Raw genomic sequence first — 455,769 nt, 5'->3', positions numbered from 1 at the left:
AGATTGCTTTGGCCTGCCAGCCCGACAACAGCGCCCAGCCGGCGTCTTTTGAAACAAGAGCGCGGTGTTTTTCCGCCTGCTGGATATGCTCCAGGCCTTTGCGGGCCAATTGGCGCAGCCCCTCTGGGGTGCCATCCAGCAGCGGGATACGGCTGTGGCTCACCAGCTCGGGAATGGCCCTGAACCAGTTGGCGATCCCTACCCCATAGGCATATTTGCGCACCACGGCTTCGTCCGCCGGACCAAGGGAAGCCGCAGCCATCCACATCAGCCCACCAGAAGTGGCGTCAATATAGCGGTCAAAACCCGCCTCATCTTCAAAGGGATCTTTGTATATATCCCACCGGCGGGCCTCGGCCATGGGCTCAATATGTGTGGCCAGATCCGCGCGCAGTAACCTGCCCAGAGGGGTGGCAACATGGTGGCGTCGGACCGCACCGCCCTGGGCGATCTCAGCGCCAATATCACGCCACCATTGCACCCGCATCTCGGCGATCATGCTTTCCTGACTGGCCCAGGGGGCCCGCGCCAGTTCAAGATTAAACGCGTAAAGCGCAAACAGCAGCGGCCGCGCCGCAACCGGGGCCGCCATGGTCGCCAGAAACCGGTCTGGGTCGCCCTGCTGGACCAGCTCAGCACAGCTGGAGAGGTCTTCGTCAAAATGCATCCAAATACCCCCGAATTGCCGCCAAAGCTTGTGGCGCATCAACCAGATCTAGATGACCTGTATCTTCCAGGATCTGATAGGCTCCCTTGTCTGTTTCCGCCTCCATCAATGGGCGATAAGCCTCAGCGACAAAGGCCTCATCCTGCGCGCCAGCGAGCAGAAGAAACTCCGGTAGCGACCTGATATCACTCAGATAGTCAGATCTCGGCGCGTAGGATTGATTAAGCCGGTAACTGTAAGAGGTTGTTGCCAGATGCCCCAGTGGCCCCTGCAGAACCTCCGCTGGCATATTGAACTGAATGACCGGCAGGTGGTTCCAGGCCTTGATGCCAACCGCATTGAGCATCGACAGGCCGATGATGCGCCGCAACAAGGGCTGCGCCCAGCCGCCGGAATTGGCACGCATGGTGGGGGCGCTATGATGCAGAAAGGGCGCCAACAGCACCGCGCCATCCAGCAGATCCCCCTGTGCACCGCCAGCAAAGCGCACCACCAGACCGCCACCTGAGGAATGGCCGATCAGAACAACCTTTTGATCCGCTCCACCCCTAGCCGTAATCAGATCCGCCAGATCATCCTCCAACTGGCCGATATAGTCGACATCTCCCCGCCTGCCGGGCTGCGCTCCGTGACCTCGAAGATCCGGCACCAGGACGGTTCCTGCGAGCTGCGGTGCCAGATGTGAAAACTGCAACCCATTCCAGCCAGAGCCGTGCACCAGGACAACCAGTGGCCCATCCCCATTGGAATAGGACCTTACCTGAAGCCCGTAACCATCTCTCATATATATGGTTTCTGGATCGGTAGAGGGAGCCTGCTCAGCCTGAGGTTTGTCCTGCAGCAGGCTTGTGAAATCCAGGGTCGGCGCTGCAGGCTCAATGGGTGTAACAGGCTGTGACAGGATCAGGCCAAGCGGGATAAGCGCGGTGATCCCAGCTGAGATCGCGATAAACTTTAGCGCCTGGGGGATCACTTGAGCGCTCCGCTGTCCCGCATCAGTTTCCACCGCATGGCATCCAGCAAAGCCTCAAAAGAGGCGTCTATTATATTGGCGCTGACGCCAACAGTGGACCAACGACGCCCCTGCCCATCTTCGCTGTCGATGATAACACGGGTCACAGCCTCGGTACCTCCCTGGGTGATCCGCACTTTGAAATCCACCAGATGCATATCGTTGATAATCGCCGAATACCGCCCCAGATCCTTGGCCAGCGCCTTTGCCAGTGCATTCACCGGCCCCCGGTCACTGCCGGTTTCATCCATCGACTCGCTGACAGAGAGACGCTTTTCACCATCAACCTTGACCACCACAACAGCCTCCGAGAGGCTAATCATGCGATTATATTTGTTCTTGCGACGCTCCACGGTGACTTTGTAGCGCTTGACCTCAAAGAAATCGGTGCTCTGCCCCAGTTCTTCCCGGGCCAGCAGCTCAAACGACGCCTGCGCCGTATCATAGGAATAACCCTCGGCCTCACGCTCTTTGATGCGCTCAAGAATACGCGCCAGGGCCGGGTCGCCCTTGGCAACCTCCAGCCCGGCATCCATCAGGCGTTTGCGCAGGTTGGACTGGCCGGCCTGGTTTGACATCGGTATGATCCGCGCATTGCCGACCAACTCAGGGGCGATATGCTCATAGGTGGTTGGATCTTTGAGGATCGCGCTGGCGTGTAACCCAGCCTTATGAGCAAAGGCCGAGGCACCGACATAGGGCGCCTGTTTTGTAGGCACCCGGTTCAGGATATCGTCCAACATTCGGCTGAGCTTGGTCAATCCGGTAAGCGCCTCTTGGCTGACGCCAATGTCGAACTGATCGGCATAGGGTTGTTTCAGCAGCAGGGTCGGGATCAAGGTGGTCAGATTGGCATTGCCACAGCGCTCCCCCAACCCGTTCAGGGTGCCCTGCACCTGGCGTGCCCCGGCCTCAATCGCGGCCAGAGAACAGGCCACGGCATTTTCGGTATCATTATGGGTGTGAATGCCAAGACTTGCGCCCGGAATGCCTGCCGCTATGACCTCGGCCACGATACGGCGCACTTCACTGGGCATGGCGCCGCCATTGGTGTCACATAACACCACCCAACGCGCCCCTGCATCCAGCGCCGCGCGGCATGCCGCCAGCGCGTATTCAGGATTGGCCTTGTAGCCATCAAAGAAATGCTCAGCATCATATAGCGGCTCGCGCCCCTGGCTCACCAAATGCGCCACAGAGGCCCGGATATTTTCCAGGTTTTCCTCCAGGCTAATGCCAAGCGCTGCCGTCACATGGTAATCATGCGACTTGCCAACCAGGCAAACCGCCGAGGTGCCGGCATTCATCACCGCTGCCAACACATCGTCATTCTCTGCTGAGCGCCCTGCCCGTTTGGTCATGCCAAAGGCGGTCATGGTGGCGCGGGTCTTGGGCGCTTCGTCAAAAAACGCACTGTCGGTGGGGTTGGCACCGGGCCAGCCGCCCTCGATGTAATCAATCCCCAGATCATCCAGCGCCTGCGTGATCTGCTTCTTTTCGGCAGTGGAGAATTGCACCCCCTGGGTCTGCTGGCCATCGCGCAGGGTGGTGTCGTAAAGATAGAGCCGTTCGCGCTGCATCACAGCCCCTCCAGTTTGGCCGCGTCAAATCCCGGCCCGGGCACCAGTTCAACACCGGCCTTGCTCATCCGCACTTCCAACCCTGCCGCGACAAATGCAGCCTTCAACCGGTCGACCTGCGAGAAGTCCTTGCTCTGCATGGCGGCTTCCCGTGCCTCCAGCAACTGCGCCGCATAGGCCGACAGATCGAAATCGGGCGTCTCTGCCCATTCCCCGAGCGCGTCACTCAAAAGTCCCATCAACCGCGCCGATGCCAACAATCCAGGCCCATCGCCAGCGGCGGCCTGTTTGTGCATCTCGGCAATGGCCCCGGGGGTGTTGAGATCATCAGCCAGTGCGTCCAGGACTGCGGCAGCAGCGTTGGCGGCGGGCTCGATGCCCGCTGTCAGCGCACGCCACTTGCGCAGCGTTGCCTCCGCTTCTTTTGCCTTTTTCTCAGTCCAGTCCATTGGTTTCCGGTAATGGGTCTGCAAAAACACAAACCGTATCACCTCGCCGGGAATGCCCTGGACCAGCAAGTCATGCACAGTAAAGAAGTTGCCCAGGGATTTGGACATCTTCTTGCCCTCGACCTGCAGCATCTCATTGTGCAGCCAGTAGCGGGCAAAACTGTCATCGCCATTGGCGCAGCAGCTTTGGGCTATTTCGTTCTCATGGTGGGGAAACATCAGATCATTGCCGCCGCCGTGAATATCAAACGTCGCCCCCAGCAGTTCCTGGGCCATGGCGGAGCACTCAATATGCCAGCCCGGACGGCCACGCCCCCAGGGACTGTCCCACCCCGGCAGCTCATCCGTGGAGGGCTTCCACAGGACAAAATCCATCGGGTTCTTCTTATAGGGCGCCACTTCGACGCGGGCGCCGGCAATCATGTCATCGACTGACCGCCCCGACAGGGCACCATAGTGCTGCTTCCAGCTGTCCACGGCAAAAAGCACATGGCCCTCAGCCGCGTAGGCATGGCCCTTGGCGATCAGATCCTCGATCATTGCAACCATCTGGCCAATATACTGCGTCGCCCGTGGCATGTGGTCCGGTTCCAGGGCGCCCAGCTTGCCCATGTCGTTCAGATACCAGCCGATGGTCTCTTCGGTGCGCTCCGCGACCAGCTGTTCCAGGGTTCCGGGCGCGCCTGCCTCTTTGCGCGCCAGAGCGGTGGCGTTGATCTTGTCATCGACATCAGTGAAGTTGCGCACGTAAGTGACATGCGTTGCGCCATAAACCTGCCGCAGCAACCGATAGAGCACATCAAACACCACCACAGGCCGTGCATTGCCCAGATGCGCCCGGTCATAGACCGTGGGCCCGCAGAGATACATCCGCACATTGTTCGCATCGATCGGGGTAAACTCCGACTTTTTGCGGGTTTTGGTATTGTGCAGTTTAATCACGGTGTTCGAGGTCATCATGACAGCTCCTTGGACGGACACGGATGGGCTAGGCGCGCAGCGCGGGCATAGCAACTTGTCAAGGTGAAGAAAACGACAGAAACCAGCCCGCTGAGGAAATCAGCAGGAAATGCAGCAAATAATCAGGGTGCAGGTTTTGGTCATGCCAAACCTCCTAGCATGTCTTATTTGCTCCGCCAAGGGTGAAGTCTAGGGGCGTGGCCCTAGAAACGAAACGCCGCGCCGATAGAAATCCGGCTGGGAGATTGGCCTTGATGTGCTGCCGCCCCTAACGGCGCGTGATGCAGGTATTCACCGGTCAACTGCAGCGCACGGTTCAGGGAGACCCGAACGCCAATGCCCAAAGTGTTGGTCTCTTCCTGGCCGCTGACTGCCTGCTCTCGCTGGCGACCCAAAGAAATATAGCCAAGGCTGTGGCCAAAATCATATCCAGCCCGCAGGCTCACCTGCTCTGTCCTGGCTGTGGCGCCAAATCCAGACAGCAAAGAGCCGTTGCCGCGACTGTAGGTTCCACCCAGCACAAGTTGCCCATAGTCCCTGTCAGCGGAAAACTCCAAGCTGTCATCAGGCTGGTCAAAACTTTCGTCTGTTGCGCCGATTTGTTCGTGTTGAGGTGAGAAAAAGTTGGGAGAGTTCCAATCCCCGGACATCGCCGGAACGGCCACAGCCGAAAACGTGCCCACAGCGAGCAGTAGTCCGATTTTTGTCCAGTTTATCTGCGCAGCGGGCATGATTTCTTGCCTGTTCTAGCGCCATTCACAGCGCGGTATGTCCTGAGCCTCCATTTTCGGAGAAATACCTTAACGAGCTGTTCCATTTTTTCAGGGAAAGGGCTCGAAACTGAAAGAAAATCTGCGCCCTCAGCAAGAGGCGGCTGAGGGAAAAGTACATTGTTGAAAAACCGCTGAAATGGCCCTGGAGCCATCGCCTCATCGCAACGGTCGCGCGTGAAAAAGAGGTCGCATTTTTCACACAAGTCGCAAACAGGTTAGAATCGATCCTAAAAACCGCCAAGGCTGTACGGGGGAACAGGAGGAATTCTTTATGCGAGCCGAACGCTGTGTCGTTAGTCTGGTCTGGCGCACGATTGGTGCCACCAGAGGCCTGGCCGCCCGCGGGCGCCCTGGCGGGGTGTTGTCTTCATCTCTTTGAAACACCTTAGCTTTTCCTGCATCAAGGAACCTCACCATGACCAATCAAACTGCCAGCCCGCCCCCTGCCGCCGTGCGTAGCGGGGGCCGCGCCGCACGTCGAACCGCCCGTGCCAGCGCCCTGCCCGATCATCTGCGTCCCATTCGCCCCGGCATGGAGGGCGGCACGTTCAAGCCGCTCACCCAGGAGGGAATGGAAAAAATTCACCGGGCTGCGCTGGATGCGCTGGAACGTATCGGGCTGGCAGATGCCCCACCCAGTGGTATCGGCCACCTGACACAGGCGGGCTGCATCCTGGGCGAGGATGGCCGCATCCGCTTTCCCCGCGCCCTGGTAGAGGACATGCTGGCCAAGGCCAACCGCTCCGTTACCCTGTTCAGTCGGGACGGAAAACATGATCTTGAGCTGTCAGGGAACCGCGTACATTACGGCACGGCCGGCGCTGCGGTTCATTTGGTCGATGTCCAGGGACGCCACTACCGCGATTCAACGGTTCAGGATCTGCACGATGCTTCCCGGATCTGTGATAAGCTAGATAATATCCATTTTGTTCAACGCCCTATGGTCTGCCGCGACATCGCGGACAATATGGAGATGGACCTGAATTCGATCTACGCCACCACATCTGGCACCACCAAACATATCGGCACCTCCTTTTCAGAACCGGGATTTGTTGCCCCGGCAATGGAGATGCTGCACCTCTTGGCAGGTGGAGAGGAGAAATGGCGCACCCGTCCCTTTGTCTCCAACTCCAACTGCTTTGTGGTGCCGCCGATGAAATTTGCCACCGAAAGCTGCCAAGTGATGGAGGAGTGCATCAAACATGGCATGCCCGTGCTGCTGCTCTCTGCCGGAATGGCTGGGGCCACGGCACCTTCAACCATCGCAGGTGCCATCACCCAGGCGGTGGCAGAATGCCTTGCGGGGTTGGTCTATGTGAATGCGGTGAAACCCGGTGCCCCGGCGATTTTTGGCACCTGGCCCTTTGGCCTGGATCTGCGCACCGGTGCCATGACCGGCGGATCCGGTGAACAGGCGCTGCTGACAGCGGGTTGCGCACAGATGCACAAATTCTACGACCTGCCAGGCGGTGCGGCTGCCGGCATCGCAGATTCCAAACTGCCCGACATGCAGGCTGGATGGGAGCAAATGTGTTCCAATGTCATGGCCGGGCTCTCGGGCCTCAACATGGTCTATGAGGCCGCCGGCATGCATGCCTCCCTATTGGGGTTTTGCCATGAATCCCTGATCTTGGGCGACGACCTTATCGGCCAGGCGCTGCGCTGTGTGCGCGGGATTGAGGTCACAGATGAGACTCTGGCGCTGGATCAGATGGCAGAGGTTTGTCTGAATGGCCCGGGGCACTATCTGGGCACCAGCCAGACCCTGGGGCGCATGCAGGCGGATTATGTGTATCCGGCGCTAGGGGATCGAACCTCGCCAAAGGAATGGGTTGAGCTGGGCAAACCGGACCTGCTGCACAAGGCCACAGCCCGTAAGGAGCAAATCCTGTCAGAACGATCAGCCGCCCGGTTTGATCCGGTGCTGGACGCAGAGATACGCGCCCGGTTCAACATTCACCTGGACACGTGAGCCAAAAACAGCACAGGCGAGGATCCCTCCTCGCCTGTCCCAAATCAACCTGTCCCAAATCAACGTGTACCAAATCAGCCTGTGCCAAATTTGCTTGCGCGTCTTACTTGCTCTTAAGCGAACAACTCATGTGCCAGTTCTAGCGCCTCGATCAAAGTATCGACCTCTGCCTTGGTATTATAGGCGCCAAAGGAAGCGCGACAGGTGGCGGTGACGCCCAGATGATCCATCAAGGGGCCAGCGCAGTGATGACCGGCCCGCACCGCGACGCCCTTTTTGTCTAGAATGGTGGAGATGTCATGGGCATGGGCAGCGCCCTCCATAGTAAAGCTGAAAATCGCTGCTTTGCCAGCGGCTTGCCCCTGGATATTGATCCAGTTCAATCCCTGCAACCGGGCCATGGCATAGTCACGCACCTCGGCTTCATGGGCGGCGATATTCTCCATCCCCAGATCCATCATGTAATTCAGCGCCACACCCAAGCCGATGGTTTGCACAATCCCCGGCGTTCCGGCTTCAAACATCATCGGCGGATCATTGTAGATCACTGACTCCTTGGAGACCTCGCGGATCATATCGCCACCGCCCAGGAAAGGCCGCATCTCTGCCATGCGCTCAGTATGCACATAAATCGCCCCGGACCCGGAAGGCCCGTATAGTTTATGCCCGGTAATGGCAAAGAAATCGCAGCCAAGATCCTGCACATCCACCGGCATATGCACCGCGCTTTGCGAGCCATCGACCAGTACCGGAATGCCCTGCGCATGGGCGCCTGCTGTGATGGCTTTGACGTCAACAACGGTGCCCAACACATTGGAACAGTGGGTAATTGCAATCAGTTTGGTTTTTGGCGAGATGGCGTCCAGCACCGCCTGTGGATCCAGGCTGCCGTCGGCGGCGGTATCCACCCATTTGATCACCACCCCCTGACGTTCGCGCAGGAAATGCCAGGGCACAATATTGGCGTGATGTTCCATCACCGACAACAGGATCTCATCCCCTGCCTGAAGCCGCGGCATGGCCCAGCTATAGGCCACCATATTGATGCCCTCGGTGGTGCCCGAATTCAGAATGATACTGTCTTCGCTTGCCGCATTCAGGAACTTGGCAATGATGCCACGCACGCCTTCATATTTTTCGGTGGCGAGATTGGAAAGATAGTGCAACCCCCTGTGAACATTTGAATATTCTTGCGAGTACGCTTGCGTAATTGCATCAATCACCACCTGCGGCTTTTGCGCCGAGGCCCCATTGTCCAGATAGGTCAGCGGCTTTCCGTTCACCTGCCGGGACAGAATTGGGAAATCGCTGCGGATTTTTTCGACATCATACATTTTCGAGCAGTCCAAGGTTTGCAGGCCCAAGCAGCCCGACGATAAAGATCATGGCAAAGAACATCACGATCGAGGCCATCAGAACAACCGCAAAGGAGCGCCAAAGAGAGGCAAACCCATGCGCTTCATTGACAAAATTCAACAGCACAAAGAGCAACACAAGGCCAATCAGCAAAAACGTCATGCTGCCCAGCGGGGGCAACACCAGCAAGACCACTATCCCCAGGCCCATGAGGGCGAGCTGAAGCAGCTGATCCCAGACCAGAAGCGCGAGAATAGGCATAAACTGGCCGGTTCCACCAAGCCAGCGGCCACCGAATGTGAGCATGGTGGCAAAGACAACGCTTCTGATGGCGGACACCATCATCGACAACCCCGGAGAGTCCGGCGACATGTCAAAAATGGGCAATTCACTGCTACTGGGAGCGATTAGGCCCAAGACCCCAAAAAACAAGGCATTCAGAACAACCGCCAAGAACAGGCCGGTCCAAATGGCTTCATTCGGCCATTGCCGCAACAGGATACTTCGGGCGGCCACACCAGGCTGGCGCAGGGTCAGGATCATAAATGACCACAGAAACCTCATGCTTTCACCTGGGCTTTCACCTGGGCTTTCACCTGGGGTTTGGCCCAATAGCCCTGATACATGCCAGAGATCCAGAACCACAAAAAGACAGTGAACCAGAGCCCACCAACCAGGGTCAACTCACGTCCCGGGCCAATCATGCCCGCGACTAGCCCATTCAGCAGCATCAGCGGGCTGGCAGCAAGAAAGCTCCAGAACAGCGCCAGACGCGCCGCGTGGCTTTCGCCAGTGCCGCGCAGAACACGGGCGATGACATGGGCAATCAACGCCAGGGTATATAGCGCCAGCGGAGCAACAAAAATGATGCCAAACAAAGCGTTGCTAAGCAACATTGTCTGTTCCTGCCCGGTCAGATGCGCCTCGCGCGCCAGGCTGGGCATGCGTGAGATGAACATCAAAGCACAGCCAGCCATCAGGATCGCCAAAAACCGATCTTCACGAGGGCCCATGGTCAAGAGCCGCGCAAAAACCCTGCGCGGCCCCCGATAAGTTGCAAGGATATCTCCGGTGATCGCCATTTAGCGACGCCGCGACAGCCAGCCTTCCAGGCGGGCAACAATGGCAGCAGAGATGTCACCGTCTTCGATCTCTTCCACCGCTTCCGCAAGGAACGCCAGGGTCAAAAGATCCGTCGCCTCCGAAACCGGGACCCCACGCGAGCGCAGGTAGAACAGGGCCTCGTCGTCAATGGCGCCGGTGGTGGAACCATGGGAACAAATCACATCGTCGGCATAGATTTCCAGCTCTGGCTTGGCCAGGAACTGGCTGTCATCATCCAAAAGCAGCGATTGGCTGATCTGGTAGCCATCGGTTTTCTGAGCCCCCTCTTTGACGAGGATCTTGCCCTGAAACACACCGGTGGCCCCATTGCGCAGCACCTTTTTGAACACCTGACGGCTTTCGCAGTTTACCGCATCATGGTTGATGAACACCGTGTCATCATGGTGGAATTCCCCGTCACCCACACAGGCACCGGCGATATGAGCAATAGCGTCATCGCCCAACAGCTCAACCACAGCCTCGTTGCGGGTCAGAATGCCATTCACCGTGAGGGTGAAGCTTTTGAATACCGATTCAGTGCCCAGGCGGGCAAACAGATGGGTCGCAGCCCGACGTTCATGATCCCGCCCCTGGGCGCGCACCAGATGCAGCTTGCCCGTGTCGGCAATGTCGATCTCCATACATTTGTTGAACCGCGCAGCGGCCGGACCGTTTTCCAGGATCGTGGCCTCGGCGCCGGATTCAACCCGGATCACGTGATGCAGGATAGCGTCTGACCCCTCATCCGAATGCACATAGATGAGGTTGATTGGCTTGCTGGGTTTGCCTGTCACGTGGATGGCAACACCGTCCTGGGCAAAGGCGGTGTTCAACGCCGCCAGTGGGCGCTGCACCGGTGCCTGACCGCGCGCTTCCAGAACCCCGTACAGATCTTTGGCCCAGTGGATATCCTGACCGCAGATATCAGAAATCCGGTCGATCTGGACCCCTTCTAGGCTCAGATCATCCGAGGCCTCGGCATTATAGACGCCATCCACAAAAACGACCTTCAAGCGGTCGAATTCATTGAACATTGGCGCTTCATCCATGGTGAAAACCGCCGCCTTTGTGACCTCGGGCGAGGTCAGCGTATCCGGGCGGGTGTATTTCCAGTATTCATCGCGTCGGCTTGGCAACCCCATGGCCTGCACCCGAGACAGCGCCGCCTGACGTGCCGCCGCAAGGCAGCCGCCCTGCGGCAGGCTCAGCGCAGCTAGCCGTGCCTCGGTGGCACTTTGTTTCACATCAGCCAATGCCATCTCAGGAAACCTCCGCCAGGATACCAGCATAGCCGTTGTTTTCGACTTCCATTGCCAGCTCTGGTCCACCGGTTTTTACGATTTTGCCGTCTGCCAGAATATGCACAACATCGGGTTTGATATGGTCCAGCAAGCGCTGGTAGTGGGTGATCACCAGAAAGCCACGGCCCTCATCGCGCAGGGCATTGACGCCTTCGGCAACCAGCTTCATCGCGTCGACATCCAGGCCCGAGTCGGTTTCGTCCAGGATGCACATCTTGGGCTCAAGCATGGCCATCTGCAGGATTTCATTGCGCTTTTTCTCACCACCGGAGAAGCCTACATTGACCGGACGCTTCAGCATATCGGCGTCGATCTTCAGCTCCTTGGCCTTGGCGCGGATGGATTTGAGGAAGTCTGCCGCTGACAGCTCTTCTTCGCCGCGGGCCTTGCGCTGGGAATTCACCGCGGTGCGCAGGAAGGTCATGTTGCCAACGCCGGGGATTTCAACCGGGTATTGGAAGGCCAGGAACACCCCCAATGCGGCGCGCTCTTCCGGGTCCAGCTCCAGCAGGTCCTCACCCGCCAGGGTGGCACTGCCTTCGGTGACTTCATAGCCATCGCGCCCCGACAGAACATAAGACAGTGTCGACTTGCCAGAGCCATTAGGCCCCATGATCGCATGCACCTTGCCGGCCTCAACAGTCAGGTCCAGACCTTTCAGGATCTGTTTGTCCTCGTCTTCAAGTTTGACGTGCAGGTTTTTGATTTCGAGCATTTTTTCCTCGTCTCTTTTCTCTTGGTCGCGCCCTCAGGCGGTCCCTGTGTTCTGCTCAGCGCGCAGGCGCGCAGGAAAGCTGTTACGCAGATCGGCCTGGGCGCGCGCAATGCCCGCGCCATAAGCCAGCTCTGCCGGTTGATTGTTGTTTCGCAAATGATCCGGGATCTGGTCCCAGGCCAGCGGAGAAATAAGCACCCGCCCGATCGAGGCGGCATAGTCGTAGTATTTCAGATGCCCCTGATCGCCAGGCGAAACCCAGGTCGAGGCCACGCCATAGGCATCCGCCGTGATCAACCCATGCAATGAGGCCGCATAGATGTGATCGCAGGCGCTGATCTGGCCACAGACCGTGGCTGGGTCCTTACGCGGATCAATCAGCAAGATCTCCTCACTGCTGTTCGCCAAGGTCTGAATCCCTGGATCTTCCATCTGGCTGTGATGGGGAACCAGGCCGATCCGGTGGGTTTTTGATGGCGCCGGCGCAAGGACATCTGCCACCAGCAGTCCAGGGTCGCCAAAGCGTTGTGTTTTCATCCCCAACAGCGAAGCCGTGATAGGACCGCGCAGCAAAGCAATGTTTACATTTGATAAAAACTCTGTCGACGCAACCGCATGCAGCAGGCCAGAGCCCCAGATTACCGGTTTCTGCGCATAGATCTTTGCCTCGGAATATTTGCGCCGGGCAATTTGCAGGATCGAGCCAATGGCATAAAGATCTGCCTGACCGGGGCCAGCATGTCGCACCTCACGGCCACTCAGATGCGCCACCACAAGGCGAGAAAGCGCGTCGCCAAAGTTTGGCACCGCTTTCCACCAGAACAGGCGCAAAGGCGTGATATGTGAGGGCGTTGCCAGCATCGTCAGCCGATCACCACTGCGGTGCCGCTGGCCGAAACCATCAGCATCGAATTGCCAACGACCTCGTAGTCGAGATCAACGCCCACAACCGCATTGGCGCCTTTATCGCGGGCGCGGTCTTCCAGCTCTGCCAGCGCGGTTTCACGCGCGTCCTGCAGTTTGCTTTCATAGGCGCCTGAGCGGCCACCGACGATATCGGTGATCGAGGCAAAGACATCGCGCACCACATTGGCGCCCATGATGGCCTCGCCCACGACGATGCCCTTGTATTCAGCGATCTGGTAGCCCTCGACAGAGGGAGTGGTGGTGACGATCATTTTTCTTTTGCCTCCTTGAATTCGCGAAGTTGGCGTTCGGCCTCAATCATTCTTATCTCTCTGATTTCCGCCGCTTCATTTTCATCTCTCCTGGCAGCCCATCTCTGGATTCCATATCCATAACTAGCGCCGATCGAAGAGCTTAAGGTTATGCAAGCAACCCATCCAACAGGTGAAGCGATCAAAGTGTTTGGATTGGCAAGAATGGCCAAGATTGAGAAGGTGCACAAAATAGTCGCTACAAACGCACCGCTCCGAAGTCCCCAATCAGTTCTGGGGTACTTCAGATCATTTAGCGTTGCATGTGCATCCATCTCATTCCCGGCCATGCTTTACCCCACAGACCCTTCCAGCGAGATCGCGACCAGTTGCTGCGCTTCCATGGCGAATTCCATCGGCAGCGCCTGCAGCACGTCCTTGCAGAAGCCGTTGACCACCAGGGCCACCGCGTCTTCTTCGCCAATACCACGCTGGCGGCAATAGAACAGCTGATCGTCGTCCACTTTTGATGTTGTCGCCTCGTGCTCAACCCGAGATGAGTTATTCTTCACCTCGATATAGGGCACGGTGTGGGCGCCACATTTGTCGCCAATGAGCAGGCTGTCACACTGGGTGAAATTTCGGCTGTTCTTGGCTTTGGGGTGCATCGAGACCAGACCACGGTAGGTGTTCTGCGCCTTGCCGGCGGAGATGCCTTTGGAGACGATCCGCGATTTGGTGTCGCGCCCCAGATGCACCATCTTGGTGCCGGTGTCGGCCTGCTGCATGTTGTTGGCGATGGCAATGGAGTAGAACTCACCCTGGCTCTCGTTGCCGCGCAGGATGCAGGAGGGGTATTTCCAGGTCACAGCTGATCCGGTTTCCACCTGGGTCCACATGACCTTGGCGCGATCACCGCGGCAATCGGCGCGTTTGGTGACAAAGTTATAGATGCCGCCCTTGCCGTTTTCATCACCGGGATACCAGTTCTGCACGGTGGAGTATTTCACCTCGGCGTCTTCCTCAATGATGATCTCAACCACAGCGGCGTGCAGCTGGGCGATATCACGGGCCGGCGCGGTACAGCCTTCCAGGTAGCTCACGTAGGAGCCCTTGTCGGCGATGATCAGGGTGCGTTCAAACTGGCCGGTGTTTTCCGCGTTGATGCGGAAATAGGTGCTCAGCTCCATCGGGCAGCGCACGCCCGGCGGGATATAAACAAAGGAGCCATCCGAGAACACAGCCGAGTTCAGCGTCGCATAGAAGTTATCTGAGACCGGAACCACCGAGCCGAGGTATTTCTTCACCAGTTCGGGGTGTTCGCGGATCGCTTCCGAGATCGAACAGAAGATAACGCCGGCCTTTTTCAGCTCCGCCTGGAAGGTGGTGCCAACAGAAACGGAGTCAAACACTGCGTCGACAGCGACCTTACGGCCCTCAGCGGGGGCATCTTCAGCGCCCTCAACACCGGCCAGGATCATTTGCTCTTTCAGCGGGATACCAAGCTTTTTGTAGGTTTCCAGCAGCTTGGGGTCGACCTCATCCAGGGATTTTGGCTTCACTTCCATAGATTTCGGACGGGCATAGTAATACTGGTCCTGAAAATCGATCTCAGGGTAGTCGACCATGGCCCAGCTTGGCTCTTCTTTTTGCAGCCAGCGGTCATAGGCTTCCAGGCGCCAGTTCAGCATCCACTCTGGCTCTTCGTTCTTTTCCGAGATCAGGCGAACAATGTCGGTGGTCAGACCCTTGGGGGCATATTCCATCTCGATATCGGTTTCCCAGCCGTATTTATACGTGCTGACTTCGGCCACCGCATCCACGGTTTCCTGATCAACACCTTCCTTGACTTGGGTCTGGTCCAAAGCGGCCATGTTATTCTCCTGCACTCACGCCACCCGGGCGCAATGTTTCTTGTGTTTCTGAAGCCAGGCCTGCGCAAAACGCAGCACCTCGTCTTCTGTTGTTGTCGGCCCAAGTGAGACGCGCACGGCGCCCTGGGCGGTATTTTCGTCAAATCCCATCGCGGTCAGCACCGCACTGGCCCGCACCTTGCCACTGGAACAGGCAGATCCGGCGCTGATGGCAAAACCGGACAGATCCATCTGCATCACCTGGGTTTCGCCCTTCCAGCCCGGCACCGCAAAGCAGGAAGTGTTCGGCAAACGTGCCACATCTTTGCCGATACAGATAAGCCCTGGAGCGCCAGCCACAAGGGCTTCTTCCATCAGATCGCGCAGCTGTTGCACCCGTTCCCAGGTGCCATCGGCAAGCTGCGCAGCCGCGGCCTCGGCTGCGGCACCAAAGCCGGCAATGCCAATCACGTTTTCGGTGCCGGAGCGACGGCCCATCTCCTGACCGCCACCGCGAATTTGCGCCGCCAGATCAGTGCCACGGGGCATCACCAAAGCGCCAATACCTTTGGGGCCGCCCAGTTTATGGGCCGAAATCAGCGCCATGCCGACGCCCATCCAGTTAAAGGCGATCGGCAGTTTGCCAAAGCCCTGGGTCACATCGCTGACCGCCAGCCCCTGCGGCAGGGTCTGCACCACTCCGGTTTCGGAATTGGCCAGCTGCAGGGTTGTTTCTGCAGGGGTGTCAACAGCGACCAAACCGGCGGAAGAAACCAAAAGATCCTCGCATGTCCAGGCCCTTACCGCATCATGTTCAATTGCCGCCCCATGCAGATCCCGCCCTGCCAAAGCCAGCGAAGCGCCCTCGGTAGAGCCCGAGGTGAAGACAATATCCGCCCCATCCGCGCCAAAGGCAGCCGCAATCTGGGCGCGGGCGCGTTCAATCACTGCCTTGGCGGCGCGACCCTCGGCATGCACCGACGAGGGATTGCCACATTGATCCATGGCCGCAACCATCGCAGCCCGGGCCGCAGGGGCCAAGGGCGTGGTGGCGTTATGATCGAGATAAACCCGTGTCATGGAATCATCTTTTCTCGTTCAAGTGGGACAGGATTGGTGCATTCACGCTCTTCATGTCCGGATTATTCTGCGTCAACAACCGAAAACAAGCCCGGAACCGCAGGGCATGGGGCCAGATCATTTTGAATGATGTCCGACAATCTGGTCTGGTGCAAAAACACATAGACATGGGCGCTGAGACTTTCCCATAAACGGTTGGTCAGCGATTGCGCCCGACTGCCACTTGTCGCCCCCGACGCGCCGGCACCTTTGTGCATGGCATCAACGGTTTCATCCACTGCGCTCAGGATATCGACCACCCGAATTTCGGACGCCGAACGGGCCAGACGATAGCCGCCACCAGGACCACGTACCGAAGAGACCAGCTCGGCCCGGCGCAGTTTCACAAAGAGCTGCTCCAGATAGGGTAGTGAGATGTTTTGCCGTTTGGAGATATCGCCAAGTACAACCAGCGCGCCCTGCGGCTGCAGGGCAATATCAGCCAGCGCGACCATGGCATAGCGCCCTTTGGTAGAAAGCTTCATCTTTCCATCTCTCCAAACATCCAGTTTAGACGCGAAAACATTGACCTTAACCGCGTGAGTGCGTATCTCAGCGTGACGGTGCAATGCAATGGCCTGCGCCAGCAATTAGAATTGTTCTAAGATGACTGATGGAATTCGTCAAGTATTCCTGAACAGCATCTGCAGAAATTAAGAGTAGGATCCACCCACCCATGCCTGAGGTCATTTTCCCCGGACCCGAAGGCCGCCTGGAAGGCCGCTATCACCCGCAAAAAGAAAAAGACGCCCCCATTGCAATTGTTCTGCACCCACACCCCCAGTTTGGCGGTACGATGAACAACAAGGTCGTCTACAATCTGCACTATGCATTCTACAACATGGGTTTTACCGTTTTGCGGTTTAATTTCCGTGGTGTGGGCCTCTCGCAGGGCGAATATGATCAGGGTATTGGTGAGCTGTCGGATGCGGCATCGGCGCTGGATTACCTGCAGTCGATGAACAACAACTCCAAGCATTGCTGGGTTGCTGGGTTCTCGTTTGGCGCCTGGATCGGCATGCAACTGTTGATGCGCCGCCCGGAAATCACCGGTTTTATCTCGGTCGCTCCGCCCGCCAATATGTATGATTTCTCCTTCCTGGCGCCCTGTCCCTCCTCTGGGTTGATCATCAATGGCACCTCTGATCGGGTGGCCCCGCCTGCAGACACCGTCAATCTGGTGAACAAGCTGCACGAGCAAAAAGGCATCACTGTCACCCATACCGAAGTTGAGGGCGCTGACCACTTCTTCCAGGGGGAGCACATGGACACCCTGATGGGCCACACTACGGATTATGTGAAGCGTCGCCTGACGGAGAACACTCGCTAATGAGCACCATCGAAAAGCTGGCTGAAAAACTGGCGATCGATACGCTCAAAGTTCAGGAAGCCATCGACGAGGATCGGTTTTATATGGAGGTTGCCCAAGTGCTTGGGGCAGCCTCTCAATCCCTGGAAGAAGCCTTTTTGACTGAAATTCGAGTGCGTCTTGCCGAACGCAAAGCGCGTGATTTCATCTCTGGCAAACTGGCCCAGGTGCAACGGGATCTGGAAGCGAAAGTCCAACAATGAAACAACGCATTCAGGCACAATTTGCCTTTTTGCTGGAAGCAGACAGACTGCGCGGGATTGAACGCCAGAACCTGATCCTGGACTGCTCGCGGCGTGAAAACTCTGCCGAACACAGCTGGCATCTGGCGCTCTATGCCTTGGTGCTGGCTCCCTTTGCCGCGCCGGAGGTCTCGATCACCCGCGTCATTCAGATGCTTTTGCTGCATGACCTGGTAGAAATCGACGCCGGAGATCACCCCATTAGCGACGATGTGGATTGGCAGGCCGTGGCACAAGCAGAACAGGCTGCTGCAACCCGGCTGTTTGGGCTGCTGCCCCGCGATCAAGGCACCACGCTGCACCACCTTTGGCAGGAATTCGAACAGGCCGAATCGCCAGACGCGCGCTTTGCCAAACATCTGGACCACTGCCAGCCGATTTTTCAGACCCTTTACGGTGCTGCGCCTCTGCCGGATCATATTGATGTGGTCCGGGGCAATCTACATGGTGGTCGCGCTGCCGCCCTGGAACAGAGTTTCCCGCAGGCCTATCATCATGCCCTTTCCCTGCTTGGCGAGCCCACCGGCCAAGATGTCAGCGCTCTGACCCAGCGGCTTCCCTTCCTCAACGAGGCCGACGCGCTGAAATCCATCTTGCGCGCCACCTGGATTGGCGATGGGTCACGGCCGGAAAACTCAGCCGAACACAGCTGGCATATCATGCTCTATGGTTGGATTCTGGGGGAACACGCCGCCACCGACATAGATATATCCCGCGTTATCAAAATGTTGCTGCTGCATGATATTGTTGAAGTAGACGCTGGCGACACCCCTATTCACGGCGCGATCTCGGTGCAGGCACAGGCCGCACAGGAGGCTGAAGAACAGCTGGCTGCCGATCGTCTGTTTGGCCTACTGCCCGCGCCGCAGGCTACCGAGTTCCGGGCGCTCTGGGATGAATTTGAAGCCGCCACAAGCGCCGATGCTGTCTATGCCAAGGCCATCGACCGGGTACAGCCGGTTCTGCTGAACCTTCTCAACGGTGGTGGCAGCTGGCTGGAGTACGATGTCAGCCTGCAACAGGTCGAATCCCGCGTTGGGGTCAAAGTCACCCGTGGCGCGCCACAGGTGTGGACATATGTGCGTGACCGTATCTCCCGCTGGTTCGAGGAAAACCAGCGGGTATAGACACTTACCCTGGGCGACTGAGGTAAATATCATGCCGACCTGGGGCAAAATCCGTGACCTCGCCACGAGACCCGCACATGGGACAGGAACAGCCCGGACTGCCCCTGATGGGCCAGTGCGGGCTGTTTGCAACCAGACCTGACCGGAAAACACTGTACTGGGACTTGGTCAACGGTGTATTTCGTCTGACGTCAGTGTCTGCTGGTGCAACGGCGCCCCCTTGCCTTGTGATCCGACCTTCTGGCCGCCCGACAAAAATGTCGCGCGCTGCCGTTTCCAGACTGTCACAGGTCCAAGCCTTGGGATATGGCCGAGGAAGCGCCCCAAAGTCCAAAGCGAATGAGGATCCGGACATGCCCATACATTACCTCTATCTTGTCCTAGCTATCTTGGCTGAAACCATTGGCACCTCCGCACTGCAGGCAAGCCAGCAATTCAGCCGCCTTGGACCATCCCTACTGGTGATTGTTGCCTATGGGTTTTCCTTCTTCATGTTAGGGCTGACGTTGAAATATATGCCCGTGGGCCTGGTCTATGCCATCTGGGCTGGGCTTGGCATCGTGCTGATTGCCTTTATCGGGTTGGTCATGTTTGGGCAGCGCCTGGATTTGCCTGCCATCATTGGCATTGGCCTGATCCTCGCCGGAGTGCTGGTCATTCATCTCTTTTCCGCCTCTTCCGGCCACTAAGCAAAGCGGTTGTGCTGGGCCCGCGCCCAGCCCCACTTGCCAACGGCTGAGCCTTTGCCCTGAAGAACTGGAATAATTGGCAATCAAATACGCAGTATTGTTGCAGGTTTCACCTCACAGGCCGGATTGGACGTATTTTTGCTGGCCTTTGGCGTGGGATCGGGCTATGGGCGGCGCAACTTCCTTACAAAGGCTGACGTCATGGACATGCGCAACATTGCGATCATTGCTCACGTGGACCACGGTAAAACGACCCTGGTTGATGAGCTTCTGAAACAATCCGGCGCCTTCCGCGAAAACCAGGCTGTGGCAGAACGTGCCATGGACAGTAACGACCTGGAACGCGAGCGGGGCATTACCATTTTTGCAAAACCCACTTCGGTGGAGTGGAATGGAACCCGTATCAACATCGTTGATACCCCCGGTCACGCCGATTTTGGCGGTGAAGTTGAGCGGATCCTGTCCATGGTGGACGGTGTTGTGCTGCTGGTGGATGCCGCCGAAGGCCCCATGCCGCAGACCAAGTTTGTGACCTCCAAGGCCCTGGCCCTGGGCCTGCGCCCCATCGTGGTGCTGAACAAAGTCGACAAACCCGACGCCGAGCCCGATCGCGCGCTGGACGAATGCTTTGATCTTTTTGCCTCCCTGGATGCAACCGAAGATCAGCTGGACTTTCCCCATATGTATGCCTCTGGCCGCAATGGCTGGGCCGATGCAGAGCTCGACGGTCCCCGCAAGGATCTGCACGCGCTGTACAACCTGATCGTCAACCACGTGCCCGAGCCCAAGCAGATCAAACGCCAAAGCGAAGATTTCCGCATGCTGGCCACCACCCTGGGCTCTGACCCCTTTGTTGGCCGCCTGCTGACAGGCCGCGTCGAAAGCGGCACCCTGAAGGTCGGCGCCACCGTGCAGGCCCTGTCCCGTATTGGCCAAAAGATCGAACAGTTCCGCGTCACCAAAATTCAGGCCTTCCGTGGTCTGGCGCAGCAGGACATCGAAGAAGCCCAAGCCGGCGATATCGTCTCGCTGGCCGGTATGACCAAGGCCACCGTGGCCGATACCATCTGCGCCCTGGCCGTGGATGAGGCCCTGGATGCCCAGCCAATCGATCCCCCAACCATCACCGTGACCTTTGGCATCAACGACAGCCCGCTGGCCGGTCGTGACGGCAAAAAGGTGCAGTCGCGGGTTATCCGTGACCGCCTGATGAAAGAAGCCGAAGGCAATGTCGCGATCAAGATCACCGACACCCCTGGTGGTGATGCCTTTGAAGTTGCCGGCCGTGGCGAACTTCAAATGGGCGTTCTGATCGAAAACATGCGCCGTGAAGGCTTTGAACTGTCGATCTCGCGTCCTCAGGTTCTGATGAAAGAAGTCGACGGCGTCCGCATGGAGCCAATCGAAGAAGCCACCATCGACGTTGATGATGAATACTCTGGTGCGGTGATTGAAAAAATCACTGGCGCACGCAAAGGTGAGCTGGTCGAGATGAAGCCAGCCGGTGCCGGCAAGACCCGCATCATCGCCCATGTACCGTCGCGGGGCCTGATCGGCTATCACGGCGAATTCCTGACCGATACCCGTGGTACGGGCGTGTTGAACCGCGTGTTCCACGGCTGGGCTCCGCACAAGGGCTCTATCCCGGGCCGTCGCGCTGGTGTGCTGCTGTCAATGGAAAGCGGCCAATCCGTGGCCTATGCGCTGTGGAACCTGGAAGATCGCGGCAAAATGTTCATCGGCTCGCAGGTGGACATCTATCAGGGCATGATCATCGGTGAGCATTCCCGTGAAAACGATCTGGAAGTGAACCCGCTGAAAGGCAAAAAGCTGACCAACGTGCGGGCCTCGGGCACCGACGAAGCCGTCCGCCTGACCACGCCGATCACGCTGTCGCTGGAAGAGGCCATTGCCTATATCAACGATGACGAACTGGTAGAGGTCACGCCTAACTCGATCCGTCTGCGCAAGCGCTATCTTGACCCGCATGAGCGTAAACGGATGGCGCGTAACGGCTAAAGCCTTACAGACCAACAGAGCAAAAACAGGGGCGCCTTTGGGCGCCTCTTTCTGTTTTAAACGATGCCTTCGCAGCAAAGAGTATAGCCACAAAAAAGGGCACCCAAAATGGATGCCCCTGCGCTCTGCTTTACATTTATTCGCCTTCAGGCGCTGGTTTCCACCACCATCAGCTCGCGCTCAGAGGCGTCACGGGCATGGCTCAGCGCCTCTTGGTACTCTGGGCTGTGATAGCACTCTACCGCCGCCTCCACGCTAGGGAATGTCGCAACCACATTGCGGGGGCGCTCCTTGCCTTCGAGCTGCACAAAGCGACCGCCGCGGGCGATAAACTCCCCGCCGGCCTTGGCGATGGCTGGGCCTGCCAATTTGGCATATTTGCCATAGGCCTCTTCGTCGGTGACGGTGACATGAGCAATCCAAAGTGCGGGCATGGGGAACCTCCGGTAATCTGCCTGGCTTTGGCCCAGCATAGGCAATTGCTTCGCCGCGTCGATCAATTTTTGACCACATGGTCCAAATTAATAAAAACGCCCGCCAGTCAGATGACTGCGGGCGTTTCTTGCTGTGTCGTGTGCAGGCGCCTTGCCCGCAATGACGGATCAGCCTGCCAAAAAGGCCTCGGCTGCGGCAATTGCCTCAACTGCCCCGGCAAAATCCTTGCCACCGCCCTGGGCCATGTCCGCACGGCCACCGCCGCCTTTGCCGCCAACAGCTGGAACTGCAGCGCGCAAGACATCCACGGCCGAAACATCGCCGGTCAGATCGTCCGTAACCCCCGCAGCAACTGCTACCTTGCCGCCCTCTTCGGCGATCAGCAAGATCACACCCGAGCCGATGCTTTGCTTATGGGCGTCGATCAAGCCGCGCAGATCCTTGCCAGAGACCCCTTGCAGAGCCTGGGCCAGGAAAGTCTTGCCGCCAATATCTTTGGTTTCGGCACCGCCACCAGCACCACCGCCCATGGCGATTTGCTGTTTCAGATTGGAGATCTCATTTTGCAGCGATTTGCGTTCATCCATCATGGATTTCAAACGATCCATCACCTCAGCCGGTTGTGCCTTCAGCGTGCCGGCGATCTCAGCCATCTGGCCCGCCGTGCGCTGCAGATGGTCAAAGGCCGCAGCCCCGGTCAAGGCCTCGATACGGCGCACCCCAGCGGATGAGGCACTGTCACCCAGGATAACAAAGGTGCCAATGTCGCCAGTCTGGCGCACATGGGTGCCGCCACAGAGCTCGATCGAATAGGTCTCACCGTCGTTGCCCTTGCCGGTATCCGCACGCCCCATGGAAACAACCCGGACTTCATCGCCGTATTTTTCGCCAAACAAGGCCTGCGCCCCCAGGGCACGCGCGTCATCTGGTGTCATGATGCGGGTTTCAACAGGGGTGTTCTGACGAATATAGCTATTCACATCCGCAGCAACCTTGCTCAGCTCTGCCTCGCTCAGCGCCTTGCTGTGGCTAAAGTCAAACCGCAACCGATCATCCGCATTCAGCGAGCCTCGCTGCGCCACATGATCGCCAAGCGCCTCGCGCAGGGCCTCGTGTAGCAGGTGGGTGGCCGAATGGTTGGCACGAATGGCAGCGCGCCGTGTGGGATCAACCCGCAACTGCGCCGGGGCGCCGACCGTGACCAGCCCCTCAACCACTTCGCCCATATGAATAAAGACACCGGCAGATTTCTTGGTATCCGAAACACGGATAACCCCGCCGTCGACGAGGATGTCACCGCTATCGCCAACCTGACCACCGGATTCAGCATAGAACGGCGTCTGGTTCAGAACCAACTGCACGCTGTCGCCCTGCCCGGCCTCGCTGACCTCGCTGCCATCCTTGACCAAGGCAACAACCTGGCCCTCGGCCTCCTCGGTGTCATAACCAAGGAAATCCGTGTCGCCGTGTTTGTCGGCGATATCAAACCAGATGGTGCTGTCGGCACTGTCGCCGGAGCCAGACCAAGCTGCTCGTGCCTTGGCTTTTTGCTCCGCCATGGCGCTGTCAAAGCCGTCGGTGTCGACCTCGCGGCCTTTTTCCCGCAGGGCATCCTGGGTCAGATCCAGCGGGAAGCCATAGGTATCATAAAGTTTGAAGGCGGTGGCACCCGGCAGAGGCGCTTCGTCTTCCAGTTCGGCAACCTCATCATCCAACAGCTTAAGGCCACGCTCCAGCGTTTGCTTAAAGCGGGTTTCTTCCTGCTGCAGCGTTTCTTCGATCATCGACTGAGCCTGGCCCAGTTCTGGGTAGGCAGCCCCCATCTGCTGCACCAGCGCAGGCACCAGCCGGTGCATTACCGGATCCTTGGCGCCCAGAAGATGCGCGTGACGCATGGCGCGGCGCATAATGCGGCGCAGCACAAAGCCACGGCCAACATTGGAGGGCATTACCCCATCGGTCATCAGGAAGGAGGTCGAGCGCAGGTGGTCAGCAATCACCCGGTGATGCACGTTCTGATCGCCGTAGGGGTCTGAATTGGTAACATCCGCCGAGGCCTCGATCAGGGATTTGAACAGGTCGGTATCGTAGTTGTCGTGACTGCCCTGCAGCAGCGCACCGATACGTTCCAGCCCCATGCCGGTGTCAATCGATTGCATGTCCAGCGGTGTCATCGAACCGTCTTCGAACTTTTCGTTCTGCATGAAAACCACGTTCCAGATCTCGATGAAACGGTCGCCATCTTCATCAGCCGAACCGGGAGGGCCGCCCCAGATATGGTCGCCATGGTCATAAAAGATCTCGGTGCAGGGGCCACATGGACCGGTGGGCCCCATCTGCCAGAAGTTATCCGCAGTATCGATGCGGATAATGCGATCCTCTGGCACCCCCAGCTTTTTCCAGATCGCAAAGGCTTCGTCATCGGTGTGATACACAGTCGTCAACAGACGATTTTTGTCGATGCCAAATTCCTTGGTGATCAGCTCCCAGGCAAAGGGGATCGCCTCTTCCTTGAAATAGTCGCCAAAGGAGAAGTTCCCCAGCATTTCAAAAAAGGTGTGGTGACGCGCAGTGTATCCCACATTGTCGAGATCATTGTGCTTACCGCCGGCACGGACGCATTTCTGCGAGGTCGTTGCGCGTTGGTAATCGCGGGTCTCAACCCCGGTAAACAGGTTCTTGAACTGCACCATGCCTGAGTTCACAAACATCAGGGTTGGATCATTGCGCGGCACCAGTGGGCTGGAGTCGACGATCTCATGCCCCTGTTTGGCAAAGTAGTTCAGAAAGGTGGAGCGGATGTCGTTCAGCGTCGCCATGGATAGGGATCCCTTTGCGGGCAATGTTCAAGGTTGGAGAGAGGTTTATCCCCCCAATCTGTCCCTGTCCACAGCCCGCACCCCACCAAAGAACGTAAAAAGGACGCAGCCGCTGCCACGTCCTTTTGAAAGATCATTTTGATCAAATTCTCAGGGGCCTTACCCTTCGAGAATATCATCCTCATCACCGCCATCGGGTCGATCAAACTCCAACCCATGGGCGGCGCGGATCTTGTCCTCAATGTCGTAGGCAATGGCCTGGTGATCGCGCAGGAACTGTTTGGCGTTTTCACGCCCCTGCCCGATCCGTTCATCCCCGTAGGAGAACCAGGACCCGGATTTGTTCACCACGCCTGCAGCGACCCCCAGATCCAGCAGCTCGCCCATTTTGGAGATGCCTTCGCCATACATGATGTCGAATTCAACCTGTTTGAAGGGCGGCGCCACCTTGTTCTTCACCACTTTGACGCGGGTGGCATTGCCGACAATTTCGTCCCGGTCCTTGACCGCGCCGATACGGCGGATGTCCAGACGCACGGAGGAATAGAATTTCAGGGCGTTGCCGCCAGTTGTTGTCTCGGGCGAGCCAAACATAACGCCGATTTTCATCCGGATCTGGTTGATGAAGATAACCATACATTTGGAACGGCTGATCGAGCCGGTGAGCTTGCGCATGGCCTGGCTCATCAGCCGGGCCTGAACACCCACACTGGAATCGCCCATATCGCCTTCGAGTTCCGATTTTGGCGTCAGCGCCGCCACCGAGTCGACGATGACCATATTGACCGCGCCAGAACGCACCAGGGTATCGGTGATTTCCAGGGCCTGTTCGCCGGTGTCCGGCTGCGAGATCAGCAGCTCATCAAGATCAACACCAAGCTTGGCCGCATATTGCGGGTCCAGCGCATGTTCAGCATCAACAAAAGCGACAACGCCACCTTTTCTCTGCTGCTCCGCCGCACAATGCAGGGTCAGCGTGGTCTTACCCGAACTTTCCGGCCCGTAGATTTCGATAATCCGCCCCATCGGCAGGCCACCTATGCCCAGAGCAATATCCAAGCCGAGAGAGCCGGTAGAGCTCGCCTCGATTTCCTGAATGGCACCGTCGCTCATCTTCATGATGGAGCCCTTGCCGAACTGCCGTTCGATCTGCGCAAGCGCGCTATCGAGCGCCTTTTGCTTGTCACCGCTTACTTTGTTTTTCATGGTCAACAGATCCGCCATAGTCCCTTGTTCCCTTCTATGTGTCATAGAGCTGCGCTTGCGGCAATCCCTGCTGTGTTCGCCTCTTGTTCCTTATGGGACCAAAAAGAGAACAAAGCAAATACAAACTTCACCTATTCAGGCCACGCGCCAGGTGTTAGACATATGGGAACGACCACTTTCCATCTTGTTTCGAAGGGTTTGACGCGGTTTATGTTGGTATTTTATGACGAAAAACTGGTACTCCTCTCGGTTCCAAAAACGGGAACATCGGCCTATCAGGAGGCGCTGCAGACGCGCGCAGATCTGGCAATTACCAACCCGCCTGAACTAAAACATGCGCCACTGTATCGCTACAACCGCTGGATTCGCCCGATGTTTGAACGGGTTTGCGATGTGGAGCTGGAGGTGGCAGCCGTCATGCGCGAGCCAGTTAGCTGGCTTGGGAGCTGGTATCGGTTTCGCCAACGCCCCTTTATGGAGGGCAAGCCCAATGCAACCCATGGCATTAGTTTTGATCAATTTGTGCGCGGCTATTGCAAGGGCCAGCAACCGGGCTATGCCAATGTTGGCAGTCAGGCAAAGTTCCTGGAAACGCAAAAAAACGGCTGTCACGTCACCCATCTGTTTCGCTATGAGGACCAGTCAGCCATTCAATCCTTCCTGGAACAGCGGCTGGATGTGAAGATCACTTTGCAAAAACGCAATGTCAGCCCCGTCATGGATCTGACACTCAGCCCCGAGATCGAGGCGCTATACCGGCGCAAAAAGCCCGAGGAATTCGAGCTGTACGACAGTATTCAGTGAGAGGCGCAGCACCCGTGGGAAACCGCAGACTTAGAGCTTAATGAAGCTGAGCGTGCACGGTTTCCGTCAACTGATTGAGCGAGAAGGGTTTTGGCAGGAATACGGAATTCGGCACATCCGGTTCAGATTCGCCAAAGGCCCCTTCGGCATAACCAGACACAAAGACAACGCGGGTGTCGGGGCGCGTTTTCAGGGCCTCGCGCACCCAGGTGGGGCCGTCCATGCCTGGCATAACCACATCGGTCACAAACACATCCACCGTCAGACCGGGGTCCTCCAGTGTGCGCAGCGCATCCTCTGCGGACTCCGCCTCAAGAACTGTGTACCCGCGCATGCGCAGCGCCCGCGAGGCAAAGGCCCGCACTGGCGCTTCATCCTCGACCAATAGCACCACGCCCTCGCCGTGTTGCGGCGCAGGGGCGTCCTTGGGCGCGGGGACTTCGGCAACCTCGACCTGATCGTCCTGGCCCTCTTGGTAGACCGGGAAGAACAGGGTGAATTGTGTGCCTTTGTCGGGCACCGAGTCGACGAAGATAAAGCCGCCCGTCTGCTTGACGATCCCATAGGCCGTGGACAGGCCCAGGCCAGTGCCTTCGCCGGTGCGTTTGGTGGTATAAAAAGGCTCAAAAACCTTTTGCAATTGGTCTGGCGAAATCCCCACACCTTCGTCACTGACCTTTACCGTGATCCAGTTGCCCTCGGGCACCGCGGCGCGGTCTCGTTTCAGCGGGGTGTCCAAGGTAACGGCTTCGGTCCGCACCCGGATCTCTCCACCGTTGGGCATCGCGTCGCGGGCATTCACCACCAGGTTCATCAAAACCTGCTCCAACTGGCGTTTGTCAGCCCGGATCGGGCGCATGACCGGATCGTGGCTCAGGGTCAGGGTAACTTTCTCCCCCACCAGACGGTTGAGCAGATGGGTCAGATCGGACAGAGTATCGCGGACATCCAACACCTCGGGCAACAGGGTCTGCTTGCGCGAAAAAGCCAGAAGCTGGCTCACCAGCGAGGCGGCGCGATTGGCATTTTCATGGATCTGAATCAGATCGCCAAAGTCCTGATCGCCCTGATCATGGCGCAACAACAGCAGATCACAATGGCCTGAAATCGCTGTCAAAAGATTGTTGAAATCATGGGCCACGCCCCCGGCCAGCTGACCAATCGCCTGCATCTTCTGGCTCTGAACAAACTGCGCCTCCAGCGTCTTCAGCTCGGTCGCATCGTTCAACACTGCGATAATGATGGTGTTGCCCTCTTCCACCGAGCGGGTCAGAGTAACCTGGACAAAGACCTCCTTGTCAGGCCGGGACAACCGCAGAAATTCGGATTTGTTGGAGGCCAGCCCATCCGCCGTGTCCCGCAGCCAATCCGACATCGGCCGCCCCAGGCCCTCCATCAGCTGTGCCAGTTTCAGATTTTCCCGGCCTTTCACCCCCAGCATTCCCATCGCCATCTTGTTGAGCGACAGAATATCCCCGGAGGGCGCCAGTTTGATGATGGGAACAGGCATATGTTCAAAACTGGTTTTCGGACCCTGCAGTTCCGCTGTGTTGACCTCCATCAGGAACAGCTCACTGCGGCCCTGGGTTCGGTTCAATTCGGTCACCAACACGTCAAGCGGGCCGTTTTTGGTGGTGATGGTGTTCACCTCACCGCTGCTCACCGGCAGCGTCACAAACAAACGATCGGTGGATTTAACACGCTCGCCGACCAATTTGCGCGCCGCCTCGTTCATGAACAAGACCGCACCAGTGCGCCCAACGGTGATCATCGGGATGGGCACCGATTCAGAGCCACGCCCGGACTGGCGCTCTGCGATATCTTCAACACGCCACAGGAAGCTACCGCCATGCATCTGGTGTACCGCCAAGCGCACATGCCCCCTGCGGGTCACGATATCTTCGCGTGCGGATCCTTCGAACCTGGCGCGGCTCTGCAACCGGAACAATACTGCCGAAGGATTGGCCAATACCGAACGCAGCGCCCCGGCCAGGGTCTCGCGGTCATTGTCTTCAAACCGATTCTGTGCCGCCTGATTACAAGCGTGAATGGTGCCGTCATCATCGGTCACAAAGCTGGGCGTGGCATCTTTCTCGATAAACCCGGTAAGCAGTTCAACCGCCATAGCCCGCGCATTGATCCGCAGCCGCGACTGAAACAGCAACAATAACGCAACCGCCAGCAGCGTCAGGCCAACCGTCAACAGCCCGCGCAACACCCAATCTGGCAATGCAAAAAAGCTGGGCACCACCATCAGACCAATCGACAAAAGCAACGTCGCCCCAAGGCGAAGGTGTTCGGGATAATAGATCCGTAGCGCAGGCACGGAAGAATTTTGGCGACCGGACATTGCGGCTCCATCTTCAGGATTGGTAACCGGTATAACGCGGCTAAAGTCTTAAAGCCACGTTAAGGTAAATGTAGCTTTCCCGACGAATTACCTAACAACCCTAGCCGATAAGCGTCAACACAGTGACAAAAAACCCATCGGTTCCAGCCTGAACCTGCCAGTTACCCAGGTCACCGCGGGACCAGCCCTCATGTTTATCGAGAAAGCTTTGAATTTGTACGCTGTTTTCCTCGTCCAGCATGGAGCAGGTCGCGTAGGCGAGATGGCCACCGGGGCGCACCAGCTTGCTGGCATCTTCCAGGATTTGCCGCTGAGACAAGCGGATCTCGTCGAGCATCTCCCGGGTAAGGCGCCATTTACCCTCTGGCGCCCGTCGCCAGGATCCAGACCCGGAACAGGGCACATCACACAGCACCAGATCAAAAAGCTCAGCCTTCTCCAGCTCGTCCTCGGACAGGCAGGTGATATCAGCGCCCGCCCGCTGCGCCCGCAGCGGCAGGTCGTTCATCCGACTGGGATTGGCATCATGGGCAAACAGATCAATTTTTGCGCGCCCCGCCATGGCCAGGCTTTTGCCACCGCCCCCGGCACAGAAATCCAGCACCCGCATGCCGTCTTGCAGCGGTAGCGTGTCAACAACCGCCTGACTGGCGGCATCCTGCAATTCGACCAGCCCGTCCGCAAAACAATCGCTGTTGCGGATCTTGCGGCCCCCCTGCGTGACCTCCAACGCCGTTTCGCTGGCGGCATGTGGCACACAGATGATGCCCTCTTCTGCCAGAGCCTCAATTGCGTCAGCGCGGTTGCTGCGCAGCAGGTTGACCCGCAAATGCACCGGCGCCCGCGATTGCAGCGCCTGGGCTGCGGCCTCTGCGGCATCTCCCAGACTGTCGCTGAACGATGGCCAGATCCAATCAGGAATATCCAGTCGCTCGGCATCAGAGGCAAAGGCGGCAGGCGCGGCGCTCTCGGTCTCGGTAAGGGGCGCAGGCCCGTAGCCCTGGCCGCTGAACACGGTTGCGGGATCAATCTCTGCGGCACGCAGGGAGCCCAGCACCAAACCGCGTCCGGTCTGCGCCCCGCCCAGTACCGCAAAAGACCGGCGACAGCGCAGGGCGGTAAACACATGATCGCGCACTGCAGCGCGATCCTTGGAGCCGGCATAGCGATTGCGCCGCCCCCAAGAGGTCAGCGCCTTTTCAGCCGCTTCCCCATCCAGGATCAGGTCAAGGATGTCGATGGCCGCCTGCTGGCGGGCAGCCGGGGTCACGCCCAGGCTCCAAGGCTACAAAGGGTCATCGTCATCTTTCCAATCTCTAATTAGCCGATACGGTAGTTCGGGCTTTCACGTGTGATTTGAACGTCGTGCACGTGGCTTTCTTTCAGGCCGGCACCGGTGATACGCACAAAGGAGCAGTCCTTGCGCATCTCTGCAACCGTGGCACTGCCGGTATAGCCCATGGCGGCACGCAAGCCCCCCACCAGCTGGTGGATCACCGCGTTGGCGCTGCCTTTATAGGGCACCTGCCCTTCGATGCCTTCGGGCACCAGTTTGTCGCTGGCGGCGTCTTTCTGGAAATAGCGATCGGCAGAGCCGCGCGCCATAGCGCCAAGCGAGCCCATACCCCGGTAGGATTTGAAGGAGCGGCCCTGATAGAGGATCACTTCTCCGGGGCTTTCATCGGTGCCGGCAATCATCGACCCCACCATGGCACAGGAGGCGCCGGCGGCAATTGCTTTGGCAAAATCACCGGAGAATTTGATACCACCATCGGCAATGACGGGCGTGTCGCCCGCCGCGGCGGCGCAGTCCATGATGGCGGTCAGCTGTGGAACCCCCACCCCGGCAACCATCCGCGTGGTACAGATCGAGCCCGGCCCAATCCCCACTTTGATCGCGTCCGCGCCGGCATCAATCAACGCTGAGGTCGCAGCGCCAGTGGCCACATTGCCCGCGATAACCTGTACATTGGGGTATTGCGACTTGATACGTTTGACGGCCTCAAGCACGCCAGCAGAGTGACCGTGAGCGGTGTCAACAACCACAATGTCAACACCGGCATCAATCAGCAGCTCTGAGCGGGCAAAACCGCTATCGCCAACCGAGCTGGCAGCAGCCACCCGCAGGCGGCCCAGCTCATCCTTGCAGGCGGTAGGGTTCAACACGGCCTGTTCGGTATCTTTCAGGGTCAAAAGACCGGTCAGCTTCCCACTGCCATCGGTGACCAAAAGCTTTTCAATGCGACGGGCACGCATCATTGACTTGGCCTCGTCCAAATCGGCGGGCTCTTGCAGCATCGCCAGATTATCAGAGGTCATCATCACCGACACAGGTGTGTCATCGTCGTTGGCAAAGCGCATATCGCGGTTGGTGACGATGCCCACCACCCGGCCTGCCTCATCCACCACCGGGAAACCGGTGACGCGATAGCGTTCCTGCAGTGCCTTGGCATCGGCCAGGGTCTGGCTGGCCAGCAACGTGATCGGGTTATAGACAATGCCGCTTTCAAAGCGCTTGACCCGCCGCACCTGACGCGACTGCTCTTCGGCATCCAGGTTTTTGTGAATGACACCCATACCGCCGGCCTGCGCCATGGCAATGGCCATGCGCGCTTCGGTCACCGTATCCATCGCCGAGCTCATCAGCGGAATATTGAGATCAATTTTCTGCGTCACGCGTGTGCGTGTATCAGCAGTGCTGGGCAGGACGTCAGACGCGCCTGGAACCAGTAGAACATCATCAAAGGTGAGTGCCTCACGAATCTGCATTTGCTACCCCTATGCAAAACCCCGTTTGACGGTGACCCTATTGCACAGATGTTGGGGATAGAAAAGAGCCCGTGCGAAGAAATCCTGCAGCGCAGCATTTCTTGCCCTAACCTACGGACTTCAACCAGGCCGACCTGATCTACGTCAAAGTTGTTTTACACAAAGCCTTTATGCCCTGTACTTAAGCGAACAGACCAAAAGGACCCTTCAATGACAACGCCAGATTTCCCAGTGTCCGGAGTAGCCCCCTCGCCAGAGACCGGGCCATTGACTGGAATTCTTATCGTCGATCTCACCCATGTGCTTGCCGGCCCCTATGCCTCGATGACCCTGGCGGATCTGGGCGCTCGGGTGATCAAGGTGGAACGCCCCGGCAGCGGCGATGACACCCGCTCGTTCCCGCCGTTCAAGGGCCAGGACAGCGCCTATTTTGCCACCATCAACCACGGCAAAGAAAGCATCGCACTGGACCTTAAGTCCCCTGAAGACTGCGTTGTTTTTAATAGACTTCTGGCACAAGCGGATGTGGTGCTGGAAAACTACCGCCCTGGCGTGATGGAGCGCCTTGGCTTTGGCTGGGAGGAACTTCACAAACGCTTTCCCAAGCTGATCTACGGAGCGGTTTCCGGCTTTGGCCATAGCGGCCCGGATTCGCAACGCCCCGCCTATGACATGGTGGTTCAGGCCCGCGGTGGGGTGATGTCGATCACCGGAGAACGCAACCGCGACCCCGTCCGGGTTGGCGCCTCCATTGGCGATATTGCTGCGGGCATGTTTCTGGCGCAGGGCGTTCTTGCCGCCCTGTTGGAGGTGCAAAAAACCGGGCTGGGGCAGAAGGTCGATATTGCCATGCTCGACAGTCAGCTGGCGCTGCTGGAACATGCCATTGCCATTACCTCGGTCACCGGCGAGGCACCGCGCCCCTCTGGCGCACGGCATCCGTCGATCACCCCGTTTGAGACCTTCCACGCCGAAGATGGGCTGTTTGTCATCGCGGCTGGCAATGACGCACTTTTTGCCACGCTTTGCACCGCGCTGGAGTTGCCATTGGCACAGGATCCGCGCTTTGCGACAAATCCAGCCAGATGCGAAAATGCCCGCCTTTTGAAACGCTTGATCGAAGCCGTTACCATTGATCGCCCTGCCGATTACTGGATTTCGCGCCTCACCGATGCTGGCATTCCAACCGGGCCAATCCAGGATGTTGCGCAGGTGCTGAAGGATCCGCAAATCCTGGCGCGCAATATGGTGGTTGACGTCCTGGACGAAGACGGCGCCCCGGCCTATGTGGCTGCGGGCAACCCGATCAAGATGTCAGGCTTGCAGGACCCCAAGACCCGCGCCCCGGCGCCGCGCCTGGATGGCAACCGCCAGGCCATTCTGGACTGGCTGGAGCAGGTTTCCGGGGGTTAAAGCGCAGCCAAGCCGTCAGGTTGCCAGCGCTGGACGGCACTTTCCCGGCTCTGCCGCTTCCCCACGGACGGCGCAGCGGCAGAAAATGACGCCACTGGACCAGATTGTGGCGGTCTGAGACTTTTGATTACGCCGCCAAGTCCCTATGGTCCGGTGGAAATACATGAATCCATGGGGTGCCTTTATGAGCAGCGATCCTCTCGTCATCTTTACGCCATCGGGCAAGCGTGGCCATTTCCCGGTTGGGACGCCCGTTTTGACGGCCGCACGGCAATTGGGCGTAGATCTCGATTCTGTCTGCGGCGGGCGTGGCATCTGCTCGAAATGCCAGATCACCCCCTCCTATGGCGAGTTCTCCAAACACGGGGTGACGGTGGCCGATGATGCCCTGACCGAGTGGAACAAGGTTGAACAGCGCTACAAGGATAAGCGCGGCTTGATTGATGGCCGCCGGTTGGGCTGTCAGGCTCAGGTTCAGGGGGATGTGGTGATTGACGTCCCCCCCGAAAGCCAGGTGCACCGGCAGGTGGTGCGCAAACGCGCCGAAGCCCGCGATATCACTATGAACCCCTCGACCCGGCTGTTTTATGTCGAGGTGGAAGAACCCGACATGCACAAGCCCTCGGGCGATATGGAGCGGTTGATCGAAGCGCTCGACAGCCAATGGCAGCTCAAGAATGTCAAAACCGACCTGCACATCCTGCAAAGCCTGCAGCCTGCCCTGCGCAAAGGCAAATGGAAGGTCACCGTGGCGGTGCATCTGGGCGACGAGAGCAACCCGCCCAAGATCATGCATATCTGGCCTGGCTATTACGCAGGCTCCCTCTACGGGCTGGCAGTTGATCTGGGCTCCACCACCATTGCCGCGCATCTGTGCGATCTGATCAGCGGCGAAGTCATCGCCTCTTCCGGTATTATGAACCCACAGATCCGATTTGGTGAGGATCTGATGAGCCGGGTTTCCTATTCGATGATGAACGAGGGCGGCGATCAAGAGATGACCCGCGCGGTGCGTGAAGGCATGAACGCCCTGTTCACCCAGATCGCTGCCGAGGCCGAGATTGACAAGAATCTGATCGTGGATGCGGTTTTTGTCTGTAACCCGGTGATGCACCACCTGTTCCTGGGCATTGATCCTTTTGAACTGGGACAAGCGCCTTTTGCCCTGGCCACCTCGGATTCGCTCGCCCTGCGCGCCACTGAACTGGATCTCAACATCCACCCGGCGGCCCGTGTCTACCTGCTGCCCTGCATCGCCGGCCACGTGGGTGCAGATGCAGCCGCCGTTGCCCTGTCTGAAGCGCCGGACAAATCCGAAGATCTGGTGCTGGTGGTTGATGTGGGCACCAATGCCGAAATCCTGCTGGGCGACAAGACCAAGGTCCTCGCCTGTTCCTCCCCCACCGGTCCCGCCTTTGAAGGCGCGCAGATCTCCAGCGGCCAGCGGGCCGCCCCTGGGGCCATTGAACGGCTGGAAATCAACCCAGAAACAAAAGAGCCACGCTTTCGCGTCATCGGGTCTGAGATCTGGTCCGATGAAGAGGGCTTTGATGCTGCCATTGCCACCACTGGCATCACCGGCATCTGTGGCTCTGGCATCATCGAGGCCATTGCTGAGATGCGCATGGCCGGTGTGCTGGACGCCTCCGGCCTGATTGGCTCGGCAGAGCAGACCGGCACGCCCCGCTGTGTCCAGGATGGCCGCACCAATGCCTATCTGGTTTGGGATGGCAGCGCCGAAGGCGGACCCAAGATCACCATCACCAACCCCGACATTCGCGCCATTCAGATGGCCAAGGCGGCGCTCTACTCTGGGGCGCGTCTGTTGATGGACAAATTTGGCGTCGACACTGTTGACCGGGTGGTACTGGCTGGCGCCTTTGGGGCGCATATTTCCGCCAAACACGCCATGGTTCTGGGCATGATCCCCGATTGCCCCATCGACAAGGTCACCAGCGCCGGCAATGCCGCGGGCACCGGCGCCCGCATTGCCCTGCTCAACACCAAGGCCCGCAGCGAAATCGAACAAACCGTCCGCCGGATTGAAAAAATCGAAACCGCTGTCGAGCCGCGGTTCCAGGAACATTTTGTCAATGCCTCCGCCATCCCCAACTCCAAAGAGCCTTTCCCAATTCTGGCGTCGATTTTGACCCTGCCCGAGGTCAACTTCAACACCGGCGGCGGCGACGGCCCCGCAGGCGGGCGGCGGCGGCGGCGGCGCGGCTAACACGCCAAGGTTGTTCAAAAGCCTGAAAGATGATAGCTTTCCGGGAATTTTTCTCGGAAAGCTTATTCATGTCACGCAAATTGATTATCTGCCTGGATGGTACCGGAAACGAGGTCGAACAGAACGAAAGCAATATTCTGCGGCTTTACAAGTGCCTGAAGCACAACGATAATCAGCTTGTCTATTATGAACCGGGCGTTGGCACGCTTTCGACCCGCCCCTTTGCCGAAAGCCTGTTTGCCAAAACCAAACTGGTGGCAGGCCTGGCCTTTGGCTGGGGGCTGCATGCCAATGTTCTGCATGCCTATTCCTTCCTATGCGAAAACTACCGCGAAGGCGACAGGCTCTACTTTTTTGGCTATTCACGGGGGGCCTATACCGCGCGCGTCCTGGCTGGTTTCATCAATGATTTCGGCCTCGTCGCCCCGCATGAGCTGCACCTGATCGGTCCGGTATTCAAAGCCTGGCGAAAACTGCGCCAGGATGGGCCCAATGAACAGTTCGCTCCGTTGCGGATATCTGAGCAGTTTTTCCACCTGCGCCGGGTTCCTATCCGGTTTCTGGGGCTTTGGGATACGGTCAGTTCAATGATCCGCATTCGGCTGCAAAAAGACACCTTTATCGAATTCGGCACCCACTCCAGCGTCGACGAAAACCCATCAGTCAAAGCCGTGCGCCATGTGCTTTCAATTGATGAGACCCGCTGCTTTTTCCGCCAACAGATGTGGCAAGAAGGGCAAGAGTATCACGGCACCCGGTTTCGCAGCAAAACGAACCCGGACCCTCAGGATGTAAAACAGGTCTGGTTTCCCGGCACCCATACCGATGTCGCAGGTAGTGTGCCAGAAGCTGAGGCCGGGCTGGCCAAACAAACCATGCAATGGATGCGCCAGGAGCTTGACGCGCTCAGCGTCGACAGTCTCGAGTTTCGTGAGCAGTACTATGACCGCTATGTGCTTGGCAAAAAAGACAAAGTGACTGAGCGCATGAACCTAAAAGTCTCACACCCCAGCGCCAAAGCCCGATTGCACAGTCAGATGAAACTACGCAAACTCTGGCCAATTCTGGAACTTTTCCCCCGCCTGGTGCGCCGCAGCAATTGGCCCGCTCAAAAGGGGCTTCTTGGCTATTACCTGCCACTGGCCCAATATCGTCACATCCCCGACGACGCCCAGATTCACCCCTCCGCCTTCATGCGCCGCGCCGATCCTGCTTTGCGCTACAACCCAAAAAACCTCCGCAGCTTCACCCCACCAAAAGAGGACCCCGAAAACCCGGTTTGAGCATATTGACCTCACCCTTGGCATTGGGTAGCAAGACCCTGAGGGCGGGTATGGTGAAAAGGTATCACGGCAGCTTCCCAAGCTTTAGTTACGAGTTCGATTCTCGTTACCCGCTCCATAAATTATCCAATGCTTGGCTTTCACCTGACCGCCGCACCTTTACGCGCCGGTGTTGCTGGCTCGCCGTTAGCTGTTCTGCCCCTCCTCCGACACCGCTGAAAACGGGCCATTTCAAGACGCCGGCGACGCGGCGGCACGAAACAGGTCTCTTGCCTTTTGTGCCTTGGGCGGTTTAGCGCAGGGGTATGGATTTACGATTTCTCACACCGCTCAGCGCGGATGAACAACGCGCGCAGGGGCTGGACCAGCCTAAGCCAATGGCCCTGGCCGATCGGGTTCGATTTTCCGAGCTCGATATACTGCGTCACGTCAACAACAAGGCCTACTTGGGCTGGTTTGAAACCGCCCGTGTCACCTATTTCGACAAGTTCTGCGCCAAGCATTTTGAAGGCGAGCCAGCGCCGCGCACCGTCTTGCGCAATGCCAATGTGCACTACATGCGGGAAATGGTGCTGGATGAGCCCTATATTACCACCGCGCGCTGCGTCTCGTTTCGCAACAGCTCATATGTCATGGAACAACAGATCTGGTCCGATGGGCTGCGGGCAAGCCTAGAGGCGGTCATGGTGCTGCGCAGCCCCGATGGCAGCGCCGGGTACCCGCCGCCCGACAGCTTGAAGCAGCAGTTTGTCAGCCTGGATGGAGCGGCCCCTGCAGGGGGATAGGCTGCAGGGGCATTGTCTGGAAGGGGCGACTATTTCTACGGCGCCCAGTGCACCGTCATTTCGGTCAAGACCGCTTGAATTGGGGCCTGTTCAAGCGGCAGCGAAAGCGCCTTCTCCAGCGCCCGTCTCTTGGCCTCCCCGTAGATTACCAGATGTTTGGACAGCGCTCCGTTCAACACTGGGGCTGACAGGCTGACGCGGGGTTCTGGCTGGCTGTCAGGGCGCAGCACGCACAGGATTGGCGCATCAGCGGCCAAGGCCTGTTCCAGCCCTTCTACGCCCGGAAACAGCGAGGCGGTATGCATGTCCTCTCCCATCCCCAGCAGCACAACCGAAAGCGGCAGGTTTGGGGCAATCTGGGCTTCAACCTCTGCCAGAACCTCTTCGGGCTCTCTGGCGGGGACATGAAAGGGCAGGAAATGCGCCGCCGAAGCCCGGTCCGTCAGCAAACGTTCGCGGATCAGACGGGCATTGGAGCGGTCACTTTCCAGTGCCACCCAGCGTTCATCCGTGGCCATGACGTTGACCCGGTTCCAGTCCAGATCAGCGGCGCAAAGATCGTCAAAAATCGGCGCCGGTGAGGTGCCGCCCGCCACCGCAAGCGCAGCGATATCGTGATGCAGAAGATGCATTTTCAGATCTCCGGCGATCGCGTTGGCCACATCAATTGCCAACATGTCACGGTCTGGATATTCGCTAATATTCATGGGTTTATCCCTCTCCACTCACGTTGATCGCGGCGCAATAACAGATCCGCATCTCCAGGTCCTGCACTGCCACTTTCATAAGGTTTGGGAACATCCCCCCTCGCCTGCCAACCGGCAATAATCGGATCAGTCCAGCCCCAGGCAGCTTCGACCTCATCGCCGCGCATAAACAGCGTCTGGTTGCCGCGCACCACATCCATAATCAGCCGCTCATAGGCATCCGCCGGCTCGCTCCCCTCCGGCCCCAAGGCCTCAGCAAAGCTCATATCCAGCGGTACATCCATCAGGCGCATCCCCCCCGGTCCCGGCTCTTTGATGGTGACGCTCAGGGTGATGCCCTCATTGGGTTGCAGGCGGATTTTCAGATGGTTGGCATGGCGCCCGGCCTCTTCGCCAAAAATGGAATGCGGCGCATCCTTGAACATCACATTGATCACCGAGGAACGCGCCTTGAGCCGCTTTCCCGTGCGCAGGTAGAACGGAGTCCCGGCCCAACGCCAATTGCTGATATGGGTCTTGAGCGCGATATAGCTTTCGGTGCTACTGCGTTGATTGCCAACGGTTTCACGGTAATTCAAATCGCGCCCAACCGCCCCCGGCGCGGGCGCATATTGTCCACGCACGATGTGATAGGGCTCCACCGGATCCAGGGCACGGATCACTTTGAGCTTTTCGTCGCGGACGGCGTCGGGATCAAACTTTGCCGGCGGCTCCATGGCGATCAGGCACAAAAGCTGCATAAGATGGTTCTGCGTCATGTCCCGCATCGCACCGGCGCGTTCATAGTAATCTTCGCGCCCCAACACGCCGACGGTTTCCGCCACGGTGATCTGAATGTGATCAACATACTGGCTGTTCCAAAGCGGCTCGAACAACATATTGCCAAACCGCACCGCCATCAGGTTTTGCACCGTTTCCTTGCCCAGATAGTGGTCGATCCGGTAAATCTGCCCCTCGTCAAAATGGCTGGCCAGGGTCCGGTTCAGATCCCGCGCCGAGGCCAGATCGTGGCCAAAGGGCTTTTCCACCACAATACGGGTCGCGGCACTGGTCAAACCATAGCTGTGCAAACGCTCTGCCAGGGGTTCAAACAGCGCCGGGCCAACCGAGAAATAGAACACCTGCACCCGCTCGTCCCCGCCGCGCCCGGACAGGCGCTCACAGAGCGCAGGCCAGCCGGTCTCTGCGCTCCCATCCAGCGGCACATAGGTCACCAGCTGTAAAAACGCCGCCAGAACATTGGCGTCACAGAGCGCATCATTGGTGTTCTTCTTCAAGTCCGCCGCCAGCTTGTCGCGATACTCCGCAATCGAATACTCTGATCGTGCGGCGCCAATAATCCGGGTACCATCAGGAATTTGCCCGGCGCAGAACCTACGAAACAGGGCCGGCAAAATCTTGCGTCGGGCCAAATCGCCTGTTGCTCCAAACACCACCAGGTCAAAAGGGTCGACCGGAATGACACGAGATACCATCTTGTTTTCCAACTTCCTGCAGCGACACTGTGCCGGTTCCGAGGGCGCACCATCACTTCCCTGTCATAAAGACCTGTGGCGGCTTTTCATTTTCCACCATTATAAGCTAGCTTCCAGCGAAAGAAACTGTCCGAGGGTGCTTAAGTGTGAAAGATCTAACCAGCCCAACCGCCAATATCGGGAAATTCAAAGACAGTCAGGTGACAGCGGATGGGTCCGAACGCGCCTCCGTCGCGCTGAGCAATCCTGAAACCCTGTGGTTCAACACCGGTACCCTGTGCAATATCGAGTGTGAGAACTGCTATATCCTCAGCTCACCCACCAATGATGCCCTGGTCTATCTGAGCGAACCTGAGGTGGGGCAGTATCTCGATCAAATAGCTGAGCGCGCCTGGCCGATCCGCGAAATCGGGTTTACCGGCGGTGAGCCATTTATGAACCCGCAGATGATCGCCATGACCAAAACCGCCCTGGCGCGGGGGTTTGAGGTTTTGATCCTGACCAATGCTATGCTGCCGATGATGCGCAAATCGATGCGTGCCGGGCTGCAGGAGCTGGAAGCCGCCTACCCCGGCAAGATGACACTGCGGGTGTCGCTGGATCATTTCTCTGCACAGCATCACGACGAAGAGCGCGGGTCAGGCAGTTTTGCCAAGACCATCAAAGGCATGTGCTGGTTGCGGGATATGGGCATCAAAATGGCCGTGGCAGGTCGCAGCCTGTGGGGCGAAAGCGAGGCGGATAGCCGTGCCGGTTTTGCAGCGCTCTATCAGACACACGGATTTGACATTGACGCTCAGAACCCGGGCGCCACGGTGCTGTTTCCCGAAATGGACGAAAACGTCGAGGTGCCGGAAATCACCACAGCCTGCTGGGGCATTCTGGATAAATCCCCCAATGACGTGATGTGTGCTTCCTCCCGCATGGTGGTCAAACGCAAAGGCGCCGGGACCCCAGTGGTGCTCGCCTGTACCCTGCTGCCCTATGCGCCAGAGTTCGAACTGGGCGCGACGCTGGCCGAAGCCGAGGCCCCGGTACGGTTGAACCACGCCCATTGCGCCAAGTTTTGCGTACTGGGCGGCGCCAGCTGTTCCGCCTGACAGGTGCCTGAGCAACGACAGGCCAGTGGCCCGCCTAGGTAGCAGCACCAGCGGACCGCCCTCTGCTAGTGCAGGTTCAAGATACCTTTGACATTGCGCCACTCACCCGGGCTGATCATCTTGCGATGACTGAACCGCACGGAATGCAACGGCCCGTCCAGCTCGCGCTGCCAAAATTCGATAAATTTGAACAGGCGCTCATGGTCCGGCGCTAAGTCGTAGTCCTGCCAGACATAGGTGTTCAGAACATGGGCATGATCGGGCATGTGATAGGTGAACTCGGCAGTGGTCAACCCATAGCCCTTGAGCATCATTTCGGTACTGTTCATCTCCATCTGCGGCCTCCTTTTGAAAGCCCCCCAAGATATAGACTAGCCCGAAACAGGTTAACCACGTGCAAATCCTGATTTCATCCGCACAAACTCCCTCAAAAACCCCGCAAAACCAGTACAAAGCCAGTAGAATGCCAGTGCAGAACCGGCAGTTAGCTTGCGCCCTATATGTGCTCTCTGATAGGGTGCACCAACAAGATATAGACCCATAGAAAAGAACGGGCAGCAAACGTGACAGATACGCCGGAAACTCCTGAAAACGCAGAAGAAAACCTTCCTCAGCGCGCCACTTATGATGGTCCCTCGGTCTCCATCGAAGCGGAGATGAAGACCTCCTATCTCGACTACGCCATGTCCGTCATCGTCAGCCGGGCCATTCCCGACCTGCGCGATGGGTTGAAACCGGTGCATCGCCGTATTCTTTATGCCATGCATGAGACCGGCAATACCCATGACAAGAGCTATCGCAAATCTGCCCGTCCTGTGGGCGATGTCATGGGTAAATACCACCCGCACGGTGACAGCGCGATCTATGATGCCTTGGTTCGGATGGCGCAGGATTTCTCCATGTCGCTGCCGCTTTTGGATGGTCAGGGCAACTTTGGCTCGATGGATGGCGATAACGCGGCGGCTATGCGCTATACCGAAGTGCGCATGGATAAGCCTGCGGCCTTTATGCTGTCGGATATCGAAAAAGAGACGGTCGATTTCCAGGATAACTACGACGGCAAAGACAAAGAACCCACCGTTCTGCCTGCACGTTTTCCAAACATGCTGGTCAATGGGGCCGGCGGTATTGCCGTGGGTATGGCCACCAATATCCCGCCCCATAACCTGGGCGAAGTGATTGATGCCACCCTGGCGCTGATCGACAATCCGGATCTCACCAGCGAACAGCTGATTGACTATGTCCCCGGCCCTGACTTCCCCACGGGTGCCATCATGCTGGGGCGGTCAGGCGCGCGCAAAGCCTATCTGGAGGGGCGCGGCAGCGTTATCATCCGCTCCAAAACCCGCGTCGAAGAGATCCGCAAGGACCGCTACGCCATCGTGATTGATGAGGTGCCATACCAGGTCAACAAGGCGGCGATGATTGAAAAAATTGCCGAACAGGTGCGCGACAAGAAAATCGAAGGCGTCGCCCACGTACAAGATGAATCCGACCGTAACGGCGTGCGCGTGGTGGTCGAGCTGAAACGCGATGCAACGCCCGAGGTGGTGCTCAACCAGCTGTTCCGTTTCACCCCGATGCAGACCTATTTTGGCTGCAACATGCTGGCGCTGAATGGGGGTCGCCCCGAACAGTTGACCCTGCGCCGGTTCCTCACCTCTTTCATTGATTTCCGCGAAGATGTGGTGGCGCGCCGCACCGCCTACCTGCTGCGCAAGGCCCGCGAGCGCAGCCATGTGCTGTGTGGTCTGGCCGTGGCCGTCACCAATATCGACGAGATCGTCGCCACCATCCGCCAATCCGCTGATGCTGCCGAAGCCCGTCTAAAGCTGATGACACGGCGCTGGCCCGCCCAGCCAATCCTGCAATACATCGCGCTGATTGATGATCCGACCCATACCGCCAACGAAGATGGCACCTATAATCTGTCTGAAACCCAGGCCCGCGCCATTTTGGAACTGCGCCTGCAACGACTGACCCAGATCGGCGTCAAAGAAGTCACCGATGAGCTGGAAGACCTGGCAAGCAAGATCAAAGAATACCTTGAAATTCTGTCCTCGCGGGAACGGATCATGGGCATCATCTGCGATGAGCTGCATGAAGTGCGCGAGCAGTTTGCCGTGCCACGTCGCACCGAGATCGTCGATTGGTCCGGTGATATGGACGACGAAGACCTGATCGAGCGCGAAGACATGGTGGTCACCATCACCTCTGGCGGCTACATCAAGCGCACGCCATTGGGGGATTTCCGCGCCCAAAAGCGCGGCGGCAAGGGCATTTCGGGGATGCAGACCAAAGAAGAGGATGTTGTTACCAACCTCTTTGTGGCCAACACCCATACCCAGCTGTTGTTCTTCACCACCGATGGCATGGTTTACAAGCTCAAAACCTGGCGCTTGCCACAGGGCGGACGCACGTCCAAAGGCAAGGCCATCGTCAATATCCTGCCGATCCCGGTTGGGGTGTCGATTGCAGCGATCATGCCGGTAGATCGCCCCGATGAGGAATGGGCAGATCTGCAGATCATCTTTGCCACCTCTGCCGGAACTGTGCGCCGCAACCGGCTGTCGGATTTCACAAATGTGAAAGCCAACGGCAAGATTGCGATGAAGTTCGAGGATGAGCATGCCGACACCAAGCTGATCAATGCCCGCATCTGCTCTGAAGAGGACGATGTGATGCTGGTCACCAGCACCGGGCGGGCGATCCGTTTCCCAACCACAGACGTGCGGGTCTTTAACAGCCGCAATTCTGTTGGGGTACGTGGTATCAAACTCGGCGATGGGGCTGAAGTTGTCTCTATGTCGGTGATCCGCCACTTTGACGCCGACCCCTGGGAACGCAGCGCCTTTATCAAGCGCTTCCGGTCTGAGCTTGGCGCGGATATTTCCGAGGACGACGTCACACCTGAGGTCGCGGAAGAGGTCGAGGACGGTGTTCTGTCTGAGGAGCGCTATCAGCAAATGCTGGCGACCAATGATCTGCTTGTCACCATCAACAAACCCGGTGCGGGCAATCTGACTTCGGCCCATGACTACCGGGTGAGTGGCCGTGGCGGCCAGGGGGTTGGCGCCATGAAGGGCGGCGAGATTGTCGCCACCTTCCCGGTTGAACTCGGCGACCAGATCATGCTGGCCACCTCCAAGGGCCAGTCGATCCGGGTGCCGGTTGATGGCATCTCTTTCCGCTCCCGGTCCGCTGGCGGCGTGCGGGTCTTTAACACCGGCAAAGGCGAAGAGGTGGTTTCGGTCGCCTGGATCGCCGAAAATGGCGAAGACGACGAAGCAGCCGTGGCGACCGAAGAATAGTCGTCAATTAACAAACCATTGGCCGGTGTTATTCAACCGCCGGCCAATGCGCCTGAGGATCATAAGACAGATCCACCTCAACCGGCTGAAAGGCCAGCTCTTCCGGGCTTAACCCGTTGATATACTCACAATTTTGATCCGCCTGCGCCACCTTCAACTGTGGCGCAAAGGATGCAAGATCCTCCTCTGCGCAATATCCCCGGCCACTGTTTGCCGCACAGAACTGCTCCAACAAAAGATAGGCACGCAGGAATGGGCAGTTCACCAAGCCACTGCGGTCAAATGAGCGAGCGTAGTCTTTCCAGGGTAGGATATCGGGATGGTCCTCCTGGGTCAGCACGTCTTTCAGCATCCGCAACTGATGAGCCTTTTTGCCAAGGTAGCCGTAGAGCGCCCTATCCTTCAAACCGGAATAGACAACAGCATTTTGGTAGTACGGATCGCTCGCAAAAAGGCTTTCTGGCTGGAAAAAGTCAAACTGAAATCGGCCCAAGGTATTCCAATTATCTTCCGAGAAAGGGGCCGCGATAACCTGGCGCAGGGCAAAGTCCTTTTCGATTCGCTTTCTAAATTCAGACATTTCGGCCTCCGTCATCTCAGAAGACCCATTTTGTCCTTGCAGGCGGATCCAGTCTTGTATCACCCCCATCAAATCGGAGTTGAACGGATCATGCCGTAGCCCCACCTTCACCTCGTCAATCTTTAATACCGCGATTTCTTCTTCTAGAGACCGCCCTCCCAACCGGGTTCTAAAGGCCATGTCAAAGTTCTGAACAACCTGAGGTCTCCACCAGGCCTGCTCCAGAATGGTTTTGCGCGCAAACGCGATTTCATCTTCTGTGCGGTTATGGCTATCGCTTTGATCCGTCATGCCAATGGCGCGGCTCAGATCAAATTCAGGGTCTTTTGCCACCGCTGCCTGCATTGTCTGGCGCAGTTCATAACTCTCAGAAAAATAGTACCTTTTCAGTCCAAAATAGCGGCAGCGAAACAGCATGTCGTGACCAGCACTGGGGACCAGCGGCGCGTAGCTTTGGCATAGTTGCTCAAGCATGTCTGCTGTGCCGCCATAGCCCTGATGGGCCATACCCAGCGACCTGCGCAGGCTGCCCCAGTTTGGTTGCTGTATCATAACCCTGTCGAGGGTCTCGAGGATCTCGGTCTTGTCCCGCGAGGTGGCGCTTTGGTTCAGCAGCGCATCAGAGGCGGGAATGAAATCTGCGTCCAGTTCCAGGGCGCGACGCGCGTGGGCAATGGCCTGCTGGATCATGTTGTGGTGCACCGCCAGGGCCTGCGGGTGCACATATTTGGTATAGGCTTCCCCGCGAATATCCCAGGCGCCCCGGCTGAGCGAAAAGCTGCGCGCCGAATGGGCAAAGGCAGAGCCTGGCTCTGCGTCGACCCAGGCCGCAACAAAGGAGACCATGCGCGGATCGGAGGCCTCAAAAACTGACATCAACCGTCGCAGTTTGAAAAAATCCTCACTCTCGACTAGCGGCTGCGCACGCTCCGCGCTCAGCTTGCGTTCCAAACTGGCATAATCCCCCGCATAGGCCAGTTCTCGGATCTCGCTGCGCGTCAGCTCAGCCGCGTTCACCGAAGACTGAAATACAAAAAGCGACAAAACCGCGGTAGCTAAAAACCTCTTCATTGCAAATATCTCTCTCAAAATGAGTGTACATCCTGCGGGCAAACTCCCCCTAAAGGAGAGCAAAATTGTGGCATCTGGAGGTGAAAACCCGGGTTTTAACGAAAGCGAAGGCTTTTTCGGCTAGCAAGGAGATCAAAAGCCCACAAAACTCGCCAGGATCTGCTTATGAACCTCTATCACTGCGCCATCGACATCCATAACGAAGCCAAAGCCCTGGCCTTTGCCGGAGCGGTTGATCAATGGATGGATTATCTGAAACAGCGTGGCGTTGTGCGGGGGCACCGGTTGCTGCGGCGTAAGCTGAACCTGGCCAGCGACAGTTGCAAAGACTTTCTGCTGGAGATCGAGTTCGAGAATATGACCCAGCTGGATCAGGCTTTTCGCGTCCTGGGCGAGGATGACGAGGAAGTGGCGCGGCTCTATCGCAATGTGAACACGCTGATTGCCCATGCAGAATTTGGTCTGTTCCGCCCCTTCCCGGATCCGGAGCGCGCCGAACGTATGGCCCTGATCTAACCGAAACCAAAGCGAGCACAAGAAAAAGGCCAGGCAATTGCCCGGCCTTTCGTTGTTTCAAAGGTTGGATGTTTTACAGATCATAGAGGCCGGTAAACTTCTCTTCCAGATAGTGCATCAGCGGCGCCGGGCTGGGGTCGGCGCCAGCGGCCAGTGCAATCGTCTCTTGTGGGCTGCGCAAACCACCGTGCTGTTGTAGGTTCTGGCGCAGCCAGTTGGTTGCAGAACTGGTATTGCCACTTTCCAGTTCAGCGTCCAGCCCCGGCAGTTCCGCCCGCATCTTTTCGTTCAGGCAGCCCGCATAGACATTGCCCAAGGAATAGGTGGGGAAGTACCCAAACAGACCAACGGACCAGTGCACATCCTGCAAACAGCCGTTTGACGGTTTGTCGACACGATAGCCAAAGTCCGCTTCAAAACGATCGTTCCAGGCGGCTTCCAGATCGCCAACTTCCAGATCACCCGCCATCAGGGCACGCTCCAGATCAAAGCGCAGCATAATATGCAGATTGTATTGCAGCTCATCCGCTTCGGTGCGGATATAGCCTTTGTGCACGGTGTTCACCGCCTTGTAGAACGCATCTGCATCCGAAATGCCAAACTCGCCAAATGTGTCGCGCATTTCACCATAGAGCCAGCTGGTAAAGGCGGCACTACGGCCGATCTGGTTTTCATAAATCCGGCTTTGGCTTTCATGCACCCCCATCGACACACCCCGCCCCAGGGGCGTCAGCAGGTAGTCTCGGCTGATCCCTTGTTCATAGGCCCCGTGGCCGACCTCGTGAATGGTGGAGTAAAAGCAATTAAAAGGGTCCTCTTCGCTGGTGCGGGTGGTGATGCGCACATCCAGCCCACTGCCCGAACTAAAGGGATGCACGGCTTTGTCTACCCGGCCGTGGCTCATGTCATAGCCGAAGGTCTTGGCCAGTTTGCGGGTCAGTTTCATCTGCGCGCCTTCAGGGAAGCGGCCCTGCAGAGCCTGTGGCGCAGGCTTGTCCAGTACCCGCGCCCGCAGGTCCACCAAACCGGGGCGCATGGCCTCAAAGATCGCTGCAATTTCGCCAGCGCTGGTCCCTTGCTCATAGTCCTCGACCATGGCGTCATAGACATCGCCCCCCGCCGCCAGGGCCTGGCCCTCTTCGCGCTTCAGGGCCACAACCTCTTGCAGCACTGGCAAGAAGGCGGCAACGTCTTCATCGGCGCGCGCGGCGGCCCATTTGCCCTGCGCCTCAGAGGTGACACGGGCCAGCCGGCGCGCCAAATCGGCGGGAACCTTGACGCTGCGCTCATAGCTGCGCTTGATCTCGCGCAGCTGCGCCTCCCCCACCACATCCGGTGCTTCCGCTGTGGCCAGCCACTCGGCCACCTGCGGCGAGGAACGGCGCGCATGCAAAACCGCCTCGATGGCGGCCATTTCTTCGCCCCGTTGTGCGCCTGCGCCGCGCGGCATCATGGTTTCCTGATCCCAGCCCAGACGCCCGGCGATCTGCCCCAGCGCCTGCGTGTCGCGCTCATAGGCCATCAAAGTGTCAAAAATGCTCATGGGTCAATGGTCCTTGATCGAAGTTGAAATGGGATAGCCCGCCAGAAAACGCGCCCGCAAGATTGCCACCCAAAGGGCGACCGCCACCAGTTGGTGCAGGATCGCGGCCTGCCAGGGCGCACCGTAGATCACGGTGATCACACCCAAAAGGATTTGCAGGCACAAAATTGCAAAACTTAAGGAAAAGGCGCTGCGGGTAAGCGGATGCGCCGAGCCACGTCCTTTCAGCCAGACCACCACGCCAAAGGCAAACAAGAGATAGCCGCTGACCCGGTGAATAAACTGAACTAGCCCCGGATTTTCAAAGAAATTCCTCCAGATCGGCTCAAACATCAGCGGGTTTGGTGGGATCACCTGCCCGCCCATCAATGGCCAATCGGTATAGGACCGCCCGGCGTCAATCCCTGCCACCAGGGCGCCCAGTAGGATCTGCAGAAAGGCAAAATGCAGCAAGCCGGTAGAGAAGCCAAAGATCTTTGCCTCTTTGGCGCGGCGCGCCTGCATCAGTTCTCGCTCACTGCGCCCCAGTTGCAGGAGAAACCAGGCGATGACGCCCAAAATCACAAAGGCCAGCCCAAGGTGCGTCGCCAGGCGATAGGAGGCCACAGCGGTCATGCCTTCGCCCTGGGTCACGCCAGAGGACACCATCCACCAGCCAATAGCGCCCTGAACACCGCCCAACAGCCCCGGCAGGGCAAGCCGACCCGCCCATCCGGTGGGAATTTTCTTGGTGATGAGAAAGCCTAAATATCCAACAGCCCAGATCAGCCCCATGACGCGGCCAAGCTGGCGATGGCCCCATTCCCACCAATAGATCTCTTTGAAATCAGCCAGTTCCATCCATTGGTTTTCAATACGCCACTGGTCAATCTGCTTGTACTTATCGAACTCGGCCTGCCAGTCCAGCTCTGTCAGCGGCGGCATGGCCCCGGTCACCGGCCGCCATTCGGTGATGGACAGTCCCGAATCCGTGAGCCGGGTCAGCCCGCCCACCACAATCATCGCGACCACCAGGGCAAAGAGCACCGTCAACCACGCCCGAATGGCGCCACGCGCGCCGCGACGGCCGCGATCAATCATGCCCGGAGTGACGGCTGGGGCGGTCTCGGGTTTGTCGCCCGCGACCTCTTCAAAAATGCTGCGCTTGCTCATGCTTGCCTCTTTTAGAACTGAGGCCAAGCTAGGCAGGCTTGCGACGAAGGTCCAGAGCATGCGCCGCCTTTGCAGGCCTGAGATGTCACTTTTCTGGCGCGTTTCCTGAACCATTTTCCGGCCCGTCCCCGCCAGGGTCGTCTTTGTGCCGCCAGCGCACCATCTGCCGCATGACGCCATGGAGCATCTGCACATCGGCGCGGGTCAAAGGCATGCGGCTGAACATATTGCGAAACACCACCTTCATGCCCGCCGCCTTTGTTAGTGGAAAGAAAAAGCCAGCCTCGTCCAGGCGGCTCTCATAGTGGCTGACCAGGGCCTCCACATCGTGCCCCGTTGCCCAATCGGTTTTGCCCAGCTCAATGACCTCATCTGCGATCTCTTGGGTTTGGCGCTGCCATTCATAGGCCGTCAACAACACACATTGGCCCAGGTTCAGCGAGGCGAATTCCGGGTTCACCGGCACCGAGATAATGGCATTGGCGCGGGAAATATCATCGTTTTCCAGCCCGGCGCGTTCCGGACCAAACAGCACCGCGACTTTTTCTCCGGCTTTGATCTTTTGCGCCGCCAGCTTCATCGCCGCTTCTGGGCTATAGACCGGTTTGACCAACTCGCGCGGGCGCGCCGTGGTGGCAAAAACAAAGGAGCAGTCTTCCAGGGCGGCGGGCAGATCGTCCGCCAGGATCGCCTCATCCAGCAACCGCCCAGCGCCTGATGCCATGGCGACGGCCTTGGGGTTGGGCCAGCCATCACGCGGCGCAACGATACGCATACGGTCAAGGCCAAAGTTCCACATGGCACGGGCCGCCGCACCAATGTTTTCCCCCATCTGCGGACGGACTAGGACAAAGGCAGGTTGTGGCAGGTGGTTGGACATTCTTTTCTCCGCTAAAGACCGCTTTGCTGTAGTCGTCACATCGCCAATGAGCAACCCATATGCCCCTTATCGCACCGCTAACTGCTGGGCAGCTGTGTCCCATCGAACCTACAGGCGGTGAATTCCGGCTGCAGGCGTGCCCAAACCTTGCGCTCGGCCACAAAACCGCTAAAACCCGTGCTTCAAGATCAACAGGAGTGACCTGCATGGATAACGCCTCAGAAGCCCCCGAAGCCCCGCAGATCTACCTGATCTCTCCCCCGAGTTTTGAGTTGGGTCGCTACCCTGACATGCTGGCCCGCGTCTTGGACAGCACCGAGATTTCCTGCCTGCGGCTGAATTTGGCCAGCCGGGATGAGGACACGCTCAGCCGTGCCGGCGATGCCCTGCGCGAGGTCTGCCATGCCCGCGACGTCGCCATTGTAATCAGTGACCACCAAATCCTGGCCGAGCGTCTGGGGCTGGATGGCGTGCACCTGAACGATGCCTCCAAATCTGTCCGCACCGCCCGCAAAGCGCTGGGACCGGATGCTATTGTGGGCAGCTTCTGCGGCGCCTCGCGCCATGACGGTATCAGCGCCGGGGAAGCCGGTGCCGACTACGTGAGTTTTGGGCCTGTTGGCACCTCCGGGCTGGGCGATGGTGCCGTGGCCGAAACAGAGCTGTTTCAGTGGTGGTCGCAGATGATCGAAGTGCCCGTGGTGGCCGAGGGAGGCCTGACCGAGGATCTGATCCGCACGGTGTCGCCCTTTACCGATTTCTTTGGTCTGGGCGAAGAGATCTGGAACACCGAAGATCCCGTTGCCACCCTCAGCCGTTTTATGGCGGCTATGCGCTAGCCCCACCGGGCCGCATCCGTTTTAACGCAATTCAGTTTTGACACAGAACAGGCGCAGGAGGACACTCCCGCGCCTGTTCTTTTGCCAGTCTTTTGCCAGTGTGGCTTCTCGGTGCGGCTTCTCTATCTGGCTCCGTGCCTTACAGGAACACACGTTCATAAAACCAATAGCTGCCAATCAGCGCGATGGTCACCGATGCTGGGATAGCCACCCGCCCGCGGTATTTGGGATGTTTGCCAAACCAATAGCCCAGGGTGCAAAAGGCCAGGGCGATCACTGTCAGTTGTCCCAGCTCGACCCCGACATTAAAGCCGAGCAAGGCCGGAATGACTTGATTTTGCGGCAGGCCGAACTCCCCCAGCACCGAGGCAAAGCCAAGCCCATGCAACAGCCCAAAGGCAAACACCACCACAGGGCGCCAGAGATGCAGGCGACGGGAGAAGATATTCTCCACCGCGACAAAGACAATCGAGGCCGCAATCAAGGGTTCCACAAGGGCCGCGTTGACACTCACCAGGCCCAAGGCGCCCAGCGCCAGGGTAATGCTATGGGCCAGGGTAAAGGTGGTGACCTGCAACAACAGGGGTCGTAATCTCGTGCTGAGGAAAAACAGCCCCAGCACAAACAGAATATGATCCAATCCCTTGGGCAGGATGTGATCAAACCCTACGGGCAGGTAGCTTTGAAACACCTCCCAACCACTTTGCACCGCGCCCCCCATCAGGCCAATATCAGGCGAGCGCACCCCGCCCAGAAGATAGCCAGTATAGGGTTCCGGCACAGCGTTCTGCCGCAAGACCACCGCCCCGGACCGCTCTGGCCAGGTGAGGGTCAGATAGCGCGCCGATCCAGGCACACTCCCGGTGAGCTCCAGTACAGAGCTGCGCGGCAGGCTGGCATCCCCCACCTGCGGGATGGTGAGCTTCTCCAGCTGCAAATGCACCGGCCCTGCGGCCTGTACCTGTATGGTGGGCAGCCAGTCTTCGACAAACAGCCGCACCATGGGGTCCAGCTCGTCCTGAGCCATGTTGCGCAGCAAATCGTAATCGGCCGACTTGTCGCTGCTATTGGTGTCTGTGCGGTCATCCAGATCAATACCCGCAACAAAGGCCTCGATGTTCAGCCGCAGCTGCAGCCTGAGCTGGCCATCAGAGACTTCAAAGTCTGCGATTGTCGGCGTGATCTCATGCGCGCGCGCGGCCATCGGCAGGCAGAGCATAAGGCTTGACAGAAGCGAGAGGATGCCCACCCTGAGGCCACACAAGTGAAAAGTCCTGAAAATGCTCAACCCCATGATCCACTCTGTTTTTCTACCAGGTCTCAGCCTTGCCGCCCTTCTGGCGTCGACGCTCCCGGCGCTTGCCCATGAGTTTTGGATTGAGCCAGAGAAATATCAAGTAAATTCCGACGAATCCCTCACGGCCGAGCTCAGAAACGGGCAAATGTTCAAAGGCGCCCGCCTCCCCTATTTCGACAGGCGCATTGACCGGTTCGACATCGTGCAAGCGGGCGAGGTCACGCCCTATAGGGGCCGGATGGGAGATATGCCCGCCCTGGTCCTGGACAGCCTCAGGCCCGGCCTGCTGATCGCCCTGCATGAAACCACGCCCGACCTGGTCACCTACAAGAGTTGGGAGAAATTTGCCGCTTTTGCCGAGGCCCAAGGGTTTGACGACATTCAAGCCCGCCATCAGGCCCGCGGCCTGCCAGATGCCAATTTTGGCGAAGACTATACCCGCCATGCCAAACTGCTGGTGGCTGTCGATCAGGGTGCGGGCGATGATCGGGCCTTTGGCCTGCAGACTGAGTTTGTGGCTTTGCGAAACCCCTATACCCTCTCCCTGCCGGAGGATGGCAGCGCTGCAGAAATACCGGTGCAACTGCTGTATCAGGGCGCTCCCAGAGCCAATGCCCAGGTCGAGATGTTTGAGCGCGCGCGAGATGACAGTGTTCAGCGCCAGCTGTTACAGGCCAATGACAGCGGCATTGTTCAGGTTCCGGTGCGGGCCAAGCGGCGATACCTGCTGAACGCCGTGGTGCTGCGCCCGGTGCGGGCAGCAGACTCAGGCTCGGCGCAGGCAGAGATAAAAGCAGTCTGGCAAACGCTCTGGGCCTCTTTGGTTTTTGCCACCCCCTAGCGCCCGCGTGATCCCCCCCAGCCTTTTTCCGCTTGTCGCTTGCGGGGCGCGACAAAAGGCGCAATAGAGTTGCCATGACACAGGATATCTTCACGCCCGCCGCCTCTTCTGCTGACGCCTTACAGGTGCTTTGCATCGGGTCTGTTCTATGGGACATCATTGGCCGCTGCCCAACGGATATGCGCCGTGGCTCTGATATGCCGGGGCGCATTACCCGCCTGCCCGGCGGTGTTGCTATGAATATTGCCATGACACTGGCGCGCTTTGGGCTGAAACCCGACCTGCTGAGCGCGGTTGGTACAGACCCCGAAGGCGAAGAGCTGATTGCCGCCTGCGCCGATCTGGGCTGCGGCACCCAGCATCTGTACCGCTCAGCGGAGTTGCCGACAGATCGCTATATGGCGGTCGAGGGCGGCAATGGTTTGATTGCTGCCATCGCAGATGCCCATTCCCTAGAGGCCGCTGGCGACAAGATCCTGCGCCCGTTGCGGGATGGTACCCTGGGCTCTTCCACGGCTCCCTATCAGGGCGCAATAGCGCTGGATGGCAACCTCACCCAGGCGCTGCTGGCCGAAATCGCCACCGACCCGGCTTTTGCCCAGGCCAAACTGCATGTGGCCCCCGCCTCTCCGGGCAAGGCGCAGCGGTTGCACCCGTTTTTGGCGGCCACCCGTGGCACGCTTTATGTGAACCTCGAAGAGGCCGGCCTGCTGTGTCAGACCACTTTCACCAATAGCGCTGAGGCCGCGCTGGCGTTGATCGCCAATGGCGCAGCGCGGGTTCTGGTCACCGATGGCGACAACTCTGCCAGTGATGCAACAACCAGTGATGCCAATGCTGGTGCAGATACCGTGATTACCAAACGCCCCCCCCAGGTGACCGTGGCCCGCGTCACCGGCGCCGGCGATACCTTCATGGCCGCCCATATCGCCGCCGAGGCGCGTGGCGAAGACCGACACACGGCGCTGGACACTGCTCTGCAGGCCGCCGCCACCTATGTTTCAGGAGATACCCCACTGTGATCGACATCCAGTATTCCGCCGAAGTTCAATCTGCCAAAACCGCAGGCAGCGCCATTGTGGCGTTGGAAAGCACCATCATCACCCATGGCATGCCCTTCCCACAAAATGTTGAAGTGGCCGCCCAGGTCGAACAGGACATCCGCGACGCAGGCGCAACTCCGGCCACTATTGCGGTGATGCAAGGGGTCTTGCATGTGGGGCTCGAGCCCGATCAGCTGCAATCACTGGGCCAGGCCAAAGATGTGGCCAAGGTGTCACGCGCCGATATGCCTGCCTGCATGGCCATGGGCAAAACCGGCGCCACCACAGTGGCGGCCACCATGATCGCGGCCCGGCTTGCAGGGATTTCCGTCTTTGCCACCGGCGGCATTGGCGGTGTCCACAAGGGCGCCGAGACCAGTTTTGACATTTCGGCAGACCTGATGGAGTTGGCGCAAACCCCGGTGACGGTTGTCGCCGCCGGAGCCAAGGCTATTCTTGATATTCCAAAAACTCTTGAGATCCTTGAAACTCAAGGCGTTCCGGTGATTTCCTACGGCCAGGACAGCTTTCCTGCCTTCTGGTCATCCCAGTCCGACCTGACAGCACCCCTGCGTATGGACAGCGCCGGTGACATCGCCCGCGCCCAGATCATGCGCAGCGCCATGGGCCTGCCAGGTGGTCAGCTGATTGCCAACCCAATCCCGCGCAAGGCAGAAATTGCTGCCGAGGTGCTGGCTCCGGTGATCGCCCAGGCCCAAGGTGAGGCCGATGCGCAAGGCGTGAGCGGCAAAGCCGTGACGCCCTTCCTGTTGCAGCGGATTTTCGAGCTCACCGAAGGGCGCTCGCTCACCGCCAATATTGCATTGGTGCGCAATAATGCCCGGCTTGCTGCAGAAATTGCCAAAGAAATGGTCGCACTTAACTGTTGAGTGACTTTCCTTTGACTCTGGCATTGCCCACGGCGTGATCAGTACCTAGGTTCTGATTAACGTAACGGACGTGACTGTTCCTCATACCTGATTGTTTCCAATGACCACACCCTTTGACGAAGACCCCATTCGCCACCGCCCCGGCGTTTTTGCGCGGCTCCGCTCCTCGTTTTTTACCGGGATTGTGGTCATTGCTCCGGTCAGCCTGACCATCTGGTTGCTGTGGACAGTCGTTGGCTGGGTCGATTCCGTGGTGCTGCCTCTGGTGCCGCACACGATCTCACCAGAGCAATATATCGGCATCAACCTGCGTGGTATCGGGCTGATCTTCTTTTTGCTCTTCACCATTGTCATTGGCTGGATTGCCAAGGGGATCATTGGCCGCTCGCTGATTGGCTTTGCCGAAAACCTGGTCAATCGCATGCCCGTGGTGCGCACCATCTATTCCGGCATCAAGCAGATCTCGGAAACCGTTTTTGCCCAATCGGAACGCAGTTTTGAAAAAGCCTGCCTGATCCAGTACCCCCGCCGTGGGATCTGGGCCATCGGATTTATCTCGACCACGGCCAAAGGCGAAGTCTCGGCTCATGCCAATACTGGCAGCGCTTTGATGAGTGTGTTCCTGCCCACAACGCCGAACCCCACCTCGGGCTTTTTGCTCTTTGTGCCGCAGGATGATGTGATCGAGCTGGAGATGAGCGTGGAGGATGCTGCGAAACTGGTGATCTCAGCTGGGCTGGTCTATCCCAACCCCAAGGATCCCAGCTCCCCAGAACAGCCAGAGGACGCCACCTGAACACCGACTGTAGCCCAGCTCGGTGGCCGTGGATGTCCCGCAACAAAAAAGGGAAGGCGCTGTGCCTTCCCTTTGCATTTTATGCAGCGCTTCAATCGCGTTAAAAGGCCGTCCTAAAGCGCAGTCCAGCCGCCATCAACGCTCAGTGTGGTGCCAGTGATCTGCGCTGCGGCATCGGAACAGAAAAAGACAGTGGATCCCCCCAACTGTTCCACAGTGGCAAACTCCCGCGACGGCTGACGCTCTAGCATCACCTGCTTGATCACCTCTTCGCGCGACATGTTGTATTTTTCCATGGTATCCGGAATCTGCGCCTCGACCAGCGGGGTCAAAACATATCCGGGGCAGATCGCATTGCAGGTGATTGGCTCTTCTGCGGTTTCCAGCGCCACGGTTTTGGTCAGGCCAACAACCCCATGTTTCGCGGCCACATAGGCCGATTTGAACGGCGAGGCGGTAAGCCCGTGCGCAGAGGCGATGTTGACCACACGGCCCCAGCCAGCCTCCCGCATCATCGGCAGCGCCACCGCAGTGGTGTGAAAGGCCGAGCTGAGGTTGATGGCCAGAATGGCGTCCCAGGTCTCTGCCGGAAACTCATCCACCGGCGCCACATGCTGAATGCCGGCGTTATTGACCAGGATATCGCAGCGGCCCGCCTCTTTGATCAATCCACGGCAGGCCTCACCCTTGGACATATCGGCCTGGATGTAGCGGGCTTCTACGCCAAACTCTGCCGCAATCTGTGCCGCCAGTGCGTAATCTTCCTCGCGATCGGTAAAAGAGTTCAACACCACATCCGCCCCAGCCCGCGCCAATTCGCGCGCAATGCCCAGACCAATGCCCGAGTTTGATCCGGTGATCACAGCGGTTTTCCCCTGGAGCGTCATCTGTTGTTCCTTTCGTGAATCCTGACAAGACGTGTTGACCTTCTTGCCATGCCGCCCGGGTAAAAGAAACGCGTAGGATTACGTAGCCTTTTCCCCTGACGCATCCCCCAATAGCCAAATTCAAGGACGCAAACCAGCTTCAGCATCCCCGTGCAGAGCCGTCTAATTAAAAGGAAAACCCGAAAACCAAAAAAAACGCCCGCACGAAGCGGGCGTAAAGTTATTGAGGCAGGTTTCATACAGGCAAGAAACCTATCGAGCAGTGACACCTTTATAGGCAATTTCGCCTGTTCATCCAAGCTAAAAGTTTTAAATGACGATGTGCGGCCTCTGAGGTATAGAGCCAATAAAATAAGGGCTGTAGGGGATTGTTGCCAAAGTGATGCCAGATTTTTTCCAAAAACTCAAAGCTACAACCTGCGGAATCTTGCTGTTTTGCGCTGCCGAATTTGCATCCGCAGAATCATCACATGGCATAGCTATGTATGGCAGCCCCGCCCTACCACAGGATTTTGTGTCTCTCCCCTATGTAAACCCCAATGCGCCAAAGGGTGGCAAAGTGGTGGTTGGGAACACTGGCGGATTTGATACGCTTAATCCGTTTACCCCCAAAGGCACGCCTCCCTGGCAGCTCAGGTTCTGGGGATACGAGAGTTTGATGGGACGATCCTGGGACGAAGCTTTCTCTCTTTACGGGCTGTTGGCCGAATCAGTTGAAGTACCCGAGGACCGATCCTGGGTCGAATTCAGCCTAAGACCAGAGGCGCGTTTCTCCGATGGCAGCCCGGTTACAGTCGAAGATGTGATCTGGTCCTACGAAACCCTGGGCACCAAGGGACATCTGCGCTACCGGGGGTTTTGGAACAAGATTGCCGAAATCCGCCAGACCGGTCCCATGAGCCTTCGGATCACCTTTAACACTGCCGACAGAGAACTCGCTCTGATTGCAGGCATGCGTCCGATTTTGCAAAAATCTCAATGGGAGGGCAAAGACTTTGCCGCCTCCGGCCTGACAGAGGCGCCCATTGGAACCGGGGCCTATGTGGTGGCGGATTTTGAAGCCGGGCGCCACATCATCCTGAAACGCAACCCCGACTACTGGGGCAAAGATTTGCCATTCCGGGTGGGCACGCAAAACTTTGATGAGCTTCGGATTGATTTCTTTGGCGACCAAACCGTGTTGTTTGAAGCCTTCAAAGCCGGAGAGCTGAGCAGTTACCGAGAGTTCAATGCCGATAAATGGGCCAGCGCCTATGGGTTTTCTGCCGTGACCGATGGCCGGATTGTCAAAAGTGAGATACCCCATAAACGCCCCACTGGCATGACTGGACTTGCCATCAATACCCGCCGCGCCCCGCTTGATGATTGGCGTGTACGCGAAGCGCTGCTGTTGGCGTTCAACTTTGAATACATCAACGAGACAATAACCGGCAGCGCCCAACCGAGGATCACCTCGTATTTCTCCAACTCGCATCTTGGGTTGCGTCCCGGACCCGCCCGCGGCCGGGTCGCCGACTACCTGATGCCCTTTGTCGGGGCCCTGCTGCCCGGCACAGTTGACAGCTACACTCTGCCGCAAAGCGACGGCACCAAACGCAATCGCAAGAACCTTCGTAAGGCGATGGCCCTGTTGGAGGAAGCCGGTCTAACGGTGCAAGACGGCGCCCTGCGCGATGCAGATGGCACCCCGATCACCTTTAACGTCTTGCTGCGCCAGGGGGACAACGAAATGAAAACCGTGGTTGAAATCTATGCCCGTGCGCTGGAACGACTGGGGATCACCCTGATGCCAGAACCCGTTGACAATGCACAGTATGTTGGCCGCCAAAGCAGTTTTGATTTTGACCTCACCAAGGTGCGGCGCGAACTGTCGCTCAGCCCTGGAAACGAACAAAAACTCTACTGGGGTTCCGCTGGTGCAGACCAACCCGGCAGCCGCAACCTGATGGGCATCGCCTCTCCTGCGGTGGATGCGATGATTGACACCATGCTCAACGTGACGGATCCAGAGGATTTTGTCGCCGCCACCCGCGCGCTGGACCGGCTTCTGATGGCGGGGCGCTATGTGATACCGATATGGTCCTTTGATAAGGGACGGATTGCACATAAACGTGCGCTGAAATTCCCGCAAACCCTGCCAATCTACGGAGACCGCACCGGGTTTATGCCGGATGTTTGGTGGTATCAGGAAGACTAGCCCAAAGCCCCCTTCGCAGGTTGCTGTGCGCCCTGCCTTGTTTCCAGCTTGATCCCAGAGCCAAAGCCCGTGCTTGGCTCTGGGCTTTGGCATGGGCTTGTTTGGGCACAATCAAAGCCAGAGCGAACTGCAGCATTCCTTTTTTGCCTATTTTTTGATATGCTGCTCAAACAAACTGTTCAAAGTACGTGGTAACTGTTTTCGAGAGGGGTACCAATCATGACACTCCATCCTGCCCCGCTGTGCTGGGAGACAATGTACCCCCGGGCCAAACAACGGTTTCCACATTTGCAGTTTGAAACGGTCGCCAGTTTGAAAGGGGATCATGATGGCTTTGTAAACCATTTGGCAGCCTCCCACCAACTGACACTGCGCGAAGCCCGTGAAGAGGTTGAGGATTTTCTCTTTACCGAAAGCCTGCATGCCGAGCTGGCGTCTAACCCGACCTAGGTTACCGCCAGTCCAGATCAAAGCCAGTCGGCAACACCCCCTAAGGCAAAGCCCCTGCCGCACTCCGCATCTGGCCAGGCACACGTCTGGAATGGGGCACGCCGAAAATGGGCGGCGCCTGAAACACTTTCTTATCAGGGCTTTAGCTTAGCGAGGTCACCCAGAGAATGGTGGCGTCTTCCTGACTTTTGGACACCACATTGTGCCCCATAGCTGCGTCATAATAGGCGCTGTCGCCCCGCCGCATCTCAACCGGTTCGTAAAACTCAGTAAACAGAGTCACCACGCCGGTCAGCACATACATGAATTCTTCGCCGTCGTGACGCACCCAGCCATCAAACTCTTCCATCGACCGCGCCCGCACCCGGGCCCGGTAAGGCAACATCTGTTTGCGGCGCAGACCTTCGGCCAGCAGCTCATGTTCATAGGTGGCAGTGGCCTGGGCTGAGCCTTCGTTCAGCTTGGTCACCGTCATCCGGCCATTGACCTGATCCCGTTGCGGCGGCGTGAACAGCTGCGGCACCGAGATCTGCAATCCAACAGCCAGCTTTTTCAGGGCTTCATAGGTCGGCGACATCTGGCCGTTTTCGATTTTTGACAGGGTCGAGCGCGCCAGCCCGGCCTGATTGGCCGCATGTTCCAATGTCCAGTCGCGCGCTTTGCGCAACTCACGAACACGGGCGCCCAGGTCCAGGGGCTCCGCTTCGCGTTCATCCCCATTGGCACGGGCAATGGTAATCAAAGATTTTGGGTCGTTTCCTGTCATAGAGCTTCTATATGCCGCCCGGTGGGTGCTTGCAACGCAGCACTTGTCACGCTAGCCAATGGAAATGTTGTCCCTGTTTGATCAAGGCGCCTTTGCGCCCTGCCCCGCACCCTTTAATCTGGCAGCCTTTGTGCTGCGCCATGCTGTTGATCTGGCCGACAAACCAGGTCTGGAAGTTGTCGGCCCCAGCGGCCTGCAAACCTGGAGCTTTGCCCAGCTGGAAGCCGCAGTGCGCGGCACCGGCACTGGCCTGCTGCAGGCAGGGCTGACGCCCGGCCAGATCGTGCTGATGCGCCTGGGCAATACGGTTGATTTTCCCATTGCCTATCTGGGGGCTATTGCCGCCGGTCTGGTGCCGGTACCGACATCTTCGCAGCTCACCGAAGACGAAACGGCGAAGATGATTGCCGATCTGCAGCCCGCAGCGGTGCTGCGGGACCCAAAGGTCGCCTGCGCTCCCCATGACACGCAGATCCTGCTGGCGGAGTTACAGGCCATGCATGGGCTCCCGCCCTGCGCCTATGACATGGGGGATCCAAACCGGATGGCCTATGCGGTCTACACCTCGGGGACCAGCGGCAAGGCCCGCGCGGTGGCCCATGCCCACCGCGCCATCTGGGCCCGCCAGATGATGGTGACGGGCTGGTATGATCTCAAACCCTCTGACCGGTTGCTGCATGCCGGCGCCTTCAACTGGACCTTTACCCTGGGCACAGGCCTGATGGACCCCTGGGCCATGGGGGCCACCGCCCTGATCCCGGAACCCGGCACGGACCCTAGTGATCTGCCAGAGCTGTTGCGCCAACATGATGCAACCATATTTGCAGCTGCCCCGGGTGTTTACCGCAAGATCCTAAAAAGCGAGACCGCTATGGAGCTTCCCAAGCTGCGCCATGGATTATGTGCGGGTGAAAAGCTCTCGTCGCATCTGCACGGCGCCTGGAACAGCACGACAGGCACCGAGCTGTATGAGGCCTATGGCATGTCCGAATGCTCCACCTTCATTTCCTCCAGCCCGGCCCATCCGGCACGCGGCGACGCGCTGGGGCAGCCGCAGCAGGGCCGCAAAGTCGCCATTCTGGGGCCTGAGGGTCCGGTGCCCCAGGGCCAGGAGGGCACGATCGCCATAGCCGCCAGCGACCCCGGATTGATGCTGGGATACCTGAACGCCCCGGAAGAGACCGCAGCACGCATGCAGGACGGCTGGTTCCTGACCGGTGATCAAGGCGCCATGGCGGTCGACGGACAGGTGAGCTATCTTGGCCGGGCAGACGATATGATGAATGCCGGCGGCTTTCGTGTCTCCCCGATTGAGGTGGAAACCCAGCTTTCGGCCCATCCAGGCATTACCCAAGTGGGGGTTGCCTCGGTTGAGGTCAAAACCGACAGCCATATCATTGTGGCCTTCTATACTGGTCCAACCCAATTGGATGAGCCCGAGCTGGAGGCTTTTGCCGCCGCCCACCTGGCGCGCTATAAACAGCCGCGCGCCTATGTGTATCTCGATATGCTGCCCAGTGGCGCCAACGGTAAGTTGTTGCGCCGCGCCCTGCCCGCCTATTTCAAAGGATAAGCCATGACCGCTGATCTGACTGCCTCGTTGCCTACCGTCAAGCTCGACATCATTTCCGACCCGATCTGCCCCTGGTGCTATATCGGCAAGACGCATCTGGACAAAGCCCTGGCCGAAATCCCCGATCACCCCTTTGTGATTGAATGGCACCCCTTTCAGCTGAACCCAGACATGCCCTCTGAGGGCATGGGACGGCGGGCCTATCTGGAAGGCAAGTTTGGCGGTAAAGAGGCCGCAGTCCGGGCCTATGCTCCGGTGGTCGAGCACGCTGAAAAAGCAGGCCTAAACATCGATTTTGAAGGCATGCAGCGCACCCCAAACACGATTGATGCTCACCGGCTGATCCACTGGGCCGGGATCGAGGGCAAACAGGGGGCCATGGTCGATGCGCTGTTTGATGCCTATTTTGCCCAGGCCCGCGATATTGGCGATCACGAAGTACTGGTTGAGATCGCAGAAAAAGTCGGCATGGAAGCCGATGTCGTGCGTCAGCTTTTGTCTGGGGCCAATGATGCCGACGACATCCGCAACCGCGACGCCCATTCACGCAAGATGGGGGTTTCTTCGGTTCCCACCTTTATCATTGCCAATCAGCATGCGGTTCCAGGTGCCCAGCAGCCTGAAATGTGGAAACAGATCATCGCAGATATCATGCAGCAACTTCAATCGCCTGAGGAGGATGCATGAGCCAACTCAGGCGCATGACAATCTTTGTTTCGCTGCTGGTTATCATCTCTGGCAGCACGGTGTTTTTTCGCATCGTCGAAGGTTGGAGCTGGCTGGATTCCTATTTTTTTACCATCGTGACCATCTCTACCGTTGGCTATGGAAATCTGGTGCCGATCACCGCGGCGGGCAAGCTGGCTACGACCTTTTTGATTTTTGGCGGTTTGGGCGTTTTTGCCCTCGCCATCCATGAATTTGCCAAGATCCAGCTGCTCAAACGGCAAGAGCACAACGAATGGCTTTTTGCCCGCCTTGGTCGCCATAAGGAGGGCGAAGAAGATGTGGTTGCCAATAAGGACGACCAACCCCATCGCCCGAGTCAGAGCCAGAATGCACCCCATCAGGGGGGGCTGCCCTCTAGCCCGCAAGATCCATCCGGGCAAAAATAGCTATTGGATTTAAGGACCTCGCCGCGCCCTATGAGGGATTGAAGCCTTGATCTTCCGTTGCATATCGTCGCCTCTGCCTAGGTCCGCACCCCGGCCAAAGTAATTCACAAGACAACAATGCACATACCCCTGTGCATTTTGAGCCTTGGCCTCTGGCTGGCTCGCGTGATACCCGCCCTTATCGAGGCCCGGTCCGGATTCAATTTCAGGATCCCCGAAGTCTCTTATGAGGATCCCAATGACGACGAAACCCGCCCAAGCCATGTCCAAGGCCGAGTTCATTTCTCTGGTTGCGATGATGATGGCCACGATTGCTTTTTCTATCGACGCCATGCTGCCGGCCCTGCCGGAAATTGGCGCACAACTGAGCCCCGATGACATCAACCAGGCCCAGTTGATCCTGACCTCATTTGTCCTAGGCATGGGCATTGGTACCTTTTTTACCGGCCCGCTTTCGGATGCCTTTGGACGTAAGCCCGTGATCGTGGTCGGCGCGCTGGTCTATATCGTCTCGGCCGGGGTGGCCTGGGCTTCCTCCTCGCTGGAACTGGTTCTTTTTGCCCGGCTTACCATGGGGTTGGGCGCTGCCGGCCCACGGGTTGTTGCCCTGGCCATTGTGCGCGATCTGTATTCCGGGCGCGAGATGGCGCGGATGATGTCCATTGCCATGATGATCTTTACCCTGGTGCCCGCAATTGCACCGATGCTGGGGCAGTTTGTCATCCTCATCGCCGGCTGGCGGGGCATTTTTGCCGCGTTTGCGCTGTTTGCGATCATCATTTCCCTGTGGACCATGCTGCGCCTGCCCGAGCCACTGGCGATAGAAAACCGGCGCCCCTTTCGTGTTCCGCTGATGATTGCTGCGGTCAAGGAGATGGTGCAGCACCCAACCGTGCGCCTGTCGATTCTGGTGCAGACCCTCTGCCTGGCCATCCTGTTCACCATGATCACCATGGTTCAGCCGATCTATGACATCATTTTTGATCGCGCTGACAGTTTTCCCTTTTGGTTCAGCCTAGTGGCCCTGATGTCGGGCAGCGCCAGCGTGTTGAATGCCTCTGTTGTGGTGCGCATCGGCATGCGCCGCATTGTGACCTGGTCTCTGGCCGGGCAGATCGTCCTCTCGGCTGTCATGTTAACGCTCGAAAGCCTGCCACTCCCCGGCGCTGTGGCCTTTGGGCTGTTCGTCGCCTGGCAAACCAGCGTGTTCTTTATGGCCGGCACCACTCTGGGCAATCTCAATGCAATGGCGATGGAACCCATGGGCCATATCGCCGGCATGGCCGCTTCGGTCATTGGTGCGATTTCTACGGTCTGTGGTGCCATCATTGCAGCGCCTATCGGGCTGTTGTTTGATGGCACGCTGTTGCCAGTCACCCTGGGAATTCTGGTTATGTCCGGCCTTGGCTACCTGATCATGCTACACATCGCCCGGGTCGAGGCGCGGCTTGTGCCCTAGCCACGGATCTTTTGGATCGGGGCGCATCACTGGTGCGCCCTACAAACTGAAGCCTGCCCCGGCGCACTGTCTTGCCGCGGCACCGCAAAACTCCTAACCTCTTTGAATATTTCAGCCAGATATTTGGAGAGGTTTTTATGGAATATCCGTATGATCTGGGCAGCTATTCAAGCCCAATCACCACCACATCCCCAGAGGCGCAGCTGTGGTTTGATCGCGGATTGATCTGGACCTATGGCTACAATCACCAAGAGGCCGTCGCTTGTTTCAAACTGGCGCTGTCCCATGATCCTGCCTGCGCCATGGCCCATTGGGGGCTGTCCTATGCCTCTGGCCCCAATTACAACATGCCCTGGGCGCTGCACGATCAGCCCGGTCGCGCCGAAGCCCTCTCCATCGCCTATGATTCCAGCCAGGCGGCGCTGGAGCATTCAGCAGGCTGCACCACAGCCGAAACCCTGCTGATCAAGGCCCTGCGGGCGCGCTATCCACAGCGCGCGCTGGCCGATGACATGCATGCCTGGGATTATGACTTTGCCGATGCCATGCGCGCGGCCTTTGCCAGCTGTGACGACCATCTCGACCTGCGCACGGTTTACGCCGAAAGTCTGCTCAACCTCACCCCCTGGAAGATGTGGGATCTGAAATCCGGCGCCCCGGCCAAGGGCGCTGCAACGCTGGAGGCGCAGCAGGTGCTCGAAGCCGCCATGGACACCGCCCCAGGCGCCATGCAGCACCCCGGCCTGTTACATCTTTATGTGCATCTGATGGAGATGTCGCCCACACCGGAAAAGGCGCTCAAGGCTGCGGATGTATTGCGCCGCCTGGTGCCGGATGCCGGGCATCTGGTGCATATGCCCACTCATATTGATGTGCTGTGCGGCAACTATCATGACGTGGTGCTTTGGAACGAAGAAGCGGTCAAGGCAGATCTGAAATACTACGCCCGCGAAGGCGCGTATAACATCTACACGGGCTACCGCCAGCACGACTATCACTTCGTCATCTATGGCGCTCTTTTCCTTGGACAAATAGAACCCGCCCTGCAGGCCAACGCCGGGTTGTGGCAGACCACCCCCGAAGAGATGCTACGCATTGAGAGCCCACCGATGGCGGACTACTTTGAATCCTATATGGCGATGCACCCCCATATCCTGATCCGATTTGGCCGTTGGGAGGACTGCATCGCTCTGGAATTGCCTCAAGATCCAAAGCTTTACTGCACTCTCACGGCGACCACCCATTACGCCCGCGCCATCGGCTATGCAGCCACTGGCCGGGTGGCAGAGGCCGAAGCGGAAGAGCAGCACTTTCTCGCAGCCAAGGCCCGGGTGCCGGAAAGCCGCCTGATGCACAACAACCGGGTGGTGGATCTGTTAGAGATCGCCCGCGAAATGCTGCGCGGTGAGATTGAATATCGCAAGGAAAACTACGCCACGGCCTACGACCACCTGCGCCGCTCGGTCGCCTTGGACGACACTCTGCCCTATGATGAACCCTGGGGCTGGATGCAGCCCACCCGCCACGCGCTGGGGGCACTGCTATTGGAGCAGGGCCACGTGGCGGAGGCCGAAGCGGTTTACCGTGCCGATCTCGGGCTTGACGACACCCTGTCGCGCGCCTCTGTTCATCCGGGTAATGTGTGGAGTCTCAAAGGCCTATACGACTGTCTGCAAGCGCGCGGCGAGACGATTGAGATCCATCACATCAAACAAAAGCTCGACCTTGCCCAGGCGCGCTCGGATGGGGTCTTTGCCTCCTGCGGCTGCGCCCAGGAGGCTATGCGCCCCTCAAACTGCTGCAGCGCGTAACGCCGCAGATTTCAGGGACGATGAGTAGCCAAGGCCCTATTTGGCCTTGGCTTTTTTCCGCTCGGCAATCAGCCGTTCGGCCAGATCCCGGGCAATGGCAAAGGCACCTTTGATTTTGTCGCTGTCTTTCTTCCAGTCGCGGCGCACCACAATTTTGTTGTCCTTGACCTTGGCCAGACCATTCTGCCCCTGAATGAAATCAACCAGCCCCTGCGGCGAGGCAAATTTGTCATTGTGGAACTGTAGTGTCGCGCCCTTGGGACCAGCGTCCAGTTTGGAAATTCCGGCGCGTTTGCACATGGCCTTGATGCGAACAACGAGCATCAAGGTATTGACCTCTTTGGGCAATTTTCCAAATCGGTCAATCAGCTCAGCGGCAAAACCTTCCAGCTCCACCTTGGTGGTGAGGGAGGAAAGACGGCGATACAGCCCAAGGCGCACATCAAGGTCCGGCACATAGGCCTCTGGGATCAACACCGGCACGCCCAGATTAATCTGCGGCGCCCATTGCTCATCCCCGTCGCTCAAGCCTTCCAGCTCACCGGAGCGGATCTTGGCAATCGCCTCTTCCAGCATCGACTGGTACAGCTCATATCCCACGTCGCGCATCTGGCCGGATTGTTCTTCACCCAGCAGGTTGCCTGCGCCCCGAATATCAAGGTCTTGGCTGGCAAGGGTAAAGCCGGCGCCCAGAGTATCAAGCGAGCCCAGCACCCGCAGGCGCTTTTCTGCGGCCGGTGTCAGGCGTTGGCGTGGCTTGGTGGTGAGATAGGCATAGGCGCGGGTCTTGGAGCGGCCCACACGGCCCCGGATCTGGTAGAGCTGCGACAGGCCAAACATATCCGCACGATGAACCACCATGGTATTGGCGGTTGGAATATCGAGACCGCTTTCAACAATCGTGGTCGCCAACAGTACGTCGTATTTGCCATCGTAAAAGGCGTTCATCCGGTCATCCAGCTCGCCCGGGGCCATCTGACCATGGGCGACCATATAGCTGAGTTCGGGCAATTGTTCTTTCAGGAAGGCCTCGATTTCGGGCAGATCCGAGATGCGGGGCACCACGTAAAAGCTTTGCCCACCACGATAATGTTCGCGCAACAGCGCCTCGCGCAATGTAACCGCGTCAAATTCGCTGACATAGGTGCGGATCGCCAGACGGTCCACCGGTGGCGTGCCGATGATCGACAAATCACGCACCCCGGTGAGGCTCAGCTGTAGGGTCCGCGGGATTGGCGTCGCCGTCAGAGTCAGCACATGGATGTCAGATCGCAGCTGTTTCAGCCGTTCTTTGTGGCCAACACCAAAGTGCTGTTCCTCGTCGATGATCAACAGGCCGAGGTTGTTGAACCGGATGTTTTTGGCCAGTAAGGCATGGGTGCCGATGACGATATCAACCGTACCCTTGGCCATGCCCTCGCGGGTTTTGGCCGCCTCTTTTGCCGTAACAAAGCGCGACAACTGTCTGACCTCCAATGGAAATCCACGAAACCGTTCAGCAAAGGACGCAGCGTGCTGCCGCGCCAAAAGGGTGGTTGGCGCAATCACGGCCACCTGCACGCCCGACATGGCCGCCACAAAGGCTGCCCGCATGGCGACTTCGGTTTTTCCAAAGCCCACATCGCCACAGATCAACCGGTCCATCGGCTGGCCCGAGGTCAGGTCCGCCATGACATCCTCAATCGCGCGCAGCTGATCGTCGGTTTCCTGATAGGGGAAGCGAGCCGAGAACTCCTCCCAGGCATGGGGCGGCGGATCCATCGCAGGGGCACGGCGCAGGGCCCGTTCGGCGGCAATGCGGATAAGCTTATCCGCCATCTCGCGGATGCGTTCCTTGAGCTTGGCCTTTTTCGCCTGCCAGGCGCCGCCGCCAAGACGATCCAGAAAGGCCTCGTCGTGGCCGTATTTGGACAGCAGTTCGATATTCTCTACCGGCAGGTAAAGCTTGGACTCCTCGGCATATTCCAGCAGCAGGCATTCATGGGCGGCCCCGGCGGCGCGCACCACCTCCATCCCCATGTAACGGCCAATGCCATGATCCACATGCACCACCAGATCGCCCGGGCTGAGCGACTGTGTTTCGGTCAGAAAGTTCTCTGCCTTGCGGCGTTTCTTGGGCGCCCGGATCAGCCGGTCCCCCAGCACATCCTGCTCTGAGATCACCGTCAAATCGTCGGTCTGAAACCCATGCTCCAGCGCCCAAACCGCCAGATGCAGCCCGGATTTTCCGATCCTTGTGCCATCCATCACCGGGATGACTTCCGCCAGACCTTCGTCCTCGATCAGCCCGGTCAGCCGTTCGCGCGCGCCCTCGGAATAGGAGGCAACAACCACCGGCCCCTCCTGCAGACGCGCCTTAATGTGGTCGGCCAATGCCCCAAAAAGGCTGACATTTTCCTGCTGCCGCTCGGGCGAGAAGTTGCGACCAATACGGCCACCAGCATCCACCACCCCTGGCCCCGAGGCCTGCGCCAGAGGATGCAGCTGAATGCGCCGCAGGGGCGCCACGGCTTCCTCCCAGGCGGCATCATCCAGATAGAGCAGCCCCGGCGGAGTGGGTTTGTAAACCGTATCCATGCGCCCCTTCTGGCTCATGGCGATCTTGCGGGTCTCGTACTGGTCTTCGATGCTGTCCCAGCGCGCCAGACGCGCCGGGGTGACCTGATCGTCGATCGTGACCGTGGCCTTTGGCAGGTAGTCAAACAGCGTTTCCAGTTTATCGTGGAAGAATGGCAACCAATGCTCAATACCCTGATGTTTGCGCCCGGCGCTCACCGCTTCATACAGCGGATCATCGGTGCCGGCGGCGCCAAACTCGATCCGGTAATTCTGTCGGAACCGGGTGATGGCGGCCTCATCCAGGATCACTTCGGAAACCGGAGCCAGTTCGATCAGATCCAGGGTTTGGGTGGTGCGCTGGCTGGCGGGATCAAACCGGCGGATACCGTCCAGTACATCGCCAAAGAAATCCAGCCGCACCGGACCGCTGTCGCCCGGGGGGAAGATATCAATAATGCCGCCGCGAATGGCATAGTCCCCCGGTTCCATCACCGTGGGGCTTTGCACAAAACCCATGCGCACCAGGAATTCACGCAGTGATTTTTCATCAACCCGCTGATCCACCCGCGCCGAAAAGGCCGCCTGACGCAACACATCGCGCGTCGGCACCCGCTGGCTGGCGGCATTCAGGGTGGTCAACAGGATGAACTGTTTCGGCATCTGGTGCACCAGCGCCGCCAGACAGGCCATCCGCGCCGCCGCCACATCCGCATTGGGTGAGACCCGATCATAGGGCAGACAGTCCCAACCGGGGAAGATGAGCACCGGCATTTCTGGCGCAAAAAATGCAAGCGCGGCCCGCATCGCCTCCATCCGTTTGTCATCGCGGGCGATATGCAAGACGGGTTGGCTGGATTTGGCCAGCTCATCCAGGATCAGCCGGGCATCAAACCCTTCGGGGGCGCCGCCCATGGTAATCGCTCTTTGCGCCATATCGCGCCTCTCCTCTCAAACATCTGCTCTTGGACCTCATCCGAGGCAGGCTCGTTTCTTGGACTGCTGGGAGTGGACCACCTGCCCCGTGTTATACGGCGTTATACGGCGCGCAGAAATGCCCACAGCGCCTCACAGTTAGCCGCCCAGTTAGCCACCTAGTGGACCGATATTCAGGTTCTGATACATGCCCCAAAGCGCGGTCACAAAGATAAAAATCATACCCAGAATCTGTATCAAAAACCGGCAAGTTGTCATGGCTTTATAAAGGTCTTCGCCCTGTGCCTCATTTTGAAGAACTTTCTGCGCGGTCATCAGATTAATCAGAACGACCAGCGACAGCGGAAACACCAGCAAAAACACCGCCTGGGCGATCTCCATCCCCAGCACGAAGCCAAGGGTCGCCAAGGCAGACAGGAAAAAACAGGCAAGCCCGAGCAGCCAGACCCCGGCGGATCGCACCACGAACATCATACGGTTCACGTTGATACGCACCAGATCGTCCAGGTCCTGCACCGCTTGCCCACCGTATTTGCGGGCCCGATGCACCATGTCAAACGGTGCGCCCAGAATGCGATGGCTAAGGGTAGACCACATAACCGCCAAGGCAATCCAATACCACAGATTGGAAAAAGACCGCAGATCAATCATCTCGGACAGGGTTTCAAACAAGCTCAAAACGTCAATGCCTCTTATCACGCAGGATCACGCTGCCGCCCGAACTGACTCTTTTGCAGACAGAAGGCAATATCCCGCGGCTGCGAACCGGCTCTATATCCTCTGTCACATTGGGTTAAACAAGCCCCCGAGCACAGCCAGGCCGGCAGAGTGAGAAAAGCGCGGCGATTGTGCCACTTGCCTTGGGCCGGGCTTCCATGCGACCCAAAGGCAACCTGCAATAAAACAGATGAGTTCCAGATGAAGCCGACCGTCGCTCCCTTTCCCGCCGCCCGATTGCGCCGTACCCGGGTTACCCCTGCAATCAGAGGCTTGGTTCGTCAGAACACCCTGACCACGGATGATCTGATCTGGCCGGTGTTTGTGCGCGATGGCGAAGGTATTGAGGAACCCGTGAGCTCGATGCCTGGCGTGCTGCGCCGCTCGGTCGACAAGATTGCCGAGGCCGCGGTGGAGGCACAGGCGCTGGGCATTCCGGCGATCTGTCTGTTTCCCTACACTGATGCCGCACTCAAGACAGAGGATTGCGCTGAGGCCTGGAGCCCGAACAATCTGTGCAATCGCGCTATCCGCGCCATCAAAGCGGTGGCGCCCGATATTGCGGTAATGACCGATGTGGCGCTGGACCCCTATAATATCAACGGCCATGATGGCTATGTGGTTGACGGTGAGATCCTCAATGATGAAACCGTTGAGGCCCTGGTCAAGATGAGCCTGGCTCAGGCAGAGGCCGGCGCGGATATCATCGGCCCCTCTGATATGATGGATGGCCGTATTGGCGCCATGCGCAGCGCCTTGGAAGCAGCCGGTCATCGCAATGTTTCGATCCTGTCCTATGCGGCAAAATACGCCTCGGGCTATTATGGCCCCTTCCGGGATGCGGTTGGCGCCTCGGGCGCGCTTCAGGGCGACAAAAAAACCTATCAGATGGATCCCGGCAACTCGGATGAGGCCCTGCGCCTGATTGAGCGCGACCTGCAGGAAGGCGCGGATATGGTGATGGTGAAGCCGGGAATTGCCTATCTGGACATCTGCTACCGGGTGAAATCCACCTTTGGCACACCAACCTTTGCCTATCAGGTCTCGGGTGAATACGCGATGATTCAGGCTGCGGCGCAGAACGGCTGGATTGACGGGGAAAAGGTCATGCTGGAAAGCCTGATGGCCTTTAAACGCGCCGGCTGTGATGGGATCCTCAGCTACTTTGCACCACAAACGGCGCGAATTCTTAACGGTTAGGGGCAGCAGGCCTCTGCCGCCCCGACCGTATGATCAACGGCATGATCAACGGCCTGCACATTGGCCTGCTCACCAGAAGGTGACTGCCATAGAGCGATATGCCGCCCATTTGCGGCTCTGACTGTTGCCCAAGTGGTGACAGTCGGCAAGAATGCACCTATACCTTATGGCAGAGCCGGAAAACCGGCCTATTGCAACGACACCCGCTCGGGCAGATTTGACCGGGGTGAGGATCTCTCACCCAGGTTTGGCCGTTTCGAGCAGCAGGACAGGCAACTGGATATATGAGCAGCAAATCTTTTGACCGCATGTCACGTCGCGGATTCACCCTAAGCCTTATGGCCGGAGCGGGCGTTACCGCCGCCTGCGGCAATGGCGTTGGCAGCAACAATGGGGCGACCATTGATGCACGCGTCGATTCAACTCTGAATCAGATGTATAATCGCTACCCCAACACCCAGACCCTGGCGGCAAAATCCACCGGTATGCTGGTCATGCCACTGGTGACCGAGGCTGGGTTTATTTTTGGCGGAGCCTATGGCCGCGGTGCCCTTCTGATCAATGGCGCCACCGTGGATTATTATTCGACCGTAAAAGGCAACGCGGGGCTGCAAATCGGCGCCCAGCAATATGCCCATGTTCTGTTCTTTATGACCCAGGATGCGCTGAGCGGATTCCGTCGCTCGTCAGGCTGGGCCGCTGGCGCGGATCTTGAGTATGTGGTCCGCGATGACGGGAACTCCATCTCTGCCGATACAAACACGCTGACCTCGCCAGTTCTAGCGGCTGTCTTTGGTCAGGCCGGGCTGCGCATTGGCGCAACGCTGGAAGGCACAAAATACACCCGCATCATTCCCTAGGCGCCAATCCCGCCCTTTTTGGGCCGCCGATACGCCTAGACAGAAATACAAAAGGCCGTGCAAATCATTTTGCACGGCCTCTTTTAGTATTTAGCTCTTCTCCACCTGGCTGTCTGGCTGTGGCACCCTGCGAGCAGTTTTGCCCGCAAAGGGATTAATCCAAGGCCCGCAGACGTTTAACCAGAGAAGATGTATCCCAACGGCCACCGCCGAGTTTTTGCACCTCTTTGTAGAATTGATCCACCAGGGCCGTGACCGGCAGGCTGGCTCCGGTTTCATTGGCCGCGTCCAGACAGATCCCCAAATCCTTGCGCATCCAATCCACCGCAAAGCCATGTTCGAACTGGTCATCCAACATGGTTTCATAGCGGTTTGCCATCTGCCAGCTGCCAGCGGCACCCTGGCTGATCACCTCGACCACAGCCCTGCCATCCAGGCCGGCTTTTTCTGCAAAATGCAGCGCTTCGCTCAGCCCCTGGACCAGGCCTGCAATGGCAATCTGGTTGCACATCTTGGTCATTTGGCCCGCGCCGCTGTCGCCAATGCGGCGGCAAATGCGGGCGTAGGCCCCGATCACCGGTTCTGCCCGTTCAAAGGCCGCGACATCGCCGCCGCACATCACCGACAAAACGCCATTTTCCGCGCCGGCCTGTCCACCGGAAATCGGCGCATCCACAAACGAAATACCGCTCTCGCCTGCAGCAGCGTATAGCTCACGCGTGACCTTGGCCGAGACCGTCGTGTGATCAACAAACACGCTGCCTGCCGCCATCCCGGCAAAGGCGCCATCCGCCCCCAGACAGACCGCCCGCAGGTCGTCATCATTGCCAACGCAGGACATAACAAATTCTGCCCCCTCTACGGCTTCACGGGGCGTGGCCGCAAAGCTGCCGCCATGGGCCTGCGCCCAGGCTTCGGCCTTTGCGGTTGTACGGTTGTAAACGCTGACGTCATGGCCTGCGGATTTCAGATGACCCGCCATCGGGTAGCCCATAACCCCCAACCCCAAAAATGCGATTTTTGCCATTTGCTTTTCCCCTGTTCTGAACTGGCTTATGTTGGCGACACCCTAACACCGGCCCGGCTAGGTGCAATCGCAGGCACACCGCCAAAGCCATAAAAAATAGGAAACAGGCCCTTGATGGCACGTCTTTTTCGCTGGCTTTTGCGGCTGGCAGCAGCACTGATTCTGCTGATCCTGATCGCCAGCGGTCTGGCCTATTACCTCGCGGCCCAGTCTTTGCCCGAATACGACAAGCAGATCTCTCTGCCCGGTCTGTCTGCTCCGGTGGAGATTATCCGCGACAATGCCAATGTTCCGCATATTTTTGGCAGCTTTGGCGCCAGTGACGAAGACGTTTATTTTGGCCTCGGATATGCCCATGCGCAGGACCGTTTATGGCAAATGGCGGTGCTGCGGCGCACCGCTCAGGGGCGGCTGTCCGAGATTTTTGGACGCCGCACCCTCGAGAGCGATTTGTTTGTGCGCCGCCTCGATATTTACGGGCTGTCCCAGCAGTCGGTCTCGGCCCAGTCAGCGGAGGCGCTGCAATCGCTCAAAGCCTATTCTGCCGGGGTGAATGCGCGCATCCTGGAAATCAACGAAAACGCCCTGGGACGGGGGGCGCCCGAGATGTTCCTGTTCAACATGCCGATGGCCCCCTGGCAGCCAGCCGATAGCATCGCCGTGATGAAACTCATGGCGCTGCGCTCATCGCACCACCTGCAGGATGAGGTTTTGCGGGCGCGAACCTCCCTGGCGCTCGCCGATCCCGAACGCCTGCAGGACATTCTGCCCGACGCCCCCGGTAAGGGCATCACCACTCTGCCCGAATACGCCAGTCTTTTCCCGGGTCTGCCCCGCTATGCCAGCGCTGCCCCACTGCCCCCCAAGAGCAGCCTGTTTCCAGTCTCCCCGCGTGGCTTTGGCGGTGCCTCCAACGCCTGGGCCGCCGCCCCCAATCGCTCTGCCGCGGGGGGCAGCCTTTTGGCCAATGATCCACATCTGACGCTTTCGGCGCCGGGCAGCTGGTATTTGGCCCGCATGGAACTGGCAACTGGCGGTATAATCGGCGGCACCATTCCTGGCATTCCCGCCATCCTGACCGGGCGTTCAGAACAGCTAGGCTGGGGCATTACCGCATCTTTTCTGGATGATCAGGATCTGTTCATCGAAAAACTAAACCCGGACACCCCCGAGGAATACCTCACCCCGCAGGGCTATCAGACCTTTACCAAACGCCCCTCGATCATCAAAATCAAGGATGAACCACCAGTGACACTGACCCTGCGCTGGAGTGAAAACGGCCCCATTTTGCCGGGGTCGCTGTTTGGACTGTCGGCGATTACCCCGCCAGGGCATGTTGTCAGCCTGGGCTGGACCGCGCTGGATCCACACGACACATCCCTGACGGCAGCCATTGACCTGATGCGCAGCTCGAACGTCAGCCAAGCCATTGCTGCAGGCGAAGGCTTCATTGCCCCCTCACAGAACCTGGTATTGGCGGACAGAGCCACAATTGCCCAGAAAACCATCGGAGCCTTTCCGGCGCGCGATGCCCGCCATCATAGCAAGGGACGCCTGCCCAGCCAGGGTTGGCAGCGGGTGAACCGTTGGCTGGGGCGCGCCCCCTATGCCGCCAATCCTGAATTCACCAGCCCGCGCGGCGGCATACTGGGTAACACAAACAACAAAATTCTGCAGCGCCCCTTCCCCAGCCATGTCTCTTATAGCTGGGGCGATACCCAGCGGGTCAACCGCTGGCGCCGCTTGATGCAAAGCCGCGAAGTACACACCCGCGACAGCTTCATGGAGGCCCAGCTTGACACCGTGTCCTACACCGCGCGTTCCCTGCTGCCTTTGATCGGAGCAGACCTGTGGTTCACCGGCGGCGCCGCAGAGGATGGCAGCCGAGAAAAGCAGCGCCAGACCGCCCTGACGCTGTTGTCAGAATGGAACGGTGAGATGAATGAACATCTGCCCGAACCGCTGCTCTATGCCGCCTGGCTCCGCGCGCTTCAGTCCCGCCTGATCGCCGATGATCTGGGACCGCTGGCGAGTGAGTTCAGCCAGGTGGATCCATTGTTCATTGAACGGGTCTACCGCAATGTAGAGGGGGCGGGCAGCTGGTGTGACGTGCGCCAAAGCGCGCCGCAGGAAACCTGCACCGATATGGCCCGCTTGGCGCTGGATGACGCCCTGATCTGGATCGAGGAGCGCTATGGCCCTGCCCTTGAGTCCCTGCGCTGGGGGGATGCCCATCAGGCCACCCAGGACCACGAAACCCTGGGAGACGTTCCTGTCTTGCGGTTCTTTGTGAATATCCGACAGTCGACCAGCGGCGGTGATAACACCCTGCAGCGGGGGCTGACCTCTGGAAAAGGTCCCAACCCGTTCCAGAACATTCATGCTGCGGGCTACCGTGGGGTCTATGATTTTGCCGACCCGGACAGCTCGTTGTTTATTCTGGCCACGGGGCAGTCCGGGCATTTCCTATCCCGCAACTACGATGACATGGCCCAGCTGTGGCGACGCGGTGAATATGTGCCCATGTCGCTGGACGAAGATCTTGCCCGCGCTGCTGCGGTTGGTGTCACCAAAATCAACCCTAGGAACTGACCTGCCATGCAAAACCTCGCAACCCCTCTTATTGTGATGGGCATATTGTTCTTTGTCGGTTTGGCTGCCGACCGCATCGGGCGGAAACTGCGGCTGCCACGGGTGACGCTGTTGCTGGGCTTTGGCCTGGTGGTGGGTCAGGCCGGGTTTGACCTGTTGCCGGACGCGATTACTGATCTGTACCAGGTGGTGGCGATTGTCGCCCTCAGCGCTGTCGCCGTTCTGTTGGGCAGCTCGCTCTCGATCAATAACCTGCGGGGGCATGGGCGTATCGTGATCGTCGTCTCGCTCTGCGTCGTGTTGGTGACCCAGGCGGTGGTGACCATTGGGCTCTGGGGCTTTGGTCTGCCGCTGGCCCTGGCCCTGGTACTGGGCGCCCTGGCCACCGCCACCGATCCTGCAGCCACCTATGATGTCATTGACCAGTCCGGCCAGGACAACTCCTTCACCAAAAGACTAAAGGGCATTGTCGCCATTGACGATGCCTGGGGGCTTTTGGCCTTTAGCCTGACAATGCTCGCACTGCGCCTGTTTGGCGACATCGGCGGAGCCGGAGAGGAATCGCCCCTGACCGCTGCCGCCTATGAGCTTGGCGGATCTATTGCTTTGGGGGTTGCTATCGGCTGGCCGGGTGCCTTTCTGATTGGTCGGTTTTCCGACGGAGAACCTCTCAGGATCGAGGCGCTGGGCCTGATTTTTCTCACCGCAGGTCTGTCGCTGATGCTAGGGCTGTCCTATCTTATTGCTGGCATGACCGTCGGGGCCGTGATCGTCAATCACGCCCGCCACCACAGCCGCGCCTTTGACGAGGTGCGCAGCTTTGAATGGCCATTCTTGATTGTCTTCTTTGTGCTTGCTGGCGCGTCTTTGGATGCAAGCGCCCTGATTTTGGCAGGGGGCGCTGGTTTTGGCTATGCGCTGTTTCGCATTTTGGGTCGTCTTCTTGGAGGCTGGGTCGGTGGGCTGGCAGCACAGGCCCCGGCACAAGAAAGCCGCCACTATGGCGCTGCCATGCTGCCGCAAGCGGGGGTAGCCATCGGGATGGCACTGGCGGCCTCGGAACAACTGCCCGCCTATGGCGATCTGATCACCGCGCTGGCCATCGGCACAACTGCGGGGTTCGAGCTGATCGGCCCTGTGGTCACGGCCTATGTTTTGTCCCGGCAAGGCAAAGCAAACAAATCTAACTGAGGCTGCAAATGCAGACGAGCGCGGGAAGTCCCCCGCGCTCTGCCTGTCTCTGCCATTTCGCGCAGCTTTTACAGCGCGTTGAACTGGGCTTTTTGCTTATCCGTCCAGCGCACAGTCAGGGCAAAGCCCTCCTCGCTCTGTTCCTCGCTGATCACCACATCCTGCTGAAACAGCCAGGCTCGCTGTTTGCCCTGCGCAAAGGAGAGCGTGAACTCTTCAATGTGACGCACGCCTTCCAGCTTGAGAGCGACATCCTCCAGCAGGGCCTCGATGCCTTCGCCTGTGAGAGCGGAAATCGCATGGATGCCCTCTTCGCGGGCAGCGCGCTGGCGGCGCGCTTCGGCGACGTCATCGGGCAATTGGTCCAGCTTGTTCCAGACTTCGATCTGGGCGCGGTTTTCATCAACCCCAAGCGTCGCCAGAATAGCGGCAACATCGTTGGCCTGATTTTGGCTGTCTTCATGGCTGATATCGCGCACATGCAGGATCACATCCGCCGCCAGCACTTCCTCCAGCGTCGCCCGGAATGCCGCCACCAATTCGGTGGGCAGGTCGGAGATAAAGCCAACGGTATCCGAGAGAATGATCTCGGGGCCATCCGGCATCTCAACCCGGCGCATGGTGGGGTCCAGGGTGGCAAAGAGCATGTCCTTGGCCATGACCTCAGCCCCGGTCAAACGGTTGAACAAAGTGGATTTACCAGCATTGGTATAGCCCACCAGGGCCACGATCGGGAACGGGATCTTGGCCCTGGCTGCGCGATGCAGACTGCGGGTTTTGACCACCTTGGCCAATTGACGGCGCAGGTTGACCAGCTGGTCATCAATTGCGCGCCTATCCGCCTCGATCTGGGTTTCGCCCGGTCCGCCGACAAATCCCAAACCACCACGCTGACGTTCCAGGTGGGTCCAGGCCCGCACCAGACGGGTGCGCTGATAGCTCAGCGCCGCCATTTCCACCTGCAACACGCCTTCACGGGTCCGCGCACGATCCGAGAAGATTTCGAGAATCAGACCGGTGCGATCAAGGATTTTGACCTTCCAGGCCTTTTCCAGATTGCGTTGCTGCACTGGCGACACCGGACCATCAATCAGGACCAGATCAACCTCGTTGCTGTGCAACAGCGCTTGTAGCTCTTCGATTTTTCCCGAGCCAAACAACATCCCCGCGTGGGCCTTTGGCAGGCGCACGACGGTGGCGCCAACCACGTCAAGATCAGGCAGCGCCTCGGCCAAGGCAACACCTTCCGCCAAAGCGGGTTCAGCAGGGCGACGCCCCTGATCAGATTTAATATCCGGATGTAACACCCAGGCGCGGGTGCGGATCCTATCGTGCTCCATCAAGAGGCGTCTTCACCCTCGTACAGGCTGATCGGCTGTGCCGGCATGATGGTAGAGATCGCATGTTTATAGACCAGTTGGGACTGGCCATCGCGACGCAGCAGCACACAGAAATTGTCAAACCAGGTAATTACCCCCTGCAGTTTGACCCCGTTAATCAGGAAAATCGTCACTGGAACCTTGGTTTTGCGAACGTGATTGAGGAATGCGTCCTGCAAATTCTGTCTGTCCGAAGCCATAATAATATCTCTCGCCTTTGTTCTTGCGGCACGCTGCGGACCAGCGCCCCATATTATGTACGACTATGGACGCAGATTTTAACAGTTTCCAGCCGAAAAACACTCAATATACCGAGAGCCGGGTCCTGATTGCCTAGCTGCGCCAGAAATTTGGAGACAAAAGCGCGATAATCGCCAAGGTCTCCAGCCGCCCCAGCACCATGGCAAAGCACAGGATAAACTTGGCTGCGGGGGCCAGGCTGGTCAGCACAATTGGCTCATTGCCGGCAATTTCGGTCAGCGGCCCAGTTGTTGACAGAGTTGCGATGGCCAGGATCAGGGAGTGTTCAAAATCGCTGCCGACGGCCGACAGCGCAATCGAGACCAGCGCCAAAGACAGGGCAAAGAGCATGAAAAAAATCCATGCCACAAAGGCCCCATTTCTTTGGATCCGCTTGTTGCCACTGCCCTCGCCGCTGACCGAGGAGGGATGAACCAGGCGCTCCATCTCGCGCATACCATTGAGGTAAAGCGCATAGACCCGCAGCAGTTTCACCCCGCCGGCTGTGGTCGCCACGCCGCCGCCAATCACCGACAGCCCCAGCAGGATCATGCCCGGCGTTTGCAGCCCGGACCATTCCCGCGAGGTTTGCCAATCGGCACTTTCAAAGCCCGTGGTCGACAAAAAGGACATCACGGTAAAAAGCCCGCCCCAGAAAGATCTGAGCGCCTGAACCGGTTCCCCATGTGCGCCGACCTCAAAGGTATTGAACCAATGCCACAGGATCAGCAAAAGCGGCATGCCGACGACAATCAACAGCCCGGTTCTGAATTCGGGGTCCTTGTCCAACCGTCCAGACCCAACCGTGACAGTGTCATCCGAAAAGGTCAGTCGGGAGAGGGCAAAGAACATAAACAGGAACATAACCATTTCGCCGCCAATGCCACTGGCGCCATTTTCGACGCCGCCAACAGCAGAAATACCGGAAGTGGCCAGCACAGACATCGCATGGCTCAACCCAACCAGCGGGGTCTCGCCGGTAACCATCAACAAGATCCACAACACGATCGTAAGTCCGGCATAGACCGGGCCCAGCGTACGGGCAATTTCGATCAGGCGCCTTTTGGGATCAGCGTCCTGGATCTGCGAGGGCGTCGCGCTGCCTCCACCAGGCTCGCCGCGGGCTGTGACCTCAAAACCGCCCAGCGACAGGGGCGCCAGAACGGCGGAGGCAGAGATCCACATCAACAAGCCCCCCAGCCAGGCCACCATGGCCCGCCACAGGTGCACGCTCGGGGGCAGCCTGCCCGGATCTGCATAGATATCAGCCCCAGTGGTGGTCACCGCGCTAACCATGTCAAAATATGCGTTCAGAAAACTGGTGTTGCGCAGGGATTCCTGGACAGGAATCGCAAGAAACAGAGGCAGGATGACAAAGGTCGCCAGCAGCGACAGCAGCTGTCCCGGCATCCCATAGCGCGGCACCCGATTGCCCAAAGACAGTCCCGCCAAGGCGACAAAGAACAGCCCCAGGATTCCTGTGTAGAAAAAAGCACGAGAGGTCGCATGGTCATTCAGCGCCAGCGCATGGGCTGCGGGGATCCACATGGCGGCAGAGGCGATGCTCCAGATCAACAGAAACAGCGGCAATCTCAAAAACCGGTTGGGTGTCTTGTTGCGGCGCCCCATCCTAGAAGTAGTCGATGGAGACCTGCATCAGACGCTCCACTTCGGGCACATCATCCGCCATGGCAAAGAGAGCGATCACATCGCCGGTTTCGATCTTAAGCCCGCCAGTCGGGCGCAGCACCTCGCCGCCTTTGCGCACGGCGCCCACCAAAACACCCTCGGGAAAATCAATTTCGCGAATGGCCTTGCCGGCCATGGGTGAGGTGCTCATCACCTCTGCCTCGATGACTTCGGCCTCCGCATCCCCAATGCTATAGACCTGACGCACCCGGCCGTAGCGAATGTGGCGCAGGATCGAGCTCACCGTGGTGGCGCGCGGATTGATGAAAGCATCAATGCCCAGTGGTGTGAGCAGCGGTAACAGCGTGGGGTCGTTGATCAGCGCAATCACAAAAGGACAGCCCTCGGCTTTGGCCCGCACTGCGGCCAGCATATTGGTCTTGTCATCGTCGGTGACGGCCAGCATGGCATCCGCACGGTCAATGCCCGCCTCGATCATCAACGAGCGGTCCAAACCATCGCCGTTCAGCACGATCGTCCGCTCCAGTGCCTCGGCGGCATGTTCGGCACATTTGCGGTTTTTCTCAATCATTTTGGCGCGAATGCGGCTGGTGCCACTTTCCAGTGCCTTGGCCACCTCCAGGCCAACATTGCCGCCGCCAACAATCACCACCCGATCCTGGCGTTTCTCAACCTTGCCAAAGACTTCGATGGTACGGTCAACATCTTCTGCATGGGAAAACACATAGCAGCTATCGCCAACAAACAGCTGATCCCCCGGCTCCGGCGCAAACAGCGTGCCGTCGCGGCGCACACCGACAACGATGGCCCGCAGGGTCGAGAACAGATCGGAGAGCTGGCGCAGCGGCGTATTCACCACCGGGCAGTCTTCGTCGATCTGGATGCCCAGCAGCTGGGCGCCGCCCTCCATAAAAATCTCGGTATCAAAGGCCGCCGGCGCCTGAAGCCGCTGCATCGCCGCAGCTGCCACTTCCCGTTCCGGGCTGATCACCACATCAATCGGCAGATGTTCGCGGCGATACAGATCCGAATAGATCGCGGTCAGATAGCTGCGCGCCCGCAGTCGCGCAATTTTGCGCTGGATGGAGAACACCGAATGGGCCACCTGGCAGGTGACCATATTGACCTCATCGGAATGGGTGGCCGCAATAATCATGTCAGCGTCCCGGGCCCCTGCCCGGTCCAACACATCCGGGTAAGAGGCAAAGCCAGCCACGCCCTGCACATCCAGCGTATCTGTGGCCCGGCGCACCAGCTCCGGGTTATTGTCGACAACGGTGACATCGTTTTGTTCCGCAGAGAGGTGGCGGGCAATCTGCCAGCCAACCTGACCTGCGCCACAGATAATAACTTTCATGCCACTGTCCCTTGGGCGCCATTTCGCCAGTTTTGAATGCCAGAAGCCATCGGGGGGGTCAAATCAATTGTAACTTCTGCTCAGATACGGCAGTTTTACTCCATGTCCAATATTCGTCTAGCCAGTGCATTTTCTGTTGTCTTGCTTGGAGTTGCCGCCTGCGGCCCGCTGCCGGTGTATTATAACGCAGGCAGCGATCAGACCCGAACCAACAGCGATACGCTGACTTGCAACGTCACGGCTCTGAAAGATGCACCTGTGGCCAATCAGATCCGCCAACGCCCACCAGTCTATTATCCGGGGCAGCAGTATTGCAACGCAAACGGCTGTTGGACTGGCCCCGGCTACTGGGTCGATGGCGGCACTTATACTGTGGATGTGAACCAAGGCCTGCGCAGCCAGCTCGTACAACGCTGCATGGTTCAAAAAGGCTATCAGCGCCTGGAATTGCCACGCTGCACAAAAGAACAAATCACCCAGCTGCAATCAGTGCCAAGCGGCAGTCATCCCACCGCAGGCCTGTCGACAGAGGCCTGCGCGGTACAGCAAAGCAACGGCACCACAGTTATTTTGCCGCCACTTTAAGCCCCAACGCCAGATCGCGAAGCTCACTTAACCTAAGAACGACGACTACGCCCGGTGGGACTAGGGCGCTTTTCGGGGGGGGCAAAGGGCAGAACCGTTGCCCAATTTGTTTCGGCCTCATCCGTCGTCTTGACCTGACCCCTTTCGATCAGGCCAGTCCAGATCAGGCCAGTCCAGGTCAAGGCAGGTCGGCACAGAAGCACCCGGGCACCAGCCGCCAACAGCAAGGGGGCTGAGGCCTAGACCATGTCCTCTTCTTTTTCCACATGGGCGATGCGCGCGCCGGTCTTGTTGGAGGTGACAACCCCCAGGGATTTCAGCTTGCGGTGCAAAGCAGACCGTTCCATCCCGACAAAGGAGGCGGTGCGGCTGATATTACCGCCAAAGCGGTTGATCTGGGTCAGCAGGTATTCCCGTTCAAAGGCCTCGCGGGCTTCGCGCAGTGGCAGGGTTGCCAGGGCGCCGGACAAAACCACCCGCCCCTCTTCCACCACTTTTTCCTCTTCGCGCGGCAGATCCTTTGCCTCAATTGGTCCGGTGCCATCGCCAAGGATCAGCACCCGCTCCACCATGTTTTTCAACTGGCGCACGTTGCCGGGCCAGGTCATGGTCTGCATCAGCGCCACCGCTTCATCCGCCAGGGCGCGCAGCGGCAACCCCTGGCTTTCATTGAATTGAGCGATAAAATACTCCGCCAGCTGCGGGATGTCCTCGCGCCGATCCGCCAGGGACGGCACATTGATCGGCACCACGTTCAAGCGGTGATACAGCTCCTGGCGAAACCGGTCCGCATTGATTTCCGCCTCGAGGTCCTTGTTGGTGGAGGAGATGACGCGCAGATCAACCCGCACCTTGTCATTGCCTCCAACCCGTTGGAATTGTTGATCCACCAAAACGCGCAGGATCTTTGACTGGGTGCCCAGCGGCATATCCGCCACCTCATCAAAGAAGATCACGCCGCCATGGGCCTGCTCCAGCAGCCCGGGCTCAACGCCCCGTTCCGAGGTTTCGCGGCCAAACAGCACTTCTTCCATCCGGTCAGGTTCAATCCCGGCACAGCTCACCGTGACAAACGGCGCAGAGGCGCGGGCTGAATTCATGTGAATATAGCGCGCGGCGATCTCTTTGCCACTGCCTGCCGGCCCGCTGAGCATGACCCGGCCATTGGATTTGGTGACCTTGTCCAGCTGGCCAACCAGCGCACGAAAAGACGCCGAAGAGCCGACCATTTCAGACCCGCCGGTTTCCTTGCGCCGCAGATCGGTGTTTTCCCGGCGCAGCTGCGAGGCCTCCATCGCACGGCGGATGACCACCATCAGCTGATCAATATTGAAGGGCTTTTCAATAAAGTCATAGGCGCCCTGTTTGATCGCCGCCACGGCGATTTCGATATTGCCATGGCCTGAAATAATCACCACCGGGACTTCGGGATTGTCGCGTTTCACCGTTTTGAGAATGTCGATGCCATCCATCTGACTGTCCTTGAGCCAGATATCAAGGATGAGCAGCGCGGGCAGCTCTTGGTTGAGCTCCACCATACATTCCTCGGAGTTGCCAGCCTTGCGGGTTGCATATCCTTCATCCTCCAGGATGTCGGAAATCAACTCGCGAATGTCACGTTCATCATCAACAATCAAAATGTCACTCATGTCAGACCTGCTTTCACTGTATTCCGGTTCACCTGCTCCGCGCTGGCAGCTGCGGGCAGACGTATCACTGCCATGGCACCAGCATGCTGGTGCCCTTCAAAAATCGGCGCATCCTCTAGCGAGAGCGCACCGCCATGTTCCTCGATAATCTTTTTCACAATCGGAAGCCCCAGCCCGGTGCCCTCGTTGCGGGTGGTTACATAGGGTTCAAACAACCGCGCACGATCCTCAGGCAGACCAATGCCATTGTCGGCAATGGTGAGTTCATAGCCCCCGGTTGGCGCCACATGAAGCGCGATGTGGATCTGTGGCTTTACCTGGGTATCGGGTTTCTTTTTGCGAAGCGTCTCAATCGCCTCACCAGCGTTCTTGATCAGATTGGTCAGGGCCTGGCCAATCATGGTGGAATCCAGATCCGCCCAAAGCGGCTGATCTGGAAGCTGCGCCGAGATGGAGACATCCGGCTGACCGGTCTGTTGCAGGGTCACGGCATCGCGGACCAGGCTCACCAGATCTTCTTCGCGGCGTTCCGGTTCCGGCATCCGGGCAAATTTGGAAAACTCATTAACGATGCGACGCAAATCATTGGTTTGGCGCACAATCACATCGGTCATGGACTGCAACTTGTCACTGTTCTCCTCGCCCAGCATCGGGGCAAACTTCCGCTTGATCCGCTCAGCGCTGAGCTGAATCGGCGTCAGCGGGTTCTTGATCTCATGGGCGATCCGTCGAGCCACATCGCCCCAGGCCGCCATCCGTTGCGCACTGACCAGATCGGTCACGTCATCAAATGCCAACACATAGCCTTCGAGCTTGCCATCATCGCCGCGCCGCCGTGACATCCGCACCAGCAGGTTTTCCAACTGCCCCTGACGGGTCACTTTGATTTCGCCTTGCTCTGCCTCTCCGCCGCTGGCGACCAGGGTTTGAAAGAGCGGGCCAAATTCCGGAATCGCCACTGACAGCGCCAGGGATTGCTGATCCTCGTGCCAATCCAGCAGCCGCTCAGCAGAGCGGTTCACAAAGGTGATCTTGCCCTCATGATCCAGGCCAACAACCCCAGAGGTAACCGAAGACAGCACCGAGTCAAACAACCGTCGCCGCCGCTCGATCTGATTGGTGTTTTCCAACAGGGTGGCGCGCTGCGCCCGCAGCTCGTGGGTCATTTGGTTGAAATAATGCCCCAGCTGAGAAATCTCATCGCCACCATCTTCTTCGGGAACCCGCACATTCAAGTCGCCACCGCCAACCCGCTGGGCCGCAACCGTCAACCGCCCAACCGGGCGTGACAGCCGTTCAGCAAACCAAATTCCCAGCCACATGGCCGCCAGGATCAGGATCAGCGCAAAGCCGATATACATAAGGCCAAATTCAAACAGAACCCGACCACGTTCTTTCTCAAGCTGCTGATACAGCAGCGCGGTTTCTTTGGTTTCGTCCAGCAGGTTCAACAGCGCACCGTCAACGTCGCGGCTAATGTACAAAAACCGGTCAACAAAGGCATTGAGCCGCACCAGGGCGCGAAACTCATTGTTGTCCCAATCCTGGATAATACTCAGTCCCTCAGAGCTGGCGCTGGCAATATCCTCGCTGCTGGGGCGCTCAAAATCAAACTCATAGGAGCGCTCGCCCCGAGCGCGAATACGCCCAGTGCCATCAATGACATAGGCCTCGCGGAGCCCGCGCTGAATCTGCAATTGTCCCTGGGTTAGAACCTGGCGCAGCTCCGCATCATTGATATAGTAGCTGCGGCTGCGGCTTTGATCGAGAAACCGCGCCAGAGCCTCGCCATCGGCGGTGATATCGCGCCGCTGTTCTTCCTGGTAGGCCTCTGCGGCGGAGAGTGAGCTGCCAATCACCTGGCGCACCCGTTGCGAAAACCACCCCTCCAGCCCGACATTCACCGTCAGCACTGCAAACACCGCAACGATCACGGTCGGCCCCAGCGCCAGGAAACCAAAAGCGCCAATCAGACGCAAATGCAGGCGGGATCCCGCCGACTTGGAGCGCCGCGCCGCAAACAACCGCGCAATCTGGGTCAGAACCAGGACGGCGATCGCCATGACATAGACCATATCCGCCAGCAGAATCAGACGCAGCGGCTTGGACGAGGCACCATGTCCCAGTGGGCCAAAAATCAGAAAGGTCAGCAGCGCCAGAAGCGGGCCAAGCACCACCAATCCGAGGGTACCGATATTTCGGGCCTGACGCGTTTTGCGCCAATGGTCCAAGGCCATAAATGGGCCTTGCCCAATCCGAAATTGTGACTTTTGAGCCACGCGAAACCCTCATTCTGATGTATGACCACACCGGCCAACCGCCATATATCGCGGTAGCTACCAGTATAAAGCAGCAGCTACCACAGCTATGTGGCGATATTACATCAGTTTGCGCCGACGTGTCACCTCAATATCCAAATCAGTGATTTTCTTTCGCAACGTATTGCGGTTGATGCCCAAAAGCTCAGCGCATTTTGCCTGATTTCCCCCAGTGGCGGTGAGCGCAATTTCGATCAATGGCGCCTCTACCTCCCGCAGGATTCGCGCATAGAGCCCGGGAGGCGGCAAGATATCCCCATGCAGATCAAAATAGCGCTGCAGATGGCGGGCAACCGAATCTGCAAGCTTTTCGTTGACGGTTCCACCGATGATCGGCCCTGCCTCAGTTTGCGGACCCAAAGCCGCCGCAACCTCTGACCGAGAGATCTCCTCGCTGCGCGCCGTCAAAGCCAGCCGCCGCACCAGGTTTTCCAGCTGGCGGACGTTGCCGGGCCAGGCGCAATGGCGCATCATCTCGCTGGCTTCTTCACTGAACCGCCGGTGCTGCGCCCCGTCATTTTCCGCCTTGATCAGGAAATGCGCTGACAACAACGCGATGTCCTCGACCCTTTCACGCAGACTGGGCACCCGCAACTCGGTCCCCGAAATCCGATAATACAAATCCTGGCGCAGCTCCCCGGCTTCCATCGCAGCGGCCGGATCTTTTTGGCTGGTCGCCATGATGCGCGGCGCATGACTGCCCGGAGAATCCATCATCCGCACCAGCCGCGCCTGTGCCTCATCCGGCAGGTCAACCAGCTCATCAATCAACAGGGTGCCGCCCTTGACCTCGGCCAACAGCCGCGCTGGCCCTTCCAGCGCCATCAGATCGCTTTCAGAAGCGGTAACAAATGGCAGGGTTCTGCGATCTGAAAAATCATGCACAGCGCGGGCAATCAGCGATTTTCCGGTGCCGCTTTCGCCTGTGATCATCAGCGGCATATCCGTGTTCATCACCCGCGCGATCAGCCGGTACAGGGCCTGCATGACCTCGGTACGCCCAACCAAGGGCAGATCTTCGGGGCGATCCTGTTCAACAGCGACGCTGCTGCTGGGAGATTTTTGCGTTTCCGCCAGCGCTTTGGCGGTGCGTTTCATCAGTTCCGGCAGATCAAAGGGCTTGGGCAGGTAATCATAGGCCTCTGCCTCGGCAGCCTTGATTGCGGTCATGATGGTATTTTGCGCCGAGATCACAATGACCGGCAGACCCGGGCGGTCCTGCGCGATCTTTGGCAGCATTTCCAACCCGTTGCCATCGGGCATGACCACGTCTGAAATCACCACGTCGCCTTTCCCTTCGGCGACCCAACGCATCAGGGTGGTCAGCGAAGAGGTGGCATGCACCCGGCAGCCAGCCCGGGTCAGCGCCTGCGTCAGCACGGTACGAATAGTGCGGTCGTCATCTGCAACAAGAACGGTGCCGTCCATGGGTTAAATCTCCTGCGGTTCTGCGTCTTTTGGTATACGGGACAAGGAAAGCCGGAACACGGTGCGTCCCGGCACCGAGTCAACTGAGATCCAGCCATTGTGTTCAGCGATGATCTTGCTCACCAGGGCGAGCCCCAGTCCGGTGCCGTTCTCACGTCCCGACACAAAGGGATCAAAGACATCCTCGCGGATGGCTTCTGGCAGGCCGGGGCCGTCATCTATGACTTCGATCTGCAAAGGCAGCAGCTTGCCGGTGCCATCGCTGCGGCGCATTCTGAAGGAATGCTCGTAATAGCTGCGAATGCGAATGGTGCCGCCGCTGGGGCCTGCCGCCTCTGAAGCGTTTTTCAGCAGGTTCAGCACCACCTGCAGCAACTGATCCGCGTCGCCCCAGGCCAGGGGCAGCGATGGATCATAGTCTTCGGTAATCGTCATATTGGCGCCAAACCCCAGCAGGGCCGACCGCCGCGCCCGGTCAAGAACATCATGGAGATTGACCGGCTTGAACTGTGGCTCGCTCAGGTTTCCAAACTGTTCCACCTGGTCCAAAAGTTTAACGATACGGCGACTCTCGCTGACAATTAGATCTGTAAGTTCAACATCTTCCCCGGTGAGGTTCATGCTCAGCAACTGCGCTGCACCGGTGATGCCCGCAAGGGGGTTTTTGATTTCATGGGCCAGCATTTCCGCCATGCCGATGGCAGATTGGGCCGCTGATTTTGCAGAATGGTTCTGCGTCATTCGCGCCGCCAGCTCCCGCGGGGAGAGCAGCAACAGCATCTCTCCCGGCCGTCCCTGCACCGGGGCAATCTGCACACCGCATTGCAACGGTGCCCGGCTGCGTGATCCCACATCGATGTCATTGACGAACAACGGCGTTCCCTGGGTCCGGGCACGTTCAAACGAGGCTTCAATGGGGGCATCTATGGCGATCTGATCCCAGACAGGCTGGTTCAGCAACCCCCGGCGTGAGGTGTTCAAAAACCCCTCAGCGGCAGAGTTTGCATCCAGAATGCAGTTATTCCCCCCGATCAAAAAAGCGGGAACCGGTAGTGAGGCCCAAAGTGCGGTGTCCGAAATCATGCTGCTCCCTCTCGTTGAGGCTGGGACAAGGCATCCGGCAACAGGCGCAGGACCTCTGCCGGATCTTTTTCAATCAAGACCGCGCGCCGCAGGGGCGCCGGAGTCTGGGCCAGATCCATGTACCAGCCCAAGTGTTTGCGCGCGACGCGTAGCCCCAGGTCACGGCCATAAAAAGACAACATCGCCTCATAATGCGCTGAAACCATGTGAATAAATTCACTCCCTTCAGGAACCTGCGGCGCCGCGCTGCCCCACAGATCACTGGCAACCTGGGCCAAAAGCCAGGGCTTGCCCTGGATCCCGCGCCCGATCATCACCCCATCAGCACCGGACCGTTGCAAGGCTTCGGTCGCGGTCTGACTATCGACAATATCGCCATTGGCCAGCACAGGCAGGGTCACCGCATCCTTAACCGCGCGGATGGCGGCCCAGTCGGCGCGACCTTTGTAAAACTGGCAACGGGTGCGCCCATGGATGGTGACCATCTGAATCCCGGCCTGTTCGGCGCGGGCGGCAACGGAGGCCGCATTCAGGCAATTGTCATCCCATCCCAGGCGCGTCTTCAGGGTGACGGGAATATCCACCGCCTCTACCACCGCCTCAATCAGAGACAGCGCGTGATCCGGCGTTTTCAGCAAGGCAGAGCCCGAATAGCCGCTGGTCACCTTTTTGGCGGGACAGCCCATGTTGATATCAATCATCCGCGCGCCGCGATCTGCCACCTGGCGGGCAGCTTCTGCCATCCAGCTGGCTTCACGCCCCGCCAGTTGCACCGAGGTATTCTCCACATCGGCGCTCAGTTCAGCGCGCTCGCGCACACCGGGCTTGGACTGTACCATTTCCTGGCTGGCAACCATCTCGCTGACCATCAACCCGACACCAAAAGAACGCACCAGATCGCGGAACGGGCGATCGGTGATTCCAGCCATAGGGGCCAGCGCAATAGGGGGAGTCAAAGAGGTGGTTCCGAGGGTGAAGGACAATTGCCTAATCCTTGTGCGAGTGAGTGTTTTGTAGCCGAAGCCCTCGGTATTGGACAATGAATCCGCCCCCTGCAAGGGCACAACTCCCACCACATGCCTAAATTTTAAGCAGTTCACCACAGGTGATTGCCTCTGGAACTGGCAGAACCTAAACATCCAACAGCACAGATCGCGGGCCGACCAACGTCCAAAGGCACCGGATTTGGCTAAAGCGGAGCAGAAGAAAGAGGGTTTGATGACCACTGCAGCCTTGATCGTCGCAGCAGGACGCGGCACACGGGCCGGTAGCGGCCTGCCTAAACAATGGCGCGCCCTCAAAGGTAAACGGGTCATCGACTGGACCCTGCAAGCCTTTCGCGACGCCGGGATCAGCCCCATCGCCCTGGTGCTCTCTCCCGAGGACCGCGGCGCCTGGGACAGTTTTGCCACTGACAGCGACCTTGTTTTGACAGCGGGTGGCCCGGAGCGGTCCGTCTCGGTGCAAAACGGGCTGATTGCGCTGCGCGATCTCAATCGCTCGCAGGCAGGATCGGCGCATAATCTGCCAATCTCCAAAGTCTTGATCCATGATGCTGCCCGCCCCTGCATCAGCCAGGCGCTGATCGCCTCAATCATCGAAGCCCTGGACCACGGCGCCGCCGCTGCACCCGCTGTTGCGGTTACAGATGCGCTGTGGACTGGCGCCGGGGGGCAGGTTACCGGAACACAGGACCGCAGCGGGCTGTTTGCGGCGCAGACACCGCAAGGATTCCAGCTGGACGCGATCCTTGCAGCCCATGCAAGCCATCCCGGCGGTGCCGCCGACGATGTCGAGGTGGCCCGCGCCGCCGGGCTGGAGGTTGCAATCATCGCCGGGGAGCCGGACAATATAAAAATCACCCGGCCCGAGGATTTTGCCCGCGCCGCCAGAATATTGGAAACGGAAAACAAAATGGATATCAGCCTCGATGTCAGACTGGGCAATGGCTACGATGTACATCGCTTTGGCCCCGGTGACAGCGTCATCCTCTGCGGTGTTGAGATCCCGCACGATCGCAGCCTGCAGGGCCATTCGGATGCGGATGTGGGCATGCATGCGGTGACGGATGCGATCTATGGCGCTTTGGCACAGGGCGACATCGGCCAGCATTTCCCGCCCTCGGATCCCCAATGGAAAGGCGCCGCAAGCGAGATCTTTCTACGTCATGCCGCCGATCTGGCGCGCGATATGGGGTTTCAGATCTCCAATGTGGATTGCACCCTGGTCTGTGAATACCCAAAGATCGGCCCCCATGCGCCCCAGATGCGCAGTGTAATGGCCGAAATCTTGGGGATTGATCCTAACCGCGTGTCGATCAAGGCCACCACCTCCGAGCGCCTGGGCTTTACCGGACGCAGCGAAGGCATTGCCTCTCTTGCCACAGCCGCACTGGTGAAACCATGACCCTGGCCTCTGTAATCGCAACCGTTGGCGGCATTGGCTACCTGCGCCCCGCCCCTGGCACCTGGGGGTCACTAGCAGCCCTGCCCCTGGCCTATGGCCTGCACCAGTTGGGCGGCTTTCCTCTTCTGGCTGCTGCCACCCTCATTTGTACCGTGATTGGCATCTGGGCCACGGCTGAGATGACAAAAGGGCAAAGCAACCACGACCCCTCTGAAATTGTGATTGACGAGGTTGCGGGGCAATGGCTGGCGATCTGGGCGATTTCCTACCCAGCCTGGGCCCATGATATCTCGATCACCGCACTTTGGCCCGGTTGGGTCACTGCCTTTGTTCTGTTCCGCCTGTTCGACATCCGGAAACCCGGCCCCGTGGGCTGGGCAGATCGCAAAGAAGGCCCTGTTGGGGTGATGATGGATGACATCATTGCCGGCTTCCTGGCCGCCCTTGGGGTGATCGCCCTTGCCGGGTTCAGCCATGGGGTGTTGGGATTATGAGAAAATCCCCTGCCCCAACCCCAGATACGGCAGCCGCAGCCACCCATCCCGATGTTGCCGGGCTGATCGTTCTGGCCGCACGACTGGGCCTCACCGTGGCAACCGCCGAAAGCTGCACCGGCGGCATGGTGGCGTCGGCACTGACGGATGTGCCGGGCTCCTCTGCCGTGCTGGATCGCGGCTTTGTCACCTATTCCAACCGCGCCAAGCAAGAGATGCTGGGGGTGAGTGAGGAGACCCTGGCGGCCTTTGGCGCCGTCAGCGAAGACGTGGCGCAGGAGATGTGCGAGGGCGCGCTGCGCCGTGCTGGCGTGGATCTGGCGGTCTCGATCACCGGCATTGCCGGTCCCGGCGGCTCCGAACACAAGCCCGAGGGGCGTGTTTGCTTTGGCCTCGCCAGGACTGGCCAGCCCGCCATGGTGGAGACCATCGATTTTGGCGCCCTGGGGCGCGAAACTGTGCGGGCAAAAAGCTGCGCCCATGCGCTGTTGCTGCTTGAAAAGGCGGCTTTGCAAGTTGAGCACGATTTAGGCAAGCCCCCATAGTTTTTGCCCCTTTTTTAGTCACTTTCAAAAAAGCCCGTGTTTTTGGCGCTTTTGACCAAGGTGATGCTTTTTTCCCCACTCCAGATCGGGTCTGTGAGCCACCAACCACGCAAGCGGGATGGAAGGACGACCCCATGAATGGAGCTGATACAGCTTGGATCATTGTAGCAACGGCCCTGGTGCTGTTTATGACGTTGCCGGGGCTTGCCCTGTTTTATGGCGGTTTGGTGCGTGCACGAAATGTGCTCAGCGTCTTTATGCAATGCTACGCCATTGCCTGTTTGATGAGCATTCTCTGGCTCGCCTTTGGCTACACAATTGCCTTTGGCCCCGGAGAAAGCGGCTATTGGGGCGGCTTGGACAAAATGTTCCTCAATGGCGTCACCGCAGATAGCCTCAGCGGCACCCTGCCCGAGGTTCTGTTCTTTGCCTTCCAGATGACCTTTGCCATCATCACCCCGGCCCTGATTGTGGGCGCCTATGTGGAACGGGTTGGTTTTGCCTTTGTGCTGAGTTTTTCGGGGCTGTGGATGCTCCTGTGCTACGCGCCGGTGGTGCATTGGATCTGGGGCGGCGGCATCATGGCCGATGGCGGCATCTTTGGTGAGGTCGGCGTCAAGGATTTTGCCGGCGGTATCGTGGTGCATGAAACCGCCGGTCTGGCGGCCCTGATCATCGCGATCTTCCTCGGGCCACGGAAAAACCGTACCACCCCGCCCCATAACCCCGGCTATGTGGTCATTGGCGCGGCGATGCTCTGGGTTGGCTGGTTTGGCTTTAATGGCGGCTCGCAACTGGCCGCAGATGGCGGTGCAGCCATGGCCATCACCGTCACCCATATTTCTGCGGCTGCGGCCTCGCTCACCTGGGCGCTGTGGGAAAAGATCAAATACGGCAAGGCCTCGGTTGTGGGTCTGGTGACAGGCACCATTGCAGGCCTCGCCTCGATCACCCCCACCAGCGGCTTTGTTGGCCCCATTGAAGCGCTGATCATTGGCGGTATCGCTGGCATTCTCTGTCAGGAGCTGGTGAACTTGGTGCGCAACAAGCTGCACATCGACGACACGCTGGATGTCTTTGCGGTTCACGGCGTTGGCGGCATCTTTGGCACCATCATGATCGCGGTCTTTGGCCATGGGGCCTGGATCGCGCAGCTTGGCGCGCTGGCGGTGGTGGGTGTCTTTACCACCGTTGTCACCATTGCCCTGATCAAGATCGTCGGCGCCTTCACATCTTTGCGCGTTGACGTTGAAACCGAAACAAACGGGCTAGATATTACAGTACACGGTGAACGCGCCTACGACATGACCAGCTAACACCTGTGTCGCCCCGCTCGGGGCGTGCGCGCCAAAATGCCACCACTCATACGGCATGGATGCAACACGGTGCATCATACGGGCTTCCCACATTTTGGGAGGCCCGTTTTTGATTGCTCATGCGGCCTTAGAAAAACCGGCTGAGATCCGCTGCAGATCCTGCCCCCTGAAGCACAGACCACAGCTCGGCGCTGCGCTGCGCTCCCAACAAGGCCGAAGCCTTGGCCAGCAGCCGGGCTTCGCGCATCTCATAGGCGACTGGCGCCTGCAGGTCGTGGCTGGCCTGCAAACGCTTGCCATCGCGCCGCACCAGCGTCACATGCGCCGCTGTCTCGGCGAGGCTGTCATCCGCCTGCACATGGATCTGATCGCGCAGGGCAACCAGCCGCGGATCCCGGCACAGCTCCGCGCTGTAACTGTCCAGCCGCGCGGTGTCTTTGCCAAGCGCCTGCAAGGCCAGCACTGTCCGGTAAGAAAACTTTGCCCCCAAGCCTGTGTCCGGCGCAGGCTGGTTGCACACGGTCATCCAGCGCGGATGGGTGTGCACCGTCAGGCTGGCGATCTCAGGCGCCGCCAGATCCAGGCTGCGGGCGGCCTCCAGCGCCGCATGAAGCCCGTGACAACAGGCGTGGAATTTATGGCTGATCTCTTCAAACAGCCAGTCCTGCCCCAGATCCTGCAGCGCCGCATCCAGGTTGCCCTCACCGTGATGGGTTGCCCCAAACCCCAAGGCACCCTCCAAGGCGCCCGGGTTTGCCTCAAACCCTGCGTCGATCAACTGGGCGACTTCGACCCCGGCGGTGGCGGCCAACCCGGCATTATAGGGTTTCCCCATGGTGCCAAACTGTGCCTTCAGCCCCGCCGCGCGGGTGGCGCAAAGCCCCAGCGCCATTTCCATCTGGTCGGCGCGCAGCCCCAATAGCCGCCCTGCGGCCGCCGTAGCGCCAAATGCACCAGCCGTGGCCGTCTGATGGTAGCCATTTTGGTAATGCGCACGTCCCAACCACAGCCCCACCCGGATAGACAGCTCCATGCCAAACAGCGCTGCTTCAATCACCTGTTCTAGGGGTTTGCCCTGACTTTCCCCCACCGCAAAGGCTGCGGAAAACACCGCCACTGAGGGGTGGCCGATATGGGCAAAATGGGTGTCGTCATAGTCCAGCGCGTGGGAGATGGTGCCATTGGCCAGCGCTGCCATCCGCGCGGGCACCTGGGAGCCGCCAAACAGGGTGGCCTGCGGCGCGCCTGCCTCGGACAGGGCCTGATCGCGCAGCAGCCGCGACACGGGTTCCTCGGTTCCGGCAATGCCACAGGCCAGCCAGTCCAGGCCCGAGAGCCGTGCCATTTGGCGGGCCAACCCGGTGGGCTGTAGATCTGAAGTGGCAAACTCTGCCAGCTGGCCAGTCAAGGTCGTATTCATCGCTTAGGCTTCCTGTGTTCAGGGCAGCCTAGCCATATAGCTCAGCCGCGCGGCGCTCAAATGCCCTCACAATACGCTGCATCGCTTCGTTAAAGACAACCCCGATGATGCCCTGCAACACCGCATTTTTGAACTCAAAATCAACAAAGAAGGTCACATCACAGGTGCCATCCTCGCGCGCAGAAAAGCTCCAGTTTGATTTCATGTAGCGAAAGGGGCCGTCCAGATACTCGGTATCGATCTTCATATCATCGGCAAACAGCGTCACCCGGCTGCCAAAACGTTCGCGGAACACCTTGAAAGAGATCACCAGATCCGCCTCCATCACCTCAGCCGGTCCTTGTTGCTTGCGGCTGCGAATGCGCGCGGCGGCGCACCAGGGCAGGAACTTTGGATATTGTGCCACATCCGCCACAAGCCCGTACATCTGCTGTGCGGTATAGGGCATCTGGCGGTTTTCTGAGTGAACTGGCATGGGCGACATCAATTTTCTTGCTATGATCGTGTCGCGTCATGTCCTATGAACGCGCGGAAATTTCAAGGGGTCAGCCATGCCACAGCGTCCATATGTCATCGATGTGATGATTTCAGCCAAAACCATTGCAGCCCGCATCGAGGAGCTGTGTGACGAAATCACCCAGGAATTTGGCGACACGGACAAGCTGGTTGTTGTTGGCCTGCTGCGCGGCAGCTTTGTGTTTATTGCCGATCTGGTGCGCGAGCTGGACCTTCCGATAGAGGTCGATTTCCTGGAGGCGTCTTCCTATGGGGACGGCATGGAGAGCAGTCGGGAAGTGCGCATTCTCAAAGACTTGCGCGGCGCAATTGAAGGGCGCGACGTGCTGGTGGTGGAAGATATCGTTGATACCGGCCACACCCTGAACCATGTCACGCACCTGCTGGCGAGCCGCAAACCGGCACGGCTGAAATCCATTGCCCTGCTGGACAAGCCGTCGCGCCGCGAGGTGGATTTCCGCTCGGATTGGATTGGCTTTGAAATTCCCGATGAATTTGTTGTGGGCTATGGCATCGACTTTGCACAGCGCAATCGAAACCTGCCCTATATCGGCAAGGTGCGTTTCACCGACGAGAGCTGACTTTCACAGGCGCCACACTTAAAAAGGGACAGAGCCATGACAGAATTCTGTGGAGGCTGCTTGTGTGGCGAGGTCCGGATTACCGCCACAGGCCAGCCTTACCGGGTGGGTCTTTGTCACTGTATGGACTGCCGCAAACACCACGGGGCGCTGTTTCACGCCTCCGCCATCTTCCCACAAGATGCAGTGACCATCACCGGCACACCCCACAGCTATGCGGGGCGTTTCTTTTGCCCAAAATGCGGCTCTTCGGTATTTTCCCGCAGCGAGGATGAGATCGAAGTTCACCTCGGGATTCTGGACCAGCCAAACCAGCTTTCCCCGACATATGAGCTGTGGTGCATCCGCCGCGAATCCTGGCTGCCTGATTTTTCAAACAGCAAGCAATACCCGCAAGACAGGGAGAGTGACGACAGGTGCGAAAACAGCTGCGAGGGGGAGAAGTGACAGGCATCACATCTTTGCAGCGCTCCACCAGATGTGATGCCTGTCGCCTAGAAAGTCGTGACTAGGCCAAGCCGAGCTTGGCGTTGCGCGCCGCGCGCAGGCGGGCAAAATCATCGCCCGCGTGATAAGAAGACCGCGTCAGCGGCGTCGCCGATACCATATGGAACCCCTTGCCATAGGCGGCTTTCTCGTAGGATTTGAACTCATCAGGCGTTACAAAACGATCCACTGCGTGGTGTTTTAGTGTTGGCTGCAGGTACTGGCCAATGGTGAGAAAATCAATATCGGCGGCCCGCATGTCGTCCATCACCTGACGCACAGCTTGTTCATCCTCGCCCAGACCAACCATGATGCCCGATTTGGTGAACATCGACGGATCCAGCTCTTTCACCCGCTGCAACAAGCGCAGGGAATGGAAGTAGCGCGCGCCCGGGCGGACTTCGGGGTAGAGGCCAGGCACCGTTTCCAGGTTGTGGTTGAACACATCGGGCCGCGCCTCGATGATCTGTTCAATCACCGCCATGTCACATTTGATGAAATCCGGCGTCAGGATCTCGATGGTGGTCGAGGGGCTGCGGTGGCGTACAGCGCGGATGGTCTGGGCAAAATGTTCTGCCCCGCCATCGGTGATATCGTCGCGATCCACCGAGGTGATGACCACGTGGTTCAAACCCAGTTTCTGCACCGCATGGGCCACGCGGCCCGGCTCAAACGCGTCCAGATCTTCGGGGGGTTTGCCGGTGGCAATATTGCAGAAGGTACAGGCACGGGTGCAGACCTCGCCCATGATCATCATGGTGGCGTGGCCCTGGCTCCAGCATTCGCCGACATTTGGGCAGCCGGCCTCTTCGCAGACCGTGACCAGCCCGTTTTCGCGCATGATCTTATGGGTTTCCGCATAGCCCTTGCCGCCGGGGGCTTTGACCCGGATCCAGCTGGGTTTCTTTGGCTGGGCATTATCCGGGCGATTTGCCTTTTCGGGATGCCGTTGCTCGGGAATTTTTAGATCACGCATGGTGGGTCCGCTTCTGGCCTGTGTTCCTAGGTGACTTAGCACGTTCATTCCTTGGCGTCACCGCGACAATGAAATATCGGCAATGCAAGTGATGCATAGCACCACCGTCTAGCGTTATTTGCCTAACATTATTTGGTTCAAAAACCCTTTCACAATTTTGCGACCCTTACGCTGCAAAAACGGCAAAAATTTAGACATTTGTGCTTATTTTCAACGCAGTCGGTCGCCTTTGCATGACTGTTTTACGACAGCAGCCAGAGATGGTTGCACTGAATTTAGAACTATTATAAACGCCTGCCAAACTGGTTCATCATCAACGGAGTTGTAATATGAAAGCTGGCGTAAAACTGCCCGACGTGACCTTCAAAACCCGCGTACGCGACGAAGCTGTAGGCGGTCCCAACCCGTTCCGCTGGGAAGACAAAACCACCGCGGATTACTTTGCAGGCAAGCGGGTTGTGCTGTTCTCCCTGCCTGGCGCCTTTACGCCCACATGCTCCACCTACCAGCTGCCCGGCTTTGAAAAAGGTTTTGCCGATTTTCAGGCCGAAGGCATCGATGCCATCTACTGCATGTCGGTCAACGACAGCTTTGTGATGAACAAATGGGCCGAATCGCAAAACCTGGAAAACGTCAATGTCATCCCTGATGGCTCTGGTGAGTTCACCCGCAAGATGGGCATGCTCGTCGCCAAGGACAACCTGGGCTTTGGCGCCCGCTCCTGGCGTTATGCGGCCATCGTCAACGATGGCGTTGTCGAAGCCTGGTTCGAAGAGCCTGGCCTGTGCGACAACCACGGCGAAGACCCCTATGGCGTCTCCTCCCCAGAAAACCTGATGAAGCACCTGCAGGCGGCAAAAGAAACTGCGGCGGCCTAAGCCACCCGGTTCTGCAACACCTGTTTAAGGCTCGGGCTCGCCAGTGGCGGGCCCGTAGTCTTTTTGCGCTTGCTGCAAAATGGCCTGCCCCGTCTGCCGCGCCACTTGGGCCAGATCCTGAAACCATACTGATTCTGCGGTGCTGGCGCGGCGGATCAAGCCAATCCTGCGCTTTGGTTGCGGCGCGCCAAAGCGTTGAACACAAAGCCCCTGTGCCGCGTTACATTCTGCAGCCAATGCAAGCTCGGGCATCAAGGTCAGGCCAAAACCAGCGGCAACCAGGCGGGACAGTGTCGCCAGCGACCCTGCCCCCATGTTGATCCCCGAGGCAGAGCGGGCAACGCCACAGACCTCCAGCGCCTGATCCGTCAGGCAATGGCCATCCTCAAGCAGCATCAACTGGTTGGCCTTCAGATCCGAGGGTTCAACCCTTGGGTGCCCGGCATTGACCTGCGCCAGACGATTGGCCGAGCCTGCCAGCAAAAAGTGATCTTCGAACAGCTCTTCCTCTACCAGGCCCACGCCGCCACTGGGCAAGGCCATAATGGCCACATCCAATGCGCCATTATGCAAGGCCTCCAACAGGCGCTCAGTTCTGGCCTCACGCACCTGAATATTCAGGTGTAGATCATGGGCCCGCAGATCAGCAAGAAACCCGGGGAGCAAATAGGGCGCAATGGTGGGAATCACCCCCAAGGACAGGCTGCGGCGCCCGCTGCTTTGATCCTGTGCCAGACGTTCCAGCCGACCAGCAGACAGCAGGATTTCGTCACTTTGCGCCAACACCTCGCGCCCCAAAGGCGTCAGCACCACATCCCGTGCCCGACGTTCGACCAGAATCCCCCCCATCAGGTCTTCCAAGGCTTTGATCTGTACAGACAAAGCAGGCTGAGACACATGGCAGGCCTGGGCGGCGCGGCCAAAATTGCGATGCTCACACAGCGCCTTGAAATAACCAAGTTGTCGAAGGGTAAATCTCATAGGAGCACCCTATCAAATCAGCCACTCGCCACAAGAAGTGATTATCGCGGAAAGAAGCACACACCTGCCAAATTTGCACCTTCCGCATTGCCGCGCCCGGTTCGTCCAGCTGCGCCGTAACGGCCCAAGCCCCGCCCGGTCAGCCAATCAGCTGATTGCCATGGGAGTCACCGAGGCGCTCGTCCATTTCATCGTAAAAGGCTATTAACTGCGCCAGGGCAATCCGCAGGACGATTTTTCCAGACCGTGCCGACCCTCCCAGATGGCGCTCAGCCGCTTCCAGCCCCTCCAGGTGACAACAGCACCGCAGCGCAATATCATTCAGACCGGACCCCATGGCCGCCATGGCTGCTGCGGCCCGCTTTTTGGCAGCCTTAGAGGCAGCGCTCCGCTTTGGCGGCTGGACCCTCTGACGCGGCAAAATAGGCCCTGCTCTGCGCCAGATGATCGCCGACCTGGGCCAATTCAAAATCCTCCCGCAGGCGTTTTCCCGCATCGACCAGCTCACGCGGCAAAAACGGTTCGCCGCTTTTGTCCTGCAACCGCGCCAGCATATCCAGCGGCGTTTCCCCCAGCCCATAGCGCGTGCGACGTTCTTTGGATCTGTCTCCCCGCCCCGGCAGAAACCTGTGCTGGGTTTCGCTGAACCCCTGCTCCAGATTGGCCCGCGCCCGGTTCTCGCGGTCTGCCATCAAGCGACTGTACACCGTACGCCCCATTGGGGTGATATGATAGCGGCGCAGGCGACCAGGCCGGGTGCAACTGATCCACCCCAAAAGTGCCATGTTTCCCGCCAGCCCCTGTTCCACCGCAAGCTTGCTCATGGCACTGTCACCTTCGCGCACGACAACGGCCTTTTCCATGCCGTCCGCCACGGCCAAAATCGCGCCACTTTGACAGAGCCGAGCCAAGACTTCCAAAGCGGCGGTTCTGAGCGTCGCGGAATCAGCAAAATGTTGGAATTTTGGCGCCGCCAGCCGATCAAAATGCGCAGCAGCCAATTCACCCAATGCGCAGTCAATCAAAGGATCATCGCGGCGGTTCTCGACCCGGCGTATCTGACGCAACACGGTCGACGGATGGCATTTCAGCTCCCTGGCCAACTGACGGATCGAACAGCCGCCTTCGGTGTGGTCCAGATATCTCTGCACCTCAGGGGGGACCCATTCTGGGAGTGATTGTGCTGACTGTCTTTGCATGAATACTGATCTCCGGTCGTCAGTCAGGCAAATAGTCCACATTCCGCCCCCAAGGTTCCCCACAGAGACAGAGAGTTTACCCGATTGATTTTGAACAGAACTTCGAGTTATCCATCATTGTTTCCAAAAACTCATCAATCAACAAACAATAGACCGCGCGGTAAACCTCTCCCTGCGGCAACACCCGCATTGGTTGTGTTGCGATTCCGATCACTCGCACAGCAAAAGGGACATCAAAATGCAGGACCTTCTGAGCCGCCTAAAAACTCTTCATCGCCCCAGGCTTCTGGTTAGAACCGCCCGTATTGGCGCCAGCAACTATAGCCGGGAGCGGGATTTGCGCCGAATTCTTGGCACTGAAAAACCTGCAAGACCCGCAGCCGCGCTCATGCGCTTATTGGACCTTGAACATGAGGTGAATCAACAGCGCCTGAGTGGGGATGCAGGCTATGCCATCACCCGACATGTGGAGGTGCTGATCGCCATGCTCGGGGAATCCGCCTATCTTTCCCCGCCGAACTCTCAGGACAGGCCCGACGAAGCGACCGCCCAAAACACTCCCCCAGTGCCAAACGAAAACAGGCAGCGGCCATTATAGCCACTGCCTGAAACATTTTCGCCTTATGCGGGAAAAGGTTGCCCCGCCTGGGCACCATCAAATCTACATGAAAGCATCCGGAGACTCTGCTTTTTTCTCAGCAACAAAGGCCTCCAATGCCTCTCTGATTGCCGGATCCAGCGCCGGAGCCTGGTAGTTTGACAGAAGATAATCCACCCGGCTTGTGGCCAGGGAATAGGTATCGCGCGCGCCCTCTTCTTCCCAGGTTTCAAAGGGTTTGTAGTCCAGCAGATCAGACTTCCAGAAAGCGGTTTTGAAGTTCGCCTGGGTATGCGCACAGCCCAGGTAGTGGCCGCCGGGGCCAACTTCGCGGATCGCATCCATCGCCTGATCGTCTTCGGAAACTGGCACACCTTTGGCAAGCCCATGCAAAGTGCCCAGTTGATCGGCATCCATGACAAACTTTTCAAAGTCAGCCACCAGCCCACCTTCGAGCCAGCCACAAGAGTGCAGCATGAAGTTCACACCTGACAACAGCCCCATGTTGAGCGAGTTTGCGGTCTCATAGGCGGCCTGCGCGTCGGGCAGTTTGGAGCCGCAGAAGGACCCGGCAGAGCGGAACGGCAGGTTCAAACGGCGTGCCAGCTGACCGGCGCCATAGGTGACAAGCGAGGCCTCGGGCGTGCCAAAGGTTGGCGCACCAGAGTTCATGTCGATCGAGGAAACAAAGGCGCCAAAGATTGCCGGCGCACCGGGACGGACCAGCTGGCTATAGGCAACACCGGCCATGACCTCGGCCAGAACCTGCGTCAGGGTGCCTGCCACAGAAACCGGCGCCATGGCACCGCCGACGATAAAGGGAGAGATGATGCAGGCCTGGTTATTAGCGGCATAGACCTCCAGCGAGCCCATCATTACATCGTCAAATGTCATCGGCGAGTTGATATTGGTCAGCGAGGTCATCACAGTGTTGTTCTGTACGAACTCCTTGCCGAACAGAATCCCGCACATATCAACCGAATCCTGCGCCCGGCTTGGCTCGGTAACCGAGCCCATAAAGGGTTTGTCGGACAGGGTCATATGGGCCAGCAGCATATCCAGGTGACGTTTGTTCACCGGGATGTCCGTGGGTTCACAAACGGTCCCGCCCGAATGGTGCAACCACTTGGACATATAGGCGAGTTTCACGAACTTGTTGAAGTCTTCCATGGTCGCATAACGACGACCACCTTTGGCATCGCGCACAAATGGGGGGCCATAAACCGGGGCCAGAACCATGTTGTTGCCGCCGATGACCACAGATTTTTCCGGGTTACGGGCGTGCTGTGTGAACTCGGCAGGGGCTGTGGCGCAGAGCTTGCGGGCCAGGCCACGGGGGATGCGCACCCGTTCGCCCTGAACGTCAGCACCAGCATCGCGCCAACGCTGCAGCGCTGCCGGATTGTCCACAAAGTTTACGCCAACCTCTTCGAGGATGATATCCGCATTGGCTTCAATGGTTTCCAGCGCCTCTTGGGTCAGAACCTCGAAGTTGGGGATATTGCGCTGGATGTACTTTGCGGTTTCAATCTTGATGCTGGTACGTTCTGCGCGGCGGGCGGCGCCGCCGCCACCTCTGCTCCGACGACGTGGTGCTTCTTCAGCCATGGTCAGCCCTCTTGAAGGAATTTCATTGAAAGACATTTAGCCCGCCACGTGCCGCCACCGCCGAAGGATAACGGCCTATCCGGTTGGAAAGCGACATCTAACGAGCATTTTTCACCTTAACCCCGCCGACTCCCCCCCCCCATCGACGTGCGTGACGATGCCCCAGGGGCAGGCAAGATTAGCAAAGTTTTTCACTTCCCAGCCGCTCGTGGCATAACTGTGCTCTTGCCAGACAGAGACACAGGGCCTATGAGCCAAACATGAGCCAGACATCCCATGACCGCCTTCTTATCATAGACTTTGGCAGCCAGGTTACGCAGCTTATTGCGCGCCGCCTGCGTGAGCTGAATGTCTATTGCGAAATTCACCCCTACCAGAACGTCACAATGGATTTTGTGCGCCAATTGGCGCCCAAGGCCGTGATCTTTTCCGGTGGCCCAGACAGCGTGACCCGCGAGGGTAGCCCCCGCGTGCCGCAAGAGATCTTTGAAATCGGCGTGCCGATTCTCGGGATCTGCTATGGCCAGCAAGTGATGATGCATCAGCTCGGGGGCATGGTCGAAAGCGGCCATGGCACCGCCGAGTTTGGCCGCGCCTATGTAAAGCCCACCATTGCCTCACCGGCGCTGCTGGAGGGTTGGTTTCAGGACGACGCAGACCGCGAGCAGGTCTGGATGTCCCATGGTGACCATGTAAGCAAACTAGCGCCAGGGTTTGAGGTCTACGGCACCTCGCCCAATGCGCCCTTTGCCATCACCGCGGATATCAGCCGCAATTTCTACGCGGTGCAGTTCCACCCCGAAGTGCACCACACCCCCAATGGCGCCAAGCTTTATGAAAACTTTGTGCGTCTCGCGGGCTTTAGCGGCGACTGGACCATGGGCCTGTACCGCGAGCAGGCAATTGCCGCGATCCGCGAACAGGTTGGCGACAAAAAGGTGATCTGCGGTCTGTCCGGCGGCGTTGACAGCTCGGTTACCGCCGTTTTGCTCCACGAAGCCATTGGCGATCAGCTTACTTGCGTCTTTGTTGACCACGGGCTGTTGCGCAAGGGGGAGGCCGATGAGGTCGTCTCCATGTTCCGCGACAACTACAACATGCAGTTCATCCACGCAGACGAGCAGGACCTGTTCCTGGGCGAGCTGGAAGGCCAATCTGACCCCGAGACCAAGCGCAAGATCATCGGCAAGCTGTTTATTGATGTGTTCCAGAAACACGCCAATACCATTGAGGGTGCCGAGTTCCTGGCACAGGGGACGCTTTACCCTGATGTCATTGAATCCGTTAGCTTCTCTGGTGGTCCTTCGGTCACAATCAAAAGCCACCACAACGTTGGTGGATTGCCGGAAAAGATGGGCCTGAAACTGGTTGAGCCGCTGCGCGAATTGTTCAAGGATGAAGTTCGCGCATTGGGCCGTGAACTGGGTCTGCCTGCCAGCTTTATTGGCCGTCACCCCTTCCCCGGACCCGGTCTTGCCATCCGCTGCCCCGGCGAGATCACCCGCGAAAAGCTGGAAATCCTGCGCGAAGCCGATGCCGTCTATATCGACCAAATCCGCAAACATGGTCTCTATGATGAGATCTGGCAGGCTTTTGTCGCCATTCTGCCAGTGCGCACCGTGGGGGTGATGGGCGATGGGCGGACCTATGATTTTGCCTGTGCCCTGCGCGCAGTCACATCCGTTGATGGCATGACGGCGGATTATTATCCGTTCAGCCATGAATTCCTCGGCGAGACCTCCACCCGGATCATCAACGAGGTAAAGGGCATCAACCGCTGCACCTATGACATCACCTCGAAACCTCCGGGCACCATCGAGTGGGAATAAGCCTCCCTGCCCTATGACAAGTGATCCGCCCCGGCCTCCGTGCCGGGGCTTTCTTTTGCACTCTCTCGTTTCGCCGCCCATTGACGCGACCGACAATACCGGGTCCTGTGATGCCGAGCGCGAAATCCAAAGGAATCCACCAATGACTGCTGAAATCAAAATACTGCCAGCGGCGTTGTGGATGTTGGGTGCTATCGGCTCCTTTTCGGCCATGGCCATAGCAGGGCGCGAAGCAGGTCAGACGCTCGATACCTTTGAAATCATGAGCTATCGCAGCTTGGTTGGGGTGATCATCGTGGCCGTGCTGATCACGGTGAAAGGCAACTGGGGCAGCGTCAAGACAGACCGCCTGAGCAGCCATCTAGTGCGAAACCTGGCCCATTTCACCGGTCAGAACCTGTGGTTCTTTGCGGTCACGCTGATCCCCCTGGCCCAGGTTTTTGCGCTGGAGTTCACCTCGCCGCTTTGGGTCGTGGTGCTCTCCCCGCTGCTGCTAGGGGAGCGGTTGACGCTGATCCGCGGGCTTTCAGTTATGCTCGGGTTCATGGGCATCCTGATTGTTGCCCGCCCCTCTCCTGAAACGCTCAACGCTGGGGTGGTTGCCGCCGCCAGCTGTGCAATCTTTTTTGCACTGACGGTTATTTTCACCAAACGCCTGACCCGCAATGAAGGCATTGCATCGATCCTGTTTTGGCTCACCTCCATGCAGTTGGTCATGGGGCTGATCATGGCAGGATGGGATGGCGACATCACCCTGCCCAGCCTCGAAATCCTGCCCTTGGTCCTGCTCATTGGGATGGCTGGTCTGGCGGCCCACTTCTGCTTTACCAATGCGCTGTCGATCGCACCGGCTACGGTGGTGGTGCCCTTTGACTTTGCCCGCCTGCCAGTAATCGCTGTGCTGGCCATGGTGATCTACGGCGAGGCCGTGGTGGTTTGGACATTTGTCGGTGCCGGGCTGATCTTTGTGGCCAATTACCTCAACATCCTTGAGGCGGCGGGGCGGATCCGCCTCCCCAAACCCCGTCCCTCCTGAGGGCTGCGGCGTCACAGCAGAATTGACCAAGCCGCCAGAGCCGACTAGCAAGGCCGGACGACAATAGGAAAGACGGGTCAATGCTATATAAGAGTGCACAAGACTGGCGCGCCGCGCCGCAAAAACGCATTTTGTTCTTTGGGATGTCCGGGCTTGGCAAGACCTATATCAGCAATATCCTGCGCAATGCAGGCAGCTGGTTTCACTACTCGATAGATTACCGTATCGGCACCCGCTACATGGGCGAATTTATCGCCGACAATGCCAAGTCCGAAGCGATGAAAAACCCATTTCTGCGGGATCTGCTGCTGTCAGACTCGATCTACATTGGCTCCAATATCACCTTTGAGAACCTGAACCCGGTCTCCTCCTATCTGGGCAAACCCGGCGACCCTGCCAAGGGCGGCTTGGCTATGGCTGAATATCGGCGCCGTCAGGATCAGTTCCGCAAGGCCGAAATCAACGCCCTGCTGGACACCCAGTATTTTGCCGACCGCGCGACCCGGCTGTATGGCTACCCCAATTTCATCTGCGACACCGGCGGGTCGATTTGCGAATGGGTAGATGCGGATGATCCCAAGGACCCTGTGCTGACAGAGCTTTCCCAACAGTGCCTTTTGGTCTGGATCAAAGGCGATGACGCCCATACCGAAGAGCTGATCCGCCGTTTTGACCGCGCTCCAAAACCCATGTCCTATCAACCGGAGTTCCTGCAACGGACCTGGGAAGACTATCTCAACCAAATGGGCCTATCAGAAGGGGATGTCGACCCTGACGCCTTTATTCGCTGGACCTACGCCCAGGCCCTGGCCCATCGCCAGCCGCGCTATGCGGCGATGGCAAAAAACTGGGGCGTTACCGTCACCGCGGATCAAATCTCTGCGATCAAAACCGAAGCTGATTTCAATGAGTTGATCGCCCAAACACTTGAGACCTAAGCCAAACCTGCCTATCTACCAGTACTTCGTACCACTGCCCCCCAAACCGAGGACCTGACATGCCTATCAAGATCCCTTCTGACCTGCCCGCCTTTGACGTTCTGACGAACGAAGGCGTCATGGTCATGTCGCCGGATCAAGCGGCACGCCAGGATATTCGCCCCCTGCGCATTGGTCTGCTGAATTTGATGCCAAAAAAGATTCAGACCGAAAACCAGTTTGCCCGTCTGATTGGCGCCACCCCTTTGCAAATCGACCTCACCTTGATCCGCATGACCGAGCATCAGGCGCGGAACACAGCGGCCGAACACATGGAGGAGTTTTACCGCTCCTTCCAGGAGGTGAAGGACCAAAGGTTTGACGGGGTGCTGATCACCGGCGCGCCGATTGAACATCTGCCGTTCCAAGATGTCACCTACTGGGACGAGCTCTGCGAGGTTTTTGACTGGACGCAAACAAACGTGCACTCGACCTTTGGCGTCTGCTGGGGCGGCATGGCGATGATCAACTATTTCCACGGCGTCAAAAAGCACATCTTGGATCACAAGGCCTTTGGCTGCTTTCGCCATCAGAACCTTGCGGCCTCCTCGCCCTATCTGCGTGGGTTTTCGGATGACTGTGTGATCCCGGTTTCCCGCTGGACAGAAATTCGCCAGGATGAAATCGACGCGGCCCCCGGGCTGACAACCCTGCTGGGCAGCGAAGAGGCTGGCCCCTGTCTGGTGCAGGACCCGGCGCATCGAGCGCTGTATATTTTCAACCATTTTGAATATGACAGCGACACCCTGAAACAGGAATATGACCGCGACATCGCCACTGGAACGGCAATCAACGTGCCGCAAAACTACTACCCTAATGATGACCCCAGCCAGCCGCCGCAGAACCGCTGGCGCAGCCATGCGCATCTGCTTTATGGCAACTGGATCAACGAGATCTACCAGTCCACGCCCTTTGACATGGCGCATATCGGACGCTAGGGGTCAGCCACATACATGAGGGGCAGCCCGCGAAAATGGCCTGTGCGGCGCTCCGTTTGTACGTGCAGACCTATCGCCTTTCCCCTCCTTGGGGCTGGATATTGCCTGGGCGGAGCTTTGATCGGAGTGAAAGCGATTCACATCCCCCCCGGTTTTGCCCTATAAAGGCCTGACCAAAGAGGAGTTTTCCAATGAAACTGCCATTTGACGGCGCCATCAGCAGCTACTTCAAAAGCAAAGCTCCCAAAGCCCTGGCCAACTGTATCAAAGACAGTGACAAAAGCGACATTCTGGCGCCGAACTTTCCCTATTCCGAGCGCATGCGGCGCAAGGATTATGAGAAAGAAATCAAATCCTTGCAGGTCGAACTGGTCAAGTTGCAGGCCTGGGTCAAAGACAGCGGTGCGCGGATCGCCATTGTTTTTGAGGGCCGCGATGCGGCTGGCAAAGGGGGCACGATCAAACGGTTTCGCGAGAACCTCAACCCAAGGGGCGCACGCGTTGTCGCCCTGTCCAAACCCAGCGAGCCAGAACAAACCCAGTGGTATTTCCAGCGCTACGTCGATCACCTGCCCTCTGGCGGTGAAATCACGTTTTTTGACCGCAGCTGGTACAATCGCGGCGTTGTCGAACATGTGTTTGGCTTTTGCACCCCAGAGCAGCGCGAGCGGTTCTTTCGTCAGGTAGGCGGTTTTGAAGAGGCCCTGGTTGATGACGGGATTATCCTGTTCAAATTCTGGCTGAACGTCAGTCGCCCCGAACAGCTGCGTCGCTTTCTGGCCCGCGAAAGCGATCCGTTGAAGCAATGGAAGCTGAGCCCGATTGATGTGAAAGGGCTAGAGAAATGGGACGACTATTCCGCCGCCATCGAAGAGACCCTCAGCAAAAGCCATAGCGCCCATGCTCCCTGGTGTGTGATCCGCTCTGATGACAAACGGCGCGCCCGTCTTTCGGCCATTCGCACCGTATTGCATGCTATTGATTATAAAAACAAAGATGAAAAAGCCATCGGAGCAGTGAACAAAGACATCTGCATCGGACCGGAAAACTGGGATGTCTAAACGCGGCTATCATCACGGCAATCTACGGCAAGCTCTGGTTGAGGCAGCCCTGCGTCTGATCGAGATGAAAGGCCCTACCGGCTTTACGCTCTCCGAGGCTGCAAAACAGGCCGGGGTAACCCCTGCCGCCGTTTACCGCCACTTTGAAGGCCGCGAAGATCTGATTGCAGAGGCTGCGCGTCAGGGTTTTTTGATGTTTGCCGACCTGATGCAGCATGCCTATGATAAATATCAGCCCTCACCTCTGGCCGCCTTTGAGGCCACAGGACGTGCCTATCTCGCCTTTGCACGCAAACACCCCGGCCATTACATCGCCATGTTCGAAAGCGGCATCGCCAGTAACCGCACCCCGGAGCTGGCCGAGGCGGCCCATCGCGCCCGCAACATTCTGGAACGCGCCGCAGATGATCTGAGCCAACAAATTCCCGCGGACAAACGTCCCCCTGCCTCGATGTTTTCCGCCCATATCCTGGCAATGAGCCACGGTGTGGTCGAGCTCTATGCCCGCAACACTCCAGGCGCGACCTCCCCCTTTCCGCCAGAAGATTTGTTGGAAACCGGCATCGGCATCTATCTGCGTGGCCTGGGTCTCATCGAGCCGGACAGCTGACGCTGCAAAAGGCGTCGCCGCACAGAAAAAGGCCTCAAAGAATTCGGGGCGCTTGTCGATCGTCTTTCAGAGATTTCGCTGCTCAGGCGGCGGCTTCATCCCCTTCAAAGACAACCAAGTCGTTCACGATCGTTTTCAGCTCAGCAACCAGCTCTAGCGTCGGCACAGTCGACAAAAGCGGCGCCATACCCTCGATGAGTTCCTCTGGCAGGTTCCACCAGGCAAGATCCTGAAGCGCCGCAATCATGTCATCGTCAAAACGTTTGTGCTGGAAAGTCGCCGGATTGCCGCCCCAGATCTCAAAGGGACCAATATCCTTAAAAACAGTGGCGTTGGCCGCAATGACCGCACCGTCAGCGATCTTCACTCCCGGCATGATGGTCGCGCCGTGGCCGATCCAGACATCATTGCCGATGATGACATCCATGTCCCTCTGATTGTCCTCAGGTACATGCTCATCCTGAAAGACCTGTTCCACAGGGAAGCTGGCAATGCGGTTAATCTTGTGCTGCCCCCCAAGGATGATTTTCACCTCCTCCGCAATGGAGCAAAATGAACCGATCGCAACATTGGTCCCTTCCCCTGTATTATGGAAAGTGATGTCGTCGCAGCCCAGGGTGAAACGCCCAATGACTGCTTTGCCGTTGCCAATCGGCGTTTCTGTGATCATTGAATCATTCAATGCTGGTTTCTCCCCTAATTGTACCCGTTCTGGGCATAGCTCACATTAGCGGCAAAATGTTTGAAAACTGTTTAAGTCGCTTATCGCCAATCCTACCGACGAGACGCGGGCGCGCAACTGGCGCAAGACCTTGGCCTGGCTGAACAGCGGCCTGGATGAACAGCTTTTGCAAAACCGCCCCAAACCGGTTGAGACCCATGGGACAAACGATCCACAAAAGAAAAAGGGCCGCCCGAAGGCAGCCCCCAAAACCACATATGTGGTGAATTTAACGCTTGGAGAACTGGAAGGAACGACGCGCTTTGCGGCGGCCAAACTTCTTACGTTCAACAACACGGCTGTCGCGTGTCAGGAAGCCAGCGGCTTTCAGAGCGCCGCGCAAGGCGGGATCATAAAGCTGCAGCGCCTTGGAAACACCGTGCTTAACAGCACCGGCCTGACCGGAAAGACCGCCACCTTTGACCGTCGCGTAGACGTCAAACTGGTCTTCGACACCGGCAACCGTGAACGGCTGACGCAGGATCATCTGCAGAACCGGACGGGCGAAGTAGGCTTTCATTTCTTTGCCGTTCACCACAACCTTGCCGGAGCCAGGCTTGATCCAGACGCGAGCAACCGCATCTTTACGCTTACCAGTGGCATAGGCACGGCCCAGTTCGTCACGAACGGGTTCACGGGCGATGATGTCTTCGGCGACAACCTCAACGCCAGCAACGGCGCTCAGCTCTTCGAGAGTGTTGATCTGATCAGTCATCGATATCAGCTCCGCGTGTTTTTCTTGTTCATGGACTTCACGTCCAGAACTTCAGGCGCCTGGGCTTCATGCCCATGTTCGGTGCCAGCATAGATGCGCAGGTTGGTCATCTGCTGACGCGACAGGCGGTTGCCTGGCAGCATGCGTTTGACGGCCTGATAGACAACACGCTCGGGGTGCTTGCCTTCCAAGATTTCCTGCTTGGTGCGGGATTTGATGCCACCGGGGTGACCGGTGTGCCAGTAGAAGTGCTCGTCGCGCTTCTTGCCGGTCATCTGGATTTTCTCGGCATTGATCACGATGACGTTGTCACCCATGTCCATATGCGGAGTGAAGGTTGCTTTGTGCTTACCACGCAGGCGCATGGCAATGATCGATGCGAGACGGCCCAGCACGACGCCTTCGGCGTCAATGATGATCCATTTCTTGTCGATATCTGCCGGTGTAGCAGAGAAGGTTTTCATGGCAGGTCAATCCTGTTTGTCGTGACGACGCAGAACAAAGGTCCAGCGCCCGATTTGATGGACAGGGTTTACGGAGTTCCCCGCCCCACGTCAATGCCAGCAAACATGTTTAAAGTGTTTGTTTTCAATATCTTAAAAAATAGGTATAATAATACCCCAAATTTATTTACCTATCCAGGGCCAGCGCCGCCACCCCCGTCCGACGGGTCACACGCTGATCTGCTCGGGCGGGTTATCCAACAAGGTGCGCAGCCGCTGCATGGCCTCTTCAAACCTTTTAAGGCTGACATGGCCATTGACGCAGATGCGCACCGCGTTGGGCGCGCGTCCATCACGCAGGGCAAATTCATCTGCCGACCGGATTTGAACTCCCTTGGCCTCGGCTGCGCGGGTAAAGGCGGCTGAACGCCAGCCTGCCGGCAGTTTAAGCCACAAAAACGGCACCTCATCGTTCCAGACCAGTTCAAAACCGCCCAATGCATTCACTGCAACCCGGACATATTTGGCCATTTCCCGGCGCACCTCGCGCGCCAGCTCCTTGGTGCGGGGGTCTGACAGCAGGATCCGGGTGACTTCCGCCAGTGGCTGGGCCAGACCAAAATAGCTGTACTCGGCGGCCCGGCGCAGATCCTGCGACCGCCCCGTGGGGGCCAGCGCAAAGCCAACCCGCAGCGCCGGTGTCAGGTTCTTGGATATCGAAAACACATGCCATGTCATATCCGGTGCCAGTGCGCGGTAACTTGGCGCCTTGGCCTCTCCCATACGGTAGCAATCATCCTCGACGATCTGCACCCCATGGCGCCGCGCAACTTCGACGATTTCTTGCCGCCGTTTCAGGGGGGTGAACAGGCCAGTCGGATTGTGCACTTCTGGACTGGTACAAAGTACCTGCGCGCCAGATTTGCGAATCGCCAGCTCTAACGAGTCTGGTACAATTCCCTGTTCATCCATGGCCACCCCCAGGACTTTGGCCCGCAACAGCTCTGCGGCCCGGCGGAATCCTGCATAGGACAGATCCTCCACCAGGATCACCGGCTGCGGGTCCCGCAGCACCGTCTGCAACACGGTCAGAATACCATTTTGCCCCCCATGGGTCAGAACCACATCCGCCTCCCCCAATGGCCCCAGTGCCTGGCCCTCCAGCCAATGCACCACGGCCTGCCGCACCGGCAGATAGGCATCCCGTGTGGGATAGTTCAAGAACAGCAAAGGGTCACCTCTGGAGACTTGCTCCATCGCCTGCCGCAGGGCGGAAACCTGCCCAACATCCACCATACGCGGGCTAAACAGACTAACGTGATGGGGATCTCTGGCTTCTTGCAGGTGCAGCTCGCGGGACCAGACATCGTCCAGAACGCGGCTTTGCTTTTCCGCAACAAAGGTGCCGCGCCCAACCTCCGCCTGCAACAAACCCTCATCCGTCAAGAGCGTATAGGCCCGCGCAACAGTGCCGGGTGTGATCCTCAGCTGGTAGGCCAATTCCCGCACCGGTGGCAGCTTTGTGCCGCATTGCAAGACGCCATCATCAACCGCCGTGCGGATGGTATCCGCGACCCGCTGGTATTTCGGCCCGGATTTACCTTCGAGGTCCGGCGACCAAATTGTACCCATTACAATCCATCCTTAGACAGCCAGTTTTATTCATTGTATCAAATTTACATAACAGACAATTGGGATTGTATCAACACAATAAAGGAAACGACCATGACAACTTCTGCAACCCAGAACCCATCGCACACCTCCTACCTGAACAGCCGCCCTGCCCTGCCAGTGCTGGCACAGGCGGCCGTTGCTTTTGCAGTCCTCGTCACCAAATGGTCGATCCGTCACACCACGCGAAAAGAGCTGCGCCATCTTAGCGCAGAGCAACTGAATGACATTGGGATTTCCCGCGAGGAAGCTCATTATCAAGGAACTCTTCCGTTCTGGCGCCCTTGATCCCCTGGGCAAAGGAACCAACTGATGGCCGGGGCTTGTCCCCGGCCCTTTTTATTTATTACCCCTCTAAATCTTACCTCCGCCCCCCCTTTTTTAGCCCGCGCCCTGCACGCCACTTTAGCCGTCTTTCGAGCAAGCGTGCCAGCTGCGGTTGGCTTGCAGCCTGGCTATGGCCCATGCTAGGGAGGGCCACGTTTTGTTGGGGACAGCCCCAACCCTATCCCCGATCTTGTTGCACTGGCGGTCCGCCTTCCCAACAAGACGCCGGTCAAGACCAGAGGTGTACTTTGGATCACTCGGATTGCTCTGCACGGCCTGCCAAACACCTCTGGGGGCAAACGTGAGTGACACCACGGACCACCTGCCCGCAGTGTCAAAGCCAGCCCCGTCGCATAGTCCCCCGGCCACCGCTGATCGCCCGCGCAAAGCCACTGCTGCAAGCCTGGACGCCCTGACGCGGGCTGATCGCACAGATCACTTTATCCGCCGGGACAATAGGGTCTTTGCCGGCACCCATCTCATCATCGAGGTGATGGAAGCGACCGGGCTGGACTGCGAACAGCGCATTCAAGACGCCTTTCGCCGGGCGGCCACCCTATGTGGCGCAACCCTGCTGCATATCCATACTCACAAATTCTCTCCCCAGGGCGTTTCTGGCGTCGCGGTGCTCGGAGAAAGTCATATCACCGTCCACACCTGGCCAGAGATCGGCTACGGCGCCTTCGATGTGTTCATGTGCGGCGATGCCGAGCCATGGAAGGCGGTTGAGGTGTTCAAAGACGCCTTTGACACCGATGAGGTCGCAGTGCGGGAGCTGCTGCGCGGCGCCGAACTGCTGTCAGATCCGGGCGCTTAATGCGCCCAGGTGTTTGCCACCAGCACCACCTGCTGCCGCGCGCCGCTGGCCCTAGGTATCCAAAGCAATACGATCACAGATAATACGTGGATTACGGCGTCCCCAATCTGTAAAGAGATCGGCCATGATGGTGCCGCTGAGCTGCTCAAGGCTCTGGGATCCGATCTTTCGCCCGCCCTGTTGACCAAAGGCAACCACCTCATCACTGATTGCAACTTCGGGCAGCTCCGTCACATCTGCCACGATGGTATTCATCGAAATTGCCCCCATCACCGGGCAGCTCTGCCCCCGGATCAGCACTTCGGCACCCTCAGCCCCCTGGGCGCTTTGGGCAAACCGACGGCTGTAGCCATTGGCATATCCCAAAGCAACGCTGGCAAGGCGCCTGTCACGGTGCAGAACTGCGGTTCGATCATAGCCGATTGTGCTGCCCTTGGGGTAGGATCCTACGCTGATCACCTGAGATTTCAGCGTCAGTGCGGGATGGAACGCTGTGCTGGGACCGGCGATGCCAAACAGGATGGCACCACAGCGCATCATATCCACCTGCGGATCCAATCCGGAAACCAGGGTCAACGTGCTGCCGGCGTGAATCATAACGTCCTGACGCCGCAGGTCACTGTTGGCAAAGATCCAGGCGATATCCCGTTGAAACCTTGCAATATTTTCCACCAACTCATCACTGTGATTAGACGGAAAATGAGTGCAAAGCCCGACGATCTTCCCCGCTCCCAGTTTCAAAATATTGCCACAGGCTTGCCGTCCCTGCGGTGTCGACAGCTCTACGCCATCGCGCGACATCCCATTGGCATTCAGTGAGATATGCAGCTTTGGCAGCGGCTTCTCTCCCAGCCTGTCCCGAATTGCTAGTAGAGCCTCCTCTGAACCCACCAGCTCTTGGACATCCTCTCCCAAGGCGCTTTTGACCTCATCCGGTGTGGCTGTGCGCAGACGCAGGATCGCCCCGGTGAAACCAGCCGCCCGCACCGCGCGGGCCTCGCCGTTGGAGGAAATTCCGATATGGCTCACCCCCTGGGCCATCAACACAGGCACCACGTTTTCAATGCCATGCCCATAGGCATCCGCTTTGATTACGGCACAAAGCCGGGTCTGCGCAGGCAGCCGATCCAGGGTATGGCGCAGGTTCTGCGAAATCTGCGCCGGGGAAATCTCGCACCAGGCGCTTTCGTTTGGGTGATCCGACATGGGGGTCAGTTGCCAGAGATGTTTGGCTGGGCATGTGCATCGCCCTGCCTGCCCAACAGCTGATCGACAATTTCAACCAACAGGGCCACGCCGGTAGGGGTTAAGCCATCTGGATAGTCATAGTTGGGATTGTGCAACTGTGGCTGGGCTTCGCCCGATCCGATGAACACCATCGCCGCCTTGGCGCCATCCAGACCAAAACGGCCAAAGTCTTCCGACCAACGCATCGGCTGGCCCATGGAATGTGTTGACAGGCCAAGGGTGGAGGCGGCGGTGCTGGCGATAGTGAGTGCCCTGTCGTCATTTACGGTGGCCAAAAACACATCGTGCAAGGTCACAGTGGCGGACACATGTTCGGCCCGCCCCCCGGCCTGCTGCGCAGCCTTTGCCAGGGCGCGCTCCAGCTGCGCCTCAGCCTCCTGGACCAAACGGTCCATGCGCGTATCGGTCTGGCTGCGCAGGGTCATGCGCAGCTCTCCGGCCCCCGGCGCGATGCCAAAACTGGCCTCGCCAAGCTGCGCATGGGTCAAGGTGGCAAGGGCAAAGTCAGCCCCCATATCGCCACCCGGGCCCAGCACTGGCAGGCTCTGCATCAGATATGCGATCACCCCTGCGGGCGAGACCCCGTCTTCGGGCGCGGCCGCATGGGAGGTTTTGCCGCCAAAGCGGATCTTCATCCCACGGGAGGCACAGTTACTGACTCCCGGACACAGGCCAATCTCACCCAAAGGACGACCCGGAACATTATGATAAGAAAAGGCAAAGTCAGGTCGCAACTCAGGCCAGCGCGGATCATTGATCACCGCGACAGCCCCGGCGCCGGTTTCTTCTGCGGGTTGGAATAACAGGATCACCCGGCCCGTGGCAGGACGTGTTTTTAGCGCCAGCGCAACCCCCAGCACCATCACCATATGGCCGTCGTGACCGCACAGATGCCCCTTGCCCTCGATCTGCGAGCGATAGGGGGCCTGCGAGATTTCAGGGATCGGCAAAGCGTCCAGCTCGCAACGGATCAGGACTGTCGGCCCGTCCTGCTGCCCGCAAAATTCAGCCGCAACGCCATGACCGCCAAGCCCGGTCCAGACCCGGTCCGCCCCCGCGCGCGTCAGCTCCTGAGTGATACGCGCCGCGGTTTCCACCTCCTCGCCCGAGATCTCGGGGCTTTGGTGCAGCGCCTGGCGCAGGGATTGCAGATAGGCCAACTGGGTGTTGGTGAGTACGGCTGTCATATCGGCTTCTTTCCTTTTCGCCCCCCGTGGGGGAGGCGTTTTCGTCAGGTGGCGGTTTGATAGCCTGTCAGGCAGCGGGTCAGGTTTTCCCCCAGACTATCGCTCAGGTATCCGCCCTCCTGGACAAACAGCACCGGCAGGCCAAGATGCGCAAAGGCCGCACCAATACGAGAGAACCCTTCTTTGGTCACCGCAAGCCCCTGAAACGGATCATCAATCGAGGCATCAAGCCCCAGGGCCACCACGACAACGTCGGCGCCAAACAGGGTCACCCGCTCCAGCGCCACATCAAGCGCCTTGAGAAAGCCCGCGTCATCGGTGCCGCGCGCCAGGGGCAGGTTCAGGTTATAGCCCAACCCTGTGCCTTCACCGCGCTCCTGGGCGTGGCCCCAGAAAAACGGGTAAAACCGCTCGGGGTCGGCATGAAGGGAGACGGTCAACACATCGTCGCGATTGTAGAATATGCCTTGGGTGCCATTGCCGTGATGCACATCCACATCAACAATCGCCGGACGTAGCCCGGCTGCGGCCAGCCGTTGGGCGGCAATGCCGGAATTGTTCAGAAAACAAAAGCCCCCGGCCATATCGGCAAAGGCGTGATGCCCAGGGGGACGCGCCAGTACATAGGCGGACTGGCCGCCCTCACGCAGGTAATCAGCGCCTGAAATCGCCGACTGCGCTGACCAGTAGGAGGCTTCCCAGGTGCCTTTGGCGATTGGACAGGCGGTATCTGCCTGATGGTAGCCCGCCTGGCCGGTTGCCGATTTGGGGTAGCTGTCGCTGCGGTTGGCGGGATGAATATTGGGGATCACCTCTTCGCCTGCGTCTTTGATATATTGCCAACGGCGATAGATGTTCTTGAGAAAGGTCAGATATTCCGCCGTATGCACCGCAGCGATCGGACCAAGACCCGCATCCTGTGGCTCTGAAAATGTGCAGCCCGCCGCCAAAGCGCCGTTTTGCAGAACCTCAATGCGTTTGGGCTGCTCCGGGTTTGGCTGCGCCTTACCGTTGGCCATAAAATGCTTCGGGTCGTGGTGCCATTGGCGTGCGTCAAAGATCGCTTTCATCTGCCTGTCCTGCCTTTTTGTGTCACTTTAGATCGCGGTGCGGTCAGCACCTTTGAGCCCCAGCATGTCGCGGGCCTCATCAGGGCTTGCCACCTCACGGCCAAGGTCTTCGACGATGCGGCGAATTTTGCGCACCTGTTCTGCGTTGTCCTTGGCCAGAACCCCGCGCGAGATCATCAGACTGTCCTCCAGCCCAACCCGCACATGCCCGCCCATGGCGGCCGCCATGGTGATCAGCGGCATCTGTTGACGCCCCGCTGCAAGCACTGAGAACATGTAATCATCGCCAAACAGCTTGTCCGCGATCACCTTCATATGCATCAGGTTTTCCGGGTCCGTCCCCATGCCGCCCAAAACCCCAAAGACAAACTGAATGAACAGGGGTTTCTGCACCAAACCACGATCGACAAAATGTTTGAGCATATAAAGATGCCCAACGTCGTAGCATTCAAATTCAAACCGAGCGCCGCGCTCGACCCCCAGCTCGGTCAGGATACGGGCAATGTCGCGCGGGGTGTTTTTGAACACCAGATCATCCGAGTTCTCCAGAAAGGGCTGTTCCCAATCGTGTTTCCAGTCGTAAATCCGCGCCGCTGCCGGGTAGAGCGCAAAGTTCATGCTGCCCATATTGAGGCTGCACATCTCCGGTTCGACCCGTTTGGGGGCGGCCAGGCGGTCATCCAGAGTCATCACCGCGCTGCCCCCGGTTGAAAGGTTCAACACCGCATCGCAGGACTGCTTCAACTGCGGCAGGAAGCTCATAAAATCCTCTGCGCGGGCCGAGGGCTGTCCGGTCTGCGGGTTCCGCGCGTGCAGATGCAGGATTGCCGCGCCTGCCTCGGCGGCGCCCTGGGCCTGACCGGAAATTTCCGCAGGGGTTACGGGCAGATAGGGCGACATTGACGGTGTGTGAATAGAGCCGGTGACGGCGCAGGTAATCAGTATTTTGCTCATGGGTCAGCCTGCCTTTAGTTCGGAATGGATGTCTTGGCTGAACTGCACCAGGCTGGCATCAAGGCCCTCGATGATCTCGTCGATATGCTCTGCGTTCACGATCAGCGGCGGGCAAACCAGAATGTGATCCCCCTCGGTGCCGTCACGCGTGCGCCGCGAATAGATAATCAGACCCTTTTCATAGGCCAGATCGACAAAGCGCTGATGGGCATTCAACCGCGCCGGAAGCGGAGCCTTGCTGTCCCGGTCAGCCATGAATTCAAAGGCCGTAAGCAGCCCCTTGCCGCGCACATCGCCAATCAATTCATGCTTTTGCATCAATCCGTTGAGCCGCGCCAAAAGGGTCTCTCCCATTTTGGCAGCATTGTCGCACAACCCATTCATTTCAAGGGTATTTACCACCGCCAGCCCAGCGGCACAGGCCAGGGGGTTGCCGGCATAGGTAAAGCCGTGGGCAAAACCGCCCTGCGCCAGGATCGGTGCTACCAGGCGCTCATCGGCGATCACCGCGCCCAGGGGCATGTATCCCGCGCCCAGACCTTTGGACATCACCACAATATCCGGCTGCGCCTGCCAATGATCCGAGCCCAGAAAGCTGCCAGTGCGTCCGGCACCGGTCATCACTTCATCCATGATCAAAAGCACACCATATCGGGTGCAGATTTCGCGGATCCGCTCCATATAGCCAGTGGGCGGCACCAGCGCACCGGTGGAGGCCCCACCAACAGGCTCAACGATAAAGGCAAGCACGCTTTCGGGGCCCTCAGAGAGGATCTTTGCCTCCAGCATATCGGCATAGTGGTGGCCGGTGGCGGGGTCATCGGCGTCCAGCCCGTCCAGATAGGCACGGGGCGCGGGGATTTTGGGCATGTCCTGCATCATCGGCGCAAAAGGCGCGGTCAGCGGGGTGTAGCCGGTCAGGGCCAAAGCCCCCAATGTGCAGCCATGATAGCTGGGCGCGCGCGAGATGACCTTCCAGCGGCTGCCCTGTTCACTGGCCAGGGCATATTGCCGGGCCAGCTTGGTGGCGCTTTCCACCGCTTCAGAACCGCCGGACACAAAGAACACCCGGTTCAGATCCCCCGGCATCAGCCCGGCCAGCTTCTGCGCCAAACGCTCGGAGGCCTCTGTTTCAAAATGCAGCCGATAGCCAAAGGTGGATTTTTCCATCTGGCGGCGCATCGCGGTCAGCACCTCCGGGTTGGAGTGGCCGATATTGCAAACCATCGCCCCAGACGAGCCATCCAGATAGCGCTTGCCATCCTTGTCCCACATGTAAACGCCGCGCGCCTGTTCCAGAACCGGCCTGCGCCCCTGCGCCTGATAAAATAGATTGCTCATTCTTTGCTTTCCAACTCCCTACCGCCTTGTTGCTGAACCCAAACGCCATGGCGCAACAGGACTGCGCCGAAGATGCCGATGGCCGCAAAGCGGGCTTGATAGAACCATGCGAGAGCCACTAGTATAGATCAAATAGATAATTGGAATTCTTGATATAGAGAAGAGCTATGCGGCAAGACGACCCTCACTACGAACCGGAACGGATCGCCCGCGAGCTGGACTGGAACCTGTTGCGCACCTTTGTTGTCCTGGCGGAAAGTCACTCGGTCACCGATGCAGCGAGCCAATTGCGTCTCAAGCAACCATCTGTTTCCACGGCCTTAAAACGGTTAGAAGACCGGGTTGGGCGCAAGTTGATAAATCGCTCTCCTGGCTATTATGCCCTCACCGAAGCGGGACGTTTGTTGTACCGTGAAGCGGTGGAAATCAATGGATCGGTGCTGCGGTTATCGACCCTGATGCGCGAAATGACCGATGATGTCCGTGGCCATGTGCGCATTGCCGTGGCCAGTCATGTTGTGAGCCCTTTGATCAATCAGGCCCTCACCGGGTTTCACCGCGACCACCCAAAGGCCAGCCTAAAAATCGAGGTTCTGTCCAGTTCCAAAGCCATCGCAGAGGTCGCCGCAAAACGCGCCTCTTTTGCCATCTGTCTGGTGGGGGACCACAACCCAAATCTGGAATACAGGCGCATGTTCCGCGAGTATTTTGGCCTGTTCTGCGGCCCGCCGCATCCGCTTTTTGGCCGCAAAGATCTCACGTCGGCAGATTTGGAGGGGCATTCCTCGGTCAGTTTTGAAACCGATCGGTTGCAGGATGTCTTGAAACCCATCACCGTGATGCGGGCCCAGGCCGCCCTGGGCCAGAAAATCACCGGCGTTTCAAGCCACCTGGAGGAGGTACGGCGCATGATCGTATCTGGGCTGGGTGTAGGCCCCTTGCCGATCCATGTGGCCGAACGCGACGTGCAGGACGGGCAGCTGTGGCAGGTGCCCCCCTATGAGGATCTGCCACCGATCGACGTCTATCTGGTCTGGAGCGAAGGAGCGACCAAGAACCGGGCCGAGCAAATCCTGCTCGACCGGCTGATCGCGGCAATCGACGAGACTCCGATAGAGCAGCGCAGCTATCGCTAGACGTGCTGCCCTGCCAGGTGCTTGCGCAGGAAGTTCTGGGTCCGCTCGCTCTTGGGGTTGCGGAAAATCACCTCTGGCGGACCTTCTTCAACCACAACGCCCTGATCCATAAACAAAACGCGATCACACACGCTTTCGGCAAAGCCCATTTCATGGGTGACAATGATCATGGTCATGTGCTCCTCTGCGAGCTGCTTCATCACCAGGTTCACCTCTTCCACCAGCTCAGGGTCCAAGGCCGATGTGGCCTCGTCAAACAGCATGACCTTGGGCTTCATCGCCAGGGCACGGGCAATGGCCACCCGCTGTTTCTGGCCGCCTGACAGCTGCGAAGGGTAATAGTCGATGCGTTCAATCATGCCGACCTTGGTCAGCTGCTCCTCGGCCAGGGCGTTGGCCTCAGCGTCGGACAGACCTTTGAGCATCTTCGGCGCCAGGGTCACATTTTCGCGCACCTTCAGATGCGGAAACAGGTTGAAGTGCTGGAAAACCATGCCGATTTCCTGGCGCACCTTATTGATATGGCGTTCGTACTGACCATGGGGCAGATCCATATTGATCTGCTTGTCCTCCAGCCAGATCTCCCCGCCAGTCAGGGGGTCCAGGTCATTGATCGCCCTCAGCAGGGTGCTTTTGCCAGAGCCTGAGGGGCCAATGATGGCAACGATCTGCCCCCGGTCTACCTGCAGGTTGATGTCTTTCAGCACTTCCAATGTGCCAAAGCTTTTTTTGGCGTGACGAATGTCGATGAAAGGTTTCTGCTCGCTCATGTCTTTCTCCTGCCGGTTCATTTCGAGGCCTGAATGCGGCGTTCAACGCGGCGCAAGACGGCCTCCATGCCGAGGTTGATAATGTAGTAGATTGCCGCCACCAGAACGTAGAATTCAAAGGGCCGGTAGGTACTGCCAATGGCGCGTTGGGCAGACAAGGTCAGCTCAGAAACACCAATCACCGAGACCAGGGCCGAGTCCTTCAGAAGTGCGATCATATTGTTGCCAATCGGCGGGATCACATCGCGCACCGCCTGTGGCACCACCACTTTGCGCAGGGCCTGCATCCGCGACAGGCCCAGGGTCCGGGCGGCTTCGATCTGGCCCTTGTCAACGGCCAGAATACTGGCCTGAAACAGTTCTGAGTTATAGACGGCAAAGTGCAGCCCCAGACCGATCACCCCAGCCACAAATGCAGGCACATCCACGCCGATCTGCACCAGACCAAAGTAGATCAGGAACAGCTGCAGCAACAGCGGCGTGCCCAGAAACAGGAAGGAGAAAACCCGAAAGGGCCAACGCACCACGGCAGGGGCATAGAGCGCAATGATCGCAAGCAGAATGCCCCCGAAAAAGCTGACAACTGCAGCGCCAACGGTAATGGCAATGGTCCAGAGCGCCCCCAGCAGGACGATATCGAGGTATTTTGGAATGACGCTAAAATCGAGTCCCATGCGGTATCCTTTCCCCGATCAATTCAGGCGAGCTTTGCGGTCGGCCCAGGTCACGGCCAGCCCGACAACATAAATGATGATCATGTACAAAAGGCCTGCAATCAGGAACATCTCGAAGGGTTTGTAGGTAGAGCCAATATAGCGCTGCGCTGTATAGGTCAGCTCGACCACTGAAATCGCGGCGACCAGCGCGGTGCTTTTGATCAGGGTGTTGAGGTTCACCCCCAGCGGCCGGATCATCAGGCGCATGGCTTGCGGCAGGACCACATTGCGCATCGCTTGCCACTTGCTCATGCCGAGGGTTCGGGCGGCCTCGCCCTGCCCCTTATCAACCGAGATAATGGCACCGCGCATGGTTTCGGTCATATAAGCGCCGACATTAACGCCGAGGCCAATGACACCCGCCTCAAATGCATCCAGCTGGATACCGATCTGCGGGCCCCCAAAATATAGGATAAACAGCTGGATCAGCGCCGGAGTGCCGCGAAACAGGCTGACATAGGCGGCGCCCAGAAACCGCAACAGCGGGAACCGCGACAGTCGGGCGGCAGTGCCGAGTATGGCGCAGGTCACCCCCAACAGAGCTGTCAACACCGACAGCAATATGGTTATCCAGGCCGCATCCAGAAAGAAGGGAAAGACCCGTTGCATCAAGGCATAATCCACTGGCGTCTGTCTCCTTGAGCCGCGCTTTTCTGTGCCGGCCTCTCCAGGGAAAGGCAACGGCATCTAAAACGGCCCCATTCATTGCTCTAATAGAGCCCTGAACGGGGCCGCATCTTAGCTGGTTTAGCGAATGTCGCCGCCAACCCATTTGTTAGCAATCTCAAGATAGGTGCCATCTTCCATCATCGCGTCCAGCGCGCCTTGCATGGCAGCCGCCAGCTCTGGGCTGCCCTTGCGGATGGCGATACCGGCGCCGAATTCTTCGGTCTCGAAATCGGTAATCATGACATAGTCCTGACCGGTCTCTTTCATCGCCAAAATAGCGGCGATCGAGTCATTGACGATGACATCAACGCGGCCATGCTCAAGCTCCAGCAGCAGCTCGGGCAAGCCCTTGTAAGTGCGCACGTCATAGCCCATTTCACGGGCCCAGGCCTCATGGGTTTCGCCCAGGGTCAGGCCAACTTTGGCCTCGCTCAGTTCCGCAGCCGAGCTGATGCCGCCGGGTTTGGCAAAGATCGCGCGTTTGGTAGTGTAGTAAGGGCCTACAAAATCAACCACTTGCTGACGTTCTTCGGTGATCGACATGGAGCCAACAATCGCGTCATATTTATTGGCCAGCAAACCGCCGATAATACCATCCCAAGCAGTGGTGACGATTTCAACTTCAACGCCCATACGTTTGGCGATCTCAGCCCCAACAGCCGGATCAAAGCCAACAACCTCGTTGCTGTCATTGACAAAGTTGAAGGGAGGGTAAGCGCCGCTCATGGCGATGCGGATGACGCCCGCTTCCTTAATTTTTCCAAGCTCTTCTGCCATTGCAAAGCTGGCAGTGGTGAGGCTGGTGGCCAGGGCTAAGCCTGCGGCCAATGTGGTTTTCAAAAGCGCTCTACGCGATGTCATGGGTCTCTCCTATGTCGGTTCCCGATTGCTCTCTAGGGGGTCCGCTGCGCGTGCCTTGCCCCTTGGCATCTGTCAGGAGAGGCTTGCACAGCTTGCCCCATTGGACAAACAGATAACGGGAATGATTATTATTGTTAAAAACTATACTCAATCCGCCTCTCCTGCTTTCTGCAGCCGCTCCGCTCCGCCCCTTGGCCCCTCCGCCTGGTTCTGCTAGGCCGCACAGACGGAAGTAACGCAAGGCTGATCACATGCAGAACACCCCAATTCAAGTGGTCGACCGGGACAATGGCAGGGTATTTGACGAAGTCATCCTGGGCGAAAAATGGATCCGCTGGGCCTATCAGGATGCCGGTTCCAGCCTGATAGAGCGCCTGTTGTTTCGCTCCTCCCTGATCAGCCGGTTGTTTGGACTGTGGTATGACAGCCCCCTGTCGCGCGGCAAGATCAACGCGGTGATTGATGAGCTGTCCATAGACATGGCAGAGGCCGTCAGACCTGCCCACGACTACACTTCCTTTAATGACTTTTTTGCCCGCCACCTTCGGCCTGAGGCGCGCCCCTATTCAGATGACCCAAGCGAGATTGTTGCCCCAGCCGATGGTCGGGTTCTGGTTTTTCCTAAGCTGGACAAGGATGTCTTTGTCCCGGTCAAAGGCCACCCGATGTCGATCACATCCATGCTGCCCGGCCTGTCAGAGCCGTTTCTGGGCGGGGCGCTGGCCATCGTGCGTCTTTGCCCGGCGGATTACCACCGCTATCATTTCCCCGCCTCTGGCCAGATTGAAACCACCCAAGATCTTGCCGGCGCGCTGCATTCGGTCAACCCTATCGCTCTGGGGGCAGGCCCGGATGTTTTTGGTGAAAACAAGCGCTGCAACACTTTGATCAAAAACGATAAGATTGGCACCTATTGCTTTAGCGAAATTGGCGCCTTTGGGGTCGGCTCGATCATCAACACCACCTCCTCTGGCGCCGTGCGCAAGATGCAGGAAAAGGGCTATTTCAAGTTTGGCGGCTCTACCGTTGTGGTGGTCTTTCAGCCCGGTCAGGTCACCTTTAGCCCAGATCTGGTAGAAAACAGCGCCAAAGGTCTGGAAACCCTGGTCAAGGTCGGCCAGCCCTTAGCAACAGCGCCCCTGTAACAGCAAGCATCTAACAGCCCGCGCACTGCTCTCTGTACCAGGCCTCTGCGCTCTGGCTTCAGCGCTCTGGCGGGATCGAATAGGTCATGGTGGAACGCGCCACCAGCTTATCTGAGCCCTCAGAGAACATATGCACATCCCCCACTGCCAGGCTGCGGCCCAGTTTCAGCAACTGACCCTTGGCGATGATGTCGCGGCCGGCTTCTGGTTTACGCATAAAATCAAGTGAGCAATTGGTGGTCACTGCCAGCGCCTTGGCGCCCAGACGCGACAGCACCAGCCCATAGACCGTGACATCGGCCAGGGCAAACATCGACGGTCCAGAAACCGTACCCCCAGGGCGCAGATGGCGCTCTGCCACCTTCAAGCGCATGGTAATGCCCTCCATCGACAGCGCATCAACGGCAAAATCATCGGCCACTTGCGGAAAAATTTCATCCATATAGGCCTCAAGCCCTGCGACATCGAATGCCAAACCCATGCTTTTCCTCTCCCTCATTGCGCCCTAGTGTTCACCCGGAACCTAGGAGGAGAGCAAGATGGCAATTCTGGAACGTCACGACAAAAACGCAGTGGCTCATCTACAAATGAATGCACCCGAGCGGCTGAATGCCCTCTCGGATGAGATGTTGCAGGCGCTGCAGGCGCAGATTGATGTCCTGAAAGACGATACCAGCATCAAGGCGGTGATTCTGTCGGGCATTGGCAAAGCCTTTTGTGCTGGCCACGACATTCGCCAGATGACCGCAGGGCGCGCGGCAGCGGATAAGGGACAGTCCTATTTTGAGGGACTTTTTGCCCGCTGCACCTCGGTCATGTTGGGGCTGCAACAGCTGCCGCAGCCGGTCATTGCACAGGTCCATGGCATTGCCACCGCTGCGGGCTGTCAGCTGGTTGCCTCTTGCGATCTCGCGATAGCCAGTGATGACTGCCGCTTTGGCGTCAATGGCGTCAACATCGGCTTGTTCTGCTCAACGCCCATGGTGGCCCTCTCCCGCAATATCCCCCGCAAACACGCCTTTGAACTGCTCACCACTGGCGAGTTCATGTCCGCCCCCCGCGCCGCTGAGCTGGGGCTGATCAACCGCGCCGTCCCCGCCGCGCAGCTGGAGGCAGAGACCCGCGCCCTGGCGGATAAGATCGCCTCCAAACTTGGTGCCGCCGTCAAGGTGGGCAAAGAAGCCTATTACCAGCAGCTAGAGATGCCCATTGAGGAGGCCTATGCCTATACCAGCGAGGTCATTGTCACCAACCTGATGCAGCCCGACACCGTCGAGGGCATGCAGGCCTTTATCGAAAAACGCAGCCCTGACTGGAAATAGAGACAATTTTTTCGAAAATTTTAGGCTTTGTTTACCATTCAGGATTTATTGTTTCTATATCGGGCCTTTTAATCGGGGCAAGATAATGGCAAAGATTGGGCACGGGTTACGACACAGGTCCTGACCCGGACACAATTTGGGCCGCTGAAGCGGAAGGTCCCTCCAACCGGGAATCTCTCTCCCCGGGTGACATTCCCGCTCAGCGGCCCCAAATTCTCCTCATCCAAAGAAAAACCGCCCATACTTTGGGCTATGCCGTCCTAACCTTTGGTGGGTTGTGCAAGGGATGGAAACAATGCTGCGCCTTCAGGGCAGCTGTTTCCCCCGCCAAAAATTCATGCATTCGGCCCCGGCCAGCGCGCTGAGAATAAGCCACGCGCATCTTTGCCCTATTCTGCCCCTTTGCTGCCACATTTGAGCCTGCGCAATATTGCTTAAGGGCGCGCACTGCCCTATTTGCCCCCTATGACAGAGACATTACATATCGTGGGCGGCGGCATGGCCGGGTCCGAAGCAGCCTGGCAGGCAGCGAACATGGGCGTCAAAGTGGTGATCCACGAGATGCGGCCCAAAGTGGAAACCTTTGCCCATCAGACGGGCAATCTGGGCGAAATGGTCTGTTCCAATTCCTTCCGCTCGGATGACGATGAGCAAAACGCCGTTGGCCTGCTGCATTGGGAAATGCGCGCGGCAAATGGCGTGATCATGGCCACAGCCGAAGAACACCGCCTGCCTGCTGGTGGTGCCTTGGCGGTCGACCGCGAGCCCTTTGCCGAAACGGTGACAGCCAAGCTGAAAGCCCATCCCAATATCGAGATCTCCTACGAGGAAATCAGCGCCCTGCCAACGGACGGCCATTGGATCTTTGCCACCGGTCCCTTGACCTCTGCCCCCCTCGGCCAGGCCATCCAGGCTGAGACTGGCGCCGAGGCACTTGCCTTCTTTGATGCAATCGCGCCAATCATCTATGCCGAAAGCATCGACATGTCGAAAGCCTGGATGCAGTCGCGCTATGACAAGGGCGAAACCGAGGAAGAGCGCACCGCCTATCTCAACTGCCCCATGAGCAAAGACCAGTATGAGGCCTTTATCGACGCGCTGCTGGCCGCCGATAAGACCGAATTCCACGAAGGCGAAACCGCCGGTTATTTTGACGGCTGCCTGCCGATCGAGGTGATGGCCGAACGTGGCCGCGAGACCCTGCGCTTTGGCCCAATGAAACCCGTTGGCCTGACCAATCCACATCAGCCCGATGTCAAAGCCCACGCCGTGGTGCAGCTGCGCCGCGACAACGCGCTTGGCACCCTGTTCAATATCGTCGGCTTCCAGACCAAGATGAAATACGGCGCCCAAACCGAGGTGCTGCGGATGATCCCAGGGCTGGAAAACGCCAGTTTTGCCCGTCTTGGCGGGATCCATCGCAACACCTTCCTCAATTCCCCCACTCTGCTTGATGCCCAAATGCGGTTGAAATCAAAACCGCACCTGCGCTTTGCCGGACAGATCACCGGCGTCGAGGGCTATGTGGAAAGCGCGGCCATGGGGCTGCTGGCCGGTCGCATGGCCGCCGCCGAAATTCTCGGGATCACCTTGCCAGAGGTGCCACAAGACAGCGCCATGGGGGCGCTGATCCATCACATCACCGGCGGAGCCGAGGCCAAGACCTTCCAGCCGATGAACGTGAACTTTGGCCTGTTCCAACCGGTTGAGGGCCTAAAAGGCGGCCGTCGCGGCCGCAAGGACCGCTACAAGGCCTATACGGATCGCGCCAAAACGGCCTGGACCAGCTGGCTGGATAACTTCGCCTGAACATCCTGAACACCAAGGGGGCAGATCCCGTGACCTTCATCACCCGCTTTGCCCCCTCTCCTACAGGCCCCCTACACCTGGGCCACGCCTATTCCGCCCTACTGGCCCATGACATGGCCATGTCTGAGGGGGGCAAATTTCTGCTACGGATCGAAGACATTGACCAATCTCGTGCCCGCCCCCAGTGGGAAACACAGATCTATGAAGATCTGGAATGGCTTGGTTTGTGGTGGCCCAAACCGGTAATGCGCCAGTCAGAGCGCCAGTCAGTCTACGATGAGGCTCTGGAACGCCTGTGGCAGCTGGGTCTTCTCTACCCCTGCACCTGCAATCGTAAAGACATCGCCGCCGCGGCTGCCGCCCCGCAGGAAGGTTCGCCTCTGCTGGGGCCAGACGGGGTAATCTACCCCGGAACATGCCGGGGGCCGTGGGAACAGGTCTTTTCTGATCAGCACCAACGCCCTCAAAATGTTCCCCTTAGGCTCGACATGGAAAAAGCGGTCGGCATGGTGCCCGGCCTGTTTCAGAATCGCAGAGTGCCCGGAAAATCTTTTGCTAGCTTTGGCAGTTTTCTGGAGACCGGAAACGGACCAAATGGCGAACGGGGTCTCGTTGAATTCACCCCAGACAACATGGTTAAGACCATCGGCGACGTTGTTCTTTCCAGGCGCGGCATGGGAACCTCATACCATCTCTCAGTGGTGTTGGACGATGCGGCCCAGGGCGTGAACCACGTCATTCGGGGTCAGGATCTCTTTGAAGCAACGCGGATACATATATTGCTTCAGGCCCTGTTGCACCTTCCCCATCCAACCTACCACCACCACAGCCTGATCCGCGACGAGGCGGGCAAACGCCTCGCCAAACGGGACGATGCCCGCGCCATTGCCACATACCGCCAGGATGGCGCCAACCCGCAAGACATCCGCGAACTTGTCGGCCTGGGCTAACCTCCCCCTGTTTCATCTTTCTCCAAATACCTCCGCCGGAGGCAGCGGCGCGCCAGCGCCGCCCTTTTCTGCTGCGTGAGCCAAGGGCCTGCCCCCTAGTCCATGGGCTTCATCAGCTCCACCTCTTCCCCGTCACGAACAGCTGTATAAAAACAGCTGCGCCGATTGGTGTGACAGGCGGGGCCGACTTGATGAACCAGCGCCAACAGACAATCCCGGTCACAATCAAGCCGCAGATCCACCAGGCTCTGAACATGACCCGAGCTTTCTCCCTTGACCCAAAATGCCTGGCGAGACCGGGACCAATAGGTCACTTTGCCGGTTTCCAGCGTTCTGGCAACGCTTTGCGCATTCATCCAGGCCATCATCAAAACTTCGCCGCTCGCCTCATCCTGGGCAATACAGGGGATCAGACCCGCAGCGTCATACTTCAAATTATTGGGATCAAAGGACATCGTAAAAACCTTTTGCATCTTGCATTTGTCTGCCTATGTATGAGGAAGAAACCCCAAGGGAAAGCCCAAGGCCGCCAATGTCTAGCGAAACCGATCTGATCAAACTCTACTCGTCCCGCATTCTGGCGCTCGCCGCCGATATTCCCTTTCTGGACAGGTTGGAACACCCGGATGCGACGGCAAAAAAACGCGCCCCCCTGTGTGGGTCAACCGTTACAGTTGATCTCAACATCAAAGACGGGCGCATCACTGCATTTGGCCAGGATGTAAAAGCCTGCGCTCTGGGTCAGGCCTCTGCTTCGGTTGTTGGACGCAACATAATTGGACGCTCCCTTACCGAGGTGGAAACCGCACGCGAGGAGCTGAAAGCCATGCTGAAGGATGACCAACCTGCGCCCAACTCCCCGTTTTCGGATTTGGAAGTCCTTGTTCCCGCACGCGAATTCAAAAACCGTCACGCCTCAATCCTGCTCTGCCTCGAAGCCAGCCTGGAAGCCTTCAAGGCGGCCTTGCAGAAAAACTGCGCTTAGGGCCGGGATCCTAACTACAGATCGTTTTTTTGTTAAAATACAATCGGTCTGTTGATCGAACACAGGCCACAAACAATCAGTCTAGCGACCCACAAGAGACAGCATTAGCCAATGCTTTCGCGCCAATTTTAGGTGCTGACCTTAGCGCAGGCCAAAGACGCCATGGGGATTCTGTGAGGATGAAGCATCTGTCAGCGCCCGTTTTGCCAGTTCCTGTTTTTTGTCAGTGCCCGTTTCGCCAGTTCCCGTTTTTGTCGGTGCCTGCCATTGGGGCGGCATCTCCATGAGAACTAGGGCCCGTGGACATTCAGGATTCCCAACCGGTCTGAATTCTGATTCAAGCTTCCAAAATGGAGGTTTGAATGAACGAAGAGCGGTTTGTGTTGACAGATGACGTCTGGCTTCGCCTCGCGCCGCACTTGCCTGGCAAGGAGGGCGATGCGGGTGTGACGGGCAAGGATAATCGTCTGTTTCTCGAAGCCGTGCTATGGCGTGTGCGGACAGGGTTGCCGTGGCGTGACCTGCCTGCTTATTTCGGCAACTGGAACAGCGTGTTCCGACGGTTTCGCAGATGGGCTGAGGGCGGCGTATTCGAGCGAATTTTCAAGGAAATCAGTGGGGATCCAGATTTCGAATACGCAATGATCGACGGCACGATTGTTCAGGCTCACCAGAAGGCGAGCGGCGCAAGGGGGGGACTCAAAATCAAGCCATCGGGCGGTCGCGTGGCGGATTGACCACCAAGATCGTTGCTTTGGTCGACGCCCTAGGAAACCTGGCTGACTTCGTACTCCTGCCTGGTCAGGCTCACGACATGAAGGGCGTCGAACCGCTCATCGATGGCGTGGCCTTTGATGCTCTCTTGGCCGACAAGGCATTTGATGCCGATTGGCTGCTCACAGAACTCGATGCGCGCGGTGCCACCGCCATCATCCCACCGAAAGCGAACCGCAAGTTCCTGCGCGATTACGATAAACACGCCTACAAATGGCGGCACTTGATCGAGAATTTCTTCGCAAAGATCAAGGAATTCAGAGCCATAGCGACCCGGTACGAGAAAACAGCGTCCAGCTATGCTGCCAACTGGCATCTCGCAGCTGTCATCATCGCTTCAAGATGAATGTCCACGGGCCCTAGATCTTAGCCCCACAAGGCAAAAAAAAGCCGCCACACATCCGGGCAGATGGTGGCGGCAGGAAATGCGTCTTCATGCGGGGTTCAAGTGCGCGAACCGGTTGTTAGGCGCAACCGGTCATAGATCAGGCGGGGATCAAAAGGCACCGGGATGGATGCCAACGCACATGACATAAAGACAGCAGGCAGTAATAAGATAGGGGTTCAGGGTTAGCGAAAAAGGGGAGGCTCAGTCACGACAGCGCGACTACATAAACCCCGGCAGGTGAAGGGCAACAACCAGCATTACCACCAGGGCAACAGCGCCGATAGCATCCTGCAACAGGGTTGATTGGGCATTGTGCAGGGTTGTCTTCAGTTGGGTCATCATCAGAATTGTCTCCACTACTCTCTGTCGGGGTTCAGGTTTTCACCGCGCCGCTCTCTGTCGGACTTGTTGCTCTTTTGTTCTCATTTTACGCCCGCCCTGTAAAGAACTTTTTGAGAACATTTGCGAACTTTTTCGGAACTTCGGTCTAAAAAAGTGGAACAAATACCCCTAACCAACTGAAATTAAACGAATAGCCTGATCTTGCTTCATCAACCAAAGGAGAACACGCGCGGCACGGCCACGCGGGCTGGTCAGGCCGGGGTCCATCGCCAACAAAGACCGGGCATCGCTCTGGGCGACGGCCATCAAGGGGGCTTGGCGTTCAAGGTCGGCGATATGAAAGCGCGGCAATCCAGACTGTGCAGTGCCAATCACATCGCCCGCCCCACGCATTTGCAGATCCGTTTCCGATATTTTGAATCCATCTTCGCTTTCGCGCAGAACCTCCAACCGACGCCGCCCGCCTTCGGACAGCGGCGGTTGATACATCAACAGACAGGTCGACGCCGCACTCCCGCGTCCAACCCGCCCGCGCAGCTGGTGCAACTGCGCAAGTCCAAAGATCTCGGCGCGCTCAATCACCATGATCGAAGCGTTGGGCACGTTCACCCCCACCTCGATCACCGTGGTTGCCACCAGAACCTTGGTCTCGCCCTGTTGAAACGCCGCCATGGCCGCGTCTTTTTCGGCAGGCGGCATCTGGCCATGCACCAGACCAACCACGCCCTCGCCCAGAATGGCACGCAGGTGTTTAAAGCGTTCTTCGGCGGCGATCAGGTCCATCACCTCGGATTCCCCGACCAGCGGACAGACCCAATAGCACTGGCGGCCTTCGTCTATGGCACGCCGCAGATGGTTCACAACCTCCTCCATACGCTCCGTGCTCAGCACGGCGGTCTTTACCGGTTTACGCCCGGGCGGTTTTTCGTCCAGCACCGAGACATCCATATCGCCATATTGCGCCAAGGCCAGCGAACGCGGGATGGGCGTAGCCGTCATCACCAGAACGTCGGCCCCTTTGCCCTTTTCCGCCAGCTCCATCCGCTGCCGCACACCAAACCGGTGCTGTTCATCCACAATGGCCAGATGCAGCCGCCGAAACACCACATCCTGTTGAAACACCGCATGGGTACCAACCAGGATCTGGATATCGCCTGCTTCCAACGCTGCCAGCTTGGCACGCCGTTCGGCGCCCTTGTCCCGACCGGTAAGCAGTTCAAGCACCACCCCGGCCTGTTCCGCAAGCGGGCGCAGCCCTTCATAGTGCTGCTGCGCCAGGATGCCGGTTGGCGCCATCATTACGCCCTGCCCGCCGGCCTCCACCGCGACCAATAGCGCCATAAAGGCAACCAGGGTTTTTCCTGATCCAACATCACCTTGCAGCAATCTGTTCATCCGGCGATCGCTGGCCATATCCGCCGAGATTTCTGCAATAGCTCGGGTCTGCGCAGAGGTCGGGCGATAGGGCAGCGACGCCAGCACCGGCCCCTGCAAACGCCCTGTGGCCTGGCTGACAATACCATGGGATTTACGTTCCGCCTGACGCGCAAGGGCCAGGGTCAATTGATGGGCAAACAGCTCATCATAGGCAAGCCGGGTCCGGATCGGTGCATCTGGGGACAGATCTTCCAGCCCCTGCGGATGGTGGCCTGCAATCAGCGCCTCTTTCCAGCCGGGCCAGGCCTCGCGTTTGACTTGCTCAGCATCGATCCATTCGGCAAGCTCCGGCAGGCGCTCCAAAGCGCTGAGCGCCGCCTTGGTCATGGTTTTCTGGGTCACCCCATGGGTCAGCGGATAGACCGGCTCAAACTCTGGAATATCTTCCGCCTCGGCCAGGGGAACCATGTGATCCGGGTGCACCATCTGGGCAACACCGTCAAACAGCTCAACCTTGCCCGACACCAAACGCCGCGAGCCTTCGGGGCATTGCACCTCGAGGTAGCGGCTGCGCCCGTGAAAGAATACCAGTTGAAATTCAATATCTTGGTCGCTCACGTTAATCCTATAAGCGCCACCACGATTGCGCGCGGCCTGGTGGCTTCCCACCTCCACCTCCACCGTTGCAATGGCAGGTAGATCAAGCCCCTTGATGCTGTCGCGTCGGCGACGGTCCAATATCGAATGCGGCAGTGTAAAAGCCAGATCCCGTGGCGTTTGCAACCCGATCTGAGCCAGGCTCTGTGCCGTTTTCGGACCAACTCCTTTGAGGGTTTCGGCCCCGGCAAAAAGCGGGAACAGGATTTCGGGGCGGCCGCTCATGTGGCTGCAATCTCCGCCAACCAACCGTCCTCATCCAAGATACGAATACCTAGCTCCTGCGCCTTTTTCTCCTTTGATCCAGCCCCCGGGCCGGCCACCAGGATATCGGTTTTCTTTGACACCGAGCCAGAGACCTTGGCCCCCAGAGATTCCGCCCGCGCCTTGGCCTCGTCGCGGGTCACCTTTTCCAGCTTACCGGTAAAGACCACTGTTAGCCCCGCAACCGGGCTGGCCTGCGATGGGGCTGCCGGGGCTGCGATATTCAGATGCGCCACCAAATCATTGATTACCGCCCGCTCCTGGCTATTGGCCAACGCGTCGGACAGAGACAGGCCAACAGTTGCGCCGATCCCGTCAATGCCGATCAAATCCTCCCAGGCCTCCTGCGCTGGCTGCGGCACCTGAAAATCTGTAACTGCCGCCTCGCGGGTTTCCTTGATCTTGGCGCGGCGGCCTTCGCTGCTGGCCTGCTCCCGCTCTTGATCCTCTGCCTGATCCGCCGCACGATGGGCCAGCGCAGCGGCGCGGGCCTGATCCACCGCCTTTGCAAGCTCCTGCCAGCTGCCAAAATGCAGCGCCAGATCCTTGGCGGCGACCTCACCCACGTGGCGAATGCCAAGCGCAAAGATCATCCGGCCAAGCGGGATATTTCGTTTTTCATTGATCGCAGCAAAGAGATTGGCGGCACTTTGATCGCCCCAACCTGGCCGGTTCTTCAGCTTTGCCAATTGGCCCGAATCCCGATCTGCCAGGGTATAGATGTCAACTGGTGTGCGGATCGGCAGATCTGAATCCTTGTAGAACGCCTCCAGCTGTTTTGCCCCCAGGCCTTCGATATCAAAGGCCTTACGAGAGACAAAGTGTTTTAGCTTTTCAATAGCTTGCGCGGGACAAATAATGCCACCTGTGCAGCGTCTGACCGCATCACCTTCCTCGCGCACGGCCTCGGATCCGCATTCAGGGCAGCGGTCGGGAAAGGTAAATTCAACGGCCTCCGCCGGACGTTTGGTAAGATCCACATCAGCCACCTTGGGGATCACATCCCCGGCCCGGTAGATCTGCACCCAATCGCCAATGCGGATATCCTTGCCGCCCCGGATCACCGCACCTTTGGAATCCCGCCCCCGGATATAGTCCTCATTGTGCAGGGTGGCATTGGAGACAACCACGCCGCCCACAGTGACCGGAGCAAGACGGGCAACCGGGCTGAGCGCGCCGGTGCGCCCCACCTGAATGTCGATTGCCTCGAGCCAGGTCCAGGCCAGCTCAGCCGGGAATTTATGCGCGATTGCCCACCGCGGGGTGGTTGAGCGAAAGCCAAGCCGATCCTGCAGCGCCAGCGCGTCGACCTTGTAGACAACCCCGTCGATGTCATAGCCCAGTGTGGCGCGTTGTTCTTCGATCAGGCGATACTGTGCGATCAGATCTGCAACCGTATTGCAGGTCTTGGTCAGTGGGTTGGTCTGAAACCCAAGCTCGGCAAGCCGCGCAATAGCGCTGGTTTGCGTATCCCCAAGCGGGGCAGAGAGTTCGCCCCAACTATAGGCAAAGAAACGCAAAGGTCGCGCGCGGGTGATTTCGGCGTCCAACTGCCGTAAAGACCCCGCCGCCGCATTGCGCGGATTGGCAAAGACCTTGCCGCCGCGCTCCCCGTGGCGGGCGTTCAGAGCGGTGAAATCCTCATGGCTCATATAGACTTCGCCGCGTACCTCCAGCACATCCGGCGCGCCGGTCAGCTGTTGCGGGATATCCGCAATGGTGCGGGCATTTGCGGTGACATTTTCCCCCGTGGCGCCATCGCCCCGGGTCGCGGCCTGAATCAAAACGCCGTTTTCATAGCGAAGCGACAGGGATAGCCCATCAATCTTGGGCTCAGCCGTAAAAGCCAGCGGCGCAGTGGCCTCTAGCCCCAGATAGCTGCGAATGCTGCGCTCAAAATCCGTGACATCCGCGTCTTCAAAGGCATTGCCCAACGAGAGCATCCGCACAACATGTTGAATTTTGCCAAAGCCAGAGGTAACCGGCGCACCAACGGTTTCAAGCTGCGTTGCGCTGTCTGCCAGATCTGGAAAGGCCTCGGCCAAGGCCTGATAACGTCTTTTGGCAGCGTCATACGCGGCATCACTCAGAAAGGGGGCGTCGTCTTGATGGTAGGCTTGATCAGCTGCGGCCAGCTGGCTCTGCAACTCCAAAAACTCCGCCTGAGCTTGGTCCTGAGATAGCCCCGAGGGATCTAATGCTTTGGTCTGTTTCACGCGCGGTCCCCATCGTCCAAGTTTGCCCTGAGTGATAAAACGCGTTTCTCGCCGCGTCCAGTGATCCCAGCGCAAGAAAATACACCACGAGACACATAGGGGCGCAGCCAGTCCCCCCGGTGCAAACGACAAAAAACCCGCCAAGGCGGGTTCTTGTTCGCAGCACGACAAGGACTGCATTAACTTGAATATCACTAACCGGACATTCCAAAATGTCGGCGAACCCTGCTAGGATTCGCCACATGCCATTTCCGGACTGTAACCGCCGCGATCAGAAATTGTCGCCTCAGGCCCCTACAGCCATGCGGTGACCACCGGACATCTGATCATCCTGCGGGTCCCGCAGAACATAGCCCCGGCCCCAAACTGTTTCGATATAATTGTCACCACCTGTGGCCGTGCTGAGCTTTTTGCGCAGTTTGCAAATGAAAACGTCGATGATTTTCAGCTCTGGTTCGTCCATGCCGCCATAAAGATGGTTAAGGAACATCTCTTTGGTCAGGGTGGTTCCCTTACGCAGGCTGAGCAGTTCCAGCATCTGGTATTCCTTGCCGGTCAGATGCACGGTCTTGCTGTCCACCTCTACGGTTTTGGCATCCAGGTTCACCGCAATCTTGCCGGTTTTGATGATGGACTGGGAGTGACCTTTGGAACGGCGAATAATCGCGTGGATCCGGGCCACCAGCTCTTCACGGTGGAATGGCTTGGTCAGATAGTCATCTGCGCCAAAGCCGAAGCCTTTGATTTTATTGTCGGTATCGTCGGCACCAGACAAGATCAGGATTGGTGTTTCGATACGGGCCATGCGCAGCTGACGCAGAACTTCGTGGCCATTCATATCCGGCAAGCCAAGGTCCAGCAGGATCAGGTCGTAGTCATAAAGCTTGGCCAGATCGATCCCTTCCTCACCTAGGTCCGTCGAATAGACATTAAGGTTGGCATGGGTCAGCATCAATTCGATGCTCTTTGCTGTCGTTGGATCGTCTTCGACCAGTAGAATGCGCATGTTGAAAGTCTCCGCCTGTGACTGTTTCCCTTAGGTTGCGTTAACCCTGATCGAAAAAGGTTAATGGCCCGTTACCATAATCGTTAATTATCAACTTTGACTCAAGTCTTCACTTAAAAAAGGCTTCAGTGTTTACGGTAGTCTTTTAGTCGAGTGGTCTTGAGCGCCTCTTCCCCGTGGTCTGCAACGGCGGAAATCCAGCCGCGAAACTCTTCCTCACTCAGCCCGTATCGACGCAGGGCTTCGGTCTGGGGCAGCAGCCCATACAGCACGCCGCGCACCACTGCGGCCTTGCGGGAGGCCACCCAGCGTCTGGTATTTTCCGGCGGCAAATCAGCACGAGTCATCGTGCTGCCATCAGGCAACGTAACAGCGCGCGGACCCTCAACTTTCTTCAGAAACATGCCTCTACCCTTGTTCGGTACATCAGTCTTTCGTTCGCCAGTAGCTTTTGCTCAGTCTACTTAAGGAGCAATGAACCTACCCCCTTGAGAGTCTGTAGGATTTTCATATATTCTTCGATGCTTGCACCCTTGATCTAAGGATTTGCCTGATGGCACTGGATACCGATACCCCGCTGAACTCACTTGGTTTTGCCAAACCGCCCTCAGAAACCCGTGTGGTGGTGGCCATGTCCGGCGGGGTCGACAGCTCGGTTGTTGCCGCTTACCTCTCCGAGCAGGGCTACGATGTGATTGGGGTGACCCTGCAGCTCTATGACCATGGTGCAGCCTTGGCCAAAAAAGGCGCCTGCTGCGCTGGCATTGATATTCATGATGCACGCCGGGTCGCCGAAGAGCGTGGCTTCCCCCATTATGTGCTTGATTATGAAAACATCTTCAAAGATGCCGTGATCGACGAATTTGCCGACAGCTATCTGGCCGGGGCAACGCCTGTGCCCTGTATTCGCTGCAATGAGCGGGTGAAATTCAAGGATCTGCTGGAAACCGCCCGCGATCTAGAGGCGGACTGCATGGCGACCGGGCATTACATTCAGCGCAAGATGGGCGACAGAGGTGCCGAGTTGCACAGCGCAGAAGATGCGAATCGCGATCAGAGCTATTTTCTGTTCTCCACCACGCCTGAGCAGCTGGACTATCTGCGGTTTCCATTGGGGCATCTGCCCTCAAAGGACGCAACCCGCGAGATGGCGGCACAATACGGCCTTGCGGTGGCGGATAAGCCGGACAGCCAGGACATTTGTTTTGTACCAGATGGAAACTATACCTCCGTCATCGAGAAATTGCGCCCCGGCGCGGCAGAGCCGGGCGAAATCGTCCATGCGGATGGTCGCGTCCTGGGCAGCCATACCGGCGTTATCCACTACACAATCGGCCAGCGGCGCGGGCTGGGCATTGGCGGGTTGACAGAGCCGCTCTATGTGGTGCGGCTGGATGTGGACAAAAAGCAGGTGATTGTCGGCCCCAAAGAGCTGTTGGCGACCCGCACCATTCCGGTACGCGAAATCAACTGGCTCGGGGATGAGCCCTTTGACAGCCGCAAGGAATGGCAGGTCATGGTCAAGGTCCGCTCAACCCGGCCGCCGCGCGAAGCAATCATTCGCCCGCTCAGCGCCACCACCGCCGAGGTCGAACTGCTGACACCCGAGGAAGGCGTCTCTCCGGGGCAGGCCTGTGTGTTTTACGACTCCAACAGCAGCCGTATCTTTGGCGGCGGCTGGATCTGGCGCGGCTACTAAGCTTTTCATAGCCAGGTGCGAGGCCCAGCTGTGCTTTCTCAGCACTGTAGAGAGTAGAAAAATGACCGTACCGCCGCAGGACAGAGCGCGCTTTTAGACGCGGGCCTGCGGCGCCAACATCAGGTCAGCGCGCGCCGCTTTAGGGGAGGCGTTGGAGCACCGCCCTGGCCGCCCGCAAGCCCGGTTCCTCACCGCCCTGCCCCAAACGCTGCATGGTCACTGCCATCGCCGCCTTTTGCAGCTCAGGCGCCTGTGCCAGCGCATCCAATTGCCTCGCAATGTTTTCGGCTGTGCACTCAGGGCCCAGGCATTCTGGCACCACGCGGGTTTCACTTACCAGATTGACCAAGGTCACCGTATCCACCAGCGCCATGCGTTTCATCACCTGCCAGGTGAGCCACTGAAACCGATAGGCAATCACCATGGGTGTTGCATTGGCGGCCAGCTCCAAAGAGACCGTCCCCGAGGCCGCAAGCGCCAGATCTGAGGTGGCAAAGGCCGCGCGCTTGATTGCGGCATAGGCCTGGGCATCATGGCTGTTGGGATCCAGAAACAGGGTGTTTTTGGGCCAATCCTCGGCCTGGGCCCGTACCAGATCAGCTACCGGCGCAGCACAGGGAACCACCGCCCTGTAGCCTGGATGAAGATGCGCAAAGGCTTGCAAGGCTTCGCCAAAAACAGGCCCCAACCGGGTGACCTCGGACCGTCTGGAGCCGGGCAAAGCCAGCACCAACGGCGCCTCACCGAGATCAAATTTGGCGCGAAACTCTGCTATTTCAGGGTCTGTTGCCAGTGGCTCTGCCACAACCGGATGGCCGACAAAATCGCAGTCCATTCCTGCCGCTTGCATCAAGGGCGGCTCAAACGGCAGCAGCGCGAGAACCTGATCAATGCTCCGCGCCATCTTTACCGCCCGCTTGGGGCGCCAGGCCCAAACCGAAGGGGCAACATAATGCACGGTGCGAATATCACTGCCAGCCTTGACCAGGCTGGCAACCCGCAGGGAAAAATCCGGGCTGTCGATGGTGATCAGAACGTCAGGGTTCTGGGCAATCACTGCCTCTGCCGTCTCGCGGATACGCCGTTTGAGATGACGGTACTTGGGCAGCACCTCTGCCAGCCCCATGACCGACAGCTCCGCCATAGCAAATCGAGAGTCCAGCCCCTGTTCGGCCATCAATGTGCCACCGATCCCCTCAAAACTGACATCCGGGCGCAGGGTCTTGAGCCCCGCCATCAAGGCGCCCCCCAGCCTGTCGCCCGAGGGCTCCCCCGCCAGGATAAAGACCTTAAGGCTCACGAGGCGCGTAACCAGAGAAACAGCCCAAGGCGATCACAGGCCGCAATCACCGCGTCCTGCTCCAGCACGATAACGCCGCCGGCCTCCAGCACGATCCCCGACAAGCCGGCCTTGGCCGCCAGCTCAACCGTCTGCGGCCCAATGGCAGGCAGGTCAGCGCGGCGATCCTGGCCGGGTTTGGGCGCCTTGAACAAGATGCCGCCCTGGCCATCCGGGCGATTTACCAGGCTTTGCAGCATCCAGTTGGTGCCAAAGGCATTTTCCACGGCAATTGCCTGACGTGCCCGAATGGCGCAGCACTGGCCAATATCCGCTGCGGACATAGCCGAAACCACCTCGGCGCCGCGCTCGGCATCCGCCTTATCGATTGCGCCGGGCTGCACCTGACTGGCAACCCCCTCTGCCATCAACAGTTCTGGTGCGACCTCATGTGCCGCCCGCAGGGTAAAGCCCGCGGCCTCGATCAGCCCCATCACTGCACGCAGCGCCCCGTCGTCGCCGGATCCCAAAGCCGCCTGGATAACCGGCACCATCGGCAGGGTGGCGGCATCAATGGCGGTCGGATCTATGGGCGGGCGGCTGACCGCGCCGGCCAGACAGACCTCGGTCACGCCTGCGGATTTCAGCCGCGCAAAAAAACTGCCTAGATGTTCAATGCGAAAGGAAATCTCGGCATCGACGCAGTCCGGTTCAGAGCCCTCCATGGCGCAGATCAGCGCGCGCCGGGTCTGACGGTCGCATATTTCCTTGGGCAAAAGCCCGGTTCCGGCAATGACAGCAAGCATTGGGTCAGCCTCCGGGCGTCAGGAAAGAGCGATCGGTCTGCCCGGTAATAAAGGCAACGATTTCTTCAACATAGGCGCTTTCGGTCTCGTCCCCCAAACGCCGGGCGCGTTCCTGAAAGGTGCCCTCGCCCTGGGCCAACATCTGAAATGCCGCCCGCAGAGCCGTGATGTCAGAGCGGGTCACGCCGCGCCGTTTCAGACCAACCAGGTTGAGCCCATCCAGCCCGCCACGCGGCGCCTGAACCAGGCCATAGGGGATCACATCATTGGTCACCATGGTCACAGCACCAATGATAGCGCCGCGACCAATACGAACCCATTGGTGAATGCCGGAAAGCCCACCAATGATCACATCGTCCTCAAGCACACAGTGCCCGGCCACCGCAGCGGAATTCACTACAATCACCCGGTCGCCCACAATGGCATCATGGGCAATATGGCAGCCGGCCATAAACAGCCCATCATCGCCAATTCGGGTCACGCCGCCGCCGCCTTCAGTGCCGGCATTGACCGTGACGTGTTCACGAATGCGGTTGCGCTTGCCAATGACTGTGCGACTTTTCTCGCCCTGGAACTTGAGATCCTGTGGGATCTCACCAAGCACCGCAAAAGAGAACACCTCGGTGTCATCACCAATCTCGCAATCCCCGGTGATCACCACATGGGATTTCAGCGTCACCCGCGCACCCAGAACCACCTCGGGGCCGATATGGCAAAAGGGCCCAATCTGGCAGCCCTCACCAATCCTGGCGCCCTCTTCGATCACCGCACTGGGGTGAATTTGGCTCATCCTATTCAATCCTTTTGAATATCCACCATTGCGGTGAACTCTGCCTCGGCGGCGGTTTCCCCCTCAACAGTGGCAAGGCCCTTGAATTTAAAGATTTTGCCGCCAGCCTTGCCGCGCAAGATCTCAACCTTCATTTCCAGCACGTCACCTGGAATGACTTTACGGCGGAATTTGCACTTGTCGATATTCATGAAGTAGATCAACAGATCGCGGTCGACCATGTCCAAAGCGACCCCCAGCATAACACCAGCGGTCTGCGCCATGGCCTCAACAATTGTGACCCCTGGCATGATCGGTGTGCCCGGAAAATGGCCCTGGAAATGCGGCTCGTTCATGGTCACGTTCTTGATGCCACGCGCCGAGCTAATTCCGTCGATGTCGACCACCTTATCGACCAGCAGGAATGGGTAACGATGCGGCAGGATCCGCTGAATAAGGTGAATGTCGGCGCTCTGTAGCTCAGCGGTCATGGCAAGTATCCTGTCTTTGGTATGTTTGAACGTCCCTATCAACTAGGTCCATTTTGAGCAAGCTTCCCGGGCCTATTGATCCTGAGCCTCGTCGGGCTGATCCACACCATCGCCCAGGACCTTGTCGATCCGCGTGATCGCCAGATCGGTGATATCCACCACATCTGCGCTGAGAAAGACGGTGGAATGGTCGAGAATCACCCCGGCCCCGGTTTCGCGCATGATACCCTCCAGCACGGGAAGAGAGGCGGCAAAAAACTCGCGCCGAGCGGTCTCTCCGAGCTGACTGATTTCACGCAGTTTTTGGTCCTGCGTGCTACGGGTTTCTTGCACCTTGCGGTCAAAGGCATCGGCGAGGGTGCGAAAGGCTTCTGCCTCCATTGCACTGCGTCGGGCGGTCAATTCCTGTTCTTCGGCCCGCAAATCAGCCTCGATGTTGCGATTTTCCGCCGTTAAAACAGCGCCTTCGGCCTCGATCTCCTGCGCCACGCGCTTGCCAAACAGGCTTTCTGAAAACAGCCGGTCCGGCTGAATGGTCAGCAAGCCACTTTGAGGCGTACCCAGCTGCACGTTCTGCCCCAGCTCGAACCCACCCAGTGGCAGGCCCTGCTGCGCCGCTGCGGGCGCTGCTGCTGTTGTCAGGGCAACAAGCGCCGCCCCTAGGGCCAGCGCTTGTTGAAATCGAAAAAGCACAGTTGACACCAAAGGCTTGATCCCCCGTTAGAACCGCGCCTGTAGGGTCAGATCGAAGCTTTGTTCCTGGTCAAAGTCTTCTTTCTTGAGCGCCTTGGAAAAATTGAACCGCAGCGGCCCAAGCCCCGTTGTCCAAAGCAACGAAAAGCCAACCACATGACGGAAAGACCCGTCGCGACCGACGATGTTTGTGCTGCCGGTGGTATCAACATCGTTCAACCCCCAGAGGTTGCCCACGTCATAGAACAACGCCCCACGCAGCCCCAGCTCATCGGGTAGCCCCAGCGGAAATTCAGCATCAAATCGCGCTACAGCAAATATATTGCCGCCAAGGAAGTCATCATAAGAAGTGCCATCGGGCCGCGCAGAACGATCCCGTGGACCAATACCACCGGGTTCAAACCCCCGCATGATAGACGGGGAAAGAACATACCGATCCAAGGACCGGCTACTGTTGTTCCCCATCCAATGCAGAGCACCAGTTTCCAACGTCGCGCGCAGAGTTACCTCTTCGTTGAGGATCGTTTTTTGAGCCACAAATTTTGTGCTTGTCTTCAGGAACTCATTGTCACCACCAAGACCAGCATAATCCGCGCCGACTTCAAAAAGAAATCCTGCATTGGGGTCCAGACCATTCAACCGGCTATCATAGGTGTATTTCAGACCGAAAACGCTGCTGGAACGTTCCCCTTGGGCGATTTCATTTACAATTGTCGGCGCCGCAGACGGGTAAGTGCCGCCGATGTAGCTCCTATCAGCCCGCGCAATCATCTCGGCGGTATTCCAAGAGTAGCTCACCCGCAAGGCTGAGCTCTCGCTCAGCTTGAAGGAAAGCGCTGGGGACAGAAACGCACGCTTGGTATCATACTCAGAAAAACTCGAGTCTGATTCAGAAAGCCCAAGGTCAAAACTGAAGCGTAGATCGCGGCCCAACAGATGCGGCTCAACAAACCCTAGAACATATTCGTCCGCTTCAGTCGCTGTTGCAATAGCGAAGGAAAGACGCTGCCCACGGCCCAGGAAATTGTTTTCGCTTAACCCGAGCGAAATGCCAAAGCCATCGTTTACCGAATAGGAGCCACCAAGGCTCAGCGAGCCGGTGGGCTGTTCTGCAACATTGACGTCCACTACCACTTGGCTGGGTGAACTTCCCTCGCGGACATCAACGTCTGATTCAGAGAAGAAACCAAGGGCGCGAATACGTTCCGCCGTGCGCCGGATCTCACGTGGGTTGAAGGGATCGCCTTCGACCGTGCGGAACTGCTGGCGGATCACCCGGTCCAGCGTCGTTGTGTTACCCTCGATATCGATACGCTCAACAAAGACACGAGGCCCACGGGTGAGAACATATTCGACATCAAGGGTCAGATCGCGATCATTGCGCGTCACCCGAGGTTCAATCCGCAGGAAATCGATGCCCAGGCGCAGGGCCAAGTTTTCCATGCGTTCGATTTCTGTTTCAACCACGGTCGGGGAATAGGTAATACCCGGTTTGGATTTGAGCGCCCTGCGGAACACATCCGCGTCGGCTTCAGACATCTCGCTGGTGACCGTAATATCGCCAAAGGAGAACTGCTGTCCCTCGGATACATCAACCACCAAGAAAACCGCATCACGCTCGCGGGTGACCTCGGCATTGGCGCTGTTGACCCGGAAATCGACATAGCCGCGCGACAGGTAAAAATCGCGCAGGATCTGTTTGTCAAAGTCGATCCGGTCTTCGATCAAAGTGTCTTTGTTGATAAAAGCGCGCAGGAAACCAGCCTGTTTGGTTTCCAGAACCCGACGCAGCCTGCGGTCCGAATAGACCTGGTTGCCAAGAAAGGACACCCGTTCAACTTCGGTGGTGTCGCCTTCGGAGATTTCAAACACCAAATCAACACGGTTGTCGCTGCGGCGAATGATCCGTGGGGTTACCCGCGATGCCAGCCGCCCCTGCACGCCGTAGGCTTCAGCGATGGCTACCGCATCCTGTTCTGCGACGGCCGGATTAAACACCCGGCGCGGTGACGATTCGATAATTTCGGAGAGATTCTCATCTTTGATACGGCGATTGCCTTCAAAGTTGATTTTATTGATGGTCGGGAATTCTGTCACCTTGATGACCAGGGTGTTCCCTCTTGGAACCAGTTCGACGCTTTCAAACACACCACTGTCGACGATGTTCTGATAGGCATCGTTCAGCTTGCCGGCAGAAACGGTCTTCCCCCGTTCGATGCCCGTATAGGCAACAATAGTTGAGGTTTGGATACGCTGGTTACCCTCAACTTGCACTTGGTTGAACCGGTAGTTCTGTGCCTCGGCAAAATTGGGTGACAGCCCAAGCCCGAAGGTAACAGTTAAGGCGATCACAGATACGCCACGATACAAAATATTGGTACGCTTTACGCGCTTACCGCAGGATATGCCCACGTTCTTGCCCCAGACCATCAGTATTTACCCGAAATTAATAGCAGCTTAACACTGTGCGTACCGGGTTTGTGAGCGGTTGTCAAAACCAACAAAAAAACACGCGGGCAGGAACCCGCGCGTCTACTGGCACTGTAAATTCAGACTTATGAGGCGGTTACATAGACGCCAGCCAGCTTCCGAGGCAAAGCGACAGCACGATAAACGTGGCCGAAAGCGCTCGATCCCAATTCAGGCGCAACAAAAGAGCAAATCCGTTTTCAGTTTCAGCAGGTATCATCATCTGGCTTTGCATGACTTTATCCCCCAGGAAAGACGCAGGATCTGGCACCTTACAGAGCCCCTCTTTGGGCCCTGACATCAGGTGTTGTCCGCCAAATCTTGCGCGTTAATGCAGATTACCAAAGCCTTAACCGCAGAATGTGGCATCAGTTTGGCACATTCTGAATTCGCAAAGGGCGGCCCTCAGGCCGCCCCACCATTGATTTATGAAGATCCCAGACAGGCACCGGCAAAGAGTGTCAGCAGGGATACAGTATTAGCAGAAAATGTCGTTACTCAGCGCAAAGACCATCAACGACAGGATCATGGCGATGCCCGCAGTCATGAGAATCTGCATTGCGCGATCGCTGGGCGGACGTCCAACCACCGCTTCATAGGCATAAAATACCAGATGGCCACCATCCAGTGCCGGGATTGGAAACAGGTTCAGCAGGCCAACAGCAGTCGACAGGACCGCGATAAAGCGAATGAAGCTGGCCGTCCCCTGGCTCGCGGTGTCGCTAGAAGCCTTGGCAATGCCAATCGGCCCCGACAGGTTACAGCTGCTTATTGCCCCGGTGATAATATGACCAAGCCCGGAAATCGAAGAGCTGACAACCGTCCACACCTGCGCGACCCCACTTGAGAGTGCATGCCCAAATGTGGTCGGCTCGGTCTCATACTCGATCAGGTTGCCACCACTCACGCCAATCAGCCAGCGACTGGTGAAGCCGCCATCTGCTGTGGGCAGGTCCATTTGGCGCGGCGACAGGGACATCTGAATCGTTGTTCCATCGCGCAATACATCAAGCGAAAGCTCCGCCCCCTTGGTCTGGGCAACCTTGTCCACCAGCTGCCCAAAGGCAAAAACCGGATCCCCGTCCACCGCAGTGATAAAGTCGCCAGGTTGCAACCCCGCATCAGCAGCTGCGCTACGCGGCGACACAGAAGAAACATAGGCCGGGGCAAAATGGGTGTCCGTAACCCGCAGTTCTGCACCATCGCGACGCACCAAATATTCCAGGCTGGGCGTCACCGGCAGCGCGTCACGGAATTCCGTCCAGGCCACTGAATCGCTAAGGGCTGGAACCGGAAGACCGGCAACCTCCAACAGCTCATCCCCGGAGCGCAGGGTGTTTTCAACACCCGGAACAGGCACCAATGACCCAACGGTCAACGGGTCACGCACCATGCCAAAATAGAGCGCAAGCGAAGCAAAGACGGCAATCGACATGACAAAGTTGAACACCGGCCCTGCCACAACCGTAGCAGCACGCGCCCAGAGCGGCGCGCCGTGCATGGTACGGCGTAGCTGAACAGGGTCTGCCGCAGCGGCTTCGATGACATCCGTGTCCTTGCCCGAGGCCGCATCCGCATCGCCCAGGAACTTTACATAGCCGCCAAACGGCAAGGCTGCGATCTGCCACTTGGTGCCGCGCTTGTCATGGCGGCTCCACAGCACCGGGCCAAACCCCAGCGAGAAAACCTCGGCGTGGATACCGGACCAACGTCCGACAATGTAATGGCCGTATTCATGTACCGCGACGATCACCGAGAGCGCCACGACAAAACTGACAACCGTATAAACGAGCCCGCTAAGCTGCGGGAGAAGTGCGAGTAGGTCCAAAACTTTACCCTATGCTTTGAGCTGCAGCCACATCGGCTGCCTTGCGGGCGATGTGGTCAATCTGTGTGACGTTATCAAGGGTCATTGCGGACTCAATGAGGCCGCTTTGCGTCTCAATTTGATCCAGCACCCTGGCGGTGATCTCGGCCATATCGGTAAACCGGATGGCGCCGGCGATAAAATGGTCCAGCGCGCGTTCCTTGGCGGCATTGAACACAGCGCCCATCAACCCGCGCCGCTGCATGACATCACGCGCCTGCGCCAGCGCCGGATAGCGGGCAAGATCGGGCTGGTGAAAGTTGAGCTGGCCGATGCTGGCCAGATCCAGCCGCGCAACAGGCAGGTCGCGCCGCTCGGGCCAGTGCAAGGCATAGCCAATGGCATGGCGCATATCTGGCGCCCCGAGATGGGCCATCAAGGCCCCATCGCGAAACCCAACCAGCGCATGCACCAGGGATTCAGGATGTACCAGCACCTCAATCTGATCTGGCTCAACCCCAAAGTATTCACGGGTTTCAATGACTTCCAGCGCCTTATTGAACATGGAAGCGCTGTCAATGGTGATCCGCTGGCCCATGTCCCAATTGGGATGCGACGAGGCCTGAGCCAGCGTCGCCTGTTGCAGGTCTGCCAAAGGCCAGTCGCGAAATGCGCCGCCAGAGGCCGTGATGACAATGCGCTCCACCGCAGAAATCTCTTCGCCCACCAGTCCCTGAAACACCGCCGAATGTTCACTATCCACCGGCAGCAGGCGTGCGCCATGCTGTTTGGCGGTGTCTAGCAGCAGCGCTCCGGCGCAGACTAGGGATTCCTTGTTGGCCAGCGCCAGTGTGGTGCCCTGTTCCAACGCCTTGAGCCCCGGCGCCAAACCCGCAACTCCAACGATGGCCGACATGATCCAGTCCGCGGGCCGCGTCGCCGCCTCAATCAGGGCCGCCTGCCCCCCTGCGGCCTCGACTTCGCTGCCAGCAAGCGCCCCGCGCAGAGCGGGGAGCTGGTCCTCAAAGGCGGTGACCGCCAGATCCGCACGCAGGTCGATTGCGTCGCGCGCCAACTGGGCAATATTGCGCCCGCCCGTTAGCGCCACCACCTCATAGGCCTGTGGCGCGCGTTTGATGAGATCAATCGTGCTTTGCCCGATAGAGCCCGTGGCCCCAAAAATTGAGATTTTCCGCATCTATTTCCCTCTCGGCCTATCCCAGAAAGGGGTAGAGAAGCAGGAACATGGCCGCAGCGCCCAGCATTCCATCAAAGCGATCAAGCAGGCCCCCGTGGCCCGGAATAAGCCCGCTGGAATCCTTGACGCCGGTCTGACGTTTCAAGGCGCTTTCGGCGACATCCCCGGCCTGACTGGCCATCGCAACCAGCACCGAGGCCAATACCAGGGCAAAGCCCATGTCAAACACAGGCGCAGCCCCCAGGCCCACCAGTGCCGCGGCGACCCAGCCAGCCGAAGTACCAGACCAAGTCTTTTTCGGGCTGATACGCGGCCAGAACTTTGGCCCGCCAAAGATTTTGCCTGCAAAATACCCGGCAACATCCGTTGCAATCACCACCAGCGCCAGCCAGATCAACCAATCCGCGCCCAAAGAGATCCGCATCCAGATAAAGCTATAGCCCGCCAGAACAATCCACAGCGCAAAGATCGCAAATCGCGCCTTTGCGCCTTCAGCAACCCGCAACCAGCCCAGAACAACAGGCAGCAGCAAGAGCCCCGCCCCCAAAGCCGCAGGCAGAATTCCAGCAAGGAGCACCGCGCCAAAGCTCGCGCCCCCCAGCAGCAGCGCAGTGTCGGCCCGACGGGGGGCCAACATCTGGCTCAGCTCCCAGACCATGCCGCCACAGCAGGCTGCAATCACCAGGGTGAAAACCAGGCCCCCGGCCCAGATTGCCCCCAGAGCCACCACAACCATCACCAGCGCCGAGATGATCCGTGGTATCAGATCGCCCCAGCGGCCGGTGCTACCGGCACCATTTGGTGTGGGCCTGTTCATGAGGGGACCGCGCCAAACCGGCGATCCCGCGCGCCAAATTTGCTGCACAAACGCCCCAGCTCTTCGGCGGTGAAATCCGGCCAGAGCGTGTCAATAAATTCATATTCCGCATAGGCAGACTGCCACAGCAGGAAGTTGGAAATCCGCGCTTCGCCGCTGGTACGGATCACCAGATCCGGGTCGGGCAAAACATGGGTGTCCAGATAGCGCGGCAGTGTTTCTTCGTTGACATCCTCAGGCAGCAGCCGCCCGTCCGCAACATCCTGCGCCAGCCGTTTGGTGGCGCGGGCGACCTCATCCCTGCCGCCATAGTTCAGGGCGATGGTGAGGTGAATGCCGTCATTGGTCTCGGTTTCATGCTCCAGCTCGTCCATCAGTTGCACCAGCTTGGCGTCCAGACGCAGACGATCACCAATGAACCGCACCCGCACGTTTCGCGCAGCGAGGGCTTTCATCTCATTGGAGATATAGCGGCGAAACAGGCTCATCAATCCGGAGATCTCAACCTGGGTCCGCTTCCAGTTCTCGGTAGAGAAGGCAAAGATGGTGAGATATTTGACCCCGTAGTGCGGGCAACACGCAACAATCTCGCCCACGCGGCGTGCGCCGGCGTGATGGCCAAACAGGCGGGGTCGCCCCCGTGCCTGCGCCCACCGGCCATTGCCATCCATGATAATTGCAACATGACGCGGGCCAGAGGATCTGTGTCCCTCTGACGCCGCGCTTTTCATACTCGTATTGGGATCACTGGGCATGTAGCGGGTCAGACCTGCATGATTTCTGCCTGCTTGTGCTCAAGCGCATCATCCACAGCTTTGATCATCGCATCGGTCAGATCCTGCACTTCGGATTCCCAGAATTTCTGGTCATCCTCGGACAGGCCATCGGACTTGGCCTTTTTGATCTGGTCCATGCCATCGCGGCGCACATTGCGGATGGAAACCCGGCAATGTTCAGCATATTGGCCGGCAACCTTGCCAAGCTCGCGGCGGCGTTCTTCGTTCAGCTCTGGGATCGGCAGCATGATGATGGTGCCGTTGAGCTGAGGGTTGATCCCCAGGCCAGAATTGCGGATCGCTTTTTCCACCGGCCCCACCAGGCCCTTATCCCAGACATTGATGGTCACCATGCGCGGCTCTGGCACGTTGACCGTGCCAACCTGGTTGATCGGTGTCATCGAGCCATAGGCCTCGACCATGACCGGCTCCAGCATGGAGCCAGAGGCACGTCCGGTGCGCAAAGAGGCAAATTCGGTTTTCAGATTCGCCATCGCGCCGTCCATACGGCGTTTCAGATCGTCGGTATCCAGTTCGAAATCGTCAGACATCTCTTCTCTCCCCTGACTTGAGGCAGTCTTTGTTCCGCTCATAAGCCATTGGTCCGTCAATGTATAGCGATCATGACATGGATTTCTGAACAGGCGCGCTTTGACATCACAGACCGCGGCCCTTGGGGCGCCATAGTGCCTTGAACGAAATTACGCGTGATGGCAGGCCATCACGCGTAGATAAAAAAGGTCCGAGGGGACCATGGCACCACCGGGTTAGATCAATTTCCCCGGTGCTTACATTCTGTAAAGTATGCCTGCCCTTGATTTAGACAACCAAGATGTCAGCGGCATGACAGCCCCGCAGGTTCCGTTCTGCCCTGCGCTGATTAAACCGGAGCTGATCAAACCGGAGCAGTTTAACCCGGAGCAGCCTGTCGTGCCGCAGGCTAGTCCTGCACCTTGGTATAGGTTCCTTCCCCTGCCAGAATGCCGCGAAACCCGCCGGGCTCATCCAGAGAGAACACGATGATGGGCAGATTGTTGTCCCGCGCCAGGGCAATTGCCGAGGCATCCATCACCCCAAGGCGCTTGGCCAGAACATCGTCAAAGCTCACGGCATCATACCGTTGGGCATCGGCGTGCTTTTCGGGATCCTTGTCATAGACGCCATCCACTTTGGTGCCCTTGAAGATCACTTCACAGCCCATTTCATTGGCGCGCAGCGTGGCTGCGGTGTCGGTGGTGAAATAGGGGTTGCCGGTACCGGCGGCAAAGATGCAAACCCGCTTTTTCTCCAGGTGGCGCACCGCGCGGCGGCGAATATAGGGCTCACAGACCTGATCCATCGGGATGGCTGAGATCACCCGACAGAACACGCCGAGATCTTCCAGCGCGCTTTGCATGGCCAGGGCGTTCATCACCGTGGCCAGCATCCCCATATAGTCGGCAGTGGTGCGCTCCATCCCCTGGGCGGCACCGGACAAGCCGCGGAAAATATTGCCGCCGCCAATCACCATGCAAATCTCGACGCCCATGTCATGCACGGATTTAACTTCGCGCGCGATGCGCTGAACGGTGGGCGGGTGCAGGCCGAACCCCTGGTCGCCCATCAGCGCTTCACCCGAAATTTTCAGCATGACACGGTTATAGGTAGCGTCTGGAGCAGTATCCAGCGTTTCAAGATCAAGGGGCATGTTGCGCTCCGGCAGATGAGGGGGTTAGTTTGCGCGGCAAAATGAAGCAAAATGCGACGGGTTTCAATGCGGGTAAACCGCTTTCCTTTCTGTTTCTGACCTGTTTCCAATCTGCCGCTGGCCCAAATTCGCAAACCTCTGGACGGACCTCTGATGCTGCTGCCCGATCTTGACCCGGACAAACCCGTACTTCTGGCGGGGCCCACGGCCTCGGGGAAATCTTCCCTGGCGATGGAAATCGCGCAAAAACAAGGTGGTGTGATCGTCAACGCCGACGCCAGCCAGATCTACGACTGTTGGCGAGTGGTCACCGCCCGCCCCTCCCGCGCCGAGGAAGAGCGCCTGCCGCACCGCCTATACGGACATGTCGCCTATGATGGGCAATATTCCGCAGGCCACTGGTTGCGCGAGGTCAAATCCCTGCTGGAGAGCGCTGAACGCCCCATTATCGTAGGCGGGACCGGGCTATATTTTTCCGCCCTTACCGAAGGGCTGGCAGAAATCCCCGCAACGCCTGATGAGATTCGCAAACGTGCTGATTCCCTCACGCTCGAGATGCTGTTGGCGCAGCTCGATCCGCAAACTGCCGCGCGCATAGATCTGAACAACCGCGCCAGGGTTCAACGCGCCTGGGAGGTCTTGCAGGCCTCTGGCCGCTCCCTGGCGGACTGGCAAGACGACACGCCTGCACCAATTATGCCAATCAAAGCCTGTTCTACCCTGGTTATGGATAGTCCCAAAGACTGGCTGGAGCCCCGGATCCGTCACCGCTTTGACCAGATGCTAGCACAAGGCGCGCTGGAAGAGGTGGAGGCAATGCGGGAGCGCTATGATCCCAGGCTCCCCTCCTGCAAGGCCATCGGCGTGCCCGAACTGATGGGGTATATCTGTGGTGATCTCACACTGGAAGCCGCCCGGGAACAGGCCGCGATCGCCACGCGCCGCTATGCCAAACGGCAACGCAGCTGGTTTCGCTCCAGAATGAAAGACTGGACACTGATCACATCCAGCGCCTTGTGATGTGATCTCTACCCCAGCCAGCAAGACCCGGGTTGCCCACGTCAGATACACGAGGCCAGATACTAGGGGTCAGATAATCTAGGGCAGATAATAGCGGCCAGTCCTCAAACGCTCAGAGCTGCGCCGATTAAAACCACGCAGAACCGATACACTCTGATGGCATAAATACCCGCGCAGCCATAACAATTCTGGGTTGCAAATAGGAAACGGAAAAACACTTCAGCAACAGTAGGTTTTTGCAGAACTTGCCAGAATCAAAAATTCATGGCCTGCTCGCTTCAAATTGTCCCTATTACTGAAGTGTTTGCCACTGAATGCCTTTTGATCCTAACCCCAACGAAGAAATCCAGGTTATTCCACTTTCCCAACTGGTATCGTTTGGCGCATGGCAAACCGAGCTTGCGCATGATCGCGGAGAGCATTTGCTGATCTGGGTCACCCGTGGCCAGGGGCGTATGCTGATGGATGGGAACCAGCGTGGGTTCAGCACACATAGCGCTTTGTTCTTTCCCGCCAGGTCGCTGTGGTCTGTAGAATTTGGCCGCCAATGCCTGGGACAGGCATTGCGCATTCCGGTCACCGCTCCGGTCGCTACACCTGACAAACCCCTGCATCTGAAAATCTCTGACGCGCGCGAACAGGCGCGGCTCAATGCTCTGCTCGAAGCCATGGTGCAGGAACAGACCGGCCACCCGGCCCTGTGGCGGCGCGCCTTGCAATCCTATAGTGAGCTGATCAGCATTCAATTGCGCCGCCTGCCGCCTTCAGGTCCCCTGCCCCCAGAGCGGCCATCCGCCGCCCGGCGCCTGTCGCAATCCTATTGCCAACGGGTCAGCGACTACTATGACGCGCGCTCCACAATGGCCGACCACGCCGCTGCCCTGAATGTGACACCGACCCACCTCACCCGCGTCTGCAAATCAGAAACCGGCAAAACGGCTGCGGCTTTGCTTACCGAACGCCAGCTCTATGCGGCGCGCTGTCTGTTGGCGTTTTCGGATATGACCATGCGGGATATCGCGGACCAGATTGGCTTCGGCAGCCCAGCCTATTTCACGCGCTTCATTACCCAACACACCGGCCAAACCCCCAGTACCCTGCGAAAAACCTCCCGTAGACGCCAGTGACCCTCGCCGCCTTGTCAAACCGCTACTCATTGTAGCCGTCTTCTTTCGAACTGGCCTATATGAGCCGGTCTCGGGCAATGTGATGACCCAGAATTTATGCGCCTGTTCAGACCGCGAACTGGCTGACAGCCTGACGCATCTTTGAGCTGCCCTGACCTGCCCCTCCGGATGTGCAGCGACAGCCCTGACGATTCTTTTGCATCGATTCACCGCATGACACTTCTCCAAAGCCTTCAGAACTGGGCACAAGTGCCCAGTCTTCGACCAGCTGAGGGCCATAAGTCAAAATCGACACCAGTAATGTCGCTTTTAGCCCCCCAAAGATCGATTCTAAGCATTGACCTGCCTTCGGATCTAGGGCCGAATAAGGCCATCAAAAGGCAATAAGCCACAACCGCACCGTTTCTGACCTCAGGTCCGGAAACACATTGGCAATGTCCAGAAGGGGAACAGTTCCCCGGCGGTGCACCAAAGGGAGATCCGAATGACCCATAATTCCACAACAGACGTGACGCCACACTGGGCCGCAAAAATGCATGCCCAGGAGGTGATCGAAGGCAAGCTGGACCGCCGCGAGTTCCTGACCCGCGCCACCGGTCTGGGGGTGAGCGCAGCGGCGGCTTACGGCCTTCTTGGTTTGGCGGCCCCCGCCGCCCAGGCGGCAACCGAAATGAAATCCGGCGGCACCCTGCGGGTCCAGATGGAGGTGCGCCCTCTCAAAGACCCACGGACCTATGACTGGTCGCAGATGGGCAACCAGACACGCGGCACGCTGGAGTATCTGGTAGAGTACAACAACGACGGCACCATTCGGGGCATGCTGCTGGAGAGCTGGGAGGTCAATGACGACGCCACAGTCTATACCCTGAATGTTCGTAAGGGCGTGACCTGGAACAATGGCGACGCCTTCACCGCCGAAGATGTGGCACGTAACATTGCTGGGTGGTGCGACAAGGGGCTCGAAGGCAACTCGATGGCCGGGCGTTTCGCCACGCTTATCGACGCCGAGACCAATGCCGCAGCCGAGGGCAGCATCGAGATTGTGGACGACCACACTCTGCGCCTGAACCTGCCTGGCCCGGATATTTCACTGATCGCCGGCATGGCAGATTACCCAGCCGCCATTACCCATTCCAGCTTTCAGACCAATGACTTCACTAATAACGTCGGCACTGGCCCCTATCTGCTGAGCACCCTGGAAGTGGGCGTCAAAGCCGTGTTGGAGCGCAACACGGCCCATAAATGGTGGGGCGAAGAGGTCTATGGCACCCCTGCTCTGGATCGCATCGAATACACCGATTTCGGCACCGACCCCTCGTCTTGGCTGGCCGCGCTGGAATCCGACGAAGTTGACATGCTCTATGAATCGGTTGGTGAGTTCATTGATGTAATGGACGCGCTGGGCTACCCCAAATCCGAGGTTGTCACCATGGCCACCATCGTGGTGCGTCCCAACCAGCTGGCCGAAGTAGATGGCAAACGCCCCTATGCGGACAAACGCGTCCGCCAGGCGATCCAAATGGCCGTTGATAACGCTGTCTGTCTTGAACTTGGCTATGGCAACCGTGGCCAAGCAGCCGAAAACCACCATGTGGGCCCAATCCATCCCGAATATGCCGAGCTACCCCCGCAGAAACATGATCCCGAAGCCGCCCGCGCCCTGATGGAAGAAGCAGGCATGTTGGATTTCGAACATGAAATCATCTCGATTGATGATGACTGGCGCAAAAACACCACCGATGCGGTTGCAGCACAGCTGCGCGATGCCGGCTTCAAGGTGAAGCGGACAGTGCTGCCTGGCTCGACCTTCTGGAACGATTGGGTGAAATACCCCTTCAGCTCAACCAACTGGAATCCGCGCCCCTTGGGTGTGCAGATCCACGCGCTGGCCTATCGCTCGGGCGAGGCTTGGAACGAATTTGGCTGGTCCAATGAAGAGTTCGATGGCCTGCTGACCGAGGCCCTGGCCATTGCAGACGCCGACAAGCGTCGCGAAGTCATGAAGAAGATGGAGATGATCGTTCAGGATGAAGGCGTTACCATCCAACCCTACTGGCGCTCCCTCTATCGTCACATGCGCGAAGGCGTTGCCAATGCCGATATGCATGTAACCTTTGAACATCATCACTACAAATGGGGTTGGTCGGCCTAAGTTAGCAGCCACCACCTACGTCCCTCCCCCTGAGCCGCAGATCTGCACTGCGGCTCAGGGCAGCCAAAAAGACCAAGGCGGCACCTGCGAGGTTGCCCCGGTTTTGACGCCAGACCAACAGGGAACCCTATGGGATTGTTCATTTTACGCCGCTCAGGCGTGATGCTTCTGACGGCGCTATGCCTGACGTTCATCGTTTTTACGCTCACCAATTTGTATCCAAATCTGGAAAAGCTCGCCAAAACCCAAGGCAACTTCCGGATGACCGACGAGGCCGTGGCCAGCTGGCTTGACAAGAACGGCTACAGTCAGCCGATGGCTATAAAATATGGTCAATGGCTGGGTGTCTTGCCCGGATGGACACTGCAGGGTGACGACGGAGTATCTGGCCGCTGCATAACCGGTACTGTGCCCCAGGCCCAGGCCGCCGAAGCCCCGCGGTTTTGTGGTATTCTGCAGGGTGACTGGGGGCAATCCACCGTGTTGCAAAAGGATGTTGCCAGTGTGGTTTCAGAACGTCTGGGCAATACCCTGCGCCTGATGGGCTGGGTTTTGCTGCTGATGATCCCCTCCGCGTTGATCATCGGTGTTCTGGCCGGCATGCGCGAAGGATCGGTGACGGACCGCAGTCTTTCAACCGTCTCCATTCTGACAACTGCCACCCCGGAATATGTTTCAGGCGTGGTCTTTATCGCAATTTTCACCTCTTCCACCGTTGGGTTGAAGTGGTTCAAAGGCTCTGCCACCGCCGCCACTGAAAACCCAACCTTTGAGAACTTCTTTCTGCCGGTTCTGACAATTGCGCTTTATGGCATGGGCTACATTGCCCGCATGACCCGCGCCTCGATGACTGAGGTGATGACAGCGCAGTATATTCGAACCGCCCGGCTTAAGGGCGTCAGCTTTCCCAAGATCGTATTGAAACACGCCCTGCGCAATGCACTGATCGCTCCGTTCACCGTGATCATGTTGCAGTTTCCCTGGCTGCTAAATGGCGTCGTCATTGTGGAAACCCTGTTTAACTACAAAGGCTTCGGATGGATACTTGTGCAGGCCGCAGGCAATAACGACATCGAGCTGTTGCTGGCGATTTCGGTTGTGTCGGTCTTTGTTGTGCTGGTGACCCAGCTGATTTCTGACATTGGCTATGTCTTTCTTAATCCCCGCATTCGCATTTCATAACGGAAGGAGACAGACATGGACCCTCTCAGCTGGACCGGCAAGATCGCCTTCCTCGACCCCGTCCTTTTCATCGCCCTTGGGCTGCTTGCCATCTCGGTTCTGGTCTGGATCCTGCTCAGCGCAGTGTTGCCAGAACAGCGTGCCATCAATGCCGGAAATGGCAGCCTCGGCCTTAGCTCAGACCCCAGAGGTCTGGCCAACCGGGCTGTTAAGGCGGCCCTGTTGGCGACCACTGCCGTGCTGCTCGCCTATCTGATCCTGGGCATGATTATGGGCACAGGTGCTGGCATTATCGGCGCAATGGCACAGCGGTTCTTGCCCGTGTGGATTGCTTTGGCGCTGCTTTTCACCCTGTCGATCCGCTACAAGCGCAGGCTCGGCCTCTATGGCAAGCTGTTTGACAGCCCCATCGGCATGATCGGTTTTGCATTGGTGATGTTCTGGGTGTTTACCGGATTTTTTGGCGCTTTTGACCTGATCGTCACCCATGACCCATTGGCGCAGTTATCCGGCCTGAAAAACAAAGTGCCAGGGACCCCCCTGCGCAGCCCTGAAGAGGGCGATTTTCAGTGGTATCTTCTGGGCGGGGACAACCTGGCCCGCGATGTCTTTAGCCGCATGATCAAGGGCGCCTGGGAGGTGGTCAAGATTGCACCGCTGGCGACGCTGTTTGCCTTTATGGTTGGCATTACACTTGGCCTGCCTGCGGGGTATTTTGGCGGACGGCTCGACACTGTTTTGTCCTTCCTTGCCAATCTGATCCTGGCCTTTCCGGTGATCTTGCTGTTTTACCTGCTGGTGACACCTGAAATAGTGCAAACAGGCCTGCCGCAGTTTATGGCCATTGTGCTTTTTGCCTTTCCTCTGATCTTTTTCTACGTGCTGATCAATGCGCGGTATCGCACCCAACCCTCCAAAAACCGTCTCTACCTTGGGGTCGTTTTGCTGCCGATGCTGGCCGTTTATCTGATGGTGGTGAACGACCCCGGCTCAAAGGTCGATATCCTGCCTGCGGTTCTGGACAGAATAGACATTCCGGGCGGCATCCTGGTGGTTTTTGTGTCGGTTGTTTTTGTGAACTCGCCCACAGTGTTTCGTATTGTGCGTGGCCTGGCGATGGATATCAAAACCCGCGACTATGTGGCGGCGGCCCAAACCCGTGGCGAGCGGCCCTGGTATATCATGCTGTGGGAAGTGCTGCCCAACGCACGTGGTCCGCTGATTGTCGATTTCTGCCTGCGCATTGGTTACACCACCATACTTCTGGGAACTTTAGGTTTCTTCGGCCTCGGCTTACCACCGGAGAGCCCGGATTGGGGATCGACCATCAATGAAGGGCGCAAGCTGTTGGCGATCTATCTGCACCCAGCCCTGCCACCTGCCTTTGCGCTGTTAAGCATGGTTCTGGGCCTCAACCTATTGGCGGATGGGCTGCGTGAAGAAAGCCTGAAGGATTAATCCAAACCGGACCGGGGGCCAGCCCCCCGGCCCCCCGGGATATTTGAGGCCAATTGAAAGGGCTATCTTTCTTGGGCTCAGCAGGGAGACAAGATGATGAACAAACTGTCAGAGACCGACGGGCCGGTGCTTGAGATCGACAAGCTGTCGATTTCCTTTTTTACGCGGTTGCGGGAAATCCCGGCTGTGATGGATTTTTCTGTCTCGGTGCAGCCAGGCGAAGCGGTGGGGCTGGTGGGCGAATCCGGCTGCGGCAAATCCACGGTGGCGCTGGGGGTGATGCAGGACCTGGGCAAGAACGGCCGCATTGTCGGCGGCTCGATCAAGTTCAAGGGCCGCGATCTGGCGCAGATGAGCGCCGAAGAGCTGCGCGACATCCGCGGCAATGAGATTGCGATGATCTACCAGGAGCCGATGGCCAGCCTCAACCCGGCGATGAAAATCGGCCGCCAGTTGATGGAGGTGCCGATGATCCACGAGGGGGTCAGCGAAAGCCAGGCCTATGAGCGGGCGCTGGAAGTGGTCACAGATGTGCGCCTGCCCGATCCCGAGCGGATGCTGAACTCCTATCCGCATCAGCTCTCTGGCGGGCAACAGCAGCGCATTGTCATTGCTATGGCGTTAATGTCGAAACCATCGTTGCTGATCCTGGATGAGCCAACAACGGCGCTGGATGTTACTGTTGAGGCCGCCGTGGTCGAGCTGGTCCGGGATCTTGGTAAGAAATACGGCACCTCCATGCTGTTCATCAGCCATAATCTTGGGTTGATCCTGGAAACCTGTGACCGGCTTTGTGTGATGTATTCGGGCGAGGCCGTCGAGCGCGGCTCGATCGCCGAGGTGTTTGATGAGATGCAGCATCCCTATACCCAGGCGCTGTTTCGATCGATCCCGCTGCCTGGTGCCGACAAGAACGCGCATCCCCTGGTGGCGATCCCCGGCAACTTTCCGCTGCCACATGAGCGGCCGACAGGCTGCAATTTTGGCCCCAGGTGCGACTACTTCGAAGCTGGTCGCTGCGATGTGGGACAGATCGATATGGCAGATGTGGCGGGAAACGACCGCCATGCCACCCGCTGTCTGCGCCATCAGGAAATCGACTGGAACGCCCCCATCGCCATTGGTGAGCAGAAAGAAAAGACCAGCCCCGGCGAGGTTGTTCTCAAGATCGACAATCTCAAGAAATATTATGAGGTTGCGGCCAATGCGCTGTTTGGGGGCGGCGCCAAGAAGGTGGTCAAAGCCAATGAGACCCTGAGTTTTGAAGCTAGGGAGTCTGAGACCCTTGCCATTGTTGGGGAATCCGGCTGTGGCAAATCCACTTTTGCCAAGGTGTTGATGGGGTTGGAGACCGCCACCGAGGGAGAAATCCTGCTGGACGGAGAAAACATCGAACAAACCCCGATCGAAGACCGGCAGACCGGAACCATTTCGGATGTGCAAATGGTGTTCCAGAACCCATTTGATACGCTCAACCCGTCGATGACTGTGGGGCGTCAGATCATCCGCGCACTGGAGGTCTTTGACATCGGCGACAGCGACCTGGACCGCCGGCAGCGCATGCTTGAACTGCTGGATCTGGTGAAACTGCCGCGGGCCTTTGCCGATCGGATGCCGCGACAACTGTCGGGTGGGCAAAAGCAACGGGTGGGTATTGCACGGGCCTTTTCTGGTGGGGCGCGGATTGTGGTGGCGGATGAGCCGGTGTCGGCCTTGGATGTTTCGGTTCAGGCGGCGGTGACTGATCTGCTGATGGAAATCCAGCGCACCGAAAAGACCACCCTGCTGTTTATCAGCCATGATCTGTCCATCGTGCGCTATCTCAGTGATCGGGTCATGGTGATGTATCTGGGCCATGTGGTGGAGCTGGGCGATACCGATCAGGTGTTCTCGCCGCCCTACCACCCCTATACTGAGGCCCTGCTCAGCGCGGTGCCAATTGCCGACACGTCCATTCAAAAGGAACATATCGTCCTAGAAGGCGATATTCCCTCGGCAATGAACCCGCCCTCTGGCTGCCCCTTTCAAACCCGATGCCGCTGGAAAAGCGAGGTTCCGGGCGGGCTTTGTGACAGTGAGGTGCCGCCCACCCGCGTTCTGGAGGCAGGACACCAGATCAAATGCCACCTGAGCGATGAGGTGCTGGAACGGATGCAGCCCGTCATCAAGCTGGCGGCGGAGTGAGCGCACAGAAAGCCCCCGCCCCAAAGACGGGCGGGAGGCATGCCTTTTGCTTCTAGTCCTCGGCCTCCAGGAGATATTCGTAGCGCTGATCCGTCAGGGTTTTTAGAAACGCCACCAGGGCCTCGACCCGCCGGTCCTCCAAAGCAGGCCCATGGGTGAGCTCCTTGACGGAGAGTGTCCCTGGCACCGGTGGCTCGCCCCAGGGCTGGCCGGTTTCGGGGTTGATTTGCGCCGCCTCCGCTTTGCTGTTGTAGCGATTGTAGAACAGCACAACCGTGCGCAGATCCTGAAACACCCCATTGTGCATATAGGGCCCGGTGACAGCGACATTGCGCAGAGTTGGGGTGCGAAACTTGCCGCGCTCGCCCGGGTCCGTCACCTGCGGATTGGCCAATAGCCCCTCATCGACAAAATCCATAGCCATACCAGCCTCTTGGATTACCGCATGATTACCCGGTACGCCGATGTTGTGGTAGCTGTAATCGCTAAAGGTCTCTTGTGCAGCAATCGGGCTGCTGCGCAACTGATGGCACTGATTACAATTGGTGAACTGCTCTGAAAAGAACAGTGTGCGCCCCAGCTCCTCCTCTTTTGAAAACTGCGCCTTTCCAGCCAGATAGCGGTCATACTTACTGCTGAAGGGCGCAAATTCAGCGCCACGTTCAAAGGCTGCAATTGCCTGGGTCATGGCGGTAAAGCCGCTCTCATCCTCCTGCAAAACAGTCGGGGAGAATAGCGCGGCAAATTGTTCCCTGTAGTCCGGGTTCTCCAGCAGACGCTGAACCAAGACTGCCTTGTCTGGCAGCCCCATCTCGATCGGGTTCAAGGGCGGGCCACCGGCCTGTTCTTCCAGATCAGCGGCACGCCCATCCCAGAACAAACCGCCGATCCATTTCCCATCCGCATTCTGGTGAAAAGGAGGAATAAAGGCAGCATATGACGCGGTTGGCGCATTGCGATTGCCCAAGGACGCGCCGTCATCCCCCAAAGAAAACGCCCCATCAGCAGAGCGACGGGGATCGCTGAAGCCCTGTTCGGGGTCGTGGCAGCTGGCGCAGGACTGGCTGCGATTGAGAGATAGGTTTTCGTCGTGAAACAGCGCCTCGCCCAGCTGCGCCATCAGCGGGTCCCGCACCAATGTCTCTGCCTGCACTGGTCCCACAGCAGTGAAAACGGCCAGCGCACAGAGGCTGGAAAGGGTCAATCGGATCGGGCGGATCGGAATAAATCGCTGCATCATGGGCTCCGGGAATAGCAGTTTTGCCTAAAACTCCCGGAAACCCATAATGCGGACCTTGATGCAGCGCAATTCCTGATCAAAAAAATCAGGTACACCTCCCCCACTCCCACAGCAGATGAGATTTCGGCGCTACCCCAAAGGTATTTGTGGTCAACTTAGCAGCAAGACCACGATCATCAGAAGGTTCATAGAGGCAAATTGCATCAGCCAGGGATGTCTCCGGCTGCGCAGCGCAGCGTAGATCGCCAAAGTCACCGAAACCGCGAGACCAGAAAGAGCCAAACCGCCCCCAATCAGCCCCACCATGCCGGTATCTGGCCCCCAAGGAGAGCCAACAAGTGTCATCCCCTTGACGCCAAAGCCGATACAAATGCCCAAAATAGCACCCAACAGTGTCGCCCCAACGCTGCGGGCCTTTGCCTGGCCACGCTGCCCCCCCAGGACGCTATCAATCACCTCTTGTGATGGCACCGCGCCGGGTACCCATTGAATGCGTTCGAGCCGGTCGTCAAAGCTTCTGCTGGTCACTTGAATTCCTCCTGAAATCACAGGCAACATCAAAAAATAATAAGGCTGATTCATGGCAAACCGAGGAAGTTAACAAGGCATTAAGGAAAATTATCAACTCCTTAACGGGCGCGCCTTTCGACGGTGGGCTTTTGCGCTGATAGGCGCGCGCCATAGCCGGACGCAGCGGCTATCACGCCAGAAAACGCGCCCCGTAGATCCCTGCCTTGTTAAAGAAAAATAGTAGTTTCCGGTTTTCCAGGGGCGGCCAAAAACGCCCTCAGCTCCCCCAGATTTTGGCCACGTAGTTCTGCGTTTCCTCATAGGGGGGCACGCCGCCATATTTTCGAACCGCTTGCGGCCCGGCGTTATAGGCTGCCAGCGCCAGACGCCAGGATCCGAATTTTCTGAACTGTTTGGACAGGTAGCGCGCACCACCTTCGAGGTTCTGTTTTGGAATGGAAGGATCCACGCCGAGCCGACGCGCGGTGGCGGGCATCAACTGTGCCAGCCCCAGCGCACCTTTGTGCGATTCTGCATTGGGGTTCCAGTTGCTTTCCTGTTGCACCAGACGCAGAAACAGGTCTTCGGGCACCCCATGTTTGCGGGCAGCTTGCCGCGCCATGGTCAGGTATTCCCCGCGATATTTCCCCGTATAGCGTGGGCTGATCGACGAGACTGTCGGCACCGTATCCGGGCGCAGCCGTACCGAATTTTCGTATTGCTGCGCTGCCCGCGTATCCAGAATCCGGGTATGGGCCGAAAAAAGATCACGCCTGCTTTTGGTGCTGAACATATCCGCCTGCCCCACCGTGGCACAGGTGAGACCAAGGCCAAGACCGGCGCTAAAAATCCCAAGTGTCAGTGACCGCATTCCGCTTCTCATCCCATTACCCTGCTGAGTTCTGGCGCGACTATAGCCGGATTTACATCAAAGGGAAGCAAACTGGTTCACACAGGCCAGCCCATAGGGATAAATTCGCTCGAAATCCCGCCGCCACCTGAACAAAGCCGCTCTGCCTCTCGCAACGACAATGGGGCCAGAGGAGAGCTTTCCTAGCCGTGCCCAGGTCTATACTGTAACTGCAACCCAGCGGTTGGGATTCGGCAAGCAGGCTCTCTTCCGCGCGCAACACAACCTAAGAAAAGAATAAGGACGGACCCCTATGGCCGGCTCAGTCAACAAAGTCATTCTCATCGGCAACCTGGGGCGTGACCCGGAAGTACGGTCATTTCAGAACGGTGGCAAAGTTTGCAATCTGCGCATTGCAACCTCGGAAAACTGGAAAGACCGCAACACTGGCGAACGCCGCGAGCGTACCGAATGGCATTCGGTAGCGATCTTCAACGAAGGTCTTGTCCGTGTCGCTGAGCAATACCTGCGCAAAGGCTCCAAAGTCTACATTGAAGGTCAGCTACAGACCCGCAAATGGCAGGATCAAAGCGGCAATGACCGCTACTCCACCGAAGTGGTTCTGCAGGGGTTTGGCTCGACGCTGACCATGCTCGATGGTCGTGGCGAAGGCGGTGGCGCAGGCGGCGGTGGCGGCGGCAACTACGGTGGCGGCCAGGACAGCGGCTATGGCGGTGGCGGCGGCGGTTACGACAGCGGCGCGCAACAGGGCGGCGGCTTTGGTGGCGGCAACAGCGGCCCCTCGCACAACATTGACGACGACGAAATCCCGTTCTGAGGGTAACAAACTGCAAAATGTAGTTTTTAGGGTGTAAGCGTTTAAAAAAAAACAACAAGTGCCCAAAAAAAGTAGATTTTTGAGGTTGATTTTAGGCAGTGATTTCGAAGCCAATTGTAGATTTTTGATTGGCTTCGGATCAAGTGCTTACACAACGTAATACCATTCTCACCAGTGGCGAGCCTTCCTCACAAGTGCGCTGATGATTAGCGACCGTCCGGCATAAGTTGGCGATAGGGCTGTGCCTGGCCATTGGGAGGGCGACCTCATTCTCGGTCTCGGAAGTTAAGCGATTGGAACGCTGGTCGAGCGCACAACACGCTTCACCATGCTATTGCACCTGCCGCGCATGGAGGGCTATGGAAAGGGCGATGTGCCCAAGAATGGACCAGCGCTGGCTGGCCATGGCGCTGAAACTGTCCACGATGCTATCGCAGGAACAATCATGAGACTTCCTGCGGTTCTTCGGCGTTCTCTGACTTGGGATCAGGGTGCGGAGATGGCCCAACATGCGCAACTCCAAATCGATACGGGGCTGGAAATCTAACTCTGCAACCCACAAAGCCCTTGGCAGCGCGGGAGCAATGAAAATTCCAACCGCTGGCTGCGACAATACTTTCCGAAGGGCACGGATCTCAGTCAGCACGGCGTCAATGAGTTGAGCGCGGTCACGCATGCTTTGAACACAAGCCCCCGCAAAACCCTCGGCTGGAGAACTCCCGCCGAAGCTCTCGACCAGCTGCTCAAACAGGATATAATCAAATGTTTTGCGACGACCGGTTGTATCCGCCCAATATTGTTCAAACCAGTACCAAAGGCGTCTGAAAAAGCACGGCTTCAAGGTGTCGATGAGCGGAAAAGGAAATTGCTACGACAATTCCATGGTCGAAACGTTCTTCAACCCGCATTTCCCAAGTAACTTGACGTTTTCGCGCCTCCAACGGCCACTAATGTGTTATATTTCAGTATGTTAATTTGGCTGAAGGTGGTGGATTATGGATCACCCAGAGGGTGCACGCGAAACGGGTGATGGGCGGCTCAGTTTTGACCGCCGGGTCCGGCTGGAGTTTCATGGTTCCAAGATCAGCTCGGACGGTGGATTACTGTTGTTCAGGGAATTGGATGAAGTGCTCGGCCTGCACGACATTGCGGGCGGATTTCTGAGAGACACGCGAACTGGCCACAATCGCCTGCACTCACTGGTCGGCTTGTTGCGCCAGTCGGTCTTTGGGCGGCTGGCCGGATATGATGATGTTAATGACGCGGACCGTTTATCGCTTGATCCGGTGATGCGGCAGGTCGTTGGAGGGCGTGCCGTTGAGGCCAAGGCCGCGTCTGCGAGCCAGATGGGACGGTTCGAGACCGAGGTGTTGGCGGCAACCGACAATCGCACTGTGCTGGCGGATTTATCAGGACACTGGATCGACCGGGTTCACAATCGCAAACCGCCCAAGTGGATCACGCTCGACATGGACAGTTCAGTCAGTCCCACCCACGGCGCGCAAGAAGGCACCGCTTGGAACGGGCATTTCGGCTGCATGTGCTATCACCCGCTGTTCGTCTTCAACCAGTTTGGCCATTTGGAACGCTGCGCCCTGCGCCCCGGCAATGTTCACAGCGCAGATGGGTGGGAAGAGGTTCTGAAGCCCGTCATCGCGCGATATGCGGATCGTCACCTGATGCGGTTCTTCCGGGGGGATGCTGCGTTCGCCATCCCGGAGCTATACAAAACTCTGGAACTGGAAAACTATTTCTACGCCATCCGCCTTCGGGCCAATCGCGTTCTTCAGGGCAAGATTGCGCATCTGCTCAAGCGCCCTGTGGGTCGTCCGCCAAAAGGCGTGAAGCGCATCTACGGCGACTTCCAATATCAGGCGGCATCTTGGGACAAACCTCGTCGTGTCATCGCCAAGGTGGAATGGCATCCCAGCGAGTTGTTCCCGCGCGTGGGCTTCGTGGTCACCAACATGCCGATGGAACCCGACTGGATCATCCGCTTCTACAACCAACGCGGCACCGCCGAGCAATACATCAAGGAAGGCAAGCAGGCGATCAACTGGACCCGTTTGTCCTGCAAAGGCATGGCGCAGAACGAGGTGCGGCTGCAACTCCATGCACTGGCTTACAATATCGGTGCCTTCCTACAGGGCACTGATCTACCTGATGAGATAGCCGACTGGTCACTGACAAGCCTGCAGACGCGATTGATCAAGATTGGTGCGAGGGTTGTGCGTCACGCCCGTGCAATCACCTTCCAACTGGCCGAGGTGGCTGTCAGCGGCGATCTGTTCAACCGCATCCTTGCGGCCATACATCGGCTGCGCGCACCGCCGGTTCCCTAATGACAACATCGTTAATCATAAAACCTGAACAAAAGCGGCTCAACCGGTCTATCCATACGGGGGTCGGTCAGACCAATATCCGGATCAACCTCGCCCCCGAGACCGGAAATCGTGCTCAGTTCGCGCGTCAGATGCCCGAACAACGGCACCATGGGTCCAAGAGGCTTGATAGGAGCGCAGAACAGCGGCAAGGTGGGCGGGAGGACGTTCCACTTGGGGAATGTCAGTTCAAATCTATCAAGGCTGAGCTGATCTGGCGCAACAAATGGGACACACGTCGTAAGTCAGAAGGTGCGATCTTCCAGTATATCAATGTTTTTTATAATCCACGCCGCCATCACTCATCGCTGGGTGGCAAAATCCCCTTGGCCTTCGAACTAAAGGTTACATAAATGAGTGAGGAGACCGGAACGTAAGCGTCACAAGACCACACGACGGGGCGGAAAACGGACCTTAGCTGCAAGTGCTCGGGTCATGCATCGGGAAGGCGAAAGCAGCCATTCAGCTGCCAAACAGCCGCCTCTCGGTGCTGCGGCCCCCATCAAGGGCAGCAAGACGCCCTTGCAAGCGATGAAACACTGGCACAAACTCAAACCAGAACTGTTCAACAAACTGCCATACTACCGTCCGGGATGTGACAGCTATGCATGACGCGACTACAACCAATAGCATAAGGTATTTCATAATATCTCCATCAGGTTCAGGTGCGTGGAATTTGGCCCTTTGCAACGGGTTCTAAGCCACGGGCGGGCCAGGTTTATGGCGGCGGAAAGTAATAATGGATCACAATACCAAGCAAGAAACATATGCCCAACACCACAACAGCAGCCAGGACCGGCAGCAGAACGCCCGCACCAAAACTCATCCTCTCGATCCAGGCGAAAACACCTTTCCTAGACTGCGCCGCCGGAACGTCTGTCGTTTCAATCAAAGGGTAGTATTTGTACGCCAGAAATTGCGTCAGAAGGACCCCGAACTGGAACAGCCCAATCGCACTGACGATGAGTTTCGCCCAAATGGACGGATCGCGAACGTTGAAAACAAAGAAATACGCGATGAACACAATACCGAAAACACTTACCGTAAATGTATAGCCTATGTGCGACTTTGGAATGATATCGATCTGAGTGCCTCAGGTGTCGCATCCAAATCTGGTAAGCCAATTGTAGCGGTCCCAACCATGCGCGATCACATGCATTTCTGACCCTACGGTGCACCCGCAGAGGCGTCGCTGACTCCATACGTCATAATCTTGCGCAGGGGGGGCTGAGTTCTGGGTCATGGCGCTGACAGCCTCTTTGAATGTGCGCGCCATGACAAACCGGTCGCAAGCGCCCAAATCAGAACAATCCCCCAAAGAACCAACCCAAAAAACGTAAGGAAAACGGTCAGCAGCAGAACCACGGCGGCGCAAAGGACAAGCAACTGCAATGCACCGATGAACGGCTTGCGCATGAAAAATGTCCCAAGCCCAGGAATTATGAGATTCAAAATGATTTGGGGCATCGGTGTTCTCTGTCCTGAAATGTTCAAGGCACGCGCGGATCAGCCCCTTAGGGTTGCACCTACCAATCAATGTGCTGATTGTATCTTAGTTTGACGGTGCTAGAACTAGAACGTGTGTACTATTGACAGTGCTCTTAGGCAAAATTTGCCCAGAAGTTTTCCCCGCAGTGCCGGGGGTTTAGGGCATCAGAGATAAGGGGGTGTTAATGACCGGAACCATAATCGTCGCTGATGATCACCCTGTTTTTCGCGAAGCTTTGAGCCGTATTGTGCGCCAGGTGGTCAAGGGAAACATCGTTGAGGTGGCAGATTTCGACACTCTTTTGGGCGCGCTAGAAGGAGGTCAGGAACCTAAATTGCTGCTGTTGGATTTGGTGTTTCCCGGATTTAACGGCGCAAGCACGTTGGCCAGTCTGCGCAAACAACTTCCTCGCACGCCGATTGTCGTCGTGACGATGAACCAAGACGAACAAGTCGCAAGGTCTATTATGGCGGCGGGTGCCAATGGGTATGTGTCTAAAACGGTTTTACCAGAAGAAATGAAACGCGCCTTTGAAAGCGTTCTGGAAGGTGAGTTGGTTTATTTGGTCGAAGGGGTTCAGGAAAGCTCGGGCCTGCCGAAACCGGTTCACGATAGCTTATCACAGCGTCAATTAGAACTTATGGTCTATCTGGCGCAAGGCAAATCGAACAAAGAAATCGCCCGTGAACTTGGCATCTCCCCTCATACCGTGCGCGCGCATATGTCGGTATTGTTCGAAAAATTAGATCTCAACAGCAGATCCGCAGCTGCCGCTTATGCGGTAAAATTTGGGCTGGCCTAGATGCCTTTCATCGCAATAAGGGTCGAACGTAGCTCGCCTGGCGCTACCGGTTTTTGTAGGGTCCAGTAGCCTAATTCGGCAGCAGATGCCTCAATCTCTGGCGAAAGTGTTCCACTAATTATCAATGTCGGAACGGTCACAGTAAAGCCCTCTGCCAATTTCTGAGCAAGCTGCAAACCGCTTTGTTCGCCATTAAGATGATAGTCCATGATCAGCACATCAGGGGTAAAAGTGGGCGCAATTTCAGAGTCAGGCGGATAGGCCGTGGTTTCATAGCCCCATCGCGGCAACAGAAGCTCTAGGCTTGTAACGATGCCGTGGTTGTCATCCACAATCATGATGCTTTGCTTTTTCTCATTTGCCGAAAGCACGACAGAGGGTTCAAGCGATCGGCTCTTTTCATGGGCATAGGCGATGTCGCCGATAGCAACGCTCGTCCCAGCTCCCGGTACGGACTTTAAGTCGACTGTCAGGCCAATAATCTGCGCCGTCTTTTTGACAATCGGAAGCCCAAGCCCCCAACCTTCAACGCGGTTAGGGCCATCCGGGTTCCCGCGCTCAAAGTCGTGAAACACTCTGGATTGAAGCTCTTGAGACATGCCGATCCCTTGGTCAATCACATGCAGTTCGGCACCGTTGGCTGTGCGGCGCGCGCCGATCAAAACCGTACTGCCGCGCGCGTAATTCACCGCATTAAACACTAGGTTTTGCAAGATGGACCGCAGCAGCGCCTTGTCCGTCTTCACCCACAAAGAGGTATGCACGGCCCGGAGAATTGTGCCGTGCTCCTGTGCCTCGGGCAGGGCCTGACGGACGACCTGACTGATAATATCGTTTAGTGAAAAAGTGTCGATTTCCACTTTGATGGTGCCGGTCTCAATCGATGAAATATTTAACAGCGATTTGAATAGGCCCGACAGGCTTTCTATCGAGGAATCGATGGTATCAAGGGTGCGTTTTCCCTCAGGGCTTAGGTCTTCTTCTCTCAGGCTGGCCGACAACAAGCCAACCGCATGAATAGGCTGGCGCAAATCATGGTTCGCCTGCACCAGGAAATGCGACTTGGCCAAATTTGCTTGCGTCGCCTCTTGGGCGGCCTTTTCAAATTTACGCGCCAAATCAAGGTTTTGTTCCTTAGTCGCCAAGTAGTCAGACAGCTCTTCGCTGGTGTCATTGGCCAGACGCGCAAGCATGCCTAAGAATACGATGACCAAAATGCCCAGAAGAATATAGTCCCCGCCCAACAGAATGATCCGCAGCGCCAGAAACCCGTTGAATGGGATGATATATAGATAGGATGCGAAACGGAAAATACTAAGCGACCGCGCTGCAGAGGACATGGCGCCTGCAACGATTGCCATCTGAATGGAAAAATGCGCTGGGTTTGCGACGTCGAGGCCCAAAGCAACGAAGCCCCCCCCAACTGACACCAACTGCAGCGAACAGAGCGTGTAACTTTGTCTGCCAGATTTCCAGTTCTTCGTCCGACATTTGATCAGAGCCCACTTTGCGGGTCAATCTGTGCAAAAGATAGGGCGTGCCGATCACTTCCCATGCGCTCCATGCAACAATGAGCCAAACTGGTAGAACGTCATGCGCAAGATATGCCAGCACGGCAAAGGACAAGATATGCCCAAAGTATATCTTCGTCGGAGCGCGGGCGAACAGCTTTGCGCGATCTGCAGGGTAGTCACTGGCAGGAATAGGCATAAACGCCATGGGACCCTCCATCGGAACCCCGAGCATACAGGGACACATATCCAAGGCAACTAGTACATCTATCCTACTGAGCGTTCGGCATTTTACATGTATCTTGATCGACGAAATGCTTTGAAAGGTAGTTTTGATGAATTTAGGAATGACCAAACCCGTTCTGCTGTCGGCTGCGCTTGTCTTGGCCAGTGGCTTGGCCTCTATGGCTGTGGCCAATCATAAATCGAATGTTCCCGATTATGATTTTGCGACCATTGGCGCAAATTATCCTGGCTGGCCTTCCGAGGGAGCCTGCGCAGTGGATCGCCCGGGTCAAGGATGCCGCCAAGTCGTCGACAGTTGCGGCAAGCACGGAAATCCGATCTTTACGACACAGAGAATTTTTGAAGCGTTGAAAGCGGCGGCCAGCGAAGGTCAAGAAATCCCTGTTCATTTGATGAGCAGCACCGGTCATTTTATCAATATTCAATGCACAGTCGGGGGGTAGGTTAACTGCCCTATTTCCGCGCGGGTCGCTCATTTGAGATCACCCCTTTAGACCGCAGCAATTTACCAGACTCTTCGAAGACATAGGGGTGACATGAAAAATTATCCACAGACATTTGCCGCTTTGGTGGGTTTGGTTTGGGGCCTTGCAAAAGCCCCTAACCGCATGGCTGCTGTTGCTTTGCTTGCCGGGGTAACCTCGTTTGGGCTGTATACAGCCCCAGCGTCGGCTTGCGGCTTCGGTTCGCAGCCCAAAAGCGGCGGCTACGGCGGCTACCAATTTTACTACGGCGCGGTACATCAGATTGATCTTGATACTGGAAAAACGCTGAATGCGAACAGGGCTGTATCTGTCAGCAGCCCTGGTGAATGCGCCCAAGTCTGTGCCAATGACCCAGCGTGCTCTGGGGTGACTTTTAGCATTACGCCATCAAGACGATGCCATTTATTCGCAGGGTTTGATTTTGAAACCAATCGTTAAATGACGCTTCGCATCATCCATCTTGGCGAGACTTCAACAAGCTCTGCAACTGTTCGAAATGGGTTCCAGGGGCCATTATGTCGATGAGCAGGTTTCCTTTCTTTGCAAGCCTTTGTGCTTTGTCATGCCTGCCAATCAGTTCTGCCCAAGCGCAGTCTTGGGAAAGCAACGATTGGCGCAATCCCCAAGGGCTCCACGCGCTGTCAGTGACCGTTGTCCAGGATCAGTTCGCACTGGAAATCAGCTGCACTGAAAGCGCAGCGGAAACAAATGAGCTCAATTTGATGTTCCTTGGTACGCCGCTTCCGGAACTCATGGGAACCGATGGGCAAGAAGAAACATTGCTGGTCAGCCTCAAACAACCCGATGGCTCAACCTTTCAAATCAAATGGCCAGCCTACTACTTCGATGGCGGATCCGGCGATCAAGCTTGGCTCGGCGCGATCCAGGGCTCATCCGTCTTCATCCAAGCCTTCGCCAGCGCCCAAACTGTCGAGCTGTTGAATGAGGACCAAGCCGTAGCCTATTCGTTTCCGGCAAAAGGGACACAGGCAGCCAGCCAAATGTTCTGGTCGGTGTGCGGCATTTCTTAGGCAACCACGACAAGCGCAGTTTCATATGTAGTGTAAAAGCCCAACGTATCCCTATGTATCGCACCCGCAGCTAAGGTCCGGTTTCCGCCGATTTTGTGGAAAAACTATCGTTTGCGCGCGCAGAAGTATCCGTTCTGAATTCGGCGCAAGCGCCTTTCTTGTCAGGCTTTTCGTGTTTGCTGCGGTGCAGGAAGGATCTTGGCCAGTTTGCGGAGGTTTTGGGCGGTGGCGGCGAGGAGGAATTCGTCATTTGCGCCGCACGGCCCGCGTAATCGGAGTCGTCCCAGCCCGAGAATGCGTTTGAGGTGGGCGAAGAGCATTTCGACCTTCTTCCTGAGCTTCATCGCGATCTGGTATTCTTCGGTCTTGGCCAGATCCCTGGCGACCTGACGCGCATCTTCGTGCTCTTCGCGGGTGATCTTGCGTGCATCAGCGTCGGGGCAGCATTTTTGCTTGGACGGGCAGACCTGGCAGACTTCTTTCAAGGCGCGATAGCGGGCTGTGCCCTTGCCCGTCGGTCGCCGGTTCGGATCAGAGTAATTCCGGCGAAACTGCTTGAGCGCGTGACCCTCGGGGCAGATGTATTGATTATTCTCTGCATCCCAATCGAAATCTGTGCGTGTCCATGTCCCATCGGGGCGTCCGGCCTTGTCAATCACAGGGATGTAAGGATCGATCTTGCGCTCCACGAGCCAGCCGAGCATTGGGCCTGAACCATAGGCTGTGTCGGCGATCATCCAGTCAGGGACCAAGCCGAACTTTTCTTTCACCCGCGTCAGCATGGTTTTTGTCGATCCGACCTCGGCTTGCCGGATGGAGCGTGTGGGTTCCACATCCAAGATGACACCGTGATCCGTGTCGATGAGATAATTGTCGGAATAGCTAAAGAATGCAGGGCCTTTGCGGGCTGCTGTCCACTGACTAGCGGGATCGGAATGCGAGGTGAACTTGGGTTGGACATCGCTCGCCGCACCGAAGGCTGCCTCGTCGAGCGTGTCGAGATACTCTCGGACTGCGCGGGGTGCATCTACGGCATCGATGGACGACGCATCCCATTCTTCCTTCGGTGTTGAGTTTTGCTTGTTCGCATCGGCTTCGATCAGACTGGCATCGACTGCCATGCGCTGACCGCTGGCGAGACCTTCCTCGATACAGCGGGCGACGGTCGTCTCGAACAGGTGTCGCAGAAGTTCGCTGTCGCGAAAACGCCCATGCCGGTTCTTGGAAAACGTTGAATGATCCGGGATCCTGTCGGTCAGGTCGAGGCGGCAAAACCAGCGATACGCGAGGTTCAGATGCACCTCCTCGCAGAGCCGCCGCTCAGACCGGATGCCGAAGCAATATCCGACCAGCAACATGCGGATCAGTAGCTCAGGATCAACTGACGGGCGGCCTGTGTGACTGTAGAAATCGGCAAGATGGGCGCGGATACTGCTCAGCTCGACGAACCGGTCGATGGATCGCAGCAGGTGATCTTGTGGGACATGATCCTCCAGCGAGAACTCGTAGAACAGCGCCGGTTGCGCTTCCTGCCTCGGTCCCATCATCGCCAATCCTCCCCTCAATTACAGGAATTGAATCAGCAGTTCAGCTCTCGATCAAGGAAGAGTTTTTCAACAAAATACGCCCTTTCCACCTGGCGGGACCACTACGCCCCGCCAGCCAATGTCCCCCTTATCAGATCAAGCCGATGCGCGGCTCAAAGTTGGAGATGATCAGCTCGGTCGCCTCCGTCGCACCACCTGCGGCGACGGTATATTTCAACCGCACCTGTTCAAACTCAAACCCGGCGAACAGCGCGCGGATCTCGGGGCAGTCATTGATTGACAGGATGAACTTGCCACGGATCGCACCCAGTTGCTCCGCCATTGCCTGGAAGGCACTGCGCTCAAACAGACCTTTGCCATAGTCGCTTTTGAGCTACTCCCCAATCCTTGGACAGGATCTGGGGTGATTTAAGCTACTCTTTGCATCTGCTGATCGGGGTTGGTTGTTTCGTTTCTCTGCCAATAGATCACAGCGGGTGGTTTGCCGCCAAGGGCGGAATGAGGGCGCTTGTGGTTGTAGAACGCGATCCACTTTCTGACGCCAGCTTTGGCCTCTGATCCGGTCTCCCATGCGTGCAGATAAACGCATTCGTATTTCAGCGACCGCCACAGTCGTTCGACAAAGATATTGTCGAGGAACCGGCCTTTGCCGTCCATTGAGATGCGGATGCCGGATCGACGCAGGCGGTCGGTCCAAGCAAATGACGTGAACTGGCTGCCCTGATCCGTATTCATGATCTCGGGTGGGCCGAACTTGTGGATCGCTTCATTCAAGGCATCAACACAGAACTCGGCTTCCAGCGTGTTTGAGATACGCCACGCCAGCACCTTGCGCGTGTGCCAGTCCATGATGGCGACCAAATATAAAAACCCACGCCGCATCGGCAGGTAGGTGATGTCGGCGCAGCAAACTTGGTTGGGCCGATCCACGCGCAAGCCGCGCAACAGATAAGGGTAAATCTTGTGACCCTTCGCTGCCTTGCTGGTGTTGGGCTTCTGATAGATCGGCATGAGGCCCATCAGCCGCATCAGGCGTCTGATCCGCTTCTTATTGACGAGGTGGTCGTCATTGCGTAGGTGCCATGTCATCTGACGCACGCCGTAAAACGGCGTTTCCAGGAACTGCTTGTCGATCAGGCGCATCAGATCGAGGTTCATCTCACTTTCGCCCTTCGGCTCATAGTAGAACGAGGACCGCGAGATCGACAGCAGCGAACATTGCTTGCTGACTGACAGACCTTTTAGGTTCGGCTCAATCATCTTGCGCCTCACTTGCCGGTCCAAGGTTTGAGCTTTCTGGCCAAAAAATCGTTGGCGACGGCCAACTCCCCAATCTTGGCGTGCAGGTCTTTGACCTGCTCCTCATCGACTTCCGGTGCCTTCCGTCCGCCACGCTCAAATACGCCCGATGCGCCTTCAAGTAATGCGCGCTTCCACTGATGGATCATCGTTGGGTGCACGCCAAACCGAATGGCCAAATCGCTGACCGTCTCTTCGCCTTTCAACGCCTCCAACGCCTCCAACGCCTCCTTGGCTTTGAATTCTGGATGATGTTGCTTCCGTTTCGACATTCCTGATCTCCTTCGTGTTGAAGATCAGCAGACAACAAATAGCAGCTTACGTCAGTGTCCGAATTTCGGGGGGTAGCTCAGACCGCTACCAGACTTTGGGTTGCCTGCCCTAGTTTCTTGAGACGGTATCTAGATAACCTGCCGCGTAAGGGGCGCTTTATAATAGCCCAATCGCCTCATAAAGGCGTAGCCAAGAGAACAATCCAACAGCGGGTCATGTCAGTGCGCGAAAGAATCGGCGCTCAGGCCTTCGTTATTCATGGCTGGCGCTACACCGCTGCGGTGCATCTCGCAGAAGCTGGGGCGAGCGATAGCGAGTCCAGGCAGTGACCGGACACAAGACGCTTGAGATGGTCAAGAAATACCGGAATCAAGCAAACCAGAAGCGTCTTTCGCAATCGGCACAGGCGCGCAGGACCAAAACATGAACAGAACAGGAAACCGGGAAACAAACTGGGAAACTCGCAAACTGATAGCTTCTGCGCACAGCTCGCAAAATCCATCTTTCCCATTAAAACCAGTGTGGTGCGGGTGAAGTGCAAGCAATCGAACTTGCCGTTCATCCACTCCTTTTATTTTCAATGACTTACCGAACACATAGTTGCGAAGGTGTCCCGGAGAGTGCCCTAAATGTGTCCCATAGCGGTGATCTGAGGGCAAGCCGAAATTCCACCTGCCTGAATTGCCCCGCCCACGCCTCGCGGTTAACGTCTGCTCAAATCAATTCTCTAAGGCATCCACATGGAAATTTCGTACCTACTCACATTCTTCGGCGGCGTAGCTGCTGACATTGCCCGCAAGGTGTTCATTCCCCAGACCGAGGAATGGCTTGAAAGCATCCTCCCTCACAAACGCAAAGCCCGTAACGTCAAGCGGAATATGTTGCAGCTAGAGGTCCGGGAAAAGCTGGAGAAGATGGGGAAAGACCCCTCTCTAGCTCGCCATGTTGAAGATGACGCGGAAGAGTTTCTGCGAAGGCTCGATGAGCGCCATGAAGCCCAGCGGGAAGCTCTGGTAGAACTAGAGGCTGACCGCCTACTGCAAAATGCAACCACTCAGGTCGAGATGAACATGGCGGCTGGTGAGCGCCTTCAGGAAGCGGACGAAAACCTCGCGACCGCAATCGAACGCTTAAAGCGGAAGGGCGGTCTTTCGGAAAATGCTATCGCCGCGTTGGATAAAGCTCAGAGGGCATGGGAGGAGTTCCGGGCCGCTCAGGGCGAATTTGAGGGTCTAGCAATGGCTGAAGGCGGGAGTATGCAACCCATGGTCCATGCACTGGCTATGGCGGATATGACGGTTGACCGAACGCTGAACATAGCGGCCATGCGAAAGGGGCTGAGTGAGATGTGAGGGTGATTGAAAACAACTGATACACCCCAACGAACCCGTTCGCATGAAATATATGTCAGCACTACTGACCCTTCCCATCACACCCGCTCAAGCCGCTCTATGGTCCTCTTCACCTGTGACGCTTGCCATTCACCGCCACGGGCCGTTCGCACCCCCGCCCGGTTCAACTCCGCAGCAATCTCCCTGAGGCTCTTTCCTGCCTCCCGCAGCGGCTGAATTAGGCCAGCCACGCTCTGGGCGCGCTCGGAGGCCTTACGCTGGACCTCTTGGTTCCGCTTCAGTGTCTTGTCACGGGCACCGCCTAGCTTCACCCCACGGGCCTTGGCTTCCTTGAGTGCTGCCTTGGTCCTGATCGAGATGAACTCCCGCTCCTGCTCAGCCAATGCCGCATAGATATGAAGCTGGAACTTGTCCGCCTGCGGCATAGCAGCCACGCGGAGCTGCACCTTCCGGTCATCCAGAAGGGAAGCGATAAAGGACACTTTGCGGGACAGGCGGTCGAGCTTCGCAACAAGCAACTCAGCGCCATGCTTACGGGCCATGTCGAGGGCTTTGGTCAGCTCTGGCCTGCGGTCATCGGAGCCAGATGCAACCTCAGTAAACTCACCAACCACCTCAAAGGGCTGATCGCTGTAACCTTCGAGATACAAGCGGATGTCCCTGTCCTGAGCTTCAAGGCCCAGCCCAGACTTGCCCTGCTCATCGGTCGATACCCGGCGATAGAACACATAGCGTTTCATTCTGCCCAACTCCGTCTGCTTGATTGAGGAGATAAGAAGAAGTGTTGCAAATGTCAACGACCGTTGTGAGTGTAACAAAAGAGGGAGCCGTTGCGCCAGCTCAGGGGATAGGACAACGGGCCTGCCAGCGGGTATGTGAAGGTGCCTGCGAGCGCGCGTGAGAGAAGACCCCCTCCCCACCGGGGGAGTTTTTGCGGCCTGTTATATGATCTCTGCTGCACGAATTTTTACACAGAAATATTTGGAGGTGCCCGGTCTCCCGGATACCCCCTGCTTGTAGGGGCGACAGGCGGCGCTCTACTTCCGCCCGGTCAACCACTCCTTGATTTCATTGCTTAATGTCATGCCAGAACAGACTGGCCTGTGTAGCTTCCCGCGTTCGGGCCGCTTTCGCCTCACCTTCGCGGGCACGTTCGGCCTCAGCCTTCGCGGTCGCCTCTTCCAGCTTCTTTTGCTGCGCCCGGTATGCCGCATGTTTCGCCTGCATCTGGGCCGCTACATCAGCCGCTGAGGGCCAGCCAAAGGTGGTGACTTGGCCCTGCTGGTTTGCCTTGGGGTCAGCCATGACGCGAGACCTTCACAATCCCGCGCTGAACCGCTTCGGTCCACGGAACAACACCCATGCCGGGAATGTTGATCGAGACCACCCCACCGTCAAACACCGGCTCAAGGCCAGCGTCTAGCAGGGCCTGCGGGAAGTCCGGGGATTTCCATGCTTCGGTGGCCTCATCGGTGCCCATAGCGGTCCATGCTGCGGCGTCTGCTTGTGCTGCGAGGTCTTGGAAGGCGGCGGTGCTGCCGGTCTTCAGCATCTCGCTTACAGCCGCGTTGAAGCCTTGGCGGTTGTCTTGCCACAGCTCCTGTAGCTCCGCCTCATCCATGCCGGTGGCGGCGGTGACTTTAGCTGCGTAGGCATCGCGAACAGCGCTCAACGCCTCTGCACTCTGCCCGCCCTCAAGCATCAAGTAATCCATCGTCTTCTCGGAGAACTGGCCCTCATTCAGGTCAGCTTCGATAGAAGAGAGCGTGGAGGGAGATACGCGGGGCAGCACGTCATTGGTGAAGCTATCCGCCACGCTCTCAGGGGCCTCCACAGCGCCTTCAGGTGCAGCGTGAGAGTTCACCTGCGGGGCAGCGTTGTGGCCGCTGAGCGGGGCGCTGAGGGGCCGTGCGGGGGCAGCTTTAGCAGGGTCTGCGATGAGACCATCGCGGACAGCCTGAGCGACCTTCACGCGCATACCGCCGATCTCGACCAGATCATTCGGGCGGGGATTGCCGCCGGGGACTGGAAGGCCCGCTTCTGTGCTGAAGGTCAGACCGGTTACCGGGTCTGCGGTGGGTGCGGTGGTGTACTCAAGACCCCCGCTGCGGGTCATGCCGTGACCGCCAGTCACCTCAAGTGAACCTCCGCCAACTGTTGCGGTGAACCCCATAGGGCCAGATGCGAGGTTGCTGCCGGAGGGGTTTGCGGGGTCTACGTTGTGTCGATATTCCATGATGATGTCCATTCTTTCGGGATTTTGGGGGATAGAGCTCTGCGCTCTGGGGGAGCACCTTCAGCCGCCGTTCCGGTCAAACAGAACAACCCGATTTGTCTGAAGGATTAAGGGAACCGGAAAAGACGGAAGGGACTGCGCCTGTCGTCAGCTTCAGGTGCTCCGCCAGAGGGCAGAGAGCGGGGCCCGTAAGGCCCACGCTGGGGGATGTATTAGGCGTCGTCAGGGATGCCGTCAGGATACGCTGCGCGGGCCTTCTCGACTATGCGAGGGGTCGCCCACACGGGCAACCGCTTGCCTTCGCTCAGGTATCGGAGGGTGAGGCGGTACTTGGCATATCGCCAATCAAGCATCCACTTGCGCTCGATAGCCTGTCTACGAGCATAGGCATTGCGCCAGCGCCTGTCTTCGGCTTCATCTTCGCATTCATCGTCGAGAAGGACGCGCTGCGGGCGCTGGGCTTCGCGCTGGGCCTTGGCGGCGGAGATGATCTCGTCGGCCTCCAGTAAGCGCATGGCACGTTCGAGGGTGGCGGACGTGATGTCCTTGCGTCCTTCGTTGTATGCCTTCACGGCTTCGCGGGTCTTCTTCGCTTTCTTCGAGCATACCGGCCCACAGGTCAGCGATGAAATGGCCTTGGGGGTGAACCGGCTCTCGCAGATTGGACAGGTTCGTTCATCGAGCGTCATGCTGCTCACGCCTTGGTTTTGATGTCGTCAAACACTCCAGCGTTCATCAGCTCATTGAAGTGAATAACGCCTTCTTCGGTCAGCATAGTCTGGCCAAAGCCTGCAACAGTATCGCGGCGCTCAAAGAACTTGTCGGCATACTGGGCGCTGGGCATGTTCGTTGCCCGACCACGGGAGTAGAGATAACCCATCTGGCGGAGCACCTTGCAGAACTTGTTCGGGCGCAGGCCCACTTGCTTGGCATACTCGGTCAGTCCGACCAGATCGACACGCTCAAAGCGTTTGTCGTGGTCATCGGCCTTGGGCGTCAGGGCTTCGATCTCGGCAGCCTGCGCTGCAATCTTGCGTTCCTTCGCTTCGAGCAGCAGCTCGTGAAGACGTTCCATGTAATCCGGGGCGGTGGGGTCAAGACGTTCCTCACCGGCAACGTAGGAGCCTGTTTTGCGGATTGATGGCAGGACCGTGGAGGTGACCCACTTGCGGAAGGCTTTCGCTTCAGCTTTGCGGCTCTGGAAGATGAGGGCGTAAAGACCGCTTTCGGAGATGATGTTCGTGGATTGCGCGCCGCCAAGGCCCTTCACAGTGTGAAGCTCCTTTTCATCTCGATCCAGAGAGGCAACCGCGCGGGTAGGGTTCACAATGCCCAGCACGTCGCAAACATCCTTCGCAACAAACCACGGGGAACCGTCGCGGCTCACCACGCGGACCTGCTTGGCGTTGAAGTCGAAGGCTTGGGTTTCGGAGATGATATTTGTGATTGCGTTCATGATCGTATCTTTCGTTTGAGTTTTCATGGGTCGGTCGATCACTCGACACGAAAGAACAGTTCATCGCCTCCGCCAACGCCAGCGCACGCCCGCTACGGCAAAACGCCTCTTTATCCGGAGGTGTGGGTTATTCCCCGCGCAGCTCGCCAAACCACAACATCTTGTGTTTTCGCGCGCCGGGCATGGTGTAGGTGCCCGTCTTGCGGATGGAAGGCAGCACCTCGCGGGTCACCCAATCTTGGAACTGCTTGGCTTCCTTCTTGTCGCTGCGCATCACCAGCTTGTAGAGTCCGCTCTCGGAGATGAGGACCATTGCGCGGTTCCCCGTGCTCCCCTTGGGCAGACCAAGGGAACGAAGTTCCGCCGCTGTTTTTGTCTGCTTCTCGGAAGCGTCGAGATGGGTGAGATACTGGGTGACCCCGCGCAAGCGGACAGCTTCGCTGTTCACGAGCACCATCCCGGCGTCCTTCGCCACGAACCACGGCTCGCCGTCGATCTCGACAACCCTCAGGTCCATTCCGTTGAAACTGTAGGTGGCCACGGAGGTCCCTGAGATGAAATCAGGGTGCTCCTTATGTCCCATGGAATTTCCATGGGTCTTCCCTACCCCTCGCTAAGAGAGTTGGCCTCACATCACCCCACAGCCCTCCGCACAACCTCCGCAGCCGCCTTCAGCCAAGCCTCTTCGCTGCCATACACCCGGTCCCCAAGGTTCCCTGCCGAATGGCCCATGATACGGTGTTCAATCCGGGGGTCTGCACCAGCTTCGATGAGCTTATCCTTGAAGTTGTGGCGGAGGCTGTAGACCACATGCCGCCTATCATCCGTCACAGCCCTCACATGTTTGTTCAGGGCCGCAGAGAGCCGCTCAGCGCCTCCCTCGCGGGCATAGTGGGGGAAGAGCAGGGTTCCACCCTCTGCCAGCTTTACGGCCTCCTGCGCGGCTTCCAGAGCATCTCCTGCGAGGGGGACCAAACGGTGACTTGCCTTGGTCTTTATGCGCCTGTCTTCGTGCCATGTGACGTGGATGTGGGGTGTTTCGTGGTCGATCTTCACATCTTCCAGCCTCAGCCCAGAGATTTCGCTAGGGCGGCAGCCGGTGCCTTCCAGAAGTCGCCAGATCAACAGCAACTCAGGGCGCTTGCTACGCGATAGCCGCTCGCGCACCTGAGAGATAACTGTATCGGGCAACGGAAGGCGGGCGTTTCGTTCCACCGTAGGAGCTGCACCGCTGGTTTTGACTTCCAGCTTGCGAAAGGGATTGGCGACAGCGCCGACCAGATCGAACTCGACCAAGGCCAACTCGGTCAAAGCCCTCACCAGATCAAGCTCCCGCCGCACCGTCCCCGATGACAGGGGGTTGCCGGTGGATGTGGTTGATGACTGGAGATGATCGAGGAGCTTCCTACCGTGCTGCCTGCGAAGGTCTGCAATCGGCAGCTTGGACAGCTTACCCAACGCTTGCTCCGCCTTTCTCCTCACTCGCGCAAGCCTGTTCCTCGGACCACGCCCTTGGCTTTCGTCGATCTTCTCCCGCTCATAGAGGTCGAAGGCATCTGCGAGAGTGTATGCTGGCGGGGCTGCTTCGGGCTGGATAACGGCCTTGTAGAGCATAGGGTCGCCTTGGCGCTGGGCGATGTCCTCCGCCAGCTCCCTCCGAACCACCTCATCACCACCGTGGGCACCTTCAAGCAACCGTTGTGCTTCCTGCTGAGCTTCCTGCCAGAGGACGCGGGGAGACATGCTCTCACGTTCCTCCACAGAGCGCCTGTGCGCCGCTACAACGGCCTCAAACTCGGCCGATAGGGTTTCCCACTCGGTGACCATAGCGGGGCCTGAGCGGGCTTTGAGGGGCTTCTGGCAGAAGGTTTCTCCCCTGACCTCGGCCACGTCCTTCGGCCAACGCCTGCGGAACCTTTTCCGACCTCCGCTCAGTTCGTCGATATACTTCAGCTTCATTGTCACGGCCATGTAAGTGTCCTCGAAGTGTCCCAGAATGTGTCCCGGAACAACAACGCAAGCGCTTGATAGCCAATGAAATAAAGGGGTTCAACCTAAGTCGATGGTGCGGGTGAAGGGACTCGAACCCCCACGCCTCGCGGCGCCAGAACCTAAATCTGGTGCGTCTACCAATTCCGCCACACCCGCACGTTTCGCAAATCACTTGTTGCGTGTCGCGGTGGATAGCAAAGGTTGCATCCGGATGCGAGCGCTATTTTCATCAAAATCACAACAATGCATGAGCGCAACAATCTGGAAAAAATGCGTGTATTATGCACGCACCAAAAAGAAAGAACGCGACCTGTTCATTGATCTCCCCTAGCCTGGTTTAAAAAAACTGAGGCAGAAAAAGAGTAGAATATCATGACATCGCAAGCCCTAGGGCCTGCGGGGGTAAAAATTGAATCTGCGCCCCTGCGCCCACGCCAATCCTCCCCTGATCAGACCTCATCTATCGGTTTTCTACCCGGAACCCAGTTGCTGACGCGGCAGGGCGACTGCAGGGCCGAGTCAATTCAGCCCGGCGACGACATCATCTCGCGCGATCTGGGGCTGGTACGCTGTTTGGCAGTAGAGCAGTTTCTCTGCACCAGCAACGCCATTTGGTTTGCCCCCGGCTCGCTTGGGGACAGCCGCCCGGACTGTGACCTAATCCTGCCTGCCGACCAGCAGGTATTGCTGCGCGACTGGCGGGCCAAAGCCATTTTTGGCTCTCCCCAGGCCTTGGCCCGGGCAGGCTCTCTGGTCGATGGGGAGTTCATCTGTGACCTCGGCCCGCATGAGATGACGCTGACCGTTCTGCGCTTTAGCCGCCCCAATGTCATCTATGCTGGCGGGTTGGAAGTTGCCACCGCCAAGGCCTCCCTCTGCGCCCAACCACAGTCCACCGGATCACTCAGTTAGCCGTCCCGTTCCAGCCGCCTCAACACGGCTGGAAGCTGCTCTGGCAAATCTTCAGAGATCAGGCCGGGCCCAAATTCTCGCGCGCATTCCACGTGCAACCAGGCTCCGGCCTCCGCTGCGGCCTTTGGCAACATGCCGCGCGCCAAAAGCCCGGTGATAAATCCAGCCAAAACATCCCCCGCCCCGGCAGTCGCCAGCCATGGCGCCGCCCTGTCATACTGCGCCGAATTCACCGAACAGCGCCCCGTGGGATCTGCGATCACCGTATCAGCCCCCTTGAACAAGACCACACACCCCGCGCGCGCCGCAGCCTCGCGGGTGGCATCCACCTTCGAATAGGCCGGGCCGGTTTGCGGCCTCTGCGCAAGTTTTGCCGCCAAATCCGGGAAGAGTTTTGCAAACTCACCCCCATGCGGTGTGAGCACGCATTGCTCATGCAGTAGATCAAACAACACCTGTGGGTTTCTCTCAAACCGGGTGAGCGCATCGGCATCCAGAACGGTGGCGCGCTGCGCTTTCAAAGCCGCAATCACTACCGCCTGGGTATCCATGCCGCGCCCCAACCCCGGCCCAAGACACAACGCATTGAGCCGCTTGTCTTCCAGCAGCTCACCCACCCCATGAGCGCCATCAATCTGATGCAGCATGATCGCTGTCAGCTGGGCTGCATTTTCAAACATCGCCGAACGCGGCGACCCCAGTGTCACCAGCCCAGCACCAACCCGCAACGCACCACGTGCCGCCAGCCGTGCAGCACCAGTTTTGCCATGCCCGCCCGACAGAACAAGGGCGTGACCATGGTTATATTTGTGCCCCCCTCGCTTCGTTTGGCCCAACACTCCGCCCCCCTCTACCAGGGTCACGCGCCCTTTGGCGGCGGTCTTTTTTATGCCAATATCTACAACACGTAGCCTGCCACAGTTATCAGAACCACCATGACTGCCAGAGTCCTGAGACATGTAATGGCCAATCTTGGCGGCGTGAAATGTCACCGTGAGATGGGTCGGAAAAGCCCCGAAATCCTTGCCGCTATCACTGCACATTCCGCTGGGAAAATCGATCGCCACAAAACGATCCCCGCCAGGATCACGCCCATCGCTGACAAATGGCAATGGCATAAATCCGCGCCACGTCTCAGCAGTATCATCCGGCATAGGCCGCGTCAGTCCAGTCCCAAAAAGAGCGTCTACAACCAGAAAACGGCTTTCGTCATCCCCCTCGTATAAATCCCTTATTTCCCTGTCATTCCAGGCCCTTACCTCACCCACCGCGGCCCATCTGCGATAGTGTCCTGCAGCATCCGGCGGCAGATCGATCGGGTTTCCATAAAGAAAAACATCCACTTGCCAGCCCCGCGCCTGCAACAATCGCGCCACGACAAAGCCATCACCACCATTGTTTCCAGGCCCACAAAGCACCAGGGCTTTCATCTTGCCCAAAATACCTCGGGGGGGATCCCCAGGATCGGGGGCAGCGCCCCCTTCTGGGCCGCCCTCTTGCCCAACCCTTTCCAGCTCCGGCCACTCCTCAAAGATGGCCGCGAACACGCCGGCGCCAGCGCGCTCCATCAGGTCCAGCCCGGTAACCTCCCCCGACTCGATGGCCTCATGTTCAATGGCGCGCATCTGGGCCGCAGTTAGCAGTTCCATCATCCAGGGCCTCCTTCTCCCAAAGATCTGACGATTCACTTCTGCACATTTTTTGTGCGGACGGCCTATCTTTTAATCATTCGCCTTCAAATCGACCAGCGCGCTCCCCCTGAGACAGCACAGCGCATTGTCGTCACTGATAAGAAATGATCTGAGAAGTTTCGACAAGGTTGTGAGGAGCCCAAGGCATGAAAAAGATCGAAGCCATCATCAAGCCGTTCAAACTGGACGAGGTGAAGGAAGCGCTACAGGATGTAGGCGTGCAGGGCCTCTCCGTCATCGAAGTCAAAGGTTTTGGCCGCCAAAAAGGCCATACCGAACTGTACCGCGGTGCAGAATATGTTGTCGACTTCCTGCCCAAGGTGAAAATCGAGGTAGTGCTAGAGGCCGATCAGGTCGATGCTGCCATTGAAGCCATCATTGATGCTGCCAAAACCGACAAGATTGGCGACGGTAAGATTTTTGTCTCTCCCGTCGAGCAAGCGATCCGTATCCGTACCGGCGAGTCCGGCACGGACGCGCTGTAAACAGAATTACCTGACATTAAAATCAGAAGGACCAAGGGAATGAGCACAGACGCAGTTCTCCAGATGATCAAAGACGAAGATGCCGCCTATGTCGACATCCGCTTTACAGATGTGCGCGGCAAGCTGCAGCACGTCACCGTGGACGTGGACCTGGTTGACGAAGACTTCCTCGAAGAAGGCTTCATGTTCGACGGCTCCTCGATCGCCGGCTGGAAATCGATCGAAAACTCCGACATGAAACTGATGGCAGACACCACCTCCGCCTATGTAGATCCGTTCTACGCCGAAAAAACCATCTGCATCCATTGTTCCATCGTTGAGCCCGACACCGGCGAAGCCTATGAGCGTGACCCACGCGGCACGGCCCAGAAAGCTGAAGCCTACCTCAAGTCTTCCGGCATTGGTGACGTGGCCTACATGGGTCCTGAAGCAGAATTCTTCCTGTTCGACGACGTGCGTTACTCCAACTCGATCAACAAGGTTTCTTACGAGGTCGACGCAACAGACGCCTCCTGGAACACCGACACCGAATACGAAATGGGCAACATGGGCCACCGCCCTGGCCTCAAAGGTGGTTACTTCCCAGTGAACCCCACCGACGAGTCTCAGGACCTGCGCTCCGAAATGCTGTCGACTATGAAGCGTCTGGGCATGAAAGTGGACAAGCACCACCACGAGGTTGCCTCCTGTCAGCACGAACTGGGCCTGATCTTTGACAGCCTGACCAAACAGGCCGACGAGCTGCAGAAATACAAATACGTGATCCACAACGTGGCCCACGCCTACGGCAAATCCGCCACCTTCATGCCCAAGCCGATCTACGGCGACAACGGCACCGGCATGCACGTGAACATGTCGATCTGGAAAGACGGCAAGCCGCTCTTTGCTGGCGACAAATACGCGGATCTCTCGGATGAAGCCCTGTATTTCATCGGTGGTATCCTCAAGCACGCCAAGACCCTGAACGCCTTCACCAACCCAGCGACCAACAGCTACAAGCGTCTGATCCCTGGCTTTGAAGCCCCCGTTCTGCGTGCCTACTCCGCCCGTAACCGCTCCGGTTGTGTGCGTATCCCATGGACTGAATCCCCCAAAGCCAAGCGCGTTGAAGCCCGTTTCCCTGATCCGGCCGCCAACCCCTACCTGTGCTTTGCAGCTCTGCTGATGGCTGGTCTTGACGGCATCAAGAACAAGATCGACCCCGGTGAGGCCATGGACAAAAACCTCTATGACCTGCCCGCAGAAGAGCTGGCCGATATCCCAACCGTCTGTGGCTCCCTGCGCGAAGCGCTGGAAGCTCTGGAAGCCGATCACGACTTCCTGACACAGGGCGACGTCTTCACCAAAGATCAGATCGAAGGCTATATCGCTCTGAAAATGGAAGAAGTTCAGACCTATGAGCACACGCCACACCCTGTTGAGTATGGCATGTACTACAGCTGCTAATCCCTATGGGTTAGACAGAATTCGAAAGGGCGCCCCATCTGGGCGCCCTTTTTCTGTGTCCGCTTTGGTTCGCCCAGCACGGACAGGCCGCAGGACGCACAGCCTGACGCGGACTAAGCTGCATCAATCCACAAATGGGGTCGATCCATCCCAACCAGCACTGTTGCCAACGGTTGTGACCACTGGCGCTGTTGAGACTGGCAGGGCTTGTGCTGTCGGCCTGCTGAGAAGCTGGTTTTGCGGCCCTCTTGCCGCACTCAGTCCCTCTGCCCCTGAGGCACAACGCCCTGAAAAAATCGTGTACTCTGGCGCCGAGGGCAACACAGAGACCCGGAAATCCGCAATAGGGCCATTGCCACAGGCGTGGCCAGAAATCTGGGTTTTAATTTCTTGTGGCGTCCAATCCGCGCCAGCGCTGCCGCTGAAGCGGCCATTGCCATCATCGTCGAACGAAATCTGGTTACTGGCAGGCACACCGCCACAGGCCGCAAGCAACGCGCAGCAAGCGATAGGCAATAAGAGTTTCGCAGATTTTGTGATCATGGGGTTTTTCTCCTTTTTCCGGGGCACCTTACCCAATCGCACCCCTATGACAAGAGCTTGAACCGCCCTCCTCAACCACGCTAGATCCATTTCACCGCCTTCCTCTTGAAGCCATATGTTGGCTCCTATAGATAGGCGCGTTCCATCGCCCAAAAGGAGCCCCTACCATGACCGCCACTGCTACCTGCCCCAACACCCTGGGCATCGATTTTGGCACCTCGAACTCCGCGGCGGGGATTGCGGTTGGCGACCGTCCCTGGCTGGTGGAAATGGAACCCGGTGAAACCACCCTGCCCACGGCAGTGTTTTTTGAACCCAAACGCCCCATGCGCATTGGACGCTCAGCCACCCGCGCGCTGATTAATGGCGACGAGGGCCGGTTCATGCGGGCGCTCAAAAGCCTGCTGGGCACGCCCCTGTTGCGCGAAGAACGGCGGATCAACGGCGAGGTTACAGATTTCATCCAGATCATCGCGCGCTTCCTGGCCGAGGTGAAATCCCGCGCCGAGGCCGCGACGCACCAGACATTCACCCACGCGCTGTCGGGGCGCCCGGTGCATTTTCACAGCAATGATCCTGCCCGCGATGCCCAGGCCGAAGTCGACCTGCGCGACTGTTATTTGGCAGCGGGTTTTGAGGACGTGCGCTTTCTCTATGAGCCTGAGGCCGCTGTGCGCTCTGCAAGGCCCTCGGCGGGGCTGGGGCTGATTGTCGATATCGGCGGTGGCACCTCGGATTTCACCCTGTTTGAGCAGGACGCCACCGGTGCAACCCGCATTCTGGGCTCGCACGGGGTGCGCCTGGGCGGCACCGATTTTGACCGCCAGATCAGCATAGACCACGTGATGCCGCTGTTGGGACGCGGCAGCCAGATCCGCAATGCCTTTGGCAAAGAGACCCTGCCCGCACCCAACCGGTTGTTCAACGATCTGGCCACCTGGCAGATGATCCCCTTTCTCTATGCTGCCGACAGCCGCCGTGCCGCGCGCGAGCTGGCAAAATATGCGGTAGAACCCCAAAAGCTGAACCGGCTGGTTTCCGTTCTGGAAGACGAACTGGGGCATGATCTGGCCTTTGCGGTGGAACGCGGCAAGATCCAGACCAATGGCGTAAGCGGGGCCAATGGGGAGAATGGCGCAGCCCCCCGGATTGACCTGCGCATTCTGGAACGCGGCCTGTCTGCACCGCTTTCACCAGACCTGATGCAGCAAAGCCTGGCCAAAATGATGACACAGATCGCAGAGAGCGCCGCTGAGACCCTAGAGGCCGCAGATGTGGCCCCGACCCGGATTGACCGGCTGGTGATGGTGGGTGGCTCTTCGCTGCTGTCTTCGCTTGAAACAGGGCTGCGCCAGCTCTGCCCCAATGCGACGGTGGAGAACCGCAATGCCATGACGGCGGTGGCCGATGGGTTGGCGCTATCAGCGGCCAGTGCCTTTACCTAACCTGTGCCTGTGCCTGTGCCTTTGCATAAAAGGCCCGCGTCAGAAATGAGACCCAGGTCGCAGTTTTCCCGTTAGACTTCGCCCGCCAGCCCGCTAGACTCTGATCACGATTGTTTTGCTTGTTTTCAGGATCAGTATTATGCGCCTCATCGCCTCTGCCGCCCTCGCCCTGACCCTTTGTGTCTCCAGTTTTGCATCGCCCGCCATGGCTGCGCCCTGCGGCAACAGCTCTGCCGGGTTTGACACCTGGAAAGCGGATTTTGCCAAACGCGCACGCCGTGCGGGGGTGAAATCAGCCGGGCTGCAGGCCCTGGCGCAGGCGCAATATGCCCGTCGTACCATTGCTGCAGACCGCAACCAAAAGAGCTTTCGCTATAGTCTGGAAAAGTTCATGCAGATCCGCGGCTCGGCCACCATTGTGGCCCAGGGCCGCAAACGCCTGGCGCGCCATGGAGATTTCTACGCCGCCCTGGAACGCAAATACGGCGTTCCGGCAGGGGTGTTGATTGCCATCCATGGCATGGAAACCGCCTTTGGCAACTATATGGGGGATAGTCAGATTGTCTCGGCCATTGTCACCCTGACCTATGATTGCCGCCGCTCTGAGTTCTTTGAACCCCATGCCTTGGGCGCGTTGAAACTGGTGGACCAGGGCGCCATCACCTCGGCCACCCTGGGGGCAAAACACGGTGAGCTGGGGCATACCCAGTTTTTGCCCGGCAATGCGCTGAAATACGGTATCGACTGGGACCGCGACGGGCGGGTCAATTTCTATGACTTGGAGGACGCCCTCGCCTCAACCGCGCGCTATTTGCAAAAACGCGGCTGGAAACGCGGTAAGGGCTACCAGCAGGGCCAGCCCAATTTCCGGGTGCTGAAAGAGTGGAACGCCGCCACAGTCTACCAGCAATCACTTGCCATCATGGGGCGTCAGATCGACAACTAGCAGATCGACGGCGCGCCGGAGGCCTTTGGCTGCAGATAAAGCCTGGGGGGATTTAAGGCGCGCATAGATAGGGCGTTCACTGTTGCGACTGAGCCTCCAGCCACCGTCAAGAATGGCCCTATTACTTTTCCGCCTGGAACAATCCCACCGTTTGGTGCGGATTGTAGGCTATGCGGCATCAAAGTGGCCATTCCGCGCCCACTTGTTGCCCCATTCCAGCAAAAATTAAGTCAACCACAACCTTTAATTACTTGTTAAAAAACAAAAATTTAACCTCGCACAACAGCGAAGTGAAATCTGAATTTTTCTTCATCTATTGTCTCTCTCCGCCTCACTTTTGAGCCAGATCCCTGCGTATTGTTGCTACAGAGCACCCCGAATGGAGGACCCTGACGGTGGCACAGGTTAAGCAATACAAAGGCAAGCTGGGGTTTGAACACCGCAGCGAAGAGAAACTGACACTCGCACTGACAGAGCTGCTGGATACGCTGGAAGAATTTGGCCATCCGGCACTACAGATCAATGCCCGCGATCCCCACAGGATTGGCTTGGACGCTGACCACTACCAGATCAGCCTGCGCCTGCGCCGTATCCCATTGCGGCTTGGTGTGCGCACCCCGCCCGGCGTTCCTGCGCCGACGGCCTATATCGAGCTGGCAATGGCTCCCTGTTTCCCTGATGCATGTGATCAGGAGGTCTCGGAAATTCTGCTCGCCATGATCTTGAAGCGGTTGACAGAAGCGTTGAATCCTCTGTTGATTTTCTGGCAAGAAACCAACAAAGCACTGACACCAAATCAATTCCTCGGAGCCTTCGCCCCGATGGAAGCGCCTGTCACAAAAGAGATGTTTGCCTCCGCGGCCATGGTTGACATCGATGCAAAGGCTGCAGTTTTGGCGGCGGATACACTGCTGGAGCAGGTTGTGGCCGATGCAGCCACCGCCCAAAAGACAGCAGCCTCAGCATCCCGCACGACCCAGCCTGTGGTGACAACAGCGCCAGCCAAGCCCACCCCAGGGCCAATCCTGTCTGCCGCCACATCGCGCCTGTTGATGGCGGATCGAGCCCGTGCGGAAGCCGAGGCCGAGCGCGCCCGTGGTCAAGCCCGGTTTGGCTCTGCCGATGCGGCAACTCCAGTTCTGGAACAACAGTGCGACGCACTTCAAGACCCGCCCCGGCGCATCAAACCGCGCGCAAAGACATGGCGCAAACTGCCTGTCTCAGAAGCGCCCTATGCCTCCTACCGGACGGTGTTTGGCAAAAGCCGCCTCAACTGGATTATTGCCCTGCCCCGTTGGGTTCTTTCAATGACAGGAAATGCCATTCGCAGTGTCGACCTGGTGCTTTCTGTACGCGCATTGTTGACAGGGATGGCGATCCTGTTCTTGCACGGCTCTGGCATGGTACAGGCCGCAGCACGGGTATTACTGCCACACTAAGACCGCCCCCTTTTCCTGCCAAGGCAAAGCATTAGACAGGGGCAAGAAATTGATGACGGGGCCGGGCAATAAACATGGCTGGCCCCGTCGTTTTGGCCCCCAAGCCTGCGCCTCATCTGTCGTTCCCAGCCATTTCAGCCGTGTCTACCGGGTTGCGCCCTCTGCGCCCCATTCAGCCATGACCTCATCGCGATGCACCATATAGGTATGGATTGAAAACACCACGGAACGGCATTTGGGCAGGCGTAGAATGACCTGCTGCTCGCTGCGCAGATAGGGCGCGTCCTGGCCATGACTTTGGTCTCGGGGGGCATGTACTGAACGCGGGGCGTGCAGCTCTGCCGAGTGATACCAGAGCGCATTAAACCGCCACAGAGGCCGCCCCACCTGCACCCCGTCAAACAGACGCTGAACCCGTGATGCCATTTTGCTATCGTAGCTGTCGACGGTATCATGGATCCCGATCAGGGGCCGCATGAACTTTTCGCCCAGCGTCCAACTGGCGGGAAAACACAGAACCGCACCGGTCAAAATATGCTCTGGGCTGCCGTCGGGGCGTTCAAGAATACAGAAATCTTCCTGACAGATCTGCCCCAGCGTCGCCAATGGCTGCTGCCAGTCAAGCGTGACGCTCACGCCATCCGGGCGGATCACATGATCCCGTGCACCGCCATAGCGATGATGAAGCACCAGGTCCAACAGCTCCTGCGCCGCGCTCTGCGCATCGGGATGCATCATCAGCACCTTGTCGCGGCGATTGGACAACAGCTCAGCCCGATAGGCCAGCTGCTCGGAAAAAGCCTCGTCCGGGCGCAGCCAGTCAGCAAGATCCATTGGTTTGATCCCCGGCAGCGGCACCTCTTCAAGCGGGTTATAGGGAAGGGATTTTTGCAGTATCATTCCAGGCCTTTAGATAAGTTATTCGGGGCTATCAAATTGCAGGCCCAGGATTGCAGATCAAAACAACGCGCTGCCCCCAGGGGGTTCAGCCACTTTAGGCGAGACTGCGGAACAAAAGCCCAGAGGCGACCAGCACAACCAGAAAGCCGGCGCCAATTTCCAGAATGGGCACCATCTGCGCCGCGCGGCCGGACCGGGCAAAAATAGCCAGGGCCCCACCGCGCAGGCCAAGCGCGGCAAGCCCCACCGTGATCGTCACCAAAGCAGTGCCAAGCGCCATTGCAAAGGCCCCAGCGATGCCAGCCAAGGCAATCCCCATCTGCCAAGTGATGACCAGAACAAAAAGCGCACCAGTACAGGGCCTTACAGCAATGCCTGCAATCAGAACCATGGCTTCGCGCCAGGTCTGCAATCCGCTGACCTCTTCCAGACTGGGGCCATGGCGGTGACCACAATCGCTACAGACCTCGGATGTACCATGGTCGTGATTGTGGTCGTGACTGTGGCTGTGCGAATGACCATGACCTGACGTTGGTTCGGTCGAACCGCCCAGATCATGCCCCCCCTGAGAGCCAACGCCGGTGGCGCGCCAGAGCTTGCGCGCGCCCCCCAGAAGCAACCATAGGCCAATCGCAGCAATGGCCCCATAGCTAAGAGGCGCCATCGTCTTTTCCGCCACTCCAATCAGGCTGTCGCGGCCCAGCTGCAACAGGGAAATGGCTCCATAGACCAAGACAATCGCCGTAACGGCCTGGCCCAGGCTGGACAACAGCGCCACACCGCCCAGACGCAGCCAGGGCGTCTTGCGTGCCAATCCATAGCCGCCAACCAGAATTTTTCCGTGGCCCGGCCCGATGGCGTGAAAAAAACCATAGGCAAAACACACCAGCATCAGGGCCATAATCGCGCCGGGCTCCCCTGCCCGCAGCGCCCGTAAAGATCCGGCGATGCGGTTTTGAAAGTCGCGTTGATGCGCCGCAGCCCAGTCCCCCAAGGGCGCCAGGCTTCCCCGGGCCAGCCACCAGATACACAGACACAGAGCAAGACAGGCGAGGCCCAGAGCCAGGGCTTTTAGGATGCGGGGCATGTGACCAGGATCTCCGTAGCAAACTCACCGCCCATCAGCGGAATGTCATTCTCTTCCAGATCGGCATCGGCATTCAACCGCAGCAGCTGGGCTTTCATCAAAGCCAACCCGCCAGCGATATCCGGCTCGATCCGCTCCAGCAAGCACAGCCCCTGCAGGTGATCGGACACCGTCACTGGCAGCTTGATCTCATAGGCGGTGTAATAGGATGGATCAAAAGCCTTGATCGAAAACGGCCCATCTTGCATCGGCACGGGAGGCTCGATTTTCCGCACATGGGTGCTGACGATCCGCCCCTCAATCAGGTCGGTGCCGGCTTGCATCGGGCCTGACAGATCCAAGAGCTGCCCCCCAGCGCGAATTTCCAGATCTCCGTTAAAGCCTTCATCCCAGTTGGTATCGAACCCAATCAGACGCTGACGTTCATCCGGGGTAAGCTGACCGTCTCCATCCTTGTCTAGAAACAGATCCTCGGTGATCAAAAGAGAATAGAATTCATCATATTGCCAGGTGACCTTGATCTCGACCAATTGGTTGTCTTCATCAAAGCCCAGGGTGAACCCAGTATCCACAAAGATATGAGGATGCGCCGCAACCAGGGCCGGAGATACCAGACCGCAGATCACCGCAGGAAGGAGGAGCAAGTGTTTCATGCCCCGGACCTTATGAGCAGACACTCTGCTGTGCAATTGCTTCACCGCCGCTAGATGCGCGCAATCGGCAGCTTCATGCTGAACCGCGCAGACTGCGCTAAACCGCTTTCCCAGGATGCGTGCGCCAGACATGTGCCGCTTTGGCGGTCTCTTTGCATCACCTTCCCGTGACGTTTCCCCCGGTGGCCTTGCCCTGTACTCCCTCGCTGCGCACATTAAGACACCCCTAGCAATAAGGCCTTTCCTCATGGCAACCGAACGCATCACCTTTCCCGGCCACTCCGGTGTGCCCCTCTCCGCGCGGCTAGATTTGCCGTCTGGCCCCGTGCTGGCAACTGCACTATTTGCGCATTGTTTCACCTGCTCCAAGGACATTCCCGCCGCGCGACGTATTGCCGGGCGGCTGGCCTCCATGGGGATTGCCGTGCTGCGCTTTGATTTCACCGGGCTTGGTCATTCTGAAGGGGAGTTTGCCAATACCACCTTCAGCTCGAATGTGGCTGATCTCATCGCAGCCGCGCAGTACCTGGACGGACGCGACATGGCGCCATCCCTGTTGATCGGCCATTCACTGGGCGGTGCGGCCGTTCTGCGCGCCCGGGCGGGTATCGACACCATCAAGGGCGTCGTGACCCTGGGAGCGCCCTTTGATCCGGGCCATGTCTCCCATCACTTTGACGCCGCCATGCCCGAGATCAAGGCCAAGGGTCAGGCCGAAGTCTGCCTGGGCGGGCGCCCCTTTGTCATTGGTCGTGATTTTGTCGAGGATATCCAGGCCGAGGTTCTGACCCCCACCATCCAAGAGTTGAATGCTGCCCTCTTGGTGATGCATGCACCGCTGGATGACACCGTAAGCGTGGACAATGCGGCAGAGATATTTACCGCCGCCAAACATCCCAAAAGCTTTGTCACCCTGGATGAGGCCGACCATCTGATCAGCAAGGCGCGAGACGCAGAATATGCCGCCGAGGTCATCGCAGCCTGGGCCGGGCGCTATATTGATCTGACCCCGCCTGCACCGCCCCCCGGCGCCCCCGAGGGCGTCTTGCGCATCACCGAGGCGGATCCCACAGGTTTTTTGCAGGACATCCAATCCGGTCCGCATCATCATGCCTATGCGGATGAGCCCCAGGCCTATGGCGGCACCAATCGTGGCATGTCGCCCTATGGCTTTGTCTCGGCGGGCCTGGGGGCCTGCACCTCGATGACCATTCGCATGTATGCTCGCCGCAAAGGTTGGCCGCTCGACAGCGTCAGCGTTGATATCTCCCATGACAAGGTCCATGCGCAGGATGTTCTGCCGTCGGGGCCAGCCAAGATTGACCAGTTTATCCGCACCATTCGCATTTGCGGCCCCCTGAGCCAAGACCAGCGCGACAAGCTGCTGGAGATTGCCGACAAATGCCCGGTACATCGCACCCTGGAACACAGCTCCAAAGTTCTGACGACACTGGAGGAAGAGCATTCAATGATGTGAGCCCTGCACTCTCTTCCCTGCCCCTTGGTTGGGAGCTTGCGGCCCGTGTAGGGATGCGATCAAGCTGGCTCAAAAAAAATGATATTGATACATATCAAAGTCAGCCTGCGCATTTCCTGCCATCTTGCCCGCAAGACACTGGGCATCAGGCCACACTGAGGAGACGCGCATGGGACTTTTTTCGAAACTCGGGCAAAGCACCGACTTGGTTGAGGGCATGGCTGATCGCCTTGGGGTTGATTTCGCCACCAGCATCGCCAAAGATCCAGAGGCCGAGGCGCGTAAATTCAGACGTGCGGTTATGGCATGCAGCCATTGTGACAATCAGGCGGGCTGTGCAGATTTGCAGGCTGCAAACAGCCAGCTGGACGAAGCCCCCAGCTATTGCCGCAACCACGACATGCTGGCGCATCGGCCTGAGGCCTGACCCAGATCCACAACACATTAGGTTTTATTCAGCGGCGCCTTGCAACAGGCGCCGCTTTTTTGTCCACCGCCCCCAGTCCAATCAACACGGTATAGCGGCCTACATCCTGCGACATTTTTCATATCCACCTGCCCGGACTTGCTCAATTGGCGCGCCTCCCTTATGACCCGCCCTATCAACTGGACAATCCCATAAAGGTGCTTTCGCCAATGATCCCTCGTTATTCCCGCCCCGAAATGGTCGCCATTTGGTCGCCCGAGACCAAGTTCAAGATCTGGTACGAGATCGAGGCCCATGCCTGCGAAGCCATGGCCAATATCGGCGTCATTCCCCGCGAAAACGCTGATGCTGTCTGGAAAGCCAAGGACGTCGAATTCGACGTCGCCCGCATTGATGAGATCGAAGCCGTCACCAAACATGACGTCATCGCCTTTCTGACCCATCTGGCCGAACATGTCGGATCAGAAGAGGCCCGTTTTGTCCACCAGGGCATGACCTCTTCCGACGTGCTGGATACCTGTCTCAACGTACAGCTTGTGCGCTCGGCCGATATTCTGATCAAAGACATGGAAGCCCTGCTGGCGGCGCTGAAAAAGCGCGCGCTGGAGCACAAAGACACCGTGCGTGTTGGCCGCTCCCACGGGATCCACGCCGAGCCCACAACCATGGGCCTGACATTCGCGCGTTTCTACGCTGAGATGGACCGCAACATGGCGCGTCTCAAACTGGCGCGGGAAGAAATTGCCACCGGCGCAATCTCTGGCGCGGTCGGCACATTTGCCAATATCGACCCTGCGATTGAGGAACATGTCTGCGCCGAGCTGGGCCTGAGCCCCGAGCCGATCTCCACCCAGGTGATTCCACGCGACCGCCACGCCATGTTCTTTGCAACGCTTGGCGTGATTGCCTCCTCTATTGAAAACGTCGCCACCGAAATCCGTCACATGCAGCGTACCGAAGTGCTGGAAGGTGCGGAATTCTTCTCGATGGGCCAGAAAGGCTCTTCGGCGATGCCGCACAAGAAAAACCCGGTTCTGACCGAAAACCTCACTGGTCTTGCCCGTCTGGTGCGCTCGGCTGTGATCCCTGCGATGGAAAATGTTGCCCTGTGGCACGAGCGTGACATCTCGCACTCTTCGGTTGAGCGCGCGATTGGCCCCGACTGCTGTGTCACCCTGGATTTTGCCTTGGCGCGTCTGACTGGCGTGATCGACAAAATGTTGGTCTTCCCTGACAACATGCTCGACAACATGAATAAATTCCCCGGCCTGGTGATGAGCCAGCGGGTCCTGTTGGCCCTGACACAGGCCGGTGTGTCGCGCGAAGACGCCTATTCCATGGTGCAGCGCAATGCCTTGAAGGTCTGGGAAGAACGGCTTGATTTCCGCGAGCTGCTGCTGGCCGATGCCGAGGTGGTCGCCGCGCTGGGCGCTGACGGAGTCGAAGAGAAATTCAACATGGACTACCACACCAAACATGTTGATACGATTTTCAAACGGGTCTTTGGCGCCTAATTGCCAAACGACACATCGCACAGGATCAGGCGCGTCTCCAATGGAGAGGCGCCTTTTTCATGGGCCATTTTTTGCTGCTTTTTCTCGCCGCGTGGGACCGGATGGCCCAAGGAGAGTTGTAAACAAGACAAGGTTCTGCGCTACTATGGTCCAGAACACCTTTTTGCCCGGAGTTGATTAATGCGTTTCCTCGTTCTTGCTGCCGCACTGACCCTACCGCTTCCTGCACTGTCCGCCGGGGGTGGTACCATGACCCCGCCGACGCCGAGCGAGACAACCAAGACCTGTAAAGGCAAACAGGTCTGGGACGAAGCAAAGGGGCGCTGTGTACCGCCCAAAGAATCTTCGCTGAACGAGGATGGCTTGTATGATGCCGTCCGCGAGCTGGCCTATGCCGGGCGCAACGAAGATGCTCAGGCGGTCCTCTCTGCGATGGCGGATCAGGCGGATGCGCGGGTGCTGACCTATTGGGGGTTCACCCACCGAAAGCTGGGCAATCGCGCCCTCTCGCAGGCCTATTACGACCAGGCAATCGCTGCCGACCCTGACAATCTGCTGGCCCGGTCCTACATGGGGCAAGGCTTTGTCGAGGAAGGTCAATTTGGTTTAGCCCTGGCGGAGTGGAAAGAAATTCGCGCCCGCGGCGGCGTTGGTACCTGGCCGGAAACCTCTTTGCGGCTGGCGCTGGAGACCGGTGCGACAACAAGCTACTGAGCTTCAGCTTTTCTTTACCGCTTATGGGATAGTTACTAGGGCCCGTGGACATTCAGGATTCCCAACCGGTCTGAATTCTGATTCAAGCTTCCAAAATGGAGGTTTGAATGAACGAAGAGCGGTTTGTGTTGACAGATGACGTCTGGCTTCGCCTCGCGCCGCACTTGCCTGGCAAGGAGGGCGATGCGGGTGTGACGGGCAAGGATAATCGTCTGTTTCTCGAAGCCGTGCTATGGCGTGTGCGGACAGGGTTGCCGTGGCGTGACCTGCCTGCTTATTTCGGCAACTGGAACAGCGTGTTCCGACGGTTTCGCAGATGGGCTGAGGGCGGCGTATTCGAGCGAATTTTCAAGGAAATCAGTGGGGATCCAGATTTCGAATACGCAATGATCGACGGCACGATTGTTCAGGCTCACCAGAAGGCGAGCGGCGCAAGGGGGGACTCAAAATCAAGCCATCGGGCGGTCGCGTGGCGGATTGACCACCAAGATCGTTGCTTTGGTCGACGCCCTAGGAAACCTGGCTGACTTCGTACTCCTGCCTGGTCAGGCTCACGACATGAAGGGCGTCGAACCGCTCATCGATGGCGTGGCCTTTGATGCTCTCTTGGCCGACAAGGCATTTGATGCCGATTGGCTGCTCACAGAACTCGATGCGCGCGGTGCCACCGCCATCATCCCACCGAAAGCGAACCGCAAGTTCCTGCGCGATTACGATAAACACGCCTACAAATGGCGGCACTTGATCGAGAATTTCTTCGCAAAGATCAAGGAATTCAGAGCCATAGCGACCCGGTACGAGAAAACAGCGTCCAGCTATGCTGCCAACTGGCATCTCGCAGCTGTCATCATCGCTTCAAGATGAATGTCCACGGGCCCTAGTGGACCGAAAAAGAATCTTTTTGGCTAGGGTGCTAGAATGCTGCAAGACGATATGTTGGCGCTACCGATGACCACCGACGGTGGTGGGATGGGCGATTTTTCTGCTCCGGCTCCGGCCGGGATGGGCGGAATGGGGGGCGGCTCTGTGTCTGCGCCAAAGCTCAGCGGGAAAGCCAAAGCTGCCATTGTTGTGCGCCTTTTGCTCAATGAAGGTGCGGATATTCCCATCGAAGACCTGCCTGATGAGTTGCAAATGGAATTGACTCAGCAGATGGGTAAGATGCGTCTTGTCGACCGCGAAACGCTCTATGCTGTTGCCGCTGAATTTGCTGAAATGTTGGATAATGTCGGCCTGACCTTTCCCAATGGCCTGGCCGGCGCCCTGACGGCCATGGATGGGCGGATCAGCCGTCAAACCGCCAGTCGGCTGCGCAAAGAGGCCGGCGTGCGCCAGTTTGGCGATCCTTGGGAGCGCCTCAAAGCCCTCCCCCCCGAAGATCTTGCCTCCCTCGCCGAAGCCGAAAGCATCGAAGTTGCAGCGGTTCTGTTGTCCAAACTTGACACCGCAAAGGCTGCCCAGATGTTGGTTCACTTGCCAGGAAATGTTGCACGCCAAATCACCTATGCCGTAAGCCACACCAGCAATGTCACCCCGGATACCGTTGATCGTATTGGGCTTTCTCTTGCCGGTCAGGTCGAGGCGCGGCCTGATCTAGCCTTTGCAACCACCCCCGGCCAACGGGTTGGTGCAATTCTTACCGAAGCCGCAGCTGCAAAGCGCGAAGAGGTTCTCATTGCGCTGGAGGAAGAAGACCAAGACTTTGCCACCGATGTGCGCAAATCCATCTTTACATATGGTCTGCTGGCACAGCGGATGCAGCCGCTAGACGTGCCCAAGCTGATGCGCGTGCTGGCTATTCCAGAGCTGGTCACCGCCATCGCCTTTGCCACCGACGAAGAAGATATCGCCACCAATGATTTCCTGCTCGACAATATGTCCAGCCGTATGGCCACCAATATTCGTGAAGAAGTGGCAGAGCGCGGCAAGGTCAAGCGCAGCGATGGCGAAGCCGCCTTTGGTCTGATCGTTTCGGCAATGCGCGACCTCGTTACCACCGGTGAGATTGAGCTGATCTCCGACGAGGACGAAGAGTAAACCCAGCCAATCGCAGCGGCCCATCGCTGCCACGCGCCCATCGGAGCGGCGTTGTGCCCCTTTGGGCATTGGCTATGGTCTTCGGTTGTGCCCTGTTTCACCAAAGGTTATGGTCCGTTTCTGATCCATATCCCTGCAGGCAATCCGCTCTATGCCCCTAGATCCTTCGCAACTGACGCAAAAACAACGCGTCTCGTATTTCGTCGAAAATATCGCTTTACGCGGGATCTTGGGATTGGCCGGGTTTGTGCCCTATCGCTGGCGCATTCCGCTGATTGGTAAACTGGTAAGCGCCCTGGGACCACTGGTTGGATTTGATCGCAGAATTCGTGACAATCTGGCCCTGACCTGCCCCGAACTGACCAAGCCCGAGGTTCATCGCCTGTGCCGTGAGGTCAACAATAATGCCGGCCGCACCATTGCCGAGCTCTACGCGGGGGCGCCATTTGTCGACCGCGCCAAGGCGGCGCCGATCAGCGGCGACGGACTGAAGGCCCTGGAAGAGGCCCGTGCCTCCGGGCGGCCTGTCATTCTGGTCACCGGCCATTTTGGCAATTACGACGCTGCCCGCGCCGGATTGATCTCACGGGGGTTTTCCATGGGCGCGCTTTATCGGCGCATGGCCAATCCCTTTTTCAACACCCACTATGTGCGCACCATCAGCCACATTGGCACCCCGATGTTCGAACAAGGCAGGCGCGGCATGGTGGAAATGGTGCGACACCTGAAAAAAGGTGGAATTATTGCAATTGTCGCCGATCTGCATGTGCATGACGGAGAGCTGATAGATTTCTTTGGCACACAGGCTGTCACCTCAACGGTCCCGGCTGAGTTGGCCTTGAAATACAATGCCGCCTTGATACCGGTCTACGGCGTTCGCCAGGAAAACGGCCTGGATTTTGAGATCATTCTGAACCCTGAAATCCCCGCTTCGGACCCTGTCACCATGACACGGGCCATATGCGTTGATCTGGAAAGCATGGTGCGCCGCCACATGGGACAATGGTTCTGGATTCATCGGCGCTGGAAGACACTTGGCTTTGCCCCTGTGCCCAAGAAACCGTCAAAAAGCGAAACCTCGGCCAAGCCGCAATCCTGACCATTCCCTTATTATTCAAGCGACTATAAATTCCTTTTAAACTAAAAACCGCCACATTCCTGTATGCGGTTACTCGACCTGAGCGGCAGCCAAAACTGGCCCAAAGAGGCCCTGCTGCACCAAAATGGCGGCGGGCTGCGCCCCGTCATAATCAACTGTATAGGCAGTAGTTTGTTGCCCGTCCCAGATCGCAACCTGCTGAAAGTCATTGACGATATTGGCATAGTCGATCTGACGACCTGCCAGTTCTCCCCGGGTAATATCCACGGTTTCCAGGGCTGTGTAGCGCACCAGCTGAATGGCAATCGGCCCCTGCGGCAAAGCTCCCTGTGGCGCCACTGTTACCGTGAGACGTCCCCCCTGGCGCTGCAGCGCAAGTGCCACAGGGCGTGGGCGCGCCTGATAGGCTGAAATGGCTTCAGCAAGCCCCATGACGTCGCTGCCAGAAATATCCTGCTGTCCCATGACGATCACTTGCGGCGTATAAATCATCCTGCGCCCGTTGACCTGCGCATAGCCCTTTTGCCTGTCGGTGTTGGACGGGCTGGCAAAGAAATCTTTCCAGCCGATGTAGTCCCAATAATCAACATGCAGCGCCAGTGCGATGACATCTGGTCGCTGTGCCAAATTTTTCAACACCGCATCTGCCGGCGGGCAGGACGAGCACCCCTGCGAGGTGAACAGCTCCACCACCACCGGCTGCGACGCCCTGTCGGCAGCCTGTTGCGCCAGGCCTCCCGTTGGCAAGGCAAGACACAGGACAGCTGACAGAGCCGCAGAGAGGGCTGTGACAAGGGGTGGTTTACGTCTCATAACGATTACTTTCTGCTACTGGCCTGTTTGATCTACTGCGCAAAGACAAGCAACGCCAATCAATCATTCTTGAGCCCGTCGTGGGCCCCGGCGTTGGCAGCCTGGGCATTTGGTAGCCTTGTGTCACTGGTTTGTCATCGTTTTGGCGCGCCTCCGCTATTGTGTGTCATCCGGTGCAATGGCACAAAAACAGAAGAGAATTCCGTGTTTCATGCACCAGAGGGAGGCCAAGATGCCCATTACCGTTGGACAAGACACCGCCAAAACCCGTCGCACACTCCGCTCCGGCGACAGGTCGATCTCTTATTATTCAATTACTGCCGCCACCGAGGCCGGGCTGGGAGATTTCTCCAGACTGCCCGCCGCCCTGAAGGTGGTGCTGGAAAACATGCTGCGTTTTGAGGATGGTGGCTTTTCGGTGTCGACCGATGACATCAAGGCCTTTGCAGAATGGGGCGCCAAGGGGGGCAAGAACCCGCGAGAGATCGCCTATCGCCCTGCCCGCGTCCTGATGCAGGATTTCACCGGCGTGCCCGCCGTGGTGGATCTTGCCGCCATGCGCGACGGTATCAAAGCCCTGGGGGGCGACGCCCAAAAGATCAACCCACTCAACCCTGTCGACCTGGTCATTGACCACTCGGTGATGATTGACGAATTTGGCAATCCCCGCGCTTTTCAGATGAATGTGGACCGCGAATATGAGCGCAACATGGAGCGTTATCAGTTCCTGAAATGGGGCCAGGGCGCCTTTAACAACTTCCGCGTCGTGCCCCCCGGCACCGGCATCTGTCACCAGGTAAACCTGGAATACCTGTCCCAGACCATCTGGTCGGACACTGATCAAAATGGCGAAGAGGTTGCCTATCCTGACACCTTGGTTGGCACCGACAGCCATACCACCATGGTCAATGGCGTCGCCGTGCTGGGCTGGGGTGTTGGCGGCATTGAGGCCGAAGCGGCGATGCTGGGCCAGCCGATCTCGATGCTGATCCCAGAGGTCATTGGCTTTGAGCTCACCGGTGCGATGGTCGAGGGTACCACCGGCACCGATCTGGTACTCAAGGTCGTGGAAATGCTGCGCGCCAAGGGCGTGGTTGGAAAGTTCGTCGAATTCTTTGGCGCCGGTCTGGACCACCTGCCACTGGCTGATCGCGCCACCATCGCCAATATGGCGCCCGAATATGGCGCCACCTGCGGCTTTTTCCCGATTGATGGTGAAACCCTGCGCTACCTGCGCAATACCGGCCGCGACGAGGATCGTCTGGCGCTGGTGGAAGCCTATGCCAAGGAAAACGGGCTGTGGCGCGGTGCCGATTATGCGCCGATCTATACCGATAGGCTGAGCCTGGATATGGGCACCATCGTGCCTGCAATCTCCGGCCCCAAACGGCCACAGGACTATGTGGCGCTCAGCGAGGGGCAAAGCGCCTTTCGCCGCGAAATGGAAGAGACATTCAAGCGCCCCATGGGCAAGCAGGTTGCGGTCAAAGGCGAGGATTACACCCTGGAAAGCGGCAAGGTGGTGATTGCCTCGATCACCTCCTGCACCAATACCTCCAACCCCTATGTGATGATCGGCGCAGGTCTGGTGGCGCGCAAGGCCGCCGCACTGGGGCTGGACCGCAAGCCCTGGGTCAAAACCTCTCTGGCGCCGGGCAGTCAGGTGGTCTCTGCCTATCTGGAGGCCGCAGGCCTGCAGGCGGATCTTGATAAGATTGGCTTTAATCTGGTGGGCTATGGCTGCACCACCTGTATCGGCAACTCTGGCCCGATCCAGACAGAACTGTCCGAAGCAATTGCAGCTGGCGATCTGGTCGCGACCTCGGTGCTGTCGGGCAACCGCAATTTTGAGGGCCGGATCAGCCCCGATGTGCGCGCAAATTACCTCGCCTCGCCGCCGCTGGTGGTGGCCTATGCCCTGGCTGGCACCATGGATATCGACCTCAGCCGTGATGCCATTGGTCAGGACCAAAACGGCCAGGATGTCTTCCTCAAGGACATCTGGCCCTCGACCAAGGAAATCGCGGATCTGGTCGAACAAACCGTCACCCGCGAGGCTTTCTTGTCGAAATATGCCGATGTCTTCAAAGGCGACGAGAAGTGGCAAGCGGTGCAGACCACCGCGGCCGAGACCTATGACTGGCCCGCCCAATCCACCTATATCCAGAACCCGCCCTATTTCCAGGGGATGGGGCCGACCCCCGGCAGCATCACCAATATCACCGGTGCCAAGGTGCTGGCGGTGCTTGGCGATATGGTCACCACCGACCACATCTCTCCGGCGGGCGCCTTTGCAACCACCACACCTGCCGGACAGTATCTTTTGGAGCGCCAGGTGCAGCCCCGTGAATTCAACTCCTACGGCTCCCGCCGAGGCAACCACGAGATCATGATGCGCGGCACCTTTGCCAATATCCGCATCAAGAACGAAATGCTCGCCCAGGCAGACGGCAGCCCGGTTGAGGGCGGCTATACAAAAGGACCAGATGGGCAGCAGACCTCGATCTATGAGGCCTCAATGGCCTATCAGGCGGCAGGCACTCCGCTGGTGATCTTTGGCGGTGAACAATATGGCGCCGGCTCCTCGCGGGACTGGGCCGCCAAAGGCACCGCGCTCTTGGGCGTCAAGGCGGTGATCGCTGAAAGCTTTGAGCGCATCCACCGGTCCAATCTGGTGGGCATGGGGGTGATCCCCTTTGAATTCACCAATGGCGACAGCCGCAAAAGCCTCGGCCTGAGCGGGGAGGAAACGGTTTCAATCTTTGGTCTCGACACCATCCAGCCGCTGCAAGATGTGCCCTGCGCCATTACCTTTGCTGATGGCACGGTCAAAGACATCACCCTGAAGTGCCGCATCGATACGGCGCCAGAGATCGAATATGTCGAAAATGGCGGCGTGCTGCACTACGTTCTGCGCAATCTCGCCAAATCCTGAGACAGTGAAAGCCCTCTGATCCTGACCGGCGCTCTGGTAGAGCGTTGGTCAGGAGAGAGGTTTTGAGGAGGTCACAGATTGGTCAAAACTGTTCTGATCACCGGCGGCGCCCATGGTATTGGGCGCGCCATTGCTGCGGTGTTTCACCCTGATAACAATGTGGCGCTGACCTGGTGCCACCGCGCGCCGGATACAACTGTGAATGACAACCAATTGTTTCTGCAGGCAGATCTCACCCAGGATGGCAGCGCAGAACAGGTGGTAAAGGCCACCATGGCGCGCTTTGGCCGGATTGATGTCATCGTAAACAACGCCGGATCGCTTGACGCCAGCCCACTGGATACATTTGACGCCGCCAAACAACGGGCCATTCTTGATCTCAACCTGCTGGCGCCCCAGGCGCTGCTGAGTGCGGCCCTGCCGCATCTGTCCCCGGGGGCGGCGATCGTCAGCATCTCGTCAATCAATGCTGTGCTGCCGCCCAGGGGCCATGTCACCTATGGCGCCAGCAAAGCCGCGCTCAACCTCTGGACTCGCGCCATGGCCAAGGAGCTGGGGCCCAGGGGCATTCGCGTCAATGCCGTCGCTCCCGGCGCTGTGAATGTCCCCGAGTCCCCACGCGATGCAGATCTGACCAAAGCCTTTACCGATGAAACCGCCCTGGGGCGACTGGCCACGGCCCATGACATTGCCCAGGCGGTGGCCTTTCTGGCCTCTGATGCGGCATCGTCTATCACCGGCGAAATCCTGACTGTATCCGGCGGCTATCGCCTTTAGCAGGGGCGCACAGGTCCTGTGGAGCGCTGGAGCTATCAACCAAGATCTGCTGAGCATAGGTTGACGGAATGAAACAGATATCCAGCATCCAGGGCTACCATACCCATGTCTATTTTGACGCCGACAGCCTGCAAGCGGCAAAAACGCTGTGCGACAGCGCCGTTGCGCGCTTTGGGGTTCAAATGGGCCGCATCCATGAAAAACCTGTCGGACCGCATCCAATGTGGTCCTGCCAACTGGCCGCCACTCCTGCACAGTTCGCCGAACTGTTGCCATGGCTGGCGCTGAACCGGGGGGATTTGATTGTCTTTGCCCATCCCGAAACCGGCAACGACCTGGAAGATCACCGCGACCACAGCATTTGGCTGGGCTGCGGCCTTGATCTCGACCTATCGATCTTTGACTGACGCTGCCTGAGCAACAGGGCCCGCAGCCCCTGCTCCCCAAGCAATTGTCTTAGGGGTAAGACAGGGCTTAGTTGCCGCGGGCCTTTTCAATGGCCGGGCGCAGGGTGTTTTTGATCACCCGCTGCGTTATCGGCCCGGCAAAGCGCAGGATGATCTTGCCGTTTCCGTCCACCACATAGGTTTCCGGCACGCCGTAGACGCCCCAGTCCAAAGCCATGCGGCCCTTTTCGTCGCGGCCAATGGCCGTATAGGGATCGCCCAGTTCCTCCAGGAATGACGCGGCATTGTCCTGCTGATCCTTGTAGTTTACCCCGTAGATCGTCAGCCCCTCTTGCGACAGGGCCTCAAGGTTAGGGTGTTCCACCCGACACGGCGCGCACCAGCTGGCCCAATAGTTGACCAGCTTGACCTCACCATCGCGCAAATCCGCATCATCAAACAGTTCTTTACCGACAAATTCACTCAGCACCACCGGCGGGGCGGGCTGGCCCTCGCGGGCCGACGGCAGGCTGTCCGGATCCTCCCGGTACATGCCGGTGACCGCGAGGCCCACAAAGCTGGCAAAAACCACAATCGGAACCGCCATCAGCGGAGAGAACTTAGCCATCCCGGCGCATCCTTTGCTCTAACGTATCCATGTCGCGACGCACCCGGCGGCCACGCCACAGGGTCAACACCACCAATAGCGCCAGTAGCAGCAGCGACGCGGCATAGGCCGACAGCACCGTTTCACTGTATTTCCCCAGATCTGGCAACATGGTCACGCCTCCTGCCGTTGACGCGCCATCAGCGCCTTGATGCGCCGCGCGCGAATTTCAGTTCCGGTGCGATAAAACACCATGGCAAGGAAAAACAATCCAAAACCAATCATGCAGACATAGAGCGGGTTGGAAAAGGCATCCGCCACGTTTTCTTTTTCATCAAGGCTCAGCGAGGCGCCCTGATGCAGCCCCTGATTCCAGAAGTTCACCGCATAGCGGCTCAGCACCGCAAAGACAGTGCCGACAAGGCAGAGGATCGAGGTCAGATCAGCAGCGGTGTCAGGGTTATCAATGGCTTCCCACAGGGCAATATACCCGAGGTAAAACAGGAACAAGACCAAGAACGAGGTCAGGCGCGGATCCCAGGCCCACCAGGTGCCCCACATGGGCTGCCCCCAGATCGCCCCCGTGGCCAGGGCAATCAATGTCATCACGATGCCGACGGGCGCCGCAGCCTTGGCCGCCAGGGCGCTGACGTGGTGGCGGCGGATCACCCAGATCAACGAGGCCACCAGCATCATAAACCAGGCATTGATCGCCATCAGGGCAGCGGGCACATGCAAGAAGATGATCTTGACAGTGGAGCCCTGGCGATAATCATCCGGCGTGAAAAAGAACCCCCAGATCAGCCCGACGGCCATCAAGAGCCCCGAGCTCACCCAGAGCACCGGCATCACCCGTTCCGAAGTCTGCAGGAACTTTCGTGGATTGGCATATTCCCAGATCGACATTTTGGCTCTCTCGTTCCCGTGGTTTCGATTACTAAATAGCTAGCGCAGATTGATACGCAAAACAGCCGCGCTGGCAAAGGGCATCAGCGCGATAACGCCGGCAGAAATCCCCGCCAGCATCAGCAAGGGCGTCTCAACCACCATGCCCATAGCGCCGCGCCGCGCCGCCTCGGCGCCAAAGATCAGAGTCGGCACATAGAGCGGCATCACCAGAAGCGACAGCAACAGCCCGCCGCGTTTCAGCCCCACTGTCAGCGCCGCGCCAAAGGTGCCGATCACCGACAAGGCTGGCGTCCCCAGCAGCAGCGAAATCACCACCCACTTGAACCCCTCCAAGGGCAGGTTCAACAGCACTCCCAGCACGGGTGCCGCCAGAACCAGCGGCAGGCCGGTGGTAATCCAATGGGCCAGCGCCTTGATACTGACCGCAGCCTCCAGCGGCAGCGGTGCAGTGGCCAGCAGATCTAATGAACCATCTTCCCAGTCCAGCGCCAGCAGCCGGTCCAGAGACAGCAGGCAGGACAACAGCGCCCCCAGCCACAAAACCCCCGGCGCAATCCGCGCCAACAGGTCGGATTCGGGGCCAACGGAGAAGGGCACCATCACGGTGACAATCAGGAAAAAGGCCAGGCCGAGGCCAAACCCGCCCCCAGCCCGCACCGCAAGGCGCAGATCCCGCATCAGCAGCGCAATCACAAGAAGCCCCCGTCAAAATCATCGATATCCAGCGGCGCCGCCTTATAGGGACCGACATCTAGCACCCTGGCATCCAGCCCAAGGTCGATATGGGTGGCAATCAACGCCGATCCCCCGGCCTCCAGATGGGTGCGCACCACTTGGGCAAACAAGGCGACTGAGGCCTGATCCAAGCTTACCGTGGGTTCATCCATCACCCAAATTGGCCGCCCCGTCACCATCATCCGCGACAGGCCCAAGCGCCGTTTCTGCCCCGCCGACAGCGCCCCTGCAGGGCGGTCCCGCAGTGTGGTCAGATTATAGGCCTGCAGCGCTGGTTCGATGTTGTGGGTGCCAAAAACGCTCGCCCAGAACTGCAGGTTCTCGGTCACGGTCAAGGCGGATTTCAACCCGTCGGAATGCGCCGCATAGGCGATCTGATCTTCGCCACCGCTGACCGCGCCGCCAAGCGGTGGCTGTAGCCCCGCAATGCTGCGCAGCAGAGTTGTTTTGCCAATTCCATTGGGACCACGCAGAATCAGAGCCTGTCCGGGCTTCAGCTCAAAACTGATCCCCTCCAGCACCGGCAGCCCACCACGGGCAATACTCAGATCTGATACATTCAGTGACATGAATACAGGCTTATCTCATTGTTTGGCTGCACAAAAGTACGAAAGCCCAGGGTCGCGCCTTGCGGCATGTCAAATCTCACCCAAGAGGGGAGCTTTGCAGGACCAATGCCGCAGATTTTAGCCCTCGGATGTTAAACTGGCAGAACCGCCAGCGCGACGCGACGCCCCTCTGACAGCAACACATTATAGGTTCTGCAGGCCGCCGGAGAATTCATCACTTCCACCCCCAGCCCCGCACCTTCCAGGCTGTTGCGCAGCTCTGCCGGGATATGGGCGATTTCCGCCCCGGTTCCGATAAACACAACATCCACCTTCCCGGCCAGGGCCAAGAGGCTGGTCTCATCGCCATAGCCGCCCCAGGTGTTCAGCCCTGTGGCGGTGATCAGCAAGGCGCCATGATGGACCTCTCCGCCGACACGAAAGAACCCAGGCCCATAGCCATCAACAGGCCGAGCTTGCGTGAATGTCACCTCATTGAGCTGCATGGGCTGTCCTATCTCTGTTACGCTGCGCTGCGCGCCTCAAACCGGGGCAATCCCTGCCATGTCCGCAATCGGATTGTCAAAACAAAACGAAGCTGCGGAGAGCCCCCGCAGCTTCGTCTGTTGGTAACGCCAGTGCTTCGGCTCGACGCATTCAGGCGTCGATATTGCCAAACTGGTTGCCAGCGGTATTGGCCTGCTTGCTCCAGTCACGTTTGACGCCCAGCCACAGCAGGATGGTGGAGGCCACAAAGACCGAGGAATAGGTGCCGACAATCACCCCCCAGATCATCGCAAAGACAAATCCGCGAATCACATCGCCGCCCAGTACATAAAGCGAGATCAGGGCCAGCAGTGTGGTGACCGAGGTCATCACGGTACGGCTGAGGGTTTCATTGATCGACAGGTTCAGCACCTCCGACAGGTCTTTCTTTTTGTAGCGCCGCAGGTTTTCACGCACCCGGTCAAACACCACCACGGTATCGTTGAGCGAGTAGCCCACGATGGTCAGCAGCGCCGCAATGATGGCGAGATCAAATTTGATCTGAAGCTCGGAAAAGATCCCGATGGTCAGCACCACGTCATGCACCAAGGCCACAACCGCGCCCAAGGCAAACTGCCACTCAAACCGCAGCCAGATGTAGATAAGCACCGCACCAATCGCCAGCACCACCGCCAGGATCGCGGTTTGCACCAGCTCACCCGAGACCTTGGGACCCACGGATTCAACCGACACAAATTTGATTCCCGGTGCCACCGCGTCCAGCGTGGTTTGCAGGGTTTCGATCACCTCACCAGAGATCGCCTCGCCGCTGTCCTGCGCCTGAATACGGATCATCGCAACATGCTGATCTTCCGCAAAGGTCGGGTCAAACACCTCGGTAATCGAGATATCACCCAACTCCAGCGGCGCAATGGCCTCTCGGTACAGGCCTACGTCAATCGCTGTGGTGCTTTCGGTTCGCACGGTTGTACCGCCGCGAAAGTCGATACCAAAGTTCAGCCCCTGCATGCCAAAGGACGCCAGCCCGACAACCATCATAAGAGCAGAAATACCCAGCCAGATCCTCCACTTGCTGAAGAAATCGAATGAGGTCTCCTGGGGAACAAGTCTTAACCGCATGATTACACCTCAATCTTTTTGGGACGACGACGTTCAAACCACATCACGATGATCAACCGGGTGACAAAGATCGCGGTAAAGACCGAGGTCATAATGCCAAGTCCCAGCGTGATCGCAAAGCCGCGCACCGGGCCAGAGCCCATGGCGAACAGGATCACGGCTGTGATGAAGGTGGTGATATTGGCGTCCAGAATAGCGCTCAGCGCCTTGGAGTAGCCCTCGTCAATGGCCCGTGCCGGACCACGGCCAGCTTTCAGCTCTTCACGGATTCGCTCAAAGATCAGCACATTGGCATCGACCGCCATACCAACCGTCAACACGATACCGGCAATCCCCGGCAGGGTCAGCGTTGCACCAATCAGGCTAAGGAAGCCAAAGATCAGCGCCACGTTCAGGATCAAGGCCACATTGGCAAAAATCCCAAACAGCCCATAGCTCAGCGCCATAAACACCAGCACGCCCACAAAGGCGACGATGGTGGCGATTTTGCCGGCATCAATGCTGTCCTGGCCCAATTCTGGCCCAATGGTACGCTCTTCCAGGAACTCCAGCTCCGCAGGCAGGGCGCCCGCACGCAACAGGATCGCCAGATGGGTGCTTTCCTCAATGGTGAAGTTACCGGTGATAATGCCGGAGCCACCGGGGATATGCGACTGGATGGTCGGGGCCGAGACCACCTCATCATCCAGCACAATGGCAAAGGGAGAGCCAATGTTTTCCGCAGTATAGTCGCCAAACTTACGCGCACCTGAGGTGTTGAACCGGAAATTCACAGCGGGGCGACCGTTCTGATCAAAAGCAGGCTGCGCATCGACCAGTTGCTCACCGGTGACAACCGGCGCTGCTTCCACTGTGTAAAAGGCACCGGGTTCATCCAGCGACGGGATGACCTTGTTGCCAACACCCGCAGGCGCATCCGGGTCAGAGCCACGTCCCACAACCGGGTTAAAAGTCAGCTGGGCGGTGGTGCCGATAATTGCTTTCAGCTCAGACGCAGAGCCAATGCCGGGAACCTGAATCAGAATGCGATCCGCGCCCTGGCGTTGGATTGTCGGCTCCCGCGTGCCCACCTCATCAATCCGGCGACGGACGATTTCCAACGACTGGCGCACCGTGCGATCATCAGAGGCGAGTTTTTCCGCCTCGGACAGTTCAATGGTGATGACTTCACCCTGCCCGGACACATCGATGTCAGACGCGCCGGCCCCGGTGAGGCTGGTGATCGGATTAGCCAGACCGCGCACCACTTCCAGCGCGCGGGGCATGCCCTCGGGCTTTGCGATCTTCAGGCGAATCTGCCCTTCAGGTGCTTGCTGACGGCGAAAGCTACCAACCGTAGCGCGTTCGGGCCGCAGGGCATCACGCACCTCGGGCCAAAGCGCATCCATGCGGGCGGCGTAGACATCCGTGACCTTCACTTCGGCCAGCAGATGCGCCCCACCGCGCAGATCGAGACCAAGATTGACCAGCGAGGACGGCAGATAGCTGGGCCATTGCGCGACCAAGGCTTGCCGTTCGGGAGTGTCGCCTTTGGCGATGATTTCGGCGGCAGCATCGTTGGACTGCTCAACCCGGGTATAAAACCCATTTGGCAGGGCAAGCAAAAGGCCGGTCACACAGACCAGCCAGATGAGAACCCTTTTCCAGAGATCAATTTGAAGCATTGCCCTGCCTTTTCAGTTTGTTAAAGGGGGCTATTAAGCTGCCGGCTCGGTTTTGGTCAGGACCTGGGCAATGGTGGATTTCACCACCCGCACCTTGACGCCTTCGGCCAGTTCGACTTCGACTTCGTTGTCATCTTTGACCTTGGCAATTTTGCCGATCAGGCCACCCTGGGTGACCACCTGATCGCCGCGACGCACATTCGAGACCATGGTCTGATGTTCTTTCATCTTTTTCTGCTGCGGACGGATCAGCAGGAAATACATGATCGCAAAGATCAGGATGAGGGGGAGAAACTGGCCAATCTGGTTCATATCCAAGGGGGGTCTTCCTTCTGTCTATACGGCACCCTCTTGGCGAGGTGCCGTGAATTTGCGGCGAACCTATGCGCTGCACCCAAGCATTGCAAGGCAGCCCCGCTGTTTGGCCCTGAAAAGCTGGGGAAATGCGGTCTCTGCTGATGCAACAAAAAGCAATCAAAGCAACCAAGGTAAATCCGCCCTCTAGCAAGGACACACCGCACATAGGCAAAATGCCCCAGGCAGCGGCCGGCCCTCCCCCTTGCGGCGCTACAACATTTCCCAGCTTTTGCCCCTGCCCCCTTCCTCTTTCTCTACCGCTGCGGCATAGGTTGCTCATTGATTCAAAAACCGTCGAGGAGACGCCATCATGCATGACATCCGTGCAATCCGCGAAAACCCTGCTGCTTTTGACGCTGCTTTGGCGCGGCGTGGGGATGCGGGCGTATCCTCAGACATTCTGGCCCTGGACGAAGCCCGCCGCGCCAAGATCCAGCAAGCCGAGGCCGCGCAGGCCGCGCAGAACAAGGCCGCCAAGGAAATTGGCGCCGCCAAGGCCAAGGGCGACAACGAGACCTTTGAACGCCTGCGCGCGGAAGTGGCCGAGAAAAAGGCGCAAGTGGCTGCGCTGCAGACCGAAGCCAAAGAGCTGGACGCCAAGCAGACCGACATGCTGGCCCGTATCGCCAATCTGCCAGCCGACGACGTGCCTGATGGCACCGATGAAGACGACAACGTCGAGGTCAACCGTTGGGGCACCCCGCGTGAGCTGGATTTTGCAGCCAAAGAACATTTTGAGATCGCAGGCGTGGCTCAGGCGATGGATTTTGAAACCGCTGCCAAAACATCCGGTGCGCGGTTTGTCTTTCTCAAAGGTGGCGTCGCCCGTATCCACCGCGCCCTGGCACAGTTCATGGTCGACACTCATGTGGACGAAAATGGTCTCACCGAGATGCAGACCCCGGTTCTGGTCCGTGATGAGGCGATGTATGGCACGGACAAACTGCCGAAATTTGGTGATGATAGCTACCAAACCACCAATGGCTGGTGGCTGGTGCCCACCTCTGAGGTGACACTGACCTATTCCGTCGCTGGCGACGTGCTGGAAGCCGCAGAGCTGCCCATCCGCATGACCGCCCATACCCAGTGTTTCCGCTCTGAGGCGGGATCGGCCGGGCGCGACACCTCTGGCATGCTGCGCCAGCACCAGTTTGAAAAGGTCGAGATGGTGTCGATCACCCATCCGGATGAGTCTGATGCCGAGCAAAAGCGCATGCTGCGCTGCGCCGAAGGGCTGCTGGAGAAACTGGGTGTGCCTTACCGCACCGTGGTGTTGTGTACTGGCGACATGGGCTTTGGCGCCCGACGCACGTTTGATATCGAAGCCTGGCTGCCGGGGCAAAACACCTACCGCGAGATTTCATCGGTCTCCACCACAGGCGCCTTCCAGGCCCGCCGTATGAACGCACGGTTCCGCCCTGCGGATGGTGGCAAGCCTGAGTTTGTGCACAGCCTCAACGGATCTGGCCTGGCAGTTGGACGGTGCCTGATTGCGGTTTTGGAAAATGGTCAACAGGCCGATGGCTCGGTTATTTTGCCAGAGGTTCTGGGTCCCTACCTAAAGGGCAAACTCACCCTCACCGCCGATGGCAATTTGGTCTAAAGCACCCAATCAGCGCGGAATACCAAATTAGAAAAAAGGGGCGCCGCTCAATCCTGAGTGGCGCCCCCGTTTTATAAAAATGTTCGGCTGGTTTTCACCCAAAAATCAAAGGCCTAGCTTTTGCCTGCTTTCTTGGCCTTCTTTTTGTCCGAAGATTTGGAGCTGGCTTTAGGCTTTTTATCCTTCTCCTTAGTTTTCTCTTTATCCATGTCTTTGGACTTTTGAGCCAGATCGTCCAAAATGGTCTGGGCCTTGGCCTTTTCCCGTTCAATAGCGCGGCGCGCATCGGCCTTCATCTTTTTGGCCTTAGTGCGGGCTTTTTCTTTTGCCTTGGCAACTTCTTCCATCAAAGCCTCGGCCTTGCGCACCGATTTCTTGGCCTTGGCCTTGGCCTTCGCTGCCTTTTGTTCCGCCGCTTCACGGGCAGCCTCTGCTGCTGCCAAGGCTGTGCTCAAGGCTTCCTCCGCCTCTGACGCCTGTGACGTCGCCGCCTCTTTTACCTTGCTGGTCTGGGTTTTCACTGCTGACTTAGCTTTTGATTTTGAGGGCAGGTTCTTCTTTCCCACCCCTGCGGCAGCTGGCTTCACAGGAGCCGCCACGGGGGTCGCCACGGCGCCACCCTTGCTGATCTCTGCGACCTGTTTCAACCGCATTGCGCGGGCAGCACCGATGCCTGGGATGGCTTTCAAATCCTCCAAGGACGCTGCGACGACAGCCTCTACCGTACGCACCCCATGATCTTTGAGGGTTTTTGCCAGCGCCGGACCAACGCCACTCAGTTCAATAATATCAGTCATTCCTGCCGTACTCCTCTGAATTTTTTTGCTGCGCGTCGGGTGTTGTTTGAAATTATTGCACGTGAAGAGTTACCCAGGAAAGGGCACAAGTCGCTTTTTGTCTTCATCCCAAAGCTTTAGCGACAAAGCCCCCAGGGCTTCGGCAAATTTGATACGCCGCAAGGCAAACTCGGCCGGCAGATTATAGTGGCATTGGCGCAGGCGATAGCTGGGGATGCGCGCGTTAAAGTGATGAAGGTCATGCAGGGTGATATTGGCCACAGCGAAATCAAAGACCCAGCCAAAATCCAGGCAGGACGAGCCCTGCAAGGCAGCCTCAGCTGGGTTGAGATCCGGGCGCCTGTCCCAATAGGTGTCTTCAAAATTATGCTGCAGATAGACCAGAAAGACCCCGATCATGCCGCCCAGAAACGAAAATCCCAACCAGATCCACACCCCCTGCCAGCCAGCGTAGTGATACAACAGCCAAAGCAGGCACAGGATGGCAATATTGTGCAGGATCACCCCAGGCGCCCCAAAGCGGGAACTGTTCTTGGGCCAACGATAGCGGACAAAATAGGTAAACGCGGCGCCCAGTGGCACAAACAGAAACGGGTTGCGGTACAGGCGATAATACAGCCGATGCCATAGTCCGGCCTGCTGCCACTCTTGCAGGGTCATGGTGTGTATCTCGCCGGTTTCGCGGTGGTCGAGATTGCCGATATTTGCATGATGCAGGTTGTGGTTTTGCTTCATCACCTCAAAAGGTGCAAAGGTGAAGGGCGACAGAACATGGCCTGCCAGCTCATTTTGAAGCCGTGTTTCAAACAGGGAGTGGTGGCCAGTGTCGTGTTGCAACACATAAAGCCTAACCGAGGCAAAGGCAAAAACCACGCCGCAGGGGATCAGAATATACCACCTATCAGCCTGGCTGATCGCCAGGGTGAGCGCACCGAAATAGGTGGCAAAGGTGCCAAGAAAGCTCAACAAAGCCAACCTGTTGTCTTGCCGGGCGTAACTGCGGGTATAGCTTCTAAGGTCCATAGGTGTTCAAATAAATGCCAAGTGTAACGCGGGTTTGAAAGCTCCGGCCGGTACAAACTGGATCGTGCAAAAAACGGATGTCTCAATCAACGACCAGCGCCGCCCGCTCATCTATTGCCCCGATCTTGACCCAACTGCGGTCACTCTTCAAACAAAAACACCCCAGGGCATTATGCGCTGGGGTGTTGGAAGCTTGGATATTCAACAGTCACCAAGGGTACTTTGCCCCAAAACCGCCTGCTAGACGCGGCGCCCGGACAGGTGTTTGCGCAGCTTGGACGGCGGCGCTTTCTTGCGTCCCTTAAAGGGGTTCTGGTCATTCTGCCCCCGCATGGTCAGGCGGATCGGCGTGCCGGGCATGTCAAAATCCTGACGCAGGCCATTGACCAGATAGCGGGTGTAGCTGGCGGGGATTTTATCCGGATGCGAACACATCACCACAAATCCTGGCGGACGGGTTTTGGCCTGGGTCATATAGCGCAGCTTGATCCGCTTGCCCTGCGGCGCGGGGGGCGGGTGCTGCTCCAGCATGCCCGTTAGCCAGCGGTTCAGCGCCGCTGTAGGAATGCGGCGGTTCCAGACGTCATGGGCGCGCATCACAGCCGCATGCAGACGATCCAGCCCCTTACCGGTTTTGGCCGAAACCGTCACCAATGGGGCGCCACGCAGCTGTGGCAAAAGCCGGGTAAAGCTCTCTTTCAGGGCCGCCAGTTTTTCTTGTTTGTTGTCTTCAACATCCCATTTGTTGACCGCGACGACCACGGCCCGGCCCTCGCGTTCAGCCAGGTCCGCAATCCGCAAATCCTGCTGTTCAAAGGGGATCTCGGCATCCAGCAGGATAACCACCACTTCGGCAAACTTGACCGCCCGCAGCCCGTCAGAAACTGATAGTTTCTCCAGCTTTTCCTGCACCTTGGCCTTTTTACGCATGCCAGCAGTGTCAAAGATACGCATCGGGGTGCCGGCCCAGTCGATCTGCAATGAGATCGCATCACGGGTGATCCCCGCCTCGGGGCCGGTGAGCAGACGATCCTCGCCGAGGATCTTGTTGATTAGGGTGGATTTACCGGCATTGGGACGGCCAACCACCGCCACCTGCAGGGGTTTTTCACGGGTCGGCACCGGCGCGGCGGGCGCATTTTCTTCGTCCCAGTCGTCGTCCTCATCCAGGTCGAGGTCAACAACGGGAGAGTGATCCACCGCCTCTTCGGCAAACTGATCCGCCAAAGGCGCCAGCTCCGAGAACAGATCGGCCATGCCTTCACCATGCTCCCCCGAGAGCCGCAAAGGTTCACCCAGGCCCAGGCCATAGGCCTCAAGCACGCCAGCATCAGCGGCGTTGCCCTCGGCCTTGTTGGCGGCCAGAATGACATGCGCGGATTTGCGACGCAGGATTTCGGCAAACATTTCGTCAACCGGGGTCACCCCCGTGCGCGCATCAATCATGAACAGGCATATATCGGCCATATCCACGGCCCGTTCGGTCAGCCGCCGCATCCGGCCTTCCAGCGAGTTATCAGTGACGTCTTCCAGACCCGCTGTGTCAATCACAGTAAAGCGCAGGTCACCAAGACGCGCCTCGCCTTCGCGCAGATCACGCGTCACACCGGGCTGGTCATCAACCAGCGCCAGCTTTTTGCCTACAAGGCGATTGAACAGTGTGGATTTGCCCACATTCGGACGGCCCACAATAGCGAGGGTAAAAGACATCGGACCCAACTTTCAGCGTTTCAGACGCGCCCAATAGCGCATCTATGCGGCCACGGCTAGAGCCGATTGCGCATTAGCGGAAGGCAAGCAGGTTGCCCTTGCTCGACACCACGTAAAGAGTATTGCCCGCAATCACCGGCGCGGCTGTCGCCCCCCCTGGGATTTCGATGCTCCGCGTCAGCGTCCCGTCACGTGGATCAAACAACCGCAGCTGCCCATCATTGGAGGCAACCAGCAGCTGGCCACCGGCGAGGATCGGGCCGTAATGCGCAACAATAGCGCCGCGCTTGCCCGGCTTATCCTTTAGGTATCCCGGCAGATCAACCGCCCAAAGCACCTCGCCGCTATCGGCATCGAGCCGCAAAAGCTGGTTGCGGTCACTGATTTGAAACAGGCTGTTGCCTGCGGGCCAAACCGGACCAATCGCGCCTTCTTGCGCGGTCCAGATGCGATCCCCACTTGCGGTGTCAAAGGCCACGGTGCGTCCGGAGTGGTTGCCCACATAGGCGCGGTTGCCCACCAGTACCGGCTCCCCCGTTACATCACTGATCCGCGCCAGGGTAGACCCAACACGCTGTCCCGCCACAGACGCGGTCCAACGGCGCAGCCCGCCACGACGGAAGGATGCCACCAAGTCACCAGAACCAAAGGCAAAAATCACTAAATCTTTGGTCAGGACAGGGGCCGGTGCACCCAGCACATTCGACGCACTTGGGGCGCTTTCGACCTGCCATGCAATACGGCCATCTTTGGCGTGGATTGCCCAGCCGGTATCGTCTCCGGCCACCAGATAGATCAGACCATCGCGCACCGTCGGCACCCCGGAACCTGTTGCATCCAGTTCCTGGCGCCAGACCTGTTTACCACTGGAGGCATCCAGCGCGGTCAGCACACCAAAGCCAGAAGAAACGTAAAGCACCCCGTCGGCATAGGCGATGCCGCCGCCTGTGGCCTGGCCTTCGTCATCGCGTGCCGGCAGCAGGTTGCTTTGCCACAGCAGCTGACCAGCAGGAGACACAGCCGAAACCCGCGCCGCGCTGTCCAGGGTGTAAATTCGCCCGCCAGCCACAACGGGCCGCGTGTTGATCCGCTGCTTGCGGCCGTCGCCTGCGCCAATTGGAACCGACCATGTCAGTCTTGGCGTGGCGCTCAGCGCCGGATGCGCGGTTCGGTGCGCAGGATTACCGTGGCTCTGGGCCCAGGTCGCATTGGCGACCTGTTTCGGCAGCGTAATCGCCACCGACTGGTTCACCGTATCAATCTCGGCATCCGGCCGGATCGCCTCGCGCTTGCCCGGCAGAATCACCTCCGGCTCAGAGCAGGCGCTAAGCCCTACCGCCAGGGCACTGCTACAAAGCAAGATCCGTACCAAAGAAAAGGAGTTAGCTGCCGTCATGACCCTGCCTCGTACCCATTGTGTGTTTCCGCAATTTCGCACTGCGGTTTTATTACCCGTCAAATACCACGACCGTGTCCAGTTCGCCACCCAAGGCCACCATCACTTGCGTAGCTCGCTCTTTCAAGTCCGCAGTGACCCCAGCATCCTGAATGATTGCCTTCAGGCGATCAATTGCCGCATCCGGATCGCCCGCCTCAATATCCAATAGCGCCATTTGCTCTGCTGCCAGCAGCGCCAAAGGCGCACCGGGTTGGGCCAGCGCTTCAAATTGCAGCCGCCGCTCTGCGATGCTCAGGCTGTCCTGCTGCATCCCCAGGGCCTTAAAGCTGGCGATATGGCGATAAATCAGTGGCAGTTCCGCATCCAGCGCAACCGCCTGCAGCCGCGCTACGGCCTCGTCCTGTTGCCCGGCATCGGCCAGGGCCCCCGCCTGCAACATCGCCAGAACAGCGGCGCCGCCGGGGGTTTGTGCCGAAATCTTTGACAGGGAGTCTGCACGTTGCAGATCATCATCCGAAGACAGCGCGGCGATCATGTCATCCCCGAGTTTCTGGGAGGCCGCGAGTTCCTGGGCTTTGTTGTATTCCCGCAGGGACGCGCCGCCGACGATCAGCACAACCGCCAAACCGCCAATCCAGCCATAGCGCTTCAGCGTTCCAAACAAACGGTCGCGGCGCACCTCTTCCGTAACTTCATCAATAAAGCTGTCAGTGTCGCTCATGGTCTTCGCCCCCGCAGTGCCATCCCTCTGCAAATCGGCAGCGGATGTGTTATCCTCTTTCGCCTCTCATATCCTGCCTGTTGCGGCAAGCCAAGTGCTCCCGTGCAGGGGAAATTTTAAGCCAAGCGCTCCAATACTGGGGGATTTTAGGGAAACCACCACTTCTTTCCACTAATTTCGTGCTGAACTGTTCCGTTTAGTATGGACAATGCATAGGTGGCGACTATCAACTCTTTTTCAGATCTGGCGGGATCTCCGGTGTACTTGGTCACCTGCGTTTACCAAGCGAAATTACTTTTGAAAGGCCCAAGATGAAACTGATCCCCCTTATGACCGCCATATTGGTATCGTTAGGCCTGTATTACCTGGTCATCGAACGTGACGCCTTGCTGGCCTTCGCCCGCGGCGACGAGACCACAGAGCTTACCACGTCCAACGCAGCCGCCAGCCCCGAGGCAGAGACCACCACCGCCGAGGCAGATGAGCAGGTGGCAGAAAATCGGATTGCTGTGGTTGCCCTGCGCAGCCAGGCGCAGGTTTTTGACCGGGCGGTGATCCTGCGCGGTATGACCCAGGCGGCGCGCCAGGTTGATCTGCGTGCGGAAACCTCGTCGACCGTGATCTCTGCCCCCCTGCGCAAGGGGGTGCAGGTACATAAAGGCGACGTTCTGTGCCAGCTCGATCCCGGCACCCGCCCGGCAGCGCTGCTGGAGGCTCAGGCGCGATTGACCGAAGCCCGCGCAAATATACCCGTCTCGCAAGCCCGCCTGGAAGAGGCAAACGCAAAACTGAGCGAAGCCATTATCAAACTCACCGCCTCTGAGAAACTGTCACAGGGCGGGTACACATCAGAGACAAACCTGGCAGCGGCAAAAGCGACGGAACGGTCCGCAGTTGCCGGAGTGGCCAGCGCCAAGGGCGGGCTGGAAACCGCAAAAGCGGGTATCGAATCCGCCCTCGCCGCGGTTGGGGCTGCGCAAAAAGAAATCGAACACCTGACCATACTGGCGCCCTTCGACGGGCTGCTGGAAAGCGACAGTGCCGAGCTCGGCAGCCTGGTCCTGCCAGGTGATCTTTGTGCAACTGTCATTCAGCTCGACACCATCAAGGTAGTCGGCTTTGTGCCCGAAACCCAGGTCAACCGGGTTGATCTTGGCGCCTTGGCGCAGGCCGAACTGGCCACCGGGGACCTTATTCAAGGCAAGGTGACCTTTGTCAGCCGCTCTGCCGATCAGGCGACCCGCACCTTTGAGGTCGAAATCACCGTGGCAAACCCTGATCTGGCCATCCGCGATGGACAGACCGCAGATATTGCCATCGCGGCTGCAGGGGCGACCGCACATAAATTACCACAATCGGCACTGACGCTGAACAACGATGGGCAACTTGGCGTCAGAACCGTGGAAGCTGACATGACCGTCGGGTTCACCCCGGTCGAACTGCTGCGCGACGAAGCAGACGGCGTCTGGGTGGACGGCCTGCCAGAACAGGCGGAGGTGATCATCACAGGACAAGATTTTGTCACCACCGGCGTTGCCGTGACCCCCAGTTACAAGAATGAGGCCTCCCAATGATCGGCATGGTCTCCTGGGCGGCTGATCGGGCCCGCATGGTCATTGCCTTTATCCTGATCTCGATCCTGGTCGGTGGCTTTGCCTATTCCAGCCTGCCCAAAGAGGGCGAGCCGGATATTGAAATTCCGGCCCTGTTCATCTCGGTCTCTTTCCCCGGCATTTCCGCCGAGGATGCTGAAAGCCTGCTGGTCAAGGTCATGGAGACCGAATTGGCCGATCTCGACGGGCTCGACAAGATGAGCGCCACAGCGGCGGAAAACTACGCCGGCGTGGCGCTGGAATTTGACTTTGGCTGGGACAAAACAGCCGTGATGGCGGATGTGCGCGATGCCATGACCCGGGCTGAGGCCGAGTTCCCCGATGGCGCTGAAACCTACTCGCTGACGGAAATCAACTTTTCAGAATTCCCCATTGTTATTGTCAACCTGACCGGCGCAGTGCCGGAACGCACCATGGCCCGCATCGCCAAGGACCTGCAGGACGATATCGAGGCCCTGGACGCGGTATTGGAAGCCGGCATTGCCGGCAATCGCGACGAAATGGTCGAGGTCACCATCGACCCTCTGCGTCTGGAATCCTACAACATCACAGCGGTTGAGCTGGTCAATGTGGTGCAAAACAACAACCAGTTGATTGCTGCGGGCGAAGTCGAGACCGACCAAGGCACGTTCTCAGTAAAGATCCCCTCGTCGTTTGATGACGTCAACGATATCTACAGGCTGCCAGTCAAAACCAACGGTGACCGTATCGTCACACTGGGAGAGCTGGCCGAGATCAATTTCACCTTTGAAGACCGCGCCGGCACCGCCCGGTTTGATGGCGCTGATACCATCGCCCTACAGGTGGTAAAGCGCAAAGGCTTTAACCTGATTGATACGGTGGATCTGGTGAAGGCAACCCTGGCCAAGGCCCAGGCCAAATGGCCAGCTGAGCTCCAGGCCTCTGTCACCCTTGGGACCTCCAATGACCAAAGCCGGGTTGTTGGCTCCATGGTAAGCCAGCTGGAGGGGTCGGTTCTGACGGCGGTTGCCCTGGTGATGATTGTGGTTTTGGCCTCCTTGGGCAGCCGCGCGGCGCTGCTGGTGGGTTTTGCCATCCCCACGTCTTTCCTGCTCTGCTTTGCCTTCCTGGCGGTGATGGGGGTCTCGATCTCAAACATCGTGATGTTTGGCCTGATCCTGGCTGTGGGCATGCTGGTAGATGGCGCCATCGTGGTGGTGGAATATGCCGATAAACGCATCAGCGAAGGCACCGGCCCGATGCATGCCTATGTCGAGGCAGCCCAGCGGATGTTCTGGCCAATCGTGTCCTCCACCGCGACCACGCTTTGCGCCTTCTTGCCAATGCTGTTCTGGCCCGGGGTCCCCGGCCAGTTCATGGGCATGTTGCCTGTCACCTTGATCTTTGTACTGTCGGCCTCGCTGGTGGTGGCGCTGATCTACCTGCCTGTCATGGGCGGGCTGTCTGGCCGCATCAGCCGGGTTTTTGAGCAAACCTCCAATGGTCTGCGCGCCATTGCGCCCTGGTGGCTGCGGGCGCTGTTGGTGCCCCCTGCCCTATGGGGTATGTTTGCCGGGGCCATGCAGATGCTCAACCCCACATATCTTTTGCCCGAAGGCACCGCGCCTTTGGCTGGGCTGGGTTTTGGCGGGTTGGTCTTTATTGCCTCCGCCTTTGCCGCCTCTATCACCCTGGGTGCGACAAAAATCAGCCGCAAAGAGCGCAGCGTTCAGGCTGGCTATCACCACACCGCCTTTGGCTATGCGATCAAATTCATTGCCGGCAACCCGGTGATGCCGCTGGTCACCATCGCCGCTGTTGCCTTTGGCATCAGCACGGTTTTCAACCTCTTTGGGGACAACAACTACGGTGTCGAGTTCTTTGTTGAATCCGAACCGGAACAGGCCACGGCCTATGTGCGCGCTCGGGGCAACCTCAGCCTGTCAGAACAGGACCAGATGGTGCAACAGGCCGAACAGGTTATCCTGGCGCATCCTGCGGTAATCAATGCCTTCTCCTTTGCCGGTGAAGGCGGCCTGGCCACAGGCGGCCCCGGCAACAACCAGGCACCGGCGGATACAGTCGGTCAGGTCCAATTCGAAATCATCCCCTGGGAGGACCGCCCAACCCAGACCGAGACCTGGTTCTTTGATCTGCTGACCCGCGAAATCACCGCAACGCAGTTTGACGGCAATACGGTGATTGAGGAGCTGAACGCAGAACTGGCACAAATCCCCGGTTTCTTTGTTGAAATCAACGCGCTGGAACAGGGGCCAGGGTCAGGCAAACCACTGCACCTGCGCATCCGCGGCGACAGCTGGGAGGCGCTGACCGCATCGACGCTCGCCGCCCGTGCCCAGTTTGACAGCACCCCTGGCCTCACCCTGGTTGAGGACAGCCTGCCTTTGCCCGGTATTGACTGGCAGATTGACGTAGATGTTGAAAAGGCAGGACGTTTTGGCGCCGATGTCGCCACCGTCGGGGCCATGGTACAGCTGGTGACGCGGGGGATCCTGCTGGATACCATGCGGGTCGACAGCTCGGACGAGGAAATCGAAATCCGTGTCCGCCTGCCCGACGAGGACCGTGTCCTGGCAACGCTGGATACACTCAAGGTGCGCACCGCCGATGGGCTGGTACCTTTGTCGAACTTTATCACCCGCAAACCTGTGCCCAAACTGGCGCAGATCAACCGGGTCGACCAGGAACGCTATTATGATGTCAAAGCCGATGTGGAAAGCGGCCTTCATAGCGTTTCAATTGACAACCCCTATGGCGAAGGGCAGCTCAACCTTGCACTGATCAAATCCGTTCCCGACGGGGTGGCGCCGCACGGGGAGGTTGTCAGCGGCCCGAATGGCACCGACTATACGATCTACCAATATGTTGCATTCGAGGACGTTGAGGCCGTGCAACAAGCGATAGATGGCGGTGCCAAGATCTCGCTGGTCAATGCAAATGAACGCATCGCCAAGCTCACGGAATGGCTCGAAACAGATCCGCTGGACCCACGGGTCAGCTGGGAATGGACCGGCGACCAGGACGAGCAGGCGGAATCAGGCGCCTTCCTGTCAAAAGCCTTTGCCGGGGCACTGGCCTTGATGTTTGTGATCCTGCTGGCGCAGTTCAACTCGTTCTACAATGCGGTCTTGGTGCTGCTGGCGGTGGTACTGTCCACCACCGGGGTGCTGATTGGCATGATGGTGATGCAGCAGCCGTTTTCGATCATCATGACCGGCACCGGCATTGTGGCGCTGGCAGGGATCGTGGTGAACAACAATATTGTTCTGATCGACACCTATCAGGAGTTCAGCCAGCATATGCCGCGGATCGAGGCGATCATTCGCACCGCCGAAGCCCGGATCCGTCCCGTTCTGCTGACCACCGTCACCACCATGGCGGGGCTTGCTCCGATGATGTTCGGCATCAGCCTTGACTTTATCGGCGGCGGCTATTCCATCGACAGCCCGACAGCCCTGTGGTGGAAACAGCTGGCAACGGCAGTGGTCTTTGGGCTTGGCATTGCCACGGTGCTGACCCTGGTGGTGACACCTTCGCTGCTGGCCATTCGGGTCTGGCTCTCCACCTACCTTGGCTGGATGGGGCGGTTGATGGCGCGTCTCACCGGGGGACGCTCTAGCCGCATTGCCCAGGACATGCGCCTGGCCAAAAAGGCCCGTAAGTTGCCCACCAGTGAAATCCTTTGGGATGACCTGATCAGTCCTGTCCCAGCTGCGAAGGCCGCAGACCAGGAGGTCAGCGAGGCCTCCCCTGATAAGCCCAGCGGCAATAGCGCGCTACGGGCCGCAGAATAAGGCGGGTTGCAGACCAGACCAGAAAGGCTCCGCTCTGGGCGGAGCCTTTTGCTATTCAGGGGTCCAAAACTCAGAGCAGCGCAGTCTGATCCGCATCCACTTGCGCGATTTTTTCCTCGGCGCGTTCCGCCTCGCTGGGGGTGGCTGTCGGTTCGGGGTGCAGGTCGCGCGCCCGCGGGGTGTGTTGCAGCACCGCCTGGATCGGAAAATGGTCCGACCCGATGTGCCCCAGCCGCCGGATCCGGGCCAGGGTGAAGTCGCCGGAGCAAAATATATGATCCAGCGGCCACCGCATGAACAGGTAATCGGCGTGAAAGGTACTAAACAGCCCACGCCCGATGCGCAGGTCCAAAAGGCCGCTTACCTTTTGGAAAAGCCGCGTTGACGCCGACCAGGCCACATCGTTCAAATCGCCCATGACCACCACAGGTCCGGCGCACGGATCCACCTGCCGCGCGACCAGTAACAGCTCGCCATCCCGCTCGGCAGAGGTTGCATTTTCGGTGGGGCTGGGCGGCGCGGGATGCAGGCAATGCAGCCGCACCTTGGTGCCAGAGCGCAGCACCACATCCCCATGGATTGAAGGCACCCCCTCTTCCACTAGATAGGCAATGCGGGTGTCCTGTAGCGGCAGCCGAGAGTAAAGATGCATGCCGTAAAGGTTGTCGAGCGGTTGTTTCACTGTGAACGGATAGTCTGGCTCGATCCCAGCAAGTTGCTGTTGCCACCAATCGTCCGTCTCCAGGGTGAGGATCAGATCCGGCGCCTCTGTGCGGATCAGGTCAAGAAGCGGATCTGCGTTGCGGTTGGTCATCAGGACATTGGCGACAAGGACATTTATCTGATCCTTGGGCCGCACCTGCCGCGCGGTTTGGATCTGCCGGGGAAACAGGCGCGTATAGGGCAGGATCCGGCCCAGCTGGAATAGGGTACACCCAAACAGCACTGCGGGCAGCCAAAGGCCCCAGCCCTCTGGCCAGCCAAAGACCCAAACACAGGCCCCACAGGACAAAGCCGTGACGACAGCGATCTGCATGGCCGGAAATTCGAACCCCCGCACCCACCAGCCCTCGTGCCGCAACAACGGCACTAGCGTCATCAGTGGTACGGCGCAAAACGCCAGATAAAGGGCCCAGTTCAGGTCCATGTTGCCGCCGTCCCTTTTGTCTCGTCCACCAACCGCTTTACGCCACGTCCTGATCCGCTTGCTGCCGCTGCCACAGATGAGCATAGCGGCCGTCACGGGCCAACAGATCTTCGTGGCTGCCCTGCTCAACCACCTCGCCCTGCTCCAGAACCACGATGATATCCGCCTCTGCCACAGTGGACAGGCGGTGGGCAATGGTCAGAACCGTACGGCCCTGCGCAGCGCGTTCCAGGGCATCCTTGATTTCTTGCTCGGTATCCGTGTCCAGCGCCGAGGTTGCCTCGTCCAGCAGCAGGATCGGTGGGTTTTTAAGCAGGGTCCGGGCAATGCCAACCCGTTGCTTTTCGCCGCCCGACAGTTTTAGCCCGCGCTCCCCCACCTGGGTGTCATAGCCTTCGGGCAGGCTGACGATGAAATCATGGATCTGAGCATCCCGCGCCGCCTGCTCGACCGCGGCCTGATCGGCGCCATCGCGGCCATAGGCGATGTTGTAGCGAATGGTATCGTTGAACAGCACAGTATCCTGCGGCACCACCCCGATGGCGGCATGCAGGCTGTCCTGTGTCACCTGCCGCACATCCTGGCCATCAATGGTCAGCGCGCCCCCGGTGACATCGTAAAAACGAAACAGCAGCCGCCCGACGGTGGATTTTCCCGACCCGGTGGAGCCAACGATGGCAACCGTTTGACCAGCCTCGGCGACCAGATCGACACCCTTGAGGATCTCCCGGTCACTGTCATAGCCAAAGCGCACATCTTTCAGCCGGATTGCACCGCCAGAGACCTTTAGCACCTTGGCATCCGGCGCATCGGTGACATCGGCCGGCTGTTCCAACAGATCAAACATCTCTCCCATATCCACCAGGCTTTGGCGGATTTCGCGGTAGACCGTGCCCAGAAAGTTCAGCGGCACGGTGATCTGGATCATATAGGCATTGACCATGACAAAATCGCCGACGGTCAGCTCGCCATTTTGAACCCCCATCGCCGCCATGACCATCACAGCCACCAGTCCGGCGGTGATGAACAGGCTTTGGCCAAAGTTCAGAAAAGCCAGGGAATAGGCGGTTTTCAGCGCCGCCTGGGCATAGGCCCGCATCGCCCCGTCATAGCGTTTGGCTTCGCGCGCCTCGGCGCCAAAATATTTAACCGTTTCATAGTTGAGCAGACTGTCGATGGCCTTTTGGTTGGCATCTGTATCCTGCTTGTTCATCTCGCGGCGCAGTTTCACCCGCCACTCGGTGATGGCAAAGGTAAACCACACATATAGCCCGATGGTCACCACAACCGCCGCCAGATACCGGGCATCAAACAGGACTGTCAGCACGATCGCCACCAGGGTCAGCTCCAACACCAGAGGACCGATAGAGAACAGCATGAAGCGCAGCAGGAACTCGACACCTTTGACACCGCGTTCGATGATCCGTGACAGGCCGCCTGTTTTGCGGGTGATGTGATAGCGCATCGACAGACGGTGAATATGGGTGAAGGTCTCCAGCGCCAGATGCCGCAGGGCGCGCTGGCCAACGGGGGCAAAGATCACATCCCGCAGTTGCTGGAACCCGGTGGTAAAGACCCGCGCAACACCATAGGCGATGGTCAGGCCCACAGCGCCCAAGGCCAGCGGCGGCACACCCTCAGCCGCCAGACTGTCCACCGCGCCTTTGTACAGCATCGGGGTATAGACCGCGATCAGCTTGGCCAGGACCAGAACCGCGATGGCAAACACCACCCGCTGTTTGACCCAAAGATGTTTGCTCGGCCACAGATAGGGCCCCATCCGACGCAGGGTCCGCAGGCCAGAGCGACGTTCGTCGCTGGCAATAGAAGTTTCGGCTGGGGGCATAGGGGGCGCTTTCCTGGCTCAATCTATGACAGATAGGATAGGCTGCCGATGGCGACAGCACCAGTAGCAGCCACAAAACCACGCCCAGAAAAGGCGCGGTTTTGTTGGTTGCCAGAGGTTATTCTGGAAGGGTAAAGACCTGACCGGGATAGATCAGATCCGGGTCGCGAATAGCACTATTATTGGCCTCAAAAACCCGCACATACAAAAATCCGCTGCCATAGCGCTGCTGAGAGATCGCCCAGAGTGTGTCGCCCTCTTGCACGGTCACTGCCCGCACCAATGGCGCGGCCTCTCCGGTGGCGCCTTCAGCAACTGGCGGCTGCAACACCTCTGGTGCCTCGCGCTTGAACGGGGTTTCCATGCGGCTCAGAACCTTGCCCGCGTCGTTTACCTCATCCAGGCGCAACGTGTAGACACCGGGTTCCACCGCCTCTAGGCCACCGCCCCAATTGCCGTTCTCGGCGGCTGCAAACTGCCCCGCAGGGGTGTTGTCCAGATAGACCAGTATGTTCGAAGCTGCCCCGGCGCGGCCGGCCAACTGCACTTCGCCACTGTCAGAATAGCTGATGGTGTCCAGAACCACTTTGCCCTGAGGTTTTTGCGCAATGGGCTGCACCAGGGTGACCCCGTCGGCATCGGCCCGCAGCACCGCAACCTGAGTAGCTTTGGGCTGGGGGGCCGGTTCGGTCTGCGCGACGGTGGCTTGCTCAGCGGAGCCAGGATTGGTGGTATCCGGTTGCGCAACCGCCGTTGTGGCATCGGCGATCTGCCGGGGTTCAGGAGAGGCAACCACTGCGGCGGGGGCTGTGGAGTCGGGTGCCGTAGGTGCCCCGGAAGCAATCCCCTGTGGTACCTGCGCAATCAGGGCCCCCTCTTGGCTTTCGGGCGGTTCTTCTTGGGCCAGTGTTTCTTGGGCCAGTGTTTCTTTAGCCTGTGTTACGGCATCCTGATTTGCCTCCGCCTGGACCGCTGGGGTCTCTGGCGCTGCGGCAACTGTAGCTTCTGCGGTCTCCTCGGCACTGGTCACGCCATGCTGCGCGGGCTCTTCACTGGGGGCCTCTGCCACCGTGGTTTCAGCGCCTTGTGTGGTCGCGGCCGCAACCTGCCCGGACTGAGGCGCCGCCTCCGCGATTACCACCGGCGCAGGGTTGGCTACTGGCAGGGGCGCAGCCGGGGCCACGATAAAGCTGCTGTCCGAAAAGCGCTCCTGCCCCCGAGCGCTGGCCCGCAGGGAAATTACTCGCGCCTGGGTGCTGGGCGGCAGTTGTGCAAGGGCGGCAAAATCACCACCTGCCGGAACCTCAACCTGTTCGATAACCGCGCCATCCAACAGCACTTCGACCAAAAGACCCGGAGTTGCCCGGCCTGCAATCACGGTTTCGCCGCTGGGGCCGACCCGAACCAAGTCTAGCATTGGGGCGTCAAACAGGGGGGCCTCGGCGGATTGATCAGCTGTTTCGTTCTGACCCTGGGCTACCGCCTGTGTGGTGGTCTCAGGCTCAGGGGCTGCGAGGGCTGCACTTTGTTCAGGCTCATCACTCAGCGCGGCCTCAGCTGTGGTGCCGGTTTGTGCGCCCGTGGCGTCGTTCACCTCTAGCGTATCGGCAGACGCGAGCTGTTGCGCCTCAGCGCCTTCAGACATCGGGGCCGCAGTCTCATCCACCGCGGCATCAGGCTTCTGGGACAGACCTTCAATCACCACCGGCGGAGTGGCCGAAGGCGAGATGGCAACGGTCTTTGAACCGTCATCGCGCGTCGCGCGGGTGCCCTGGCTGGTATCGAACACCCCCAGCCAGGCCATCGTCGCCCCACCGACGACGACAACCGTCGCAACAGTTCCACCCAGAGCCAAGCTACTCAGCCCACCTGTTACACCTGTCCCAGCCATCTTTTTCCTTCCTTCGGCGCCAAACGAAATTCCCACTGGTATCCCGCCATACGCCTGGTTGAGGCAGCCTATCAATCACGTTATCAAGGGTCAAAACACCAATTGTGTTTCCCCTTGAAAACTCAATGAAAGGCCATCTCATGCCTATAAAATCGGTCTGTGTGTATTGCGGATCACGGTCTGGGGCAATGCCCGCCTATGAAAGCGCTGCTGAAAGCTTGGGAGTGATGCTGGCAGCACGCGGGGTGCGGCTGGTCTATGGAGCTGGCGATGTGGGGCTCATGGGGGTGGTGGCCCGCGCCACCCAGCAGGCCGGTGGCGTGACATTTGGGGTTATTCCCGAACATCTGGTCAAGCGCGAAGTGGGGAAATCAGACCTCAACACCTATGTTGTCACCGAGACCATGCATGAACGCAAAAAGGTGATGCTGTATAATGCCGATGCGGTGGTTGTGCTGCCCGGTGGTCCGGGCTCGCTGGATGAGTTGTTTGAGGCCCTGACCTGGCGCCAGCTGGGCCTGCATGACAAACCCATCGTGATCCTCAACGTCGAAGGCTACTGGGACAAGCTGCGCGATCTGGTGGAGCACATGCTGGCCCAGGGGTTTGCCGATGCCTCGCTCAGCGAGTTCCTGATCTGGGTCGACACCCCAGAACAGGCGCTGGACCTGCTGAACGGCTAAAGAGCAGCGCGCTGCGCGTCATGGAGGCTGCGACGCGATTTCCGCAGCGCCCCAAAAGAGAAAATCAACACCGCCGCCCAGATCAGGCCAAAGGCCGCGCCGTGCCAGGGAGTAAAGAGTTCACCAAAAATAACTGATGCCACAAAGGCCTGCAGCGTCGGGTTGAGGTACTGCAACACTCCGACGCTGCCCAGGGCTACCCGCCGCGCAGCAAAACTGAACAGGATGAGCGGCATCCCCGTCAAGGGCCCGGAAATCATCATCAGCGCCGCATCATGCCAACTGTTTTGAAAACCGCCACCGCCTGTGACGGCAATCACCAAAAGCGCAAGCGGACAAAGCAACAGCACCTCTGCGGTGACAGAGACAACCGGTCCGGTATCGAGGCGTTTCTTCACCACACCATAGATCGCAAAGCTGATCCCCAGCACCAGGGCAATCCAGGGTGCGACTCCCAGTCCATAGGTCAGCACCACAACGGCCAGTGCCGCAAGGCCAATCGCCAGGATCTGAGCCCGACTCAGCTGCTCGCCAAAAAACAGACGGCCCAGAACCACGCTAACCAGCGGGAAGATATAATAACCTAGCGATGCCTCGGTGGCGCGTTCTATCTGGATCGAGGTGATAAAGATGAACCAGTTGAGCGAAATCATCGCGGTGGCCAGCAGCAGCACACGCACACGCGCCCAATCGCGCAGCACCTCTATCAACTGCGGCAGTCGCCCCTGCACCGCCAGCACAGAGGCAAAAAACACCCCCGACCAAAGGATACGATGCGACAGCACCTGTTCGGGTGGCACATGCGCCAACAGTTTATAGAACAGACCTGACAGACCCCAGATGCTGCAGGCTGCGATCATGGCAAAAACGCCCTTTGCCGCTTCACTCATTGCAGTGGCCCTTTTGCTGCGCCCGACCTTCGTCAGGATCCCCTAAACCAACAGCGCCCGACCAAATGGCCGGGCACTATAGTCACAATTATAATCGATCTTGGGCTTAGCCGAGACGCGAAGCGACGTTTTCCCAGTTCACCAGGTTGTCGAGGAAGTTCGACAGGTAGGCGGGGCGCTTGTTGCGGAAATCGATGTAGTAGGAGTGCTCCCACACGTCACAGCCCAGCAGCGCGGTCTGGTTAAAGCACAGCGGGTTGACGCCGTTTTCGGTCTTGGTCACGGCCAGCGAACCGTCAGCATTTTTCACCAGCCAAGCCCAGCCGGAGCCAAACTGACCCGCGCCAGCGGCAGAAAACTGCGATTTGAATTCGTCAACCGAGCCAAAGCTTTCAACCAGAGCTTTTTCCAGCTCACCAGGAATGGCGGAGCCGCCAGGGCCCATCATTTCCCAGAACTGGTTGTGATTCCACAGCTGCGAAATGTTGTTGAAGATACCGTTTTGCGCCACAGAAGACGCGTCGTAGGTGCCGGTGATGATCTCTTCCAGAGATTTACCGTCCCACTCGGTGCCTGCAATCAGCTTGTTGCCGTTGTCGACATAGGCCTTGTGGTGCAGGTCGTGGTGGTATTCCAGAGTTTCTGCCGACATGCCCTTGGCGGCAAGCGCGTCATGTGCATAAGGAAGATCGGGAAGTTCAAAAGCCATAGTGGACACCTGTCAATTTTTGTTGCGTTCCTGAGCAGATACATGCGGTGCGGGCAGCAGCAGGTCAAGTACCAAGACCAGAAAACCGCGCATGGCCTATGTGCAAAAATGAGGAAACTTGAGATGATCGCACAGAAGGTCACACAGACATGGACCGCCGCGCGCAAGATGTTTTACCGTGCTCGCGGGCACTATGCGGGCTCTCTCAACGGCACGGCCTTTCGGCTTGATCCCTATCATTCCAAATTCTGGCGCAAAGCCAGCACAGGCACCTGGGAGCCTGAAACCTTTGCCGTGTTGCAGGCGCATCTGGACAAGCAGCATGATTATCTCGACATCGGCGCCTGGATTGGTCCCACGGTGTTATATGGCGCCAGTCTGGCCCGCCGGGTCTATTGCTTTGAGCCGGACCCGGTGGCCTTTCGCTATCTCGCCTGGAATCTGGAGCTGAATTCCGTACAGAATGTCTCGGCCTTTTCTGCGGCGCTGAGCCAGGGCGTCGGCATTGCGCGCATGGCCTCCTTTGGTGGCGAGGCTGGCGACAGTATGACCAGTCTGCTCAACGACGGGGAACACGGCTCTGACGTGATCACCCTGGGCTGGGAAGATTTTGCCAACTCCGCAGACCTGAGCCGTATCTCGCTGGTTAAAATGGATATTGAAGGCGCCGAGTTTGATGTGCTGCCCAGCCTGATCCCCTGGCTGAAACAGCACCGCCCTGCCCTGTATCTGTCGACCCATGCCCCGTTTCTGGATGCAGAGGTTCGAAAACAACGCATGCAGCAGCTGGCCGACAGCCTGTCGTTCTACGGCAGCTGCCTTGAGGACAATGGCCGCGCATCGGGATTTGAAACCCTAACCCAAAAGCGCGCCCTGACCCAGTTCCCGACCTTTTTGTTTACCTCGTGATAGTGCGGTTTATTTAGGCCGATCAGCAAGCTTGGCACCGCCCCAGCTGCAAACAGTTTCGCTGCCTGCCCTATATCATCACAATAATACCATTTGAATCCAGACACTTATTTGCCACCTTTCGCGTAGAGAACTTGCACGCAAAAATAGCAGCATATCAGGCCTGTTGCGTCTTTCAGTCGAGACGAATACAGGTACCGGCCCCGCGCGGGGAGAGCGTTCCGGGGAGCGCGTGAGACAAAACCTGCAGCGAAACTTTTAAATTTCCAAGGTTCAAAATGGCCCGGTAGCGGTCATTACTCAACTCCGCGGCCTTTGCCGCCAGTGCCCGGCTTGGCGTCCAATCCAATAGGTATGAATCATCGCTGCGCCGCCTCAATGCCGCATGCATCGATCCACCTTCCTCAGAAGCCCGGATGCGCGCAGTCTCATCGCTTTCCAAAAACTGCATTGAGACTTTTGAAGGTATCCAGCCGGACGTGGTTACCGGTGTGAGAGTGCAGGTAAAAGTATCGGCCGCAAGTCCGGCACCGCTGAACAGGGTGACCGCAGCAAACAACAAACTGTTTAAGTATCCCGCCATTCTAGCCTCAGGAACAGACACGCAAAACGAGAGGTATACGGGCAGTCAGCTGCCGTCCCTATAAGGGCGTGCCCTGTACAAGTTACCACTGTTAACCTTTGTTACCATGACGAACACTTTTACAAAAGTGAAAAGAGAGCCCCCCGCGCAATCAAAACCCCAAGAGCAAAATTTGCTCACATTCCCCTGACGCTAAAAACAAATCCTAGGAAACGGGCTGGCATTCTCCGCTGCCACGAGACTGATTGAAGTAGCCATTCAGATAAGCGGTCAAGGTCGCTTTCATCGTCTTCGTATTCAGCCGCATAATGTATTGTGCACTTGTTGTGGTATTTCCTCGAAGTGACAGGTTTTTAACTGTCCATGAAATCGTGTAGCGAGACGCCCTGGGTTGTTCCAAGACTGCAGGAATAGGCTTTCCATAAACTTGGTGGATGACACCATCATAGGCCATTGCCGACCCGCGGTTGTCGCGAAACTCGATCAGCACCTTTGGAGGGACCAGGTTATCACTGCTATGCGCCGTCATTTCACACATGATACGGTCTGCAGCAAGGGCTTGAGCACCAACAAAAAGTGCCGCAAGGAGTGCCAGGCTCAAGTTTTGAATCCGTTTCATTCAATTCGCACCGACTTCAGTTTAACCAAACACAAATTACATACAAAAAAGTGCCCTCGAAATCACTTCGAGGGCACCTTAGATTTGCGGTTTTAGAAGTTCAACTCAGATTAGAGCGGCCCACTCAGTATACACCCACCGAGGATTGTGGATGGGCCGAGGCAGACAGGAGGTTGAACATATAGGCACCGACCGAGCGGAAACAGACCAAGCGGAAGCTTCCGTCTTCCTGCAGCCAAAAGGCCGCCGCGACCTGGGCTGTGCGGCTACGGCGGAAGTCTCCGGGCTTGAAGGCTTCGGCGGACAGATCCACCGGAGCGATCTTGGCAAGAACCTCGCGGGCGCCCTCTCCTGCAATGCTAAAGAAAGAGCGCGCATCCGACACATTCGCCGCCAGGGCATGTTCGCCTTTCAAGGCCTGCGCCAGCTCAGCGGTTTTGGCCACAGCGTCGCCATAGGGCACCAATAGCAGCAGCTCATCCGGTGACATCCAGGCCGCTGCGCCGCCCTCAACCACCGATATCTTGCGCTGATCTGGCACCTCGGCACCGGTAGCAGCCTTGACTGCCGCCTTCAGGGTTTTGGAAGACAGATCACCACGCAGGGTGATCATCCCCTGCAGACCTGCGTCCTCGCCTGTGGCGATACCAGTGAATTGCGCCCCATTGGTGGCGGTAACAGGATTAGACATTCTGCTTCTCCCCTTCCTTGTCGTAAAAGACCGGGTCAACAATCTTGGCTTTGTAGATCTGGCCATCGGTTCCGGGGAACTCGATCACTTCGCCCATGCGTTTGGGTCCGTGCTTGACCAGCCCCATGGCAATGCCACGCTCCAGCGTTGCAGAGTAATAGGTCGAGGTCACCCGGCCAATCACATTCTGCTGGCCATTGGCGTTGTGACCATTGCCCTTGGCATAGGCGCCATCGGGCAGCACCGAGCCATCCACAGTTTCCAGGCCAACCAGTTTCCAGCGATCCGGATCTGCCATATGCGAGCGCAGATGGGCGCGTTTGCCCAGGTAGTCTTCTTTCTTTTTGGACAAGGCCCACTGCAGGTTGAGATCCTGCGGGATAACGGTACCGTCGGTCTCATCCCCGATCATGATAAAGCCCTTCTCCGCCCGCAGGATGTGCAGGGTTTCCGTGCCATAGGGCATGGCATTGAACTCCTTGCCCGCCTCCATCAGCGCATCCCAGAAGGCCTGGCCTTCGGAGGCCGCAACCGCGATCTCGTAGGACAGCTCACCCGAGAAGGAGATCCGATAGGCACGGGCATCAAAGCCGCCGATCTGACCGTCACGCCACTCCATAAAGGGCAGCGCCTCTTTGCTGAGATCCATGCCGCCACCAGCCTGGGCATTGAGCTTTTCCAGCACCTTGCGGGCATTGGGACCAACAACCGCAATCTGGGCGTATTGCTCAGTCACATTGGCGACATAGACTTTCCAGTCCCACCATTCGGTCTGCAGCCATTCTTCCATGTGGCCATGGATGCTTTCGGCTCCGCCCGTGGTGGTGTGGCACAGCCAGGTGTCCTCGTCGATGCGGGCAACAACGCCATCATCGGACAGGAAGCCGTTTTCCGAACACATCAAGCCATAGCGACATTTGCCCACCTTCAGGGTCGACATCATGTTGGTATACATCATGTCGAGGAACTTGCCTGCATCGGGGCCTTTGACGATCAGCTTGCCCAGGGTCGAGGCGTCCAGCACGCCGAGGTTTTCACGGGTATTCTTGACCTCGCGATTGACCGCGTCATGGCGGCTTTCACCGCTGCGGGTATAGGCAAAGGGGCGGCGCCACTGGCCAACTGGTTCCCAGTCCGCGCCATTGGCATCGTTCCAGTCATAGATCGGCGTTTTGCGCACCGGCTGGAAGATCTCACCGCGCGCCTCACCACCAATCGCCCCCATGGAGATGGGGTGATAGGGTGGACGGAAAGTGGTGGTGCCGACCTGCGGAATTTCCGAATTCAGACTATCCGCCAGAATGGCCAGACCGTTGATATTGGACAGCTTACCCTGATCGGTTGCCATCCCCAGCGTGGTATACCGCTTGGTGTGTTCAACGCTTTCATAGCCTTCGCGGGCGGCCAGCTGCACGTCGGACACCTTGACGTCGTTCTGATAGTCGAGCCAGGTTTTCATCCGCAGCTTGATATCCGCCTTGGCGGGCATCAGCCAGACAGGCTCCATCAGGCTCTCGTCTTCCGATACCCCCTTGGAGGCGGTGACTGTCTTGGCTGGGAAGCCAGCAGCTTCGCCGGCCTGCGCACCGGCTGCGGCGGCGTCTTCCAACACCGCGCCAAGGCCCAGATTGCCATTGGCAGAACCCGTTGCGATCACAAAGCCTGCACCATTGTCACCCAGTGGCGGACGGGCAGGATCGGGGCGGAAGAAGGCGTTTTCCTTGTCCCAGTTCAGCTTACCACCGCAGTGCGACCACAGATGCACCACCGGCGACCAGCCGCCAGACATGGCAACGGCATCGGCCTCGATCTCTTCCTGAGCGCCGCCCTCGCCGTTTTGGGCGCAGATGGCAACCTTGGTGACCCGGGGGCCATCCTTGACCTTGGCAATGGCACGGCCCAGTTCAACCCGGATACCTTTTTCGCGCACGGCCTCCATCAAGGCGCCGCCGCCGGTATCGCGGGCATCCACCACCCGCACCACTTCGACGCCTGCCTCATGCAGCGCCAGGGCGGTGCGATAGGCGTCGTCATTGTTGGTGGCAACCACAACCTTTTGGCCCGGGTTTACGCCCCAGTTCACCACATAGTCGCGCATCGAGGCGGCCAGCATCACACCGGGCACGTCGTTGCCGGCAAAAGACAGCGGGCGTTCAATGGCACCAGAGGCGGTGATGATCTGTTTGGCACGGATCCGCCACAGACGGTGACGCGGGCCACCCTGTCCGGGAACGTGATCTGTCAGACGCTCATAGCCCAACACATAGCCGTGGTCATAGACGCCAGAGGCCATGCAGCGGTCGCGCAGGGTGACGTTTTTCATACCGCGCAGCTCAGCCAGGGTTTTCTCGACCCAGACCTCGGGCGTCTCCCCGTCGATTGTACCGCCATCCACAGGCGCGCGTCCGCCCCAGTAGCTGTTTTGTTCCAGCACCAGCACCTTGGCACCGCTGGCCGCAGCCGCCTTGGCGGATTGCAAGCCGGCAACACCGCCGCCCACCACAACCACATCTGCAAAGAAGTAGAAATGCTCGTAGGTGTCCGCGTCTTTCAGCTCGGCGTCGGGTGCCGCGCCCAGACCGGCCGATTTGCGAATGATCGGCTCGTAGACATGTTTCCACAACGGCCGCGGGTGGATGAACATCTTGTAATAAAAACCCGCAGTCAGAAACCGCGACAGTTTGTTGTTGATCGACAGAACGTCGAACTCAAGGCTGGGCCAGTGGTTCTGCGACTGCGCCGTCAGACCTGAAAACAGCTCGGTGGTGGTGGCGCGCTGGTTGGGTTCATAGCGATCACCAGTGCCCAGCTGCATCAGCGCGTTGGGTTCTTCCGAACCGGAGGCCACCACGCCGCGCGGGCGGTGGTATTTGAACGACCGGCCCATCATCATCTGGTCATTTGCCAGCAGCGCCGAGGCAAGGCTATCGCCCGCATAGCCCTGCATGCGTTTGCCATTAAAGGTAAACTCGATCTGTTTTGACCGGTCAATCAGCCGGCCCTGTTTGGCGAGACGCGTGCTCATGTGGTCAGACCTCTCAAAGTAAAGGCAAATGTTTCAGCAAGGCGGATCATTCGGAGGCATCCGAAAATTCGCGCCAGCTCCAGCCGGGACGTTTTGCGGTGATCTTGTCCTTGATCTCCTGCGGCGGCTCATAGGTCTGCGCCGCATAGGTGCCAAAGACCTCTAGCGTGGTGGTACAGCGCGCAGCATGGAACCACTTGCCGCAGCCATTGGCATGGCGCCAGCGTTCAAAATGCACGCCCTTGGGGTTTTCGCGCATGAACAGGTAATCGTGGAACTGGTCGTCATCGGAGCCAGGGCCAAAACGCTTCAGATGCGCTTCGCCACCGGCGCCCAGTTCGGTTTCTTCGGCTTTGACACCGCAATAGGGGCATTCAAGGATCAGCATTGTGCTTACTCCGTCCTTTTGAATTTTGCGGCGTTAGTGTGCCACACCAGCGGCGACGCTCTCGTCGATGAACTTGCCTTCTTTGAAGCGGTTGATCGAGAATTCCTCGGTCAGCGGCGAATGACCTGTGGCCATCAGCTCAGCCATGGCCCAGCCGGATCCCGGAATGGCCTTGAAACCACCGGTGCCCCAGCCTGCATTGATAAAGCAGTTGCCCACGGGCGTTTTGGAGATCAGCGGCGAACGGTCGCCGGTCACATCGACAATGCCGCCCCACTGGCGCAGCATTTTCAGACGGCTGACCATCGGGAAGGTCTCATTCAGGGCGCGCACGGTTTCCTCGATATGATGGAAAGAGCCACGCTGAGTGTAGTTGTTGGCCGCATCTGTGCCGCCACCGATCACCATCTCACCCTTGTCAGACTGGGACATATAGCCATGCACCGTGTTGGCCATCACAACCACATCCATGCAGGGTTTGATCGGCTCTGATACCAGCGCCTGTAGCGCCACAGATTCCATTGGCAGACGGAAGCCCGCCATCTCAGACAGATGCGAGGCATTGCCCGCAACAACCATGCCCATCTTGTCGCAATCAATCGGCCCCTTGGAGGTCTCGACCCCCGCGACACGACCGCCTTCGGTGCGCACACCGGTGACTTCGCATTGCTGGATGATGTCCATCCCCATGTCGGAACAGGCACGGGCATAGCCCCAGGCCACCGCATCGTGACGGGCGGTGCCGCCGCGTTCCTGCCACAGACCACCCAACACAGGATAGCGTGGGCCGTGCAGGTTGATGATTGGCACAATTTCCTTGACCCGCTCGGGGCTGATCCATTCGGTCTGAACCCCCTGCAGCGCATTGGCATGGGCGGTGCGCTTGTAGCCACGGATCTCGTGCTCGGTCTGCGCCAACATGATGACACCACGGGGGCTGAACATCACGTTGTAGTTCAGATCCTGGCTCATAGTCTCATAAAGACTACGCGCTTTTTCATAGATCGCCGCCGACGGATCCTGCAAATAGTTCGAGCGGATGATGGTGGTATTGCGTCCGGTGTTGCCGCCGCCCAACCAACCCTTTTCGATAATCGCGACATTGGTGATGCCGAAATTCTTGCCAAGGTAATAGGCGGTGGCCAGACCATGGCCGCCAGCGCCCACGATGATCACATCGTAGTGGCGTTTGGGGGCCGGCGAGCGCCAGGCGCGCTCCCATCCGGTATGATAGCGCAGGGCTTCTCGCGCGACAGCAAAGGCAGAATAGCGTTTCATGGGCGAATCCGATGGTTCGAGACTGTTCACAGGTATGCCTCAGAGCATAGCGCATCCGGTGCCGTTTATCGTCGCATTTTTGTACTCTTGCGACATGCGGCCAATCGCGCCTTGGCAGGACAGGAGCGCGCAGCTGGCCAGTTAGGTCTTTTTTCCTGTGCCTTGCATCTATAGATGGGGGCTAGCGGCACCCCAGCCCGATACATACGACCTAAGAGGCAGTGTAACTATGGTATTCTGGATCCTGATTTCCTTTGTCGCTTTGGCGATGACTGCTCTTTTGGGGCTGGTGCTGTTGCGCGCACATTCAGTGGGCGAACCGCCTGCGGCCTATGATCTGCGGGTCTATCGCCAACAGCTGAGCGACGTCGACAAGGATCTGCAAAGGGGCGTGATCAACGAATCCGATGCCCAGCGGGTGCGTACCGAGGTGTCGCGGCGCATTTTGGCCGCTGACGCTCAGCTGCAACAACAAAGCACTGGCAGCACCCAGCCAACAGGTATCAGCCGTCTCACATCTGTGCTGACAGCCCTGTTGCTGGTCGGCGGAACTTTGGCCCTGTATAATGTCCTTGGGGCGCCGGGATATGGGGATATGGGGCTGGCCTCGCGCATTGAGGCCGCAGCGCACTACGCCGAGACCCGCCCCAACCAGGCAGAGGCCGAAGCCAAGGTCCCGGCACAGCCAGCCCTGGATCTGGAGCCTGGATATACGGATCTGGTGGCGCAGCTGCGCAAAACCGCTGGCGAGCGTCCTGACGACGCCCAGGGACAAGCCCTGTTGGCGCAGCACGAGGCCAATCTTGGCAACTTCATCGCCGCCTATCAGGCCAAACAGAACTACATCCGCATCATGAGCGGCGACCTAGAGCCCCAGGACTATGGCGAGCTGGCAGAATTGATGATCATGGCAGCCGGGGGCTATGTGTCGCCCGAAGCCGAAGCACTGCTGGATGACACCCTGCGCCTGGATCCACGCAATGGACCGGCCCGCTATTATTACGGCCTGCTCCAAGGACAGCTGAACCGACCTGACATCGCCTTTCGCATCTGGGCCGACACCCTGCGCCAAGGCCCGCAAGGGGCGCCCTGGATCGCAGGCATTGAGGCTCAGATAGAAGAAATGGCCCTGCGCGCCGGAATTGAATATAGCCCGATTTCTCCGCCAGCAGCCCCCGGTGCAACAGGCCCTGCCCTCGCAGGTCCCAGCGCCGAAGATCTTTCGGCCGCGCAAGAGATGACAACGGAGGACCGCCAGGAGATGATCCGGGGCATGGTCGCCCGACTCTCCGATCGTCTTGCCACCGAAGGGGGCTCTGCGGCGGAATGGGCACAATTGATCGGCGCGCTTGGCGTGCTTGGCCAACAGGATCGGGCCAAGGCAATCTATGACGAGGCAAAAACCCGCTTTGCCGCTGATGCAGAAGCACTGGCGCGCCTTGAAAGCGCAGCCTCCATGGCAGGGCTGAAGCCATGATCTACGACACATTCGAAGAGTTTGCAGTCGCCGCGCCGGGCTTTACGTCGCTTGCGGGCCTGGATCTTGGCGACAAAACCGTGGGCGTTGCCATCTCGGACCGCATGGGCACCGTGGCAACACCACTGGAAACCATCCGGCGCAAGAAATTCACCCTGGACGCCGAACACCTGTTTGAGATCGTCAAAAAGCGCGAGATCGGCGGGCTGGTGCTTGGCCTGCCGCGCAATATGGATGGCTCCGAAGGCCCCCGCTGCCAGAAAACCCGCGCCTTTGCCCGCAACCTGGCCCGCCTGACAGAGCTTCCCATCGGGTTCTGGGACGAAAGGCTGAGCACTGTCGCGGCCGAAAGAGCGCTGTTGGAGGCAGATACGTCACGCAAACGTCGCGCAGAGGTTATCGACCATGTGGCCGCCTCCTATATCCTACAGGGAGCACTTGATCGTATGAGGCACCTGAAGAATGACTAAAGGCAATGGTAAAGAGGTCTGGCAGCGCGACGAGATCCAATCCCCCTGCATCAATATCTGCGTTGTCCACCCAGAGGCCCGCATCTGTACCGGCTGTTATCGCTCGATCGACGAAATCACCCAATGGTCAAAACTGTCTCATGACGCCCGCGCAGAGGTCATGGAGGCGCTTCCCGCCCGCGCCGCAAACCTGACCAAGCGCCGGGGCGGACGCGCCGCCCGGCTCAAACGCTAGGCTGCAACCTGCGCGCTGTCTGCAGGGCGCTATACACCGGGTGCTGCAGACAGCCCGGTGTACCGGTGAGACGTTCCTCAGATCGCGATTGGCTGGTTTTGCACCTGCTGCATCGCTTGCAAAACCAGATCAGGCCCCGAGCCAGGACGGCTTGCGCCTTCTGACAGGACGCGTCGCCAGGCCCGTGCGCCGGGACGTCCGGCAAAAAGCCCCAGCATGTGGCGACTGATCTGGTGCAGCCGCGCGCCCTGCGTCATCTGGTCTTCGATATAGGGCAGCATCTGCTGCACCACATCAAAGGGATCGCGCGCCGCGCCAATCCCATAGACCCGCGCATCCGCAGCGGCCAGAATATCGCTGGGTTGGTGATAGGCCGCACGGCCAACCATCACCCCGTCAAGACCCCGATCAAGATGCTCAATCGCCGCGTCCAAGCTGGCAATGCCGCCATTGAGCGAAATATGCATATCGCCAAAGGCGCGCTTCATCTCATGCACCAGGTCATAATCCAGGGGCGGAATGTCGCGATTTTCTTTTGGGGACAGCCCTTTGAGCCAGGCTTTGCGCGCATGGATGGTCACCCGCTGACAGCCTGCGGCACGGATTTTTTCCAAAAACACCGGCAAAATGTCACGCGGTTCCTGCGCATCGACGCCAATCCGGCATTTCACCGTGACCTCTACCGCCACCTTCGCCCGCATCTCTGCAACACACTCCGCCACCAGATCAGGGCTTTGCATCAACACCGCGCCAAAGGCGCCAGATTGCACCCGGTCACTGGGGCAGCCGCAGTTGAGATTGATTTCATCATAACCCGCACGCGCCCCAAGCTGGGCCGCCTGCCCCAGTTCAACCGGGTCAGAGCCGCCAAGCTGCAAGGCCACCGGGTGTTCCTCCGGGCTGTAATCCAGCAAATGCAGGGCGCCTCCCCGCACCAAAGCAGGCGCAGTTACCATTTCGGTATAGAGCAGCACCTGATGGCTGAGCAGACGATGTAGGTAGCGACAATGGCGATCTGTCCATTCCATCATCGGCGCTACAGAAAGGCGCGCAGCGCGTTGCACGTGGGAAAACCCTGAATTGTCTTGCTCTTTTAGATCCGCCATGGTGCGCATTTTCCCTGTTGCGGCTCGACCCAGCCCCGATTTACCTACGGTGCCACAGATTGTGGCGCCGACGGCGCCGTGTAACACCTTTTTCCATCTGAGTGCCAGCACTGCAAACCCCGCTGTGAGGGACCAGCGCCCCGACACCGGCGGCTCGCCGCATGGTACCCGCTTTATTCCCCCGATCAGGCCGCCCCTCACTATGTCAGACAATGAGCTGCGCCAATGGCCGCTTTGAAAAGGGCAGAGAGATCAGCGTCCTGTAGCGGCAATGGCCCCTTGGCTTTTGCAGTCTGATTGTCCGGTGCAATTGGCCGTGGGTGAAAGATAGTTGCCCCCGACCAATCACCAAGCTTGCACCTTGGTAACAAGTCTGCGATCACCTCGCCTGTGATCATGACCTTACGACCTGTATGAAATGGCCCCCTTTTGAAGCACCGTTTCCTTCATAAATTTGGATTGCTTTTCCCGGCGCTCACATGGCTGTTTATTCAGTTCACCATGTCGGGCCTTGTGCTTGGGTCTTCGGCAAATGCGATGCAGATTGAAATCTGTTGGCCCTCAGGCGTCCAGCTGATCACCATCGACCCAAATACTGGTGAACCAAGTGAGCCTACCGCCAAAGGCGGGGGCTGTGATTGGTGCCAGTCCTTCGGGCATTTCATCGACACCTCTGCACGCGACGACCTGAACTGGGTTGTTCTGAACCTGAGCTATCAGCAGAACCTGGCCATGGCGCCGCCTTTGCACAAACCATTGCGGCTGATTGCGGATTACCACAGCCGGGCGCCTCCTCTCCTTTGAGCTTTCACAAGACCTGAATGAAACTTCGAAACGGCCCCGTTTGGCGCTGTTTGGGAAATTCCTGTGAACCAAAGGAAAACCAATGTTTAAAACACTTGCAAGCGGCGTTGCCGCAGCTGCTTTTGCAGCCTCTTTCGCCATGCCAGCCTGGGCTGACACGATCACCGTAACCGATACCATGGGCCGCAGCGTCGAGGTGCCAGAGGATCCGCAGCGGATCCTGCTGGGGTTCTACTTCGAGGACTTCATGGCCATCGCAGGCGCCGATTCCTATGACCGGGTTGTTGCGATTTCCAAAGACACCTGGGAAGGTTGGCGCAATCTGCAATGGCAGACCTACGCCGCAGCCATCCCACGTCTGGAAGAGCTTACGGATATTGGAGAGGTCGAATCCGGCTCCTTCTCGCTGGAGGCGGCAATTGCAGCTCAGCCTGACCTGGCCGTGCTTGCCGCCTGGCAGTATCGCAGCCTCGGAGATGTCGCCGACCGCATGGAGGCCGCTGGTATTCCGATCGTTGTCGTCGACTATAACGCCCAGACCGTGGAAAAACACGTCCAGTCCACCAAAATCCTGGGCCAGATCATGGGCACCGAAGACCGCGCCGAAGCGCTGGCGACTGAATATGCCGCTGCCGTTGGCGAGATCGAAAGCCGTCTTGCGCAACTGCCGGACGACCTCCACCCCAAAGTCTACGTGGAGCTGGCCCGAAAAGGCAAAGACACGGTCGACAACTCCTACTCAGGGACACAATGGGGATCCGTCATCGACCAGCTGGGTGCCACCAATATTGCCAATGGCCAGATCAGCAACTGGGGCAAGCTGAGCCCTGAATATGTGTTGGCGCAAAATCCACAGACAATTCTGCTGGCCGGGTCTGGCTGGGCCGGACGTGATCAGGCCGTTATCATGGGGCCAGGCGTAGACCCCAAGCTGACCCATGCGCGTATGCAGGCCTATATGGATCGCCCCGGCTGGGATGGTTTGGACGCAGTAAAGAACGGCAAGGTTTTTGGCATCTATCATGGCGGCAACCGCACGCTTTATGACTATGCCTTCCTGCAGTTTCTCGCCAAGGCAATGTACCCGGATCAGTTCGCGGATCTGGACCCGCAGGCCTCGCTTGACCGGTTCTTTGCCACCTATATGCCGGTTGAGTTCAAAGGCACCTACATGACCCAACTGCCTGGTGGCGACGGGTGATACCTGCATCCACCGCACCGCAGAAAGGGGCGGCACATGCCGCCCCTGACACTGCGATCTCCACTGTTTACCGCGGGCTGATCTTGCGACGCTTTGCCCGGCTGTTTGGGGCGGCAGCCATTCTGACTGCGCTGATCGTTGCTGACATTCTGACCGGCCCCGCCATGTTGGGGCTCACTGAGGTTCTGACCGGGCTATTCACCCCGGCAACGGCAGATGCCACAACACGGGTGATTGTCCAGGATATCCGCCTGCCCATGACCCTGATGGCCATTCTTGTGGGCATGTCTCTGGGCACCGCGGGCGTGCATATGCAAACGATCCTCGGCAATCCGCTCGCCAGCCCCTATACGCTGGGATTTTCGGCGGCCGCCGGCTTTGGAGCGGCGCTGGCGATCCTGACAGGATTTAGCCTGCCCTTCCTGCCCTGGCTCACCGTGCCCCTGTCGGCCTTTGTCATGTGTGTGCTGGCCGCTGCCCTGGTGTTTTCCTTCTCAAAAATGCGTGGCATGCGCCCCGAGATCATGGTGCTGGCGGGGATTGCCACCCTGTTCATGTTCCAATCGGCGCAATCGCTCGTGCAATATCTAGCCGCCCCCGAAGTGCTCCAGGCCATCGTGTTCTGGCTGTTTGGCTCACTTCTCAAGGCCAGTTGGAACAACGTACCGATCGTAGCTATTGTTTTTGCAATCAGCACAGCCGCCGTGATCCCGAACCTCTGGCAATTGACCGCTCTGCGCCTTGGCGATGCCCGGGCGGCGGCCATCGGCGTCGATGTGCATCGGCTGCGCATCAGGCTCTTTGTGGTGGTTGCCTTTCTGACCGCAGCAGCGGTCGCCTTTGTCGGCACCATCGGTTTTGTTGGCCTTGTCGCGCCGCATATCGCACGGATGCTGGTGGGTGAAGATCAGCGCGTCTTGCTGCCGATGGCGGCAATTGTGGGGGCCATTATCATGACCGGCGCATCGGTGCTGTCAAAGCTGGTCTCCCCCGGTGGCGTGGTCCCGATTGGCATCGTCACCGCCTTGATTGGCGTGCCCTTCCTGTTCTTTCTCATCCTGCGTGGACAAAGGAGACATTGGTGAGTTTCCATATCAAAAACCTGAACGTGGCCTACGGCAGCACCCAGGTAATCAGTGGCTTTGATGATATCTGGCCGAAGGGGCAGATCACCGCGCTGATCGGCTGCAACGGTGCCGGTAAATCGACCCTGCTGCGCGCCCTTGCCGGGCTCAGCCCGATGCAGGGGGGGGTCTTTGTGTCCGGCGGCGCGCTTTCGCCCGAGGACCAGCGTCGCCAGATCGCCTATATGCCGCAGGACACCAGTGCGCAGTCCTCTTTGACCGTATTGGAAGTGGTGCTGCTGGGACGTCTGGGCAGCCTTGGTCTGCGCCTGCCCGCAGGCATTGCCGAGCAGGCCATGGCCGCGCTCGACACCTTTGGCCTCGCCTCACTGCAATCCCGACAGCTGGACGAAATCAGCGGCGGCCAACGTCAGTTGGTTTTCCTGACCCAGGCCCTGTTTCGCCAGCCCCGCGTTCTGCTGCTGGATGAGCCAACCGCCGCGCTGGATCTGCGCCACCAACTTCTAGTGCTTGACCGGTTGCAGAAGGTGGCGCGTCAGAACGGCACCATTATCGGCTTGGCCATGCATGATCTCAACCTCGCAGCCCAATATGCCGACCGCATTGTCGGGCTCAATGGTGGGGTGAAAGCAGCCGCAGGTCCTGCTGTGGAGGTGCTGACCGCAAATAACCTGCGCGCCATGTATGGCATTGAGGCCAGGATCACCCTGGACGCCCATAACCAGCCCCAGGTGCTTCCCATTCGTGCGGTAGAATAAACAGGGGGGGCATCTGACCCAATGCCCCCCGACACTTCCCGTGCTGTTCCCCTTCAACTGCAAGTGAGCCGGCAAAGCCTGGCTCGCAACGGCGCGTCACAGCATCGTTGGCGAAAAGAGAAAAAAATTCGGTTTGACCCGTTTTTCTTCTGGACGCGCAAAAACACCAAAGCTATACGGACCCCACATTCCGGCGTAGCTCAGCGGTAGAGCAGTTGACTGTTAATCAATTGGTCGTAGGTTCGATCCCTACCGCCGGAGCCAAAGATTTCAAGGGCTTAGAGGTTTGCGCCGCTAAGCCCTTTTTCTTTGCGAACCGCCTGGGAAACCAAAAGCCCGCACAACGTCTGAAAATTTCCGCCGCCCGGGACGAACGACGGTGCGACGTGCCCCACCTCAAGCGCAGCCCCACCGCCGAACCTCGCTCTGTCCATTGCCGTCTTGCTAAGTGGACAGGGGAACACTTTGGCAAGTGATCCGCCGCCAGCGAGCCGCCTGAACAAAAAAGGGGCGGAAGACACCTGTCCTTCCGCCCCTTGTGGAGTAAATTTAAGCCCTGATCGACCGCTACTGCGCCAAACTAGGCAGGTAGAGCACGATCGAGGGGAAAGCCACCAAGAGCGCGATGGTCACACCATCGGCGATAAAGAAGGGCATCACCCCACGGAACACATCCTGTACGCTCAGATCATCGCGCACCCCGGCCACAACAAAACAGTTGAGCCCAATCGGCGGCGTGATCAGGCAGAACTCGGCCATCTTGACCACCAGAATGCCAAACCAGATCGCACACATCGGCCCCGACATGCCAAAAGCACTGTCCGCGGCTACAACGCTTTCGCCGCCGTTCAGTGCCATCACCGCCGGATAGACCACCGGCAGCGTCAGCAAGAGCATGCCAATGGCATCCATGAACATCCCCAGCACCGCATAGGCCAGCAGGATACAAACCAGGATCACCATCGGCGACATCTCCAGGCTGGTGATCCAGTCAGAGAAGGCTCCGGGCAAATCTGCAAAGCCAAGGAAACGCACATAGATCAACACGCCCCAGATGATGGTAAAGATCATCACGGTGAGCTTGGCGGTTTCCAGCAGGGCGGATTTGAACTCACCCCAGCGCATGCCGCGCCACAGGGCCATGCAAAAGACCACAAAGGCCCCCAGGGCGCCGCCCTCTGTCGGGGTGCCCCAGGCGTCGCCGCCAAAGGGGTTGTAGACAAAGCAGATGATGATCACCACGACAAAGACAATCGGCAGCGCGCCGGGCAGCGCTTCAAAACGCTGGCGCCAGGTAAAGCCCTTGACCGGGGGGCCAACGTTTTTGAATACCAAGGCAATGCCAACAATCAGCAACACATAGACCACCGCGCTAAAGGCGCCGGGAATGAACCCCGCCAGCAACAGCTTACCCACGTCCTGCTCAACGATGATGGCATAGATCACCAAAATGGCCGAGGGCGGGATCAGCGAGGCCAGCGTGCCCGCAGCGGCAACCACCCCAGCGGCAAAGCGTTTGTTATAGCCAATCGCCAGCATTTCGGGGATGGCGATACGGGCAAACACAGCGGAGGTTGCAACGGATGCGCCTGAAACCGCGGCAAAGCCTGCAGTGGCAAACACGGTTGAAACCGCAAGCCCACCAGGCAACCAGGCGATCCAGCGCTTGGCGGCCTCAAACAGGGCACGGGTCAGGCCGGCGTAATAGGCCAGATAGCCGATCAGAATAAAGGTCGGGATCAGGCTCAGCGCCTGGCTGGAGACCTTGGAATGGGGCACCTGCCCGGCAATTTTGACAGAAACGGTCAGCGCCTTGCCAAATTTATCGGGGCTGTAGCCAAACTTGGCCCAGAAGATCCAGATCAGACCCACCAGCCCGGCCAGACCAGCGGCAAAGGCCACCCGCATGCCAACAACAACCAGCACCAGCAAAAAGCTCGTGACCCAGAGGCCAATTTCAATAGGTTCCATGCCCGTTACCCCTGCCCGCCGATGGCGTCATTGTCATGTCCGCTCAATTGTTCCGCCTCAGCCGCTGCCTGCTCGGCCGCGTCCTGGATCAAAGGCACTGCAACCGGGGTGTCCAGCCCCAGAACCATGGCCCGGCCATAGCCCCAGACCTGCAGCAGCAACCGCAGGCACAGCACAGAAAAGGCCACCGGTGCCAGCAGTTTGGCCGGCCAGATGGGCAGGCCGATGTCGATGGAACTGTCGCGGCTCCACAGGGGAGCGGCGAAATCAAACGACCGGGAGAAATGCGACCAGCTGCCCCAGACAAGGGCCAGCATCAGCACCAGGATCAACAAGACCGAGATCAGTTCAAACAGCCAAAGCGCCCGTCCGCGCAACGCCCCGATCACAATATCCATCCGGATATGGCCACCGTCACGTTGCACATAAGCGATCCCCATAAAGGCGATGAGCGGCATGGCCTGTTCGATCCAGTCCACATAGCCCGGCAGCGGCGCATTCATCGCGTTGCGCCCACCGACCGAAACAACGGCCATAAGCATAAGTGAAAAGACAGCCAAGCCGCTGATCAGTGCAAAGACTTGCTCCAGCTTCAGCAATTTGCGGTCAAGACGGCTGATCAGACTGCCGTCTTCCAGCACCGCGGCGTTTCCCGCCATGGGGCCCACCTTTCGTTAGAGTGTTCCAGAATAAAAAAAACCGGGGCCGAGAGATCCCTCCCAGCCCCGATCCCGATAGCGCGCGGTTTAGTTGCCCGCGCGGGTGTCTTCCAGTGTTTTCACCACCAGATCATACAGTTCCTGGCCAGGAATACCCTGGGCTTCCATGTCCTTGATCCACTGTTCACGGATCGGATCAGCCGCTGTGGCGCGGAAGGCGGCCAGTTCGGCCTCGGGCAGCATGACCTTGGTCACGCCTTTTTCTTCCAACACGGCATCCCATTTTTCGAGCAGTGCGCCATAGTTGGCCAGGTAATGCGAAATCGCTTCATCAACCGAGCTATCAAGGGCAGTACGCTCGGCGTCGGACAGCGCCTCATAGGCATCTGTGTTGACCACAACCGGGCAGTTCACGGTGCCAGGGTTCAGGTTGGCGGTCCACCACTCGGCGCGGTTGATGGTGCCAAAGGCCAGATGGGCATGCTGGGCAAAGGCGACAGTGTCAACAACGCCGGATTCCATTGCGTTATAGGCTTCGGTCGCGGTGACCGAGGTCGGCACCGCACCAACCGCCGAAAAGGCTTTGCCGATGCCGCCAGTGGCCCGCACACGCATGTCTTTGAATTCTGCAACCGCATCGCGGGGCTCACCGGTGCCGACAATATTGTACTGTGGCATGGGGCTGGTCATCAGCAGTTTGGCATTCCAGCGCGCCAGATCCTTTTGTGCCGCTTCATGGCCATAGACAGCATGGCTGACGGCGACCTCTTCTTCCAGGGTATTCACACCCAGGAACGGCAGTTCAAGCACGGTGATCGAAGGGTTTTTGTCACGGTGATAGCCGGCACAGAACTGCGCCATTTCAAAGGCACCGATGGAGATCCCGTCAAGGTTCTCTTTGTTCTTGGACAGGCCACCATAGCTGATGTTCAGGGTGAATTCACCGTTGGTTTTGTCGCTGACAAGTTCGGCCAGTTTTTCAACATGTTCGGTAAAGGCGCGACGCTTGCCCCAAACCGATACATTCCATTCAGTCGCGGCAGCCTCGCCAACCAGCGCAAAACCAGCAGCAGCCGTCACAGCGGCAGTCAAGATCGTCTTCATTGTATTCCTCTCCCTTGTTGCGCCAATCCTTGCCCGGTAGCCAGTGGCCCGGCGGGGCCACCTGTCGGCAGGCGCTTGGCGGGTAAGCTAACGACAAGACACACAACTGCCAAGCCCACAGATCCGCTGAAACGAAGAGTTTGTAGCTCTGACAGCAGCAGAGCGGGCACCGGCCGGGACTGAATGCAAATGCAGCACAGCGCCGCCTTAGCCGAGCGCAACAAAGTTGCGTAAATCACCCTCATTTTTTGTCCGATCCGGCGCCTGATGCACAAAATGCCGCAGGTCCAGATCGGCTCGCCGCACTCTTTTGCCCCGCTTGAACCCGGCGATTCCACGCCTTTACAAAAAATGTGAGGGTAATTCGTTGACTCACAACCGCCATAATCACAAGGGATTTCCAGATATTTTGGGCCAGAAATTTTCATTTTCAGGCAAGCAAAGGAAATTCATTTACAAGCAAATCGTTATTTTCCCGTATCTTATTCACTTATTTTCCTCTCGCCCTATGATCACCGCCAGGGAAGGAAACGGTTTGACAGTCATGCCTCGTGGTTGTGGTGTCGAACCGACTAAATATCTGGGAGGAGAACAGCATGTCACAGCACCCCGAAGGTAAGGCCCACGCGCCATCCGCGGAAACCGTTGCCCGCGCCCATGTGGACAGTGCCAAATACGAAGAAATGTATGCCGCGTCGCTTAACGATCCAGAAGCCTTCTGGGGAGAGCACGGCAAGCGCATCGACTGGATCAAACCCTTCACCACGGTGAAGGATGTGAATTACAACTTTGGTGAAGTCTCGATCAACTGGTTTGCCGACGGCACATTGAATGTCTCGGCCAATTGTATCGACCGCCATCTGGATACCCGTGGCGATCAGACCGCAATCATCTTTGAACCCGATGATCCCGATGAGGCCGCGCAGCACATCACCTATAAGGAGCTGCACCGCCGCACCTGCCGCATGGCCAATATCCTGGAAACCATGGGCGTACGCAAAGGCGACCGGGTGGTGATCTATCTGCCAATGATCCCCGAAGCCGCCTATGCGATGCTGGCCTGTGCCCGTATCGGCGCAATTCATTCTATTGTATTTGCCGGGTTCAGCCCCGATGCCCTGGCGGCCCGCGTCAACGGATCGGACGCCAAGGTGGTGATCACCGCCGACGAGGCCCCACGTGGCGGTCGCAAGACGCCGCTGAAGTCCAACGCGGATGCCGCTCTGCTGCACTGCAAAGACACGGTGAAATGCCTGGTGGTCAAGCGCACCGGTGGCCAGACCACCTGGGTGGCCGATCGCGACTATGACTATAACGAGATGGCGCTGGAAGCGAACGACTACTGCAAACCCGCAGAGATGAACGCCGAAGACCCGCTCTTTGTGCTGTATACCTCCGGCTCCACAGGCCAGCCCAAAGGTGTGGTTCATACCTCCGGCGGCTATCTTGCCTATGCGGCGATGACCCATGAAATCACCTTTGATTACCACGATGGCGACATCTACTGGTGTACTGCTGATGTGGGCTGGGTCACCGGCCACAGCTATATCGTCTATGGCCCGCTGGCCAATGGCGCCACCACCCTGATGTTCGAGGGTGTGCCGACCTACCCCGACGCCAGCCGGTTCTGGCAGGTCTGTGAAAAGCACAAGGTCAACCAGTTCTACACCGCCCCCACCGCGCTGCGCGCTTTGATGGGTCAGGGCAATGAATGGGTCGAAAAATGTGACCTGTCTTCGCTGCGCCTGCTGGGCACCGTGGGTGAGCCAATCAACCCCGAAGCCTGGAACTGGTACAATGACGTTGTGGGCGGCGGTCGCTGCCCCATCGTTGACACCTGGTGGCAGACCGAAACCGGCGGCCATCTGATGACCCCCCTGCCCGGCGCCCATGCCACCAAGCCGGGCTCGGCCATGAAACCTTTCTTTGGCATCCAGCCCGTGGTGCTGGATCCGCAGTCCGGCGAAGAGATCTCTGGCAATGGTGTTGAAGGTGTTTTGTGCATCAAAGACAGCTGGCCTGGCCAGATGCGCACCGTCTGGGGCGATCACGAGCGCTTTCAGAAGACCTATTTCTCGGACTACAAAGGCTACTACTTTACCGGTGATGGCTGTCGCCGTGACGCCGACGGCGATTATTGGATCACCGGCCGCGTCGATGATGTGATCAATGTCTCCGGTCACCGGATGGGCACCGCCGAGGTCGAAAGCGCACTTGTGGCCCATGCCGCCGTCGCAGAGGCCGCTGTTGTGGGCTACCCCCATGACATCAAGGGCCAGGGCATCTATTGCTATGTCACCCTGATGAACGACCGCGAGCCATCGGATGAGCTGCTGAAAGAGCTGCGCACCTGGGTGCGGACAGAAATCGGCCCCATCGCCAGCCCGGATGTCGTCCAATGGGCACCAGGTCTGCCAAAGACCCGCTCAGGCAAAATCATGCGCCGTATCCTGCGCAAGATCGCAGAAAAGGACTTTGGCGCCCTGGGCGACACCTCGACACTGGCGGATCCATCGGTGGTGGATGACCTGATCGCCAACCGGGCAAACAAGGGGTAAGGCAGCATGACAACTGATGTAATGACCCGCCCTGCCGTTTTAATCCTTCTCGGCCCTCCCGGCGCCGGGAAGGGCACACAAGCCCGCGTTCTGGAAGAGAAATTTGGTCTTGTGCAACTCTCGACCGGGGATTTGCTGCGCGCAGCTGTTGCTGCAGGCACCGCAGCCGGTAAAGCCGCCAAGGCGGTGATGGAATCTGGTGGTCTGGTGTCGGATGAGATCGTCATCAATATCCTGCGTGACCGTCTGGCAGAACCCGATTGTGCCAAGGGGGTCATCCTCGATGGCTTCCCGCGCACAACCGTGCAGGCCGAAGCGCTGGATGTTTTGCTGGCAGAGACCGGGCAAAAGATCAACGCCGCCATCAGCCTGGAAGTGGACGACAGCGCCATGGTGGCCCGGGTTTCTGGCCGCTACACCTGTGGCGGCTGCGGCGAGGGCTATCACGACAGTTTCAAGCAGCCCGCAGTTGCCGGCAAATGCGACAAATGTGGCAGTGAAAACATGACCCGTCGTGCCGATGACAATGCCGAAACCGTTGCCAGCCGCCTGGCAGCCTATCATCAACAGACCGCGCCGCTGATTGCCTATTACGACGGCAAAGGCGCGTTGAAAACAATTGATGCCATGGGAGAGATCGAAGCAATCTCCGGTGGCTTGGCCAAGATCGTGACCGAATCCACCGCATAACACCTAGAATTTCCAGGGGGTCGGCCTGCTCAGCCGATCCCCACACCACAAACCGGAAAATCCGACGATCTCTGCTGACCCTCGGGCCAGCACATCGGCGGAGCCATGCCCGACACCCTGTTTTATCAACACAGCGGCGCGGGCAAACACAGAGCGTTTGCCTGATTGACCCCTCAATCAGGTCCTGGAGGAAGAAGGAGAAGCCGCCATGGCGGATCACACAACAAAAGCTGCACAAACAGCCGAGGCCGATAAAGGCTATTGGCGGGCCAATGTGCGGATCATTCTTGTCAGCCTGGTGATCTGGGCTGTCGTTTCATTTGGCTTTGGCATTCTGCTGCGCCCGATGCTGTCCGGCATCGCCGTCGGTGGCACTGATCTGGGCTTTTGGTTTGCCCAGCAGGGATCGATCCTGGTCTTTTTGGGCCTGATCTTTTTCTACGCCTTCCGCATGAACAAACTGGACCGTGAATTCGGCGTCGAGGAGGAGTAACAATGGATCAGTTTACCATCAACCTGCTGTTTGTAGGCACGTCTTTCGCGCTCTACATCGGCATTGCGATCTGGGCCCGTGCGGGCTCCACGTCTGAATTCTACGCGGCGGGTCGCGGCGTACACCCTGTCACCAACGGTATGGCGACCGCGGCAGACTGGATGTCCGCGGCCTCGTTCATTTCGATGGCGGGCCTCATCGCCTTTACCGGCTATGACAACTCCTCCTTCCTGATGGGCTGGACCGGTGGCTATGTTCTGCTGGCGCTGCTGCTTGCCCCCTATCTGCGCAAGTTCGGCAAGTTCACCGTATCCGAGTTCATCGGTGATCGGTTCTACAGCCCAACTGCGCGCATCGTGGCGGTGATCTGTTTAATCGTTGCCTCAACCACTTATGTTATTGGTCAGATGACTGGCGTGGGCGTGGCCTTTGGCCGCTTCCTCGAAGTCTCCAACACTGCGGGGCTGTTAATTGGTGCCTGTGTTGTGTTCGCCTACGCGGTGTTCGGAGGCATGAAAGGCGTAACCTATACCCAGGTTGCGCAGTACTGCGTGTTGATCATGGCCTATACCATCCCGGCCATCTTCATCTCGCTGCAGCTGACAGGCAATCCGATCCCGGCACTGGGCCTGTTTGGCGATCACGTCGCCTCGGGTGAGCCTTTGCTGCAAAAGCTGGACGCCATCGTGCGGGAGCTTGGCTTTAACGAGTATACCGCTCACCATGCGGATACTTTCAACATGGTGCTGTTCACCCTGTCGCTGATGATCGGCACCGCCGGCCTGCCCCATGTGATCATGCGCTTCTTTACCGTGCCACGCGTGGCAGATGCCCGCTGGTCCGCGGGTTGGGCGCTGGTGTTCATCGCGCTGCTGTATCTTACCGCCCCTGCGGTTGGCGCCATGGCGCGTCTGAACATCACCGATATGATGTGGCCCAATGGCACCGATGCGCAGGCGGTTTCCGTCGAGCAGATCGAAAACGATGCCCGCTATGACTGGATGGCCACCTGGGAAAAAACCGGGCTTTTGGCCTGGGAAGACAAAAACGGCGATGGCCATATCCAGTATTACAACGATAAAAATGCGGATATGCAGGCCAAAGCGGCTGACATGGGCTGGCAAGGCAACGAGCTGACCAACTTCAACCGCGACATCCTGGTGCTGGCCAACCCTGAAATCGCCAACCTGCCCTCTTGGGTTATTGGTCTGGTGGCGGCTGGTGGTCTGGCGGCGGCGCTGTCAACGGCGGCAGGCCTGCTGCTGGCGATCTCTTCCGCTGTGTCACACGATCTGATCAAAGGTTCGATCAATCCGAATATCTCGGAAAAAGGCGAACTCCTGTCGGCGCGGATTGCCATGGCGGTTGCCATTGCGGTTGCAACCTACCTTGGCCTCAACCCTCCCGGCTTTGCGGCGCAGACTGTGGCGCTGGCCTTTGGTCTGGCGGCTGCTTCGATCTTCCCGGCGCTGATGATGGGGATTTTCTCCAAGAAGATCAACAACACCGGGGCTGTCGCAGGTATGCTGGCTGGTCTGGGTGTTACCCTGATCTACATCTTCCTGCACAAGGGCTGGCTGTTCATTCCGGACACCAACTCCTTTACCGATGCGGATCCGCTGCTGGGTACAATCAAGTCCACCTCCTTTGGCGCCATCGGTGCTGCGGTGAACTTTGCGGTTGCCTACCTGGTTGCCGGCATGACCAAGGAAACCCCGCAGGAGATCAAAGATCTGGTCGAAAGCGTGCGTATCCCACGTGGAGCCGGTGCAGCACAGGATCACTGATCCCTCCCTGGACGGGCCACTCCCTCGGGGGACCCTCCCTTCTGGTCCGTCCTTTTTTATCCTCATGCCCGCCCGGCTCAGCGCTCGGGCGGGCATCCCCAATTTTTGCCCAATTGCCCACTATGAGACAGGTGCCGTGATGCCGATTTCCGAAACCGACCTGATCCGCTTTCTCACCTCCGTTCATCCATATGACAGTCTCGAGCTGAGCAAGCTGCAGGATCTGGCACCAAAGTTCCAACTGCTGTCGATCAGTTCAGGAGACACAATTTACGAACGCGGCGCCGATCTTGCCGGGCTGTATCTGGTGCATCACGGCGAAGTCGAAGTCTTTGACGAGAACGACATGGCGATCTCGATCCTGGGGCCGCGCAATTCCTTTGGCGAACGCGGGCTGACCCGCGACGGCCGTGCCGCAACCACGGCGCGGGCCAGTGCGGCAACCGTGCTGCTGCTGCTGCCGCGCGAAGATTTTGACGCCCTGATGCGGGCAGAACCTGCGGTCACGCGGTTTTTTGATCGCCGCCGCCCCGATACGCCGCTTCAGAACGGTCTCACCACCACCCGCGCCGAAAGCTTTATGGCGGCACCGCCAGTGACTTGCTCTGCGGGCCTGACCTGTCAGGGGGCGGCGCAGCTGATGCGCCAGCATCATATCTCCTGTGTCTGCATCAGCGAGGGCGATCACCTGCTGGGCATTCTCACCACCCGCGATCTGACGGAAAAACTGCTGGCAGAGGGGCTGCCCTTCTCTACCCCGGTGTCGCAGATCATGACCAAAAACCCCCGCAGCCTGCCGCCTGAGGCGATTGGCTCGGATGTGCTGCATGCGATGATGGAACATCACATCGGCCATATCCCGGTGGTGCAAAACGGCCAGTTGATGGGTATCATCACCCAGACCGACCTCACCCGGTTTCAGGCGGTCAGCTCAGCCGAGCTGGTGTCCAGTATCGCCCGCGCCAGCAGCGCTGAGGAAATGGCCAGGGTGACTGCGGAAATTCCCCGGCTGCTGGTGCAGCTGGTGGCAGGCGGCAATCGCCACGAGGTGGTGACCCGGTTGATCACCGATATCGCCGACACCGTGACCCGGCGGTTGCTCACCCTGGCAGAAGAAACGCTTGGCCCAGCTCCCGTCCCCTATCTGTGGCTTGCCTGTGGCAGCCAGGGGCGCCAAGAGCAAACCGGGGTGTCGGATCAGGACAATTGCCTGATCCTGTCCGATGCGGCCCTGCCCCAGCACGACGCCTATTTTGCCGCCCTCGCCGCCTTTGTCTGTGATGGGCTTAATACCTGCGGCTATGTCTATTGCCCGGGCGATATGATGGCGACCAATCCGCGCTGGCGTCAGCCATTGCATGTCTGGCAGGACTATTTTGGCGGCTGGATCAGCAAACCCGGCCCCGAAGCGCAGATGCTGGCCTCGGTGATGTTTGATCTGCGCCCCATTGGTGGCGATGCCGCGCTGTTTGAGGGCTTGCAAACCCGGGTTCTGGCCTCGGCCTGCGCCAATTCGATCTTTGTGGCCCATATGACCTCCAATGCGCTGAAACATACGCCCCCCCTGGGGCTGTTGCGGGGCTTTGCCACCATTCGCTCAGGCGAACACCGCAATACTCTGGATATGAAGCACAATGGCGTGGTGCCGGTCACCGATCTGGGCCGTATCTATGCGCTGCAGGGAAAAATTGCGGCGGTGAATACCCGCGCCCGTCTGGACGCCGGCGCTGCCATCGGGGTGATCAGCGCCAGTGGGGCCCGCGATCTGTTGGATGCCTATGATCTGATTGCGCAAACCCGGCTGGAACACCAGGCCGCCCTGGTGCGCAAAGGCGCTGCGCCTGACAACTATTTGGCGCCCTCTGATTTGTCCGACTTTGAGCGAAGTCATCTGCGGGATGCCTTTGTGGTGGTAAAAACCATGCAATCGGCGCTGGGGCACGGTAAGGGAATGTTGAGCTAACGGATCACCTGTTGTTTTGCAGGGGCCTCTGGCAGCAATATTTTGGGAAAGATGAAAGCGGCGGTTTGACAAGGCCACCGGACAATCGCGAGGGGAATTGATGTTTCTGGAACTGATCGCTGTGATTTTTGCCGGTATCGCTGTCGCTGGGGTGGTGATAATGGTCAACAATGTCACCGGAGCCCGCCTGCCGCGCTGGCTGGCGCCGGTGGCAGCGGGCCTGGCGATGATCGGCGTCACGGTGACGTCGGAGTATAGTTGGTACAGCCGCACCCTGGCCTCCCTGCCCGAAGGTTTGGTGGTGGCTGACACGGTTGAAAGCCGTAGTTTTTATCGGCCCTGGACCTATGTTGTGCCGCTGAGCGAACGCTTTGTTGCGGTTGATCTTGCCACCATGCGCAGCCATGCTAAGCAACCTGATCACCGTCTGGCTGAGGTGTTCTTTTTTGGCCGCTGGGCCCCGATCAGCCAGCTCAGCATCGCAGCCGATTGCGCCAGTTGGCGACGGGCGGCGGTGGCGACCGACACCAGCTTTGCCCTGGATGGGGGCATTCACGGGGTCGACTGGGTCTCGCCGCCTGCACAAGACCCGCTGTTGGAAACCATCTGTGGAGGCTGACCCATGTTGACCCATCTGAGCCTGCGCCTGCGGATTTTCCTGTTCTTTTGCCTGCTGGCCCTTGGCGCGATTACTGTCAGCCTTGGCAGTCTCTGGCTTAGCTTTGAACGCGCCGCGACGCCTGCGTTGCTGGATCCCTTTATCTTTGCCGGCCTCATGGGCACCTTTGCAATCCTGGGGCTTTGCGCCGGGATCTGGCTGTTGTTTGACGAAAATGTCGCCAAACCAATCGAGATCCTTGCCGCTGAAATGCGGCTGCGGGCCCATGGTGGTGTGTCCCGTGGCATTGATGCCAAGACCGCGCGCTATCTGGGCGATCTGGCACCGGCGGCTGCCGGGCTGGCCGGGGAGCTGGGCGACGCCACCCAGCTGACCGCCCGCAGTATCGCCGAGGAGACGGCCCGGTTGGAAGCGGACAAGCGCCGGTTAACGGCCCTGCTGAGCGAGCTGCCGGTGGCCACAGTGATGCTGGGGCCGGATCATCGCATCGTGTTATATGATACCCAGGCTGCAACTGTTCTGGCGCAGATCGCCCATCCACGTTTGAATGCCTGCCTGTTTGACTACCTGGACCGCCAAGCGTTGGAAGCCGCCTATGATCGCATGAACAAGTCAGGCAAGGAAGTACAGGCGCAGGTCATTGGCCGAGACGCGGCGCAAAGCTATGCCGTGAGTCTGAAACCGCTGGGTCAAGGCGAGGGCTATGTGCTGATCTTTGAGGACGCTGTTGCCCAAATTGCGCCGGAGGCTGCGCGCCCCTTGGTCTATGATTTTGACCTGCTGGACCGCCCCCTGCGCGACATCGGGGACCGCCCCCTGAATGAGCTGTGTTTTACGGTGTTTGACACCGAAACCACCGGGCTGTTGCCCCACAAGGACGAAATTGTACAGATCGGTGCGGTCAGGGTGCTGAACGGGCGTCTGATCGAGGGCGAGCAGTTCGACACGCTGGTGGACCCGGCACGCCCGATTCCCGAAGCCTCGACCCGGGTGCATGGGGTGAGCACCGCCATGGTGCAGGGCGCGCCCACAATCACCACTGCTGCGGCCGCGTTTCACCTCTTTGCCAAAGATGCCGTGATCGTGGCCCATAATGCGCCGTTTGACATGGCCTTTTTGCGCCGTCACGCCAAGGCCACCAACGTGGAGTGGGATCATCCAATTCTGGATACGGTACTGCTGAGCGCGGTGCTGTTTGGCGCCTCGGTGCCCCATACCCTGGACGCGCTGTGCGCGCGGCTGGACATCACAATCCCACCGGCCCTGCGTCACACCGCCCTGGGCGACGCCCATGCAACAGCCTGCGCGCTGGTGCAGATGATCCCCATGTTGCAGGCCCGCGGGCTTGATAGCCTCGCACAGGTGATTGAACAGACCCGACGCCATGGGCGATTGCTGGAAGACCTGAACCCGGTGGACAATCACGGCAGCACATGGCAGGCAGGCAAAAAGACCTGAAGCGAGGCGCGCGATGCCACAGACCAGTTTTATTCCCGACGCTGACACGGCCCGGGCTTATCGGGATGCTCTGGGCTGTTTTGCCACTGGCGTCACCGTGGTGACAACCCTGACGGACAGCGGCCCGCTGGCAATAACTGTGAACAGTTTCACCTCTGTCTCGCTGCAGCCGCCGTTGTTGCTGTGGTGTCCTGATCGCAGCTCCCTGCGCCACGATGCCTTTGTCACAGCAGAGCGCTTTGCCATTCACGTGCTCGCCGAAGACCAGCTAGGCCAGGCGGAGCATTTTGCCCGCAACGGTGAAGGGTTTACAGCGCAAAACTGGAGCCAAAGCGCCGCCGGAACCCCGGCCCTGTCCGGCTTCATCGCCCGGTTCGAGTGCCAGCACTTTGACGCCCACCCCGCCGGGGACCACACCATCATTTTAGGCAAAGTCACTCAAGTCACCACCTGTCCCGGCAACGGGTTGGTCTTTAAACGCGGACAATACGGCGGCTTTTTGGAGCAGGTTTAGGCTCTTTCGGCTTTTACAGCCAAGTCCCAGATCCAACAAAAATCCACAAAAAACCCGCCAAACCATCAGGTTGGGCGGGTTGATTTGACGTTTAGTAACGCCCTGTCCCACTGCGCCGAACAGGACGCATGAGACTTATTTCAAAGCCGCGTCGCTGATGATGTGGGTCCAGGCGCCCTCAGGTGTCTTGGTGATCACTGGCGAAGAACCACCTTCGAGCAGGGTTTTAACCGTCCGCTCATAGTCAGCCACATCAAGTGCACCGTTGCTACCTGCGGTCAGCTTGGCGACTTCGCGCATCATCCGCTGCTGGTGGTGTTCTGTCTGCGCACCGGAAGCATCATTGTCGAGCACGATTTCTGCCGCTTCATCCGGATTGGATTCGGCGTATTTCCAGCCCTTCATCGAGGCCCGTACAAAGCGCTCCATCTTGTCGACAAAGGCAGGGTCGTCCAGGTTTTCTTCCAGAACATACAGACCATCTTCCAGGGTTGCGACGCCCTGGTCTTCGTATTTGAAGGTGATCAATTCATCCGGGGAAACGCCCGCATCCAGCACCTGGCCATATTCGTTATAGGTCATAGTCGAAATGCAATCGGCCTGACGCTGCAACAGAGGATCCACGTTAAAGCCCTGTTTCAGAACCTCTACACCCATTTCACCCTTGGCTTCGGTAGAGATACCCAGCTTGCTCATCCAGCTCATAAAGGGGAACTCATTGCCAAAGAACCAGACACCCAGCGTGCGGTTGGGCAGGTCTTCGGGGCCGGCGATACCAGTGTCGTTCCAGCAGGTCAGCTGCATGCCAGAGCTTTTGTAGGGCTGAGCGATGTTGACCAGTGGCAGGCCCTTTTCGCGCGCCGCCAGGGCCGCCGGCATCCACTCGACCGTGACGTCAGCGCCACCGCCGGCAATCACCTGTGTGGGGGCAATGTCCGGGCCACCTGGCAGGATGGTGACATCCAGATCTTCTTCGCTGTAAAAGCCCTTGTCCAGTGCTACATAGTAGCCCGCGAACTGTGCCTGTGTCACCCATTTCAGCTGCAGCTTCACGTCATCCGCAGCCTGGGCCGCGCCGACAGATGCAAGCGCCAGACCGGCGGCTGTCAAAATGTGTTTCATGAGATCGTTCTCCCGTTGGTTATGATGAAAGCTTGCGCGAATTTGACCCTTCGATCAAATATTATTCTTAAGTTTTTGTTAGGCATTCTGCCTCTTCGCGCAGCAATTGAGCGTTTATTTTAGGCCAGTGACTGATTTTTCACCACTGTCAAAGTCCTCTGCCAGAGCGCTCCCCTGGCAAATCCACCGCGCAATTTATCTCGCGCGGTGGACTGTTCATTTATCCCCGTTGCGAGGGATGCCAGAAGGTCAGGCTTTTCTCGATCAGGGCAATCGCCCCGTAGAAAAAAGACCCCGCCAAGGCCGCCATGACAATCTCGGCCCAGACCATATCCAAAGCCAGTTGCCCGACGCTGGTCGAGATCCGAAAGCCCATGCCCACGGTGGGCGAGCCAAAGAACTCAGCCACAATTGCGCCCACCAGCGCCAGGGTGGTTGAGATCTTCAAACCATTAAAAATAAACGGCAAAGCTGCCGGCAGGCGCAGTTTAAAAAAGCTCTGCCAATAGCTGGCCGCATAGGTCTGCATCAGATCCCGTTGCATGGCAGAGGTCTCGCGCAGGCCAGCCACCGTGTTCACCAACATCGGAAAGAACACCATGACCACAACCACAGCCGCCTTGGACTGCCAGTCAAAGCCAAACCACATCACCAGAATGGGCGCAGTGCCCACAATCGGCAGGGCTGCAACAAAATTGCCCACGGGCAGCAGTCCGCGACGCAGGAAATCGCTGCGATCCACCGCCACCGCCATCAGCAAGGCTGCGCCACAGCCGATGATATAGCCAGACAAGGCCCCCTTCAAAAAGGTCTGCGCCAGATCTTTCCACAAGATCGGCAAGGAGGAGGCAAAACGCTCGGCAATCAGGCTTGGCGCTGGCAGGATCACCATGGAGACCGCAAGCCCACGCACCAGCAGCTCCCAGACCAATAGCACGGTGACACCAAAGATCATCGGCACCAAAAGCTTTACCGCCCGGGTATCCGCGCTGGCCCCATTGGCCAAACGGCTGTTCAACCACCAGCCCAGACACCAGACCAAAACTGCAAGAAATACCAAAGTCATCTGACACCTCCGCTGCCGACCCGACACCACATAGGTGCCAGCGTCACAGGCTTCATTTGGCCATTGATACCCCGGGGGAGCCGCATCGCTGCGGCGGGGCCAGCGCCCGCCTTCCCCGGTTTCATCCTAGGCTGTCTCGTCATGTACAGTCCCATCATTGCTGCATTCCCATCCGCTTCAGAACGATCTTTTCGATCAGTTCCAACAACGCCACCAACAGCCCTGCCAGAATGGCCGCCGCAAACAGCGCTGACCAGATCTGCACTGTCTGACCATAGTAGCTGCCCGCCAGTAGACGCGCGCCAAGACCGGACACCGCGCCAGTCGGCAGCTCACCAACGATGGCCCCCAGCAGCGAGGCCGCGATGCCAATTTTCAGTGACGTGAACAGATAGGGCATCGACGATGGCAACCTCAGTTTCCAGAACCCCTGCGCGGTATTGGCGCTATAGGTTTTCAGCAAATCCAGCTGCATCGCATCGGGACTACGCAGCCCCTTCACCATGCCAACCACGACCGGGAAAAAACTCAAATAGGCTGAGATAATCGCCTTGGGCAAAATACCCTGCACCCCAATCGAGTAGAGCACCACGATGATCATCGGTGCCAGCGCAATAATCGGGATGGTTTGGCTGACAATCGCCCAAGGCATCACCGACATATCCATCACCCGTGAATGCACAATCCCCACAGCCAGCAAAACCCCCAGCCCGGTGCCGATGACAAAGCCCATCAGGGTTGCCTTCAGCGTCACCTGAGCATGGTAAACCAGCGAGCGTTTCGAGGTGAGTTTCTTCATCACTGTGGTCTTCCACAGCTCAGTCACCACCTGATGCGGTGCTGGCAGGCGCGGGCGATCCTGTTCCCAGGTCTGCGCGATGGCAAATGTATTGCCAGCCACCAGACCAAAGGTCCCCATGTCGCGCCGCGCTTTGGAGGTCGCAGGCATGACTTCGGCCCCGCCGCGTTCAGCCGTATCCAACACACCCTTGATGTTCATCGGCACACAGGCCGCGTACCAAAAGGCCACAATGGCCGCGAGCACCATCAGAACGGAAAGAAAGGTTTTCATAACGTCCCCTCCTCACCGCCGGTGAAAATCATAGCATCAGTCATCACCATGCCCCGCCCGCAAACCTTCGCGTACACGATGGGCAATGTCGATGAATTCCTGGCTGTCGCGAATATCCAGCGGACGCTCGCGCGGCAGGGTGCTTTCGATCACATCGGTGATCCGGCCCGGACGGGGCGACATCACCACGATCTTAGTCGACAGATACACCGCCTCTGGGATCGAATGGGTAACGAAACCGATGGTCTTGTTGGTGCGCGCCCAAAGTTTCAAGAGCTGCTCATTCAGGTGATCGCGGACAATCTCATCCAGCGCCCCAAAGGGTTCATCCATCAGCAGGATATCGGCATCAAAGGCCAGTGCCCGGGCAATACTGGCGCGCTGCTGCATGCCGCCGGACAATTGCCAGGGGTATTTGCCGCCAAAGCCAGACAGCTCCACCAGCTCCAGCACCTGCTCGACCCGTTTGTCCTGCTCGGCTTTGGAATAGCCCATGATTTCAAGCGGCAGTTTGATGTTCTTGGCAATGGTACGCCAGGGATACAGGCCCGCGGCCTGAAACACATAGCCATAGGCGCGCTGCTTGCGCGCCTCATCCGGGGTCATGCCATTCACTGTGATAGAGCCACCCGTTGGGTGCTCCAGCGCTGCCATCACCCGCAGAAAAGTGGTCTTGCCACAGCCTGAGGGGCCAATAAAGGAGACAAAATCCCCCTTGTTGATGGTGAGATTCACATCCTTGAGCGCCTGTACAGGACCGTCATTTGTCGGAAAAACCAGATCCAGGTTTTTCGCTTCGACGACGGCCTCGGGGGCACGCTCGGAGGCATGGGCCTGAGGAGCATCGGCCTGGGTAGTCGTTTGAGTATTCATGTCTTCGCCTTGTTCAGACTATAAGCCGGCCGCGCACGAGGGAGCTCCCCGGCGCAGCCCTGCTCCTTGATTAAACGCCAGTTGCGGGAATGCCTGAGCGTTCAACGGGACGCGGAGAGGTCAGCTCTTTCCAGGTCGACAGCGCCTTGTTCACCACTGTATTGGCCTCGCGCTCAACAAACCGGCCATGGCCTTCCTGAGTGCGGATTTCGCCGTCATGCACCGCCACCTGGCCCCGGCTCAGGGTAAAGCGCGGCAGGCCTTTCACCTCATGACCCTCAAAGACGTTATAGTCGATGGCAGACTGCTGGGTGCTGGCGGCAATGGTTTTTGACTTTTCCGGATCCCAGACCACCAGATCGGCATCGGCGCCGACCAGAACCGCACCCTTTTTCGGGTAACAATTCAAGATCTTGGCAATATTGGTCGAGGTCACAGCGACAAATTCATTTGGCGTTATCCGCCCCGTAGCAACGCCTTGGGTCCACAGCATCGGCATCCGGTCTTCCAGGCCGCCGGTTCCATTGGGGATTTTGGTGAAATCCCCTACCCCATAGCGTTTTTGCTCAGTCGAGAAGGCACAGTGATCGGTGGCCACAACCGACAACGAGCCAGACTGCAGACCCGCCCAAAGGCTGTCCTGATGCTTTTTGTTGCGGAAAGGGGGCGACATCACCCGGCGCGCCGCATGATCCCAATCGGAGTTGAAATATTCGCTTTCATCCAGCGTTAGATGCTGGATCAGCGGCTCCCCCCAGACACGTTTGCCCTGCATCCGCGCCCGGCGAATGGCCTCGTGGCTGTCCTCACAGGAGGTATGCACCACATAAAGCGGCACACCCGCCATATCGGCAATCATGATGGCACGGTTGGTGGCCTCGCCTTCCACCTGGGGGGGGCGCGAATAGGCATGGGCCTCGGGGCCGGAATTGCCTTCGGCCAACAGCTTTGCTGACAGTTCCGCCACCACATCGCCGTTTTCCGCATGCACCATGGCAATGCCGCCCAACTCAGACAGACGCTGAAAACTGGAATACATCTCGTCATCATTGACCATCAAAGCGCCCTTATAGGCCATGAAGTGTTTGAAGGTATTGATGCCACGTGTCTCGATCACGGTCTTCATCTCGTCAAAGACCTGCTCCCCCCACCAGGTCACCGCCATGTGGAAGGAATAATCACAGTTCGCCCGGGTGGATTTATTGTCCCAGCGCTTCAAAGCATCCAACAGGCTCTCGCCCGGATTTGGCAGGGCAAAATCCACCACCATGGTGGTGCCCCCGGCCAGACCAGCCCGCGTGCCGCTTTCAAAATCATCTGTCGAATAGGTGCCCATAAAGGGCATTTCCAGATGGGTATGGGGATCAATCCCGCCCGGCATCACGTAACAGCCAGTGGCATCCAGCTCTTCATCGCCTTTTAGGTTCGGCCCAATTGCAGTGATCACCCCACCTTCAATCAAAACATCCGATTTATAGGTGAGATCAGCGGTGACAATTGTCCCGTTCTTGATGACTTTACTCATGAGTACAACTCCCTGAAACGGGGCGTTTAAACGCCTCCATTGTTGTTTGATGCTGCGCCTAATCCTGGGCGCTGCACATTTCATCTTTCCGGAAATACTCCGGGAGAGCGGCCCCCAAAGGGGCCGCGGGGGCAGCGCCCCAATCTGTCTTTAGGAAACGATTTCAGCCGTTTCCACAACCGCATGAAACAGAACATTGCCGCCGGCTTCGGCCCAGTCCTTGCTGATCTCTTCCGCCTCGTTGTGGCTCAGCCCATCGACACAGGGACACATGATCATCGCAGTTGGCGCCACCCGGTTGATCCAACAGGCGTCATGGCCGGCACCGGAAATAATATCCAGATGCGAATAGCCCAGACGCTCAGCCGCGTTGCGCACTGCTGTGACGCAGGTCTCGTCAAATTTCACCGGATCAAAGCCGCCGACTTTTTCAAATTCGATCTGCATATCAAGGGCTTCAACGATGTCCTTGCCCTCTTCGCGCAGCCGCAGTTCCATGTCTTCGATCACTTCCAACTCGGGTGAGCGGAAATCAACGGTAAAGACCACCTTGCCGGGGATCACATTGCGCGAGTTTGGATAGACGTCAATATGGCCTGCCGCGCCAACAGCGCTTGGCGCATGGGACCAGGCAATTTCATCCACCGCTTCCAGCACCCGCGCCATGGCGAGCCCCGCGTTGCGGCGCATCGGCATCGGGGTCGACCCGGTATGGGCATCCTTGCCGGTAATGGTCACTTCGGTCCAGCTGAGCCCCTGCCCATGGGTGACCACGCCAATATCCTTGCCCTCAGCTTCCAGAATGGGGCCCTGCTCGATATGCAGCTCAAAGAAGGCATGCATCTTGCGCGCGCCGACCTCTTCCTCGCCGCGCCAGCCGATCCGCTTCAGCTCATCGCCAAATGTCTTGCCCTCAGCGTCAACCCGGTCATAGGCCCAGTCCTGGGTGTGAATGCCCGCAAAGACCCCCGACGACAGCATGGCCGGAGCGTAACGGGTGCCTTCCTCGTTGGTAAAGTTCGTTGCCACAATGGGATGTTTGGTCTTGATGCCCATATCATTGAGCGAGCGGATCAGCTCCAGCCCAGCAAGCACCCCAAGCACACCGTCGTATTTGCCGCCCGTTGGCTGGGTATCCAGATGCGAGCCCACATAGACCGGCAGCGCATCCGGGTCGGTGCCTTCGCGGCGGGCAAACATATTGCCCATCTGATCCAGCCCCATGGTGCAGCCCGCGTCCTCGCACCATTTCTGGAACAAGGCCCGCCCTTCGGCATCTTCATTGGTCAAGGTCTGGCGGTTGTTTCCCCCTGCGATACCGGGACCAACCTTTGCCATCTCCATCAGGCTCTCCCAGAGCCGATCGCCGTTGATTTTTAGATTCTGTCCCAAAGACGTCATCGCAGCTTCCTTCCTGTTCCCCCCGCTGATCTTGCGGGTTATTCTTGGCTTGGCACCAATTGGTGGCTTTGAATCGTTGGCCTGCATCCAAAGGTCTGGATTTGACCAACTGGTCAAACTCACGCTATCACGGAGAGACCACCAGTCAAGAAATTGAGTCATTTTGGCTCTGAAATCCCCATGAAACTGGGGCAATGCGCAAATTGCGGGCGCTCATACCCGCGCAACGGACGTTAAGGATCGCTTATCCACTATGCCCAAGGACCGATCACCCACCCGTATTCAGAAAAAGAATCGCGCCGCCATTCTGGAGGCCGCACTTGAGGTCTTTTCAGCCCATGGATTTCGTGGTGCTACGGTGGATCAAATAGCCAGTCAGGCCGGGCTGTCAAAACCGAATCTGCTGTATTATTTCCCCTCCAAGGACGCGATGTTCACCGCCTTGCTGTCCGAGTTGCTGGATACCTGGCTTGATCCGATGCGCGAAATCAATGCCAGTGGTGACCCGCTGGAAGAGATCCTCGCCTATGTGCAGCGCAAGCTGCAGATGAGCCGGGATTACCCGCGCGAAAGTCGGCTGTTTGCCAATGAAATTGTGCAGGGCGCGCCGCGCATGCTGGATGCATTATCCACCGATCTGCGGGATCTTCTGGCAGAAAAAGAAGCTGTCCTGACCGGCTGGATGGCGGCGGGAAAGATCAACACAACCCATCCCAAACACCTGATGTTTTCGATTTGGGCCCTGACCCAGCACTATGCGGATTTTGACGTTCAGGTGCGCATGTTGATGGGGCCGGAGGATCCCTTTGATGCGGCGCCTGAATTCCTGGAAACCCTTTATCGCCGGATGCTTACGCCAACAAGTTAACAAAAATTGACCTTGATCAGCGGCCCAAGCCCCTTGGCATGGCACATAACAGCCACAACAAAAAAGGCAGCGCATTTGCGCTGCCTTTTTCATTTTAAACCAACTTGTTGGCCAGCTTACCTCATTCCGCCGCGGTAGCAGAGGGGTTGTTGGGATGGGTTGTCCAGTTGGCATATTGATCCGACACCACTTTGCCGGTGCGCTCATCAATCTGACCGGCGGGAACCTCTTCCATGGTGATGCAGCCTTCAATCGGGCAGACATTGACGCAGAGGTTACAGGCCACACATTCGTCGTCTTTTACGGTAAAGACACGATCTGCGCTCATCTCGATGGCCTGATGCGAGGTGTCTTCGCAGGCGGCAAAGCAACGGCCACAGCTGATGCAGTCTTCTTGATTGATCTTGGCCTTGGCGATGAAGTTAAGGTCCAGATACTGCCAGTCGGTCACATTGGGAACCGCCATGCCGATGAAATCCTGGGTCGAGGTATACCCTTTTTCATCCATCCAGTTGGACAGACCGGAGATCATCTCTTTCACCACGTTGAACCCGTAGGTCATCGCAGCGGTGCAGACCTGCACGTTGCCCGCGCCAAGCGCCATGAATTCTGCCGCGTCTTTCCATGTCGTGACGCCGCCAATGGCGGAGATCGGCAAATCATGGGTTTCGGGGCAACGGGCAATTTCCGCAACCATATTCATGGCAATTGGTTTCACCGCCGGGCCGCAATAGCCGCCATGGGTGCCCTTGCCGCCAACGGTTGGTTCTGGCGCCATCTGGTCCAAATCGACTGAAACAATCGAGTTGATGGTGTTGATCAGGCTGACCGCATCGCCGCCGCCGTTTTTAGCCGCACGGGCGGGGAAGCGCACATCGGTGATATTGGGCGTCAGCTTTACGATAACGGGCTTGGAGTAGTATTTCTTGCACCACTCGGTGACCATCTGGATGTATTCCGGCACCTGGCCCACAGCCGCCCCCATGCCGCGCTCGGCCATGCCATGCGGGCAGCCAAAGTTCAGCTCGATGCCATCGGCACCGGTGGCTTCAACCTTGGGCAGGATCGCCTTCCAGGCTTCTTCCTCGCAGGGCACCATGATCGACACGATCACGGCGCGGTCCGGGTAGTCCTTTTTGACGCGGGTGATTTCTTCCAGGTTGGTCTCCAGCGAGCGGTCGGTGATCAGCTCGATGTTGTTCAACCCTAAAAGGCGGCGGTCGGCGCCAAAGATGGCACCATAACGGGGCCCGTTGACGTTGACCACGGGGGGACCTTCGGAGCCGAGGGTCTTCCAGACCACACCACCCCAGCCTGCTTCAAAGGCGCGGCGTACGTTGTATTCTTTATCCGTTGGTGGCGCCGAGGCCAGCCAAAACGGGTTTGGGGATTTGATACCCAGAAATTCTGTTGTCAGATCAGCCATTTGTCTGTTCCTTTTCATGCTCGCTTAGGGCCGTTGACCAGCAACGACCCTGGCTTGCTCAGCCCATCAGGCTTGTATGGATGTCCATTGCGGCGTCGCGACCCTCGGCCACGGCAGTCACGGTGAGGTCTTCGCCACCAGAGGCACAGTCGCCCCCGGCCCAGACATTCGCCACCGAAGTCCGGCCCGTTGCATCGACCATGATCTTGCCCCCCTCCAGCTCAACCGCATCGGGTTGGCCTTGCAGGCTTTGGCCGATGGCCTTGTAGACCTGCTCTGCCGCCAGACGCACTGTCTCACCGGAGCCACGCACCCGACCGTCTTCGACCTGGGTATATTCCAGCTCGATTTCCGCCGCCGCGCCATTGCCATGGATGGCCTTGGGCATCACGTTGAACATCAAGGTCACACCTTTGGAGGCCGCAAGATCCTGTTCGAACCGGCTGGCGCCCATCGCATCGCGATCACGGCGATAGGCGATAGTGACGTTTTCAGCGCCCAGCAGTTTCGACTGAACAGCCGCATCTACAGCTGTCATACCACCGCCGATAACCACAACATTGCGGCCAACAGGCAGTGCGCTCAGATCTTCTGCCTGGCGCAGCTCCTCGATGAAGTCGACCGCATCGCGCACGCCCTCCATGTCTTCGCCGGCCGCACGCAGGGCGTTCACCCCGGCCAGACCGATCGACAGGAACACCGCGTCAAAATCAGACTTGAGGCCCTCCAGCGAAAGATCCGCGCCCAGTTTCTTGCCATAGTCGACGGTGATACCGCCGATCTTCAGCAGCCAGTCGACCTCGCGGGCGGCAAAATCTTCGGTAGACTTATAGGCGGCGATGCCAAATTCATTCAGGCCACCAGCCTTGGATTTGGCGTCGTAGACCACCACGTCATGGCCCAGCATCGCCAGTCGGTGTGCGGCCGACAGACCAGCAGGGCCTGCGCCAACAACGGCAACCTTTTTGCCAGTGCTGGCAGCACGGCTATAGGGGTGCGCATCTTTTTCCATCACCACGTCAGTGGCATAGCGCTGCAGGCGACCGATCTCTACCGGCTTGCCCTCGGCGGCTTCACGCACGCAGGCCTCTTCACACAGCGTTTCTGTGGGGCAGACCCGGGCGCACATGCCGCCCAGAATATTCTGATCCAGAATGGTCTTGGCAGCAGAGGCCGGGTGCCCGGCCTGGATCTCGCGGATAAACTGCGGAATATCAATGCTGGTGGGACATGCGGTCATACAGGGCGCGTCATAGCAGAAATAGCAACGATCCGCGGCCACTGCGGCCTCATGTGCGTCATAAGCGGGGTGCAGATCCCCAAAGTTGTCGGCGATGTCAGCAGCGGCCAACCGCCCTGCCTGAATGCCTGATGCCTGATGGCTACTCGCCATTGGGTGTCTCCCTGACTGTTTTTTTCTTCGACTCAAAGAGTGCCACAGTTTGATTTTTTATCAACTGGTAAAATTTTGAAATTTGAAAAATTTGTATAGCAAACATGCTTTCCACCCTTAATGTATTGAAATACATTCATATTTCACCTCGCCCATTTCTTGGGCGCAGAAAGATACAAACCCCAAGCCCCTCCGTTTCCGGCTGACAAGCGTCAGAATGAGCCTTTGCGTGGCAATTCCTCCCCCGGCAGAACCGCCGCGGCGCACCGGAAAAAAAGGCGCCCAAAACATCACAAAAGGCCGGAGGTTTCCCTGCCGGCCTTCTCAAAAAATCTGTTGTCTAGTGGAAATATTCAGGAGGCGAGAACAGCCGTGGCCTCGATCTCGATCTTGGCCTCATCCTCAACCAGCGCCGAGACAACAACCATGGTCATGGCGGGAAAATGATAGCCCATAACAGCGCGGTATGCGGCGCCAACCTCGGCCTGATGCGCCAGATATTCGGCCTTGTCTGTCACATACCAAGTCAGGCGGGTGATATCGCTCGCCTGCCCGCCCGCGGCCTCCACCACGTCCAGAATATTGCGCAGCGTTTGGCTCATCTGGCCAATAAACCCGTGCTCTTCAAATACCTGATCTGCGGTCCAACCAATCTGGCCGCCAACAAACAATAGCTTTCCCTCGGCAACCATACCGTTGGCATAGCCCTTGGCCGGTTTCCACCCCTCGGGATGTACAGAAATGGCAGGCATAGAGCTCTCCTTTTGGTCACTTGGCACGTGTAAACTGGTGGCGACAGCAGCTGTCGCCTTAATATCGAGCAGAGTGCTGGTTATTTCAAGCTTAAAATTTATAACCCTGAAGTAATTTCCCCTCCGTGCCCAGAACAGGCGGGCACCGGCCATATCCCCTAAAGGATGCAACTGCATTTAGGGCGACATTGACCCGCGCTGATCTTGGCACGGCAACGGACCCACAGGTGGTAGGGTGGAAAACAAGAGGTGGGTGCGCAACCGTCGGCGTGCCATGGCCCCTCCTGTGGGCCAGCGGTCTTTGAGCGATTGCGCCGCCTGCAGCGATCGGTGAGGATCGCAGCAGAACAGGCCTGTGGCTTCAGGTCATCCCCAAAGCTTCTTTGTACATCTCCAGAACAGCTTCTTGTTCTGCGATCTCATCCTTATCGCGCTTGCGCAGGCTGACAATGGCCCGCAGCGCTTTTTGGTCATAGCCACGGGATTTGCTTTCGGCGTAGACCTCGCGGACTTGCTCGGCGATGTCTTTCTTTTCGCTCTCCAGCCGTTCGATACGTTCAACGAACTGGCGCAGCTCTCCGGCGGTTACTTTATAGGAGTCGCTGGCGTCTTCATGGTCTGTCATGGGTGCCTCATTTACTGCTGTCATGCGATAGGGATTGGGGCAAGGGGATAGCGGCACAGCTGCCCCATCGCAAGACAGGAAACGGCATGCTGCGATTTCTCGCCTTTTGTCCCGACCCCCAGCCTGCACCAACCTGCCCTCAGCCCACCACCAGCCCACCACCTGCCCAGAGGCCAGCTCCGTCCTGTTCACCGCGGCGCGCTTGATATCCGCTGGGCTGTGGCTTGTGTCTGCACTGGCAATCCGCTAATCGCAGCGCTGTGCAAGTGATGCAGGAGCTGCGCTATGTTTGAAATCCTCGTCTGGGCCGGAGCAGCCCTCTCGGTTGCGGGTCTGATTGGCCTGATGTGGTGCATCGTGCACGTGGTGCGCGCCCGTGGAAAAAAACTGGACGACGACGCGCTGCGCGCGGTGGTTCAAAAGGTTCTGCCATATAACCTTGGCGCGCTGTTTCTTTCGGTTATTGGGTTGATGCTGGTTATGATTGGGATTTTTCTGGGCTAATCCCGCGCCCTAAGCGCGCCCTGTTTCAGCGCGGGTTTCTGGGAGCCGCCATTTGACCGCCCCCGTTCCAGGCGCCCCAAGTCCGACCTGCCCCCAAGCCTCCAAGCCCCCGGTGAACCGAAGCAAGCGGGTCGCGCCACAACAAGCAGTTGAGCGCGCCGACCGGATTCGTTTCAGTCGCGAGCCTGTTCAGGCTGGCATCCTGTTCAGACCGGCATATTGTCAAATAGATTCTCAGCGTCCTGCTCAGCCAGATCAGTCTCCAATTGCTGCAAATAGCGCGGCACAGAGAGGCCTTCGATTCGCAGATCGCTAAGCAGTCGTGAAAACTCTGGCCGCATTGCCAGCCGGGCTTCTGCCGGTTGTTGGTGAATTTTTTCAGCCATTTCTTCGGCTTGGGTCAGCAACGCGCGTGTCATGATACTTTATCTCCTCGAAAAACGTGCCAAATCTGGTGTCGCCATACACCTCTGCCGCAGGAAGCTGCTCTGCCTCTGGCGCCAGATCCTGCGCGCGCAGGGCAAGCTGAGTTCACCTACATTACAGGGCGCAGCCTGAGGGCAGTATATCCAAGTTGCCCCACAAGAGGCTTGAAACCCCCGTTAAAAGCCAAGTGCTCTCCCCCTGCACAGCTCTAACCTAGCTCCCGATGTTCCTGCTGTCCTTGTGACAGGTCAAACCAGTGCACATTCAAACCCGCGCTTTCTCTTCAAGACCCACACCAGAAACTAATTTAGACTGATCCATAATCAAAGCGACCGCAGCACTTGAAACATATTCCTTATTTTGTATATATCAAATGAAACGAAAGGGAGTGCCCAGACAATGAACCCCACCGTCAAAGCTTTTTTCGACGAGGCCACCAACACAGTATCCTACGTTCTGCGGGACCCGACCGGAGTGGCCTGCGCTGTTGTCGATTCCGTGTTGGACTTTGATCATGCCTCGGGGCGCACCGACACGGCCTCAGCGGATGAGATCATCGCCTGGATCACCGCAGAAGGGCTCACATGTGAGTGGATCCTGGAGAGCCACGTGCATGCAGACCATCTCTCGGCGGCGCCCTATCTGCAGGAGCGTCTAGGCGGCAAGATTGGCATTGGCGCCAATATAACCGTGGTTCAGGACACCTTTGGCAAGGTCTTCAACGAAGGCACAGCCTTTCAGCGCGATGGCAGCCAGTTTGATGCGCTGTTCAAAGAAGGCGACAGCTTTATGATTGGGCAACTGCGTGGCGACGTTCTGCACACGCCAGGCCATACCCCGGCCTGCCTGACCTATGTGATTGGCGATGCGGCCTTTGTTGGCGACACCCTGTTCATGCCCGATTTTGGCACTGCGCGCTGCGATTTTCCCGGCGGCTCTTCCGAGGTGCTGTACCAGTCGATCCAAAAGATCCTGGCCCTGCCTGAGGAGACCCGCATCTTTGTCGGCCACGACTACAAGGCACCGGGGCGTGATGACTACGCCTGGGAAACCACCGTCGGTGAGCAAAAAGCGCTCAACGTGCATATCGGGGAGGGTCGTCCACTGGAGGAGTTCACCGCAATGCGCGACGCACGCGATGCCACCTTGGCAATGCCACGACTGATCCTGCCCTCGCTGCAGGTCAATATGCGGGCAGGCCAGATGCCGGAACCGGACGAACAGGGCGACATCTTCCTGAAACTGCCGGTGAACAAGATTTAAACCCCTGCTTTTGGGTTTGGCGGCATAGAAATTTCCCGCAAAACCGCTGTGGCTCGGTCGGGGCCAATTGCATGGTCAGATGGGCTTGTTTTCGCAGGCTGATCCGTCCATCGCGACGGCAGGGATGATCCACGACCCGATAGCTAAATTGACAAAATAGGAACGCGCGAAAATGGAAATGGATTGGATCTGGGGGCTCGTCGGTGGCGGCCTGATTGGATTGGGGGGCGCAGTCTTCCTGCTCGGCAATGGTCGCATCATGGGGGCCAGTGGCATTCTTGGTGGCCTGGTGGACGGCTCAGGCCGCAGCAATATGGCGGAGCGCCTGGTCTTTTTGATTGGGGTGCTGGTCGCGCCAATGCTGCTCTATCCCATGTATCAAAACGGTGTGGACACGCATATGACCGGCAATATTGCTGTGATCATTGCCGCTGGCCTGTTGGTTGGAATTGGCACCAGAATTGCCAATGGCTGCACCTCTGGCCATGGGGTATGTGGGATTTCCCGCCTGTCCCTGCGTGGCATTGTCGCCACCGTTTTCTATATCATTGCCGGCGGGATCACCATTGCCCTGTTCCGCCACGTATTGGGAGTGATCTGATGCAGCGCTTGTTTCTCTCGCTTGTTTCCGGCGCGTTATTTGGTGCCGGGCTTTTTGTTTCCGGCATGACCGACACCACCAAGGTCCAAGGCTGGCTGGATGTTTTTGGCAGTTGGGATCCCACCCTTGCCTTTGTTATGGGCGGCGCCATTGTACCAATGTTTATCGCTTGGCGTCTGACCAAGGGGCGGCACCCCTTGGTTGGTGGAGAATTTCCCACTGCCCCGCGCCCAGAAATGGATCACCGACTGATCACCGGATCCATCCTGTTTGGCATGGGCTGGGGACTGGCCGGTCTTTGCCCCGGACCAGCGATTGCCTCGCTCAGCTATAATGGCTCTGGGGGGCTCATCTTCATGGGGACGATGCTTGTGGGCATGTGGGCGGCGCCCTTTTTTGGCAGGCAACTGGACGGGCTGGCGGCAAAGGTTTAAAGAACCCACCATGGATGCACGTATAATCACCCCCCGCTACGCCGTCTCGCCGCAAATCTCGGCGGAAGACATGCCAAAAATCGTTGCTGACGGCTACAAAACGGTGATTTGCAATCGCCCGGATTCCGAAGTCCCGCCCAGCCATCAAGCCGCTGCCATTCGTGCCGCTGCCGAGGCGGCAGGACTGATCTTTCGGGAGCTGCCGCTCACCCATCAGACCATGACACCAGAAAATGTCGCGCAACAGCGCGCCTTTTATGAAGAAAGCCCAGGCCCGGTTTTGGCCTATTGTGCCTCTGGAACCCGCTGTTCGGTGATCTGGTCTCTCGGTGTTGCCACGGAAATGAGCCCGGACGAGATTTTGCAAAAAACCAGCGCCGCTGGCTATCAACTTGATGGCCTGCGGCCAGCACTGGAATCAATCTCCGCCGGATAAATGTGGCAAGCCCCTGTGGTTCGCCCGCGGGGGATACGGCGTTTGAACACTGCGGTGCATCCTGCCCGCCAGTCAAACCCAAAGGGCGCAAACCAAAGGCCCGGCCATCATTTGGCCGGGCCTTTGGTTTGTTGTCTTGCGACAAAGCAGCTGCCGACCGTCGCTACAGAACGCCACGATCGGGTCAACGGCATCAGAGCCCAGGTGCTGCGTCCCCTTCCAGGCCTGCAAGTTTTGATATTTCTGCAGCCGCATCATCGGGGTTAAACTGATCCGCGCCATCACCAAGCCCGGCGAACTCCCCCATTGGGGCTGCGCTCAGATCCGCGCCCAGGTCCCCACCGAGGCCGCTGCCAAGGTCGCCTCCCAGGTTGCCCAGATCCGCACCAAGGTCCGCTCCTAAGCCAAGCCCAAGATCGCCCCCGAGATCACTCATGTCGTCGTCCATCCCAGCGGGATCAGAGCCCATGCCATCCAGGGCGAGCCCCCCTGCCGGAGCCCCAAAGCCCATGGGGTCATCCAGTGGATCCTGCAAATCCTGCGCCGCAATCCCCAGATCCAGCGTTGCCGGTTCTTCGATCATAGGCAGAGCCGGGGGCACGTCAGAACCAAGGCTATCGGCAAACCCATCGCCCATTTGAGCGGGGTCCGCCTGCTGGCTGGGTCCAGTGTTCAACCGCACCGCACGGGCGCCATTCAACTGGCCTAACCGGCCCTTGGCAATGGAATGACCGCCAATGTCGATTAAATCGGTTTCATACAAAAAGGCCTGATCCAGCGGCAGCACTTCGCCCACGCGCAGGGCCGAAAATTCATTCAGCGGCACCCGCACCTTGCACAGAATCGCAGAGAGCTCCGCCCGCATGGCCCCCATGCCGCCAGCCAAGGTTGGCCCGGATTTTGCACCGCTCAGGCCGAGCTCCTCTGGGGTGGGTTCCGGCAGGATCAGCTTCAGCTCACCCTGCATCGCCCCAATGGCCAAATCCACAGTCATGGTGATAAGACGGTAGTCTTCCCGCTCCATCCCCAGGATCAGCGAGCGCACGTCTTCGATCTGTGCACCGTAGCGATAGCCAGAAAACACCAGTTGATCTTTTTCCCCCTGCAACAACGCCTGCACCTTGGAAAAGGACTTTTCCAGGAACTCTGCGGTCATCGCCGCATCCGTTGGGGTGTAGTTCCGCTCAGATGGGGCCTTGCCCATGAGCTGGCCAATGGTCTGTTTCTGGATCAAGGCCGTCACCAGCGCCGCATCCAAGGTGGCCGCGCCAATCCGTCCGTCGGGCCCGTCGAGAATCACCAATAGATCCTTGTCAGACAGCTCATCGACCAGGTCTTCGGGGGCACGGTTGGCCTGGCGCGCCGCCAGAACGGCCAGCGGCAGGTCGCATTGCTCCGACGCCGCACGGGCAAGCGAGCGACGCAGGGCTTTGAGGGTCAAAGACCCTTTTTGAGCCGCTCCCCCGTCCTTTGACGCCGCAAGTTTGCGCGCGAGTCCACCGGACCCGCCGTTCCCAGCTTGCTGTTTTTCCGCTTCAGACATCAGCCATCAACCTGCACGTTTTGCGCTCCCTTTTTAATTGTCTTAACGCCCGTTCGTTACCAAGATCTTTAAAACGCCCCCTCCGGGGAGATTTTCCGCGCAAATGGCAGGGAAATTCTGAAACTGCCTCCCTTTTGCCCCGGCAGGTAGGAAATGTCGCCCTCCAGGCGCTGCATGATCTCACGGCAAATCGCCAACCCAAGCCCGGCTCCCCCAGCGCGTTCTGGGCTAACCCGCGAGAATTTCTCAAAAATTAGCTGTTGGTGGTCAGCGGGAACGCCGCTGCCATTGTCGGTGAAATCTATCCAGACCTCCCCTAAGCTGCGGGTCACCCGAATGGTCATTTCCGCCGGTTCCCCGTCGCAATACTTCTGCGCATTGGCAATCAGGTTGATAAAGACCTGCGCCAGTCGATCCAGGTCAGAGGAAATCCGTATTTGCTCTGATTTTGGATCGCGGTGCACCTGAATGGGGTGATCCGAACCCGCCAAGGCAGTGGAAATCGCGTGGTCCATCACCTCGCTCAGAGTGCCCGTCGACATATTCAAACTCACCTGACCGCTTTCCAGCACGCTCAGGTCCAACAAATCATTCAACAGCCGGGTCAGACGCAGCGCCTCGTCATGGATGATGGTGGCATACCGGGTTTTGTCGGCCAAAGGCATATCGCCCTCATCGCGCAGGATCTCGGAGAAGGCCCGGATTGAGGTCATCGGCGTGCGCAGCTCATGGCTCACCTGGCTGAGAAAGGCATCTTTTTGCTGGGAAATCTGGGTCAGCTTTTCATTGGAGACCCGCAATTGTCGTGCGGTGCGCGACAGTTCCGCGGATTGCTCTTCCAGTTGATTGGAGTACTCCAGCATCTGCGCCGTTTCATCCGCCACCGCCAGCAGATCCTGCACCGACACCGAGGAGCCGCCGACGATTTGGCCAATCATCGCATGGGCCGCTGCCGCCCCGATCGAGGCCCCCAGTTCGCGCTCCAGCCGCTCCAGGAAGGCCGGTGTGGGCTCTGGCAGGGTGCCGCGCCCGCCTTGCCTGACAAGTTCACGTTGAAAAAACGCCTGCGCCTCGGTCGCGCCTAAGATGCGTTGCGACATCACCATCAGATCTTCGCTTTGCGCCACGGAGCCAGTCCAGCCGCGTGGCCCCGAGGAATGTTCAAACACATTGACAAACTGCGCACCCTGCAAACGCTCAATAGGGCTTGGAAAAGTCATCAGCGAGACCAGACAAAACACCACCGCATTGAGGCTCATCGACCAGAGCACCGCATGCACCGTGGAATCCAGGCCTTCGATACCAAACAGGGCCTGCGGGCGCAGCCAAGAGAGGCCAAACAGCCCTTCGGCCAGGATATGATCCGGCAACAAGCCCCCCCCCAAGGCCGGCAGCAACATGGTATAGACCCAGATGGCAAAGCCCACGGACAGGCCACAAAGGGCGCCGGTACGGGTGGCACCGCGCCAGAACAGCCCGCCAACAAGTGGCGGCAACATCTGGGAAATACCAGCAAACGAGATTAACCCCACGGCGGCCAGCGCGGCACCACCGCCGGAGAGTTTGTAATAGAAATACCCAAGGCCAAGAATGACAGCGATAGAAATCCGCCGGGCAAACAGCACCACATTGCGCACATCTCCGGACACCGAAGCCCCCTCGCCGCCTTGCAGATGCAGCCAGATCGGCATCACCATATGGTTCGACACCATGGTCGACAGCGCCATCGCCGCCACGATCACCATCGATGTAGCCGAGGAAAATCCGCCCAGGAAAGACAGCATCGCCAGCCCCTGTTGCCCCTGTGACAGAGGCAAGGCCAGGACAAACAGATCCGGGTTTGATCCCGGCGGCAGCAGCTCCAGGCCGATGGCCGCAATCGGCACCACAAACATCGAGATCAGAAACAGATAAAGCGGAAAGGCCCAGGCCGCGACCCGCAGATGGCGCTCGTCCTCGTTCTCGACGACCATGACCTGAAACATTCGCGGCAGGCAGACAAAGGCCGCAGCGGACAGGAAGGTAATGGTCGCCCAGCGGCCACCATCCACCCGCCAATCACCAATTTGCGAGGCATCAATCCGCGCCAGTGTATCTGAGATCCCATCCGACAGACCCCAGACCACAAAGATACCAACCGCCAGCAGCGCCACCAGTTTGACCACCGCCTCCAGCGCCACCGCCGTGACCACGCCGTGGTGGCGTTCATTCGCGTTCAGGTTGCGAGTTCCAAACAGAATAGCAAAGACCGCCAGCCCCGCAGTCACCCAGAACACCGTCGTGGTCTCGTGGTAGCTGCGTAGCGGATCGGCCTCGGCAAAAGTTGAAAAAGACAGGGTAATAGACTGGAGTTGAAGGGAAATATACGGCGTAATGCCAATCACCGCCAAGACTGTGACACCGATGGCCAGCGCATTGGACTTGCCATAGCGCGCCGACAACAGATCCGCGATCGAAGTCACCCGCTGGCTGCGCCCAACCCGAACCAGTTTACGCAGCCCCCACCACCAGCCAACCATGACCAGGGTCGGTCCCAGATAGATGGTCAGGAATTCCAGTCCTGAACGCGCCGCGTATCCCACTGCTCCGTAAAAAGTCCAGGCTGTACAGTAAATTGACAGGGACAGTGTATAAATCAGCGGCGAGCGTATCCAGGCAGAGCTTTGGCCGCGCGCGGCGCGGCGGTCCGCAACAAAGGCAACAAAGAACAACAACGCCACATAGGCCAGACAGACCAGCGCCAGAACATTAAGCGAGGCCATCAGCTCTTGTCGTCCTGAGGTCCGCCCTCTGTCCAGTGCCCGGCCCAAAGCCGCACCGCCAATCCAAAAACAAAGCTGGCAGCGATCAAACCGCCCCAGACCGCAAAGATGTAGGTGATTGCAGCAGAGGTGGCCATGCCACCGTGATTGCCGGGGGCAGGATAGGGATCTGGATTTGGCCACATCAGGGGGACCGTAAACAGCAATGCGCCCAGAATTGGCAACAAGCGGGCAATATCCATCAGGCGACGACGACGATAGGTGCGCCGCTCTACAAAGGGGCTTTTGAACGCGTCCTGATGCCCTGCCCCATCGCCGCGCATCACAGCTGTTCCAGGGTAACTATGGTGGCAGTTTCCATGAAAACTTGCGGGCCTGTCACAGGGCTGCGCGCCGGGCTGCTGGCGGAGAGACAATTCACGGGGCAGCGTCCTGCGGTTCCTGATAGGCCTGCGCATAAAGGTCGCGCACCGCCGTCAGCACCTCGGAATTGGAAAATGGCTTGGTCATAAACCGGGTCACCCCGGCTTTTTCCGCCATTTCGCGATCTTTTAGCTGGCCACGGGCGGTCAGCATCAAGACCGGCAGGCGCTGCATCTGTTCGACAAGGCGCAGCTCTTGGATCACCTCAAGACCGCTTTTGCCCGGCAGCATCAGATCAAGGATCACCAGGTCGGGGCTGGCAGCCTGGATGACCTCCGCCGCGTCACTGCCATTTCCATGCACATCCACGGTCCAATTGTCGCGGGTCAGCAGAAACCGAATAGCCTCTGCGATATTTGGCTCATCTTCAATTAAAACGACATGTCTGCTCATTGGCAGAAGTTCCTCCCAGCGCGGCTATTTCGGACTGTGTTGCCCAAGACCACGTTCTCATCCCAGGGCAGACTACCCCTGCCGCCGGGCACAAGTCAAAACTCTTCCTTCAGGATCGACGGCTCGCGGCGTGCTTCACAGGTTTGACGGGGGCAGATCCGGCAGCTGCTGCCCACCGGCTGCGCCTGCGGCGGCACCTCGCGGCGGGGCAGGATCAGCATCACCGCATGATACAGCGGATCCCGGTCAAACGAGCTGGGCACATGGTTCCAGGCCACCGCCAGGCATTCGAACCCCAGCGCGCTACGCCCCTGTTGCACCACATTGCGCCGCAAAGGCACATCCGGCCGCTGCAATGCCGTGTAGATCGGCCAAAGCGGACAGGAGGCGCCAAAGCGCGGCAGCGCAAAACCCGCAACCGGTTTGCGAAACAGGATCGACCCCGAGGCGTCACAGACCACCAGTCCTGCTTCCTGCCCCAGCACATCAACCGGCAACACCCCCAGGCGTCGCAGCACCACCGGCAGGGGGACGTCAAACCGCCGCGCCAGCGCCGAAGGATCCACTCCCTGCGACTGGATAATCGGCGCCACCTCCGCCAGGGGCATCTGCAGCGCGTCCTTTTGGTATTGTTCCAGCGCGCCACGGGCAATCAATCGGGCCGAGTCACTGACCAGCTCCGGCGCGGCTGCAACCAGGGCTTTGGGATTGCTGCGCCCCTGTTCCAGCTCCGGAAAGTGATAGCTATTGGACAGCAGGAACTCCTCAGCCTCCTCCTGTGGCATCCCGCGACGCTCGGCGCTGCTGTCGCTTTCATCGAGAAAATTCACCAGCGCCCGGCTGCTTTCGGCCAGGCGTCGCGAATCCTCGTTCAGGTTATTGTGAAAGCGATCGCGCCATTCCGGCTCCAGCTCTCCGGTTTCCGCCAGGATCGAGGCCGTCGAGCGGATCGCCGCCGCTGTTGACAGCACCTCATGCAAGGAGGCCGCAAGATGCGGGTCATGGGTCAGCCGGTCCGACAGGGTTTCGACCGTGCGTTCCAGCCGGGCAATCCGCTGATGATTGCTCGCCAAGACCTCGGCCCAGCCTGGAAAACGGCCGGCAAACTCATCAGTCCGGTCAAGTTCAGCCACCTTGGCGCCTGCATCGGCTGCCGCCTCACGCAGGGCGGCAAGCAATGCTGCCTCAGCGCCTTCGGTCAACATAGAGGGCTCTACCCCCAGAACCTGCGCCAAACCCACCAGGAGTTTACCGCCGATTCTACGGCGGTTGTGTTCGATCAAATTGAGATAAGACGCCGAGATACCAGCCTTGCGCGCCAGCTCTGCTTGTCGAATACCCAGGATCAAACGCCGCTCCCGAATGCGGCTGCCTGTCAGCGTGTCACGCGCCATCAGCTGGCCCCCTGTCAAAACTCCGCCATTTCAACGGCTTTCTGCGTTGCAACATAACAAACTTTACAGAATACCACTGAATACTGTGCATTTGTTTACAGAATAGATGATCATTTCAAGGGTTTTATTGCGCAATTTTACAACTCGCTCCCATACTGATTTTGCACAAAACGTGCAGACGCCTGGGCAGAAGTGAGGAGCTGCTCAGCGTTTTACACATAAGGGAGGAATTTATGTCCAAGTCAGCATTCTCGCGTCGCGGGGTCCTGAAGTCAGGCGCTCTCGCAGGCACTGGCCTTGCGCTTCCAACAATTTTCACCGCGTCTTCTGCAGCCGCATTTACAAATGACCCAACCGGCAGCTCGGTCACGCTGGGTTTCAACGTTCCACAGACCGGCCCCTACGCCGATGAGGGCGCCGACGAGCTGCGCGCCTATCAGCTGGCCGTTGAGCACCTGAACGGTGGCGGCGACGGTGGCATGATGAACACCTTCTCGTCCAAAGAGTTGCAGGGCAACGGCATCCTGGGCAAAGAAGTCAAGTTCGTCACCGGCGACACCCAGACAAAATCTGATGCGGCCCGTGCCTCGGCCAAGTCGATGATCGAAAAAGACGGGGCAGTGATGATCACTGGTGGCTCGTCCTCCGGTGTGGCCATCGCGGTTCAGGGCCTGTGCCAGGAAGCTGGCGTGATCTTCATGGCGGGTCTGACACATTCCAACGACACCACCGGTAAAGATAAGAAAGCCAATGGCTTCCGTCACTTCTTTAACGGCTATATGTCCGGTGCCGCGCTGGCGCCAGTGCTGAAGAACCTCTATGGCACCGACCGTAACGCCTACCACCTGACCGCCGACTACACCTGGGGCTGGACCCAGGAAGAAAGCATCGCAGCCGCGACCGAAGCTCTGGGCTGGAACACTGTAGAAAAAGTCCGTACGCCGCTGGCGGCAACTGACTTCTCTTCCTACATTGCGCCGGTTCTGAACTCCGGTGCTGACGTGCTGGTTCTGAACCACTACGGCGGCAACATGGTGAACTCACTGACCAACGCGGTTCAGTTTGGCCTGCGTGAAAAGGTGGTGAATGGCAAGAACTTCGAAATCGTTGTTCCGCTCTATTCGCGTCTGATGGCCAAAGGTGCGGGTGCCAACGTTAAAGGCATCCACGGTTCCACCAACTGGCACTGGTCCCTGCAGGACGAAGGCAGCCAGGCCTTTGTGCGCTCCTTTGGTACCAAATATGGCTTCCCACCCAGCCAGGCGGCTCACACCGTTTACTGCCAGACACTGCTTTATGCAGATGCGGTTCAGCGCGCCGGTTCCTTTAACCCATGCGCCGTGGTCGAAGCGCTGGAAGATTATGAGTTCGACGGTCTGGGCAACGGTAAAACACTGTACCGTGGCGAAGATCACCAGTGCTTCAAAGACGTGCTGGTCGTGCGTGGTAAAGAAAACCCCACGTCCGAGTTTGACCTTCTTGAAGTGGTTGAAGTCACACCTGCGGCACAGGTTACCTATCCTGCGGATCACCCAATGTTTGCCGGTGGCGCATTGGGCAGCTGTAACTCGGGCGCCTAATTCAGGTACTCATCGCCGGGCGCTTGCTATAGCGCCCGGCACTTTATCTTCATTCTGACATCGCGGTTTTCACCTGACGCGGCCTAGGCCGTTTGGGCGTGCCGTTAAGCCGGGGCATGAGGCCTCGCAGGGTCGGAATCCACCACTTCCACATCGAAGAACCCAAGGGTGGGGACTATGGACGCAATCCTATTGCAAATTTTAAACGGGCTGGACAAAGGCTCTGCCTATGCGCTGATCGCGCTAGGCCTGACACTCATTTTTGGCACGCTGGGCGTGGTGAACTTTGCCCATGGCGCATTGTTCATGATCGGTGCCTTCTGCGCTGTCACCGTGCAGCGTATCCTAAACCTCAGCTATGAGGTGGTCGACGAAACCCAAAAGGATTTCCTTGGCAACCCACTGAAAGTAAAAGCAACCTATGTGGAAAGTTGGTTCGGCCCCGAAATGGGGGGCGCCATAATAGACTGGGCAGTGCCCATCGCGATTATCTTTGCCATCCCGATCATGATCTTAATCGGTTTTGTCATGGAACGCGGATTGATCAAGCATTTTTACAAGCGCGAACACGCGGATCAGATCCTGGTGACCTTTGGTCTCGCCATCGTGTTGCAGGAAGTGATCAAATACTTCTACGGTGCCAACCCGATCCAAACCGCCTCCCCCGAGGCCTTGAGCGGCGTTGCGAATGTCGGCGCGCTGTTTGGCACCGAAATATTTTATCCGGTCTGGCGTATCGTCTACTTCTTCTTCTCGGTTGTCATCATCGGCGGCATCTTCTCCTTCCTGCAGTTCACCACCTTTGGGATGGTTGTGCGCGCCGGAATGGCAGACCGCGAAACCGTTGGCTTGCTGGGCATCAATATCGACCGCCGCTTTACCATCATGTTTGGCATTGCGGCCGCCGTCGCCGGGCTTGCCGGGGTGATGTATACCCCGATCAACTCCCCCAACTATCACATGGGCATGGACTTTCTGGTGCTGAGCTTTGTGGTTGTGGTTGTTGGCGGTATGGGCTCGCTGCCTGGTGCCGTTCTGGCCGGCTTCATGCTGGGTATTCTTGAGGCCTTTGCCTCGATGAACGAGATCAAATCGTTCCTTCCCGGTATTGACCAAATCATCATCTACGTCGTTGCGATCATCATTCTGCTCACCCGTCCGCGGGGTCTCATGGGCCGCAAAGGTGTGATGGAGGAATAACACATGTTCGGACTTGATAAAAAAGACACGCGGATGCTCTTGGTCGTCGCTATATTGACGCTCTGTGCTCCCTTCATTCTCAATCCCTTCCCCACTGACAGCGCCATGGCACAGTTCAATGCGGGCTACCCGGATCTGATGCAACGCTTTGTGATCTTTGGCATCTTTGCCATCGGTTTCAATATTCTCTTTGGCCTCACCGGCTATCTCTCCTTTGGTCACGCGGCCTTTCTGGGTGTCGGCTCCTACTCTGCCGTTTGGATGTTCAAACTGCTGAGCATGAACGTGGTGCCAGCCATCCTGCTTGCGGTGGTGATCTCGGGATTGTTTGCGCTGCTCATTGGCTTTGTCTCACTCAGACGTTCGGGGATCTACTTTTCGATCCTGACGCTGGCCTTTGCCCAGATGTCCTTCAACCTGGCCTATTCGGTGCTGACCCCGATCACCAACGGTGAAACCGGTCTGCAGCTGACACTGGATGACCCCCGCGTGCTGGGTGTTTCCGCCACAGCAGATGGCTCCATCCCGGTGACCAGCCTGTTTGGTCTGGAAATGCGTTCAACCTTTGAGATGGTTGTTGGCCCCTGGGCCTTCCAGTTCAACGCCGGATACTACCTCTGTGCGCTGGTGCTGCTGGCCGCCTTCTACCTGTCGATCCGCATCTTCCGCTCGCCCTTTGGCATGATGCTGCGGGCTGTGAAGTCGAACCAGCAACGGATGAACTACACCGGTCTCAACACCAAACCCTACACATTGGCGGCCTTTGTGATCTCCGGCATGTATGCGGGTCTGGCCGGTGGCCTGATGGCCTCGATGGATCCTCTAGCTGGTGCGGAACGGATGCAGTGGACCGCCTCGGGCGAGGTTGTTCTGATGACCATCCTCGGCGGCGCCGGCACTCTGATCGGTCCGGTTCTGGGCGCGGGCTTCATCAAGTACTTTGAAAACATCTTCTCCAAGATCAACGACACCGTGCTGCACAACTGGTTCAACTTTATGCCAGACGGGCTGGAGGACTTTGTGGTCTTCATCGTGCACCCCTTTATCGGCAAGGGCTGGCACCTGACCTTGGGCATCCTGTTCATGCTGGTTGTGGTGTTCCTGCCTGGTGGCCTGGTTGAGGGTGGTCAGCGTATCGCCAAATGGGTGAAGGGTCGTAAAGATAAAGACGGCTCCAGCTCAACCACAAAAAACCCTGCGGAATAAGGAGACGGATTGATGGGTATTCTTGAAGTCAAAAACGTAGGCAAACGCTTTGGTGGCCTGCAAGCGCTGGGAGATGTCAATCTCAGCGTTAAGGAAAACACCGTCCACGCCATTATCGGACCCAATGGCGCGGGCAAATCCACCCTGCTGAACTGTCTGGTGGGCAAGCTGATCCCCGATACCGGATCGGTGATGTTCGACGGTCAGTCGGTGCTGGGGCGCAAACCCTATGAGATCAATCAGATGGGCATCAGCCGCGTGTTTCAAACGCCAGAAATCTTTGGCGATCTCACCGTGCTGGAAAACATGTTGATCCCCTGCTTTGCCAAACGGGATGGCGCCTTTTCCCTGAATGCGATCACCTCGGTTCCCAGTGAAACAGACGTGCTGGAAAAGGCCGAAGCCATGCTGGTAGAGATGAATATGGCAGACAAGCGCCACATGCATTCTGCCTCGCTGTCGCGGGGGGACAAACGCCGTCTTGAGATCGGCATGTGCCTGTCGCAAGAGCCGCGTCTGTTGCTGCTGGATGAACCCACCGCCGGGATGGCGCGGGCGGATACCAACAACACCATTGATTTGTTGAAAGAGATCAAGGAACAGCGCGACATCACCATCGCCATTATCGAGCACGACATGCATGTGGTGTTTTCTCTTGCGGATCGGATCACCGTTCTGGCCCAGGGTACGCCCCTGGTCGAGGATGATCCCCAAAACATCCGTGGCAATCCAAAAGTGCGCGAAGCCTATCTCGGCGAGTCGGCGTAAAAACGGACACTCCCGGCCCCTCCTGCTGCGCGGCACCCCCGCGTCAGGATGGGTCAGAGTAAGAAAGGACAAGACAGATGAACGTCAAACCCGACTTTTCCAAGAACGCCAATGCGGCAACCACCGCGCCGGCCTTTCTGTCGGTCTGGGACATGCATGCCTATTATGGCGAAAGCTATATCGTGCAGGGCATCAACTTTAACGTCCACGAGGGCGAAATCCTGGCACTGCTGGGCCGCAACGGCGCGGGCAAGACTTCGACCCTGCGCTCCATCGCCCGTACCGGCTCGCCGATGGTGACCCAGGGGGAGATCTGGCTAGATCACCAGCCGCTGCACCTGATGGAAAGCCACGAGGCCGCAGCCGCGGGTCTGGGCCTGGTGCCCGAAGATCGCCGCATCATTGCCGGCCTCACCGTCGAGGAAAACCTGCAACTGGCGCAGATTGCCCCGCCCATCGGCTGGTCGATCGAACGGCTTTATGATCTGTTCCCGCGTCTGGGCGAACGTCGCAAGCAAGAGGGCGTGACCCTGTCCGGCGGCGAACAGCAGATGCTGGCCATCGCCCGTGCTCTGGCGCGGGACATCAAGGTGCTGCTGCTGGATGAACCCTATGAAGGCCTGGCGCCGGTGATTGTTGATGAGATCGAAAAGACCCTCATCCACGTCAAGGAACAGGGCATGACCACCATTCTGGTGGAACAAAACGCTGTGCGGGCGCTGGAGTTGGCGGATCGTGCAGTGATCCTGGACACTGGTGGCATCGTCTTTGACGGCACCGCCGCCGAGGTTCTGGAAAACGCCGAACTGCGGGCGGAATATCTGGCGATCTGATTTCCGGGCCACTCCCCGTTGCTCAGGCCCAAAAGCCCAGGCAATACCACTCTGACCGGCCTCCTTCTGGGGTGCCGGTCTTTCCTTTTGTTGCTTCACAGGAAATATACAGGCGACACAAAATTAAAGGCGGCACGCGGTGCCGCCTTTATTCTGGTGGACTGTGTAGAGAGCGTTAGTAGCTCAGAACCCCATCTTGATTGGAGATGCCATCAATTTCGATCGAGGTTTCAATGAATTCGCCATTTGGGGCACGGCAGTTTGCCGTCAGCGTCACCGATCTGAGGTCACTCCACAGCCCAATGTTGCCACAGCTTTTTTGGAACGAGCTCGGAGCCCCATCCTGGGTTAAGATACCATTCTGATTGGATATCCCACGGATGACAATGCTCGTTTGGTTGGCGTCGCCATTGCTGGTCAGACAGGTTGCGGTAATACCCGCGTCATTGCCCAGATAGGAAAATTGGAAATTTGAACAGGTGTTCTGAAATGAGCTCCCGGCCAAAGCGGCAGTGCTCAAGATCGCAGCAGGAACGCAAAGCGAAAGAAGTAGCTTCATAATAATACCCCTCAAGGTGAAAATGGGAAAATTCCAACAACCAAACCGAGAAATTAGACGTCTTTGGCATATTTGCAAGGCAGGTCCCCCCGGCTGAGCGAAGCTGCCCTAGGCTCTGGACCCATTAATCTTAGGTGCTCAGTTTGACAGATTTTTTTCGCTGGTTAGGAGCATCTGCGCAGGAATAGTGGTTCTATTTCAATCAGATGTGACGTCTCCAGCGGGAAAATCCGTCAAACCCGAAGGGCGGCTATTTCACTTCATTTCAATGTCTCGGATCGCTTGCAAATAGAACCACTATTGGCTGCGCACCCCAAGCCCCTGAAATCTCGCGAAATAGCCGCTGAGCACCTAAGATTAATGGGTCCAGAGCCTAGGTGCCAATGGTCTTTAGCAAGGGCTTTGCAGCAATCGCGCCCGCAATTCGGTTTTCAACACCTTGCCGTAGTTGTTCTTGGGCAGCTCGGGAACAAAAACATAGGCTTTGGGGCATTTGAAGCGGGCAATCTGGTCGCGGCACAGGGCGTCCAGATCGGCCTCCGCCACCTCTCCCACCACAAAGGCCACCACCTCTTCGCCCCAATCCGAATGGGGCCGCCCCACCACAGAGACCTCCTGCACCTGGGGGTGGGTCAGCAGCACCTCCTCGACCTCGCGCGGATAGATGTTTGAGCCGCCGGAAATGATCAGATCCTTGGAGCGGTCTTGCAAAGTCAGATAGCCGGCCGTGTCCATAACCCCCATATCGCCGGTCATCAGCCAGCCGTCCTTTAGGGTCTGCGCTGTGGCCTGTGGGTTGTTCCAATACCCCGGCATCACCGCATCGCCGCGCACCATGATTTCGCCCAGCTCTCCCGCTGGCAGCGGCTGCCCCTCTGGGGTGCCAATACGCAACTCGACACCGCTTTGGGCGCGCCCCACCCCTGCAAGGCGCAGTTTCCAGTCGGGATGGCTGCGGTTGCTGACCTCGGCCCGTTTCAGCGCGGTAATGCCCATCGGACATTCGCCCTGACCGTAGATCTGAATAAAGATCGGGCCAAAATGCGCCTCGGCCGCGATTACGTCGGCCAGATACATTGGTCCCCCCGCATAAACGACGCTGCGCAGCCCGGTGCCACTGCGCCTCTGCGCCTTGGCCACTGCGGTCATCCGCGTCACCATGGTGGGGGCCGCAAAGATCTGCACCCGGCCAAAATGTTCTGCCAGATCAAAGATCTCTGCCTCGTCAAAGCCGCCTGACACCGGGCAGACATGGGCCGCGCCGACCAAAACATGCAGCATATTATACAGACCTGCGCCGTGGCTCATCGGGGCCGCATAAAGGATCTGATCAGCACCCGTGGCCGCATCTACATCGGCAAAATAGCTCAGCGAGACCGCCACCAGCATGCGATGGGTGATCTGCACCCCCTTGGGCTGCCCCGTGGTGCCAGAGGTATAAAACAGCCAGGCCAGATCCTGTGGATGCCGCTGCACGGGCTCAGCAACGGGTGCACAGCCCATAGCCTGCCGATAGCGATCAGCCGCGATCGACACCACCGGTGTTTCAACCCCGACTTCCGCCAGGGCGCTGTCTAGTCCAGCTGAGACAATAACCATCCGCGCCCCGGAATCCTGCAGAATATACTGCGCCTCACGGCCGTGCAGCTTGGCGTTGATGGGCACCGCCGCAGCGCCGGCATACCAAATGCCATAAAGCGAGATCAGATAGTCCGGGCAGTTCTTCATAAACAGGGCGATCCGATCGCCGGGCTGCACCCCCTGCGCCAACAACCACCCCGCAAGTGCGGCGGCTTTGTGATGGAAGCTCTGATAATTGGCCACCAGATCCTGCCCCAGGTAAAGCGCCGGACGGTCGCCCTCTGCCTGCGCCTGCCGATACAGCCATTGCGCGATATTCATCGCCTGATCTCCTCCTGAATGGTCGGCTCTTTTGCTCCCTCCCCGGAGCCTTGCGACAAAGAACCTGTCAAAAACACCCTTCCATGGTGCAGCTTCCCCTTCAATTCCGCAAAAATACCCGGTTAATAGGAGGCATGAGCGATATTGCCTTTGACCATGCCCCTGTGGGGCTCGCCGTTTTGGAAAACCGTGTGATCAAACGGTGTAACCAGCAGTTTGCCGTCACCTTTGGCGGCACCCCTGCGGATCACGCCGATGTATTGATTGCCGAGCTGTATCCCAGCCAGGAAGATTACCACCGCATTGGTCAACTGCTGCAACAAGATGAAGGCGCCAAAACCGGGCTTTACAATGATGAACGCATCATGCGTCGCCACTCTGGCGAATTGTTCTGGTGTCGGGTGCGGGGCCGCTCCATCAGCCCAGAGGATCCGTTTCGCACCGGCATCTGGTCCTTTGCCGATATCTCAGAGGATCGGCCGGTGGTCAGCCTCACCCCGCGTGAACGCGAGGTGGCGATCCTCACCTGCAAGGGGCTTTCGGCCAAGGAAATCGGCCTGAAGCTGGACCTGTCCTATCGCACGATTGAAACCCATCGTGCCCATCTTTTGCAGAAATTCAACGCCCGTAAGCTGCCGGAGCTGGTGGCAAAGCTGGGCGGCATGCCGCTGTAACTGACGGTCGGTGATGAAAACTTTGGCTCAGCGATTGCGAATCCCGGCAAGCCTGCCCATTTTATCACTGTAATCGACAGTGCTTTCCTTGTGGTAAAGCTTCCCCTATAAGCGCTGTTAATTTCCAGGCTGCCCAAGTGGCAAACCTGTGGCAGATCTGTCGGAACCGGCTGAGGACACAATGACAAACAAAACGCACGAAGCAGATGTGGCATTCATCAAGGCACTGGCCGAATTGCTGCGGGACAACGACCTGACCGAACTGGAGGTCAAACGCGACTATAGCGAAGACGACAGCCTGAATGTGCGCGTCTCGCGCCAGGCCATCGCCGCGCCAGCAGCCCCTGTACAGGTGGCCGCGCCTGTGGCCGCCGCACCCGTTGCTGCAGCAGCGGCTCCCGCCGCCCCAGACCCAGCAGCCGAGGATCCGGCCAGCCACCCCGGCGCCGTTACCTCGCTGATGGTTGGCACCGTGTATTTGCAGGCAGAACCCGGTGCGCCTGCCTTTATCGCTGTTGGCAAACAGGTCAATGAGGGCGACACCATTTTGATTGTCGAAGCGATGAAAACTATGAACCATATCCCGGCGCCAAAATCCGGTACCGTCAAGCGCATCCTGGTTGAAGATGGCGCTGCCGTCGAATTTGGATCTCCGCTGGCCATCATCGAGTAAGGGCAGCCCATGTTTGACAAGATCCTGATTGCCAACCGCGGAGAGATTGCGCTGCGCGTGATCCGGGCCTGCCGCGAGATGGGCATCAAATCGGTTGCGGTGCATTCCACCGCAGATGCCGATGCAATGCATGTGCGCATGGCTGACGAATCCGTCTGTATCGGACCGCCCTCTGGCGCGCAGAGCTACCTGTCGATCCCGGCCATTATCTCGGCCTGTGAGATCACCGGCGCGCAGGCGGTGCATCCCGGCTATGGCTTTTTGTCGGAAAACGCCAACTTTGTGCAGATCATCGAAGACCACGGGCTGACCTTCATTGGTCCCTCGGCCGCCGATATCCGCACCATGGGCGACAAGATCACCGCCAAAGAGACCGCCAAGGCCCTGGGGATCCCCGTGGTTCCCGGCTCTGAAGGCGGCGTGCCCGATGTGGAAAGCGCCCGCAAGGCTGCTGCCGACATGGGCTACCCTGTGATCATCAAGGCCACCGCAGGTGGTGGCGGCCGCGGCATGAAGGTTGCCACCTCGGCGGCTGATATTGATGTGGCCTTCTCCACCGCCCGCTCAGAAGCGAAAGCCGCCTTTGGCAATGACGAAGTCTATATGGAGAAATACCTCCAGAAGCCACGTCACATTGAAGTGCAGGTCTTTGGCGATGGCAAAGGCAACGGCGTTCATCTGGCAGAGCGCGACTGTTCGCTGCAACGCCGCCACCAGAAAGTGTTCGAGGAAGCCCCCGGCCCCTCGATCAGCCCTGAAGAGCGTGCGCGCATTGGCAAAATCTGCGCCGATGCGGTTGGCGCCATGTCCTATTCCGGGGCGGGCACCGTTGAATTTCTCTATGAGGACGGCGAGTTCTATTTCATCGAGATGAACACCCGTCTGCAGGTGGAACACCCGGTCACCGAGGCCATTTTTGGTGTTGATCTGGTGCGGGAACAAATCCGCGTTGCAGAAGGTCTGCCGCTCTCCTTTACCCAGGACGATTTGCAGATCAATGGCCATGCAATTGAGGTGCGGATCAATGCTGAAAAGCTGCCAAACTTCTCCCCCTGCCCCGGTAAAATCACCGCGTACCATGCCCCCGGTGGTCTGGGCGTGCGGATGGATTCGGCGCTTTATGATGGCTATTCGATCCCGCCCTATTACGACAGCCTGATTGGTAAGCTGATCGTGCATGGCCGCGACCGTCCCGAAGCCCTGGCGCGTCTGAGCCGCGCCCTGGGGGAGCTGATCGTCGATGGCATCGACACCACCGTGCCGCTGTTCGATGCCCTGCTGCAAGAGCCCGATGTGCAATCTGGCGACTACGGCATTCACTGGCTGGAACACTGGCTGGAAGAAAATCTCGGGGGTAAGTAAGCCTCCTCTTGGATTGGGGCGTTTCCATAGCGGAGCGCCCCGATTGCTATTTGCCGCTCTGGCAGTGACACCAACCGCCCTGCCCCGTTTCGCAGCCCCTTATCGTTGCCCCGTTTCCTTGTCCCCACTCGTTGTCCAGGCAGATTGATGAGCCTCACCCCGGATCTTTTGCTGCATGCCTATTCTGTCGGTGTTTTTCCGATGGCCGAGCACCGCGAAGATGATGAGATCTTTTGGGTCGATCCCAAACGCCGCGGCATCTTTCCCATTGATGAATTCCATATCTCGCGCTCGCTGGCCAAAACCATTCGCCGCAACGCCTATGATATTTCGGTGAACCGCGCCTTTGACCAGGTGGTCGACGCCTGCGCCGACCGGGCAGAGACTTGGATCAATGGCGAAATTTTTGCCCGCTACCAAGATCTTCACGCCATGGGACATGCCCATTCGCTTGAGGTCTGGGATCAGGAGGGAAACCTGGTTGGCGGCGTCTATGGCGTCTCTCTGGGGGGCGGCTTTTTTGGCGAGAGCATGTTCTCACGCCAGCGCGACACCTCAAAAATTGCCCTGGCCTATCTGATGGATCGGTTGCGCCAAGCCGGGTTTCAGCTCTGCGACACTCAGTTCCTGACGCCGCATCTCGCCTCACTGGGCGCGATAGAGATCAGCCGCGCCGCCTATAAGGCGCGCCTGCAACAGGCGTTGGAACACGACGCGGATTTTGAGGCGCCTCAGCTGCCCTCGCCCGCGCTGCTGTTGCATCGGATGACCCAGACATCATAGCGGGCGTGATCCAGGGCCGACAGCGCCGGGCTGGAGGCAATCATCCAGCCGTCAAAAAAGACTTCGCCACTCAGCGGATCCCGGATGGTGAGATAGGCATAGGCATCCCCGGTTGGGTTGGCCACCGGATAGCGACACTCGGCCAGAGTGACAATCAACCCATAGATCTCGGCGCTGCCCCCGACCTGGACTTCAATGTCGGCGTGATGGCCGTTGACCTTATCCAGCCCGCGTAAAATGGCCGCCACTCCACGCTCTGCAGGCTCCTGAGCAAACAACGGGCTTGGGGCGACAGTGGTGCTGAGCCCGAGCGCCAGAAGACCAAAGGCAAGGGGCATTGCCCGCAAGGCGTCAGACAGGCCGGAAAATGCGCGTCCCAAAATCACGAGTCCCCCCCGCTGCCAGACACAAACTTCACCAACAGGGAAATCAGACTGACCGCCCCCTGGGTGTCCAGAACCTCGTCTCCTGGTTCAAAATTATAGGGTGATCCCCCGGGCATCACCTCGACAAAGTTGCCGCCCAACAAACCTTCGGATGAGATGATCACCGAACTGTCATCCGGGACCTGAATGCCCTCAAGAACCGAGAACCTGGTATCCGCCCGAAAGGTTTCCGCGTTCAGATCCACCCCGGTTACGGTGCCGATCTTGACCCCGGCAAGGCGCACATCGGTGCCGACGCCAACGCCTTCCAGCGATCGAAAAGAGGCCGTGAGCTCATAGCCGCTGCCCGCGGTAGACAGCCCGGCGACCTGCCCTGCATAGACAGCAAAACCAATGGCCGCTGCCAGAACCAGCCCGCCTGTCAGAACTTCAGTTGTGTTATGCGACATAGCGTGTCTGCCTAGATCTATGGGTCAAAAAGAGGAAAGGACCAAAGAGCAGTCCGCCCTTGGGTCCAGTGATATATGCGATCGGAGGTCCTGGGATCAGGCCCTATTCCGGCACCCATGCCTCGTAATCGCTGCGCGATGCGGGGCTGGCGCCACTGCGGATCGACCCGGCCGGTGCATAGGCCTGCAATGTACCTGTCAGGTTTTCCTGATGCGGCTTTTCCCAGACCTTGTGAACAAGTGGCTTTTTGCTGGGCAGCTCATCAAAGGTGCGGTGCAGCCAGCCATGCCAATCAGCGCCAATGCGCGAGGCCTCGATTTCGCCGTTGAAAATGACCCAGCGACGGCTGTCATCGGCATTGCGGTAGAACACATTGCCCTGGTCATCCTCTCCCACCTTGATCCCCTTGCGGGCGGTAAAGATCTGGGTATTCAGCGTCTGACCGTTCCACCAGGTCACAGCGCGTAAAAGAGTGTTCAGAATTCCCATCAATGCCTCCGAAGATTTCCCTATCCGTATGACGCAGTTTCCCGCCAAGGTCCAGTGGCTTGCGATGTGCAAGCCCAGCCCCGGCAGGTTTTGGCACAGGCTACTGCAAGAGCCTTAAGCATTGGTAGATGCCCCCCTTGCAATACGCAGGCTTAACCCCATGTCAACACCATGGTGACAGGCTCAGACAGCGACGGTTCCTCATCATGCCGCCGCTATGCAGGTCCCGACCGCAGATGCCGCCACACGATCAGGGCTTGGCCCGGCGCCGCCATATGGTATAGGATTGCTCTATACCCAATCAGAAATGATGCAAAAGGAAACTGACCAATGATGCGCGAAGGTTTTGGTAACGGCTGATCGCCCCAAATTCATCTCAACACCTTGGTCTTTGGGGCCTTTTTTCTTTGGGTAGATCCTTACAGGTAATTTTTGTGACCGCCACCGCAGTTCTGGCAGCGTCGGTGATTCTGGTCTTTGCAGCCTTGTCCACCTTTCTCATCACTGGGGAGTTCCAGGCGTTGCTGCGCCATATTCCCGATCAACCTTCCGAAGATTACAAAATTCTGGTCACGCTGTTTGGCATTGCTGCCGCCACACTGACCGCAGTCCTGGGCCTTTTGGTCGCCCTCTGGACCTATCGCCGCTCCAGCAAGGCCACCCGGCTGGCGCAACGCAAGCAGCACACCATCACCATCCTGTTTGAAACCCGGCTTTCGGAATACTTCCAACGAACGAACACCCAGCGCAAACTGGCCTTTCCTGTCGATCAGGACATCACCCTGGCCGACTGGCGCGCCGCGCGAACAGCAACAGGCAGCTCCCCCAGGATGAAGCGCGCGCCGCAGCGCTTAGGGACGGGGCTGATGCGCTGCAGCAGATGCTGAACTACTATGAATTCCTTGCGGTTGGCATCGCCCAGCAGGATCTGGACAAAGACCTGCTTAAGGCCTCTATTCGAGGGATCATGTGCAATCTGGTGGATGATGCGCGTATCATGATTGCCGAACTGCGCCAGAACGATCCCAAAACAATGGAACACCTCGTACATCTCTACGAAGAATGGCGCCGCGATGACGCCATCAATCATAACGGCGAAATCACCGAACGTCCGATCCCACGCCTGCCGGATCCCCGTTAACTGGCGCCCGGCGCCAAAGCGGTCACTTCGATCTCGATGCGGTATTTCGGGTCGATCAAGCCACATTCAATCATCGTGGCCGCCGGTGGATTGTCGCCAAAGACCTCTGCCAGTATCGGCCAACAGGCCTCAAACTCCCGCCGGTCAGGCAGGTAGTAATTCACCCGCACCACATCGGAGAATCCAACCCCTGCCTCTTCCAGGGCATTGGCGATGATGTCCAAAGCGGACCGGCATTGGCTCACCACATCGGCGCCCTGGCCCACGGTGCCAGCCACATGCACAAATCCGCCCGCAACCACGGCGCGACAATAGCCAACCTTTTTTTCAAATTCGCCACCGGACGAAATACGCGTGATCCTAGCCATCTGTAATCCCTTTCATTTGGCCCCAAAACCCTGATGGAGCGAATGCCCAACAGGCACCAGGTCGCAAAGCCCCCTGTGAACCGCCCGCTACAAAACAAAAATGGCCAATGTTTTTAAACATCGGCCATTCCAAAGGGGATGCATCTACATCCCGATATCAATCGCTTAACTCGCCGAGGCCGGCTCTTTTTCCGCCTCATTATCCGTATGGATCATCAAAGGCTGCGCATCAGAAGTGACCGCCTCTTCATTGACCACCACCTTGGTGACGCTCTCCATCCCGGGCAGCTCGAACATGGTTTCCAGCAGCAGATCCTCTAGGATAGAGCGCAGACCCCGAGCACCGGTTTTACGTTCAATCGCCCGTTTCGCGATGGCGCTCAGCGCCTCATCGGTAAAGTCCAGCTCGGTCTCTTCCAGCTCAAACAGGCGTTGATACTGTTTCACCAGCGCGTTCTTTGGCTTGGTCAGGATGGTGACCAGCGCGTCTTCATCCAGATCTTCCAGCGTTGCCAGAACCGGCAGACGGCCCACAAATTCCGGGATCAGACCAAATTTCAGCAGATCTTCTGGCTCCAGCTCCTGGAAGATCTCCCCGACACCGCGGTCATCATTGTTGCGCACATCGGCGCCAAAGCCCATGGCAGAGCCCTTACCGCGCTGCGCGATGATCCGGTCAAGACCGGCAAAAGCGCCGCCGCAGATGAACAGGATATTGGTGGTATCCACCTGCAGGAATTCCTGCTGCGGATGCTTGCGGCCGCCCTGTGGCGGTACCGAGGCCACAGTGCCTTCCATCAGCTTCAACAGCGCCTGCTGCACGCCTTCGCCCGATACATCGCGGGTGATAGACGGGTTTTCCGACTTGCGGGTGATCTTGTCGACTTCGTCAATATAGACGATGCCGCGCTGCGCCCGCTCGACGTTATATTCGCTGGCCTGCAACAGCTTCAGAATGATGTTCTCGACATCCTCACCCACATAACCGGCTTCGGTCAATGTGGTGGCATCGGCCATGGTAAAGGGCACATCCAGAATCCGCGCCAGGGTCTGGGCCAGCAGCGTCTTACCGCAACCGGTGGGACCGATCAGCAGGATGTTGGATTTTGCCAGCTCGATGTCATTGCCAGCCTTTTGCGAATGGTTCAGGCGCTTGTAGTGGTTGTGCACCGCCACCGAGAGTACCTTCTTCGCCATGGCCTGACCAATCACATAGTCATCCAGAACTTCGCAGATATCCTTGGGGCTCGGCACACCATCGGTTGCCTTCAGACCAGAGGCCTTGGTTTCTTCACGGATGATATCCATGCAGAGTTCAACGCATTCGTCGCAGATGAACACGGTGGGGCCCGCAATCAGTTTACGTACCTCATGTTGGCTTTTGCCACAGAAGCTGCAGTAAAGCGTGTTCTTGCTGTCGCCACTCGAATTCGTCGCCATGGTCTACCTTTCAGTCCGCTCGCAGCGCCGGTTTCTCCGGATGCCGCGCCTATCAGTCAGCTTATGACAGCCCATCGGCGGCCACAATGTCAAAATATGTGCTCCGTAAAAACCGGAGCACATGTTGTATCAGAAAGGCGAGCCTCAGCTCTCCTCGTCGTCACCCTTGGCGCGGTTTTCAACGATCTCATCAATCAGACCAAAGGCCTTGGCCTCTTCGGGATCCATGAAGTTGTCCCGCTCCAGCGCCGCTTCAACCTTGTCCAGCTCCTGGCCGGTGTGCTTGACGTAGATCTCGTTCAGACGACGCTTCAGCTTCAGGGTCTCTTCGGCATGGATCATGATATCCGTAGCCTGGCCCTGGAACCCACCAGAGGGCTGGTGCACCATAACCCGGGAATTGGGCAGCGAGAACCGCATGCCAGCCTCACCTGCGGTCAGCAGCAGCGATCCCATTGAGGCCGCCTGGCCGATAACCAGGGTCGAAACCTTGGGTTTGATATACTGCATTGTGTCGTAGATCGACAGCCCCGAGGTCACAACACCACCGGGGGAGTTGATATACATCGAGATTTCCTTGGAGGGATTCTCGGCCTCAAGGTGCAACAGCTGCGCCACGATCAGCGAAGACATGCCGTCATGCACCGGACCGTTGAGAAAGATAATCCGCTCTTTCAGCAGGCGTGAAAAGATATCGTAGGCCCGCTCACCCCGGCTGGTCTGTTCGACCACCATAGGTACGAGGGTATTCATATAAGTTTCTCTGGGATCAATCATGCGAACCTGCCTGCGTTGTGTACTGTCCGGCACCATACCAGACAGAGTGTTACCTGAGTCTTAGTATCGCCCTCTGGGGCCTGCAAGAGGTCGCTTTTGTTTTTACCGCCCAGCTCCCGATCTCCCCCCCAATGAACGCCGACCTGTGGCACAGGCGTCGCAAAACATCTTAACGCTGTCGCTATTTCAGGGCCTTCAGTTGCCACGGCACAGTACATGCAGTGCAGGATAGGTCAAAGGTGCCGCCCATTCAGGATGTCGCAAAATCCGGCATTTTGGATATGTTTTTGCCAAATCCGCTCTTGCCATAGCGGCTATTACTGCCTTTTGGACCAGGACATTGCCATGACAGAAGACAATTTTGTTCAAAAAGGTGCATCCGCCACCCTGGCAGTTCCCCATTCAGGCGCACCGCAGGATTTTTATTTTCTGTTGTTGCCCAAGGCGACAATGCTGGCAGTTGCCGCTGCAATCGAACCTCTGCGCATTGCCAATCAAGTCACCAACTCCAAACTGTATCGCTGGTACATCCTCACCGAGGACGGCGCCCCTATCCGCTGCTCCAATGGCATGATGGTGACACCGGATATGGCACTGCAGCCGATGACCTCGGAGGCGTTGGGGTTTGTCTGTTCCGGGGTCGAGCCCCAGTCGACCGCAGGCGATGCCACCCTGAACTGGCTGCGTCGCGAAAGCCGGTTTGGCCGCGCAATTGGCGGCATCTGCACCGGTGCCTTTGCCCTGGCCCAGGCCGGGTTGATCCGCGATCAGGCCTTTACCCTGCACTGGGAAAACCAACCCGGTTTTCAGGAGAGTTTCCCGGACCTTACGCCCTCGGCCAACACCTTTGAGATCAGCGGCGCCCTGATGACCTGTGGCGGCGGCAATGCGGCCACTGATCTGATGCTCAACTTGATCGAAGCCCGTCATGGCAAACAATTGGCCATTATCGTCGCCGATATGTGCCTGCATGTGCGCTCTGGTGGCCAGGCGACACCACAGAAATCCAACTATGCAGTGGCCATCGGCAGCCGCAACCAGCGGCTTTTGAACGCGTTGCAACTGATGCAATCCGCCATCGAGGACCCGCTGACCATTGGCGAGCTATGTGACCAGCTGGACATCTCGCGGCGCCAGCTGGAGCGCCTGTTCTCGCGCTATCTGGCTCAAAGCCCGATGCATGTCTATTTCGACATGCGCCTGTCCCATGCCTTTGCCCTGATGAACGAAACCTCGATGAGTGTCACAGAAATCGCGCTGGCCTCCGGCTTTAACAGCTCGACCCATTTCTCCCGCCAGTTCAAACGAAAATTCGGCGCCTCACCACATTTTTTCCGCAAGGGCTGGAGCTAACCCCCCAACGGTTTGGCGCGGCGCCCGCCAAGCGGAAACGGCCACCGTCTATGCGCGGTGGCCGTTGTATTTGCGCGCAACGGATCTGGCTAAACCCCCACGGCTGCGACCTGCCCTATGCGGCGCGCACCGTGTTGTGCGCCGACGCTGTTGCGGCACGTGCCGCCTCAGGTGCAGCCGGGATCAGACCCAGTGATTTACACAGAGGCATCCGGCGCGCGGCAAATGCAGCGGCCCGCGCCTGCAATAGCGCCAGGTTTTCCTCCGGCGTTACCAACACCCGTCCTTCATGCTGCAGCCGCTGCCCCTGCGCGGACAGAATGCTCCAGGCCAGGTCCGCCCAGTCGGTTGGCTGCGCCTTGCCTTCGCCATAGGCCAAAAGGAACAGCAGCTCGATCCGGTCCAGCTGCAGCCCGCCCCCGGTGACCGGAGAGGCCAGAAACCGCAGCGTTTCGCTGTCCTCGGCGCGTTTGCAAACCGCCAGATTAAAGGCCTGACAGCGCGCCTGACGCTCTGTGATGCCGTCCAGTGGCAGACAGGGCGCCACGACCCCGGACCCGGCCAACAGGCGCAGCAAACGCGATATTTCGCCCCAGGTCATTTGGCCAAAGGCTCCCTGATCCATAAGGCTGCGCACCGTGGCTGGTCCAGGCTGCAAAGCTTCCAGAATCGGCCCATATTGCGCCGGGTCCAAAGCGATCTCTCCCTGGCGCCAGCTGAGCTTCAACGCCCCGCCACTGTAGCGCTGCATCAGCGCCAGCGGGGTCTCGAACCAGGCCCCAATAGCGCCGCGTTCCGTATGGCTGCGCCCCCCCTTTACAAACAGGTCAGAGCGAAACTGTTCGTTCACCAGAATATCCCGCAGGTTTTCCCGCTGCACCGGGTCGCTTTCGCTCTCCAGCACCGCAGTTTGGTCGGGGGTCAGACAAATGTCGTCCACATGGTCCAGAATACTGGTTGAGCCCAGGAAATTCAGCTTGGCCGCTGACAGATCACCGGCAAGATCTGCAAAATGAAACGGCGTCCAGTCGGCATTAAACATCTCATGCGCCAGATAATTGGCCGACATCTGCTGGGATTTTTCCAGTCGGGCGCAGGCGATGGGATTGGCTTTGAAAAACTTGGCCCCTGCCCCTTCCAGATTCCCGGCAAAACTCAGCGCCTCAACGATCCGGTCCTCCAGCGGGCCTGTGCCTTGGGCGGCGCGATCCTGCAGAATACGCCGCAATGGCATCACCGAGGCCCAGCCCGACAGGGAATTGTAGCTGACATAGACCATGCCGCCAGGTTTCAAACGGCGGCGGATAAACTGGACGATATGCTGCCGGTTTTCCTGCGAGACCCAGCTCATCACCCCGTGTAGGGCAATGATGTCAAACTGCTTGGGCAGGCTGTCTTCTTGCTCAAAATCAGCAAAGGAGCGCTCGTAGAAATGAACATTATCCAGATCCGTCTCTGCGGCCAGATCCCGGGCGCCGGCAATGTGGGCCGGGTTAAAATCCATTGCGTGAAACTGAATATGCGGGTTGGCCGCTGCCAAGAGATTGGCGGTGAAACCCTGACCGCAGCCCAGCTCGCAATAGCTGAGGTCCCTCTGTGTCAGATTGTGTTTTTGACCCTTTGAAGTTGCAGCCAGGGCCATGACTGCCGGCGTCATTTCTTGAAAAAAATCATGTGTATAGTCAACCTCAGCTACGTAGCCGGAAGTCCAGTCGCTCATATACTACCTCTTGGTCTGCTTAGAAAACTTCGCGTCTGGGCAACCTGTCCAAAATTGGTGATCAAGAGGTTAAGCTATCAACATTTCTATTCAAGTTTTCGAGATCTCCCGCCCCCGGCGCAGAAGGTGCACAACACCGCCGCTTGTGCCTGTGGTTGCGCGGTTGGGGTCGAAAAGAGCCAGGTCCGCCCCGGAGCCAGGAAAAAGGTTCAGGAAAAGAAGCAGGAAATAAGCCTCCCAGTTTCAAACGTCACAGAGACCACAGCCGAAGCTGACGGCAGCAAAAAGGGCGGAATGATCCGCCCTTGATCCCATGCTGGTGGGGTTTGTCCCCAGCTGTTTTGTCAGGCCCCACGGCGGGGATTAATCAAAGCTTCTGAGGTAGCTCACAACCGCTTCGATATCGCGCTCCTTGCGCAGCCCGGCAAACGACATCTTGGTGCCCTTCATGAACTTTCTTGGTTTGGTCAGAAAGGCAGCCAGGGCCTCTTCGTCCCAGACCAGACCGTCTTCGCCCGCGGCCAGCATCGGCTTGGAGTATTTGAACCCCTCGACCATGCCCGCAGTGGCGCCAAAGATACCGTTCAGGATCGGGCCGGTGCTGTTCTTGGCCCCTTCGCCGACTTTGTGGCAGGCCTTGCACTTCTTAAAGACCTTGGCGCCCTTGGCGACCAATTCCGGGTCCAGTGCAACTGCCTCGACCACCGGCTCTGCGGCCGCTTCGACCACAGGTTCCGCTGCAACCGGTTCAGCAGCGGCCTCTTCCACAACCGCCTCAGTGGCCACTGTCTCTTCTGGTGTCACATCCAGAACCCGCGCCCGCATGGTGATTTCGACACTGTCCTTACAATCCGCCATGCAGGGTTCTGGCTTCCAGAAATGCGCCTCGCTTTGCAGCCGGTCATCGACAAAAAAGCCTTCGGCATTGGGCAGGGTGACATCGGCAAATGTCTCATTTGACAGCACAAAATCCTCATCCACCAGATCATTGGAATAGAGGATATAGGCGACGATGGCATAGACCTCATCTGGTTCCAGCGTCTGCGCCGCACCAAAGGGCATAGAGCGGTTCACATAGTCCCAGGTGGTCGACAGATAGGGCCAGTAGGAGCCCACTGTTTTCAGCGGATCCTCATGGTCCAGCGTGCCCTGCCCCCCGGCCAGTTTGGGCCAGTTGTCGACACCCTCGGCAAAATCGCCGTGGCAAACGGCGCATTTCTCGGCAAAGACTTCCTCACCGGTCAGCGCATCGCCCGAGCCCACGGGCAAGCCGGTACCATCTGGAGACACGTCAATATTCCAGGCGGCAATTTCTTCCGGCAGGGCGGGACGGCCCAGACCGTATGTGCCGGCATAGGCCGGCAGGGTGAGCCCGGCTGAGAGAGCCGCTGCGGCGATAACTTTAGGAAACTTCGACATTTTCTGCCTCCCCATTGGCTTTGACCCACCAGGTCTGGATGGCGTTGTTGTGATAGATCGAGTTCAGACCGCGCACCTCGCGCAGCTCTGCTTTTGTCGGCTGGACATAGCCCGCGCTGTCACGCGCCCGGCTTTGCAGCAGCATTTCGGAGCCGTCCCAGTTCACATCGAGGTAGAACCGCGCCAGCGCCTTGTCGACACCAGGCGCGCCCAGACGGGCCTCGGTCCAGGTCTTGCCGCCATCAATCGAGACATCCACCCCGGTGATGGAGCCGCGACCGGACCAGGCCAGGCCTGTGATCACCAGTGGGCCGCTGCCATGGGTGATGGGCGACTGCGGGCTGGGGCTGGTCACGACGGATTTGGCATCCATTTCCCAGGTCCATTTGCGCGCCGAACCATCCGCCATGGTGTCGGTGTATTTTGAGGTCTCTTCGCGGCTTTCCACCGGGCCATCCATGACCTCGATGCGGCGCAGCCATTTGATCCACATGTTGCCTTCCCAGCCGGGCACAACCAGACGCACCGGGTAGCCATGCTCTTTGCGCAGGGCCTCACCATTGGCCTTAAAGGCCACCAGCACATCGTCCAGCGCCTTTTCCAGCGGGATCGAGCGGCCATTGGACGAGGCATCAGCGCCTTCAACGTAGACCCATTTGTCCTTGAAATCGCCAGCTGCGGCCAGTCCGGCCTCTTCCAGCAAGGTACGCAGCGAGACCCCGGAGTATTCCATATTGTGGATCATGCCATGGGTGAACTGGGCCCCATTGAGCTGAGCGCCCGCCCATTCCATGCCCGAATTCGCAGCGCATTCGCAAAAATAGACCCGGTTTTCGCGCGGGAAACGCTCCAGATCGGCGTAGGAGAACACCAGCGGTGTATCCACCAACCCGTTGATCATCAGGCGGTAGTCTTCCTTACGCAGCTCGATCGCCCCCGAGTGGTGACGCTCAAAGGCGCAGCCTTGTGGGGTGATGGTGCCATCCAGTGCGTGGATCGGCGTGAAGTTGATCGAAGAGATCGTATCTGCGGTCAGCCATTCCACATTGCGCCGCACCACGTCCTGCTCAAACTGGATCGGCAGGCCATAGGGGGTGGCATCCACACCATCGCCCAATCCACTGGCCCACTCCTGCACTTCGGTGATCAGAGGGTCCGGCGTCGCGGCCTGGGCCGCCTGGCCTGCGCCAACGGCGGCGGCCCCTACTCCGGTTGCGGCTGCACCGGCCAGAAACTGGCGGCGCGATGGCGCAAAATCATCTGCTTTATCGCTCATTTTCTTTTCTCCTTACATCGATAAATTCGCCTTTGTGAATTCATCAGCGCAAAAAATTTTGATCAGGAAGAGGTGCTGCTAGAGACGTCCCCCCAGCAGCACCTCCGGGTCAGGCCTAGGCGCCGACCACATTGACCGATGTGTTAGGGGTGACGGAGACCGTCCCCTGTTTGCGAATGTGATCTTCGACCACATCCCAGATCATGGGACCCTCGGTGCCCTCGTTGACGCTGGCCCAGCCAGAAACCATGTAGGATTTGCTGGCGTCGATTTTCTCGCCGGTTTTCAACAGGGTCATTTCGCTGATGCGATCCCCCTGCGGCTTGGTGATATCAATCCGGTAGCCCATGCCACCAATGCGCACCATGTCACCGCCCTGCTGATAATAGGGGTCGGGGTTAAAGATGTTATCGGCCACATCCTCCAGAATCACCTTGATGAATTCCCCTGTCATCTCAGACCGATAGGCAGCGCCGTAGCTCATCGAGGTGACATTCCAAATGTCTTCGCGGGTGATGTCATCCCCAGGCACCAGAGACGGCCCCCAGCGCACACCGGGCGACATGGCGATATCCGCCTCGCGCTCGCTGAGCAGCGCGTCACAGATCAGGTCATCCCAGGTGCCGTTGAAATTGCCGCGACGATAGAGCAGCGAGTCGGTCTTGCCGATCACTTCAGCCAGCTGATCCGCAAAAGGAGCGCGCTGCTCGTCGATCAGTTTGGTGATCACCGGATCCGGCGCAATCACATCGGCAAAAATCGGGATCAGCTTATGGCGGATGCCCATCATCTGACCATCGCGCACATCCAGATCAATGCGGCTGACAAATTTGCCGTTGGAGCCGGAGGCGATAATATGGGTTTTGCCAACCAGAACCGGCTCTGGCAGCGCGTCATGGGTGTGACCGGACAGGATCACATCAATGCCGGTGACAACGCTGGCCATCTTTTTGTCCACGTCAAAGCCGTTGTGCGACAGCAATACAACCAGATCAGCCCCCGCAGCGCGGACCTCATCCACCATCTCCTGCATGTGCTCATCGCGGATACCAAAGGAATACTCGGGGAACATCCAACCGGGGTTGGCGATGGGCATATAGGGGAAGGCCTGACCGATCACTGCCACCTTGGCGCCACCGCGATCAAAGAATTTGTAGGGTTTGAACAGTTCCGCCGGTTCGTCCCACTCGGAATCAAAGATGTTCTGGCCAAGCGCCGCAAAAGGCAGGCCTTCGACGATCTCATTCACCCGGTCAGAGCCCAGGGTGAACTCCCAGTGGAAAGTCATCGCATCGGGCTTGAGCGCGTTCATGACGTTGACCATGTCCTGACCTTCGGTCTTGTGACAGGTCATGGAGCCATGCCAGGTGTCACCGCCGTCCAGCAGCAGCGCATCGGGGCGCTCGGCGCGGATGGCGTTGATCACGGTGGCGACGCGGTCCATGCCACCTACCCGGCCATAGCCCTGCGCCAGTGAAGAAAAATCATCATGGGTCAGCGCATAGGCAGAGGGGCTGCCATCCTGGATGCCATATGCCTTCCGGAAGTCAGCGCCGGTGATATGGGGCACATGGCCCTTGTTGCCGCCAACCCCAAGGTTGATCGAAGGCTCGCGGAAATAGATCGGTTTCAGCTGCGCGTGAATATCAGTGATATGGATCAGGCTGATATTGCCAAAGGTGTCAAACTGGAGCAGCTGATCCTGGGTCAGGCTTTGCTGTGCAGCCAAACGGCCCCAGTTGCCAAAACCGGATGCACCAACCAGGGCGGAAGCGGCCATCGATACCTGCAAAAAGTCACGGCGCGAGATCATGTCTATCTATCATCCTGTGCGATCATAAGCAGCAAATATGATTCATATTCGCATCTATGAATTCATTAAAAGCGAAACACCCCGCGCCTGCAAAGACGCGGGGTGTTGGTGTGTTTTAGTTACGGACCGAGGGGCCTTCGACGGACAGGCCATTGCCGCGCGACGCGACATAGAGCTCAAGCGCGACAAACTCGGACGAACCGGGCTTGTAGGTCTCGGCGCGGGTATCGCGCACGCAGCCTTTGAAACGGGCCTGCACGTTGTTGAGCTTGGCGTTTTTCAGACGATAGGTCGGAAAGCCGTTGATATGGCCCTGGCTCAGGTGATCAGCACGGATCATCAGACCATAGCTGTCCTCGTGGCAATTGGCACAGGACAGTTCCAGCTGACCGGTACGGGCATAGTACATTTCTTTGCCCTGCTCCCAGACCGACTGAGCCGGTCCATCAATGGCGACATTCACCGGCATGCCACGTGACTGCACCGAAATAAGAGCCTCCATCGCGGTCATGTCACCGCCGGTGTATTTCCATGCTTTGGCACCCATCTGGTTTTCACGGCAGTCATTGACCTGCATCGCCAGGGTACGGACTTCGCCGGCCTGTTCATTCCATTTAGGATAGACCGCACGCACCCCAGCCATGCTTTGCTCCACGTCATCATGACAGGAGGCGCAGGATTTACCCTCGGACCCCTCAACGGTGTTCCAAGCATCATAGGCCTTATCGACAAAGACCATGGCGGGGTTTTCAAAATCGTCCATCTGCAGGGCCTGGGTCTCATCCGACCGGAAGTGCCACCCCGACATCACCTCGTCCAGCACATCGGCCACATGGGCCGGTGCAGCGGTTTTGGTTACCAGAGTTTGTTCTTCGTTGAGCACCAGTGTGTCGTCATCCGCATCCGCATGGGCAGAAAGCGGCAGGCTCAGTGCGACAGCAATGGCGGTAAGCGCCTTATAGTTCATTCCTTGTCCTCCCTTGGGTATCCACCCTGGCCACATCTGCGGCCAGGATGCCGTGCCTTTGAGATCCGGAAGGGATCAGGCGATAGCGATAGATTTAGATGTCTCATAAACAGAGCCATCGTCGTCATACCAGGTAAAGGCAAAATCGCCGGCCTCTGGCACAATGGCCTCGAACTGGAAATAGGGGTTGGTCGAAACCGCAGGTTCAATCGTAACATCCACGACCAGCTGGCCGTTGAATTCGCAGGTAAAGCGATTGATGATCGAGCGCGGGATAAGATTGCCTTCCTTATCCTTGCGCTGGCCGCTTTCCATCTGGTGGCTGATCAGGGTCTTGATGGTGATCGCCTCACCAGCAGTTGCCTTCTTGGGGACTTTGACGCGGGGTTTTACACCGGATGCCATGTCTTTAACTCCTTCGTATTCAGGCCGTATTTCAGGCCGCAATCGGATCTGAGCGGGGCTGAATGCCTAGCCGCCGCAGCCACCGATGGTCACTTTCACAGATGCGCTTGCCTTGGCAAAGCTGCCGTCGGCCAGCTTGGCGATGGCCACAACATCCTGGGTCCCTGCAAGGCGGATCCGGGTGGCAGCAGACTGGCTGCCGGCCAGGGGGCCAAAATTGAAGGTTGCAACACCCGGCGTCGGGTTGCCGGTGGCCAGAACCATGATCGCAGTGGCGCCCGAGGCACTCACTTCGATTGGCACGGTATTGCCGTTTTCAGCAATCTCCGGCGCCGTTAGTTCAACTCCGGTGTCGGCCATGTCGGCACCACCTGTAAATTCGGCAATCCGATCCTCGGTGCTGGCGCTGACCCGCAGCGGCAGCACCGTCATCACAGCAGCACCCAGGGCCATGCCCAGGGTCTCACGGCGTGAGAACTCCATCATATGTCTCCTTTGACGTTTCGCAAAGCGGCTGGGCTGTCGCCCTCGCTTTACTCTTCTTTTAGGGTCGCGATGAACGCGATCACATCTTCGATTTCCTGGGCGGACAGGATCGGTGTCAGCGCCTCGGTGGGGGCCTTGCCGGTATAGGCATCACCAGGACGCAAAAAGCCGTCGACCTTGTAGAATGCCGGCATCATTGTGCCCTCAAAGGTCATTTTGGCATTGGTCATCAAACCGCGAAGCTCCGCTTCGGTCCAGCGATCCCCGGCGCCATCCAGCGACGGGCCGATTTCGCCGTGAAACGGCACATCAGCCAAGGCTGTCAGCTGGTGACAGGCGACACAGTTGCCCAGCGATTTGGTGCCTGCGATAACAGCACCGTTTGCCGCATCACCTGGTTTGCCGGTCAAGGAGGCCGCAACTGCGCCATCCTCGTCAAATTGCACATCCTTTGGCGCGACCTCTGCCGCCAAGGCTGCACTCCCGATCAGGCTCACGGCCAGTGTCAGAGATAGTCTCTTCATGGTTCCTCCCGTTGGCTGCCACCCGCGGTCTGGCGGGCTTAGCTGTTGTATACCGTAGGGCACCCTGCCCTCTAAACGCAACAACAAATTCAATAGTATGAATTAATATATTCGTTCGCCCGCAATCAGTCTGCAGACCCATTGTTGCGCTCCGAGATTCGGCGCGCGTGGTAGCGTTGAAAATCTTCTCCATTGTCAGAGAGATACCGCTTTTCGTTCACCCAGGTAAACATGTCCAGTGTTGTTCCCGGACCAAAGGCACCGGGCATTGTCGCCACCGCCGCCTGGGGGGCTGTCTGCCCCTCCTCCACCTCTTCCGGCAGGAACAGAATCGTTGGCGTAAACAGGACGCCCCATTTGCGCGCCATGTCTTTTTCCGACAGGCTCTCGCCATCAAAGTCAGTGACCTCCACATCACCGTAAAGGTTCATCTGCACCACAAAGTAATTCTCGTCGATGTAGCTGCTCACCTCGGGGCGTGGGAACACATCGGTGTGCATCTTGGTACAGTAGATGCAACCACGTTGTTCAAAGAACAACACCAGGCGTTTGCCTTCGCTGTTGGCCTCCTCCAGGTCTTCGCGCAGATCCTTGAAGGTCTCGCGCATCCAGGGCGTTTTATGCAGCCCGTCATCGCCCAGCTCAACCGCGGCAACATCCGTTGCAACCAAGGGCAACGCCAGTGCCAGGGCGGCAAGTTTCAACATCCAGTTCTTCATGTTTCTCTCCCAAAATCTCGCATTCTGTCTTGGTCACTATCCAATTGTGGCAAAGCTTGGCATCCAGCGGATCATCAGATCTGCAATCCAGCGCACGCCGCCGGTGACGATCAGGATGGCAAACAGGATCAGCATCGCCCCCATGATCTTTTCGACCCAGTGAAAGGCCGCCCGGTGCCGCGCCACCCAGGCCAAAAACGGCTTGGCAAACAGGGCGGCCACCACAAAAGGAAAGGTCATTGCCGCGCCATAGACAAACAGCAACGCGCCGCCGCGCCAGACCTCTCCCAGCCCGGAGGCCACCATCAGGATCGAGGCCAGGGCCGGCCCCACACAGGGCGTCCAGCCAAAGCCAAAGGCCAGCCCCATCAGGTAGGCCCCGGCCAGGCTGGATGGGTCGGCAGAGCTTTCCATCCGTGCCTCACGGTACAGCAACCCGATGCGAATGACCCCCAGAAAATGCAGGCCAAAGACCACCAGAATCAAAGCCGCGCCATAGGACAGGATTTCCATGTACTGGCCAAACAGCTGCCCCAGCGCCGTCGCCCCCATGCCCATCAGCATAAAGACCGAGGTCACCCCGGCAGCAAAGCACAGGGAAGCCAGGACCATACGCCGCTGCGCTCCCGGTGCGATCTCGCCGTCACTGCGCAGTTCGGACATGGACAACCCGCCCAGATAGGACAGGTAAAACGGCACCATCGGCAGAATGCAGGGGGTGAAAAAGCTCAACAATCCGGCAAAAGCAGCGCCCAGGTATGAAATTTCCAGCATCACGATTTTATGACCTTCCGCGCCTTAAGCTGTCTTGGCGCAAGACTTGTGTTATTCACATATTCAAATTATGTAGTATCAAGCCGCAAATCGCGGATGCCGTCAACGGTTGAGGTCATGAAAAATCAACGCCCCCTTTCTGTAACCCGCCGCAGCTTTGCAGCAACCGCCCTGTCAGTGGCTATTGGCCTTGCGGTTGTAAACCCGTTGCCTGCGCTGGCTGACATGGATTTGCCCTGGGCTGACAAGGGTCGCGCGCTGGTCATGGTTGAGCAGGCAGGCTGTGAATGGTGCAAACGCTGGAACGAAGAAATCGGCCCCATTTACCCCAAAACCCGCGAGGGCGCTTTTGCGCCGCTGCACCGGGTGGATCTGCGGGCCATTCCCGCTGACCTGCAGTTGACACGTCGGGTGACTTTTACGCCAACATTCTTGATTGTAAACGACGGACATGAGATGGCCCGCCTGGAAGGCTATCCAGGGGAAGACTTTTTCTGGCCCTTGATCGCCCAACTTATGCGCCAGCATCTGGGGTTGCCCACCGAAGAGGCCGACCCACCCGAGAGCTAGCCGATATTAAGACCGCATTGGGAGGAGCGGCGCCCGCGCGCTGCCACCACAGGAGACGAGACTATGGGACTACCGCAATTCTCGGCCGACATGGCCCCGGAAGAGCTGGACAACATGGTGGACAACGCCACCACAGCGTCAAATTTCCTCAAGGCGATCAGCCATGAGGGACGATTGATGATCCTGTGCCACCTGGTCACCGGTGAGAAATCGGTCACTGAGCTCGAAGATCTACTGGCCGCACGGCAGGCCGCCGTGTCGCAGCAGCTGTCGCGGTTGCGGCTCGAAGGGCTGGTCGTGCCACGCCGGGACGGCAAGGCCATCTATTACCGTTTGGCAGACGACCGTCCACGGCGGATCCTCGAAGTGGTCTATGAGCTGTTTTGCAACGACGCCAACTAGGGCCAGATCCCTTGAAATTGACGCCCAGCGCGCGGGTCAGGATGCAAAACCCATTGCGCAAAACCCATTGCAATGGATCCTGCAATGACGCTTCGCTGCGCCCATAGATGCATCCCCTGAGCCGCCACCGGAAAGACCACAGGCGCACATGCGGGAGCGACATCGCTTGAGGTCAGCGCCAACCGCCCAGCCCAGGAGGAGAGTTGCCCATGTTTGATCTGTTCAGCGATCACCAGTTGGTCACCGGTATCGGCCTGTTGGGGGGGATCTTATTGGGTCTGGCAGCCCGGTTGGGCCGGTTCTGCACCCTGGGCGCCATCGAAGATCTGCTATATGGCGACTCGTCGCAGCGGATGCGCATGTGGGGGCTGGCAATTGGCACCGCCATCATTGGCAGTTTCACCCTCATCGGGTTGGGGCTGTTTGACGCCTCGCACTCTTTCTACCTTTCAGTGCGCTGGATGCCGATGGCCTCGATTATTGGTGGCCTGATGTTTGGCTATGGCATGGCCCTAAGCGGCAACTGTGGCTACGGCGCCATTGCCCGGCTTGGCGGCGGCGATCTGCGCAGCTTTGTCATTGTGCTGGTGATGGGCATCTCAACCTATGTGGTGCTGTCTGGCCCCCTCGCCCCACTGCGCAACCTGCTGTTTCAGCAACAGGATGTCACCAGCGAGCTGCCGCCAGGACTGGCACATCACCTGGCCGCGCTGACCCATCTGCCGCTGGCGGGTATTGGGATCGTTGTCGGCATCCTCCTGATTGGCCTCAGCCTGTGGGATGCGGACTTCCGCCATGATCGCAAAAGCCTGTTTTGGTCCGTCATTGTCGGTGTGGCCGTGGTCTCTGGCTGGGCGGGCACCGCCTATATCAACGCCCGCGGGTTTGAGGCGCTGCCGGTGGTTTCACATTCTTTCTCAGCGCCTCTGGGGGAAACCATCCTCTGGACCATGACCGGCAGCCTGCGGCCACTGTCCTTTGCGGTGGGTTCGATCACCGGGGTCTGGCTCGGCGCCTTTATTGGCTCGCTGATCAAAGGACATTTCCGCTGGGAGGCCTGTGACGATCCGCGTGAGTTACGGCGCCAGATCATTGGTGCCGCCATCATGGGCGCTGGCGCTGTAATCGCCATGGGCTGCACCGTGGGGCAAGGGCTCAGCGCCTTCTCCTTGCTCTCGCTCTCCGCCCCTGTCACCTTTGTGGCGATCTTTGCCGGGGCCGCCCTGGGGCTGCGACAGCTGATCGAAGGCTTTCGCCGCACCACCTAGGGCCGGTCTAACCTGTGCCATCGCTGTGCCGCAGTGTTTGCTATCTGGCTGGTCACATTTGCCGCCTGACATATACCCCGTGATATATGCCCGGTGATATGTGCCCCGTGACATGTGCCCTGTGACATTCTGATGAATTCGCTTTGATCATAATCTATCTGTTACACAGCGGCTGCAAATCACCAGGCATCTGCCGGGGATCTCCCGCCTACACCGTTATGAAAAGAGCACGCCATGGACCGCAAGCAAATCATCAACGATCCTGAGATCGGCAACAAGGCCGAAGCCTATGAGGCCTTTGACGACATCCCAACCAACCCCAACCTGGATGCCACCATTGGCGATGTCATCAATACCCGCTATGGCCGCCGCGATATGCTGCGCGGTATGCTTGGTGTCTCGGCAGCGGCCACCCTGTTTGGCACCTCTGCGCTGATCGCCCCCAACCGCGCTACAGCCTCTGCGGCGCCTGAAAGCCGCTATCGCTTTGATGAGCTAACCTGGGGCAATGATGAAACCCATCACATCGCCAATGGCTATGAGGCAGACGTGCTGCTGCGCTGGGGCGACCCGATCACCGCTGATGCGCCTGAATTTGACGTGATGAACCAGACAGCTGAGGCCCAGCTGCAGCAGTTTGGCTATAACAACGACTATGTGGGCTTTACCCCCCTGAACGCCGAAGGCACCCATGGTCTGCTCTGTGTGAACCACGAATACACCAACGAAGAAGTCATGTTCCCCGGTCTTGGCCGTCAGGACAAACAGGGCTTTGCCGGTATGACCAAGGCGCTGATCGACATCGAGATGGCCGCCCATGGTGGCACCGTGGTTGAGATCGCGCGCGACGCAAGCGGCAAATGGGCGGTTGTGCGTGATGGCGCCTTTAACCGGCGCATCACCCCGCTGAACACCGCAATGACCATCGACGGCCCCGCCGCAGGGCACGCCCGGATGCAAACCAATGCTGATGCCTCTGGCAAAGCTGTCATTGGCACGCTCAACAACTGTGCCGGCGGCATGACCCCCTGGGGCACCTGGCTGATGGCTGAAGAGAACTTCCATGGCTATTTCTGGACCGATGCCCGCGACAGCGACGGCAAGCCGGATCTGACCGCGCACCAGGATGCTGCCAGCAAGAAACGCTATGGCGTCCCCGGTGGCTGGTATGCCTGGGGTCAGCACTATGACCGGTTCAACATCGACAAAGAGCCAAACGAGCCAAACCGCTTTGGCTGGGTGGTCGAGGTCGACCCCCGCAAACCAGACGCAAAACCAGTAAAACACACTGCACTGGGCCGCTTCCGCCATGAGGGCTGCGAGACAACCATCTCAGCGACCGGCAAATTGGTTGTCTATATGGGTGATGATAACCGGTTTGATTATCAGTACAAATATGTCTCCAACGGGACAGTGTCCCACACCGATGATGCCAATGGAAACCTGCTGAGCGACGGTATTCTATATGTTGCCCGCTTTGATGCCGATGGCACCGTGCACTGGCTGCCGCTGGTACATGGCGAGGGGCCGCTGACCGCAGAAAACGGTTTTGCCAGCCAGGCTGATGTGCTGATTGATACCCGCCTGGCCGCGGATGCGCTTGGCGCCACGCCAATGGACCGTCCCGAAGATGCCCAGCCGCGCGGCGACGGCACCGCCTATATCATGCTGACCAACAACTCCAAGCGCAAGGATACGCAGCTCAACGCCGCAAACCCCCGCGCCAAATCCAACTTTGGTCACATCATCGAAATCAAAGAAGCGGCAGGCGATCATGCCTCCACCACGGGCACATGGTCGATCCTGGTGAAATGTGGCGACCCAGAGCTTGCGGAAGTGGGCGCTCAGTGGAACCCGGAAACCAGCGAAAACGGCTGGTTCGGCTCCCCCGACAACTGTGCCTTTGACGCCGATGGCCGCCTGTGGATCTCTACCGATCAGGGCAGCAAATGGGGCAAGACCGGCAAATCCGACGGGCTGTATGCGCTGGAAACCGAAGGCGAACTGCGTGGCCATTCAAAACTGTTCTTCCGCTGCCCTGTTGGCGGGGAACTCTGCGGGCCTTACTTCACCGAGGACAGCGAAACGCTCTTTTTGGCGGTGCAACACCCCGGCACCGATGGCACCAAGGCGCTGCAAGGGTTTGAGCGCGCCTCGACTTTCGAAGATCCCGCCACCCGTTGGCCCGACTTCGATCCAAAGATGCCGCCGCGCCCCTCGGTTGTTGTGGTCACCAAAACAGGCGGTGGCCGGATCGCTGTCTAGCTGGGTCTCATAGCGCAAGCCACCGCTATACCTCACACTGGCCCAGGCCCGGATCCGTCCGGGCCTGACCTGTCTGCGCTTATGGCAGGATCCTGCCTTGCCCCCCTCCGCCGCACTTGACGACCCAAAATGCTACACTGCAATGTGATGCCTTAGCCCGCAAATCTATGCCAATCTGCGGTCAGCTTAATCCAAAGGGTCTTTCCAATGCGCGCTCTGTGCCTATCACGCTCTGCCCTGTGTCGCAGACTTCCCCAGATGCTAAGGGCGCTGAGCCTCGCCCTGCCACTGGCTGCTCTCCCGGCGTTGCTCATGGTGGTGATCCTCAGCCTCGGGTCTTTGCCCCAACCCGCCGGGGCGAGCGAACTTGGCAAACGCAAAGGCTGGGTGATCTTTGAAAGCGAGAAACCCTATGAAACGCTACTGCAGGATCTGCGTGCCGCAGTAAAGGCCGAGGGGCTCGTGGTGGTCACACAGGCCGGCCCGACGCAGGCAGCAGCAGCCCGTGGCATTACCATCCCCGGCAACCGGGTGGTTGGCGTCTTCAACAATGACTACGCGGTGCGCATTCTCGCCCTGTCTACTGCCGCGATGATCGAAGCCCCCCTCCGGTTTTATGTCACCGAGGTCGACGCAGATCACACCCATCTGGCCTATAAGCGTCCCAGCTTTGTCTTTGCCCCCTACCTCAATGAGGGCGGAGGTCGGCTGCTGCGCATTTCCACCGACCTGGACCGCCGCTTTGCGGCCATCGCTGAAGCTGCACTGCACTAGGGGAATGGCAGGGCGGCCCATGGGCGGCAACAAAGCCCGCCGCCACCATGCCCCCCAGCTGACCGGTTTAGGGCGCCCTGTGGTCAGTGCCGAGGCCACTATGTAACACACAGCAAGTCACAGAGACGTGATACGGCTTGCGCCGCCTGCCGCAACCCGCGAATTCTAGCTTCTGGAACAAGTGGGAAATCAAAAACATGACACAGACCCTTTGCGCCGCCGACGTTCTGGCCCGCCGCCTCTACGAGGCCGGCTGCCGTCACGCCTTTGGCATGCCCGGCGGCGAGGTGCTGACCCTGGTGGATGCGCTGATCAAGGCCGGCATTGCGTTTCACCTGGCCAAACATGAAAACGCCGCCGGCTTTATGGGCGAAGGCCTGCACCACAGCGATGGCGCCCCGGTTATTCTGGTTGCCACCCTGGGGCCTGGGGCGCTCAACGGCATCAATGTGGTGGCCAATGCCCATCAGGACCGGGTGCCGATGCTGGTGCTCACCGGCTGCGTCGATGCTGCCGAGGAACACAGCTATACCCATCAGGTGCTGGATCACCGGGCGGTGTTTTCTCCCATAACCAAGGCCACGTTCCGCCTGGATGCCGAGGCTGCGGACCTGATCGCCGACAAGGCCGTCGCCATTGCCACCCAGCCACGCAATGGTCCGGTGCATATTGACGTGCCGATCTCGGTTGCAGATGCCCCAGCCAGAGATCGCGGCTCTCGCCGCGCGCCTGCGGCGCTGACCCGGCCAGAAGACGCCACGCTGGCGCAGGCGCTGTCCTGGCTCGACGCCGCCCAGCGTCCCATCGCCATCATCGGTCTCGACGCCCTTCAGGAACAGGCCGCCCCCGAGATCAAAACCTTCCTCGAACACCACCAGATCCCCTTTGTCACCACCTACAAGGCCAAGGGCATTCTGCCGGAAACCCACCCGCTGTGCCTGGGCGCCGCCGGGCTGTCGCCGCTGGCGGACAAACATCTGCTGCCCCTGGTGCAAAAATCCGATCTGATCCTGGCCCTGGGCTATGACCCGATCGAGATGCGCCCCGGCTGGCGCAATATCTGGGATCCTGCGGTGCAGCGGATGATCGACATCACCCCTGAGCCCAACAGCCACTACATGCATCAGGCCAGTCTGGCGCTGGTCGCTGCCTTGAAACCCACCCTTGCGGATCTGACCCGCTCCGGGACCGCAACAGATCGCCCCAAATGGCCCTGCGCCACCCCGGCACAGGTTCGCCAGGATCTTGCAGCGGCCTTTCCCACCACCGATGACTGGGGCCCGGCCGGGGTGATTGCCCAATGCCGCGCCTCCCTGCCCGAAACCACCCTGGCGACAGCGGACAGCGGCGCTCATCGCATTTTGCTCAGCCAGATGTGGCCCTGCGCTGAACCGCGCGCCCTGATCCAATCCTCCGGCCTGTGCACCATGGGCTGCGCCGTGCCCATGGCCATTGGCCGCAAGCTGGCAGAGCCCGATCGTCCGGTTGTCAGCTTCTCCGGCGATGCCGGGTTTTTGATGGTTGCCGGGGATCTGGCCACCGCCGCCGAGCTGGGCGTGGCACCGATCTTTGTGGTCTTTGCCGATGCCAGCCTGGCCCTGATCGAGCTGAAACAGCGGGGCCGCCAGATGTCCAATGCCGGGGTTGATCTGGGGCGCCACGACTTTGCCGCCATCGGCCGCGCCTTTGGCGGCAACGGTGTAACGGTGCGTAATCGCGCTGAATTGGACCAGGCCTTGCAACAGGCCTTGGCCTCGGACCGCTTCACTGTCATTTCTGCCGAAATCGAACCCGGAGGATATGATGGACGCATCTAACCCACAGCCAAGCTCGCCCCAGAGCAGCCTCACCCATGGCGCCCTGAAAGGCATCAAGGTACTGGATCTTTCCCGCATTCTGGCAGGCCCCACCTGTACCCAGATGCTGGGCGATCTCGGCGCCATCGTGGTCAAAGTGGAAAACCCCAAAACAGGCGGCGATGACACCCGCCAATGGGGGCCTCCCTATGTGGAAAATGAGGCAGGCGAACGCTCTGATCTGTCAGCCTATTTCATGGCCGCCAACCGCAACAAACGCTCCATTGCCCTGGATATCGCCAGTGCCGAAGGTCAGGACGTGATCCGTCGCCTTGCGGCAGAGGCGGATATTCTGGTGGAGAATTTCAAACCCGGCGGTCTGGCCAAATACGGGCTGGATTACGCCAGCCTGCGCGCCGCGTGTCCCAGCCTGATCTATTGCTCTATTTCCGGCTATGGCCAGACCGGCCCCAATAGCGCCAAACCCGGCTATGATCTGATGGCCCAGGGCTATGGCGGCCTGATGTCCCTCACCGGGGAGCCCAAGGGCCAGCCGGTGAAGGCCGGGGTTGGCATCGCCGATGTGATGTGCGGCATGTATGCCACCATCGGCGTTCTGGCAGCGCTGCACCACAAGACCCAGACCGGCGAAGGCCAGCAGATTGATCTGGCGCTGGTGGATGCCCAGGTGGCCTGGCTGATCAACGAGGGCGTTGCCTATCTCAATACCGGCGAGCTGCCCCAGCGGCGCGGCAATGAACATCCCAGCATCGTGCCCTATGGTCTCTATGAAACCTCAGACGCCCATGTGATCCTGGCGGTGGGCAATGACAGCCAGTTCCGCCGCTTTATGGAGTTTCTCGGGCTTGAAGGCCTGGCAGAGGATCCGCGTTTTGCCACCAACCCCGCCCGCCTCAAGCATCGCGACGCGCTGAATGATATCCTGCACCCGGCGCTGAAACGCTTTACCATGGATGCAGTCATCGCCGGCATGGAAGCCCGCAAGGTGCCCGCCGGGCCGGTGCAGACCCTGGACCGGGTCTTTGCCTCCGATCAGGTCGCCGCTCGCGATATGGCCATTGAAATGCAGTCTGGCGCAGGTCCGGTACAGCTCTTGGGCAATCCGCTGAATTTCTCCCGTACGCCAGTGACCTACCGCCACGCCCCGCCCCAATGCGGCGAGGCCACCGAGGAGATTCTGCAGGCCGAAGATCCCTTTGCCGAGACCTGACCCCGCCGGGCCGGTCGCACCGCTGACTGCCTAATGTTACAAAAACGCGCAAGCACCCGTCCCCAAGGCGGGTGCTTGCTTGTTATTGCGTCCACAATTCCCAAAAGGCGCAAAAATCCGCCTGTTCGGGTGTCAGACTTCGCGCCTTTCCGCACGAAGCACACACGCGTCATCACCAAACCGCGAGCGACGTCGCGCGGTTGTGCGCTCTGGTTTAGTCTGTTGAGCAACAACAGTGGTTTGTGAACATAGGCAGCGATTGGACCCTCAATGACGCAAGATATCTTTGGACAGGACACCAGCCTCAGCAGTGCCGCCACCCAAGCACGCTGGGATGCAGCGCAGATGGGGGTGCTGGCCCATTCCGCGGCCACAGCAGATCACCTGGGCGCCGTTCTGGCAGCCGCACCTGATTTTGCCCAGGCCCAGGCCATCAAGGGGCTGTCGGTGCTGATGCTGGGCCGCTCCGAACTGGTGCCGATGGCGCAGGAGGCGCTGAGCGACGCCAAATTGGGATATGAGCCGACATTCCCCAAGTGGCCTGCCGTCTGACGTCAAGATCGCCTGATTTTGCCCGCTGGACAAGCGTTTTTCGCGCCGAGCGGCGTCTGCGGTCGCGCAAACGCCTGGAGCTGGGCGGATCGGGCCGCGAACCCGCAGCGTCTTTTCCCGGCAGCGACGTTTTTCAGCGCTGTGGGCAGACCTGTCGAGCCTCTTTCGTTGAGTTTTGGCCAATTTCGCGATTACGCGCATAGCGGCGGCGCTCGCAATCGGTGGATGGCGGCAAGGATAGCCCTGACCATGGGGCCAGTCACCGCGACCTCGGCGAGTTGGAAGGTGATGGCGCGGGCGTGACGCACCACACGGGCGCCGATCTTGATCAGCTTCAATTGCAGGCTGGTCAACGACCAGTCGGCCATCGCCTCGGGCAGTTCGATGCAGCGCAGGAATGTGGCCAGGTTGTAGGCCAGCGCATGGAGTTGCAGCCGCACCTCGTTGTCGCGGAACTTCCGGCATGACAGGCGCGTCCAGCGAAAGGCGTATTTACCCTCCTTGATGTGCTGCTCGGCGGTGCCGCGCTGGTTGTAGAACTGAACCACCCAGTCCGGGTCCATCGGCATGTTGGTGACGATGAAGCCGACACGCGGGAACAGCTCGCCCGGATGCCATTCGATCTTTGCGACCACACGGCGCGGTTTGTCCCAAGACGCCGCCTGATACTCGAAGTCCTCGTAGAAGCGCTTGACTTTGGTCTGCGAGGGTCGTCCGACAGGTCGGGTCAGCCGATCCGCGATCTTCTCACGCAGAACGGTGTTGGCAGGCAGCCGGATGGCGTAGAAGTACCGGGCTTCTTCCAGCCGCTCATAGATCGCCGGGATCGCATAGGCGGCATCCGCCCGGAAGAACCGCATTATGTCACGCTCTGCATACCGGGCGATGACGGGGTCGAGAACGTCCCGCCAGCCATCGGCGCTGTGGACATTGCCATGGCGCAGGGCGCAGCGCTCCAACATGCCGAACTGATTGAACAGAAAGTTGGGGTGATAGCAGGTGCAGGCGAAATGCCCGTTCCAGGCCGCGCCCTCCTGATCGCCATGGGTAGGGCTGACCGAGCTGTCCATGTCCAGCACGATGTACTTCAGCCCATGGCGATTATGAAACCGGTCGATCCATTGGCCGTTCAGGTCGGCCAGGGCTTCCCGGTTTTCGGCCAGAGCCAGCGTCTCAGTCTCGAACCGTCCCATCTGTGAGGCCGAGGCCGCCTGCGCATCGACAGCCCTTCCACCCACGACCTGGCGCATGACCGGATCGAGGGCCAGCCGGTCGGCGTCGTTGACATCCTCGTATCCGGCCAGTCGCCCGAACACCGACTGCCGGAACAACCCGTCAAGACGATGGATCGTGTTTTTCCCGCGCCGGGTGTCGCGCAGCGCTGTTGCCGCCAGATCGGACAGCCCAAGCGCGTCATCCAGCTCGCGCATCACCAGCAGCCCGCCGTCCGAACTGAGCTGCGTGCCGCGAAACTCCAGCCGCACACGGCGGTCGAAATCGACCCGATCTGCCTGCTGCAAGCCTACACCCTCTGGGTGACCCATGAAACACGCCCCTATCAGCCGCCAACACTATGATTTATATGTGAAATACAACGGTCAAGACAGCGAAATCAGCGATCTACTTGGGGAATGTGGGATGAGGCTGCCCTGCCGCGGGAACGCAAATATGTCGATGCGCTTGCGGCCTGGCTGGCTGGGCGTCCCTCGCGGGCAGTGGTGCTTATGGAGCAGATCCTTGATGTTGATCCCTGCGATGCCCTGGCGATGAAGCTCAGCCATGGGATCCGCTTTATTCTGGGCGATTGCACCGGCATGCGCGCCTCGGTTGAGCGGGTGATGCCTGCCTATGCCCCGGATCACGCCGCGCGCGGCTATCTGCTGGGCTGTCACTCCTTTGCGCTGGAAGAAACCGGGTCTTACGAGAAGGCAGGGATTGCCGGGCGTCAGGCGCTGTGGATGGCGCCAGATGATGCCTGGGGGCTGCATTCTGTCGCCCATGTGCACGAAATGACAGGCAATGCGGCACAGGGGTTGGAGTGGCTGACCGGACGCGAAGAGGCCTGGGCCCATTGCAACAACTTCCGCTATCACGTCTGGTGGCACAAGGCGCTGATGCATCTGGATCTTGGCCAGATTGATCAGGCGTTGATGCTGTATGATACCGAGGTGCGCAAGGACAAGACCGACGACTACCGCGACATCTCCAATGCCACCTCGCTGCTGATGCGGCTGGAACTGGAAGGGGTGCAGGTTGGCAACCGCTGGGAGGAGCTTTCCGAGCTTTGCGCCAATCGCACCGAGGACGGCAGCCTGATCTTTGCCGATTTGCACTACCTGCTGGCCCTGGCCGGTCACAACCGGCAGGCGGAAACCCGCCGCCTGGTAAGCCGCATTCACGCCGATGCCAAAGCCCGAAATACCGAGGCCCAGGAACGCATGGCGACGCCGGGCTGCGACGCGGCCAACGGGCTGGAGGCCTTTGGCGATGGCAACTATGCCCAGGCCTTTAGCCATCTGTCGCGCGCCCGCAGCACCCTGCAATTGGCGGGCGGCAGCCATGCCCAGCGCGATGTGTTTGAGCGCATGACCATCGACGCTGGTCTACGTGCCGGAGAATTCGACGCGGTCGAGGTCATTCTGGATGATCGCCGTGCCAAACGCGCCGGCGGCGAGGACAATTATGCCCTGGCCCGGCGCAGTCTGATTGCCCAGGCCCGCAGCACCCCGGATCCCCATAGCGTGCCCGCAGAATAACCGCTGGTAAAGATCTGAAAAACAGCTCAGAGAGCACAGACAGATACTGGACCCAAGACCCCGCAGTTTCGATTTAGAATCAGGGGCAGAACCGGCTTCAGAACTGGCTTCAAAAGACCAATAAGGAATTCCCCATGGCGAAGATTTCGCCCTTCCCCACCCTACAGCAGGATCCAGGACCTGCGGCCAACCGGAGCGCCTCTCCCGGACCTGTTGATCTGGACAAGGCGCCCGCCAAGCGCCAGCGCGACCCTCGGCTCGATTTTTACCGGGGCATTGCTATGTTCATCATTCTGGTAGCCCATATCCCCGGCAATCGCTGGACCGGCTGGATCCCGGCGCGGTTTGGCTTTTCTGATGCAACCGAAATCTTTGTGTTCTGCTCTGGCATGGCCTCGGCGATTGCCTTTGGCAGCTCTTACGCGCAACAGGGCTGGGCTTTGGGCACGGCGCGGGTGGTGTTTCGCTGCTGGCAGGTGTTCTGGGCCCACATTGGCCTGTTCTTCTTTGTCGCCATGACCATGGCGGCGCTGGACACCTATGGCAGCTTTGACAAGACCTATATCAACTCCCTGAACCTGCAACATTTCTTCAACAATCCCGCACCGCAGCTGGTGGGGCTTTTCACCCTCACCTATGTGCCAAACTATTTTGACATCCTGCCGATGTATCTGGTGGTTTTGGCGCTGATGCCGGTGATGATGGGGGTTGAGCGCCTTGGCCTCTGGGCGGTGGCGCTGACCTCAGGGCTGATATGGCTCGCTGCCAACCCCTATCTTGTCGGGCTTGGCCCCGATGGGCTCTCGCTCCCGGCGGAGCCCTGGTCGCAGCGCGAATGGTTCTTTAACCCCTTTGGCTGGCAGCTTTTGTTCTTTACCGGCTTTGCCTTCATGAAGGGCTGGCTGCCCCCGCCGCCTGTCTCGGCCCTGCTGGGCGCTGCCGCAGCTGCCTTTCTGCTGCTCTCGGCGCCCTTTGGCTCGTGGAAGGTGTTTCTTTGGGTGGATGCCGCCAATGGCGATCTTGGCGATATGATCCGCCCCTGGTGGCAGACCACGGCCCAGTGGCGTGAAAAGAGTGATTTTGGCCTGCTGCGCTACACACATTTCCTGGCCCTGGCCTATCTTGGCTGGCTGATTGCCGGGACTGGCGGCAAGCGCCTGATTGCCTCGAGTCACAGCCTTGCTGCCCGGATCTGGGCACAGCTCTTGGGGATCATCACCAAGGTCGGCCAGCAAAGCCTCGCGGTCTTTGTCTTCTCCATGGCCCTGGCGCGGCTCATCGGCTTTGCCCTGGATCAGACCGAGCGCGGCATCGCGATCACCGCCCTGGCCAATCTGACAGGCTTTGCCCTGATCATCGCCTGCGCCTATGGGGCGGGCTGGTTCAAATCCCACCCCTGGAGGGCCAAGCGATGAGCACCCTTAGCCGCCGCGCCTTTGTCGCCTCTGCACTCTCCAGCACCCTGCTCACCGCGCTGCCGGCGGGTGCCACAGAGAGCCCTAAGCCTGCGGCCTTTGACCCGGCCCAGGTGATCGCCCGCGCCCGCGCCCTGGCCACCCAGGGCTACCAGCCCCGGCAACAGGTGCCGCAGGATTGGCTGGATCTGACTTATGATCAGTACAAGGCACATCGGTTCCGTACCAAGGACGCGATCTGGTCCAAGACCGACAGCAGCTACAACGTCGATCTCTTTCTGCCGGGGCTGTATTTTCGCCACGCGGTTCAGGTGAACACCGTTAAAGACGGCATGACCCGCCCCTTTGGCTTTGACATGGCGCTGTTTGATCGCGGCGAGATTGCGCCGCCTCTCAGCACCACCGGGGCACTCGGCTATAGCGGGCTGCGTCTGCGCACCCAGTTGGATCAGCCCAATAAGAAAACCGAATTCTGCGTCTTTCAGGGGGCCAGCTATTTCCGCGCCATCGGTATCGGCCAGGCCTATGGTCTGTCAGCACGCGGGCTGGCGCTGAAAACTGGCGATCCCATGGGGGAGGAATTCCCCGATTTCATTGAGTTCTGGCTGGAGGCCCCCGGCCCCAACCAGCGCAGTATGGTGGTCCATGCGCTGATGGATTCGCCCTCGGTCACGGGTGCCTATCGCTTTACCATCACCCCCGGAGCCACCACGGTGATGGATGTCGAGGCGCATCTGTTTGCCCGCGAGGACCTGACCCACACCGGGCTGGCGCCGCTCACCTCGATGTTCCTGTTTGACCGCACCAACCGCAACCGGTTTGACGATTTCCGCCCCAATGTGCACGACAGCGACGGGCTGTTGATCCTCAACGGCAATGGCGAGCGGCTGTGGCGGCCCCTGGCCAACCCAGTGCATTTGCAAATCTCCTCCTTCGTGGATGAAAACCCCCGTGGCTTTGGCCTGATGCAACGGTCGCGGCATCTACAAGATTTTGAAGACCTGGAAGCCAATTACCACCGCCGCCCCAGTCTTTGGGTGGAACCAAAGGGCAACTGGGGCAAAGGCGCGGTCACCCTGGTTGAAATCCCTGCCGACAAGGAAATCTACGACAATATCGTCGCCTATTGGCGGCCTCAGGACACCCTGCCCGCCGGAACCGAGCTGCCGCTGTCCTATCGGCTCAGCTGGGGCGAGGACCCAGAGATGGATCTGGCCCGGGTGATTGATACCGCCGCAGGCGCGCGCATCTTTGGGGAACCCGGACGGTTGATGACGGTGGATTTTGAAGCCCACCCGCTGCTGGACGGCGATCCCGAGGACATCGAGGTGCATCTTTCCTCCCCCCATGTGGAAACCAGCGAAGGGGTGCTGCAACGCAACCCCGCCACCGGCGGGGTGCGGCTGGCCTTCAGCTTTGCCCCCAATGAAGAAAACCATGTTGAGCTGCGCCTGCAGCTGCGCCGCAATGGCGCCGCCGCCAGCGAAGTCTGGCTCTATCGGTGGACAGCATGAACGATCCGATCCCGACCTCACCCCTACCGCCAGCCGAACCGCTGATGCCACCGCTGCAGCCGCTGGCCATGCCCGAGCAGGATTTCGCCAGGCCGTTTCACGACCACAACGCCCCGGAGTTTGAGCCACCGCGCCATCTGGCGCTCTGGCGTCTGCTCGCCTTCTCCCCCGCCATGTTGGCCACCGCCGTGTTGACCTGGGTGATGCAGGGCTGGTTTGCCAAGGGCGGCTTTATGGCGCTGGAGCTGGTGCTGCTGGCGCTGATCGCCTTCAACTTTTTCTGGATCTGCTTTTCGGTCTCCACAGTGGTCCTGGGGCTGTATTCCCTGTCCAAACGTAACCGCGACCGCCCCAAAGCCAGGCCGGCCCCGATGCGGGTCGCCCTGCTGGTTCCGGTCTATAATGAGACCCCCTGGTATGTGCTGGGCAATGTGCAATCCATGCTGGAAGAGCTGCACCAGCGCGGCGGTAAGCACAGCTACGACATGTTTGTGCTGTCGGACACCCGCGACGACAACCTCGCCGACCAGGAACGGTTAAGCGTCGAGGCCCTGCGCGCCGCCCTGCCTGCTGGCGTGGCGCTCTATTATCGCCGCCGCGCTTTGAACACCGGGCGCAAGGTGGGCAATATCAGCGATTGGATGCGCCGCTGGGGCGCGGGCTACGAGGCCATGCTGGTGTTGGATGCCGACAGTCTGATGACCGGGCGGGCCATTGCCCGTCTGACGGATGCGCTGTCGCGCGATCCCAGCGCCGGTTTGATCCAAAGCTTCCCGCAACTCATCGGCGCGCAATCCGTTTTTGGTCGCATGCAGCAGTTTGCCAATGGCGTATACGGCCTGGCTCTGGCCGAAGGTCTGGCCCGCTGGACCGGGTTTGAGGGCAACTATTGGGGCCACAATGCCATTATGCGGGTCCAGGCCTTTGCCGCCTGCGCCGGGCTGCCGCCGCTGCGCTCGCGCTTTTGGGGCGGTGACAAGATGATCATGAGCCATGATTTTGTCGAGGCCGGCCTGTTGCGCCGTGCCGGGTGGCGGGTGCGGTTTCTGCCGCGTCTGGGGGGATCGTTTGAGGAAACACCACCCACCCTGATAGATCACATCCTGCGCGATCGGCGCTGGTGCCAGGGCAATCTGCAACATCTCAACCTGCTGGGCGCCCGCGGCTTCTTTGCCATCTCGCGGTTTCACCTGCTGCACGGGGCCATTGGCTATCTGATGGCGCCGATCTGGTTTGCGCTCTTGGTGATCTGGGCGCTGATTGGCCGGGGCGAAGACAGCTCGGTGATCCATTACTTCAGCGCCGCCAATCCCTCGCGCCCCTCCTGGCCCGATATGTCAGAGCCGCGCCATGTGCTGGTGATCTTGCTGATCTACGCCATGCTGCTGGCGCCCAAACTGCTGGCGGTGCTGGCGCTGGCCCTCACCAGTGGGCGGCTGTCTGACTATGGCGGACCTCTCCGCTTTGCCGCCTCCGTCGGGGTCGAGATCCTGCTGGCGGTGCTTTATGCGCCGATCCTCATGGTGCAGCAGATGATCGCGGTGTTTCGCACCACCTTCGGCCTGCAGCGTGGCTGGTCGCCCCAGGCGCGGGCGGGCGGCCAATATGGTCTGGCAACCTTGCTGAGCTGCCACGCGCTGGAAACCCTCAGCGGTCTGGCTTTGTGGGGTGGCATTGCCACCGGGCTGGTGTCGCTCTGGCTGGTGCCCATCGCCCTGTCCCTGGTGCTTGCGGTGCCCCTGTCGGCGCTGTCAGGGCGCCGCGCCGGTAAATCCAAAACCGGCTGGATGGCCACCCCGGTGGTCTATTCGGAACCCAAAATCACCCAGGCCGCCCACCGCTACCGGGCGCAGCTGAAACGCTACCTTGATGTGATCAACCAACATCCGGCGCAGTAGCTCAGAACCTCCCTTGGCTCTATGTGCTTTGAAACAGGCGCAACCGCCTCCGTTGCCCCTTGGGCGACGGAGGCCCGGCCCAAGGCTTTGTCTCTCATCTGAGATGAGAGGCAAAGGCACGGGAGCCCGCCCGTCTCAAGGCACACAGATTTGCCAACCTTCTCCCTGCCAGACCCTATTTATAATCACAGCCTCACTCGGCGCCTTGTTGTGGTCTCTCAAACCAGTCCAACACCGCTCCCGGCCACCAGCCGGGCACCCGATGCCCCTGAGGGAACAAAAGAAATTCGATATCCGCCCCCGGACCACAGTCCCAGCTACGCCCCAGGACATCGCCCTGTTGCCAGCGCTGATCCGGCGCGTGCTCAGTACAGTGATTGGTGTCGCGCCACAGCTCCAGCCCGGCAAAAATGTCGCCCTGCTGGAACCGCTTGCCATCCAGATAACGCCCCTCAAGTGGCACCACCCCATCGCTCCAGCCATGACTGTGAAACAGCCGTATCTCTCCGCTGCAGGTCTCTGGCTGCGGGCGCCAGAAGCCACCGGCAATGGGCGCGTAGCCGGCAAAAGCCTCAGGTTCGGCGCAGGCCAGATAGTTGACCATAAAGCCCCCCGCCGAAAACCCCGCCAATAGCATGGTCTGGCGATCCAGACCAAAGCGCGCCGCCGCGTCCGCTGCCACATCCTGCAGGAATTCCACCTCGTCGCGGCCCTGCCAACCGGGAAAGAAATTCCAGGAGCGCGGACCACCGCGCCGGGGCAAGGCATCTGGCGCAATTACCGCATAGCCCCGCGCCGTCAGCCCCTGCGCCACGGCCTGGTTGTTCAGCGCTGCCAGACCTGATCCCCCATAGCCATGCAGAAACACCACTGCGGGCATCGCCGCGGCCGGCTCGGCCTGCACAGGGCTGCGCTGATCCGGACTTGGCAGCGCAATATGATAGCTCCCCTGGGGCATCGCGCAGGCCTGCGCCACTGTGGGGCCACAGCCCGCCGCTGCCGGACGCGGGCTGGCCAGCGCCACCATCAGGGGCAATGCGACCAGCGCCAGCGCCGACGCGCACCGCCGCGCGCCCCTGCGGCCGAACCCGACCGCCATCCCCATCCCCAGCCCTAGCCCCGCCATCGGGTCACCGGTAGATTTCCTGCAATCCAGCCAGGACCACTTGCGGATCCCAGCATGCCCTCTGGCACATCGATAATCCTGCGATAACCAGCCGCCGCCAGGGCCCGCGTCATCCGCGCCGAGCGCACCCCCCGGGCACAGATCAGCGCAACCGGCGCCGCCAGGTTCCCAGCGGTGGCCTCGCTCAGGGCCTGCAAAAAGTCATCACGCCGCATATCGATGGCAACGGCCCCCTCGGGCAGACCGGTTTGGCGCCATTCACCCGGCGTGCGAATGTCAACCAGCGTGATCTCTTTTGCCTTGGCCGCCGCAAAGGCCTGCGCCGGGGTCAGCCGTGGATAGTCATGGTCCACTGGCTGGCTACGCCACCAATAGATGCCGCCGCCGAGCGCCAGGCCAATTCCGCCAAGGCCGAGCAGCAGCTGGCGCCGCGACATCCCCGAGGCGCTGCTTGTTTCAGGGAGAGATCCCTGCATCTGTTCATGTCGTGCCATAATGCCCTGCAGCTGAGTGACGGTATCCGGTATCAAGGTGCTCCGCCTTCTGCTTACGGTCGCAGACGGAACGATTTCTTATAACAGCTATTGCGGCGCGGATCAGCTCTGGCTGCGCCCCGGTTCTTCAACTTATCGGCACCCCCAAGCAGCCACTGGCCCCAACAAGCCCCCCACTTCGCCCCCAACGGATACGCCGCCAGCGCACCCGGCCTTTAAATTCCACGAGAAGAAGGAAAAATTCAGCGCCCCGGCCTACAAAAAGCGCCAGTGCAGACCTAAATGCCCCCCAATCGAACAACAAAACCTCACTCAAGAGGCACTTACGCGGTCGCAGGGCTGGAACAGTTGCAAGAAATTGCCTAAGCCTTGACTAATGCCTAAGCCCAGCCAGGAGAACTGCACGTGTCCCTGTTTTTGATTGCGGCCCTGCCCTTTCTCGGAGCGGTCTTTCCCGCTCTATTGATCCGTGCCGGGCGCAACGCCTCGGCCTCAGCAGCAGGTCTGACCACGTTTCTTGCCTTTGTTGGCCTGTTGCTACACGCGCCTGCGGTGTTTCGCGGCGAGGTAATCCAGGTCGGCGTTGACTGGCTGCCCGGCCTTGGCCTCAATGCCAATTTCTTTCTTGATGGGCTTGGTTTTCTCTTTGCCGCTATGATCCTTGGCATTGGCTTGCTGGTCATCCTTTACGCCCGGTTTTACCTGTCGCGTGAAGATCCCATGGGGCAGTTCTACACCTATCTGCTGCTGTTTCAGGGCGCCATGGTTGGCATCGTTCTGTCAGATAACATACTGCTTTTGCTGGTGTTCTGGGAACTCACCTCGCTGTCCTCGTTTTTGCTGATCGGCTATTGGAAACACCTGCCCGAGGGCCGCCAGGGCGCGCGGATGGCACTGGCAGTCACCGGATCCGGTGGCCTGGCGATGATCGGTGGCATGATGATCCTGGGCAATATCGCGGGCTCTTATGATCTGAGCGTGATTTTGCAGCATAAGGACATGATCCAGGCCTCGCCGCTGTATCTGCCCGCGCTGATCCTGATCCTCTTGGGCTGTTTTACCAAATCGGCGCAGTTTCCGTTTCATTTCTGGCTGCCCCACGCCATGGCAGCGCCCACACCTGTTTCAGCCTATCTGCATTCCGCCACCATGGTCAAAGCCGGTCTGTTCCTGATGGCGCGGCTCTGGCCGGTGCTGGCGGGCACGCCCGAGTGGTTCTATATCGTCGCAACAACCGGGTTGATCACCATGTTGCTGGGCGCGGTGATTGCCCTGTTCAAGGATGATCTGAAGGCGCTTTTGGCCTTTTCCACCGTGTCGCATCTGGGGCTGATCACCATGCTGTTGGGCTTTGGCACCAAGATCGCAGCGGTAACGGCGGTGTTTCACATCATCAACCACGCCACATTCAAGGCCGCATTGTTCATGACGGCCGGCATTGTCGACCACGAGGCCCATACCCGCGACATCAAACGTCTGGGCGGGCTGCGCCATCTGATGCCGGTGACCGCAACCATTGCCATTGTCGCCGCCCTGTCGATGGCCGGCATTCCCCCCTTCAACGGGTTCCTGTCCAAGGAGATGATGCTGGAAGAAACCGTGCATACGCTCTGGGGCGGCTCACATTATGTGGTGCCGGGTTTGGCGCTGCTGGCGGCGCTGTTTTCCGCCGCCTATTCCTTTCGCTTTATTGGCCATGTGTTTCTGGGCAGAACCCGCGATGACTATCCGGCGCAGCCCCATGATCCGGGGTTTGGCATGTGGGCCGGTCCCGGCTTGCTGATGATGCTGGTGGTCTTGATCGGGCTGTTTTCAGCCAATCTGGCGGGGCCACTTGTGGCTGTCGCGGCTGGCGCCGTGATTGGTGGCGCAGATCTGCCCTATTATTCGCTCAAGCTGTGGCACGGATTGACACCGGCGCTGTATATGTCCGCAGGAGCCGTTGTTGGCGGCTTGGTTTTGCTCAAGCTGCACGCGCCGCTGATGGCGGCCTGGAACCGGGCGCCACGCCCCGAGGCCAAGCAGATCTTTGACGCCCTGATGCGCGGGCTCACCAAACTGTCGCAGCTGATCACTGATGGCCTGCATAATGGCGCCATTACCCGCTATGCCTTTGTGATGATGCTGTTCATCATCGGCCTTAGCTACTACGCCTATGCCACCGGCACCCTCAGTCTCCCCAGCCGCGCGGTGCAAAGCGTCGGGCCGATCACCGTGATCGCCTGGTTCTGCCTGATGGTGGCCACCCTGGCTGTGGTGGCAAAGCACCGTCAGCGTCAGCTGTCGCTGGTGCTGATCGGCGTGGTTGGCCTGGTGGTTTCGCTGGGCTTCAACTACCTCTCGGCACCGGATCTGGCGCTGACCCAGCTGTCAGTGGAGGTGGTGACCATGGTGCTGCTGCTGCTGGCGTTGAATTTCATGCCCAAGGACAGCCCCGTTGAATCGCCGCTTTGGGTGCGGCTGCGCGACGGCGGCATTGCGATGATTGCCGGGCTGGGCGCTGCGACGCTGATCTATATGCTGATGCTGCGCGACTTTGCGATGCCCAGCATTTCTGAATTCCACCTGGCCAATTCCTACAAAGGCGGCGGCGGCACCAATGTGGTCAACGTGATCCTGGTGGACTTCCGTGGCTATGACACCTTTGGCGAGATCATCGTTCTGGGCATTGCCGCGCTGGTGATCTACGCCCTGACCGAAGCGGTGCTGGGCACGCGGGTGCGGGCCTATCTGCTGAACCGCAAACCCGATATTCCGCAGGCTGGCGATGCCCATCCGATGATGATGGTTGTCGCCACCCGGGTGATGATGCCGCTGGCACTGATGGTGGCCGCCTATATCTTTTTCCGCGGTCACAACCTGCCCGGCGGCGGTTTTATCGCCGGTCTGATCGCCGCCATCGCGCTGTTGATGCAATATATGGCCTCTGGCTTTAGCTGGGCGTCTGAGCGCCAGCGGATGTTCTACCACGGCACCATCGGGTCCGGGGTGCTGATTGCCGCCGCCACCGGGCTTGGCTCCTGGTTCAGCGGCCTGCCCTTCCTGACCAGCGCCTTTGGCTATCTGCACTGGGCACCACTGGAAGAGTTCGAATGGGCCACCGCTGCGCTGTTTGACCTCGGGGTGTTCCTGGCTGTGGTTGGCGCCGTGCTGCTGGCGCTGGAAAGCCTGGCGCGCTTTGCCTGGCAGCCGGGGATTTCTTCGGAACATGCGATGGATATCAACCCGGCCCGCGATCACGCGGCAGAAGAGGCTGCGGCGGAAGCCGCAGCAGCAGCGGCAAAAGGCGAGGCATGACCATGGGCTTTCTGAATATCGAATTTCTAGTGGCCTCTGCGGTGGGGCTGCTGACGGCGGCGGGGATCTATCTGATCCTGCGGCGGCGCACCTTTCCGGTGATCCTGGGGCTGTCGCTGCTGACCTATGGGGTGAACATCTTTCTGTTTGCCACCGGCAGGCTGATGGTCAATGCGCCGCCGATCCTGAACAAATACGCCGAGGTGCCCTATACCGATCCGCTGCCACAGGCGCTGGTGCTGACCGCCATCGTGATTTCTTTTGGCATGACGGCAGTGGTGGTGATGATCGCCCTGGCCGCCTATCTGTCGGCCCGTGATGACAAGATCGATATGCCCCATCATCCCGAAGACGAAGGGGAAGACGCATGAACCATTTCCTGATTGCACCGGTTGTTCTGCCGGCGCTGGTGGCGCCCTTCATCATCATGGTGGTGCGCCACCATATGGATCTGGCGCGGATCTTTTCGCTGGCCAGTACGGTCTTTCTGGTGGCGATCTCGCTGGTCCTGGCCGCGCAGGCCAGCACCGGAGAGGTGCAGGTCTATGAGCTGGGCAACTGGTCGGCGCCCTTTGGCATCGTGCTGGTGCTGGACCGCCTGTCGGCGATGATGGTCTTGCTGACCTCGGTGCTGGCGCTGGTGATCAACCTCTATGTCATTGGCTCGGACTGGGACAAACGCGGCGCCAATTTCCATGCGCTGTTTCAGTTTCAGCTGATGGGCATCATCGGTGCCTTCCTCACCGGAGACGCCTTTAACCTGTTTGTTTTCTTTGAGGTTCTGCTGATCGCCTCTTATGGGTTGATGATCCATTCCGGCGGCACCCGGCGGTTTCAGGCCGGGGTGCAATATGTGGTCTATAACCTCTTGGGCTCAACCCTGTTCCTGTTTGCGCTGGGGACGCTATATTCCGTCACTGGCACGCTCAACATGGCGGATCTGGCGCTGCGGGTGGCAGAGATCCCGGCGGAAGACACCGCTCTGCTGCGCGTCGGCGCGGTGATGCTCTTGCTGGTTTTTGCCATCAAGGCCGCCGTCATTCCGCTGCATTTCTGGCTGCCGGCCTCTTATGCCAATGCCCCCCTGCCGATTGCGGCGCTCTTTGCCATTATGACCAAGGTCGGCGCCTATGCCATCCTGCGGGTCTATACCCTGGTCTTTGGCCCAGATCTGGCGATCACCCAGGGGCTGGCCGGGGCCTGGCTGATGCCAGCCGCGCTGGTCACCCTGATGATCGGCGCCGTGGGCATCCTTGGCTCTTACCGCATTGGCCGCCTGGTGGCCTTTGGCGCCATCACCTCCATGGGCACGCTGCTCACGGCGATTGCGCTGTTCTCCCCCGAAGGGGTCGCCGCGGCGCTGTATTACACGGTGCATTCCACCCTTGCTGCCGCCTTTCTGTTTCTGGTGGCGGATCTGGTGGCTGAGCGCCAGGGCATCGAGATCACCGGCCAGCGCCTGATGCCGCAAAGCGGGCTGATCGCGGTGCTGTTCTTTACCGGCGCCATTGCCATGGCGGGCATGCCGCCCTTGTCGGGCTTCCTGGGCAAGCTGCTGGTGCTGGATGCGGCACGCGACCACGATCTGGTCTGGTGGATCTGGGGCACCATTCTGATCGGCTCTTTGATCACCATCCTTGGCATGGCCCGTGCCGGCAGCCTGTTGTTCTGGAAAAGCCACGGCGTCACCGCCCAAACCGACCCAGATTCTGCGCCCTCTTATGAGGAAGAGGCCAACGAGCAGGACGAGGACATCACCAATCCGCGCCCCGCCGCCCTGCCCTTTGTGGCCTGTTTTGCCCTGCTGAGCGGCCTGATCCTGCTCACCGTGTTTGCCGGCCCCGCCAGCCGCTACGCCGAGGCAACAGCCGCGCAGCTCTTTGCGCCCGAGATCTATATCAAAGCCGTGCTGGGAAAGGTCACACCATGAGACTGCTACGGCGGCTGCTGCCGCATCCGATCCTGACCCTGCTGCTGACCCTTGCCTGGGTTCTGCTGACCAGCACCTGGACGCTGAACTCGTTGGTTTTTGGCTTTTTGCTGGGGCTGCTGATCCCCTTTTTGACCCAGCCCTACTGGCCAAATCAGATGCGGTTGAAAAAGCCGCTGAAGATCATCGAATACATCCTGATTGTGCTCTATGATATTGTTGTTGCCAACGTGGTTGTGGCCCGCATCGTGGTGTTCAAATCCAATGCCAAACGCCAGCCCGCCTGGGTCGCCGTGCCGCTGGATCTGCTCACCCCCGAGGCGATTTCGGTTCTGGCCGGCACCATCACCATGACGCCGGGCACGGTGGCGGCTGATGTCTCGGCTGAGGGCCACGCCCTGTTGGTGCATTGTCTAGATGCGCCAGACCCAAATGCCGTCCGCGATGAGATCAAACACCGCTATGAGCGCCGCCTGAAGGAGATCTTTGAATGATTATTACCTATGCCACGCTCTTTGCCTTTACCTGCTTTGCCCTGGCGCTCCTGATGAACCTGTGGAAAATCATCTTCGCCGCCGAGATCGCAGACAGGATCCTGGCGCTGGATTCCATGTTCATCAATGGGTTGGCGCTGATGGTGCTTTATGGGCTGGCCCTGGGCAGCGAAATCTATTTTGAGGCCTCGCTGATCATTGCCATGCTGGGCTTTGTCTCAACCGTGGCCTATGCGCGCTTTATTCTGCGCGGCAATATTATCGAATGATGGGAGGCGCAGAGATGGTATATGACTACCTGGTCGCAGGCTTTTTGATCATGGCGGGCATCTTTGGCTTTGTCGGCTCCTTTGGCCTGCTCAAGCTCAACGATCCGATGTCGCGGCTGCATGCCCCCACCAAGGCCACCACGCTGGGCGTTGGTGGCGTACTGCTGGCCTCGATGCTGCACGGCGCGGTGGTTGAGGGGAATCTGTCGCTGCATGAGCTGATGATCACCCTGTTTTTGTTCCTCACCGCACCGGTCACGGCCTTGTTTATTGCCAAGGTCCATATTCACCGCCATGAGACAAAGGCCAGCCTGCCAAAGGCCGGCGCAGATGGCATCTGGGCCACCCATAATGTGCCAGAGACCAAAAATGAGAGCGAAACGGATCCCGCGCAGGGCAAAGACCCGGCGTGAGGGTACTTGGTTGAACGACCAGCCGCCGCGCCTCTGATCTGAGTTGCCCGGTGCGGGTGTTGCCAGCTGTTTTGCCAGCGACGGCCAGCTACCACCCGCGACGGTGAGAGGTGAACCGTCACTTTGTTCTGGCTCAAGGCAGTTCCCGCTGCTGGCCCTAAACAGGTCAGGACTGACAAGATAACTGACACAAAGGCGCCGCCCCATGTACAGCCCTCCTCTTCCGGCAACCAAAGATGTGGTTCTGATTGGCGGTGGCCATGCCCATGCGCTGGTTTTGCTGAAATGGGGCATGCGGCCCCTGCCGGGCGCCCGGCTCACCCTGATAAACCCAGGTCCCACCGCGCCCTATTCCGGCATGTTGCCGGGCTTTGTGGCAGGCCATTACCAGCGCCAGGATCTGGATATTGATCTGGTGAAACTGGCGCGGTTTTGCGGCGCGCGTCTGATCTTGGGGGCGGCTGACGGGCTGGACCCGCAGGCGCGCCTGGTCAATGTGCCCGGACGTGCGCCCATTGCCTATGATTTTGCCTCAATCGACGTTGGCATCACCTCAGAAATGCCGGATCTTCCCGGCTTTGCCACCCATGGCGTGCCGGCCAAACCCTTGGGCACCTTTGCCAGCTCCTGGGAGGCGTTTCGCGGCGATCATAGCCACAAAGATCCGGCACATATTGCCGTTATCGGCGGGGGTGTTGCCGGGGCCGAACTGGTGCTGGCCATGGCCCATGCTCTGTCCCGGCAGGGGCGGTTGGGACAGGCAACGCTGATCGACAGCGGCCCGGTGCTGGGACAGGCCAGCCCGGAGGTTGCCAAACGTCTGCGCCGCGCCTTTAGCGAACATCGGGTCTCCTTGGTGGAAAACACCGGCGTTGACCGAGTCGAGCCGGGTCTGATCCACCTGTCGGATGGGCGCGAAGTGCTCTCTGACTTCACCACCGGCGCCGCCGGCGCCCACCCCCATGATTGGATCGCCGGGTCGGGCCTTGCCCTGCATCAGGGCTTTGTCACCGTGGATGAGACCCTGCAAAGCTCTGATCCCAATGTCTTTGCCGTGGGCGACTGCGCCCATCTCGGGTTTTCCCCCCGCCCCAAGGCTGGCGTCTATGCGGTGCGTCAGGCCCCGATTCTGTATCACAATCTGCGCGCCCGTCTGACCGCAGATCCGCTGCGCCGCTATCGCCCGCAAAAGGACTACCTCAAGCTGATTTCCATGGGCCGTAAAGAGGCTTTGGGAGATCGTTTTGGCCTGCAGTTTTCCGGTGCCCTGGTCTGGGGCTGGAAGAACCGGATCGACCAGGCCTTTATGGAGCAGTTCCGCCACCTGCCGCAAATGGAGCAGGTGAAACTGCCTGCCGAACATACCTATGATCTGCCCGAGGCCCTGGGCGACAAACCCATGTGTGGCGGCTGCGGCGCCAAGGCCGGACGCGGCGCGCTGCGGGCTGCGCTGACCGCCCTGACGCCACTGCAACGACAGGATGTCACCGCCCTGCCCGGCGATGACGCGGCGCTGGTACAGACAGGGGGTGTGCAACAGGTGATCACCACCGATCATCTGCGCGGCTTGGTCCTGGATCCGGTGGTGATGGCGCGCATTGCAGCGGTGCATGCTCTGGGTGATATCTGGGCCATGGCCGCCGACCCGCAGGTGGCCACAGCCAACCTGATCCTGCCCCGCCTGACGCCTGCCCTGCAACAGCGAACCCTAAGTGAAATCATGTCCAGCGCGGGCGAGATCTTTCACGCCGCCGGGGCGGATATTGTCGGCGGTCACACCTCGATCGGGGATGAGCTGTCGATTGGCTTTACCGTCACTGGGCTGTGCCCATCGGCCCCGGTGACCCTGGCTGGGGCGCAGCCGGGAGATGTGCTGATCCTGACCAAACCCCTGGGATCGGGCGTGATCATGGCGGCGGAAATGGCTGGCGCGGCCAAAGGCGACTGGGTGGCAGCAGCCCTGACGCGGATGTGCCAGCCCCAGGGCGCCGCCGCCCGCATTCTCGCCACCGCCCATGCAATGACCGATGTCACCGGCTTTGGTCTGGCCGGGCATCTCATGGGGCTGTGCGAGGCCTCCGGTCTGGCCGCGCAGGTGGATCTGACAGCGGTGCCCCTGATGCAGGGCGCGGCAGAGCTCAGCGCGGGCGGTATCCGCTCCTCCCTGTTTGAAGACAACCGCGCGATTGCGCCCGGCCTGCCGCGCGGAGCAGAGGCAGATCTGTTGTTTGACCCACAAACCGCCGGTGGCCTGCTGGCGGCTATCGCCCCCGAGACCGCGGATAAGGTGCTGAAACAGCTGCAGGACGCGGGCTATAGCGCCGCCAGAATTGGCAGCCTCACCTCTGGCGCGGCAGAGCTGCACCTGATCTAAAGCGGATTGTCCTGTGGGGCCTGCAGCAAATCACAGATCTGCTGCGCCACCTGGTCCAGATCCGTTTCAGACATCTGTCCCAGATCCAGTTCAGCCACCACCGCAGCGCCGCTGAGGCGGCTGGATTTCTGGTAAGAGGGATCATAGTGGTCCTGCATCAAGGCCAGGGTCAGCGCCGCTTTATCCCCCGTGGCGATCAGGTCGAACCAATGGTCAATCACCGCATTGGCGCGGTGACCGCGCAGAAAGCTCAGCTTTTCGCGCAGCATGTCCTTATCCGACAGAATATCGTCATAGGCCTGGGTCAGGTAGCGGCAGCGCGCCGCCACGGGCGCGTGCACCTCGATGCGGGGCGCCTGTTTCATGGCGCGCCACAGGCTGGGCGGCAGGATCCGCGCACCGACCTTACTGGACTCCGCCTCAACCAGAACCGGACGGGCCGGATCCAGCTGCAACAGCGACTGCGCCAAGGCGCTCTCAAAGCCTTTTTGGCAGGGCTGCGGCTGCGCCATCCCCCCCAACAGCGAGCCGCGATGATTGGCCAGCGCCTCCAAGTCAATCACCTGCCCGCCCAGCGCCCGCACCCGCTGCAACAGCTCGGTTTTGGCGCTGCCGGTATAGCCATCCAAGGCCACCAGGCGAAACGGCAGCTGTTGGTCATAAAGATAGGAATGCACCAGCCGCCGATAGCTTTGATAGCCGCCCTCAATCAGGCCAGCCCGCCAGCCGATCTGGCTCAACATCCAGGAAAAACTGCCCGAGCGCTGGCCACCACGCCAGCAATAGACCAAGGGCCGCCAGCCGCCCTCATGGTGGCTGAGACTGGTTTCGATATTGTTGGCGGCATTGCGAAACACCAGCGCCGCGCCCAGTTTGCGCGCCTTAAAGGGGCTGTCCTGCACGTAGATGGTGCCAACTTTGGCCCGTTCTTCGTTGTTCAACACCGGCAGGTTGATGGCACCTGGCAGGTGGTCCTCGGCAAATTCCGCAGGACTGCGCACATCTATGACTGTGTCATAGCCGTGGGCCATCAGGTCTTGCAGGGTTTCATAGCGATTGGGCATAGGGTTTGCTTACCCCGCAGCCGCGCTGAATAAAAGAAAGATCTCGCCTGACTGCGCGCAGCAGCGCCCCGAGGGAGCCCCGACTGAGCCCAGCCGACAAATCAAGGGTTCAGATCAGACGCGGCTCGGTTTCGTGGGCCAATTGTCCCGGCAAGTCAGCATCCTGAGGCTGGGCAGGCTCCTGTTCTGCGTCCTCATAAAACGGCTCGATCAGCTCAGGCCCTGCCGCGCGATTGCTGTTCACCTGCGGCGCAACCCGGTGCATGCGCAGCTGGCCTTCGGGCCCGGGCTGCATCAGCGCCGCCGCGCCCTTGCCTGCCTCCCCCAGCCACAGGGGCCAGTGCTGCGGTTCCAGCACCAAGGGCATCCGGTGGTGGATCGCAGAAATCGTCTGGTTGGCTGCGGTGGTCACAATGGCGCAGGTTTTCTGCGGGTCCTGCTGGCCCCAGCTTTGCCAGATGCCGGCAAAGGCCAGCGGTGTCTGGTCCGAAGCCTGAATATACCAGGGCAGACGTTTGCCGTCGCCATCCTTGACCCATTCATAAAACCCGGTTGCCGGGATCAGGCAGCGGCGCGTCCGGCAGGCCTCGGCAAAGGCGGGCTTTTGCGCCAGTGTTTCGGCGCGAGCATTGATCAACAGTGGCCCGGCGAGTTCACTTTGGTACCACTGCGGCAAGAACCCCCAGCGCATCGCAACCAGCTGGCGCCCGTCGCCCTCCGCCTGGATCACATGCACCGGATTGGTGGGGCAGATATTGTAATTGGGCAGCGCGGGCAGATCATTGGCCGGGCTGGCCGCAAACAGCCGCGCCATGGCGTCATTTGGCAGGGTCAGGGCAAAGCGTCCACACATGCAGGCAGTCTAGCGGTTTTGGCGCGCAACCGCCAGCCAGATGGCTTGGGGTGCCGCCGCCTAAGACCCAGTTGCGGGGAGCAAGTACCGCAAGAAAAAGCCCCACCACTGCGGGCGGGGCCTAAAGGTTTCAGTCACCTGTTTCGCGCGCGAAACACTATTTCCGCGCGATCCGCCCATCGGTATAGGCCTGATAGGGCCCCTGCGCCGCCAGGTATTCCGCCAGAACATCCGCCAGATCTGGACCATAATCATAGGCGTTTTTGTCGTCGCCGGCGAAGATCTTGTAGCCGTCACCGCCATTGCGCACGTAGTTGTTGGTCACAACCAGATAGGTCTTGGCCGGATCAATCGGCGCAAAGCCGTCAGCCCCCTGCACCAGAACCTGTTGCACCCGGCCTTCGTTGGCGGCCACGGTGCCATCCCAGGTGAATTTCAGACCCGCCACCTGTGGGAAACGCCCCTTGACCTCTTCCACCTGGCTCACGCCGTTTTCCAGCGCCGCAACCAGGCCTTCGCCAGAGATTTCAAAGGTGGACAGGGTGTTCTGGAACGGCAGCACCGTCAACACCTCGCCCATGGTGACCGCACCGGGTTCAAGACTGGCGCGAATGCCGCCGGAATTAGCGATGGCAATGCTCACCCCCTGGTCCTTGACCCGCGCCAACATGGCATCGGCGATCAGATTGCCCATCTCACATTCCTGAATACGGCAGACCGTGCGATCGCCCTCGACAGCGCTTGCGGCCTCGGCCACCACCTTGTTGCGGATCTCATCCAGCGGCTGCGCCAGCTCCGCGATACGCGCAACCGTGTCGCTGTCCTCTGCCACAGAACCATCCATGATCAGCGGCTCACCAGCAGCCATGGTCACAGTGCCCGCATCGTCAAAAGTGACATTCAGCTCACCGAGGAATTTGCCATAGGCATAGGCCTGCACGATGGCAACATCATTGATTATGGTGGGGTATGGACCAGCCGCCTTGTCCGAAACATTCGACAGGTAGGTGTTGGAATGCCCCCCCACGATCACATCCACGCCAGTGGTTTCTGCCGCCACCCGTTTGTCGACCTTGTAGCCCGAATGGCTCAGCACCACGATCTTGTTAACGCCCATCTCGGTCAGCCGGTCCACCTCGCCCTGCACGGCGGCCACCGGATCAGAAAAGGAGATGTTTTTGCCGGGGCTGGCCAGATCATGGGTGTCCTCGGGGGTAAGGCCAATAAGGCCAATCCGTTCGCCGCCGCGCTCAATCACCGTGGATTTTTGCAGCACCTCCGCCAGATGCGGCTCCCCCGAGACATCGGCATTGGACATCAGCACCGGAAAGCCCACCGCATCCATGAACCCACGCAGCACCTCGGGGCCATCGTCAAATTCGTGGTTGCCAACGGTCATGCCATCATAGCCGAGCTTGTTCATCATCTCAGCCGCGACTTTGCCCTTGTAGTAAGTATAAAACAGCGAGCCCTGAAACTGATCGCCACCATCCACCAGAATGGAGTTTTCGGCCCGCGCCCGCGCCTCGGCCAGCGCTGTCACCAAACGGGCGGAGCCGCCAAAGCATTTGCCCTCGGCATTGTCGCCATCACGGCAGCCGCTGTCATATTTGCTGATCGGTTCAAACCGCGCGTGGAAATCATTGGTGTGCAGGATCGTCAGCTTGAAATCAGCCGCCGCCATGCCAGCCGTCAGCCCCAATGCCGCGACCGAGGTCAGGAAACGCGTAAACATCATAATCACTCCCATTTTGTCTTTTCTTTGCCCGCAATGGTGCGACCAAAGCGGATGCCAGTCAAAGGGGAAAAACAACTCTGCCGGGTTTCCATAGGGAAACCGCAGTCGCTGGTGCGCAATTTTTGCAAAACGCCACGCGCCCTGTGCCTGCCGAGGCTGGGAATGGCGATCACCTTGCGCTGCTTCGGGCTTGATTCCAACGCGGCAACGGGGCATCAGACCCATATGCTGATCTATAAAATCTTTCGCGCCGACGAATGGTCGGCCCTCCAGGCCCAAGGCGACACCCTTGGCGCCCCCATCGACCTGAGCGACGGGTTCATTCATTTCTCCACCGCCGCGCAGGCCGCCGAGACCGCAGCCAAGCATTTTGCCAATGTCGACGGCTTGTGGCTATTGGCGCTGGAAAGTGACGCCCTGGGCGAGGCGCTAAAATGGGAGGTCTCCCGCGGGGGGGACGAGTTCCCGCACCTCTATCGCAAGATGCTGCTGTCAGAGGTGCTTTGGGCCAAGCCGCTGCCGCTGGTCCAGGGCGTGCATCAATTCCCCGAGGAGATGACCAGAGGAGAGGGTATCAGCGCCTATGTCGATCCAACCCCCGCGCAGTTTGCAGCCTTCAAAGCGCTGGAGCGCGGCCACCCCATCGAGATGCTCAATCTGGTGCGTTTCAAGGCCGAAGCCAGCTACCCCGAAGGTCATCCATTGGCCAATGCGGGGCTGAGCGGGGCTGAGGCCTACAAAAACTACGGCGCAGAATCCGGTCCGATCTTTGCCGGGCTGGGAGGCAAAATTGTCTGGCGCGGTGGCTTTGAAACCACCTTGATCGGCCCTGCGGATGAGGCCTGGGACGCGGTTTTTGTCGCCCGCTATCCGGATGCCCATGCCTTTTTGGCGATGGTCACCAATCCTGACTATCAAAAAGCCGTGGTGCACCGGCAGGCGGCTGTTGCCACCTCGCGGCTGATCCGCACCAAACCCGGCGACAGCGGAGCGACGTTTGGATGAAACTGACCGAAAAACTGGCGCTGAAAGCCCTGCACCAAGTAGATCCAGAGCTGGCCCATGGTCTATCGATCAAGGCGCTCACCGCCGGATTGACCCCGGCCCCCGGCCCGGTGACCTCGCCGCGCCTGACATGCGAGATTGCCGGCATCGCCCTGCCCAATCCGGTAGGTCTGGCAGCTGGCTTTGACAAAAATGCCGAGGCCCTGGCGCCCCTGTCGCAGGCCGGGTTTGGCTTTATCGAGGTGGGTGCCGCCACCCCACGCCCGCAGCCCGGCAACCCCAAGCCGCGCCTGTTTCGCCTGACCGAAGACCGCGCCGCGATCAACCGCTTTGGCTTTAACAATGAGGGCATGGAGGTGATTGCCTCACGTCTGGCCAAACGCCCGCAACAGGCCGTGATCGGGTTGAACCTGGGCGCCAATAAGGACAGCGAAGATCGCGCCGCAGATTTTGCCCGGGTGCTGGCCCATTGTGGCGCGCATCTGGATTTTGCCACCGTCAATGTGTCGTCTCCAAATACCGAAAAACTGCGCGATCTTCAGGGCAAAGCGGCGCTGTCGGCGCTGCTGCACGGTGTCATTGAAACCCGTGACAGCCTGGAGCGCCGGGTGCCGGTTTTCCTGAAAATCGCCCCGGATCTGGATCGTGCCGGGATCGAAGATATTGCCGCAGTTGCGGTTGAAACAGGTATCGATGGGGTGATTGCCACCAATACCACACTGTCGCGCGAGGGGTTGCAAAGTGGCAACCGCGATCAGGCTGGCGGGCTGTCCGGCGCGCCCCTGTTTGAGAAATCCACCCGGGTTCTGGCACAACTGTCTGAGCTGCTGGATGGCAAGCTGCCGCTGATTGGCGTCGGCGGCGTTTCCGATGCCCAGCAGGCCTATGCCAAGATCTGCGCCGGGGCCTCGGCGGTGCAGCTTTATACTGCCATGGTCTATGGCGGCCTGTCGTTGGGCGCTGAAATTGCCCAGGGACTGGACCGGTTGCTCGCCCGCGATGGGTTCGCTTCGGTTGCGGCTGCTGTGGGCTCCAAACGCGGAGACTGGCTATGATCACCTATTGGCACAATCCACGCTGCTCAAAATCCCGCGCCGGGCTGGCGCTGTTTGAGGAAAACGGCATCGCGCCCGAGGTGCGGCTTTATCTGCAAGATGGCCCGACGTTGGAAGAGCTGCAGGCGGTGCAGGCTGCCTTGGGCCTACCGGCCCTCAAAATGATGCGCACAGGCGAAAAACTCTTTAAGGAGTTGGGCCTGCACAAGGACAGCCCCGAGGCCGAGCTGCTGGCCGCCATGGGGACCCATCCCATCCTGATTGAGCGCCCGATTGCGATAAAAGCTGACAAAGCCGTAATTGGCCGCCCGACCGAAGCGCTTGAGGCGCTGATCTGATCTAGGCTGCGACCCCGGCTTCCAGTCGGGGGTAGCGCAGCCCCAGGGTCACGGCGCGGGCCAGATTAAGCACAACCAGCGCCGCCCAAAGCCCGTGATTGCCAAAAAGCGGCACCAGGGCAAACAGCACCAGCACATAGATCGCCACCGACTGCACCATGGCGCGGCGCATATCGCCGGTCCAGGTGGCACCGATATAGATGCCATCATACATATAGCTGGCCACCGAGATGATCGGCAGCAGCGCCGCCCAGATCAGATAGCTGCGCGCCTCGACCCTGACCTCTGGCGCCTTTGCCATCAGGTCAATCAGATAGGGCCCACCCAGGGCAAAACCCACTGCCAACAGCACCGCGCAGCCCATCCCCCATTGCGAAGATATCCAGGCCGCCCGGCGCAGGTTGCCCCGGTGTTTTGCACCGATTGCGCCCCCTACCAGGGCCTCGGCGGAAAAGGCAAAGCCATCCAGCGCAAAGGCCGTGATCTCAACAAATTGCAGCAACACCTGATTGGCCGCCAGGGTGACATCCCCAAATTTGGCGCCAATAAACAGAAAGGTGGTAAACGACCCGGTCAGCAGCACCGAGCGCACCATTATATCGCCATTCACCTGCGCCATGCGGCGGATACGGGCCGGGTCAAACACCCGGGGCCAGTCGCACCACTGCCTGCCCGTAAAGGCGGCGCGGCACAGCCAAAGCCCCAGCAACACCCCGGTCCATTCCGCAATCAAGGTGGCAATGGCAACGCCTTCAACGCCCCAGCCCAGCCCCAGCACAAACCACAGATCCAGAATGATATTGAGCCCATTCATCCAGATCTGCAGCACAAAAACGCCGCGGGTGTTTTCAACCGCGATCAACCAGCCGGTCACCGCATACAGCGCGATGGTGGCAGGGGCACCCCAGATGCGGATCTGCAAATAGTCGCGGGCCAGCCCCTCGACCTCGGGGCTGGTGGGCGCCAAAACAAAGGCGCCCCAGAACAGCAGCTTTTGCAACAGGATAAAGCTCACCCCTGCGGCTGCGGCCAACAGCACGCCCCGCATCAACAGCGCCCCCGTTTCGGCCACCTCCCCAGCGCCGCGCGCCTGCGCCACCAAGCCGGTGGTGCCCATGCGCAGGAAGCCAAAGATGAAATAGAGCGTCGCCAGAATCACTGCGCCGATGCCCACGGCCCCAATCGGCGCGGCGGTGCCCATCTGCCCCACCACGCCGGTATCCACCGCGCCCAAAATTGGCACTGTCGCATTGGACAGCACAATGGGCACGGCAATCTTGAGCACCCTTGAATGGGTGATGTCAGCCTGCGAGTTGGCCATGGGCGGCGTCTCTTTCTGTTTCACCACTGGCCGCCGTTAACACCTAGGGACCAGTGGTCAGTCTTGCTCAGCTTTTGCCGTCATCCTGCGGCATCAGGAAATGGCCCGTGCCCTGGGCAAAGAGCTTATCCTTGTGATCCTGCCAGGCCTCGACGTGGACCGAAGCATAGCGCCGCCCGGCGCGGCTGATGGTGGCGCGGGCATAGGCATCGCGCGGCAGGCCCGAGCGCAGGTAATCAACGGTAAAGTCGATGGTCTTGGGTTGGCGCGGCACATGGCCCTTGGCCATGTCCTCAGGATCCAGCGCGCCGCTCTCAATACGCTCCCACAGATGCGACCAGTTGAGCGAGATCATCGCGGTGATCTCCAGAAAGGCCGCTGTGACCCCACCATGGATGGCGGGCAGAAAGGGATTGCCGATATGTTTTTCGTTGAAATTCAGCTGCGCGGTCAGCTCATCGCCGCGGCGATCAAAGGTAACATTCAGAAACTGAATATAGGGCACCGAATCGAGGAGTGCATTCAAAGCCGCATCGCGGCGCTGTTTCACCACCTGGACATGTTCTGGACGGGGACGGCTCAAAATCCATTCTCCACTGTAAAGGCACCAGAGGCTGTGGCCACTGGCCGGTCGGTATCATCGTCAACCGCCACCGCCCGCACAAAGGCTACGTTGCGGGTGATGTGGTGACAGGTGGCGCGGGTGGAGATGGTCTGGCCGGGGGTGGCCGCACGCATGTAATCGATGCGCAGATCAATTGTCGCGGTCCCACCAGGGGCGTCAGGGTGGCACATCACCGCCGCACCACAACAGGTATCCATCATGGCGGAAACCGCGCCCCCCGCCACCACACCGCTTTGCGGATCCCCGACGAGCTTTGTATCGTAAGGCATGGAAATACGGGCAACTCCATCGCCGATATCTTCCAGCACCAACCCCAGTTCCTTGGCATGGGGAATAGCCTGAATAAACTGGCGGGCGAGTTGGGTCTTGTCTGCCATCTGGCTGTTTCCTGTCTTGACTAGAACCTATTTGTGGCCCCGCCCGAAACAAAGAGCAAGCCCACACGTCGCTGGGTGGTTGCACTGGTCAATTCAAGTGCATAGGTTGCGCGCAAGGGAGATGATGGATGACCGAAGAAAGATTGTCATTCAAGGAAATGTGCGCAGCGTTCGACGTTACGCCGCGAACCTTGCGTTACTATGAGTATATTGAGCTGCTGAAGCCAGACCGCGAAGGCCGGTCCCGGTTTTACGGCGCCCGCGAGCGGGCCCGCATGAAACTGATTCTGCGCGGCCGCAGATTTGGGTTTCAGCTGGAAGAAATCCGGCAATGGCTTTTGATTTACGAAAATGAGGGCAACAAAGCCCAGATGCAGACCTTCATCGAAATGGCCGATCGTCAGATAGGAGAGCTGCAACAGCAGCGCGAACAGCTGGACGAGGCCCTGGATGAATTGGGCAGCCTGCGCGCAACCACACAGAGCCTTTTGAAGTAGGCTGCACAGACTCTGAAGACATTTATGGCCCATCCTGCCGAAGCGGGGTGGGCCTAATCATTTCTACCCTTTTGGTCTTTTGGCCTGGAGGCTTGGCGGTCTGGGCCCCTCTATCTGCGCCAGCCAGGGTTAGCGACGAATGCGCGACAGTAAGGTCCCAAAAGGCGCTTCGGCCCCAAAGGGCAGAGAGCGCGGCCCGCAACTCTCCGCCGCCTTTGATCACCACACTGCACACATTGAACGCGACCGGTTGACCACAACCCGGCGCCAAAACCAGTGACAGCTACGTCATCTGAAAAAGTGACGTCGCGTTCAGCTTACGTCAACGTCAAGATAGTGTTGTAAAACACCTCAGACCGTCCCAGCTTGGATGTGCAACCTGACCGCTGCTGATCCGCTGCTGATCCATGGCCGACAAAGAGTGACGACGATGACAGAAGAAGAGACAAAATCGATCCGTGAGATGTGTGATGCCTTTGGCGTCACCCCACGCACCCTGCGCTTTTACGAGGCAAAGGAGCTGTTGTTTCCCCAGCGCGATGGTCAGAAACGACTGTTCACCAAACGCGATGGAGCCCGGCTCAAACTGATCCTGCGCGGCAAACGCTTTGGCTTTAGCCTGGAAGAGATCCGCCAGCTTCTGGATCTCTATCACATCGGCGACCAGCAGGTGACCCAATTGTCGCGCACCTATGAAATCGCCTGCGACCGGCTGGACGACATGGTGCGTCAACGCGACGAGCTGAACGAGGCCATCGAAGAGCTTCAGGACCAGCTGAAATGGGGCGAGAAAGTCATCGCTTCAATGAAACTAGAACAAAAGGCCGCTGAATAGCGCCCTGCCCGCTTTATCCTCTGCCGAAATGGGCACAGGACCACCCTAGAACAGATGTCTCAGACCAACGAGGACCCCGATGCCAGTCTATACCGCCCCCACCAAAGACACCCAGTTCATCCTGCATGACATGTTGAAAGTATCCGAGGCCGCCACCCCCGGCTATGAGGATCTGGAGCGCGACTTTACCGCCGCCATTCTGGAAGAGGCCGGCAAGATCAGCTCTGAGGTTCTGCATCCTTTGAACACCGTTGGCGATCAGGAAGGCTGCAAACTGGAAAACGGCCTGGTCTCGACCCCAACCGGGTTCAAGGCCGCGTTTGAGCAAGTCAAAGAAGGCGGCTGGACTGGGCTGGACATGCCCGAGCAATACGGCGGTCAGAACATGCCCTATGTGCTGGGCACCGCAGTCGGCGAGATGTTCTCCTCTGCCAACCAGGCCTTTGTAATGTACCAGGGTCTGACCCATGGCGCCGCAGCCGCGATCCTGGCCCATGGCACCGACCAGCAAAAAGACACCTACCTGCCCAAGATGGTGTCCTGTGAATGGACCGGCACCATGAACCTGACCGAACCGCACTGCGGCACCGATCTCGGGCTCATGCGCACCAAGGCAGAACCACAGGACGACGGCAGCTATAAGGTTTCCGGCCAGAAGATCTTTATCTCGGCGGGCGACCACGACATGGCTGACAATATCATCCACCTGGTGCTGGCCAAGATCCCCGGCGGCCCCGAAGGCATCAAGGGTGTGTCGCTGTTTATTGTGCCCAAATATGTGGTCAAAGAAGATGGCACAGCAGGGGCGCGCAATGGCGTGTCCGTCGGCAATATCGAGAAAAAGATGGGCATCCACGGCAACTCCACCTGTGTGATGAACTACGACGAAGCCACCGGCTACCTGCTGGGCGATACCCACAAGGGTATGCGCGCCATGTTCACCATGATGAACGAAGCCCGCATTGGCGTTGGCATGCAGGGTGTGTCTCAGGCCGAAGCCGCCTATCAAAATGCGGTGGAATACGCCAAGGACCGCCTGCAGGGCCGCGATGTCACCGGCGCTAAAAACCCCGATGGCCCCGCCGACCCGCTGATCGTACACCCGGATATCCGTCGCTCGCTGATGGACCAGAAAAGCTTTGTTGAAGGCGGCCGTGCCTTCCTGCTTTGGGGCGCCAACATGATCGACCAGGCCCACCGTGACGGCAACAAAGATGCCGATGGTCTGGTCTCGCTGTTGACCCCGGTAATCAAGGGCTTCCTCACCGATGAGGGCTACGACATGACCGTCAAGGCGCAACAGGTCTTTGGCGGCCACGGCTACATCGAAGAACATGGCATGAGCCAGTACACCCGTGACGCCCGCATTGCGCAGATCTATGAAGGTGCCAACGGGGTTCAGGCGCTGGATCTGGTGGGCCGCAAGCTGGCAGTGGATGGCGGCAAGCACCTGATGGGCTTCTTTGAGCTGGTCAAAACCTTCTGCAAAGACAACGCAGAGCTGAGTGAAGACTACGCCAAGAGCTACATCGCCCCGCTCAAATCCGCCTCCAAAGACCTGCAGGCCGCCTCGATGTATTTCATGCAAAACGGCATGAAAAACCCCAACAACGCCCTGTCCGGGTCTTATGATTTCATGCATATGTTCGGTCATGTCTGCCTGGGCCTGATGTGGGCGCAGATGGGCAAAGCCGCCATCGAAGCCCTTGACGCAGGGGCCTCTGACGCGGCGTTCTATGAGACAAAAATCGCCACTGGCCGGTACTATATGGCACGGAGGCTGCCCGCCACCAAACTGCATCTGGCCCGCATTGAAACCGGCGCCGATACAGTGATGGCACTGGATGCGGCAAGCTTCTGATCCATAAACACCACCGGGCCTCCCCTGCACAGCGTCAGGGGGCGCTCGATCCGGTCCGGGGCTTTGACCAACGTGCTGTAAGGAGCCTCCATGCCTAAACGTTTCCGCCTCACCCGCCGCTTTCCCGTCGCCATGACGGAGGATGGCTATCGCAGGCTGAAACGCTTTGCCGCCGAGGCCGGACTGGACGAAGGCGAAGCCCTGTCATTTCTGTTCGAAAATTTCGACAGCGTGACAGATCAAGAAAACCTTGGACACCGGCTGCGACTGTTCAACAGCGCGCTGGAAAACCGTAAAAGATAAGGCCCGGCGCACGGCGCGCCAAGACGGGCCAATGGGAGCAACATGACCACTGAGACGCGTTCCGCCTGGATGACTGACGAACACCAGATGCTTGCTGATATGACAGCACAGTTCATTACCAATGAATGGATGCCCAAATACGAGACATGGCGCAAACAGGGTATGATGGACCGCGAGACCTGGAACCAGGCCGGCGATCTGGGCCTGCTCTGCCCCTCCATCCCCGAAGAATACGGCGGCGTCGGCGGTGACTTTGGCCATGAAGCCGCCATCCTGATCGAAGGCAGCCGGGCCAACCTTGCCAGCTGGGGTCATGGCATCCATTCCGGCATCGTGGCGCATTACATCCTGCAATACGGCACCGAAGAGCAAAAAAAACGCTGGCTGCCTAAAATGATCAGCGGCGAGCTGGTCGGGGCCCTGGCGATGACAGAACCCTCCACCGGGTCCGATGTACAGCGGATCAAGACCAAGGCAATCCGCGATGGCAATGCCTACCGGCTATCGGGTCAAAAAACCTTCATCACCAATGGGCAACATGCCAATCTCATCCTGGTGGCGGCCAAAACCGACCCCAGCCTCGGGTCCAAGGGTGTGTCGCTGGTGGCGCTGGAAACCGATGGCGCCGAAGGATTCGCCCGCGGACGCAACCTGGAAAAGGTCGGGATGCACGCGGCGGATACATCCGAGCTGTTCTTTGACAATGTCGAGATCCCACCGGAAAACATCCTGGGCCAGGAAGAGGGCAAGGGCTTTTATCAGATGATGCAGCAGCTGCCGCAGGAACGTCTGATCATCGCCTGCGGCGCAGTTGGCGCTATGGAGGGCGCAGTTGCGCGCACCATCGCCTATTGCAAGGAACGCGAAGCTTTTGGCGGCCCGCTGACCCAATTCCAGAACACCCGTTTCAAACTGGTGGAATGCCTGACCAAAACCAAAGTCGCCCGGGCCTTTCTTGATGAATGCATGGTAGAACACCTGCAAGGCAAGCTGACGGTCGAAAAGGCCGCAATGGCCAAATATTGGATCACAGACACCCAGGGCGAAGTCCTGGACGACTGCCTGCAGATGCACGGCGGCTATGGGTTCATGCAGGAATATGCGGTCGCAGAAATGTGGACTGACGCCCGGGTGCAACGCATCTACGGTGGCACCAACGAAATCATGAAGGAACTGATTGGCAGGTCACTGTGACACAACACAGGTTTCCCCCAACAGGATCTGATGGATGCCTCCGGCGGAGGTATTTAAGGCAAGATGAAATCAACGGCGCGTCCCTGCCCCCAAGCCTTCGCCAAATGGGCAGGGACGACTTCACCTTACGCGGTCATCGGCTCCTCAGCCTGTACCGCGCCACAACACTAGCACACCACCAGAGGGAGAGTGTTAATTCTCTTTCATCTTACTCAAAATACCTCACGGGGGTCCGGGGGTGTGAAACCCCCGGCACCACATTGGCGACAAGGAGAACAACGTGACGATTAAACTGCATTGTTTTGGCGAGTCGGGTCATTCCTACAAAGCGGCGCTGGCGCTCGAGTTGTCGGGTTTGGACTGGGAGCCCGTATTTGTTGATTTTTTTGCCGGGCAGCATCGCGGTGAGGACTATCGCAACCTAAATGTCATGGCAGAGGCTCCGGTGCTGATTGACGGTGACATCCGCCTGTCACAGTCCGGAGTTATCCAGCAGTATATCACCGATCAGACCGGAAAGTTTGGCGGCGCGCCCGACGAAAAATATGAGGTTCTGCGCTGGGTCCTCTGGGATAACCACAAGCTTTCCAGCCAGGTTGGAATGACGCGGTTTCTGATGAACTTCCTGCCTGAAGACAAACGCCCCAAAGATGTGATCGGCTTTATGCAGGGGCGCCTGAAAGCTGCTTTTGCCACTTTGGAGAACCAACTCAGGGGGCGCGACTGGCTGGTGGGCAACGGCATGACAAATGCTGATCTCACCTGCTGCGGCTACCTGTTCTATGATGAGCCTTTTGGCTTTGACCGCAAGGACTACCCCAATATCGACGCCTGGCTGACGCGCATCAGTGAAACGCCCGGCTGGAAACATCCCTATGATCTAATGCCCGGCAATCCGTCGGACCGCGCTTGAGGAGACACTCATGACCGAAGCTTATATTTACGATGCCATCCGCACCCCGCGTGGCAAGGGCCGCAAGGACGGCGCCTTGCACGAGGTCACCTCGGTGCGCCTGTCAGCTTTGACGCTAAACGCGCTTAAAGAGCGCAACAATCTGGAAGGCCATGCGGTCGAAGACGTGATCTGGGGCAATGTTACCCAGGTGATGGAACAGGGCGGCTGCCTGGCGCGTTCGGCGGTGCTGGCCTCGGATCTGGACCAGAGCATTCCCGGTCTGGCCATCAACCGGTTTTGTGCCTCCGGAATGGAAGCGGTCAACCTTGCCGCCAACCAGGTAAAGGGCGGAGCAGGCCAGGCCTATATCGCGGGCGGTGTCGAAATGATGGGCCGCGTTGCCATGGGCTCGGATGGCGCTGCCATCGCAGTCGATCCCAGCCTGGCAATGGAGACCTATTTTGTCCCCCAAGGTATTTCGGCCGATATTATCGCGACCGAATATGGGTTCACCCGCGAGCAGGCCGATGCCCTGGCGGTGGAAAGCCAGCGCCGCGCCAAAGCGGCCTGGGATGACAACCGGTTTGCCAAATCAGTGATCACCGTGCGCGACCAGAACGGTATCGCCATTCTGGACCATGACGAATACATGCGCCCCGGCACCGACATGCAGTCGCTGGGCGCGCTGAATGCCTCGTTCCAGATGATGGGCGAGCAGATGCCCGGTTTTGACAAGGTGGCGATGCTGAAATATCCGCATCTGGAGCGGATCAACCACATCCACCACGCGGGCAACTCTTCTGGCATCGTTGATGGCTCTGCTGCCGTGCTGATCGGCAACAAGGAATTTGGCGAGCAATATGGCCTGAAGCCACGGGCGCGCATCAAGGCCACCGCCAAGATTGGCACCGACCCCACCATCATGCTGACCGGCCCGGTGCCTGTGACCCAGAAGATTCTGGCTGACAACGGCATGGTGATTTCCGACCTGGATCTGTTTGAAGTCAATGAGGCTTTTGCTTCCGTTGTGATGCGCTTCCAGCAGGCCTTTGACGTGGATCCGGCCGTGGTCAACCCCAATGGCGGCTCCATCGCCATGGGTCACCCGCTGGGTGCCACCGGCGCGATGATCATTGGCACCCTGCTGGATGAGCTGGAGCGTCAGGATAAGGAAATGGGTCTGGCCACACTCTGCATCGCCTCTGGCATGGGGGCCGCCACCATCATCGAGCGCGTCTGATGCCCAAGCTGGATCTGGCACAAATCCCCTATCAAGGCGGCTCTGGCTACCCAGGAAAGCTGGCTGAGGCGGTCTCTGGCCGTTCCAGCCAGCGCATCGGCGATGCCAGCGGGTTGAGCCAGTTTGGCGTCAACATCGTGCGGCTGGAAGCCGGTGGCCTGTCTTCGCTGCGCCACTATCACATGCAGCAGGATGAATTCCTGGTGATGCTGAGCGGCGCCTGCATCCTGATCGACGATCAGGGCGAGCACGCGATGCAGCCCGGTGATTGCGCCAGTTTTCCAGCCGGTGAGGCCAATGGCCATCACCTGAAAAATAACACCGACGCGCCGGCCACTTTCCTGGTGGTGGGCACGCGGACCCCGACTGAAACCGCTTATTACAGCGATATCGACATGATGGTAGAGATGGACGCCGAGGGCTCCTCCTTTACCCGTAAAGACGGCAGCCCGCTGACGGCTGACCAGATCGGAGACGAGACATGAGTGAGTTTACGCTTTCCAAGGACGCCGACGGCGTCGCAACAATCACCTGGGATGTGCCCGGCAAAACCATGAACGTGATGTCCTTTGACGGGCTCACCCAGCTGGAGGCCTGCATTGACGACGCCCTGGCGGATGACGCGGTCAAAGGAGTGGTGATCACCTCTGGCAAAGAGGGCACATTTGCCGGCGGTATGGACCTGAACCTGCTGGCGGTGATGAAAGAAGAAGCCGGTGACGATCCCGCACGCGGTGTCTTTGAAGGCACCATGAAAATGCACGCCCTGCTGCGCAAGATCGAACTGGCCGGCATGGATCTGAAAACCAAAAAAGGCGGCAAGCCAATTGCAGCCGCCCTGCCCGGCACCGCTGCGGGTATCGGCATGGAGCTGCCGCTGGCAACCCATCGGATCTTTGCCGCAGAGAACCCAAAGGCCAAATACGGCCTGCCGGAAATCATGGTTGGCATCTTCCCCGGTGCCGGCGGCACCACCCGCATGGTGCGCAAGGTTGGCGCCATCGCCGCCGCGCCGCTGCTGCTGGAAGGCAAGATGCTGGACGTGAAAAAGGCCAAGGGCGCGGGCTACGTGGATGAGATCGCTGCGGATCCCGTTGCCGCCGCCAAGGACTGGGTGCTGAACGCCTCTGGTGCCGATCTGGTGAAACCCTGGGATGCCAAGGGCTACAAGATGCCCGGTGGCGCCCCCTATCACCCTGCCGGTTTCATGAACTTTGTTGGCGCCTCTGCCATGGTGCACGGCAAGACCCAGGGCGCGTTTCCAGCCGCCAAGGCGCTGTTGTCAGCCGTCTATGAGGGCGCGCTGGTTGATTTTGACACCGCGCTCAAGATTGAGGCCCGCTGGTTTACTAGCGTTTTGATGAACCCCTCCTCCGGCGCAATGATCCGCTCGCTGTTCATCAACAAGGAAGCGCTGGAAAAAGGCGCAGTCCGTCCCAAGGACATTCCCGATCAGCGCGTCAAAAAACTGGGCGTGCTGGGCGCTGGCATGATGGGTGCCGGCATTGCGCTGGTGTCGGCCCAGGCCGGTATCGAGGTGGTTCTGGTGGACCGCGATCAGCAGGCTGCCGACAAGGGCAAGGCCTATACCGAAAGCTACCTCGACAAGGGTATGAAGCGCGGCAAGGTCACCGCCGAGAAGAAAGAGGCGATGCTGGCCCGCATCACTGCCACCCCTGATCTGGACGCCCTGAAAGGCTGCGATCTGATCATCGAAGCAGTCTTTGAAGACCCAGCCGTCAAAGCCGACATGACCAAAAAGGTCGAGGCGATCATCCCCGATGATTGCATCTTTGCCTCCAACACCTCGACCCTGCCGATCTCTGATCTGGCCAAGGCCTCGGTGCGCCCCGAGCAATTCATCGGCATTCACTTCTTCTCGCCGGTTGAAAAAATGCTGCTGGTGGAAATCATCAAAGGCAAGGAAACAGGCGACCGTGCCGTGGCCAAGGCGCTGGACTATGTGCGCCAGATCAAGAAGACGCCGATCGTCGTCAATGACGCGCGCTTCTTCTATGCCAACCGCTGCATCATTCCCTACGTGAATGAAGGCGCGCGGATGATCACCGAAGGCGTCTCACCGGTGCTGATCGACAATGCCGCGCGCCAGCTTGGCTTCCCGGTTGGTCCCATTCAGCTAACGGATGAGACCTCGATTGATCTGGGCGCCAAGATTGCCCGCGCCACCAAGGCCGCCATGGGCAATGCCTACCCTGACAGCCCGGCTGACGACATGATTTTCTGGATGGAAGATCTGGGCCGTCTGGGCCGCAAATCCAACGCGGGCTTCTTTGACTACGACGAAAAGGGCAAGCGCACCGGCTATTGGAAAGGCATGCAGGACAAATACCCGCTGCTGGAAGACCAGCCTGACCTCATCGAGGTGCAGGAACGTCTGATGTTTGCCCAGGTGCTTGAGGCCGTGCGGGCGCTGGAAGAAGGCGTGCTGGAAGACATCCGCGAAGGCGACGTGGGCGCGGTTCTGGCCTGGGGCTTTGCCCCATGGTCCGGCGGCCCGCTGAGCTGGCTCGACATCATCGGCACGCCCTATGCGGCCGAACGCTGTGACCAGCTGACCGCAGCCTACGGCGAGCGTTTTGCCTGCCCCGACCTGCTGCGTGAGATGGCCGCCAAAGGCCAGACCTTCTACGGCCGCTTCAACCCGGATGCGGCTTCGGCGGCCTAAAGCCTCCCCCCGATCCGACGACACAAACGCCGCCCCCCATGCATTTGGGGGGCGGTATTTTTATGCCCGGAAGATCTCTGAAAGCAACCCTACGGGTCACATCCCGGACGGTAGTATGGCAGTTTGTTGAACAGTTCTGGTTTGAGTTTGTGCCAGTGCTTCATCGCTTGCAAGGGCGTCTTGCTGCCCAAGGCTGATTGCGGAAGCTGTTGGTTGTAGAGCCAAACATAGCGGTGCAGCGTGGTCTCCAGTTCTTCGCCTGATCGGAAGTGGTGGCTTTGCAGCACGTCTTCGATGCGACCGTTGAAGCGCTCGACCATGCCGTTTGTTTGGGGCGATCTTTGCGGCGTCAGACGGTGTTCGATATCCAGTTCGGCGCAGAGCTTGTCGAAATCATGTTTTCCGCTTTGTTCGCGCTTGCGCAGGCCAAAGAGACGGTCGGAGAACTCCTTTCCATAGCACGTCGGGAAGCAGCGCTGATTTTTGAGGTTATGGCCACGCGCGCAGCCCCCAAATAGCGAAGCGTGTGGCCATAACCGGTCTCAGGTCTCAACAGTGGTTTTGCATAACCACACTGCTGAGGAGACCGGCTATGACCGCCACCGATACTAACTCTTCGACCTTGCTGGTCGCCATCGATATTTCTAAGCATCGCCATGAGGTGCTGATCGCCATCCCTGGCAAGAAGCGCCGTCGCCGATTGACGATCCTGAACACGCTTGACGACTTCCAGCGTCTGTCTGCATCCCTTGCCAGCTACGACCTGCCGGTACGGATTGGGTTTGAAGCGACCGGCAACTACCACCGCGCGTTGGCGCACCATCTCGGGCAGGCCGGGTTCGAGCTGAAGTTGGTCTCCTCGGTTGGTCTGGCTCGCACGCGGGAAGCCCTGCACAACAGTTGGGAGAGCTATGCTTGAATTTGGGTGACGCGCGTCATCAGGCGGCGCGGTTTTTGGCGTCATTCTTCACTTCGACGCCGTCGTTGAATTTGATTCCTTCGATGACTTTTGGCAACTGATTTCTGCCTTTGAGGCGCAGCCATGTTTTCGATGCGGACTGGATGAGGGTGAAGACCATCAGTTTTGCGGTCTTTTGCGAGAGTGCGCCTTTGGTGCGCACCGTTCTATGCCGCACCGTTGCGAAGACGCTCTCGATGGGATTCGAGGTGCGCAGATGGCCCCAATGCTCGGCCGGGAAGTCGAAGAATGCCAGCATCGCGTCCTTGTCCTTGATCAGACAGGCCACACCTTTTTCGTATTTCACGCCATATTTGTCTTTGAAAGTATCCAAGGCAAATATTGCGGCAGCACGGGTGTCGGCGTGCTGAATGTTGTCCAGATCCGACTTCACGCCGGGTCCCATTTGCTTGGGAAAATAGTTCAGCACATTTTTCACCTTATGTACCCAGCATCTCTGGTGTTTTGTGCTTGGAAACGCCTTATCCAGCGCGTTCCAGAAGCCCATGGCCCCATCGCCAACCGCGATCTCGGGCGCGACGGACAGTCCGCGCTTCTTGATGTCAGTCAGCAACTCGTGCCAGCTCTGCGTGCTCTCTCGAAGGCCGACCTGAAAGCCGAGCAGTTCCTTCTTACCCTCCGGTGTCGCGCCAATGATCACCAACATACACTCGGCATTTTCTTCCATCCGCGCCTGAAGATAGACACCATCCGCCCAGATGTAGACGTAGTGACGAGCCGATAGATCTCGCTGCGCCCAGCTGTCATAATCTGTCTGCCAACCCGCTGTCAGGCGGGCCAGTACGCTGGGCGACAGGTTGGGTGCATCAGCCCCTAAAATGGCTGACAGCGCCTCCTGGAAATCGCCGGTTGAGATACCTTTCAGGTAAAGCACCGGCAAAAGCGCATCCAGACTGACCGAGCGGCGCGCCCATTTGGGCAATATGTTCGACGTGAAGCGGACTTTTGAGGCTGCATCAGGGGTCGCCTTCCGGTCGCGCACCTTCGGTCGCTGCACATCCAGTGCGCCAATCCCCGTCTGGATCTGACGTTCTGGTCCAAATCCATGCCGCACAATCCGTTGGCGGCCATCCTCCAGTCGGTCATCGGCGAAACTGGCGACAAAAGCATCAGCTTCGGCTTTCAATGCCTCCGCCAGCATGCGCCGCGCCCCTTCCCGCGCAAGCTCGGTCAATGGATCTGTGATCGAATCCGATTGGCGAAATGGCAGAATGTCTGTATCGTTCTTCATGGCGTATTGCTCCTTGTGAGGTTCTGGCTGGCTTTTACACCGCCACAATACGCCGCCCTTCAAATCACGCCATCACCCAAACTCCCGCATAGCTCCAGTTGGGACAAGAATGATCCCAAGGACGCCCAGGTCATCCTTCACATGCTGGAGATCGGCGCGGTGCAATTCTTTCATGATCCGATGGTGGTCGGGACCATCGACATCCAGGAACTCTCGAAGACGCACGAGATCGTCTCCCGATCGAAGACCGAGCTGTGGCACCGCATTCTCACCCACTACCTGCCACTGTATTTTCCCGAGGCCGAACGATTCCACCGAAGCTCGCGGACGGATTGGTTCCTTGCGTTCCTCGAGAAGTACCCATCACCACATATGATCTCCGCCATGGACCGGGACGCCTTCATCTCCGATGCCTGGGATGTCGTCGGCCGGAAGGTTTCCAAAGAACAATTACTTTCAGATATTTACGCCACTGCGGCCGCTTCGGTCGGCTTGCCAGTTCAGGCAGATTCTGACGCGGTGCGCATGTTCCGCCTCGTTCTTGCAGAGGGGCGCGGCCTCGTCCGGCAGCGCGATGCGATTGAGGCACGGGCCGTCGAGTTGTTGTCGGACCTGCCTGATTATCAGCTGCTGACCACCATTCCCGGCATTGGTCCAATCAACGCCATGACAATCCTCGCGGAGGCCGGCGACCTGCGCCGTTTCCGCCATCATCGCCAGTTCCTAAAGTTCTGCGGCATGGACCTCGCCACCGTCCAATCAGGCATGTTTCGCGGTCAGAGCCGTATCTCGAAGTATGGCAATGCTCGGCTTCGGCGGACGCTCTGGATGGCTGGCCAGACCGCTGTTCTCAAGCGGACGAACAGCTTCCGGGACAAGTTCGAACGCTACATCTCCAAGGATCGACACAATGCCCATCTGCGCCGCAAGGCCTACACCGCGATCGCGGCCAAGATGGCGCGCACCGTACACGCTGTGGTCAATCACGGCGAACCCTATCGCCCCTTCTTCGAGGGGGTGAGCCCAGGCGGAAGGACCTCTCTCTGACGAGCCGTGGAGGCAGCTTGCTGACCTCGTAGATAATGTTCGGGCCTTCTGCTTGGGATTTGGGATCTCGTATTGAGGACGGTGAGGGCCGCCAGTGCGCGTACCCTGTGTTTGCTATGGAAGAGATCATTTCTTGACGGCAGAGCCCGTCTGGGCAACATTAACAGGGCATCCGGAACTCCGGATGCCCCATGACCTGCTGACCTAAGCAGCCAGATCTTCCCAACATAGGACGTTGTCTGTGAGTATGGTTCGGATGCGAAGTGGGCAAGCCCGCTCTAGATCACGCAAAAAGCGGCGCGCGTTGGCCGCTGTCTTGCTGCTGTAGATACGGATAAAAACCCAGCGTGTAGCCCGATCAATGGCAACAAACAGATACCGGCGGGAAGTTTGATCAGCCATCTGTGGCGGGTACTTCACGTCGATATGCAGATATCCCGGCTCGTATGCCTTGAAGGCGCTCTGCTTTGGGCGGGCGGCCTTTGGCTTAAGATCGCGCAGGTTGCCGACCCCATGCCGCCGCAGACACCGAGCCAGTCCAGAGCGCGAGACGTCCGGGTTCAGAAACTCCCGCACCACGGCCAGCAGGTCATCCAGCGACACTAGCAGCATCTTGCGCAGCGCAACCACAACGGCCTCCTGAGCAGGCGTCAACGTCGTTTGCAGCCGATGAGCGGTATGGCTACGGTCATGGACACTGTCGCGCTTGCGCCATTTCCAAACTGTCTGTTCGGTTGTGCCAAAACGCTCAGCCAGAACCCATGCAGGCTCGTCGCTCGCCTGGATGGCAGCCCGTATCTTAGGCGTTGTTGTCGCTTGGTTATGAAGATGGATCAGCATTAAGCGCCCTCCCGAATGTCACCGAAAACCGATCTTGCCATGAAAAATGCGGATCGGCGAGAATCTATGTGATCGTCCGGGATGGAACAACTAAGACTATTTATGGGCAAAGTCTGAAATCTGTACAAAATGCTACCTGTGAGACCGGTACAACGACCACTCCCAGCCCGAAGCGGTCACCGACACAGAGTGCCATGCCTTCAATGCTGTAGGTGTGAAATTTTCGGGCCGGTTTCTCGAAAGCGGTCATTGAACCACCTGAGTAGAGGATCGCAAATGCAGCAGAAAGCGCCGACGGAAGTTTTGCGCAGATAGGCTGACAAAGGGTAGAAAGTTCCTGGTTTGCACCGTTCTCTATCCGCCCTAGCTGGCAGACCCGAAAGAACCTGTAATTTTTGGAACCGAGATCCCCTCAAGTTTTACTTTTCAAATAGGTGGATTTCTGCGGGAGTTGAAAGTACCAATACAACCATTAATTGATTTTTCGACAATCCTTGTCCGGAGTAGCGAAAATGAAAATGGAGTGAGCTACCCCCCGAAATTCGGACACTGACGTAAGCTGCTATTTGTTGTCTGCTGATCTTCAACACGAAGGAGATCAGGAATGTCGAAACGGAAGCAACATCATCCAGAATTCAAAGCCAAGGTGGCGTTGGAGGCGTTGAAAGGCGAAGAGACGGTCAGCGATTTGGCCATTCGGTTTGGCGTGCACCGGTAATCCCCCCATTTTTAATTGGGTCCAGCCGTAGAATTCACGCAGCCGTTTTCAGTTTCATGGCGGGTGTCATGCCGCCGATGCCCATGTTGGGTCGCTCGTTGTTGTAAGTCCAGAGCCATTGTGTTGCCTGGTCCTGTGCCTCCTCGATGGTTTCGAAGATGTATTGCCCCAGCCATTCGCCACGAACGGTGCGGTTGTAGCGCTCGATATAGGCATTCTGTTGGGGCTTACCGGGCTGGATATATTCGAGCCGCACATTGCGTTTCTCAGCCCATTCCATGAGCTTCCCGCTGACGTATTCTGGGCCGTAGCACGTCGGGAAGCAGCGCTGATTTTTGAGGTTATGGCCACGCGCGCAGCCCCCAAATAGCGAAGCGTGTGGCCATAACCGGTCTCAGGTCTCAACAGTGGTTTTGCATAACCACACTGCTGAGGAGACCGGCTATGACCGCCACCGATACTAACTCTTCGACCTTGCTGGTCGCCATCGATATTTCTAAGCATCGCCATGAGGTGCTGATCGCCATCCCTGGCAAGAAGCGCCGTCGCCGATTGACGATCCTGAACACGCTTGACGACTTCCAGCGTCTGTCTGCATCCCTTGCCAGCTACGACCTGCCGGTACGGATTGGGTTTGAAGCGACCGGCAACTACCACCGCGCGTTGGCGCACCATCTCGGGCAGGCCGGGTTCGAGCTGAAGTTGGTCTCCTCGGTTGGTCTGGCTCGCACGCGGGAAGCCCTGCACAACAGTTGGGACAAGAATGATCCCAAGGACGCCCAGGTCATCCTTCACATGCTGGAGATCGGCGCGGTGCAATTCTTTCATGATCCGATGGTGGTCGGGACCATCGACATCCAGGAACTCTCGAAGACGCACGAGATCGTCTCCCGATCGAAGACCGAGCTGTGGCACCGCATTCTCACCCACTACCTGCCACTGTATTTTCCCGAGGCCGAACGATTCCACCGAAGCTCGCGGACGGATTGGTTCCTTGCGTTCCTCGAGAAGTACCCATCACCACATATGATCTCCGCCATGGACCGGGACGCCTTCATCTCCGATGCCTGGGATGTCGTCGGCCGGAAGGTTTCCAAAGAACAATTACTTTCAGATATTTACGCCACTGCGGCCGCTTCGGTCGGCTTGCCAGTTCAGGCAGATTCTGACGCGGTGCGCATGTTCCGCCTCGTTCTTGCAGAGGGGCGCGGCCTCGTCCGGCAGCGCGATGCGATTGAGGCACGGGCCGTCGAGTTGTTGTCGGACCTGCCTGATTATCAGCTGCTGACCACCATTCCCGGCATTGGTCCAATCAACGCCATGACAATCCTCGCGGAGGCCGGCGACCTGCGCCGTTTCCGCCATCATCGCCAGTTCCTAAAGTTCTGCGGCATGGACCTCGCCACCGTCCAATCAGGCATGTTTCGCGGTCAGAGCCGTATCTCGAAGTATGGCAATGCTCGGCTTCGGCGGACGCTCTGGATGGCTGGCCAGACCGCTGTTCTCAAGCGGACGAACAGCTTCCGGGACAAGTTCGAACGCTACATCTCCAAGGATCGACACAATGCCCATCTGCGCCGCAAGGCCTACACCGCGATCGCGGCCAAGATGGCGCGCACCGTACACGCTGTGGTCAATCACGGCGAACCCTATCGCCCCTTCTTCGAGGGGGTGAGCCCAGGCGGAAGGACCTCTCTCTGACGAGCCGTGGAGGCAGCTTGCTGACCTCGTAGATAATGTTCGGGCCTTCTGCTTGGGATTTGGGATCTCGTATTGAGGACGGTGAGGGCCGCCAGTGCGCGTACCCTGTGTTTGCTATGGAAGAGATCATTTCTTGACGGCAGAGCCCGTCTGGGCAACATTAACAGGGCATCCGGAACTCCGGATGCCCCATGACCTGCTGACCTAAGCAGCCAGATCTTCCCAACATAGGACGTTGTCCACACGAATAGCTTGGGGCTTTCCGCGCCACTCAATGATCTGGTTCAGCGCACGCACGACACGTTCAGCAGGCAGCGAGAAGTCGACCTCAATAGCCAGTCCTTCGCGATTGAAGTCATCCAAGACGTTTAATGCCCTGATCGACCGGCCATCCGCCAGCTGATCCGCCATGAAGTCCATGGACCAAGTTTCATTTGGTCTTTCAGGCACAGCCAGTGGTTCCGGCTTGTCCCGCTTCAAGCGTTTCTTCGGCTTGATACGCAGGTTCAACGCCAGCTCACAGTAGACCCGGTAGACACGTTTATGGTTCCAGCCATAGCCCTGCACGTTGCGCAGATACAAAAAGCACAGGCCGAAGCCCCAGGTCCGCTTGTTAGCCGTCAAGCGTTCAAGCCAATCTGCGATCTCTTCGTTGTCATCGCTCAGCACAGGGCTGTATCTATAGCAGGTCTCGCTGATCTCGAACGCACGGCAGGCCAGAGCTATGCTGACCCCATATTGCGCAACTGCATTCATGGCCATCTCTCGCCGATGAGACGGCCTTAACGCTTTTTTCCAAGCGCTTCTTTCAGCAGGTCGTTTTGCATGCTCATCTCGGCATACATGCGCTTCAGACGACGGTTCTCTTCCGCCATATCCTTCATCTCGGAAATCAAGGACGCGTCCATGCCGCCAAACTTGGCCCGCCATTTGTAAAAACTCGCGCTGCTCATTCCGTGCTCGCGGCAAAGCTCAGAGACCGGCACACCGCCCTCCGCCTGCTTCAACACTGCCATGATTTGCGCGTCGCTAAATCGTCCATTCTTCATCATAAATCTCCTCAGATATCTTGCCGAGAAAATTCTACTTTGGAACACCACTATTTTTAGGGGGGATTACCGAGGCACTGCTGGAGGATGGGAAATTCCGTGGGACACTCAGACAAACCTCACACTCATTTTGTTTTCCGACCCGATCTGTCAATTACCATTTCGAAAGGGCGTCAACACTCCAAAATGGTCAAGGATGACTGGTGTTCCAAGTTGGGCAATAGCTGCCCCTGTTCAAGCTGGATAGACTTTCTCTACAATGGGGCCCTGATCCACAGTTGTCTGTACGTAGCCGTGGATAGTGGACGATGCTGTCTGCCCAAGCCCATTGCCACACTCGAAGTTTCTAGAAGGCATCATGATGTGTTAAAATTGCTGAACAGCATCGATAATTGCAGCGGATCCATTTTCGATGACTACTTCTTAAGAATCGGTCTAAGAATTATAGACAGCCTATGTGTTCCATCCCGGACGATCACATAGATCCTCGCCGGTCCGCATTTTTCATGGCAAGATCGGTTTTCGGTGACATTCGGGAGGGCGCTTATTGGAGGCATCCAGTGTAACGCTTGTTGATGAGATCGAAGTATCTATTTTCATTAGTCTTGCCTTCCTGTGAAATTATACCGTCGACAAATAAAAATTTTTGCCAAAACGCTCCTGAATGAATTCAGATTGTGGAGCGGACATGGCTTCCAAGTGTCTGAGAACAAAATCTGGAAATTCAAGACGCTGTGTCTGGTGAACTTTACGGTGAGCATTCTTGTACTCTCCAGGCTCCAATCCACAATGCTCTTCTACCATCCGCAAGAAACCCATAGGGTCTCCTGCGATCTGACCAAATGGTAGGTACAGCAACTGATTATCTGAAAAACGACGATCCCATCGCGGGACTATACCCAAATAGTCACCTCTTGTTCGCAACGCTTTAGATTCAAGTAGTTCAAACCACTCGGCTCTTGATGATGGCAAGGATTTCCGTCGAAACGCGTTCATTCTGAGCTGAGATTTAAGACGATCCATAGGATGTCGAATGATGTAGATTATTTTGACGCCGGGAAGAAAGCGCTTGAAGAAGTCCACGCCATCATCTGGAATACAAGAGTACTCAGGCGTGACGTCCAAACACTTTTGTTGAGCTCCTGCCCGCGAAAATACATATTTATACCACGAGCCATTCAAAAAGGGCTTTTCAACCAGTCGATCAAGGTATTCCAGATATGGGTCTTTTGGATCAGTCACTTGGGACCATTGGTAGCGTTCCCGCGCTTGTTTCACCCCCTTCTTCACATGCCATGGCGCCCACTGTCGACATTCTTTGACAAACTTGTGGTCGAAAAAATGCAGCTCCTTGAAGGGAGGTACCCATACATCAGGCCGTATAGACAGTGTCTCGTGCAGCCATGAGGTTCCAGATTTTTGAGCGCCTATACAAACAATATCTGGTTTACGATTAGATACCATTACAGGCCCACCAATAATTCTTTAGCCAAAACAACATTCGTCAGCCCCTGCAGCTTCTGAAAATCAAGTTCAAGTACCTGCCGAGAATAGTCGAGCTGCTCTGGAGTCCAAATCTCCTCGAACGCACTATCAGATTTCCGATTGCGAGCTCCGTACCTTTCGCAGAAAAAAGAAGTTGCTTCGATCCACTTTTCAAGAGTTTTCGGTGGTGTCTCTGCGATGAATCTCCGAAACGCTATACGGCCTTTTCTGTTCATACATGTGGACGGGTAGTCTGCTATACTTGCGAAATAATGAGGCAATGGGTGTCCTGTTATCATGGCAACAATTGCAGCCCATTTAGGCCCTAGATCCTGACTGTCGAAGATAACGATCTTGGCTTCAGGCCAGGCGTCTTGGAGGCGGGAAACAAACGGCAGCCAAGAGAACGCCAGATTGTAGGGGGCTGAAATCAAATTTTTGCGCAACTCAGGCTGACCTTCTAGTTCCCAGTCAATAAACTGCGCTACGCTTTGAAGGCACATAAAAATCGTGACGTTTTGCGATTTTGTTAGATGTCGAAGGGGAAAGACCTTTCTTTCAAGGCTGGGATATGCTTCAGCGTATTCTAGGGAGTACTTTCGACTCCCCAAGAAGGCATCAAAACTGTAGATAATCCGCCGTGTTTGGTCCTGTTCCAGCACAGTATCCACATAGAGTTGGTGAGTATCTCCGCCTGCCAATTGACTTACTGGTAGCTTCAAAAACTCGGCAAGCACTTCTCTATGCATTTTGGCACCGGGATACTCTGAATTGACTTCAGCTAGACGATCTGAGTTACAAGCAAGAAGTCTCTGCAACGGCACGGCCAAAGGCGAATGTGGTCCCAGGTAAAACTTGTATTCGTAAGTATTCACTTCGACTGTCTCTCTTCGAATTGTTTAGAGATGCTTCAAGATTAGGTCCCGAATTCTGTTTCTCACCTTTTCTTTAAGAATGGGCACAGAGTCTTTGCCAGCGATGCGAGTGAACCTTTTGTAAACCGTAGGCCCGTTTTGAAGCCGTTTTATAACTTCATTCAGAACTTTGCCTGCCGTCGGCTCTAACGCGGCAATCCTAACAGATCGAGTGAACATATTCTCTATCAGATCACCTTTTTCTGTCCAGAATGTGATCAGACCATCAAACAGTTCACCGCCAGGAGACATTCTCTTCTTGGGAGGCCATGGCCTCTTCGGATAGAAAAGCCTGAGCTCACTTTCGTGTAGTTTTGCGCTGTTTGCATAGACACTCGCGTTCAACCCAACTGCTCGCTCTCCTGAAGTTCTCCCAAGATCGGCTATGGTGTCAGAGATTGATACAAGCCACCGGAGCGAAAGTTCAGACCGAATATCTTAAAACCGCTCATCCAAAATTCTCCAAAACAGTTTTTGGGCCTGTTGGCAATCCGCTTCTCTCCGAAGCACAACTATGGTGCAAGCTAGCAAATGTGACAGTCGTGACATCCCTGAAAACTCAGGTTGCAACTGATGGAAATGTTCGATCAAATTCTTTGACCGACCCGCCCAAGTGGTGCTCTGCTTGCCTGGAATAATCTCGGTAGTGAATGGCTCCAAGTCGCAGTCAACTGCAGGCAAAGAGTCTGCCGCATTGTTTACTAAGACAACTTGATCAGAGAAATAGGCAGACCAAAGACTGTAAACTGTCAGGTCAGCAGATCTTTGGGTATGGGGACTTACTGGTGAAATAGCGCTGCTCTGTGGCCCCGTTTCAGATTCGTAGCCTAACTGAGTATAGTCCTCCCGAAACAGGTTTTCAAAGCGGTCAATGTCTTCAAGAGCCCATGGCTCTGCCGGCAACTGCTTACCAAAAGATCGGCGAAGTCGTGGCAGCTCCGCAGAGATCCCCATCTCCAAACACAAGCCTGAAAAATCAGCATCAAGGTTTTCAAACCGTAGTGTGGTTTTGGCAAGAAAAAGACAGTTGAAAGGGTGTGTTTGAGGAATCAAATGATGCTTAAGGTTCCAAGACAGGCTTCTCTGACTGCGGTCGAAACCGACCAAAGGATCCTGCAGCACATCTAACGCCTTTGCAATGGTTAGATCTGGCCAACGTGGTTCAGAATAGTAGTCCTTTTCCAATTTGTTACCATATTTGAACATCCGAAACGCAGAGAGGAAACGGGCCTTCGGCTCGCGTACGACTGCAAAGCTGTCCAAGTGTCTGTGGCTATTGGGAATGTGTCCAAAGTACCTTCTCTGAACGTCTCCCCCCAAGGCCTCTCGCACTGAAGTTCCCCCCGTCTTTGGCAGATGGATGAAGATAGCTTTGGGGTTCTTCAGTAAAAAGTTGGTCATCTTGGTAGGTCATCATCGTTTGGGAAGGAGAGCTCACTCGCACACACGAGTTCCTCATCCACGGGGGGACAATGCCTGAATTGTACGAATTGGGCCACCAAGTATTTGCCACGTACCGAGGCAGCTCAGTTTTCACTAGCAAGAGGACCAGTACTTACCGATGACTTACTGTATTGGAAGCGCAATGACCGCTTTTATGCGGCATCGCAGCGGGCACAGACGGTGTTTCTAGACAGAAAGATAAGCTTTGCAAAGTACGCACTGCGCATTGCTGAGATTGAGTTCGGTGCCGCCTCTGGTAAGATTTCAGAGCGGGCCTTTTGTGCCCCCACCGATTGCGGCTTTTGCAACGTCTGCAGCATGGCGATTCGCAGGCCCGGCAGGAAACGGATCTTTGTAAACAAAACAGCCCAAAGCGCGCAGGCTTTGGGCAGCTTGTGATCAGGTTTACAGCCCGGTCTGGGTCCAAAATCGTGGCTTATTACATCTGAAAGGCACCTGGAGACGTCATTGGCAGTGCGCCAGTCATCATCACAGCCTCGGCAGTGGTCATCGCCTCGACCAGGGCACAGGCCTCTTCGATGGGCAATACCTTGTAGATGTCCTCTTGCAGATCGACCCCGATGGTCAGCAGGTCGCGCGGTGCCGGGCAATATCCCAGCAGACCTGCCTCAAGGTAGATCACCTCATCCTGTTCAAAACGCGGCGTGATCAGTTGCAGGTGATTGTCCGGATGCAACCGGCAAATTCCCCGGTAGCTCTCTAGGGTCGAGGCTGGCACCACGGCAAAGGGGTCGCCCTGGTGATCCTCGATCAGGTCGCTTTCCATCAGCACGCCCTGATCCGGCATCAGCCACATGGGCACCCGGTTGTTCAGCGCATCGCGGGGGATATGCATGGGGCAGCGGGTCGGGTCGATCTCCCCCGCTTCCAGCTGCACGGTCTCGCGCACCATTTCGACCACGGTCTGCATGCCATGATCAAAGGTCAGCACCTTGTCGCCGGCACAGAGCGCCTCAACCGGGCGCCAGCCCAGGTTCGACGCCACATGGGTGCCGCTGAGAAACCCGCCCTGACCTACAGAAACAGGCGGAACCGACAGTTCTGCGCCAAAGCTCAGGCGTTTTTGAAACCAATCCAGCATTTCGATCTCTCCTCTGCGGCGGCACAAGTCCCCTGGGGGCGGAAGTGCTGCTATATTTGTCTGGCCAGTCAAACCGGAGAGAATCTATGGTGCGATCTCACGTGGTTGGACGGCCTGTTTGATCCAAGGCTAGGTCGAAATCGTTAAAAGAATATTCAAATCGTATTATTTCTTCTCGGCAGGCCTGGGCAAGTGCCTCTTGGGTCTGCTCATCATAGTAGCCGCGCCAGTCCCGGTGCCGCTCAGAGGTGTTTTCACGGGGCAGTTCCAGCGTGAATCCGAGGTGATCAAACAGCGGCGCGGCATCGGTGCTGAACTGTTCCAGCCGGATATAAAGCTGGCACTGCTCGCGACCATCCGCCCGGCGCATATAGCTGGGTGCGCTGTGGGTTTCAAAGCTGCGCAGGATCACTGGATGCAGTATAAAATCTTTAAATTCCAACCTTTTGGAAAGCAAAACTGCCGGATGGTCAAAGCCCTGCCCCCGCAGCCAGTGATAATAGCTCACCGCGCGATCCCAGGGATTGCGCACCAGAGTAAAGGTGAAGAGGTCGCGCATCTCCTGCTCGGGGATCAGCCCGGTGAGATCGGCAAGGGTGGAGTGTTTCCACAAGCGGCCCGCCGTTTTCACCCCCTGCAAACGGCGACGGCGTTTGCTGGCCTTTGGGGTATCCCCCAGCATCATATCGTCGCGCATGGCCCGCGCCTCCAGCGCCAAAGCCAGGGCCGTGCCGCCGGTTTTGGGGATATGTATGAACAGAAATTTACGGCCGCGTGACAGGATCATGGCATCAGGCTACGCCATCCCAAGGCAGAAGAAAACGCCTGCGACCTGGTCGCTAAGACACACTTAGCTACTGTTCGGCAGTGTTGCCTCGCCCTGCGCGGTTGGTACTTTGTGGTGGCGATAACATCCGAGCCGAGGTTGCGCCACGCTGAGGTCGCTCACAACAGTGCGTTGTCGGTCTGCCAGATCTGGTGGCCTGGTTATTTGCAGTCTCATCCAAATGATCGATGCAGTGCAACCGCCCCCACGGCTGTCCGACAAAGAGCTGGAAAAAGTAGCGTTTAGCCACTGCGCCCGAGCCTTTGTCAGCCGCGCGGGCGCAGTGAAAACAGGTTAGGTGAGCAGGACGCGGGTCAGGCGTTGACCCTGCTGTGCCTGTCGACCTGGCGTTGCACCATCGGGGCAAAGTGCCAGAAGTCCGGCGTCTCCATATCGGGGCGTTTGCCTGCCTCATCAAGGTAGCGGACCGCAATGATCGTATCCAGATTTGGGTTCTTCTCGAACACGGCAACTTCGTCCGGGCTCATGGCGCCGCCCTGAAGGTTCAGAGAATGAATCGAGGCCTCGGACAGTCGCTTGAAATACTCTGGCCGGGTCGCACAAAGATAGCGCTTTGCGGCAACGTGGTATCGGCAACAATCGGTGATCACCCTCGGAAAGAACCGCTCAAGCACCTCGGCGCCAGCGTGCTCGTGATGCCGGTCCTCGGTGTCGTCCATGGTGAAGGTGCCAAACTCGCTGGTAAAATGGCCGATGTCATGCAGCAGTGCTGCGACAATGATCTCTTCGGACTGGCCGTTCTGCTCTGCGATGGTCGCGCCTTGCAGCATGTGCTCGCCCATCGTCACCGGCTCGCCGAGGTATTCTTCGCCGCCGCGCCGATCAAAGATCGACCCGATGAAGTCTACGATCGTTTTGTGGTTCAACATTTCGATATCCGGTTTCATTCCGCAGCCTCCAGGGCTGTCGAACGCACCATTGCGTCATAGGTTGACCGCAGCCCGTCCATATCGGCGTAGCAGCCCTGCAACCAACGGGTGCCCTCGCCCGAGTATCCCTTGCGTGCGTGCAGGACACGGGTGTTGTCGATGACAAAGGCCTCGCCGGGGTTCAGTCGGAACGTCACTTCCATTGCCGTATCATCGATGATCTCGCCCAGCCTGCGATAGGCCGCATAGTAGTCTGCCATCAGGTCGAAGGGCACATCGGTGATCGCGGCGCAGGACCGGTTGTTGAAACGGATCCCGATCAGTGCGCCGTCCGGTGCAAGTTCGATCATCGGACGACGGGAGGTCAGGCAAACGCCATCTTCGCCCGCGTATTCAAAGCGCGCACAATGATTGGCCAGCAGGTCGAAACCTTCAGGATCTTCAGCCCGCAAACGCAGCGCGGCGGCAAATCCATCGACAACCATGTTCTCCCCACCTGCAGCCGAGCTTTCAAGACAATGCAGCACCTGCACTGTTGGCACCGGATCGCGGTATGGGTTGTCGGTATGGGCTTGCAGACCCAAACCAGTGAAGGCGAGGTTCGAGGGATTGACCTCTGTGCGGACTTCGAAATGCCTACCATAGTTGGTTTCGCGCACATGGCCGAACAGGCCCACGATGTCGAACAGCGTGCCGGGGGCGGCGGGCGCGTTTACCACCTTGGCAAAGCCATAGCGCATGATCTGGCCAAGCCAGTCCTGCAGAGCGCGCCCCCCCTGTGCAAGCGCAGCAAAATCTCCGCAAGGCACGTCTGCCATGAGATCCGCATCCCAGGTCTCGACCCAGTCTTCCAGCCATCCACGTTGAGCGGCTGCTGCTTGATCGTATGCATGCGCTTCGAGCCAGGCAAGATCGAACGAGACGCGCTTGCCCTCGGGGGCAAAACGCACATCCAGCGTACCGAGCTTGGCGATTTCCGCCGCCTCGATGCGGGTTTCGGCGGGGATGTCCCGAAGAGCAATCAACCGCTGGCCGTTGCCCTGCGCCCGCGTCTCATGGTCTTGTGCGTTGTCCCGCAGCCATACTGCATGGAAGCGCAGCGGCCCTGAAGACATCTGAAGAGTTATAAATGATCCAGTTGGATCGACTGTGACGGTCGGCATGCTTGCGCCCCTTTGAAAATGTCTGTTGCGCTTGAACCTCGCGCAGACCTCGCATAAATACAAATTAAGAAAAACAAGTATGAGGCATGGTTTTGCTTATGCATGGAAATCGGCTTCCACCGCTTGAATGGATACGTGCATTCGAAGCAGCGGCCCGGCTTGGCAGTTTCACCGCAGCCGCAAGCGAGGTTGGCCTGACGCAGGCGGCAGTCAGCCAGCGGATCGGTCAACTGGAGAAGCATCTTGGCATCAGACTGTTCAACCGCAAAGCACGCACGATCGCGCTGACAGTCGAAGGCGAAGCATGGCTTCCGCATGTTCGCCATGCGCTCGACGGTTTGCGCGACAGCACCGAAGCGATCTTTGGCCCGGGACACAAACGGCTGACAATATCGGCGAGCCAGTCGGTGATCGAGTTGTGGCTGATGTCGCGGTTGGGGCAGTTGCAGGCCTTGACAGGGGCTGAGCTTTCGATCCGTACGCTGGTTCTGGGCGCCCATGATGCACCACTCGACGACGTGATCAGCATTCGCTACGGAACGGGAGATTGGCCGCATCCTTACAAGGCCCGCCTCTACGCCGAAGAACTGGCCCCGGTCGCGGCTCCTTCGCTTGCAACGCGCGCGGATCCCTGGACCATTTTGCCGCGGATTGCCTGCGCAGGGGCCCGCCCGGGCTGGCCTGCCTGGGCAGCCGCCTTCGGCATTCCGACGACCCCAGTGCCACATCTGCGCTTTGACACCCAACTCACGGCTTTGACCGCGGCAAAGGCAGGGCTGGGAGTGGCTCTCACATCGCTTCCCCTTTGTGCCGGCGCGCTGAAGGAAGGGACGCTTGTACGGCTTGACGCGCGATCGCTTGCCCATCACGAAAGCTACTGGCTGCTCGCTGGGCCAAAGGCCGTATCCCGCCAGACCTGGACGACAATCGCCGAAAGCGTCTGACAGTGAGAAGAATACCGTCTTGGGGCTAGGATCCAGTCGTTTTGACCCTAGGCTCAGCACCCTAGATTACTGGCGCTGGTATTGCCAAGACCGCATTTCGTTCGTTTGGCAGAAATGCCTTTTATTCCAGAGGCGCACCTGGCTGTGTATTTCTGCTTTGTTCAATTCAGTTGCGACAAAAATTCCTCGGCAATCGTCAAATGGTAGTCCTTGTTCTCCGGCTTCATCCGCTCGGCTGTGCGGCACATCATCGCCCAACGCGGGTTCTTTGCGAGCGCATCTGAATGCTTCAAAATGAAACGCCAATACAATCCGTCCCAGACCTCCGTCCAAGGCCCTTTGTCCCAGTGGCTCATTTTCCGGATATAGTTTGAGCCGGAGAAGTAAGGCTTGGTGGTGATCAACCCGCCATCGGCGTGCTGGCTCATGGCATAGACATTGGGAACCATGACCCAATCGTAGCTGTCCACGAACATCTCCGTGAACCAACGATAAACGTCGTCCGGGTCAATCTCGCACAGAAACATGAATCCGCCCAGCACCATCAGCCGCTCGATGTGGTGGCAATAGCCGGTCGCGAGCACGCGCTGGATCGTGTCGTCCAGCGGGGAAATGCCGGTTGTGCCGTCGTAGAAAGACTTGGGCATGGGGCGGCGGTGGCCCCAGTGGTTGGTTTGCCGCATGGGGACACCGAGCTCATCATAGGTGGCCCGGATAAATTCGCGCCAACCGATGATTTGACGGAGAAAACCTTCCAGCGAATTCAGAGGGATATCCCTGCGCTTTGCATAGGCAAGCGTGCTGTCCAGCACCTGGCGCGGGGTTAGCAGCCCGATATTCAGCACAGGGGTTAGAATGGCATGCCAAAGCCAGCTTTCACCTTCGACAATCGCATCCTCAAAATCGCCGAACCGGTCAAGCCGCCGCTCGAGGAACTGATCGAACCAAGCGGCGGCAGCCGCGTGCGAGGTCGGATAGTAGAGCTTTTCCAAACGGCCTATCGCCTTCGGGAATTCGGCAAGAACGCTTGCTTTTGCGGCCTCATCGATGGCGTCATGGGCGGGCCAATCCATCCAGGGCAGGCTTGCCAGCAATGCCTTTGGCACCTTCTTGCGGTTGTCCTGGTCAAAGCTCCACTTTCCGCCTAGGGGTTGGTCATCCTCCATCAAAACATCCAGGCGGCGACGCTGGCATTTATAGAAATCTGCCATGAACCAGCGCTTACGGCCCTGCGACCATTCAACATTGTCGCCCCGGCTGTTCAGAAAGCCGGGAGAGGGCAGGATATCAAGTGCGATGCCTGTGTCCTTTGCAGCCGCATTAAGGCGACGTTCGGCAATGAAATCAACCGGGTCAGCCATGACCACTTCGGTGATCTCTTGCCCCCTTAGGCTTTGGAAAAGCCGCAGGCACGCTCCCTTTTGCCCGTCATATGGAAAGATCTCGGCATCCATCCCTTGTTTCACCAGTGCCTGATGATAGCGCGCCATACTGGCCCGGTGCAGCCAAAGCTTTTGACGGTGCATCCTGGCCGGATATTGTGGGTCGCCAAAAAAGAGCGGGTCTTCGAAAAGAACCACATGCTTTACAGGGGTAAGCAGGGCCGGATGGTCAGCAAATAACTGATTTGGCAGCAGGATGGCGGCTTTAGTCATGAGGATGCCCTGCAGCGTTTGGAGCAATATTTCACCTCGTTCCAGACCTTCGCCCATTTCTTGCGCCAGACAAAGGGGCGGCTACAGGCGGGGCAGATCTTCTGAGGCAAATCCGATTTCTTTTGGTGTTTCACGACGTCTCTCCAAAAGGCAGGCTCAATTGGTCAGAGCGTTTCGGTGCAGGTGCCTTCCGCCTGGAACGGTTTTTTCGGCTCGCATGTTTGATCACGATCGCCTCGGCCTGTGCGCGAAACTCCGGGCGGCGCCGAACCTCCCAGATCTTTTCACGCGCGGCTTTTGCGGCTGCCATATGATCAAAAATTCGTTCGGGATAATCGTGACCGATCACCTCTGCCGCGTTATCTGCCGCCCATGGTTCATGGAGATACTGATCGGGAATCTGCGCCAGTTCCGGCAGCCAGGTGCGAATAAAAGTGCCCGTGGGATCCTGATCAAATCCCTGCTTCACCGGGTTATAAATTCGGACAGTATTGATGCCCGTGGTGCCTGATTGCATCTGCACTTGGCTCCAGTGAATGCCCGGTTCGTAATCGGTGAACATCCGCGCCAGATGCAGCCCCGGTGCACGCCAGTCGAGCCAAAGGTGATAGGATGCCACAGCCATGAGCATTGCGCGCATGCGGAAATTCAGCCAGCCCGTAGCTTGCAGCGACCGCATGCAGGCATCCAGAAATGGGTAGCCGGTTTCCCCTTTTTCCCAAGCCTCTAGCCGTGCGACGTCGGGCGTTCTGGGGCGCAGATCGTCATACAGACGGTGGAGATTTTCGAACTCAACCCGCGGCTCGTCTTCTAGCTTTTGAATGAAATGGCAATGCCAGTGCAATCGCCCTGAAAAGGACCGCAACGACTTCCGCCAGGTTTTGTCGGCGGGGGGCAAGGCGCGCCGCCGTGCCTCATTCGCCTGCGTCACTTCACGCATCGAAACCGCGCCCCAGGCCAGATACGGAGAAAGCCGTGAACAGGCGGAGACGCCCTCAACCGGGCTGGACATGGCGCGCTGATATTGCTCACCCCGTTGTTGAAGAAAGCTCTCCAACCGCTCTTGCCCAGCCCGTCGCCCCCCGGTCTGCCGCCCCGGACAGTGATCTGATCCAAGACCCAGATCCCGGGACGAGGGTATCGGCCCCGGCACACTCTCTACTGGGGCGAGATGCGGCGCAGACGCGCAGGGCTGGGCCATCAGTCGATCCCAACGCGTCGCCCAACCGTCGCGAGACTGAAGCCGCCGCCAAACACCATGGTTCTGCAGTTCATGCCAAGGCACCCCTTTGTCGCGACACCAGGCCGCGACCTGTTGATCCCGCCGAAAGGTCCAGCCATTGCCAGTTTCTTCATGCGACCAGAGCGCCGAGAGCGCTCCTTGGCGCGTCAATCCTTCCAAAATGTCAACGACCGCCCCCTGACGCACAACCAGCGGCTGGCCAAGCCGCCCAAGCTCTTCGCGCAGTTCTGCAAGCGTTTGCGCGATAAAGCCCCAGTGCCGAGGCGATGCATCAGGCTGCTGCCAAAGATCGGGCTCAACAACATAGAGCGGCAGAACCGGCCCGGCTCGTGCCGCACAGGCCAAGGCAGCATGATCCACCACCCGCAGATCTCGCTTGAACCAAACAACTTGCATGAGCCATCCACCTCTCGCCGTCAATCTTATCGATTACGTCAGTCAGTCTGGATCAGATCACCATGGTATCGCTATGAATAATGGATGTAGCCACAATTTCTGTTTGGCGGTCATTCAAGCGTTGTGCAGCACTGATCAATTTGGGCTCCTAGCGGATCTCTGACACCTTTGGGATGAAACCCAGCGCGTTTGTGGGGCCAATAGCGGCTCAGAGGCTGAGCGGACGACGCGGCCATTCGTCCAGACTAACCCAAGGTCTGCAAAGGTGGCTTGATCCGTTTTTGTCGCCGTTTTCCAGCAAGGTCGACGAGTCGTCTAAAGGTTGGGCACTCCATATGCGACGGAGCCGGGCAGTCGGCAACATGGCGAAGGGTATCGCGTAGCGCGGTGAGCTCTGCAATGTGCCGGTCCAGTTCATCTGCTCGGTCGTGCAGATCCTTTCTTGGCAGGTCGGGCTTTCCGCCTGGACCGAACATTGCCGAAATGTCCTCAAGCGAGAAACCCGCCGCCTTCCCCATCGAGATCAGCGCAAGCTGCAAAAGCACATCGGGTTCGAACTGCCGTCTTAGCCCATGTCGAGCCACCGAAGATATCAGACCAATCTCCTCGTAATAACGCAGTGCCGATGCCGGGATACCGGCCTGTCGCGACACCTCGCCGATATCGATCAGTTTCATGATTGACCTCAAGTTGGCTTGAATTCGTAAGGTGCCCGTTCACATCGATTCTCGCAAGTGGAGTACACAGATGAAGACATTCGAACCATCGGCACCCAAGGCTGCGCAGCGCGGGGGGATGCTGTGTCTTTCGCTGTCCATGGTGCTGGCCTCGCTGGGAACCAGCATCGCCAATATCGCACTCCCGACGCTGGCGGTGGCCTTCGACGTGTCATTTCAATGGGTGCAATGGGTTGTGATCGCCTATCTGGTGTCGATCACCCTTTTTGTTGTGATCGCAGGGCGTCTCGGGGACGTTTTTGGTCGGCAACGGATGCTCGCTGTTGGTCTGGTTTTATTCGCTCTGGCATCCACGCTTTGCGGCCTGGCATCCAGCCTGTGGATGCTGGTCGCGGCTCGGGCGCTTCAGGGGATCGGTGCCGCATTTATGATGACGCTCGCCATCGCTCTTGTGCGAGAGACAGTCGAGACCGAGCGTGTCGGACGGGCCATGGGATGGCTCGGCACGATGTCGGCCATTGGAACGGCGCTTGGCCCGTCTCTCGGCGGCGTGCTTATCGGCTGGGTCGGATGGCATGCGATCTTCCTTGTTCTGGTTCCGGTTGGTCTGTTGGCGGCCGGATTGGCATTGCGGCTCCTGCCAGCGGTCGCGCCGATCGGGACAACGCCGCGATTGAATTTGTCCGCGCTTGGAGAAAATGGCGTAGTTGCTGGCCTAACGGCAAACTTTCTGGTGGCGAATGTGATGATGGCTACGTTGGTGGTGGGGCCGTTCTACCTCGCCGTCGCGCTTGGCCTGCAAGAGGCGATCGTCGGTCTCGTAATGTCGGTCGGGCCGGTCCTGTCGATCTGCACTGGCGTGCCGTCGGGTCGATTGGTCGATAGCTGGGGGGGCCAGCGGGTTCTGACGCTCGGGCTGGGAACCCTTGCCGCCGGGGCTCTTTCGCTATCGGTGTTGCCCGCAACATTCGGTGTCGCAGGCTACATCGCGGCAATCGCGATCATGACGCCGGGATACCAGATGTTTCAATCCGCCAACAACGTGATGGTGATGGCAGGCGTGTCCGCGGACCAGCGCGGCGCGGTGTCGGGCCTGCTCGGACTGTCGCGCAACATCGGTCTCATATCCGGGGCGTCCGTCATGGGAGCCGTCTTCTCAGCCGGTGTGGGAAGCACCGCTATTGAGGAAGCCGCCGAAGCTGCGATTGTCGACGGCTTGCGGATCACGTTCATGCTCGGCGGATTGTCGATCCTGATCGCGCTGTGGTTCACACGCCGTCTAGCCTCGGTTCACGTCTGACAGCAGCCCCTTGCTGGAGCGCCGCGTCAAAGCCGCTGCTCATTTCCGCCGCACTATTGGTCAAACCGGGATCAAAACCACCGTTTGCGGTGTCAGCACACCGACACGGTGCTGGGCCGTAGGTCAAGAGCGCAGAGCCGGACAAACCAGAAATGCGCTGCGGCTGCGAGAAAAGGATAAATGTGGGCGCAAGACTTTATTGCCAACTAAATTTCAAAGTGATCAAGTTTTTGAAACTATCCAGCACTGCCTTTCGTGGTTCAGGTCAGAGCGCATCCAGTACGGTGCGTAACCTGTCTAATTTGAAAGGAAATACGATGAAAACTCGAGCTCTTGTGACATCCTTGATTGCCCTTGCGACCGGTCCGGCATTTGCCGCAGGTCACGCAGCTGTTTCGGGTTATGCCTTGGCCAATGACGGCGCGACGCTGGTTGTGATGAGCGATGTGAACGCCCCCGGAGAGGTGATGACCTACAGCCTTGCCTCTCCGTTGAGCGCAATTGCATGGCGTCCCGTGACCGGAGAGTTGCTTGGCTTTTCCGATGGAATGATCGCGGTGATCGACCCGATGTCGGGCGAAATGACCGATCTGGGCGCGTCGTTCATGGACGGTGCAATGATCGGCGACGGAAAGATGGTGGCGTTTGACTTCAACAACAAGATCGACGCCGTTCGCGCCGTGACATCGGCCGGCGACAACCTGGTCTATTTTCCCGAAGGCTTCGGCGACAATGATGAGCGCGCAGGTTCTGTACGCCGCTTTACCGACCTCGCCTACTCTGACGATGACGCCATGACAGATAAAACACCGATGATCTTTGCCAATGCCTACACAAACGCGATCAATGGCGAGACAGCGGGCGCGACATTCCAATATGCGCTTGATGCCGAAACCGACTCGCTGGTCAGCCTGGCAAACAACGCAGGCACCCTGAAAACCATCGGCAAGATCACCGTTGACGGTGCCGCTGTCGACCTCGCCCCGATGGGTGGCTTCGACATCGTCTCGTCCAAGGAAGGCGAGAACATGGCACTTGCAATCCTGCAAATGGAAGGCGCTGGATCGGCTGGCCTTTACGAGATTGACCTCGAAACAGGGGCCTCCGCGATGAAGGCCGATCTGAAAATGGGTGGCATTACCGGCTTCGCGACGTCGCTCGGCAAGTAATTCGTCGCGATGGGTAAATGAGTTCCTTCATACCAGTGCAGGATGGTCCCGGTGGCAAGAGATTGCTGTTCGGGACCATTTCTGTCAGGAAGACAAGACGAAGTTATTTGAGCTGCTCAAAACACCTATGACAGACCGCAAGAACATCGAAGAGTTTATTGGCAGGGTCGCGCTTGGTGACCGGGCTGCACTGGCCGCGCTTTATGATGCCACAAGCGGGAAACTATTCAGTGTCTGTTTACGTGTCTTGAAGAACCGCTCAGAAGCCGAGGACGCGCTGCAGGACGTGTATCTGCGGATTTGGGCCAAGGCTGACCGCTATGCGGTGACGGGTCACTCTCCGATGACATGGCTCATAACCGTTGCGCGAAATCTGGCCATAGACCGGCTGCGTGCGAAAAAGAGCAATCATGTGGACCTCGACAGTGTTGGCGAGCTTGTCGAAAAGCGTCCAGGGCCTGAGGCTGCAAGTATAGCAGCCTCTGAACAACGTCGCATCAGTGCCTGTTTCGCGGAACTACCGCCAGACCGTGCCGATGCTGTCCGCTCCGCCTATCTCGACGGGGCGACGTACCAAACGCTTGCGGACCGTTTTGACGTGCCGCTGAATACGATGCGCACCTGGCTGCGCCGCAGCCTGCAATCTTTGAAGGAGTGCCTTTCACGATGAGCGACCTTCAGGACATACCGGAAGACGAGGCCCTGGCTGCTGAATACGTCTTGCGCCTGCTGGACGCGGACGCAGAGCAGGCCTTTGCAGCGCGGCTTCAGACCCACCCGGATCTTCGCGCGCATGTGCAGTTCTGGGAGGCAGAGTTGGCAACCATGGCCATGGACCTGCCGGAAGACACTCCATCGCCTTCGGTCAGGGCAAAGCTTGTCGCCGAATTGGGCGGCGAGGCCGCGCGCCGGCGCCGTGGATGGGCCTGGGGTCGTGGATGGGGCTGGAACTGGTTGGCTTTCCCCGCAATGGCCGCCGTTGCCCTGGCCGCATTCCTCGTCTTCAGCCCGATGCTGCGCGGCCCGGCTTTTGATCCCACGCATCATGCGACGCTGATCTCGCAAGACGGCGGCCTGCATATCGAGGCAGGCTACGCCCCGGACGGCAATCTGTTCAAAGTCATCCCGGAACAGGGCAGGCCCGCGACAGGCCGCGATTTTGAGCTTTGGGTCATCGGCGCAGACGCACCAGCGCCGGTCTCCCTGGGCGTGATCCCTGCGGATCGCGAAAGCCTGTTCGAGATCACGCCCGAAATTGCCGCCTTGATCGACGGCGGAACTCTGGCGGTCTCGGATGAACCGGCAGGCGGATCACCGACCGGCGCGCCGACAGGAGCCATTCTCGCGCTCGACGAATTCTTTGATGCAGATTTATTTCGCGCCGGCTGAAACTGTTTCCGGCCGGGCGCCGTGGTTCCCTCATAGCCGCAGGAAATTGCGGACAATCATGAGAGGAAATAAGCATGAAAATCGTATCCAAAATCGCTACAGCCGCAGCAGCGCTGACCATTGCAACCACAGCCTATGCCGAAAACCCGATGGTTGGTGGCGCCGCCATGTTCGAGACTAAAAACATCGTGGAAAACGCGGTGAATTCAGCCGATCACACCACACTTGTTGCCGCTGTCAAGGCTGCCGGCTTGGTCGAAACGCTGCAAAGCCCTGGGCCTTTCACAGTCTTTGCACCCGTAAACGACGCCTTTGCGGCCTTGCCTGCGGGAACGGTCGAAACGCTCTTGATGCCTGAAAACAAAGGTATGCTGGTCAAAGTTCTGACCGCGCATGTGGTGGCCGGTGATTGGTCCGCCGCAGAGATCGCTCGTCAGGCGCGTGCCTCATCCGACGGCTTTTATCACTTCAATACCGTGTCAGGTGACGCCCTGTCTGCCCAGGTCAAGGGCAACAATGTCTACATCCTCGACGAAAGCGGCAATGCAAGCCTGGTAACAATCGCTGACGTCAATCAGTCGAATGGCGTGATCCACGTCGTCAATTCCGTTCTGGTTCCAAAATAAGTCGAGCAGGCGAGCGGATGGGAGGGCCTCCACAGGGCTCTCCTATCCGCGCAATTATTCAAAAGGTGATGTTATGAACCGTCGAGCATTCCTGTTGACCACTGGCGCGGCCATGCTTGCACAGCCGCTGACCGCTGAGACCTGCGACTTTGAGATTTGCCGCAGCGAAGCCCAGTGGCGCGCCCGTTTGAGCGACGACGAATACCTCGTATTGCGCGAGGAAGAGACCGAGCAACCCTACACCAGCCCCTTGAATGAAGAGACGCGCCCCGGCACCTACCGATGCCGCGGATGCGACCTGCCTGTCTATGGCGCAGAGGCCAAGTATGACAGCGAAACCGGCTGGCCGAGTTTTTTTGAAAGCCTCCCGAATGCGGTTAGGACAAAAGAGGACCGAAGGTTCATCTTTCAGGTCCGGACCGAAGTACATTGCCGTCGCTGCGGCGGCCATCTGGGTCATATTTTTGATGATGGGCCAGAGCCGACCGGCAAACGCCATTGCTTGAATGGGCTCAGCTTGTCATTCGCTCCTGCCGGATGATCCATGGCAGATGTCGATCTTGTCGGCGTCTTCAGACCAAGGGTTACAAACCTCGCGCCAAATAGGCTGGTTCTTGGCCCCTATGCAAATGCCTCCCTTAATGCCGCAACAAAACCCGTTCACAGCTCAAAACAGGTATTGAGAGTGCTTGGGCTCATATTGGGCCTTCTGCGGTCCTCGCCAATTACGCCCCCTTGGAAGAGCGCAACGCCAGGGTGGAGCCTGCGAGAACAATCAAGGCAATTCCCAGCATTTGCCAAAGGTTGAGCACCTGACCAAAGACCACCCAGGCGATGGCCGGGCCGACCAGCAGCACTGAGTATTCGAACACGGCGACAAAAGACGCCTCGCCCAGCTGATAGGCCCTGGTGATCAGAAACACCCCAGCCACGGCGGCAAAGCCCTGCAGCAAGATAAAATGCGACATCTCCCAAAGCGGCCAGACCCACCCCCGGGTGACAAACCCATCTGCGCCCTGCCCCACGGGCAGCGGCCAGATCTCGACTGCGACCAATAAGCCTGCCCCGATCAGCCCCTGAGCCAAAAGGTAGATGAACAGCATCGCAACGGTGCTTTCCTCTTTGCACATGGTGCCGGTGACGATCGACCCCAGCGCGTAGAAAAAACCGCCTGCAACCGGCAGCAGGATCAGCCAGTCGAAGGCCGCAACATCGGGCTGCAACACAAAGAGCACGCCGACAAAGCCGCCAATCACCGCTGCAATCCGCACCATGCCGATGCGCAACCGCATAAACAGCACCGAAACCACCACGATGATGATCGGCGAGGTGAACAGACCTGCCAGCGCCTGCGCTATCGGCATCAAGGCCACCGCAGAGAAATAGAAAACCATCGCCAAAGCCACCAACAGAGCCCGCAACCCCACTGCGCCAAAGCGACGCGGCATCATGCTGCCAAAACCCATCTTCGACAGCACCCAGAGAATTGGCAGCGCCACCAGCGTGCGTAGCAGGTAGAACTGCCCCAGCCCCATGGTTTCTGCCATCAGAGGCACGACATTATCAGTGACGCCAATAATCGCCATCGCCGCCAACATGGCCTGCGCCGCCGTTGTTTGATGTCCTGCATGGGGTGGAAGGGCTGCAATCTGTTTCATAGCTCTTCCAATGCCTGCAACTTTGCTCATTATCTGTTCTCAAACCGACATACCAAAAGAATCACGGGAGGATAGCTGATGGGATGGATGGCTGATGAGGCGGGCCTGGAGAAGACCGCAGCAAACTACGTACCGCTGACACCGCTGTCGCATCTGCGCCGGGCGGCACATGTTTTTGGCGACATTCCGGCGGTGATCTATGGCAATCACCGCAAGACCTATGCCGCCTATTATGATCGCTGCACCCGGCTGGCCTCGGCACTGGCGGGGATGGGCGTGAAACCCGGCGATGTGGTGTCCACCCTCATTCCCAATCTGCCCGCCCAGGCCGAAGCCCATTTTGGCGTGCCCGCCTGTGGTGCGGTGCTCAATACCATCAACACCCGGCTGGATACTGAAACGGTTGCCTATATCTTTGAGCACGGCGGCGCCAAGGTGGTGCTGGTGGATACCGAGTTCCTGCCCCTGGCCGAGGCCGCCGTGGCGCAGATGGCGGGCCAGCCGCCGCTGCTGATCGAGGTGCCGGATCCGCAGGCCGGTTTCGAGGCCACCGGCCGTCATCCTGCCTATGAGGAAGTGCTGGACGCCGCCGAGCATGATTTTGACTGGATCATGCCGCAGGATGAATGGGAAAGCCTGGCGCTGAACTATACCTCTGGCACCACAGGTCGCCCCAAGGGCGTCGTCTACCACCATCGCGGTGCCTATTTGATGACCATGGGCACGGTGATTTCCTGGCGCATGGTGATGAACCCGGTGTATCTGGCGATTGTGCCGCTGTTTCACTGCAACGGCTGGAACCACACCTGGATGATGCCAGTTTTGGGCGGCACCCTGGTCTGCTGCCGCAACATCACCCCCGGCGCGATCTACACCGCCATTGGCGACCACGGTGTCACCCATTTTGGCGGCGCGCCGATTGTGCTTAACCTATTGGTCAACGCCAAAGAAGAAGAGCGCCGCGCCTTTGACCACACGGTCGAGGTCTTTACCGCAGGCGCCCCGCCCGCGCCTGCAACGCTGCAAAAGATCGAAACCCTCGGCTTTCATGTCACCCAGGTGTACGGCCTGACCGAAACCTATGGCCATGTCACCGAATGCCTGTGGAAAGGCGACAAATGGGATGGGCTGGACCACCAGGGCCGCGCCGCCATCAAGGCCCGCCAGGGGGTTGCCTTCCCAATGATGGACCATATCACCGTAATGGATGACGACATGAAGCAGATCGCCCGGAACGGCGCCGATCAGGGTGAAATTGTCATGCGCGGCAACTCGGTGATGAAAGGCTACCTGAAAAATCCCGAAGCCACCGCTGAGGCCTTTGAGGGCGGCTATTTCCATTCCGGCGATATCGCGGTGCAGCACCCCGATGGCTATATCCAGATCGCTGACCGGGCCAAGGATATCATCATTTCCGGCGGCGAGAATATCTCCTCTGTCGAAGTCGAAGGCGTGCTGATGGGCCATGCGGCGGTGAACCTGGCGGCGGTGGTGGCCAAACCCGACGACAAATGGGGCGAAGTGCCCTGCGCCTTTGTGGAACTCAAAGAGGGCGCAGAGGTCTCCGAGACGGAACTGATCGCCTTTGCCCGCGAGACTCTGGCGGGTTTCAAGGCGCCAAAGCGGGTGGTTTTCCAGGAGCTTCCCAAGACCTCTACCGGGAAAATCCAAAAGTTCGAGCTGCGCGAAACCGCAAAATCCCTGTAACCAAGCCCGGTTACACCCCCGGCCCCCTTGCTGCTGCAGGGGGGCCGGGCCTTAGGCCAAACGCCGCAGCCGTGGGCCGACCTCATCAAACCCATTGCGCAGGTAGAAGTTCAGTGTGCGGTGCCATTCAGGCTGGCTTGGCGCGCCAACCTCAAGACGCGCCCACCCCCGCGCCCGCGCCTCTTGCTGCGCATGATCCAAAAGCAGCTGCGCAACCCCTTGCGACCTCATGTCAGGGCGCACGTATAGCTCTGATATCTCGCCAAATTTGCCACCAGCATAGATTGCGGCACATTGGTTCAGCGTGATGACACCAACTGGCGCGTCCCCGGCATATGCGATGGCTGCACTCACATCCGCCCCCGCAAGCAGAGCCTGAGCGATGTCAAAAACCCCCTGCTTTGCGGGCGCTTTCCCACCCGAAAGCTCATCAATCAGCGCATGTACAAAATCAGCAACGATCGCGGCGTCTTCAACCCGCGCCGCCCGTACAAAAATCCCTGTCATCTCTCCGCTTTCTCTCACATCACAACAACACCCCTCACGTTACAGTAATTTGATCAAAAATACACAGTGATCTACACCCGACCCGCGCCTGGCATTGCCGATCCGACGCGCCACCCCAGGAAAAACGCGCTATTCAAGGCCTTTGCTATGCAAAGCCATTTGCCGCCTGCGGCAGAGCCATGCTAGGCTTTTGGCAACGAAAACAGGCAACACAGGCAGGATGAATGACCGTTCTGAGGGAATTCGAACGACTTGAGGCTGCGGGCCTTTGGCGAGCGAGCCCAGACGCGCAGCGTCGTGACGTGATCATTTCGGTTGGCGATGCGACGCTCACCATCACCGATATGCAGGACCGGGTGCTGGCGCATTGGTCTCTGGCGGCGGTGGAACGGGCCAACCCCGGTGTATTTCCGGCCCTGTTTCACCCGGATGGTGACCCCGGTGAACAGCTTGAAATCCCCCAGGATGAAACGACAATGCTGGAGGCCATCGAAAAGGTCCGCACCGCGATTGAGCGCGCCCGCCCCCATCCTGGCCGATTGCGGGTGGTGAGCATCTTTGGCAGCCTGGCGCTGGTGGCACTGTTGGTGGTCTTCGGGCTGCCAGGATTGATGCAAAACCACGCAGTCAAAGTGGTGCCAGAGATCAAGACCAAGGCGATCGGACAGGCCTTGTTGGGCCGCATTGAACGGGTCTCGGGGCAGGCCTGCGCCACCCCGGAGGCCAGCCCGATCCTGGCCAAACTGGCAGCACGCACCGACGTGCGGCAACTGGTGATCATGCGCTCAGGCGTCGCCAGCAGCCTGCATTTGCCCGGCGGCATTGTGCTGCTGAACCGCAGCCTGGTGGAAGATTTTGAAGATCCGGCGGTTGCCGCTGGTGCGGTCCTGGCCGAGCGCGCCCGCGCCCATTTGCACGATCCGCTGGCGGAGCTGCTGGAGGTTGGCGGTTTCCTTGCCTCTTTCCGCTTGCTCACCACTGGTGAGCTGACCCGAGAAACCCTGGATCGCTATTCCGAAACCGTGTTGGCCGCGCCGCGCCCAGTGTTGCCGGATGATCTGTTGCTGGCCGAGTTTGCCCGCGCCGCCATTCCCTCGACCCCCTATGCCTATGCGCTGGATGTGACCGGTGAAACCACGCTTGGTCTGATCGAAGCCGATCCAATGGCTGGCCGGGTGCTGGAGCCGGTGCTGAATGATCGCGACTGGGTGCAGCTGCAAAACATCTGCGGCTAGACAGTGCCCCGCCGGGCGCTATCCGGGGGCGCTCTGGCCGCTTTGTAGATGGGAAGCGGCAATCGCGCTGATAAAGCGCTGTCCCATCATACAGCCTGACAGATGCAGGTAGGTAGATGCAGGTAGGTAGATGCAGGCGGGCCAAGCGGCGCTTAGCGACTGATACGCGCACCACGATAGCCAGCGGCGCGCACTGTGCTGAGCGCCTGTTCAGCTGCATTCAAATTGCCAAACGGCCCGGCCATCACCACCTTATAGGGCTGACCATTGCGCGACACCGAGCCAAGGCGCACCGGCACACCGGTGGAGGCCAGAGACCGCGCCGCCTGCTGTGCCTCAGCCGGATCAGCAAAGGTCGCGGCGCGCACATAGCGCGAGGCAGAGGCCACAGAGCGTTCCTCCAGGGTCGCACCGGGCTGCGAGCGGCTCGACAGCCGCAACGCCAGCCCGCTTGAGGCCTCGCCCTCAAAATCATCGGTGCGGCTGTTTTGGCTGGTCACAACCTGACGATCCAGCGGCAGGTCGCGCAGCCTGCGCGGTGTGCCATTGTCCCAGATTCCCGCCATCTGCGCGTCGCCCTGGGCAGTACGGACGCCCCGCATTTGGTTCATCCGATCATCGCCACGGGCAACCAGCACATAGCCCGCAGGCACCTCTGTCTGGCTGGTCAAAATTGCCGGACGCAGATCACGCTCGGCGCGACGCAGGTTCAGGCGGTCATCCTTCCAGGCTGGTTTGTATCCTGCTGGCGTGGTCAACCCCTGACTATGGCGCTGCTGTTGATAGACATGCACCGGCAACACCCGCGTATTGGGCGTCAGCTGCAGCGAGGACTGCGGGCCAATGCCACCGCCTGAGCCATAGCTGACAGGTGATTTATCCTGCGGCCCACAGCGCACGCCACTTTGGTTGCTATACTGCTGGCTAATCGCCGAGGCCCCGGCGCAGCCGCCCTGAGAAGCGCCAGTTGGTTGGTTGGAGGCCGTGGCGCGGGGATTGGGCACCCTGGCAACAGGGGCGGCCTGAATGCGAACCGGAGCGGCTGCTGTGGTGCGGCGGGTCTTGGGCGCTGGCGCAACCCGCGCGGTGGTGGTTTGCGGCGTCCGCCGCACCCGCGTCGTGGTCACCACAGTGGGCGCAGCAGCTGTTGCAGCGGCGCGGCGCGGCGCACTGGCAGTCGGACGGGCGCGTGCAGGACGGGCTGTAGATGCAGCAGCGGAGGACGCGGCCCCGCCATTCAGAGTAATCTGTTCAGGTGCGGCACTTTGTGTGGGGCGCGCGGTGGTCCCGGCGATAGCCGTTGGTTTATAGCCACACAGTTGCTTGCGATTGCGCGCCACCCGCGGCACCCAGTTTACATTGCCATCAATACCGGCGCGAATATAGACGCAGCCACGGCTATCGACAAACTGGTTGCCCTTAAAGGAGGCTGGCGGATACTGGGCAGGAGAGCTGACAGACCGCAAAGTCTGCGCCTGCAGCGCTGAAGTCTCAACCACGGCTGCGGCAGAGGCCGCTATAATGGCAAGCGCAACAATTCTTGTAAGTTTCATACCAAGGCCCCACTATATATGGGGTTAGGATGCCTCATTTAGTCGAATGAGTAAAGCCGCCTGTGACAACAATATGGCAGCATTCAGGTAAATAGTTTCCCGATTGCTGCCATTGAGTAACACGCTAGAAAAGCGGGTTTATTTGGTGCCAAACATCCGGTCACCAGCATCGCCAAGACCCGGCATGATATAGCCTTTGTCGTTCAGTTCGCGGTCCAGAGACGCGGTGACGATTGGCACATCTGGATGGGCTTCTTTCATCCGCGCCACCCCTTCTGGGGCTGCCAGCAGGCAGAGGAAGCGGATATTGGTGGCGCCTGCTTCTTTCAGCAGATCAATCGCCGCCGCCGAAGAATTACCGGTGGCCAGCATCGGATCCACTGCGATGACCATCCGGTCGCCCAGCTCTTTGGGGGCTTTGAAATAATATTGCACCGGCTGCAGGGTTTCTTCGTCACGGTACAGACCAACAAAGCCTACACGGGCCGAAGGAACCAGCTCCAGCACCCCGTCAAGCATGCCGTTGCCAGCCCGCAGGATCGACACCAGCGCCAGCTTCTTACCGGCCAGAATAGGCGAGTCCATGGTTTCCATCGGCGTGTCGATGGTCGTATGGGTCACCGGCAGCTCGCGGGTGATCTCATAGGCCAGCAGCTGGGTGATCTCATGCAGCAGGCGACGGAACTCAGAGGTCGAGGTGCCCTTGTCGCGCATCAGCGTGAGCTTGTGCTGTACCAACGGGTGATCAACAACGGTCAGATGTTCGCTCATTTGGGCTCTCTCCTACAATGAATACCATGATGTTTCAGCGCGGGTTTATGCGCCTGCGCCCTGTCAGGGCAAGTGGCTTTTGATCTGATGGTCAAAGAAAGCTGCGCCCCGGCCCCTGAGCCGCCACATTCAGATGCGCCGCAACAGAGGCCGCAACATCCACAAAAGCCCGCTGTCCAATGCAGCCCGCGCCACAACCCGCCACCAGAACAGGCACTTGTTCGCGGGTGTGGTCGGTGCCGGGCCAGCTGGGATCATTGCCATGATCCGCCGTCAGCAGCAGCATGTCACCGGGGCGCAGGCGCGGCAGCAGCTTGCCCAGTTCCGCATCAAACCATTCCAGAGCACGGGCATAGCCCGCAAGATCGCGGCGATGGCCATACAGACTGTCGAATTCGACAAAATTGGCAAAGGTCAGGCTGCCCTCCTCTGCCTGATCTATCGCCTCGGCCAGATGCTGCATCAGCTGGGCGTCGCAGCCCTTTTTCAGCGTATCAATGCCGGACATGGTGAAAATATCGCCAATCTTGCCAATGGCATGCACCCTTTGGCCTGCGTCCTGCACCCAATTGGTCAGCACCGGGGCGGGCAGCGCAATGGCAAAGTCACGCCGGTTGGCGGTGCGGGTAAATCCCTGCTCCGGCGTGCCAACAAAGGGGCGCGCGATCACCCGCCCGACCTTCATTTTATGCAGCCGTGGCGCCACGGCACGGCACAGATCCAACAGGCGCTCCAGCCCAAAGCTGTCTTCATGGGCGGCGATCTGAAACACGCTGTCGGCAGAGGTATAGCAGATCGGCTGGCCGCTTTGCATATGGGCGGCGCCATGGCGGGCAATGATATCTGTGCCGGAGGCATGGCAATTGCCTAGGATGCCTGTAGCCCCCGCTGCCTCTGCAACAAAATCTGTCAGCTCTGGCGGGAAGGCCGGATCGGCATCAGGAAAGTTACACCACTGCCAGGGCACCGGCAGCCCGGCCAGCTCCCAATGGCCCGACGGGGTGTCTTTGCCCCGGCTCACCTCAGCGGCGCAGCCCCAAAGCCCCGCTGGTGCCGCATCAAACCCCGGTAGCGGCTGGGATGAGGCCAGCCGCAGGGCCGCCCCCAGCCCCAGCGCATCGAGATGGGGCACCTGCAAAGGACCAGAGCGCCCCTGCTCGGCCCGCCCTGCTGCGCAGGCATGAGCGATATGCGCCAGGGTATTGGCGCCCAGGTCCGGCAGGTCGCCGTTGTAAAACTCACTGGCATCCGGCGCACCGCCAATGCCAAGGGAATCCATCACCACCAGAAAAGCACGCGCCATCAGCTGATCCTCTCGTAGACAAGAGGCGGTAGCTCTGGCGCCTGCGATGTAAGCGTTATGGCCTCTCGCACGCCGGCCTCGGCCACCTGCGCCGCGCTTTCGCGGGCTGCATGGATGCGCGCCAACGGGGTGCCGGCCTCGACCCACTGGCCCAGGCGCACCAGATCCGACAGGCCGACAGCCGGATCCACCTGATCGCCCTCGACCAAGCGCCCGCCGCCCAGATGCACAACGGCCAGCCCCAGGGCCTCGCCGTCCATGGCGCTGACATAGCCTGCGCGCGGCGCTGTCACCTCGCGGATCACCGGGGCCACCGGCAGATAGCGCTGCCAGTGGCTGGCAAAATCATCGGGTCCGCCCTGGGCAGCCACCATACGGCCAAAACGGCTGGCCACCCGCCCGCTCAGCAATGCCTCGGTGATCCGTTCTGCCCCCTCGGTGTCATCGCGCGCCAGACCGGCATGGGTCAGCAAGATGCCGGACAGGGCCGCAGTGATTTCGATCAGCGGGCAAGGCTTGCCCGCCGTCAGCGCCTGCATCACCTCGGCCACCTCCAACCCATTGCCCAGGGCGCGGGCGATGGGTTGGTTCATATCGGTGATCAGCGCCGTGGTCTGACACCCGGCGCCATTGGCAGTATCCACCAAGGAGCGCGCCAGGGCGCGGGCCTCTTCAAGGGTTTTCATAAAGGCGCCAGAGCCGATTTTCACATCCAGCACCAAAGCCTCGGGGCTGGCGGCGAGCTTTTTCGACAGGATCGAGGCGGTAATCAAATCAAGGCTTTCCACCGTCGCGGTGACATCGCGAATGGCATAGAGCCGCTTATCCGCCGGTGCGATGCGCCCGGTGGCGCCAACGATGGCGCAGCCGACCTTTGCGGTGATCCTGTGCAGCCGCTGCTGCGAGATCTGGGAGGTGACGCCGGGGATAGCCTCCATCTTGTCCAGGGTGCCGCCGGTATGACCCAGCCCCCGCCCCGAGATCATCGGCACATAGACACCGCATTCTGCCAGTGCCGGCGCCAGCAGCAGCGAGACACAATCGCCGACGCCACCGGTGGAGTGTTTGTCCATCACCGGTCCCGGCAAGTCCCAATGCAACACATCGCCGCTGTCGCGCATCGCCAGGGTCAGGGCGCGCCGCGCCGACTGGTCCAGCCCCTGCAGGCAGACCGCCATGGCAAAGGCCCCCGCCTGGGCATCGCTGACCTCACCATTGGCCAGCCCTTCGGCAAACCAGCTCAGCTCCGCCTCGCTGGGCTGCCCGCCCCGACGCAGGGTGGCAATGATCGCACGCGCATCCATGGAATTAGCTCCGCGCCATATGGTCGGCATCAAAGGCGCCAGGCAGCAGATCTGCTATGGTGGTCTCATGTTCCAAACCGTCCAGCGTGCCCAGGGTCACCTTCACCGCGCCAGCGCCAAACTCCTTGAGCTTTTGACGGCAGCCACCACAGGGCGGCACCGGTGTTGGGCTGTCGGCCACCACATAGACCTCTGCCAGCTCTTGCTCCCCGGCGGCCACCATGGCGGCAATAGCGCCGGCCTCGGCGCAGGTGCCTTCGGGATAGGCGACGTTTTCAACATTGCAGCCAACATAGGTATTGCCGGCCGTTGTGCGCAGAGCCGCCCCGACCAGAAAGTTGGAATAGGGCGCGTAGGCGTTCTTACGCACGGCGAAGGCTGCGTCTTTCAGGGTCATAAATGGGTCTCGCTAGATTGGGGCAACAGGCCGCGTGGAGGGATCGAAAGGGATCAGGATAGGAGAAAGCAGCGGCAAAGGGAAAGCCCCTATTGCCGCGCGCAGTCCTACATCCTGCCCCGCCCCAGCCCGCAGGCGGGTTATGCGCTTTGCGAAACGGTGGTGTTGAATACCCCCGGCAGGCTGACCTCCAACAGTTCCAGATCGCCAGAGGCGCTGCTGAGCCGCGTCTTCATCCCCGGCGGGATGACAAAGGCATCGCCCTCTTCCAGCGGATAGGGATCGCGCCCCTCGCCCTCCAGCGTCACTGCGCCATTCATCACAAAGGTAAAGTGGATATCGCTATCGTGGCTGGCCCAAACGGGATCTGCGCCGCCCGCGGCAGGCCGCACCACCTGAACCCCGGCAACGCCTTTGGTATTTGTCGCAATGGTGGTGTCGCGGGCCTCAAACCCCGGCAGGCGAAACGGCTGCCAAGCAGCCCCCTCGGCCTGGTTGTAGACAAACCGCTGCCCCTGCCATTCGCGATCCGGGCGCAGATGCGGTGTTGGCAGCGTCATCTCGTGGTCGATCTCGGTCACATGTTCGGCCGGCACGCCAATCTCGATCACCTGCACGTTGTCGCTGGCCTCCAGCACTCGGTGGCGGATCTCAGGCGGCTGGATAAAGCAATCCCCCGCCGTCAGGCGTATCTTTTCGCCCTGATCCTCATAAACCACATCCACCCAACCATGGATGCAAAAGATCAGCTGAAAGCCAACCCGGTGGAAGTGCACCATATCCGGCACCGGCCCGCCGTCAGGAATGCGGATATGGCTGGCAATGATCGAGCCGCCCAGCCGGTCGGGCACCAGATCGCGGTAATGCATCCCGGCACGGCCAATGATCCAGGGCGCCTGATCCTTGAGACGGCGCACCACAAAGCTATGCACGGTCTTTGGCATCACCAGCGGCGGGTGGCGCTCTTCGATTTCAACCCGAGTGCCGTTTGGCGCCGTCAGCAGCCGCTGGCCATCGGCAAACCCATCGGGGTCGTCACATAAAATGCGCAGGGTTCCCGGTGCCTCTGGGGCGTCCTTTTCGATCCGCAACCGCAGCCCATGGCCTGAAAACACCGCAACCGAAGGGTCATCCGCTGGGTAGATCATATCCATCTTCATACCCAAGACTTTGGTAAAAAACGGAATATCCTCACGCAACTCCTGCGTGGGCAGGCGCATCTCTGCTGCAATCTCGCTCATATCACTTATCCTTTTCCCCCGCTGCACGGGGCGTCGCAAACCGTTTCCGGCACAGTTTGGGCACAGTGGAACGAAGTTTTTCATTGCGCAAGAGAGTGCCGATCACGTTAGGTTGCTGAAAAGCCTGTTCACCCGACGTCACAATTGGTTTAATGTTAAACTATACGTTTTTTTGGAGCCCCTCATGTCCGACACCCCCTCCCTGCGCGACGCGGCGCTGCACTATCACGAATTCCCCCGCCCAGGAAAACTGGAGATCCGCGCCACCAAGCCAATGGCCAATGGCCGCGATCTGGCACGGGCCTATTCACCCGGGGTGGCCGAGGCCTGCCTAGAGATCAAAGCCGATGCCGAGAACGCCGCGCGCTATACCGCACGTGGCAATCTGGTGGCGGTAGTCAGCAATGGCTCTGCGGTCCTGGGGCTGGGCAATATCGGCGCGCTGGCCTCCAAACCGGTGATGGAGGGCAAGGCGGTGCTGTTCAAGAACTTTGCCGGCATTGATTGCTTTGACATTGAGGTAAACGAAAGCGACCCGGAAAAACTGGCCGATATCGTCTGTGCGCTGGAGCCCAGCTTTGGCGCCATCAATCTGGAAGACATCAAGGCACCGGATTGTTTTATCGTGGAAAAAATCTGCCGCGAGCGCATGGGGATCCCGGTGTTTCACGATGATCAGCACGGCACCGCCATCGTGGTTGGCGCCGCCGCCCGCAATGCCCTGCATGTGGCTGGCAAAAGCTTTGAAGACATCAAGATTGTCTCGACCGGCGGCGGGGCTGCCGGGATTGCCTGCCTCAACATGCTGGTGAAACTGGGGGTGAAGCGGCAAAACATCTGGCTGTGCGATATTCACGGGCTGGTCTATGAGGGCCGCAGCGAAGACATGAACCCGGAAAAAGCCGCCTTTGCCCAGGACAGCGATCTGCGCACCCTGGACGAGGTGATCGGGGGCGCCGACCTGTTCCTTGGCCTGTCCGGCCCCAATGTGCTGAAGCCCGAAATGGTCGCCAAGATGAGCTCCCGGCCGATTGTGTTTGCCCTGGCCAATCCCAACCCCGAAATCCTTCCGGATCTGGCCCGCGAAGCGGCCCCTGATGCCATCATCGCCACCGGGCGCAGCGATTTTCCCAATCAGGTCAACAACGTATTGTGTTTTCCCTTCATCTTTCGCGGGGCGTTGGATGTGGGCGCCTCTGAGATTAACGATGAAATGCAGATCGCCTGCGTCGAGGGCATTGCCGAACTGGCCCGCACCACCACCAGCGCCGAAGCTGCAGCCGCCTACAAGGGCGAGCAGCTGACCTTTGGCGCCGATTATCTGATCCCCAAACCCTTTGACCCGCGTCTGGTGGCCGTGGTCTCCTCGGCGGTGGCTGAGGCGGCGATGAAAAGCGGCGTCGCCTCGCGTATAATCGACGACCTGGAGGCCTACAAGCAGCGGCTCAATCAAACGGTGTTCAAATCAGCGCTGCTGATGCGCCCGGTGTTTGAAGCCGCCCGCGCCGCCTCCCGCCGGATTGTGTTTTCTGAGGGCGAGGACGAGCGGGTGCTGCGGGCTGCACAGGAAATTCTGGAGGAAACCACCGAGACCCCAATCCTGATTGGCCGCCCCGAGGTAATCGAGGCGCGCTGTGAAAAGATGGGCCTGCGCATCCGTCCCGGCAGCGATTTTCAGATCGTGAACCCGGAAAACGATCCGCGCTACTATGACTATTGGAACAGCTACCACCAGCTGATGCAGCGCCAGGGGGTCACCCCGGATCTGGCCAAGGCGATCATGCGCACCAATACCACGGCAATTGGCGCCATCATGGTGCATCACAATGAGGCCGACAGCCTGATCTGCGGCACCTTTGGCGAATACCGCTGGCATCTGAACTATGTGAACCAGGTGCTGGGCGGCAATGGCCTTGAACCACACGGCGCCCTGTCGATGATGATCCTCGAAGATGGCCCGCTGTTCATTGCCGACACCCAGGTCAGGATCGAACCCACACCGGAACAGATCGCCCAGACCGTCATGGGCGCCGCCCGCCATGTGCGCCGCTTTGGCATCGAGCCTCAAATCGCGCTTTGCTCGCAGTCTCAGTTTGGCAATATCGCCTGTGATACAGGCAGCCGGTTGCGCGCCGCGATCGAGATCCTCGATGCCAATAACTGCGATTTCACCTATGAGGGCGAGATGAACATCGACACCGCGCTGGACCCCGATCTGCGCGGTCGTATCTTCCCCAATTCGCGTCTGCAGGGGGCGGCCAATGTGCTGGTCTTTGCCCATGCCGATGCCGCCTCTGGGGTGCGCAACATTCTGAAAATGCGCTCTGATGGTCTGGAGGTTGGGCCGATTCTGATGGGCATGGGCAACCGCGCCCATATCGTCAGCCCGTCGATCACCGCGCGTGGCCTGTTGAATATGGCGGCCATCGCCGGCACCCCTGTGGCGCAATATGGCTAGGGCTTTCGTCCCCGGGGAGGCCGGTTGGCCTCCCCGTCCCGCCCCGTGCTATCTTGGGCGCGGATTGACCGAACCGCCAACAGGGTACAAGAGCGGCTGCGATCTCGGGCATACCTTCCACGGGAACACCTATCGCGGGCACAGCCTTTGGCAAAATATGCTCTGTGCCCTAGCGCCAGGCCCAGAACGACATATATAAATCAACCAGCCGGTCGATCTCTGTCCTGCCCTCTGGACAGACCAAGTCTCCCACATTCACCCCCAGCCATGCAGAAGCCTCCTGATGTCCTCCCCCTTCCCTGCCTCCCAAGTCATTGATGCACAGACCTCCGGCGCGGCCCCCAAAACCGTTGTTCTGGTGGCCCATGGCCAGCCGTCGGCGCCCAATCCGCCAGAGCACAGCCTGGCACAACTGGCTGAACAGGTTGCCAGCTTTCTTCCCGGATGGCAGGTGCGCTCGGCCACCCTGGCGCTGTCTGGCCGGTTGGAACAGGTGGTGCAGCCGGGGGCCTTGGTCTATCCCTTCTTCATGGCAGAGGGCTGGTTCACCAGCAAAGTTCTGCCCAAACGGATCTGTCACGTGGATCACCGGCAACTGCCGCCTTTTGGCCAGGATCCCAACCTCCCCGAACTGGCGGCCAGGCTGGTCCGGCAGGCCCGCACCGCACAGGGCCACCCCTTTGAAGCGGCCTATGGTTCGGCCTCTGGTTCGGCCTCTGGCTCTGGTTCTGACCCGAGCGCGCCAGGCTGCCTGCTGCTCGCTGCCCATGGCTCTGCCCGCGGCCCAAAGGCCGCCGCCGCCACCGAGCTTTTTGCCACCGCACTGCGCCCGCTCTTGCCAGAGCTGGAGGTGAGGACAGCCTATATCGAACAAGCGCCCTATCTGGCGAATGTCGCCTCAAACATGCCCAGCGACGGCCTTTGCCTGCCGTTCTTTGCCCAGTCCGGCGATCACGTCAAAGACGACATTCCCGAGGCGCTCAGCAGCGCCAAATTCGATGGCACAGTGCTGCCTGCCCTCGGTACCACGCCAGAGGTTGCCCGGCTGATTGCCAAGGCCATCCAACGCGCCTGAACATCGGGCCGCGTCCCCAGGGTGGGGACACAAGAGGTCGCAGCCTTCGCATTGCACCTTGCCAGCGCCGACAACGCCTTTACCACTGGGGCGACGCCCGCCCGCAACGGCGGCTGATCGATTTGATTGTCAGTTTGAATGTCAGGGAGACAGACACCACATGAAACTATTGCGATTTGGTCCACTGGGCAGCGAAAAACCAGGACTGTTGGATGCCGATGGCAAGATCCGCGATCTGTCTGGCGTGGTGGGGGATATCGCAGGCGAGGTGCTGAACGACAGCCAGTTGCAGGCGCTGCGGCAGATTGATCCGGCCAGCCTGCCCCTGGTAGAGGACAACCCCCGGATTGGCGCCTGCGTCGGGCAGGTGGGCAAATTTGTCTGTATTGGCCTCAACTACGCCGATCACGCCGCTGAAGCGGGCATGGACCTGCCACAGGAACCAGTGGTCTTTTTCAAAGCCACCTCCGCCATCTGCGGCCCCGATGACGAGATCGAAATCCCCCGCACCTCGGTCAAGTCAGACTGGGAGGTCGAGCTGGGCGTGGTGATTGGCAAACACACAAAATATGTCTCTGTTGAAGACGCGCTGAGCCATGTTGCGGGCTACTGTGTGGTCAATGACCTGTCAGAGCGGGATTTTCAGATCCATCGCTCCGGGCAATGGGTCAAGGGCAAATCCTGCGATACCTTTGGCCCCATCGGCCCCTGGCTGGTGACCCGCGACGAGGTGGCAAATCCGCAGGACCTGGCCATGTATCTGGAGGTAAACGGCCATCGCTATCAAGATGGCTCCACCCGGACGATGCATTTTGACGTGGCCACTGTCATCTCGCATCTATCCCAGTTCATGAGCCTGCAGCCGGGGGATGTGATCTCGACCGGGACACCTCCGGGTGTTGGGATGGGACAACGCCCCGAGGTCTACCTGAAACCCGGCGATTACATGGAGCTGGGGGTCGAAGGCCTGGGTGTGCAAAAACAAAAAGTGGTGGCCAGCGACTAGCCAAAGCCACCGGTCGGGGACTGGGGCTGGCAGAGGTAAGACGATCCAGACAGCCCGCCCCTGCGCGCCCTGCCCCGGCCCTGCCAAACAAAGTGCCGCAGCCTGTTTCAGCGCGGCTTTTGTTGCCAGCGCTGCAAAACCATGTTTAGTCCGGCGGTAACCTTGATGGGCTAGCCTGCGCCGCGACACCTTTGGGTCGCAGCGCAGGCTGAAACCGTTTCACAGATGAGAACAGACAAGACCAGTCAAAACATCAAACTCCCCGGGGGGCATATTGCATCTGACCTCCAATAAGTATACCATCGCATACAACCAGCTTGTTCCGACTCGCCAGACCTTTTCTGACACCCGTCGCTCAAGCTTACGTGCAACACCAAATCGGCGGGAAAACCATGACCTTGTACACTGACTACCTAGCAGAGATTGAAACGCGCAAAGAACAGGGCCTGCACCCCAAGCCCATCGACGGGGCGGACCTTGTTGCAGAGCTGATCGCGCAGATCAAAGATGCCGACAACGCCTATCGCGCGGACTCGCTCAACTTCTTCATCTACAACACCATCCCAGGCACAACCAGCGCCGCGGGCGTGAAGGCTCAGTTCCTGAAAGAAATCATTCTGGGTCAGGAAAGCCTTGCGGAAATCACCCCGACCTTTGCCTTTGAGCTGCTGTCGCACATGAAGGGTGGCCCCTCGGTCAAGGTTCTGCTGGATCTGGCACTTGGAGACGACGCTGCGATTGCAGCACAGGCCGCCGAAGTTCTGAAAACCCAAGTGTTCCTTTATGAGGCAGACACCGACCGTCTGGCCTCAGCGCTTGCCGATGACAACGCAATCGCCAAGGAGATCCTGGAAAGCTACGCAAAGGCTGAATTTTTCACCAAGCTTCCAGAGGTCGAAGAAGAAATCAAAGTTGTGACCTATATCGCCGGTGTGGGCGATATTTCGACCGACCTGCTGTCGCCCGGTGCCGAGGCGCACTCACGTGCGGACCGCGAATTGCACGGCCAGTGCATGATCACCCCCGAAGCCCAGGCCGAAATCCAGGAGCTGCAAAAACAGCACCCAGATGCCCGCGTCATGCTGATCGCCGAAAAAGGCACCATGGGTGTTGGCTCCAGCCGCATGTCCGGCGTCAACAACGTGGCGCTCTGGACCGGTAAAAAGGCTTCGCCCTATGTGCCCTTCATCAACATCGCCCCTGTTGTGGCCGGCACCAACGGCATTTCGCCAATTTTCCTGACCACCGTTGGCGTGACCGGCGGCATCGGCATTGACCTGGACAACTGGGTCAAAAAGCTGGACGCCGACGGCAACGTCGTGGAAGACGCAGATGGCGAAGCTGTGCTGGAAGAGGCCTATTCGGTCGCCACTGGCACGGTCCTGACCATCAACTCCAAAACCAAGACCCTGCATGATGCGGATGGCAAAGAGCTGAAAAGCGTCGCCACCGCCTTCACCCCGCAGAAGGTGGAATTCATGAAGGCCGGCGGCTCCTACGCTGTGGTCTTTGGCAAAAAGCTGCAGACATTTGCCGCTGGTGCTTTGGATCAAGAGCTGAAATCAGCCTATGCCCCCTCCAAAGAAGTCACCGCAGAGGGCCAGGGCCTGACCGCGGTTGAAAAGATCTTCAACCGCAACGCCCTGGGCACCACCCCAGGCGCGACCTTGCATGCCGGGTCTGATGTGCGCGTCAAAGTGAACGTGGTTGGCTCGCAAGATACCACCGGCCCAATGACGGCGCAGGAACTGGAAGCGATGGCCGCAACCGTCATCTCGCCTTCGGTTGACGTGGGCTATCAGTCCGGCTGCCACACCGCATCCGTGTGGGACAAAAAGGCCCAGGCCAACATCCCCAAGCTGATGAAATTCATGAATGATTTCGGCTTGATCACCGCGCGTGACCCCAAGGGGGAATATCATGCGATGACCGACGTGATCCACAAGGTCCTGAACGACATCACCGTCGATGACTGGGACGTCATCATCGGCGGCGACAGCCACACCCGTATGTCCAAAGGCGTCGCCTTTGGTGCGGATTCGGGCACTGTTGCCCTGGCGCTGGCCACCGGCGAAGCCTCGATGCCAATCCCTGAATCGGTCAAGGTGACCTTTAAAGGCAAGATGGCGGACCACCTCGATTTCCGGGACGTGGTACATGCCACCCAGGCGCAGATGCTGGATCAGCATGGCGACAACGTCTTCCAGGGCCGTGTGATCGAAGTGCATATCGGCACCCTGCTGGCGGACCAGGCCTTTACCTTCACCGACTGGACAGCCGAGATGAAGGCCAAGGCCTCGATCTGTATCTCCAATGACGAGACCCTGATCGGCTCGCTAGAGCTGGCCAAGGGCCGTATCCAGATCATGATCGACAAGGGCATGGACAATGACGCCAAGCTTTTGCAGGGGCTCATCGACAAGGCAGACGCCCGTATTGCTGATATCAAATCAGGCGCCAACCCAGCCCTGACCCCGGACGACACCGCCAAATACTTTGCCGAGGTTGTTGTTGATCTAGACGCGATCGACGAGCCGATGATCGCGGATCCGGATGTCAACAACGACGACGTGTCCAAGCGCTATACCCACGACACCATCCGCCCCATCACCTACTATAGCGGCGACAAGCACGTCGACCTGGGCTTTGTTGGCTCCTGCATGGTGCACAAGGGCGATATGAAAATCGTGGCGCAGATGCTCAAGAACCTTGAAAAGACAATGGGCAAGGTCGAGTTCAAAGCACCGCTGGTGGTGGCTGCCCCAACCTACAACATCATTGATGAGCTGAAAGAAGAAGGCGACTGGGAAATTCTGCAGCGCTATTCCGGCTTCACCTTTGACGACATGTTCCCCAAAACACAGGCCCGGACCGAGTATGAGAACATTCTCTACCTCGAACGTCCCGGCTGTAACCTCTGCATGGGGAACCAGGAAAAAGCCGCCAAGGGGGACACGGTTCTTGCCACCTCGACCCGCCTGTTCCAGGGCCGCGTTGTTGGTGACACCGCCGAGAAGAAGGGTGAATCGCTGCTCGCCTCGACCCCGGTTGTTGTCCTGGCCGCCGTTCTGGGGCGTACCCCGACGATGGAGGAATACAAAGCCGCTGTCGAAGGCATTGATCTCACCAAGTTTGCCCCACCTCTGGCAGTTCCAGCCGGAACAAAATCGGCACATTTCTAAGCGCGCCTCACGGCTTCGAGCTTAGCCTTTCACATCAGGCAAGAGGCGCAATGGACACATTGCGCCTCTTTTCTTTGCCCCCCTTCTGGCGACCCTAAGGGCAGAACTGAAACCTAGGTGTTTTGTGGCAGGTGACGAAGGTTTGCTGAACACCCGTGAATGACAGTTGTGCAAGAACCGGGACGTTGCCAATAGTCGCTCTCGTTGCAAGCCCTCAAGAGCCTGACACACCATGAAGCAGCCACCCTCCGGGTTTGACGGCTATTGCCGCAGACGGCTTCACATCTGCATGAAGTAGCCCCCCTATTTTGCGCAGGGCTTCCTATTCTTCCACAAAGTCTGTCACACTGATCAGGTCGGAGGACGATGTCCTGACCCCAGAGCCCTAACCATTTGGAACTATGATGCTCATCAAAGTTGGCAATGCGCGCACTTCAAATATTGATCTGGTTCTGGCAGGCCTCCTTTCGTCTATCGCCGGTGCGTTGAACGCTGTCGGCTTCCTGATCGCCGGATCCTTCACAGCCAACATGACAGGAAATATCTCGGCATTTGCTGACCACCTGGCGAATGGCGCGATCCCGATTGCCTTGTCGTTCTTGGGGCTGGTCGTTGCCTTTATCTGGGGCGCAGCCATAGCGGCCCTTGCTATTCAAGCAGGGGAACGTCGACAGCTCCGCTCGGTCTATGCCTTGGCAATTGCCGCCGAGGCCATCATTCTTTTGCTGATCGGCACCGCCCTTACCAGATCATCAGCCACAGAACACGAGACATTGTTGGTCATTGTACTCAGCTTTGTCATGGGACTGCAAAACGCTGTGACGACGATGATTTCTCAGGCCCGGGTGCGCACCACCCATGTGTCGGGAATGGCAACAGACATCGGAATAGAGCTGGCGGCATTGGTCGGGGGGGACAAGTCACGACGAGAGGCCACGCCAAAGCTCTGGCTACACAGCTTAACGCTCGCCTGTTTTGCCATTGGCGGTTTGTGCGGCGCACTGTTGTTTCAGCTGGTCGGAAGCTGGCTTTTCATGATCACCGCAACCCTCTTGCTGCTCATAGCAGTACCGGAAGCTCTGAGAGCGCATCGGTCCTGAGAACCCGCCCTAGTGAGTTGCCCCCCACTCTGGCAGCTGACTAAGCCGTCTCCTGACGCGACGAACGGAACAGCAAGAGGTAAAGGACAGTGGAACACGGTGCAAACGAGCCCCCGCGAGATGCATTACACCTTAATTTCAAAGGGCTGGATGGTGGGTGATAAGAGATTTGAACTCCTGACATCTTCGATGTGAACGAAGCGCTCTACCACTGAGCTAATCACCCGGTGTGCTGGGTAGTACCCTCAGGTCTCGCCCTGCGCAAGAGGGGCCTAGGAAGAAATATCCGTATCTTCGGCAAATTCCTGACCGCCGCGCGGTTGCTCCAATGGCTGGCGCAGCCGACAGACATGCAGAGTGCCATTGCTGCGCAGCTCACTGCGTTTCAGCAACAATTTGCCAAAGGGCCTGAGGTTCAGATCGCGGCCAGAGGCCACTGTCTCTCCGAGTACGGACAAAAGCGCCTCGACAACCGGCTTGGCATCTTTTTTCTTCACCCCGGACCGCAGAACGACCTCATCAATCAGTTCTTTCTTGTTCAGGGGCGGCACGTCGAGCACCGGTGTCGAGGTCACCACAACCGGGCTGGGGTCCTGCCCGGCAGCCAGTGTCTGGGGCGGGGTAGCGGATTTGTCCGAAATATCCAACGGGGGTGCTCCTTCTGTTGCCAACTCAGGTGACGTGGCCGGATCCTGCTGCACCGCCTCTGCCAGCCGCGCTTTGGTTGCCAGTTTTTGCGGCAAAGCTTTGCGTGTCGCCGGTTTGCGACCGCCTGTCTTACTGCTGGTCATGATGTGCCTCGATTTTCTGATGTTGCCTATCCATCATCTTTGCTCAGGCTAGGCGGTCCCCCAGTGGAAGGCCAGATATGTGGTTTACAAAAGGTCTACCTGTGACTTTTACAGAGTTCCCTGCCCTTTTTCAGGTCTTGTACAGGTGTTGGTGAGGCACATTCAGCCCCCCCTGCCAGCGCAGCTCAACAGCTAAAACTGCGGCAAGGCGGTGCGGGCAATCATGGTGCGCAGGGTAAAGCTGGAGCGGGTATTTCGAATACCGGAGACCCGCATCAAGCGTTCCTCCAAGAAGCGATCAAAATCATTCAGATCCTGCGCCACAACCCGCAGCAAGATATCGCGGGTGCCTGTCATCAGGTAGCATTCCATTACCTGATCAAACTGGCGCACCGCGCGTTCAAAGGCCTGCAGGGCATCGGTGGATTGATTGTCCAGCTCGACCGCCACAAAAATTGTCACCGGCAGCCCCAGTTTGGCCTGGTCCACCCGTGCCGAATAGCCGCTGATCACCCCGGCTTCCTCCAGCATGGCAACCCGCCGTGCACAGGGGGTCGCAGACAGGCCAACGCGCTCAGACAGCTCGGCCATCTTGATCCGCCCCTGCGACTGCAGAATGGCGACTATCTTGCGATCAATACTGTCCATGAAGCTTTCACCTATAATTTCGCCCAAGTGTAGACAAAACCTCCAATAGATAGAAGTCCCGCGCTTAATTTTGGCGAAAACCTTCACCCCCCCTAGGTTAGACAGGCGTCTTATCCAGGAGGAGCCAGAAAAATGACAATCACCCCCGTCGCATCCACGACCCATGAAGAGATCTACCGTGTCGCGGACACAGCCACCGGGCTGATCGGCTATATTGCGCTGCATTCAACGCAGCTGGGCCCAGCAGCGGGCGGATTGCGGATGCGCCCATACAGCAGTGAGGAAGAGGCCCTGGTGGATGTGAAACGGCTCAGCGAGGGCATGACCTACAAGAATGCCGCGGCAGGTCTGGCGCTTGGCGGTGGCAAGGCGGTGATCATTGGCGACCCTGGCGTAGATAAATCCCCCGCCCTGCTGCGCGCCTTTGCCCGCGCTATTCACAGTCTTGAGGGGCGCTACTATACCGCCGAAGACATGGGGATGAGCCCGGTGGACATGGCCATTCTGGCAGAAGAGACCCCCTATGTGGCCGGTCTCGCCGATGGTGAGTTTGCCAGTGGTGATCCCTCGCCGGTCACTGCACGGGGCATTTTCAACGCTATCCGCACCTCCCAGGCGCACCAGAGCGGCAGCAAAGATCTGTCGGGATTGACCATTGCGGTGCAGGGGCTGGGTCACGTGGGGTATTACCTCTGCGGGTACCTGCACGCAGCTGGGGCCAGGCTGATTGTTACGGATGTCAATCACGCACAAATCGACAAAGCCGTCGCCGAGTTTGGCGCCACCGCAGTTACCCCCGAGGCAATCTATGGCGTCCAGGCCGATATCTTTGCTCCCTGTGCCATTGGTGGCATCCTGAACGCGCAGACCATTCCTCAGTTGCAGGTGTCCGTCGTCTGTGGCGGCGCCAACAACCAACTGGCCACCCCGGCGGATGGCCAGGCGCTGCATGACGCAGGTATTCTTTATGCGCCGGATTTTGTCGCCAATGGCGGCGGCATCATCAATGTTGCCTCCGAGATCGAGCAGATCAGCAATCGCGCTGACTATGTCGCAGATAAGCTCAGCGCGCTGGACCTGACCCTGGCCACCATCCTGAACCAGGCAAAAGTGGAAGATCAGAGCCCCGACGCGGTGGCGATCACCACAGTTCTGGCCAAAATGGCGCAGCAAAGCGCCGCCTGAGCCAAATAGAATTAAACGAGATACTAAGAGCCCATGACCAAGGGGCCAGAACGGAAAGAGTAACAATAAAACGATAAAGGGCGACCCGCAGGGGCCGCCCTCTTTTTTATCAGAAAACAAAGGTTCAGATCAGAGCCTCTGTTTTATCCCAAGCGGCTTAATGCGCTGGGGCACCCGACGCCCGGGCGCCAGCCTCCAGCGCGGCCTTTGCCGCAGCGGCCTCTTCTTCGGCAGCCTCGTCCCATTCGATCGGCTCGGGCTGGCGTACCAGCGCATGCTTCAGAACTTCCGAGACATGGCTCACCGGGATGATCTCCAGGCCTTCTTTGACGTTATCCGGGATCTCGGGCAGATCCTTGGCGTTTTCCTGTGGGATCAGCACTGTTTTGATACCGCCACGCAGGGCCGCCAGCAGCTTTTCCTTCAAACCACCAATGGCCAGCGCATTGCCGCGCAGGGTAACCTCGCCGGTCATGGCGATGTCCTTGCGCACGGGAATTTTTGTCAGCACCGACACGATGGAAGTCACCATGGCCAGACCCGCCGAGGGACCATCCTTGGGGGTGGCGCCTTCGGGCACGTGAACGTGGATATCCCACTTGTCAAACTTGGGCGGCTTCACCCCGATCTTGGGCGAGATGGAGCGCACATAGGAGGAAGCGGCCTCGATGCTTTCCTTCATCACATCGCCCAGCTTACCTGTAGTCTTCATCCGGCCTTTGCCCGGCAGGCGCAGGGCCTCGATCGACAGCAGCTCGCCGCCTACCGAGGTATAGGCAAGCCCGGTGACAACACCAACCTGATCTTCCTTTTCGGCCAGACCATAGCGGTATTTGGCAACGCCCAGGAACTCATCCAGATTGTCGGAGGTTACAGAAACGCTCTCGACCTCTTTCTTGACGATCTTGGTCAGCGATTTACGCGCCACCTTGGCAATTTCACGCTCCAGGTTCCGCACCCCAGCCTCGCGGGTGTAGACGCGGATGATATCCTTCAGCGCCTCATCGCTCATCTCGAATTCCTTGGCCTTCAGACCATGGTTCTTGACTTGCTTGGACACCAGATGCTGTTTGGCAATCTCGCGCTTTTCGTCCTCGGTGTAGCCAGACAGCGGGATGATTTCCATCCGGTCCAGCAACGGCCCAGGCATGTTGTAGCTGTTCGAGGTGGTCAGGAACATCACGTTGGAGAGGTCATATTCGACCTCCATATAGTGATCCACAAAAGTGGCGTTCTGTTCCGGATCAAGCACTTCCAGCATCGCTGAAGCCGGATCACCACGGAAATCCTGCCCCATCTTGTCGATCTCGTCGAGCAGGATCAGCGGGTTGGTGGTCTTGGCTTTTTTCAGTGCCTGGATGATCTTGCCGGGCATCGAGCCGATATAGGTCCGGCGGTGGCCGCGGATTTCTGATTCATCACGCACACCGCCAAGCGAGATGCGAATAAACTCGCGCCCCGTTGCCTTGGCCACGGATTTACCAAGCGAGGTTTTCCCCACACCAGGAGGGCCCACAAGGCAGAGGATCGGGCCTTTGAGCTTGGTCGAGCGCTGCTGCACCGCAAGGTATTCGACAATGCGTTCTTTGACCTTTTCCAGACCATAGTGATCCGCATCCAGGATGTCCTGTGCCTTGCCCAGGTCCTTTTTGACGCGCGATTTCACGCCCCATGGAATGCCCAACATCCAGTCAAGGTAGTTGCGCACCACTGTGGCCTCGGCCGACATCGGCGACATGTTCTTGAGCTTTTTCAGCTCCGCATCAGCCTTTTCACGGGCTTCTTTCGACAGCTTGGTTGCAGCGACCTTCTCTTCCAGTTCGGCAATTTCGCCAGCCCCTTCTTCGCCGTCACCCAGTTCCTTCTGAATGGCCTTCATCTGCTCATTCAGGTAATATTCGCGCTGGGTCTTCTCCATCTGGGATTTGACCCGGGTCTTGATCTTTTTCTCGACCTGCAGAACCGACATTTCGCCCTGCATCAGCCCATAGACTTTTTCCAGCCGCTCGCTGATCGACAGGGTTTCCAGCAACTCCTGCTTGCGATCGACCTCAATCCCCAGATGGCCCGCAACCAGATCCGCCAGTTTGGCGGGCTCGGCAGTTTCACCGACTGCGGACAGAGCCTCTTCGGGGATGTTTTTGCGGACCTTGGCGTAGCGCTCAAACTCGTCGCCAACCGTGCGCACCAGCGCCTCGATGGTGGTGGCGTCGCCGGGGATCTCGGTGAGATATTCCGCACCGGCTTCAAAATAGTCCTCATTCTCGAGGTAATTGGTGATCTTGACCCGCGCATGGCCTTCGACCAGCACCTTTACGGTGCCATCGGGCAGTTTCAGCAGTTGCAGCACATTGGCCAGCACACCCGTTGGGTAGATGCCATCGGTCTGTGGCTCGTCCTCTGCCGGGTCAATCTGGCTGGACAACAGAATCTGTTTGTCATCCGCCATCACCTCTTCGAGGGCGCGCACAGATTTTTCCCGACCTACAAACAACGGCACGATCATATGCGGAAAGACCACAATGTCGCGCAGCGGCAATACAGGATAGGAAGAATTAAGCGGCTCTTTCATACTCGGTCCTTTACTTGGCAAGAGCCCCCGGTCCCGACACTCGGCAACCTCTGGCGCTCCCCTCTTTGGAAGTCTTTATCTGGTACAGCGGTTAACATATTTCAACCGCCGCACCGCAAAGTTGGGGGACACCTTGCCCGTAGCATTGCCGAACCACAAGAGCGCTTTTGGTAAATGCACCGCAAATCCGCGCACGACCCAAAACACCTAATGCCACTGCCCCGCCGGACATCCAGCCGCACAGTCAACCGGCCGGCAACAGGCCGACAACAGGCTGATGAAGCCCCCCGTTCCACTAGGACCAAATAGCTTGGTTATTTAGCCTGACCACTTTGAAGATGGGAAAGTTGGGCAAATTCAGATGATTGGGAAGATCCGCCATCCATAAATCCAATCAAAGCCATACCAAGGCCCAGGACAACAAAAAGAACGATATGGGCGGAACTTGCAGAAACAGAATTTTTCATTACTCACCTCCAGGTGTTACAAACTGCTGAGCAACACACAGGAATTTTGTGACCAGACCTTGTCCTTAGAGGGTCCGCAACAGGGAGAGAGGTTCAAATTCTTCACAAATGTAATGCAAACAGGGCAGGTCTTTCACCTGCCCCTGCGACGTGAATACGCCCCTTACAATGGCTCGATATCGCCCTGGGCGCGCCCGTCATGGAAGCCCTGCTGCCAGGCCGCGAAAGTGCCCTCTGCGATGGCCTCGCGCATGCCTGCCATGATGTCCTGGAAATAATGCAGGTTGTGCCAGGTCAGCAGCATGCCCGAAATCATTTCGTTGCTGCGGAACACATGATGCAGATAGGCGCGGCTGTATTTCGAACAGGCCGGGCAGCTGCAGTTTTCATCCAGGGAGCGCGGGTCATCCGCGTGGCGGGCATTTTTGATGTTGACCACGCCGTGGCGGGTAAAGGCCTGGCCGGTGCGTCCCGAGCGCGACGGCAGCACGCAGTCCATCATATCAATGCCACGGGCCACTGCGCCGACGATGTCATCAGGTTTACCAACCCCCATCAGGTACCGTGGCTTATCCTCGGGCAGCATATCGGGTGCATAGTCCAGGCAGTCAAACATCGCCTCCTGCCCCTCACCCACGGCCAGCCCGCCCACAGCGTAGCCATCAAAACCGATGTTTTTCAGCGCCTCGGCGCTTTCTGCACGCAGATCCTGCTCCAAACCGCCCTGCATGATGCCAAACAGCGCGTGGCCCGGGCGATCGCCAAAGGCCTCTTTCGAGCGTTCGGCCCAACGCATCGACAGGCGCATGCTTTCGGCAATGCGATCCCGGGTGGCGGGCAGCGCCGGGCATTCGTCAAAACACATCACGATATCAGAGCCCAAGAGCTTTTGAATTTCCATCGAGCGTTCTGGCGTCAGCTCATGTTTGGAGCCGTCAATATGGGACTTAAAAGTGACGCCCGTCTCGGTCAGCTTGCGCAGCCCTGCCAAGGACATCACCTGAAAGCCGCCGGAGTCCGTCAGGATAGGGCGATCCCAGTTCATGAATTTATGCAGCCCGCCCAGGCGGTCAATGCGTTCCGCCGTGGGGCGCAGCATCAAGTGATAGGTATTGCCCAGCAGGATATCTGCACCGGTTTCCCGCACGCTTTCCGGCATCATCGCCTTCACCGTGGCTGCGGTGCCAACCGGCATAAAGGCCGGCGTGCGGATATCGCCGCGCGGTGTGGAAATAACCCCGGTGCGGGCCTTGCCATCACGGGCTTTCAGATCAAAGGTGATTTTCGGCGCCATTTTACTCTCCTTTGAGTGCAGAACCCAGCGCATTTGCCTGATTGCGCGGCTTTTGACAAGCCTCAAGCCATCTTGTCAGCCCTCTCAGAGCAGAGCATACAGGACATAGGCTGCATTCTTGCGGTCATACCATGGCGACCCCATATGTATGCAATAGTACACAACTTTTTCTAGGAGGGCCCGATGAACGAAGATTTTCTCATTGGTCTAATTTCACAAAACGCCATCTACCTGTTGGGGGCGATCTTCCTGATCGTCATCATCTTCAAAGGCGTCCACATCGTACCCCAGTCCGAAAAATTTGTGATCGAGCGCTTTGGGCGCCTGCATTCGGTGCTTGGACCCGGCATCAACTTTATCGTGCCCTTGCTGGACGCGGTGGCGCATCGCATTTCAATTCTGGAACGCCAGCTGCCCAGTGCCAGCCAGGATGCCATCACCAAGGACAACGTGCTGGTGCAGATCGACACCTCTGTGTTCTACCGTATTACCGAACCAGAAAAAACCGTCTACCGGATCCGCGACGTGGATGCCGCCATTGCCACCACCGTGGCAGGTATCGTCCGCGCCGAGATCGGCAAGATGGACCTGGACGAGGTGCAGTCAAACCGTACCCAGCTGATTGGCCAGATCCAGGCAAGCGTCGAGGACGCGGTGGATGACTGGGGCATCGAAGTCACCCGCGCAGAAATCCTGGACGTGAACCTGGATCAGGCCACCCGCGACGCCATGCTGCAACAGCTGAACGCCGAACGCGCCCGCCGCGCCCAGGTGACCGAGGCCGAAGGGAGCAAACGCGCAGTTGAACTGTCTGCCGATGCCGAACTCTATGCCGCCGAACAGATCGCCAAGGCCCGCCGCATTCAGGCCGACGCCGAGGCCTATGCCACCGAAGTCGTGGCCAAGGCGATCCACGAAAATGGCATCGAGGCGGCGCAGTATCAGGTGGCCCTGAAACAGGTTGAGGCGCTCAATGCGCTTGGCAACGGCGAAGGCAAACAGACCATCGTGCTGCCCGCCCACGCAATTGAGGCCTTTGGCGATGCCTTCAAGCTGCTGAAAGGTGGCAAATGATGGAACCGGTTGCAGCCTCCTATTGGGAACTCTGGTGGGTTTGGTGCGCCGCCGCGCTGGTGCTCGCCATCCTAGAGGTCCTGGCCCCCGGCTTTGTCTTTCTGGGCTTTGCCCTGGGCGCCCTGGCCTGCGGCATCCTGCTGGCGGTGCTGGGCAGCGGTGCTCTTGCCCTGCCGATCCTGATCTTCCTGTTCGCCGCCCTGTCGCTGATCTCCTGGCTGCTGATGCGGCGCTATTTTGCTCTGCCTTCTGGCCAGGTAAAAACCTTCGAGACAGACATCAACGACTAGAGCCCCTTCATGAACATCTGCGATCAGCCCCTTTTGGCAGGCTTTCCAATCGGAGCTGATCGACAGAGCGGGACGCTACAGTGATACCTTGACAGGGGACAAACCTCCCGGCAGCAGACATAGGGTCGCCTCGCCACAAGGCGGCTTCGAGCCCAAATTGCCCATTGCCGCAACCTGCACGAACGGCAGAAAAGCGCAAAAAGCGACCTTTCAAAAACCTTACATCTGTGGCCCGGTCGACGACTGGAACGGCCCACACCGGCCTTTGTCCAGATGTCCAAGTGCGGCATCGCGGCTTCCCCAAAACTTCGCATAGACCGCTTCACCATCTTGGACGGAATTCTCGCCCATAGCCACATGAGCACAAGAATTTCACGTTGTGATACAGGCGCTTGACCCGTTTTTAGACATGTCATTGGAAAACATATTGACAGCATGAGCTCCATTGAGGCACCTTACATACCGATCGGTCGGTATAATCAGGATGATAATAATGGACAAAAAACTCCCAACAGCGCGCATTCGCGATTCTGAGAAAACCGTTGCCGCCCTCAAGCGGGCGGCGATCGATCAGCTGATTTCAAATGGGTTTGCAGGGCTTTCAATTGCACCGCTTTTGAAGAAGGCGGGCGTGTCTAGGGGGGCTCTATTTCATCATTTTGCCAGCAAGGACGCGCTTGTCGTTGCCGCTTTCGAAGATGTGCTGGCGGAGTTTGCGATCTGCTTGACCCGGATATCCCAAAGGCTGCGATCCGGTGAAATTGGGCTTGAAGAATTTGTCATTGAGACTTCAGCAGCCTTTGCGAGTGATTTGTTCATCGCCACCATGGAGATGTCCCTGGGGATGCGTGTCGAAGAATTCCTCTCTGAGGCGGCGCAAGATGCCATTGTCGTATGGCGCGAAAACCTACTGCGGTTTTGGACCGATACGTTTGATCTGCCAGCCCTGTCGCAGGCCGAACAGGAGACCCACTGGGCCATCGCATCGAACACTTTGCGCGGTTACGGGTTTACCAATTCCTTCGGCCATCAAGAGGTCGCAACCCGACATATGCGGCAGGGGTTTGCCCAGTTCTTCCTTACAGGGGCGGTGATAAAGCCTGCAATCACCCCTGATTTCAGCGCTTTGCAAAGCAAAAAAACAACCAACAGTGGAGAAGACAAATGAAAACGACTTTCATCTTGGGCGTAGCCCTCAGTGGGGCCATTCTGGGCCCAAGTGTTGTGATGGCTCGCGATACAATCACCGCCGCCACCTGGCTACCGCCGCAACACCAATATTCGCGCTATCTGTATACATATTGGGCCGAAGCGCTTGCCGAACGCTCTGGCGGCACATTGGTAGCCGAGGTCGAACTGGGATCTGCGCGCGTGACGGCGGGCGGCAACCTGCAAGAGATCGCAGATGGCCTCGCTGACGTTTCAGGCCATTTCGCGCAATACACGCCAAGCGACCTGCCTGTGGCCAACGCGCTTGAAGAGCTGGGCATGACCTTCGGCGATCCGCGCGTGGTAATTGCGGCGGCCACCGAATTCAACATGACCGAGCCAATGTTGTTGGCAGAATGGGCCGGCCACGGCGTCGTTTATGGCGGGTCTTACACGACGAACCAGTACAAATTGATCTGCAACACACCAATCACCACGCTTGCAGAATTGAACGGTGCCAAGCTTCGTCTGCCGGGCCGTGCGCCTGCTGAATGGGCCAATGCGGCCGGTGCTGCGACTGTGTCGTTTAACACCAACGAACAGTATGGCGCGCTGGATAAGGGCGCGCTGACCTGCACCACAACAACAGCCGCTGACGCCTATGTTCGTAAACTTTATGAAGTCGCACCCCATATCACTGATATGCCTGTGACCATGTTCTGGGCAGGTCTGGGCCATGGCTACAACCCGGCGGTTTGGGCTGAATTGACCATAGATCAACGTCGCGCCGCACTTTATGCGGAGGCCGACGCTATGGCTGCTTTGATCGTTGACGGGACCTTGCTGGAGGAAGCTGCAGCCGAAGAGAGCCTCAAAGCCGAGGGTGTAACCTTCCACGCACCCGGCGAAGATCTTACCGCGTCGATTTCTGCCTTCCGTGCCAAACAGCCAGAGAACGCCGTGCCGATCATTCAGGAAACCTATAAAATCGCAGAGGCCGAGGCTTTGCTCGCACGGTTCCAGGCGACGATTGATAAGTGGGATGCCAAGCTGGCCGACGTACCCGTCGAGGACAAAGAGACGCTGGCTGATATGATGCGAGCAGAGATTTACGACAAACTCGATCTGGCCACATACGGCCTGCAATAAACCCCGCGAAACGCCTGGTGCGGCCACAGTTCTGGTGTGGCCGCATCACGCCTGGACCGACAGACTGAGCTCTGCGGTCTTTGGTTTCCCTTTCTTCACCAAAGGCTTCCCGATGATCCTAAATGCCCTTTCCAGGCCGTTTGAATTGCTAGACCGTGTCGCGCGTCTGCAACTCGCGATCGCGGCCTTCGCTGTCATGGCAATTTTGCTGGCGATCTCTTTGGACGTGGCGCTGCGCACTGCGTTCAGTGCGCCGCTCACTGGCACCATGGAAGTCGTATCATTCTATTGCATGATCCCAGTCGTGTTCCTGCCCATTATGATCCTTGAGGTGCGGGGCGAACATATTGATACAGATCTGTTCTATCGGTTTTTTCCTGTCGCAGCCAAAAGGCTATCGGTGATTGTTTCGGGTCTTTTGTCCGTCGGGATTTATGGACTGTTGACCTACATCACATTTGAACAGGCCGTATCATCCACTGGACGAGGCGAAGTGGCGATGGGGGTCAATCTGATGCCGGTCTGGCCTGTGCGTTGGATTCTGCCAGTGGCCTTTGCGAGCTCAACTGCGGCAGCCTTTGCTTTGACTATCCGCAACACTAAGGGCGTAAAATAAGATGCTTGAAGATATCACTCCAATTCTGGTGGCTTTGGGTGCCTTGCTTTCGTTGATCGCTATTCGCGTCCCCGTCGGATTGTCGCTGATCGCGGTCTCCTTTGTCGGCATCACCTATGAGATCAGCCTGCGCGCGGCCATTGGGTCCCTTGCGCGCATCCCCTATGACCTCGCCTCCAACTGGAGCTTTTCGGCCATACCGATGTTCCTGCTTATGGGCTATGTGGCCTCCGAGACCGGGTTGACCAGCGGATTGTTTCGCGCCTCGCGTCAAGTCTTGGCCCGCCTGCCCGGTGCATTGGCCTGTTCCAGCGTTCTGGCAAGCGCGCTCTTTGCGGCGGCCTCGGGGTCTTCGGTGGCCACGGCCTCTGCCATGTCAAAGATCGCAATCCCTGAAATGCTGAGCCGCCGCTACGATCCGGGTCTTGCCTGCGGGACGATTGCGGCCTCCGGGACGCTCGGGTCACTGATCCCGCCAAGCATCGTGATGATCCTTTACGGCGTGTATTCGGATGTCTCGATTGGGGCGCTGTTCATGGCGGGGATATTGCCCGGAATATTGTCGATGGCCATCTACATCGCCATGATTGTGACCCGGTGCAAACTCAACCCTAGCCTTGCAGGCGGAGGAGCCACGGCAGAAGATGAGCCAACGGTGGGTGCTGGACAGCTTCTTATGGACATTGCACCGCTACCGATCCTGATCGCAATTGTCATGGGCTCGATTTCGATGGGCTGGGCCACCCCCACGGAGGCCGGTGCTCTTGGAGCATTAGGGGCCGTATTGATCGCAATCGCCATGCGCACCTTTTCCCCCGCCAGCTTCTGGTCGGCGCTGAAACAATCCGCCCTGTCCTTTGCGGCAATTTTCGTGATCATCATCGGTGGCGCACTGCTGACGCGCTATGTGGCGGTGGCGGGGTTGAACAAAGTGCTGGAACAGCTCTTTGTCGAAAGCGCTGCGGGGCCTCTCATGCTGATTGCCGCAGTCTCGGTTCTCTATATCGTGTTGGGTATGTTCATCGACTCCATCGGCTTGCTGTTGCTGACCGCGCCCTTGGTGCTGCCGCTGGCCGTATCGCTCGAAATGGACATGATCTGGTTCGGCATCATCCTGATTAAGCTGTTGGAAATCGGGCTGATCACCCCGCCTGTGGGCCTAAATATATTTGTGATCAAAAGCGCACTTGGCGATCAGGTCACGCTGCCGACGATCTTCAAAGGGGTCACCTGGTTCATCAGCATGGATGTGCTGACCCTCGTGTTGCTTGTCGCTTTCCCTGCAATCACCATTTGGCTCCCGGAGATGATTTATGGCTGACCAAGACCACAGGATTGCCGCGCAGATGCAGGAAGTCTTCGCACAGGTCACGCAAACCTGCGAAACACAGTTCGGCTTTCGTTTTCTGACCATTCTGAAAATTCTACCCGACCCGGTGAATGTCCTGCGTGTGCATAGCTCCTCGCCAGATGACTACCAGATCGGCGCGCTCAAACCGATGGGAGGCACGCCTTGGGGCAAGCTGGTGATTGACGGCGGCCAGACATGGCTGGGCAACGGCGCGGATGAGGTGCTCTGGGCCTTTCCCGATGCGCAACTGATCCTATCCAAAGGCTGCAAGGCCTGTGCCTGCGCGCCGGTGATCTCAGAGGGAAAGACGGTTGGCGTGCTATCGCTGAATGCGAGCCTGGACGCATATACGGCAGAAGACCTGAACGAAATGAGCCGGATTGCCCAACATTTGATCCCCGCTTTTAGGCATTGAACCGCTGCATTGGCGGTACAGAAAAAATCAAACTAAGGAAGACCCAATGACCAGCATATTGATCAAAAACGCCTGCATCGTTGACGGCAGCCAAGACCGACCCACAGATCCGATGCAGATCGCCATCGAGAGCGGTAAGATCAAAGAGGTTGCACCGACGGTTTCTTTCACTGCCGACGAAGAGATCGACCTTAAGGGATATACCGTTATGCCCGGGCTGGTCGATTGTCACGTGCATACAATCGCAGCCAGTGCCAATCTTGGGGCCAACGCGGCCGCCCCCTCGTCCTTGATCGCGGCCAAAAGCGCGCGGCTGATGTACCAAATGCTCATGCGTGGTTTTACCACGGTGCGAGATCTCGGCGGTGCTGACCGCGGCCTGCAACAGGCCGTTGAGCAAGGGTATTTCATAGCGCCGCGGTTGGTGATCTGTGGCAAAGCCCTGTCCCAGACTGGTGGCCACACCGATTATCGCGGCCCCTACGACAACCGCCCTGTCGAATGGTACGCCAATCAACTGGGCTCTATGGGCCGGATTTGTGACGGCCTGCCCGAAGTGTTGCGCGCCGCCCGCGAGGAAATCAAATCCGGGGCGCAATTCATCAAGGTTATGGCGGACGGCGGCGTGTCCTCGCCCTCTGATCCCGTCGGCTATCTGGTGTTCTCCACAGAAGAGCTAAAGGCGCTCGTCGAAATTGCCGATAATTTTGGCACCTATGTTGCCGCGCATCTTTATGCGGACGAAGCCATCGTACGGGCACTGGATTGCGGCATCACCTGTATTGAACACGGCAACCTGATCAGCGATGACACCATCGCCCGCGTGGCCCGCGACGGGGCGGTCGTCGTGCCGACGAACATCACCTATGACCTGCTGGCCCGTCGCGGAGCAGAATTTGGCCTGCAACCGGCATCGGTCGCCAAGATCGAAGATGTGCGCCTGCCCGGGTTGGAGCGGCTGGTCAAAATGCATGACGCCGGAGTAACCATGGGCTACGGCTCTGATTTGTTGGGCGGCATGCAGTCCGAACAATCTGGCGAATTCCCCCTGCGTGGGCGTTATATTCCTGCGCATGATGTGATCCGCTCTGCCACACTGGACGCGGCCAAGGTGCTGCGGATGGAAGGGCAGATCGGTGCCTTGGTGCCCGGTGCGTTTGCTGATCTGGTCGCGGTGGACGGCAACCCGCTGAACAATCTGGACCTGCTGACCGAACAAGGCGCGCATATGCCGCTGATCATGCAAAATGGCGTGGCCGTCAAACGCACAGGTTCCCTATGAGCACATCAGACAGGCCCGTCATGATGCTGTCTGGCGGCAATAGAGGCATCGGCTATTGCATTGCAAAGGCGGCGCAAGCGCGGGGCTGGCACGTCAGCCTTGGTCTGCGTGATCCATCAGTTTTGCCCCATGGGCTTGATCCGCAGCTCACCGAGCTCCACGCTTATGACGCCACCTCGCGCAGCACCGAAGCTAAGTGGGTGGACGCCACTGTCGCAAGGCATGGCCGGATTGATACGATTGTCGCCAATGCCGGCCTGTTCACCGACACATCGATCATCGACGCTGAGGAAGGCGAGGTCGACACCCTGTTAGAGATCAACCTGCGCGCCCCGCGCCGCCTCGCCAAAGCGGCATGGCCGATGTTGCGGGCCTGCGGATGCGGGCGGGTGGCGATCCTCGGGTCACTGTCTGGCAAACGTGTGGCGTCAAAAGGCTCCGCGTTGTACTCGGTCAGCAAATTCGCCGCCATTGGTTTGGCCCATGCTCTGCGCCTTGAGGGCTGGGACGATGGCATCCGCGCGACGGCCTTCTGTCCGGGCCTTGTCGCGACAGAAATGGGCGCGACCGCGGCGGGCGACGCCGTTGCAGCAAAAGAGATGACCCAACCTGACGAGATCGCGCATCTGGTATTAGAGATCATCGGCCTGTCCAACTCGGCCAGCATCGCAGAAATGCATATTAACTGGCGAACGGACGGGATTTTCTAAGGTGCCCAATTCCAATCCGCAATGCCTCCGCAGAGTTTGGCTGACCTGCCTTGAACTGCAACCTTGGCAGCGCTGCATGCAGATTTGATTTCCCAAACGCAGGCATTAGCTGCAGTGAAAATCTGATGAACGGGCGCCAAGCGGACTTGCGGCAGTGCGGCCGCTAATAGTCACCAAAGGGGAACACTGCGGACAAAGCAACTATTTCATTCACTCCCGCAACGTGACGATAATACTGCTCACTTGAGCCAAACCGTGCGCGGTAAGATGGGGACAACATGAAACGTGATGACGCAAAGAATATATTCGAAGCCGCAGACACCCTTTGTGGCGCTTCATCTCAACTAATTATGGCGATTGATGCCATCGAAGATGCTAGCGAAAAGCGCGCTTTCAGAAGAAAATTCGCTGACTTGATAGGGAATATTGAACGAGATTTTGTCTACGAAATTTGCGTCAAATATCCTGAGTTTGCGGGCGAAAAACCTGACGTGCTGGGTCGCAACTAAGGGCTTATTTTGTTGAAAAACTCTTCCTTGATTGCGACCTGAACTACTGATTCAATTCCCATATTGTGGGGGATTTGGCGATGTTGGGACCGAGGCAAGAAGCGCAGGCGGCACTGTTTTACGAGTTTTCGCTGGAAGATCATGTCCCACAAGATCACCTGCTGCGATCCATTGATCGTTTCGTCGACCTGAGCAGCGCTCGCGCCTATCTGGCAGATTTCTACAGCCACACGGGCCGCCCTTCCGTCGATCCTGAACTGCTGATCCGGATGCTGTTGGTTGGCTATTGCTTTGGCATCCGGTCCGAGCGGCGGCTCTGTGAAGAGGTTCATCTGAACCTCGCGTATCGTTGGTTCTGCCGCCTCGACCTAAGCGATCGCGTTCCCGATCATTCAACGTTTTCCAAGAACCGGCATGGGCGTTTTCGCGACAGCGAACTTCTGCGACACCTGTTCGAGACGACCGTCGCCCGCTGTATCGAGGAAGGTCTCGCCAGCGGTCAGCGCATGGCAGTCGATGCCAGTTTGATCGAAGCCGATGCGAACAAGCAAAACTCAACACCGAAGGAAGAATGGGATGCGTCGTCCATCGATGCCGTAGATGCACCCCGCGCAGTCCGAGAGTATCTCGAGACGCTCGACGAGGCCGCGTTTGGAGCGGCGAGCGATGTCCAACCCAAGTTCACCTCGCATTCCGATCCCGCCAGTCAGTGGACAGCAGCCCGCAAAGGCCCTGCATTCTTTAGCTATTCCGACAATTATCTCATCGACACGGATCACGGTGTCATCTTGGATGTGGAACCCACACGCTCCATCCGGCAAGCCGAGGTCGGATCGACAAAAACCATGCTGACGCGGGTGAAAGAAAAGTTCGGCTTGGTCCCTGACTGGATGATCGCCGACACAGCCTATGGTTCAGGCCCAATGCTCGGCTGGCTCGTGGAGCGCAAGATCGATCCTTACATCCCTGTGATTGACAAGGCCGGACGCCCCGATGGGACATGGACACGCACAGATTTCGATTGGGATGCAGAGAATAATCAATACATCTGCCCCGAGGGTCGCGCGCTCAAGCAGTTCCGCCGGAATTACTCTGATCCGAACCGGGGACCGACGGGCAAGGGCACAGCCCGCTATCGCGCCTTGAAAGAAGTCTGCCAGGTCTGCCCGTCCAAGCAAAAATGCTGCCCTAACGCTGATGCTCGCAAGATCACCCGCGAAGAGCACGAAGATGCGCGTCAGGTCGCCAGGGATCTGGCCAAGACCGAAGAATACCAGATCGCGATGAAGCTCAGAAAGAAGGTCGAAATGCTCTTCGCCCACCTCAAACGCATTCTCGGGCTGGGACGACTACGATTACGCGGGCCTTGCGGCGCAAATGACGAATTCCTCCTCGCCGCTACCGCCCAGAACCTCAGAAAACTGGCCAAGATCTTTCCTGCACCGCAGCAAACGAGAAAAGCCTGATAAGAAAGGCACTCGCGCGCAGATCAAAACACCAATTTCTGCGCTCGCAGCACGTTGTTTTTCAACAGAATCGGCGGAAACCGGACATGCGGCGGTGCGGCAGCAGGGTCGCAGCGTTTCCGCACCAGTTCCCAGACGCTAGATGACGGCAGCCAGCCCAAAGCGGCCCAACAGCCATTGGCACGAACCTGCGATAGCTGACCTTGGCCACGCACGTCGCGAACTGGTAAGGAGCGGGACCAAACGGACGTTGAATTTCTTGGACAAAACCATAAACTCCCAGGAGCGTTTTTTGGGGCCAGTATTTTGGGGGCCAGTAGATGATTAGAAAGACATTTTCTCTGACTCTTCTTGGGCTATCAGGCGCTTTTGGCTACCTTTACTATGTTCAGGATTTTCAATGGCGAAATTGTTTCAACCAGTTAGGGCGGTGCTTCGACGAAAGCACGGGAGTCGTACACTTGGAGCACTCCGGGGGCGTCTGGCTCCTGCTCGCTGCGTTGGCGCTTGGAGGGGGACTTTACAACGCGTGGCACCTTGGCAAACCAAAACGGTAATCCGGGCTCCAAGCCGCCGCTCCCCGCGCCAGCACACCCAACCGGCACTGGGACTGGAAGTCAAGGTCAGTTGAGCGGGACAAAACAAACCTTAGCAATCTTGCTGGCAATGACCGCTTTTTCTGCACTGCTCATGCAGCGACAAGTGGCATGGGCGGAAACCGAACTTTCGCTCATTGCGGGCGTGAGGCGAGCGAGCGACAACGGTTAGGGCCAAAGTCACGCCACCACGAATCTGGGTTTCTTTCTAAGGTCTGAAAGGCTGCTCGGAGCCTTTAGCGTATGCATTTTGCGGCCCTGGCTTCCTGAATTGCGCGTGAAATTCAGAAGCCATTCGCTTTCCTGTTAGTCACCCTCATCTGGTGGCGTCGTAACACCGAATGCACCAGATGGCTTGCTTTCTTCCGGATTGCCAAATTCCTTGCCCTGCAATCCGCGGCTCAGCAATTCGCGAATGGCCGCGGCTCGGGATGGAAGACGGTGATCAAAGCGCCAATCGTCGATGGCTTTGATTTCGTCGTCATTCAACATCACTTGCAATTTTAGAGTCCGTTTGCCGCCAGAATCGCTCATGAATTCTGTCTCCGTTGGTGTCATGAAGTGTTGGAACAAGAGTAAGTTACTGAAAAGCCAACGTCTAGGTAAGAAGGCGCAGTAACGGTTGATATGCGTCTCACCTCAATGCTGCACGATGATGAAAAGGGGTGGGGTCATTCAGTGACGCAACTTAACTATATGTTTTTATTTGCTTTTTCACCTCATCCCCAATAGAAGATAGGCAATGAAAAGGAGATAAACATGAGCATGAAGCAAGCATATGTCGAAAAGATCCAAGCCCGCCTGAACGAATGGGATGCGGAGATTGAGAAGTTGAAGGCCCGCACAGACGAAGCTGGGGCGGATGCCAAGATCAAGTATCAAGAGCAGATTGAGAGCCTTCGCGAAGAGCAGCATGAGGCGCAAGCCAAACTTGATGAACTGAGGGCCTCCAGCGACGACGCTTGGGAAGATATGAAAGCCGGTGTTGAAAGCGCATGGGACAGTCTTGAGAAGGCAGCCAAAGACGCTACGTCGCGGTTTGCAGCATAGCCAGCAACTTGGCTGTATTTGAGCACCGCCTCCAGAAATGGTGGTGGTGCATCTTTAAACTAAACAGCCACATTCGCCACGGTGATGGAACTTCATCGCCGAAGCGATGGCCGAGAACCTGTGCCAACTGACAATCGCTACTGAACAAATGACGAAACCCTCGCAGGATTTGCTAGTGTCGCTGGATGACCTGCTGGCCGTGGTGCGGGAGTTTCTGAACCCGGACGTCTCGCGCTCTGGACTGGATCGGTGTCTGCGGCGGCATGGGGTCGGCAACCTGCGCGATCTTAAGCCAAAGGCCGCCCGCCCAAAGCAGAGCGCCTTCAAGGCATACGAGCCGGGATATCTGCATATCGACGTGAAGTACCTGCCACAGATGGCTGATCAAACTTCCCGCCGGTATCTGTTTGTTGCCATTGATCGGGCTACACGCTGGGTTTTTATCCGTATCTACAGCAGCAAGACAGCGGCCAACGCGCGCCGCTTTTTGCGTGATCTAGAGCGGGCTTGCCCACTTCGCATCCGAACCATACTCACAGACAATGGAAAGGAGTTCTCCGACCGTCTCTTTGGCCTGCGCAAGCGCGAACAAAGCGGAAAACATGATTTCGACAAGCTCTGCGCCGAACTGGACATCGAACACCGTCTGACGCCGCAAAGATCGCCCCAAACAAACGGCATGGTCGAGCGCTTCAACGGTCGCATCGAAGACGTGCTGCAAAGCCACCACTTCCGATCAGGCGAAGAACTGGAGACCACGCTGCACCGCTATGTTTGGCTCTACAACCAACAGCTTCCGCAATCAGCCTTGGGCAGCAAGACGCCCTTGCAAGCGATGAAGCACTGGCACAAACTCAAACCAGAACTGTTCAACAAACTGCCATACTACCGTCCGGGATGTGACAGGTACGGTTTTTATCGACACGCAGAGAGGAAGAACACGTGAGGCCGTTGCTCTGTGCGAGAGGTCGCCAACTTAGCGCTAGCCATGGTTTTGTGACAACACCGGACATTCGTGCATTGCGCAGCACCGGTCAAAGAGAGCTCACAGCGGACTTGCGGCGGTGCAGCGAGTGGTTTTCACCCTGAACACTCTGTCGCCGGTCTGATCGGCACACATGGTTGACTGATGTCAGCCCAAAGCATGCGTAATTGGGCTGCCTCTGTTCTGAGGTCAAGCTCCCGATAGGATCACAGGATAGCTGTGAACAAGGGAGATAGATGATGGAATACTGAGCTACTCCCCAATCCTTGGACAGGATCTGGCGTGATTTAAGCTACTCTTTGCATCTGCTGATCGGGGTTGGTTGTTTCGTTTCTCTGCCAATAGATCACAGCGGGTGGTTTGCCGCCAAGGGCGGAATGAGGGCGCTTGTGGTTGTAGAACGCGATCCACTTTCTGACGCCAGCTTTGGCCTCTGATCCGGTCTCCCATGCGTGCAGATAAACGCATTCGTATTTCAGCGACCGCCACAGTCGTTCGACAAAGATATTGTCGAGGAACCGGCCTTTGTTGCACAAATAGGTTTGTAGGTTGAGTACCCCTTACCCCAGACGGATTTATGCTGCAGCCACTGTTTTGGGGATGCCCAGTGCGGTAAAACCATTGAGGATGGCAGCACGGATCTGGATCTCGGCAACCTGCCGGTCGAAGTCCCGTGCTGAGAGGCGCTGACCAAGCAATTTCAAACAATGCATCTTCGTTTCGACGCGGCTTCGGCGGTGGTAACCTGTCAGGTGTCGCCACAATGCCCTTCCGAGGTACTTTGATGATCGCACCGCTTCGTTTCGTGCCCGTGCACCTGGTGTGTCAGCCTTCCAGAGTTTTGCATTCTTGCGTGGTGGGATGACCGCATGGGCATTGCGGGCGGCAATCGCCTCAGGGCATTTGCGCGTGTCGAACGCGCCGTCTGCAGTTACACTGCCTAGGTCTTCGTCGGGTGGGATTTGGTTAAGGAGATCAGGTAATATTGGAGCATCGCCAATACTGCTGGTCGTCACCTCAACGGCCCGTATCTCCAGTGTTTCTTCATCGATCCCGATATGTATCTTGCGCCAGAGGCGGCGTTTAGGGCCGCCATGTTTGCGCGCATTCCACTCACCCTCTCCTTCCGCTTTGATGCCCGTGCTGTCGATGAGCAAGTGTAGTGGGCCGGATGAGCCGCGATACCGAATGGCCACCGACAATGTCTTTTGCCGCCGACATAAAGTGCTGAAGTCAGGCACGGACCATTCAAGCCCCGTCAAAGCCAACAGGCTTTCAACGAACCCAGTCGTCTGCCGCAACGGTAAACCGAACAGCACTTTCATGGTCAGACAGGCTTGGATCGCTGCGTCGCTGTAGGCCTGCTGGCGCCCCCTTTTACCTGAAGGTTTCGCTTCCCAAGCCATCTCAGCATCAAACCAGATCGATAACGACCCACGTTGCTTCAGGGCCGCGTTATAATCTGACCAGTTCGTGGTCTTGTAAGTCGTCGGTATCCAGCTGCTCATGCTGGCCAGTTATCACGTTGGATTCGCAACATGAATCCCCGCTAACGATTTGTGCAACAAAGCCCTGGGCGACCGTCGGTTGATCCTGAACTGACGATCAGGATGCTGCTGATCGGCTACATCATGGGTATCCGTTCGGAACGTCGACTTTGCGAGGAAGTCCACCTCAATCTCGCTTACCGCTGGTTCTGCCGTCTCGACCTGACCGATCCCGTGCCGGATCATTCGATCTTTTCCAAGAACCGGCACGGCCGTTTCCGTGACAGCGATCTGCTGCGCCATCTGTTCGAAACGGTGGTTGCCCGCTGCATCGCGGAGGGACTGGCAAGCGGCCAGCGCTTTGCGGCAGACGCCAGCATCATTCAAGCTGACGCGAACCGGCAGAACTCGACGCCCAAGGCTGATTGGCAGCCAGACAAGGTCGATCCCGAGGAGGCGCCGCGGGCAGTCAGGGAATATCTGGCCACGCTGGATGATGCGGCCTTCGGCGCGGCCAGCCCGGTCGATCCGAAGTTCACCTCGCATTCCGATCCCGCGTCGCAATGGACCGGGGCACGGGGTGGGCCAGCCTATTTTGCATATTCCACCAACTACTTGATCGATACCGACAACGGCGTGATCCTTGACGTCGAGGCCACCCGTTCGATCCGCCAGGCCGAAGTCGGATCGGTGCGCACCATGATCGATCGTGTGAGCGATACCTTCGCCCTACAACCAGAACGTCTGATCGCCAACACTGCCTACGGCACGGGCGAGATGCTGGACTGGCTGGATCGCCAGCGCGGGATCGCGCCTCATATCCCGGTGTTTGACAAGTCGGCGCGCCGGGACGGAACATTCGAACGCACCGACTTCACCTATGATGCCGAGCAGGACACCTACACCTGTCCGGGCGGCAAGGAGTTGAAACAGAACCGTCGGGCCTTCACGACGGCCAGAGAGCAGAAGCCGGACGAGCATGGGATGCTGCGCTACCGGGCCAGCAAGGCCGACTGCGATGTCTGCGAACTGAAAGCACGCTGCTGCCCGAAGGCGCCTGCACGTAAGGTGCTCCGGTCGATCTATGAGCCATCCTGCGATCGGGCCCGTGCTATCGCTCAGACCACGGAATACGCGATCTCCTGCAAACTGAGGAAGAAGGTTGAGATGCTGTTCGCCCATCTGAAGCGGATCCTGGGGCTGAACCGTCTTCGATTGCGGGGCCCTCTCGGCGCGCGTGACGAATTCCACCTCGCAGCAACCGCCCAGAACCTCCGAAAGCTCGCAAAGCTCCTGCCGCCACCAAAAATCGCCTGCTGAAAAGAGGCGAGGCAACGCGCGCTCAATCTCGTGAGCTATTCAACGCGGCTACTGGGGCGAGTTTTTCAACGGAATAGGCTGACAGCCGTCATTGGTGCTGCCCGCTTAGATATTTTGGAAACACCAGCTTCAACTGACGGCTTTCTTTCGCTGCCTCTGGACCTCCCTCTACAGTTTCCCTATATAAACAGTCGGATTAACTGTCAGGGATCGACATGACCAACGCTTCCGAACCGCTTGAAGGAACGCCGCTGATTGCGCCGTCTTCCGTTGAACACCCGCTCTTCGATCAGATCGTCGAGGCCTGCCGTTCAGTCTATGACCCTGAAATTCCGGTCAATATCTATGAGCTGGGCCTGATCTACACCATCGACATCTCTGATGAAAACGACGTGCAGATCATCATGACGCTCACCGCCCCTGGCTGCCCTGTCGCCGGTGAGATGCCCGGCTGGATTGTTGACGCCGTCTCACCTGTGGCTGGGGTCAAATCCGTTGATGTGGAAATCACCTGGGAGCCGCCCTGGGGTATGGAAATGATGTCAGACGAGGCCCGCCTCGAGTTGGGCTTCATGTAAGCTCCACCCGGGCTCAACCTCAAAGAGGTCACAAAAGCTTCATCGGATCGCGGCAAAGGTTTTACCTTTCGCCGCGATTTCTCTTTTGAAAATCAACTTCTTTGGAGAATTCCATTGCGCAACGCCCTTACCCTGTCGCTCATCGCTCTCACCCTTGGATCCGCCAGTTTCGCGCCAGAGGTCAACGCCGCTGAGACGGGTCTCAGCTATGGTCCCCGCCCGGCCTATCTGATCGAAAAGCTGCCCGAAGGGGCGCTGAAGTCAAAACTGCAGTCCTGTGCGGCGCAGCTGCCTGCCCGCAGCACCTTTTCGATTGGCCACCGGGGCGCGCCGCTGATGTTCCCGGAACATACCGTGCAGTCCAATGTTGCCGCCGCGCAGATGGGCGCGGGTATTTTGGAATGCGACGTGACCTTCACCAAGGATCTGGAGCTGATCTGCCGTCACGCGCAAAACGATTTGCACACCACCACCAATATCCTGACCACCGATCTGGCTGAAACCTGCATCACGCCGTTCACCCCGGCCAGCGGCACCGCCCCCGCCTCGGCCGAATGCCGCAGCTCAGAGATCACCCTGGAGCAGTTCCGCAGCCTGACGCCCAAGATGGACAGCTTTGACAAGACAGCTACCACAGCGGCGGCCTCCCAGGGTGGCTCGCCCTCCTGGCGCAGCAGCCAATATGCGGATGGTGCCACCGCAATGACCCATGCGGAATCCATCGCCCTGTTCAAATCTCTGGGCGCCAAGTTCACCCCAGAGCTCAAATCCCCCTCGGTTGAGATGCCCTTCAACGGCTTCACTCTGGAGGCCTACGCCCAGAAGATGATCGACGACTACAAGGCGGCCGACATCCCCGCGACCGATGTCTGGGCCCAGAGCTTTGATCTGGAGGTGGTGAAATACTGGATCCAGAACGAGCCCGCATTTGGCAAACAGGCGGTCTATCTGGATGGGCGCTACAGCGGTGCAACGCCGCTGGATCCAATGGATCCCAGCAGCTTTAGCCCCACGATGCAGGAACTGGCCGATATGGGTGTGAACTACATCGCCCCCCCGATGTGGATGCTGGTTACCCTTGAAGATGGCAAAATGGTGCCCTCCCCCTACGCCAAGGAGGCCAAGGCCGCCGGGCTCAAGCTGATTACCTGGACCCTGGAGCGCTCTGGCCCGCTGACCACAGGGGGCGGCTGGTACTTCCAGACCGTACAGCCCGCGGTCAGCAATGCCTCCAGCTATTACGAAATTCTTGATGTTCTGGCCCAGGATGTCGAGATCGAAGGCATCTTTTCTGACTGGCCCGCAACAGTCACCTACTACGCCAACTGCATGGGGCTTTAAGTCTCATAAATCCCTGCTGTGTTAGGTTTGAACGGGCCGCTTGTCCCTTTGCGGCCCGTTTTGCTGTCCACTGCCTCTTGAGCCTGCCCCCTCGCGGGCCTAGATAAGAGGAAACGCGCGCATTGGAGACACTCATGTTCGGCATTCCCGGCAAACAGGCTGTGACAATCACCCCCCGGGCTGCGGCCCAGATCACCAAACTGATGACCAGCGGTGGCCACGCAGGCCTGCGCATTGGCGTCAAAAAGGGCGGATGTGCGGGGATGGAATACACCATGGAATATGTCGACGAGCCGGACAAGAACGACGAGGTGGTGGAACAGGACGGCGCCAAGGTGCTGATCGCCCCCATGGCGCAGATGTTCCTTTTTGGCACCGAAATCGACTATGAGACCTCGCTGTTGGAAAGCGCCTTCAAGTTCAATAATCCCAACGTGTCAGAGGCCTGCGGCTGTGGTGAATCCATCAGCTTCAAGGATGTGCCAAACCTGTGACAGGTTCGCAGCCCATTTAGCCGATGGTGCCTGCGCTGACAGATGGCGTCCCCGCTCATGAAATGGCAAAAGGCCTCGCCCTCAGGCCCTTGCCCGATTGCCCCGCCCTGCCCCCGGTGCTACCACTTGGCCAGATATTGACCAGGGGAGCGACAGATGCGGCAGAAAATGGCAGCGGGCAATTGGAAGATGAATGGCACAAGCGCAGCCTTGGCCGAGCTTGAAACCCTGATACAGGGCCAACGCGCCGCCACATCAGAGCTGCTGATCTGCCCCCCTGCCACGCTGCTGTCCCGCGCAGCAGAGCTTGCTGCAGATAGCCCTGTGGCTATTGGCGGCCAGGATTGCCACGCAGCAACTGCTGGGGCTCACACCGGCGACCTGTCGTCTGACATGCTCAAAGACGCCGGCGCGACCGCTGTCATTCTAGGCCACTCAGAGCGCCGCGCCGACCATAACGAGAGCAGCGAAGACGTTGCTGCAAAAACAAAATCCGCCTGGAGCGCCGGTCTCACCGCCATTGTCTGTCTTGGCGAAACCCTGGCAGAGCGCGAATCCGGAGATACCCTGAGCGTTGTTGGCAGCCAACTGGCCGCCTCCCTGCCCGACGGTGCCACAGGCCAAAACACCGTCATCGCCTATGAACCAGTCTGGGCCATTGGCACTGGCAAAGTGCCAAGCCTGGCCCAAATTGCCGAAGTCCATGACTTCCTGCGCCAGGCCCTCACCACCAGGTTCGGCACCGAAATGGCCGATGCTACCCGCCTGCTCTATGGCGGGTCGGTAAAACCGGGCAATGCCGCTGAAATCTTTGCCACCTCCAACGTCGACGGCGCCCTTGTTGGCGGTGCCAGCCTAAAGGCCGCAGATTTCTCCCCCATTATCGCCGCCCTCGACGCCAGCTGATCCCCCTATTGCAGTTGGCCCCTAACCCATAGGCAGGCGCCGCCCAGCCCTTACGCCGCCAAAACAAAAACGCCCCGGACCAAATCCGGGGCGTTTTCTGTTTCACTTGGAGCCAAACCCCTAGAGCGCCCGGCCTTAAACATGAACCACCTGTTCGCGGCCTTCGCCTGCGCGGCTCAGCGCAAAAAGTGATGCGCGATACCGCAGGTTACAGGCCGGACGCTTTAGTTGGTGATAATCTCAGGCCCCATAAGCGCATTGGGGATCAAGGTGCTCAGCCAGGGGATATATGTCACCATGATCAGGAAGACAAAAAGCACCGCCAGGAAGGGCAAGGCCGCCCGCACCACCGCCATCATCGGCATGCCTGCCACCCCGGAGGTAACAAAGAGGTTCAGGCCCACCGGCGGGGTAATCATACCGATTTCCATGTTCACAACCATGATGATGCCCAAATGGATCGGGTCAATGCCCAGCTCAATGGCAATAGGGAACACCAGCGGCGCCACGATTACCAACAATCCAGAAGGCTCCATGAACTGACCACCAATCAGCAGGATAATGTTCACCACGATCAGGAACATCACCGGCCCAAAACCTGCGGACAGCATCGCATTGGCGATATGCTGCGGCACCTGTTCATCGGTCAGCACATGTTTCAGGATCAGTGCATTGGCGATCACAAACATCAGCGTCACCGTCAGCTTGCCCGCATCAAACAGCGCTTTCTTGGTGTCCTTATGTGCCCAGACCGTCAGCAAAGCCTGCGGCGCCTGAAACACCGACCGGCGCGGGGTTTGTTCGGTTTCAGCCAAAGGCCCCATGTCACGATAGACAAAGGTGGCAACAAAGAAGGCATAGACCGAAGCCACAGCAGCCGCTTCCGTGGGGGTAAAGATGGCGTCTTCTTTATAAAGCCCCAGCTCCGCCGAGTACCAAGGGTAGCCATAGATACCCACCATGATGATCACGATCAGGAACAAACCCCAGAATGCCTCCCGGAACGAAGCACCAACTTCGCCCCAACCGGCCCAGGTGCCCTTGGGCATGTTTTTGATCCGGGCAATCACATAGATCGTCACCATCAGCATGATGCCTGCCAAAAGGCCCGGAATGATGCCAGCCAGGAACATCCGCCCCACCGAGACATCCACTGAGGCCGCATAGACCACCATGACGATCGAGGGGGGGATCAGGATGCCCAGGGTGCCGGCATTACAGATCACACCGGCTGCAAACTCCTTGGTGTAGCCCGCCTGGCGCATCGCTGCGATCACGATCGAACCGATAGCAACAACCGTGGCAGGCGAAGAGCCAGAGAGTGCCGCAAACATCATGCAGGCAAAAACACCGGCAATGGCCAGGCCACCCTGGAAATGCCCAACACAGGCGATGGAAAAGCGAATGATCCGCTGCGCCACGCCACCAGTGGACATAAAGGTAGAGGCCAGAATGAAAAACGGGATGGCCAGCAGGGTAAAGTGGCCTTCAAAGGCCTCAAACAGAGTGCCAGCAACGCTCGCCAGCGAACTGTCGGAATAAATCAGCAAAAACAGAACCGAGCTGAGGCCCAGCGAGATGGCAATCGGCACCCCGATCAACATCAGGCCAATCACCATCGCAAAGAGAAAAATTACATCCATCAGTTTTCTCCCTCGGTAGCCCGGGCGCGGGCCTCGTCCAACTCATCTTCGACCTCATGGCTGGCCACCAGCCGATCCGCCTCGCCGCGCAGCACCTGCATCAGGGCTTGGGAAAAGCGGAAAACCAGCAACAGCATTGACAGGGGCAACACCACATAGGGCACCACCTTGGGCAGTTTCTCGTAAGAGTCGCCGTAGTTGATCAGCTCTTCCAAAAAGCGGAAAAGACCCACCATGGGCACATCCTGCACCTCGTAAAAACTCTGGCTGCGCGCCTTCATGTCAAACCCGGTTGGAAACCAGCGGCCAGAGGTTGGCGGCAGATCCGCAAACACCGCCCAGTAGTCATAGGCGCCTTTCAGCAGCAGCAGGGAAAACACCAGGCAAGCCGCCGCAGCAACAAGCGCCACACCCCGGCGCGCCCCCGGTGACAGGATATTGACGATGGCATCCACGCCCAGGTGCGTATGGGTCTTAACCGCATAGGACGCCCCTAGTAGCACCAACCAGGCAAACAGGAAAACTGTCAGTTCCAGCGCCCAAAGGATATTGGAGTTAAAGGCAAATCGCGCGATTACATTGGCAAATGTTATCAGCGTCATCAGCCCCAGAAGCAACGCGATCAGCGTTTCTTCCAATGTGTTGATAAACCCGGACAGGCCGGTTCTTGCCCCGGACATAGTGGTCACCCCGATGATGTTGAGAAAGAAAAAGATCAGGCGGCGGATCCCCACGCCGCCTGAAAGTCCGGGGGCCTTGATCACACAGGATCATCCCCTCGGATGCGGCCCGCCAATTGGGCGGGTCCGCGTGTTACAACCAATCAATCAGTAATTGGCGTTGATCGCCTGTGCTGCGTCGATCTTGTCCTGACCAACGTCACCAGAGAACTGCTCCCAGACGGGCATCATGGTTTCAACCCAGGCCTGACGCTGTGCTGCATCCAGGCTGCGGACTTCGCCGCCGGCTGCGATGATGGCCGCTTTGGCATCGTTGTTGACCTGAGTGGACTCAGCGTTGCGGGTTTGGGTCACTTCCCCAAGGATCTGCAGGAATTGCTCCCGCACTGGGGCGTCCAGGCTTTCCAGCCAGTCCACATTGGTCACAACCAGATAGTCGATGATGCCGTGGTTGGTCTCGGTGACACCGTCCTGCACTTCAAAGAACTTCTTGCCGTAGATGTTGGACCAGGTGTTTTCCTGACCGTCGACAACACCCTGCTGCAGGGCACCGTAAACTTCGGAAAAGGCCATCTTCTGGGGCGAGCCACCGATGGCTTCCATCTGCGCCACCAGCACGTCAGAGGACTGAACACGGAACTTCAGACCATTGGCATCGGTCGGCGCGACCAGAGGCCGGTTCGCCGACATCTGCTTCATGCCATTGTGCCAATAGGCCAGCCCCTGCAGGCCACGGCGCTGCATGCTGTCCAGCAGCGCCTGCCCATCGGGCGAAGCCTGGAACGCGTCAACCGCATCAATGTTCTTGAACATGAAGGGCAGATCGAAAAGACGGAATTCCTTGGTGAACTTCTCGAACTTGGACAGCGACGGAGCCGCCAGCTGCACGTCGCCCTGCAACATGGCTTCCAGCACCTTGTTGTCGTTATAGAGGGTCGAGTTCGGGTAGACCTCCAGGCACATGGTGCCATTCATTTCGTCGTTGATGCGCTGTTCCAGCAAAGAGGCCGCGATCCCTTTGGGGTGCTTGTCTGTGTTGGTTACATGGCTGAATTTGACAACGATTTCGCCGTCATCGCAGGCAGCGCTAGCAGCGCCAGCGGTAACTGTCAGGGCCATCGCGGTGGCAGCAGCGGTTACAAACTTCATATCAATCCTCCCAGATTTCATCCTATCTCCTGCCATGGCAGAAGCCTCGGCCAAGGATTGCCAGTTGCGCGGCGCAGCTCAAGATTTGTTTTCAAGTCATCTTAAATTGAAATCTTTTATATATTTCACAGACGGTTACTTGAAACGCGCAGCAGCAGCCCCACGCGGGCACGACAGGGTTGTGCGAAATCTCGCACAGGGATTGCCAGCCTTGTGCGGAAAACCGCACAAAGCGACAACGCCTGATCTCACCTGAGCCACTGCCCGTGACCTGCAGGAATCGCCAAGCTGAGGACTGCCGGGGTGGTTGATTGCCAGGGCCGTTGGGTCGGGGGAGCGAGGCGAGATCAGGCGCGGCGATAATCCTCTGGGCGGATGCCATAGCGGGCCAGTTTGTCATAGAAGGTTTTACGCGGCAGTTTCAGCGCCTCAGCCGCTGCGGCGGCCCTGCCATTCTGACGTCCCAAAGCCGCGATCAAAAGTGAGCGCTCCACCTGGGCCATTTGCTCTGCCAGGCCCAGTTCGGTGGCACCGCTGATCTCATCCGGCATCCCCAGAACAAACCGCATGGCTGCCGACATCAGCGAGCGCGCATTGCCCGGCCAATCCTGCGCCATCAAACCCGCCAGATGTTCTTGGCTGATCTGCGGCGCCTCAATCCCGGCCTGTTCCGCGGCCTGAGCCACATACAGCCGGAACAACACCGGGATATCGCCAGGGCGCTCGGCCAGTGACGGAATACGCACCCGCATGCCTTCGAGCCGGTAATACAGGTCGGCGCCAAAACTGCCTGCTGCAACCAGCCCCGCCAGATCGGCGGTGCTGCCTGCAATCAGCCGTGTCTCGCCCCCCTGTTCGACCCAGTCCAGCACCGCATATTGCAGCGCTTCGGAGAGGGCAGAAATCTCATCCAGAAACAGCGATCCACCAGCGGCCTGCTGACACAGCTCCCGCAGGTCAGCGGTGCTCAGCCCCGCTGAGGGCGATTTGACAAAGGGCGCCTGGGCGCGCGGTGACATCAGGTGGATCACCTCTGCCACCTTGGAAATGCCGCTGCCGGCCGGCCCCGCCACCAAAACCTCGGCCGAGGTTGGAGCCACAGCGCGCACCCGCGCCCGCAGCTCATCGGATTGCTGGGAGGTGCCAAACAACATGCGCGCCGCCGGATCGCCCTCCTCCAGCTGTTGTTTAAAATCGCGGTTCTCCAGCACCAAGTGGCGGGTTTTCAAAGCCCGCTGCAGCGTCGTCAGCAGATCCGCAGTGACACAGGGCTTTTCCAGAAAGCCAAAGGCCCCCCGTGACATCGCCTTGACCGCCATGGGAATATCCCCCTCACCGGTCAACAGGATCACCGGCAGGTCGTCGTCAATGCCGCTCACGTAGTCCAGCAGGTGAAACCCATCCCGACCCGGCATCCGAATATCGGACAGGATTACCCCGTCAAACTCGGCAGTGATCAAATCCTTTGCCACCACAAAGGACCCCGCAGTAATGGCTTCCAGATCATTCAGCTCCAGCGTCTGCGCCAAGGCCTCACGCAGGGCGGCATCGTCATCGACGACCAAAACCTTCCGGGTCATATCGCGGCATCCTCATTCCAGCGGTCCAGCTCGACAGTGAATACGGCACCGCGCGTACCATTCCTGCCGTGGATATTGCCGCCAAAGCTCTGCAACAACCCATAGGATATCGACAGCCCCAGCCCCATGCCCTCAGAGCTGCTCACCACCTTGGTCGAGTAAAACGGATCAAACATCTTTTCCGGTTCTTTAATGCCTGGGCCAATATCAGACACCACCACCGCGAGCCGGTCTCCAGCCTCCAGGGTTATGGTGATGGCGCGGCTGTCCTGGCCCAACATTGCATCAGCCGCATTATTGATAAGATTGACAAAAACCTGTGTCAGTCGCACTTCACCGCCCCAGGCATAGATCGGGTCTTCCCCCACTGGCGGGCTCCAGCGGAGCGTCACCGCGTCGGTTTCCAGGCGTGAGGCTGTCAGCTCCACCGCGGTATTGATGACCTGCACCAGATCCACCCGCGCCATCGGCTCGTTCTCATTGCGCGAAAAGGCCCGCAGGTTTTTGATGATCCGCGCCATGCGCGCCGACATGCCTGCAATACGCGTCAGATTTTCCCCCACCCGGTCGATCTGGCCCCGTTGCAAGAAAGCATCGCCATTTTCGGCAAATTGCTGGATCGCCATCAGTGGCTGGTTCAGCTCATGGCTGATCCCCGCAGACATCTGCCCCAAGGCCGAAAGCTTTCCCGCCTGGACCAGCTCTTCTTGCGCCTTCTTCAAGGCAGCCTCTGCATCCTGGCGTTCACTGACTTCGCGCCGCAGCTGGCTGTTGGTGGATTGCAGTGCACGGGTACGGGTTTCAACGCGGCTTTCCAACACCGCGTTGGCCTCGGCCAGGGTTCGGCGCCGCTCCATGGTCAGAAACAGAAAACTGCCAAAGGCAAGGCAGAGTGCCGCCAGCGCCGCAGCCTGAAGCAGAGCCAATCTGCGGGCCGGGGCCACATCCACCAGGATCTGTCCCGTCAGACCGATGACCGGCAGATCTACCGTCAAATGCAGGGCGCGACGGGGCAGATAGGCGCTGCCAGAGAGCGTCCAGATCTCGTACTCACCCTGGGTATAGACCTCATAGTCCAGTTTTTCCTCCGCAGCCCCTGCATTGGCGCCCGCCTCTTGCCCCTGATGCCAGAACAGCAGCTCTGGCCGGTTTGAGATAAAAACCTCGCCATGGTCATTGGTAAAAAACACCGCAGGCAAAGAGCCCTGCCAGGTCTGCTCCACGTCTTCGACATCCGCCACCACCACCAGCACCCCGGACACCCCGGCTCCTGGCGCAAAGTTGGGGGCGGCATAAAAATAGGCGCGACGGCCGTTTTCAGCCAAGACATCCGACCCAACCCCCAGCGCGCCCTGCATGGCGCGCCGGAAATAGTCCGCATCGGCAATATCGCCCCCGGTGACACCCGCCGCCGCGACCAGCACTGCGCCACTGGTATCCGCATAAAACACATCCAAAGCAGAGGTTTTGTCGGCAATGCTGCGCAACACCCACTGCGCAGCCTGCCGTTCTGCTTCGCTCTCCAGCTGTTCCAAAACCGGGTGATCTGCGGTCAGAACCGCAAGCTCTTGATAGATCTGCAACTGGGTGCTGACCCGATCCGAGGCCAATGCAAGGTCCGCAACGCTGCGCTCCGCCAGGGACTCAAGCGCCTGGCGGTACCCATAAATCCAGGTCGCTCCGACTATACAAGATACTGCAAGGGCAACCCCCAGCAGCAACGGCCATCTTTGCATCAGTTTTTGCTCTCTTTTGACCCGAAGTTTTTTCCCAGTCTAGCAAGACTGAGCTTGCAAAGACCACCCATGAAGGCAAAGTCGGGCAATGAAAACAGTCAGCCAATCCCCGACCGATCCCGCCTTTGTGCAAGACCCGTACCCCTTTTATCACAGGGCCCGTGCCCAGGCTGGATTAAATTATTGGCAAGACTACGGCATGATAGCCGCCTTTCGCCGCGCCGCTGTTCACATGCTGCTGCGTGATCGCCGTTTTGGCCGTGAGATGCCGCCGGAACTGGCCACTGCCGCGCCGCAGCACCTTGCGCCCTTCCTGGCGCTTGAGGCCCATTCCATGCTGGAGGTGGAACCACCCCGCCATACCCGGCTGCGCAAACTGGTGATGCGCGCCTTTACCTCCCGCGAGATCAAGGCGCAGCAAGCCGGCATTGCCGCGCTTTGCCACAGCCTGATTGATGCCTTCCCCGATACGCCCTTTGATCTGCTCTCGGCCTATTGCACCCAGGTGCCGATAATCACCATCTGCCGCCTGCTTGGCGTGCCCACCGAGATGGCACCACAGCTGCTGCGCTGGTCCCACGATATGGTGGCCATGTATCAGGCCGCCAGAACCCCAGAGACCGAACAGGCCGCCGCTAGCGCCGCGCAGGACTTCACCGCGTTTCTGGCCGAGTATGTGCACAAACGCCGCTCAGAGCCCGCAGATGACCTGATTACCCGGCTGATTGCCGCAGAGGAGCAAGGCGACAAACTCACCACCGACGAGCTGATCGCCACCTGTGTCCTGTTGCTCAATGCGGGCCACGAAGCCACGGTGCATGCCCTTGGAAATGGTGTCAAAACCCTGTTGCAGCAGGGCTGGGATCCGGCTTGGCTGGCGCCTGCAGGCATCGAAAACCTGGTCGAAGAGATCCTGCGCTTTGACCCACCTTTGCATCTGTTCACCCGCTACGCCTATGAAGAGGCAGAGGTCATGGGCCACACCTTTCAACGCGGCGATCAGGTGGCGCTGCTGCTGGCCTCGGCCAACCGGGATCCCGCTGCCGAAGACGACGCCGAGCTCTTTGACCCCAGCCGCCCGGCACGCACCAATATGTCCTTTGGCGGCGGGCTGCACTTCTGCGTCGGCGCCCCTCTGGCGCGGCTGGAAATGCAGATTGCACTGCCCATCCTGTTCCAGCGCTGCCCCGATCTGAAACTCGCCGCTGACCCTCGCTACAGCAACAGCTACCATTTTCACGGACTGTCTGAACTTCAGGTAACGCTCTAGCTCCGGCTCTCGGTTCTCGGCTCAAGCAGGAGGGGGGGCAAAAGCCCAGCCAAGCCACCAGGCCCGGCGTTCTGCGTCGCGGCGCCACAGGCAGAAATAGGCGCGCGGTAGCGCCCCTTTTGGCAGGGGTTAGCTCTCCAGTGGCAGCATAGTGGTGGACTTGATCTCTTCCATCGACAAAAGCGCCGTTACATTATGCACCTTCACCTCTGAAATCAGCGCCTGGTAAAACACATCATAGGCCCGCGCGTTTTGCACCCGCACCTTGAGAATATAGTCGATATCCCCCGCCAGCCGATGCGCCTCCTGCACTTCCGGGCGGTCGCGCAAAGCCTTCAGAAACTTGGCCTGCCAATCCGCCTCATGCTCTGAGGTGCGGATCAATACAAAAAAACAGGCCTCAAACCCCAGCGCCTCTGCATCCAGTACCATGGTCTGCTGACCAATCACCCCGGCCTCGCGCAATTTGCGGATCCGATTCCACACAGGGGTCTTGGAACTGCCCACCTGACGGGCGATTTCATCCAGCGATTGCCCCGCATCGCGCTGCAGCTCCGCCAGAATTTTCCGGTCTGTCACATCGATCCGTGCTGTCATTCTCAATTTCCCTCCACTTTAGGACAAACCTGCCTGCGACCACCGTCAGTTGGAACAAACCACCTTATTCACTCTGACATATAGCGCAATAGCGGGAATATTTCCTATATACACTCGTAAGTCAAACAACAGCCAAACAACAGCAAAGAGGCCAGACATGACCGGTCCAATGACACATACCGCCAATTCCCCCGCGCACAGCCGCAGCGGCATGTGTTGCCTGAACCGCGGCCAAGTGGCCTTTGCCGGCTCTGGTCCCGGCGATCCTGAGCTGCTGACCCTCAAGGTGGCACGCGCGCTGCAAGAGGCGGATGTGATCTTGTTCGACCGGCTGGTCAGCGCCGAGATCCTGGCGCTTGCAGGGGCGCAGGCGCAGCTGGAAGACGTCGGCAAAGAGGGCTTTGGTCCCTCGATGAGCCAGGAAGATATCTGCGCCCGTATGGTTGCCCATGCCCAGGCCGGCCACAAGGTTCTACGCCTGAAATCCGGTGATCCCACCATCTTTGGCCGCCTGGACGAGGAGCTCACCGCCTGCGAAGAGGCCGGGGTCGCCTATCAGATCATGCCCGGTATCACCGCAGCCTCTGCCGCCGTTGCCAGTATCGGCCAGAGCCTGACCCAGCGGGGGCGCAACTCCTCGGTGCGCTTTCTCACTGGCCATGACACCCGTGGCTTTGCCGATCAGGACTGGGCCGCTCTGGCCCGCCCCGGCGAGGTCGCAGCCATCTACATGGGCAAGAAATCCGCCCGTTTTGTGCAGGGCCGCATGATCATGCATGGCGCCAATCGCGCCACGCCGGTCACGGTGATCGAAAACGCCTCGCGCGCCAATCAGCGGGTGTTGGAGACCACCCTGGAACGCCTGCCAACAGATCTCGCCGCAGCGGATTTTGATGGTCCCGCTCTTACCTTTCTTGGGCTTGCGCCGCGCCAAAGCCTGGCCGCCCTTTCAGACCTAAACATGGAGCTTGCATAATGGCCCGTCCCTTCACCCCCAAAGTCATCACCGCCAATGATCTTCTGGAAGGCGATGTGATCTACTTCCAGGCCGACAACAGCTGGACCCGCGATCTCGCCCAGGCGGAATTGATCGTCGATGAAGCCGAAGCGCAGCTGCGCCTGCTGGAGGCTGAAAAGCAAAATATCCGCATCGTCGGCGCCTATCTGGCCGATGCCAAGGCCGGCCCCAACGGCCCGGAACCGGTGCATTTCCGCGAAGATTTCCGCCGCAAAGGCCCATCCAACTACAGCCACGGCAAACAGGAGGCCGCAGCCCATGTATAAGTACAACGCCTTTGACGAGGCCTTTCTGGCCGAACGCAACGCCCAGTTCCGCGCCCAGGTTGCCCGCCGCATTGATGGCTCGCTCACCGAGGATGAATTCAAACCCCTGCGCCTGATGAATGGCGTCTATCTGCAGCTGCACGCCTATATGCTGCGGGTTGCGATCCCCTATGGCACGCTGAACTCTGACCAGATGCGCGCCCTGGCGCTGCTGGCCGAGAAGTGGGACAAGGGCTATGGCCACTTCACCACCCGCCAGAACATCCAGTACAACTGGCCCAAGCTGAACGACATCCCCGATATGCTGGATGCCCTCGGCGAAGTCGGCCTGCACGCAATCCAGACCTCTGGCAATACCATCCGCAACACCACCGCAGACCACTTTGCCGGCGCCGCCGCGGATGAGCTGACAGACCCGCGTCCCTATGCAGAACTGATCCGCCAGTGGTCCACCGACCACCCCGAGTTTCAGTTCCTGGGCCGCAAGTTCAAAATCGCCATCACCGGCAGCCCAAATGACCGGGCCGTGACCAAAGCCCATGACGTGGGTCTGCGTATGGTCGAGCGCGACGGTGAGATCGGCTTTGAGGTCATCGTCGGCGGTGGCCTGGGCCGCACCCCCATGGTGGGCAAAGTCATTCGTGACTTCCTGCCGCAGCCGGATCTGCTGCCCTATCTGGAATCCGTTCTCAGCGTCTATAACGTGCTGGGACGCCGCGATAACAAATACAAGGCCCGCATCAAGATCACCGTGCAGGAAAACGGCATCGAAAAAGTCCGTGAGCTGGTCGAGGCCCGCTTTGCAGAGCGTCGCGGCGAGTTTGACGGCACCGATCAGGCGCTGCTGAACGAGATCAAGACCCATTTTGCGGCCCCTGCGTTCCGCTCTGGCGACATCAGCACCTATGACGCCGCCTATGCATCGGATCCGGTATTTCGCGCCTGGGCCGATACCAACCTGGCCGCACACCGCGACCCCAACCATGCCATCGTCACCATCTCGATCAAGGCCCATGGCCAAACCCCAGGGGATGCCAGCGCTGAACAGATGCGGGTTATGGCGGATCTGGCGCAGGAATTTGGCTATGATGAGCTGCGCATAAGCCACCAGCAGAACGTGATCATTCCCCATGTGCATAAATCCGACCTGCCCGCGCTGCATGCGCGTCTGAAACAGCACGCTCTGGCCACCGCCAATATTGGCCTGATCTCGGACATCATCGCCTGCCCCGGCATGGATTACTGCGCCCTGGCAACCGCGCGCTCGATCCCGGTGGCGCAGGAAATCGCCAGCCGCTTTGATGATCTGAAGCTGGAGCATGACATCGGCCATCTGCAGATCAAGATCTCGGGCTGCATCAACGCCTGTGGTCACCACCACGTGGCCCATATCGGCATTCTTGGTCTGGATCGCGCCGGGGTGGAGAACTACCAGATCACCCTGGGGGGCGATGCCACGGAAACAGCCGCGATCGGCAAACGGACAGGCCCTGGCTTTGCCTATGATGAGATCGTCCCCGCCGTTGAACGGCTGGTTGAAACCTATCTTGCGATCCGCAGCGGGGAAGACGAGACCTTCCTTGAGACCTATCGCCGTCTTGGCATGGAGCCCTTCAAATCCGCGCTCTATCCCGAGGCTCAGAAAAAGGTGGCCTAGCCCCATGGTGAACCTCGACACGTATAACGCGGATGCGGATGGGCTTGCGGCCTCTGCCGCGCCGCTCAACGATAAGGTTGCGGGTCTCAACGCCCGCTTCCGCCACCACTCCGCCACGGCGGTGATGCAGGGCGCCCTGCAGGATGCCGGCAATATCGCGCTGGTCTCCAGCTTTGGCGCTGAATCGGTGGTGCTGTTGCATATGGCTGCCGTCATCGACCCGATGGTGCCGGTGCTGTTTGTCGACACCGAGCTGTTGTTCACCGAAACGCTGGTCTACCAGCAGGAGGTGAGCGAACGTCTGGGGCTGCGCAATGTGCAGATCGTCAAGGCGGCAGATATCGCCGCAAAAGACCCCTATGGCGCGCTGCGGTTCTCGGATACCGATGCCTGCTGCGCCCTGCGTAAAACCGCGCCGCTACAGGCCGCCTTAGACGGTTTTGACGGCTGGATCACCGGGCGCAAGCGCTTTCAGGCGGGCAGCCGGGCCGCGCTGGATTTCTTTGAAGTCGAAGAAACCGCTGCAGGCGCAACCGGGCGTATCAAGATCAACCCGCTGGCCCATTGGGCACCGGAAGACGTGCGGGCCTATATGACAGAAAACCGCCTGCCGCGTCATCCGCTGGTGGCCAAGGGGTATCCGTCAATCGGCTGTGCCCCCTGCACCTCTCCGGTTGCCGCAGGCGAAGATCCCCGCGCCGGACGCTGGCGTGACCAAAGCAAGGAAGAATGTGGCATTCACGTTGTGAACGGCCAGTTCATCCGCACAGGAGCATGAGTGATATGACTGTAATCGTAACCGACGCGGGGTTTGGCCCGGAAACCTGGACCGCAGGTTTTGAGGGCGCAAATGCCTTGGACCTGACCTCTGATGCGGATCCTGCGGCACTCTCGGCTTGTATCGAAGGCGCAGAAATCATCCGCATTGATTTCCCCAGCTTTGCCGATGGCCGGGGCTTCACCCTGGCGCGGCAACTGCGCCTGATGGGCTATACGGGCCGTTTGCGCGCCAAGGGCCATGTGCTGGCTGACCAATATGCCATGGCGCGCCGCACCGGCTTTGACGAGGTAGAAATCAGCGATGATATCGCTGCCCGTCAGCCGCAGGAACAATGGCTTGCCCGGGCGCAATGGAGCGCCCATAACTATCAGGCCCGCCTGCGCGGTGGCTCCTCCGCCCGCTAAGCCAGCCGCCTCTCCCTGTCAGATCAGCCCCAGACTGTGTCTCCCCTGCGTCCACGACGCTGCGGCGTTACAGTTTCTGGGGCTTCCCCTGACCTACATCAAAGATTAATCAGAGGTGCCGGTTTAACAGACCGGTAGTGCAACCGATGAACGAGATTTTGCCTGTGACCGATGCTGTGACCGATACGCCTGTAAAGGCCACCCCCGCCCTGCCCGACGCCCAGACCGTAACTGAGGTGACGCATTGGACGGACAAACTGTTTTCCTTCCGCTGTACCCGCCCGGCCAGCCTGCGCTTTCGGTCGGGTGAATTTGTGATGATCGGATTGATGAACGACCCCGATCCCAAAACCGGCAAGGTAAAGCCGCTGCTGCGCGCCTATTCCATCGCGTCACCCTCTTGGGATGAGGAAATGGAGTTCTATTCCATCAAGGTCGAAAACGGCCCGCTGACCTCGCGCCTGCAGCACATCAAGGTCGGTGACGAAATCATCCTGCGCCCCAAACCGGTGGGCACCCTGGTGCATGACGCGCTGATCCCCGGCAAACGCATTTGGTTCTTTGCCACCGGCACCGGCTTTGCGCCCTTTGCCTCGCTGCTGCGCGAACCCCAGACCTATGAGGACTACGAAGAGGTCATCATCACCCACACCTGCCGCACCGCCGGTGAGCTGACCTATGGCCGCGAGCTGATCGAAAGCCTGAAGGACGACGAGCTGCTCAATGAGGTGATTGGGGAGGGCTTCTGGAAGAAGATCAAATACTACCCCACCACCACCCGCGAAGAGAGCCCCAAGATGGGCCGGATCACCGATCTGATCAACTCTGGCGAGGCCTATAAGGATCTCGATGTGACGCCGCTCTGCCCGGACAATGACCGTGCGATGATCTGTGGCAACATGGCCTTCAATCTCGAGCTGAAAGCCATGCTAGAGGAGGCCGGTCTGGAAGAAGGCGCCAACTCCAAGCCTGCGCAATATGTGGTGGAAAAGGCCTTTTTGGACTGATCCCTCCAAAGGCACAGCTCCCCAAAAGCCCGGCTGCCGCCCCAGAGGCTGCCGCCAATGTACAATAGAAAACGGGCAGCGACCTAGCAAGGACGCTGCCCGTTCTGTATTCAGCCCGACCTCTATTCAGTCCGGTCCGTTCTCAGTGCGAGTTGAGGCTTTACAGCCCCAGCGCCGCCTTCACCTGATCCAACACAGCCGACAGCTGTTCAGGATTGTCCTTGGCCTTGGTCAGCGCACTGCTCAGCGCGGTTTTCTTCAGCGCGTCCAGCTCTGAGCCGTTGATCATCTCGATCACCTTGTCAAAGTCAAACCCATCCTGGCTGAGGTACTTGCTCATCCCTTCCATGGCAGAGCTGGTTTCGGCAGCGGTCTCGGTCGCGGCTTCTGTGGCAGTTTCCGTCACAGCCTGTGTCGCGGCCTCTGTGGTTTCAGTAGCGGTCTCTGTAACAGCGCTGGCCGCGTCAGTTGCAGCCTCTGTAGCTGCATCAGCTGCGTCAGTTGCGGTCTCTGTGGCCGCCTCAACAGCAGAGCTGGCTCCTTCGGTGACGGCCTCAGTGGCGGCCTCAACAGCGGCACTGGCCGCCTCGGATGCTGCCTCGCCAGCTTCAACCGCCTCGCCAACCGCTTCAGCGGCAACGTTGCCAGCCTCAGTTGCTGCCTCTGTGGCAGTTTCAGTCACCTGCTCAACAACGGATTCCGCTGCCTCGGTTGCCGTTTCCACCGCCTCTTCAACAGCAGAGCCCGCCTCTTCGACGACCTCTTCCGCTTGTTCTGCAACGGTTTCCTCAGTCACCTCCTCAGCAACCGGTTCGACTGCGGCGGGTGCCTGTTCTTCTACAGCCAGGGGGGCCGCAGGTTTTTGGCTTTGGACATAGAAATAGCCCCCTGCCGCAACAACGCCCAATCCCAAAATGACAAAAATCGGCTTCATGACCTGTCTCCTTTTGTTGCACTGCATTTTTGCAGGCTTGATGTCAGGCAGGTGCGCTCTCTGGTCACTTTTCACAAGGGGGAATAACCAGCTCTCTGTCCCATCAGCCCAACCCCGCCGGCAGACTCAGTCCCGATTTGTGCAGGTTTCATTTGCAGATTGCCGCCGCTTGCGCCACTTGTGCTTGACCATGAGCGTGGGAAATCCGCGATCCCCGGCCAAAATCGCGGATCTCGCAGCTAAAAGCAGCTAAAAAGTGACAAACTCCTGGGAATTCCGATCTAAGGGTCACTGTTGCCGCTTGAAACATTCCACCGTTCCGTTTAAGTTCCGGGCTCGAAATTCGGCAATAATCAAAGGATCAAAGCCATAGCCCGCAGACCTCATAATGCGCCGCCACAACGTGATACTGGCCCGCGCACGAACGAAAAAATTCGCGCCTCTGAAATTCGCCTGATTGGCGCTGATGGCGAAAATGTCGGGGTTGTGCACCCTGCCAAGGCTATGGACATGGCAAATGAGGCCGGTCTTGATCTGGTTGAAATTTCGCCCAACGCGACCCCTCCTGTCTGCAAGATCATGGACTTTGGTAAGTTCAAATACGAGCAGCAGAAACGGGAAAGCGAAGCGCGTAAAAAGCAGAAAATCATTGAGGTCAAAGAGGTCAAATTCCGGCCAAATACTGACACCAATGACTATGAAGTCAAAATGCGCAACGTGTACAAATTCCTGGAAACCGGCGACAAGGTGAAAATCACCCTGCGCTTCCGGGGCCGCGAAATGGCACACCAGAATCTGGGCCGCCAGCTGCTGGAACGCGTCGCCGAAGACGTAAAGGAACTGGGCAAGGTTGAAAACATGCCCAAAATGGAAGGCCGCCAGATGGTCATGATGATCGGGCCGCTGCCACAGAAATAGGCCAGCCCTGGTAGATCGTCATGCCCCCGGATGCCTTGCGCTCCGGGGGCATTTCTTTGTCTAGCTCCCCACCAGCCCAGTTGGTCTCATGGGACGCAGGGCGAGGTTTCGCCCCGCCTTTGCACGTTTACAGGCTGCGAATATGCGAATTGATCTTCTAAAAAGTCCAATCCTTCACATTCTCTCAGGCCTTGCCACCGGCCTGCTGATGAGCGGTGTGTCCATCGCCAGCCTGCCTTTCCCGCTCGTCCTGTCGGCGACAGCAGGCGCCTGCCTCGCCCTTGCGCTGATCTCCCGCGCAACCCTCAAGCGGCAGTGGTACAATCTTTCCATTCTTCGCGGCCTGCTGACCGGTCGCAGCAATATCCCCCGCGAAAGGGTACAAGCCCTGTTCATGGGGGCCGCTTTGCAGGGGTTTGTGATGGCGGCCAGCGGTCATCTTGCCGGGCGCATGCTGCTTTGGCCAGCCCTGGGCCAGCCAGAGCACCCACCCGAATACAATCAGGCCCTTTTGGTTGGCACAGTTGCGCTGATCGGGAACCTCATATTCCAACGCCTGCGCAAACAGGCGCGATAGCCCCCTCCTTTGCTTGCCCCCCGGGTGCTCCCCTGTTTTGCTCTACAGAAAAAGGCCAGGCGGATTCCCCTCCGCCTGGCCTCCTCACTTTTAAATCATTCAAGACTTTAACTGGCGGCGGCAACGGCCCGCTTGGTCAGCACAGCAATAAGATGCGCCCGATAGGCTTTGGAGCCATGGATATCCGCCATCATGCCATCGGCCTCCACCGACAGGCCCTCCAGTGCAGCGGCACTGAAATTGCCGTTCAATGCGGCCTCGGCTTCCGACCAGCGAAACACCCCCTCTTCCGAGGCGCCTGTGACCGCAACCCGCACACCCTCAGCAAATTTGGCAACAAAGACACCAACCAAGGCAAAGCGCGAGGCCGGCTGGACAAACTTCTGATAGTTGGCCACCTCCGGCACAGGCATGCGCACCTGGGTTACGATCTCACCCTCCTCCAGTACCGTGGTAAACAGCCCGTCAAAATAGTCATCCGCCGCGATTTCACGCGCATTGGTCACAATGGTGGCGCCACTGGCCAGGGCGGCAGCCGGATAACAGGCCGCCGGATCATTATTGGCAAGCGAGCCGCCAATGGTGCCGCGATTGCGCACCGCAGGATCACCGATCTGCCCCGCCAAAGCGGCCAGCGCCGGATAGGCCGCAGCTGCCTCGGCGGCCACCACCCCATGCGGCGTTGCGCCGCCAATGCTGACAGTGCCACTCTCTACGCTGACGCCCTGCATCTCGGCGATACCGCTCAACGAGACCAGTTTGGAGGGGCTGGCCAAACGCTGCTTCAGCGTCGGGATCAAAGTTTGCCCACCGCCCAGCGCCTGGGCCTCATCATCGCTGCCCAGAGCAGCTACCGCATCAGCGATACTGGTGGGTCTTTCGACATCGAAATTATACATTCCGCTTTTCCTTCCCAGAACCGGGTCTCCCGGCCCTTTCATCTTTCCAAAAATACCTCGGGGAGCACGAGGGGCAGCGCCCCTCGCCCATCACCTTATCCCGAAGCTTTGCTATTCATTCATTGCCGACCAGACCCGCGCCGGGCTCAACGGCATATCCACATGGGTGATATCCTTACCCATCGAACGCAGCGCATCGACCACCGCATTGACCACAGCCGGTGGCGAGCCAATCGCCCCTGCCTCACCGCAGCCTTTTACCCCCAGGGGGTTATGGGTACAGGGTGTCTGGCAGGAATGGTCCACCTGATAAAACGGCAGATCATCCGCCCGTGGCATGGCATAGTCCATGTAAGAGGCTGACAACAGCTGCCCATCCTCGTTATAGACGGCCGCCTCCAGCAACGCCTGGCCGATACCCTGGCCAATACCGCCATGCACCTGGCCTTCTACGATCATCGGATTCACCACATTGCCGAAGTCATCGGCCGCAGCAAAGCGTTCAATGCTGACCTTGCCGGTCTCCGGATCCAGCTCAACCTCGCAGGCATAGGCGCCCGACGGGTAGGTAAAGTTGGCCGGATCATAAAACGCAGTTTCCTCCAGGCCGGGTTCGATATCTTCCAACGGGTAGTTGTGCGGCACATAGGCCGCCAGAGTCACATCGCCCCAGGCGAGGGACTTATCCGTGCCCGCAACCGAGAACTGGCCGTCCTTCAGCTCAATATCCGCGTCCGAAGCCTCAAGAATATGCGCCGCGATCTTCTTGGCCTTGGCGATGATCTTCTCGGTGGCGCGCACCATGGCAGAGCCGCCAACCGCCAGCGAGCGGGAGCCATAGGTGCCCATGCCCATCGGCGTATTCGCAGTATCACCGTGCACGATTTCCACCATGCTCTCGTCGATGCCGATCATTTCCGCGATCACCTGCGGGAACGAGGTCTCATGCCCCTGCCCGTGGCTGTGAGAGCCCGTCATTACCACCAGTCCACCAGTGGCATTGACCCGCACTGTGGCGCTTTCATACAGGCCCGCCCGGGCGCCAAGCTGGCCAACCAGGTTGCTTGGCGCGATACCGCAGGCCTCGATGTAGCAGTTCACACCCAGACCACGCACTTTACCCTTGGCCTCACTGGCGCTCCGACGCGCGGCAAAGCCCGCAAAATCGGCAATCTCTTCCAGCTTATCCATGGTGGCGTTGTAGTCACCGGTGTCATATTCCACCGCCACCGGAGTGGCATAGGGGAACTCGGTGATAAAGTTCTGACGACGCAGCGCGACAGGATCGACGCCCAACTCAAGTGCCGCCTTATCAATCACCCGCTCTAGCTGGTAAGTGGCTTCGGGACGGCCTGCACCGCGATAGGCATCCACCGGCACGGTATTGGTGAACACCGCCTTGACGTTCACATAGATCAGCGGCGTCTTGTAGTTGCCGGCCATCAGGGTGCCATGCAGCCAGGTCGGCACCGAGGGCGCAAAGGTCGACAGATAGGCGCCCATATTGGCATAGGTATCGGTGCGCAGCGCGGTAAAGTTGTTATCCGCGTCCAAGGCCAGCTGAATGGTGCTGACGTGATCCCGGCCATGGGCATCCGAAATAAAGGCTTCTGACCGCGAAGAGGTCCATTTCACCGCCCGGTTCAAGGCCTTGGCGGCAAAGGTACAAAAGGCCTCCTCGGCGTAGTGGAAGATCTTGGTGCCAAAACCGCCGCCCACATCAGGTGCAATGACGCGCAATTTGTGCTCTGGGATGCCCAGAACAAATGCGCCCATCAACAGCCGGATCACATGGGGGTTTTGTGAGGTGGTATAGAGCGTGCTGTCGCCAGTGGCGCGATTAAAATCGCCCACTGCCACCCGTGGCTCCATGGGATTGGCAATCAGCCGGTTGTTGACCAGCTCCAGCGTCGTCACATGGGCGGCATTGGCAAAGGCCTCTTCAACCGCGGGCTTGTTTTCTTCCACAAACCCCCAGTCGTAGCAGAGGTTCGAGGTCAGATCGTCATGCACCTTGGTGGCGCCGTCTTTGACCGCCTCTTTCATGTCGATAACCGCTGGCAGCTCTTCCATGTCCAGCTCGATCGCCTCGGCAGCGTCGCGCGCCTGTTCAGCAGTATCGGCAACCACGGCTGCAATGGCATCACCCACATAGCGCACCTTGCCCTGAGCCAGGACCGGGTGGGCCGGCTCCTGCATCACTTCGCCATGTTTATCGGTGATTTGCCAGCCGCAGGGAATGCTCCCGACGCCTTCAAAATCAGCGCCAGTGAACACCCGCACCACGCCAGGCATGGCCGAGGCTGCGGTTGTATCAATCGAATTGATCCGGCCATGCGCCATATCCGAGCGCAGGAAATGCACATAGGCCTGGCCACGCAGATTGATATCATCGGTGTAATTTCCGGTTCCCGTCAGGAACCTGACGTCCTCGCGCCGCTTTGGACTGGCGCCGATGCCGCTTTCAATAGGGCCACCATCTTTAGGCATATTCAAATCTCCTCCCTGGAGGGTGCAGCCTGTGGCGCACCTCTTGGTTATGCAGTTTGATCATTGCGTCTTGGTATCTACCGGGGCCACACCTCCCAATGGGGCCCAGCAGGGCCGCCTTATTCGGCGGCGATCGCGGAGACGTCCTGACCGGATGCGGCCATGATCGCCTTGACGATATTGTGGTAGCCAGTGCAGCGGCAAATATTGCCTTCGAGATACTCACGGATCTCCTGCTCGCTGGGCTTTGGGTTTTCTTTCAGCAGGGCTGCGGTCGACATCACCATGCCCGGCGTGCAGAACCCGCACTGCAACCCGTGGTGGTCCTGAAACGCTTGCTGGATGGTGTTGAGCGTGCCATCTGGCGCCGCCTGGCCTTCGATGGTGGCAACCTCCGCGCCCTCGGCTTCGACGGCCAGCATGGTGCAGGATTTCACCGCAACGCCATTTACATGCACGACGCAGGCACCGCATTGGCTGGTATCACAGCCCACATGTGTTCCGGTAAACCCCAGTTCTTCGCGCAGGAACGACGACAGCAGCGTGCGGCCCTCTGCGTCACCGTGCGCGGGTTTACCGTTCACGGTCATTGAGACCTTGGTCATGTATTCCTCCCATTTGCTACTTTTATTGGCTGGGGGAAGTTAAGCACGGGATCACGCCAGCGCGAACCCCTTTATACGCTCCGTCACAAACAATTTTACTGCTTGGCAAAATCTCGCCCCCGGCAGGAAACGCCGCCACAGGCGCCGCCGCGCAGTCACCAAAGCCGCCCCCGGCCCAGCGCCCATTTCAGCAGCATCAGGCGCATTTTTAATCAGAGCGCCGCGGCATGGGACGGGTGGGAATTTCCTTGAGCAGGCCACCAACCCCCATCGCTGCAATATCCGCGCCAGAGACGGCACAGCCGCACAGCACCCGCTCCAGCACCCAATCGGCGCCGTTCAGCGCGGGCGAGCGCGCGCACCCCGGCAAGCCAATCACCGGCCGCCCCTGATACTCCCCTAAGAAGAGCAGATTGCCCGGATCCACCGGCATGCCAAAGCGGGTCACGCTGCCCCCGGCCCGGCGCAGCGCCTGCGGGGCGACATCCATGACATCCGAGGTGGCCGAACCCGTAAGGATCAACAGTACCTCGCCCGGAGCCGTAGCCAGCGCCGAGGCCAGTTCGGCTTCGTCATGGCGCACGATCACCCTTTCGCTCAACATCACTCCCATACGCTGCAACCGGCCCGCCATCGCCCGCCGCCCCTTGTCCGGCGGGATGTCCCTGCTGACGCGGGTTTCGATCAGGCTGGCTGAACTATAAACTGGTGGGAGAATGCGCAATGCCCCCGCCGCGCCAGTCCCGGCGCGCTGCAGCGCCGCTGCCGCCACCCCGTAAGATATGATCTTGATGGTGGCGATCATCCCATCCGCATCAACCCGGTGATAATCCGGCACGGTGGCGATGGTGATCATCGGATCAACACCATTCAGCGCCTCAAGGGCTGCCCGCTCCAGCCGGACCAGACCAGCGCCCAGCGCATAAAGATTGACCCGGCCCGCGCCAGCACCGGAAATGCGAATGCCCTGCCCTTCCTCATCCGGCACCAGGGCCTGTGCCAGCGCCAAAGCGGCTACATCTTCGTGCAGATCGCCCTCTTGCAGTCGCGCCACGGTGATCTCGCCATGACCTTCTTCAGCCAGATCCGCCAGGTGTTGCGCCGTAAGAAAAGTACCCTTGGGGATGCGATAGCACAGACCAGTGCCATAGGGCGGCTGCGCGGCCTGCATCGAATGGGCCAGGATTGCGCCCTCGGCCTGGGCGACCTGAACGGTGCCAAACTTCATCCGGTTTTTCCGCGCAGCACCGCTGTCATCTCCGCCAGGATTGCCACGGCGATCTCTGCCGGACCTGCAGCGCCGATATCCAGCCCCACCGGGCCATGAATACGATCGATGTCCTGGGCGCCAAAGCCTGCCGCCAACATCCGCTCAACCCGTTTTGCATGGGTCCGCTTGGAGCCCAAGGCGCCAATGTAGAAACATTTCTGGCGCAGCCCCGCCTCCAGTGCGGGATCGTCCAGTTTTGGATCATGGGTGAGCAACACCAGCGCGGTACGTGCATCCAGCCCCAACGCCGCCACGGCCTCATCCGGCCAATCCTCCAGCAGGGTCACACCGGGAAAGCGGTCGGGCGAAGCAAAGGCTGCACGTGGATCAATTACCGCCGCATCATAGCCCGCCAGCTGCGCCATGGGCACCAGTGCCTGGGCAATATGCACCGCCCCCACCACAATCAGTTTCAGCGGTGGATTGTGCACCGCAACAAAGGTCTCACCGTCCTCTTCCACCCCGGAGCGGTCCAATCGCATCCGTTCGGGATAGGCCTCACGCAGCACCGCGCCAATACCCGTGGTCAGGTTCACCTCATAGGCCACCTGGTCGCGCGCCTTCTGCGCTGCCACCAGATCCGCCAGCAGGTCCACAGGCATCGATCCACCCACAGGTTCGACCAGAATGCGGATGGTGCCACCACAGGCCAGCCCAACGGCAAAGGCGTCGCCATCGCTGACGCCATATTCCAGCACGCGGTGTTTTCCATCGGCCAGCGCCTCTTGCGCCTCCATCACCACGGCGCCCTCGACGCAGCCGCCCGAAACAGAGCCCTCTAGGCGACCATCACCGCTGACCACCAACTGCGCCCCAACCCGGCGCGGCGCTGACCCCCAGGTCTGCACCACTGTGGCCAGCGCCGCGCCGCACCCGGCCTGGTGCCAGTCCAATGCGATCTCCGCCGCGCCGGCGGGGCTGGTGGTGTCTTTGGTCATATGTCCTCCGCTCAGGCCTGGTCGTGCCTGTCTTTGCCCGGAGTGTGCGCATCCGTCAGAGAGGTTTCAAGCTGCAAAACCCATAGGTGCAAAAAACATAGCGGCACCTGCAGTTGCCTACAGATGCCGCCTGAACCAGCCTGCGCTCAGCCGTTTCGCATAAAGCGCGTCATATTTTGCCGCGCCTTTGCGGCTTGCGCGTTTACTCTGCGGGCTGGGTAACGGGCCCCGTGCCGATGATCCGCTCGGGCAGAGCAAAGGCGAGGATGATAAAGACTGCCCCGAGCAAAAGGCCCAGCAAATCCCCTGGCAGCGCGGTCAGGCCCTCGTATTTGGCCCCTGGAACCGCACCCAGGGTGACTTTGCCGCCAGCCACGCTGTCCAGCAGCCCGCTGGCTTTCCAGCTGGGGTAGGTCAGCATATAGGCGGCAGCGCCAAACAGGCCACCCGCGATAAAGAACAAAGCGTCCTTGCGCCCCGAGGCCGCTGCAACAACGCCGGTGCCAGGACAATAGCCTGCCAGCGCCCAGCCGGCGCCCAGCATCAGCCCACCGATAAAGACCCCGATATAGGCCGATTTGACCGACATATGACCAACATCCACCAGGCCCAGCATCTGACCGCCAAACATCAACACGGATCCGGTGCCGATCGCCAGCATGATCGTTTTTGCCAAGTTCAGATTGGTAAGGTTCAGCATCTTGCCAATGTAGCTTGGATTGGAGGCGCCGACCCGGTCAAGCACCGCCCCAAAGGCAGCCCCAATCATCAGTGCAAGGATAATAGACGTCATGGCTCAGGCCTCCTTTTTGAACAAAATCAGGGATACAGGGACGGCAGCTGCAAAGGCACCAGCCGCAAAAATATAGCCCGACAGCGCCGTCTGCATCATACCCGACATCATATGGCCAGAGGTACAGCCCCCTGCCAGGCGCGCCCCATAAAGCACAATAAACCCGCCCAGAAACACCGCCGCGTAGCGCAGCGCCGGGCCCTCACCAAAGTTGGCCCGCCAGAGCGCCGGCACAGAGCGCTCGACCGCGCCCAGCCCGCCACGCAGCCGCATGGAGGTAAAACCGCCCAGCGCCATCGCCAGTACAAAGACAAAGCTGTAGTTCAGCGGATTGGCCACTGATTTGGCATATTTGCCGCCGGACTTTGCCAGATAGGCATTGGTTGAGGTGTAGCCCTCCTCCGTTTGGGTCACCAGTTCAGTATTGACCACATCGCCCAGGATCCCATCCAAGATCACAAACTGGGTCGAGACCCCAATCGGTTTGACCAATAGCACCGCCAGGAAGAACACCAGCCCCAGAAAGAGCCCTCCCGCTTTCCAATTCATTGGCATTGTTCGCCCTCCTATTACATTCTTAAAATCAGATATATCTAGAGGCGTGCAGCCGCGACTTGATCAAAATCAAATCACATTCAATTTGTGGAATTTTATATCTCCTTGGCTTTTAGCCTACACCCCCTACCATCAGCACACCCAGCTTTGAGGTAGGTACTATGTTTACAAAAACCGGTCTGTTTGGCGTTATCCTGCTTGCAGCCCTGCCCGCAGCGGCCCAATCCATTTCACAGCATTTTTCCAAAGGCAGCGACAGCTGCTACCAGCGGCTTTATTCCGCCAGCCATCTGGCCAGCCATCCGGTGCAAAAGGTCGAGGCCATTCAGCTATCGCATGTCACCGCAGACAGTTTCAGCCGTCCGGGGACTGAGTTAGCGCTACAGCTGGCCGTCCGGCTGCGCGGCTCCTCCACCTGGCAAACGCCGGCGGCATGCACGCCGCGCGGCTCGAAACTCTCCTGTGCGCTGGAATGTGATGGCGGCAGGTTTGATGTGGTCGTCAAAAACGCCGGATCCATTCTCATTACTGGCGGGTCGGATCTCTACTTCTACGGCTGCGATGGCAAGCCGCGCATTCTGGAACGGCTGCCCGATGATAAGGTGTTTATGCTGCACCGCCAACCGCTGGCCAGCTGTCGTCGCTAGGTCTGAGACCCCATCTGGGATAACAGGCGCGCCTTTTCACCGCTATCCTCCGGGCGCGAGATAACTGCAGCCAGGTCTTCGAGGGAGGCGATGGAATGGCCTGCGCGAAAGCTGTCCACATGGGGCAGCATGGCGCGAATGCCCTGAGCCTTGGCGGCAAATCCATCCCAGCGCAGCAAGGGGTTGAGCCAGATCAGGCGGCGCGCCGACAGGTGCAACCGCTGCATCTCATGGGCCAGTGCCTTTGGGTCATCCCGGTCAAGCCCATCGGTAATCAGCAGTACAACCGCCCCCTGCCCCATGACCCGGCGTGACCAGTCGCGGTTGAACTCATGCAGGCAGGCGCCAATCCGGGTGCCGCCCTCCCAGTCCTGTGCTTCGGCCCCGGCAGCGGCCAAGGCGGCATCCACGTCGCGCGTTGCCATGTGGCGGGTGATATTTGTCAACCGGGTGCCGAAGGTAAAGCCATGCACCCGGGCCCAACCGGCGCCTTTGGCATTGGCCACCGCGTGCAGGAAATGCAGCACGATGCGGCTATAGTGGCTCATCGAGCCAGAGATATCGCAGATCACCACCAGATTGGGCCAGCGATGACGCCGCTTGGCGCGGGCAATGGACTGGATATCACCGCCCCGGCGTCCCGCCTCGCGGAAAGTGCGGCGCCAATCCGCCCGGTCCCCCTGTTTCGCCGCCATCAGACGACGTGACAACATCGGCTGCACCGGCAGCGAGATCTGCGCCAGGATCTTCTTGGCGCGGGCCACCTCGTCGGTGCTCATCTGTTCAAAATCCAAAGACCGCAACCGTTCATCCGAAGATATGGTCAACGCGGCATCAATCTCGATCTCTGTGCTCTCATCCTCAACGTTTTCGGGAGCGTCGACCTCCTGGTTTGCCCCGTCCAGAAGGGCCTCGGCGGCGCGTTTTTCACCGGGCTTGGCCGCCTGTTCCTCCTGCACGCCCTTGATGGCTGGCAAAAGCGCCGCCATCATCCGTTCCAGAAACCGGGGGTCGCGCCAATAGAGCCGAAAGACCTGGGTAAACACCACACGGTGCTCGGGCTTGGAAACAAAACAGGCATGCAGCGTCCAATAGAAATCCTGCCGCGAGGTAAATCCCGCCGCCGCAACCGCCTCCACCGCATCAACCACCCTGCCCGGCCCGATTGGCAGCCCCGCCTTACGCAGGGCGCGGGCAAAATGGGTGATGTTCTGCGCCAGTTTGGGGTCTTCCGGCAGGCTTAGCTCTGGCAACTCTGCCATTCAGGCCTCATCCAGGCTGGCACGGGCCTGATCCAGAAGGCGCTTGGCTTCTGAGCCCTGCAGTTGCGAGATATCGTCCTGATATTTCAGGATCGCCCCCAGGGTATCGGCGATCACCTCGGGCGAGAGGTCAATGACATCCAGCGCCAGCAGGCAGTTGGCCCAGTCAATGGTTTCAGCCACGCCGGGTTTCTTGAACAGATCCTCTGTACGCAAGGTCTGCACAAAGGCCACCACCTCGCGGCTTAGCTGATCCGAGGCTTCGGGGGCGCGGGCCTTGAGGATCTCCACCTCGCGGGCAAAATCCGGATAGTCGACCCAGTGATACAGGCAGCGGCGCTTTAGCGCGTCGTGCACTTCGCGGGTCCGGTTGGAGGTCAGCACCACGATGGGCGGCTCTGGCGCCTTGATGGTGCCAAGTTCAGGAATGGTGACCTGAAAATCCGACAGCGCCTCCAACAGAAAGGCCTCAAAGGGTTCATCGGTGCGGTCCAGCTCATCAATCAGCAATACCGGCGGGCCGTTTTCATCCGGGCGCATGGCCTCCAGCAATGGCCGTTCCACCAGGAATTCATCGGAAAACAGTTCTGTCTGCAGGGTGGCGCGGTCTGCGCCCCCTGCGGCCTCGGCGGTACGGATGGCCACCATCTGGGCGGCAAAGTTCCATTCATACACGGCGGAGGAGGCATCAAGCCCTTCGTAGCACTGTAGCCGGATCAACCGCCGCCCAAAAGCCGCCGCCAGGGCTTTGGCGATTTCGGTCTTCCCGACCCCGGCCTCGCCCTCCAGAAACAGCGGGCGGCCCAGCTTCAGTGACAAGAACACAATTGTCGCCAGCGGACGGCCACAGACATAGCCCTGTTCTGTCAACATCTGTTGGACGTGATCAATCGACTGTGCCTGTATCAACTGTGCCTGTATCATTGGTATCCTTCCCCTTGCCGCCTGCGCCTATCCGGCACCGCTCTTGTGCAACAGGCCATGTGGCGCGGTTTGGGTCAAGTCACTGAAACCTGCCGTTACGTCCCAGAGGCAACACTCTGACCTTCGTAGCCGACGCGGCGCGGCGCAAAGATTGACGTCAAAGCCGGGCAATGCAAAACTGTGGCCAATGAGATTAAGCGCCCATCAAAGTGGCGCGTTGAGGCAGACGGGTTCCAAACCCACAATCAGGCGCGACTGGCACAACCTGCCACCCGCGCGAGCATATGAGAGGGGATGCCAGATGCGCATCACCGCAGTGACCTGCGTCAAAAACGAAGGCCCCTTCCTGCTGGAATGGATTGCCTTCAACCGATTGATTGGCGTCACGGATTTTCTATTTTATTCCAACGACTGCACCGATGGCACGGCCGAGCTGCTGGATGCATTGGCGGCGCGTGACATGCTGACCCATTTGCCTAACCCGGCGCAGGGGCGCAACTATCAGATGGAGGCGCTGAAAGACGCCGCCCATCAGCCGCTGGTGCAAGAGGCCGATTGGATCTGGGTGGCGGATGTGGACGAGTTTCTCAACATCCATGTTGGCGACCATAGCATTCCGGCCCTGATTGAGGCCTGCAAAGATCCCATGGCGATCTCGATCACCTTTCAGTTTTTTGCCAATGACGGGATTGAGGGCTTTGTCGACGCGCCGGTCATCAGCCAGTTCACCCGCTCGCACAACCCGGACATCTGGTGCGCCGAGACCGCAATCGAGGTGAAAACCCTGGTGCGGCAAGATTTTCCGCTGAAATACTACGGCGCCCATCGTCCGTTTTTCAAAAAGAACCTGCCGCCGCGCAGATACCCCCGCTGGAGTGATGGCGCGGGACGCGATGTTCCGCATAAATTTCTGGTGGCCGATAACCCGCGCCGCATCCGTAAATTTCCGGCCAAGGGCAGCCGCGCCTTCGCCACCCTCAACCACTACGCCCTGCGCTCGCTGGACAGCTATCTGGTCAAAAACGACCGGGGCGATGTCAACCGCGAGCACCGCGCCTTTGATGACAGTTACTGGCGGGAACGCAACGACCCCGCCTTTGAGGACCTGTCGATCCAACGCTACCTGCCCGCGCTGACAGCGGCGCTGGCGGCGCTGAAATCCGACCCGGAAATAGCCGCGCTGCACGCCACCTGCGTCGCCCGCCATCTGGAAAAGCGCGACGCGCTGCTGGCGCAGCCCAACTACCAGGACATGCGCGCTCAGCTATTGGCGACATCGACCCTGCCACCGCAGGAAGAGACGCTGCTAAAGGATCTCGGTCTTGAGGATCTGGGGCTTGCCCCCAGCGCAACAGAGTGAGCCGCCCGCTATGGAGCTGAAAGTCATCAACCTCGGCCTGCCAAAATCCGGCACCACAACCCTGAACAAGGCGCTCAGCCAGGCGGGCTATACCGTCGCCGACCATCGCCTGAAGGAGCGCGAAGAGGATCGCCCCGGCAAACGCCGCGTCTTTGTCGGATCAATGCTCTACAAGGGGCTTTATGAAACCGGCGACCCCATGGCCTATATGAAAGACTATGATGCGGTCTCTGAGATCAGTTTTATTCACGGCAAGTTTTCGGTCTGGCCGCAGTTTGATTTTGCCCTGATCAAAACCCTGCAGGATCTCTACCCAGAGGCCCGGTTTATCGCCACCCGGCGCGATGCCGAAAGCCATTCCAAATCAATCATGGCCTGGAACAATCTGGGCACCACCCGGCTGCCCTCCAGCACAGTTCCCGGATTGCCTATCGGCTATGGCAAGACGGCAGACCAGCAGATGCTGTGGATTGATGGCCACTATGAGGCGCTGCAACACTGGTTCCGCGACGATCCCCGCTATCTGGAGATCAATGTGGCGGCCCCTGACGCACAACAGAAAATCAGCGCCCATCTGGGGCGGGAACTGCCCTGGTGGGGCAAGGCCAATGTCAATCGGAAGGCTCAGAACACCTGATGCGGATCTATCTTCATATTGGCCTAGAACAGACTGGTGCAGACCGGTTGCAACAGATCATGGCGGACAAGCGCGACCAGCTGCGCGGCAAGGGGGTCTTGTTCCCGCGTGCACCGGGCAACAAAAACCACACCCGCCTGTATATGGCGGTGAGCGACCCCGACCACGTCGATCCCCTGCGCTACAACCGCGGCTTTATCACCGCAGAAAAGCAAAGCCGCCTGTATCAGACACTGGAGCAGGATCTGAGCCGCGAGGTGGCGCAGGCGCAGCCGGATATCCTGATCCTGTCGGCAGCGCAGCTGGGCAGCAAACTGCATCGGCCCAGCGAACTCATGCGGCTAAAAGCACTGCTTGACCCGCTGTCTGACGACATCCAGGTGGTGGCCCATATCGACACCCCGGCCCGCGCCCTTGCCCGGCACTATGGTGCCCAGATCCTGGAGGGGCGCGACCGACCGCTGAGCCAGGAACTGGAGCTGACCCAAAGCAAAAACTGGTGGCAGGCCTGCCTAGCGACCTGTCCCAAGATTGACCCGCAGGCGGGCCAGTTT

General features: G+C 58.6%; 417 protein-coding genes, 4 tRNA genes and 14 pseudogenes (2 of these 435 cut by a window edge). 209 read left to right on the top strand and 226 right to left on the bottom strand.

The features are described from left to right. From JZI28_RS08825 to JZI28_RS08805, 5 genes are all read right to left on the bottom strand, one after another. Positions 1-667 carry the 5' portion of a squalene/phytoene synthase family protein gene (locus JZI28_RS08825; protein ID WP_375699884.1) on the bottom strand. 110 nt of this gene lie to the left of the window's left edge, so 667 of the gene's 777 nt are visible here — the first part of the coding sequence; it begins with the start codon at positions 665-667; its stop codon lies beyond the left edge, outside the window. Beyond that, entirely contained in the window at positions 657-1,640 is a 984-nt protein-coding gene (locus tag JZI28_RS08820; protein WP_375699883.1) for an alpha/beta hydrolase, read from the bottom strand. Before JZI28_RS08820 ends, JZI28_RS08825 begins: the two co-directional genes overlap by 11 nt. After that, on the bottom strand, positions 1,637-3,259 hold the full coding sequence (gene cimA, locus JZI28_RS08815; protein WP_375699882.1) for a citramalate synthase: 1,623 nt from the start codon (positions 3,257-3,259) through the stop codon (positions 1,637-1,639). Before cimA ends, JZI28_RS08820 begins: the two co-directional genes overlap by 4 nt. After that, the gene (gene cysS, locus JZI28_RS08810; RefSeq protein WP_375699881.1) at positions 3,259-4,668 is read right to left on the bottom strand and encodes a cysteine--tRNA ligase; all 1,410 of its coding nucleotides are present in this window, start codon (positions 4,666-4,668) and stop codon (positions 3,259-3,261) included. The genes cimA and cysS overlap by 1 nt, the downstream gene beginning before the upstream one ends. A gap of 203 nt (positions 4,669-4,871) precedes the next feature. Further along, positions 4,872-5,399, bottom strand: coding sequence for a hypothetical protein (locus tag JZI28_RS08805; RefSeq protein ID WP_375699880.1), 528 nt, complete (start codon positions 5,397-5,399; stop codon positions 4,872-4,874). 457 nt (positions 5,400-5,856) lie between these two features. Here JZI28_RS08805 and JZI28_RS08800 point away from each other — a divergent pair, with 457 nt between their 5' ends. Next, positions 5,857-7,413 (top strand): trimethylamine methyltransferase family protein, encoded by a 1,557-nt coding sequence (locus JZI28_RS08800; RefSeq protein ID WP_375699879.1) that lies wholly within the window; start codon positions 5,857-5,859, stop codon positions 7,411-7,413. Positions 7,414-7,526: 113 nt separating this feature from the next. On the opposite strand, the gene JZI28_RS08795 is transcribed toward JZI28_RS08800, so the two are convergent. From JZI28_RS08795 to JZI28_RS08745, 11 genes are all read right to left on the bottom strand, one after another. Further along, positions 7,527-8,747 carry a cysteine desulfurase gene (locus JZI28_RS08795; protein WP_375699878.1) on the bottom strand — a complete coding sequence of 407 codons (1,221 nt, stop codon included), beginning with the start codon at positions 8,745-8,747 and terminating at the stop codon, positions 7,527-7,529. Continuing rightward, positions 8,740-9,333: a YIP1 family protein gene (locus tag JZI28_RS08790; RefSeq protein ID WP_375699877.1), complete on the bottom strand. Its 594-nt coding sequence runs from the start codon at positions 9,331-9,333 to the stop codon at positions 8,740-8,742. The genes JZI28_RS08795 and JZI28_RS08790 overlap by 8 nt, the downstream gene beginning before the upstream one ends. Further along, entirely contained in the window at positions 9,330-9,851 is a 522-nt protein-coding gene (locus tag JZI28_RS08785; RefSeq protein WP_375699876.1) for a YIP1 family protein, read from the bottom strand. The genes JZI28_RS08790 and JZI28_RS08785 overlap by 4 nt, the downstream gene beginning before the upstream one ends. Next, entirely contained in the window at positions 9,852-11,132 is a 1,281-nt protein-coding gene (locus tag JZI28_RS08780) for a SufD family Fe-S cluster assembly protein (RefSeq protein WP_375699875.1), read from the bottom strand. A 1-nt stretch (position 11,133) separates the two neighbouring features. Further along, positions 11,134-11,889 (bottom strand): Fe-S cluster assembly ATPase SufC, encoded by a 756-nt coding sequence (sufC, locus tag JZI28_RS08775; RefSeq protein WP_009808385.1) that lies wholly within the window; start codon positions 11,887-11,889, stop codon positions 11,134-11,136. 33 nt (positions 11,890-11,922) lie between these two features. Continuing rightward, on the bottom strand, positions 11,923-12,750 hold the full coding sequence (locus JZI28_RS08770; protein ID WP_375699874.1) for a polysaccharide pyruvyl transferase family protein: 828 nt from the start codon (positions 12,748-12,750) through the stop codon (positions 11,923-11,925). Between the two features lie 2 nt (positions 12,751-12,752). Continuing rightward, complete coding sequence (locus JZI28_RS08765; protein WP_009808387.1) at positions 12,753-13,067, bottom strand: heavy metal-binding domain-containing protein; 315 nt, start codon at positions 13,065-13,067, stop codon at positions 12,753-12,755. Then, positions 13,064-13,396, bottom strand: coding sequence for a component of SufBCD complex (locus tag JZI28_RS08760; protein WP_375699873.1), 333 nt, complete (start codon positions 13,394-13,396; stop codon positions 13,064-13,066). The genes JZI28_RS08765 and JZI28_RS08760 overlap by 4 nt, the downstream gene beginning before the upstream one ends. Before the next feature lie 3 nt (positions 13,397-13,399). Further along, entirely contained in the window at positions 13,400-14,920 is a 1,521-nt protein-coding gene (sufB, locus tag JZI28_RS08755) for a Fe-S cluster assembly protein SufB (RefSeq protein WP_375699872.1), read from the bottom strand. A 15-nt stretch (positions 14,921-14,935) separates the two neighbouring features. Then, complete coding sequence (locus tag JZI28_RS08750; RefSeq protein ID WP_375699871.1) at positions 14,936-15,979, bottom strand: cysteine desulfurase family protein; 1,044 nt, start codon at positions 15,977-15,979, stop codon at positions 14,936-14,938. A 62-nt stretch (positions 15,980-16,041) separates the two neighbouring features. Then, a complete protein-coding gene (locus JZI28_RS08745) occupies positions 16,042-16,503 on the bottom strand; it encodes an Rrf2 family transcriptional regulator (protein WP_295451921.1) in 462 nt (153 codons plus the stop codon). Positions 16,504-16,694: 191 nt separating this feature from the next. Between JZI28_RS08745 and JZI28_RS08740 the strand changes: the two genes are divergently transcribed. From JZI28_RS08740 to typA, 5 genes are all read left to right on the top strand, one after another. Beyond that, positions 16,695-17,348 carry an alpha/beta hydrolase gene (locus tag JZI28_RS08740; protein ID WP_375699870.1) on the top strand — a complete coding sequence of 218 codons (654 nt, stop codon included), beginning with the start codon at positions 16,695-16,697 and terminating at the stop codon, positions 17,346-17,348. After that, positions 17,348-17,590, top strand: a complete 243-nt coding sequence (locus JZI28_RS08735) for a hypothetical protein (protein ID WP_295451927.1) — start codon at positions 17,348-17,350, stop codon at positions 17,588-17,590. The genes JZI28_RS08740 and JZI28_RS08735 overlap by 1 nt, the downstream gene beginning before the upstream one ends. Then, a complete protein-coding gene (locus tag JZI28_RS08730; protein WP_375699869.1) occupies positions 17,587-18,756 on the top strand; it encodes an HD domain-containing protein in 1,170 nt (389 codons plus the stop codon). The genes JZI28_RS08735 and JZI28_RS08730 overlap by 4 nt, the downstream gene beginning before the upstream one ends. A 353-nt stretch (positions 18,757-19,109) precedes the next feature. Beyond that, positions 19,110-19,445, top strand: coding sequence for a multidrug efflux SMR transporter (locus tag JZI28_RS08725; protein ID WP_295451931.1), 336 nt, complete (start codon positions 19,110-19,112; stop codon positions 19,443-19,445). A 201-nt stretch (positions 19,446-19,646) separates the two neighbouring features. Then, positions 19,647-21,464, top strand: coding sequence for a translational GTPase TypA (typA, locus tag JZI28_RS08720; RefSeq protein WP_295452073.1), 1,818 nt, complete (start codon positions 19,647-19,649; stop codon positions 21,462-21,464). Between the two features lie 146 nt (positions 21,465-21,610). Here typA and JZI28_RS08715 read toward each other — a convergent pair whose 3' ends face one another. The 3 genes from JZI28_RS08715 to recA form a co-directional block, all read right to left on the bottom strand. Then, on the bottom strand, positions 21,611-21,898 hold the full coding sequence (locus tag JZI28_RS08715; protein WP_295451942.1) for a DUF1330 domain-containing protein: 288 nt from the start codon (positions 21,896-21,898) through the stop codon (positions 21,611-21,613). A gap of 168 nt (positions 21,899-22,066) precedes the next feature. After that, positions 22,067-24,718 carry an alanine--tRNA ligase gene (alaS, locus tag JZI28_RS08710; protein WP_375699868.1) on the bottom strand — a complete coding sequence of 884 codons (2,652 nt, stop codon included), beginning with the start codon at positions 24,716-24,718 and terminating at the stop codon, positions 22,067-22,069. Positions 24,719-24,877: 159 nt separating this feature from the next. Then, entirely contained in the window at positions 24,878-25,942 is a 1,065-nt protein-coding gene (gene recA / locus JZI28_RS08705) for a recombinase RecA (RefSeq protein WP_348157106.1), read from the bottom strand. 192 nt (positions 25,943-26,134) lie between these two features. Here recA and JZI28_RS08700 point away from each other — a divergent pair, with 192 nt between their 5' ends. Beyond that, positions 26,135-26,728, top strand: coding sequence for a gamma-glutamyl kinase (locus JZI28_RS08700; protein ID WP_295451952.1), 594 nt, complete (start codon positions 26,135-26,137; stop codon positions 26,726-26,728). Positions 26,729-26,765: 37 nt separating this feature from the next. Here JZI28_RS08700 and JZI28_RS08695 read toward each other — a convergent pair whose 3' ends face one another. The 3 genes from JZI28_RS08695 to guaB form a co-directional block, all read right to left on the bottom strand. Further along, the gene (locus JZI28_RS08695; protein ID WP_375699867.1) at positions 26,766-29,078 is read right to left on the bottom strand and encodes an ATP-binding protein; all 2,313 of its coding nucleotides are present in this window, start codon (positions 29,076-29,078) and stop codon (positions 26,766-26,768) included. Positions 29,079-29,178: 100 nt separating this feature from the next. Continuing rightward, positions 29,179-30,348, bottom strand: coding sequence for an RsmB/NOP family class I SAM-dependent RNA methyltransferase (locus JZI28_RS08690; protein WP_375699866.1), 1,170 nt, complete (start codon positions 30,346-30,348; stop codon positions 29,179-29,181). A 50-nt stretch (positions 30,349-30,398) separates the two neighbouring features. Beyond that, positions 30,399-31,847: an IMP dehydrogenase gene (gene guaB, locus JZI28_RS08685; protein ID WP_297338794.1), complete on the bottom strand. Its 1,449-nt coding sequence runs from the start codon at positions 31,845-31,847 to the stop codon at positions 30,399-30,401. 210 nt (positions 31,848-32,057) lie between these two features. Between guaB and JZI28_RS08680 the strand changes: the two genes are divergently transcribed. The 5 genes from JZI28_RS08680 (at position 32,058) to JZI28_RS08660 (ending at position 37,555) form a co-directional block, all read left to right on the top strand. After that, positions 32,058-33,260 (top strand): CaiB/BaiF CoA transferase family protein, encoded by a 1,203-nt coding sequence (locus tag JZI28_RS08680; protein ID WP_375699865.1) that lies wholly within the window; start codon positions 32,058-32,060, stop codon positions 33,258-33,260. A 184-nt stretch (positions 33,261-33,444) separates the two neighbouring features. Next, positions 33,445-35,487 carry an ASKHA domain-containing protein gene (locus JZI28_RS08675; protein WP_375699864.1) on the top strand — a complete coding sequence of 681 codons (2,043 nt, stop codon included), beginning with the start codon at positions 33,445-33,447 and terminating at the stop codon, positions 35,485-35,487. Between the two features lie 68 nt (positions 35,488-35,555). Beyond that, the gene (locus tag JZI28_RS08670) at positions 35,556-36,770 is read left to right on the top strand and encodes a DUF2235 domain-containing protein (RefSeq protein ID WP_375699863.1); all 1,215 of its coding nucleotides are present in this window, start codon (positions 35,556-35,558) and stop codon (positions 36,768-36,770) included. Positions 36,771-36,814: 44 nt separating this feature from the next. Continuing rightward, positions 36,815-36,888: transfer RNA gene (locus JZI28_RS08665), tRNA-Gly, on the top strand. Positions 36,889-37,075: 187 nt separating this feature from the next. Then, positions 37,076-37,555, top strand: coding sequence for an acyl-CoA thioesterase (locus JZI28_RS08660; RefSeq protein WP_375699862.1), 480 nt, complete (start codon positions 37,076-37,078; stop codon positions 37,553-37,555). Positions 37,556-37,590: 35 nt separating this feature from the next. Here the strand turns inward: JZI28_RS08660 and pgl are convergent, their stop codons facing one another. Both pgl and zwf read right to left on the bottom strand, forming a co-directional pair. Beyond that, positions 37,591-38,262, bottom strand: a complete 672-nt coding sequence (gene pgl, locus JZI28_RS08655) for a 6-phosphogluconolactonase (protein WP_375699861.1) — start codon at positions 38,260-38,262, stop codon at positions 37,591-37,593. Next, positions 38,259-39,737 (bottom strand): glucose-6-phosphate dehydrogenase, encoded by a 1,479-nt coding sequence (zwf, locus tag JZI28_RS08650; protein ID WP_297338848.1) that lies wholly within the window; start codon positions 39,735-39,737, stop codon positions 38,259-38,261. The genes pgl and zwf overlap by 4 nt, the downstream gene beginning before the upstream one ends. Positions 39,738-39,883: 146 nt before the next feature. On the opposite strand from zwf, the gene JZI28_RS08645 reads away from it, so the two are divergent. Further along, positions 39,884-40,837, top strand: coding sequence for a radical SAM protein (locus JZI28_RS08645; protein ID WP_375699860.1), 954 nt, complete (start codon positions 39,884-39,886; stop codon positions 40,835-40,837). A 65-nt stretch (positions 40,838-40,902) separates the two neighbouring features. On the opposite strand, the gene JZI28_RS08640 is transcribed toward JZI28_RS08645, so the two are convergent. Continuing rightward, positions 40,903-41,172, bottom strand: a complete 270-nt coding sequence (locus tag JZI28_RS08640) for an usg protein (protein ID WP_295451987.1) — start codon at positions 41,170-41,172, stop codon at positions 40,903-40,905. A gap of 228 nt (positions 41,173-41,400) precedes the next feature. Here JZI28_RS08640 and gyrA point away from each other — a divergent pair, with 228 nt between their 5' ends. Further along, positions 41,401-44,148, top strand: a complete 2,748-nt coding sequence (gene gyrA, locus JZI28_RS08635) for a DNA gyrase subunit A (RefSeq protein ID WP_375699859.1) — start codon at positions 41,401-41,403, stop codon at positions 44,146-44,148. Between the two features lie 28 nt (positions 44,149-44,176). On the opposite strand, the gene JZI28_RS08630 is transcribed toward gyrA, so the two are convergent. Then, positions 44,177-45,799: a DUF4034 domain-containing protein gene (locus tag JZI28_RS08630; RefSeq protein ID WP_375699858.1), complete on the bottom strand. Its 1,623-nt coding sequence runs from the start codon at positions 45,797-45,799 to the stop codon at positions 44,177-44,179. 165 nt (positions 45,800-45,964) lie between these two features. Here JZI28_RS08630 and JZI28_RS08625 point away from each other — a divergent pair, with 165 nt between their 5' ends. After that, entirely contained in the window at positions 45,965-46,315 is a 351-nt protein-coding gene (locus tag JZI28_RS08625) for a DUF6614 family protein (protein ID WP_295451997.1), read from the top strand. Positions 46,316-46,388: 73 nt separating this feature from the next. Here the strand turns inward: JZI28_RS08625 and JZI28_RS08620 are convergent, their stop codons facing one another. The 3 genes from JZI28_RS08620 to JZI28_RS08610 all read right to left on the bottom strand — a co-directional run bounded on the left by JZI28_RS08620 (position 46,389) and on the right by JZI28_RS08610 (position 49,890). Continuing rightward, a complete protein-coding gene (locus JZI28_RS08620; RefSeq protein WP_375699857.1) occupies positions 46,389-47,858 on the bottom strand; it encodes a carboxypeptidase M32 in 1,470 nt (489 codons plus the stop codon). A 3-nt stretch (positions 47,859-47,861) separates the two neighbouring features. Further along, positions 47,862-49,010 carry a heme A synthase gene (gene ctaA / locus JZI28_RS08615; RefSeq protein WP_375699856.1) on the bottom strand — a complete coding sequence of 383 codons (1,149 nt, stop codon included), beginning with the start codon at positions 49,008-49,010 and terminating at the stop codon, positions 47,862-47,864. An 85-nt stretch (positions 49,011-49,095) separates the two neighbouring features. Continuing rightward, entirely contained in the window at positions 49,096-49,890 is a 795-nt protein-coding gene (locus JZI28_RS08610) for an RNA methyltransferase (RefSeq protein WP_375699855.1), read from the bottom strand. 206 nt (positions 49,891-50,096) lie between these two features. Here JZI28_RS08610 and JZI28_RS08605 point away from each other — a divergent pair, with 206 nt between their 5' ends. Beyond that, positions 50,097-50,729: a thiamine phosphate synthase gene (locus tag JZI28_RS08605; protein ID WP_295452008.1), complete on the top strand. Its 633-nt coding sequence runs from the start codon at positions 50,097-50,099 to the stop codon at positions 50,727-50,729. Positions 50,730-50,868: 139 nt separating this feature from the next. Here JZI28_RS08605 and JZI28_RS08600 read toward each other — a convergent pair whose 3' ends face one another. After that, positions 50,869-51,933, bottom strand: a complete 1,065-nt coding sequence (locus tag JZI28_RS08600) for a HupE/UreJ family protein (protein WP_375699854.1) — start codon at positions 51,931-51,933, stop codon at positions 50,869-50,871. 88 nt (positions 51,934-52,021) lie between these two features. Here JZI28_RS08600 and JZI28_RS08595 point away from each other — a divergent pair, with 88 nt between their 5' ends. The 4 genes from JZI28_RS08595 to JZI28_RS08580 all read left to right on the top strand — a co-directional run bounded on the left by JZI28_RS08595 (position 52,022) and on the right by JZI28_RS08580 (position 55,596). Then, on the top strand, positions 52,022-52,867 hold the full coding sequence (locus tag JZI28_RS08595) for a DUF4198 domain-containing protein (RefSeq protein WP_375699853.1): 846 nt from the start codon (positions 52,022-52,024) through the stop codon (positions 52,865-52,867). 74 nt (positions 52,868-52,941) lie between these two features. Then, a complete protein-coding gene (locus tag JZI28_RS08590) occupies positions 52,942-53,889 on the top strand; it encodes a PfkB family carbohydrate kinase (RefSeq protein WP_375699852.1) in 948 nt (315 codons plus the stop codon). Beyond that, positions 53,886-54,800: a pseudouridine-5'-phosphate glycosidase gene (locus JZI28_RS08585; protein ID WP_375699851.1), complete on the top strand. Its 915-nt coding sequence runs from the start codon at positions 53,886-53,888 to the stop codon at positions 54,798-54,800. The genes JZI28_RS08590 and JZI28_RS08585 overlap by 4 nt, the downstream gene beginning before the upstream one ends. Before the next feature lie 100 nt (positions 54,801-54,900). After that, positions 54,901-55,596: a DUF502 domain-containing protein gene (locus JZI28_RS08580; RefSeq protein WP_297341439.1), complete on the top strand. Its 696-nt coding sequence runs from the start codon at positions 54,901-54,903 to the stop codon at positions 55,594-55,596. 113 nt (positions 55,597-55,709) lie between these two features. On the opposite strand, the gene JZI28_RS08575 is transcribed toward JZI28_RS08580, so the two are convergent. Beyond that, positions 55,710-56,483 (bottom strand): 3-hydroxybutyrate dehydrogenase, encoded by a 774-nt coding sequence (locus JZI28_RS08575; RefSeq protein ID WP_375699850.1) that lies wholly within the window; start codon positions 56,481-56,483, stop codon positions 55,710-55,712. A 379-nt stretch (positions 56,484-56,862) separates the two neighbouring features. Here JZI28_RS08575 and JZI28_RS08570 point away from each other — a divergent pair, with 379 nt between their 5' ends. Both JZI28_RS08570 and JZI28_RS08565 read left to right on the top strand, forming a co-directional pair. Beyond that, a complete protein-coding gene (locus tag JZI28_RS08570) occupies positions 56,863-58,680 on the top strand; it encodes an extracellular solute-binding protein (RefSeq protein WP_375699849.1) in 1,818 nt (605 codons plus the stop codon). Between the two features lie 219 nt (positions 58,681-58,899). Further along, positions 58,900-59,130, top strand: coding sequence for a hypothetical protein (locus JZI28_RS08565; protein ID WP_297342016.1), 231 nt, complete (start codon positions 58,900-58,902; stop codon positions 59,128-59,130). Positions 59,131-59,272: 142 nt separating this feature from the next. Here the strand turns inward: JZI28_RS08565 and JZI28_RS08560 are convergent, their stop codons facing one another. After that, positions 59,273-59,896: a helix-turn-helix domain-containing protein gene (locus JZI28_RS08560; protein ID WP_348157033.1), complete on the bottom strand. Its 624-nt coding sequence runs from the start codon at positions 59,894-59,896 to the stop codon at positions 59,273-59,275. Between the two features lie 64 nt (positions 59,897-59,960). Between JZI28_RS08560 and JZI28_RS08555 the strand changes: the two genes are divergently transcribed. From JZI28_RS08555 to JZI28_RS08535, 5 genes are all read left to right on the top strand, one after another. Continuing rightward, complete coding sequence (locus tag JZI28_RS08555; protein ID WP_375700086.1) at positions 59,961-61,469, top strand: class I adenylate-forming enzyme family protein; 1,509 nt, start codon at positions 59,961-59,963, stop codon at positions 61,467-61,469. Between the two features lie 3 nt (positions 61,470-61,472). Next, positions 61,473-62,156 (top strand): DsbA family oxidoreductase, encoded by a 684-nt coding sequence (locus JZI28_RS08550; protein ID WP_295452036.1) that lies wholly within the window; start codon positions 61,473-61,475, stop codon positions 62,154-62,156. After that, a complete protein-coding gene (locus JZI28_RS08545; RefSeq protein ID WP_375699848.1) occupies positions 62,153-62,584 on the top strand; it encodes a potassium channel family protein in 432 nt (143 codons plus the stop codon). The genes JZI28_RS08550 and JZI28_RS08545 overlap by 4 nt, the downstream gene beginning before the upstream one ends. A gap of 238 nt (positions 62,585-62,822) precedes the next feature. Next, positions 62,823-64,043: a multidrug effflux MFS transporter gene (locus JZI28_RS08540; RefSeq protein WP_295452041.1), complete on the top strand. Its 1,221-nt coding sequence runs from the start codon at positions 62,823-62,825 to the stop codon at positions 64,041-64,043. 137 nt (positions 64,044-64,180) lie between these two features. Further along, positions 64,181-65,854: a hypothetical protein gene (locus JZI28_RS08535; RefSeq protein WP_375699847.1), complete on the top strand. Its 1,674-nt coding sequence runs from the start codon at positions 64,181-64,183 to the stop codon at positions 65,852-65,854. Between the two features lie 36 nt (positions 65,855-65,890). Here JZI28_RS08535 and mfd read toward each other — a convergent pair whose 3' ends face one another. Together mfd and JZI28_RS08525 are read right to left on the bottom strand one after the other, a co-directional pair. Next, a complete protein-coding gene (gene mfd / locus JZI28_RS08530; protein WP_375699846.1) occupies positions 65,891-69,346 on the bottom strand; it encodes a transcription-repair coupling factor in 3,456 nt (1,151 codons plus the stop codon). A 150-nt stretch (positions 69,347-69,496) separates the two neighbouring features. Then, on the bottom strand, positions 69,497-70,024 hold the full coding sequence (locus JZI28_RS08525; protein WP_375699845.1) for a component of SufBCD complex: 528 nt from the start codon (positions 70,022-70,024) through the stop codon (positions 69,497-69,499). Positions 70,025-70,264: 240 nt separating this feature from the next. Here JZI28_RS08525 and hemB point away from each other — a divergent pair, with 240 nt between their 5' ends. Continuing rightward, entirely contained in the window at positions 70,265-71,263 is a 999-nt protein-coding gene (gene hemB / locus JZI28_RS08520; RefSeq protein ID WP_375699844.1) for a porphobilinogen synthase, read from the top strand. Positions 71,264-71,547: 284 nt separating this feature from the next. Next, positions 71,548-72,123, top strand: a complete 576-nt coding sequence (locus JZI28_RS08515) for a YSC84-related protein (RefSeq protein WP_297341783.1) — start codon at positions 71,548-71,550, stop codon at positions 72,121-72,123. A 154-nt stretch (positions 72,124-72,277) separates the two neighbouring features. On the opposite strand, the gene JZI28_RS08510 is transcribed toward JZI28_RS08515, so the two are convergent. Continuing rightward, positions 72,278-73,150, bottom strand: a complete 873-nt coding sequence (locus JZI28_RS08510; protein WP_375699843.1) for an NAD(P)-dependent oxidoreductase — start codon at positions 73,148-73,150, stop codon at positions 72,278-72,280. 114 nt (positions 73,151-73,264) lie between these two features. Between JZI28_RS08510 and JZI28_RS08505 the strand changes: the two genes are divergently transcribed. Further along, on the top strand, positions 73,265-75,742 hold the full coding sequence (locus JZI28_RS08505) for a penicillin acylase family protein (protein ID WP_375699842.1): 2,478 nt from the start codon (positions 73,265-73,267) through the stop codon (positions 75,740-75,742). A 6-nt stretch (positions 75,743-75,748) separates the two neighbouring features. After that, positions 75,749-76,933, top strand: coding sequence for a cation:proton antiporter (locus JZI28_RS08500; RefSeq protein ID WP_375699841.1), 1,185 nt, complete (start codon positions 75,749-75,751; stop codon positions 76,931-76,933). 68 nt (positions 76,934-77,001) lie between these two features. On the opposite strand, the gene hflX is transcribed toward JZI28_RS08500, so the two are convergent. The 4 genes from hflX to trkA all read right to left on the bottom strand — a co-directional run bounded on the left by hflX (position 77,002) and on the right by trkA (position 81,559). Further along, positions 77,002-78,273 (bottom strand): GTPase HflX, encoded by a 1,272-nt coding sequence (hflX, locus tag JZI28_RS08495; RefSeq protein ID WP_375699840.1) that lies wholly within the window; start codon positions 78,271-78,273, stop codon positions 77,002-77,004. Beyond that, positions 78,273-78,512 (bottom strand): RNA chaperone Hfq, encoded by a 240-nt coding sequence (gene hfq, locus JZI28_RS08490; RefSeq protein ID WP_008204623.1) that lies wholly within the window; start codon positions 78,510-78,512, stop codon positions 78,273-78,275. The genes hflX and hfq overlap by 1 nt, the downstream gene beginning before the upstream one ends. Positions 78,513-78,645: 133 nt before the next feature. Beyond that, complete coding sequence (locus JZI28_RS08485; protein WP_353400629.1) at positions 78,646-80,181, bottom strand: potassium transporter TrkG; 1,536 nt, start codon at positions 80,179-80,181, stop codon at positions 78,646-78,648. A 1-nt stretch (position 80,182) separates the two neighbouring features. Then, positions 80,183-81,559 (bottom strand): Trk system potassium transporter TrkA, encoded by a 1,377-nt coding sequence (gene trkA, locus JZI28_RS08480; protein ID WP_349376589.1) that lies wholly within the window; start codon positions 81,557-81,559, stop codon positions 80,183-80,185. A gap of 102 nt (positions 81,560-81,661) precedes the next feature. Between trkA and JZI28_RS08475 the strand changes: the two genes are divergently transcribed. Further along, positions 81,662-82,144: a hypothetical protein gene (locus JZI28_RS08475; RefSeq protein ID WP_375699839.1), complete on the top strand. Its 483-nt coding sequence runs from the start codon at positions 81,662-81,664 to the stop codon at positions 82,142-82,144. A gap of 239 nt (positions 82,145-82,383) precedes the next feature. Here JZI28_RS08475 and JZI28_RS08470 read toward each other — a convergent pair whose 3' ends face one another. The 5 genes from JZI28_RS08470 to dusB all read right to left on the bottom strand — a co-directional run bounded on the left by JZI28_RS08470 (position 82,384) and on the right by dusB (position 89,605). Beyond that, the gene (locus tag JZI28_RS08470) at positions 82,384-83,793 is read right to left on the bottom strand and encodes a sigma-54 dependent transcriptional regulator (protein ID WP_348156986.1); all 1,410 of its coding nucleotides are present in this window, start codon (positions 83,791-83,793) and stop codon (positions 82,384-82,386) included. Beyond that, entirely contained in the window at positions 83,790-86,030 is a 2,241-nt protein-coding gene (locus JZI28_RS08465) for an ATP-binding protein (RefSeq protein WP_375699838.1), read from the bottom strand. The genes JZI28_RS08470 and JZI28_RS08465 overlap by 4 nt, the downstream gene beginning before the upstream one ends. A gap of 141 nt (positions 86,031-86,171) precedes the next feature. Further along, positions 86,172-87,539 carry a response regulator gene (locus tag JZI28_RS08460; RefSeq protein WP_353400636.1) on the bottom strand — a complete coding sequence of 456 codons (1,368 nt, stop codon included), beginning with the start codon at positions 87,537-87,539 and terminating at the stop codon, positions 86,172-86,174. Positions 87,540-87,542: 3 nt separating this feature from the next. After that, on the bottom strand, positions 87,543-88,622 hold the full coding sequence (locus tag JZI28_RS08455; RefSeq protein ID WP_297340136.1) for a nitrogen regulation protein NR(II): 1,080 nt from the start codon (positions 88,620-88,622) through the stop codon (positions 87,543-87,545). Next, positions 88,619-89,605: a tRNA dihydrouridine synthase DusB gene (gene dusB, locus JZI28_RS08450; RefSeq protein ID WP_297340135.1), complete on the bottom strand. Its 987-nt coding sequence runs from the start codon at positions 89,603-89,605 to the stop codon at positions 88,619-88,621. The genes JZI28_RS08455 and dusB overlap by 4 nt, the downstream gene beginning before the upstream one ends. Positions 89,606-89,840: 235 nt before the next feature. Between dusB and JZI28_RS08445 the strand changes: the two genes are divergently transcribed. The 4 genes from JZI28_RS08445 (at position 89,841) to JZI28_RS08430 (ending at position 93,383) form a co-directional block, all read left to right on the top strand. Further along, positions 89,841-91,028 (top strand): bifunctional 2-C-methyl-D-erythritol 4-phosphate cytidylyltransferase/2-C-methyl-D-erythritol 2,4-cyclodiphosphate synthase, encoded by a 1,188-nt coding sequence (locus JZI28_RS08445; protein ID WP_375699837.1) that lies wholly within the window; start codon positions 89,841-89,843, stop codon positions 91,026-91,028. Next, positions 91,025-91,522, top strand: a complete 498-nt coding sequence (locus JZI28_RS08440) for a phosphatidylglycerophosphatase A (RefSeq protein ID WP_375699836.1) — start codon at positions 91,025-91,027, stop codon at positions 91,520-91,522. Before JZI28_RS08445 ends, JZI28_RS08440 begins: the two co-directional genes overlap by 4 nt. Next, on the top strand, positions 91,519-92,067 hold the full coding sequence (locus JZI28_RS08435; RefSeq protein WP_375699835.1) for a CinA family protein: 549 nt from the start codon (positions 91,519-91,521) through the stop codon (positions 92,065-92,067). Before JZI28_RS08440 ends, JZI28_RS08435 begins: the two co-directional genes overlap by 4 nt. Positions 92,068-92,201: 134 nt before the next feature. Continuing rightward, on the top strand, positions 92,202-93,383 hold the full coding sequence (locus JZI28_RS08430) for an ammonium transporter (protein ID WP_375699834.1): 1,182 nt from the start codon (positions 92,202-92,204) through the stop codon (positions 93,381-93,383). A gap of 127 nt (positions 93,384-93,510) precedes the next feature. On the opposite strand, the gene JZI28_RS08425 is transcribed toward JZI28_RS08430, so the two are convergent. Both JZI28_RS08425 and JZI28_RS08420 read right to left on the bottom strand, forming a co-directional pair. After that, positions 93,511-94,803, bottom strand: coding sequence for an MmgE/PrpD family protein (locus JZI28_RS08425; protein WP_375699833.1), 1,293 nt, complete (start codon positions 94,801-94,803; stop codon positions 93,511-93,513). Positions 94,804-94,831: 28 nt separating this feature from the next. Beyond that, positions 94,832-95,278 (bottom strand): type II toxin-antitoxin system RatA family toxin, encoded by a 447-nt coding sequence (locus JZI28_RS08420; RefSeq protein ID WP_375699832.1) that lies wholly within the window; start codon positions 95,276-95,278, stop codon positions 94,832-94,834. A gap of 76 nt (positions 95,279-95,354) precedes the next feature. Between JZI28_RS08420 and hpt the strand changes: the two genes are divergently transcribed. Together hpt and JZI28_RS08410 are read left to right on the top strand one after the other, a co-directional pair. Next, positions 95,355-95,900, top strand: coding sequence for a hypoxanthine phosphoribosyltransferase (hpt, locus tag JZI28_RS08415; RefSeq protein ID WP_295454699.1), 546 nt, complete (start codon positions 95,355-95,357; stop codon positions 95,898-95,900). A 36-nt stretch (positions 95,901-95,936) separates the two neighbouring features. Further along, positions 95,937-96,347: a GFA family protein gene (locus JZI28_RS08410; protein WP_375699831.1), complete on the top strand. Its 411-nt coding sequence runs from the start codon at positions 95,937-95,939 to the stop codon at positions 96,345-96,347. Positions 96,348-96,408: 61 nt separating this feature from the next. On the opposite strand, the gene lipA is transcribed toward JZI28_RS08410, so the two are convergent. Next, positions 96,409-97,362, bottom strand: a complete 954-nt coding sequence (gene lipA / locus JZI28_RS08405; RefSeq protein WP_375699830.1) for a lipoyl synthase — start codon at positions 97,360-97,362, stop codon at positions 96,409-96,411. Between the two features lie 329 nt (positions 97,363-97,691). Between lipA and JZI28_RS08400 the strand changes: the two genes are divergently transcribed. After that, complete coding sequence (locus JZI28_RS08400; protein WP_295454704.1) at positions 97,692-98,240, top strand: peroxiredoxin; 549 nt, start codon at positions 97,692-97,694, stop codon at positions 98,238-98,240. 24 nt (positions 98,241-98,264) lie between these two features. Here JZI28_RS08400 and JZI28_RS08395 read toward each other — a convergent pair whose 3' ends face one another. Together JZI28_RS08395 and JZI28_RS08390 are read right to left on the bottom strand one after the other, a co-directional pair. After that, positions 98,265-99,221, bottom strand: a complete 957-nt coding sequence (locus tag JZI28_RS08395) for a LysR substrate-binding domain-containing protein (protein WP_348156947.1) — start codon at positions 99,219-99,221, stop codon at positions 98,265-98,267. 139 nt (positions 99,222-99,360) lie between these two features. After that, a pseudogene (locus tag JZI28_RS08390) lies at positions 99,361-99,775 on the bottom strand (DUF6456 domain-containing protein). 883 nt (positions 99,776-100,658) lie between these two features. Here JZI28_RS08390 and JZI28_RS08385 point away from each other — a divergent pair. Next, positions 100,659-101,018: a DUF6477 family protein gene (locus JZI28_RS08385; RefSeq protein WP_375699829.1), complete on the top strand. Its 360-nt coding sequence runs from the start codon at positions 100,659-100,661 to the stop codon at positions 101,016-101,018. 63 nt (positions 101,019-101,081) lie between these two features. On the opposite strand, the gene JZI28_RS08380 is transcribed toward JZI28_RS08385, so the two are convergent. Continuing rightward, positions 101,082-102,626, bottom strand: a complete 1,545-nt coding sequence (locus JZI28_RS08380; protein WP_295454710.1) for a trimethylamine methyltransferase family protein — start codon at positions 102,624-102,626, stop codon at positions 101,082-101,084. Between the two features lie 260 nt (positions 102,627-102,886). Here JZI28_RS08380 and guaA point away from each other — a divergent pair, with 260 nt between their 5' ends. From guaA to JZI28_RS08350, 6 genes are all read left to right on the top strand, one after another. Then, positions 102,887-104,455, top strand: a complete 1,569-nt coding sequence (guaA, locus tag JZI28_RS08375) for a glutamine-hydrolyzing GMP synthase (RefSeq protein WP_295454711.1) — start codon at positions 102,887-102,889, stop codon at positions 104,453-104,455. Between the two features lie 142 nt (positions 104,456-104,597). Further along, on the top strand, positions 104,598-105,491 hold the full coding sequence (locus JZI28_RS08370) for a DMT family transporter (RefSeq protein WP_295454713.1): 894 nt from the start codon (positions 104,598-104,600) through the stop codon (positions 105,489-105,491). A gap of 80 nt (positions 105,492-105,571) precedes the next feature. Then, a complete protein-coding gene (locus JZI28_RS08365) occupies positions 105,572-106,429 on the top strand; it encodes an ATPase (protein WP_375699828.1) in 858 nt (285 codons plus the stop codon). A 59-nt stretch (positions 106,430-106,488) separates the two neighbouring features. Next, positions 106,489-107,406, top strand: coding sequence for a homoserine O-succinyltransferase (gene metA / locus JZI28_RS08360; RefSeq protein WP_295454716.1), 918 nt, complete (start codon positions 106,489-106,491; stop codon positions 107,404-107,406). A gap of 191 nt (positions 107,407-107,597) precedes the next feature. Beyond that, positions 107,598-108,467 carry a polyphosphate kinase 2 gene (gene ppk2 / locus JZI28_RS08355; protein ID WP_295454718.1) on the top strand — a complete coding sequence of 290 codons (870 nt, stop codon included), beginning with the start codon at positions 107,598-107,600 and terminating at the stop codon, positions 108,465-108,467. Beyond that, positions 108,460-109,077 carry a TetR/AcrR family transcriptional regulator gene (locus JZI28_RS08350; RefSeq protein ID WP_348156927.1) on the top strand — a complete coding sequence of 206 codons (618 nt, stop codon included), beginning with the start codon at positions 108,460-108,462 and terminating at the stop codon, positions 109,075-109,077. Before ppk2 ends, JZI28_RS08350 begins: the two co-directional genes overlap by 8 nt. An 82-nt stretch (positions 109,078-109,159) precedes the next feature. Here JZI28_RS08350 and JZI28_RS08345 read toward each other — a convergent pair whose 3' ends face one another. From JZI28_RS08345 to JZI28_RS08330, 4 genes are all read right to left on the bottom strand, one after another. Then, on the bottom strand, positions 109,160-109,759 hold the full coding sequence (locus JZI28_RS08345) for a CatB-related O-acetyltransferase (protein ID WP_375699827.1): 600 nt from the start codon (positions 109,757-109,759) through the stop codon (positions 109,160-109,162). Positions 109,760-110,027: 268 nt separating this feature from the next. After that, on the bottom strand, positions 110,028-110,513 hold the full coding sequence (gene rpsI / locus JZI28_RS08340; protein ID WP_295454723.1) for a 30S ribosomal protein S9: 486 nt from the start codon (positions 110,511-110,513) through the stop codon (positions 110,028-110,030). Positions 110,514-110,518: 5 nt separating this feature from the next. Next, positions 110,519-110,977, bottom strand: coding sequence for a 50S ribosomal protein L13 (gene rplM / locus JZI28_RS08335; protein ID WP_122073589.1), 459 nt, complete (start codon positions 110,975-110,977; stop codon positions 110,519-110,521). Positions 110,978-111,184: 207 nt separating this feature from the next. Next, positions 111,185-112,588: a PLP-dependent aminotransferase family protein gene (locus JZI28_RS08330; RefSeq protein ID WP_295454728.1), complete on the bottom strand. Its 1,404-nt coding sequence runs from the start codon at positions 112,586-112,588 to the stop codon at positions 111,185-111,187. Positions 112,589-112,681: 93 nt separating this feature from the next. On the opposite strand from JZI28_RS08330, the gene JZI28_RS08325 reads away from it, so the two are divergent. Then, a complete protein-coding gene (locus JZI28_RS08325) occupies positions 112,682-112,915 on the top strand; it encodes a DUF1127 domain-containing protein (protein ID WP_348156914.1) in 234 nt (77 codons plus the stop codon). 442 nt (positions 112,916-113,357) lie between these two features. Then, complete coding sequence (gene speD, locus JZI28_RS08320; protein ID WP_366847330.1) at positions 113,358-113,771, top strand: adenosylmethionine decarboxylase; 414 nt, start codon at positions 113,358-113,360, stop codon at positions 113,769-113,771. A 51-nt stretch (positions 113,772-113,822) separates the two neighbouring features. Here the strand turns inward: speD and alr are convergent, their stop codons facing one another. The 5 genes from alr to JZI28_RS08295 are packed head-to-tail and all read right to left on the bottom strand — an operon-like array spanning position 113,823 to position 119,571. Then, positions 113,823-114,977 carry an alanine racemase gene (gene alr / locus JZI28_RS08315; protein ID WP_375699826.1) on the bottom strand — a complete coding sequence of 385 codons (1,155 nt, stop codon included), beginning with the start codon at positions 114,975-114,977 and terminating at the stop codon, positions 113,823-113,825. A gap of 5 nt (positions 114,978-114,982) precedes the next feature. Continuing rightward, positions 114,983-116,206, bottom strand: a complete 1,224-nt coding sequence (locus JZI28_RS08310) for an amidohydrolase (RefSeq protein WP_375699825.1) — start codon at positions 116,204-116,206, stop codon at positions 114,983-114,985. A 44-nt stretch (positions 116,207-116,250) separates the two neighbouring features. Then, a complete protein-coding gene (locus JZI28_RS08305) occupies positions 116,251-117,276 on the bottom strand; it encodes a histone deacetylase family protein (RefSeq protein ID WP_375699824.1) in 1,026 nt (341 codons plus the stop codon). A 27-nt stretch (positions 117,277-117,303) separates the two neighbouring features. Continuing rightward, complete coding sequence (locus JZI28_RS08300) at positions 117,304-118,230, bottom strand: 3-keto-5-aminohexanoate cleavage protein (RefSeq protein WP_375699823.1); 927 nt, start codon at positions 118,228-118,230, stop codon at positions 117,304-117,306. Between the two features lie 3 nt (positions 118,231-118,233). Next, positions 118,234-119,571: an aspartate aminotransferase family protein gene (locus JZI28_RS08295; protein ID WP_375699822.1), complete on the bottom strand. Its 1,338-nt coding sequence runs from the start codon at positions 119,569-119,571 to the stop codon at positions 118,234-118,236. A gap of 167 nt (positions 119,572-119,738) precedes the next feature. Here JZI28_RS08295 and JZI28_RS08290 point away from each other — a divergent pair, with 167 nt between their 5' ends. Continuing rightward, positions 119,739-120,707 (top strand): LysR family transcriptional regulator, encoded by a 969-nt coding sequence (locus JZI28_RS08290; RefSeq protein ID WP_348156896.1) that lies wholly within the window; start codon positions 119,739-119,741, stop codon positions 120,705-120,707. Here the strand turns inward: JZI28_RS08290 and JZI28_RS08285 are convergent. The 4 genes from JZI28_RS08285 to JZI28_RS08270 all read right to left on the bottom strand — a co-directional run bounded on the left by JZI28_RS08285 (position 120,704) and on the right by JZI28_RS08270 (position 123,723). Next, the gene (locus JZI28_RS08285) at positions 120,704-121,477 is read right to left on the bottom strand and encodes an amino acid ABC transporter ATP-binding protein (RefSeq protein WP_375699821.1); all 774 of its coding nucleotides are present in this window, start codon (positions 121,475-121,477) and stop codon (positions 120,704-120,706) included. The genes JZI28_RS08290 and JZI28_RS08285 overlap by 4 nt on opposite strands. Positions 121,478-121,494: 17 nt before the next feature. Next, positions 121,495-122,151 (bottom strand): amino acid ABC transporter permease, encoded by a 657-nt coding sequence (locus JZI28_RS08280; protein ID WP_295454746.1) that lies wholly within the window; start codon positions 122,149-122,151, stop codon positions 121,495-121,497. An 18-nt stretch (positions 122,152-122,169) separates the two neighbouring features. Next, positions 122,170-122,817, bottom strand: coding sequence for an amino acid ABC transporter permease (locus tag JZI28_RS08275; RefSeq protein ID WP_295454747.1), 648 nt, complete (start codon positions 122,815-122,817; stop codon positions 122,170-122,172). A 123-nt stretch (positions 122,818-122,940) separates the two neighbouring features. Further along, the gene (locus tag JZI28_RS08270; RefSeq protein WP_375699820.1) at positions 122,941-123,723 is read right to left on the bottom strand and encodes a transporter substrate-binding domain-containing protein; all 783 of its coding nucleotides are present in this window, start codon (positions 123,721-123,723) and stop codon (positions 122,941-122,943) included. 251 nt (positions 123,724-123,974) lie between these two features. Between JZI28_RS08270 and asd the strand changes: the two genes are divergently transcribed. Next, complete coding sequence (asd, locus tag JZI28_RS08265; RefSeq protein WP_375699819.1) at positions 123,975-124,868, top strand: archaetidylserine decarboxylase; 894 nt, start codon at positions 123,975-123,977, stop codon at positions 124,866-124,868. A 58-nt stretch (positions 124,869-124,926) separates the two neighbouring features. Here asd and JZI28_RS08260 read toward each other — a convergent pair whose 3' ends face one another. Beyond that, positions 124,927-125,349: a PaaI family thioesterase gene (locus JZI28_RS08260; RefSeq protein ID WP_295454752.1), complete on the bottom strand. Its 423-nt coding sequence runs from the start codon at positions 125,347-125,349 to the stop codon at positions 124,927-124,929. 58 nt (positions 125,350-125,407) lie between these two features. On the opposite strand from JZI28_RS08260, the gene JZI28_RS08255 reads away from it, so the two are divergent. The 3 genes from JZI28_RS08255 (at position 125,408) to gluQRS (ending at position 128,949) form a co-directional block, all read left to right on the top strand. Further along, positions 125,408-126,190: an enoyl-CoA hydratase gene (locus JZI28_RS08255; RefSeq protein WP_375699818.1), complete on the top strand. Its 783-nt coding sequence runs from the start codon at positions 125,408-125,410 to the stop codon at positions 126,188-126,190. A 465-nt stretch (positions 126,191-126,655) separates the two neighbouring features. Then, positions 126,656-127,999, top strand: a complete 1,344-nt coding sequence (gene trmFO, locus JZI28_RS08250) for a methylenetetrahydrofolate--tRNA-(uracil(54)-C(5))-methyltransferase (FADH(2)-oxidizing) TrmFO (RefSeq protein WP_375699817.1) — start codon at positions 126,656-126,658, stop codon at positions 127,997-127,999. 29 nt (positions 128,000-128,028) lie between these two features. Then, positions 128,029-128,949, top strand: a complete 921-nt coding sequence (gene gluQRS, locus JZI28_RS08245; RefSeq protein WP_375699816.1) for a tRNA glutamyl-Q(34) synthetase GluQRS — start codon at positions 128,029-128,031, stop codon at positions 128,947-128,949. A 95-nt stretch (positions 128,950-129,044) separates the two neighbouring features. Here the strand turns inward: gluQRS and hisI are convergent, their stop codons facing one another. Then, on the bottom strand, positions 129,045-129,422 hold the full coding sequence (hisI, locus tag JZI28_RS08240; protein WP_295454760.1) for a phosphoribosyl-AMP cyclohydrolase: 378 nt from the start codon (positions 129,420-129,422) through the stop codon (positions 129,045-129,047). Positions 129,423-129,481: 59 nt separating this feature from the next. On the opposite strand from hisI, the gene JZI28_RS08235 reads away from it, so the two are divergent. After that, positions 129,482-129,934, top strand: a complete 453-nt coding sequence (locus JZI28_RS08235) for an iron-sulfur cluster assembly scaffold protein (RefSeq protein WP_375699815.1) — start codon at positions 129,482-129,484, stop codon at positions 129,932-129,934. Between the two features lie 362 nt (positions 129,935-130,296). After that, a protein-coding gene (locus JZI28_RS08230) for an IS5 family transposase (protein ID WP_375698075.1) occupies positions 130,297-131,054 on the top strand; the annotation gives its coding sequence in 2 pieces (ribosomal slippage) (positions 130,297-130,624 and positions 130,624-131,054; 759 coding nt in all). Between the two features lie 261 nt (positions 131,055-131,315). Here JZI28_RS08230 and JZI28_RS08225 read toward each other — a convergent pair. The 5 genes from JZI28_RS08225 to JZI28_RS08205 all read right to left on the bottom strand — a co-directional run bounded on the left by JZI28_RS08225 (position 131,316) and on the right by JZI28_RS08205 (position 137,362). Beyond that, complete coding sequence (locus JZI28_RS08225; RefSeq protein WP_295454764.1) at positions 131,316-131,438, bottom strand: hypothetical protein; 123 nt, start codon at positions 131,436-131,438, stop codon at positions 131,316-131,318. Between the two features lie 168 nt (positions 131,439-131,606). Further along, on the bottom strand, positions 131,607-133,697 hold the full coding sequence (gene recG / locus JZI28_RS08220; RefSeq protein ID WP_375699814.1) for an ATP-dependent DNA helicase RecG: 2,091 nt from the start codon (positions 133,695-133,697) through the stop codon (positions 131,607-131,609). After that, positions 133,694-135,952, bottom strand: coding sequence for an NAD-dependent DNA ligase LigA (ligA, locus tag JZI28_RS08215; RefSeq protein WP_375699813.1), 2,259 nt, complete (start codon positions 135,950-135,952; stop codon positions 133,694-133,696). Before ligA ends, recG begins: the two co-directional genes overlap by 4 nt. 286 nt (positions 135,953-136,238) lie before the next feature. Further along, the gene (gene ctrA / locus JZI28_RS08210; protein ID WP_027240116.1) at positions 136,239-136,958 is read right to left on the bottom strand and encodes a response regulator transcription factor CtrA; all 720 of its coding nucleotides are present in this window, start codon (positions 136,956-136,958) and stop codon (positions 136,239-136,241) included. Positions 136,959-137,083: 125 nt separating this feature from the next. Further along, positions 137,084-137,362 (bottom strand): DUF1153 domain-containing protein, encoded by a 279-nt coding sequence (locus tag JZI28_RS08205; RefSeq protein WP_353400691.1) that lies wholly within the window; start codon positions 137,360-137,362, stop codon positions 137,084-137,086. Between the two features lie 149 nt (positions 137,363-137,511). On the opposite strand from JZI28_RS08205, the gene mnmA reads away from it, so the two are divergent. After that, entirely contained in the window at positions 137,512-138,657 is a 1,146-nt protein-coding gene (gene mnmA, locus JZI28_RS08200; protein WP_375699812.1) for a tRNA 2-thiouridine(34) synthase MnmA, read from the top strand. A 139-nt stretch (positions 138,658-138,796) separates the two neighbouring features. On the opposite strand, the gene lpxB is transcribed toward mnmA, so the two are convergent. From lpxB to pyrH, 13 genes are all read right to left on the bottom strand, one after another. Further along, complete coding sequence (gene lpxB, locus JZI28_RS08195; RefSeq protein WP_348156860.1) at positions 138,797-139,957, bottom strand: lipid-A-disaccharide synthase; 1,161 nt, start codon at positions 139,955-139,957, stop codon at positions 138,797-138,799. Next, positions 139,954-140,742 (bottom strand): LpxI family protein, encoded by a 789-nt coding sequence (locus tag JZI28_RS08190; RefSeq protein ID WP_375699811.1) that lies wholly within the window; start codon positions 140,740-140,742, stop codon positions 139,954-139,956. The genes lpxB and JZI28_RS08190 overlap by 4 nt, the downstream gene beginning before the upstream one ends. A gap of 4 nt (positions 140,743-140,746) precedes the next feature. Then, positions 140,747-141,532 carry an acyl-ACP--UDP-N-acetylglucosamine O-acyltransferase gene (lpxA, locus tag JZI28_RS08185; protein WP_295454777.1) on the bottom strand — a complete coding sequence of 262 codons (786 nt, stop codon included), beginning with the start codon at positions 141,530-141,532 and terminating at the stop codon, positions 140,747-140,749. A gap of 5 nt (positions 141,533-141,537) precedes the next feature. Further along, on the bottom strand, positions 141,538-142,002 hold the full coding sequence (gene fabZ, locus JZI28_RS08180) for a 3-hydroxyacyl-ACP dehydratase FabZ (RefSeq protein ID WP_295454779.1): 465 nt from the start codon (positions 142,000-142,002) through the stop codon (positions 141,538-141,540). A 72-nt stretch (positions 142,003-142,074) separates the two neighbouring features. Beyond that, a complete protein-coding gene (locus JZI28_RS08175; protein WP_375699810.1) occupies positions 142,075-142,695 on the bottom strand; it encodes an OmpH family outer membrane protein in 621 nt (206 codons plus the stop codon). A gap of 27 nt (positions 142,696-142,722) precedes the next feature. After that, entirely contained in the window at positions 142,723-145,125 is a 2,403-nt protein-coding gene (bamA, locus tag JZI28_RS08170; protein ID WP_375699809.1) for an outer membrane protein assembly factor BamA, read from the bottom strand. 136 nt (positions 145,126-145,261) lie between these two features. Then, positions 145,262-145,399 (bottom strand): hypothetical protein, encoded by a 138-nt coding sequence (locus JZI28_RS08165; protein ID WP_295454782.1) that lies wholly within the window; start codon positions 145,397-145,399, stop codon positions 145,262-145,264. Between the two features lie 243 nt (positions 145,400-145,642). Then, a complete protein-coding gene (gene rseP / locus JZI28_RS08160) occupies positions 145,643-146,992 on the bottom strand; it encodes an RIP metalloprotease RseP (protein WP_375699808.1) in 1,350 nt (449 codons plus the stop codon). 4 nt (positions 146,993-146,996) lie between these two features. Continuing rightward, complete coding sequence (dxr, locus tag JZI28_RS08155) at positions 146,997-148,169, bottom strand: 1-deoxy-D-xylulose-5-phosphate reductoisomerase (protein WP_375699807.1); 1,173 nt, start codon at positions 148,167-148,169, stop codon at positions 146,997-146,999. 16 nt (positions 148,170-148,185) lie between these two features. Continuing rightward, complete coding sequence (locus tag JZI28_RS08150; protein WP_375699806.1) at positions 148,186-148,986, bottom strand: phosphatidate cytidylyltransferase; 801 nt, start codon at positions 148,984-148,986, stop codon at positions 148,186-148,188. Continuing rightward, a complete protein-coding gene (locus JZI28_RS08145) occupies positions 148,983-149,741 on the bottom strand; it encodes an isoprenyl transferase (RefSeq protein WP_375699805.1) in 759 nt (252 codons plus the stop codon). Before JZI28_RS08145 ends, JZI28_RS08150 begins: the two co-directional genes overlap by 4 nt. An 8-nt stretch (positions 149,742-149,749) precedes the next feature. After that, entirely contained in the window at positions 149,750-150,313 is a 564-nt protein-coding gene (frr, locus tag JZI28_RS08140) for a ribosome recycling factor (protein WP_295454791.1), read from the bottom strand. 389 nt (positions 150,314-150,702) lie between these two features. Further along, positions 150,703-151,449: a UMP kinase gene (gene pyrH / locus JZI28_RS08135; protein ID WP_348156840.1), complete on the bottom strand. Its 747-nt coding sequence runs from the start codon at positions 151,447-151,449 to the stop codon at positions 150,703-150,705. Between the two features lie 153 nt (positions 151,450-151,602). On the opposite strand from pyrH, the gene miaA reads away from it, so the two are divergent. The 6 genes from miaA (at position 151,603) to JZI28_RS08105 (ending at position 160,572) form a co-directional block, all read left to right on the top strand. Then, on the top strand, positions 151,603-152,469 hold the full coding sequence (gene miaA, locus JZI28_RS08130) for a tRNA (adenosine(37)-N6)-dimethylallyltransferase MiaA (RefSeq protein ID WP_375699804.1): 867 nt from the start codon (positions 151,603-151,605) through the stop codon (positions 152,467-152,469). A gap of 314 nt (positions 152,470-152,783) precedes the next feature. Continuing rightward, positions 152,784-153,596, top strand: coding sequence for a helix-turn-helix domain-containing protein (locus tag JZI28_RS08125; protein WP_295455226.1), 813 nt, complete (start codon positions 152,784-152,786; stop codon positions 153,594-153,596). A gap of 484 nt (positions 153,597-154,080) precedes the next feature. Beyond that, the gene (locus tag JZI28_RS08120) at positions 154,081-155,748 is read left to right on the top strand and encodes an ABC transporter substrate-binding protein (protein WP_297338769.1); all 1,668 of its coding nucleotides are present in this window, start codon (positions 154,081-154,083) and stop codon (positions 155,746-155,748) included. Positions 155,749-155,877: 129 nt separating this feature from the next. Next, entirely contained in the window at positions 155,878-156,930 is a 1,053-nt protein-coding gene (locus JZI28_RS08115) for an ABC transporter permease (RefSeq protein ID WP_297338770.1), read from the top strand. A 15-nt stretch (positions 156,931-156,945) separates the two neighbouring features. Continuing rightward, entirely contained in the window at positions 156,946-158,388 is a 1,443-nt protein-coding gene (locus JZI28_RS08110) for an ABC transporter permease (RefSeq protein WP_375699803.1), read from the top strand. A gap of 96 nt (positions 158,389-158,484) precedes the next feature. Then, positions 158,485-160,572 (top strand): dipeptide ABC transporter ATP-binding protein, encoded by a 2,088-nt coding sequence (locus JZI28_RS08105; protein ID WP_375699802.1) that lies wholly within the window; start codon positions 158,485-158,487, stop codon positions 160,570-160,572. A gap of 52 nt (positions 160,573-160,624) precedes the next feature. Here JZI28_RS08105 and JZI28_RS08100 read toward each other — a convergent pair whose 3' ends face one another. The 3 genes from JZI28_RS08100 to JZI28_RS08090 form a co-directional block, all read right to left on the bottom strand. Continuing rightward, the gene (locus JZI28_RS08100) at positions 160,625-161,809 is read right to left on the bottom strand and encodes a cytochrome-c peroxidase (protein ID WP_375699801.1); all 1,185 of its coding nucleotides are present in this window, start codon (positions 161,807-161,809) and stop codon (positions 160,625-160,627) included. A 153-nt stretch (positions 161,810-161,962) separates the two neighbouring features. Then, positions 161,963-162,340 (bottom strand): hypothetical protein, encoded by a 378-nt coding sequence (locus tag JZI28_RS08095; protein WP_295455566.1) that lies wholly within the window; start codon positions 162,338-162,340, stop codon positions 161,963-161,965. Positions 162,341-162,599: 259 nt separating this feature from the next. Then, a complete protein-coding gene (locus tag JZI28_RS08090) occupies positions 162,600-163,193 on the bottom strand; it encodes a lytic transglycosylase domain-containing protein (RefSeq protein WP_295455565.1) in 594 nt (197 codons plus the stop codon). A gap of 292 nt (positions 163,194-163,485) precedes the next feature. Here JZI28_RS08090 and ssb point away from each other — a divergent pair, with 292 nt between their 5' ends. From ssb to JZI28_RS08075, 3 genes and pseudogenes are all read left to right on the top strand, one after another. Next, positions 163,486-164,010, top strand: a complete 525-nt coding sequence (ssb, locus tag JZI28_RS08085) for a single-stranded DNA-binding protein (RefSeq protein WP_297341527.1) — start codon at positions 163,486-163,488, stop codon at positions 164,008-164,010. Positions 164,011-164,188: 178 nt separating this feature from the next. Next, positions 164,189-164,755, top strand: a pseudogene (locus JZI28_RS08080) (IS30 family transposase); the annotation flags it as partial. A 250-nt stretch (positions 164,756-165,005) separates the two neighbouring features. Continuing rightward, positions 165,006-166,352, top strand: coding sequence for an IS1380 family transposase (locus JZI28_RS08075; RefSeq protein WP_040176196.1), 1,347 nt, complete (start codon positions 165,006-165,008; stop codon positions 166,350-166,352). A gap of 11 nt (positions 166,353-166,363) precedes the next feature. On the opposite strand, the gene JZI28_RS08070 is transcribed toward JZI28_RS08075, so the two are convergent. Continuing rightward, a complete protein-coding gene (locus tag JZI28_RS08070) occupies positions 166,364-166,504 on the bottom strand; it encodes a hypothetical protein (RefSeq protein ID WP_158441640.1) in 141 nt (46 codons plus the stop codon). Positions 166,505-166,570: 66 nt separating this feature from the next. Here JZI28_RS08070 and JZI28_RS08065 point away from each other — a divergent pair. From JZI28_RS08065 to JZI28_RS08055, 3 genes and pseudogenes are all read left to right on the top strand, one after another. Further along, positions 166,571-166,744, top strand: a pseudogene (locus JZI28_RS08065) (IS3 family transposase); the annotation flags it as partial. A gap of 82 nt (positions 166,745-166,826) precedes the next feature. Beyond that, positions 166,827-167,003, top strand: coding sequence for a hypothetical protein (locus tag JZI28_RS08060; RefSeq protein WP_375700139.1), 177 nt, complete (start codon positions 166,827-166,829; stop codon positions 167,001-167,003). Positions 167,004-167,130: 127 nt separating this feature from the next. Continuing rightward, complete coding sequence (locus JZI28_RS08055; RefSeq protein ID WP_375699524.1) at positions 167,131-167,556, top strand: hypothetical protein; 426 nt, start codon at positions 167,131-167,133, stop codon at positions 167,554-167,556. Positions 167,557-167,630: 74 nt separating this feature from the next. On the opposite strand, the gene JZI28_RS08050 is transcribed toward JZI28_RS08055, so the two are convergent. Then, positions 167,631-167,858 carry a hypothetical protein gene (locus tag JZI28_RS08050; RefSeq protein ID WP_375699523.1) on the bottom strand — a complete coding sequence of 76 codons (228 nt, stop codon included), beginning with the start codon at positions 167,856-167,858 and terminating at the stop codon, positions 167,631-167,633. 206 nt (positions 167,859-168,064) lie between these two features. On the opposite strand from JZI28_RS08050, the gene JZI28_RS08045 reads away from it, so the two are divergent. Continuing rightward, positions 168,065-168,682 (top strand): response regulator, encoded by a 618-nt coding sequence (locus JZI28_RS08045; protein WP_375699800.1) that lies wholly within the window; start codon positions 168,065-168,067, stop codon positions 168,680-168,682. Here the strand turns inward: JZI28_RS08045 and JZI28_RS08040 are convergent. Next, positions 168,679-170,085 carry a hybrid sensor histidine kinase/response regulator gene (locus JZI28_RS08040; RefSeq protein WP_375699799.1) on the bottom strand — a complete coding sequence of 469 codons (1,407 nt, stop codon included), beginning with the start codon at positions 170,083-170,085 and terminating at the stop codon, positions 168,679-168,681. The two genes, JZI28_RS08045 and JZI28_RS08040, sit on opposite strands and share 4 nt — an antisense overlap. 455 nt (positions 170,086-170,540) lie before the next feature. On the opposite strand from JZI28_RS08040, the gene JZI28_RS08035 reads away from it, so the two are divergent. The 3 genes from JZI28_RS08035 (at position 170,541) to JZI28_RS08025 (ending at position 171,955) form a co-directional block, all read left to right on the top strand. Then, positions 170,541-170,882, top strand: coding sequence for a hypothetical protein (locus tag JZI28_RS08035; protein ID WP_375699798.1), 342 nt, complete (start codon positions 170,541-170,543; stop codon positions 170,880-170,882). Positions 170,883-170,975: 93 nt separating this feature from the next. Next, positions 170,976-171,362: a PAN domain-containing protein gene (locus JZI28_RS08030; protein ID WP_375699797.1), complete on the top strand. Its 387-nt coding sequence runs from the start codon at positions 170,976-170,978 to the stop codon at positions 171,360-171,362. 77 nt (positions 171,363-171,439) lie between these two features. After that, complete coding sequence (locus JZI28_RS08025; protein ID WP_375699796.1) at positions 171,440-171,955, top strand: hypothetical protein; 516 nt, start codon at positions 171,440-171,442, stop codon at positions 171,953-171,955. A 161-nt stretch (positions 171,956-172,116) separates the two neighbouring features. On the opposite strand, the gene JZI28_RS08020 is transcribed toward JZI28_RS08025, so the two are convergent. From JZI28_RS08020 to JZI28_RS08010, 3 genes are all read right to left on the bottom strand, one after another. Next, a complete protein-coding gene (locus JZI28_RS08020) occupies positions 172,117-173,502 on the bottom strand; it encodes an IS1182 family transposase (protein ID WP_375699795.1) in 1,386 nt (461 codons plus the stop codon). Positions 173,503-173,632: 130 nt separating this feature from the next. Next, a complete protein-coding gene (locus tag JZI28_RS08015; protein WP_375699794.1) occupies positions 173,633-173,824 on the bottom strand; it encodes a hypothetical protein in 192 nt (63 codons plus the stop codon). A gap of 86 nt (positions 173,825-173,910) precedes the next feature. After that, a protein-coding gene (locus tag JZI28_RS08010) for an IS3 family transposase (RefSeq protein ID WP_375699793.1) occupies positions 173,911-175,073 on the bottom strand; the annotation gives its coding sequence in 2 pieces (ribosomal slippage) (positions 173,911-174,803 and positions 174,803-175,073; 1,164 coding nt in all). A gap of 741 nt (positions 175,074-175,814) precedes the next feature. On the opposite strand from JZI28_RS08010, the gene JZI28_RS08005 reads away from it, so the two are divergent. Next, positions 175,815-176,426 (top strand): lysozyme inhibitor LprI family protein, encoded by a 612-nt coding sequence (locus JZI28_RS08005; RefSeq protein ID WP_375699792.1) that lies wholly within the window; start codon positions 175,815-175,817, stop codon positions 176,424-176,426. A 77-nt stretch (positions 176,427-176,503) separates the two neighbouring features. Here JZI28_RS08005 and JZI28_RS08000 read toward each other — a convergent pair whose 3' ends face one another. The 8 genes from JZI28_RS08000 to JZI28_RS07965 all read right to left on the bottom strand — a co-directional run bounded on the left by JZI28_RS08000 (position 176,504) and on the right by JZI28_RS07965 (position 182,266). Further along, positions 176,504-177,166, bottom strand: a complete 663-nt coding sequence (locus JZI28_RS08000) for a recombinase family protein (protein WP_375699791.1) — start codon at positions 177,164-177,166, stop codon at positions 176,504-176,506. A 328-nt stretch (positions 177,167-177,494) separates the two neighbouring features. Beyond that, on the bottom strand, positions 177,495-177,731 hold the full coding sequence (locus tag JZI28_RS07995) for a hypothetical protein (protein ID WP_168621273.1): 237 nt from the start codon (positions 177,729-177,731) through the stop codon (positions 177,495-177,497). Beyond that, a complete protein-coding gene (locus JZI28_RS07990) occupies positions 177,724-178,662 on the bottom strand; it encodes a hypothetical protein (RefSeq protein ID WP_375699790.1) in 939 nt (312 codons plus the stop codon). The genes JZI28_RS07995 and JZI28_RS07990 overlap by 8 nt, the downstream gene beginning before the upstream one ends. A 212-nt stretch (positions 178,663-178,874) precedes the next feature. Further along, positions 178,875-179,351: a hypothetical protein gene (locus JZI28_RS07985; protein ID WP_375699789.1), complete on the bottom strand. Its 477-nt coding sequence runs from the start codon at positions 179,349-179,351 to the stop codon at positions 178,875-178,877. A 5-nt stretch (positions 179,352-179,356) separates the two neighbouring features. Beyond that, positions 179,357-180,118 carry a BRO family protein gene (locus JZI28_RS07980; RefSeq protein WP_375699788.1) on the bottom strand — a complete coding sequence of 254 codons (762 nt, stop codon included), beginning with the start codon at positions 180,116-180,118 and terminating at the stop codon, positions 179,357-179,359. Between the two features lie 127 nt (positions 180,119-180,245). Further along, positions 180,246-180,701 (bottom strand): Bro-N domain-containing protein, encoded by a 456-nt coding sequence (locus JZI28_RS07975; protein WP_375699787.1) that lies wholly within the window; start codon positions 180,699-180,701, stop codon positions 180,246-180,248. A gap of 50 nt (positions 180,702-180,751) precedes the next feature. Beyond that, on the bottom strand, positions 180,752-182,089 hold the full coding sequence (locus tag JZI28_RS07970) for a tyrosine-type recombinase/integrase (protein WP_375699786.1): 1,338 nt from the start codon (positions 182,087-182,089) through the stop codon (positions 180,752-180,754). Positions 182,090-182,181: 92 nt separating this feature from the next. Then, positions 182,182-182,266: transfer RNA gene (locus JZI28_RS07965), tRNA-Leu, on the bottom strand. 216 nt (positions 182,267-182,482) lie between these two features. On the opposite strand from JZI28_RS07965, the gene JZI28_RS07960 reads away from it, so the two are divergent. Next, the gene (locus JZI28_RS07960) at positions 182,483-183,022 is read left to right on the top strand and encodes a Hint domain-containing protein (RefSeq protein WP_375699785.1); all 540 of its coding nucleotides are present in this window, start codon (positions 182,483-182,485) and stop codon (positions 183,020-183,022) included. Here JZI28_RS07960 and JZI28_RS07955 read toward each other — a convergent pair. Then, positions 183,019-184,674, bottom strand: coding sequence for an NAD(P)H-hydrate dehydratase (locus JZI28_RS07955; protein WP_375699784.1), 1,656 nt, complete (start codon positions 184,672-184,674; stop codon positions 183,019-183,021). The two genes, JZI28_RS07960 and JZI28_RS07955, sit on opposite strands and share 4 nt — an antisense overlap. A gap of 185 nt (positions 184,675-184,859) precedes the next feature. On the opposite strand from JZI28_RS07955, the gene JZI28_RS07950 reads away from it, so the two are divergent. The 5 genes from JZI28_RS07950 (at position 184,860) to JZI28_RS07930 (ending at position 191,017) form a co-directional block, all read left to right on the top strand. Next, positions 184,860-185,198: a P-II family nitrogen regulator gene (locus JZI28_RS07950; protein WP_009808533.1), complete on the top strand. Its 339-nt coding sequence runs from the start codon at positions 184,860-184,862 to the stop codon at positions 185,196-185,198. Between the two features lie 39 nt (positions 185,199-185,237). Then, positions 185,238-186,644 (top strand): type I glutamate--ammonia ligase, encoded by a 1,407-nt coding sequence (gene glnA, locus JZI28_RS07945; protein ID WP_295452624.1) that lies wholly within the window; start codon positions 185,238-185,240, stop codon positions 186,642-186,644. A 710-nt stretch (positions 186,645-187,354) separates the two neighbouring features. Beyond that, complete coding sequence (locus JZI28_RS07940) at positions 187,355-188,632, top strand: Hsp70 family protein (RefSeq protein WP_375699783.1); 1,278 nt, start codon at positions 187,355-187,357, stop codon at positions 188,630-188,632. 139 nt (positions 188,633-188,771) lie between these two features. After that, positions 188,772-189,578 (top strand): lytic transglycosylase domain-containing protein, encoded by an 807-nt coding sequence (locus JZI28_RS07935; protein WP_375699782.1) that lies wholly within the window; start codon positions 188,772-188,774, stop codon positions 189,576-189,578. 395 nt (positions 189,579-189,973) lie between these two features. After that, positions 189,974-191,017, top strand: a complete 1,044-nt coding sequence (locus JZI28_RS07930) for a hypothetical protein (RefSeq protein ID WP_375699781.1) — start codon at positions 189,974-189,976, stop codon at positions 191,015-191,017. Positions 191,018-191,161: 144 nt separating this feature from the next. Here JZI28_RS07930 and JZI28_RS07925 read toward each other — a convergent pair whose 3' ends face one another. The 3 genes from JZI28_RS07925 to JZI28_RS07915 all read right to left on the bottom strand — a co-directional run bounded on the left by JZI28_RS07925 (position 191,162) and on the right by JZI28_RS07915 (position 193,657). After that, positions 191,162-191,917, bottom strand: coding sequence for a DUF3445 domain-containing protein (locus tag JZI28_RS07925; protein WP_375699780.1), 756 nt, complete (start codon positions 191,915-191,917; stop codon positions 191,162-191,164). Positions 191,918-192,011: 94 nt separating this feature from the next. Next, positions 192,012-193,004, bottom strand: a complete 993-nt coding sequence (locus JZI28_RS07920) for a nickel/cobalt transporter (protein WP_375699779.1) — start codon at positions 193,002-193,004, stop codon at positions 192,012-192,014. Then, positions 192,989-193,657 (bottom strand): DUF1007 family protein, encoded by a 669-nt coding sequence (locus tag JZI28_RS07915; RefSeq protein ID WP_375699778.1) that lies wholly within the window; start codon positions 193,655-193,657, stop codon positions 192,989-192,991. The genes JZI28_RS07920 and JZI28_RS07915 overlap by 16 nt, the downstream gene beginning before the upstream one ends. A gap of 247 nt (positions 193,658-193,904) precedes the next feature. On the opposite strand from JZI28_RS07915, the gene JZI28_RS07910 reads away from it, so the two are divergent. The 7 genes from JZI28_RS07910 to JZI28_RS07880 all read left to right on the top strand — a co-directional run bounded on the left by JZI28_RS07910 (position 193,905) and on the right by JZI28_RS07880 (position 200,925). Further along, a complete protein-coding gene (locus JZI28_RS07910) occupies positions 193,905-195,134 on the top strand; it encodes an alpha/beta fold hydrolase (RefSeq protein ID WP_375699777.1) in 1,230 nt (409 codons plus the stop codon). 169 nt (positions 195,135-195,303) lie between these two features. Next, positions 195,304-195,561: a DUF6455 family protein gene (locus JZI28_RS07905; RefSeq protein ID WP_297341014.1), complete on the top strand. Its 258-nt coding sequence runs from the start codon at positions 195,304-195,306 to the stop codon at positions 195,559-195,561. Positions 195,562-195,770: 209 nt separating this feature from the next. After that, entirely contained in the window at positions 195,771-197,075 is a 1,305-nt protein-coding gene (purB, locus tag JZI28_RS07900) for an adenylosuccinate lyase (protein ID WP_295452646.1), read from the top strand. A 180-nt stretch (positions 197,076-197,255) separates the two neighbouring features. After that, a complete protein-coding gene (locus tag JZI28_RS07895; RefSeq protein WP_295452649.1) occupies positions 197,256-197,789 on the top strand; it encodes a hypothetical protein in 534 nt (177 codons plus the stop codon). 107 nt (positions 197,790-197,896) lie between these two features. Next, a protein-coding gene (locus JZI28_RS07890) for an IS5 family transposase (protein WP_375698792.1) occupies positions 197,897-198,653 on the top strand; the annotation gives its coding sequence in 2 pieces (ribosomal slippage) (positions 197,897-198,225 and positions 198,224-198,653; 759 coding nt in all). Between the two features lie 54 nt (positions 198,654-198,707). Then, positions 198,708-199,826 (top strand): flagellar motor switch protein FliG, encoded by a 1,119-nt coding sequence (locus JZI28_RS07885; RefSeq protein WP_375699776.1) that lies wholly within the window; start codon positions 198,708-198,710, stop codon positions 199,824-199,826. Positions 199,827-199,977: 151 nt separating this feature from the next. Beyond that, complete coding sequence (locus tag JZI28_RS07880) at positions 199,978-200,925, top strand: lysophospholipid acyltransferase family protein (protein WP_375699775.1); 948 nt, start codon at positions 199,978-199,980, stop codon at positions 200,923-200,925. 69 nt (positions 200,926-200,994) lie between these two features. On the opposite strand, the gene JZI28_RS07875 is transcribed toward JZI28_RS07880, so the two are convergent. After that, positions 200,995-201,738, bottom strand: a complete 744-nt coding sequence (locus JZI28_RS07875) for a DUF1223 domain-containing protein (RefSeq protein WP_375699774.1) — start codon at positions 201,736-201,738, stop codon at positions 200,995-200,997. Positions 201,739-201,970: 232 nt separating this feature from the next. Between JZI28_RS07875 and acnA the strand changes: the two genes are divergently transcribed. The 3 genes from acnA (at position 201,971) to JZI28_RS07860 (ending at position 205,857) form a co-directional block, all read left to right on the top strand. After that, a complete protein-coding gene (gene acnA / locus JZI28_RS07870) occupies positions 201,971-204,673 on the top strand; it encodes an aconitate hydratase AcnA (protein WP_375699773.1) in 2,703 nt (900 codons plus the stop codon). Positions 204,674-204,751: 78 nt separating this feature from the next. Beyond that, entirely contained in the window at positions 204,752-205,450 is a 699-nt protein-coding gene (locus JZI28_RS07865; RefSeq protein WP_375699772.1) for an SDR family NAD(P)-dependent oxidoreductase, read from the top strand. A 68-nt stretch (positions 205,451-205,518) separates the two neighbouring features. Next, the gene (locus JZI28_RS07860) at positions 205,519-205,857 is read left to right on the top strand and encodes a DOPA 4,5-dioxygenase family protein (RefSeq protein ID WP_375699771.1); all 339 of its coding nucleotides are present in this window, start codon (positions 205,519-205,521) and stop codon (positions 205,855-205,857) included. A gap of 67 nt (positions 205,858-205,924) precedes the next feature. Here JZI28_RS07860 and JZI28_RS07855 read toward each other — a convergent pair whose 3' ends face one another. The 9 genes from JZI28_RS07855 to yajC all read right to left on the bottom strand — a co-directional run bounded on the left by JZI28_RS07855 (position 205,925) and on the right by yajC (position 212,237). Next, complete coding sequence (locus JZI28_RS07855; RefSeq protein WP_297340052.1) at positions 205,925-206,464, bottom strand: DsbE family thiol:disulfide interchange protein; 540 nt, start codon at positions 206,462-206,464, stop codon at positions 205,925-205,927. After that, positions 206,457-206,615, bottom strand: a complete 159-nt coding sequence (ccmD, locus tag JZI28_RS07850) for a heme exporter protein CcmD (RefSeq protein WP_297340051.1) — start codon at positions 206,613-206,615, stop codon at positions 206,457-206,459. The genes JZI28_RS07855 and ccmD overlap by 8 nt, the downstream gene beginning before the upstream one ends. Before the next feature lie 2 nt (positions 206,616-206,617). Further along, positions 206,618-207,349: a heme ABC transporter permease gene (locus JZI28_RS07845; RefSeq protein WP_297340050.1), complete on the bottom strand. Its 732-nt coding sequence runs from the start codon at positions 207,347-207,349 to the stop codon at positions 206,618-206,620. Between the two features lie 39 nt (positions 207,350-207,388). Further along, positions 207,389-208,045 (bottom strand): heme exporter protein CcmB, encoded by a 657-nt coding sequence (gene ccmB, locus JZI28_RS07840; protein ID WP_348152709.1) that lies wholly within the window; start codon positions 208,043-208,045, stop codon positions 207,389-207,391. Next, on the bottom strand, positions 208,042-208,656 hold the full coding sequence (ccmA, locus tag JZI28_RS07835) for a heme ABC exporter ATP-binding protein CcmA (protein ID WP_375699770.1): 615 nt from the start codon (positions 208,654-208,656) through the stop codon (positions 208,042-208,044). Before ccmA ends, ccmB begins: the two co-directional genes overlap by 4 nt. Positions 208,657-208,787: 131 nt before the next feature. Further along, complete coding sequence (locus JZI28_RS07830) at positions 208,788-209,141, bottom strand: Mth938-like domain-containing protein (protein WP_375699769.1); 354 nt, start codon at positions 209,139-209,141, stop codon at positions 208,788-208,790. A gap of 151 nt (positions 209,142-209,292) precedes the next feature. After that, complete coding sequence (gene secF, locus JZI28_RS07825; protein ID WP_353401613.1) at positions 209,293-210,261, bottom strand: protein translocase subunit SecF; 969 nt, start codon at positions 210,259-210,261, stop codon at positions 209,293-209,295. Between the two features lie 2 nt (positions 210,262-210,263). Beyond that, positions 210,264-211,925, bottom strand: coding sequence for a protein translocase subunit SecD (gene secD / locus JZI28_RS07820; RefSeq protein WP_375699768.1), 1,662 nt, complete (start codon positions 211,923-211,925; stop codon positions 210,264-210,266). Positions 211,926-211,958: 33 nt separating this feature from the next. Further along, positions 211,959-212,237, bottom strand: a complete 279-nt coding sequence (gene yajC / locus JZI28_RS07815) for a preprotein translocase subunit YajC (RefSeq protein WP_036785718.1) — start codon at positions 212,235-212,237, stop codon at positions 211,959-211,961. Between the two features lie 355 nt (positions 212,238-212,592). Here yajC and serS point away from each other — a divergent pair, with 355 nt between their 5' ends. Further along, positions 212,593-213,885 carry a serine--tRNA ligase gene (gene serS / locus JZI28_RS07810; protein ID WP_375699767.1) on the top strand — a complete coding sequence of 431 codons (1,293 nt, stop codon included), beginning with the start codon at positions 212,593-212,595 and terminating at the stop codon, positions 213,883-213,885. Positions 213,886-213,998: 113 nt separating this feature from the next. Here serS and JZI28_RS07805 read toward each other — a convergent pair whose 3' ends face one another. From JZI28_RS07805 to JZI28_RS07785, 5 genes are all read right to left on the bottom strand, one after another. Continuing rightward, the gene (locus JZI28_RS07805; protein WP_375699766.1) at positions 213,999-214,682 is read right to left on the bottom strand and encodes a helix-hairpin-helix domain-containing protein; all 684 of its coding nucleotides are present in this window, start codon (positions 214,680-214,682) and stop codon (positions 213,999-214,001) included. A gap of 69 nt (positions 214,683-214,751) precedes the next feature. Further along, positions 214,752-215,705, bottom strand: coding sequence for a fatty acid desaturase (locus tag JZI28_RS07800; RefSeq protein ID WP_375699765.1), 954 nt, complete (start codon positions 215,703-215,705; stop codon positions 214,752-214,754). Positions 215,706-215,945: 240 nt separating this feature from the next. Continuing rightward, entirely contained in the window at positions 215,946-217,415 is a 1,470-nt protein-coding gene (gene der, locus JZI28_RS07795) for a ribosome biogenesis GTPase Der (protein ID WP_348152687.1), read from the bottom strand. A gap of 73 nt (positions 217,416-217,488) precedes the next feature. Next, on the bottom strand, positions 217,489-218,811 hold the full coding sequence (locus JZI28_RS07790) for a PQQ-binding-like beta-propeller repeat protein (RefSeq protein ID WP_375699764.1): 1,323 nt from the start codon (positions 218,809-218,811) through the stop codon (positions 217,489-217,491). A gap of 52 nt (positions 218,812-218,863) precedes the next feature. Further along, entirely contained in the window at positions 218,864-219,535 is a 672-nt protein-coding gene (locus tag JZI28_RS07785) for a hypothetical protein (RefSeq protein ID WP_375699763.1), read from the bottom strand. A 311-nt stretch (positions 219,536-219,846) separates the two neighbouring features. Between JZI28_RS07785 and JZI28_RS07780 the strand changes: the two genes are divergently transcribed. Together JZI28_RS07780 and JZI28_RS07775 are read left to right on the top strand one after the other, a co-directional pair. After that, positions 219,847-221,109, top strand: a complete 1,263-nt coding sequence (locus tag JZI28_RS07780; RefSeq protein ID WP_375699762.1) for an efflux RND transporter periplasmic adaptor subunit — start codon at positions 219,847-219,849, stop codon at positions 221,107-221,109. Next, positions 221,106-224,924, top strand: coding sequence for an efflux RND transporter permease subunit (locus JZI28_RS07775; protein WP_375699761.1), 3,819 nt, complete (start codon positions 221,106-221,108; stop codon positions 224,922-224,924). The genes JZI28_RS07780 and JZI28_RS07775 overlap by 4 nt, the downstream gene beginning before the upstream one ends. Positions 224,925-224,994: 70 nt before the next feature. On the opposite strand, the gene JZI28_RS07770 is transcribed toward JZI28_RS07775, so the two are convergent. The 3 genes from JZI28_RS07770 to JZI28_RS07760 form a co-directional block, all read right to left on the bottom strand. Continuing rightward, positions 224,995-226,071, bottom strand: coding sequence for an endonuclease/exonuclease/phosphatase family protein (locus JZI28_RS07770; protein WP_375699760.1), 1,077 nt, complete (start codon positions 226,069-226,071; stop codon positions 224,995-224,997). Between the two features lie 37 nt (positions 226,072-226,108). Continuing rightward, positions 226,109-227,917 (bottom strand): ABC transporter ATP-binding protein/permease, encoded by a 1,809-nt coding sequence (locus JZI28_RS07765; RefSeq protein WP_353401593.1) that lies wholly within the window; start codon positions 227,915-227,917, stop codon positions 226,109-226,111. A 118-nt stretch (positions 227,918-228,035) separates the two neighbouring features. After that, complete coding sequence (locus JZI28_RS07760) at positions 228,036-229,808, bottom strand: LysM peptidoglycan-binding domain-containing protein (RefSeq protein WP_375699759.1); 1,773 nt, start codon at positions 229,806-229,808, stop codon at positions 228,036-228,038. 140 nt (positions 229,809-229,948) lie between these two features. Between JZI28_RS07760 and JZI28_RS07755 the strand changes: the two genes are divergently transcribed. Continuing rightward, positions 229,949-230,491 (top strand): TIGR00730 family Rossman fold protein, encoded by a 543-nt coding sequence (locus JZI28_RS07755; RefSeq protein ID WP_375699758.1) that lies wholly within the window; start codon positions 229,949-229,951, stop codon positions 230,489-230,491. Here JZI28_RS07755 and rarD read toward each other — a convergent pair. Then, positions 230,488-231,381 carry an EamA family transporter RarD gene (gene rarD, locus JZI28_RS07750; protein ID WP_375699757.1) on the bottom strand — a complete coding sequence of 298 codons (894 nt, stop codon included), beginning with the start codon at positions 231,379-231,381 and terminating at the stop codon, positions 230,488-230,490. The genes JZI28_RS07755 and rarD overlap by 4 nt on opposite strands. Before the next feature lie 106 nt (positions 231,382-231,487). Then, positions 231,488-232,090 (bottom strand): superoxide dismutase, encoded by a 603-nt coding sequence (locus JZI28_RS07745; RefSeq protein ID WP_375699756.1) that lies wholly within the window; start codon positions 232,088-232,090, stop codon positions 231,488-231,490. A gap of 123 nt (positions 232,091-232,213) precedes the next feature. Here JZI28_RS07745 and JZI28_RS07740 point away from each other — a divergent pair, with 123 nt between their 5' ends. Further along, positions 232,214-232,999 (top strand): FkbM family methyltransferase, encoded by a 786-nt coding sequence (locus tag JZI28_RS07740; RefSeq protein WP_349387336.1) that lies wholly within the window; start codon positions 232,214-232,216, stop codon positions 232,997-232,999. A 175-nt stretch (positions 233,000-233,174) separates the two neighbouring features. Here JZI28_RS07740 and JZI28_RS07735 read toward each other — a convergent pair whose 3' ends face one another. The 6 genes from JZI28_RS07735 to JZI28_RS07710 form a co-directional block, all read right to left on the bottom strand. Beyond that, a complete protein-coding gene (locus JZI28_RS07735) occupies positions 233,175-233,582 on the bottom strand; it encodes a hypothetical protein (protein ID WP_375699755.1) in 408 nt (135 codons plus the stop codon). Between the two features lie 205 nt (positions 233,583-233,787). Then, complete coding sequence (locus JZI28_RS07730) at positions 233,788-234,201, bottom strand: hypothetical protein (RefSeq protein ID WP_375699754.1); 414 nt, start codon at positions 234,199-234,201, stop codon at positions 233,788-233,790. A 124-nt stretch (positions 234,202-234,325) separates the two neighbouring features. Further along, positions 234,326-234,892, bottom strand: a complete 567-nt coding sequence (locus JZI28_RS07725) for a sarcosine oxidase subunit gamma (protein WP_375699753.1) — start codon at positions 234,890-234,892, stop codon at positions 234,326-234,328. Continuing rightward, positions 234,885-237,917, bottom strand: coding sequence for a sarcosine oxidase subunit alpha family protein (locus tag JZI28_RS07720; protein ID WP_375699752.1), 3,033 nt, complete (start codon positions 237,915-237,917; stop codon positions 234,885-234,887). The genes JZI28_RS07725 and JZI28_RS07720 overlap by 8 nt, the downstream gene beginning before the upstream one ends. A gap of 46 nt (positions 237,918-237,963) precedes the next feature. Further along, on the bottom strand, positions 237,964-238,305 hold the full coding sequence (locus tag JZI28_RS07715) for a sarcosine oxidase subunit delta (protein ID WP_297339774.1): 342 nt from the start codon (positions 238,303-238,305) through the stop codon (positions 237,964-237,966). A gap of 33 nt (positions 238,306-238,338) precedes the next feature. Further along, positions 238,339-239,583: a sarcosine oxidase subunit beta family protein gene (locus JZI28_RS07710; protein ID WP_375699751.1), complete on the bottom strand. Its 1,245-nt coding sequence runs from the start codon at positions 239,581-239,583 to the stop codon at positions 238,339-238,341. Positions 239,584-239,812: 229 nt separating this feature from the next. Here JZI28_RS07710 and ccmI point away from each other — a divergent pair, with 229 nt between their 5' ends. Genes ccmI through JZI28_RS07695 form a run of 3 tightly spaced genes read left to right on the top strand, consistent with a single transcriptional unit; the run spans position 239,813 to position 241,765 of the window. Beyond that, positions 239,813-241,060, top strand: a complete 1,248-nt coding sequence (gene ccmI, locus JZI28_RS07705; protein WP_375699750.1) for a c-type cytochrome biogenesis protein CcmI — start codon at positions 239,813-239,815, stop codon at positions 241,058-241,060. Beyond that, complete coding sequence (ruvX, locus tag JZI28_RS07700; protein WP_297339777.1) at positions 241,057-241,530, top strand: Holliday junction resolvase RuvX; 474 nt, start codon at positions 241,057-241,059, stop codon at positions 241,528-241,530. Before ccmI ends, ruvX begins: the two co-directional genes overlap by 4 nt. Continuing rightward, positions 241,523-241,765 carry a DUF1289 domain-containing protein gene (locus JZI28_RS07695; RefSeq protein ID WP_297339778.1) on the top strand — a complete coding sequence of 81 codons (243 nt, stop codon included), beginning with the start codon at positions 241,523-241,525 and terminating at the stop codon, positions 241,763-241,765. The genes ruvX and JZI28_RS07695 overlap by 8 nt, the downstream gene beginning before the upstream one ends. A gap of 77 nt (positions 241,766-241,842) precedes the next feature. Here JZI28_RS07695 and dusA read toward each other — a convergent pair whose 3' ends face one another. Continuing rightward, entirely contained in the window at positions 241,843-242,871 is a 1,029-nt protein-coding gene (gene dusA, locus JZI28_RS07690) for a tRNA dihydrouridine(20/20a) synthase DusA (RefSeq protein ID WP_375699749.1), read from the bottom strand. A gap of 537 nt (positions 242,872-243,408) precedes the next feature. Between dusA and JZI28_RS07685 the strand changes: the two genes are divergently transcribed. The 5 genes from JZI28_RS07685 (at position 243,409) to JZI28_RS07665 (ending at position 246,983) form a co-directional block, all read left to right on the top strand. After that, on the top strand, positions 243,409-243,675 hold the full coding sequence (locus tag JZI28_RS07685) for a hypothetical protein (protein ID WP_375699748.1): 267 nt from the start codon (positions 243,409-243,411) through the stop codon (positions 243,673-243,675). An 82-nt stretch (positions 243,676-243,757) separates the two neighbouring features. Further along, positions 243,758-244,876 carry an ABC transporter substrate-binding protein gene (locus tag JZI28_RS07680; RefSeq protein ID WP_375699747.1) on the top strand — a complete coding sequence of 373 codons (1,119 nt, stop codon included), beginning with the start codon at positions 243,758-243,760 and terminating at the stop codon, positions 244,874-244,876. After that, positions 244,873-245,961 (top strand): FecCD family ABC transporter permease, encoded by a 1,089-nt coding sequence (locus JZI28_RS07675; protein ID WP_375699746.1) that lies wholly within the window; start codon positions 244,873-244,875, stop codon positions 245,959-245,961. Before JZI28_RS07680 ends, JZI28_RS07675 begins: the two co-directional genes overlap by 4 nt. Next, positions 245,958-246,719 (top strand): ABC transporter ATP-binding protein, encoded by a 762-nt coding sequence (locus JZI28_RS07670; RefSeq protein ID WP_348152629.1) that lies wholly within the window; start codon positions 245,958-245,960, stop codon positions 246,717-246,719. The genes JZI28_RS07675 and JZI28_RS07670 overlap by 4 nt, the downstream gene beginning before the upstream one ends. A gap of 189 nt (positions 246,720-246,908) precedes the next feature. Then, positions 246,909-246,983 (top strand) — tRNA-Asn (locus JZI28_RS07665). Positions 246,984-247,286: 303 nt separating this feature from the next. On the opposite strand, the gene JZI28_RS07660 is transcribed toward JZI28_RS07665, so the two are convergent. The 3 genes from JZI28_RS07660 to JZI28_RS07650 form a co-directional block, all read right to left on the bottom strand. Then, the gene (locus JZI28_RS07660; RefSeq protein ID WP_375699745.1) at positions 247,287-248,690 is read right to left on the bottom strand and encodes a TRAP transporter large permease; all 1,404 of its coding nucleotides are present in this window, start codon (positions 248,688-248,690) and stop codon (positions 247,287-247,289) included. 5 nt (positions 248,691-248,695) lie between these two features. Beyond that, on the bottom strand, positions 248,696-249,349 hold the full coding sequence (locus JZI28_RS07655) for a TRAP transporter small permease subunit (RefSeq protein ID WP_375699744.1): 654 nt from the start codon (positions 249,347-249,349) through the stop codon (positions 248,696-248,698). Between the two features lie 87 nt (positions 249,350-249,436). After that, on the bottom strand, positions 249,437-250,453 hold the full coding sequence (locus JZI28_RS07650) for a C4-dicarboxylate TRAP transporter substrate-binding protein (RefSeq protein WP_297341580.1): 1,017 nt from the start codon (positions 250,451-250,453) through the stop codon (positions 249,437-249,439). A 596-nt stretch (positions 250,454-251,049) separates the two neighbouring features. On the opposite strand from JZI28_RS07650, the gene acs reads away from it, so the two are divergent. From acs to JZI28_RS07610, 8 genes are all read left to right on the top strand, one after another. Continuing rightward, a complete protein-coding gene (gene acs, locus JZI28_RS07645; protein ID WP_375699743.1) occupies positions 251,050-253,011 on the top strand; it encodes an acetate--CoA ligase in 1,962 nt (653 codons plus the stop codon). Between the two features lie 6 nt (positions 253,012-253,017). Next, positions 253,018-253,701, top strand: a complete 684-nt coding sequence (locus JZI28_RS07640) for an adenylate kinase (RefSeq protein WP_375699742.1) — start codon at positions 253,018-253,020, stop codon at positions 253,699-253,701. 208 nt (positions 253,702-253,909) lie between these two features. Further along, positions 253,910-254,194, top strand: a complete 285-nt coding sequence (locus JZI28_RS07635; RefSeq protein WP_348152613.1) for a DUF4212 domain-containing protein — start codon at positions 253,910-253,912, stop codon at positions 254,192-254,194. A 2-nt stretch (positions 254,195-254,196) separates the two neighbouring features. Continuing rightward, entirely contained in the window at positions 254,197-255,981 is a 1,785-nt protein-coding gene (locus tag JZI28_RS07630; RefSeq protein WP_348152610.1) for a sodium:solute symporter family protein, read from the top strand. 139 nt (positions 255,982-256,120) lie between these two features. Further along, entirely contained in the window at positions 256,121-257,944 is a 1,824-nt protein-coding gene (locus JZI28_RS07625; RefSeq protein ID WP_375699741.1) for a DUF294 nucleotidyltransferase-like domain-containing protein, read from the top strand. A 100-nt stretch (positions 257,945-258,044) separates the two neighbouring features. Beyond that, entirely contained in the window at positions 258,045-258,563 is a 519-nt protein-coding gene (locus JZI28_RS07620) for a hypothetical protein (protein WP_375699740.1), read from the top strand. A 3-nt stretch (positions 258,564-258,566) separates the two neighbouring features. Then, entirely contained in the window at positions 258,567-260,021 is a 1,455-nt protein-coding gene (locus JZI28_RS07615) for an exonuclease domain-containing protein (RefSeq protein WP_375699739.1), read from the top strand. A gap of 13 nt (positions 260,022-260,034) precedes the next feature. Further along, a complete protein-coding gene (locus JZI28_RS07610; RefSeq protein WP_297340095.1) occupies positions 260,035-260,535 on the top strand; it encodes a flavin reductase family protein in 501 nt (166 codons plus the stop codon). 135 nt (positions 260,536-260,670) lie between these two features. Here the strand turns inward: JZI28_RS07610 and JZI28_RS07605 are convergent, their stop codons facing one another. From JZI28_RS07605 to JZI28_RS07580, 6 genes are all read right to left on the bottom strand, one after another. Next, on the bottom strand, positions 260,671-261,657 hold the full coding sequence (locus JZI28_RS07605) for an ABC transporter substrate-binding protein (protein WP_348153500.1): 987 nt from the start codon (positions 261,655-261,657) through the stop codon (positions 260,671-260,673). A 220-nt stretch (positions 261,658-261,877) separates the two neighbouring features. Further along, positions 261,878-262,723: an ABC transporter permease gene (locus JZI28_RS07600; protein WP_348153502.1), complete on the bottom strand. Its 846-nt coding sequence runs from the start codon at positions 262,721-262,723 to the stop codon at positions 261,878-261,880. A gap of 154 nt (positions 262,724-262,877) precedes the next feature. Beyond that, on the bottom strand, positions 262,878-263,795 hold the full coding sequence (locus JZI28_RS07595) for an ABC transporter permease (protein ID WP_375699738.1): 918 nt from the start codon (positions 263,793-263,795) through the stop codon (positions 262,878-262,880). Between the two features lie 36 nt (positions 263,796-263,831). After that, positions 263,832-264,668, bottom strand: a complete 837-nt coding sequence (locus tag JZI28_RS07590; RefSeq protein ID WP_375699737.1) for an ABC transporter ATP-binding protein — start codon at positions 264,666-264,668, stop codon at positions 263,832-263,834. A gap of 70 nt (positions 264,669-264,738) precedes the next feature. Further along, the gene (gene hydA / locus JZI28_RS07585) at positions 264,739-266,193 is read right to left on the bottom strand and encodes a dihydropyrimidinase (protein ID WP_348153508.1); all 1,455 of its coding nucleotides are present in this window, start codon (positions 266,191-266,193) and stop codon (positions 264,739-264,741) included. Positions 266,194-266,343: 150 nt separating this feature from the next. Next, the gene (locus tag JZI28_RS07580) at positions 266,344-267,594 is read right to left on the bottom strand and encodes a Zn-dependent hydrolase (protein WP_375699736.1); all 1,251 of its coding nucleotides are present in this window, start codon (positions 267,592-267,594) and stop codon (positions 266,344-266,346) included. A 253-nt stretch (positions 267,595-267,847) separates the two neighbouring features. Between JZI28_RS07580 and JZI28_RS07575 the strand changes: the two genes are divergently transcribed. Beyond that, positions 267,848-268,462: a TetR family transcriptional regulator C-terminal domain-containing protein gene (locus tag JZI28_RS07575; RefSeq protein ID WP_297340102.1), complete on the top strand. Its 615-nt coding sequence runs from the start codon at positions 267,848-267,850 to the stop codon at positions 268,460-268,462. A gap of 121 nt (positions 268,463-268,583) precedes the next feature. Here the strand turns inward: JZI28_RS07575 and preA are convergent, their stop codons facing one another. The 4 genes from preA to JZI28_RS07555 all read right to left on the bottom strand — a co-directional run bounded on the left by preA (position 268,584) and on the right by JZI28_RS07555 (position 272,658). Further along, positions 268,584-269,888, bottom strand: coding sequence for an NAD-dependent dihydropyrimidine dehydrogenase subunit PreA (gene preA / locus JZI28_RS07570; protein WP_297340103.1), 1,305 nt, complete (start codon positions 269,886-269,888; stop codon positions 268,584-268,586). Positions 269,889-269,946: 58 nt separating this feature from the next. Further along, the gene (locus JZI28_RS07565; protein WP_375699735.1) at positions 269,947-271,281 is read right to left on the bottom strand and encodes an NAD(P)-dependent oxidoreductase; all 1,335 of its coding nucleotides are present in this window, start codon (positions 271,279-271,281) and stop codon (positions 269,947-269,949) included. A gap of 353 nt (positions 271,282-271,634) precedes the next feature. Further along, positions 271,635-272,033 (bottom strand): RidA family protein, encoded by a 399-nt coding sequence (locus tag JZI28_RS07560; protein WP_297341430.1) that lies wholly within the window; start codon positions 272,031-272,033, stop codon positions 271,635-271,637. 361 nt (positions 272,034-272,394) lie between these two features. Beyond that, a complete protein-coding gene (locus JZI28_RS07555) occupies positions 272,395-272,658 on the bottom strand; it encodes a DUF2312 domain-containing protein (RefSeq protein ID WP_027239953.1) in 264 nt (87 codons plus the stop codon). Positions 272,659-272,943: 285 nt separating this feature from the next. On the opposite strand from JZI28_RS07555, the gene JZI28_RS07550 reads away from it, so the two are divergent. After that, positions 272,944-273,162, top strand: a complete 219-nt coding sequence (locus JZI28_RS07550; protein WP_375699734.1) for a hypothetical protein — start codon at positions 272,944-272,946, stop codon at positions 273,160-273,162. A 206-nt stretch (positions 273,163-273,368) separates the two neighbouring features. Here the strand turns inward: JZI28_RS07550 and JZI28_RS07545 are convergent, their stop codons facing one another. Next, positions 273,369-273,581, bottom strand: coding sequence for a hypothetical protein (locus tag JZI28_RS07545; RefSeq protein WP_348153520.1), 213 nt, complete (start codon positions 273,579-273,581; stop codon positions 273,369-273,371). Positions 273,582-273,987: 406 nt separating this feature from the next. On the opposite strand from JZI28_RS07545, the gene JZI28_RS07540 reads away from it, so the two are divergent. The 4 genes from JZI28_RS07540 (at position 273,988) to JZI28_RS07525 (ending at position 276,322) form a co-directional block, all read left to right on the top strand. Continuing rightward, the gene (locus tag JZI28_RS07540) at positions 273,988-274,851 is read left to right on the top strand and encodes an MBL fold metallo-hydrolase (RefSeq protein WP_353401061.1); all 864 of its coding nucleotides are present in this window, start codon (positions 273,988-273,990) and stop codon (positions 274,849-274,851) included. Between the two features lie 172 nt (positions 274,852-275,023). Then, a complete protein-coding gene (locus JZI28_RS07535) occupies positions 275,024-275,452 on the top strand; it encodes a YeeE/YedE family protein (RefSeq protein ID WP_375699733.1) in 429 nt (142 codons plus the stop codon). Next, positions 275,452-275,886 carry a DUF6691 family protein gene (locus tag JZI28_RS07530; RefSeq protein ID WP_375699732.1) on the top strand — a complete coding sequence of 145 codons (435 nt, stop codon included), beginning with the start codon at positions 275,452-275,454 and terminating at the stop codon, positions 275,884-275,886. Before JZI28_RS07535 ends, JZI28_RS07530 begins: the two co-directional genes overlap by 1 nt. 10 nt (positions 275,887-275,896) lie before the next feature. Further along, a complete protein-coding gene (locus JZI28_RS07525; protein WP_348153528.1) occupies positions 275,897-276,322 on the top strand; it encodes a TIGR01244 family sulfur transferase in 426 nt (141 codons plus the stop codon). A gap of 193 nt (positions 276,323-276,515) precedes the next feature. Here JZI28_RS07525 and JZI28_RS07520 read toward each other — a convergent pair whose 3' ends face one another. The 5 genes from JZI28_RS07520 to JZI28_RS07500 form a co-directional block, all read right to left on the bottom strand. Next, positions 276,516-277,865: a FliM/FliN family flagellar motor C-terminal domain-containing protein gene (locus JZI28_RS07520; protein ID WP_375699731.1), complete on the bottom strand. Its 1,350-nt coding sequence runs from the start codon at positions 277,863-277,865 to the stop codon at positions 276,516-276,518. A gap of 68 nt (positions 277,866-277,933) precedes the next feature. Beyond that, positions 277,934-280,627, bottom strand: coding sequence for an ATP-binding protein (locus JZI28_RS07515; RefSeq protein WP_375699730.1), 2,694 nt, complete (start codon positions 280,625-280,627; stop codon positions 277,934-277,936). Then, entirely contained in the window at positions 280,627-280,950 is a 324-nt protein-coding gene (locus JZI28_RS07510; protein WP_295447073.1) for a hypothetical protein, read from the bottom strand. Before JZI28_RS07510 ends, JZI28_RS07515 begins: the two co-directional genes overlap by 1 nt. Before the next feature lie 94 nt (positions 280,951-281,044). After that, positions 281,045-281,443, bottom strand: coding sequence for a response regulator transcription factor (locus JZI28_RS07505; RefSeq protein ID WP_295447075.1), 399 nt, complete (start codon positions 281,441-281,443; stop codon positions 281,045-281,047). A gap of 95 nt (positions 281,444-281,538) precedes the next feature. Then, positions 281,539-282,837, bottom strand: a complete 1,299-nt coding sequence (locus JZI28_RS07500; RefSeq protein ID WP_348153535.1) for a short-chain fatty acyl-CoA regulator family protein — start codon at positions 282,835-282,837, stop codon at positions 281,539-281,541. Between the two features lie 233 nt (positions 282,838-283,070). Here JZI28_RS07500 and JZI28_RS07495 point away from each other — a divergent pair, with 233 nt between their 5' ends. From JZI28_RS07495 to JZI28_RS07475, 5 genes are all read left to right on the top strand, one after another. After that, complete coding sequence (locus tag JZI28_RS07495) at positions 283,071-284,417, top strand: substrate-binding protein (protein ID WP_009808643.1); 1,347 nt, start codon at positions 283,071-283,073, stop codon at positions 284,415-284,417. Positions 284,418-284,594: 177 nt separating this feature from the next. Next, positions 284,595-285,617 (top strand): branched-chain amino acid ABC transporter permease, encoded by a 1,023-nt coding sequence (locus JZI28_RS07490; RefSeq protein ID WP_295447080.1) that lies wholly within the window; start codon positions 284,595-284,597, stop codon positions 285,615-285,617. 3 nt (positions 285,618-285,620) lie between these two features. Beyond that, positions 285,621-286,823: a branched-chain amino acid ABC transporter permease gene (locus JZI28_RS07485; protein ID WP_375699729.1), complete on the top strand. Its 1,203-nt coding sequence runs from the start codon at positions 285,621-285,623 to the stop codon at positions 286,821-286,823. A gap of 12 nt (positions 286,824-286,835) precedes the next feature. After that, positions 286,836-287,591, top strand: a complete 756-nt coding sequence (locus JZI28_RS07480; protein WP_295447083.1) for an ABC transporter ATP-binding protein — start codon at positions 286,836-286,838, stop codon at positions 287,589-287,591. A gap of 77 nt (positions 287,592-287,668) precedes the next feature. Beyond that, the gene (locus JZI28_RS07475; RefSeq protein WP_295447085.1) at positions 287,669-288,424 is read left to right on the top strand and encodes an ABC transporter ATP-binding protein; all 756 of its coding nucleotides are present in this window, start codon (positions 287,669-287,671) and stop codon (positions 288,422-288,424) included. A 175-nt stretch (positions 288,425-288,599) separates the two neighbouring features. On the opposite strand, the gene JZI28_RS07470 is transcribed toward JZI28_RS07475, so the two are convergent. After that, positions 288,600-288,983: a CVNH domain-containing protein gene (locus JZI28_RS07470; protein WP_295447087.1), complete on the bottom strand. Its 384-nt coding sequence runs from the start codon at positions 288,981-288,983 to the stop codon at positions 288,600-288,602. Positions 288,984-289,373: 390 nt separating this feature from the next. Continuing rightward, entirely contained in the window at positions 289,374-290,885 is a 1,512-nt protein-coding gene (locus JZI28_RS07465; protein WP_375699728.1) for a class I adenylate-forming enzyme family protein, read from the bottom strand. Positions 290,886-291,019: 134 nt separating this feature from the next. On the opposite strand from JZI28_RS07465, the gene JZI28_RS07460 reads away from it, so the two are divergent. The 4 genes from JZI28_RS07460 to aat all read left to right on the top strand — a co-directional run bounded on the left by JZI28_RS07460 (position 291,020) and on the right by aat (position 294,377). Further along, positions 291,020-291,559, top strand: coding sequence for a PAS and helix-turn-helix domain-containing protein (locus tag JZI28_RS07460; protein ID WP_295447090.1), 540 nt, complete (start codon positions 291,020-291,022; stop codon positions 291,557-291,559). A gap of 181 nt (positions 291,560-291,740) precedes the next feature. Continuing rightward, the gene (gene accB, locus JZI28_RS07455; protein WP_375699727.1) at positions 291,741-292,232 is read left to right on the top strand and encodes an acetyl-CoA carboxylase biotin carboxyl carrier protein; all 492 of its coding nucleotides are present in this window, start codon (positions 291,741-291,743) and stop codon (positions 292,230-292,232) included. Positions 292,233-292,241: 9 nt separating this feature from the next. Then, positions 292,242-293,594, top strand: a complete 1,353-nt coding sequence (gene accC / locus JZI28_RS07450) for an acetyl-CoA carboxylase biotin carboxylase subunit (protein WP_295447094.1) — start codon at positions 292,242-292,244, stop codon at positions 293,592-293,594. Between the two features lie 147 nt (positions 293,595-293,741). After that, entirely contained in the window at positions 293,742-294,377 is a 636-nt protein-coding gene (gene aat, locus JZI28_RS07445; RefSeq protein ID WP_375699726.1) for a leucyl/phenylalanyl-tRNA--protein transferase, read from the top strand. Here aat and JZI28_RS07440 read toward each other — a convergent pair. From JZI28_RS07440 to JZI28_RS07430, 3 genes are all read right to left on the bottom strand, one after another. After that, entirely contained in the window at positions 294,326-294,715 is a 390-nt protein-coding gene (locus JZI28_RS07440; RefSeq protein WP_295447313.1) for a DUF2155 domain-containing protein, read from the bottom strand. The two genes, aat and JZI28_RS07440, sit on opposite strands and share 52 nt — an antisense overlap. Before the next feature lie 44 nt (positions 294,716-294,759). After that, the gene (gene mlaD / locus JZI28_RS07435; RefSeq protein WP_375699725.1) at positions 294,760-295,212 is read right to left on the bottom strand and encodes an outer membrane lipid asymmetry maintenance protein MlaD; all 453 of its coding nucleotides are present in this window, start codon (positions 295,210-295,212) and stop codon (positions 294,760-294,762) included. A gap of 103 nt (positions 295,213-295,315) precedes the next feature. Then, the gene (locus JZI28_RS07430) at positions 295,316-295,702 is read right to left on the bottom strand and encodes an NADH:ubiquinone oxidoreductase subunit NDUFA12 (protein WP_295447100.1); all 387 of its coding nucleotides are present in this window, start codon (positions 295,700-295,702) and stop codon (positions 295,316-295,318) included. A gap of 434 nt (positions 295,703-296,136) precedes the next feature. Between JZI28_RS07430 and JZI28_RS07425 the strand changes: the two genes are divergently transcribed. Together JZI28_RS07425 and JZI28_RS07420 are read left to right on the top strand one after the other, a co-directional pair. After that, positions 296,137-296,589, top strand: a complete 453-nt coding sequence (locus JZI28_RS07425) for a hypothetical protein (RefSeq protein ID WP_375699724.1) — start codon at positions 296,137-296,139, stop codon at positions 296,587-296,589. Next, positions 296,583-296,843, top strand: a complete 261-nt coding sequence (locus JZI28_RS07420) for a hypothetical protein (RefSeq protein ID WP_375699723.1) — start codon at positions 296,583-296,585, stop codon at positions 296,841-296,843. The genes JZI28_RS07425 and JZI28_RS07420 overlap by 7 nt, the downstream gene beginning before the upstream one ends. Here JZI28_RS07420 and JZI28_RS07415 read toward each other — a convergent pair. The 3 genes from JZI28_RS07415 to JZI28_RS07405 all read right to left on the bottom strand — a co-directional run bounded on the left by JZI28_RS07415 (position 296,840) and on the right by JZI28_RS07405 (position 299,428). Continuing rightward, positions 296,840-297,211, bottom strand: a complete 372-nt coding sequence (locus JZI28_RS07415; RefSeq protein ID WP_297341512.1) for a RidA family protein — start codon at positions 297,209-297,211, stop codon at positions 296,840-296,842. The two genes, JZI28_RS07420 and JZI28_RS07415, sit on opposite strands and share 4 nt — an antisense overlap. Before the next feature lie 165 nt (positions 297,212-297,376). Then, positions 297,377-298,651, bottom strand: coding sequence for an ATP-dependent Clp protease ATP-binding subunit ClpX (gene clpX / locus JZI28_RS07410; protein ID WP_295447105.1), 1,275 nt, complete (start codon positions 298,649-298,651; stop codon positions 297,377-297,379). Between the two features lie 144 nt (positions 298,652-298,795). Next, positions 298,796-299,428, bottom strand: coding sequence for an ATP-dependent Clp protease proteolytic subunit (locus tag JZI28_RS07405; RefSeq protein ID WP_039965932.1), 633 nt, complete (start codon positions 299,426-299,428; stop codon positions 298,796-298,798). A gap of 345 nt (positions 299,429-299,773) precedes the next feature. Here JZI28_RS07405 and JZI28_RS07400 point away from each other — a divergent pair, with 345 nt between their 5' ends. Then, positions 299,774-300,781: a GlxA family transcriptional regulator gene (locus JZI28_RS07400; RefSeq protein WP_375699722.1), complete on the top strand. Its 1,008-nt coding sequence runs from the start codon at positions 299,774-299,776 to the stop codon at positions 300,779-300,781. 115 nt (positions 300,782-300,896) lie between these two features. Here JZI28_RS07400 and JZI28_RS07395 read toward each other — a convergent pair whose 3' ends face one another. From JZI28_RS07395 to JZI28_RS07350, 10 genes are all read right to left on the bottom strand, one after another. Further along, positions 300,897-302,501: a methyltransferase regulatory domain-containing protein gene (locus JZI28_RS07395; protein ID WP_375699721.1), complete on the bottom strand. Its 1,605-nt coding sequence runs from the start codon at positions 302,499-302,501 to the stop codon at positions 300,897-300,899. Between the two features lie 363 nt (positions 302,502-302,864). After that, positions 302,865-303,920: a c-type cytochrome gene (locus tag JZI28_RS07390; RefSeq protein WP_375699720.1), complete on the bottom strand. Its 1,056-nt coding sequence runs from the start codon at positions 303,918-303,920 to the stop codon at positions 302,865-302,867. Beyond that, positions 303,904-305,196, bottom strand: coding sequence for a sulfite dehydrogenase (gene soxC, locus JZI28_RS07385; RefSeq protein WP_297339937.1), 1,293 nt, complete (start codon positions 305,194-305,196; stop codon positions 303,904-303,906). The genes JZI28_RS07390 and soxC overlap by 17 nt, the downstream gene beginning before the upstream one ends. A gap of 115 nt (positions 305,197-305,311) precedes the next feature. Continuing rightward, positions 305,312-307,009 carry a thiosulfohydrolase SoxB gene (gene soxB, locus JZI28_RS07380; RefSeq protein WP_375699719.1) on the bottom strand — a complete coding sequence of 566 codons (1,698 nt, stop codon included), beginning with the start codon at positions 307,007-307,009 and terminating at the stop codon, positions 305,312-305,314. 115 nt (positions 307,010-307,124) lie between these two features. Beyond that, positions 307,125-307,976, bottom strand: a complete 852-nt coding sequence (gene soxA / locus JZI28_RS07375) for a sulfur oxidation c-type cytochrome SoxA (protein ID WP_295447119.1) — start codon at positions 307,974-307,976, stop codon at positions 307,125-307,127. Positions 307,977-308,051: 75 nt separating this feature from the next. Then, positions 308,052-308,381 carry a thiosulfate oxidation carrier complex protein SoxZ gene (soxZ, locus tag JZI28_RS07370; RefSeq protein ID WP_297339940.1) on the bottom strand — a complete coding sequence of 110 codons (330 nt, stop codon included), beginning with the start codon at positions 308,379-308,381 and terminating at the stop codon, positions 308,052-308,054. 66 nt (positions 308,382-308,447) lie between these two features. Then, a complete protein-coding gene (gene soxY / locus JZI28_RS07365; RefSeq protein WP_375699718.1) occupies positions 308,448-308,864 on the bottom strand; it encodes a thiosulfate oxidation carrier protein SoxY in 417 nt (138 codons plus the stop codon). 50 nt (positions 308,865-308,914) lie between these two features. Further along, entirely contained in the window at positions 308,915-309,391 is a 477-nt protein-coding gene (gene soxX / locus JZI28_RS07360) for a sulfur oxidation c-type cytochrome SoxX (protein WP_375699717.1), read from the bottom strand. 125 nt (positions 309,392-309,516) lie between these two features. Beyond that, positions 309,517-310,110 (bottom strand): thioredoxin family protein, encoded by a 594-nt coding sequence (locus JZI28_RS07355; protein ID WP_375699716.1) that lies wholly within the window; start codon positions 310,108-310,110, stop codon positions 309,517-309,519. Positions 310,111-310,146: 36 nt separating this feature from the next. Then, positions 310,147-310,884 carry a cytochrome c biogenesis CcdA family protein gene (locus JZI28_RS07350; protein WP_348153563.1) on the bottom strand — a complete coding sequence of 246 codons (738 nt, stop codon included), beginning with the start codon at positions 310,882-310,884 and terminating at the stop codon, positions 310,147-310,149. 117 nt (positions 310,885-311,001) lie between these two features. Between JZI28_RS07350 and JZI28_RS07345 the strand changes: the two genes are divergently transcribed. From JZI28_RS07345 to JZI28_RS07310, 8 genes are all read left to right on the top strand, one after another. Next, positions 311,002-311,454, top strand: coding sequence for a hypothetical protein (locus tag JZI28_RS07345; RefSeq protein WP_375699715.1), 453 nt, complete (start codon positions 311,002-311,004; stop codon positions 311,452-311,454). Between the two features lie 63 nt (positions 311,455-311,517). Continuing rightward, entirely contained in the window at positions 311,518-311,856 is a 339-nt protein-coding gene (locus JZI28_RS07340; RefSeq protein ID WP_295447134.1) for a helix-turn-helix transcriptional regulator, read from the top strand. Between the two features lie 209 nt (positions 311,857-312,065). Continuing rightward, positions 312,066-313,124, top strand: a complete 1,059-nt coding sequence (locus JZI28_RS07335) for a YeeE/YedE family protein (RefSeq protein ID WP_375699714.1) — start codon at positions 312,066-312,068, stop codon at positions 313,122-313,124. 234 nt (positions 313,125-313,358) lie between these two features. Beyond that, complete coding sequence (locus tag JZI28_RS07330) at positions 313,359-315,389, top strand: PhoX family phosphatase (RefSeq protein ID WP_295447138.1); 2,031 nt, start codon at positions 313,359-313,361, stop codon at positions 315,387-315,389. Between the two features lie 258 nt (positions 315,390-315,647). Continuing rightward, on the top strand, positions 315,648-316,163 hold the full coding sequence (locus JZI28_RS07325) for a DUF302 domain-containing protein (protein ID WP_375699713.1): 516 nt from the start codon (positions 315,648-315,650) through the stop codon (positions 316,161-316,163). Between the two features lie 197 nt (positions 316,164-316,360). Beyond that, on the top strand, positions 316,361-317,980 hold the full coding sequence (locus JZI28_RS07320) for a thiamine pyrophosphate-binding protein (RefSeq protein WP_375699712.1): 1,620 nt from the start codon (positions 316,361-316,363) through the stop codon (positions 317,978-317,980). Next, positions 317,967-319,190 (top strand): CaiB/BaiF CoA transferase family protein, encoded by a 1,224-nt coding sequence (locus JZI28_RS07315; RefSeq protein WP_375699711.1) that lies wholly within the window; start codon positions 317,967-317,969, stop codon positions 319,188-319,190. Before JZI28_RS07320 ends, JZI28_RS07315 begins: the two co-directional genes overlap by 14 nt. A gap of 270 nt (positions 319,191-319,460) precedes the next feature. Beyond that, complete coding sequence (locus tag JZI28_RS07310) at positions 319,461-319,742, top strand: hypothetical protein (RefSeq protein ID WP_375699710.1); 282 nt, start codon at positions 319,461-319,463, stop codon at positions 319,740-319,742. 191 nt (positions 319,743-319,933) lie between these two features. On the opposite strand, the gene JZI28_RS07305 is transcribed toward JZI28_RS07310, so the two are convergent. Beyond that, on the bottom strand, positions 319,934-321,286 hold the full coding sequence (locus JZI28_RS07305; RefSeq protein WP_347510046.1) for an IS1380 family transposase: 1,353 nt from the start codon (positions 321,284-321,286) through the stop codon (positions 319,934-319,936). An 87-nt stretch (positions 321,287-321,373) separates the two neighbouring features. Here JZI28_RS07305 and JZI28_RS07300 point away from each other — a divergent pair, with 87 nt between their 5' ends. The 4 genes from JZI28_RS07300 (at position 321,374) to mdoH (ending at position 327,325) form a co-directional block, all read left to right on the top strand. Further along, complete coding sequence (locus tag JZI28_RS07300; protein WP_375699709.1) at positions 321,374-322,498, top strand: tetratricopeptide repeat protein; 1,125 nt, start codon at positions 321,374-321,376, stop codon at positions 322,496-322,498. 134 nt (positions 322,499-322,632) lie between these two features. After that, complete coding sequence (locus JZI28_RS07295) at positions 322,633-323,913, top strand: OpgC family protein (RefSeq protein ID WP_375699708.1); 1,281 nt, start codon at positions 322,633-322,635, stop codon at positions 323,911-323,913. After that, positions 323,910-325,427: a glucan biosynthesis protein gene (locus tag JZI28_RS07290; RefSeq protein ID WP_375699707.1), complete on the top strand. Its 1,518-nt coding sequence runs from the start codon at positions 323,910-323,912 to the stop codon at positions 325,425-325,427. Before JZI28_RS07295 ends, JZI28_RS07290 begins: the two co-directional genes overlap by 4 nt. Positions 325,428-325,495: 68 nt before the next feature. Beyond that, positions 325,496-327,325: a glucans biosynthesis glucosyltransferase MdoH gene (mdoH, locus tag JZI28_RS07285; RefSeq protein WP_375700085.1), complete on the top strand. Its 1,830-nt coding sequence runs from the start codon at positions 325,496-325,498 to the stop codon at positions 327,323-327,325. A 193-nt stretch (positions 327,326-327,518) separates the two neighbouring features. Here mdoH and JZI28_RS07280 read toward each other — a convergent pair whose 3' ends face one another. Continuing rightward, complete coding sequence (locus JZI28_RS07280) at positions 327,519-328,424, bottom strand: alpha/beta hydrolase family esterase (protein ID WP_375699706.1); 906 nt, start codon at positions 328,422-328,424, stop codon at positions 327,519-327,521. 14 nt (positions 328,425-328,438) lie between these two features. After that, complete coding sequence (locus JZI28_RS07275; RefSeq protein ID WP_375699705.1) at positions 328,439-328,945, bottom strand: rhodanese-like domain-containing protein; 507 nt, start codon at positions 328,943-328,945, stop codon at positions 328,439-328,441. A 405-nt stretch (positions 328,946-329,350) separates the two neighbouring features. Here JZI28_RS07275 and JZI28_RS07270 point away from each other — a divergent pair, with 405 nt between their 5' ends. From JZI28_RS07270 to selD, 7 genes are all read left to right on the top strand, one after another. Next, a complete protein-coding gene (locus tag JZI28_RS07270; protein WP_375699704.1) occupies positions 329,351-332,242 on the top strand; it encodes a monovalent cation/H+ antiporter subunit A in 2,892 nt (963 codons plus the stop codon). A 17-nt stretch (positions 332,243-332,259) separates the two neighbouring features. Beyond that, positions 332,260-332,613: a Na+/H+ antiporter subunit C gene (locus JZI28_RS07265; RefSeq protein WP_027239900.1), complete on the top strand. Its 354-nt coding sequence runs from the start codon at positions 332,260-332,262 to the stop codon at positions 332,611-332,613. Next, the gene (locus JZI28_RS07260; protein WP_375699703.1) at positions 332,610-334,172 is read left to right on the top strand and encodes a monovalent cation/H+ antiporter subunit D; all 1,563 of its coding nucleotides are present in this window, start codon (positions 332,610-332,612) and stop codon (positions 334,170-334,172) included. Before JZI28_RS07265 ends, JZI28_RS07260 begins: the two co-directional genes overlap by 4 nt. Further along, positions 334,169-334,666, top strand: a complete 498-nt coding sequence (locus JZI28_RS07255; protein WP_295447182.1) for a Na+/H+ antiporter subunit E — start codon at positions 334,169-334,171, stop codon at positions 334,664-334,666. Before JZI28_RS07260 ends, JZI28_RS07255 begins: the two co-directional genes overlap by 4 nt. Beyond that, positions 334,663-334,935, top strand: coding sequence for a K+/H+ antiporter subunit F (locus tag JZI28_RS07250; RefSeq protein ID WP_295447184.1), 273 nt, complete (start codon positions 334,663-334,665; stop codon positions 334,933-334,935). The genes JZI28_RS07255 and JZI28_RS07250 overlap by 4 nt, the downstream gene beginning before the upstream one ends. A gap of 14 nt (positions 334,936-334,949) precedes the next feature. Beyond that, positions 334,950-335,348 carry a Na+/H+ antiporter subunit G gene (locus tag JZI28_RS07245; protein WP_375699702.1) on the top strand — a complete coding sequence of 133 codons (399 nt, stop codon included), beginning with the start codon at positions 334,950-334,952 and terminating at the stop codon, positions 335,346-335,348. Between the two features lie 205 nt (positions 335,349-335,553). Beyond that, positions 335,554-337,722 (top strand): selenide, water dikinase SelD, encoded by a 2,169-nt coding sequence (gene selD, locus JZI28_RS07240; protein ID WP_375699701.1) that lies wholly within the window; start codon positions 335,554-335,556, stop codon positions 337,720-337,722. Here the strand turns inward: selD and mnmH are convergent. The 3 genes from mnmH to JZI28_RS07225 form a co-directional block, all read right to left on the bottom strand. After that, a complete protein-coding gene (gene mnmH / locus JZI28_RS07235; RefSeq protein ID WP_375699700.1) occupies positions 337,719-338,786 on the bottom strand; it encodes a tRNA 2-selenouridine(34) synthase MnmH in 1,068 nt (355 codons plus the stop codon). The two genes, selD and mnmH, sit on opposite strands and share 4 nt — an antisense overlap. Positions 338,787-338,895: 109 nt before the next feature. Further along, positions 338,896-339,639: an SOS response-associated peptidase gene (locus tag JZI28_RS07230; protein ID WP_375699699.1), complete on the bottom strand. Its 744-nt coding sequence runs from the start codon at positions 339,637-339,639 to the stop codon at positions 338,896-338,898. A 157-nt stretch (positions 339,640-339,796) separates the two neighbouring features. Continuing rightward, positions 339,797-341,374: a bifunctional metallophosphatase/5'-nucleotidase gene (locus tag JZI28_RS07225; RefSeq protein ID WP_375700084.1), complete on the bottom strand. Its 1,578-nt coding sequence runs from the start codon at positions 341,372-341,374 to the stop codon at positions 339,797-339,799. Positions 341,375-341,602: 228 nt separating this feature from the next. Here JZI28_RS07225 and JZI28_RS07220 point away from each other — a divergent pair. The 4 genes and pseudogenes from JZI28_RS07220 to arsC all read left to right on the top strand — a co-directional run. Then, positions 341,603-341,935, top strand: a pseudogene (locus tag JZI28_RS07220) (DUF952 domain-containing protein); the annotation flags it as partial. Further along, positions 341,933-342,382 (top strand): DUF1330 domain-containing protein, encoded by a 450-nt coding sequence (locus tag JZI28_RS07215; RefSeq protein WP_375700083.1) that lies wholly within the window; start codon positions 341,933-341,935, stop codon positions 342,380-342,382. The pseudogene JZI28_RS07220 and the gene JZI28_RS07215, both read left to right, overlap by 3 nt. Further along, entirely contained in the window at positions 342,379-343,437 is a 1,059-nt protein-coding gene (locus tag JZI28_RS07210; protein WP_375699698.1) for a quinone-dependent dihydroorotate dehydrogenase, read from the top strand. The genes JZI28_RS07215 and JZI28_RS07210 overlap by 4 nt, the downstream gene beginning before the upstream one ends. Beyond that, entirely contained in the window at positions 343,434-343,775 is a 342-nt protein-coding gene (arsC, locus tag JZI28_RS07205; RefSeq protein WP_348153603.1) for an arsenate reductase (glutaredoxin), read from the top strand. The genes JZI28_RS07210 and arsC overlap by 4 nt, the downstream gene beginning before the upstream one ends. Position 343,776: 1 nt before the next feature. Here arsC and JZI28_RS07200 read toward each other — a convergent pair whose 3' ends face one another. The 3 genes from JZI28_RS07200 to JZI28_RS07190 all read right to left on the bottom strand — a co-directional run bounded on the left by JZI28_RS07200 (position 343,777) and on the right by JZI28_RS07190 (position 346,098). Continuing rightward, positions 343,777-345,096 carry an MATE family efflux transporter gene (locus JZI28_RS07200; RefSeq protein ID WP_375699697.1) on the bottom strand — a complete coding sequence of 440 codons (1,320 nt, stop codon included), beginning with the start codon at positions 345,094-345,096 and terminating at the stop codon, positions 343,777-343,779. A gap of 67 nt (positions 345,097-345,163) precedes the next feature. Further along, on the bottom strand, positions 345,164-345,679 hold the full coding sequence (locus tag JZI28_RS07195) for a PaaI family thioesterase (protein ID WP_295447201.1): 516 nt from the start codon (positions 345,677-345,679) through the stop codon (positions 345,164-345,166). After that, the gene (locus JZI28_RS07190) at positions 345,676-346,098 is read right to left on the bottom strand and encodes a PaaI family thioesterase (RefSeq protein ID WP_375699696.1); all 423 of its coding nucleotides are present in this window, start codon (positions 346,096-346,098) and stop codon (positions 345,676-345,678) included. The genes JZI28_RS07195 and JZI28_RS07190 overlap by 4 nt, the downstream gene beginning before the upstream one ends. Before the next feature lie 128 nt (positions 346,099-346,226). On the opposite strand from JZI28_RS07190, the gene JZI28_RS07185 reads away from it, so the two are divergent. From JZI28_RS07185 to JZI28_RS07145, 9 genes are all read left to right on the top strand, one after another. Beyond that, a complete protein-coding gene (locus JZI28_RS07185) occupies positions 346,227-346,595 on the top strand; it encodes a MerR family DNA-binding transcriptional regulator (protein ID WP_295447205.1) in 369 nt (122 codons plus the stop codon). A gap of 430 nt (positions 346,596-347,025) precedes the next feature. Next, complete coding sequence (locus JZI28_RS07180; protein WP_295447207.1) at positions 347,026-347,430, top strand: MerR family DNA-binding transcriptional regulator; 405 nt, start codon at positions 347,026-347,028, stop codon at positions 347,428-347,430. A 79-nt stretch (positions 347,431-347,509) separates the two neighbouring features. Continuing rightward, on the top strand, positions 347,510-349,291 hold the full coding sequence (locus JZI28_RS07175; protein ID WP_375699695.1) for an acyl-CoA dehydrogenase C-terminal domain-containing protein: 1,782 nt from the start codon (positions 347,510-347,512) through the stop codon (positions 349,289-349,291). A 90-nt stretch (positions 349,292-349,381) separates the two neighbouring features. Next, positions 349,382-349,594: a hypothetical protein gene (locus JZI28_RS07170; RefSeq protein ID WP_375699694.1), complete on the top strand. Its 213-nt coding sequence runs from the start codon at positions 349,382-349,384 to the stop codon at positions 349,592-349,594. 42 nt (positions 349,595-349,636) lie between these two features. Further along, on the top strand, positions 349,637-350,788 hold the full coding sequence (locus tag JZI28_RS07165; RefSeq protein ID WP_375699693.1) for an acyl-CoA dehydrogenase family protein: 1,152 nt from the start codon (positions 349,637-349,639) through the stop codon (positions 350,786-350,788). Positions 350,789-351,068: 280 nt separating this feature from the next. Further along, the gene (locus JZI28_RS07160) at positions 351,069-351,701 is read left to right on the top strand and encodes a glutathione S-transferase family protein (RefSeq protein ID WP_375699692.1); all 633 of its coding nucleotides are present in this window, start codon (positions 351,069-351,071) and stop codon (positions 351,699-351,701) included. Between the two features lie 10 nt (positions 351,702-351,711). Then, a complete protein-coding gene (locus tag JZI28_RS07155; protein WP_295447218.1) occupies positions 351,712-352,923 on the top strand; it encodes an acetyl-CoA C-acetyltransferase in 1,212 nt (403 codons plus the stop codon). Continuing rightward, on the top strand, positions 352,923-353,408 hold the full coding sequence (locus JZI28_RS07150; protein WP_349388003.1) for a cupin domain-containing protein: 486 nt from the start codon (positions 352,923-352,925) through the stop codon (positions 353,406-353,408). Before JZI28_RS07155 ends, JZI28_RS07150 begins: the two co-directional genes overlap by 1 nt. Continuing rightward, positions 353,405-355,609, top strand: coding sequence for a 3-hydroxyacyl-CoA dehydrogenase NAD-binding domain-containing protein (locus JZI28_RS07145; RefSeq protein ID WP_375699691.1), 2,205 nt, complete (start codon positions 353,405-353,407; stop codon positions 355,607-355,609). The genes JZI28_RS07150 and JZI28_RS07145 overlap by 4 nt, the downstream gene beginning before the upstream one ends. Before the next feature lie 89 nt (positions 355,610-355,698). On the opposite strand, the pseudogene JZI28_RS07140 reads toward JZI28_RS07145, so the two are convergent. Further along, positions 355,699-356,064 (bottom strand): annotated as a pseudogene (locus JZI28_RS07140) (integrase core domain-containing protein); the annotation flags it as partial. A gap of 137 nt (positions 356,065-356,201) precedes the next feature. Between JZI28_RS07140 and JZI28_RS07135 the strand changes: the two are divergent. Continuing rightward, a pseudogene (locus tag JZI28_RS07135) lies at positions 356,202-356,516 on the top strand (transposase); the annotation flags it as partial. Between the two features lie 31 nt (positions 356,517-356,547). Here the strand turns inward: JZI28_RS07135 and JZI28_RS07130 are convergent. Further along, a pseudogene (locus tag JZI28_RS07130) lies at positions 356,548-357,860 on the bottom strand (IS256 family transposase); the annotation flags it as partial. A 52-nt stretch (positions 357,861-357,912) separates the two neighbouring features. Here JZI28_RS07130 and JZI28_RS07125 point away from each other — a divergent pair. Continuing rightward, positions 357,913-358,866, top strand: a pseudogene (locus tag JZI28_RS07125) (IS110 family transposase); the annotation flags it as partial. Positions 358,867-359,100: 234 nt separating this feature from the next. On the opposite strand, the pseudogene JZI28_RS07120 reads toward JZI28_RS07125, so the two are convergent. Together JZI28_RS07120 and JZI28_RS07115 are read right to left on the bottom strand one after the other, a co-directional pair. Further along, positions 359,101-359,706, bottom strand: a pseudogene (locus JZI28_RS07120) (IS481 family transposase); the annotation flags it as partial. A gap of 752 nt (positions 359,707-360,458) precedes the next feature. Beyond that, positions 360,459-360,731, bottom strand: a pseudogene (locus JZI28_RS07115) (transposase); the annotation flags it as partial. Positions 360,732-360,868: 137 nt separating this feature from the next. On the opposite strand from JZI28_RS07115, the gene JZI28_RS07110 reads away from it, so the two are divergent. Beyond that, the gene (locus JZI28_RS07110) at positions 360,869-362,125 is read left to right on the top strand and encodes an IS110 family transposase (protein ID WP_375698368.1); all 1,257 of its coding nucleotides are present in this window, start codon (positions 360,869-360,871) and stop codon (positions 362,123-362,125) included. A 234-nt stretch (positions 362,126-362,359) separates the two neighbouring features. Here the strand turns inward: JZI28_RS07110 and JZI28_RS07105 are convergent. From JZI28_RS07105 to JZI28_RS07070, 8 genes and pseudogenes are all read right to left on the bottom strand, one after another. Continuing rightward, positions 362,360-363,174 (bottom strand): annotated as a pseudogene (locus JZI28_RS07105) (IS3 family transposase); the annotation flags it as partial. A 621-nt stretch (positions 363,175-363,795) separates the two neighbouring features. Beyond that, positions 363,796-364,638, bottom strand: a complete 843-nt coding sequence (locus JZI28_RS07100) for a sulfotransferase (protein ID WP_375699690.1) — start codon at positions 364,636-364,638, stop codon at positions 363,796-363,798. Continuing rightward, complete coding sequence (locus JZI28_RS07095; RefSeq protein ID WP_375699689.1) at positions 364,638-365,534, bottom strand: hypothetical protein; 897 nt, start codon at positions 365,532-365,534, stop codon at positions 364,638-364,640. Before JZI28_RS07095 ends, JZI28_RS07100 begins: the two co-directional genes overlap by 1 nt. Before the next feature lie 477 nt (positions 365,535-366,011). After that, positions 366,012-366,974, bottom strand: a complete 963-nt coding sequence (locus JZI28_RS07090; RefSeq protein ID WP_375699688.1) for a sulfotransferase family 2 domain-containing protein — start codon at positions 366,972-366,974, stop codon at positions 366,012-366,014. A 481-nt stretch (positions 366,975-367,455) separates the two neighbouring features. Continuing rightward, a complete protein-coding gene (locus JZI28_RS07085) occupies positions 367,456-368,118 on the bottom strand; it encodes a Hint domain-containing protein (RefSeq protein ID WP_375699687.1) in 663 nt (220 codons plus the stop codon). Positions 368,119-368,215: 97 nt separating this feature from the next. Then, entirely contained in the window at positions 368,216-368,905 is a 690-nt protein-coding gene (locus JZI28_RS07080) for a sulfotransferase family 2 domain-containing protein (protein ID WP_295447230.1), read from the bottom strand. A gap of 353 nt (positions 368,906-369,258) precedes the next feature. Next, a complete protein-coding gene (locus JZI28_RS07075; protein WP_375699686.1) occupies positions 369,259-369,852 on the bottom strand; it encodes an HD domain-containing protein in 594 nt (197 codons plus the stop codon). Further along, positions 369,849-370,997 carry a TauD/TfdA family dioxygenase gene (locus tag JZI28_RS07070; protein ID WP_375699685.1) on the bottom strand — a complete coding sequence of 383 codons (1,149 nt, stop codon included), beginning with the start codon at positions 370,995-370,997 and terminating at the stop codon, positions 369,849-369,851. Before JZI28_RS07070 ends, JZI28_RS07075 begins: the two co-directional genes overlap by 4 nt. An 86-nt stretch (positions 370,998-371,083) precedes the next feature. On the opposite strand from JZI28_RS07070, the gene JZI28_RS07065 reads away from it, so the two are divergent. Beyond that, positions 371,084-371,941, top strand: coding sequence for a LysR family transcriptional regulator (locus JZI28_RS07065; protein ID WP_375699684.1), 858 nt, complete (start codon positions 371,084-371,086; stop codon positions 371,939-371,941). Between the two features lie 161 nt (positions 371,942-372,102). Here JZI28_RS07065 and JZI28_RS07060 read toward each other — a convergent pair whose 3' ends face one another. The 4 genes from JZI28_RS07060 to JZI28_RS07045 form a co-directional block, all read right to left on the bottom strand. After that, entirely contained in the window at positions 372,103-373,596 is a 1,494-nt protein-coding gene (locus tag JZI28_RS07060; protein WP_375699683.1) for a cryptochrome/photolyase family protein, read from the bottom strand. Next, positions 373,593-373,730 (bottom strand): DUF2256 domain-containing protein, encoded by a 138-nt coding sequence (locus JZI28_RS07055; protein ID WP_295447240.1) that lies wholly within the window; start codon positions 373,728-373,730, stop codon positions 373,593-373,595. Before JZI28_RS07055 ends, JZI28_RS07060 begins: the two co-directional genes overlap by 4 nt. Further along, positions 373,727-375,235, bottom strand: coding sequence for an FAD-binding domain-containing protein (locus tag JZI28_RS07050; RefSeq protein ID WP_375699682.1), 1,509 nt, complete (start codon positions 375,233-375,235; stop codon positions 373,727-373,729). The genes JZI28_RS07055 and JZI28_RS07050 overlap by 4 nt, the downstream gene beginning before the upstream one ends. 245 nt (positions 375,236-375,480) lie before the next feature. Then, entirely contained in the window at positions 375,481-375,912 is a 432-nt protein-coding gene (locus JZI28_RS07045) for a helix-turn-helix domain-containing protein (RefSeq protein WP_375699681.1), read from the bottom strand. A gap of 70 nt (positions 375,913-375,982) precedes the next feature. On the opposite strand from JZI28_RS07045, the gene JZI28_RS07040 reads away from it, so the two are divergent. From JZI28_RS07040 to msrB, 6 genes are all read left to right on the top strand, one after another. Further along, positions 375,983-377,212: an MFS transporter gene (locus JZI28_RS07040; protein WP_375699680.1), complete on the top strand. Its 1,230-nt coding sequence runs from the start codon at positions 375,983-375,985 to the stop codon at positions 377,210-377,212. Between the two features lie 317 nt (positions 377,213-377,529). After that, positions 377,530-378,381: a DUF4394 domain-containing protein gene (locus JZI28_RS07035; RefSeq protein ID WP_375699679.1), complete on the top strand. Its 852-nt coding sequence runs from the start codon at positions 377,530-377,532 to the stop codon at positions 378,379-378,381. A 127-nt stretch (positions 378,382-378,508) separates the two neighbouring features. Then, on the top strand, positions 378,509-379,051 hold the full coding sequence (locus tag JZI28_RS07030; protein WP_348154513.1) for a sigma-70 family RNA polymerase sigma factor: 543 nt from the start codon (positions 378,509-378,511) through the stop codon (positions 379,049-379,051). Next, positions 379,048-379,770, top strand: coding sequence for an anti-sigma factor domain-containing protein (locus JZI28_RS07025; protein WP_375699678.1), 723 nt, complete (start codon positions 379,048-379,050; stop codon positions 379,768-379,770). Before JZI28_RS07030 ends, JZI28_RS07025 begins: the two co-directional genes overlap by 4 nt. A gap of 74 nt (positions 379,771-379,844) precedes the next feature. Next, the gene (locus tag JZI28_RS07020; RefSeq protein ID WP_375699677.1) at positions 379,845-380,396 is read left to right on the top strand and encodes a fasciclin domain-containing protein; all 552 of its coding nucleotides are present in this window, start codon (positions 379,845-379,847) and stop codon (positions 380,394-380,396) included. A gap of 73 nt (positions 380,397-380,469) precedes the next feature. Beyond that, positions 380,470-380,937, top strand: a complete 468-nt coding sequence (gene msrB, locus JZI28_RS07015; RefSeq protein WP_295447255.1) for a peptide-methionine (R)-S-oxide reductase MsrB — start codon at positions 380,470-380,472, stop codon at positions 380,935-380,937. A gap of 184 nt (positions 380,938-381,121) precedes the next feature. Here msrB and JZI28_RS07010 read toward each other — a convergent pair whose 3' ends face one another. Beyond that, positions 381,122-382,054: a DMT family transporter gene (locus JZI28_RS07010; RefSeq protein ID WP_375699676.1), complete on the bottom strand. Its 933-nt coding sequence runs from the start codon at positions 382,052-382,054 to the stop codon at positions 381,122-381,124. Positions 382,055-382,132: 78 nt separating this feature from the next. Here JZI28_RS07010 and JZI28_RS07005 point away from each other — a divergent pair, with 78 nt between their 5' ends. Continuing rightward, entirely contained in the window at positions 382,133-383,761 is a 1,629-nt protein-coding gene (locus tag JZI28_RS07005; RefSeq protein WP_375699675.1) for an AMP-binding protein, read from the top strand. Between the two features lie 51 nt (positions 383,762-383,812). Here the strand turns inward: JZI28_RS07005 and JZI28_RS07000 are convergent, their stop codons facing one another. Next, complete coding sequence (locus tag JZI28_RS07000; RefSeq protein ID WP_375699674.1) at positions 383,813-384,268, bottom strand: GNAT family N-acetyltransferase; 456 nt, start codon at positions 384,266-384,268, stop codon at positions 383,813-383,815. A gap of 224 nt (positions 384,269-384,492) precedes the next feature. Here JZI28_RS07000 and JZI28_RS06995 point away from each other — a divergent pair, with 224 nt between their 5' ends. Beyond that, positions 384,493-385,503, top strand: a complete 1,011-nt coding sequence (locus tag JZI28_RS06995; protein ID WP_297341843.1) for a hypothetical protein — start codon at positions 384,493-384,495, stop codon at positions 385,501-385,503. Between the two features lie 152 nt (positions 385,504-385,655). Here the strand turns inward: JZI28_RS06995 and JZI28_RS06990 are convergent, their stop codons facing one another. From JZI28_RS06990 to JZI28_RS06965, 6 genes are all read right to left on the bottom strand, one after another. After that, a complete protein-coding gene (locus tag JZI28_RS06990; RefSeq protein WP_375699673.1) occupies positions 385,656-387,056 on the bottom strand; it encodes an SPOR domain-containing protein in 1,401 nt (466 codons plus the stop codon). 138 nt (positions 387,057-387,194) lie between these two features. After that, entirely contained in the window at positions 387,195-387,827 is a 633-nt protein-coding gene (upp, locus tag JZI28_RS06985) for a uracil phosphoribosyltransferase (RefSeq protein ID WP_297341265.1), read from the bottom strand. A gap of 91 nt (positions 387,828-387,918) precedes the next feature. Continuing rightward, the gene (locus JZI28_RS06980) at positions 387,919-389,130 is read right to left on the bottom strand and encodes a phosphopentomutase (protein WP_375699672.1); all 1,212 of its coding nucleotides are present in this window, start codon (positions 389,128-389,130) and stop codon (positions 387,919-387,921) included. Next, on the bottom strand, positions 389,130-390,434 hold the full coding sequence (locus tag JZI28_RS06975) for a thymidine phosphorylase (RefSeq protein WP_375699671.1): 1,305 nt from the start codon (positions 390,432-390,434) through the stop codon (positions 389,130-389,132). Before JZI28_RS06975 ends, JZI28_RS06980 begins: the two co-directional genes overlap by 1 nt. Before the next feature lie 4 nt (positions 390,435-390,438). Continuing rightward, positions 390,439-390,831, bottom strand: a complete 393-nt coding sequence (locus JZI28_RS06970) for a cytidine deaminase (RefSeq protein ID WP_295447276.1) — start codon at positions 390,829-390,831, stop codon at positions 390,439-390,441. 140 nt (positions 390,832-390,971) lie between these two features. Beyond that, a complete protein-coding gene (locus JZI28_RS06965; protein WP_375699670.1) occupies positions 390,972-392,072 on the bottom strand; it encodes a cupin domain-containing protein in 1,101 nt (366 codons plus the stop codon). Between the two features lie 184 nt (positions 392,073-392,256). On the opposite strand from JZI28_RS06965, the gene JZI28_RS06960 reads away from it, so the two are divergent. The 5 genes from JZI28_RS06960 (at position 392,257) to JZI28_RS06940 (ending at position 400,893) form a co-directional block, all read left to right on the top strand. Continuing rightward, the gene (locus JZI28_RS06960) at positions 392,257-394,530 is read left to right on the top strand and encodes an NADP-dependent malic enzyme (protein WP_375699669.1); all 2,274 of its coding nucleotides are present in this window, start codon (positions 392,257-392,259) and stop codon (positions 394,528-394,530) included. A gap of 283 nt (positions 394,531-394,813) precedes the next feature. Further along, positions 394,814-395,605 carry a CbiX/SirB N-terminal domain-containing protein gene (locus JZI28_RS06955; RefSeq protein ID WP_375699668.1) on the top strand — a complete coding sequence of 264 codons (792 nt, stop codon included), beginning with the start codon at positions 394,814-394,816 and terminating at the stop codon, positions 395,603-395,605. 160 nt (positions 395,606-395,765) lie between these two features. Beyond that, positions 395,766-396,611: a fumarylacetoacetate hydrolase family protein gene (locus JZI28_RS06950; RefSeq protein WP_375699667.1), complete on the top strand. Its 846-nt coding sequence runs from the start codon at positions 395,766-395,768 to the stop codon at positions 396,609-396,611. Positions 396,612-397,003: 392 nt separating this feature from the next. Beyond that, positions 397,004-399,793, top strand: coding sequence for a bifunctional aconitate hydratase 2/2-methylisocitrate dehydratase (locus JZI28_RS06945; RefSeq protein WP_375699666.1), 2,790 nt, complete (start codon positions 397,004-397,006; stop codon positions 399,791-399,793). A 404-nt stretch (positions 399,794-400,197) separates the two neighbouring features. Beyond that, positions 400,198-400,893 carry a YoaK family protein gene (locus JZI28_RS06940; RefSeq protein WP_375699665.1) on the top strand — a complete coding sequence of 232 codons (696 nt, stop codon included), beginning with the start codon at positions 400,198-400,200 and terminating at the stop codon, positions 400,891-400,893. A gap of 151 nt (positions 400,894-401,044) precedes the next feature. Here JZI28_RS06940 and JZI28_RS06935 read toward each other — a convergent pair. The 3 genes from JZI28_RS06935 to JZI28_RS06925 form a co-directional block, all read right to left on the bottom strand. Further along, a tRNA-Val gene (locus JZI28_RS06935) sits at positions 401,045-401,119 on the bottom strand. Between the two features lie 46 nt (positions 401,120-401,165). Then, positions 401,166-401,684, bottom strand: coding sequence for an HU family DNA-binding protein (locus tag JZI28_RS06930; RefSeq protein WP_375699664.1), 519 nt, complete (start codon positions 401,682-401,684; stop codon positions 401,166-401,168). A 192-nt stretch (positions 401,685-401,876) separates the two neighbouring features. Beyond that, complete coding sequence (locus JZI28_RS06925) at positions 401,877-402,332, bottom strand: Lrp/AsnC family transcriptional regulator (protein WP_295455213.1); 456 nt, start codon at positions 402,330-402,332, stop codon at positions 401,877-401,879. Positions 402,333-402,464: 132 nt separating this feature from the next. On the opposite strand from JZI28_RS06925, the gene JZI28_RS06920 reads away from it, so the two are divergent. Next, positions 402,465-403,517, top strand: a complete 1,053-nt coding sequence (locus tag JZI28_RS06920) for a Leu/Phe/Val dehydrogenase (protein WP_375699663.1) — start codon at positions 402,465-402,467, stop codon at positions 403,515-403,517. A gap of 157 nt (positions 403,518-403,674) precedes the next feature. Here JZI28_RS06920 and lon read toward each other — a convergent pair whose 3' ends face one another. The 3 genes from lon to tgt form a co-directional block, all read right to left on the bottom strand. Continuing rightward, positions 403,675-406,089, bottom strand: a complete 2,415-nt coding sequence (gene lon / locus JZI28_RS06915; RefSeq protein ID WP_348157762.1) for an endopeptidase La — start codon at positions 406,087-406,089, stop codon at positions 403,675-403,677. 314 nt (positions 406,090-406,403) lie between these two features. Beyond that, the gene (locus JZI28_RS06910) at positions 406,404-406,556 is read right to left on the bottom strand and encodes a hypothetical protein (RefSeq protein ID WP_297339990.1); all 153 of its coding nucleotides are present in this window, start codon (positions 406,554-406,556) and stop codon (positions 406,404-406,406) included. A 163-nt stretch (positions 406,557-406,719) separates the two neighbouring features. Continuing rightward, complete coding sequence (gene tgt / locus JZI28_RS06905) at positions 406,720-407,850, bottom strand: tRNA guanosine(34) transglycosylase Tgt (RefSeq protein ID WP_375699662.1); 1,131 nt, start codon at positions 407,848-407,850, stop codon at positions 406,720-406,722. 183 nt (positions 407,851-408,033) lie between these two features. Here tgt and JZI28_RS06900 point away from each other — a divergent pair, with 183 nt between their 5' ends. The 11 genes from JZI28_RS06900 to JZI28_RS06850 all read left to right on the top strand — a co-directional run bounded on the left by JZI28_RS06900 (position 408,034) and on the right by JZI28_RS06850 (position 417,861). Then, positions 408,034-408,924 carry an SPFH domain-containing protein gene (locus tag JZI28_RS06900; protein ID WP_295455205.1) on the top strand — a complete coding sequence of 297 codons (891 nt, stop codon included), beginning with the start codon at positions 408,034-408,036 and terminating at the stop codon, positions 408,922-408,924. Then, entirely contained in the window at positions 408,924-409,214 is a 291-nt protein-coding gene (locus JZI28_RS06895) for a hypothetical protein (protein WP_353401194.1), read from the top strand. Before JZI28_RS06900 ends, JZI28_RS06895 begins: the two co-directional genes overlap by 1 nt. Positions 409,215-409,707: 493 nt before the next feature. After that, on the top strand, positions 409,708-410,382 hold the full coding sequence (locus JZI28_RS06890) for a TetR/AcrR family transcriptional regulator (RefSeq protein ID WP_375699661.1): 675 nt from the start codon (positions 409,708-409,710) through the stop codon (positions 410,380-410,382). Then, positions 410,379-411,512, top strand: a complete 1,134-nt coding sequence (locus tag JZI28_RS06885; protein ID WP_375699660.1) for a hypothetical protein — start codon at positions 410,379-410,381, stop codon at positions 411,510-411,512. The genes JZI28_RS06890 and JZI28_RS06885 overlap by 4 nt, the downstream gene beginning before the upstream one ends. Before the next feature lie 34 nt (positions 411,513-411,546). Further along, positions 411,547-412,128 (top strand): TRAP transporter small permease, encoded by a 582-nt coding sequence (locus tag JZI28_RS06880; protein ID WP_375699659.1) that lies wholly within the window; start codon positions 411,547-411,549, stop codon positions 412,126-412,128. 1 nt (position 412,129) lies between these two features. Then, on the top strand, positions 412,130-413,449 hold the full coding sequence (locus tag JZI28_RS06875; protein ID WP_295455199.1) for a TRAP transporter large permease: 1,320 nt from the start codon (positions 412,130-412,132) through the stop codon (positions 413,447-413,449). Continuing rightward, entirely contained in the window at positions 413,442-413,894 is a 453-nt protein-coding gene (locus JZI28_RS06870; RefSeq protein ID WP_375699658.1) for a GAF domain-containing protein, read from the top strand. Before JZI28_RS06875 ends, JZI28_RS06870 begins: the two co-directional genes overlap by 8 nt. Before the next feature lie 46 nt (positions 413,895-413,940). Next, the gene (locus JZI28_RS06865; RefSeq protein ID WP_375699657.1) at positions 413,941-415,176 is read left to right on the top strand and encodes an amidohydrolase family protein; all 1,236 of its coding nucleotides are present in this window, start codon (positions 413,941-413,943) and stop codon (positions 415,174-415,176) included. Next, positions 415,173-415,886, top strand: coding sequence for an SDR family NAD(P)-dependent oxidoreductase (locus tag JZI28_RS06860; protein ID WP_375699656.1), 714 nt, complete (start codon positions 415,173-415,175; stop codon positions 415,884-415,886). Before JZI28_RS06865 ends, JZI28_RS06860 begins: the two co-directional genes overlap by 4 nt. A 278-nt stretch (positions 415,887-416,164) precedes the next feature. Next, a complete protein-coding gene (locus JZI28_RS06855) occupies positions 416,165-416,395 on the top strand; it encodes a hypothetical protein (protein ID WP_375699655.1) in 231 nt (76 codons plus the stop codon). 80 nt (positions 416,396-416,475) lie between these two features. After that, positions 416,476-417,861: an IS1182 family transposase gene (locus JZI28_RS06850; protein ID WP_375699182.1), complete on the top strand. Its 1,386-nt coding sequence runs from the start codon at positions 416,476-416,478 to the stop codon at positions 417,859-417,861. Positions 417,862-418,763: 902 nt separating this feature from the next. Here JZI28_RS06850 and JZI28_RS06845 read toward each other — a convergent pair. Continuing rightward, positions 418,764-418,991 carry a hypothetical protein gene (locus tag JZI28_RS06845; RefSeq protein WP_297340746.1) on the bottom strand — a complete coding sequence of 76 codons (228 nt, stop codon included), beginning with the start codon at positions 418,989-418,991 and terminating at the stop codon, positions 418,764-418,766. Between the two features lie 225 nt (positions 418,992-419,216). On the opposite strand from JZI28_RS06845, the gene JZI28_RS06840 reads away from it, so the two are divergent. Continuing rightward, complete coding sequence (locus tag JZI28_RS06840) at positions 419,217-419,507, top strand: hypothetical protein (RefSeq protein WP_297340747.1); 291 nt, start codon at positions 419,217-419,219, stop codon at positions 419,505-419,507. Positions 419,508-419,676: 169 nt separating this feature from the next. After that, positions 419,677-420,453, top strand: a pseudogene (locus JZI28_RS06835) (integrase core domain-containing protein); the annotation flags it as partial. A 326-nt stretch (positions 420,454-420,779) separates the two neighbouring features. Here JZI28_RS06835 and JZI28_RS06830 read toward each other — a convergent pair. Both JZI28_RS06830 and JZI28_RS06825 read right to left on the bottom strand, forming a co-directional pair. Then, positions 420,780-421,019: pseudogene (locus JZI28_RS06830) on the bottom strand (integrase core domain-containing protein); the annotation flags it as partial. 48 nt (positions 421,020-421,067) lie between these two features. Then, positions 421,068-422,000 (bottom strand): IS5 family transposase, encoded by a 933-nt coding sequence (locus JZI28_RS06825; RefSeq protein WP_375699654.1) that lies wholly within the window; start codon positions 421,998-422,000, stop codon positions 421,068-421,070. Positions 422,001-422,066: 66 nt separating this feature from the next. Between JZI28_RS06825 and JZI28_RS06820 the strand changes: the two are divergent. The 5 genes and pseudogenes from JZI28_RS06820 to tpiA form a co-directional block, all read left to right on the top strand. Continuing rightward, a pseudogene (locus JZI28_RS06820) lies at positions 422,067-423,299 on the top strand (IS1182 family transposase); the annotation flags it as partial. A 215-nt stretch (positions 423,300-423,514) separates the two neighbouring features. After that, positions 423,515-423,877: an SUF system Fe-S cluster assembly protein gene (locus tag JZI28_RS06815; protein ID WP_295453142.1), complete on the top strand. Its 363-nt coding sequence runs from the start codon at positions 423,515-423,517 to the stop codon at positions 423,875-423,877. A gap of 114 nt (positions 423,878-423,991) precedes the next feature. Beyond that, complete coding sequence (locus JZI28_RS06810; RefSeq protein WP_375699653.1) at positions 423,992-425,218, top strand: glycerophosphodiester phosphodiesterase family protein; 1,227 nt, start codon at positions 423,992-423,994, stop codon at positions 425,216-425,218. Between the two features lie 134 nt (positions 425,219-425,352). Further along, positions 425,353-425,712 (top strand): iron-sulfur cluster assembly accessory protein, encoded by a 360-nt coding sequence (locus JZI28_RS06805; protein WP_027239831.1) that lies wholly within the window; start codon positions 425,353-425,355, stop codon positions 425,710-425,712. Between the two features lie 156 nt (positions 425,713-425,868). Beyond that, complete coding sequence (gene tpiA / locus JZI28_RS06800; RefSeq protein WP_375699652.1) at positions 425,869-426,618, top strand: triose-phosphate isomerase; 750 nt, start codon at positions 425,869-425,871, stop codon at positions 426,616-426,618. Between the two features lie 224 nt (positions 426,619-426,842). Here tpiA and JZI28_RS06795 read toward each other — a convergent pair whose 3' ends face one another. From JZI28_RS06795 to JZI28_RS06775, 5 genes are all read right to left on the bottom strand, one after another. Further along, positions 426,843-428,261, bottom strand: coding sequence for a TRAP transporter large permease (locus tag JZI28_RS06795; protein WP_295453151.1), 1,419 nt, complete (start codon positions 428,259-428,261; stop codon positions 426,843-426,845). Then, on the bottom strand, positions 428,261-428,941 hold the full coding sequence (locus JZI28_RS06790) for a TRAP transporter small permease (RefSeq protein WP_295453174.1): 681 nt from the start codon (positions 428,939-428,941) through the stop codon (positions 428,261-428,263). Before JZI28_RS06790 ends, JZI28_RS06795 begins: the two co-directional genes overlap by 1 nt. A gap of 147 nt (positions 428,942-429,088) precedes the next feature. Beyond that, entirely contained in the window at positions 429,089-430,090 is a 1,002-nt protein-coding gene (locus JZI28_RS06785; protein ID WP_295453154.1) for a DctP family TRAP transporter solute-binding subunit, read from the bottom strand. Positions 430,091-430,437: 347 nt separating this feature from the next. Beyond that, positions 430,438-431,670: a sigma-54 dependent transcriptional regulator gene (locus tag JZI28_RS06780; protein ID WP_295453156.1), complete on the bottom strand. Its 1,233-nt coding sequence runs from the start codon at positions 431,668-431,670 to the stop codon at positions 430,438-430,440. Continuing rightward, positions 431,667-433,406: an ATP-binding protein gene (locus tag JZI28_RS06775; RefSeq protein ID WP_348292738.1), complete on the bottom strand. Its 1,740-nt coding sequence runs from the start codon at positions 433,404-433,406 to the stop codon at positions 431,667-431,669. Before JZI28_RS06775 ends, JZI28_RS06780 begins: the two co-directional genes overlap by 4 nt. 88 nt (positions 433,407-433,494) lie before the next feature. On the opposite strand from JZI28_RS06775, the gene JZI28_RS06770 reads away from it, so the two are divergent. Continuing rightward, the gene (locus JZI28_RS06770) at positions 433,495-434,676 is read left to right on the top strand and encodes a cytochrome P450 (RefSeq protein ID WP_375699651.1); all 1,182 of its coding nucleotides are present in this window, start codon (positions 433,495-433,497) and stop codon (positions 434,674-434,676) included. Between the two features lie 129 nt (positions 434,677-434,805). Here the strand turns inward: JZI28_RS06770 and JZI28_RS06765 are convergent, their stop codons facing one another. Next, positions 434,806-435,273 (bottom strand): Lrp/AsnC family transcriptional regulator, encoded by a 468-nt coding sequence (locus tag JZI28_RS06765; protein ID WP_295453164.1) that lies wholly within the window; start codon positions 435,271-435,273, stop codon positions 434,806-434,808. Between the two features lie 157 nt (positions 435,274-435,430). On the opposite strand from JZI28_RS06765, the gene cobA reads away from it, so the two are divergent. The 6 genes from cobA to JZI28_RS06735 all read left to right on the top strand — a co-directional run bounded on the left by cobA (position 435,431) and on the right by JZI28_RS06735 (position 440,406). Further along, positions 435,431-436,249 (top strand): uroporphyrinogen-III C-methyltransferase, encoded by an 819-nt coding sequence (gene cobA / locus JZI28_RS06760; RefSeq protein ID WP_375699650.1) that lies wholly within the window; start codon positions 435,431-435,433, stop codon positions 436,247-436,249. Further along, positions 436,249-436,557, top strand: a complete 309-nt coding sequence (locus tag JZI28_RS06755; RefSeq protein ID WP_295453170.1) for a DUF2849 domain-containing protein — start codon at positions 436,249-436,251, stop codon at positions 436,555-436,557. The genes cobA and JZI28_RS06755 overlap by 1 nt, the downstream gene beginning before the upstream one ends. Next, positions 436,550-438,214 carry a nitrite/sulfite reductase gene (locus JZI28_RS06750; RefSeq protein WP_375699649.1) on the top strand — a complete coding sequence of 555 codons (1,665 nt, stop codon included), beginning with the start codon at positions 436,550-436,552 and terminating at the stop codon, positions 438,212-438,214. The genes JZI28_RS06755 and JZI28_RS06750 overlap by 8 nt, the downstream gene beginning before the upstream one ends. A 4-nt stretch (positions 438,215-438,218) precedes the next feature. Continuing rightward, the gene (locus JZI28_RS06745; RefSeq protein ID WP_375699648.1) at positions 438,219-438,992 is read left to right on the top strand and encodes a phosphoadenylyl-sulfate reductase; all 774 of its coding nucleotides are present in this window, start codon (positions 438,219-438,221) and stop codon (positions 438,990-438,992) included. Between the two features lie 5 nt (positions 438,993-438,997). After that, positions 438,998-439,399 carry a DUF934 domain-containing protein gene (locus JZI28_RS06740; protein ID WP_353398782.1) on the top strand — a complete coding sequence of 134 codons (402 nt, stop codon included), beginning with the start codon at positions 438,998-439,000 and terminating at the stop codon, positions 439,397-439,399. A 146-nt stretch (positions 439,400-439,545) separates the two neighbouring features. After that, positions 439,546-440,406 (top strand): ferredoxin--NADP reductase, encoded by an 861-nt coding sequence (locus JZI28_RS06735; protein WP_348151908.1) that lies wholly within the window; start codon positions 439,546-439,548, stop codon positions 440,404-440,406. A 160-nt stretch (positions 440,407-440,566) separates the two neighbouring features. Here JZI28_RS06735 and JZI28_RS06730 read toward each other — a convergent pair whose 3' ends face one another. Next, the gene (locus JZI28_RS06730; protein WP_375699647.1) at positions 440,567-441,340 is read right to left on the bottom strand and encodes a mitofilin family membrane protein; all 774 of its coding nucleotides are present in this window, start codon (positions 441,338-441,340) and stop codon (positions 440,567-440,569) included. A gap of 369 nt (positions 441,341-441,709) precedes the next feature. Here JZI28_RS06730 and infC point away from each other — a divergent pair, with 369 nt between their 5' ends. After that, on the top strand, positions 441,710-442,258 hold the full coding sequence (infC, locus tag JZI28_RS06725; RefSeq protein WP_297341861.1) for a translation initiation factor IF-3: 549 nt from the start codon (positions 441,710-441,712) through the stop codon (positions 442,256-442,258). Positions 442,259-442,400: 142 nt separating this feature from the next. Next, a complete protein-coding gene (locus JZI28_RS06720; RefSeq protein WP_375699646.1) occupies positions 442,401-442,835 on the top strand; it encodes a hypothetical protein in 435 nt (144 codons plus the stop codon). Positions 442,836-442,942: 107 nt separating this feature from the next. Here JZI28_RS06720 and JZI28_RS06715 read toward each other — a convergent pair whose 3' ends face one another. The 7 genes from JZI28_RS06715 to JZI28_RS06685 form a co-directional block, all read right to left on the bottom strand. Next, the gene (locus JZI28_RS06715; RefSeq protein WP_348151899.1) at positions 442,943-443,734 is read right to left on the bottom strand and encodes an FAD binding domain-containing protein; all 792 of its coding nucleotides are present in this window, start codon (positions 443,732-443,734) and stop codon (positions 442,943-442,945) included. Between the two features lie 111 nt (positions 443,735-443,845). Further along, positions 443,846-446,224, bottom strand: a complete 2,379-nt coding sequence (locus JZI28_RS06710) for a xanthine dehydrogenase family protein molybdopterin-binding subunit (RefSeq protein WP_375699645.1) — start codon at positions 446,222-446,224, stop codon at positions 443,846-443,848. A 119-nt stretch (positions 446,225-446,343) separates the two neighbouring features. Continuing rightward, complete coding sequence (locus JZI28_RS06705) at positions 446,344-446,829, bottom strand: (2Fe-2S)-binding protein (RefSeq protein ID WP_348151894.1); 486 nt, start codon at positions 446,827-446,829, stop codon at positions 446,344-446,346. A 208-nt stretch (positions 446,830-447,037) separates the two neighbouring features. Beyond that, positions 447,038-448,057, bottom strand: a complete 1,020-nt coding sequence (locus tag JZI28_RS06700) for a molybdopterin-binding protein (RefSeq protein ID WP_375699644.1) — start codon at positions 448,055-448,057, stop codon at positions 447,038-447,040. Next, the gene (locus JZI28_RS06695) at positions 448,054-449,037 is read right to left on the bottom strand and encodes an XdhC family protein (RefSeq protein WP_375699643.1); all 984 of its coding nucleotides are present in this window, start codon (positions 449,035-449,037) and stop codon (positions 448,054-448,056) included. Before JZI28_RS06695 ends, JZI28_RS06700 begins: the two co-directional genes overlap by 4 nt. Positions 449,038-449,239: 202 nt before the next feature. Continuing rightward, complete coding sequence (locus JZI28_RS06690; protein WP_375699642.1) at positions 449,240-449,830, bottom strand: DUF6691 family protein; 591 nt, start codon at positions 449,828-449,830, stop codon at positions 449,240-449,242. Positions 449,831-449,833: 3 nt separating this feature from the next. Continuing rightward, complete coding sequence (locus tag JZI28_RS06685; RefSeq protein ID WP_375699641.1) at positions 449,834-450,385, bottom strand: YeeE/YedE thiosulfate transporter family protein; 552 nt, start codon at positions 450,383-450,385, stop codon at positions 449,834-449,836. 161 nt (positions 450,386-450,546) lie between these two features. Between JZI28_RS06685 and JZI28_RS06680 the strand changes: the two genes are divergently transcribed. After that, a complete protein-coding gene (locus tag JZI28_RS06680; protein WP_375699640.1) occupies positions 450,547-451,032 on the top strand; it encodes a hypothetical protein in 486 nt (161 codons plus the stop codon). Here JZI28_RS06680 and JZI28_RS06675 read toward each other — a convergent pair. Both JZI28_RS06675 and JZI28_RS06670 read right to left on the bottom strand, forming a co-directional pair. After that, positions 451,029-452,294: a VWA domain-containing protein gene (locus JZI28_RS06675; protein ID WP_375699639.1), complete on the bottom strand. Its 1,266-nt coding sequence runs from the start codon at positions 452,292-452,294 to the stop codon at positions 451,029-451,031. The genes JZI28_RS06680 and JZI28_RS06675 overlap by 4 nt on opposite strands. Beyond that, entirely contained in the window at positions 452,295-453,218 is a 924-nt protein-coding gene (locus JZI28_RS06670; protein WP_375699638.1) for an AAA family ATPase, read from the bottom strand. Positions 453,219-453,519: 301 nt separating this feature from the next. Here JZI28_RS06670 and JZI28_RS06665 point away from each other — a divergent pair, with 301 nt between their 5' ends. The 3 genes in view from JZI28_RS06665 to JZI28_RS06655 are tightly spaced (at most 10 nt apart) and all read left to right on the top strand, a layout consistent with a single transcriptional unit that may run on beyond the window. Beyond that, positions 453,520-454,578 (top strand): glycosyltransferase family 2 protein, encoded by a 1,059-nt coding sequence (locus JZI28_RS06665; RefSeq protein WP_375699637.1) that lies wholly within the window; start codon positions 453,520-453,522, stop codon positions 454,576-454,578. A 10-nt stretch (positions 454,579-454,588) separates the two neighbouring features. After that, the gene (locus JZI28_RS06660) at positions 454,589-455,215 is read left to right on the top strand and encodes a sulfotransferase (protein ID WP_375699636.1); all 627 of its coding nucleotides are present in this window, start codon (positions 454,589-454,591) and stop codon (positions 455,213-455,215) included. Then, a protein-coding gene (locus JZI28_RS06655; RefSeq protein ID WP_375699635.1) for a glycosyltransferase family 2 protein crosses the window boundary here: on the top strand, positions 455,215-455,769 show its 5' end (the start). The gene runs 1,809 nt beyond the window's last position; the window shows 555 of its 2,364 coding nt (coding positions 1-555); the start codon lies at positions 455,215-455,217; the stop codon falls past the right edge of the window. Before JZI28_RS06660 ends, JZI28_RS06655 begins: the two co-directional genes overlap by 1 nt.

It is taken from the genome of Pseudophaeobacter sp. TrK17 (assembly GCF_042192375.1).
Classification (GTDB): Bacteria; Pseudomonadota; Alphaproteobacteria; order Rhodobacterales; family Rhodobacteraceae; genus Pseudophaeobacter.
This window is presented reverse-complemented; position numbering and strand designations above follow the sequence as displayed.

Excerpts from the sequence above, each read along its gene's own strand:
- cimA (WP_375699882.1), bottom strand. The coding sequence starts at position 3,259 with ATGCAGCGCGAACGGCTCTATCTTTACGACACCACCCTGCGCGATGGC.
- cysS (WP_375699881.1), bottom strand. The coding sequence starts at position 4,668 with ATGATGACCTCGAACACCGTGATTAAACTGCACAATACCAAAACCCGC.
- JZI28_RS08805 (WP_375699880.1), bottom strand. The coding sequence starts at position 5,399 with ATGCCCGCTGCGCAGATAAACTGGACAAAAATCGGACTACTGCTCGCT.
- JZI28_RS08800 (WP_375699879.1), top strand. The coding sequence starts at position 5,857 with ATGACCAATCAAACTGCCAGCCCGCCCCCTGCCGCCGTGCGTAGCGGG.
- JZI28_RS08795 (WP_375699878.1), bottom strand. The coding sequence starts at position 8,747 with ATGTATGATGTCGAAAAAATCCGCAGCGATTTCCCAATTCTGTCCCGG.
- JZI28_RS08790 (WP_375699877.1), bottom strand. The coding sequence starts at position 9,333 with ATGAGGTTTCTGTGGTCATTTATGATCCTGACCCTGCGCCAGCCTGGT.
- JZI28_RS08785 (WP_375699876.1), bottom strand. The coding sequence starts at position 9,851 with ATGGCGATCACCGGAGATATCCTTGCAACTTATCGGGGGCCGCGCAGG.
- JZI28_RS08780 (WP_375699875.1), bottom strand. The coding sequence starts at position 11,132 with ATGGCATTGGCTGATGTGAAACAAAGTGCCACCGAGGCACGGCTAGCT.
- sufC (WP_009808385.1), bottom strand. The coding sequence starts at position 11,889 with ATGCTCGAAATCAAAAACCTGCACGTCAAACTTGAAGACGAGGACAAA.
- JZI28_RS08770 (WP_375699874.1), bottom strand. The coding sequence starts at position 12,750 with ATGCTGGCAACGCCCTCACATATCACGCCTTTGCGCCTGTTCTGGTGG.
- JZI28_RS08765 (WP_009808387.1), bottom strand. The coding sequence starts at position 13,067 with ATGATCGTCACCACCACTCCCTCTGTCGAGGGCTACCAGATCGCTGAA.
- JZI28_RS08760 (WP_375699873.1), bottom strand. The coding sequence starts at position 13,396 with ATGGCCGGGAATGAGATGGATGCACATGCAACGCTAAATGATCTGAAG.
- sufB (WP_375699872.1), bottom strand. The coding sequence starts at position 14,920 with ATGGCCGCTTTGGACCAGACCCAAGTCAAGGAAGGTGTTGATCAGGAA.
- JZI28_RS08750 (WP_375699871.1), bottom strand. The coding sequence starts at position 15,979 with ATGACACGGGTTTATCTCGATCATAACGCCACCACGCCCTTGGCCCCT.
- JZI28_RS08745 (WP_295451921.1), bottom strand. The coding sequence starts at position 16,503 with ATGAAGCTTTCTACCAAAGGGCGCTATGCCATGGTCGCGCTGGCTGAT.
- JZI28_RS08740 (WP_375699870.1), top strand. The coding sequence starts at position 16,695 with ATGCCTGAGGTCATTTTCCCCGGACCCGAAGGCCGCCTGGAAGGCCGC.
- JZI28_RS08735 (WP_295451927.1), top strand. The coding sequence starts at position 17,348 with ATGAGCACCATCGAAAAGCTGGCTGAAAAACTGGCGATCGATACGCTC.
- JZI28_RS08730 (WP_375699869.1), top strand. The coding sequence starts at position 17,587 with ATGAAACAACGCATTCAGGCACAATTTGCCTTTTTGCTGGAAGCAGAC.
- JZI28_RS08725 (WP_295451931.1), top strand. The coding sequence starts at position 19,110 with ATGCCCATACATTACCTCTATCTTGTCCTAGCTATCTTGGCTGAAACC.
- typA (WP_295452073.1), top strand. The coding sequence starts at position 19,647 with ATGGACATGCGCAACATTGCGATCATTGCTCACGTGGACCACGGTAAA.
- JZI28_RS08715 (WP_295451942.1), bottom strand. The coding sequence starts at position 21,898 with ATGCCCGCACTTTGGATTGCTCATGTCACCGTCACCGACGAAGAGGCC.
- alaS (WP_375699868.1), bottom strand. The coding sequence starts at position 24,718 with ATGGCGACGCTGAACGACATCCGCTCCACCTTTCTGAACTACTTTGCC.
- recA (WP_348157106.1), bottom strand. The coding sequence starts at position 25,942 with ATGGCGGATCTGTTGACCATGAAAAACAAAGTAAGCGGTGACAAGCAA.
- JZI28_RS08700 (WP_295451952.1), top strand. The coding sequence starts at position 26,135 with ATGTTGGTATTTTATGACGAAAAACTGGTACTCCTCTCGGTTCCAAAA.
- JZI28_RS08695 (WP_375699867.1), bottom strand. The coding sequence starts at position 29,078 with ATGTCCGGTCGCCAAAATTCTTCCGTGCCTGCGCTACGGATCTATTAT.
- guaB (WP_297338794.1), bottom strand. The coding sequence starts at position 31,847 with ATGCAGATTCGTGAGGCACTCACCTTTGATGATGTTCTACTGGTTCCA.
- JZI28_RS08680 (WP_375699865.1), top strand. The coding sequence starts at position 32,058 with ATGACAACGCCAGATTTCCCAGTGTCCGGAGTAGCCCCCTCGCCAGAG.
- JZI28_RS08675 (WP_375699864.1), top strand. The coding sequence starts at position 33,445 with ATGAGCAGCGATCCTCTCGTCATCTTTACGCCATCGGGCAAGCGTGGC.
- JZI28_RS08670 (WP_375699863.1), top strand. The coding sequence starts at position 35,556 with ATGTCACGCAAATTGATTATCTGCCTGGATGGTACCGGAAACGAGGTC.
- JZI28_RS08660 (WP_375699862.1), top strand. The coding sequence starts at position 37,076 with ATGGATTTACGATTTCTCACACCGCTCAGCGCGGATGAACAACGCGCG.
- pgl (WP_375699861.1), bottom strand. The coding sequence starts at position 38,262 with ATGAATATTAGCGAATATCCAGACCGTGACATGTTGGCAATTGATGTG.
- zwf (WP_297338848.1), bottom strand. The coding sequence starts at position 39,737 with ATGGTATCTCGTGTCATTCCGGTCGACCCTTTTGACCTGGTGGTGTTT.
- JZI28_RS08640 (WP_295451987.1), bottom strand. The coding sequence starts at position 41,172 with ATGGAGATGAACAGTACCGAAATGATGCTCAAGGGCTATGGGTTGACC.
- JZI28_RS08630 (WP_375699858.1), bottom strand. The coding sequence starts at position 45,799 with ATGAAGAGGTTTTTAGCTACCGCGGTTTTGTCGCTTTTTGTATTTCAG.
- JZI28_RS08625 (WP_295451997.1), top strand. The coding sequence starts at position 45,965 with ATGAACCTCTATCACTGCGCCATCGACATCCATAACGAAGCCAAAGCC.
- JZI28_RS08620 (WP_375699857.1), bottom strand. The coding sequence starts at position 47,858 with ATGAGCATTTTTGACACTTTGATGGCCTATGAGCGCGACACGCAGGCG.
- ctaA (WP_375699856.1), bottom strand. The coding sequence starts at position 49,010 with ATGAGCAAGCGCAGCATTTTTGAAGAGGTCGCGGGCGACAAACCCGAG.
- JZI28_RS08610 (WP_375699855.1), bottom strand. The coding sequence starts at position 49,890 with ATGTCCAACCACCTGCCACAACCTGCCTTTGTCCTAGTCCGTCCGCAG.
- JZI28_RS08605 (WP_295452008.1), top strand. The coding sequence starts at position 50,097 with ATGGATAACGCCTCAGAAGCCCCCGAAGCCCCGCAGATCTACCTGATC.
- JZI28_RS08600 (WP_375699854.1), bottom strand. The coding sequence starts at position 51,933 with ATGGCCGCGCGCGCGCATGAGATCACGCCGACAATCGCAGACTTTGAA.
- JZI28_RS08595 (WP_375699853.1), top strand. The coding sequence starts at position 52,022 with ATGATCCACTCTGTTTTTCTACCAGGTCTCAGCCTTGCCGCCCTTCTG.
- JZI28_RS08590 (WP_375699852.1), top strand. The coding sequence starts at position 52,942 with ATGACACAGGATATCTTCACGCCCGCCGCCTCTTCTGCTGACGCCTTA.
- JZI28_RS08580 (WP_297341439.1), top strand. The coding sequence starts at position 54,901 with ATGACCACACCCTTTGACGAAGACCCCATTCGCCACCGCCCCGGCGTT.
- JZI28_RS08575 (WP_375699850.1), bottom strand. The coding sequence starts at position 56,483 with ATGACGCTCCAGGGGAAAACCGCTGTGATCACCGGATCAAACTCGGGC.
- JZI28_RS08565 (WP_297342016.1), top strand. The coding sequence starts at position 58,900 with ATGACACTCCATCCTGCCCCGCTGTGCTGGGAGACAATGTACCCCCGG.
- JZI28_RS08560 (WP_348157033.1), bottom strand. The coding sequence starts at position 59,896 with ATGACAGGAAACGACCCAAAATCTTTGATTACCATTGCCCGTGCCAAT.
- JZI28_RS08555 (WP_375700086.1), top strand. The coding sequence starts at position 59,961 with ATGTTGTCCCTGTTTGATCAAGGCGCCTTTGCGCCCTGCCCCGCACCC.
- JZI28_RS08550 (WP_295452036.1), top strand. The coding sequence starts at position 61,473 with ATGACCGCTGATCTGACTGCCTCGTTGCCTACCGTCAAGCTCGACATC.
- JZI28_RS08545 (WP_375699848.1), top strand. The coding sequence starts at position 62,153 with ATGAGCCAACTCAGGCGCATGACAATCTTTGTTTCGCTGCTGGTTATC.
- JZI28_RS08540 (WP_295452041.1), top strand. The coding sequence starts at position 62,823 with ATGACGACGAAACCCGCCCAAGCCATGTCCAAGGCCGAGTTCATTTCT.
- JZI28_RS08535 (WP_375699847.1), top strand. The coding sequence starts at position 64,181 with ATGGAATATCCGTATGATCTGGGCAGCTATTCAAGCCCAATCACCACC.
- mfd (WP_375699846.1), bottom strand. The coding sequence starts at position 69,346 with ATGGCGCAAAGAGCGATTACCATGGGCGGCGCCCCCGAAGGGTTTGAT.
- hemB (WP_375699844.1), top strand. The coding sequence starts at position 70,265 with ATGAAGCCGACCGTCGCTCCCTTTCCCGCCGCCCGATTGCGCCGTACC.
- JZI28_RS08515 (WP_297341783.1), top strand. The coding sequence starts at position 71,548 with ATGAGCAGCAAATCTTTTGACCGCATGTCACGTCGCGGATTCACCCTA.
- JZI28_RS08510 (WP_375699843.1), bottom strand. The coding sequence starts at position 73,150 with ATGGCAAAAATCGCATTTTTGGGGTTGGGGGTTATGGGCTACCCGATG.
- JZI28_RS08505 (WP_375699842.1), top strand. The coding sequence starts at position 73,265 with ATGGCACGTCTTTTTCGCTGGCTTTTGCGGCTGGCAGCAGCACTGATT.
- JZI28_RS08500 (WP_375699841.1), top strand. The coding sequence starts at position 75,749 with ATGCAAAACCTCGCAACCCCTCTTATTGTGATGGGCATATTGTTCTTT.
- hflX (WP_375699840.1), bottom strand. The coding sequence starts at position 78,273 with ATGGAGCACGATAGGATCCGCACCCGCGCCTGGGTGTTACATCCGGAT.
- hfq (WP_008204623.1), bottom strand. The coding sequence starts at position 78,512 with ATGGCTTCGGACAGACAGAATTTGCAGGACGCATTCCTCAATCACGTT.
- JZI28_RS08485 (WP_353400629.1), bottom strand. The coding sequence starts at position 80,181 with ATGGGGCGCCGCAACAAGACACCCAACCGGTTTTTGAGATTGCCGCTG.
- trkA (WP_349376589.1), bottom strand. The coding sequence starts at position 81,559 with ATGAAAGTTATTATCTGTGGCGCAGGTCAGGTTGGCTGGCAGATTGCC.
- JZI28_RS08475 (WP_375699839.1), top strand. The coding sequence starts at position 81,662 with ATGTCCAATATTCGTCTAGCCAGTGCATTTTCTGTTGTCTTGCTTGGA.
- JZI28_RS08470 (WP_348156986.1), bottom strand. The coding sequence starts at position 83,793 with ATGAGTGACATTTTGATTGTTGATGATGAACGTGACATTCGCGAGTTG.
- JZI28_RS08465 (WP_375699838.1), bottom strand. The coding sequence starts at position 86,030 with ATGGCCTTGGACCATTGGCGCAAAACGCGTCAGGCCCGAAATATCGGT.
- JZI28_RS08460 (WP_353400636.1), bottom strand. The coding sequence starts at position 87,539 with ATGGACGGCACCGTTCTTGTTGCAGATGACGACCGCACTATTCGTACC.
- JZI28_RS08455 (WP_297340136.1), bottom strand. The coding sequence starts at position 88,622 with ATGATTTCGGACACCGCACTTTGGGCCTCACTACCGGTTCCCGCTTTT.
- JZI28_RS08445 (WP_375699837.1), top strand. The coding sequence starts at position 89,841 with ATGACCACTGCAGCCTTGATCGTCGCAGCAGGACGCGGCACACGGGCC.
- JZI28_RS08440 (WP_375699836.1), top strand. The coding sequence starts at position 91,025 with ATGACCCTGGCCTCTGTAATCGCAACCGTTGGCGGCATTGGCTACCTG.
- JZI28_RS08435 (WP_375699835.1), top strand. The coding sequence starts at position 91,519 with ATGAGAAAATCCCCTGCCCCAACCCCAGATACGGCAGCCGCAGCCACC.
- JZI28_RS08430 (WP_375699834.1), top strand. The coding sequence starts at position 92,202 with ATGAATGGAGCTGATACAGCTTGGATCATTGTAGCAACGGCCCTGGTG.
- JZI28_RS08425 (WP_375699833.1), bottom strand. The coding sequence starts at position 94,803 with ATGAATACGACCTTGACTGGCCAGCTGGCAGAGTTTGCCACTTCAGAT.
- JZI28_RS08420 (WP_375699832.1), bottom strand. The coding sequence starts at position 95,278 with ATGCCAGTTCACTCAGAAAACCGCCAGATGCCCTATACCGCACAGCAG.
- hpt (WP_295454699.1), top strand. The coding sequence starts at position 95,355 with ATGCCACAGCGTCCATATGTCATCGATGTGATGATTTCAGCCAAAACC.
- JZI28_RS08410 (WP_375699831.1), top strand. The coding sequence starts at position 95,937 with ATGACAGAATTCTGTGGAGGCTGCTTGTGTGGCGAGGTCCGGATTACC.
- lipA (WP_375699830.1), bottom strand. The coding sequence starts at position 97,362 with ATGCGTGATCTAAAAATTCCCGAGCAACGGCATCCCGAAAAGGCAAAT.
- JZI28_RS08400 (WP_295454704.1), top strand. The coding sequence starts at position 97,692 with ATGAAAGCTGGCGTAAAACTGCCCGACGTGACCTTCAAAACCCGCGTA.
- JZI28_RS08395 (WP_348156947.1), bottom strand. The coding sequence starts at position 99,221 with ATGAGATTTACCCTTCGACAACTTGGTTATTTCAAGGCGCTGTGTGAG.
- JZI28_RS08385 (WP_375699829.1), top strand. The coding sequence starts at position 100,659 with ATGCAGGACCTTCTGAGCCGCCTAAAAACTCTTCATCGCCCCAGGCTT.
- JZI28_RS08380 (WP_295454710.1), bottom strand. The coding sequence starts at position 102,626 with ATGGCTGAAGAAGCACCACGTCGTCGGAGCAGAGGTGGCGGCGGCGCC.
- guaA (WP_295454711.1), top strand. The coding sequence starts at position 102,887 with ATGAGCCAGACATCCCATGACCGCCTTCTTATCATAGACTTTGGCAGC.
- JZI28_RS08370 (WP_295454713.1), top strand. The coding sequence starts at position 104,598 with ATGACTGCTGAAATCAAAATACTGCCAGCGGCGTTGTGGATGTTGGGT.
- JZI28_RS08365 (WP_375699828.1), top strand. The coding sequence starts at position 105,572 with ATGCTATATAAGAGTGCACAAGACTGGCGCGCCGCGCCGCAAAAACGC.
- metA (WP_295454716.1), top strand. The coding sequence starts at position 106,489 with ATGCCTATCAAGATCCCTTCTGACCTGCCCGCCTTTGACGTTCTGACG.
- ppk2 (WP_295454718.1), top strand. The coding sequence starts at position 107,598 with ATGAAACTGCCATTTGACGGCGCCATCAGCAGCTACTTCAAAAGCAAA.
- JZI28_RS08350 (WP_348156927.1), top strand. The coding sequence starts at position 108,460 with ATGTCTAAACGCGGCTATCATCACGGCAATCTACGGCAAGCTCTGGTT.
- rpsI (WP_295454723.1), bottom strand. The coding sequence starts at position 110,513 with ATGACTGATCAGATCAACACTCTCGAAGAGCTGAGCGCCGTTGCTGGC.
- rplM (WP_122073589.1), bottom strand. The coding sequence starts at position 110,977 with ATGAAAACCTTCTCTGCTACACCGGCAGATATCGACAAGAAATGGATC.
- JZI28_RS08330 (WP_295454728.1), bottom strand. The coding sequence starts at position 112,588 with ATGGGTACAATTTGGTCGCCGGACCTCGAAGGTAAATCCGGGCCGAAA.
- JZI28_RS08325 (WP_348156914.1), top strand. The coding sequence starts at position 112,682 with ATGACAACTTCTGCAACCCAGAACCCATCGCACACCTCCTACCTGAAC.
- alr (WP_375699826.1), bottom strand. The coding sequence starts at position 114,977 with ATGTCGGATCACCCAAACGAAAGCGCCTGGTGCGAGATTTCCCCGGCG.
- JZI28_RS08310 (WP_375699825.1), bottom strand. The coding sequence starts at position 116,206 with ATGACAGCCGTACTCACCAACACCCAGTTGGCCTATCTGCAATCCCTG.
- JZI28_RS08305 (WP_375699824.1), bottom strand. The coding sequence starts at position 117,276 with ATGAAAGCGATCTTTGACGCACGCCAATGGCACCACGACCCGAAGCAT.
- JZI28_RS08300 (WP_375699823.1), bottom strand. The coding sequence starts at position 118,230 with ATGAGCAAAATACTGATTACCTGCGCCGTCACCGGCTCTATTCACACA.
- JZI28_RS08295 (WP_375699822.1), bottom strand. The coding sequence starts at position 119,571 with ATGAGCAATCTATTTTATCAGGCGCAGGGGCGCAGGCCGGTTCTGGAA.
- JZI28_RS08290 (WP_348156896.1), top strand. The coding sequence starts at position 119,739 with ATGCGGCAAGACGACCCTCACTACGAACCGGAACGGATCGCCCGCGAG.
- JZI28_RS08285 (WP_375699821.1), bottom strand. The coding sequence starts at position 121,477 with ATGAGCGAGCAGAAACCTTTCATCGACATTCGTCACGCCAAAAAAAGC.
- JZI28_RS08280 (WP_295454746.1), bottom strand. The coding sequence starts at position 122,151 with ATGGGACTCGATTTTAGCGTCATTCCAAAATACCTCGATATCGTCCTG.
- JZI28_RS08270 (WP_375699820.1), bottom strand. The coding sequence starts at position 123,723 with ATGACATCGCGTAGAGCGCTTTTGAAAACCACATTGGCCGCAGGCTTA.
- asd (WP_375699819.1), top strand. The coding sequence starts at position 123,975 with ATGCAGAACACCCCAATTCAAGTGGTCGACCGGGACAATGGCAGGGTA.
- JZI28_RS08260 (WP_295454752.1), bottom strand. The coding sequence starts at position 125,349 with ATGGGTTTGGCATTCGATGTCGCAGGGCTTGAGGCCTATATGGATGAA.
- JZI28_RS08255 (WP_375699818.1), top strand. The coding sequence starts at position 125,408 with ATGGCAATTCTGGAACGTCACGACAAAAACGCAGTGGCTCATCTACAA.
- trmFO (WP_375699817.1), top strand. The coding sequence starts at position 126,656 with ATGACAGAGACATTACATATCGTGGGCGGCGGCATGGCCGGGTCCGAA.
- hisI (WP_295454760.1), bottom strand. The coding sequence starts at position 129,422 with ATGCAAAAGGTTTTTACGATGTCCTTTGATCCCAATAATTTGAAGTAT.
- JZI28_RS08235 (WP_375699815.1), top strand. The coding sequence starts at position 129,482 with ATGTCTAGCGAAACCGATCTGATCAAACTCTACTCGTCCCGCATTCTG.
- JZI28_RS08225 (WP_295454764.1), bottom strand. The coding sequence starts at position 131,438 with ATGATGACCCAACTGAAGACAACCCTGCACAATGCCCAATCAACCCTG.
- recG (WP_375699814.1), bottom strand. The coding sequence starts at position 133,697 with ATGAGCGGCCGCCCCGAAATCCTGTTCCCGCTTTTTGCCGGGGCCGAA.
- ctrA (WP_027240116.1), bottom strand. The coding sequence starts at position 136,958 with ATGCGCATTCTACTGGTCGAAGACGATCCAACGACAGCAAAGAGCATC.
- JZI28_RS08205 (WP_353400691.1), bottom strand. The coding sequence starts at position 137,362 with ATGTTTCTGAAGAAAGTTGAGGGTCCGCGCGCTGTTACGTTGCCTGAT.
- mnmA (WP_375699812.1), top strand. The coding sequence starts at position 137,512 with ATGGCACTGGATACCGATACCCCGCTGAACTCACTTGGTTTTGCCAAA.
- JZI28_RS08190 (WP_375699811.1), bottom strand. The coding sequence starts at position 140,742 with ATGCTTGCTGTCATTGCCGGAACCGGGCTTTTGCCCAAGGAAATATGC.
- lpxA (WP_295454777.1), bottom strand. The coding sequence starts at position 141,532 with ATGAGCCAAATTCACCCCAGTGCGGTGATCGAAGAGGGCGCCAGGATT.
- fabZ (WP_295454779.1), bottom strand. The coding sequence starts at position 142,002 with ATGACCGCTGAGCTACAGAGCGCCGACATTCACCTTATTCAGCGGATC.
- bamA (WP_375699809.1), bottom strand. The coding sequence starts at position 145,125 with ATGGTCTGGGGCAAGAACGTGGGCATATCCTGCGGTAAGCGCGTAAAG.
- JZI28_RS08165 (WP_295454782.1), bottom strand. The coding sequence starts at position 145,399 with ATGCAAAGCCAGATGATGATACCTGCTGAAACTGAAAACGGATTTGCT.
- dxr (WP_375699807.1), bottom strand. The coding sequence starts at position 148,169 with ATGCGGAAAATCTCAATTTTTGGGGCCACGGGCTCTATCGGGCAAAGC.
- JZI28_RS08150 (WP_375699806.1), bottom strand. The coding sequence starts at position 148,986 with ATGAACAGGCCCACACCAAATGGTGCCGGTAGCACCGGCCGCTGGGGC.
- JZI28_RS08145 (WP_375699805.1), bottom strand. The coding sequence starts at position 149,741 with ATGCCCAGTGATCCCAATACGAGTATGAAAAGCGCGGCGTCAGAGGGA.
- frr (WP_295454791.1), bottom strand. The coding sequence starts at position 150,313 with ATGTCTGACGATTTCGAACTGGATACCGACGATCTGAAACGCCGTATG.
- pyrH (WP_348156840.1), bottom strand. The coding sequence starts at position 151,449 with ATGCCCCTTGATCTTGAAACGCTGGATACTGCTCCAGACGCTACCTAT.
- miaA (WP_375699804.1), top strand. The coding sequence starts at position 151,603 with ATGCTGCTGCCCGATCTTGACCCGGACAAACCCGTACTTCTGGCGGGG.
- JZI28_RS08125 (WP_295455226.1), top strand. The coding sequence starts at position 152,784 with ATGCCTTTTGATCCTAACCCCAACGAAGAAATCCAGGTTATTCCACTT.
- JZI28_RS08120 (WP_297338769.1), top strand. The coding sequence starts at position 154,081 with ATGACCCATAATTCCACAACAGACGTGACGCCACACTGGGCCGCAAAA.
- JZI28_RS08115 (WP_297338770.1), top strand. The coding sequence starts at position 155,878 with ATGGGATTGTTCATTTTACGCCGCTCAGGCGTGATGCTTCTGACGGCG.
- JZI28_RS08110 (WP_375699803.1), top strand. The coding sequence starts at position 156,946 with ATGGACCCTCTCAGCTGGACCGGCAAGATCGCCTTCCTCGACCCCGTC.
- JZI28_RS08105 (WP_375699802.1), top strand. The coding sequence starts at position 158,485 with ATGAACAAACTGTCAGAGACCGACGGGCCGGTGCTTGAGATCGACAAG.
- JZI28_RS08100 (WP_375699801.1), bottom strand. The coding sequence starts at position 161,809 with ATGCAGCGATTTATTCCGATCCGCCCGATCCGATTGACCCTTTCCAGC.
- JZI28_RS08090 (WP_295455565.1), bottom strand. The coding sequence starts at position 163,193 with ATGCGGTCACTGACACTTGGGATTTTTAGCGCCGGTCTTGGCCTTGGT.
- ssb (WP_297341527.1), top strand. The coding sequence starts at position 163,486 with ATGGCCGGCTCAGTCAACAAAGTCATTCTCATCGGCAACCTGGGGCGT.
- JZI28_RS08075 (WP_040176196.1), top strand. The coding sequence starts at position 165,006 with ATGGATCACCCAGAGGGTGCACGCGAAACGGGTGATGGGCGGCTCAGT.
- JZI28_RS08070 (WP_158441640.1), bottom strand. The coding sequence starts at position 166,504 with ATGGTGCCGTTGTTCGGGCATCTGACGCGCGAACTGAGCACGATTTCC.
- JZI28_RS08060 (WP_375700139.1), top strand. The coding sequence starts at position 166,827 with ATGCATCGGGAAGGCGAAAGCAGCCATTCAGCTGCCAAACAGCCGCCT.
- JZI28_RS08055 (WP_375699524.1), top strand. The coding sequence starts at position 167,131 with ATGGATCACAATACCAAGCAAGAAACATATGCCCAACACCACAACAGC.
- JZI28_RS08050 (WP_375699523.1), bottom strand. The coding sequence starts at position 167,858 with ATGCCCCAAATCATTTTGAATCTCATAATTCCTGGGCTTGGGACATTT.
- JZI28_RS08045 (WP_375699800.1), top strand. The coding sequence starts at position 168,065 with ATGACCGGAACCATAATCGTCGCTGATGATCACCCTGTTTTTCGCGAA.
- JZI28_RS08035 (WP_375699798.1), top strand. The coding sequence starts at position 170,541 with ATGACCAAACCCGTTCTGCTGTCGGCTGCGCTTGTCTTGGCCAGTGGC.
- JZI28_RS08030 (WP_375699797.1), top strand. The coding sequence starts at position 170,976 with ATGAAAAATTATCCACAGACATTTGCCGCTTTGGTGGGTTTGGTTTGG.
- JZI28_RS08025 (WP_375699796.1), top strand. The coding sequence starts at position 171,440 with ATGTCGATGAGCAGGTTTCCTTTCTTTGCAAGCCTTTGTGCTTTGTCA.
- JZI28_RS08020 (WP_375699795.1), bottom strand. The coding sequence starts at position 173,502 with ATGATGGGACCGAGGCAGGAAGCGCAACCGGCGCTGTTCTACGAGTTC.
- JZI28_RS08015 (WP_375699794.1), bottom strand. The coding sequence starts at position 173,824 with ATGGCGGAGCAACTGGGTGCGATCCGTGGCAAGTTCATCCTGTCAATC.
- JZI28_RS08005 (WP_375699792.1), top strand. The coding sequence starts at position 175,815 with ATGGAAATTTCGTACCTACTCACATTCTTCGGCGGCGTAGCTGCTGAC.
- JZI28_RS08000 (WP_375699791.1), bottom strand. The coding sequence starts at position 177,166 with ATGAAACGCTATGTGTTCTATCGCCGGGTATCGACCGATGAGCAGGGC.
- JZI28_RS07995 (WP_168621273.1), bottom strand. The coding sequence starts at position 177,731 with ATGGCTGACCCCAAGGCAAACCAGCAGGGCCAAGTCACCACCTTTGGC.
- JZI28_RS07990 (WP_375699790.1), bottom strand. The coding sequence starts at position 178,662 with ATGGAATATCGACACAACGTAGACCCCGCAAACCCCTCCGGCAGCAAC.
- JZI28_RS07985 (WP_375699789.1), bottom strand. The coding sequence starts at position 179,351 with ATGACGCTCGATGAACGAACCTGTCCAATCTGCGAGAGCCGGTTCACC.
- JZI28_RS07980 (WP_375699788.1), bottom strand. The coding sequence starts at position 180,118 with ATGAACGCAATCACAAATATCATCTCCGAAACCCAAGCCTTCGACTTC.
- JZI28_RS07975 (WP_375699787.1), bottom strand. The coding sequence starts at position 180,701 with ATGGGACATAAGGAGCACCCTGATTTCATCTCAGGGACCTCCGTGGCC.
- JZI28_RS07970 (WP_375699786.1), bottom strand. The coding sequence starts at position 182,089 with ATGGCCGTGACAATGAAGCTGAAGTATATCGACGAACTGAGCGGAGGT.
- JZI28_RS07960 (WP_375699785.1), top strand. The coding sequence starts at position 182,483 with ATGACATCGCAAGCCCTAGGGCCTGCGGGGGTAAAAATTGAATCTGCG.
- JZI28_RS07955 (WP_375699784.1), bottom strand. The coding sequence starts at position 184,674 with ATGATGGAACTGCTAACTGCGGCCCAGATGCGCGCCATTGAACATGAG.
- JZI28_RS07950 (WP_009808533.1), top strand. The coding sequence starts at position 184,860 with ATGAAAAAGATCGAAGCCATCATCAAGCCGTTCAAACTGGACGAGGTG.
- glnA (WP_295452624.1), top strand. The coding sequence starts at position 185,238 with ATGAGCACAGACGCAGTTCTCCAGATGATCAAAGACGAAGATGCCGCC.
- JZI28_RS07940 (WP_375699783.1), top strand. The coding sequence starts at position 187,355 with ATGACCGCCACTGCTACCTGCCCCAACACCCTGGGCATCGATTTTGGC.
- JZI28_RS07935 (WP_375699782.1), top strand. The coding sequence starts at position 188,772 with ATGCGCCTCATCGCCTCTGCCGCCCTCGCCCTGACCCTTTGTGTCTCC.
- JZI28_RS07925 (WP_375699780.1), bottom strand. The coding sequence starts at position 191,917 with ATGATACTGCAAAAATCCCTTCCCTATAACCCGCTTGAAGAGGTGCCG.
- JZI28_RS07920 (WP_375699779.1), bottom strand. The coding sequence starts at position 193,004 with ATGCCCCGCATCCTAAAAGCCCTGGCTCTGGGCCTCGCCTGTCTTGCT.
- JZI28_RS07915 (WP_375699778.1), bottom strand. The coding sequence starts at position 193,657 with ATGAAACACTTGCTCCTCCTTCCTGCGGTGATCTGCGGTCTGGTATCT.
- JZI28_RS07910 (WP_375699777.1), top strand. The coding sequence starts at position 193,905 with ATGGCAACCGAACGCATCACCTTTCCCGGCCACTCCGGTGTGCCCCTC.
- JZI28_RS07905 (WP_297341014.1), top strand. The coding sequence starts at position 195,304 with ATGGGACTTTTTTCGAAACTCGGGCAAAGCACCGACTTGGTTGAGGGC.
- purB (WP_295452646.1), top strand. The coding sequence starts at position 195,771 with ATGATCCCTCGTTATTCCCGCCCCGAAATGGTCGCCATTTGGTCGCCC.
- JZI28_RS07895 (WP_295452649.1), top strand. The coding sequence starts at position 197,256 with ATGCGTTTCCTCGTTCTTGCTGCCGCACTGACCCTACCGCTTCCTGCA.
- JZI28_RS07885 (WP_375699776.1), top strand. The coding sequence starts at position 198,708 with ATGCTGCAAGACGATATGTTGGCGCTACCGATGACCACCGACGGTGGT.
- JZI28_RS07880 (WP_375699775.1), top strand. The coding sequence starts at position 199,978 with ATGCCCCTAGATCCTTCGCAACTGACGCAAAAACAACGCGTCTCGTAT.
- JZI28_RS07875 (WP_375699774.1), bottom strand. The coding sequence starts at position 201,738 with ATGAGACGTAAACCACCCCTTGTCACAGCCCTCTCTGCGGCTCTGTCA.
- acnA (WP_375699773.1), top strand. The coding sequence starts at position 201,971 with ATGCCCATTACCGTTGGACAAGACACCGCCAAAACCCGTCGCACACTC.
- JZI28_RS07860 (WP_375699771.1), top strand. The coding sequence starts at position 205,519 with ATGAAACAGATATCCAGCATCCAGGGCTACCATACCCATGTCTATTTT.
- JZI28_RS07855 (WP_297340052.1), bottom strand. The coding sequence starts at position 206,464 with ATGGCTAAGTTCTCTCCGCTGATGGCGGTTCCGATTGTGGTTTTTGCC.
- ccmD (WP_297340051.1), bottom strand. The coding sequence starts at position 206,615 with ATGTTGCCAGATCTGGGGAAATACAGTGAAACGGTGCTGTCGGCCTAT.
- JZI28_RS07845 (WP_297340050.1), bottom strand. The coding sequence starts at position 207,349 with ATGTCGATCTGGGAATATGCCAATCCACGAAAGTTCCTGCAGACTTCG.
- ccmA (WP_375699770.1), bottom strand. The coding sequence starts at position 208,656 with ATGTCACTGAATGTATCAGATCTGAGTATTGCCCGTGGTGGGCTGCCG.
- JZI28_RS07830 (WP_375699769.1), bottom strand. The coding sequence starts at position 209,141 with ATGCAGCTCAATGAGGTGACATTCACGCAAGCTCGGCCTGTTGATGGC.
- secF (WP_353401613.1), bottom strand. The coding sequence starts at position 210,261 with ATGCGGTTAAGACTTGTTCCCCAGGAGACCTCATTCGATTTCTTCAGC.
- secD (WP_375699768.1), bottom strand. The coding sequence starts at position 211,925 with ATGCTTCAAATTGATCTCTGGAAAAGGGTTCTCATCTGGCTGGTCTGT.
- yajC (WP_036785718.1), bottom strand. The coding sequence starts at position 212,237 with ATGAACCAGATTGGCCAGTTTCTCCCCCTCATCCTGATCTTTGCGATC.
- serS (WP_375699767.1), top strand. The coding sequence starts at position 212,593 with ATGCATGACATCCGTGCAATCCGCGAAAACCCTGCTGCTTTTGACGCT.
- JZI28_RS07805 (WP_375699766.1), bottom strand. The coding sequence starts at position 214,682 with ATGACTGATATTATTGAACTGAGTGGCGTTGGTCCGGCGCTGGCAAAA.
- JZI28_RS07800 (WP_375699765.1), bottom strand. The coding sequence starts at position 215,705 with ATGGACCTTAGAAGCTATACCCGCAGTTACGCCCGGCAAGACAACAGG.
- der (WP_348152687.1), bottom strand. The coding sequence starts at position 217,415 with ATGTCTTTTACCCTCGCTATTGTGGGCCGTCCGAATGTGGGCAAATCC.
- JZI28_RS07790 (WP_375699764.1), bottom strand. The coding sequence starts at position 218,811 with ATGACGGCAGCTAACTCCTTTTCTTTGGTACGGATCTTGCTTTGTAGC.
- JZI28_RS07785 (WP_375699763.1), bottom strand. The coding sequence starts at position 219,535 with ATGAGCGACACTGACAGCTTTATTGATGAAGTTACGGAAGAGGTGCGC.
- JZI28_RS07780 (WP_375699762.1), top strand. The coding sequence starts at position 219,847 with ATGAAACTGATCCCCCTTATGACCGCCATATTGGTATCGTTAGGCCTG.
- JZI28_RS07775 (WP_375699761.1), top strand. The coding sequence starts at position 221,106 with ATGATCGGCATGGTCTCCTGGGCGGCTGATCGGGCCCGCATGGTCATT.
- JZI28_RS07770 (WP_375699760.1), bottom strand. The coding sequence starts at position 226,071 with ATGGACCTGAACTGGGCCCTTTATCTGGCGTTTTGCGCCGTACCACTG.
- JZI28_RS07765 (WP_353401593.1), bottom strand. The coding sequence starts at position 227,917 with ATGCCCCCAGCCGAAACTTCTATTGCCAGCGACGAACGTCGCTCTGGC.
- JZI28_RS07760 (WP_375699759.1), bottom strand. The coding sequence starts at position 229,808 with ATGGCTGGGACAGGTGTAACAGGTGGGCTGAGTAGCTTGGCTCTGGGT.
- JZI28_RS07755 (WP_375699758.1), top strand. The coding sequence starts at position 229,949 with ATGCCTATAAAATCGGTCTGTGTGTATTGCGGATCACGGTCTGGGGCA.
- rarD (WP_375699757.1), bottom strand. The coding sequence starts at position 231,381 with ATGAGTGAAGCGGCAAAGGGCGTTTTTGCCATGATCGCAGCCTGCAGC.
- JZI28_RS07745 (WP_375699756.1), bottom strand. The coding sequence starts at position 232,090 with ATGGCTTTTGAACTTCCCGATCTTCCTTATGCACATGACGCGCTTGCC.
- JZI28_RS07740 (WP_349387336.1), top strand. The coding sequence starts at position 232,214 with ATGATCGCACAGAAGGTCACACAGACATGGACCGCCGCGCGCAAGATG.
- JZI28_RS07735 (WP_375699755.1), bottom strand. The coding sequence starts at position 233,582 with ATGGCGGGATACTTAAACAGTTTGTTGTTTGCTGCGGTCACCCTGTTC.
- JZI28_RS07730 (WP_375699754.1), bottom strand. The coding sequence starts at position 234,201 with ATGAAACGGATTCAAAACTTGAGCCTGGCACTCCTTGCGGCACTTTTT.
- JZI28_RS07725 (WP_375699753.1), bottom strand. The coding sequence starts at position 234,892 with ATGTCTAATCCTGTTACCGCCACCAATGGGGCGCAATTCACTGGTATC.
- JZI28_RS07720 (WP_375699752.1), bottom strand. The coding sequence starts at position 237,917 with ATGAGCACGCGTCTCGCCAAACAGGGCCGGCTGATTGACCGGTCAAAA.
- JZI28_RS07715 (WP_297339774.1), bottom strand. The coding sequence starts at position 238,305 with ATGCTGATCCTTGAATGCCCCTATTGCGGTGTCAAAGCCGAAGAAACC.
- JZI28_RS07710 (WP_375699751.1), bottom strand. The coding sequence starts at position 239,583 with ATGAAACGCTATTCTGCCTTTGCTGTCGCGCGAGAAGCCCTGCGCTAT.
- ccmI (WP_375699750.1), top strand. The coding sequence starts at position 239,813 with ATGGTATTCTGGATCCTGATTTCCTTTGTCGCTTTGGCGATGACTGCT.
- ruvX (WP_297339777.1), top strand. The coding sequence starts at position 241,057 with ATGATCTACGACACATTCGAAGAGTTTGCAGTCGCCGCGCCGGGCTTT.
- JZI28_RS07695 (WP_297339778.1), top strand. The coding sequence starts at position 241,523 with ATGACTAAAGGCAATGGTAAAGAGGTCTGGCAGCGCGACGAGATCCAA.
- dusA (WP_375699749.1), bottom strand. The coding sequence starts at position 242,871 with ATGGCGGATCTAAAAGAGCAAGACAATTCAGGGTTTTCCCACGTGCAA.
- JZI28_RS07685 (WP_375699748.1), top strand. The coding sequence starts at position 243,409 with ATGCAGATTGAAATCTGTTGGCCCTCAGGCGTCCAGCTGATCACCATC.
- JZI28_RS07680 (WP_375699747.1), top strand. The coding sequence starts at position 243,758 with ATGTTTAAAACACTTGCAAGCGGCGTTGCCGCAGCTGCTTTTGCAGCC.
- JZI28_RS07660 (WP_375699745.1), bottom strand. The coding sequence starts at position 248,690 with ATGGAACCTATTGAAATTGGCCTCTGGGTCACGAGCTTTTTGCTGGTG.
- JZI28_RS07655 (WP_375699744.1), bottom strand. The coding sequence starts at position 249,349 with ATGGCGGGAAACGCCGCGGTGCTGGAAGACGGCAGTCTGATCAGCCGT.
- JZI28_RS07650 (WP_297341580.1), bottom strand. The coding sequence starts at position 250,453 with ATGAAGACGATCTTGACTGCCGCTGTGACGGCTGCTGCTGGTTTTGCG.
- acs (WP_375699743.1), top strand. The coding sequence starts at position 251,050 with ATGTCACAGCACCCCGAAGGTAAGGCCCACGCGCCATCCGCGGAAACC.
- JZI28_RS07640 (WP_375699742.1), top strand. The coding sequence starts at position 253,018 with ATGACAACTGATGTAATGACCCGCCCTGCCGTTTTAATCCTTCTCGGC.
- JZI28_RS07635 (WP_348152613.1), top strand. The coding sequence starts at position 253,910 with ATGGCGGATCACACAACAAAAGCTGCACAAACAGCCGAGGCCGATAAA.
- JZI28_RS07630 (WP_348152610.1), top strand. The coding sequence starts at position 254,197 with ATGGATCAGTTTACCATCAACCTGCTGTTTGTAGGCACGTCTTTCGCG.
- JZI28_RS07625 (WP_375699741.1), top strand. The coding sequence starts at position 256,121 with ATGCCGATTTCCGAAACCGACCTGATCCGCTTTCTCACCTCCGTTCAT.
- JZI28_RS07620 (WP_375699740.1), top strand. The coding sequence starts at position 258,045 with ATGTTTCTGGAACTGATCGCTGTGATTTTTGCCGGTATCGCTGTCGCT.
- JZI28_RS07615 (WP_375699739.1), top strand. The coding sequence starts at position 258,567 with ATGTTGACCCATCTGAGCCTGCGCCTGCGGATTTTCCTGTTCTTTTGC.
- JZI28_RS07610 (WP_297340095.1), top strand. The coding sequence starts at position 260,035 with ATGCCACAGACCAGTTTTATTCCCGACGCTGACACGGCCCGGGCTTAT.
- JZI28_RS07605 (WP_348153500.1), bottom strand. The coding sequence starts at position 261,657 with ATGAAACACATTTTGACAGCCGCCGGTCTGGCGCTTGCATCTGTCGGC.
- JZI28_RS07600 (WP_348153502.1), bottom strand. The coding sequence starts at position 262,723 with ATGACTTTGGTATTTCTTGCAGTTTTGGTCTGGTGTCTGGGCTGGTGG.
- JZI28_RS07595 (WP_375699738.1), bottom strand. The coding sequence starts at position 263,795 with ATGAAAACCTTTCTTTCCGTTCTGATGGTGCTCGCGGCCATTGTGGCC.
- JZI28_RS07590 (WP_375699737.1), bottom strand. The coding sequence starts at position 264,668 with ATGAATACTCAAACGACTACCCAGGCCGATGCTCCTCAGGCCCATGCC.
- hydA (WP_348153508.1), bottom strand. The coding sequence starts at position 266,193 with ATGAGTAAAGTCATCAAGAACGGGACAATTGTCACCGCTGATCTCACC.
- JZI28_RS07580 (WP_375699736.1), bottom strand. The coding sequence starts at position 267,594 with ATGACGTCTTTGGGACAGAATCTAAAAATCAACGGCGATCGGCTCTGG.
- JZI28_RS07575 (WP_297340102.1), top strand. The coding sequence starts at position 267,848 with ATGCCCAAGGACCGATCACCCACCCGTATTCAGAAAAAGAATCGCGCC.
- preA (WP_297340103.1), bottom strand. The coding sequence starts at position 269,888 with ATGGCTGATCTGACAACAGAATTTCTGGGTATCAAATCCCCAAACCCG.
- JZI28_RS07565 (WP_375699735.1), bottom strand. The coding sequence starts at position 271,281 with ATGGCGAGTAGCCATCAGGCATCAGGCATTCAGGCAGGGCGGTTGGCC.
- JZI28_RS07560 (WP_297341430.1), bottom strand. The coding sequence starts at position 272,033 with ATGCCTGCCATTTCTGTACATCCCGAGGGGTGGAAACCGGCCAAGGGC.
- JZI28_RS07555 (WP_027239953.1), bottom strand. The coding sequence starts at position 272,658 with ATGACAGACCATGAAGACGCCAGCGACTCCTATAAAGTAACCGCCGGA.
- JZI28_RS07550 (WP_375699734.1), top strand. The coding sequence starts at position 272,944 with ATGTTTGAAATCCTCGTCTGGGCCGGAGCAGCCCTCTCGGTTGCGGGT.
- JZI28_RS07545 (WP_348153520.1), bottom strand. The coding sequence starts at position 273,581 with ATGACACGCGCGTTGCTGACCCAAGCCGAAGAAATGGCTGAAAAAATT.
- JZI28_RS07540 (WP_353401061.1), top strand. The coding sequence starts at position 273,988 with ATGAACCCCACCGTCAAAGCTTTTTTCGACGAGGCCACCAACACAGTA.
- JZI28_RS07535 (WP_375699733.1), top strand. The coding sequence starts at position 275,024 with ATGGAAATGGATTGGATCTGGGGGCTCGTCGGTGGCGGCCTGATTGGA.
- JZI28_RS07530 (WP_375699732.1), top strand. The coding sequence starts at position 275,452 with ATGCAGCGCTTGTTTCTCTCGCTTGTTTCCGGCGCGTTATTTGGTGCC.
- JZI28_RS07525 (WP_348153528.1), top strand. The coding sequence starts at position 275,897 with ATGGATGCACGTATAATCACCCCCCGCTACGCCGTCTCGCCGCAAATC.
- JZI28_RS07520 (WP_375699731.1), bottom strand. The coding sequence starts at position 277,865 with ATGTCTGAAGCGGAAAAACAGCAAGCTGGGAACGGCGGGTCCGGTGGA.
- JZI28_RS07515 (WP_375699730.1), bottom strand. The coding sequence starts at position 280,627 with ATGGCCTCGCTTAATGTTCTGGCGCTGGTCTGTCTGGCCTATGTGGCG.
- JZI28_RS07510 (WP_295447073.1), bottom strand. The coding sequence starts at position 280,950 with ATGCGCGGCGATGGGGCAGGGCATCAGGACGCGTTCAAAAGCCCCTTT.
- JZI28_RS07505 (WP_295447075.1), bottom strand. The coding sequence starts at position 281,443 with ATGAGCAGACATGTCGTTTTAATTGAAGATGAGCCAAATATCGCAGAG.
- JZI28_RS07500 (WP_348153535.1), bottom strand. The coding sequence starts at position 282,837 with ATGGCGCGTGACACGCTGACAGGCAGCCGCATTCGGGAGCGGCGTTTG.
- JZI28_RS07495 (WP_009808643.1), top strand. The coding sequence starts at position 283,071 with ATGTCCAAGTCAGCATTCTCGCGTCGCGGGGTCCTGAAGTCAGGCGCT.
- JZI28_RS07490 (WP_295447080.1), top strand. The coding sequence starts at position 284,595 with ATGGACGCAATCCTATTGCAAATTTTAAACGGGCTGGACAAAGGCTCT.
- JZI28_RS07485 (WP_375699729.1), top strand. The coding sequence starts at position 285,621 with ATGTTCGGACTTGATAAAAAAGACACGCGGATGCTCTTGGTCGTCGCT.
- JZI28_RS07480 (WP_295447083.1), top strand. The coding sequence starts at position 286,836 with ATGGGTATTCTTGAAGTCAAAAACGTAGGCAAACGCTTTGGTGGCCTG.
- JZI28_RS07475 (WP_295447085.1), top strand. The coding sequence starts at position 287,669 with ATGAACGTCAAACCCGACTTTTCCAAGAACGCCAATGCGGCAACCACC.
- JZI28_RS07470 (WP_295447087.1), bottom strand. The coding sequence starts at position 288,983 with ATGAAGCTACTTCTTTCGCTTTGCGTTCCTGCTGCGATCTTGAGCACT.
- JZI28_RS07465 (WP_375699728.1), bottom strand. The coding sequence starts at position 290,885 with ATGAATATCGCGCAATGGCTGTATCGGCAGGCGCAGGCAGAGGGCGAC.
- JZI28_RS07460 (WP_295447090.1), top strand. The coding sequence starts at position 291,020 with ATGAGCGATATTGCCTTTGACCATGCCCCTGTGGGGCTCGCCGTTTTG.
- accB (WP_375699727.1), top strand. The coding sequence starts at position 291,741 with ATGACAAACAAAACGCACGAAGCAGATGTGGCATTCATCAAGGCACTG.
- accC (WP_295447094.1), top strand. The coding sequence starts at position 292,242 with ATGTTTGACAAGATCCTGATTGCCAACCGCGGAGAGATTGCGCTGCGC.
- aat (WP_375699726.1), top strand. The coding sequence starts at position 293,742 with ATGAGCCTCACCCCGGATCTTTTGCTGCATGCCTATTCTGTCGGTGTT.
- JZI28_RS07440 (WP_295447313.1), bottom strand. The coding sequence starts at position 294,715 with ATGCCCCTTGCCTTTGGTCTTCTGGCGCTCGGGCTCAGCACCACTGTC.
- mlaD (WP_375699725.1), bottom strand. The coding sequence starts at position 295,212 with ATGTCGCATAACACAACTGAAGTTCTGACAGGCGGGCTGGTTCTGGCA.
- JZI28_RS07430 (WP_295447100.1), bottom strand. The coding sequence starts at position 295,702 with ATGGGAATTCTGAACACTCTTTTACGCGCTGTGACCTGGTGGAACGGT.
- JZI28_RS07420 (WP_375699723.1), top strand. The coding sequence starts at position 296,583 with ATGCTGAACTACTATGAATTCCTTGCGGTTGGCATCGCCCAGCAGGAT.
- JZI28_RS07415 (WP_297341512.1), bottom strand. The coding sequence starts at position 297,211 with ATGGCTAGGATCACGCGTATTTCGTCCGGTGGCGAATTTGAAAAAAAG.
- clpX (WP_295447105.1), bottom strand. The coding sequence starts at position 298,651 with ATGGCGACGAATTCGAGTGGCGACAGCAAGAACACGCTTTACTGCAGC.
- JZI28_RS07405 (WP_039965932.1), bottom strand. The coding sequence starts at position 299,428 with ATGATTGATCCCAGAGAAACTTATATGAATACCCTCGTACCTATGGTG.
- JZI28_RS07400 (WP_375699722.1), top strand. The coding sequence starts at position 299,774 with ATGACAGAAGACAATTTTGTTCAAAAAGGTGCATCCGCCACCCTGGCA.
- JZI28_RS07395 (WP_375699721.1), bottom strand. The coding sequence starts at position 302,501 with ATGAGCGACTGGACTTCCGGCTACGTAGCTGAGGTTGACTATACACAT.
- JZI28_RS07390 (WP_375699720.1), bottom strand. The coding sequence starts at position 303,920 with ATGTCGAAGTTTCCTAAAGTTATCGCCGCAGCGGCTCTCTCAGCCGGG.
- soxC (WP_297339937.1), bottom strand. The coding sequence starts at position 305,196 with ATGAGCGATAAAGCAGATGATTTTGCGCCATCGCGCCGCCAGTTTCTG.
- soxB (WP_375699719.1), bottom strand. The coding sequence starts at position 307,009 with ATGATCTCGCGCCGTGACTTTTTGCAGGTATCGATGGCCGCTTCCGCC.
- soxA (WP_295447119.1), bottom strand. The coding sequence starts at position 307,976 with ATGAACTATAAGGCGCTTACCGCCATTGCTGTCGCACTGAGCCTGCCG.
- soxZ (WP_297339940.1), bottom strand. The coding sequence starts at position 308,381 with ATGGCATCCGGTGTAAAACCCCGCGTCAAAGTCCCCAAGAAGGCAACT.
- soxY (WP_375699718.1), bottom strand. The coding sequence starts at position 308,864 with ATGGAGTTCTCACGCCGTGAGACCCTGGGCATGGCCCTGGGTGCTGCT.
- soxX (WP_375699717.1), bottom strand. The coding sequence starts at position 309,391 with ATGAAGAGACTATCTCTGACACTGGCCGTGAGCCTGATCGGGAGTGCA.
- JZI28_RS07355 (WP_375699716.1), bottom strand. The coding sequence starts at position 310,110 with ATGAAGAACTGGATGTTGAAACTTGCCGCCCTGGCACTGGCGTTGCCC.
- JZI28_RS07350 (WP_348153563.1), bottom strand. The coding sequence starts at position 310,884 with ATGCTGGAAATTTCATACCTGGGCGCTGCTTTTGCCGGATTGTTGAGC.
- JZI28_RS07345 (WP_375699715.1), top strand. The coding sequence starts at position 311,002 with ATGAAAAATCAACGCCCCCTTTCTGTAACCCGCCGCAGCTTTGCAGCA.
- JZI28_RS07340 (WP_295447134.1), top strand. The coding sequence starts at position 311,518 with ATGGGACTACCGCAATTCTCGGCCGACATGGCCCCGGAAGAGCTGGAC.
- JZI28_RS07335 (WP_375699714.1), top strand. The coding sequence starts at position 312,066 with ATGTTTGATCTGTTCAGCGATCACCAGTTGGTCACCGGTATCGGCCTG.
- JZI28_RS07330 (WP_295447138.1), top strand. The coding sequence starts at position 313,359 with ATGGACCGCAAGCAAATCATCAACGATCCTGAGATCGGCAACAAGGCC.
- JZI28_RS07325 (WP_375699713.1), top strand. The coding sequence starts at position 315,648 with ATGCTAAGGGCGCTGAGCCTCGCCCTGCCACTGGCTGCTCTCCCGGCG.
- JZI28_RS07320 (WP_375699712.1), top strand. The coding sequence starts at position 316,361 with ATGACACAGACCCTTTGCGCCGCCGACGTTCTGGCCCGCCGCCTCTAC.
- JZI28_RS07315 (WP_375699711.1), top strand. The coding sequence starts at position 317,967 with ATGGACGCATCTAACCCACAGCCAAGCTCGCCCCAGAGCAGCCTCACC.
- JZI28_RS07310 (WP_375699710.1), top strand. The coding sequence starts at position 319,461 with ATGACGCAAGATATCTTTGGACAGGACACCAGCCTCAGCAGTGCCGCC.
- JZI28_RS07305 (WP_347510046.1), bottom strand. The coding sequence starts at position 321,286 with ATGGGTCACCCAGAGGGTGTAGGCTTGCAGCAGGCAGATCGGGTCGAT.
- JZI28_RS07300 (WP_375699709.1), top strand. The coding sequence starts at position 321,374 with ATGTGGGATGAGGCTGCCCTGCCGCGGGAACGCAAATATGTCGATGCG.
- JZI28_RS07295 (WP_375699708.1), top strand. The coding sequence starts at position 322,633 with ATGGCGAAGATTTCGCCCTTCCCCACCCTACAGCAGGATCCAGGACCT.
- JZI28_RS07290 (WP_375699707.1), top strand. The coding sequence starts at position 323,910 with ATGAGCACCCTTAGCCGCCGCGCCTTTGTCGCCTCTGCACTCTCCAGC.
- mdoH (WP_375700085.1), top strand. The coding sequence starts at position 325,496 with ATGCCCGAGCAGGATTTCGCCAGGCCGTTTCACGACCACAACGCCCCG.
- JZI28_RS07280 (WP_375699706.1), bottom strand. The coding sequence starts at position 328,424 with ATGGCGGTCGGGTTCGGCCGCAGGGGCGCGCGGCGGTGCGCGTCGGCG.
- JZI28_RS07275 (WP_375699705.1), bottom strand. The coding sequence starts at position 328,945 with ATGGCACGACATGAACAGATGCAGGGATCTCTCCCTGAAACAAGCAGC.
- JZI28_RS07260 (WP_375699703.1), top strand. The coding sequence starts at position 332,610 with ATGAACCATTTCCTGATTGCACCGGTTGTTCTGCCGGCGCTGGTGGCG.
- JZI28_RS07255 (WP_295447182.1), top strand. The coding sequence starts at position 334,169 with ATGAGACTGCTACGGCGGCTGCTGCCGCATCCGATCCTGACCCTGCTG.
- JZI28_RS07250 (WP_295447184.1), top strand. The coding sequence starts at position 334,663 with ATGATTATTACCTATGCCACGCTCTTTGCCTTTACCTGCTTTGCCCTG.
- JZI28_RS07245 (WP_375699702.1), top strand. The coding sequence starts at position 334,950 with ATGGTATATGACTACCTGGTCGCAGGCTTTTTGATCATGGCGGGCATC.
- selD (WP_375699701.1), top strand. The coding sequence starts at position 335,554 with ATGTACAGCCCTCCTCTTCCGGCAACCAAAGATGTGGTTCTGATTGGC.
- mnmH (WP_375699700.1), bottom strand. The coding sequence starts at position 338,786 with ATGCCCAATCGCTATGAAACCCTGCAAGACCTGATGGCCCACGGCTAT.
- JZI28_RS07230 (WP_375699699.1), bottom strand. The coding sequence starts at position 339,639 with ATGTGTGGACGCTTTGCCCTGACCCTGCCAAATGACGCCATGGCGCGG.
- JZI28_RS07225 (WP_375700084.1), bottom strand. The coding sequence starts at position 341,374 with ATGTTTACGCGTTTCCTGACCTCGGTCGCGGCATTGGGGCTGACGGCT.
- JZI28_RS07215 (WP_375700083.1), top strand. The coding sequence starts at position 341,933 with ATGACCAGAGGAGAGGGTATCAGCGCCTATGTCGATCCAACCCCCGCG.
- JZI28_RS07210 (WP_375699698.1), top strand. The coding sequence starts at position 342,379 with ATGAAACTGACCGAAAAACTGGCGCTGAAAGCCCTGCACCAAGTAGAT.
- arsC (WP_348153603.1), top strand. The coding sequence starts at position 343,434 with ATGATCACCTATTGGCACAATCCACGCTGCTCAAAATCCCGCGCCGGG.
- JZI28_RS07200 (WP_375699697.1), bottom strand. The coding sequence starts at position 345,096 with ATGGCCAACTCGCAGGCTGACATCACCCATTCAAGGGTGCTCAAGATT.
- JZI28_RS07190 (WP_375699696.1), bottom strand. The coding sequence starts at position 346,098 with ATGGCAGACAAGACCCAACTCGCCCGCCAGTTTATTCAGGCTATTCCC.
- JZI28_RS07185 (WP_295447205.1), top strand. The coding sequence starts at position 346,227 with ATGACCGAAGAAAGATTGTCATTCAAGGAAATGTGCGCAGCGTTCGAC.
- JZI28_RS07180 (WP_295447207.1), top strand. The coding sequence starts at position 347,026 with ATGACAGAAGAAGAGACAAAATCGATCCGTGAGATGTGTGATGCCTTT.
- JZI28_RS07175 (WP_375699695.1), top strand. The coding sequence starts at position 347,510 with ATGCCAGTCTATACCGCCCCCACCAAAGACACCCAGTTCATCCTGCAT.
- JZI28_RS07170 (WP_375699694.1), top strand. The coding sequence starts at position 349,382 with ATGCCTAAACGTTTCCGCCTCACCCGCCGCTTTCCCGTCGCCATGACG.
- JZI28_RS07165 (WP_375699693.1), top strand. The coding sequence starts at position 349,637 with ATGACCACTGAGACGCGTTCCGCCTGGATGACTGACGAACACCAGATG.
- JZI28_RS07155 (WP_295447218.1), top strand. The coding sequence starts at position 351,712 with ATGACCGAAGCTTATATTTACGATGCCATCCGCACCCCGCGTGGCAAG.
- JZI28_RS07150 (WP_349388003.1), top strand. The coding sequence starts at position 352,923 with ATGCCCAAGCTGGATCTGGCACAAATCCCCTATCAAGGCGGCTCTGGC.
- JZI28_RS07145 (WP_375699691.1), top strand. The coding sequence starts at position 353,405 with ATGAGTGAGTTTACGCTTTCCAAGGACGCCGACGGCGTCGCAACAATC.
- JZI28_RS07110 (WP_375698368.1), top strand. The coding sequence starts at position 360,869 with ATGACCGCCACCGATACTAACTCTTCGACCTTGCTGGTCGCCATCGAT.
- JZI28_RS07100 (WP_375699690.1), bottom strand. The coding sequence starts at position 364,638 with ATGGTATCTAATCGTAAACCAGATATTGTTTGTATAGGCGCTCAAAAA.
- JZI28_RS07090 (WP_375699688.1), bottom strand. The coding sequence starts at position 366,974 with ATGACCAACTTTTTACTGAAGAACCCCAAAGCTATCTTCATCCATCTG.
- JZI28_RS07085 (WP_375699687.1), bottom strand. The coding sequence starts at position 368,118 with ATGCTGGATTGGTTTCAAAAACGCCTGAGCTTTGGCGCAGAACTGTCG.
- JZI28_RS07080 (WP_295447230.1), bottom strand. The coding sequence starts at position 368,905 with ATGATCCTGTCACGCGGCCGTAAATTTCTGTTCATACATATCCCCAAA.
- JZI28_RS07075 (WP_375699686.1), bottom strand. The coding sequence starts at position 369,852 with ATGAAACCGGATATCGAAATGTTGAACCACAAAACGATCGTAGACTTC.
- JZI28_RS07070 (WP_375699685.1), bottom strand. The coding sequence starts at position 370,997 with ATGCCGACCGTCACAGTCGATCCAACTGGATCATTTATAACTCTTCAG.
- JZI28_RS07065 (WP_375699684.1), top strand. The coding sequence starts at position 371,084 with ATGGTTTTGCTTATGCATGGAAATCGGCTTCCACCGCTTGAATGGATA.
- JZI28_RS07060 (WP_375699683.1), bottom strand. The coding sequence starts at position 373,596 with ATGACTAAAGCCGCCATCCTGCTGCCAAATCAGTTATTTGCTGACCAT.
- JZI28_RS07050 (WP_375699682.1), bottom strand. The coding sequence starts at position 375,235 with ATGCAAGTTGTTTGGTTCAAGCGAGATCTGCGGGTGGTGGATCATGCT.
- JZI28_RS07045 (WP_375699681.1), bottom strand. The coding sequence starts at position 375,912 with ATGAAACTGATCGATATCGGCGAGGTGTCGCGACAGGCCGGTATCCCG.
- JZI28_RS07040 (WP_375699680.1), top strand. The coding sequence starts at position 375,983 with ATGAAGACATTCGAACCATCGGCACCCAAGGCTGCGCAGCGCGGGGGG.
- JZI28_RS07035 (WP_375699679.1), top strand. The coding sequence starts at position 377,530 with ATGAAAACTCGAGCTCTTGTGACATCCTTGATTGCCCTTGCGACCGGT.
- JZI28_RS07030 (WP_348154513.1), top strand. The coding sequence starts at position 378,509 with ATGACAGACCGCAAGAACATCGAAGAGTTTATTGGCAGGGTCGCGCTT.
- JZI28_RS07025 (WP_375699678.1), top strand. The coding sequence starts at position 379,048 with ATGAGCGACCTTCAGGACATACCGGAAGACGAGGCCCTGGCTGCTGAA.
- JZI28_RS07020 (WP_375699677.1), top strand. The coding sequence starts at position 379,845 with ATGAAAATCGTATCCAAAATCGCTACAGCCGCAGCAGCGCTGACCATT.
- msrB (WP_295447255.1), top strand. The coding sequence starts at position 380,470 with ATGAACCGTCGAGCATTCCTGTTGACCACTGGCGCGGCCATGCTTGCA.
- JZI28_RS07010 (WP_375699676.1), bottom strand. The coding sequence starts at position 382,054 with ATGAAACAGATTGCAGCCCTTCCACCCCATGCAGGACATCAAACAACG.
- JZI28_RS07005 (WP_375699675.1), top strand. The coding sequence starts at position 382,133 with ATGGGATGGATGGCTGATGAGGCGGGCCTGGAGAAGACCGCAGCAAAC.
- JZI28_RS07000 (WP_375699674.1), bottom strand. The coding sequence starts at position 384,268 with ATGACAGGGATTTTTGTACGGGCGGCGCGGGTTGAAGACGCCGCGATC.
- JZI28_RS06995 (WP_297341843.1), top strand. The coding sequence starts at position 384,493 with ATGACCGTTCTGAGGGAATTCGAACGACTTGAGGCTGCGGGCCTTTGG.
- JZI28_RS06990 (WP_375699673.1), bottom strand. The coding sequence starts at position 387,056 with ATGAAACTTACAAGAATTGTTGCGCTTGCCATTATAGCGGCCTCTGCC.
- upp (WP_297341265.1), bottom strand. The coding sequence starts at position 387,827 with ATGAGCGAACATCTGACCGTTGTTGATCACCCGTTGGTACAGCACAAG.
- JZI28_RS06980 (WP_375699672.1), bottom strand. The coding sequence starts at position 389,130 with ATGGCGCGTGCTTTTCTGGTGGTGATGGATTCCCTTGGCATTGGCGGT.
- JZI28_RS06975 (WP_375699671.1), bottom strand. The coding sequence starts at position 390,434 with ATGGATGCGCGTGCGATCATTGCCACCCTGCGTCGGGGCGGGCAGCCC.
- JZI28_RS06970 (WP_295447276.1), bottom strand. The coding sequence starts at position 390,831 with ATGACCCTGAAAGACGCAGCCTTCGCCGTGCGTAAGAACGCCTACGCG.
- JZI28_RS06965 (WP_375699670.1), bottom strand. The coding sequence starts at position 392,072 with ATGAGCGAGATTGCAGCAGAGATGCGCCTGCCCACGCAGGAGTTGCGT.
- JZI28_RS06960 (WP_375699669.1), top strand. The coding sequence starts at position 392,257 with ATGTCCGACACCCCCTCCCTGCGCGACGCGGCGCTGCACTATCACGAA.
- JZI28_RS06955 (WP_375699668.1), top strand. The coding sequence starts at position 394,814 with ATGTCCTCCCCCTTCCCTGCCTCCCAAGTCATTGATGCACAGACCTCC.
- JZI28_RS06950 (WP_375699667.1), top strand. The coding sequence starts at position 395,766 with ATGAAACTATTGCGATTTGGTCCACTGGGCAGCGAAAAACCAGGACTG.
- JZI28_RS06945 (WP_375699666.1), top strand. The coding sequence starts at position 397,004 with ATGACCTTGTACACTGACTACCTAGCAGAGATTGAAACGCGCAAAGAA.
- JZI28_RS06940 (WP_375699665.1), top strand. The coding sequence starts at position 400,198 with ATGCTCATCAAAGTTGGCAATGCGCGCACTTCAAATATTGATCTGGTT.
- JZI28_RS06930 (WP_375699664.1), bottom strand. The coding sequence starts at position 401,684 with ATGACCAGCAGTAAGACAGGCGGTCGCAAACCGGCGACACGCAAAGCT.
- JZI28_RS06925 (WP_295455213.1), bottom strand. The coding sequence starts at position 402,332 with ATGGACAGTATTGATCGCAAGATAGTCGCCATTCTGCAGTCGCAGGGG.
- JZI28_RS06920 (WP_375699663.1), top strand. The coding sequence starts at position 402,465 with ATGACAATCACCCCCGTCGCATCCACGACCCATGAAGAGATCTACCGT.
- lon (WP_348157762.1), bottom strand. The coding sequence starts at position 406,089 with ATGAAAGAGCCGCTTAATTCTTCCTATCCTGTATTGCCGCTGCGCGAC.
- JZI28_RS06910 (WP_297339990.1), bottom strand. The coding sequence starts at position 406,556 with ATGAAAAATTCTGTTTCTGCAAGTTCCGCCCATATCGTTCTTTTTGTT.
- tgt (WP_375699662.1), bottom strand. The coding sequence starts at position 407,850 with ATGGCGCCGAAAATCACCTTTGATCTGAAAGCCCGTGATGGCAAGGCC.
- JZI28_RS06900 (WP_295455205.1), top strand. The coding sequence starts at position 408,034 with ATGAACGAAGATTTTCTCATTGGTCTAATTTCACAAAACGCCATCTAC.
- JZI28_RS06895 (WP_353401194.1), top strand. The coding sequence starts at position 408,924 with ATGGAACCGGTTGCAGCCTCCTATTGGGAACTCTGGTGGGTTTGGTGC.
- JZI28_RS06890 (WP_375699661.1), top strand. The coding sequence starts at position 409,708 with ATGGACAAAAAACTCCCAACAGCGCGCATTCGCGATTCTGAGAAAACC.
- JZI28_RS06885 (WP_375699660.1), top strand. The coding sequence starts at position 410,379 with ATGAAAACGACTTTCATCTTGGGCGTAGCCCTCAGTGGGGCCATTCTG.
- JZI28_RS06875 (WP_295455199.1), top strand. The coding sequence starts at position 412,130 with ATGCTTGAAGATATCACTCCAATTCTGGTGGCTTTGGGTGCCTTGCTT.
- JZI28_RS06870 (WP_375699658.1), top strand. The coding sequence starts at position 413,442 with ATGGCTGACCAAGACCACAGGATTGCCGCGCAGATGCAGGAAGTCTTC.
- JZI28_RS06865 (WP_375699657.1), top strand. The coding sequence starts at position 413,941 with ATGACCAGCATATTGATCAAAAACGCCTGCATCGTTGACGGCAGCCAA.
- JZI28_RS06860 (WP_375699656.1), top strand. The coding sequence starts at position 415,173 with ATGAGCACATCAGACAGGCCCGTCATGATGCTGTCTGGCGGCAATAGA.
- JZI28_RS06855 (WP_375699655.1), top strand. The coding sequence starts at position 416,165 with ATGAAACGTGATGACGCAAAGAATATATTCGAAGCCGCAGACACCCTT.
- JZI28_RS06850 (WP_375699182.1), top strand. The coding sequence starts at position 416,476 with ATGTTGGGACCGAGGCAAGAAGCGCAGGCGGCACTGTTTTACGAGTTT.
- JZI28_RS06845 (WP_297340746.1), bottom strand. The coding sequence starts at position 418,991 with ATGAGCGATTCTGGCGGCAAACGGACTCTAAAATTGCAAGTGATGTTG.
- JZI28_RS06840 (WP_297340747.1), top strand. The coding sequence starts at position 419,217 with ATGAGCATGAAGCAAGCATATGTCGAAAAGATCCAAGCCCGCCTGAAC.
- JZI28_RS06825 (WP_375699654.1), bottom strand. The coding sequence starts at position 422,000 with ATGAGCAGCTGGATACCGACGACTTACAAGACCACGAACTGGTCAGAT.
- JZI28_RS06815 (WP_295453142.1), top strand. The coding sequence starts at position 423,515 with ATGACCAACGCTTCCGAACCGCTTGAAGGAACGCCGCTGATTGCGCCG.
- JZI28_RS06805 (WP_027239831.1), top strand. The coding sequence starts at position 425,353 with ATGTTCGGCATTCCCGGCAAACAGGCTGTGACAATCACCCCCCGGGCT.
- tpiA (WP_375699652.1), top strand. The coding sequence starts at position 425,869 with ATGCGGCAGAAAATGGCAGCGGGCAATTGGAAGATGAATGGCACAAGC.
- JZI28_RS06795 (WP_295453151.1), bottom strand. The coding sequence starts at position 428,261 with ATGGATGTAATTTTTCTCTTTGCGATGGTGATTGGCCTGATGTTGATC.
- JZI28_RS06790 (WP_295453174.1), bottom strand. The coding sequence starts at position 428,941 with ATGTCCGGGGCAAGAACCGGCCTGTCCGGGTTTATCAACACATTGGAA.
- JZI28_RS06785 (WP_295453154.1), bottom strand. The coding sequence starts at position 430,090 with ATGAAGTTTGTAACCGCTGCTGCCACCGCGATGGCCCTGACAGTTACC.
- JZI28_RS06780 (WP_295453156.1), bottom strand. The coding sequence starts at position 431,670 with ATGACCCGGAAGGTTTTGGTCGTCGATGACGATGCCGCCCTGCGTGAG.
- JZI28_RS06775 (WP_348292738.1), bottom strand. The coding sequence starts at position 433,406 with ATGCAAAGATGGCCGTTGCTGCTGGGGGTTGCCCTTGCAGTATCTTGT.
- JZI28_RS06770 (WP_375699651.1), top strand. The coding sequence starts at position 433,495 with ATGAAAACAGTCAGCCAATCCCCGACCGATCCCGCCTTTGTGCAAGAC.
- JZI28_RS06765 (WP_295453164.1), bottom strand. The coding sequence starts at position 435,273 with ATGACAGCACGGATCGATGTGACAGACCGGAAAATTCTGGCGGAGCTG.
- cobA (WP_375699650.1), top strand. The coding sequence starts at position 435,431 with ATGACCGGTCCAATGACACATACCGCCAATTCCCCCGCGCACAGCCGC.
- JZI28_RS06755 (WP_295453170.1), top strand. The coding sequence starts at position 436,249 with ATGGCCCGTCCCTTCACCCCCAAAGTCATCACCGCCAATGATCTTCTG.
- JZI28_RS06750 (WP_375699649.1), top strand. The coding sequence starts at position 436,550 with ATGTATAAGTACAACGCCTTTGACGAGGCCTTTCTGGCCGAACGCAAC.
- JZI28_RS06745 (WP_375699648.1), top strand. The coding sequence starts at position 438,219 with ATGGTGAACCTCGACACGTATAACGCGGATGCGGATGGGCTTGCGGCC.
- JZI28_RS06740 (WP_353398782.1), top strand. The coding sequence starts at position 438,998 with ATGACTGTAATCGTAACCGACGCGGGGTTTGGCCCGGAAACCTGGACC.
- JZI28_RS06735 (WP_348151908.1), top strand. The coding sequence starts at position 439,546 with ATGAACGAGATTTTGCCTGTGACCGATGCTGTGACCGATACGCCTGTA.
- JZI28_RS06730 (WP_375699647.1), bottom strand. The coding sequence starts at position 441,340 with ATGAAGCCGATTTTTGTCATTTTGGGATTGGGCGTTGTTGCGGCAGGG.
- JZI28_RS06720 (WP_375699646.1), top strand. The coding sequence starts at position 442,401 with ATGCGAATTGATCTTCTAAAAAGTCCAATCCTTCACATTCTCTCAGGC.
- JZI28_RS06715 (WP_348151899.1), bottom strand. The coding sequence starts at position 443,734 with ATGTATAATTTCGATGTCGAAAGACCCACCAGTATCGCTGATGCGGTA.
- JZI28_RS06710 (WP_375699645.1), bottom strand. The coding sequence starts at position 446,224 with ATGCCTAAAGATGGTGGCCCTATTGAAAGCGGCATCGGCGCCAGTCCA.
- JZI28_RS06705 (WP_348151894.1), bottom strand. The coding sequence starts at position 446,829 with ATGACCAAGGTCTCAATGACCGTGAACGGTAAACCCGCGCACGGTGAC.
- JZI28_RS06700 (WP_375699644.1), bottom strand. The coding sequence starts at position 448,057 with ATGAAGTTTGGCACCGTTCAGGTCGCCCAGGCCGAGGGCGCAATCCTG.
- JZI28_RS06695 (WP_375699643.1), bottom strand. The coding sequence starts at position 449,037 with ATGACCAAAGACACCACCAGCCCCGCCGGCGCGGCGGAGATCGCATTG.
- JZI28_RS06690 (WP_375699642.1), bottom strand. The coding sequence starts at position 449,830 with ATGACGTCTATTATCCTTGCACTGATGATTGGGGCTGCCTTTGGGGCG.
- JZI28_RS06685 (WP_375699641.1), bottom strand. The coding sequence starts at position 450,385 with ATGCCAATGAATTGGAAAGCGGGAGGGCTCTTTCTGGGGCTGGTGTTC.
- JZI28_RS06680 (WP_375699640.1), top strand. The coding sequence starts at position 450,547 with ATGTTTACAAAAACCGGTCTGTTTGGCGTTATCCTGCTTGCAGCCCTG.
- JZI28_RS06675 (WP_375699639.1), bottom strand. The coding sequence starts at position 452,294 with ATGGCAGAGTTGCCAGAGCTAAGCCTGCCGGAAGACCCCAAACTGGCG.
- JZI28_RS06670 (WP_375699638.1), bottom strand. The coding sequence starts at position 453,218 with ATGATACAGGCACAGTTGATACAGGCACAGTCGATTGATCACGTCCAA.
- JZI28_RS06665 (WP_375699637.1), top strand. The coding sequence starts at position 453,520 with ATGCGCATCACCGCAGTGACCTGCGTCAAAAACGAAGGCCCCTTCCTG.
- JZI28_RS06660 (WP_375699636.1), top strand. The coding sequence starts at position 454,589 with ATGGAGCTGAAAGTCATCAACCTCGGCCTGCCAAAATCCGGCACCACA.